Source organism: Ruegeria sp. E5 (genome assembly GCF_056534105.1).
Genome location: NZ_JBQFPA010000001.1, coordinates 897,896 through 1,353,593, shown reverse-complemented (window position 1 = coordinate 1,353,593; position 455,698 = coordinate 897,896). Strand labels below are relative to the sequence as shown.

The following is a 455,698-nucleotide window of genomic DNA, read 5'->3' as shown; positions in this document are numbered from 1 at the left end:
ACAGGCCTGTCTCAATCCGGCGCAGGATACGAGCTGGGCGCGTCTTTCCGCTCGCTCGAAGGTGTGGGCGTTGGCACGGATGTACGCCTTGCCGGGGTCAAGATTGGGACGGTGACCGGCGTTACGCTAAACTCTGATACGTACCGCGCGGACACCCGATTTTCCGTGGCAGATGGTATTCTTATTCCAGACGATAGCGCCGCTGTGATTTCTTCCGAAGGCTTGCTGGGTGGCAACTTTGTTGAGGTTATGCCGGGCGGTTCCCCGTTCTATTTTGAGGCGGGTGATGAGATTACCGATACGCAAGGCGCGGTCAGCCTGATCTCGTTGCTGGTCAAATTCGTGGCCGGGGACGGAAGCGAATGATCCGCGCTGCACTGGTGGCTCTGATGGTCACCGCAACCGGAGCTGCTGCGCAGCAAAAGGTCGAATCCGGCCCCGGCGCAATGTTGCGCGGGTTGGACAAGGTCAGCGGGCAGACGGTGGACATCGAAATGCAGAACGGCGAGACCACGTCGGTCTTTGGTCTGGATGTCGCGCTGGGTGATTGTCGCTATCCAGCCGAAAACCCGACAGGTGACGCCTTTGCCTATCTGACCATCTGGGAACAGGGTAAGGCGCAGCAGCTGTTTGATGGCTGGATGATTGCGACCTCACCCGCGCTGAACGCGTTGGATCACGCCCGCTACGATGTCTGGGTGATACGTTGTATCACACCCTGAGGGGTCTGCTGCAGATCAGCGGTGAAATCTGCTTTCAGGTCAAGCGCTTGTTTCAATTCGCTATGATAAACCGCACGCGGGATCTCGATCGCGCCTAACGAGGCCAGATGCGCCGTCAGAAACTGCGTATCGAACAGTGTGAACCCGGTTTGGCGCAGTCGATCCACCAGATAGGCAAGTGCAATCTTCGATGCGTCCGTGCGACGCGAGAACATGCTTTCGCCAAAAAAGGCCGCGCCGAGGACTACGCCGTAAACGCCGCCAATCAGTGAAGCGCCGTCCCAGACTTCGAGGGAATGCGCGCGGCCGGTCCGGTGTAGTTCCTGATACAGACGGCGCAGTTCGGGATTGATCCAGGTATCCGATCGGTCGGCGCAGCCATCCACGACGCCCGCAAAATCGCGATTGATGCTTACCGAAAACCCACAGGTCCGGATACGCCGCGCTAGGCTGCGGGAGATGTGGAACCCATCCAGGGGGAACACGCCGCGAAACTTCGGGTCGACCCAGAACAACTCGGGGTCGTCGCGATGCTCGGCCATCGGAAAAATGCCGATGGAATAGCCATGGAGCAGAAGTTCAGGGGAAAGGCTCATGCCGGGTGCCTCGGGGCCGAAGGGGGGTTATCCTTCGGCCCTTTGGTCAGATTAGGCCATGTTCTCCGCAAGCCAGTGCTCCAGCCAGTGGATGTTGTACTCGCCGCTGTGCAGGTCAGGTTCCTGCAGCAGGGCGTGGAACAGCGGCACGGTGGTGTCGATACCGTCGACGATCAACTCGCCCAAAGCACGTTCCAGACGGGCCAAAGCTTCAGCCCGGTCACGGCCCTGAACAATCAGTTTGGCGATCAACGAGTCGTAATACGGCGGGATCGAATAGCCGTCATAGAGCGCGGAATCCATCCGCACGCCCAGACCACCTGGCGCGTGATAGGCCGTAATCTTGCCCGGGCAGGGCGAGAAGTTCGGCAGTTTTTCCGCGTTGATGCGAACCTCGATGGCGTGGCCATTGATCTCAAGATCGTCCTGACCGAACGACATGTCCTCACCAGCGGCGACGCGGATTTGTTCGCGCACCAGATCGACGCCGAAGATGCCTTCGGTCACGGGGTGTTCCACCTGTAGACGCGTGTTCATCTCGATGAAGTAGAACTCGCCGTTTTCATAGAGGAACTCGATGGTGCCTGCGCCGATATAGTTGATCTTGGCGACCGCATCGGCACAGATCTTACCGATCTTGGCGCGTTCTTCCGGCGTGATACTGGGGCCGGGGGCTTCTTCGAACACCTTCTGGTGGCGGCGCTGCAGCGAACAGTCGCGTTCGCCCAAATGCACTGCCTTTCCCTTGCCATCGCCGAAGACCTGAATCTCGATATGGCGCGGGGTGGTCAGATATTTCTCGATATAGACCTCGTCATTGCCAAAGGCGGCCTTGCCCTCGGCGCGTGCGGTCATGAAGGCGCTTTCCATTTCATCGGCGTTTTGTGCCACCTTCATGCCGCGACCGCCGCCGCCGGCGGTGGCCTTGATGATCACGGGATAGCCGAATTCCTCGCCGATGCGCTTGGCGTCGGCCAGCGTTGGCACACCGCCGTCCGAACCGGGAACGCAAGGTACACCCAGTTCCTTCATCGTGTCCTTGGCGGTGATCTTGTCACCCATGACACGAATATGTTCGGCGGTGGGTCCGATGAAGGTAATGCCGTGATCTTCGACGATCTGCACGAACTCGGCATTCTCGGACAGGAAGCCATAGCCGGGATGGATCGCCTGCGCGCCGGTGATTTCACAGGCCGAGATGATCGCGGGCACGGACAGATAGCTTTGCGGGCTGGGCGGGGGGCCGATGCAGACCGATTCGTCCGCCATGCGCACATGCATCGCATCGCTGTCGGCGGTGGAGTGCACGGCAACCGTCTTGATCCCCATCTCGCGCGCAGCACGGATCACACGCAGGGCGATCTCGCCTCGGTTGGCAATCAGGATTTTGTCGAACATGGGCCCGCCTTACTCAACGATGACCAGAGGCGTGCCGAATTCCACAGCATCACCATCGCCGACCAGAATGCGTTTGATGGTGCCCGACTTGGGTGCGTGGATGTGGTTCATTGTCTTCATGGCTTCGACAATCAATAGCGTGTCACCTTCCGAGACCGATGCACCGACCGAGATAAACGCAGGCGCGCCCGGTTCCGGTTGCATGTAAACCGTGCCTACCATGGGCGAGGTCACAGCGCCTGGATCGCTGGCGGGATCATCCACGGCAGCGGGCGCTTCGGCAGCGGCCGGCGCGGCAGCAGGTGCGGCAACCGGTGCAGCCGCAGGAACCGCAACCTGAACCGGAGCGGCCACGGTCTGCGACATGCGGCTGACACGGACATTCAGGCTGTCTTCCTCGCCATATTCGCGCTTGACTTGCAATTCGGTCAGGTCATTCTCGCGCAGCAGTTCGGCCAGTGCCTTGATAAACGCGACATCCGCTTCGTGTTTGGTATCTGTCATGAGTGTCCTCGAAGGTTCCCCTATGCCCGTCTGTTTGCTGCGGGCTTGGTTTGATTACGCAGGGTTATAAGCCATGCAGACGGCCATGAAAAGCGCCGTCTAAGCCTGCCAAATGGGGGTTTTTGCGCGAATTACGAGGGCTGTCGCGATTACAGCGGCGTTCCAGACAATTTTGCGACCAGTTCTGGTAGCTTGCGGGCTCCGTATTTTTCCAAAAGGCGGGCGCGATAGGCCTCGATCGTGCGGTAACTTAGCCCAAGTTCAACGCCAATTTCCTTCGCGGACAAACCCCGGCATGACAGGATGGCCACTTCGCGTTCGCGGGTTGTTAATTGCACCAAGGGGCGCTCTTCCGAGATGTCCGAAAAGCTCCATATCCCGTGCCGGAACGGATCGTCTGGCGTCAGCGAACGCCCCCGCGCGCGGCACCAGAACAGGTCACCGTCGCGTCGCCGCATCACCCGTTCGTCTGTGTAATAGCCTGTATCGCGCATCACCTGCAGACTACGCGCGCCGATCCGTTCCCAATCGGCGACCGAAGGATAAAGATGCAGCAGGGGCATGTTGCGATAGTCAACCTCATCCCCGCCAAAGGTCCGCGCAAATTGCAGATTGCACCGTCGGATGATCCGGTTTTCAAGCTCAACAAGGCCGATGGGGGCGTATTCAAAGGCGGGATCGCTCATGTTCTTATGGTGACGGGTATTGCGTCGAAAGAGAAGGGTGGGCGGCAGGAAAGGGCGGGTTTCTTTCTGTTGCTGTTGTCAAAGTTGTAAATCTTCTTTGAAAATTAGTCAGCAACAGATAATAAATACTTAGTTAATCTGCAAATCCAGCCGCAGTAGCCAAGGACATAAACGCCATGCGCGACACGCTGACCGGCAGCCGGATACGCGAAAGACGGCAAATCTCTGGGCTGCGACAGGCGGAACTGGCGCGGCAGGTGGGGATTTCGGCATCGTATCTGAACCTGATCGAACACAACCGCCGCCGCATTGGGGGCAAACTGCTCGTCGATATCGCGGCGGCTTTGTCCGTCGAGCCGTCGCTGCTGACAAAAGGGATCGAAGAGACGCTCATCGCCGCTCTGCGCGAGGCCGCGGCGGATGCAGTCGGTCAAAAGGCCGAGGTGGACGGGCTGGAAGAATTCGCCGGCCGCTTTCCTGGTTGGTCGGGTGTTCTGGCGCAGATGCATCGCCGCGTAGTGTCGCTGGAGCGCACTGTCGAAGTTCTTTCCGACCGACTGACCCATGACCCGCATCTGGCGGCCTCAATGCACGAGGTGCTGTCGACCGCCGCCGCTATCCGCTCAACAGCTGCAATCTTGGCTGAACCGGGAGAGATCGAACCGGAATGGCGCGACCGGTTCCATCGCAACTTGCATCAGGATGCCGAACGACTGGCCGAAAGCTCCAAAGCGCTGGTGACCTATCTGGATGACAGTGACGGGCAGCGCGATCTGCGCGGTATCCCACTGGACGCGGTCGAGGCGTTTTTTGCCGAGCAAGGATATCATTTCCCGGAACTCGAAGACGGTGGGCAATTGACCGAAGTGCCGCTGGATGGGCTCGATTCCGCTGCGGCCAACACTGTGGCCTCGGGGTTGCTGGACCTTTATACCGCCGACGCGCGCGCTATGCCGCTGGATCAGGTGTGTGCGGCGCTGGATGCAGCAAACCCCGATCCTCTGGCGTTGGCGACGGTGTTTTCAGTGGACCTTGCTACGGTGCTGCGACGGTTGGCCTTTCTGCCTGAAGGCACGCTGACGCGTCCGGCTGGCTTGGTGATTTGCGACGCCTCCGGCAGCGTTCTGTTTTTTAAACCCGCGCCGGGGTTTGCTCTGCCGCGCCATGGCGAGGCCTGTCCGCTCTGGCCCTTGTTCACCGCCTTGAATCGGCCCTTGGTCCCGATCCGGAAACGGGTCGTTCAGCTTGGTCGAACCGCTGCTGAGTTTGAGTGTTTTGCAATCGCAACCCCTCAGCCAGCTAAGGAATTCGGGGCTGAGCCGGTCTATCGTTCGGTCATGCTGGTGCTGCCGGTCGAAGACACGGTGCAGCCTGCGGAAAACGCGGCGCAAGCCGGAGCCAGTTGTCGGATATGCCCGAAACGCGAATGCAGCGCGCGGCGCGAGCCATCGATCCTGAGCGAAGGGTTTTGACAGTTTCGTGACACAGCGCTTAATCTGGGCTGGACGGGTGGCCGGACGTGCAATCCGTCATGGGGAGGATATGCAAATATGAGCCGCAAGGTTCTGTTGATCGAGGATGAGCCCAACATCACCGAGGCGATCCGGTTTCTGCTGACACGCGAGGGGTGGCAGGTTGAAACCCATGCCGAGGGAACGGATGCGGTGCAGGTGATTCTGTCCGCGCGGCCCAATCTAGTGATTCTGGATGTGATGTTGCCGGGAAAAAGCGGGATGGATGTGCTGCGTGATCTGCGCGAACATGATGATATGAAGGCGTTGCCGGTTTTGATGCTGACCGCGCGCGGGCAATCCCGCGATCGTGAAATGGCCGAGCAGGCAGGGGTCAGCCGATTCATGACCAAGCCGTTTTCGAACACCGAAGTCCTGACAGCGGTGCGCGACCTGCATGCGCAGGCGTCTCAGTTATGAGCTCCGCGGGCGACGGCAAAGATCGGCCCTCGCCAGTTCGTCCGTCCCTGTTTCTGGAACGGCAAAGCTATCGTCGGCGCAGGCTGGCGGATGCAGCGCGGCTGCTGCCTTTTCTGGGTGCCGCAATGCTCGCGCTGCCGCTTCTATGGCCGGATGACAGCGCAGGCGCCGAGGCTCTGTCGCTGTCGACGGCCATGTTCTACATCTTTGCGTGCTGGGGTGTTCTGATCCTGATCAGCGTGATCTTCGGCTTCGTCGCCAAACGCATGACCGCGCGCGAGACTGCCGAGCCCGAGGCCGAGACATGGCAACCCTGAATGTCCTGATTCTGGTCTGTCTGGGCTATGTGGTTCTTCTGTTCGGTGTCGCCTTCGCAGCGGACCGGCTGGCTGCGCGTGGCGGCGGGAAATGGTTGCGTTCCCCGCTGATCTACACCCTGTCACTGTCGATCTACTGCACTGCATGGACGTTTTATGGCGCGGTTGGCAACGCCGCGCGTTCTGGGCTTGAATTCGTAACCATCTATCTGGGTCCTACACTGGTGATGATCAGCTGGTGGTGGGGCCTGCGCAAACTCGTGCGCATCGGACGCAGCCAGCGCGTGACGTCGATCGCTGACCTGATCTCGTCACGATACGGCAAGTCCAACACACTGGCGGTGTGCGTGACCATTCTAGCCGTTCTGGGCGGCACACCTTATATCGCGCTGCAATTGCAGTCGATCACGCTGTCCTTTTCGATCTTTGCCGAGGCCGATCCCTCAGGTCTCTATCGCGAAGGCTCCAGTGTGTTCTGGGTCGCGGCGGGCTTGGCCGTCTTTGCGATCCTCTTCGGGACGCGCAATCTGGATGCCAATGAGCGCCACCACGGCGTTGTTACCGCTATTGCGTTGGAATCTGTGGTGAAACTCTTCGCCCTTCTGGCCGTTGGCATCTTTGTTGTCTGGGGCGTCGCTGGCGGCTTGGGGCCGATGATGGATCAGATCGATGCCTCGGAAATTGGCCAATGGCATGTGGATGCCGGGCGCTGGACCACTTTCATTTTCCTTTCGGCGGCGGCCTTTGTCTGCTTGCCGCGGATGTTTCAGGTCATGGTGGTCGAGAATGACGATGAGAGCCACCTGCGCACCGCCGCCTGGGCCTTTCCGCTCTACCTGCTGCTGATGAGCTTGTTTGTCGTGCCCATCGCCGTCGTTGGGTTGGACCTGATGCCCGAAGGCTCGAACCCCGACCTGTTTGTGCTGACCGTGCCGCTGTCGCAGGGCAATGACTGGTTGGCGATGCTGTCGTTCATCGGCGGGTTTTCCTCGGCCACATCAATGGTGATCGTTACCGCGATGGCGCTGTCAACCATGGTCTCGAACCATGTGGTCATGCCGATCTGGCTGAATACGCAGGAAGGCACCGCGTCGGTCTCTGGTGATGTGCGAACAGTCGTGCTGATGGCGCGGCGCGTCTCGATCGCGGCGATCATGGCGTTGGGCTATTTCTACTTCCAGCTTTCGGGGGGCGGGGCTGCCCTGACCTCGATCGGACTGGTGGCCTTTGCCGGGATTTCCCAGATTCTGCCCGCACTGGTGGGCGGCCTGTTCTGGCGCGGAGCGACCCGAACTGGCGCGTTGGTCGGGCTCAGCGTCGGGTTCTTTCTCTGGATTTACACCCTGCTGCTGCCTGGCATGGGTGGCGGCATTGTCCCGGCATCGGTGATTGAAAACGGACCCTTCGGCTGGGGCTGGCTGCGCCCGCAGGCGTTGTTCGGGATCGAAGGGATCGACCCGATGGTGCATACGGTCATGTGGTCGCTGTCGCTGAATACAATCGCCTTCTGTGTCGCCTCGATGCTCAGCTTCCCCAGCCCGCTGGAACGCCTTCAGGGTGCGCAATTCGTAAATGTATTTGACCATTCAGTTTCAGCCCGTGGCTGGACCGGTTCGGTTGCGCAAAGCGAAGACCTGATGATCATGACCCAGCGGATTCTGGGCACTATTCCCGCGCAAGAGTTCTTTCAAGCCGAAGCCGAGCGCCAGAATGGTCGCCCCGGACGACTGCCCGAGCCCACGCCGCAGTTTCTGGAACGGCTGGAACGTGAACTCAGCGGCTCGGTCGGGGCCGCAACCGCCCATGCCATGATCGGTCAGATCGTTGGCGGGGCGTCTGTGTCTGTCGAAGACCTGTTGGCCGTTGCCGACGAGTCCGCGCAGATGTTGGAATATTCCAGCCAGCTTGAGGCGAAATCGACTGAGCTCAGCCGTACAGCGCGTCAATTGCGCGAGGCGAATGCCAAGCTTACGCAAGTCTCGAAACAGAAAGACGCGTTTCTTAGCCAGGTCAGCCACGAATTGCGCACGCCCATGACCTCGATTCGGGCGTTTTCCGAAATTATGCGCGACACCGATGGCCTCAGCGCCGAGGAACAAATCCGCTATGCTGCGATCATACATGATGAATCGCTGCGTCTGACCCGGCTACTGGATGATCTGCTCGACCTTAGCGTGCTGGAAAGCGGCCAGGTTAGCCTGAACATGGGCGAAGCCACCCTAAGCGAAGTTCTGGACCGCGCCGTTTCAAGCGCGCTGGCGGGCAGTGATCGTAAGATTGGCGTACGGCGGGTGCGCGCAAGTGAACGTATCCCGCTGCACACGGATCTCGACCGGCTGGGGCAGGTGTTCATCAACCTGATTTCCAACGCCCAGAAATATTGCGACGCCATTGAACCGGTGCTGACCATCTCGGCCCATGATGTCGGCGGGCAAGTGGTAATCGATTTCATCGACAACGGTGGTGGTATCCCGGCCGAGGCGCAATCGATGGTATTCGAGAAATTTGCCCGCGTCGGCTCGGACAAGGCAGGCGGGGCAGGGTTGGGGCTGGCGATCTGCCGAGAGATTATGCAGCGCCTAGGCGGCGAAGTTGCCTATCTGCCGGGGCAGGGAGGGGCGGCCTTCCGCGTCAGCCTTCCGCTGGCTTTTCGTCAGGCCGCGCAATGAGGGCGTCATAAAGACATTCGTAACCTCCGCCGGGTTAGACAAATTGTCATCGCATCGACAAACGGCGGAACGGGGCCATGACCACATCAGCACTGGCACGAAAGCTTTCAGCGGGGCAATGCGGTGCCGACACGCCCCGCTCGGTCCTGCGCGCCTTGCGGCTGGGGTTGGCACGCGCCTCCGGCGAAAGCATGGGGCTGGCGCTGTCGGTCATCGGGGCAAAGCAGGCCGTACGTGCGCAGGAAGATATAGCCGACCGGCTGAATGAGGGGTGGTTGATGCTGCTGTTTACCTCGGATCAGGGCGGCCTGGCTGCGGCCTGTCTGGACCCGGGTTGCGTCTCTGCCATCGTCCAGCAGCAAACGATTGCCATGGTCACCTCTGACCCACCACCCGAGCGTGCGTTTACCGACACCGACGCTGCCATGGTCGCCCCTCTGATCGAGGATATGCTGAGCCGGGCTCTGAAACTGGTTGAGTCCCCGGCAGACATGGCCAGCCTGTCCGGGTATGAGTTCACCTCACGCGCCGAAGGTCGGCGCGCACTGAACCTGGCGCTGGTGGATGAGGTCTATCGCATGTTTGATCTGACGGTCGAACTTGCCGGTGGTCCGCGCCAGGGCGCCGTCTGTATCCTGCTGCCCGAGCGCCCGCTCTCGGATCAGGAACAGGTTGCGGATATCACCCAATCGGGGGTGAATCTGGATCAGGCATCCGGGGTAATTCGGGCTGAGCTGAACACCGTGATCTGCCGCCTGTCTTTGCCGCTGACAGCGCTTTCGGAATTGTCCGTCGGGGATGTCCTGCCGCTGCAGGGCGCGCGGGTGGATCGGGTTGAAGTTCTGTCAATCGATCGTGCCCGAACCGCCATCGGACGTCTGGGTCAGTGCGGCGGAATGCGTGCGGTACGGATCAACGAACAAGGCCCTCCTACTGCGTTGCCCGCCAAGGACTGCGCCGGATTTCTGGCCAGCAAATCAAGCTTGACGCCCTCGGCCCCGGATGACGAGATGTCGTCCCCGCTTGATGACGATATTGTAGCGCATGATCTGACGACCGAGGATTCCCTCCTGGAACCCGACGACTTGTTGCCTGCCAGTTCCGAACAGCGTGTCACGGAAATCTCGCACCTCGCCGGTCTGCCAGCGCCCGAAGGCAATGGCCGCGACTAGGAGGCTTATCCGCGCCCTCGCAGCTGTTCCAATGCCGGGCGCAACCCGTCGAGCGCATAGCCTGCTTTTCCGGTCGCATCGAGGATTTCATCCGTGCTTAGCCGATCGCACTGTCCCAGCGCCCAGACCACCGAACATCGTGTGCCAGAGGCGCAATAGGCCAGAACCGGCCCGCTGCAGCTTTCGGCCAGATCGCGTTGCAGCGCCACGTTTTCCGGTGTCATCGTCTGGTGTGTCAACTCCAGAACCTCATATTCCATCCCGGCCTCGCGAACGGCTTGACCGATGGCGTCTGACTGCTGATCCGGCGGAACTTCGGTATTGGGACGGTTGCAGATCACCTTGACGAAACCGGCCTCGGCAATGGCTGGCACGTCCTCCACCGTGATCTGAGGTGAGACGGCGTAGCGGGGGGTTATCGGTCGAATCTCCATGGCAATTGCTTAGGCTGCGTCGGCGATCCTGTCCAGTTGCGCACCCAGCTTTGGTGCCGCAAACATGCCCGCGATCATCGCAATCAGGAACACAATCCCGCCAACGCCTCCATATCCAAGCGAGGCCATCGCCGGGCCTGGGCACAAACCCGCCAATCCCCAACCGACGCCGAACAGGACCGACCCGACGATCAGACGGCGATCCAGTTCAACACGGGGCGGGGCGGGGAACTGTCCGCCCACTACAGGGATCCTGTTCCGTGTCAATCGCCACGCCACCAGCATCGGCAGGATCGCCCCGCCCATGACAAAGGCGAGCGTCGGGTCCCAATTGCCGAACACATCCAGCCACCCCTGCACCTTGGTGGTGTCGGTCATGCCTGAGATCAAAAGCCCGATGCCGAACAGCGATCCGGCGAGAAAAGCAAACACTGAGCGCATTAGATCACCCCCAAAGCATGGCGAAACAGCGCAACCGTCAGACCACCTGCAAGAATGTAGAACACCGTTGCGACGATCCCGCGCAACGAGAAGCGAGAAATCCCACAAACGCCGTGACCCGACGTGCAGCCATTGGCGATCCGTGTTCCAGCCCCCACCAGCAGCCCAGCAAGGATCACGATCGCCAGATCCGGGGTCAAATGGGTCTCTGCCTGCGGCGCAATCAATGGGCGCAGCAATAAGGGCATCCCGACCAAGCCAGCGACGAAAGCCAGGCGTTCCGTTAATACGCTCCGGTCGCTGCGTTCCAGCAGTCCGCCCAATATGCCGCTCGCCCCCATGATCCGCCCATTACACAGCAGATAAACGCTGGCACCCAGCCCGATCAGCAGACCACCAGCCAGACCCGAAATCCATTCGATATTCATTGTCTCGTCTGCCCTCGTATCAAAGCTTATTGACTGGGATTTTCATGAAAACGTCGCCCTGCTCATCCGCTGGTGGCATCTGACCGGCCCGCATATTGACCTGCAGCGAGGGCAAAATAAGGCGCGGCATCGCCAGGGTCGCATCCCGCGCATCGCGCATCTCGACAAATTCTTCGACGCTGCGGCCCTGACCGATATGAACGTTCAGCGCCTTCTGTTCGCCAACCGTGGTCTCCCACGCGTATTCATCGCGACCAGGCGCTTTGTAATCATGGCCTACAAAAATCCGCGTCTCGTCAGGCAGAGACAGGATTTTCTGGATCGAGGCATACAGGTCCGCCGATGACCCGCCGGGAAAATCGCATCGGGCAGTTCCGAAATCTGGCATGAACAGCGTATCGCCCACAAAGGCCGCATCGCCGATCACATAGGTCATGCAGGCTGGCGTATGGCCTGGCGTGTGCAAAACGTCCCCGCGCATCTGGCCGATGTGAAAGCTGGACCCTTCGGCAAACAGTGCATCGAACTGGCTGCCATCACGCTGAAACTCGGTGCCTTCGTTGAAGACCTTGCCGAACGTGTCCTGAACGACCACGATATTCTCGCCAATCCCGATCTGACCACCCAGCTTTTCCTGTAGGTAAGGGGCTGCTGACAGGTGGTCGGCATGGACATGGCTTTCCAGAATCCATTCCACCTTCAGTCCCTGTGCCGTCACATAGTCGACAATCTGGTCGGCCGAGCTGGTGTCGGTCCGCCCCGAGGCGTGATCGAAATCCAGTACACTGTCGATGATGGCGCAGGCCTGCCCCTGAGGTTCCTGCACAACGTATGAGACGGTGAAGGTCTGCGGGTCGAAAAAAGCTTTCACACTGGGCGTCATGGGTTCCTCCGTTCAGCTTGCATACATATAACAATAGTGGAATATGTTTAAAGCCCCTAATCACGAGTTGATGTCTGTCAAAGCAATCTCCGCAATTTGAGCGTATGCTTTAGGCGACCACGGACATATTGACGGTTTTTTGCCTGAATAGGCAAGAATTCGCGATGTTTTGTTCCGGTCTCGTGCTCGTCTTAAACTCGTTACCTATATCAGGCACATTGGCACCATATGGGAGGAAGGAAATGACTGCTCAGGATCTTTTTACCGAAGCGGAACGGCTTGAACAAAAGCTGAATGGTGCGTGTCTTGAGACCCGGCTAGAGCTTCAGCCACATGTCAGCATGGTTCTGGATAAAATGCGCGCGCAGGGGGTTCATATCCCATCGCGCTTGCGTCGGCTGGATGCTGCGCTATGCGAAGACGTGCTTGAGGCGCGGTTCGACAATATGCCGATCTGATCGATCTGGTTATCCCAGCGAAATGCCCAGGATAACCATCATCAGCCCAAGTACCGACAGGAAAAGCGACGCCAGATTCCAAGGCAGAACACCCTGAACTGCAGCGCGCAACTCGTCATCCGTCAGGTTGGCTTTGCGCGCTTTCATCACTTGCAGGATGCACCAGACCAGACCGACCAGCCCAGCCACAGACAGGGCGGCCCCGCCCCAGACGATAATGTCGAACATGGTTGTTTACGCTCACCCTTTGAATCCGTGACCGCGCTTATCGGATCGGCGCAGGTCAGACAAGCCCGCCGTGCAGAATGCACGCTTGCGGTCGGGTCGGTGCCGATGTATCCGGCACCTTATTTTCAGCCCTTGGGAGAGACGCAGATGGAAGACATCACCGAAGATCAGGCCGCAGCCAACTACCGAGTGACCGCAGGCGAGCTGCGCCAGTTCGTCGAACGGTTCGAGCGTCTTGAGGCCGAAAAGAAAGATATCGCCGACCAGCAGAAAGAGGTCATGGCCGAGGCCAAGGCCCGCGGCTACGACACCAAGGTCATGCGCAAGGTCGTCGCCCTGCGCAAGCGCGACAAGGACGACATCGCCGAGGAAGAGGCGGTGCTGGAAATGTACAAGGAAGCGCTGGGCATGTAGCGCCAGCCGGTTACGGGTTCAGAAAACGTATATCTGGCATGGTCTGCAGCCGTGCCAGATCCTGCTCATAAAGCTCGGTAAAGGCGGTAACGATATCTTCGTTCCAGCCAGGCAGCTCCACCTCTTCTTCGATTTCATCCGTCAGCGCATGCTGCTGAAACACCTGCGCCAGCCTGCCCCTGAGCACGGGATCATTGGGGGCCGCTTGATGCTCTAACAAGCTCTGAATCTCCTGTTTGCCCATGTCTGAGACAAGTGAGGACAGCAGAGCGTATTCCTGTTCCAGCGGCGTGTCCTCGGGTAGCCCCACTAGCGCGCGCGCGATGTCGCCGCAGATCAGCGGCGAATCCTCGTTGCTCCACAAGGTGATTTTGACATCTGGCGCTAGGTCGCGAATGTCTTCGATCATGGCGAGCCAACTCAGGCAACTCAGATCGGTGGTGGCAATGATATGCTCGCGCTCAGGCGCCGACAGCAGCATCAGCACCTTGGGAATAAAGCTGCCGGGATTACGTAGCCCCACGAATAGCTCAACCGTCGAATCGCTGAACAGATTATCCAGATAGGCCAACCTTTGACCGGCATTCGCGTAAAATTGCCCATCCATGATGATGGAAGGCCGTTCCCCCAGGTAAAGCGCGCTCGACAAGATCGCCCGGTCAACCTGCTGCCCGTTGGGGAACAGTTTATGAAATCGCGCCAGTGTATCCTGATGTGATGGCCGGTCGGCAGAGGGTTTCAGCGCAGGTCGAAAGATCTTTCTGAACGGACGAAGCCCCCAGAAGGCAGTATGATTTCCCGCAACCAGATCCGCATTCGCCTGCAGTAGATTGAGCAGGTGATCATGGTCGGTAAAGTGCGCTCCGGCTTGGATGACCATCTGCATATCGGAATTGTCCTCACCTCGGTCGGGATCGCCGCTTGGGTTACAACCTGTCCCCGGTGCAGTCAAATTCGGATGAGGCCTGATATTACTGTTATCCTAAGGCAAACCAGCACAAAGTTAAGATGACCCGAAATTTCGGGCTTGCAGTCCCTGTTCCGAGATATTAATCGACACCCAGTGCCCCTATAGCTCAGCTGGTAGAGCAACTGATTTGTAATCAGTAGGTCCGCGGTTCGAGTCCGTGTGGGGGCACCATCTCTTCAGATATCTATGTATATTTGCTCGATCTGGCTCGCGACCTATGTGGTTTTGGGGGAATAAAGGGGAACAGAAGATTCAGTAGTCGCGCTTTATTGTGCGTCAAATCTTACTGTGATGCTCCGCGCTCATCGCCCGCTTTCTACAACTAAAACACGGCCGTCCAATGTCGGGGTTTACCAGGAACCCGGCACCCGCAACGATCGGAAACCAGCAAATATCGCATAAAGAACTCGACCCTTAGACTTCTTTATTAAGTTTTGATTAATCTCGAATCAAACAGACGCTGATATCTTGTACGCTAGACGCGCCAGAGCCACTTACTCAGATAACTATTTGGTATTTGAGAGGCAATCGAGATGAACAAAGCACTGTTAACCTGTGCGCTTGCGACCTCACTGCTCTTGGCTGCTTGCGGGGCTCCGACGACGCCAACTCAGGCGCAGGTACAGCAAGACGCTCGCTGCGCTGCGGGAATCCTTGGTGGCGCTGCCCTTGGGGGAGTGGTTGGAAATCGGTTCGGTGGCGGTACAGGCAAGACACTCGCGACTGCAGCAGGTGCAGGCGCTGGGATGTATGCAGGGCAATCAGCTTGCAATTGACAACCTTGCAATAAACCCTCTTAGCCCACGCTCGTTTTTGGCTCCGCAAATATTGGTTTCGCAGGTCATGCAGTTGCCCTGTCTGGTGGTTGCGCGCCTAGCTTCCTGGATGTGCCAAATTCAAGGTCAGCTGGCTCAGCAGCAATCCCCTTACCGCGTCGTTTCTCGCCGTTGGAGTTCGCGGGTTGGAACTGAGAAAGCAAAACCGTTATGGGGCAGGGTATAAGGGCCTTGCCCCTTCAAGCGGTATCCTTCGATTGATTGTTATCCAATCACGACTCGGCTGGGCGTGCTTGCTCGGGGCGCACTTCATCATCCGCCACTTCGTCCGAAGGTTTCAAAGACAAGGGCGGGTCTTCGGGCTCTTCCGAGATTGGGGCAGGGGCGGCAGGAGTTTTGGCCAAAACCTCTTCGGGTCCCGGGACTGCGCGCGCGGTTGGGGCGGTGTCCTCTTCGACGAGTTCGGGCTGTTCAGGTTTTTCCAACGCCAGAGCCCGGCGGAAAACCAACACGTTGCGCCAGTTGGTGGTTGACCCGGTCAGCCCCGAACGTTCTTCGCTGGGCAGCAATTCGGCGCGCTGATACTCCCAGCCATCCTGTCCCATCTGGTTCAGCAGTTGCTCGATCGAGGTGGCAAACCGGCCCTCGGGCGTTTTCACGCCCTTCGCCTTGGTGCCCTTTTGCGGAGCGGGGACAACTTTGTATTCGTAGCGCTGCATCAACTGGTCCTGATTGCCGTGTCGGGGCAAATTAACATTTTGACGGGCGGGCGAAAGCCAAGATCGCGCATTGGCGAATTTCGGCCCGCACTGTGGCCTTAGCTCCGCGCTGCTTTGCCTACGAGTGACAAGCAGGTTTCTGTCGCGACCGCCATGTCCTGCACCGAAATCCACTCTAGCGGTCCGTGAATACACTGCATGCCTGTGAAGATATTAGGTGTCGGTGTGCCAAATTCGGTCAGGCGCGAGCCGTCGGTGCCACCCCGGATCGGCACCGAGACCGGCTCGATCCCTTGTTCACGGCAGGCCTCGCGGGCCAGATCAACCGGCGTCATGTCATTTTCCAGCCAATAGCGCATGTTGCGATACTGATGGGAGATGTCGCAGGTGATGGTCGCACGCGGCTCGGTGGCCTGTACGGCGGCGCAGACTTGCCGGACGATCTCGCGCTGGGCTTCCAGCGCATCCATCTCGAAATCGCGCAGGATCAGTTTTATCTCCATCTCGGACGAGCCGCCGTTCATATCGGTGACATGGATGAACCCCTGGCGCCCATCCGTCACCTCGGGCGTCATCGTTGCCTGAGGTAGGGTCTGCACGATCTTTGCAGCCAGATGCGCCGCGTTTACCATTTTGTCTTTGGCCAGTCCCGGGTGGATCGACACGCCGGTGATCTTAATCACCGCTCGGTCGGCCGAGAAGCTTTCGTATTCGATCTCACCCAGTTCCTGCCCGTCCAGCGTATAGGCGAAATCCGCGCCCAGATCTTTGGGCAGCTGTTCGGTAACACCGCGCCCGATCTCTTCATCCGGGGTAAAAGCGATGCGAATCGGACCGTGGTGCACGTCCTTGTTCTCAAGCAGGTGTCGCGCCATCGTCATCAGGATCGAAACGCCCGCCTTGTCATCAGCCCCCAGTAGCGTGGTGCCTGAGGCGGTGATCAGGTCATGCCCGATCTTCTCGGCCAGATAGGGGTGTTCTTCGGGCGAAAGCACCAGATCGGGATCATCGGGGAATGTAATCTCGCCGCCATTATACCCCTTGATCACCCGCGGCTTGACCCCGGTTGCGTTGAACTGAGGCGCGGTGTCTACATGCGCCAGAAACCCGATGGTCGGTCCTTCGGCCGTACCGGGGATGGTTGCCACCACGACGCTGTCACCAGTCATCTCAACATCCTGCGCACCGATTTCGGTAAGCTCTTGCTTCAGCAGGTTCAGCATGTCGAACTGGATTTCGGTGCTGGGGGTCGATGGCGAGGTCTCATCGCTCTGGCTGTCGATGGCGGCATAGCGCACCAGCCGGGTTTCCAGTTCCTGATCGAAACGATTTTTCATTGATGCTCACCTCTCTGACCTGGCGAGATGAGAATGCGCATTCGGGCAGGGAGTCAAGCCGATGGCTTGCCCGATTTAAGCGCTCTGAAATTAAGTTTTCGTTATGTACAAGTCGAACAAACCCCTGTCCGGGGTTTGTACAACTCGGAAGATTTACGAACCCAGCTTTTTGCTGACCAGTTCGTTAACGGCCTTCGGGTTGGCCTTGCCGCCGGTGGCCTTCATCACCTGTCCGACGAACCATCCGGCCAGTTTTGGGTTCACCTTGGCCTTCTCAACCTGTGCCGGATTGGCCGAGATGATCTCGTCCAAAGCGGCCTCGATCGCGCCGGTATCTGTCACCTGTTTCATGCCGCGGTCTTCAACGATCTGCGCCGGGTCACCGCCTTCGGTATAGACGATTTCAAACAGATCCTTGGCGATCTTGCCCGAGATGGCATCCGACGAAATCAGATCAATGATACCCGCCAACTGAGCCGGAGACACCGGAGACTCGGTGATGTCGTGGTCTTCTTTTTTCAGGCGACCAAACAGTTCGTTGATGACCCAGTTCGCGGCCAGCTTGCCGCTGCGCCCCTTGGCGACCTCTTCGAAATAAGCAGCCGATTCCACCTCGGCGGTCAGCACCGATGCGTCATAGTCGGTCAGGCCGAACGCACTGATAAAACGAGCTTTTTTATCGTCTGGCAGCTCGGGCAGATTGGCGGCGATGTCATCCACCCATGCCTGTTCGATCTCCAGCGGCAGCAGGTCAGGGTCGGGGAAGTAGCGATAATCATGCGCCTCTTCCTTGGACCGCATCGAGCGTGTCTCGCCCTTGTCCGGGTCGTACAGACGGGTTTCCTGATCAACCGTGCCGCCGCCTTCAACGATGGCAATCTGACGGCGGGCTTCGACCTCGATCGCTTGCTGGATAAAGCGCATTGAGTTCATGTTCTTGATCTCGCAGCGCGTGCCCAGATGCGAAAAGTCCTGTGTTTCCTGATACTTCTCGTAAGCACCCGGCAAACAGATCGAAACGTTTACGTCCGCCCGCAGGTTGCCGTTCTGCATGTTGCCGTCGCAGGTGCCTAAGTAACGCATGATCTGACGCAGCTTGGCGATATATGCCGCGGCCTCTTCCGGCCCGCGAATATCGGGGCGCGAAACGATCTCCATCAGGCAGACGCCGGTCCGGTTCAGGTCGACAAAGGACATATGCGGATCCATGTCGTGGATCGATTTGCCCGCGTCTTGCTCCATGTGGATGCGTTCGATGCGGACCATGCGCGCGGTGCCGTCACCCATCTCGACCAGAACTTCTCCTTCACCTACAATAGGCTGATAAAGCTGGGAAATCTGGTAGCCCTGCGGCAGGTCGGGATAGAAATAGTTCTTGCGGTCAAAGGCCGATTTCAGGTTGATATCCGCTTTCAGACCCAGCCCGGTGCGCACGGCCTGTTCAACGCAATACTCGTTGATCACCGGCAGCATCCCCGGCATTGCGGCGTCCACGAAGGCCACGTTCGAATTCGGCTCGGCCCCGAATTGGGTTGATGCACCCGAGAACAGCTTGGCATTGGATGAGACCTGAGCGTGCACCTCCATCCCGATCACCAGTTCCCAATCGTGCTTGGCCCCGGCAATGGTTTTGGGTTTGGGCATTTCGTATGTCAGGTCGAGCATGGCGCGCCTCATTTCCGCAGAAGTCTAAGCCTGCGTATTAGGCCCGGCGCGCCAAAGGGGCAAGGGGCAATGGCGCTTTAGTTCCCCGAGAACTGCAGCCCCGACGGTGTAAAGGTCACACTCTGCCCACTGCGCAACTCATCCCGCAACAGATTGGCGATTGCCTTCAGCGCATCGCGGCGGCCACGGGCGGCAAAACGCTCGGCCGAGTTGACGCGAAGGCTGTTGTTGAACCCGTTTGCCGCGTGGGCCCAGATCAGCGGATGCAGTTCGGTCATGTGATCGCGGATCAGCCAGTTTGCGGCCTCGCAAATCTGTTTGCGGGCGATATCGGCGCGCGGGTTCTGACCCATTCTGTTCTGCAATGTGACCGAGCAATAGGCCGCCAGCAGGTTGATTGTCTGCTGATCCGGACGACGTGCAACGATATCGCGCAAACCTTCAAGGAAGTATTCGACATCTACCCGCGCGCAGGCCTCGTCATCCAGCGCGATGGCGTCGAATTGCACCCAGGTATACCCACCCGCACCCCAGTTTTTATGGGTCCGTGCGGCGTTTCGCAAGGCTTGCACCTCAAGCTGTTCATAGCTGCCGAACCAGCGTGGCAGCAGGTGGCTGCCCATCGCACGCATGTGGCGATGGTTCTGGGGATCCAGCGTGATCAGGGCCTCGTATTTATCAGCAACGCGGGTGCGCGGATCAATGTGTCCTGCCAGCAAGGCGCAATCCGCTGCAGCAATCGCCGGACTGTCGGGCAGCGCAGCGCGGCATTTCGGAAGCAGCGCAGCAGCCCGGTCGAAATGCGCGGCACAACGGGATTGGTGCAGCGCCGGCAGCGTGTCCGGGTGCGCCGTCCCGCGCCAGGCCCACGCCAAATCGATATGGGCCAAGGCAACCACAAGCGTGATCATCGGATCATCGGGATGGTTCTGAATCTCGCCTTCCAATTCCGAGATTCCGCCCAGCAGATCATAGTCTGACAGTGCTTTGCCGTCCGACAGCGCGTGCTCGGCCGCCAAAACCACATCGGACCGGGCCCCAAAGGCCAACAGCTCGGAGATCGGCTGCCCGCAAGGGGTAGCCTTGCGCCCCTCATCTGCAGCGCGCATCTCCAGCGACAGTTCTGCCCACATATCCTGCCGCGCCAGATGGCGGCCACGTTCGATCACCTGATGCCCGATCGCATCATTTTCATCTGATTCTGCGATTGGGATGTTCAACTGCCCCGAGGCGACAAGCCATGCAGTAGCATCGGCGACGGACGCAGGCAGAGGTGTAGGGGTGGGATCAGAAGAACCGACAATACGGGCGGCAAAAGCCTTCAAAGACCAAAACATGGCAAAACTCGAACTGGAACAAACTTATAACCCGTCCAGTTTGCCAAAAAATCTGCTCAAATCAAGACTACGTCGCGGAGAACCCGCGATTCAGGTGCCAATGTGGCCCAGACTCCATGAATCGTTTCAGAAAACTCTAAAATGATGTCGTTCGACCGCGAATCCCGCCTGATTCAGGACCATTTCGAATTGCTTGTGTGGTGGCAGTGATTCATCGGGTAAACGCACGCGTTTGTCGGATTTCAGAACCGCTGAGACGCGCACCGAGAAATCCCACCGCGTGTCAAACCGGAATCGATCCACCTCGGACAGCTTGAGTTGTCCCTGACGTTGGCCGGTGTGCCAACGCAGGGTTTCATCGGTCAGTTCCATGCCTGCGCTGGTGTCCTTGATAACATCCCACAGCGCGGGCAGGGTAGTCAGGGCCAGAAGCGCCATCAGCCACCAGACCGCGTTCAGCAGGATCATCAAAGCGATCAACATCGCGTAAATGCCGATCAGGATCAGAACCGTTCGCTGATTTCGGTTCTGTCGAGTGAACGTAAACGCGGTCATGCGCCCAAGATGCGCGTGACCATTTCGGTCGTGTCCCGGGACAGGTTCGGCGTGTCGGCAATGCGATTCAGTTGTGCAAGTATTAAGGCCTGACGGTCGGCGTCATAGCGTTTCCAAGTTTGGAACACGCTGCACATCCTGGCGGTGGTCTGCGGGTTTACGGGATCAAGTCGGATCAACCAGCCTGCCAGCAGCGCGTAACCTGCTCCGTTCGCTTGGTGGAAGCCTGCGTGGTTGCCTGCCAGGGATCCCATTAAGGCGCGGAAACGATTTGGGTTCTTCCAATTAAAATCAGCATGCTCGGTCAACCTGCGCGCGGTCTCAACCGATTTTTCCGGTCCGGTCATCAAGACCTGCATGGCGAACCACTTGTCCATGACCAGCCGGTCATGCTGCCATTGATCATAGAAGGCGGCCAGCTCACGTTCGCCTTTGCCCGCGCGTAGCAGACAAGACAACGCGGCCAACTGCAGGGTCATGTTGTCAGCACGTGCATATTGCTCTGCGGCCTTGGCACCTCCATCCAGTCTCGAGGTCAGCGCAAGCGCCGCGCTGCCCAAGGCGCGTTTGCCTGATTGTTCAGCGTCCGGCTGATAAGGCGCGTCCACCAGCGTTTCACTGTTCAGACGGGGGAGCAGGTCTTGAACGTGTTGCGCCGTGGCTTGACGCAAAGTCTCAACCGCTCGCCAGATCGCCATCGGGTCGGGGGTGATGCCCTTGTCAAATAGTGTTGCGGCCAGTTCCGCTTGCGTCGGCAGACCCAGCATCAGTGCCCGGTAGGCCGGGTCCAGCGCCTCATTCCGTAGCACTGCCAGCAAGCCGTCAAGGTAGTCGGTATCAGGCGTTGCCTCATCGGTGATCATGCGCAGCAGGGTGTCCTCGGCTAGCGACCGCCCTGCCTGCCAGCGGTTGAACGGGTCGGTGTCATGAGCCAGAAGGAAGGCGCGTTCGGCATTGCTGATCTCATGTTCAAGGATCACAGGGGCCGAGAAATCACGCAGGATCGAGGGCACAGGTTTGGCCGCGAGACCGGTAAAGGTAAAACTCTGCTCGGCTTCGGTCAGTTCCAGCACTTCGGTCGCAAGTATCTCGTCCCCGTTCGGGCCAAGCAGGCCCAAAGCGATAGGGATGACCTGAGGTTGCTTGTCTTCTTGGCCCGGCGTCGGCTCGGTCCGTTGGCGCAGCGTCAGGGTATAGGTGCCATCGGTCCAATCTTCGGCAACTGAGACACGGGGGGTACCGGATTGGCTGTACCAACGTTTGAACTGGGTCAGGTCGCGGCCCGTAGTGTCTTCGAATACTTTCAGCCAATCTTCGATCGTGCAGGCCTGCCCGTCGTGGCGATCGAAGTACAGGTCCAGTGCTTTGCTGTAGGCCTCATCCCCGACCAGCCGTTTCAGCATCCCGATCACCTCGGCGCCTTTTTCATAGACGGTTGAGGTGTAGAAGTTGTTGATTTCCTGAAAGCTTTCGGGGCGGACCGGGTGCGAGAGTGGCCCGTTATCTTCAGGGAATTGCCGCGCGCGCAGGTTGATGGCATCGTGGATACGTTTTACAGGGGCCGAGCGCATATCCGAAGTGAACTGCGCGTCGCGGAACACAGTCAGCCCCTCTTTCAGGCACAGCTGGAACCAGTCACGGCAAGTGATGCGGTTGCCGGTCCAGTTGTGGAAGTACTCATGTGCGATGATCGCCTCGATCCGTTCGAAATTCATGTCGGTCGAGGTTTCAGGGCTGGCCAGAACGGCGGAGGAGTTGAAGATGTTCAGCCCCTTGTTCTCCATCGCTCCCATGTTGAAATCGTCCACGGCCACGATGTTGAACACGTCCAGATCGTATTCGCGGCCATAGACGTCCTCATCCCATTTCATTGACTTTTTAAGGGCTTCCATGCCAAAGGCGCATTTGCCTTCATCACCAGGGCGGACCCAGAGGTTCAATTCGACGTCGCGACCGGATTTGGTGGTGAAGTTGTCTGACGTGGCCACCAGATTTCCAGCAACGAGTGCAAAGAGATAGGCTGGTTTTGGCCAAGGATCGTGCCATTCCGCGCTGTTCCAATCAGAAATGACCGGGTTGCCATTGGACAGCATAACCGCCGGTGTGTCGGATACAATGCGTACGGTGAATACACTCATCACATCGGGGCGGTCGGGGTAATAAGTGATCTTGCGAAACCCTTCGGCCTCGCATTGGGTGCAATACATGCCGTTCGACATATACAGCCCCTCAAGCGCGGTGTTGTTGCCGGGATCAATCTCGACCACGGCCTCCCACACGAAAGGCGCGTCTGGAACCGGTGCGGTGAGGCCTTCGGCGGTCACTTCAGGCGTAATCAATTCACCATCAATTGCGGCACGGATCAGCTTTAGCTCTTCGCCATGCAGAAAAAACGTGCGGTCGGTCGCTTCGGGGTTCGGGCGGAAGGCGATGCGGGAAGTGACGCGAGTGGCGTGTGCGGCCAGATCGAAGGTCAGATGCACACTGTCCACTAGAAACCCGAACGGAGTGTAGTCTTTCAGATAAATCGTTGTGGGGGCGGCGTCGCGCATCGGTGGCCTCATCGACTGGGAATCTGGCGCGACGTTATGGGCTTCGCGCGGACGCTGCAACCGATGTGCCATTGCCGCTGTTCATTTGAGACGGTTCGCGCTGGGTCAAATGCCCCTCATGTCGGGACAGAAGTTGCCTATCGGAAACGAACGCCCTAATTGAGGAGCGCATACAATGGCACACAATCGTAGGGGATTCGGAATATGAGCAGCAGAGAGACCCGCAACGGGCTGCAGATTGACCCGGTTCTGGTGGATTTCATCGAACAGAAGGCGCTGCCGGGCACGGAAGTTTCGGCAATTGATTTCTGGGCGGGTCTGTCGCGCTTGGCCAATGAGCTTGGACCGAAAAACCGGGCGCTGCTGGACAAGCGGGCTGACATTCAGGGCCGGATCGATGGCTGGCACGCGGCGCGGCGGGGGTTGCCCATTGACGCGGCTGAGTATCAGTCTTTTCTGCGTGAGATTGGGTACCTGGTAGAGGAAGGCGACGATTTCGAGATCGAGACAGCCAATGTCGACCCTGAAATCGCGCTAATCCCCGGACCGCAATTGGTAGTGCCGATCACCAACGCGCGCTTTGCGTTGAATGCCGCAAATGCGCGCTGGGGCAGTTTATATGATGCGCTTTATGGAACAGATGCGTTAGGCGATCTGCCGACAGGCAAGGCTTATGACGCCGGGCGCGGTGCGCGGGTCATCGCCTGGGCCAAGGCGTTCCTGGATGAGGCTGTGCCGCTATCCGAAGGGTCTTGGGCGGAGGTCTCCGGGTTAAGCGTTAGGGACGGTGCGCTGATACCGAAGCTCGCCGACCCGTCTCAGTTCGCAGGCTACGCTGGCGCAGCTGAAGCACCGGAGTTTGTACTGCTGCGCAACAACGGGTTGCACATTCAAGTCAGGATTGATGCGCATAGCACAATTGGCGCCACCGATCCTGCAGGTATTTCTGATGTCCGTTTGGAATCCGCGCTTTCGACCATCATGGATTGCGAGGATTCTGTTGCTTGTGTCGACGCGACCGACAAGGTGTTGGCCTATGGAAACTGGCTTGGCTTGATGGCCGGCAACCTGACCGAAGAGGTTACGAAAGGCGGCACAACCTTCACGCGCAAGCTTGCTGGGGATTTGGCCTACATGGCTCCGAATGGCACGCCAGCCACTCTGAAAGGTCGGTCGCTGATGCTGGTGCGAAATGTGGGCCATCTAATGACGAACCCCGCAGTGCTGGATGCCGAAGGGCGCGAGATTGGTGAAGGTTTGATGGACGCGCTCTGCACAACGCTGATCGCCATGCATGACATGAAGCGCGAGGGCGGGAACTCGGTCAAGGGGTCGGCCTATGTGGTCAAACCCAAGATGCACGGGCCCGAGGAGGTGGCGTTTTCGGTCGAGATTTTCGACATGGTCGAGGATATCCTGGGCCTGCCGCGCAATACGGTGAAGCTGGGCATTATGGATGAAGAGCGGCGCACGTCGGCCAACCTCAAGGAATGCATCCGGGCCGCAAAATCGCGCGTGGCCTTTATCAATACCGGATTCCTGGATCGGACGGGGGATGAGATTCATACTTCTATGGAAGCAGGCCCGATGCTGCCGAAGGGCGATATCAAGGATACGCCATGGATTGCGTCTTACGAGGATCGCAATGTGGATATCGGACTGGTCTGCGGCCTGAAAGGCAGAGCGCAAATTGGCAAGGGTATGTGGGCCATGCCCGATCGGATGGCGGACATGCTGGCGACCAAGATCGGCCACCCGCAATCCGGTGCAACCTGCGCCTGGGTGCCGTCACCTACTGCGGCAACGCTTCATGCAACCCACTATCACAAGATCGATGTGTTGGCGCGCCAGGATGAATTGGCCGCTGGCGGGGCTCGGGGTACGTTGAATGATCTGCTGACCATACCTCTGCTGGGCGGTCGTAATCTCAGCGCTGGTGAGATCACCCGTGAGATCGAAAACAACGCACAAGGAGTCTTGGGTTATGTTGTGCGCTGGATTGATCAGGGTGTTGGCTGCTCGAAAGTTCCGGATATCAACGACATAGGACTGATGGAGGACCGCGCAACCTGTCGGATTTCTTCGCAGGCGCTGGCCAACTGGTTGCATCACGATGTGGTCAGTCAGGAACAGGTGATGGCGGCGATGCAGAAAATGGCCGCGGTAGTGGACCGTCAGAACGAAGGAGACCCGGTCTACAGGCCCATGGCACCGGGTTTTGACGGGGTGGCGTTTCAGGCGGCTTGTGATCTGGTGTTCCGGGGGCGGGTGCAGCCCTCGGGTTATACCGAGCCTGTGCTGCACGCCCGTCGCCTGGAACTGAAGGCAAGTTTGAGCTAGGGGCAAGGGCAGGAACGAGGGGGCTGTCTGCCCCCTCGTGCTCCCCCGAAGGTATTTTTGGCCAGATGAAAAGGATCGGGCATGAACATTTCATTGCGCAAAGCGCGGACCATCATTCGGAAAGCTCTGGAAAAAGGGCGCGAGATGGAGCTGAAACCGCTCTCGGTTGTTGTCCTGGACGCCGGAGGCCACGTGATCGCGTTCGAACGCGAAGACGGTGCTGCGCCGGGGCGTTTTGCAATCGCACATGGTAAGGCCTACGGATCGGTAATGCTAGGTATGGCGGGGACCGCGCAGATGCAGCGGGCCGAAGGGCAGGCCTATTTCATGGCGGCCGTGAACGGGGTTTATGGCGGTCAGGTTGTTCCGGTTCCTGGCGGTGTGCTGCTGCGTGACCGCAAGGGCGCGCTGATCGGTGCCGTGGGTGTAACCGGCGACACTTCGGATAATGACGCAGCGGCCGCGTTGGCAGGTATCGAAGCCGCTGGGTTGACGGGCGAGATCTGATCCCTATGCCGAACTTCATCGGGGATGTGCGTCGCTGAACACGCGCTTGCGCTACCATGCAGGGTCTGTGCCGTTGCGCGCGGCCAAACCTGCCGATAGGTTTTGCAGGAAATGAGCGATACAAGGGACTTGGAATGGCGCGCCCCGTCGTTGGAATAATCGGCAACTCTTATCTGATGAATGATCAGTATCCGACCCATGCGGGCGGAACGATGAATTCCGAGGCGGTCTCGAACGTGTCTGACTGTCTGCCGCTACTGATCCCCGCCGACCCGCGTTATGTTGCGGTTGATGAGTTGCTCGAGGTTTGCGACGGCTTCCTGTTGACCGGCGGCCGTCCGAACGTTCACCCCGAAGAATATGGCGAGCCCGCGACCGAGGCGCATGGTGAGTTTGACCGCGCGCGGGATGCAATCACGCTGCCTTTAATCCGGGCTTGTGCTGAGCGGGGCCAGCCGTTCTTTGGGATTTGTCGCGGGTTTCAAGAAGTAAACGTCGCCTTGGGTGGTACGCTCTACCCTGAGATTCGTGACCTTCCAGGGCGTCAGAACCACCGGATGCCACCAGACGGCACTTTGGAGGAGAAGTTTGCTCTGCGCCATATCGTGTCGCTAACCGAAGGTGGTGTGTTCCACCGCCTGCTGGGCGCGGCCGAAGTGATGACCAATACGTTACACGGACAAGGGATCAAGACGCTGGGCGAGAATGTGGTGATCGATGGCCACGCGCCTGATGGCACGCCCGAGGCGATCTATGTCGAGGATGCCCCCGGCTTTACCCTTTCAGTCCAATGGCACCCTGAATGGGACGCGGCGAATGACCCGGTCTCGCGGCCATTGTTCAAGGAATTTGGTCGCGCCGTATACGATTGGAAAAACGCGAAAACGGTCGGGGCGATCCGGCAGTCTGCTTAGTCACGCTAATCTGTCGATGGATCGTTCTAAGGTTTGCCGGCAACATTCGAATAAAAAGATAATTGGATATCTTCCCTGAACCGCGAATTTGCGCCGAGATACCTTTGGCAATATTCAAATCTGACTGGGTTCGGAGCAGTTCATGCACAGCTTTTCAGGAAAGTACCCTCACGGTTTAAGAGAATTCGTTCCTGCGGCACTTTTTTTTGGCGGTCCTGGGAACTGCTGGGCATGCGCAACAATGCAGCTCGGCCGGAGACTTGCTTTACATCGGGCGAACACCTGACTCTTCATCCTCATTGTGGTTATCGCAGACGGAAAGCGGTGCTTTTCGTCTGGAAGCTGCACAGGGCAACACGACCGTTGATACCTGGAGCCGATCTCGGCCTGGAGTTCATCTAAGCTTGTCTCCCTTCGTATCTAATGGATCAGGGGGCGTTCATCGTCTGTTCAAACGCGGAGGGGCACCAAATGGGCGCGACTGTCTGATCGATACGCAAAACCAAAAAAGAGATTGGACGCTGCCGGGTTGGGGTGGTGGCAATGGTGGCGGCGGGGGAGGAAACGGAGGCGGCTCGGGTGGATCCGGCGGCGGTTCCGGGGGTGGCTTCGGCGGTGGCGGCGGCTCGGGTGGATCAGGTGGCGGATTCGGAGGCGGGGGCGGCTTTGGAGGCGGCGGTTCCGGGGGTGGCTTCGGCGGTGGCGGCGGCTCGGGCGGATCCGGTGGTGGCTCTGGTGGCGGATCCGGTGGTGGCTCTGGTGGCGGTTCCGGAGGGTCGGGCGGTGGAATTGGCAACATAGGCGAGACAGGTCGACCCGTTAATCCGCTCTACGTAAGTGGGCGACCTTCGGGCGATGACCAAGCCTGCGTGGCGGATGCGACGGGTAAGCTTGACCCTGCCTTGTGCGATCCGGTTGTCGGCCCTCCGCTGACGGAGGGGCGCGAGTTTGGGCCAGGATCTGTTTGGAATGTATGGACCAATTTCACCTACACAGACATTGAAGACACCCGTGGAAACAGCGAACTGGATGTGAACGACAGCTTTTTCGAAATTGGGATCGACCGTCTTGTCCAAGAAAACCTCGTGCTTGGTTTGCAGCTTGAATACGAAAACACTCAGCTGGACGGCTTTCAGGGGCAGTTTTCTCAGGATACTTCGGGATTCGCGATCGGACCCTATTTCGCCTGGCGGATGTCTGAGAGGTGGGTTCTAAACGGTCTCGCCACGATCGGTCGCTTCTCCACGGATGTGGATGTGCTGGAGCTGAGCGGTGATTTTGATCGCACCCGTTGGCGCGCGAATCTCGAGGCAATCGGACAATATGAGGCTGGAGCTTACTTAATTCGTCCGTCGATCTCGTTTGATTACTATCATTACAGTGCCGAGGACTACGATCTCACCGGGACGTATATGGGAAATCCAGCCGAGTTTATTGGTGAAATCCAAGAAGCAAAATACAGTGCCCTAACGCCGGAGGTCGAAGTAAGTCGTCCGTTCTTCAATGGCAGCTCTGTCATTTCACCTTATGCATCGCTCAGCGCGACCTATTGGTTTGAACGCGAGAACTTAGGGGGTGGAACAGTTGCAAACACTGACAATGATGTTGTTTGGTCAACCCGTTTGGGTGTGAGAGGACGCACAAGCAAGACGGTGTTTCTGGAGGCTTCAATCGGATATCTCGACATGTTCGAAAGTGATTTTGAAGCGACGGAAGCTGCAATCTTTCTTTCTGTCAACTTCTAAGGCCATCAGAAAGAGCGAGCGCCGACCCATAGCCGGGTCGGCGCAAATTGATCATACGAGCAAGTCGAACTGCTTGTTCAGCGGCAAGCTGCGCGCGCGTTGGCCGGTCAGGTCGAACAGCGCGTTGCCCAAAGCGGGCATCGACGGCGGTGTCCCCGGTTCACCGACACCGCCCAGATGTTTGTTGGTCTCGAGTATCCGGACTTCCGTGATCGGTGTGCTTTGCATCCTTAACGCATCATAATCCGGGAAATTATACTGTTCGACCTCACCATCGGCAAAGGTGATCTCTTCTTGAACGGCGGCAGACAATCCGTAGATCATGCCGCCGATCATCTGCGCCTCGACCGTCGCCGGATCCAAAGCCAAGCCGACATCGCAGGCGATCCAGGCCTTGTTGATGCGGATGGTGCCGTCTTCGTCCACCACTTCGATGACCTGTGCGACAGGGGTGCCAAAGCTGTAGGCCATTGCCACGCCACGTCCGACACCATCGGGGGTTTTGCCGGTCCAGCCTGACATCTCTTTCACGGCCTCCAGGCACCCCGCAGCCGGGGCGAACTCGGACCTTGCCAACTCCAGCCGGAACTCCAGCGGGTCGCGCCCGGCGGCATGGGCCATTTCATCCAGGAAGGTCTCGTGGAAGAAGGCATTGTGGCTGTTGCCGACCGAGCGCCAGAAACCAACCGGTACAGCCAAATCGGCAACGTGACCACTCATTCTGTAGTTCGGCACCGCGTAGGGCTGGTTGAAAAAGCCTTCGACCAGAACCTTGTCGGGGCCGCCGCCAGAGAAACCCGTCACACGTTCGACCGCTTGGTGGGTCGGGGATTGCGAAGCAACCTTACCGTCGATCAGAACGGCCTTGCCATCCTTCACTGCCCCCCGCATGCGCGCCATCGCGCCGGGGCGGTAGAAATCGTGACGCATATCCTCTTCGCGGCTCCACGTCGTTTGCACAGGGGTGCCTGGAATGGCCATGGCGACCTTTGTGGCGATCTCGCCGAAATCCAACTCGCCCCGGCGGCCGAAACCGCCGCCCAGATAGGTGGTGTGAATCTCAACCGCTTCGGTATCTAGACCGGCGGTGTTGGCTGCGCGGATCTGGATCAGGGTCGGGGCCTGATTGCCGCACCACAGGTCCAGCTTGTTACTGGTATAGAGCGCCGTGGCGTTCATCGGTTCCATTGTGGCGTGGGCCAGATAGGGCACGGTATATTCTGCCGTAATCTCGGTGGCACCTTCAGGAAGCGTTTCGACATCGCCTTCATCGCGCATGGTCGAGTTCGGGGCGTCATCAAACGCCTTGGCAATTTGCGCGAATACCGCATCAGTATCGGGCGGATAGGGGGCATCGCCCCAATCCACGTCAATCGCCTCGACCGCCTGCATGGCAAGCCAAGTGTTGTTGGCAATCACCGCGACGCCCGTGCCCAGATCGACGATCTTTTCAACGCCGGGCATGGCTTCTGCAGCACTGGCGTCAAAGCCGTTCATTGCCCCGCCCAGCTTGGGGTTCATGCGGACCGAGGCGAATTTCAGGCCCTCTGGCCTTACATCGATGCCAAAGGTGGCGGTGCCGGTGGATTTGCCCGGAATGTCGACGCGGGGCAGGGATTTGCCGATCAAACGCCATTCGGACGGATCACGCAGGGAAACCTCGGGCGGTTCGATCTGGCCTGCGGCCTTGGCCAGTTCGCTATAGGGAATGCGCGTGCCATCCGGGGCAACCACAGCACCATTTTCGGTCATGAGTTGATCGCGATCGACCCCCAGTTGGTCCGCGGCAGCCTGCTTCAAGGTTTCTCGCGCAGTAGCGCCAGCCATCCGCATCCGTTCGAACCCGTCTTTCATCGAGGTTGAGCCGCCGGTAACCTGCAGGCTTAACGTTTTGCCCAGAACACCCAGTGCCTCACCCAGATTGTGCTGGAAATCCGAGATGTCATAGCCCTTGCCTGGCAGGCTTTCCCCCATAAGAGCATGGTTGTAATAGGCGGCAGCAGCAGGTCCGTGCAGCACACGGATTTCGTCCAGCTCAACATCCAGCTCCTCGGCGATCAGTGCTGCCCAGGTGGTCATAACGCCCTGACCCATTTCAGCGCGGGGGGCGAACAGGGTCACGCCCTGCTGGTCGATCAGAACAAAGGGGCTAAGCGCGGTTTCCCCGTCACGCGGTTTCAGCGGGTTCGCAGCTGGACGCGTGACGTAGTAGGCACCGAAGGCCACTCCACCTACGATGGCGGCAGATCCGATCAGGAATGTGCGGCGAACGATTTTACCGATACGTCCCATGGATCAAGCCTCCTTCAACTTGGCAGCGGCATCGTGGATGGCCGCGCGGATGCGAGGATAGGTGCCACAGCGGCAAAGGTTGCCTTGCATCGCATCGTCGATGTCTTCGTCCGTTGGGGCCGGGTTTTCAGCCAGTAGCGATGCGGCCTGCATGATCTGGCCCGACTGGCAGTAACCACATTGCGCCACTTGGTGGTCAACCCAGGCCTTCTGGATCGTTGCCATGGCGTCAGGCGTGCCAATCCCCTCGATCGTGGTGACATCACCCCAAACATCCGAGAGCGCTACCTGGCAGGACCGCACGGCCTCACCATCAATATGAACGGTGCAGGCACCGCAGGCAGCCACACCACAGCCGAACTTGGTACCGGTTAGTCCAACCTCATCACGCAGAACCCATAACAAGGGCACATCATCAGGCAGATCAACCTGATGGGTCTTTCCGTTGATCTTAAGGGCCGTCGCCATGGCGCACCTCTCTTAGCTTTGGCTAGTTTCTGACATATTTAATGAAAAGTGTCAGCTTGTCAATTGACAAAATGAACAAGAAGTGTCAGAGGTTCTCGCATGACGAGTGTAAGTGAAGATTCCAAGACAGCGGCCATTCTGAAATCGGCATTTCAGGCCTTTGCGACCTATGGGTTTAAGAAAACTTCGATGGATGACATTGCCAAAGGGGCAGGGATGTCCCGGCCTGCGGTTTATCTGCATTTCAAGAATAAAGAGGCCATCGTTCGCGAACTGACGCAGTTTTATTATGGCGAGAAAGTTACCCTAGTCGCTGAAGCCTTGGCCAGCGAAGGTCCTTTGCCTCAGATCCTCGCTCAGGCGATCGAGGCGCAATCAAACGGGATGGCTGAAATTTTGGCCTCACCTCATGGGCTTGAAATGCTGGACGCGACCAAATCCATGTCGACGGATATCGTTCAGGAGGGCGAGGCCAAATTGACGCGACTTTACGCCGAATGGTTACGGCGCGAGGATGCGGCAGGTCGCGCGCATTTGCCTGTCGGCCCGGATGAGGCCGCAAAGACAATCACCACATCGCTGAAGGGCGTCAAGATGACAGCCTCCAGCGCTGAAGAGTTTGAGCAGGGTATCTCGCAATTGGCCACGCTTTTGGGCGCGGCGCTTGAGGTCAGGTGACGCGCTGACGGATTTTGTATTCCGGTTTGTCCCACAGCTTGTTGGTTATGATATCGGCCAGAATTTGGGCGGCCTGTTCTACATCCCCTTCATCGACATATAGCGGTGTGAAGCCAAACCGCATGATATCGGGCGCTCGGAAATCGCCGATCACGCCACGCGCGATCAAAGCCTGCATGGCAGCGTATCCTTCATCAAAATGAAACGAGATTTGACTTCCGCGCTGGGCTGGATCGCGGGGGCTTGCGAGTGTCAATCCCGGGCAGGTAGCCTCAACCCGGGTAATGAACAATTCGGTCAATTCGATTGACTTGGCGCGCACATCGGCCATTTCAGCCATGTCCCAGATATCCATCGCTGCCGACAGCGCTGCCATCTGAATGACCGGAGGGGTTCCGACCCGCATCCTCTCGATTCCCGCGCCGGGGCGATAGTCGAGGTCGAAAGCAAAGGGGGCTTCATGCCCCAACCAGCCCGAAAGCGCCGGGCGCACGCGATCCGACAGACGCGGAGCGACATAGACGAACGCTGGCGCACCGGGACCGCCATTGAGGTACTTATACGTGCAGCCAACAGCGAAATCCGCGTTGCAACCGGACAGATCGACCGGGATTGCCCCCGCAGAATGGGCAAGGTCCCAGACGGTCACGACACCGTTCGCGTGGGCCAGTTCGGTCAAAGCCTTCATGTCATGCATACGGCCGGAGCGATAATCGACCTCGGTCAGCATCAGAACAGCGACCTCTTCGGTGATTTGTGCGGCGACGTTTTCGGGATCGACCACGCGCAGTTCATAATCCGTCCCCAGTGATCGCAATAGCCCATCTGCCATGTAAAGATCCGACGGGAAATTGCCGTTGTCCGACAGGACGACCTTGCGGGTCGGGTTCAGCTCCAGCGCTGAGGCGACCGCCTGATAAACCTTGATCGACAGAGTATCGCCCACCACGACGCTGCCGGGCTCTGCCCCGATCAGCCGTCCGATCCGATCCCCCAGGCCGGTCGGCATACCCATCCACCCGGCTTTGTTCCAGCCGGTGATCAGCAACTGACCCCATTCGTCCTTCATCATGCTTCCGACACGGTCACCGGCTGATTTCGGCAACGGGCCCAGAGAGTTACCGTCGAGATAAAGAACGCCCTCGGGCAGGTGAAACATGGATTTGGTTTTGGCGAAATCGGTCATGGCGAGGCTTTGTCTTTCTGAAACAGTCAGGTTGTAACTGGCTATCTGATCCCGTTGTGTCTGTCTATTGGTGCGGGTTGTCCAGCGCCCTGGGTCGATGCGACACCCTGCGCTTTTGCCAATGCGGTCAGAAAACGATAGGAGAGCGATCAGAAGCGACATTTGCCACCATGTGTCGCCGCGTGAAGGGACAGCCATGCGCCTGATCGACATACCACCTGTTTGGCTTGTGGGCTTTGCCTTGCTCGCCTGGGTCCAGGCCCGCGTGTTGCCGCTGGGGTTGTCTCTGGATGGGGCGGTGACAGATCTGCTCAGCGGCATACTGATCGGTGGCGGTATCATTCTGGCCGTGATGGCGGTAATCGAGTTCCGCCGGCACAAAACCACGGTCTTTCCGCACGAAACACCCTCGACCATGGTGCAGACCGGGATTTATAAGCGCAGCCGCAATCCTATCTATGTGGGCGATGTGCTGATCCTGACCGGGCTGATCCTGCGTTTTGACGCGGTGTTGTCGCTGGTGCTGATCCCGGTTTTTGTCTGGGTGCTGGAACGCCGCTTTATCATACCCGAGGAAGACCGTCTGCGCCGCACATTCCGCGCCGATTTCGCCCGGTATGAACGCAAGACCAGACGATGGATATAAGGGTGTGGTCATCATGACACAGCGTCATAATTGCTGCGCTTGCGAAATAATCTTGCGCAGGATACATGTCTGCTTGTCATTCTATGCTGAACACCCACCTGGCCTGAATCAAAAATTAGGGGGAACCGACTGGTGAAAATTGGGACGCCAAAGGAAACGTACAAGGGCGAGAACCGGGTCGCGATGACTCCGGACTCGGCTGTGCAGTTGCAGAAACTGGGCTATGAGTGCCTGATCGAAAAGGGCGCAGGCGCTGCTGCGGGGTTTTCGGACGCCGCTTATGAAGCCGCAGGCGTTGAGGTCATGAAGACCGCTGCCTCGCTTTGGAAGGCTGCGGATATCATTGCCAAGGTGCGTCAGCCCGATGCCACCGAGCTGAAGCGTCTGACCAAGAACAAGACCCTGATTTCATTCTTTAATCCGGCTGGTAATGAAGACGGGATGGAGGCCGCCAAATCCAAGGGCGCGACCGTGATCGCGATGGAGATGGTCCCGCGTATCTCGCGCGCGCAGAAGATGGACGCGCTGTCTTCGATGGCCAATATCGCCGGGTACCGTGCTGTGATCGAGGCAGGCAACAACTTTGGCCGTTTCTTCACAGGTCAGGTGACGGCGGCTGGTAAGGTGCCACCTGCCAAGGTGCTGATCGTCGGTGCCGGTGTGGCCGGACTGGCCGCGATTGGGACCTCGACCTCGCTGGGTGCGATCACCTATGCGTTCGACGTGCGCCCCGAAGTGGCCGAGCAGGTCGAATCCATGGGGGCTGAGTTCGTCTATCTGGATTTTGAGGAAGAACAGCAGGACGGTGCATCGACTGGTGGCTACGCATCGGTCCAGTCGGAAGAATTCCGCAACGCCCAGCTTGCCAAGTTCCGGGAACTGGCACCCGAGATGGACATCGTCATCACCACGGCGCTGATCCCCAACCGTGAGGCACCTGAGCTTTGGACCAAAGATATGGTCGAAAGCATGAAGCCGGGTTCGGTCATCGTTGACCTTGCAGCGGAAAAGGGCGGTAACTGTAAACTGACGGTGCCGGATGAGAAGATCGTGACCGACAATGGCGTGACCATTATCGGCTATACCGACTTCCCCAGCCGGATGGCGGCGCAGTCATCGTCTCTGTACGCGACCAATATCCGTCACATGATGGCTGACCTGACACCCGAGAAGGACGGCAAGGTCAATCACGACATGGAAGATGACGTGATCCGTGGCGCGACCGTGACCCATGAGGGCGAGATCACCTTCCCGCCACCTCCGCCCAAGGTGCAGGCGATTGCGGCACAGCCTAAGGCCGAGGTCAAGGAACTGACACCGGAAGAGAAAAGGGCGCAGGAAATCGCGGCCTTCAAAGCGCAGACCAAGCAACAGTTCACGTTGCTGGGCGTCGGCGGTGCGTTGATGTTGCTGGTGGGGTTGATCGCTCCGGCCAGCTTCATGCAGCATTTCATCGTCTTTGTGCTGGCGATCTTTGTGGGCTTCCAGGTGATCTGGAATGTCAGCCATAGCTTGCACACACCACTGATGGCGATCACCAACGCGATCTCTTCGATCATTATCGTTGGAGCCTTGATGCAGATCGGATCGGGGTCGTTCCTGGTCATTCTGCTGGCGGCGCTGTCAGTCTTCATGGCCGGAATCAACATCTTCGGCGGCTTCCTCGTAACCCGGCGCATGCTCGCCATGTTCCAGAAATCTTAAGGAGGCCGGGCACATGGAATTTGGCTTCACTACTGCCGCCTATGTCGTTGCGGCTGTCCTTTTCATCCTGTCTCTGGGTGGATTGTCGAACCAGGAAAGCGCCAAGAGGGCGGTCTGGTATGGCATTGTTGGTATGGCGCTCGCGGTTTTTGCGACGCTGGTTGGTCCGGGTTCAGGCCTGTGGCTGCTGTCGTTGCTGCTGATCGCGGGCGGTGGTCTGATCGGTCAGAACGTGGCACAGCGCGTCCAGATGACCGAGATGCCGCAGCTTGTGGCCGCGATGCATTCGCTGGTGGGTCTGGCGGCTGTGTTCGTGGGATTCAATGCCCATTTCGAGATCGGCAATGTGGCGCAAGTCATGGCGATTGCCGACAGTGCGTCTCAGGCGGACCTGTCCGATCTGGGGGCGTTCGCCAAGCTGATCGCCAAGAAGACCGCGGCCGAACTGGCGATCCTGCATGTTGAGCTGTTCCTCGGTATCTTCATCGGTGCGATCACCTTTACTGGATCGGTCGTGGCTTATGGCAAGTTGGCGGGCAAGGTGACCTCGGCGGCGACCAAGCTTCCGGGCGGTCATGCTCTGAACGCGGGTGCGGCTGCTTTGTCGTTCATCTGCCTGATCTGGTACACCAATTCGGGCGGTTTCTTCCCGCTGTTCCTGATGACGCTGGCAGCGCTGTTCATCGGCTATCACCTGATCATGGGCATCGGCGGGGCCGACATGCCGGTGGTTGTGTCGATGCTGAACAGCTATTCGGGTTGGGCGGCTGCGGCCATCGGCTTCTCGCTAGGCAACGACCTGCTGATCGTGGTTGGTGCATTGGTGGGCTCGTCTGGTGCGATCCTGTCCTACATCATGTGTAAGGCGATGAACCGTCACTTTGTCAGCGTGATCTTAGGTGGCTTTGGTGGCCCGCAAGGCGAGCAGATGGCTGTTGAGGGCGAGCAGATTGCCATTGAGGCAGATGGCGTAGCTGCAGCGCTGAATGACGCCGACAGCATTGTCATCATTCCGGGGTACGGCATGGCGGTGGCGCAGGCGCAGCAATCGGTGTCCGAGCTGGTTCGCAAGCTGCGCGCCAAGGGCAAGAACGTGCGCTTTGCGATCCACCCCGTTGCCGGTCGTCTGCCGGGCCACATGAACGTGCTGCTGGCCGAGGCGAAGGTACCGTATGACATTGTTCTGGAGATGGACGAGATCAACGACGACTTCCCGGATACGGATGTGGCCATCGTTATCGGTTCGAACGATATCGTGAACCCAGCGGCGCAGGAAGACCCGAACAGCCCGATCGCCGGGATGCCGGTGTTGGAATGCTGGAAAGCCAAGCAGGTGTTTGTGTCCAAGCGTGGTCAGGGCACCGGCTATTCGGGCATCGAGAACCCGCTGTTCTTCAAGGAGAACACCCGCATGTTCTATGGCGACGCCAAGGCTTCGCTCGACAAGCTGTTGCCCATGATCGATTGATCAGAAGGGACAATCTGATTGCAAAGGGCGCCTGAGGGCGCCCTTTTCTTTTGTGATGAGATGGGGGCTTGCCTCCAACCCCCTCAAGGTTTTTTAGCCATATGAAGCAAGCGGGCTGTGTTAAACTTGGCGAGTGTTCGGGATAGTCGGAGGCAGACCATGCAGAAGGTAAATGGAATTGGCGGGATATTCTTTCGGGCCCGTGATCCGCAGGCGTTGAGTGCTTGGTATGAGAAGCATTTGGGCGTCAATCACTACGATCCTGTGCCCTGGAAGCAGCGGGAAGGATTTACGGTGTTCGCACCCTTTGCGCAGGACACCGAGTATTTTGGCCGCTCCGAGCAGCAATGGATGATCAATTTTCGTGTCGATGACCTGAGCGCGTTGATCGACCAATTAAAGATCGCCGGAATCACCGTCGAGACGAACCCGGAGTGGGACAGCGAGGTCGGGAAATTCGCCCGCATCCACGATCCTGAAGGCAATCCCATCGAGCTATGGGAGCCGAATCAATAAGATAGCGGGATTGTATACCGTTGTATCCTTGTAAGTAATTGAAATAAATAAACAATTGATGTTGTGTCGGTCTGCCTTATAGTGCCGGTGATACACCGGAGCCTTACATGACGCCCATAGACAATCATCCGCTTCGCTATACGCTGGCCAATGAACTGCATGCACGCCCATTTCCGGTTGCACCCTTACCCAGCACGGTTGTGTTTCTGGCGATCAAGAAGCCCAAAGAAGCGGTTACGCGCGATCGTGGCGAGGATATGGCCCACCTGATCAATCTGCTGGATCGCCACGGCGCGCAGCACCCTCAGCCAGAAGCCACTCACTACGCGGGTCAGATCGGGCGTCATTGGCTGAAATGGGAACAACATACCGAGTTTGTGACCTATACCGCGATCACTCCGAACGTCAGTGAACGTGCATTCAATCCGGCAGACTTTGAGGTGTTTCCTCCAGACTGGTTGATGGCGAGCCCGGGGCAGCGGGTGACATCGGCCTTAATTCGCGTCGTCGAATACGAGGGAGATGAGGCGGCAAAGGCTTCGCTGGCTCAGTGGTTCGAGCCGGAAAGCCTAGCAGTGGCGCGGGTGCTGGATGATGCTGCGATCTGCGCTTGTGATTTCCGAATTGATCCGGCGGGGCATATGCGGCTTGCGATGTTTGTCAAGAAAGGCACCGGGCGGCGGCGGACCGGGCGGATCGTTCAGCGGCTGTGCGAGATTGAGACCTACAAGGCAATGTCGATGCTGGGATTTGCACGGGTCAAGCAACTGATGCCGCGCATCGGCGAACTGGATGGTCAATTGACCCGCCTGATGGGGCAGATGTCCGATGAAACAGCGCACCCAGACGAATTGTTGCCGGATCTTCTGTCTACCTCGATCGAGCTTGAGACACTTTCGGCACGGTGTTCTTTTCGGTTCGGCGCCACGGGTGCCTATGAGGCGATTGTTAATCAGCGCATCGAAGTGTTGCGTGAACAAAGATTCAATGGACGTCAGAGTTTTGCCGATTTCATGATGCGTCGTTATGACCCCGCGATGCGGACGGTTAAATCAACCGAGCGACGTTTGCAGGCCTTGTCCGACAGGGCTATTCGCGCCGGCGACCTGTTGCGTACCCGTGTCGATGTCGAACGCAGCGCTCAAAATCAGGCTCTGCTGGAAAGCATGGACCGGCGTGCTGATCTGGCCCTTAGATTGCAGCACACAGTCGAGGGATTATCTGTGGTGGCGATCAGCTACTATGCGGTGTCTCTGGTCAGCTACTTGCTCTACCCACTGACGCAGGCCGGGATTAGCAAAGGGATGCTGACGGCAATTGTGACCGTGCCTGTCATCCTTGCCGTTTGGTTCGGGGTGCGCCAGATCCGGAAGCGAATTGAATAAGCGGTCTATGCCGGGCGACGAATGATCTGTAGAACGGGTGGCGTTTGGCAGATTTTATGAGGATTCCCTGTGATCGGTATTGTTGCGGCGTGGCGGGCTGTGGCCGCCATGTTTATCCTGAACGGTGCGCTGTTCGGCATCTGGGCATCGCGCATACCTGCGGTTCGGGACAGGCTGGATCTGACGCACGAGGCGCTAGGGCTTGGTTTGCTGTTCATGGCAGCAGGGGCCGTTTGTTCGTTTCCGATCACGGGCCGTTTGACGGACAAGTTTGGGGCGGTGGCGATCACGCGGGTGATCGCGGTTCTCTACACCTTTTCCCTGATCCTTTTGGCTCTCGCCGGCGGGTTCTGGTCGCTTGCGACGTTTCTGTTTGTATTCGGAGCCTTCCATGGCTCGATGGATGTTGCGATGAACGCCTGGGCGGCAGAGGTCGAACAGGCCTATGACAAGCCGGTCATGTCGTCCTTTCACGCGATGTGGAGCCTTGGAGCCGGACTGGGAGCGCTCAGCGGATACGGTGCCGTACAGATGGGGCTGTCGGTGTTGCAACATTTTCTGCTAGCGGGTGGCGTTGTCGTCGCGCTTGCGCTTGTTTTGTCTTGGGTACGCTGGACTTCGAAACGATCGGCTTCAAAACCTGGATCGGTGTTCGCTTTGCCGTCGGGTGCCCTAATCCTTGTGGGTTTCACAGCGCTGTGCGGCGCTTTGGGCGAGGGGGCTGTTGCGGATTGGAGCGCGATTTTCCTGCGTGACGTTACCGGTGCGGCTGAGAGTATCGCGGCGTTAGGCTATGCGGTCTTCTCGGTCACGATGGTTGCGTTCCGGCTTGCGGGCGGGGTGGTGATCGCGCGTTTCGGGCCTGTTGCAACAGCACGATTTGGCGGCGTTTGCGCCGCGCTGGGCGTGTTTGGCGTAGTATCGGCGGGAGGGGCAGGATTGGCTTTGGCAGGTTTTGCTCTGATGGGAGTGGGCTATGCGGTAATCATGCCTCTGGCCTTTAGCCGTGCGGCCAACGACCCGCATGTCCCGCCCGGACAGGCGATCGCAAGCGTCGCGACATTGGGATACGGAGGGTTGTTGATCGGGCCGCCTCTGATCGGATTTCTGGCCGAGTTGATGACGCTGAGATTTGCCTTTGCAGTTCTTTTACCGCTGGCCGTTCTTATCATCGTATTGGCCGGCGCGCTGAAGCGCGCCGACTAAGTTCGCTTATCGTCCGCGAATACGTGGATCCAGCGCATCGCGCAGGCCGTCACCCAGATAATTTACACTGAGGACGGTTAGTGAGATCGCCAGTCCGGGCCAGAACACGCGCTCGGGGTATTGCTGAAGATAGTCGACGCCATCGAAGAGCAGCCGACCCCATGTCGGGAAGTCCGGCGGAAATCCGAGGCCGAGGAAGGAAAGCGCGCTTTCGGTGATGATCGCAGTTGCAATCCCCAGCGTGGCCGACACCATGATCGGAGACAGAACATTCGGCAGGATGTGCCGGGTGATGATCTGGCCATTGCTGGTGCCGATGGACCGGGCGGCCAGAACGAACTCACGCTCTTTGATCGCCAGCACATCGCCGCGCACGATCCGCGCTGTGGGCATCCATGAGGTGATGCCGATGGCGCAGACGATCAGGATGAAGATTCCACGCTCTAACCCGAAGGCAGCAGATAGCGGCTCGCGGAAGAGCAGCATCATGACCAGCAGCAGCGGTAGCAACGGCAAGGCCAAGAACAGATCCGTCAGGCGCATCAGTGGGCCATCCAGCCGTTTGAAAAACCCGGCCAGAACACCGATGAACGAGCCCAGAAACAGCGCCAACAGCATCGCGGTGATGCCGACTGACACCGATGTCTGACCGCCTGACATCATGCGAGCTAGGATATCGCGGCCCAACTGGTCGGTGCCAAAGGGATGCGCCCAACTGGGGCCCTGATTGCGCGAACGGATGTCGATCTGAGTGGGGTCGATGCTCCATAAGTATGGGCCCAGATAGACGCCTGCGACGATGAAGATGAACAGAATCGCTCCGATCATCGCGCCTTTGTGGGTCTTGAACTGATCCCAGACATCGCGCCATTGGCTCCGTGGTGGGGTGGCCAGTTCTTCCATCACATCGGTGGTTGGCAGCGCTGTCGAGGCGGGCGCAAGCCCTTCGTCCGGGACCAGTGTATCGGTACGATCATGATCAGTCATAACGAATCCTCGGGTCCAGAATGCCATAGAGAACGTCGGCGATCAGATTGAACAGGACGATCAGCACGGCAAATATGAAGGTCAGGGTTTGGACCATCGGCAAGTCATTGGCCTGAATAGCCCCGATCAGCAACTGGCCGATGCCGTTCACTTTGAACACCTGCTCGGTAATGATCGCTCCGCCGAAGATGGCTGGAATACCCAGCGCGATAACGGTGACCACAGGGATCATCGAGTTGCGCAGGACGTGGACCATGACGACCGTATATTCGCTGAGGCCCTTGGCGCGGGCGGTGCGGACATAATCCTGATTAAGGTTGTCCAGCATCGAGGCGCGCATGAATCGGCTGAGCTGCGCGGTGATCTGCAGCGCCAGAACCATGACCGGCATGATCATCTGTTTGAGCTGTACAACAAAGCTGTCCCAGCTATTGACCACATGGGTAGTGTCATAGATCGACGGGAACCACCCAAGCTGGACTGAGAAGATCACGATCACCAATACGCCCGAGAAGAACGGCGGTACCGAGAAGCCGACCATCGACACGAATGTGCCCATTTGGTCGAACCAGGAATACTGCCGGTAAGCCGAATAGATACCGATGGGCAGGGCGATCAGGATGGCGACCACATAAGCGGTGCCAACAACCCACAGGGTCTGCGGGATGCGCTGAACGACGATGTCCATGACGGGTGAGCGGGTCTGCCACGAAATCACGCGCAGGTCACCTTCGGAGAAGGTTGTACCAAAGATCGAGTCGACCAGAACCTGCGGTTCGATCCAGAAGAACTGCACGATCCATTTCCAGAACCGGATATGCATCGGCTGACCGAGGCCCAGTGCCTCGCGCATCTTCTCTTTGACTTCGGGGGGGACGGTAAGTGGAACCTGCGCCATCGGATCGCCGGGTGCGAGTTCGAGGAGCAGGAAGATGACGAGGCTGATGAACAGTAGCGTGGGAACGGCCAGCACCAGTCGTCTGATGGTAAAGTTGAGCATTAAGAGGCGCCTTTATATGCGTCTTCTTGTTGGAGTGGTCTGCAAATGACCGCGCCCCGATATGGGTCGGGGCGCGGTTTTGCAAGATTAACGCTTAGGAACCGGTCTTGCGGTACCAGTCCGCAATGTTCCACAGCTCGCTGTCCCAAACGTTCAGGACAACGCCACCCAGCGTATTGGCGTGTGCCGACAGACGACCACGGTGCACCAGCGGGATCATTCCGCCATTTTCAACCATGATGTCGTTCAGCTGACGCGCGATCTGCGCGCGCTCATCCGCACCTGCGGTTTCGGCCAGCTTGCCATGCAGCTTGTCGAACTCTTCGTTGCAGAAACGGCTGATGTTCTCGCCCTGCCACTGGCTTTCAGGCTTGGGTGCCTTGTCGCACAGGCCGTTGCCCAGATAGGACTGCGGGTCAGTGCCGTTGAAGGTGTTGGCATACATTTCAACGTCGGCATAGAACTTCTGGAAGGTGTCAGGCGAACCCGGATCACCACCAAAGAAGACCGAAGCATTGATGTTGCGCAGCTCAGTTTCGATACCGATTTGGCTCCACCATTCTTTGATCAGCGCCTGGAAGTCCTGGCGAACTGCGTTGGTAGAAGTCTGGTAGACAATCTTCAGCGGTACACCGTCTTTTTCACGGATGCCATCGCCATCGGAATCAACGATACCCGCGTCATCCAGAAGCTTCTTGGCACCTTCGATATCTTGAGTATCGCAGCTGAATGTGTCGGAATTCACCGCGGCAGGCGCAGGTACCCAGTTGCAGGTAACCTTACCGGCCTGACCGTAGCCGATTTCAACCAGCAGCGGCCGGTCGATGGCCAGCGACATGGCCTTGTAAACAGCAGGGTCCTGCAGGAACGGGTGCGGATGCGTTGCAGTCGAACGCTCGCCCTCCGGCAGATCTGGCGACGGGTTGGTCTGGTTCAGCATGATGCGTTCCACCAGCGGGCCGAAGCCTGCGACCGGAGTACCTTTGCCGCCTTCCTGCATCTGCGCGATCACTTCAGGCGCAAGCTGCAAGTTCCAGGCATAGTCAAATTCGCCGGTTTCCATGACCGCACGACCAGCAGCAGTTGCATCGCCACCGCCTTTGAATGTCACCGTTGCGAACGCAGGCTTTGCCGGGTCACGGTAGTTATCATTGGCCTTGAAAGTGATCACGTCATTTGGCTTGAACTCGGTGACAACAAACGGGCCTGTGCCGATCGGGTTAAAGTTCTGCTCGGTGCATTCGGGCGCTTTGGCTCCCATGCAATCCGCGAACTGTGCCGCCTGGATGATCGGGCTCTCACCACCCACGAACGGGCCGTAAGGGAACGGGGTCGGCGCATCGAATGTGACTTTGACGGTCAGATCATCGACAGCTTCGACATTGGTGACACCTTCAAATTTGGTCACCTGCGCACAACCGCCTTCTGGGTCCATGCAATAGTTTGCAGTGAACACTACATCAGCGGAGGTGAAAGGTGTGCCGTCTGACCAGGTGATTCCCGGCGCGATTTTCCAAGTGATCGAGGTCAGGTCTTCGCTGACGCCACCATTTGCAACTGTCGGAATTTCGGATGCCAGGAACGGAACCATTTCGCCATCTTGATTGTACCGGGCGAGCGGCTCAATCACTAGCGACGCGGATTCCACATCCTTGGTGCCACCCGAAAGGAACGGGTTCAGGATCGATGGGGCTTGCCAGTAAATGATGCTGACATTGCCGTCCGATCCACGCTCGGCCATGGCCATCGGGGCCATTGCCGTGCTTGCAATCGCACCAAGCAAAAGGGTTTTGATTTTCATCATACACTCCATGTTGGACACATACGTGTCTCGATTATCTCCGCGATGCCCGCGGGTTAGGCGTGGCCGTCAAAAGGGATAAGGATTTGGAATCAAACGGAAACGATTGTATCGCCTTCGTGTATTCAGACCTCTCCCCAGAACGGTTACGCGGCGTATCGAAACAGAGTTTTGGAAAATTGCAAGCCTTGCCTTGCGAAATTTGACCTATCGGTTTGACTTTTTACATCTGCCCGCCTTAGCGTTTGGCACCCAATCCGAAAAGCCGCCAAGGGGAGAGCGCGCGTGCTGGATCAGCCAATTGCCCAGATCAAAAAACTGCGGGTCGAATTTCAAACTAAAGATGGCCCAGTGGTGGGCGTCGAGGACGTCTCGTTCGAGGTCAACCCAGGCGAAACCGTCTGTATCGTGGGCGAATCGGGGTCGGGCAAATCAGTCTCATCTCTATCGCTGATGCGCTTGGTCGAGTTCGGCGGCGGTGAAATTGCTGGCGGGCAACTGCTTTTCGATCGCCGCGGCGGCGAGGAAATGGATCTGTCCCACGCCGATCAAGATCTGATGAAGCAGATTCGCGGAAATGAGATCGGAATGATCTTTCAGGAGCCGATGACGGCCTTGAACCCGGTTTTCACAGTCGGACGGCAGCTCACCGAAGGATTGCGAATCCACAAGGACATGAACAAAGCGCAGGCCGAAGAGCGCGCGCTGGAATTATTGCGTCAGGTGCGCATCCCCGAGCCCGAGCGACGTTTGAAGCAATATCCGCATGAACTGTCCGGTGGCATGCGCCAGCGTGTGGTGATCGCCATGGCCATGGCGTGTGAGCCTCGCCTGCTGATTGCGGATGAACCCACTACTGCATTGGATGTGACCATCCAGGCCGAGATTCTGGCGCTGATGGACCGCCTCAAACGCGAGACCGGAACGGCGGTGATGTTTATCACCCATGACATGGCTGTGGTCGCGCAGATGGCGGACCGCGTGGTGGTTATGTTCCGCGGCAACAAGGTCGAGGAAGGCACCGTCAAAGAAATCTTCGAAAACCCGCAGCACGATTACACCAAGGCGTTGCTGGCGGCGGTTCCGAAATTGGGCGAGATGCAGGGTAAAGCCGCGCCCGAGCCAATGAAACTGCTGGGTGAGGAAGGCCAGAAGATCGCTCCGATCCCGGGTACGAACGAAGTGTTGCTGACGGTCAAGAACCTGACCACGCGATTTGCGGTGAAAGGCGGATTGCTGCGCCGGACCATCTCGAACGTGCATGCAGTCGAAGATGTCTCGTTCACGCTGAACCGGGGGCAAACACTCAGCCTCGTTGGCGAATCTGGGTGTGGCAAGTCGTCGGCAGGGCGCTCGATCCTGCGGTTGGTGGAGCCGATGGCGGGTGAGGTCGATCTGGACGGTGTCGACATCATGAAGCTGGACCAGGCCGGCCTGCGCAAAGCGCGGCTGGACATGCAGATGATCTTTCAGGATCCGTTCGCCTCGCTGAACCCGCAGATGCAATTGGTTGATCAGGTCGCCGAACCGATGCGGAACTATGGGGTTGCGTCGGGGTCAGAACTGCAGGACCGCGTGGCGCAACTGTTCGACAAAGTGCAACTGCCGCGCAGCTTCATGCGCCGCTTCCCGCATGAGATGTCGGGTGGTCAGCGGCAACGGATTGCGATTGCGCGAGCACTGGCGCTGAATCCCAAGCTAATCATCGCGGATGAGGCCGTTTCGGCGCTGGACGTCTCGGTTCAGGCGCAGGTGCTGAATCTGATGATGGAGCTGCAGTCCGAGCTTGGCCTCAGCTATCTGTTCATCAGCCATGACATGGCGGTGGTCGAGAGGGTTAGTCACCATGTCGGTGTGATGTATCTGGGCCGCATTGTCGAACTGGGCCCGCGTGCTCGGGTGTTTGAGAACCCACAGCACCCTTATACGCAGGCACTGATGAAGGCGGTACCAATTGCCGACCCGAACAAGCGCAAGTCGGAAAAAGACTTGAACTTCAAACCGATCCCGTCGCCAATTCATCCGATTGGATACGCGCCCGAACCCTCGCAATACAACGAGGTTGAACCGGGCCATTTTGTTTTGACCACTGACAGCGGATATTGACCCTCATGGCTGAGCGCCTGTCTCCGCTAGAGATCATGACTAAGCTGATCTCATTCCCGACTGTCAGTCGCGATACGAATTTACCGCTGGTGGATTGGGTCGAGGCGTATCTGCAAAGCCACGGGATCGAACCGCATCGTTGGCCTGATCCGGATCAGCCGCATAAGGCGGCTCTGTTCGCGCATGTCGGCCCGTGGGAAGAGGGCGCGATTGTCCTATCAGGTCACACTGATGTTGTTCCCATCGATGGCCAGCCTTGGGACACCGATCCATTTGTCGTGACCGAGAAAGATGGCAAGTATTTCGGGCGTGGCACCTGCGACATGAAGGGCTTTGACGCGCTGGCGATCTGGGCCTTGGTCGAGGCGCATCACGCTGACACCAAACGCCCCCTGCAACTGGCGTTGAGCTTTGATGAAGAGGTTGGCTGCACCGGCGCGCCGCCGATGATCGCCCACATGCAGGAGGTTCTGCCCAAAGGATCAGCCGTGATTGTGGGCGAGCCGTCGATGATGCAGGCCGTCACCGGCCATAAGGGCGGGTTTGGCTTTGACACGCATGTGGTGGGGTTCGAAGTTCACAGCTCAATCATGCACACAGGCGTCAATGCGATCATGGAGGCCGCGCCGCTGATCAATTGGGCCAATGATCGGAACGCCGAGAATATGGCGGCGCAACCTTCAGACATTGCGTCAGTGTTCGATCCGCCTTGGACTACCTGCCATGTTGGTATGATCGAAGGCGGAACCGCGCATAATATCACTGCCAAAGACTGTCGCTTCATGATGGATTTCCGCACCGTTCCGGACGATGAAAAATCGGTCTGGCAGAAGGCCTATTTCGATAAGGTTCGTGAAGTCGAGGCGCGGATGCAAGCGGTTCATCCCGACGCCCGGATCGAGCTGTCCGAGCATTTTTCGATCCCAGGTCTTGTGCCTGAAGAAGATGGCGAGGCTGAGACGCTGGTGCGCGCGCTCACCGGTGACAATGCGACACATGTGGTAAGCTATGGCACCGAGGCGGGGCAGTTTCAGGAAGCTGGTTATTCCGCTGTTATCTGCGGCCCAGGTGATATCGCGCAGGCCCATCAGCCGAATGAGTTCATTACGATTTCTCAATTCAACGCAGGTCAAAAATTTATGGAGCGTCTGGTAAAGAGGCTCTGCGAATAACATCTCAAAGGAGAGGTTAAAGATGCCCGTCAAGAACCGGCTCGCCGAAATGCATGGCGAGATCACCAAATGGCGCCGTCACCTGCATATGCATCCCGAGCTGATGTATGATGTGGAAGAAACGGCAGGGTTTGTGGTCGACCGACTGAAGGAGTTCGGTGTGGATGAGATCACGCCCGGCATCGGCAAGACTGGCGTGGTTGCCGTGATCAAGGGACGTCAGGATACGCTAGGCCGTGTTATCGGGTTGCGTGCCGACATGGATGCGCTGCCCATAGAAGAGGCGACGGGGCTGGACTATGCTTCGACGGTTTCTGGTAAGATGCATGCCTGTGGTCATGACGGTCATACCTCGATGCTGTTGGGCGCGGCGCAGTATCTGGCCGAGACGAGGAATTTTGACGGTACCGTTGTGTTGATTTTCCAGCCTGCCGAAGAAGGCGGGGCGGGTGGTCTGGCCATGTGTCAGGACGGGCTGATGGAGCGCTGGGGTATTCAGGAAGTCTATGGCATGCACAACATGCCGGGAATGCCGGTTGGTGAGTTTGCCATTCGACCAGGCGCATTGCTGGCTTCTTCGGATGAATTCGAAATTGTTGTAACGGGTAAAGGCGGTCATGCTGCCGCCCCGCATGAGGCGGTAGATACAACGCTGATTGCGTCGCACATTGTTGTAGCTTTGCAATCAGTGGTGTCGCGTACCGTGGACCCTATCAAAAGGGTGGTGCTGACCGTCGGGACTTTTGAAACCGATAGTGTGGCTTCGAATGTGATTGCCCATACGGTGCGGTTGCGGGGAACTGTTCGTACACTTGACCCAGAATATCGAAAGGTCGCTGAAGAACGCGTGCGCCGGATCGCCGAAGACACTGCCTCGGCCTTTGGAGCTTCGGCTAAGATGACGTGGACACCGGGCTATCCGGTGACGGTGAATTCGGACGATGAAACCATCTATGCTGCTGAGGCCGCGCAGGCCGTGGCAGGCAAGGTCAATGACAGCACCGATCCAATCATGCCGTCAGAAGATTTTGCTTACATGCTTGAAGAACGGCCCGGAGCCTACATCTTTATCGGAAACGGGGACACGGCCATGTGCCATCACCCGGAATACAACTTCGACGACGACGCCATTCCCGCCGGTTGCAGCTGGTTTGCCGAGCTGGTGGAACGACGATTACCCGTCGCCTGATTTGGGAGGATCAGATGCCAATCAAGAACCGACTTGCCGAAATGCACGAAGAAATCACCGGTTGGCGGCGGGATATTCATCAACACCCTGAGATCCTCTATGACACCCACCGCACCAGCGCCTTGGTGGCTGAAAAGCTGAAAGAGTTCGGTTGCGATGAGGTTGTGACGGGCATTGGCCGCACCGGTGTCGTTGGCGTCATCAAGGGCAAGACCGACACGCAGGGTCGTGTGATCGGCCTGCGTGCCGATATGGACGCGCTGCCGATGCAGGAGCAGACGGGCCTTGATTATGCCTCGAAAACCGATGGCGCCATGCATGCCTGTGGCCATGATGGCCATACGGCGATGGTGTTGGGCGCGGCGAAATACTTGTCTGAGACGCGGAACTTCGACGGCACGGCCATTGTGATTTTCCAACCAGCGGAAGAAGGTGGCAATGGGGCCGAGGCGATGTGCAAAGACGGTCTGATGGATCGGTTCGGCATTCAGGAAGTCTATGCCATGCACAATGTGCCAGGTGTGCCGACAGGGCAGTTCGCGATCCGGTCTGGCCCGCTGCTGGCGGCTGCGGATGAGTTCGACATTCATCTGGAAGGTCGAGGCGGCCACGCGGCGAAACCGCATGAAACAATTGATACTACAGTGATGTTGTCGCAACTGATCGTGGCCTTGCAGACCATCGTGTCGCGTAACGCGGACCCGATTTTGCAGGCGGTTTTGTCGGTGACTTCGGTCGAGACCTCATCCAAGGCGTTCAACGTGATCCCTCAATCGGCGCAGCTGCGCGGTACAGTGCGGACGCATTCGAACGAAATGCGCGACCTGATCGAGACGCGGCTGACCGAGGTGGCTGAGGGTATTGCTGAAACCTTCGGCGGCACTGTCAAAGTCTCTTACACGCGTGGAGTTCCGGTGACGATCAACGCCGAAGAACAGACGGAATTTGCCGCTGAGGCCGCCATTTCCGTAGGTGGCAGCTGTGATGAGGCGCCGATGGTGATGGGGGGCGAGGATTTCTCGTTCATGCTGGAAGAACGCCCCGGGGCCTTCATCGTGCTGGGCAATGGCGGCAGCGCCGGGCTGCACCACCCTGAATACAATTTTAACGATGAGATCATCCCGATGGGATGCTCATGGTTTGCCGAAATGGTCGAGCGCCGGATGCCGGCGGCTTGAATTAGGAGAGAGAAGACATGCCAGTTAAGAACCGCTTTGCCGAATTGCAGGCCGAAATTACCGAATGGCGACGGGATATTCATGAAAACCCCGAGATTCTGTTTGAAACCCACCGTACCAGTGCTTTGGTCGCGGACAAACTGAAAGAGTTCGGCTGCGACGAGGTCGTTACCGGGATCGGTCGCACCGGGGTTGTCGGTGTGATCAAGGGCAAATCAGACTCGAGTGGCAAAGTCATCGGTCTGCGTGCTGATATGGATGCGCTGCCGATTCACGAGGCGACGGGGTTGGATTACGCCTCGAAAACCGATGGGGCGATGCATGCTTGTGGCCATGATGGACATACGGCGATGCTGCTCGGGGCGGCGAAATACCTTTCGGAAACGCGTAATTTTGACGGTACTGTAGTGGTGATCTTCCAGCCCGCTGAAGAAGGTGGCGGCGGTGGTCGCGAAATGTGCGAAGACGGCATGATGGCGCGCTGGAACATTCAGGAAGTCTACGGCATGCACAACTGGCCGGGCCGTCCGGTCGGCAGCTTCTCGATCCGTCCGGGTTCGTTCTTTGCCGCGACCGATCAGTTCGACATCACCTTTGAAGGTCGCGGTGGCCACGCCGCGAAACCGCAGGAGACCGTGGATACGACCGTGATGACCGCGCAGGCCGTGTTGGCGTTGCAGACGATTGCCTCGCGCAATGCCGACCCGATCGATCAGGTCGTGGTGTCTGTGACATCGTTCGAGACTTCCTCGAAGGCGTTCAATGTCATTCCTCAAACAGTGCAGATCAAAGGCACCGTACGCACCATGAGCAAAGAGATGCGCGATCTTGCCGAGAAACGGATCAACGAGATTTGCGCAGGAGTTGCAGCGACCTTTGGTGGCACGGCGGATGTGACCTATATTCGTGGCTATCCGGTGATGGTGAACAGTGACGAGCAGACCGATTTCGCGGCCGAGGTGGCGAAATCGGTCTCGGGCAGCTGTGACGAGGCGCCCCTTGTCATGGGGGGTGAGGATTTTGCCTTTATGCTCGAAGAGCGTCCGGGGGCTTATATTCTGGTGGGCAATGGAGATACGGCCATGGTTCATCATCCCGAGTATAATTTCAACGACGAGGCCATTCCTGCCGGGTGTAGTTGGTGGGCCGAGATTGTTGAGCAGCGGATGCCTGCTGCTTGATGGAAAGGGTGGGGGCTCTGCCCCACCCCCCCCGAGGTATTTTTAGCCTGATGAAGAGGGATCGGTGTGTTTTGTCAGCCGAGAGACAGGCGGGAGCAGAGCGCTTCGATCACCGCATCCAACGCCGAACTCTGTGTTTTCACGCAGGCATCGGCCGCCATTCGAGCGGTGTGCAGTTCGGCTTTGTCCGACAGCCAGAGGGTGACAGCATCTGACAATGCGTTGGCCGAGTTGATCCGGACGGCGCCGCCCGTTTTGATGAGCGGCTCAAATGTCTCGGCAAAATTGAAATAACCAGGGCCGGTGATCACCGCAGCCCCCGCCTGAACCGGTTCGAACGGGTTATGGCCGCCGATCTCTTTCAGCGATCCCCCTAGGAAAACGATGGGGCAGAGGGCGTACCAGGTTCCGGTTTCACCCAATGTATCCGCGACATAGACCTGTAGGTCTGATGTTATCTGTTGGTCAGCGCTGCGTCGTGCATGCGAAAGACCAGCATCACTCACCAATTTAGCAACGTCGTCTCCACGCTCCGGATGGCGAGGGATCAGCAGCAGTAACAAGTCGGGCCAGCTCTGCAGCAACGTTTTGTGGGCTGCCAGAACCGTTTCTTCTTCCCCTGCATGGGTCGAACTGGCAATCCACAGAGGGCGATCATTTATCTGAACCTGTATATTGGTCAGGAGCTTCTGATCCACAGGCAGCGGGTCAGACATGGCCTTGAGGTTGGTGCCGGGTTGGACGCGCTCAGCATCAGCGCCCATGGTGATCAGGTTATCGGCTGTTTTGGAGTTTTGCGTTAGGAATACCTTGAAATGATCCAGAATGAAGCGCGCAGTGTTCGGGCGCTTGTTCCAACTGTCCACTGATTTGTCAGATAGCCGGGCATTCAAGAGCGCCAGTGACGTGCCGTGATTGGCGGCCTCTACGATCAGGCGGGGCCAGATTTCACTTTCTACAAAGATGCCTGCATCGGGATTCCAGTGGTCCAGAAACTCGCGCACCGGAGCGGCGCTGTCCAATGGCGGATACTGGTGGCGCGTCCGCGCAGGTAAGCGCTTGGCAATCAGCGCTGCTGAAGTTGGGGTGCCTGAGGTGATGAGAAACTCAGCATTCGGCAGGCGCTGCCCCAGACGGTTGATCAGGCTTAGAACCGATAGGCTTTCACCCACACTGGCCGCGTGAAACCAGATCAGCTGCCCATCTGGGCGCGGCAAACTGGCATGGCCAAGCCGTTCTTGCTGGCGGCTTTCGGGAACGCCCGCAGCGTGCAGTTTGCTGCGGACTTTTCGCCAAATCAGGGGTTCGGCCATTGAAATGAGGCCGCAGTACAGTTTGTACAGCAGCGTTGGCTGCGCGGGTGTGCCGGGCATCTCAGCCGCCCGTATGACTCATGTAGCGGCTCATCTGACCGTCGACGGCTTGCCGGGAATAGTCGAAATCATGGCCCTTGGGCTTGAGGTTGATGGCTGCGCGGATCGCGTCTTCCAACGGTTTCTCGGTATCGGGATGATCGCGCAGGGGTGCGCGCAGATCAGCCATATCTTCCTGGCCAAGGCACATGTAGATCTCACCAGTGCAGGTCAGGCGCACGCGGTTGCAGCTTTCGCAGAAGTTATGGCTGAGTGGCGTTATGAAACCGATCTTTTGACCGGTCTCCTCAAGCCGGACATACCGCGCCGGACCACCTGTCCGTTCGGCCAGATCAGTGACCGTATAGTGGTTCTGGTATTCCTTGCGGACGTCCTTGAGCGACCAATACTGATCCAGCCGGTCTTCGTTGCCTATGTCGCCCATGGGCATCACCTCGATCCAGGTCAGATCCATATCACGTTCGGCACACCATTCGGTGATCTTGGGTAGCTCGGGCTCGTTGAACCCTTTCAGAGCGACAGCGTTGATCTTGATCCGCAGGCCAGCCTTCTGCGCTGCGTCAATGCCGTTCAGCACCTGTTTCAGGCGGCCCCATCGGGTGACCTTGGCAAATTTGTCTTCATCCAGCGTATCGAGCGATACATTCACGCGCCGCACGCCCGCTGCGTAAAGATCATCCGCAAATCGGTGCAATTGTGATCCGTTGGTTGTCAGCGTCAGCTCCTTCAGGGCGCCGCTGTCCAGGTGTCGGGTCATGCTGTTGAAGAATGACATGATGTTTCGCCTAACCAGTGGTTCGCCCCCGGTGATGCGCAATTTCTCGACGCCCAAATTGACGAAAGTCGTGCACATACGATCCAACTCTTCCAGAGTCAGAAGGTCTTTCTTGGGAAGAAACTTCATATCTTCGGACATGCAGTAGACGCAGCGGAAATCGCAGCGATCCGTAACGGAGACGCGAAGATAGGTGATGGCGCGGGCAAACGGGTCTATAAGCGGAGCTGTCATGGCTCATAGGTAAAGCGGAGGCATGTTCGCGGCAAGTGCCATCTGCGTTTTGGACTGGTACAGTTAGGCGCAGCGCTCTAGGTTTTGTGTTATGAAATATGCTTTGGTTTTAGCTTTTAGCCTCGTTGCCGGTTGCGATGCCGTTCGGTCCACGACGGATCGGGTGTTCGGAAGTTCATCCAACGAGACGGCGGCTGAACCCGTTACAGCAGAGGCGACGGAGGTAACTCCTGAACCTGTGGCTGCCGCAGGGTGGTCTGGCGCCAAAACGACGGTTGCCGGGCTGGGCGATCCCAACACATCGGGGCGCTGGTTGCAGACGCCTCTGGTACAAACTGAAATCAACGGCCGCGTGGTTGTGCCGCGCACGGGTGCGCAGGCCTATGTCACGCTTGTTCCCGCACCAGGCCCCGAAGGCGGTGGCGGACGGCTGTCGCTTGAAGCCATGCGCGCGTTGTTGGTGCCATATGACGAGTTGGTGGAACTGGAAGTCTATTCCGACTGAGCGCGCAGGTATTTCCCAGCCTCTTTGCGGGCAAAGGGTTTCATGTTTGCGCCGTGCGTTTCCAGAAACGCGACTACGCGCCCTGGATCATGCTTTGACAATTCGCGCAGCCACCATGCGATGGCCTTCTGGATGAACCATTCCCGATCGGAGACATACGTGGCAGCCCAGCCGAGTATACGGTCGCGGCATGCCAGGTCTTTCGGTTTGGGATGGTTCTGTTTGGTCCAGGGCAAGGTGGCGACCAGCGCGGCGCGTTTGGTCCACATGTGGCCCGACGTGGTCCAACGTTCGACCTGATCCAGCCGGGTTGGATCAGCCGAAAGACGCTTTTGCATCGCCATACAGGCATGATCGGCCACGGCCCAGGCGTCAAAATCCGGTTGCCAGCTTTGCAGCAGGTCCCACACCGCGTCATCCGGTCGGATACGGGCTTGGGTCAGCAGCTTTGCTGCCGCGACCCGCGCTTCATGAATGTTGGTCTGCCATAAGCCATCGGCGACAGCGATGCGGTCGATGACTTCAAGTTCGCGCCGCCAAGCCTTGGTCAGATCGTTCAGAACCGGGTTCGGAACACCCAGATAGGGGCGGTCTACCTTGTGATAGGCCGCCACCTGTTCTGCGCGTTCAGGATCGGCATGGGCTTTGATCTGATCCAGATAGGCCTGCATCTGCCGTCACTCGACCGTGACGGATTTTGCCAGATTGCGGGGCTGATCCACATCTGTGCCTTTGGCCACCGCCGTGTGGTAGGCCAGCAATTGCGCGGGCACCGAATAGAGAATCGGGGCAAGGCTGGCGTGCACATGTGGCATACGGATCGTACTCCAAACTCCATCTTCTGCCTCAGCGATACCGTCATCATCCGAGACAAGGATAACCTTGCCTTTGCGCGCCATCACCTCCTGCATGTTCGAAACTGTCTTGTCGAAAACTGCGTCGCGTGGTGCCATGACGACAACCGGCATATGCTTGTCGATCAGGGCGATGGGGCCGTGCTTCAACTCACCCGAGGCATAGCCTTCGGCGTGGATATAGCTGATTTCCTTGAGTTTCAGCGCGCCTTCCATCGCCAGCGGGTACATGAGGCCACGGCCCAGGAACAGCACGTCGCGCGCTTCGGACAGGCGTTGGGCGGATTGGCGAATAGCGTCGTTCTGATCCAGCGCAGCATTCAGAACAGTCGGCAAACCGCGAAGGGCGGCCGCGTGATCGGCGATCTCTTCATCGCTAAGCGTGCCTCGATCTGCAGCGGCCTTGAGGGCAAGCATCAGCAACACGCTAAGCTGACAGGTGAACGCCTTGGTCGAGGCAACACCGATCTCGACGCCCGCATGGATCGGCAACGCCACATCGCTTTCGCGCGCAATCGAGCTTTCCGCGACATTCACGACCGAGACAATCTTGTCCGCCTTGCCTTCGCAATAGCGCAAGGCAGCAAGCGTGTCGGCGGTTTCGCCCGACTGGCTTACAAACAGCGCCAACGTCCGGTCCGAGATTGGAGGCTCACGATAGCGGAACTCGCTGGCGATATCGACTTCAACCGGCATCTTGGCCAACTGCTCGAACCAATATTTTGCCGTCAGGCAGGCATAGAATGCGGTGCCGCAAGCCACCATGGTCAGACGGTCCAGTTTGGTGAAATCCAGATCGTCACCGGGCAACACCACCTGATCGCCTCCGGTCGGAAGATACGAGCGGATCGCCTCGGCCACCACGACAGGCTGCTCGGCAATTTCCTTGGCCATATAGTGCTTGTGGCCACCTTTGTCGGCACGGGTTTGATCGATTTGAATTCGCCGGACTTCGCGGTTGGCCAGCTCACCCGTTTCGGTTCGAATCTCAAGCGAAGTGCGGGTCAGAACCGCCCGATCGCCTTCCTCAAGATAGGTGATGCGATCCGTCAGGGGGGCCAGCGCGATCGCATCAGACCCAACAAACATCTCACCATCGCCGTGACCAATTGCAAGGGGCGAGCCCTTGCGCGCCGCAACAATCAGGTCTTCTTGACCGTCGAACAGAAAGGCGAGCGCAAAGGCGCCCTTAAGCCGATCAATGGTTTTAAACGCGGCGTCGACCGGAGAGAGACCTTCGGACATGTACCTTTCCGTCATCAGGGCAACGGTTTCAGTGTCGGTATCCGTCACGAAACCGACCCCATTATCGGCCAGTTCAGCCCGCAATTCACGATAGTTTTCAACGATGCCGTTGTGCACTACGGCGACAGGCCCGGCCTTGTGCGGATGTGCATTGTTAACCGATGGGGCACCATGGGTGGCCCAGCGGGTATGACCGATACCGGATTTACCCGGAAGGGGATTGTGAACCAGAAGGTCGCTTAGGTTCACCAACTTGCCGACGGCCCGTCGGCGGCCCAAAGCGCCATCGTTCACGGTCGCAATACCGGCGCTGTCATAACCGCGATATTCAAGCCGCTTCAGTGCTTCGACCAGGATAGGGGCAGCTTCGTGACTGCCCAGGACACCAACAATTCCACACATAACTCAGGCTCCTTTGTCGCGGCGAGCCTTCTTCGCCTTCAACATTTCAAACAATTTACGCGCATAGCCGGGTTTGTTTTCCTGCTTGGAACGCGCTACGGCCAATGCGTCTGGCTCAATATCCTTGGTCACTACGGTCCCCGTGGCGGTCATTGCGCCATCACCCAGAGTGACCGGAGCCACCAGCATCGTGTTCGATCCGATGAACACGTTTTCCCCGATGGTCGTTTTATGCTTCATCACGCCGTCATAGTTGCAGGTGATGGTTCCCGCACCAATATTTGTCGCCGCCCCGACTGAGGCATCTCCGATATAGCTGAGGTGATTCACCTTAGCGCCTTCGGCGATTTCGGCGTTCTTGATCTCGACAAAGTTGCCAATTTTGGCGTTTTCAGCCAGCTCTGTACCCGGACGCAGCCGGGCATAGGGTCCGACCACCGAACCTCGGCTGACATGGCAGCCTTCGAGATGTGAGAACGCCCGGATCATTGCGCCGCTTTCCACGGTCACTCCGGGGCCGAAAACCACATTGGGTTCAATGACAGTGTCGCGGCCAATGACGGTATCTGCGGCCAGATAAACCGTTTCAGGGGCCATCAGAGTGACCCCCAGATCCAGCAATGCAGCCCGTGCTTGCACCTGAAACACCGCATCCGCCGCCGCCAGATCAGCGCGCGAATTAATGCCCAGCGTCTGAGCTTCGTCGCAGGCAACTGCAGTTACGGTCAGCCCTTGGCTGCGGGCGATCTCGACTACGTCAGTCAGATAGTATTCACCCGAGGCGTTGTCATTGCCAACGGCATCGATCAGCGAGAACAAGGTTTCGGAATCGCATGCCAAAAGTCCTGAGTTACAGAAGGTTATAGTGCGTTCTTCATCTGTGGCATCCTTGAATTCGACGATCCGCTCCAAGGCGTCCCCGTTCATCACAAGGCGGCCATAACGGGCGGGGTCTGCAGCTTCGAATCCAAGAATGACCAGATCGTTTTTTGCGCGCGCTTCGATCATCCGCTGCAGGGTGTCGGGCTGTAGAAACGGGGTGTCACCATAGAGGACGACCACATCCCCCTGAAAGCCCTCCAGCGCTGCACGCGCCTGCGCAACCGCGTGGGCGGTGCCAAGTTGTTCTTCCTGCACCGCAATGCTGGCGTTTTCATCTTCGGCTTCAGCCACACGCGCGACTGCTTCCGCACCGTGGCCGGTAACAATCACCGTGCGCTCGGGCGACAGGACAGCACCGGCGCGCATGGCGTGAACCAGCATTGGGGCCTGAGCGATCGGATGCAGGACTTTGGGAATATCAGAGTTCATCCTTGTGCCTTTTCCGGCGGCAAGAATGACAAGGGCAGTGCTCATGAAATCGTTTTCTCTTTTGTTTTGTCGCAGCCCGTTTTATCCGCTGTGGGCAAAGGCGCAAGCGGTTCAGCCATCAAAGAAGATTGCCGTTTGCAACACGACATGGCGGAATCCCGCCGGTTCAGGAGGTGAGCATGCGAACGGTAATCTTTGATCTGGATGGAACTTTGGCGGATACATCTGGTGATTTGCTGGCCGCTGCAAACCATTGTTTTCGCGAGATGGGTCATGGGGATGTTCTGTCGCCCGAGCTTGATGCGGCGGTATCGGTACGCGGTGCACGCTTGATGTTGTCCCATGGATTGAAGCGGGTCGGCGCCTATGATGCGGATGTTGTCGAAGCCTATTATCCGGTCTTTTTGGACGTCTATGGGCAGGCGATCGATACGCATACCTATTTCTATCCCGGTGCGCTTGAAGCCGTCGAAACACTGAAAGATGCAGGTTATGGCGTGGGGATTTGCACCAACAAGCCCGAAGGCCTGGCTGATTTGCTGCTGACCCGGATGGGTGTCCGTGATCACTTTGCTTCACTGATCGGTGCAGACACATTACCGGTGCGGAAACCCGACCCTGAACCGTTACGCGAAGCAGCGCGTCGCGCGGGAGGGCACCCTGACCACTGTGTATTGGTCGGCGACTCAGATACCGACCGAAATACGGCGCGGGCTGCAGGAGTGCCGTCGGTACTGGTGACATTCGGCCCGTCGGGCGATGAGATGGCTGCGCTGGAGCCCGAGGCGTTGTTGCATCATTTTGATGATTTACCGAAACTGGTCTCCGATTTGATCGGAGCGGCAGCCTGATCCCTTGACCCGCTTAACACTCAGCATAAAAACGGATTCATGACTGAGACATTCACAGGTAATTTCACCCAGCAAGAACCCATTCCCGAAGAGGCGATCAAGGCCGCCTTGGCCGTTTTGCGCCATGGTCGTTTGCACCGCTACAATGTTGCCCCTGGCGAATTGAGCGAGACGGCTTTGTTGGAGCAGGAATTCGCCGCCCAAATGGGTGCGAATTACTGTCTGGCAGTCTCGTCGGGTGGCTACGCTCTGGCCACTGCGTTGCGTGCGGTGGGGGTCAAGCCGGGCGATCCGGTTCTGACCAACGCGTTCACTCTGGCGCCGGTGCCGGGGGCGATTGCGTCGGTAAGCGCAAAGCCGGTCTTCGTTGGTGTGACCGAAGCCCTGACCATCGATCTGGATGATCTTGAGGCCAAGCTGGATCAGGCGAAGGTGTTGATGCTGAGCCACATGCGAGGGCATCTATGCGATATGGATCGCCTGATGCAGACGTGTGATGCGGCGGGTGTGATCGTGATCGAAGATTGCGCCCATACCATGGGTGCCGCCTGGCGCGGGCAGTTGTCTGGGCGGCAGGGGGCCATCGGATGTTACTCGTGCCAGACCTATAAACATGTCAATTCGGGCGAGGGCGGGTTGCTGATCACGGATGATCCGAAGCTGGCGGCCAAGGCAACGATGCTCTCTGGCTCATATATGCTGTATGAACGCCATCTGGCCGCGCCTGGGCCGGAGGTGTTCGAGCAGATCAAGTACACAACCCCCAATGTCTCGGGTCGGATGGATAATTTGCGTGCAGCGATCTTACGTCCGCAGTTGCATGATCTTGATCGGCAGGTGCAGCGTTGGAATGAACGTTATGTTGAGATTGAGCATGGCCTGCGTGAAACGCCGGGTTTGACGATGGTGGAGCGGCCTGATGCTGAGACCTATGTCGGTTCATCGATACAATTCCTGTTGCTGGACTGGACGCCCGCGCGCATTGCCGAGGTAATCCAGCGTTGCGCCGCGCGCGGGGTCGAACTGAAGTGGTTCGGGGGGGCTGAACCGTCGGGCTTTACCTCACGCTATGACAGTTGGCGTTATGCCGACAGCGCCCCGATGCCGGTCAGTGATCGGATATTGGCAGGGATCATGGATATGCGCGTTCCACTGACCTTTTCGCTGGAAGATTGTGCCCAAATTGCGCGCATTATCCGGGCTGAAGTCAGCGCTGTCTATCAGTTATAGTCCAGCGGAGTGCGCTTTCAGCGCACGCTCGATTTATCTGAAAACGCCGCCCCTTGCCGGGCGGCGTTTTGCGTTGGCCTGCGTGTCGTCATTGACCCGAGGAGGAAACGCTGCTATCTGATTATTGAACGCTTGTTCATTAATGCAATCGGAGGAGCCCTGCATGTTTATGGCCACAATGCAATTCGATCTGGGCGAGGACGTGAACGCCCTGCGTGAGATGGTGCACCGCTGGGCTCAGGAACGGGTCAAGCCGATGGCGGCCGAGATCGACGCGTCCAATGCCTTTCCGAATGAGCTGTGGAAAGAGATGGGTGAGCTTGGTTTGTTGGGCGTTACAGTCCCTGAAGAATATGGCGGGGCCGGTATGTCCTATCTGGCGCATACGGTGGCAGTTGAGGAAGTGGCGCGCGCCTCGGCCTCGGTATCTTTGTCCTACGGGGCGCATTCGAACTTGTGCGTGAACCAGATCAAGTTGAACGGAACAGAAGAGCAGAAGAAAAAATATCTGCCCGGTCTGATTTCGGGTGAACACGTCGGGGCGTTGGCTATGTCCGAGCCCTCGGCTGGGTCGGATGTGGTTTCCATGAAGCTACGTGCAGAAAAGCGAAACGATCACTATCGGCTGAATGGCAACAAATATTGGATCACCAACGGGCCGGATGCAGACACTCTGGTCGTCTATGCCAAGACCGATCCGGACGCCGGGTCAAAGGGGATCACGGCTTTTCTGATCGAGAAAGAGATGACCGGGTTTTCGACTTCGCCTCATTTCGACAAGCTTGGCATGCGCGGCTCGAACACCGCTGAGTTGATCTTTGAAGATGTTGAAGTGCCGTTCGAGAATGTTCTGGGCGAAGAAGGGCGGGGTGTAGCCGTTCTGATGTCCGGTCTGGACTATGAGCGTGTGGTTCTTGCGGGTATTGGAACCGGGATCATGGCCGCCTGCTTGGATGAAGTGATGCCCTATCTGGCCGAGCGTAAGCAGTTCGGAAAACCGATCGGTAGCTTCCAGCTCATGCAAGGCAAGATCGCGGATATGTACACAGCCATGAATTCGGCGCGGGCCTATGTCTACGAAGTTGCCAAGGCATGCGACCGCGGGGATGTAACCCGTCAGGATGCTGCAGCGTGCTGCCTGTATGCCTCGGAACAGGCGATGGTGCAGGCGCATCAAGCCGTTCAGGCGTTGGGTGGTGCCGGATTCCTGTCGGATTCGCCGGTCAGCCGGATTTTCCGAGATGCAAAGCTGATGGAGATCGGCGCGGGCACCAGCGAAATCCGCCGCATGCTGATTGGGCGCGAAATGATGAACGAGATGTTGTGACGGAAAACCCCGCAGTTCATTGAACCACGGGGCTTTTTGCGATTGGATCAGAAACGATGAACGTAGGACAGGCCAATCAGGAACGGGTCGATTTCGGCAGTGCCGATGTTGTTGCCGTCAAGTTTGACGTCCGAGTCGATGTCGAACCAGCGCACGTTCAGACGCACCGCGCCTTTTTCCGTGACCATGTAATCCAGACCGGCCTGCAGAGAAACGCCGAAGGAGTTGTCCAGATCGAGATCGCCCAAAGGCGAGTCTTCCTCGAAGAAGATGGTGTAGTTCAGACCAGCGCCGACATAGGGCTTCCACGCGCTATTGGTCGGGAAGTGATAGTTCAGCGACAGAGTAGGCGGAAGATGCTTGACGCTGCCCGCGTCAACGCTGCCACCGAGAGTGACGTCATGCTTGTAGGGGGTCGAGGCCAAGAGCTCGATCCCGAGATTGTCCTGAACGAAGTATTCGACGGTGAAAATCGGACGGGTGTCCGAGTCGATTTCGGCGTCGAACCCGGCCAGAGTCCCATTGTCGGATTTGGGGTCCAGATAGCCGACACCAACACCGACTGTCCAATCGCCTTGGGATTGGGCGAAGGCTGGGGCAGCCAGAGCGACAAGTGCGGTAGAAAGGGTCAAAGCGGCGAGTTTCTTTGTCATATTCGTGCCTTTGCTTGCGTTGATGCCGATGTTTTGGATGCCGCGGCGCAGAAATGCTCTGATCTGCATCAAACTCCGGAAATTGCTGAAGCGGGGAGGCTAGCTGCAACCGCTAATGAAATAAGGGAAAATCAGCATGCATCCCGCTGAGCGCATACCGGGTTTGCGCGGCGACCAAAGCTGGGCGATGCCTGATCGGCTGAACATGGCGCAGCAATGCCTGTCGCAACAATCCGATCGGGTTGCTTTGCTGGATCTGACCCGGGGCGATCCGAGCGTGGTAACATTTGGCGAACTGGAGCTTATGGTTGATGGCATCGCTCGCGCGTTGATAGCTCGGGTCCAGCCAGGAGACCGGGTTGGCGTCTTGCTCAGCCAGTCGCCGTGGTGTGCCGCCGCGCATCTGGCGATCTGGAAGATCGGTGCGATTTCGGTGCCGTTGTTCAAGCTGTTCAAACACGATGCGCTGGCATCGCGCGTCAGAGATTCAGGCGCCCTGATTGTTTTGACCGATGCGGAAGGGTCTGCGTTACTGGGTGAATTGGCCCAACCGCTTTTGGTTGATGAGATTAGGCAGGAAGGGCAACCGGTGCCCTTTGCTGATACCGGCCCCGAGGATCCGGCAGTCCTAATCTACACGTCCGGCACTACTGGCAGCCCCAAGGGTGCGCTGCACGGTCATCGCGTGCTGACGGGCCACCTGCCGGGCGTCTCGATCAGCCACAATCACTTGCGTGAAGGGGATTGCCTGTGGACGCCAGCAGACTGGGCGTGGATCGGCGGCTTGTTCGACGTTCTGATGCCCGGGCTTGCGCTGGGCGTTCCGGTGGTCGCCACGCGGTTGGACAAATTCACCCCACAGGCCTGCGCCGATGTGATCGCGCGGGCAGGGGTGCGGAACGTCTTCTTTCCGCCGACGGCTTTACGGATGCTCAAAGCTGCGGATCAGTCGATACCGGGATTGCGGTCGGTGGCGTCTGGGGGCGAGCCTTTGGGCGCTGAGATGTTGGCTTGGGGCCAGCAGGCCTTTGGTCTGACGATCAACGAGTTTTATGGTCAGACGGAATGCAACATGGTTGTTTCGTCTTGTGCCCACGACTTTCCCGTGCAACCCGGCTGTATCGGTAAACCGGTGCCTGGTCATGAGGTGGCGGTAATTGACGATCACGGCCTACCGACGACGGAGGAAGGCGATTTTGCCATCCGGCGCGGTTCGGCCTCAATGCTGCTGGAATACTGGAATAATCCGCAAGCAACGGCTGAGAAATTCCGAGGTGATTGGCTGATCACCGGTGACCGTGGCGTGTGGGAGGGCGATTATCTGCGCTTTGTCGGTCGGGATGATGACGTGATTACCTCGGCAGGTTACCGGATTGGCCCGGCTGAGATCGAGGATTGCCTGCTGACCCACCCGGCAGTGGCAACGGTGGGCGTGGTCGGCAAGCCCGATGAGCTGCGGACCGAGATCGTGAAGGCCTATGTGGTGTTGAAGCCGGGGGCTGAGGCGTCGGGCGCTGAGTTGCAGGACTGGGTTAAGGACCGTTTGGCGCAGTATTCCTATCCGCGTGAGGTGTCGTTTCTGGAAGAGTTGCCGATGACGGTGACAGGAAAGGTGATCCGGAAGGAATTGAAGGCGCGGGCTGCAGGGGAGGCAATTACATGATGCGAATTGCACTTGCTGCGATGCTAGCACCATCGCTTGTTTCCGCTCAGGGCGCTTGGGTAGACCAGTCGTATATTCAACAGTGTTTTTCTCAGACGCAGCAGGGTGATAGCATGTCATCATGTCTCGGCGCAGCTGCCAATGCCTGCCAAACGATACCGGGAAATGAAACAACCCTTGGCATCACCGAGTGTATTCAAGCCGAAACCCAAATTTGGGATTCATTTCTAAACGAACAGTATAAACTGCGTCGAGCAGAACTGGCTGAACAAAGTCCCGAACTTTCGGACCAGTTGCGAGATGCTCAACGCGCATGGATCGGGTTTCGGGATGCTGAATGTGCTCTGGCCTACGGCATATGGTCTGATGGAACGATACGCTCGATTGTTGCCGCAAATTGCCTGCTGACCGAAACCGCTGAACGCGCTGTGGAATTGCGCGACTTGGGGAAGATGGAATGAAAATAAAATCCAAAGCCATACCAACCTCTGAGGGGTTTAAGGCGAACCGAGCCGCACATCTGGATGCGCTGGCACATATTACGGATGCCGCCGAAGCGGCCCGCATGGGTGGCGGTGAAAAATCGCGGGCGCGGCATGAATCGCGGGGCAAGATGCTGCCGCGTCGTCGGGTGGCGAACCTGCTCGATCCGGGTTCTCCGTTCTTGGAAATCGGCGCGACGGCGGCACATGGGATGTATGGAGATGCCGCGCCCTGTGCCGGGGTGATCGCGGGGATTGGCCGAGTGCAGGGGCGCGAGGTCATGGTGGTGTGCAACGATGCCACTGTGAAAGGCGGCACATACTATCCGATGACCGTCAAGAAACACCTCCGCGCGCAGGAGATTGCCGAGGAAAACCATCTGCCCTGCATCTATTTGGTCGATAGCGGCGGCGCGAACCTGCCCAATCAGGATGAGGTGTTTCCCGATCGCGATCACTTTGGCCGCATCTTCTACAATCAGGCGCGGATGAGCGCGAAGGGGATCGCTCAGATAGCCGTCGTGATGGGCTCGTGTACGGCGGGCGGGGCCTATGTGCCTGCGATGTCCGATGTCACGATCATCGTAAAAGAACAGGGCACGATCTTTCTGGCCGGACCACCTCTGGTCAAGGCCGCGACTGGGGAGGTTGTGACAGCCGAAGATCTGGGTGGTGGCGATGTGCATACGCGTCTGTCCGGCGTGGCGGATTATCTGGCCGAGGACGATGCGCATGCGTTGGCCTTGGCTCGGCGGGCCGTCGGGTCGTTGGGGGGTGCCGGGCTGAAGCCTAGCCTACAGTTCGAAACACCGGAAGAGCCTGCCTATGATCCCGAGGAAATTTTGGGCGTAGTTCCGGCCGATCTGCGCACGCCCTATGACATCCGCGAGGTGATTGCGCGGCTGGTCGATGGCTCTCGGTTCGACGAGTTCAAACCGCGATTTGGTGAGACGCTGGTGACCGGTTTTGCCCATGTCAAAGGCTGCCCGGTCGGGATCATTGCCAACAACGGTGTGTTGTTTTCTGAGGCCGCGCAGAAGGGTGCGCATTTTGTCGAACTGTGCTCGCAGCGCAAAACCCCGCTGGTCTTCCTGCAGAACATCACCGGCTTCATGGTCGGCCGCAAATACGAAAACGAAGGCATCGCGCGGCACGGGGCCAAGATGGTGACGGCGGTGGCGACGACGAGCGTTCCAAAGATCACAATGCTTGTCGGAGGGTCCTTCGGAGCTGGAAACTACGGCATGGCAGGACGCGCCTATCAGCCTCGGTTCCTGTGGACTTGGCCGAATTCGCGTATCTCAGTGATGGGGGGCGAGCAAGCTGCAGGTGTCCTAGCGACTGTCAAACGCGACGGGATTGAACGGCAGGGCGGTACGTGGTCCGCCGATGAAGAGGCTGAATTCAAACGCCCGACGCTGGACATGTTCGAGGAACAATCTCACCCGCTTTATGCCTCGGCCCGGCTCTGGGATGACGGCATCATCGACCCGCGCAAAAGCCGCGACGTGCTGGCCTTGTCGCTGAGCGCCGCACTTAACGCCCCGATCGAGGAGACACGTTTCGGCGTGTTCAGGATGTAAGATGAGCGTTTCATTGAATGAAGTAATGGCCCGCTACCCGGGCGCGCAGACCTTCAAGTTTGGAGACAGCGCATCGCTAAGCGCCGAGCTGCTGGCGTTGGTAAGATTAGGCCGAAAAACGGCGACATGTGGTGCTTTGCGAGACTACCCAGAAGGCAGTGCTGATACCCCGGTCGTTGGGCGTCAGGATATTGCGCTGGAATGGGATGATCGCCCGGCTTTGGTGATCGAAACGGTCGAGGTCTCGACCTGCCGATATTGCGATGTGACCGAAGACTTTGCGTTGGCCGAGGGTGAGAATGAAACGCTTGAGGGATGGCGCGAGGATCATCGCCGGTATTTCGAACGCAATGGCGGGTTCGATCCCGAGATGGAATTGCTGTGCGAACGCTTCCGCCTTGTCGAAGATCTGGCGGTTAAGGGGTAAGCTATGTTTAACAAAATCCTGATTGCCAACCGCGGCGAGATCGCCTGCCGGGTCATGGAAACTGCTCAGAAGATGGGCGTATCTTGTGTGGCTGTGTATTCGGATGCTGATGCATCGGCCAAGCATGCGCAAATGGCGGATGAAGCGGTGCATATTGGTGGCGCGGCCCCAGCCGAAAGCTATCTGAAGGGTGATGTGATCATTCAGGCGGCGCTGGATACAGGAGCGCAGGCGATCCATCCTGGTTATGGGTTCTTGTCCGAAAACCCGGATTTTGTGGATACAGTCGAGGCTGCAGGTCTGACCTTCATCGGGCCATCGGCGGACGCGATCCGCAAGATGGGCCTTAAGGATGCAGCCAAGGTATTGATGGAGGACGCAGGAGTTCCCGTCGTCCCCGGCTATCATGGCGACAATCAGGACCCTGAACATCTGGCTGGCGCGGCAGATACCATCGGGTATCCCGTTTTGATCAAGGCCGTTGCAGGTGGTGGTGGCAAGGGGATGCGGCTGGTCGAGGCGCCCGAGGAGTTCTCGGCTGCATTGGACAGCGCGCGCGGTGAGGCAAAGACGGCGTTCGGTAACGATGCTGTACTTGTCGAGAAATTCGTCGCCAAGCCCCGCCATATCGAGGTGCAGGTGTTCGGCGATGGCACCCATGCGGTGCATCTGTTTGAACGCGACTGCTCGTTGCAGCGGCGACATCAGAAAGTGATCGAAGAAGCCCCAGCCCCTGGAATGACTGCCGAGATGCGCGAGGCGATGGGGCAGGCGGGCGTGCGTGCGGCTGAGGCGATTGGATACAAGGGCGCAGGGACGGTTGAGTTCATCGTCGATGCCTCGGACGGGCTACGCCCGGATCGGTTCTGGTTTATGGAGATGAACACGCGCCTGCAAGTCGAGCACCCGGTGACCGAGGCCATTACCGGCGTCGATCTGGTCGAATGGCAGTTGCGCGTAGCAGCGGGTGAAAGCCTGCCGAAGCGGCAGGGCGATTTGTCGATCCGCGGGCATTCCTTTGAGGCGAGGCTTTATGCCGAAGATGTGCCCAAAGGCTTTCTGCCTGCGACGGGTACGCTGACTCATCTACAGTTCCCGAAAGGCTGCCGTGCCGACAGTGGCGTGCGCGCCGGGGATACGATCAGCCCATGGTACGACCCTATGATCGCCAAGGTCGTGGTGCATGGCCCGACACGCGCGGTCGCTTTGGAAAATCTCCACCGGACCTTGCGCCAGACCGAGGTCGCCGGGACTGTCACAAATCTCGCCTTCCTTGGTGCTCTGACGCGGCACAGCGGGTTTGCGTCGGGCGACGTGGATACCGGGCTGATCGGGCGGGATCTTGATGATCTGGTGCAGGAAGCTGGCGTAAGCAACGCTTCGGCAGTGGCTGCGGCGATGACGGCGTTGGGTCTGGCCGAGACGGTCTCTGAAACGGGCTTTATGCTATGGGCACCGTTACATCGCGCTGTGCAGTTACTGCGGGACGGAGAGGTTGTTGATCTGGATGTCCAGGTCGAAGGCCCGGATCGGCAGATTTGGGAGATCGAAGGTGCGCAGCTTGTTGCGCGGCGGCGTGGCGCTGGCTGGACCATCGATGGGACACCCATACCCAATGTTGTCATGGCCGGGTCACAGGTCACTGTATTCGACGACTATGGGCAGGTATTTGAGGTCATTGACCCTCTGGACCGCGATGCCAGTGCTGCAGGTGACACCAACGTGATCGAGGCGCCGATGCCCGGGCTGGTCAAGGCCGTCTTCGCCTCGGCGGGGCAGGAGGTGAAAGAGGGCGACCGGCTGGCCATTCTGGAAGCCATGAAGATGGAGCATTCTCTATTAGCCGCCCGCGATGGCGTGGTTGCAGAAGTGCTGGCCGAAGCGGGGGCACAGGTCGAGGCAGGTGCGGCGTTGGTTCGGTTGGCCGAGGATTGATCTGTTCGGCCCGTGGATTGCGTGGCAAAGTCGGGCCATCCGCAATTGAAACGATAAGAAACCGGGAAGGGATGCGCTGATGAAAGAACGGGTCGAAATATTCGAGGTCGGGCCACGCGACGGCCTGCAGAACGAACAGCGCGAGATCCCGGTGGCCGAGAAGGTCGCCTTGGTCGATTGCCTCAGCCGGGCCGGTTTCAACCGGATCGAAGTTGCCAGTTTTGTCTCACCGAAATGGGTCCCGCAAATGGCGGGCAGCGGTGAAGTTATGGCTGGAATCACACGGACCGAAGGCGTGCGGTACGCTGCGCTGACGCCGAATATGCGCGGGTATGAGGACGCGTTGGCAGCCAAGGCAGATGAGATCGCGGTGTTTGCTTCGGCGTCCGAGGGATTCTCGAAAGCGAACATAAACGCGACGATTGCCGAATCCATCGAACGGTTTGTGCCCATTCTTGAAGCGGCACGACATATTGATCTGCCCGTCCGGGGCTATGTCTCGTGCGTGACCGACTGTCCCTATGACGGCCCGACCCCACCCGAGAAGGTGGCCGAGGTGGCGGACGCGCTGTTTGCCCATGGCTGCTATGAGATTTCGCTGGGGGACACAATTGGGCAGGGAACGCCGGACAAGATTGCTCATATGCTGCTGGCCGTGCGCGAACGAGTGCCGGTTACCCGGCTTGCAGGACATTTTCATGATACCAACGGGCGGGCAATCGACAACATAGACGCTTCGCTTGCCTTGGGTGTGCGGGTATTTGATACCGCCGTGGGCGGGCTGGGTGGTTGCCCTTATGCGCCGGGTGCGGCCGGTAATGTCGCAACCGAAGCCGTGACCGCACATCTGGAACGGTTGGGATATGAGACCGGTCTGGATGTGCCGGTTCTGGAACAGGCGGCGCGCATGGCGCGGGCAATGCGGGCGGAATAAGATATGTTCGAGACCATTACGCTGAACACAGACGCGCGTGGCGTGGCTACTCTGACGCTGGATCGACCCGAGAAGCACAACGCACTGTCGGCGCAGATGATTGCAGAGCTAACCCAGGCCGCTGGGCAATTGGCAAATGATGATGCGGTGCGGGTGGTGGTTCTGGCCGCCGCGGGCAAGAGCTTTTGCGCCGGGGGAGATCTGGGTTGGATGCAGGCGCAGATGGCTGCAGATCCCGAGACGCGTTTTGCCGAAGCGCGCAAGCTGGCTGAGATGCTGAATGCCTTAAATACGCTGCCCAAACCCTTGATCGGCGCGTTGCAGGGAAACGCGTTTGGTGGAGGTGTCGGGATGGCCTCGGTCTGCGATGTGGCGATCGGTGTGGAAAGCCTGAAGATGGGTCTGACCGAGACGCGGCTTGGCCTGATCCCGGCGACGATTGGACCCTATGTCATTGCCCGAATGGGCGAAGCACGGTCGCGGCGCGTCTTTATGTCTGCCCGCCTGTTCGAAGCGGCGGAAGCGGTCGAACTGGGCCTGCTGGCCCGCGCAGTGCCCGCTGAAACGTTGGCCGAGGCGGTTGAAGCCGAGGTGCTTCCCTATCTGTCCTGTGCACCCGGTGCAGTGTCTTCGGCCAAGCAGCTGATCCAGTCACTTGGGCCGCGAATTGATGACGCGGTGATTGACCACACCATTCGACAGCTTGTCGCGCGTTGGGAAACTGATGAGGCGCAAGAGGGAATCGGCGCCTTTTTCGACAAACGAAAACCTGCATGGATTAGTTAGGTTTAGCCGATCACTTTGTTCCAGAAGTGTTCTCCGCAATCGCCCGCTGGATGATTGTAACAATGCCGACCTGCGCGTTTCTGTTCGGTTGACCCTCTGACCCCACAGGGATAGAGAATGTCCAGTCAAATCGCCAATTGACGGCGCACCCTTTCGGGACTTGCGCAGGAAAGGAGCTATAAGTGGAAGACCTGCTGCGGGAGTACCTCCCGATTCTGGTGTTTCTGGCCGTTGCCGTAGGCCTTGGAATCGTACTGATTCTGGCTGCTGTGGTCCTGGCTGTCCGCAATCCCGACCCCGAAAAGGTCAGCGCCTATGAATGTGGTTTCAACGCCTTCGACGATGCGCGAATGAAGTTTGATGTCCGATTCTATCTGGTCGCGATTCTCTTCATCATCTTTGATCTGGAAATCGCCTTCCTGTTCCCCTGGGCCGTTGGCTTCAAAGACATCAGCGATGTTGGGTTCTGGTCGATGATGGTGTTTCTGGCGGTGCTGACCATCGGCTTTGCCTATGAATGGAAGAAAGGGGCCCTGGAATGGGAGTGATGACGGGGGCAAACACCGCCGGCGTCGACAAGGAAGTCGCCACCCAGGCCCTGAACGCGGAACTGCAGGACAAGGGGTTTCTGCTGACCTCGACCGAGGACATCATCAACTGGGCGCGGACCGGATCCTTGCACTGGATGACCTTTGGTCTGGCCTGCTGCGCGGTAGAGATGATGCACACGTCGATGCCACGGTATGACGCGGAACGGTTCGGCATCGCGCCTCGTGCGTCTCCGCGCCAGTCTGATGTGATGATCGTCGCTGGAACGCTGACCAACAAGATGGCCCCGGCGCTGCGCAAGGTTTATGACCAGATGCCCGAGCCGCGCTATGTGATCTCGATGGGGTCCTGCGCGAATGGCGGTGGGTATTACCACTATTCCTATTCCGTTGTGCGTGGCTGTGACCGGGTTGTTCCGGTGGACATCTACGTGCCCGGCTGCCCTCCAACCGCTGAGGCGTTGTTGTATGGACTGATGCAGCTGCAACGCAAAATCCGCCGAACCGGCACCATCGTACGCTGAGGGAGAGGTAGATGAGCGAAGCACTCAAAGAACTCGGCACTCAGTTGGAGCTGAAACGTGCAGATTGCGTTCTGGCCTGGGATGTGACCCATGGCGAGCTGAACGTCGATGTGGCTCCTTCGAATCTGGTGGAATTCATTGAGTTTCTCAAAAGTGAGCGGACCTGCCAGTTCTCGACCCTGGTTGACATCACCGGCGTCGACTACCCCGAACGGGCCAAGCGGTTCGATGTGGTCTACCACTTCCTGTCAATGTATCAGAACCAGCGCATTCGCTTGCGAGTCTCGATCCGAGAAGATGACATGGTGCCTTCAATCGTGGACGTGCACCCCTCTGCCAATTGGTTCGAGCGCGAGGTGTTCGACATGTTCGGCATCCTGTTCTCGGGTCATCCAGACTTGCGACGCATCCTTACGGATTATGGTTTCCGCGGCTATCCGCTGCGCAAGGATTTCCCGACCACTGGCTATACTGAAGTCCGCTATGACGAAGCGCAAAAGCGCGTGGTCTACGAACCGGTCTCATTGGTTCAGGAATACCGTCAATTTGATTTCATGTCCCCGTGGGAAGGTGCGAACTACATTCTTCCGGGGGATGAAAAACAGGAGTCGTAAGTCATGGAGTTCCTGATCTGGATTGCCGTCACGGTTGCCACGATTATCCCGATGCTGAAGCTGCTACCGCATTTCGGGATCGAGAAATACTGGGTCGTAGCCTGCGTCATCCCGATTGGAACGCTGATCCTGATTTGGATCATGGCCATGAAACTGCAAGAGATGGAGCGCCGTTGATGGGTCTGGGGGAACTGATTGCGTTGGGGGCGCTTGGGGTTCTGTTGGCTGGGGCCGCTGCCAAGGCAGCTGAGGCGGAAAAGGTCCGGGTACGGGCCGAAGCGAAGAAGAAACGAGGGCGTTGATGGACGGCTCAAGATACGATGACGGCAGCACGGACGCGCTGAGCGGAGAACAGAAGATCCGCAACTTCAACATTAACTTCGGCCCGCAACACCCTGCGGCGCACGGAGTTCTGCGACTTGTGCTTGAGCTGGACGGCGAGATCGTCGAACGTTGCGACCCGCATATCGGCCTATTGCACCGTGGTACCGAAAAGCTGATGGAAAGCCGGACGTATCTGCAGAATCTGCCGTATTTCGACCGTCTTGATTACGTGGCACCGATGAACCAGGAACATGCCTGGTGTCTGGCCATCGAAAAACTGACCGGTGTTGAAGTGCCGCGTCGCGGCTCGCTAATCCGCGTTTTGTATTCCGAGATCGGTCGTATTCTTAACCACCTGCTGAACGTGACTACTCAGGCCATGGACGTTGGCGCGCTGACCCCGCCTCTGTGGGGTTTTGAAGAGCGTGAAAAGCTGATGGTGTTCTACGAGCGTGCCTGTGGTGCCCGCCTGCACGCTGCCTATTTCCGCCCCGGTGGCGTCCATCAGGACCTGCCGCCGGAATTGCTGGATGATATCGAGGCGTGGAGCCACGAGTTTCCCGCCGTTCTGGACGACATCGACGGTCTGCTGACCGAAAACCGCATCTTCAAACAGCGCAACGCCGATATTGGTGTCGTGACCGAGGATGACATTCAGAAATACGGCTTCTCGGGCGTAATGGTGCGCGGATCGGGGCTGGCATGGGACCTGCGCCGCGCACAGCCTTATGAATGCTATGACGAGTTCGAGTTCCAGATTCCCGTCGGAAAGAACGGCGATTGCTATGACCGCTATCTGGTGCGCATGGAAGAGATGCGCCAGTCGCTGCTGATCATCCGTCAGGCCATCGCCAAAATCCGCGACTGTCCCGGAGACGTTCTGGCGCGCGGAAAGATCACCCCGCCGAAACGGTCGGACATGAAGACCTCGATGGAGAGCCTGATCCATCACTTCAAGCTTTATACCGAAGGCTTCCACGTCCCCGCGGGCGAAGTCTACGCCGCCGTCGAAGCTCCCAAGGGCGAGTTTGGCGTTTATCTAGTCGCCGACGGCACTAACAAACCCTACCGCGCCAAACTCCGCGCGCCGGGGTTCCTGCACTTGCAAGCCATGGACCACGTCGCCGGAGGCCACCAACTGGCCGACGTCGCCGCGATTATCGGCACCATGGACGTCGTATTTGGAGAGATTGACCGCTAATGCTCCGCCGTCTTCACGCCGAACAACCCGAAAGCTTCGCCTTCACCGCTGCTAACCAGAAATGGGCCGAAGCGCAAATAACCAAATATCCCGAGGGGCGTCAGGCCAGTGCGGTCATCCCGCTGCTGTGGCGCGCGCAGGAGCAGGAGGGATGGCTGAGCCGTCCGGCGATCGAATCCGTCGCCGACATGCTTGGTATGGCCTATATCCGCGTTCTTGAGGTTGCCTCGTTCTACTTCATGTTCCAACTGCAGCCGGTTGGTTCGGTTGCGCATATTCAGGTCTGTGGCACTACGTCCTGCATGATTTGCGGGGCCGAGGACCTGATTGCGGTTTGCAAGGAAAAGATCGCTGCAAAGCCGCATGAACTGTCTGCTGATGGCAAGCTGAGCTGGGAAGAGGTGGAATGCCTCGGATCTTGCACCAACGCCCCGATGGCGCAGATCGGTAAGGATTACTACGAAGATCTGACGTCCGAGAGCTTTGGCAAGATTCTCGATGATCTGGTGGCGGGCAAAGTGCCGACTCCGGGTCCTCAGAACGGGCGCTATGCGGCGGAACCTCTGAAGGGGCTGACCAGCCTGACGGAGTATGACAGCGGCAGAACGCAGTATAACGCAAGTGTTCAGCTTGCGAGCGATCTGGGCGATACGGTCAAGCGCATCGACGGAACCGAAGTTCCGATCCTGACGCCGTGGCTGGGCAAGGATGGCAAGGCTGCTGCTACAAATGCCGCGCCGAAGCCGCCCAAAGCGCCGGCTTCGGCGAAGCCAGCGGTGAAACAAGCCGCTGAGGCGAAAGCAGCGAAAGAGGATCAGCCGGAAACGCTGAGCAGTGCGCGCGATGGCAAGCCCGATGATCTGAAGATGCTGAAGGGCGTAGGTCCGAAGCTGGAAGAGACTCTGAACGAGTTGGGCTTTTACCACTATAACCAGATCGCTGCCTGGACACCCGAGCAAGTGGCCTGGGTGGATGCACGGCTGAAATTCAAAGGCCGGATCGAGCGGGACGGGTGGATCGAACAAGCCGCGAAATTGGCTTCAGGTGAAAAGACCGAGTTCGCCAAACGTGCCAAGGAAGACGGCACTTACGAGGACTAGATGGGTGCCCGTTCGGGGCATCAGGACGATATGGATAAAGACAAGGAACTGGCCATAGCCCGCAAGGGCCGACATATCGGCATCGTCATCGCCGTGACGATGGTGATTTGGCTGGCCATGAATTTGTTCATCGGCCCGGCGCTGGGCTTGACCGCGCGCTATGCGCTGCTGTTTGATTTTGCCGCTCTGGCAGGTTTCATCTATGCGGGCGTCAACATTTTTCAACTCTGGCGCATGCGTCAGGACAGCCAAAGGTAACTGAGCGATGCTGAAGGATCAGGACAGGATCTTTACCAACATCTACGGGATGCACGAGCGCACTTTGAAAGGCGCGCAGACCCGGGGGCATTGGGACGGCACCGCTGGCCTGATTGAAAAGGGCCGTGACTGGATCATCCAGACGATGAAGGATTCAGGTCTGCGCGGCCGTGGTGGTGCGGGTTTCCCGACCGGTCTGAAATGGTCTTTCATGCCCAAGGAAAGCGATGGTCGCCCGGCTTATCTGGTGGTGAACGCGGATGAATCCGAACCCGGGACGTGCAAAGACCGCGAGATTATGCGTCATGATCCGCACACGCTGATCGAGGGGTGCCTGATCGCGTCTTTCGCAATGAACGCGAATACTTGCTACATCTACCTGCGCGGCGAATACATCCGCGAGCGTGAGGCTCTGCAGGCGGCGATTGACGAAGCCTATGACGCGGGTCTGCTCGGGAAGAATGCTGCTGGTTCCGGCTGGGATTTCGACCTGTTCCTGCATCACGGCGCTGGGGCTTATATCTGCGGCGAGGAAACTGCTCTGATCGAAAGCCTTGAGGGCAAGAAGGGTATGCCTCGCATGAAGCCTCCGTTTCCGGCGGGTGCGGGTCTTTATGGCTGCCCGACCACGGTGAACAATGTGGAATCGATTGCCGTTGTGCCCACGATTCTGCGGCGTGGTGCCGACTGGTTCGCAGGCTTTGGCCGTCAGAACAACGCGGGCACCAAGCTGTTTGCGATCTCGGGCCATGTGAACAACCCCTGTGTCGTCGAAGAGGCGATGTCGATTTCCTTCGAAGAGCTGATTGAAACCCATTGCGGCGGCATTCGTGGCGGCTGGGACAATCTGCTGGCGGTAATACCCGGCGGGTCTTCGGTGCCATGCGTGCGCGGTGAGAACATGCGCGACGCGATCATGGATTTTGACTATCTGCGCGGAGAACTGGGTTCGGGTCTGGGCACGGCAGCGGTCATCGTGATGGACAGGTCCACCGACATCATCAAGGCAATCTGGCGGTTGTCGAAGTTCTACAAGCACGAAAGTTGCGGCCAGTGTACGCCATGTCGTGAAGGCACTGGTTGGATGATGCGCGTGATGGATCGTCTTGTACGCGGTGAAGCCGAACTGGAAGAGATCGACATGCTGTTTGACGTCACCAAACAGGTTGAAGGCCACACGATCTGCGCTCTTGGCGATGCGGCGGCCTGGCCGATCCAAGGTCTGATCCGCAATTTCCGAGAAGAAATAGAGGACCGCATCAAGGCCCAGAAATCGGGCCGCATGGGTGCGATGGCAGCGGAGTAAAATCGATGGAAGTCTATGCCGAATATTCCCACGCGATCGCCGCTTTGGTGATCTTTACCCTGATCGTTCTGTTCATGTCGCCGTTCTCGGCGCTTGCAAAAGTGGGCAAGGGGCTGGCACCGGGGGCCACTCCGGATCAGGATTATTCGGACAGGGCCTATCGTTTGAACCGCGCTTATCTGAACGGCACTGAAACTCTGCCTGCCTTTTTGACTGTTACAGTCGCGGCGATCCTGTTGGGGGCCAGCCCGTTCTGGGTGAACCTGCTGGCCTCAGTAGCGCTGCTGGCGCGGGTTGTTATGTTGGTGATTCACCTGCGCGGGATCGGCAAGCCGCATAGCGGGGTCCGGTCTGTTGCTTATGTGGTTGGATGGGCCTGCATGTTCATTCTTGGCCTTATTGCTTTGGTGGCCGCGTTTTGATCCAGCCCGAAGGATATCATCTGGCCGAGTTGAATGTCGGCCGTTTGTTGGCGCCAACAGACGATCCGCGCGTGGCTGAATTCATGGCCAACCTGGATCGCGTCAACGGGCTTGGCAAGCGGATGTCCGGCTTTGTCTGGATGATGGAAGGGTCCGGAGAACCGGGAACAGGCAACACCGAAAACAGCATCGGGGATGATCCGCAATTCGTCGCGAACCTGACGGTTTGGGAAGACGTCGCCAGCCTTGAGAAATTTGTTTGGGGGACTATCCACAAACAGTTCTACGAGCGTCGGCAAGAGTGGTTCGAAATCCTTGGCGAACAACATTTTGTCATGTGGTGGGTGCGGGAAGGGCATTGCCCCAATTTGGCCGAAGCGCTGGATCGTCTGGAAAAGCTGCGCTCGGAAGGACCCAGCGAGCATGCCTTTGGGTGGGCAGAATTGAAACAGGCCAGCAAGTGGCGCGACAATCGTTGCGTTCAGGTCGCGGCGGAGTGAGCGGGATGTTGTTTCATACGCTTTCTCCTGCGCATCAGCGGATGCCACAAGCGCCAGCCACGAAACAGGAGTGGTCATGATGGCGAAACGCGTATTCGTAATGACAATGGTATTGGTGGGAAGCTTACTTGTATCTGCCTGCGGTACAGCGAAATCGAGGGCGACCCGCGTGGCGTTTGATGGCATTTTCTTCAACGCCAACGCTAAACACGTGGATAAGAAGACGACACCTACCGATTTCACTGTGACTGTGAATGGCGTTTCGCAGTCATTGGAAGGCGCACGCGAAGCGGGCCGCTATGAGGCGACAAAATTCTGCATTCAGAATTTTGGATCGTCCAGAATTGTATGGAAGGTTGGGCCGGAGACCGAGCCGCAAAATCTACGGATCGAAAACGATAAGCTGACGTATGCCGGAAGCTGTCAGCGACCATGAGCCACCGTATCGCATATCACGGCAAAACCCATGGGCTGTTATTGCATAGCAGCCCGGCTGACCGCCGTCTTGGGAATCCCAAGACGAAAGGAAATGTCATGACTGTTGTACGACTTCTGGCCGCGATTTGCGCGATTTCGATGCCTGTAATGGCCGAAGCCAAACCACCCTTGAGGGATGTCAAAGAGATCGACAACGAACTCTACTACATCGCGATCGCAAATGAGATTTCGGAGTACTGTCCGTCGATCAGCGGGCGTCGACTTAAGGCGATTGGGGTGATGTGGGATCTGCGGTCCAAGGCGAACAAACTGGGATATTCGGACAAGGAAATCCGCGCCTATGTGGACTCGGATGCCGAGAAAGACAGGATGCGTGCCAAGGGTGAGGCGTATCTGATCCAAAACGGCGTGTCTTATGAAAATCCCAATTCTTTCTGCACGTTAGGGCGGAAAGAGATTGAAAGAAACAGCGCCATAGGCGTGTATTTGAGGGCGAACTAGCGATGTCTGACCTCCGCAAAGTCAATATCGACGGGCAGGAAATCGAAGTCGATGGCGCGATGACACTGATCCAGGCCTGCGAGCAGGCCGGGGTCGAGGTGCCGCGCTTTTGCTATCACGAGCGTCTGTCGATTGCCGGGAACTGCCGGATGTGTCTGGTCGAAGTCGTGGGCGGCCCGCCGAAACCGGCGGCCTCCTGCGCGATGCAGGTGCGCGATCTGCGTCCGGGTCCGGAAGGGCAGGCACCGGTGGTCAAGACGAACTCGCCCATGGTCAAGAAGGCCCGCGAAGGGGTGATGGAGTTTCTGCTGATCAACCACCCGCTGGATTGCCCGATCTGCGATCAGGGCGGTGAGTGTGACCTGCAGGATCAGGCCATGGCCTATGGTCTGTCAGGGACGCGCTTCAAAGAAGCCAAGCGTGCCGTGGATGATCTGGACCTTGGTCCGCTGGTTGGCACCGCGATGACTCGCTGCATCAGTTGTACTCGTTGCGTGCGCTTCACCACAGAGGTCGCCGGGATCACCCAGATGGGTCAGACCGGACGCGGCGAAGATGCCGAGATCACCTCGTACCTGAACCAGACGCTGGATTCGAACCTGCAGGGCAACATCATCGATCTGTGCCCGGTAGGGGCGTTGACCTCGAAGCCATATGCATTCACCGCTCGCCCTTGGGAACTGACCAAAACCGAGAGTATCGACGTGATGGACGCTTTGGGCTCAAGCATCCGTGTAGATACCAAAGGGCGTGAAGTGATGCGCTTTCTGCCGCGCAACCATGACGGTGTGAACGAGGAATGGATCAGCGACAAGACCCGCTTTGTCTGGGACGGCTTACGGCGTCAGCGACTGGACAGGCCTTATGTGCGCGAAAACGGCAAGCTGCGTCCTGCCACATGGCCAGAAGCACTGAACAAAGCTGCTGAGGTTCTTAAGGGGGCCGAGAAACCGGCTGGGATCGTAGGTGATCTGGCTTCGGTTGAGGCCATCTATGCGCTGAAACAGATGATCGAAGGGCAAGGCGGTATCGTTGAGTGCCGCACCGACGGCGCCAAACTGCCTGCGGGTAACCGAGCAGCCTATGCCGGGACCGCGGCAATCGAAGATATTGATGCAGCTGAACGTATCCTGTTGATCGGGACCAACCCGCGTGACGAGGCTCCGGTTTTGAATGCTCGTATCCGCAAGGCCTGGGCACACGGCGCCGAGGTGGCCTTGGTCGGGCCTGCCGTCGATCTGACCTATGAGTATCACCATGTAGGCAGCGACCGTGCCGCGCTGCAGACCATCGTTGATATGGGTGGTGATGATGAGATCAAGAGCAAGCGCTCTCTTGTCATCGTCGGGCAGGGCGCGCTACAGGAGGCCGATGGCTCTGCCGTTCTGGCCGCCGCGCAAGCCATTGCAAGCAATACCGAAAGTGGGCTGATCGTTCTGCACACCGCGGCATCGCGCGTAGGTGCGATGGATGTGGATGCGACCAACGAAAGTGGCATGGAGGCGGTCAACGCGGCCGATGTGATCTATAACCTCGGTGCTGACGAAGTCGAGATCGGCGAGGGTGCTTTTGTGGTCTATCAGGGCAGTCACGGCGATCGTGGCGCGCACCGCGCAGATGTGATCCTGCCGGGGGCGGCTTACACAGAAGAAAACGGTCTGTTCGTGAACACCGAAGGGCGTCCTCAACTCGCCGTGCGCGCAGGCTTTGCACCGGGAGAGGCCAAGGAAAACTGGGCAATCCTAAGGGCGTTGTCTGCCGAGCTGGGGGCTACTCTGCCCTACGATACATTGGCTCAGTTGCGCACCTCCTTGCTCGAATCTGTTCCGCATCTGGCGCGCATTGATGAGGTGATTGAGAATGAAGCAGCGGCGCTACAAGCCGGAAAATTGGGAGAAGCCAGCTTCCGCAATGCAATCAAGGATTTCTACCTGACCAACCCGATTGCCCGCGCCTCGCAATTGATGGCCGAACTATCGGCACAGGCGCAGACCCGCAAGACTGAGAAGATTGCGGCTGAATGAACCAGAAACGTTTCATATCGCAGACGTACGCGGTGCCCGGGTGGCAGATAGCCGCGCCGGATTTGCGTGTGAAATTGAAGATTAAGGGTGGCGTACAGACGGCAGATGCTGTTTACACCAACGCGCCGACCCAGCCGCAGATTGCGCAGGCATCTGGCCTTTGCATCGCACGCGGAAACCAAAATACCCACGGTGTGAGGACCAATGGCTGACTTCTTTAACACCCCAGGCGGAATAGCCATCATCATTCTGGCGCAAGTGCTTGCTGTTGTTGCGTTCGTGATGATCTCGCTGTTGTTCCTCGTTTACGGCGACCGCAAGATCTGGGCCGCCGTCCAGATGCGTCGCGGCCCCAACGTTGTCGGCGTATACGGCCTGCTGCAATCGGTGGCGGACGCACTGAAATATGTGGTGAAAGAGGTCGTCATTCCCGCAGGTGCCGACCGTACGGTGTTTATCCTCGCACCATTGACCAGTTTTGTCCTCGCGATGATCGCCTGGGCGGTGATCCCGTTCAACGATGGCTGGGTCCTGTCGGACATCAACGTCGCCATCCTCTATGTCTTCGCAGTCTCATCGCTTGAGGTTTATGGCGTGATTATGGGTGGTTGGGCGTCGAATTCAAAGTATCCATTCCTTGGGTCGCTGCGCTCTGCCGCGCAGATGATATCATACGAGGTATCCATCGGTCTGATCATCATCGGCATCATCATCTCGACCGGTTCGATGAACTTTGGTGATATCGTCCGCGCACAGGATGGCTCGTTCGGGTTCTTCAGCTGGTACTGGCTGCCGCATTTCCCGATGGTGTTCCTGTTTTTCATCTCGGCATTGGCTGAAACCAACCGGCCACCCTTCGATCTGCCCGAGGCGGAATCGGAACTGGTTGCAGGCTATCAGGTCGAATACTCGGCCACGCCTTTCCTGCTTTTCATGGCCGGTGAATACATCGCCATCTTCCTGATGTGTGCTCTGACCACACTGCTGTTCTTTGGCGGTTGGCTGTCCCCGATCCCAGGCCTGCCTGACGGCGTATTGTGGATGGTTGCCAAGATGGCGTTCTTCTTCTTCATCTTCGCGATGGTCAAGGCGATCACACCCCGCTACCGCTATGATCAGTTGATGCGCCTGGGTTGGAAAGTGTTCTTGCCGTTCAGCCTCGTCTGGGTCGTCTTCGTGGCCTTCGCGGCGAAATTCGACTGGTTCTGGGGCGCGTTTGCCCGTTGGAGCGTAGGAGGCTGATATGACTCAAATCGACTACACCCGCGCCGCCAAGTATTTCCTGCTGCAGGACTTCTGGGTCGGAATGAAATTGGGCTTGAAATACTTCTTCGCCCCAAAAGCGACCGTGAACTACCCGCATGAAAAGGGGCCCTTGTCCCCGCGGTTCCGGGGTGAACATGCCCTGCGCCGTTATCCGAACGGTGAGGAACGCTGCATCGCCTGCAAACTGTGCGAAGCGATCTGTCCTGCACAAGCCATCACCATCGATGCCGAGCCGCGCGAAGACGGAAGCCGCCGCACCACGCGCTATGACATCGACATGACCAAATGCATCTATTGCGGTTTCTGCCAGGAGGCATGTCCGGTTGATGCCATCGTCGAGGGCCCGAATTTCGAATTCGCCACCGAAACCCGGGAAGAGTTGTTCTACGACAAGCAGAAACTGCTGGATAATGGCGAACGCTGGGAAGCCGAAATCGCTCGCAATCTGGAAATGGACGCGCCGTACAGATGAGTGACAGTCCGACAAATCCGTTCGAGCTGATGATGAAGCAAGCTCAGGACATGGCCAAGGCGATGAACCCGGCGATGGAAAATTTCTCGCCCAAAGGGTTCGAGGCGCTGTGGCCGACCATGCCGAAAGAGGTCATGGAGATGATGTTCGGCAATACCGTCAACAAGGACGGGCTGGACGCCAAAACGCGCCTTCTGCTGACGCTGGCCGGGCTGACCTGTCAGGGCGCTCAGGCGGACTCGGCGGTGCGTCAGACCGTGCGCCACGCGCTTGAGGCTGGCGCCAAAAAACAAGAGATCGTGGAAACGATCGGTCAGATGTCGGTCTTTGCCGGCATCCCGGCCATGACCCGTGCGCTCGATCTGGCGCAAGAGGTCATGGGTGATAACGAGGATGAGGATCAATGACCGTCTTTGCCTTCTATCTGTTTGCCATCAGCGCCATCACCGGCGGGCTGTTCACGGTGATCAGCCGCCAGCCGGTGCATTCGGTGCTGTGGCTGATCCTGTCCTTTCTGTCCTCGGCGGGCCTGTTCGTGCTGCTGGGGGCCGAGTTCGTGGCGATGCTGCTGATTATCGTTTACGTCGGCGCGGTCGCGGTTCTGTTCCTCTTCGTGGTGATGATGCTGGATGTGGACTTTGCCGAGCTGAAGGCCGAGATGGCGCGCTACATGCCGCTGGCGCTGTTGATCGGATTGGTGATCCTGATGCAGTTCGTCATGGCCATCGGAGCATGGGACAGCGCGCAGGGTGCCGCCGCCAATCTGGCGCAGCCGGTACCGAGCGACCGCCACAACACTGAGGCGCTCGGCGTCATTCTATACGATCAATACTTCCTTCTGTTCCAACTGGCGGGCCTGATCCTGCTGGTGGCCATGATCGGTGCCATTGTGCTGACACTGCGCCACCGTCAGGACATCAAGCGTCAGGACATCATCGGCCAGATGATGCGCGACCCGGCCAAAGCGATGGAGTTGAAGGACGTGAAACCGGGGCAGGGACTTTGAGACGATGATCGGACTTGAACACTATCTTACGGTCGCGGCGACGCTGTTCGTCATCGGCATTTTCGGTCTCTTCCTGAACCGCAAGAACGTCATCATCCTGCTGATGAGCATCGAGTTGATGCTGCTGGCGGTGAATATCAACCTCGTGGCGTTCTCTAGTTTCCTCGGCGATCTGGTCGGGCAGGTCTTTACGCTGTTCGTGTTGACAGTTGCGGCGGCTGAGGCGGCGATTGGTCTTGCCATTCTGGTCTGCTTCTTCCGCAACCGTGGCACCATCGCGGTTGAAGACGTCAATATGATGAAGGGGTAAGAGAATATGGAAACCACCATCCTCTTTGCCCCGCTCGTGGGTGCGTTGATCTGCGGTTTTGGCTGGCGCTTCATTGGTGAGAAAGCCGCCATGTGGACCGCAACGGGCCTGCTGTTTCTGGCCTGCCTGCTCAGCTGGATCGTCTTCCTCTCATTTGACGGCCACACCCAGCAGATCGAGATCATGCGCTGGATCGAAAGTGGTTCGCTGTCGACAAGCTGGGCCATTCGTCTGGACCGTCTGACGGCGATCATGCTGATCGTGGTGACGACCGTTTCGGCGCTGGTTCACTTGTATTCGTTCGGCTACATGGATCACGACCCGCAATGGCGTGAAGGCGAAAGCTATAAGCCGCGTTTCTTTGCCTATCTGTCGTTCTTCACCTTCGCGATGCTGATGCTGGTGACGGCGGACAATCTGGTTCAGATGTTCTTTGGCTGGGAAGGCGTGGGTGTTGCCTCGTATCTGCTGATCGGGTTCTATTATCGCAAGCCCAGCGCCAATGCAGCGGCGATGAAAGCGTTCATCGTGAACCGAGTGGGCGATTTCGGCTTTGCGCTGGGGATCTTCGCGCTGTTCTTCCTGACCGACAGCATCAATTTCTCAGACATATTCGCGTCGGCCCCGGCATTGGCGGAGGAAAAACTGAGCTTCCTCTGGGGTGAGTGGACTGCGATCGAGGTGATCTGTGTTCTGCTGTTCATCGGCGCGATGGGTAAATCGGCGCAGTTGATACTACACACCTGGCTGCCGGATGCGATGGAAGGTCCGACCCCTGTGTCCGCGCTGATCCACGCTGCGACCATGGTTACCGCAGGTGTGTTCCTGGTCTGCCGTATGTCGCCGCTGATGGAGTTCGCACCGGGGGCCACCGGGTTCATAGCCTTCCTTGGCGCTTCGACTGCGTTTTTCGCAGCAACCGTGGGCTTGGTGCAGACCGATATCAAGCGGGTCATTGCGTATTCGACCTGTTCGCAATTGGGTTACATGTTTGTCGCCGCCGGCGTTGGCATGTACTCAGCCGCGATGTTCCATCTGCTGACGCACGCGTTCTTCAAGGCGCTGCTGTTCCTTGGTGCTGGTTCAGTGATCCATGCGATGCATCATGAGCAAGAGATGACCGAGTACGGCGGTCTGCGGAAGAAAATCCCCTATACGTTCTGGGCGATGATGATCGGCACGCTGGCCATTACCGGTGTGGGCATCCCGCTGACCACGTTTGGCTTTGCCGGGTTCCTGTCGAAGGATGCCATCATCGAAAGCGCCTTTGTAGGTGGCACAGGTTATGCCTTCTGGATGTTGGTAATCGCAGCGGTGTTCACCTCATTCTACAGCTGGCGTTTGATATTCCTAACCTTCTATGGCGAGCCGCGTGGCGACAAGCATACGCATGAGCACGCGCATGAAAGTCCGATGGTCATGCTGGTCCCGCTGGGGGTACTGTCTCTGGGCGCGGTGTTCTCGGGGATGCTGTGGTACAACCAGTTCTTCGGCTACACCGATAAAGTGGCCAAGTTCTACGGTATTCCGCTGGCGGAAGAGACTGGCGGTCATGGCGAAGTTGCCGCAGACGCATCTCATGGTGAGGCCAAGGCAGATGACGACCAAGGCGACGCGAAGGCTGATAAAGGCGAGGGTGGCTACAAGGCGGACAAAAAGCATGCCAGCTTTGGCGGTGAGCCAGGCGAAGGCGCGCTGTATATGGCACCTGACAACAATGTCCTGAACGATGCGCATGAGGCTCCGAAATGGGTCAAAGTATCGCCTTTTGTTGCTATGCTGCTGGGTTTTGTCGTCGCCTATTGGTTCTACATCGTGAACACGTCGCTGCCCGCTCGTCTGGCGGCGAACCAGCGGCCGCTGTACCTGTTTCTCAAGAATAAGTGGTACTTTGACGAGATCTACGACGCGATCTTTGTCAAACCTACCATTGCGCTGGGTCGGTTCCTGTGGAAACGCGGTGACGGCAACACGATTGATGGCTTCCTGAACGGGGTTTCGATGGGCGTCGTGCCCTTCTTTACCCGCCTCGCAGGCAAAGCTCAGACGGGTTACATCTTTACTTACGCCTTCTGGATGGTTTTGGGCATCGCCGCTCTTGTCACCTGGATGTCGATCGGCGGAGGCGCAAACTAATGGACAATATCCTATCTATTGTCACCTTCATCCCCGCCATCGCAGCAGGCATTCTGGCCCTGTTTCTGCATGGCGAGGACGTAGCCGCGCAGCGCAACGCCAAATGGGTTGCGCTGGTTGCCACAACCGTGACCTTTCTGGTCTCAATCGGCATCTATACCGGCTTTGATCCGTCCAACACCGGCTTCCAGATGGTGGAAGAGGGCGAGTGGCTGCTGGGCCTGAAGTACAAGATGGGTGTCGATGGGATCAGCGTTCTTTTCGTGCTGCTGACCACCTTCATCATGCCGCTGACCATTCTGGCCAGCTGGCAGGTCACGGACCGGGTCAAGGAATACATGATCGCATTCCTGCTGCTGGAAACGCTGATGCTGGGCGTGTTCATGGCGCTGGATCTGGTGCTGTTCTACCTGTTCTTCGAGGCGGGCCTGATCCCGATGTTCCTGATCATCGGTATCTGGGGCGGCAAAGACCGCATTTATGCCAGCTTCAAGTTCTTCCTATACACCTTCCTCGGCTCGGTGCTGATGCTGGTGGCGATGGTTGCGATGTATGCGGATGCGGGCACCACGGATATCGAGGCGCTGATGAGCCATCAGTTCTCGTCCGAAGGGTTCAGCGTACTGGGCATCTATATCGTCGGCGGCATGCAGACGCTGATGTTCCTGGCCTTCTTCGCGTCGTTCGCGGTGAAGATGCCGATGTGGCCGGTGCATACCTGGCTGCCGGATGCGCACGTTCAGGCGCCGACGGCAGGGTCGGTCGTGCTGGCGGCGATCCTGTTGAAGATGGGCGGCTATGGCTTCCTGCGCTTCAGCCTGCCGATGTTCCCGGTGGGGTCTGCGGTGATGACCGATGTGGTGCTGTGGATGTCGGCGATTGCTGTTGTCTACACCTCTCTGGTCGCGCTGGTGCAGGAGGATATGAAGAAGCTGATCGCCTATTCCTCGGTCGCGCATATGGGCTTTGTGACCATGGGTATCTTTGCAGCGAACCAGCAGGGCATTGATGGCGCGATCTTCCAGATGCTCAGTCATGGGTTCATTTCCGCAGCGCTCTTCCTGTGTGTTGGCGTGATCTATGACCGGATGCACACCCGCGATATCGAGGCGTATGGCGGTTTGGTCATCCGGATGCCGGCTTACGCTCTGGTCTTCATGCTGTTCACCATGGCCAATGTCGGCTTGCCTGGTACATCGGGCTTCATCGGGGAATTCCTGACCCTGATGGGCGCATTCCAGGTCAACACCTGGGTGACGGCTGTGGCTGCAACCGGTGTGATCTTCTCGGCGGGCTATGCGCTATGGCTCTATCGCCGGGTAGTCTTTGGAGATCTGATCAAGGAAAGCCTCAAGGCCATCACAGACATGAGCTCGCGCGAGCGGCTGATCTTCGCGCCGCTGATCGTGATGACCATTCTGCTTGGGATTTATCCCTCGCTGGTGACCGATGTGATCGGGCAATCCACCGCAGCGCTAATCTCGAACTATGACACGGCTCTGGCCGCGGCTGAAGCCGCAACCCAGACAGCCGCTTCGCATTAAGGGGGCTTTGGAGACATGATCCAGGCTGATCTGACAATCATCCTGCCGGAAATTGTTCTGGCAATTTATGCGATGGCGGCGCTGATCGGGGCTGTCTACACCACCAAGGATGCTCTGGCTCCCATGCTGGTCTGGGCCACTTCAGGTCTGATGGCGGTGTTGGCAATCTGGATTGCGATGAATGGCGAAGGTACCAACGTGGCCTTCAACGGCATGTTTGTGGATGACGGCTTTGCTCGATTTGCAAAGGTTGCGATTCTGCTGTCCGCCGCTGCGGTATTGCTGATGAGCCAGGAATATATGGCGCGCCGCGATCTGCTGCGCTTTGAATATCCTCTGCTGGTCGCACTTGCGGCTGTAGGCATGATGATGATGGTTAGCGCAGGCGATCTGATGTCGCTTTATATGGGGCTTGAGCTGCAGTCGCTGTCGCTTTACGTCGTGGCCGCCTTGCGGCGCGACAGTGCCAAATCCACCGAAGCCGGTCTGAAATACTTCGTGCTGGGCGCGTTAAGTTCTGGTTTGCTGCTCTATGGTGCGTCGCTGGTTTACGGCTTCACCGGCACCACGCTGTTCTCGGGCATCATCCAAACGGTGCATCATGGAGATGTCTCGATTGGCCTCCTGTTTGGCCTGGTGTTCATGATCTCGGGTCTGGCCTTCAAGGTCTCGGCCGTGCCGTTCCACATGTGGACGCCGGATGTGTATGAAGGGTCTCCGACCCCGATTACCGCGTTCTTCGCCACCGCTCCGAAAGTGGCTGCGATGGCCTTGTTCGCGCGCCTGATGCATGACGCATTCGGAGGCGTGATCAAGGATTGGCAGCAAGTGGTCGTGCTGCTTTCGGTCCTGTCGATGCTGCTGGGCGCGGTTGCGGCTATCGGGCAGCGGGACATCAAGCGGCTGATGGCGTTTTCGTCGATTGCCCATATGGGATATGCTCTGATCGGACTGGCCGCTGGGACCGAGATGGGCATCAAGGCAATGCTGATGTATCTGGCCATCTATGTGACGATGAATATCGGAACCTTCGCATTCATCCTGATGATGGAGCGTGATGGCAAACCTGTCACCGATATCGATGCGTTGCGTCAGTTCTCGAAGCGCGATCCGGGCAAAGCTCTGGCAGTCCTGATCCTGATGTTCAGTCTGGCGGGCGTGCCACCGATGCTGGGCTTCTTCGCCAAGTTCGGCGTCTGGCAAGCGGGTATCGATGCCGACCTGTTCGGGCTGGTGATCGTCTCGGCCATCGCCTCGGTCATCGGTGCGTTCTACTATCTGCGGATCGTGTTCTACATGTATTTCGGGGCGGAGAATGAAGACCCGATCGAGATCCGCTCGACCCCGGTTTTGTGGGCAGCGCTGATGGGCTCTGCGGCTCTGATGTTGATTGGCGTATTTTATCAGTTCGGTGTGGAAGGGGCAGCTGCAGCTGCTGCGGCGACGCTTGTCAACTGATACTGCCGCGTTTCGAACAACCGAGGCTCGGTCTCGCGCGACCGGGCCTTTTTGACATGAGCGAATGGCCGCAGGGATATGGCCTGCATATACTGAAAGAAGTCGACAGTACTCTGAATGAGGCGGTGCGGCTTGCGCCAACAGCGACCGGTCCGGTCTGGATCATGGCACATCATCAGACCGCCGCGCGTGGTCGGCGCGGGCGAGCCTGGGCCAACCCCAAAGGTAATCTGGCAGCGACTTTGCTGATGCGCCCGCCGGGTGATCCGGAACAGGCGGCCCTTCGAAGTTTTGTCGCAGCGCTCGCCCTGTATGATGCCTGTGTGGCGGTAACAGGGCGCGCAGTAGGTTTGGCACTGAAATGGCCCAATGACGTGCTGCTCAACGGCGGAAAACTAGCGGGTATCCTGCTAGAAAGCACGGGGCAGGGCCGGGGGGTGTCACATCTGGCGATAGGGGTTGGGGTGAACCTGTCCGAGGCACCGGGCACTGATCGCGTCGAAGCCGGAGCGGTGCGACCTGTTTCTCTGCTCTCGGAAACCGGCGCGCTCACCACCCCCGAGGATTTTCTGACCGAACTGGCGGTAGCTTATGCGCATTATGAGACCCAGTTCATGACCTACGGGTTCGAACCGATCCGCACCGCCTGGCTATCCCGAGCAGCGCGGTTGGGCGAAGTCATAACCGCTCGTACAGCCACGTCCGAAACGGTTGGAACCTTCGAAACGGTAGACGTGGGTGGCAGCCTTGTCCTAAACACCGCCAAGGGCCGGGTCAGCATTCCGGCTGCGGATGTGTACTTCTGAAAGGGGCGCGGGATGCTTCTGGCGATTGATTGCGGCAATACCAACACCGTTTTCTCGATCTGGGATGGCGAAAAGTTTCTGTGCACCCTGCGCACCTCAACTCATCATGCCCGCACAGCGGATGCCTATTTCACCTGGTATTCAACCTTGGTGAAACACTACGGTATCGAAGCTGATATCTCGGATGTGATCATCGCCTCAACCGTGCCACGCGTGGTGTTCAACCTGCGGGTCTTTGCTGATCGCTTTTTTGGATGCCGGCCGATTGTTGTTGGCAAGCCAGATTGCCTGCTGCCGGTCAATCCGCGCGTGGACGAAGGCACCGTGCCCGGTCCGGACCGGTTGGCCAACGCGGCGGCGGCGTTCGACCGCCATGGCGGCAATGTGGTTGTGGTTGACTTTGGGACGGCCACGAATTTCGACGTGGTCGCAGCCGACGGCGCCTACGTCGGTGGTATCATCGCCCCTGGCGTGAACCTGAGCCTTGAGGCACTGCATCAGGGTGCCGCGGCGTTGCCGCATATCGACATCACGAGGCCCGAAAAAGTGATTGGAACAAACACGGTTGGCTGTATCCAGTCCGGCGTGTATTGGGGATATTCCGGCCTGATCGAAGGGCTGATCTCGCGCGTGAAAGCTGAATACGGAATGGCGATGAAAGTCGTCGGTACCGGGGGCCTGGCGCCTCTTTTTGATCAGGCCGACGTGGGTTTCGACGCTATCGAGGATGATCTGACGATGCACGGGTTGACCGTGATTCATCGCTATAACAAGGAAAATGGCTCAACATGAGCAGTGAACGACTGATCTATCTGCCGCTGGGCGGTGCAGGCGAAATCGGCATGAATGCCTATGTCTATGGTTACGGTAAGCCGGGGCAAGAGCGGTTGATCCTTGTGGATCTTGGCGTTGCCTTCCCGGACATGGACACCTCGCCCGGCGTGGATCTGATCTTTGCAGACATCACCTGGCTGAAAGAGCGTGCCGACCAGCTGGAAGCAGTTTTTGTCACCCACGCGCACGAAGATCATGTCGGGGCGGTGGCCCACTGTTATGAGGCTTTGGGCGCGCCGGTCTACGCGCGCGCTTTTACCGCCAATATCGCGCGTCGCAAGATGGAAGAACGCGGCCACCCGACCGAGGCGGTGCAAACTGCGTCTCCATGGCCCGAACAGATCAAGGCTGGCCCGTTTACCGTTGGTTTCCTGCCGGTTTCGCATTCCATCCCTGAAAGTGCAGGGCTCGTTATCGACTCGCCTGCCGGACGCGTGGTGCATACGGGGGATTTCAAGCTCGATTCCAACCCGGTCGTGGGCGAACCATTCGATCCCGATCTGTGGGCCGAGGCGGCAAAGCCCGGCGTCAAAGCGTTGGTCTGTGACAGTACCAATGTGTTCTCAAGCCATCCCGGGCGCTCGGAATCCGAAGTCGGCCCCGAGATCACCCGTCTGGTTCAAGAGGCCAGCGGCATGGTCATCGCAACCACGTTTGCCTCGAACGTGGCACGCGTGAAAACGCTGGCAGAGGCGGGACAGAAAGCCGGCCGTTCGGTCGTTCTGCTGGGTCGTGCGATGCGACGTATGATCGAGGCGGCGACCGAGACCGGCATCCTGACCGATTTTCCAAAAGTTATCAGCGCCGAAGAGGCCGTCGACGTGCCGCGCGCGAACCTGATGTTGATTGTGACTGGCAGCCAAGGCGAACGCCGCGCGGCCAGCGCTCAACTGGCGCGTGGTAAATATCGCGGGCTAGAAGCGAAAGAGGGCGATCTGTTTCTGTTCTCGTCCAAGACAATTCCCGGCAATGAGCGTGGCGTAATCCGCATCATGAACCAGCTCAGTGAGAAGGGCGTGGATGTGGTCGATGACAGCTCTGGTCTGTATCACGTCTCGGGTCACGCCAACCGGCCTGATCTTGAGAAGGTTCACGCTCTGATCGATCCGCAGATGGTCATCCCGATGCATGGCGAACACCGCCACTTGCGTGAGCATGCCAAACTGGCCGAAACGGGTGGTCGCACTGGGATTCTCGCTGTTAACGGCACTATGCTGGATCTGACTGGGAATGCGCCCAAAGTGGCGGATTATATCGAGACTGGCCGGACCTATCTGGATGGTACAGTCAAAATCGGCGCCTTGGACGGCGTGGTGCGCGACCGGATTCGGATGGCGCTGAACGGCCATATCATCATCACCGTGATATTGGACGAAGAAGACGAACCGCTGGGTGAGCCGTGGTGCGATACGATGGGCCTGCCCGAAACGGGATCATCCCGCGCGGGGCTGATTGAGGTGCTGGAAGAGGACCTGAACCAGTTCCTGATGCGTGCGGGCGCAAAGACGCTGCGTGATGACGACAAACTGGAAGAAGGGTTGCGCCGGATCGCACGTCAGACCGCGCAGGCCGAGATCGGCAAGAAACCCGAGGTAACAGTGGTTGTTAGCCGAATGCGTTAATCTGCATAGGGCATCGGATAGCCCCGAAGCTGCAGGAAAAGGCTGGCCTCTTCGTTGTTGAGAAAGAAGGGAACGGTTTCAGGCGGGTTCGGGTCCTCTGCACGGGCAGCGACTTCGGCCAGAACAACTTCGGTGATGAAGGGCAGGTCGAACTCTCGCGCTTGGCTGATCTTGACCCATTGCAAATGCGATAGCTCGTCCGAGGCATGGGTGAAGTCGTCAAGATCCCCCTGAATCGCGTTCGCATCGACCAGAAAGAACCTGGCGTCGAACCGGCGGGGTCGCCCCGGTGGTGTGACTGCGCGAAAGACAAATTGCAGTGCTTCTGCAGACGGCAGGTAGCCCATCGCCGCAAAGCTTTGCCAATCGGCTGGGATCGCGCCTTGCCAATCCCCTTGTTGCCCCAGAACAAGTCCGGTTTCTTCCCACAACTCTCGGATCGCCGCGACAGCTAGAGAGGTCTGCAAGTTTGGCGCTGATTGTTGTGACAGGCGATCGGTGCATAGATCGGGCAATGGCGCGCTAAGTGGGATGCCCGCATCGGAAGCATCAACCGCGCCGCCCGGGAACACGAATTTGTTCGGCATGAACGCAGCCTTGGCACCGCGTTGGCCCATCAGGATCGACGGGTCTGTGAACCGATCACGCAATACGATTACGGTAGCAGCATCCCGGATTGCGGTTTTATCCGCCGTCATCCGGCCTTGCCAAACCCGTGCATCCGCCGCGCCCATTGATAGGCGACCACGGCCCCTTTGAGACGGGGCAGAAGGAACAAGGACAGCGCGACGCAGCCGATCGAGAATGCAATCGCCATGGTCCATGGATCGGGACGCCACTGCACGTAAGAGACATGAAGGGCGGGTGCCAGAAGGTGCCCCACCAGCAGGATCGTCAGGTAGGCCGGGCCGTCATCAGCGCGATGATGGAACAATTCCTGCCCGCATTCCGAACAGGTGTCATTCACCTTGAGATAGCTGTGCAACAGCGCACCCTCACCGCAATTCGGGCATTTGCAACGGAACCCTCGGATCAATGCGGGTTTTGTTGGGCGGTCTTCTTCGAGCGAACTGTCAATAGTTTGGTCAATCATATGTATCTCGCGCATCTTTCCTGAAGGCATATAGGCAGGATCAGACCCAACGGAAAAGGGGGGTGCGTCGCTTTGTGGCGCTGCTGCTTAGCGTATCATTTTCTATTGGCGTTTCAAATAAAGCAAAAAAAGTTGTGCCGGAAGCGACGGAAACCCGCCCAAGCCGCGTTTGAATAGGTATCAACAGCGGCAAATGGCCGCCAAATTCAGGGAACTATGTAATGAAAACCAAAAGCTTCATTTCGGCAATCGTCGTAGCTGCAGTTACTGTGACCGGCACTTCCGCTTTGGCCAAGGGCCCGCGTGCGACATTTCAGGAACTGGATGCCGACGGGGACGGGCAGGTGACACAGGCCGAGATTGAGACACATCGCAACCAGAAATTCACCGCTGCCGATACGGATGGCGACGGCCAACTGAGCGTCGAAGAAATGCAGGCTGCGGCGCAGACCAAGGCCAACGAGCGTGTCACCAAGATGTTCGAAAAGCACGACGCAAATGCGGATGGTTTCCTTAGCGAAGATGAATTGCCGAAACCGCGCCGCGCCTCCAAGATGTTCGAGCGCATCGATGCCGACGGCAACGGTTCGATCTCAGAACAGGAATACGCGGATGCAAAAGACAAAATGGGCCGGAAACACAAGCGGCATCAGAAGTCGGACACCGACAACAACTGATGCGGGATGGAGGATCTGACCTCTTATCCCGACATCGAGCATGGCGGAACACCTGCCATGCCCGAGCCCAGCGACGAAGAGTTGCTGGGCCGGTTTTCTGATGGCGATGCTACGGCGGCCCGCCTGCTGACCGGGCGGTTGGGGCCGCGAAGTTATTCCGTGGCTTTGCGAATGCTGGGAAACCCAGCAGAAGCAGAGGACGTGACGCAAGAAGCGATGATGCGCCTTTGGAAGATGGCACCTGACTGGGTGCCGGGGCAGGCGCAGTTATCGACCTGGCTCTATCGCGTAACACTGAATCTATGTGTGGACTTGCGCCGGAAAAAGCGGCCTCAAGCGTTGGACAATGTGGCCGAACCCGAAGATGAGACTGCCAGTGTGGTCGACCAGATGCAGGAGAGTGCCCGCAAGGACGCGTTGCAGGCTGCATTGGAGCATTTGCCGGACCGGCAGCGGCAGGCTGTGGTTCTGCGGCACATCGAAGAATTGTCCAATCCCGAAATCGCGGGGATCATGGATATTTCGGTCGAGGCGGTTGAAAGCCTGACCGCGCGTGGCAAACGATCTCTTACCGCGATACTGGCGGGGCGTCGGGATGAACTGGGGTACGAACATGGCTGATCAAGATAACGAACTCGACCATCTGTTTGCACAGGCGCGTGCGGCGCGGGATGTGCTTCCCGACGATCTGGCTGTTCGCATCGAAACGGATGCCGAAGCCATACGTCTGGCCCGAACCGCACGACCGCAGCGGCGGACATGGCGGCAAAAGATAGGCGTTATCGGGGGGTGGCAAGGGTTGAGCGGTCTTGTGGCCGCAAGCGCAGCTGGCGTCTGGATCGGGTTCTCCGCTCCGGCCTTCTTGCCGGACCCTGTTGATTATTTCATCTCACAAGAGACGACCTATCTGATGGCCGATCTGAATTTAGACGAAAACTATCTGGAGGACACAGAATGAGCGATCATCCCGCACCCAAACGCAAATGGATGCCGATATTGCTGGTTGTCTCTCTTGCTTTGAATCTGCTGATTGTCGGAGTCATTTTGGGTGCGGCATTGCGCTTTAAAGGAAGCGCTCATGTCGATGCGCCTCCGGGATTTGGCCCGGCGCTGTATTATGCGCTGCCAAAGTCGGATCGAAAGGCTCTGAGGGGTGAGTTGTCGGACCTGCGCGGAAAAGGATCACATCGGCGCAAGCAGGATTTTACTGCTCTCAGTCAAGTGCTTAGGGCCGTGCCTTTCGATCCCGCAGCGGTTGCGAGTCTTTTGGCACAGCAGTCGAAGGCAACTGCTGATCTGCAGACTGCGCTTCATCAGCAATGGCTGGCCCAGATCTCGGCCATGAATGATGACCAACGTGCCGCTTACGCGGACCGGCTGGAGGACGTGGTTAAACGCGGCCCGCGCAAACACAAAAAACGGGACTGACTAGTCACGCTGCGCTTTGCCGAATCTGTACCTGGTTGCGGCCCGCTTTTTTGGCGGCATAAAGTGCTTTGTCCGCCGAGCTGATCAATCGACCAACCGGGTCTGTTTCGCCTGGATGAGAGAGTTCGGGCGAGGTACATAATTTCACCCCCACGCTGATCGTTACGGGTACTGGGGCCGGACGATCCGGCAGCTGAAAGGGTCTTTCGCAAATTGTTTCACAAATCTGTTTCGCTTGCTTCAGCGCTTGGTCGGTTGAGGTATTCGGTAGCCCGATCATGAACTCTTCGCCGCCGATACGCGCGACAAAACCGGTTTTTCCTATCACGACTCGCAGCCTTTTCGCGGTTTCGGTCAGAACCAAATCCCCCGCGGCGTGACCGTAACGGTCATTGATTGCCTTGAAGTGGTCCAGATCGGCCAGCATCACAGCGAATCCGTGTTCCGTTTCTGGGGCCTGAAGCGCGATCTGGTCCAGCGCGCGCATCGCATAGCGGCGATTGAACAGTCCGGTCAGCGGATCGATCAGGGATTCGGCCAAATCCCTGCGCAATGTCGCTCGCAATCTGTCGTCTCGGGTCTTGCGGGCGATCAGAGTTTCAAGCCGCAAGCATATCTCATCTGTCTGAAACCCGCCCATGCAGACCGCATCAGCGCCTCGGTCCAGCGCCTCGGCCGCAAGTGCGGGATTATCATCCGGCAACACACCGATCAGTACCGTATTTCGTGTCGCACCGCGCGACCGAAGATCTGCCAGAAGGTTCCGCCCCGAGCTATTCGGTGCAAGCTCAACAACAATTGCGTCCGGGATCGTTCCGGACAGGATGCCTTTGAGATCAGGCAGAGTATAGCCGGTCACACGATGCCGGGTTTGATGGGTCAGAGCATTACTCCACAACGCGCTGGTTCGAACTGTTTGCGTCAGGATCGCGATCTCTGACGTCGATGGCGGGGCGATCAACACCTGTGGCGCCTCGCCAAAGCCAATGGTTTGGGCCGAACCTTCAATGTTTAATTCCTGCCGTTCGGCGCGCGTACGTAACAAGCTGCGTACGCGGGCCAATAGAAGTGTATCCTTGAACGGATAGCCAAGCACATCATCCAGCCCGTCCGACAGTGCCTTCAAACGCGCTGATTTGTCGTTTTGCGGTGCAATCGCAACAATCGGCACATCGATCAGAGCAGGATCTGCCGCCATCACTTTCTTAACATCCGCAGCGCTTCCGTCGGGCAGAGTTTGCGCTGTAAGAACCAGATCAGGCCGTGTCCGCCGCAGCAATGCACCAAGCCCGGCCAGTTTCTCACCCTGCACGACATGGTACCAGGCGGCCGTCAACTGAACCTTGAGCATTATACGATTGGTCGAAACACCGTCGAGGACGAGTATGGTGCCTTGTACAGACATAGCCATTCACCGTTTGATTGCATGCGTTGCTAAAGTGTTTATGAGTCTGGTTAACAAACCCTTTCCAACACAGTGTCCGAGGCCAGTTTATGCCGATCTCCGCCAATTCCGCTGAAACTCTGGCCCTGAATGTGCTGGGCTGGCTGGTGGGAAATGATGAGTTGCTGCCCGTTTTCCTGGGGGCGACAGGTGCCTTGGAACAAGATTTGCGCGACCGTGCGGGTGAGGCTGAATTTCTTGGGTCTGTGTTGGACTTTCTGCTGCTTGACGATTCATGGGTGATCGCTTTTTGTGACGCCAATTCCGTGCCCTACGAAGAGCCGGGTCAAGCCCGTGCCGCGTTGTCCGGAATTTCGGATATGCACTGGACCTAACCCAAAGGAAATTTGTTTCATGGCAATCGACGCCCTCGTGTTCGACAAGGACGGTACTCTTTTTGATTTTGCAGCCACTTGGGGTGCGTTCGGGCGTATCGCGATGCTGCAGCTCTCTGATGGAGATGTGCAGCGCGCGACCGAGTTGGGGAAGGCCATCGGATTTGATTTTGAACAAGAGAGCTACGACCCGAATAGCGTAGTCATCGCCGGAACGGTCGATGAAGTTGCTGCAGCCCTTACACCGCATTTGCCTGAGGTATCTCTGGGGCACCTGATCGAAACACTCAACCGGGCGTCAGCGAACGCAGAGCAGATCCAAGCCGTTCCCTTGGCACCATTCCTTGCCGAGCTGCGTCGCGCCGGGCTGAAACTGGGCGTTGCGACGAACGATGCTGAAATGCCGGCCCTGCAGCACCTGCAGTCCGTTGGTGTGCGAGACCATTTTGATTTTGTAGCCGGATATGACAGCGGACATGGTTACAAGCCAGGTCCGGGGCAGCTATTGGCCTTTGCTCAGCATGTCGAGGTCGCGCCATCTCGTGTTGCGATGGTTGGTGACAGTCTTCACGATCTAGAGGCGGGACGCGCCGCAGGGATGGTCACCATCGGGGTTCTGACCGGCATGGCGACGGCCAAAACACTCGAACCGCTGGCGGATGTCGTCTTGCCCAACATCGGGCACATTCCCGGCTGGTTGTCGAAAACCGAATAACCTCGGTTCCAAATCGCCGGGTTGGATAATAAAACCGACAACTCTTGTCGCAGACAGAACGGCGATGCTGAGTCTTCGGGGCTTTCATGGGAGTGAAAGCGCGGAGGATGGTGATGGCTGAGAGCAAGACACGCAAACGTCGCGGTGGTGGACGCGCGGGCGCAGCCGCGAGGCGCGGCGCGGCGGTGATCGAGCAGATGCCCTGGAACCCGCCCACAAACATCGACAAGCCAATCGAGCCGTTGGGACCCGAGGGAATCGAAGCGGTTCACGAAGGTGCCATGCGGATTCTCGAAGAGATCGGCATCGAGTTCTACAATCAAGAAGCCATCGGGATCCTGCGCAAGGCGGGCTGTACAATTTCCGGCGACAACGTCCGTATGGACCGGGATTTCGTGATGGAAATGGTGAGCAAGGCGCCCAACAAATTTACCATCACGCCGCGCAACCCGGAGCATCAGATCGAGATTGGTGGCAAGACCATTCTGTTCGGCAATGTTTCATCCCCACCAAATTATTGGGACATGGAAATCGGAAAAAAAGTGCCCGGCACCCGGCGGATGTGTCAGGACCTGCTGAAGCTGACGCAATACTTCAACTGTATCCACTTTGCAGGTGGATATCCGGTTGAGCCGGTCGATATCCACGCCAGCATACGGCACCTTGATGTGCTTTATGACAAGCTGACCCTGACTGATAAGGCAATGCATGCCTATTCGCTGGGGAAAGAGCGCGTCGAAGACGTGATGGAGATGGTGCGTATCGCGGGTGGCCTGAGCCACGAGGAATTCGAGGCCATGCCCCGGATGTACACTAACATCAACTCGACCTCACCGTTGAAACACGACCATCCAATGATCGATGGCTGCCTGCGGCTTGCGCGGCGTGGGCAGGCAATTGTCGTGACGCCTTTCACTCTGGCCGGGGCGATGGCCCCCGTGACGATGGCTGGCGCAGTGGCACAATCGCTTGCCGAAGCGCTGTGCGCGATTGCGTTGTTTCAGTACGTTCGCCCGGGTATTCCATGCGTGATCGGGACCTTTACTTCGAATGTCGATATGAAATCCGGTGCGCCTGCATTCGGGACACCGGAATACATGCGCTCGACCCAGATGACTGGGCAGATGGCACGGTATTATGGCTTGCCTATGCGGTCCTCGGGCGTTTGCGCGGCAAATGTGCCTGATGGGCAGTCGGTTTGGGAAACCTCGAATTCCCTTTGGGCGGCGGTACAGTCAGGCACCAACATGGTATATCATGCGGCAGGCTGGCTGGAAGGAGGCCTTATCGCAAGCCCCGAGAAATTTATCATGGATTGCGAAATCCTTCAGCAGATTCAGAGGTATATGCAACCGGAACTGACAGCGACGGGCCCGGATGACATCGCCCTTGAAGCGATCCGGTCTGTTGGAAACGACGGGCATTTCTTTGGCATCCAACATACGCAAGATCGCTATACCACCGCATTTTATCAGCCGTTCCTGAGTGACTGGAAAAACTTCGAAGCCTGGGAAGCAGCTGGTGGTATCTGGACTGCGGAACGTGCCCATCGGATGTTCAAGGAGATCGTGAACAATTTCGAAGCCCCGAAGATGGATGAGGCGATCCGCGAGGAGCTGGCCGAGTTTGTTGAGCGCCGCAAGGCCGAAGGCGGTGCGCCGACCGATTTCTGATCGCTGCCCAATCCGCCCTTCAGTTTGGGATTAGATCGGATTCTCATAATCCCGTATCGGATTTTGGGTGTTTGTTAAGCTTTCTGCGATCACTTGAGAGTGTCTTTCAATCTGAGGCGACACATGCACGGGCTGATCAACAGGGCGATCCAATCCTTTGTCTGCGCCACCTACGGGCGTCAATGCTGGTTGCGCGCGACTCATACGGCCGGGCTGGGATTTGACGAGTTCGAGGCGATGTTGATCTATGACACGGAGATATCGACCCGAGTGCTCGACGCTTTGTGCGCTGACTTGAACCGCCCAAAATCCGAATTTCTTGAGGATTTGGGCACTTATCTGGTCTCACACTCGAACATGGAAGATCTACGCAGGTTATTGCGTTTTGGCGGGGTAACCTATTTGGAATTTTTGCATTCGCTTGATGACCTGTCGGATCGTGTCCGCCTTGCCGTGTCGGATCTGAGGTTGCCTGATTTGGAATTGCAGGAACATTCACCCGGAGAATATCACTTGCACTGCTCTGCTGATTTGCCGGGATATTCCAGCGTCATGACCGGTGTGCTGCGCGCCATGGCGGATGACTACGGCGCGCTGGTGATCCTATCCAATGAAGGTCACCAAAGCGGGGCCGAGGTGATTTCGATCACATTGATCGAAAGCGCGTTTGCCGAAGGGCGTCACTTTGATCTCGGGGCACGTAAATCATGATCAAGACCGCGGAGCTTGGACAGTTGCTGGACACCTTGTGCCCGATGTTCGTTCTTGTTGATGGCAAGGGTCGGGTCGAGCAGGTTGGACCAACCCTGCAGAAACTGCGCCCGGATCAACCGATGGCGGGCCAAAATTTTCTGGATATCTTTGAACTGGTGCGCCCCCGATCCATCAAGACAATTGCTGCGCTAATGACGGTGTCGGACCGAAAATTGCATCTCAGGTTTCAAGACCAGCCGCAGACGGCGTTCAAAGGTCTGATCGCGCCGTTTCCTGGCGGAAGCGGGGCGGTCATCAACCTGTCGTTTGGAATTTCGATACTGGATGCGGTACGCGACTATTCTCTGACCAGCACCGATTTCCCGGGCACTGATCTGGCCATAGAATTGTTGTATCTGGTCGAGGCAAATTCTGCCGCGATGGAAGCGTCACGCTCGCTGAACTTGCGTCTGCAAGGTGCGATGCTGGCGGCAGAAGAACAAGCCTACACGGATACGTTGACCGGGCTGAAAAATCGACGTGCGATGGATCATATTCTAGGGCATTTGATTTCGGCGAAATCGAGTTTTGCAATGATGCATCTGGATCTGGATTTCTTCAAATCAGTCAATGATCGATTGGGGCATGCTGCAGGGGACTATGTTCTGCAGCAAGCTGCAAAGATCATGCTGGACGTCACACGCAGCGACGACACAGTTGCCCGAGTCGGGGGTGATGAGTTTGTCTTGATTTTTAAGGGCATGAACGATCGTACAAAGCTTGATGGTATTGCAGGGCGCCTGATTTCACGCCTGTGCAAGCCGATGCAGTTCGATGGGGCAACCTGCCGAATATCGGCAAGTATTGGTACAGCACTCTCGACACAATTCGAAGTGCCCAAGGCCGAAGATATTCTTCATGCCGCCGATCTGGCTTTATACGCAGCGAAACGAAGCGGGCGATCCTGCCACCGTTTCTATTGCGAGCTATCGGATGCGCAGCATTCCGGTTGACGCAGGTGGCCCCCCTTTGCTTCGCTACAGTGTATCCAACATCGCCGCGATGTGTCGCTTGACCTGAGGAAGCTCTGAAATCACGGGCATTACGTGTCCGTGAAAGCTGGCGCGGGCAAGTTCCTCGGGTACATCTTCCAAAACATGGCCTCCGGTGCAGGCAAAAAACGGCAGGCACAGCGCCTTGCCACCGCACCCGGTGGCGGCGTCCGCAATTGATGGGGTTTGCTCAACGAACCCGGTGCGAATGCTATTGAACGCGGTAAGCCGACCCAGATTCTCGGCGAAACCCTTTGCGACAATGGCCGGATTGGCGCTGCGGCCCGAGCCATGTGCAGCGATCACAAGATCTGTGTCCGCCGCGCTCCAAACCCTGTTCGTCAGTTCCTGATGTATGGCCGCTGTAATCAGGGCAGGCAGTTCGGGATCGATACCCATGGGGTCCAGAATCGTGACAGAACGCTGGCCAATCCGCTTTGGCAGAGCGCTGGTGACAAACCAGCCGCGCGCCATGAATAAGGGGTAGATAACCGTGTCGCTGGTCAATCCATCAAGGCAATTTTCCAACGCCTGCGGGGCTGCCAATGTGGCCGACGATACCGAAACCCGTTGACATAACTCATCTACCTCTCGCGCAAAGGCTGCTAGCGCAGCTTCTGCAGGTGCAGGGTCCGAGGGTTGGCCATGGGCGACGATAACGGCGTGTGTCATGCAGGACTCCGGATAGGTTCTGCGATAGATGTATTGCTGGTGGGCAGAGTCAATGCGGTGTTGGCAATTTCGTCATCCCAGTAGAGTCAGCCACAACCAGACCGTCAATATTGACGCGGTCGTTCCGATCAGAACCGACGACGCGGCCACACGTTTGGCATGTCCGTACATGTTTGCGAAGATGTAGCTATTGATCCCCGGCGCCATCGCTGCGGTAAGAACGCCCGAGCGGAACAGGTCTTGCGGCAACGCCAGAGATGACCCGAAGAACCAAACCAGGCTCGGGTGCAGCATCAATGAGATACAGCAGACGAAAATAATGGTACGCAGATCGCCCTCGGGTCGGTACTTAACCAGCACACCCCCCAGCGCGAACAGGGCACCGGGCAAGGCCGCGCGGGTGATCAGGTTCAAGGCTTCGTCCACAACTCCGGGTATGGCCAGTCCAGTGAGGTTTACGACAAACCCCAACGAGATCCCAAGAATGAGTGCATTCTTGAACATGGCCGACAGCACGGATTTCAACATCAGCACTCCGCCGTTGCCGCGGTTTCGAAGCACCTCCATCACCGTGATGCCGAGGCAATAGCAAAAGGGTGAGTGGAACGCGATGATTGTGAAGTTGCCTACTAAATTTTCGACCCCATAGGCGCGCTCGGTAATAGGCAACCCCAAGAGGACCGAGTTTGAAAACAGACAGCAAAATCCAATAGCAACCGAATCCTCCCACGCTCGTCCGAAGATCAGGCGCGCACCGATCATACCAGCGACAAAACACAGACCAGCTGCTGAATAGAAACTGACCAAAAGCCGAGGATCGAAGCTGGTGCCGAGATCGAGATTGGCAATGGCGAGAAACAGTAGGCAGGGAATGGCAAAGTTCTGCGTGAAACTCATTAACCCATCGATATGGGTTTCGCGAAAATAGCCGAACCTCGTCGCCGTGTATCCGGCACCGATGACCAGAAACACCGGCAGGATGACATCAATCAGGCTTTGTAACATGGCGGCGCCATACGGGGTATCGTAAGCGCGTGCAGCAGCATGCCTTACAGGGCGTGCCGGATCACCATGCCATCATAGGCAGGCGTGATATGATCCGGTGTTTCCGCATCGACCGTCGCATAATCCAGATCGATATGCATGTTGGTCAAAACGGCGCGTTTTGGTTTCAATTGGTCGATCCACTCCAGCGTCTTTTCCAGATGGGCATGGGTTGGATGCGGGGAACGACGCAGAGCGTCAATAATCAGGCAGTCCAGATTCGCCAGTTCAGTCATGCTCTCATCATAAAGCTCTGCTACATCAGGCAGATAGACGATGTTTCCCATTCTGAAGCCAAGCGCATCAATCGATCCGTGGTTCACGCGAAATGGCCGAAGTGGGATCGTGCCACCAGGGCCGGAAATTTCGAACGGCCCATTGATTGTTTTGAGGTCGAGTATGGGCGGATAGGGCGATCCCTCGGGCTGAACGAAGGCATAGCCAAACCGGCTGAGCAGATCGTTCTGCGTGTCACCATCGGCCCAGACGGGGACGCGGGTTTTCATATTGAAAACGATCATCCGCAGATCGTCGATCCCATTCATGTGGTCCGCGTGGGAATGCGTGTAGACGACACCGTCCAATCGCCCAGTCCCGGTGTCCAGCAATTGGCTACGCATATCAGGTGAGGTGTCGATCAGAACTGAAGTAGTCCCGTCCGGCCCGTCCCGTTCGACCAGTAACGAGCATCGCCGACGCTGGTTTTTCGGGTTTTCCGGATCACAATCGCCCCAATGTCCCCCGAGACGGGGGACGCCACCGGATGACCCGCAGCCCAGAATTGTCAGGCGCAGCTCGCTCATGCAGCCGCCTTGTATGTGGCGGCTTTAGTGAAGAGCCGATCAAAATTGGCCTGCGTTTTTGCGGCGAAATCTGCGTAATCCAATCCGAAGACCTCAGCCCCTTTACGGGCGGTGTGTGCCGTATAGGCGGGCTCATTCCGTTTACCGCGATATGGTGGGGGGGCAAGATAGGGCGCATCGGTTTCGACCAGAATTCGGTCAACAGGTGCCGAAGCGAAGATATCGCGCAGTTCCTGGCTTCTTGGGAAGGCCGCGATGCCGGACATGGACAGGTAAAAGCCCAGATCAAGCGCGGCCCGGGCCAGTTCTGCCGACGAAGAAAAGCAATGCATGACACAGGAATAGGGCGTATTACGATGCTCTTCGGTCAGAATGCGGGCCATGTCGTCATCAGCAGCGCGCGCGTGGATGATCAATGGCAGGCCAGTGCGCTGGGCGGCCTCGATATGGATGCGCAGCGATTGTTTCTGAACATCTGCCGACTCGGCCGTGTAGTGATAATCAAGCCCGCTTTCCCCAATGCCCACGAACTTGGGATGCTTAGCCAATGCGACCAGCTCATCGACCGTGGCCATCGGCTCATCAGCGGCGCTCATCGGGTGGGTGCCTGCAGCGTAGAAGACTGGGGCGTGAGCCTCGGCGATGGCGCGCACAGCGGGTTCGTTGCGCAGCCGGGTGCAGATGGTCACCATGCGGGTCACGCCAGCCTCGGCAGCGCGGGCGACGATATCATCCAACTGACCGTCGAAATCAGGGAAATCCAGATGGCAGTGGCTGTCGGTAATTTCGGGGGTGAGGCTCATCAGCTGTGACCGGCGGTTTCCTGTATCTTGAACACCGTATCTAGGACAAGCGAGGCAGGGTCAAGGTTCACCGCCTGCCCATGCCGCGCGCGCGTCGTGATGAGCGCGGCGACCTCCGCCCATTCGCGGGCCTTGTGCTGCGAGTTAGAGAGGCGCGACAGAGTTTCAGCCTCATTCGGGGCGGCCTCGGGTATGGGGGCGGCACCTTTTGCACCTGTCAGCGCCAAACGCGAGAGCGCAACGTCGATCAGCGAAAGCAGCAGATCAAACCGTTCCGCAGCACCTCGCTGAGCAGCCGCTTCTGCCAGTTTTAGGGTGCGCTGGCGGTCGAGCCGGGGAAGGGAGCCCAGAATTGCAATCAGCTCGGCATAAAGCTCTAGCCCGCCGAGATTGATCAAGCGGACGGCATCACCCACTGACCCGGCGGCGAGGGCTGCCAAATGTTCAGCCCGACTAGGGATTTCTGTGCCGGTCTGCACTAGCGCGGCCTTCATGTCATCTGCGCCAAGGGGTGAAAGCCGCAGCGTGCGGCAACGCGAACGGATGGTCGGCAGCAGGCGCGAAGGTTGGTGTGAAATCAGCAGCAGCGTTGTGCGCGCTGGCGGCTCTTCGAGCATCTTCAGCAGCGCATTGGCAGCACTGACATTCATTTCATCCGCTGAATCGACGATAACAACCCGGCGACCACCATCGGCAGAGGACAGGCCGAAGAACTTGCCCAATTTGCGGATGTCATCGACAACGATTTCGTTGCGCAGCCGTCCCTGATCGTTAACTGACCGGGTGATTGCGGCAAGGCCGGGCTCGGCCCCCGCCTGGATTCGGTGAGCGACGGGGTGGTCCGGGTCGATGTCCAACGTCTCAGGCGCAGGAGGGGCGCCAAACAACCCGCCTTCATCTGCCGGAGGTGTGGCCAACAAAAACTGTGCAATGCGCCAGGCAAGGGTAGCCTTGCCCACACCCCGCGGCCCCGTCAGCAACCAGCCGTGGTGCAGCCGGCCCGAGTTATACGCGGTTAAAAACGCCTCTTGGGCCGCATCCTGTCCGAACAGCTTGAGAGTTTCGCGCGGATGCGGGGCACCAGGGGCCTGATCCGGTGTTTGGATATCGTCGCTCATGTCAGCTCAATTGCAGGGACGTCATGACAATATCTGTCACATCCCGCGCAACGCTGTCCATGTCCCGATTGCCGTCGACCACGTGGAAACGGTCAGAGAATTCATGGGCCAGACCCAGAAAACCTGCCCGCATCTGTTGTTGAAGCTCCAAACCGAAATCTTCGAACCGTTCTTCGGTGCCCTGTCGACCTTTGGCGCGCAACAGGCCGGTTTCCGGGTCCATATCGATCAGCAAGGTCATATCTGGCTCTCGCCGGATCATCAAGCTGTGCAACTGATCCACCAAACCCCGCAGATCGCCGCGCGACAGACCTTGATACATCCGGGTACTGTCGGCAAAGCGATCGCAGATCACAACCTTGCCCTCTGCCAACGCGGGTTCAATCGTGCGCTCAAGATGATCGCGCCGGGCAGCGGTGAACAGCAGGATCTCGGTCTCGGCCGACCAGCGGTCCGGATCACCCTGCAGCACAAGGCTGCGAATTTCTTCTGCCCCGTCCGATCCGCCGGGCTCGCGCGTCAGAACGACGTCGCGGCCTTGATGCCGCAAGTGCTCGGCCAGCAGGCGCGCCTGCGTGGACTTGCCTGATCCGTCAATGCCTTCGAAGGTCAGAAACGTTCCGCGCGCTGTCACATTTGCTCCAGCGGAGTGTTGATCACTTCTTTCAGAACGATGCCACCCACGGTCAACATACGCACGACAAACCCGCCCAAGGGAACATCCTTTTCCGCAACCAGCGGGCGGCGGATTTCGGGCAATCCCTCGGGTTGGATCACAAGCTCGGCCAATTGCTGGCCTTTGCTGACGGGTGCGTTGATAGGGCCGTCATAGACAACCTCGGCCTTGATGTCCTTGTCGCCCAAAACGGGGAACAGCAGGGTCAGATCACCCTCGGGCACCAATCCCACAGTCTTTTCCGCCCCCATCCAAAGCTTGGCCTGGGCTACCGGTTCTTCTGATTTGGCAACTGTCCTCTCGACAAAATTTCGAAACGACCAGTTAACCACGGCCTCAGCCTCCTCTGCGCGCTTGGCAGTGCTGTCGAGCCCTGAAAGTACAAAGACAACCCGTCGGTCGCCTTGTTTGGCAGAACCGACCAAACCATATCCTGCCTCTTGGGTATGGCCAGTCTTGAGGCCATCGGCCCCGATATCAAGCTTCAGCAGCGGATTGCGGTTTCGCGCGTTCGAGGGCGCTCGGCCATCGAATTCGAACTCTTCTTCGGCAAACAGCGGATAGTACTCGGGGAAATCGGTGATCAGCCGGTCGGCCAGAACTGCCAGATCGTGCACTGACATCATGTGCCCAGCAGCAGGCCAGCCGTTGGAATTGGCAAAGTTCGAGTTGTTCATGCCCATCTGCTGCGCCCGCTGAGTCATGAAACGGGCGAATCCGGCTTCGCTTCCGTCGGGGCTGAGCGCTTCGGCGATCACGACACAGGCGTCATTGCCCGAAAGCACGATGATCCCGCGCAAAAGATCCTCGACCCGGACACGATCCTGCGTGTTCAGGAACATGGTCGAGCCGCCATAGCTCATTGCATGTTCCGAGACGGGCAAAGTTTCGTCCAGCGTCAAACGGCCATCGCGCAAGGCTTCAAACGCCACATAAAGCGTCATGAGCTTCGACATGGACGCTGGAGGCAGAGGCTGATCGGCGTCTTTAGACAACAGCACAGTACCGGTTTTCTGGTCCATCACATAAGCCGCACGCGCGGTGGTGTCGAAGGCATGGGCAGGCAGTGTCAACAGCGCCAACCCGAGGGCCAGTGTGGTGGATCGCAAAGCGGAAAGCATCATGGGCCTCCTGTTTGATCAGTTCTTTGCCGTGAAAGCATCGGTAAACCCAAGGTCTTTCACATCGTTCAACATCGCCCGACGTTCCGCGCGGGTTGCAACGGGTCCAACCAAAACGCGCCAGACCGACTTGTCCTCGCTTTTCAGTTCCATGACTTCGGCGGCCATGCCATTGCGCCGGATCTTGTCCACCGCGCTCTTGGCGTTGGATTCTACGCTGAAGGTGCCCGCCTGAACAAAAGGTTTTGCCAACCCACTTGTCGTCGCAGCACTCGCCGTCGCTGGTGCCGCCGCCGTTGGTTCAGAGGCCTCGATGGCCGCTGCCGCTCCGGCAATCGGGTCCAGAGGCGTTTCGGTGATTGCGTTAGGGTCTTTCTTTTGCCACCACTTGCGCTTGGCCGGTTTTTCAGCCGGTGCCGTCAGTTCGGGATCCGACAATGCTGCCGTCTGTGTTTCTGACGAAGGGGATTCGGTCTCGGCAGCCGCTGCGGTTGCTGCGCCAGCTGCAGCGACTGCAGTCTCGTCGCTTGGCTTTTTCTGCCACCATTTGCGTTTGGCCGGTTTCTCTGGGGCTGGGGCCTCATTCGCGGCCAATTCACTGGTCGGTGCTTCTGCATTGGTCGGGGCTTCTGCACTGGGCGCATCTTCATCCGACGATGCAACAACGGCAGCCCCGGCAACGACCGCAGCTCCGGTCGCTGCTTCGGTGCTTGGCTTTTTCTGCCACCATTTCCGCTTTTGAGGCTTTTCAGCAGCGCCCGTTTCTGACGCTTCTGCGGTGTCGGTTGTTTCCGAACTCTCTGCACTATCTGTCTCTTCGGCAGGTTCCGCGGCGACAGGTGCAGGGGGTTCTTCAATAGCCTCACGTCGCAACGCGACAACCTGCACCCTGGTTGGAGCACCAGCCAGCATTCCCAATTGCTCGGCAGCGGATGACGAGACCTGCAGCGCGGGTCCCGGCAAATTCCGCTCACGGCGGAACAGTGCACCCGTTACCGATTTGTTGTTGGCTGTATTCTTAATCAGCACCCGTTCGGGTTGAGTCACATTGGGATGCGCCACCCAGATACCACCCAGCGATGGCCGCCCGTCCCACAACCCTGCTTCGGTGACCTGAAAAACCTCGGGGGCTTCAACATCGCGCTGATTGGTCGCGGCAGCCTCGGGGAACAGTTCGAACCGGTTTGTGTTGTCCGCATCTTCGGCGGCCGTATCCTCAGGCGGGTCCTCTGTAGTAAGTAGCCCTTCTTCGCATCCAGCCAATGCTGCCATGGTCACGACCAAAATTGCCAGCCGTTGTGGCCCAAAGCGTGTGCCCGTAGCTCGCTCCATTTTCTCAATCCCTTGCCTGACAAGGCCATTCCGGCCGCGCCCCACCGCGTCATTGCTGGTTCTTGTTGCCAGTCTTGTGCGGTCTTTCCCGCAGATCATAGCGCGGGCATCGGGCCATGGAAAGACTGCTACATTCGCTTCGGCAAGATTTCCCGCTTTATGGCTTGCCTCCGCGCTCAACTCGTCATAGACCCAGCCTCACGCGGGGAGGTGGCAGAGTGGTCGAATGCGGCGGTCTTGAAAACCGTTGAACGTGAGAGCGTTCCCAGGGTTCGAATCCCTGTCTCCCCGCCACTCATACCTGTCTCACTTCAATTTTACTTTCTGACCCGGAATTGTGCCGCAATTCCCGCGCGTTGGCGCGTGCGCTTTCAATCAGAGACGAAGCAAACCGTACACTCGGAGCACAATTCAAGGCCCAAATCTCAGTGACGCATTTTGGCGGGGTCGCTTTGGACCGGGTTTCCCTGATAAGCGGCAATTTACAGGGAATTTTCGTGAAACAGGGACTGATTTCCGTCATTTCTCATGTCAGAACTGGATGTTTTTCAGAGGTTTATGCTGCAAATTCCCTAAAAAGTGGAACAGGGAATTTTCTCGCGGGTACAGGGAATTGTGCCGACGGATCAGGGAGGGCGAACCCTGTATCAGGGAAGCAGGACTGGAGTTATCAAAAACCGAACAGGTTTTCCTGTTCGGCCCAATCAAGTGGGTGGATCACGCTGACCAGACGCTTGAGTGTAAGTTCAGGCGGCTGGGTGCCGTCGAGAATCGCGGCCTGAATCTTCGGTGAGAGAAACGCGAGCTGAGCACGGGTACGGATGAAGGCGCCGGGGAGGTTTTCGCGGCGGGCAATTTCCATCAGTTGAACGCCGGCTTTTAGATCACGCGCCCAGCCATGAGCGCGGATCAGCATGGACCGGAGGTGGGGATCGGGTTGGGGTGCCATGTCTCCAGCGATGACCTTGGCCTCGACGCCGCGTCGTCGCAGATCGAAGGATGAGGTGATGTGTGTGAGATCCGGGTTCAGATGATCGGCCGCGATGCCAAGTGCGCTTGCCAGAGTTTTAGGGTTCAATTCGAGGTCGATCTGTCCGCGTGCAATTCTGCCGTTGGCCAGAATATCAGCACCGACCTGAGCGCCTTGGCCTCGAAGCCGAGTTACTAAATCCGCAGCTGAAGTCTGAACTGCCTCCGTTGACCCGGCCTCCGGCTGCGCCAGTACCTGATGCGCGACGGCGGCGTCTTGCAGACGTCTGACGATGACATCAATGACCGCGTTTTCCAGCGCCGGTCCGGGCAGTCGCCAGCCGGAAGTATCCTTGCCGCCCGAGATCAATCTATTGGAGATGTAGTAGCGCAACCGTCTGCCTTTGCGCGTGGTGTGGGTTGGCGTCAACCGATCACCTGTCTTATCCCTCAGACGACCCGTAAGCCAGGCGCCGGGGTCATTGGTACGTTGGCGCTCATTGGGTGTAGGGTCTGCACGGGATCGCCGCGACGCTTGGCGCATTTTCTCCTGCACCCGGTCCCAGATGTCCTGGTCGATGATCGCCGGATGTTGTCCGTTCCAGATCTTATCCTTGTGGCGGATTTTACCGAGATAGACCGGGTTGCGCAGCAGATAGTAGATCTGGCCGCGTGACAGCGGACAATCTCCCTTCACGCTTCCATCTTCCCGAACTACCCGTTTAGACCGCAACCGTTCTGCTGTTGCCCGTTCTTCTACTTTGCGCAGGCACCCCAGTTCCCCATAAAGACCAAAGAGAAGCCGGACGGTTCCGGCCTCCTTCTCATTCACCACCAGCGTTCTTACCTTCGGATCGGGGTGGCGGTCATAACCAAGGGGCAGGTTACCACCCATCCAGAGCCCTTTTTTCTTGGAGGCGGCAATCTTGTCACGAATACGTTCCGCAGTGACTTCCCGTTCGAACTGGGCAAAGGACAACAGCACATTGAGGGTCAGCCGGCCCATGGACGATGAGGTGTTGAAGGCCTGTGTAACCGAGACAAAAGAACAGTTCGCCTTTTCCAACCGTTCGACCAGCTTGGAGAAATCGGCGAGCGATCGGGTCAGCCGGTCGATCTTGTAAACCACAACCATGTCGATACGCCCGGCATCGATCTCTTCAAGAAGACGCTGAAGGGCAGGGCGCTCTAGGGTGCCGCCCGACAGGCCACCGTCATCGTAGCGGACTGGCAATAAGGTCCAGCCTTCATGTCGCTGGCTGGCGACATAGGCCGCGCAGGCCTCATATTGCGCGTCCAGGGAATTGAAGTCCTGATCCAGCCCCTCGTCAGATGACTTGCGCGTGTAGATCGTGCACCGGATTCTGCGTCGCGGGCTCATTTTGCCACCTTTACGTTGAGTCCGAAGAAGCGCGGTCCCGACCAATGCGCGCCGGTAATCTCCCGAGCGATGGCTGAGAGCGAACGGTAAGATCGTCCCTTCCACACAAATCCGTCCCCTGTCACATCGACCACATGGGTTACGCCATTCCACTCGCGTAGCAGGCGCCCGCCGGGTTTTAGCGCAGGGCATGTAGGCCGGGGTTTCTTCTCAGAGCCCTTTCCCAGCGCGGCTTTCACCTGCCGCGACAGCCCGCCACGATTGCGGGACTGCATCTCAAAGGCGATAAAACGGCGCAGGAAGGGTTGGCTGAGCATGGCGGGGGCGGGTTGATCAAACAGTTGTTGCCAAATCGTGACCAGATCCGATCGACCCATGGCGGCCAGATCGGCGACATCGCTCGTCTTGGTCACGACTCTTCTCCTGTTCCCACCGTCAGGTGATATGTGGAAGAACCATGTGGTTTGTCGGATGTCCGTCGTTCAATTGTGACGCCTTTCTTCCGCAGACCGCTTAGAGCCGCTCGGACCGAATGAGGCTGCCACCCCGTTGCTTTGCAGAGCGCTTCCAGGCTGGCGCCACTCGGGCGACGCACCAAAGCTTGCACCTTGTCAATTTTGGTTTGTTTGGATTTGGACATGTATTGTCTCCTCTGATCTGGGGCTGGCGGAATGCCTAACCCCGGTACCGAGGAGCGCCCGAATGGCTCGGGCGTAGAGCCAGTGATGCGTGGTTCGCAACAACAGTCCAGTTATTTCTGGGGCAATCCCAAGAGGGGTGCGTTTTGTAGGGCGCTGCTGCCGTACCACCGATTATTCATCAACAATCTTAATTGGTTACTTTTGGATTTAGGAGTTGCAATTACAAAAGCCCGTGCATAAATTCTAGCCAGCCCTGCAAGGGACAAGGTCCCACGGGGAGGTGAATACATCTCCCAGGCAGCATTCGGCGCCGCATTTTTGAAGCGGATAAGACCGAGAGCATTCGAAGGGGCAACGAACCGGATCGATTGGTCCGGAGAGTTGCTAGTCGTGCTCTCTCCGAATTCCCAACACGATCCTTTCTTGTCGACGCTAACGAGCGTCAAACGAAAGGAGGCGGCTATGTCTGCCAAAAAAACACACAGCGACGCCAAGGCGTCCAACACGCCGATCTGGATGGCGGACAAAGTCGTCCAATCTCAGATCAGCCAGATCAAGCCCTACGCCAACAACAACCGCGTGCACGCGGCCAAGAATATCGACAGGCTCAAAGCGTCGGTGGCCAAATTTGGCTTTGTCACCCCGATCCTGTTGGATGGTTCGGGCACAATCATCGCGGGCCATGGCCGTTATGAGGCCGCCAAGGCCCTGGGGTTGATGTCCGTTCCGACTGTTGTCGCGGGTCACCTGTCAGATGCAGAAGTCCGTGCTCTGCGCATTGCGGATAACAAGCTGGCGGAATTGTCGGACTGGAACGAAGCGGCCCTCCAGATTGAGTTTGCCGAATTGATGGATCTCAGCCTTGATGGCGAGTTGGACTACGATCTCGAAATCACCGGGTTCGAAACGCCGGAGATTGACATCATCATCGATGGCGCGGACGTGGCCGCAAAGACTGAAGCGGAATCTGTTGAGACGCCGAACCCTGCAGTACCGGCAATTACGCAGCCGGGCGACCTCTGGATTCTTGGAGATCACCGCATCTTCTGTGGGGATTCCTTGCAAGCCCAGAGCTATGACACCTTGCTGGATGGCGAGAGCCCGCAGATGGTGTTCACCGATCCTCCTTATAACGTATCTGTCAATGGGCATGTCCGTTGCGGCACCGGCGGCGATCATCGCGAATTTGCCATGGCGTCGGGAGAAATGTCGGACAGCGAGTTCCGTGGCTTTCTCTCGGACGTGAACAACGGCTGTTTGACTGCTTGCCGGGCGGGGGCATCGCGATGATCTGCATGGACTGGCGTCACGTTGAAGAGCTGATCGCCACAGGAAAGGCGGGCGGTTTCGATCTCATCAATTTGTGTGTCTGGAATAAATCCAACGGAGGCATGGGCAGCCTATATCGGTCCAAGCACGAGCTGGTTTGCATCTTTAAGAAGCCCGGTGCGCCGCATATCAACAATGTCGAACTGGGTAAACACGGGCGCAACCGAACGAATGTTTGGGATTATGCTGGTGTAAACAGCTTTGGGGCAGGGCGTGAGGCGGATCTCGCTGATCATCCCACGGTGAAGCCTACAGCCCTGGTTGCAGATGCCATCATGGATGTGAGCCACCGCGGCGATGTTGTTTTGGACGCCTTTGGAGGGTCCGGTGCAACCTTGCTGGCAGCAGAGAAAACAGGACGCCGGGCGCGGCTTATTGAGCTCGACCCGGCCTATGTCGATGTCGCCATCCGCCGTTGGCAGAAGATGACCGGTGAGAGCGCAGTGCATTCGGTCACAGGCCAGACGTTCGATGCGCGTTCCGCGGCCAACGATACCACTTCAGAACAGGAGGTGGGCCATGTCTGACGATACGAAAGACTACGAGGTTGGTTACGGCAAACCGCCCAAAGCGACCCAATTCAAGAAAGGCCGATCTGGCAATCCGAAAGGGCGGCCGAAAGGTGCCAAAGGCGTGAATGCCAGCTTGAAACGCGAATTGGAAACCAAGATTACGGTTCGCGAAGGCAGCCACGAAATCCGGATTTCCAAGGCGGAGGCAATTGCCAAGCGGCTCACGGCTGGCGCGTTGAAGGGCGACACGAAATTGTTGATGGCGCTGCTGAAGCTGGACACAGATCTGTTCAACACAAGCGACATGGACGCGCAAGAAAGCGTCCCTGCGGTTGAGCCGGACGCTGTCGACTACGACATCCTCCGGGATTTCTTTTCCAGTCACCCGGATGGTGACGGCGGTCCTGAAGATGGGGAGGTGGATGATGTCAGCTCCTGATCCCAAAATGGTCCGGCAGGTCGCTCGCGAGGTTTGCCGGGATAATTTCTTTCCCTTCGTGTGGCGTGTGTTTGGCACGCTGCACCAGGGGACTGACCGCGGCTTTGATCCGGCCTGGCATGTGCGTGCTATGTGCCATGAGTTGGACAACGTACGCATCGGCGAGAACAAGCGATTGATCATCAACATTCCGCCGCGGTGCCTGAAATCGGTCACCGTTGCCGTTGCATATGTCGCTTATCTTCTTGGGCACTCACCGAGCGCCAAAATCATTGTTGCCAGCTACGGGCTGGATCTGGCGCGTAAACATTCCGAGGATTGTCGTCGGATCATGTCTGCGCGCTGGTACCGGGAAATGTTCCCTGAAACGGTCTTGGCTAAAAAGGGCAACACCTCAGAAGAAATCCGCACCACAAAGGGAGGCAGCCGTAAGGCTGTCTCCATCGGAAGTTCTGTCACCGGTCATGGCGCTGATTACATCATCATCGATGACCTGCTGAAAGCTGGAGATGCGGGCTCCGAGGCCGAGCTGGTCAAGGCACAGGAGTTCATTGAGGGGACCTTGCTGTCGCGCTTCGACAACCCGGCCGAAGGGCGCGTGGTCATGGTTGCACAACGGCTGCACGAGATGGATCCGCCGGGTTATCTGCTTGAACGTGGGACCTATCGGCACCTGAATCTGCCTGCCATCGCCGAAGAACATGAGAAGGTGCCTCTCGGGCGTGGAAGGGTCATGTGCCGCAAACCGGGTGATCTCCTGTGCCCGTCCCGTTTGGATCAGAACACGCTGGATACAAAACGTCGTGAAATGGGCGCAGCTGTGTTCAATTGCCAGTATCAGCAGAACCCGATTGCGCCAGATGGCTCGCCGCTGCGCTGGGAGTGGTTCGGCACCTATGAGACCGTCGAAGATCGTCGCTGGTTCCAACTGGTTGTTCAAAGCTGGGATACGGGCATGTCTGCGGATCCGCGATCCGACTTCTCGGCCTGTACGACCTGGGGGTTCCGAGAAAACGCGTGGTACCTTCTCGACGTCTGGCGTGGGCAGGTGGACTACCCAGACCTGAAAGCCAAGGCACTGCAGCTTGTCGGTCGTTGGGATCCGGATCGAGTTCTGATCGAAGATGCGGCCTCCGGCAAACCGCTTCTGGACGAATTGTTTCGTGATGACCGTCGGCGCTATGAACGCATTAGACCTGACAAGGACAAGGAAACCCGGTTCCAGTCCGCGTGCGGTCCTGTCGAAGAGGGCAAGGTGTACCTGCCTGCGGACGCGCTCTGGCTGGCGACGTTCAAACGCGAATTGCAGTCCTTTCCACGCGGTCGCAATGACGATCAGGTCGACAGCTTTGCCCACTTTTTGAACTGGTCCAAGGGAGTGGGGTTCTATCGGGCGCTGGGCCATGATCATCAGATAAACATCGAACGTCGCGAGCGCCGTCGCGAGCGGATCAGACGGCGGTAGAACAGGAATCAAAGTTCGAGGCTGGTAGTCGGCCTTGAACCGTCCTACGAAACCTCAGTCATTGGGCCCGAAGGGCGGGAAGCCGACCTTCGCTGCAAATGCGAAGGCACGATCCCATTCTCAATAAAGCAGACCTTCAAAAAGTCTGATGGTCATTCGCGTTGTCGTTTTTGATCCAGTTTAAGGGCTATGCAGAAAGCAGATTCAACAAAATCAAGCTAGCGATCCATTCCATACAATTGCCATAACGTCAAAATGCTGCGTTCGCAGCCCTCTCCGCTGCCATTCGCTGCACCTGCTCCATTTCGTCGATGGCAAATATCGGGGCGTTAGAGAAATCGGAGATTTGGTGGGCCGGGCCAATTGTTAAATGTACAGATTGGAAAAACACGAGCGGCAACCAATTACAGGTGGTCGCCGCTTTAGTGTCTCTTTGTCAGTTGTTCGCTGTGAGCGGATCAATTATTTGGGCAACTTCGGTTATCTTTCCGACTGGAATCCCAGACAATTCAGAATGTTTCTGAATCTCGGCCTCACTTTCGGCTAGGTAGATGCAAAAAGTCTTGTCGCCGGCGACATAGGAATGTTGCCATTGAATTGCGGGACCCACGTCGGCGAGGGCTTTATTTGAGGCGCGCGAAGCCGCACAAAGCTCGGTCAAAGAAAACTCCCCGATGCCAGGAATGTCCCGTTCGATTACAAATCTCTTTAGCATAGCTGATCCTCTGTTTTGTCGGGTACAGAGATTGTGGCACTCAGACTTCGAATATCCGAACTAAATTTTCTTTGCCGTACTAAAGAAAATCTGCCTCCATAGTGCGGAATATTGCGTGATCGAAAGAAAATCTTTACCAAAATCACATGGCTACGCATCTAAAGTCTCTTCAAGCCATCGAGGTCGCCCTTCGTGCCGGTTCGCTGAAAGCAGCCGCAAGCGATCTGGGTATCACACCAGCTGCAGTCGGTCAGAGGATTCGTGCCTTGGAAGACTACCTCGGGACGGACCTCTTGGTTCGTGGAAGGTCCGGTTTGCATCCCACCCCCGAATTGGCGGAAGCACTGACAGATCTCCGAACTGCTTTTTCAGCCCTAGATCGCGTATCTGCCACGCTTGATTTTCAGCGAGTCAGCGAGATTCACATCGTCGCCGACCCGGATTGGTCAGAGTTATGGCTGGTGCCTCGGTTGCCAGATTTTCGAAGGAGTTATCCTAATATTCTCTTTTGCATCAATGGCGCGGGCGATGTTCCGATGCGGCTTGGTGCGCCAGACATTCGGGTTGAGTATGGTGGGAAGGAAAAAGGTGAGCTCCTTTTCTCAGATTACCTAGTCCCAATTTGCAGCCCAGACAACTTACGCAGAATTGCCGACTACGACACCGAACACGAAATGGAGGGGATGCCACTTCTTCACTTGGAAGAACACAGAAGTAAAGAAGATAGACCAGGATTTCGTGATTGGTTCCAGGCTTTCGGAATGCGCCGTACTGGTGCCGACCGTGGGCCATATTTCAAGCGAGCTGAGATGGCCCTCCAAGCGGTGAGAGAAGACGTGGGGTTTCTGCTATGTGGCGTTTCTTTGATCGAGAGCGATCTAGAGAAAGGCTCCTTGGTGCTTCCGTACCCGGCCGAAAAAGGGCTTTCGGCGCCGAACCCATTTCGAATGCGTCTACGAGAGCAGACCTCACAGCGCCCCCAAATGCGACGCTTTGTAGATTGGATAACGGGCGAGGCAACAAAAACCCAAGAATGGATTGATATCTACAGGAATAGTGGGGAAGTTTCGTAGCTCGGCTCACTGACACCCGCGGATCCTGCTGATTTGATTTCCTTGGTTGGGCTCAATGCCGTTATCAGAACCAAAGCTGCATTTGATCTAGGTTCGGCTGGTTTGGATGGGCAGCGCTAGATGGTCATTGGCGATCAGCGTCCAACTTTTGCACCATGAACACAGCGACACAGCGACAGAAGTATGGAAAGTTTGACAGGCGCGGCGAGGATGCGGACTCAGGCCAATTGCAAGGAGTAGCTTTTGGGTAATCGGCGACTGGGCATTGGCTTGATCCTATTGGGTGCTTTGATAATCTCCCCGACAGGTGCTTTAGTTGCTGGACTGGGACACATCAGTTCTCTGGAAATCGTCATTATCCGCTGTTTTGGCATCGCAGCCTTCTTTTTCTTGATTGTGGTTGCAACGTCTGGATTTGGCGGTATCGCTCGATTCCGAAAGTCAGGTTTGCCAGGCCTCGTAGCATCTTTCGTGATGGGCACGATTATGGTGTTGTCTATTTATGCTTTTCACAACGCTCCGGTGGCACGGGTACTCTTACTGTTTTCGACCGCGCCTTTACAGGCGGCTTTGATTGCTCGTTTTGTGTTGAGTGAACGCTTGGCCAATACGATAGTAAGATCAGGACCGTTCTTAGCAGAAAGCGATCAACTTGGCTCGGCTCAAACTCGAACATCTACAAACATTTCTTTCTGTTGTGCGCTTCGGCAGTGTCAGCAAGGCAGCCGAAGTACTTAACCTGACGCAGCCTGCCGTGACTACTCGCATCAAGTCCTTGGAAGATGGTTTGGGAACGTCGTTGTTCAAACGTGAAAGCGCTGGCATGCGCCTCACCAAGCGTGGCGATATGCTTGTCCACTATGCCGAGCAATTTCAGCACCTTTCAGATCTGGTCGAAGAGCACGTTGTGGATACGAGCGCCGTTGACAGGTTGATCCGCCTGGGCGTGTCCGAGACTATCGCTCAAAGTTGGCTGCCCGAATTTGTCGGCGCATTGCGAGCAAAGTACCCGTCTCTCAAGATCGAGATCAGCGTCGACATTTCATTGAACCTCCGGGATCAGTTGCTGGGGCGTGAAATCGATCTGGGTATTCTGCTTGGGCCGGTCTCAGATTACACGGTCGACAACGTGGTGCTTCCGGATGTACCACTGGCCTGGTTTCAGGCAGCAGGCGGAACTCTAGGGCAAAACGTCGATCTGGCTGGCATCCCAATCGCGACCTACGCCAAGAACACCCGGCCGTACCGGGAACTGAGGGCCGCACTTTTCGAACGATTCGGTTCCGAAATCTCCCTGTTCCCGTCCTCTTCTTTGTCTTCTTGTTTTCGGATGGTCGAGGCCGGGCTATGTGTTGGCGCGCTGCCGATCTCGCTAGCGAAGAAGCTGGTGCAAGAGGGAAAGCTGGTCGAATTCGACCCGGGCTGGGTTCCCGAACCTCTTCAATTTTCTGCCTCTTACCTGGGTGATCCGCGCAATCATCTGCTTGAGGCCGCAGCGGTCATCGCCCGAGATGTAGCGCTTCAACAGGTATAAAAATATATTATGTAGAAGACAAAAATAATACAATTTGATTTTATGCCCTAGTCGCACGAACGTATTCCAAACTAGGGAGGGTCGTAATGAGCGATCTGTTTGAGCCGTTGAAATCTGCGACAACAGCGTCTGTGCGCGCGCAGATCAGGTCACGGGCCTATCGCGGTCACACAGCCGGATTGGGCGGGAATACCCTGCAGGCCAATCTGGCGATTTTGCCCGAACATTACGCGTTGGATTTCATGCGCTACTGCCAGCGAAATCCAAAACCCTGCCCGATTGTCGGCGTTTCCGATACGGGCAATCCAAACATGGACACCTTGGGAGTTGATATTGATATCCGCACCGATACTCCGGCTTACTACGTATATCGCGACGGCATCCACGTCGACACGGTTCATGATCTCAAGCAACTGTGGCGCGATGATTTTGTGGCGTTCGCTTTGGGGTGCTCATTCACTTTCGAACATGCATTGCAACAGGCCGGCGTACCGCTCTGGCACATCGAAAACGACCGCACAGTGCCGATGTTCGTGACCAATATCCAAACGATCAAATCTGGTCCTTTCGAGGGGCCAATGGTTGTCAGTATGCGGGCGATCCCTGATGCCAGGGTAGACGAAGTTGTCTATATCTCACGCAAATTTCCTCTGGCGCACGGAGCGCCGGTGCATTGGGGCGAGCCAGAGAAAATTGGTATCGCCGAAATAAATAGCCCGGACTGGGGCGATCCGGCTCCGGTCTCAGACGGCACCACGCCAATGTTCTGGGCTTGTGGCGTCACACCACAGGCTGCGATCAAGAATGCCAAACCTTCAATCGCGATCACGCACAAGCCGGGGCACATGCTGATCACCGACATCGCGGATGACGCTGAAACACCCATCTATCAATCAAAATAATACAACAGGAGAGAAACCAGATGAAGAAACTCGCAACAACTCTCGGCGCGCTCGCTGTCTCAACAACCGCAGCGTTTGCCGACAATCCCGTGGTTTTGAACGCAGTAGGAACGTGGTCCAGCCTGACCAACTACCAAAAACACGAAGAGCCATTCTTTAACCAACGGCTCAACGAGGCATCGGGCGGCGAAATAGTCGGAAAAATCCAGTCGCAATCCGGTTTGGGGCTAAAGGGCTTCGAGATCATGCGCATGGTCAAGAACGGTGTCTTCGACTTTGCCTTTGGCTTGCCCGGCTACGTCGCCGCCGAAAATGCGATTTTCGAAGGCGCTGATCTGTCCACTTTGACACAGGACATCGACACGCAGCGTAAGGTGGCCGACGCCTATTTCGACACGTTGTCCTCGGCGTTCGAAGAGATCTACAACGCCAAGCTGCTTATGCTGTACCCGTTCCCAAGCCAAACCCTTTGGTGCAACGCTGAAGTGAACGGAATTTCCGATCTGGAAGGCAAAAAGATCCGCGTCTACTCGACGACTTTGGGTGATTTTGTAGAAGGTGTCGGGGGCACATCCGTAACTGTCGCCTTCTCCGAGGTTATTCCGGCGCTGGAAAAAGGTGTCGTAGACTGCGCGATCACCGGCACCATGTCAGCCTATACGGCCAAGTGGAACCAGGTGGCCACTCATGCCTATACCTTGCGTGTTGGCTGGGGTCTGGCATTCGGAGCCATGAACCTGGACAAATGGAACAGCCTGACGCCAGAACAACAGGCACTCTTGGAAACCGAACTCGCGGTTCTGACGGACTCCATGTGGGCAGAGACGGCAACCGAAGATGATATTGCGATTTCCTGCATCACCGGCGGCACATGTGAAATCGGTGAAGCCGGATCCATGACGCTCGTCGAACCCACGGCAGACGATTTGACCGCACGGGACAAGATCGCGACCGATGTCGTGCTGGCCCGTTGGGCGGAACGCTGCGGCGCCGATTGTGCTGCAAACTGGAATGAAACCGTTGGCCCGATCCTTGGCCTGAAAGCCGAAGCCAAGTAATCCGGCCGATTCAGTGGGGCGGTCAAACTCCCGCCGCCCCACCACAAAACATCAGGTAATCAAAATGTTAGACAAGCTCTTAGGCGGCGCGCGAAGGCTGAGCCTTTGGATGACGTGGCTGGGTGGTACACTGATCGTGTTTTCGGCCTTCCTCATCACTCTCGAAGTCTTTCTACGCAAAGTTTTCAACATCTCGCTGGGCGGGGCGGACGAAATCTCGGGCTATGCCTTCGGTGTGGCAACCGCGTTGGCGATGTCTTTTGCGCTGTTTGAACGCGCGCATATCCGGGTTGACGCCCTGCTCGGAGCAATTCCCAAGGTGCTGCACCCAATTATCAACCTGTTTGGCCTCGTGCTTTTGACAGGATTTGCCTTGGTCATCGTTGTGATGGTGTGGGGTATGGTGGCCGACACGCTGGCTAACGGTTCCCGGTCGATTACTCCGATGCGCGTACCGTTGGCCATTCCCCAGATACCGTGGCTCTTGGGTTGGATGTTCTTTGTAGGCTCGGGCGTTCTGATCGCTCTGGCCGCGATCAGACAATACTTACGAGGCGATCTGGCCGGAGTGCAGGACCTGATCGGCGTGAAATCCCTGGACGAACAAATAGAAGACGAGACGGTATAGACCGATGCTGATCAAGACACTCCTGATCCTACTTGCCCTCATCGGTTTGGCCGTTCCTATTGCCGCCTCGTTGGGTTGGCTGGGCCTGATCCTGCAATGGACCGACAGCCCGATGCCGTTGCACCGCGCAATATCGGATATGGCATGGCAGACCAGCACGGACTTTCTGCTGGTGGCAATCCCGATGTTCGTAATGATGGGAGAGATCCTTTTGCGTGCTGGCATCACCGAACGGATGTACGACGGTATTGTCAAATGGCTTGGATGGTTGCCGGGTGGGTTGATGCATTCCAATATCGGATCCTCGGCCCTGTTCGCGGCCACGTCTGGGTCATCCGTAGCCACAGCCGCAACCATCGGAACGGTGGCTGTGCCGCAGATCAAAAAACGGGGTTACAACGAGCGGCTGTTTCTCGGCACTGTGGCTGCCGGAGGAACGCTCGGCATTCTCATCCCGCCTTCGATCAACCTGATCCTATATGGTTTGTTGACCAATACTTCGGTGCCGGAACTGTATCTGGCGGGCTTTCTGCCTGGATTTCTGCTGGCACTGTTGTTCATGGCAACCGTCGTTGTGGCATGCATGATCAGGCCGGAATGGGGCGGGGACCAATTACGCCACAGCTGGGCAGAGCGGCTTGCTGCGCTTCCTGCACTGATCCCCCCTCTTGGCATCTTCATGGTGGTCGTCGGCTCGATTTACGCAGGTCTGGCTACGCCTACCGAAGCCGCAGCATTGGGCGTTGTTGCCTCGATGGCGCTTGCGGCGTTCAACGGCAAGATGTCGATGGAAACCATGCGTCACGCAATCGAAGGCACAATGCGCACGACCGCCATGATCATGCTGATCATTATAGCTGCGGTGTTCCTGAACTTTGTCCTTTCAATAATCGGCCTGACCCAGGCTTTGACCGATTTTGTCACAGGGCTGGGCTGGAGCCCAATGCAAACCATGTTGATGATCGTCGCGGTGCTGATCCTGATCGGCTGCTTCATGGAGACGTTGTCCATGCTGTTGACCATGGCGCCGCTGGTTACCCCGATCGTTGTGGCGCTGGGTTTTGATCCGGTGTGGTTTGGCATCTTGTTGATGGTACTTCTGGAAACCGCTCTGATCACACCGCCGATAGGGATCAACCTTTATGTGGTGCAAGGGATCAGGAAAGCAGGACCGATGATGGATGTGATCCGCGGCGCATTGCCATTTGTTGTTACCATGTTCGTCATGCTCGGGCTTCTTTTGGTTTTTCCGAAGCTCGCAACCTGGTTGCCTTCCTTGGTGTACTAAACCGCCGAGGCTTCCTTCCCCCTTCATGAAATTCAATGCCGGTTTGGCCGGCAAGCAGAGGAGTTATGTCCATGTGGCAGTTTTGGGTAGATCGGGGTGGCACGTTCACCGACATCGTTGCACGCAAGCCGGATGGAAGTTTGCAGACACATAAGTTGCTGTCCGAGAATCCTGAACGCTATGCCGACGCCGCTGTACAAGGTGTTCGTGAATTGCTGGGTCTGGAAAGCGATCAGGACATCCCAAAAGGGTCAATTCGTGCGGTAAAGATGGGAACCACAGTCGCGACCAACGCGCTGCTGGAACGGAAAGGCGAACGAACCATTCTGTTCATAACGAAGGGGCTGCGCGATCTTTTGCGGATCGGGTATCAGAACCGTCCGCGCCTGTTCGACCTGAACATCCAGCTGCCCGAGCTTCTGTACGAAGACGTAGTCGAAGTCGAGGAACGTGTCGCGGCAGATGGCGAGGTCGTGACACAGCTGGATATCGACAAAACGAAAACCGCGTTGGAAAAGGCCTATTCGGAAGGATATCGTTCCGTCGCTGTCGCGCTTATGCACAGCTTTCAGCATCCCAGTCATGAAAAACTGATTGGTGAGCTGGCGCGTGCCGTTGGGTTTCCACAAATCTCGCTTAGCCACGAGGTGAGCCCGCTGATCAAACTGGTGGGCCGCGGAGACACCGCAGTGGTTGATGCCTATTTGTCACCCATTCTTCGTCGATACGTAGAGCAGGTAGCGACAGCTCTGGGCGCCGATGAAGGCGGGTGTGATCAATTGATGTTCATGCAGTCTAACGGCGGCTTGACCGACGCGGATCTCTTCCAGGGTCGTGATGCCATTTTGTCCGGACCAGCGGGCGGAGTCGTCGGGATGGTACGCACCGCTGCCGATCATGGCTTTGACAAACTGATTGGTTTCGACATGGGCGGCACGTCTACGGACGTGTGTCACTATGCCGGTGAATATGAACGATCCTTTGAAACCGAGGTTGCCGGCGTCCGGATGCGTGCGCCGATGATGTCAATCCATACGGTCGCTGCAGGTGGCGGTTCCATCCTGTCCTTTCGCGATGGCAGGATGCAGGTCGGGCCGGAAAGTGCCGGTGCCAACCCCGGACCTGCTGCCTATAGACGCGGTGGCCCGCTGACCGTCACCGACTGCAATGTTTTGCTTGGTAAACTGCAGCCCGAGCATTTTCCTTCGGTTTTCGGCCATGAAGGCAACGAACCGTTGGATAAGGAAATTGTGCGCAGAAAATTTGAAGCTCTGGCGGCCGAAATGGGCACGGATAAATCAGTTGAGGAACTTGCCCAGGGCTTCTTGCGGATCGCTGTCGAGAACATGGCGAACGCGATCAAGAAAATCAGTGTGCAACGCGGTTACGACGTTACCAAATACACCATGAACTGCTTTGGCGGTGCCGGGGGACAGCACGCCTGTCTGGTCGCCGACGCGTTGGGGATGGAACGGATTTTCATTCACCCTTATGCAGGCGTTTTGTCAGCTTTTGGTATGGGTTTGGCGGACATCACAGCGATCCGGGAACACCAGTTCCAGTCCTCTGTTCTGGATCCAGAGGCACAGAATATCTGCGATGCTCTGGCGAAGTCCGCCAGGGCTGAGGTTGCGGCTCAGGGCGTGGCAGAGGTAGATATCTCGATCTCAGCAACTGCCCATATCCGCCCCGCGGATGCGCAGCAAAGTCTGTCCGTGCCATTTTCGGACCCGGTTTCGATGCGCGACGCATTTGTCGTTGCGCACAAGCAGCGCTTTGGATTCGCGCCAGATACCAGCGATCTGATCATCGAGATGCTGGTGACAGAGGCAATCGGAAAGACGGGTGAGCAGGTCACCTTGCCCGACAACATCGCGGCCGGGGCCACTCAGACCCCGGTGAAACTTTATAGCAGTGGGCAACACCAACAGATTCTCCTTGTCGATCGGACGCAGCTGGGCATTGGTCAATCGATAAAAGGCCCGGCGATCTTGACCGAACCCACCGGAACAAATGTCGTCGAAGACGGGTGGACCGCGACTTGCCTGAGCGGCGGCAATCTGGTTCTGACGCGTGAAACACCGCTGCAGCGGGTTGAAGCAGTCGGCACAAGTGTCGATCCGGTTATGCTGGAAGTGTTCAACAACCTTTTTATGTCTATCGCCGAACAGATGGGGGCAACGCTTGCGAATACGGCGTATTCAGTGAATATCAAAGAACGGTACGACTTTTCCTGCGCGATATTTGACCAAAACGGTGATCTGGTTGCCAACGCGCCGCATGTGCCCGTGCACTTGGGCTCGATGTCGGAAAGTGTTCGTACGATCCTGCGCCAAAACAAGGGCAAAATCCGTCCAGGCGACGTGTTCATGATGAACAACCCCTATAATGGCGGCACCCACCTTCCCGACGTTACCGTCATAACCCCGGTTTTTGACGAAGCAGGTGGTAAAATTGTGTTCACCGTCGCCTCGCGCGGCCATCACGCTGATGTCGGAGGTAAAACTCCTGGGTCGGCTCCACCCGATAGTCGCCACATAGAAGAAGAAGGCGTGTTGATCGACAATTTCTTGCTGGTCGATCAGGGTGAGTTGCAAGACGATGCGGCGCGCGACCTGTTGGGTTCAGGGCGTTACCCGTGTCGCAATGTCGATCAGAACATGGCGGATCTTGCGGCACAGATTGCAGCGAACGAGACCGGCGCAGCCGAACTGCGCAAAATATCGGCGCAGTTTGGTTTGCCAACAGTCCACGCCTATATGGGGCACGTTCAGCACAACGCTGAGGAAAGCGTGCGACAGGTTCTCGACGTCCTGCGAGATTGCAGTTTTTCCTACCCATTGGACGGAGGGGCAAAAATCGAAGTGGCAATTTCGGTAGACAGGGAATCCCGAACCGCCACTATCGATTTTTCGGGCACATCCGATCAATCGCCCCTCAACTACAATGCACCGCTGGCAATTTGCCGTGCCGTTGTCTTGTACGTGTTCCGAACGTTGGTCGGCAGCGACATTCCGATGAACGAAGGCTGTATGAAACCTTTGAAACTGATTGTTCCGGCTGGCACGATGATCAATCCCAACGCACCCGCGGCAGTCATTTCCGGCAATACAGAAGTCTCGCAAGCCATTGCGGACACCCTTTATGGCGCGCTTGGGGTTATTGCCGGCAGCCAGGGCACGATGAACAACTTTGTCTACGGTAATGCCTCCTATCAAAACTACGAAACCATCTGCGGCGGGACCGGAGCCGGCAAGGGCTTTAACGGTACGAGCGCGGTACACAGCCATATGACAAACACCCGCATGACGGACCCGGAGGTTCTGGAAAGCCGGTTCCCGGTACGGTTGGAGGAGTTTTCGATCCGCTCTGGTTCAGGCGGGAACGGTGAGTTTCAAGGTGGCGACGGTATCCGCAGGCGGTTGCGGTTCTTAGAAGAAACAACCGTGACCATCCTTTCGTCCCACCGGGATACCCATCCACACGGTGCTTCAGGCGGCGCCCCCGGCGCGACGGGACAGAACGCAATTGTCCGTAGCGACGGAGCCGTACAAAAGCTCTGTGGCAACGACCAGTCAGTTCTTCATTCGGGAGACGAGTTTGTAATGGAAACACCCGGCGGCGGTGGGTTCGGTCAACCAAACAAATCGGTTTAAGTTGGGGATATACGACGAAAGAAGGGTTTTCGTAATACAAAGGTGCCTTTGACTTGCTCAGGATATTGTGAAAACGCTTTCTTTTGCTACGGAAAAAACAGCTGAGGCCAGCTTCGCTCTGCGGTGTTGGCCTACTGTTGATCAGCTATCTCTTGTGTCGTGAACGGTCGCATTGGGATCTGTTTAGCAACATCGAACTGGTGGATGGAATGCAGCTGTGGGCCACCCGTCGTAGTGCAACTCGATTAGTTCCAGCTGATGCAGCGCTGCATCCGAGGACTGAAAGGAGTCTGAAGGAGAAGAACTAAGTTTGTGCTACGGGCGTACGAAGAAACTACCTTGCTGATCTTGCACCCTTCTAAGCGCTGCGCGGCAGCGTGAAAACCGGCCATTCGTTCAGGACACAACGAGATTAGAGCGGGCAACTTACGGGTCGCGGACGAAACTGTCCTATCTTGGAGCAACGGTTACTCACTGATTATTTCAGAAGACGGACCATCCGGTTTCTTGAGTCAAATAGGCGGCTGCCCGTGTACCAGCATTTGAATTGCCGTAGAAATTCAATCCCGGTGACCAAATGCCGATGGAAGCAACGTTGGGTGCAATAATGAGAATTCCGCCACCTACGCCACTTTTCCCTGGCAATCCAACGCGAAATGCAAAGTCGCCGGAACCATCGTAGTGACCGCAGGTCATCATCAACGCGTTGACACGTCGCGCGTGATTTAGGGACATCACTCTTGGCGATCCCTTCAAACCGGCAAGAACGCGACCGGCTCGTGCAAGTTGGATGGTTGTCATTTCAATTGCGCATTGATGGAAGTACGTTCCAAGGACCAAATCGGGCGGGTTAAAAAGGTTCTCATAAGACGCCAGATAATGAGCGAGTGCCTTGTTTCTGGCCCCAGTCTCTTGCTCGGATCTGGCCACGGCGCCGTTGATATGAATGTCATCATCCTCGGCCATTGCGCGCACGAGATTCAAGACTTCGGCCAAAGCCAGTTTGGGCTCACGGCCAGACAGGAGGGCGTCTGTGGTAACAATAGCGCCTGCATTCACAAACGGGTTTCTGGGGTGGCCTTTGTCGCTCTCCAAAAGAACGATCGAGTCGAAAGCAGTACCTGAGGGTTCGCGATCGACCCGTGCCCACAATTGGTCGCCGATCCTTCCCAAGGTTGCAATAAGTGCAAAGACTTTAGAGATGCTTTGTATCGTGAACCGTTGATTGGCCAGCCCCGCAGAATACGTCGCCCCGTCTGCCAAGCAGACACTGATAGCAAATTGGGCGGGTTCAATTTCAGCAAGATCCGGAATGTACTGCGCAGGCTGTCCCCAATCCGCTTCGTGATAGATTCGATCTGATATGCTTGTCAGCAGCGCCTGTAAGTCGAGCATCAGCCAATCCTAATTTTAGCAGTGACGTTGTTGTTCAGCACACCGGGGCCGGCCTAGCTTACAGCTTCTCTGCACCTCCTACAAAGATCGGCAGATCGTGACGGGCCGCAAATTCAGATGTGGCATTGCGAAATGCTCGTTTGAGGACGACATACATAGACACATTTGTGTTTTCCATTGGCATCACAAATTCCATCTCAATGGTAACCCGCGGTTCGAACCTGCGTGCAACAACGCCATGCGGTGCAAATAGCGGCAGTGAAAATGGTTCCGCAATGTTGACGTTTCGTTTGTTGGCCAACAGCGCGTACCGCATTACGGATGATTGGCACCAGATTCGCTTGGATATGCTGCCAGACGCTTCGCCAATCAACCGGGTTTCGTCATCATTGGGTAAGAACATCGTTTCGCTTTCAAACCCCACATGACTATGCCCGCTGAGATCTGTATTTTTGATCACCTTCAGATTGGCTAGCTCATGGTCCTGATGCACAGCGAACACATAATCGGCCGTTGCAAAGGCTTCGGTATGGATCCCTTCAAGATGACCAACTTTGTGCGTTACGGCAAAGTCGAGCTTTTTGTCGTAGAAAGCTTCCACAGTTTCTTTGGCATCCTGATCATAAATGTCGACGAAGGCATTTGGGTAGTTCTGATGAAATGACTCTAGAACCGAGGGCAATACCGCGGCGCCGATAGTCGGTAGGCAGGCTAGGCGAACCCGATCTTCGATCCCTGCACGGATTTCAGCAGCAGCGCGTTGTAGCGATTCGGCGCTATCGTAGACACCCTCAGCGATCCTAAAAAAGGCCATACCCTGAACTGTTGGTGTTACGCCCCGGCCCACGCGAGTAAAAAGTTCGAACCCTACATTTCGCGAAAGTTCGGTGACAAGTCGACTTACACCCGATTGTGTTAACCCCATATGTTCAGCGGCGGCCGCCAATGTCCCAGTTCGCACCACGAGCAGAAACGCCTGAAGCTGCCTAAATGTCATCGTCCAACCCTCTTCGAGGAATGATCCAATATAGTGTGGCCAACAGTTCGTTGAGGATCCTTCAGGTAAAAAAACGCGATTCCCGACCAATACCGGCGAAGTTCCGATAGGCGTCAGATTACGGTGCACGCCATCGCTTCGCAAGTTGGAGGCGCTCAAATAAGCGGTGGTCGCAAAGAAACCGCTCGGCGCTCGCCGCCATTTAACATCTTAGGATAAATGCGAAAAATTTGTATTGCTGACGTAAGGTCAAGTACCTTGATGATTCAGCAGGATTCCGAAGGGAAAATGTTTGCTACCACTCCGACCACGATGAACCACAAGGCACAGCAAGGCACAAGATAAGGCCTGGCAAACTAGCGACCAAGTGAAGTCCTGCGCATTCTTTTTGCTGATGCCACTGTACATACTCGGAGCAAACATGATCTCGAACCGCGCACTTGCATTGTCCTCCGTAATCAGCATGGCGCTGCTTGCATCGCCCTCAATCGCGGATGTCCATCCTGTCACCAATGAAGAACTAGCCGACGAGCAGGTGTTTACATACCGCGTCGGTGATGAATTTGCCTCGATTGATCCGCAACTGGCGGAAGATGTCCAAGGCGGTGAATTCATTCGGGACCTTTTCGAAGGGCTGATGAACCAGGACGCAGATGGCAATCTGGTGCCTGGTGTCGCCACACATTTTGAAGCGAACGCTGACAACACCGTCTACACATTTCAATTGCGTGACAACGCCAAATGGTCGGATGGCAAACCTGTGACCGCCCATGATTTTGAGTATTCGTGGAAGCGACTTGCCGATCCGAACACGGCCTCTCCTTATTCCTGGTTCGCTAAAGAAATGGGGCTGAAGAATGTCAAAGCTGTTATGGCCGGAGATATGGATCCGTCCGAGCTTGGTGTGAAAGCCTTGGATGACCACACACTGGAAGTTCAGCTGGAAAACAGCATGGGGCACTTTCCGCTGATGACGACGAGCGAACCGACATTTCCGTCGCCAAAATGGGCGATCGATGCGCATGGGTCCGACTGGACCAAGCCCGGGAACATCGTATCAAACGGTGCTTATGTTCTGACCGAACATGTCCCCCAAGAAAAATCCGTGCGCGAACGCAATCCGCTTTACTGGAACGACCAGAACACGATTTTGGAAAGGGTCGAGGCTCTTGTCATCAGTGACGACAACGGTGCCCTGACGCGCTATCTCGCCGGTGAGTTGGATCGCACAGAGGTGCCTACCGGGCAATACAATGCCCTAAGCAAAAAACACCCAGACGACGCAGTTAGTTTTCCGCGTCTCTGTGCCTACTATTACTTCATCAACATGACGGAAAACACGCATCCCGCACTGCTGGACCCGCGTGTTCGCGAGGCGCTTTACCTGGCCATTGACCGAGAGGTGATCACCAATGCGATCCTGCAGGGTGGCGAATTTCCGGCCTACACCTTCACGCCCGAGGCGACAGCTAACTTCGTCAGCCCAGACAGCTCGGCACGTGGAATGACGCAAGCCGAAAGAGACGCGCGCGCTTCGGCTTTGCTGGCCGAGGCTGGCTACTCTGGCGAAGAGATTGAGCTGGATCTTCTTTACAATACCAGCGAGGCGCACAAGAAGATTGCGATCATTGCGTCCCAGATGTGGAAACAGAAGCTGGGTGTCGATACCGTCCTACAAAACATGGAATGGAAAACCTTCCTCGAAGCGCGTTCGAACCAGCAGTTCGACATAGGCCGCGCCGGATGGTGCGGGCCATATAACCTGGCATCGTCCTTCCTGGACCTGATGAGCAGCACACACGCATATAACGATGCGGGCTATGCCAATGCCGAGGTTGACGCACTGCTGGAAAAAGCCAAGACCAGCCCCGATCCGTCTGCAAGTTTTACGCGTATCGAGGAAATCCTGGCCACCGACTTCCCGATCATTCCGATCTATCACTACGCAGGCGTTTACATGATGAACGACGATCTTAGGAACTGGCCCGTTGGGAATGTCGAGCAGAAATGGTACTCGCGCGAGCTCTATTTCGCGGCTGACTGACTGGGCAGCGCCGGACCGCACACCACGTCTCTGGTCCGGCACCTCATCCCGAATTCGCCCCAAACATTCCCTTTCCGCGGGAGGTCCCAATGACCGAATTCATATTCAGACGTCTGCTATCCGCGATTCCTACGCTACTTGTTCTGATCATCTTCTCCTTTCTGCTGATGCATTCCGCACCCGGCGGCCCGTTTTCTTCTGACCGACCCCTGCCGCCCGAAGTGCTGGCCAACATCGAGGCCAAGTACCATCTCGACGATCCTCTTCCGCTCCAGATCTGGAACTACGTTGTGGGTGTCGTCACCCAGTTCGATTTCGGTCCGTCCTTTCAATATAAGGATAGGACGGTAAACGAGATCATCGCTCAGGGTTTTCCGGTGACGTTGACTTATGGGTCGATCGCATTTGTGGTTGCCGTTGTGTTTGGGTGCGCCTTGGGCATCACGGCAGCGCTGAACCAGAACTCGTGGCTGGACTATTTTGCCGTGGGTGTTTCTATCGGCGCTCAGGTGCTGCCGAACTTTGTCATGGCGCCGATCCTCGTGCTGATCTTTACGCTATGGCTCGGATGGCTGCCCGGCGGTGGGTGGAACGGTGGGCAATGGCCCTACCTGGTCATGCCGGTGATCGCATTGTCGACCAGCTTCATGGCGTCGATTGCCCGGATCATGCGGTCGTCGCTGTTGGAAGTGATGCACAGCAACTTTATACGAACCGCGCGCGCCAAAGGCCTGTCGGCGCGTGCTATCCTTTTCCGGCACGCCTTGAAGCCGGCGATGCTGCCGGTGATTTCCTACCTCGGGCCGACCTTCGTGATCATGATCACCGGATCTGTTGTGATCGACCTCTATTTCACCACCGGCGGTATCGGGCAGGCCTTTGTAAACTCGGCGCTGAACCGGGACTATTCGGTGATGATGGGGATCACGATCCTGATCGGCTGCCTAACCATCCTTTTTAATCTGGTCGTGGACATCCTCTACGCCTGGATTGACCCCAAGATCAAACTATGAGGAGGCCGCACCATGTCTGACACCGCCATTGCAGCTCCTGACGGCCACGTGGAAACACCGACAAAAGGGCGATCCCTCTGGCAGGACGCGCGCCGCCGGTTCTTGCAAAACCGGGCCGCTGTGATCAGCCTATTCGTGCTGAGTTTTATATGCCTTGTTGCCGTTCTTGGCCCGTTTTTTACCGCATGGAACAACGAAGAGGTGGACTGGAGCGTCTTGGGCGACATTGCTACGTTGGGCGCGCCGTCGCTAGGAAACGGCCACTATTTCGGCGTCGATGAACTTGGCCGAGACCTCTTTGCGCGTGTCGTTCAAGGTACGCAGGTTTCACTCATGGTCGGGATCGTCGGTTCGTTGATCGCCGTCACCTTCGGGACCCTCTATGGCGCGACAGCTGGATATGTAGGCGGGCGCACCGACAACATCATGATGCGGCTAGTCGATATCCTGATGTCGATCCCTTACATGTTCGTGCTTATCCTGCTGCTGGTCGTCTTTGGCCGCTCGATGTGGCTGCTGTTCGTGGGTGTCGGATTGATTTCCTGGTTGGAAATGTCACGGATCGTACGCGGCCAGACATTGACCCTGAAATCCAAAGAATATGTCGAGGCGGCACTGGCTATCGGGGTCAAGCACCATGTGATTGTCATCCGGCATATCATCCCGAACTTGCTGGGTGTGATCGTGATCTACGCCACCCTGCTGGTGCCTCAGATGATCCTGACCGAGAGCTTTATCTCGTTCCTTGGCCTCGGAGTTCAGGAGCCCAACACAAGCTGGGGAGCGTTGATCTCGGAAGGTGCCTCGACCCTGCAATACGGCACCTACTGGCAGCTCTTCTTCCCGCTCGCTTTCTTTATTGTGACGCTCTTTTGCTTCTTCTTCATCGGTGACGGCCTGCGCGACGCGCTGGACCCCAAAGACAGGTAGGGACCATTCATGAGCTTGCTAGAAGTCAAAAACCTCTCTGTAGAATTCGACACGCCCGACGGGCCGGTACGTGCCGTGCAGGACGTCAGCTTTTCGCTCGGAGAGCAGAAGACTCTGGCCATCGTCGGAGAAAGCGGATCAGGGAAGAGCCAGACGGCGTTTTCAATCATGGGGCTGCTCGCCGGCAACGGGCGGGTGACCGGATCGGTCAAATTCGACGGAACCGAGATTCTTAATGCGTCGGAAAAAGTGATGAATACCTACCGCGCTGCGCAGATTGCGATGATCTTTCAAGATCCGATGACATCTTTGAACCCTTTCGTCCGAGTGTCAAAGCAGATGGCTGAGGTGCTGATGCTTCACAAAGGGTTAAGTAAAACGGACGCCATCAAGGATAGCACCAAGATGCTGGACGCCGTTAAAATCCCCGACCCGGCACGACGTGTTCACATGTACCCGCACGAGTTTTCCGGTGGCATGCGACAGAGGGTGATGATTGCGATGTCCTTGCTATGCCACCCCAGGTTGGTCATCGCCGACGAGCCGACAACTGCGCTGGACGTAACTGTGCAAGCGCAAATTATGGATTTGTTAAGTGACCTGCAAAGCGATTTTGGTATGAGCATCGTGTTGATTACCCACGACCTTGGAGTCGTAAAGGGATCGTGCGAGAACACGCTGGTGCTCTATGGCGGGCGTGTAATGGAAAGCGGCCCGACGGATCAGCTCTTTGAGGCGCCCACCCATCCCTATACCCGTGGATTGTTGCATGCGGTGCCAAGGTTGGAGTCAAATGACGCCAAGCTGGCTACCATCCCCGGGAATCCGCCCAACATGCAGCAACCACCTAAGGGCTGCGCATTTTCTCCGCGCTGCGGGTATGCCAACGACCGCTGCATCGCCGAGAAGCCCAAGCTGGAACAATTCAGAGCGGGTCGCAGCCGCACTTGTCATCTGTCCTTGGAGGAGCTCGTATGACCAGTACCGAAACATTACTCAAGGTCGATGGCGTCAAGGTCTATTTCAAGTACGGCGGAACCGGCCTCGCGAAGAGAACGGAACAAAAGTACATCAAGGCTGTTGACGGGATCAGCTTCGACATTAGACGCGGCGAAACGCTGGGGATCGTCGGCGAAAGCGGTTGCGGTAAATCCACGCTGGCTCGCGCTGTCATACGGATGGTTCCTGCGCATTCCGGGCGTGTGTTGTGGATGGGTCAAGACCTGCTTGAATTGGATGGAAACGCCATGCGCGACCAGCGCAAGGACCTTCAAATGATCTTTCAGGATCCGCTAGCCTCGCTGAATCCGCGCATGACTTTGGGGCAGATCATCGCGGAACCGTTGAAAACACATTTCCCCAAGATGCCCCGATCCGAGATCCGCTCGAAGGTGGCTGCCATGATGGCGCGAGTTGGCCTGTTGACCAGCATGGTCAACCGCTATCCGCACGAGTTTTCCGGTGGCCAGTGTCAGCGGATCGGGATTGCGAGAGCACTGATACTAGAACCCAAGCTGATCATTTGTGACGAGCCGGTTTCTGCGCTGGACGTGTCGATCCAGGCGCAGGTAATAAATCTGCTGATGGACCTACAGAAAGAGATGAACCTCTCCCTGATGTTCATCGCCCATGACCTGAGCGTTGTAAAACACATCTCCACACGCGTGATGGTTCTGTATTTGGGTAATGTGGTGGAATTGGCCGAAAGCGAAGCCATATATCGGAACCCGTCACACCCATATACCCGCGCTTTGATTGCAGCCGTGCCGGATCTGGACAAGCCCGCCCCGGCAGACCGGGCGTCATTGATGGTCGACGGAGAGTTGCCCTCTCCGCTGGCGCCTCCGTCCGGGTGCCCATTTCGTACGAGATGTCCCATGGCCCAGGATATTTGCAGTACTGACAAGCCGAAACTAAAAACATCGTTCGACGGCCACAGTGTTGCGTGTCATTTTCATCGGGTTGACCAACACGACAACTGAAATTTGCTGTTGCGTAAACAGCGACGGACATTCCACTTACAGCGCTTGCGCCGGGAGGGTTATTGCGAGTTGAACCAGATTGACGGCTCCGATCACCGAAGGCTCGAGGATCGAAGCGACACCTGCACGCTGCTCGTATTCATTTACGATGCGACCAACTTTCCAATTCTGAACTTCATCACCTCAGCCAACAACAAATTTGCCAACGATGTATAGGTTCAACCTTAGCTCGATTTTGCGCTCGCAGCGAACGGCCGGTTTGACGAGCCGCACCGCAGCGACCGAGACGTTGGGTGAACGGCTGCTGTGGGCCGTTAGTGATGGCGTATTGGTGGAATTGCGAGTGGATGTTGCATTGCTTTCCACGTCTGTTGTTGGTCCAACTCAGCCAAAGCAGCCCTTGTCAGTTCACGATGAGGTGGAAGTTTACGCCGCCGCTCGCGCCAAAGCTGACAATTCGTCATCCAAAGCGTATTTTTGCTGGCTGACCGCGTCCCATGAAGCAACGACGGAATCGACCTTCTTTTTCTGTCGTTCCATCCGTTTCTTGAGATCGATCAGCGATTGGCGGGGTTTTGAATAGATGTATTTGTTATACATGTCCTCTTGGTTGGCGAGGATCTCCTGATGAGTCCAAACTGCTTTGAATTTCTTGTCCAGCAACGATTCAATCTGCAAGTAGCGCCGACGGATTGCCTCGAACTCAGGCCTGCGATAGGTGTTGCAGACTTTCATTTTCTGCAGAACGCTGTCTTGCTGGTCCTTTCGCCATTTCTTCATGTCACGTAGCAAACTGCGGGCGGTCAACAGAATTGGTGTGTAAAGCACTTCGTCTTGCGCGATTTGCTCCATATCGCCCATGATGCGTTCCACTTCGTCCATCGCTTTGTTGTAGGACTTCAAAGCCCTCAGCGCCCTAGCCAGGTTGGCTTTGCCATCTTTGAGAAGTTTGGATTTCGTCCGAGGGTCTTGACCATCTGCGGAAATGAAGACGCCTTCGGCAAAGACCAATGCAATTGTTGGCGTTTCGACCTCACGCCATCGCGCTTCTGCCGTTTTCCAGACTTTGGGCATGAGTTTTTGCCTGTATGACATTTTGGGAACCTTGCTTTTGGCGGCAAGGCGCATGACCTTTTGCATTCGTGCACGGCCTTCGTTTCGGCGTTTCTTGGCATCAATGACTATCGAGTCTGGGGCCACAAAAGGATATTCTTGTCTTGATCGCCGCGATGTGCTGCCACCAAGACCAAGCGAGGCAAGTGTTGTTTTATCCACAACTCCAGTCACTTTCAGACGACTGTGTTTTTGCCATTTTCGAACCGCGTCTTCCGTTTTGGCGCCGAACTTTCCGTCGACCTTTAAGCGCGCCTTAATTTTTGAAGTGTTCAAGGCTTTCTGAAGGGATTTGACGTCAGAGCCTTTTGATCCATTCTGTAATTTCTTCATCGTAAATTCCTTTTTCAAAGTCAGCTTCGGTTTTCCCGCTGGACACTCGAGGTTGCGGGATGAGGTGTATGGATTGAGAGAGAGAACACTCTGCGTTTGAATGGCATTACGCAGAGTGCATTGAAGGAGTGACTCACCAGAGGATCAAAGTCCGTGCCGCTTTGGTAACGGAACATAGAGTTGGACGTGTGTTTTGGTCGAAAATTCACCTGTGTCCGGTCCCCAGGTCTGCCCATCACTGTGCCAGGCAATGGCAAGTTCTGAAATTAGCTGTTCACCGGTAAGCTGAAGGCAAGGCGTTATCGTGCGTTGGAAATGTGCGAACCCGTCAGCATCGGCCCTGAACGCGTTTTCCGAACCATCGCGGGCGCCAAAAGGCAGGTCATAAAACCCTTTGAACGGATCGGTTGGCGGCCAGACGGCAAAGTCGTGCCACATCGTGTAAAGACCGTTTGGCACGAGATTCTCAAATCGCAAATCCACCTCACCTGTGCCGTCCTCGCACCGGTACGTACCCTCACCTTTGGCGGCGAACCATTCACCAAGCGTGATACCAAGCGGCTTGCCTTTCGGCCACGGTCCAGTGTTTTCCGTTTGTAGCGGTGTGTGTGGCACTGGATTCGCTGGAGCAAAGAGCGGCGCATTCATATCGCGTGTTGCGGCCGTCGGGCGGAACACCTCGCCTGAGCCAGGGACTTTTTCGAAGAAAACATCCTGCTCGGTCAGCCCTTCGTCTATGTGGAACATGAAGCTGAGCGACATTGTCCGCTTTGCTTCATAGGCGGCCATCATGATGTTGACCTCGGGCGCGTGTTCAATCGGCCCAACGGCACCTCCCGAGTCGTATTCTGTGTGGCTGAAATCATCTGCCGCAGCGATGCCCGTAAGGGTCATCGAAAACAGAACAGTTGTGGTTTTCAAAATGCGAAGCATGGGAATCTCCTTTTCAATTTTCGCAGATGAACTTCTCAAAATGCGCCTAGGGAGCGCGGGCTGAGTAGTTTTCTATGCGCGTTGTGGGGCAGGCCCGCGTCACGCATCAGAAAGCCGGATAGATGGTCGCAATACTTGCACCGCGTCACATTCACACGACGAACGGAAGCTAAGCGGCACGGATTGCTTTCGGATTTGACCAACCAGAAAAAGTAGGGTTTTGCGCAATGTGTCATCGGAAACTTGCTATTGGTTCAACGCTTTGGTTGTGGTGGAAGCCCCGACGGCACGCTGTCAGGAACCAGCGCGGACAAGTCAGTCATCGTTGGGTCGGTCAAGGCGTTGAGAAATGCGACAATGTCGGCGATCTCTTTGTCCGTCATTGGTTTGGGCATAAGATCGTTGGCTTCGGCGATGCGACCTCGCAATCGTTCTGAGCCTTGAACAAACCCGTCCCGCGCATCGAACGCGTGCCGCCGCGCAGGATTCAGCGGTTGAAAGATCAGAACTGAGCCTCTTCCAGTCTGCTCGATTACGTCGTTGATCCGCTGCAAAGGCGGCGCGTCATAGGATTCAAGGCTTTCCAAAGGATTAGTGTGATGCCGAACCACATCTTCAAGCGTGTCATATGCTCCACTGTGTCCCCATGGCCCTGTCAAAGCGACGTTGACCAGTGACGGCGTGCGAAACCGAAAAAGATCCTCAACCTCGTAGGTTACGCGATAGCGCCCCTCATCCTCGAGCCGGTCCATAAAACCAGAGGCCCGCCAGTAGCCTGTATCCTTTCCGTGACCTTTGCCCGGGCCGATCTGCGGCATCGCAATTGCGTGAAACTCATGATCCGTAAGAAGCGGCCCTTCATGGCATTCCGCACATCCTGCAGAGCCATAAAACAGATCCATCCCCCTTTGAGAGCTGTCCGATAGACTTGAAGAATCAGAGGATGCCAAAGCCCAATGAAAGGGGCTGTCCACTGACCGGAACACCACGCTTTGAAACGCCGCCAGGGCTTCGGCAGCCTGACTGAAAGTTATCTGACCCGGTCCGAAAGCCTCCTCAAAAAGGTGCTGATATCCGGGAATACCGCCCAGTCGCTCAGCGATCAGGTCCCAAGCATCAGTTACCCGATCTTCGGCTACTGCGGTCGCGATCGGGTTTTCACCCTTTTGGCCTGCCATTTCGATGGGCGACAGAACAGGGAACATTGCCTGCGCGGTCAGCGCGTTGGGCAGTCCGGCGGGCAAGTGTTCGCGCGCGGGGCTCCAGAAACCGCTTGGGAAGGTCTTTTGATCATCGGGCTCCAGCCTGCCATCGTGGAACATACGCGTGTAACTTTTCGCGCCAATATTGTAGAGCGGCTGGGCATTGCGTGGTACGCGTCCGATAACGCCGTCCTTCGTCTCGCGCTTCTGACCAGCGCCTTGGCCGCCCTCGCCAATACCCAGTGCCAATCCGTCCCCAGTACCTAGCGACGGGTCGTGACAAGTTCCGCAGGAAATGTTGCGATTGCCCGAAAGAATGGGGTCAAAGAAGAGATTTTGTCCAAGAGTGACGAGCGCCTGGTCAGGATTTCCATCCCACAGAAAATCTGTATCCATCAGAGGCGGGGGCAGGTGTTGAACGTCAGCCCGCGCAGCCCTGCAGGCTATCACCATTGTCAGGCATACTATCGAGATGATCAGCTTCGCCGAGCGCTTGGCGCAATATTTGAGAGTCATGTCTTTTCCCTTCGCAAGCTGACGCCTCTCGCCACGTTCGATTGAAACGCAGCAGCTTTGGGTTCGCTGGTTAATTGGAATGGTTTGCCTGGTGGCCGACACGCAAATCAGTCGCCGCATGATGATCCGACAATCGGCCCATCATCACCGCATCGACAAAGCCGCCCGGACGACGGGCGTATTTGCGAATGACGCCTTCCCGCTCAAATCCAAATGCTTCGTAAAGCTCGATGGCGTGAGTGTTGTCCGACCACACCAAGAGGCCGGTTCGTTCCAGCTGCAACCAGTTATCACAGAGATCCAGCATCGCGCCCAACAACGCTTTGGCTATTCCCTTGCCCTGAAAGTCGCTGCGGACCGCGACCAGATCAATTTCGCCTGCGTGATTGTGGCGTGGCACGTCCGGCGTCGACGACATAAAGCAGATGCCAACGACACTACCGTCTACTTCAGCCACCAGTTTGTAGTCGCCCGGTCCCGTGTTGATACGCGCTTCGACATTGGCGTTTGCAACATGTGGCAGGCGCATTGTGCCCAACATCACGGAATCATCAGTTAATATGCGTTTGATGTCCGATACGTCCTGTGCTTCGACATGGCGGATTTCAATTCTCATATTTTGTCCTCTCAATCAGGTCATCTGGCGCGCGCGAATATTTGCCCGCGCCAGATTCTTTGCGACGTCGGCTTCTAGGCCACGATCATGGAACCTTGGGGCTGCGCATTCGCACGACCCAAAAAGCGTTTGTTGATGGGGCTGTGTGGTTTGACAGCAATCCGCTCGTTTGCCAGCGCTTCTGCCGCATTTCGATTACCAGAACGCAGCGCAGCTTCGGTCAACGTCCAATCGATGATGTCGCGTTGCGCGTGACTGCCGCCAAACGAGTTCGCGATAAACCGCGCACCATGAAGCGCTTCGGTCGCATCTTCGTAGCGGCCCTGCCAAAATGCCCGGAACCCTTCGATCAAGGGCAGCCCTGTTGCCGCGGCCCACAGCGATGTCTCGCCGCCACCGGCGGGTGCATTGCGATATTGATCAACGATACGATCGACCTCTTCATCGCGACCGGATCCCAGATAGGCCATGGCTGCGTGCCAATCATTGAACGGGTACAGCTTGCCATCGGCGTGGTTGTCCCAGCACGCTGCAACATCGGCCCAGCGGTCGGAAATGTCGTGATCTTCCAGATGCAAGCGCCACAGCAAGGCCGAGGCATCGACCAAATCCAGTGCCACGTCGCTTTTTCCTTCGCGGATCCGCGCATCGTACAGCTTGATCGCCTCATTGGCCTGACCAAGGTCGAGGTGATAAAGCGCCTTGTGCCACCAGTTGTGGACTTTAAAGAAGTTGTCATCACCCGACCAATTCAGTTCGCGCGACGCCATCCATTCGATGCCGTCCTCAGCACGCCCCTGCATTTCCAGCACATGCGCGACAGCGTGCTGCGCCCAGCAGTCTAAGGGATCGCGTTCAATCGCTTCCCGACCGACGGCTTCAGCACGGCCATAATCACCAGTCTCTTCCAGCCCAAAGGAGTACATGCCCAGGAGGATGGAATAGCCCGGCTGGTCTTCCGACCACTTCGGTAGGACCCGTGCAATTCGGTCCCGCATGTCGCGAGCATTGGCGCGGTAAAAGTCCATCAGGTGACCAGCTTGCAAGCCCAGAATGTCGTGTGGAAACGACATGTTGTGACGATCCAGCTTGACGGCAGCTTCTGTCCAATTGTTGGCAAGAAGCGCATTCAGGGCATCGACATGCGATTGTTCCAGGTCGGATTTGGCAAGTGGGCGGACTGCCGCCAAAATGTTCCGTGCCTCGACCGCGGCATCAGGCTCGGTTGCCAATCCGAACAGATAGGCTTTCAGAATATACGGCATCGCATAGTCCGGAGCGGCCTCAATCGCCTGGTCGACGAGCGCCACGGGATCGCCCCTGTAGATGTTGAACGCGCGCATGGCGGCGTTGAAATAGTCTGCGGCGACTTCTTTTGAGCCCGCAGCAGGCCAGTTTCCGGACAATCTCGTTTCTTGATGGGACATGTCATTCTCCAAACTCTTTATTGACTGGGCGGATTGCCCGAATGCGATGGCTCTACCGCGCCGCCGCCTGCTCTGCTTGAAGCCAACTGGGAGATTTTTGGGAGATCATTGGAAATCTGTATTTGAGACTTCACTTGGGATAAAATGGCAAGACCGAGGGAGCAGTACGAGAATGCGATACGAGTTTGATGCCTTTACGTTAGACACTGACACCCGCGAGCTTCGCCATGGTGCGACCGCTGTCGCGCTTGAGCCGCAAGTCTTTGATCTGTTAGTTCTTTTGCTTGAAAATCGCCATCGGGTGGTTTCCAAGGATGAGATTGTCCAACGCGTATGGTTTGGACGCGTGGTTTCGGACTGGACCATCCTCGGCCGCGTAAAATCGCTACGTCAGGCATTGGGCGATGATGGGAGCGCTCAGAAATACGTTCGTACGTTGCGCGGGCAAGGGTTTCGCTTTGTGGCACCCGCCAAATTGGTATCGGTAGAAAGTGCCACGGCACTGGAAGCGTCTGAAACAGCCGAGCAGAAAACAGTCGGGGCGCCACCATGTATCGCGGTATTGCCGTTTTCGGCGATCGGCGACCTGGAGATCGGAAGATCACTGGCGGATGCAGTCCCGCGCGAATTGATCAGATCGCTTTCCAGTGTGCGTTGGTTGCGTGTCATTGCACACGGATCGTCATTCAGGTTCCGAGGACAGACGATTGAGTTTGAAGACGTAAAGTCCCTACTGGGTGCACAGTACTGCATCTCGGGAATGGTGGAGGCGTTGGCTGGCCGTCTCTATGTGGAAGTAGAAATGGCCGATACCCGTACCAGTGAGGTCGTCTGGGCAATTCGAAAAGAAGCCCCGATTGACGAGGTGCAACGATTGCGAACCGAAATAGCCGGGGCCGTGCTCAATATCTCTGAATTTGAGCTTCCCGAACACGAGGCGCGACTTCTGGAAGTGGATGATGCGGAAAACCTGGATGCATGGTCATCTTTGCATCTGGGAATTCGTCATATGTATCGGTTCAACAAGTCAGATACAGAAATAGCCCGAAAGATGTTCGAACGTGCTGTAACACTGGAACCAACATTGGCACGCGCGCATGCTGGAATTTCGTTCACCACTTTTCAACGCGTGTTTCTGGGGTATTCGTCCGACCTCGCCGCGGACCGACTGGCTGCCAGGCGCAGCGCCGAGGAAAGTGTTCTACTTCAACCGCGTGACCCGTTTTCGAATGTTGTGATGGGCAGAAGCCTATGGCTGACAGGAGATACAGAAGCGAGTAAACCTTGGTTTGATCGGGCAGTCCTTGAAAGTCCGAATTACGCATTTGGCCGTTACGCTTCCAGTTGGGCAAAGGTCTTCACATCGGACTACGAAGGTGGAAACGAAATGACTGACCTCGCAATTGCTCTTAGCCCGCTTGACCCGCTTCGAGGCGGCATGCTCTGCAACAAGATGTGGATCGCGCTTGCCGCGAAGGACTATGATGCTGCCGTTCAGTGGGCACAGCAAACCGCGCTGACGCCTGGTGCGCATGCGGGCCACGCGATGTTTGCGGCGATGACAAACCGATTGATTGGCAATGATGACGGTGTGTCGCGGTGGTTAAAAGAAACGAAACGCCGTAACCCGGGGTTCAGCAAAGCAAAAGCAAAGGCTCTGGTTCCGAATAGTCACACCGAATTTCGCGCCTTAACTGAAGAGGCTGCGATCGCGCTTGGTCTTCCCGACTAGTGGTCGCGACGCAAAATTGGAATTGGCGCGAGCTGCAAAGTGCATCTTCGGCATTTGTTGCATGAGCAGACGTCGGTCTGGTCTTATGATCGAGATTCGTAGAACCTAGTTGCGAAAGTCTGGATTGGGGTGCCCTCCGACGCTCAAACAAAACAATGGCCCAAATCTGATGGGGCGCTCTAGAGGTCCGCTTTAGGGAAGCTGCAACGCAGCAATGCTGAGCGGGATGGATGTCGCCTTTGGGCCGTCTCCTAACAAGTTGTGGAAAAAATCACGGTATCACCTTAAATATCAGTGCTATCGCTCAGATTGTACCAAGTTGGCTACGCCAATTCGCTGACAATCGACTTCAGATGGCGCATGTCGGTACCGCAGCATCCTCCAAATACTTGGATCGACGGATTCTGCCTCGCAATCGCGGCAATCTGCTTACCAAGTTCAATTGGATCGCCTTCGTCCAGCTCATCTGCTTCGTCAAGTTCCGCATGCGAGCAACTCGAAGCGTTCGCCACCATGCCTCTCAGCCGGGGGTGGTTGCCAAGCGCTCCGGCGAAATGGGTCGGATGAGCGCAGTTGACCATAAAAAACAGCGCCGCCGAGTCGGTTGCCTCGTCGATCTGATCAATTCCGTCCACAAGTTTGGTCCCGTCCGCCAGACACCCGTCCGTTTCGACAACCAGAGACATGATGATCGGCAGATCTGCGTCTCCGGCGGCGAGGATGCATCCCGCAGCCTCACTTGAACGGTTGAACGTATAAGCGGTGACCAGGTCGACGCTTGTGTCTTTCAGGCTGTGCATTTGTGCGGCGTGGTATTGGCGTGCATCTTCGACCGTCACCGGAGGGATGTCGGCGTAAGGATCATAGCGCGGGCCGATACAGGCCGACACCAGTATATCATTGCGAGCGGAAGCTTGGCGCACGTCTTCCATTAGACTGACCGCGTCTTTGTTCACCTCAACGAGCCGTTCTGCATCGTACCCCAAAGGCGCTGCCCGGTCGGCGTTCGCCATCCATGTGGGCGCATCAAGGATGCATCCGACACTCATTTCACCGGCGAGATCGACAAGTGCCTGCATTTGACCAGCCAGTATTGCCCTGGTGTCAGGTTCTTCCAGCAATGGAAACGACGCGAAACCGGGTAGCTCGACTCCATGATTGAATATCAGGTCTGTGCCAGTGCCGGCATAAACCAGAAAGGTCTTGTCACCTTCGAGTGGGAACTGTCGCGCCATTCTGATCCACGCCTATTGCTGTCAAATCTTCATAGAAATCTACATTGTCTCGGATCTCCTGTGAACCTTAGGGCGGCGACAGAGTGTCTTCCGCGAGCATGACCTCATCTTCCCGGGCAACTCGCTACTGCAGCGAGTGTCCCCTTCGGCGGACTGCACCGCAGCGTCATCAAGCCCTTGCCGATGCCCGATCTGGGCCGCCATCAATTGGCTGGAACCGCGTAACCCCGTACACCATTAGTGGTGGGTCCGCAGAGTTATTGCTGATTGTAAATGCTTTGAAGGCCCTTAAGATGAGTGGCAATCTTTGGAGGACCAGATGAGAGTCCTACGGATTAGCCTGCTTTTGGCGACACTCGGTGTTCCCGCCAGTGCTGACGAGCAACGCATCGAAATCAACAATGTCTACCCTCTAAATCAAGAGAACTTTGACCTTGGGGATCACATTTTTCACCTAACAGACAATCGGGGTGGTTTCGAAGTAATTGAGGGTCCAATGGATGATGGGCCTGCCAGATGTTTGGGTTCTGGATTTGGATTTGAAGACGGCACCAACTCAATCAATGGAATATGCGTTTTCGGTGAAGGTGATGACACTTTTATCATGCGATGGAAGGCCGGGGAAAAAGGCGAGGCAAACACTTGGGAAATCGTCACCGGGACGGGGCGCTACGAAGGAATGACTGGCAGCGGCATAGCGACAACAGATATCGCCTCAGCATACCAAGCGCTGCCCCTGAGGCGAACTCATATTGTCGGAACCGTGGAAATCCCGGACTAGGACGGCAGCGGATCTAGTATCTGTCCAGTTTCGATTGGTCTCGAACTAATTCGGTCTTAAGTGGCTTTTGCGGCTTGGCCTCAATCCTTCCGGGATAACTTGCATTAGTGCGGCGTACGTCCGCTTAGTCCCACGAAATGTGAGTTCGTGTATCGTCCGCCAGCACCTCAAACCATCATACCCATGGAGCAAAAGCCGCTGATGCACTAACGATCATTTTGGATCAGTCAGGTGAGGCTGCTCAGCAAAGTGGAATTCTGCACCACCGCCGTCTCAAAAAAGCCCTTTCCGTAATATGGTACGGTCAGACATCGGGAGGGATCCAGATATGCTCGAAAAGGTAACAATCGCATTGTCCATGTTTCTGATTTCGGGGCAGGCCTTTGCGCTTGATTGTGGAGATGTATCCAATCCCTGCAAAATAGACACCGGTGAATACCACATCGCCCTGCCAGATGAATGGCGGGGCGGGCCGGTCGTGATGCACTTGCATGGTTATGGCGGGTCCGGAGCAAAGGTACTTAAAAACAAGCAGTTCGTCGAAACATTCACTGCGCGGGGTTATGCGTTTGTGGCACCGACCGCATTGCCATGGCTGGAAGGAAAACCTGCTGACTGGTCGGTTAGGGATGGGTGGATTACCTATCCCCGCTCTGATGTCAGGTTTCTCCGTGACGTGCTGGCGGATCTCGTGATCCGTGCAGACGTAAACCCGGACCAGGTGCTGCTGACAGGGTTCTCACGAGGTGGTTCCATGGTGTGGGAAGTTGCGTGCCTCGCGCCTGACCTGGCGCGTGGCTATGCCCCTGCGTCCGGTGGCTTCTGGCTTCCCATGACTGAGGAGTGTTTTGGCCCGGTACATATGCTTCATACGCACGGTTTCACTGACAAGGTTGTGCCGCTTGAGGGCAGATCAATACACAATGAAGAGTTCGATATCAACATTACCCAGGCCGATGTCTGGGAGGGTCTTGCGTTATGGCGGCGAAGAAACGAATGCCAACACAACGCGACAGAAAACGAAGTAACGGCCAATCTTTGGCGCAAACGGTGGGAATGCGAACACGGTAGTCTTGAACTCTTTTTGCACGACGGTGGGCACGGCTATCCAAAAGAATGGGGAACGATGGCGCTCGACTGGTTCGAAAGCCTGGAAAACTGACGAACCACGAAATCACAGCGGTCGGGTGATCGCTCAGCCAAAACTAGCCCATTTGCTCCGAGGCACACCGTGTCGGGTGAACTTCACTTACCCTTAAAGGAAATTGCCCAGATAGCAGCAATGATGACACCGGCGCAGGCGGCGGACACCAATGCGATAGCGCTGAAGAACAAACGCGGCTGGCTGGAGCGGCGGATAATCGAAAAATGAATTCTTATCTGGCCTCTGAGTAAACCACCCGCTGCCATGGATATTGCAAAAAGGCCAAGTGACAGCGCACTGGAACCGCCCCATAGCCGTTGCCATTGCTCATTCTCAGTCACTGACAGCAGTAAACCGGTTAGGACAAAAAAGCGCTGCGAAGAGCCACATCAGATAGGTAGAAATAATCAACCCGGTGACCGCACGCCTTGGTCAATCCAGTAGTTGACCAATGCAGTTTCCGCTAACTCACCGAGATCAGGATGGTCGCTAAAATAGTACAGAAACCTCAACACGGCCTCGTTCTGTGCAGGCGTCAATTGGTTGAACTTGGACTTCCTGAACTCATGCAGCAGTTCTTTCGACGTGCCGGGGTCGAGTGCAAGTAGGATGCTTTCACTGGCATATTCCGGACTGTCTGAATTTCGCAGAGCCCATAGCAGATACGCGGGCAAATAATACTGAAATGCCTTGGCGCTGAAGGCAGTGGGGGCAGCGTAACCGTAAACGATCATTTGATCGGTCATCTCATGCCATTTGACCCCGCCATAGAATTCAAGAATATCCACGTCATCCATACATTCGGGGTGAAGAAGTTCATAATCAGTAGGTGGATCTAGGCCGTCAAATGCAGCAATGATTTGGGTTGCAAGAGCTTCCGTTGTTGTCGTTATCTTTGGCATGGTCACATATTAAACTGGCTGAAACCTCGAAATCGAGCGTATCAGCAACAATTCGGATTCGAGTGATTGCGATGGATAACGGACAGAGGCTCTTTCAGGATATCGTTCGAAGTTCAGCTTCGTAGATGAAGAAGCCGCTTTGGGGCAGCACAATAGGGTTGTATGTGTAGAAATGTATTGAGGAAGCCGGGCGTCCCTAGTGTATTGCAAAGAGCGCCCCTGATCGATCTGGGAAAAAGATGATGGGCGGCGATTCTGAAACCTACCGAGGAATCTGTTATTGCGGCGCATGTAGTGTTTCTACTGCCGGTGAGCCGATGGTCATGGCTTATTGTCATTGCCACTCTTGCAGAAAATGGCATTCGGCGCCGGTCAATGCCTGGTGCCTCTGGTCGGCAGACAATGTCTCGTTGTCAGGACCGACGGTTCACTCGGACAAGAATGATGAAAGCCATCGTGTTTCCTGCGGCAAATGCGGGGGTGCATTGGTGAATATCAAACCCGGAAAGGACATTGTAGCGGTCTACGCAATGTCGCTGGCCGAATCCGGTTTGAGCTTCGAGCCGGCCTTTCACATCTTCTACGGCGAGCGTGTTTTCGACATGGCTGATGGCCTGCCGAAGTGGAAGACGGTTCCGACATCGTTTGGAGGGGTTGGTGCCGCTGTGACCGAACCGGACAAAACCGGTTGGATTTCCTTGAACACGCGAGCCGAAGGTTGAAACGCAAACTCACTTCGATCTTGGCGGCTGACATTGTCGGCTTCTCGCGGCTTGTGGAAACCGCCGAGGAAGCCACGCTGGCCCGTCAGAAAGAACTGCGCGTGTCCGTGTTTGATCCCGGTGTTGCGCAGGCTGGGGGTAAGATCATCAAGTCAACAGGCGACGGATTTCTGGCCGAGTTTTCAAGCGTTGTGGAAGCGGTGCGGTTCGCGATAGCGGCGCAAGAAGCGGTTCGCGCAGACGAAGAATCCGTGCCTCAAGATCGGCAGATCAGTTACCGCATGGGACTTCACATAGGCGATGTGGTTGTTGATGACGGCGATATCTATGGTGACGGTGTGAATCTCGCAGTTCGCTTAGAGGGCGCAGCCCCGACGGGCGGGATTTGCATCTCCGCTGCCGTTCGTGACCAGATCGTTGGCGTAATGGACGAGCTATTTGCGGATGTTGGTGAATTGACATTAAAAAACATCTCGCGCCCGATCCGCGCCTTTGTTTGGCCCCCGGACCAAGATGGTGCGCAGGACAGTGTCAGCACACCACCCATCGGTGGTACATCCAGGAAACCGACCATAGCCCTCGCGGCATTCGAAGCCCTTGGCAGCAATGATGATGCCAAGATGCTGGCAGAAGCCTGCAATCACACCGTGGAGGCGGCGCTGGCCAATCTGACGGGTTTGGATCTGATCGCCCCCGACGCGGACCCGGATCATATCGCCACGGCGGTGTTTCAGGCGTCCGGCAACCAGGTCCGTACCACCCTAAAGCTACGCGAGACGAGCACGTCAGCAACCTATCTGACCCAGCGGATGAACGGTGATCTTTCCGACCCTTTCGTGGCAGAAGATCTGTTGTCAGGGGAAATCGCGACAACGATCCGATACGGAATTCTGCAACGAATTGCTGAGCACGCGGCCGAGACTGAGACAAGCGACCCCGAGGTAATGCTGAATCTTGCGGGGCATTACATGATGGGATCGCAGCCCGAAGAATGGGAGGCGGCGGGTCGTCTGTTGGACAGGATCCTGACGGTCCAGCCACGCAATTTCATGGCCGTTGGGATGAAGGCGAACACGTTGATCGGCGAATTGGTATGGGGTTACCGTCCGATAAGCCCGGAGGATATTGAAGCCGCCGACGCCGGGCTGAGCAAGGCGGTGTCGTTGAATGATCAAAGCGACTACGTGCACCTGATCCGGGGGATTTTTCACTACGGCATTACCGGCGATTTGGATGCGGCGGTGCGGTGTGTTGAACGTGGGTTCGAAATCAGTCCGCAGTTTGCCCAGGGACATATGGTACTGGGCTGGATTCAGAACCTGATGGGCCAACCAGAGTTAGCGCTGAACTCCATCAAAAAGGGCTCATTTTCTCTGGCCAAGAACCGGATATATCACCGTGTCCCACAAGCGTTGGCCCAGACATATCTGGTTATGGGCGACTTCGAGAATGCCATCGCCAATGCCAACCGGGCTCTACAAAACTCGCCGGGGCTGCCGGTCGCGCAATTGTATCTTGCCAGCGCAGCGGGTCAGGCCGGTCTAAATGCTCAGGGAGAAAGGGCGCGGGAGGCCCTTTTGGCATCAGATCCGCACTTCCGGATCAGCGGTGTGCGCCGGTTCCATTTTAAGGATCCGGCACGTTGGGACGCAATTCTAGATGGGCTTCGCGCAGTGAGGCTGCCCGAATAGAAGTTCGTCCGAGATAGTGCCACATGCGTTTTAAACTGGATGCGATGGTCGTCTTCCAACTCCACGAGATACGCGAATGATCGTAAACCTAGTTTTGGATTAGCGGGCAGCGAAAGCGCTCAATTCGCAATGCGGACGTCGATGACGATTTGTTCAGCGAAAATTTCTTAACCCTGGAAAGTGGCAATTTTTACTGATGCTAACTTTCGCAGTCACAGCGAATGCCGCGAGCGTGGGCTGCAATAGCAGCATTCGGAGGCGATGTTCAATGTCCAGTTCGGGCTGTCCTCGACAGAGCGAGACAGTGCCAGGTTTAAGATACTGCCATTACACTGATGGCAGCAATTATCCCGGTGCGGGCCTTTAGCATGTCAGGCCAAATAAGATTCAAAACGCACGGCGTTACTCCAGGAATTGCACCTCGAGTTTTCCGGACAATTGAACGCTAATTATTTCGGTCGGACCTGACCCCGCCGTCAGGACTTTGTGTGCGGTGCCGGCCGGGATTATCAGAATATCACCAACGGTCACTTCCGTTGTGTCGTCTCCAACAATTACATGTGCCTGGCCTTGCCTGACGATATAGACTTCATCGTATGGATGCTTGTGAAGTGGGGGACCTTTGCCTGCATCGCTGACTTCATTGAAAAGAAATGACACGCCCACGCCGGCATCCGCCCCTTCGAACTTTCCGTTCCAACCGTCGCTAGAAGCCCAGTCAGCTTTTCGGAGAAGTCGCCAAGACATGGAAAGTCCCTCTCTTTGAGACGGGCAGTATAACAACGGCGCAACCATATGCCAGCTTCGTCCCAAATTCAGACATTGAGACCGTTGGCTCGGCCAAAATCGGTGTAGAAGGAATCGCTAGTTAGTTTTGTGCGCGTTTGCTCATCGAGTGCTCCGGAGTCGTGCACAATTTTGCTGATACCAGAGCCTTCAATGATACGGTTCACCAAATTGAACACGCCGCAAACCTGAATAGCATCGAACAATGCTTCTTCTGACCATCCAGCATCGTAGACCGCCTGTGAGTCCTCTTCTGTCATACGGGCAGGTGAGAGTGTGAGTTTTGCGACGTAGGCGAGAATGGGCCGGATCCGAGTATCCACCGAGGCAGAGTTTGGATCCTCCATCAGTGCCTCAATCACCTTTGGATCAATGCCATAAGCACGGGCAAAGACTGTATGGGCGTCGTAGCAATATGAGCATGCATTCAAACCAGAAACATAGGCGGCAATAAGCTCCCGCTCAGAAGCAGAAAGTTCGCTCTCTCCCCGCATTACTAGGCTTTCATACTCACACCATGGAGCCAACTTTTTTGGAAACATCTGAAATACGTCGCCGAGCGTAGCGCCGTCGGAAAGTGACGGGAAAAGCCTTTTCATTTGGTGTCCTCCACGACAAGAAATCTTGACAGAAATATGTGCTGCCCAAAACGCCTCATTGGCATCAGACTAACATCTCGCTCGGTCTTCACAAATGTCAGCTTGGTCCGCTAGGCCGTGAGTTCGACTACCGACGGACATCGCTCCCGAAGCGAAAGTCCGGTTCGGTGAAGCTGCATTGCAGCGTGAGCTTACACGATGAATGGCTGGAATGGGCCGTTCTACGCGATCAACTGACTGCGGGGCAGGGGACTTGCTGCACCTGCTTCGAGGTCCGGAATGAGCCCAAGGTACCTAATGCTGTTTTGTGCCCCGACAGCTGCTAAACCGAGCATACCTGCCGTTCCAAGCGACATGTGAGTTTGTCCTGTGAAGGATGGCGGCGATCCAGGCTGAAATTGGTCTCTAACGCCCCGCGCCACCTGTCGGAACATGAGCAAACTGCGTTTTCGTCCACAGAGCCAATAAATTTGCTTGCTGAAGCGAGTTGGACGGGCGGATATGGTCGGATCATTCAGTCAAGTCGAAAAAGGAAGTCACTTTGTCTTTAAGCGCAACACGCACGGGCGGTTCGCCAACGGGATCCTGTCGGGCGGATGCGGTCGCTTCAGCGTTTGACAGTTTTTATTCCGACTACCAATACATTTTTGTCGAGTTTTTGATCGCTCATTTGGTTGACGCGGCGGGTGCTTTCGACGGGGATTATCAGGAGATGCTGGTGTTGGCGGTTATTGGGCAAGCCCGGCTGGGCGCCGTGCGTACTGCTTCCAGCCCGGGCTCGACTCTGCCGGACATCGAGGCTGCCAAAGAAAGCACCAACGCGTCCAGGATCGCAGACATCACCAATATCCCGCGCCAAACAGTCCGACGCAAGCTGGCGTCACTCGAGGCGCGCGGCTGGATCGAGCGGGATGACGCCGGGGCGTATCGGCTGGTGTCCAATGGGGGCCAATCCACTGCCCGCCGCGATCTTGCAGAGACGGATCGCCGGGCAATCGATCGCGTTGCACGGCTGGTCGCCGATCTCGAGACCATCGTCGAAAAGCATCAGCACCTGATCGCCAAGAGCAGATAGCAGTAGGTCGCACTATGGTGCTCAAAATGAGCACCCCTTCTATTGTCAACCATTCCCGCACGCCTAGTTCGCATTCCAAAGGTGAAACGGAGACATGCATGTTCGATCCAAAGGCATTTCAATTGGAAAATCAGGTGGCCCTCGTCACCGGCGCGGGCGCTGGTATCGGCAGGGGCATTGCAGAGATGTTCGCCGGCGCGGGAGCGGCGGTCGTCGTGAGCGACCTCAAGCAGGAGACGGCTGACGACGTGGCCAAGGGCATTGTGGAAGCTGGTGGCAAGGCCGTGGGCATTGCGTGCAACGTGACCAAGGAAAGCGACCTTGAGACCGCAGTTCAGACGGCAATCGATAATTTCGGCAAGCTGACTATCCTTGTGAACAACGCTGGTGGCGGTGGGCCAAAGCCCTTTGACATGCCGATGGATGACTTCCGCTGGGCGTATGAAATCAACGTCTTTTCTGCCTTCCGCCTAACGCAACTTGCAGCGCCGCACATCGAAGCCGCCGGCGGGGGATCGGTGCTTAACATCTCTTCCATGTCAGCCGAGAACAAGAACGTGCGCATGGCGTCTTACGGCTCTTCCAAGGCCGCGATCAGCCATTTGACCCGCAACATCGCCCATGACCTTGGATCCCGGAAGATCCGGGTGAACGGGATCGCGCCCGGCGCGATCCGGACGGCAGCGCTGGCCACGGTTCTCACGCCAGAGGTTGAGCAGGCCATGCTCAAGCATACGCCAATCAAGCGTCTTGGTGAGCCATCAGATATCGCGGGTGCCGCGCTATATCTCAGCTCGCCTGCGGCGGCTTGGGTCAGCGGTCAGATCCTTACTGTGTCAGGCGGCGGTGTGCAGGAACTGGACTGACACCCGAAACGCATTCAGGCCGACCGCGCATTGTGTTGCCTACCACATATGAAATTACGGAGATAACCATGAGCTTTGATGCTTTTGCAGAATTTCGGCTAGACGGCCACAATGTGATAATCACAGGCGGTGCGCAGAACATTGGTGCCGGTATCGCAAAGACGCTTTCGGGCGCCGGCGCAAAGGTGATGATCGGCGATCTGAACGGTGATATGGCTGCCGAGACAGCCGCCGAGATCGCCAAGGAGACCGGCAATGATTGCCGGGGTATGGCGTGCAACGTAACCTCGCAGGATGACATAAACGGTTTGGTGCAGGCCACGGTCGATGCGTTTGGCGGCATCTCCACGCTCGTCAACAATGTTGGCTGGGGCGGGCGCCAGCCAGACACGACCGCAATTCCGGACGAGGAATTCATCAACTCCTACAAGCTGAATACGATCAGCGCATACCGGATGAGCATGGCCTGTCTTCCCTATCTTGAGAAGGCCGAGAACGCTTCGATTACCAACTCGGGTTCGTTCTCTTCAGCGGTGCCAGCCTATGACATTCTGCCCTACGGCACGGCGAAAGCCGCGCTGAACCAGATGATGGTGTCCATGGCACACATGTTGAACAAACGGGTTCGAGTGAACTCCATCCTGATCGGCACTGTGATGACGGCGGGATACGGCGATGCCGGCATCTCGCCCGAGATGCAGGAGAAACTGGCACATCCCGATAACCTGACCGGCCGCCCGGGCCGGCCCCAGGACATTGCCAATGCGATGCTGTTTCTTTGCTCGCCTGCCGCGGGCTGGGTCAGCGGTCAGACGATCAACGTGCACGGCGGCGGTGCTGTTGTGCGCCTCTTTGGCAGCTGATGAAGGGGCCGGCGATGCGCATATCTGCCCGCCTGCACGGTATTGTGCTTTCGCTGGCCCTCGTCGCTCTTGGCGGTGCGGGAGCCAGCGCAGAAGACTCCGGCGTTATACCGACAACAGGCCCCGCCACCATGGATCAGGTCATGCTGTTGATGTTTGCCGATCAAGGGCGAACCGTTGGCTATCAAAGCATGTTGTCCGGCATTCATCTGGAGACCATCAAGGCGCAGCTTGACCGAGACGCTGCCATCCTGGAACGCAACCGCGCCCTTTATGAGCGCAACGCCGTTTCCCTTTTAGAGCTGGAGGTTTCGCAACTCAAGGACGCGTGGAACAGGCTGCAACTGCAAGTCGCGGAAAGGAACCTGGCTGCCGTCGCGGCGCAGGTGACGGCGATCAGCATGCTGAACGAGCATTTCGCGGGGACTCCCGTCGATTTGGGCGAGCTTTACGCCATCTACCTGCGCGGTTGGGAAGCGGGCTGCGACAAGGGCCCCATTGAGGCGCGCGCCAACGAAGCGTGGATGGCCTATGCCGAAAAGTCGCTGGAACGCTCCCGGCAGTTGCAGGCACGTGGCAGCCTGTCCGAGGAAACCGTGCTTGCCCGCGAAGCCGACCTCCGCATCGCCACCGTAAATTTCGAACGCCGGTTCGAACGGCTTGATCGGTGTCGTGAGGTGTTCTTTCCCAGTTTTGACGACGTCGCTACGGCAGGCCGGTGACAGGAGCAAACCATGACCACCACAAATTCATTGCCGGCTACGGGCCTAACCTTGACGAAGCACCAAATCCTTCAGGGCGCAGTGATCTCCGGCGTGATCAATGCCGTGATCAACGGGGCAATCCAGTACTTCCTGCTACGAAATTCCATGCCGATGCCCCTCACCGTGGATTCGATCGGAACTGAGGCACATACGGTCCTCGGGTCATCTGTGCCGTTGGCTGTTTCATTGGCGATGATTTTGACGGCAGTGGCGCATTTCACAGTGAAAGGTACAAAAAAGCCATTCGTGCCCACGACCCTGTGGCTCGTCATCAAGCACGGTCTGTTCGCATTTGGTGCCGTGGTTGCGCTGGCTGTTGTCTGGCAACGCGCCATGGGCTCGGTAGAGGTGGGTCTCGGAGCCGCAGTTGTGCTTCTTGCTCTCGTCGCAGGTCTGGTCGCTGCCATAGTGAATTACATGACGATCACCGCTGTTGTCGAGGAACAGGCATGAGCTCCGACACACTCGCGCAGGTCCCTTGGGGACAGCTGTTTGGGCTGCTGTTCATGACGATGGGACCAATTCGTGCCATCGCAGTGTTCTCGCGCGTCGGATCGGATGATGCAGATCCATCAGTCAATGCAATCGCCTGGCGCGCCAGTGCATTGGTTGCGGGCGCATTCGTCGTCGCGGTCGTGATTGGTTTCGGGGCGCTAGGAGCCTGGGGCGTAAGCTTCCCGATCTTGATTGGCGCAGGCGGAGTGGCGTTGTTTGCCCTGTCGCTGCGGGACCTTTTGAGCCAGCCCGCCCCGGCGCGTCAAATTGATCCGTCTCAGGTCGACGCATCGGCTATCGCTTTTCCTGGGATCTTTCCGCCCATTGCTGTCGTCGTGCCGCTCATCTTTGCGACAGCTTTTCCAGGGATTGAGAACAAGCTTGGCATCTTCGCCATGGGGCTCGGTATGATTGCGCTAAACTACATGCTGATGTTGCGGTCCAAAGCAATTTTGCGTGCAATAGGACCTGTGCCTCTGCAACTCTTTGGTGCCGTCTTCGGTGTGTTGCAACTCGCCTTGTCACTGCAGTTCATATACGATGCGGTGATGATGCTAGCGTGATCAGGCAAAATCGGTGCTGCGCGCTGTTCTTCATTTTCGGTTGCGAACAATTACCGCTGATAGCTTTCAGCGTTCCAAAGGAAGATGACTTTAAGTTCGGCGCAAAATTGACCAAAACACTTGAATTCAAACAACGCACTGATGGAAAAGCTTCGACGTCGATTCAGTCCCCTGAAAGGCTTTCCAACTCTGAAAATCCTTCGTCAGGAGCTTGGAGGATGTGGGTGACATGCGCGCCTTGATAGGGATAAAGCAATATAGATATACACGGCCTGTGAGATTAGCCTTGAATGCCCGCATAGCGTCGCAGTACTGACCTTTGTGGTTTTCAAACGATATGCGGCTTTGTCCGCTCACCAACGATCCCGCGTCGGACTGTGAACGACCGTTTTGGGGCTGAGAGCAGTCATTTCCGTCCGTGGGTTGAACTTCGGCTTCGTCCGCAAACTGTGAGCTCGGCCTTGTCAAAACGCTGCTCTTGCAGCGAATGACCGCAAAGCGGGCTGCGACCGCAGAAATTCGATGTGGTGTTCAAAGTTGGCTCTGGGCCGTCTGCTGGCCCTGTCGCTGATACTGTGATGCACCCTAGGTCAACTGTGAGCCTAGCCTGTGAATTCGATTTTCTCGCTTGGTGCAGCCGCAGTACCAGAAGTGTTGCAAACGTTAAGTATGGTCACTGCTGCTCGTGTAGAGGGAACGTCTATCAAGCCGGAGTTGAGCCGGACAAATGGGGTTGTCATCTATAACTTGACGATCCGTTCTCGCGATCCAAACATTTTCCGTGGAAGCTGTGGCGGCTTCACAATTGCGCATGATAAACTGCTTGCAACGCATAAGATCAGAGATGAACCATGCGGTTACCGGATGAAAGCGATACGGAATATGGAGCGGGCAATGTCCGGGCATTTCTGGAAAGCTTGACCGGTCCGTCTCGCGGAACCGTAACCTGGCTTGTCGGCACCGCTTTGTCCGCTTCACTAGGTCAAGACCGTATCCTGAAGATAAGGCGGAAAGAGGATGTACCCCCACATGACGAAGATGTGGCGACCTTTCAATGGTCGCAAGGCGGTTACACGCTAAACGCGCTGCCCGGCCGGGAAATCTGGGTCAATGGTCAAAAGACTGCTTCGGCAGTTCTTAGGCATGGCGACATGATCGAGTTTGGTGAAAAGGGTCCCATGTCGCGCTACAGGATGTGTGACCACTCATTCCCTGCACATCACACGGTCGAAGACATAATAGGTGACGCTTATGTGTATGCGCGCTCCAGCCGACGACCCTTCGCCAGCAAAATGTCCAGTGCGCTGCGCGAAGGCGGACGTCGACTGACATCACAAACCACGGTTTTGTTCCGGTTTACCGTTATCGGTCTACTTCTACTGATTACAGCCTTTGGCTATTTGCTTTTTCAGAACGATCGGAAGCTGGCGGATAGCCTGAAACAGGAATCTCTCAAGATCGAGGCGGTTGCTGTCATGCTTACGCAGACGCGAGAAGATGCATTGACGGCGGATGATCTGGTCGCGCTCAGAGAAGCGTTTGACAATCAGGTGCTTTCCACCGAACAGCGCCTTGGGACATTGGAAGAGCGTGCTGGTGCATCCAGGCGGGTAATAACGGGCTCGACGCGATCCATTGCCTTTATCCAAGGGGCCTACGGATTGCGTCAAACCGAAAGCGGCAAATTACTGCGGCATGTGCTTGGCCCAGACGGGGAGAAACTAAAAACTCCATTCGGGAAACCGTGGATTGAGCCAGATGCGGCAGGCGCGCCGGCAGAGTTTCAGTTCACCGGGACCGGGTTTCTTTTGCAGGACACCTCTCTGTTGGTGACCAACCGTCATGTCGCCTTGCCCTGGACGACCGGGGATCGGGCACAGGCCCTGAAGGCAGCAGGGCTTGAAGCCGAGATACTTAGTCTGCTGGCTTATCTGCCAGAACAATCCGAGCCAATGGAAGCGGTATTGCTTAGGGCAAGCAAAACGGCCGATCTGGCGCTTCTGTCCGTTGATGCGAACCGTGTTCAAGGGCTTGGGCTTACACTGGCACCTGACCCGCCGCGTGCAGGTGAAGAAGTTTTCCTGCTTGGATTTCCAACTGGCCTAAAGGCCTTGATTGTGCAGGCCGGGCCGGATTTTCTGAAAACGCTGGAGAGCGATGGCGCCGTCGACTTCTGGACGATTGCAAAAAATCTTTCAGAGCAGAACAAGATCAGGCCTCTGGCCAGCCGGGGAATCGTCGCCCAGACCAGTCCCGGTGCAGTCGTTTATGATGCTGAAACCACAACCGGCGGAAGCGGCGGACCTGCCCTGAACCGAAATGGCGAGGTGGTGGCTATCAATGCCGCGATCTTACCTGAATTTGGCGGCTCCAACATCGGTGTTCCTGTATCGCACCTCAAAGTGCTTCTGGAGGAAATCCGGTAGCAGCCACTGGGGCGAAACTCCCGCTGACTGTTACCGTCAACAGAGATAGCTCAGAATTGTATCAGTTCTGCGCTTAGCTAGGGTCTAAACATTGTATTCCTTGTTATGGATCGGGAACGCAGGCCAACGCGTACCCGATCAGCTGAGGCAGGTCGTGTAGCATGAAAGATGCTTCGCGCTGCCGGGAGCCGTTCTTCGACACTCACTTCGAGATGGGGGACTCTGAGACCCTGGGGTCGCAACCGAACAGCGGCAGCAGTTTCATGCTACGAGCCAAATCTGCCACATACTGTTTTAGTTGAATAGCGAAATTGCTTCATGCATTATATTTGAAAATCGAATAGATACCCCATGGATATTGAACTCGCGCGAACATTTCTGGCGATTGTCGAAACGGGCAGTTTTCTGGAGGCTGCCAACAAGGTTTACGTCACGCAATCAACAGTGAGCATGCGTATTCGGTCACTCGAACAACAGCTTGGACGACCAGTGTTCGAGCGCGGAAAATCGGGTGCTACACTTACTCCGGCCGGGCACCGCTTTCATAAACACGCGCAGGCACTTGTCAGGTGCTGGACACAGGCCCGGATCGACGCCTCCCTGCCTGATGCGGTGGAAGCTGCTCTGGAAATCGGTGCTGTGCCCAGTTTGTGGGACGGGTTCCTGATCGACGCGATGCCAGAGTTTATGCAAGCGTTTCCGAATGTGGCGGTTCACGGGTCTACGGTTTCAACTGAAACACTGCTAAGCCAAACGACTGCGGGCGCGCTGGATTTGGCTGTGATGTATGATCCGCGAAACACTGTCGGGCTGACCGCAATGCAGTTGTTCGAAGATGATTTCGTACTCGTAAGCAGCGATTTTGATACCTCGCGAAGCCCATTTGAAGAAAACTATGTTCTAATCGACTGGGGGCCGGAGTTCCGTGCCGATCACCTGCTGAACTTTCCGGAAATTCCGACGCCAATGTTGCAGCTTGGAATTGGCACTCTTGGCCTGAACTACTTGAAAGCCCAGCCGGGAGCCGGATTTTTCCCCTGGCGGGTAGTAGCGCAGGAAGTCGAAACCGGTTGGTTGAAGGTGATTGAGGATGCTCCTCGGTTTGCTTATGCCGCCTATGCTGTTTTTGCAGACGATGATCCTGAAAGCCTCCCCTGCAAGGCCGCCCAGCTATTGAGTGCCTTTGCAAAAGAACAGTTTCCCGTCACGGCCTGAGATGGCGGACTACTCACGGCTTACCATGTAGAAGGCGAATGGTCAGTTTTCGGAAGCCTCCAGGGCTTCGGTTGCTGCGGGTTGCATTTTGCCAGACTCGAACATTAGACCTGCAGTAATCCCGACCATCAAAACGCCGCCCATGATGGCCCAGTACCTCCAACCAAAAGACCTGTGCAAACGCATTTTTCTCTCCACGGTCGTCCATCGAGACCAGAACAGTATAAGGAGGGATAGAAATCTGCCAAATCGTGGGGACTGACCCTCAAAGAGGCAATATACTGAAAACAAACATCTATTCAGATCATCGATAGCACAGTTGAGAAAAAATCATAAGGTTTGGCACTCCGAAAACGAAGATTGATCCCCTAAAATATCGAAGCAGAGGGAAAGGAGGTTTCGATGGATAGGCGTTGGATTAATCGCGTTACCGAACACATAAGGCGTTTCATTGCGTCACAACGGTTCGGGATCGTGAAGCATTCGGCAGCAAAACAGCAGGATTTGCAAAGCCCACAAGATTGGGACGATGCCGCCGAGATATGGGACCCGTCCGAATTCGACCCGGAAAAAGAAAACCGGGAACGACGTTTGCGCCCGAGCGATTACGAATGGGACACAACCGGCGAACTTCCTTGGCGCGGGCACAATCACCGATTCAAAGGAGGCTGAGGGGAACCCAAGGCCTGAATATTGGATATTTCAGTCACAGGTGACGCAATACTCGCGTCCCCTGATCCCGCATCGCATACCGTTTGGGATCCGAGCGCCCCGAAGAGGAAATCCCGCTCCGGATAGCGTGACCGAAAACATTTGAGATTATGGAAAAAAATTACGTCGCTTTCGGCCTCTTAGGTCGAAAACAGCGCAGCGCCTTCTGTGTGTTTTGGCAAATTCCAGTACCAATCAAAAACGGTGTACAGAATGCTGGAAGTTCATTCGATTCCCGGTGCATTTACCGCGCGGGAATGTGAGCAGATTGTTGCTGCATCACAAAAAGCCCCGGCGAACGAGGCTCTGCTTGTCGGGCAAAACAAGGATTATAATCTGCGCAGAGCGGATGTGACCTGGCTGGACGACGGCGAAGGCTCTGATTGGGTGATGTCACGCCTGATCGATGTGGTCCGTCGCTCCAACACCGACAAGTTTGGCTTCGATCTGAGCGAGTTCGCCGAAAGTCCGCAGATTGCCTGCTATAAAGCATCAGATGGTGGTCATTTTGCGTGGCATTCCGATATCGGCGACGGGCCAGTCGCCCAAAAAAGAAAGCTGTCGCTGGTCGTTCAACTCAGCAAACCCGGAATGTACGACGGCGGAGACTTGGAGATAATGCCGGGGGCTTATGCTGTAACGGCGAGTCGGCATCAGGGCAGCGCGACCATCTTTCCCAGCTTCTTGTTGCATCAGGTGACACCGGTCGAGAATGGTGATCGGTATTCGTTGACGGTCTGGGCGCATGGCCCGGCGTTTCGGTGATGATTTCCGTACTCGATTGATTAAGAGTCCGAGACTACAAGGCTAACGATTCCTTTCGTGTAGGAAACAGAGTCGAAAGAGTTAGGCTTGCCTTTCACATATGCGCTGAAATGGCATTTCTTGTAGTCCAACGTCTCTGCTAAATTCTGGAATCCGCACGGGACTGACGCCTGAGTTGCTTTGGTCACTCAATGGCTGGCCTCTATTATGTATCCGTCGGCAAGCGACTGGTGACTGATTTTTCATGGATTAAGTTTGGCAGGCTCACCATATCAGAAGCAACTTTGCCAGCTGCCTTTGAAGTACTTTCGACAGATATGCGTGTCTGACCCAACCGGGGGTGCAGCTTACGAGCCAGAATCCACGTCCAAAGCAAACCTGCGCCACCCGCGGCGAACACGCCAGAGAGCGGTGCTACGAGAAGAACCAGCCAGGCGGCACCAGGTGTAATAATACCCGAAACATCGCGAAAGCTCGCGTAAATTGCTGACATCTCAGTTCGTTCGGAAGGTTTGACCGCGAGAAGGAACGGCAAACCTGCGGAAACATCGAGCAAGATCAGGAAAATCGAGCCCATCATTAAGAACGCGATTGTGACTTCAGGGATTCCGAATGGAACTCCAGCAAAAAGAAATAGCAGCCCGGACATGAGGAATCCGGTTCTGACTGCTGCGCGCACCGAACTGCGCTGCATAAACCTAAGCATCAGCGGGGTGCAAAACAGGGCGGCATTGGAAATCGATAAAGAAATCCCTCCAAGCTGGCTGCCTAGCCCGTTCTGAACCGCATAGATGGGCAGATATACGACATAAATCCACCACCCGCAGGAACGAACGACTGCGAATACCCATCCGGCAACCAATCGCGGTTGCGCAAAAAACCTCCCGAAATAGGCGAACGGATTTGCGGGAGCGCATTGGCTTCTGGTGATGAGCCTGCCGTTTCCGAGGCGCATAACAAGAAAGATGAGAAGCATGACAATCGCTGCACCGGCTGCAATCAGGAACGGTGCAGGTTGCCACCACTCGTACAATATCGCGCCAAGTGCAGGGCCAGCCGTCCAACCCAGCGCACTGTAGAAAAGCCGAGATGTCTCAAAACGTCCCAGTTCAATCCTGGCAACATGGTCGAGCACATAGGCGTTGAAGCACACAAATGTCGTCACAACGGCGAAAGTCGTGAGTGCAAGCCCCGCAATAACGGTAGCAGGGGTCGCAACGGTCGTCACAACCGCACCCGCGACGTACGAAAGAGTGCCGAATACATAGACCCATCTCCTTGGGACAAACCGGATCAGGTAGGGAACCAGAAGACCGATCAAGAGTGATACCGCGCCAATGGCGAAATAAATTTCGGATACAAATCGCGCATCCTTCAGCGCGTTGTACATCGCTACCGGAAAGACAGAGATCAAAATACCCCTGGCAATCGCCTCCGTTCCCGCCAGAACGGCGAATCCCCGCACGCTGGGTGCTGGCGCATGGCGAAGCCATTCTGGTATTCGACGTTGGTGCATGAGAAGTGCTCAATGGACTGGGAACTAGTCAAACCCGTTTCCTCATTTTATCTTTCCTGCCAGCGACCCGATGTCGTTTTTGCTAATCGTGCAAGTTACAAAAATTCAAAAACGGAATTTCGTTTTCTCTTTTTGGGAGCCCGCTTCGCTGGCGTTCAATTCTCAACGCTGACTACACCGAAAGCATAGCTTGAACTCGGGCTGGATTCGCCCAGTAGAATGGCCGCAAACGGGAAATCACTGCACGACCGAAAAATCTACCGCTGCGGATGCGAGCACTTTCAGCATGAGCAAAAGTCGTGGCTGCAAAAGTCGGTTTTTTCCGCGATCTGTGAATTCAGGCTCGCCCAGATTTTGCTGCCGCAGCGAATGTCGGCAAAGCGGGCTGCTGCTGCAACACCTGATGGCCTCGCTCAAAGTCGGCAATGGGCCGTTGAAAATGTCTCGAAAAACAGGGCAGGGGCTTATGCTGCGTCAGCTCCGAGTTTCGCAAATCCGGGATGAAATCACCATGGCGATGACGGACCTCGGCGGGGAAGTTGTCATCGAAATCGAGGACCGACCTCCTGGTAAGCGAGAGGGCCGCGTCCGCGATCCTTTCGGAAATGTTTGGATACTGAGCAAGACAATTGAAACTCTGACAAACGAGCAAATTCAAAACCGCTTGGTCGGACAGCTTGGTCTGATCGACATCACGGTGCTCACCTCTTGCAGGGAAACTGACCAAAGGTATGCTTTGTCCATGAACATCCACGGCTTCGATCACATCGTTCTCTGCGTTCATAATGTCGACGTAACGCTTGAGTTCTATCAACAAGTGTTAGGCATGACCCCGCGAGAGGAACGCCCCGGCAAATGGTCCCTACACTTCGGTTCAAACAAAATCAGTCTTCAAGGTGTGGGCACAGCACCGGATCTGGCGAATAAAACCGTTCCGGGAAGCGGTAATTTCTGCCTACTGACCGACACACCAATTGAGGAAATCACCGCGACGCTTCGCGCGCATGACGTCACTATCGTGGAAGGTCCTTCTGAGAAACTGGGCGCCGTCGGCAGGCTTATGTCCGTGTACTTCCGCGATCCAGATGACAATTTGGTCGAGGTAAGCAACAGGCTGGCGTAATAAACGGAGTGCAACACGATGTCAGCCACGCAACCAGGGTCGGGAACGAGCACAAGCTTTTCGAATTTTGCATCGTAGAGAGTAATCATTGTAGCCTCGATGTCGAAACCAAGAGCACAAATCAGCTGGCTGATCACAGCTAAGGTAGGGGCCATGAGGCTCTAAGAACTGGAGAGCAGTCATGCCCAGAACGGGATTCATAGATCATATCGGCATCGCGGTGCCGGATCTTGCGGCGGCGAAGGCCTACTATGATGAGCTAATGCCGATCCTTGGCCTCAAGGAGTGGTTCAAAACCGAACCGGCATTCAACTACGGACCGGATGGGAAACTCGGGACGCAGCTGTTCTTCTACCAGGCGAGGGACGATGGGCACTATTTGCGCCACGCTACCGGGCTACAGCACTTGGCATTCTCGGTGGAAAAGCGTGAGATCGTGCATGAGGCGTACAATTGGGCACTCTCGCGGAAGTCACATATTCTGGACGAACCCCAGGAGTTTCCTCAATACGGGATCCACTATGCGGCCTATTGGCTCGACCCACACGGCATTAAGCTCGAGGTTGTCTGCCACAAAGATGGTGAAAGCAGTTGAGACATCAAACTATCACCAGTGCTCCAAATGCGGAGCTTTGACAAACTGTCGAAAAGCGCTGCGCTACGTCCTCCCAAACGTCTGGCGGTGTAGGTCCGGCGAGAGCCCAATGCGGGCTTTGCCAACCTTTCAAATCACCATCATCCCCGACCTTTTCAGTTCGAGTTTCAATCCCTAGCGGGCAAGGCAACCTCGCCTTCCCAGTCAGAAATACGGTGCGGTAGCGCCAGGAATTTTGACGCCACACGTGTTTTGGTCGTTCCACTTCCAGTCATCCCCGAGTATTTGCCGGTCGAGGAAACGATCCGCCAGTTGTTGACGCCGAAGGCAACAACCTCCCATCTCATGGTGAACGTGTCTTCTTCTTCACCATAAACGCAGACGCCACCGCCACTGACACCGCTGGGTCCGCCGAAACCCGAGCCAACGCACCGGACAAACCCAGGATCGATTGGTCCCTCGTCAACGGTATAAGTCCCATAGTTGTCCTCTTTCCAGAACACGTCCTCGCCCGCGGAAATTTGCTCTTGGTTGACGACATAGAAGTTCGTTACCGACACTTTCTCTGCAGCAGTCAGACAATGAGGTGCAATAAGAACTGCGGGGATTAGCATTGAACGCAACATGTTGTTTCCTTCGACAGTGGGGCAAAGCCAGCATGATAGAGCCTACGGAATTTATTGCTAGGAAGTGAACTCGTAGCCAGACCTGCAGAGTCAGCTTTGTCCGCAACGCAGACGTTGGCTCCTTATTGTGAACTTCGAATGTCTGCTCCGAACCCAGAACGTTCGATGCTGCACTCTGTACGAGTGTTAGCTTTGGGTCGGGTTCTGATCTTGTCGCGTTGAGGCTTCTTCGAGACGTGTTTTGAGACGGTCAACAACATTTTGCGCTGTCGCAATATCATCTGGCGACAGGCCTTCCGAGAGTTCATTCACCCATGGGATTTGCCTCGCAATTGCGGCTTCGTACAACACCTGCCCCTTTTGGGTCAGTACAACTAGGTGTGCCCGCTTGTGGTGTGGGTTCGGCTGAAACTCCACTATGCCTTCTTTGCTCATTTCATTGATGATCCGTTGAACGCCCTGCCGGTGAACGCCCATCGTCCGTGCATGCCAGGCAACGGATTCCGGTCGATCAGAATAGGCGATGGCGCCAAGGATCTGCCATCGGGCACTTGTCAGACCAAGTTCTGATACGAGGCGATCACCGGCAAGCTGCAATCGACCGTTCAGCCGAAACACATCCAGTATCAGCGTTGTCACGGCTTCTCCTGCTTCGGTCCTTTGCTCGTTAGGCATATCGGCTCCTCATTTTATTTGACAACGTGTTGTCATTGTGTTTGATGCATCCTAAATATGACAACATGACACCAAAATGAAGCTACTTTCAAGGAGCAGCGAAATGGTCAGTTTCAAACCCCTCGACCCCGAGTTTCCAATTGAACGGCAATTGGGTATCGACGCTGGACCCGTCGTTCTCGTCAATCTCTTCACAGTCGATCCCGTTGACCAAGTCGCCTTAGTCGAAGCCTGGAAGAGCGATGCCGAATGGATGAAAAAGCAGCCTGGTTACATCAGCACTCAGCTGCATAAGGCAATTGGTGACGGCAGCATGTATCTGAACTACGCGGTCTGGGTGTCTGTTTCGGACTTCCGCGCTGCGTTTTCAAACCCCGAGTTTCAGCAGCAGCTCAGCCACTATCCCTCAAGCGCTGTGACCGCCCCCCATCTGTTCGAGAAGGTTGCCGTGCCGAATTGCTGCACGGCCTGACGAAATCCTTTCCAAAAGCCAATTTGAGTGAACCGCTATGAAAACAAAGATTCACGCCATCGCGGGCGGCATCGGCTTTGTGATGATCCTCCTCTTCTGGACATCAACAGCCACCAGCGAGCTCTTTGCGAGCCATGAAACAGTCGCGACCGTCAAGGCATTGATCCTGAAAGGCATGTTCATCCTCATCCCGGCAATGGCCATCGCTGGCGGATCGGGCATGGCAATGGGCAGGAAACGCAAAGATGCGCTTACGAAAGCCAAGAAAACCCGAATGCCTATCATTGCGTTGAATGGTTTGCTGATCCTCGTACCAGCCGCCTGGTTTCTGGCCGGCAAGGCTGCCGCTGGCGAATTCGACAGCACATTTTACACGGTACAGGTGATCGAATTGATCGCTGGGGCAACCAATCTCACGATGATGGGACTGAACATTCGTGATGGCTTGCGAATGACCGGCAAAATTCGAAGGTCTCGCTGAAAGCTCGATGCTAGTCCAACCACTGGCGAAATTGCCGAGATTCGAGCAAATGCAGCGAACTAATGCTATGTCCGCTTGTCGGGATTTGCAAAGTTCAGTTTGGAATGTCCGATTAGGGCTGCTCCAGTCACTAGAGCGAACAGTGGTGAACGCGGCTTCGAGCCTAGCGCCGTTAATTCGCTGGAGCGATAAACCCTCCATTCCGAAGTTTTATTGGGCCGCAGCCAGCGGTGATGCCGCCACGGCCCGCGTGGTAAAACGTCAATTCGTTGGGGTCACATCGACTAACGTTGGTTCGCGATCACCGCTGGTTTCAAAGACGATCATCTCGTCTCCCATAGCTCCGAAGTCAATCTGCTTCATATCGACCATGTGCACCGTTCTGTCGTACATCGTGTGATAGTAGTAGACGAGGTTGAGGGAGTCCGCAGCGGTCGTGATCTGAGTTGCGCTGTAAAGCAGGTCGTCCGACTGCACATCGTCTTGAGCGCCCTCCGCTGCATCGGCCGGAATGTTGAAATTATCCAGAATGCGAAACGCCTCGCGCACGGTGTCATAGCCACCTTGCGTCTCCCGCGCCGTCTGGGAAAAGGCGACTGCGCGGACAAACCGGGATGGGGGTGTGAAGTCGCCTGGCAGCCCTATCATTCCACTCCCAGCGCCAAGGGGCGCGAAAGTAACGCCACTTGCCTCAACTTCCGGAAGCCCAAGGGCCGACAGGTTTACGTAGTTGTTTAGGTTCGTCATGTGCCAATCGTAGTTTGGCGAATTGGTGATCACGCCAAGCGGAGCATCGAAAATCGTCAGTTCACCGTCAATGTACTCGACAACGATCCTGCCGCCGAACCGGTCAGCAACCAACATATGAAATGGGAAGGGAAATCCGAGAGTCTCATCTACGACCCCGACAACACGGACATTCGCCAACCCGGTGGCAGCCTCTTCAACTGTCTCAAATTGGGAAAGAACATAGCTGGCTAGCAAATCGCCGGGAATCGTGTTGTCGGAAAGGTCAGGGTCGTACTCCTGATACTCAGTAAATCCGGGCAGATAAAACAGCCCGGCGGTCAACCCAGCTTCGTTGATGCCATCTGCGGGAGCCCCATGATCCAACATGCTGATACCGACCATTCCAAATCGGCCGGTCCAGTTTGCTCCGTCTTGCCCATCTGGCATTTCGCCTGCGGTATACGTGAAACCTCGCGGAATAATGTTGATCTTTGTCTCAAGATCGAACGGCCCCCATTCGGCGGTCCTTGCGCGAACGATGCTTCCATCCTGCCCTGTCAACATGATGCCAGTGCATCCCCAGGCCATCGATACTGAAGCCACAAAGGCTATGGTCGCCTTTGGTAATATCCGAAATAATTCGATATGACGCATGGTCGTTCTCCAATTGGAATGATCTGATCTCATGAACTCACTCGACCAAGCTACCACACCGGTTCTCAAGTTGAATGAAGTTTGCATGATCTTCAAATAGGCAAGAAAGTCCGCCTATTCCGTCCCTCGGACTTTGCAAAGTCTAGTTGTGAATGACCGGTTTGGGCTGCCACCTGTCATTAATGTGAAAAGTAACGAAAGGCGACAACGAGCTCATTTTGACCGATGCTGCGTGATGTCCCAATGACTACAATGCGCAGAAAGCAGACTTTGCAAAGTCCGGTTGACCACATTGTCCACCAAAGGCGACAGTTCTGCTTCGCGACTGGGCTATACATAGCCCTCAAAGCGTATTGTTTGCGGGACTTCAGTTGCACCGTTTTCCTGAGCGAGTAGGGCGCGTGCTGACGAAAAGGTAGCAAGCGCAAAAAGAACAAGAAGGGCCTTTATCATCGTAGCGCCTCGGATCCGGGTTTTGAACTTGGGCCGGGGTTCACAAATGATCGCCCCGGCCAGCGTCAGGGCAAACGAGGTAGTTCTTGCCCTGAAACATCGTACTTTCGCCTAATTTAGAAGATCACCGACGATGCCGACGGCATCGACCACGGTAGACAGGTCATTCGTAACTTCGAGGACTTCGTCATCGACCAGAATGTAGCGGTTTCCTTTGCCCGGCTCCCCAAGCTTCCATTTGGAAAGGTCCCCAATATCCTCGAACTCCAGGTCAGATGGGAGCTTGGCACCGCGCGTGTAGCGCTTGATCTGTCCAGGTGGTACAGCTTTTGGGCCTATGCCGGGTTTGTCTTCTATCTGAATGCTGACATCACCGTTCTTGCCCCCCTTGTTCGGCTTTTTACCCTTGTTGTCTTTGGCATGGGCATCGCTGCCTCCAAGGATGAAAAACACAACTGCTAAGGCTGCAAGAATTCCGTATGCAATCTTCATAGATTGTTCCTTTGCTTCCCAACTTCATTCGACCGGCGTTGAAAATTCCGGCACGCGCTTGATCTCTCTTAGTTGCCCTTTGGCACACCCCTTAGTGACTGCCTTCACCCCGCATTAGAAAACGATCCGGGTTCTTAGACCGAACAGGGTAATCCGGTCCTGATCGGGATTTAGAAGCGGGTCGGAAATGAATTGTACCGATGGCGTGATCTGCAGTCCGGGTGAGATTGAAAAGCGGTAGAAAGCTTCAAGCGTGAACTGATCGCCATCTATGCCTCTTGCTTCGGCCCAGTTTAGGCCCAGACCGGCCAAATCGGTGTTGCGACCATAGTAACCGAGACCGGCAGAAATCGACCGTTCATAAAGCGCTGCGGTTCCCTTCGAGGCCCCTGCACGGAAGAACGGCATCCATTTATTGTCAACAAACCATGCGGCGGAAAACGCTGCGCCGTAATCTTCTGCTCGACTGCCATCGTCAGCCGCATCCGCATGCCAGAGGGTCAGATGGATATTGTCGAAGTAGATGCGATCAAAGCCGGACGTGTACCCAAGTTCGAGCGACTTGAAGAGATTGCCATCGCTAAACACATCAAAGTTTGGATCGGACGGGTCGGCGTTTGCGTCTGATACGCTGGCAACGGCGTAGAGGTTCTCGCTCAGCTTTACCCCACCGGCAATACCAAGGCCTTGGTTGGGCGTGTTGATTGTCGGGTTGGTATTGAAAGACAGGTTTTGAAAACCACTGTAGGGGCTTACCAACCCGTAGATATCCACAAAGTCCGTTACATCAATCTGGCCGACTTGCAGCGCCCACGACCCATTCTCAGCCCTTTGGGTCCAGAACAAATTGGTCAGAAGCAAACCGTTGTCATTGAAGGCTGTTCCCGTGATTGAAAGGGCTCCGCCATCCAGCCCGAGAAATTGCGGAGCAACGTCAGTATAACTTTGCCTGTCTTCGATCTTGAATGTCAGAGACCCCCGTTCAGTTGCCTGCCAACTGCCGTAGAACCGCGCAATTCCGCTGGCTGCTTCGCCGGTTCCCAGATCAGCATCCGTGGTTTGGCCCAATGCCAGGTAGTCAATGTTGAACCGAAAACCACCCTCAGCCAGTCGGTCTTTCCACTGAAACCAACCCGGTGCGATGTTGCGTGGAAAATCGGAACGATATTGCGGATCGGTGAGCCCGTCTCCGGGCGCAAGATCGGCTTCGACTGAAGATGGCCCGGATAGTCCCTGAGCCGACGCTGCGCCAGCAAATGCAAGGCTCAATGCGGCAACCAGAAGTCTTATCATTTTGACGCCTGTGCCCCACCGGTCTTGCGATTTCCTGCCGCGCGGATGCGATCAGCAGCACGCTGCTTCCATTCCAACCTGTCTGCCTCGGTTTCCAGAGTTTCGACACGTTCCGCCTCTAGCTGGAAAGTCGCATTCATAGGCATGAGGCCATCCACAACCATCATATTATGAACGGAAGGATCGATAGTCAGCGTGCCTGTCAGCCGAACGGGTTCGTGGAAATAGCTAGGCGCCCAGTCCCCGTTCAACCGCACACGGATCATCTGGTTAGGCGGAGGTGGAGGCATGTGGCTGCACATCCCTCTTTCTGGCACCAAATACGCCACAGGCCGGCCGTCCGGATCGCTTGGAGCAGGAATGGCAAAGCCCGCGAGTGTGATTGTTCTGCCGTCGAATTGCGGGTTTCCGCTCGTTCCAGCCTTTCTTCGACGTTCAGTCACAACCTCGCGCTGATCGAGTAACCAGTCGACGTCAATTCCGTCTGACACCAAGGCGTCTTCGGTCTCTGCTAAAAGCAATTGCCATTTCTGCCGTTCTTCGGCGCTGCCAACCTCCTGCTGCAACCTGCCGCGTATACGCACAACGAAAAGAACATCGTCGAACTGTTCGGGGCTGAGTTCACGATAGGGGTCATCAAAGACCTGCGCAGACGGATCTGGCAGATCTGCCCAGTCCAACGCGGTTCCAGGCGTCGCCGCAGCATTATAACCGCACAAAACCAACCCTGCGAATACTGCGGAGCAAAACCAATTTCGCATGAATGCTCTCCGGCTGCTTTATCTGGTCAATCCAGTGTGTTTTTGTAGATCACACCGTCCTTCATGATCAGGCGGATTGTTTCCGGGCTGTCCGGCCTCGGGTCCGCACCGAACCACTGATCGCCTGTTCCAACGACAGAGAAGTCTTCGAGGGGGTTGCCGTCTATCAGCAGGATGTCGGCATAGGCGCCTTCTTCGATCACACCCAGTTTGCCTTCCGGATAGGGGTTCATGAAATCACCGCTAAGTGCCGCGATCTCGCCACCTACCGAAGTTAGGGTTACCATCGACGCATAGGGGCCGAAGAAATGGTTATTCAGATGTTTCTCGTAGGCGATCTGGATGTTGCACGCTTCGACCGAGCCGACGCAATCGGTTTGGAAACCGCGCGGCGCCGGGCATTCCTTCATACTTGGAATGTAGGCTTCGAAGGTCGCCGAGGCCGATTTGGCCTTCCTCAAACTGTTGGGGTTGTTTTTCACGGAAGGAACATCAAGTAGGCCTGGATCAAATGCTGTGATGTTCGTCGTGATGTACGCTCCTTTTTCTTTCATCAAAGCAGAAATCTCGCAGTCAAAGTGAAATCCGTGTTCAATGGTTCTGACCCCTGCATTCAGGGCATTGATGATCGCTTCTTTGCGGTAGGAATGTGCCATGACATAGGTGCCGTACTCGTTGGCAACCTGAACAGCGGCCTCGATCTCTTCTTTCGAACCGGCGAGCAACTGCCATGGATCGAATGCCGAAATCACCCCACCTGATTGCATGAACTTCAATTGCGTGGCACCCATGCGCAGGTTGTTGCGGCCATACATGTAAATTTCGTCAACACCGTTGACCTGTTGGGCCATATTCAGAGTCCCAAAGTTGGTCACCCCACCCGGCGGAGATGTGAAGGATGCGAAATCGGCGTGACCACCACGTGTTCCGAGAAATGCCCCGGAAGGATAAAAGCGGGGGCCGACGATCTGGCCGGCGTCAATTGCGCGCCGCAGCCCGCCGCCAGCGCCCCCGGCATCGCGAACGGTCGTGAAGCCCTGCATCAGGTACATTTCGGCCATCCGGGTCCCGTGGATGGCGAAATCCTCCCAGGTCGAGTTGGTTTCCATCTCGGCAATCGATGGCCCCATGAGCATCAGGTGCGCGTGATTCTCTATAAAGCCCGGTGTCAGAGTGCGCCCACCGCCGTCGATAACCGTCGCGCTCGGCGCATCAATGGCATCGGTTGAGACGGACTTGATCAGATTGCCCTCGACCAGAACACTGGCATTTTCAATGCGTTGCTCATTCACACCGTCGAAGACATGCACGTTGGTAAACAGCGTTTGGGGTTCTTCTTGATCCTGAGCCTGCGCGGTCGCCGAAAAAGAAAGAACTGCCGCGACAATTGCCGTCGAGCAAAGAGACATTCGTAAGCCGGACATAAGTACTCCCTTCATATTCATGTTTTGCCAACTATAGTCTGGAATTCATTGGCTCGGTTGCCCCTTTTGAATTAGGATGTACGAATGTGACTGCAAAAATGGCCACTTCTTAAAGCTAATCCAACAAGGGTTATGAGCTTGCCTTTCAACTCCACCTCCCGAGAGCATAGCGAGGGCTTTGTTCGCCTCTCTTTAGCCGCTCCCTTTCTGCAATATCTCACCGAACGTAAGATCAATCCGCAACCAGCATTGGATCAGGTCGGCTTGAAAGCTGAACTGATGACTAACCCATCCGTGTTCGTTCACTCCGAGTTGGTTTACGGCTTGGTAAATGCTTTCTCAGAAGTATCAGGGGATCGATACCTAGGACTGAATGTAGGGGAAGCGTTTGACCTACAAGGATGGCCGCCCTTCGCTCAAGCCTTGCAATCTACAAAAACGCTGTTCGAGTTTTTTACCCGCTTTGTTGAGCTCGTGCCGCAGGAGTCCAATTCTGTGCGGCACAGCCTTGTCATTGAAGCAGACAAAGCGACTTATCGTATCGAGAGGCAACAGGAACCAACCGTCCCACCCATTCAGGTGACCGGTTTTGGTGCCGCAATCTATGTACGCCTATTGCAGACCGTCGTCGGAGAGTCCTGGGACTCTTCCCGTGTGCGATGGGAAAGCAGATACATCAATGGGCTGCCTATCGACTACAAAGGGATCGAGGTTGGCCTTGGGACTGATCCCGGAATGCAAATTAGTTTTCCTGTGGAATGGTTGTTTTTGCACCACGTCTCTGAGGGTTCTGCCAAGCCCATAGCATCACTTCGACAAGATGAAGAAGTAACCGTGGTGGCAGCTTTGCGATCTGTCTTACGCGACAAACTGGATGAAACCGATTTGGGACCAGAGGTGGTGGCTGGATTGTTGGGAATACAACCGGAACGGTTTCTGAAAGCGCTTCAAAAACAAGGCACAACGCTACCGCGCGAAATCAAACGGCTGCGTATCGATGTCGCCAAGGAGCACCTCAAACAAAACCAGATGACAATTGCAGAGATCGGACTGATGCTCGGCTATTCTGACAAGTCCCATTTCACTCGCTTTTTCCGAGGTCAGACCGGAATGACACCGACCAAGTTCCGAAGCAAGTAAATGTGGTCGAGCCAAATGAACGCTTCGAAGATTAGGTCCTCGTGGGATCAGTTCGGAGAAGTTGTAGTGCGACGTTGAACAGGTTAGTCGACGACATGAATGGTTGGTTGCCACCGCCGATACAACCTCTGCAACTGGCCGTTTCGTTGTGTATTTCGGAGTTAGCAAAGCTTGGTTGCGAAGGTCCGCTTCGGGCTGCGAGCGGTCCCCAACCAACATTGAACCAACGACCAATTTGTCCCGCAGAACGGTCATTCGTCGCAACTCTGTTCAATGTCTGCTTTGCGGAACGAAGCGGCCAATCGTATTGGATGCGGTAAAGGGTCTTGTCAGAAGAACTTGGGTTGAGCGGGGCAGGGGTGTTGCGTAACTTTTGTCCATGACCAGACCTGCCTCTTTCAAGTACTTCAAAACCAGTCCCGAGGTTATCCGCTTGGCGGTAATGCTGTACATCCGATTTCCGCTCTCGCTTCGGAATGTCGAAGATCTGCTGCATGAGAGAGGCATCGACGTGAGCCATGAAACCGTCCGCTACTGGTGGAACAGATTTGGCCCGATGTTTGCCGCTGAGATCAGGCGGAAGCGGGTGCAGCAACTTCGTTCATACTCGAAATGGAAGTGGCATGTGGACGAAGTATTCGTGAAAGTGAATGGCAAACGGCATTATCTGTGGCGGGCTGTTGATCACGAAGGCGAGGTGCTGGAAGCGGTTGTCACGAAACGCCGAAACAAAGCTGCGGCACTGAAATTCCTCACGAAATTGATGAAGCGACACGGTTGCGCCGAAGAGATCGTCACAGATCGCTTCGCTTCCTACAAGGCTGCGCTCAGAGAAATGGGCGCGCTTAAAAAACAAAGGACGGGCAGATGGCTCAACAACCGCGTCGAGAATTCGCACCTCCCATTTCGACGACGCGAACGCGCGATGCAACGCTTCAAACGCATGCGAAGTTTACAGAAATTCGCTGCCGTCCATTCCTCCGTCTACAACCACTTCAACCAGGAAAGATCGCTAGCCAGTCGAGACACCTTCAAGCTGACCCGCGCCGCCGCTCTTAGCGAGTGGCGTCAACTTTGTTCCGGATAGGTTCGCGGTTTCCGCCGTAAACTGAGACTGGTTCGAATTCGTCTGACAGCACCCTACGAACGCATTAAACCCGACAAAGACAAGGAAACCCGGTTCCAGTCCGCTTGCGGTCCTGTCGAAGAGGGCAAGGTGTATCTGCCTGCAGACGCACCCTGGCTGCCGGTATTCAAACGAGAGCTTCAGTCCTTTCCACGCGGGCGCAACGACGATCAGGTCGACAGCTTTGCCCATTTTCTGAACTGGTCCAAGGGACCGGGCTTCTACCGGGCATTGGGCCGGGACCACCGGATCAACATCGAACGTCGGGAGCGCAATCGAGAGAGGGTCAGACGGCGGTAGGACCTCAGCGTCAAGCTTGAAAACTCGTTGAATATTGCTGGGAGGGCCGATGTCGGACCAATCCTGAGAGCGGCCCCAATGACCGCTCGCAACCACAAACCAGTCTCATCGCTAATGCCGTCGGATGACTGCTTCGAGACATGGGTTTTTCGCTTGCCGATGCAAAAGTGCTTCTCAACCTATCCGAAGGTGATAGCGAGGATTGCCAATCCGTTAAGGAACTGGCCGAGCTTCATATCTCCAATGTGCGTATGAAGATAATCGAACTTAAGCGATTGGAGGCCGCCCTGAATGAACTTACGGCCAACTGTAACATCGGGAACGTTTCTTGCCCGATGCTTGCGCAGATACGGACCTACTAATGGCACTTTGAGGCTCGCAGTCGCCCTATGCCAACGCAGCATGACCCAAGATTCGGGCCGCGCAGAATCTACCGTTCGTTAGAGAGGTCAACTCGTTGATTTAGCAATGTTTCAATCACTCAATGAACATTTGTGCCTTGCCGCGGTGTTCTTGAAGCACGCGGCGATTTCGGACAGTGAGCCCTACCTGCCGTGCCTGAGCAATCAATTTGCTGCATACGCATTCGGCAGGTTTTATCGGAAGCCGACCTCTGATTTCCGAACCACAGAGCAATGGTTCTGCTTATCTTTGTCCCAAATTGGGCTGGGCAGACTTAGATCTTCTGTTGCTTTCCGTTGTATCAAGGCTTGTATCGTGTGTACTCGAAGTCCATATACACAGGGCTTACGTTTTTCTTTTTCGACCTGCTGTCTCCCAAACTCGGCGTTCAGTCTTTCGATTCAGACCGACCACGCCGAGTCGCCGCAATGATGCGGGCGGCAAGTATTAGGAGGCCTCCACAATGGCAAATGGCACAGTAAAATGGTTCAACTCGACCAAGGGTTTTGGCTTTATCGAGCCTGAAGACGGCAAGCGCGATGTGTTCGTACATATCTCAGCAGTCGAACGTTCCGGCCTTAGCGAATTGAAAGACGGTCAGAAGGTTACATTTGACGTCGAAGCTGGCCGTGACGGACGCGACAGCGCCGCCAATCTGGCACTCGCCTGACCTCTTATTGGGCACCCTTGTTGGGTGCCCATTTGCACACTGGGCTACTATAAGCCGTTGGAGAACAAGTACGTTGCAACCAAAAGACTGGACGCGGGCGCTCGCGCAATACCGCGTGCCCGATGCGAAGCGCAGTATTTATGAAATTGCGATCACCGTTGTCCCCTTATTCGCGCTATGGGCTCTAGCGTGGATGGCTTTATCTTTTAGTGTCTGGATCGCAATATTTCTGGCCGTCCTGAATGCCGCATTTCTGGTCCGTATATTCATCATAATGCATGATTGTGGTCATGGATCCTTTTTTAGAAACCGCACCGTATGCAATTGGACTGGCCGGGTTCTAGGTGTTCTTGCCCTGACACCCTATGACGTTTGGCGGCAAAGCCATGCGATTCACCACGCCTCAACCGGTAACCTTGATCGGCGTGGCATGGGTGATATCCCTACATTGACCACTGAAGAATACCTGAAGCGGAAGTGGTTCGGGCGTGCCGCTTATCGTCTAACCCGGAATCCCATCTTCCTGTTCGGTGTTGCGCCGATCTATACGTTCTTTCTTCAAAACCGTTTACCTTTTGGTTTCATGCGGTCGGGCTGGCTGTACTGGGCAAGTGCGATGGGAACAAACGTCGCGATTGCAGGGTTATTTGCTCTGGTTTTATGGGTCGGAGGCTTTGAAGTGTTGGCGTATGTTTTCCTGCCGACCATGATTGTCGCATCATCGATTGGTATTTGGCTTTTCTATATTCAACACCAGTTTGAACACACGACCTGGGAACGGGAAGAAGGGTGGAACCTTCAGAACGCCGCATTCTATGGAAGTTCTCATTATGCCCTACCAGGCATCCTGCGTTGGTTCTCTGCCAATATCGGCGTTCACCATGTTCACCACCTTGCCAGCCGCATACCGTTTTACCGGCTAAACGAAGTTTTGCGTGACCATTCTGCGTTAGAAAATTGCCAGCGTATTACTCTATATGAGAGCTTTCATTGTGCACGATTGCATCTTTGGGATGAAAGAAGTCAACGTCTGCTGACATTTTCCGAGGCTTTGTCGAACGCCAATTCCAATAGGCATTTAGTGTAGTCTGGCGCGTACCAGATAGGCTTCGACCGTATCACCGCCCAGGGCGCGAATGGCCTCTAGTCGGTGAAGGCCTTCAATCAGCACGAACCTCTTGTTGTCCGAGCGTATCTGTATCGGGGTCTTCTGGCCGTTCTTCAGGATATCTTCGGCCAACGTCAGAACTTTTTGTTGATCAAGCGTTTTCGCCCGTTTCACAGGTACATAGATCAGGTCGAGCGGATATGGTCTTTTCTCCAACATAAGCTACGTGAGCAACCTTTCGTACATTTGTTCCGGTTCGAAGTTCGCTACAAGAGCTGGGGCTGGAACGTACGTCATAGAACCGAACGAACAGCGTCGCGCAGTTCCTGATGCATAATCCAGGTTGCTGGCTCGTCGTCACTTTCGATGTGAGAAAATGCCAGGACCTGAGCGGCACCATCATTCTGTACCGATCCGCCTTCGGGAAGTTCGAGCTCTAGATACTCCGCAATCAATAGACCGATTTTCTTAAAGACCTTGATGGAGGCCTCGCGCGATTTGTAACCGGCCGCCTGAGACAAGTGACCAATGGTCAGACCGTCCTTGCCTGCGATTGTAAGTGCTTTGAGCAATGTGACCTGCGCGGGGGTGAGCCTGATCTGGCGCAATGCTTCGGTATATTCTCTTTCACTGGGAACGAGCGTGCCGGAGTTTCCCTCCAAACGGCGTTGACCGCTACGTTTCCTGTCTCGTTCTCCGAGAATTTCTTTTAAGGCTTCAATGGCCAATGCTGGTGTTTCGCCAACTGCATCGGCAATCATTGCCTGCGTTTTAGCCGGCGGCTTGGGGAATGCGCGTGCAACGCTGTTACCACTCAGAATGCCAGCCTTAATCAGGTACTTTCCAAATACTTCCTCAATCACACCAGATACGTCAGCGTTCCGCGCCTTGCGAACACTGCGGTCCTGAAATGCTCTTTGTTCCAGACCACGTGCTGACATCTTGGAGGCCGGGAGGGTTACTTGAGGGGCATTTTTACGCATCAGAGAAACACCACTACAACTATCGCCGCAACAAACACCGCTATCGCGATAATCATCTTTATATTGTATGACCAGCGATGAGCCCTTTCGGCTTTGAGCATTTTGCCTAGGTTTTCGTCAATCGAATTATGGTTCACGGCTTGCTCCTTCCGGCTATGTCAGGCGGTTTTGATTTCCACCAACCTATTGTCGCGGCACATTTTCGGTGCACTTATCGTTCTGTCGTGTGAACGGCCTATTACATTCCCATCCATCACCTCTTCGATTCAAATGCGCGTTTGAAGGGACAATGATCGCAACGCACCTGTCGCGGTTTGCGCGAAAGCCACGCTCGCATCGCCATCCGGAATAAGTTTCAGGTGCAAGGTATGCATGCTGTGGAACCGCCACAGGCTCACAGTCGTTTTCGGCTGCCCTGTAACCTCTGAGACATACCCATCCATCCGAGCTTCGTTTGTCGCTCAGCCGACCGTTTTTTGGGACTTCTATTGCAACACAATCCTGGTTCTCCCTACGAAATCCCCAGTTGCAGTGTATTTCCTGCACGCCAAACCGAGTTTCGACGTACCCATTTTGAGGCGAAATCACTTCTTCACATTCTTCTCCGACACGCTGGAACAGCCGATTGCACGCCCACTGATCTCCGGTTGATGCAAGATAGGCATTTTCAGGAACTGCTATTTCCTCACAAAGATCTCCAACACGCTGGAATCCATGGTTGCATTCCCAAACTGGACCATAGGAACTGCCGGTCAAATGCGCATTTTGAGGTGCGTTTGCTCTTTGACACGATCCGTTCTTGTTTTCGAAACCTTCGTCACAAACCGATCCGTCGGCATTGCCTGCGACTTGGGCAGGAAGCTGCGTTCCTGAGAGCAACACCAAGAGTGTCGGGATCAGGCAAAGAACGCGGCGCAAAAACACGATGAATGACTGAATGAAGCGGAGCCTGAGACCTGATCTATCGGGCATCAAGCACGCAATTTATGAGCCATGTGCTGTTCATACGGCGCCTTCTTTAATTGGTCACCCGATGACTGGGGCTTGTCAGGTGACAGTTGCGAATGCTTGCGAGGAACGAGCTCATAGCGAAGACCCCAGCGAAACCCGTTCCTATGCTGGGGCACATGCTACAGTTATTCTGAAGGCCATTGGATCATCGAAGCCGGCAGCATCGCGGCGACGAATAACTTTCACCAATGCACTTTTGTGGTCCTTAGCCAGAATAGAGTCAAGGAAGTTTCCCTTGTCGCAATGCAAGTACCGCCAGGGCAGGTAGTTTTTGAAACTGCCGGTGACCAAGATCCTTGGTGAACTACCGAAAGAAATTGTCTGGCCTGAGTGCGGCGAAAGAGGAGTATGTGATCAAGGCTTCCCCGTGACTATGAATGACTGGCCTGATAACATTGGCTGCAACGCAGCGATTTTCGCGCCGCTTCTGCACAAGTACTCGCGGCGTGATCAAATGGCCGCTCGGTCCCGCACCCTGTAAATTGCGCCTGAGCCGAGAAAACTGTGCTGCGAGCGTACGCAACAAGATTTTGACACTTCCGCTCAGGGCACGCTACGTCCCACTCCTGCGTAAAAGAACTAGAACCACTATGGATTGGCGACCGACAGCGCCGCTCGCCAAACTGTCTCAGATGTCTATGCGCTCTGCAATGCTTAGCGCGTCTTCCAATTCAACGCCCAGGTATCGCACGGTGCTATCGACCTTTGTGTGCCCAAGCAGAAGTTGGACCGCGCGGAGATTTCCTGTCTTGCGGTAGATCTCAGCTACTTTGGTTCGGCGAAGCGAATGCGTGCCATATCCGCTCGGTTCCAATCCGATTGCGGTCACCCAGTCTCGAACCAGCCTGCCATACTGGCGCGTCGAGATGTGTGGTCGATCATGGAATCGGCTTGGAAACATGAACCGGCTAGCAAACATTTCCGGTGATTTTACCCATACCAATACAGTTTCTCGCGTGTTTTCCGTCAGTTCGAATTGAACAGATCGCTTGGTTTTGCTCTGGATCACCGAAACACGCTCACGGACGCGATCGTCTTTGACAAGATCGGTCACAGCGAGTTTGACCAGATCGCAGCCGCGTAGCTTGCTATCAATCGCGACGTTGAACATTGTGAGATCACGCAGATTTCCAGAAAGTTCGAGCCGGGCACGGATCGCCCAGACCTGTTTTGGGAGTAGCGGTCGTTTCTGACCGATGATCCGCCCCTTGTTCCAAGCTCTGGGTTTTGGGGTGACTGCAGGTAGTTGGACTCTTGGCATATTTTGCACTCCGATCCACCCTCCGCACCCAAGCAACAGCACCGCGCTGACCACCGAATAGTACAAGCGGCGTGAATGCCTGCTGTCCGATTATGAATACTGGCATGGTTTAAGTGTGTGCATTAGGCGGCTTGAGCCCATATCACTACGCATAAGAACGGTTCGAGTCCAAACCGCGCGTACGCTTCGTCTTCAGCACCGATTACCGATCGGGTTCCACGATAAAAGGCCCGGGTCAGCACCAATAAGATAAAATGAGATATGATCAGAAAAGCTGGTAAGACCGGCGTCAGGTTATCAGCGACGCCGAGCTAACCCAGGGCTTACTGATACGCCATTTCGCCACGCGCTCAACCCCTTGCAGCGTCGACAAATCCGCTCTCCGAACCCTTCGCTCCAGAATGGCGTTCTGCAACGCAGACACGGGCGTTCTTGCGGCACGTCATTGTGGGCGCGAGCCATGATCGTATCTGCTTCGTTGTCAGAGTCTTCCATCAGTTCTTAGCCTCGATTTCTGTTTTGGTTTATACAGCGACTGGAAAAGAAAGTTCCGAGCCCTAAGCCTTGAGATTGAAGGAGCTGCCTGGTTCAGACTGTCCGATGGGACGGCCTGTAATCCGAGGGGTTTTAATAGGACGAACTGGCATTCCTTCGTTCTCAGCAGCTTGGACAGCGAAAGCATACCGAGAACCGCTTGCGCATCCTCGTGGTATGGCTCGTTGATCTGATGATCCGTCGTCTGCCTCAGAAATGAGCGACTCCGAGTAGAGGTGCCGAAGTTGAGTCTCAGACACACCATCCGCTTCCATGATCAGTTGCACCATCGGATCGGCCAAAAGTTGGTCGAGCAAGAATTGTGACAACTCTTTCGCAGACAATTTATCTATTGCGCGTGCTCTGTCCAAATCAGCAAGAGAAACGGTCAAGGTTCGCGCCAGACCGGGGTGAGATTTCCGTGGATGCAGAGAGATTAGCACTGATGCTTTCCAGGCTTCTGGATCCAAATAATCTGGTGGTGCGGAAAGCTCAGTTTCTATGTCGTATTCGCCCGCCGGGAGTAATTCGTCAAAGCCAGGGAAAGTAAACGGCCTGGAAAAGACTGCGATTGTCTTGCTGGTTATCTGGTTCATTTGGGTAGTTCTCCTTTGCTGATAGCGCTCGGAGATGCAGACAAAAACAAGCCACCCTCTCCCGGCAGGGTATTATGAACTTTGAGGTTTCGGCTTTGGTTTTTCGGGGACGGTGTCAGGCGCTTCAGACGTAACTTCTTTTTTCGGCGCGTCCGCATCGTTTTCCTTCAGTGCGGCAGCCGCTCTGGTCGTCAAGTCCTTGAAAGACATCATTTTGATCCTTTGATTGTCCGCACCACCCACGAGCCCAGATGGGGTGTGAAAAGTGAATGCGGATACCACCAATATAGGTATTGGTGGCCCAATTTACTACGTAAAGCCGTAGAATAAGACGGGTGGCTGAAGCAGAACCGAGGCGGCGGCAACCCTGGCGCGCTACTTTCGCTTCGAATATGGGCGATCAGTGTTCGCTGCGGTGCAGTCAACCAATGCGCCATCACCATGGAAGACTTTTGCTACATCGGGTGCAGCCATGCCGCGCGAGAGCGCGCTATAGTTCAATTTCAGCTTCACCTCGCCACCAGGGCGAAGCAGACAACTGGTGTTTTCAACAACGATATGATCACTGGTGGCTCCGACGAACGTGACGCCAGCAGGGAATATTAGACCCGCCGCATCGGTGTCCTGGAGTCCAATCGCAAGGATCGACCGAGTATTCGAAGGACTGTCTAAAGTCACACACTGCATTGAAGGTATAGGATAATTCATTTGCAAGGGATTTGGATTTGATTTGGCTTTCGTTTCGATCACTTCCGCCCAAAGCGTAAAAGCATCTGTGTAAAGCCCGCCGATCGCGTGCCCCGATACGGGATCGGTACCCAACAGGATAGCCTCACCCAGACGCAGGTTGTTGATCTTTCCGGTCGCACCCTTGCCAAGCGCCCATGGCAAACTGGCGGAGCCGCCGCCTGACACTGTTTCAAGAGCGGGTCCAAACGCGCGCTCGGTGTCGATGGCAAGCGACGAAAGCAATGCCATTGCTTCTGCAGAGGGTGCCACATGACCCAGACAGGCAAAATTTGCGCCAATCCCCTTCAGAGAAATACCTTCCATTCTAAGAATTTGAAACACAGTGCTTTCAAGGTGTTCAGGCGGGATTCCTTCCCGCATATCCCCCATTTCCACCATCAGGATAATGTTGTGAGTAATGTTCTTTCCCATCGCACTCATGGCCAGGCTTGCGATAATGTCCATCTCTGTGTTGAAGCTTACATCGCAGTAATCAACAACTTGCGCGACCTGGCTCAGCATGGGTGTTCGGATCAAGGATATGGAGCACGAGATTCCAGCATCGCGCATACGCATGATATTGCTGATCCGCGCGTCCGCCAGCCCTGTCGCGCCGCCTTCAAGCATAGCATTCGCAATCTCAGGGTGACCGCACACGGCTTTTGTCACGCCTGTAACCGTAATTCCACGGGGTCTAAGGCGATCGACAAGGAACCGTGTGTTGTAAAGAATTTTGCTCAGATCAATGTCGATACGCAGCTTGCTCATTCAATCGTCGTTACAGGTACGTGCTGCAAACGCGGAAAGGCAGAAAGAACCATGTTCACCAAGTTTGATGAAGGACGGTTCAGAGCGTCAGTGACCGGGAGGTACAATTTGCAGTTATAATCTGTGATGGCCTTTGAAATCTCAACATCATTCATTCCTTCATGGTTGATCGTCATGCCAATTACCTCTGTGTTCGCAAAAGCCTCGATCAGGGTGATTTCATCGCAAGGGTCGGGCATAGTCATGTTGGGGAAATCACATCGACGTTTTCGTTTAGGCGCGTGTTGAAGAATAACTGCATGTGGCTGACTGCCTCGCAGAATGAATGCTGATGTGCAAAAGGCCGGATGGCTTAGCGCGCCCTGGCCCTCGATCACTATGACATCCGGGTGTTCATCTTCAGATGCTGCAACAACAGCGCGCTCAAGCTCGCCACAGCAAAATTGCGGCGGCACCGAATCCATCGCGACACCATACTTGGCGCCCTGCATCAATCCTGTCTGGCCGGTACCGACCAAAACTGTTTTGATCCCATGCGCGTTAAGGGCACATGTCAGGATTGTCGCGGTTGTACGCTTTCCAATTGCACAATCGGTGCCGAACACCGCGATGCGGATCGCCTGGACGTCTCCAATACTGCCATCTAACAGGCGCAGGTCGGGATTGGGCCGCGGCTTGCGAATGTCGCGTATCGTGACATCGTGAATTTTGGCAAATCCGGCGAGCTCTTTATCATCACTAAGAAATTCATGCAGTCCACTCACGATGTTCATTCCGAGCGTTATCGCATCCACAACAACTTCGCGATCCTCAAGGGACATTCTGCCGCTGGCCGGCGCCATTCCGTAAATAAAAGTGTCGGGGATCGTAGCTTCATTAGCGACGGCGGCATCAAGATCATCGAAGATGGGAACCTGATTTGCGAAATTATCAAGCACTTTGCCACTGTCACAACCGCCATACGTGCTGTCGATCACCGAAAGAACGCGATAGGCCTGTGAATGTCGAACCAGACCATTAGCCGTCTTGCCATCGATCTTTGCGAAGTTTCCTTCGCAATACACAATTGCAGTCGGTGTATCTGTCACGAGTGTCTTGCGGTGAAGCTCTGGAAAAACTGCTTGTTCAGGCGCCAGCTTTTGCGCATCGCTGGCAATGAACTGCTTGGCATCCGACGCAATGGGTACGGGTTTCATATTTGTTCCTTTTTAGAGTGTGAAACGCGCGTCCTTGGTAAGAACGGGCACAAATTGTGAAGTTTGGAAAAATGGGCTCTCTGCCTAAAACCTCAATTGTTCAGAACACACTGACCTTCTGACTGATGATAATTTCTGTGGCATTCCCACCTATTACCGGATCGGTCGATATGGGCATTTTCTGGTAACTCGATTGCATTGCAGCGATCACCGGACGCCTCGTAACCACGTTCGCATTTCCATCCAACTCCATGGATCGCGTCATCGTAGAAAGCATTTTCAGGCACAAACACGGCATCGCACTGTCCGTCGCGCTCAAAATACCCACGCTCGCACGTCCAGGGACGCCCGCTGGTTGATGCGTTCAGAAAAGCGTTTTCCGGCACCGCTACTGCCACGCATGCTTCTCCGTCTTTTTCGTAGCCACGGTTGCAACGCCATGCAGATCCATAAGTGCTATTCGTTAGGTAAGCATTATCCGGCACCACGATTTTCTGGCAGCTATCGTCTACTCTTGTGTATCCACGCAGGCACCGCCACCTCTCACCTGATGGATCGAGATATCCACCCTCAGGCACAATCACTTCAGTGCATGAGGTGCCGCCAACTTCAACAAAGCCATGCATACATGCCCACCCTGAGCCATAGGTTCTGTTTGTGGGGTAGGCATTTCCCGGCACGACAATGGCCACGCATTCTTCGCCTTTCAACCGATAGGACAAATCGCATTCCCAACCGTCGCCATACTTTTTGGGATGCGCGTTATCCGGGATCGAATTTGTTTCGGCCGATGCGGGACTTGATGAGATAAAGGAGCCCGCCAAACTGCTGAAGACGACAACAAACAACGCAGCCATTAAGTGAGCGCAAAACCGGTACTGATTTTTTCGATTTGCCCTGATGCAAACGGCGTTGTCCGAATGTTGAGTGATTGAGTTACGATCCATCCAGGTTCAGCCCCTCGATACAGGCCTGCGCCAGGTCTTTGTTAGGAGTTTGGGATCCCGGCACCGTTGCCCAGCCAGCCGCCATGACGGCATCCTTCTGCTTGAAAGAAGAAGCCTCTTTGATCGTCGTTATTTTTTCGGCGCGTTGGGCGTCAGTTCTCGCCATGTCGACGCAGACCGGAACCAACGCAGCGATTACATTATCGCGGGACATGGCGTTGGCCATCTTGTCCGCGCTACCGCCGGTCATCCATCCACCCCATGAAAATCCAACGACGCCTACGAAAACCCCGCCGATCAGAGCACCGTAGATTCCGGGTTTAAGCCATTCGGGCGTGTTCATAATCTATTCCTCCTGCGGGGAAAGCGCCGCATCGCTGTCATTGTTAGATGTGGCCAAGGTCTGGTCGTGCTTGAGCGCCAGTTCAAAATCTTCTGGGTCAATTGGGCGCATTTCCGTGCGGCCTGGCTTGCTGCCTTTGCCCCGAACTGTCAGGTAGGTTCCGGTTCTGCGATATGCTTCGAAACTCAGGCCCTGCAGTAGCTCTTCTTCGACAACTACTTCATACTCGCCTGCAGGAAGTACATCCGGGTAGCCGGACAAAGAGAACGGATTTGAAAACGTCACCAAAGAACTGGACGATCTTGTGCTCACCTTTGTCCTCCATTTAGTTTGTTGGATCTTCCCCGCGCAGTCTGCCGCGGTACACGCTCGTAAGCGCCGCGGTAGTACTGGCGTTGTAATTTAGAATAATGTGCAAATGGCAGGCGCGCGCTGATCGATGTTAGTCGGCGGCCAATGACCTGAGATTTTATTGGAATCTTAAATGCATTTGGTGTCCGAGGATCAGGTGACGCCGAAAACGAACTAACCTGCGTCAGTGCAACGATGTTTGGATTCCGGCAACGTGATGTGTGTTGGCGGGATATTTGCTAGCGTGTTCTTAACGAGTATTTAAGAAGCGCAGGAAATCCAGTACCGCAATCGGACTGTATTTATCTTGCGCTTCTTTTTCAGTGAAATCCCAAATCTGCCGAAGCGAATTCCGTCTCTAACAGGCAACGATCATCAAAATCCCGGCATCGCTGTAGGGGTGAACTTATTGCTTCAACAGTGGCCCGGCCTGATCCAGATAAGTGGGGTCAAAACCGGCCAACGTCACCAGTCCTTCATAATCATCAAATACCACTTGCCCGGATTGAAAAGTAACCAACCCCTTCTCCCGCAGTTGCCGTAGGACACGATTAACATGCACGGCACTCAGTCCCAGCGCATCGGCAAGGTGGTATTGTGTCAGGGGGCAAGTGTATCCCGTCTTGTTTGCCATCCCGACCTGAGTCAGCCTCACACCAAGTTCCAAAAGAAAATGCGCCATGCGCTCACCCGCATCGCGCCGTCCTATGTTGACCAGGTGCTCAACCACCATCGCTTCATCTCGGGAGACTGCCCAAAGAATTGCTGTCGCCAGCCGGGGCGTCTGCGCAAATGCTTCCAGGAGATCATCCACTACTACTTCAATGGCTTGGATTTCCATGATTGGTTCTATGCTGTGATCCGAGGTGTGCAGCAGAACGCTTCGCAAGCCCAGAAAGTCACCCGGTATTTGGAAATCGACGATCTGACGCGACCCGTCAGTCTGGGTTTTGTAGGAACAAACCCAGCCCGAGGCCAGAATGTAGGCAGCCTGCTCTGATTGCCCTTGATGCACAAGGTCACGTCCGGCTTCAAAGGTTCTGCGACGCTTGTGCAGGCGTGCCAATGCCGCAAGTTCAACCTCAGTCAGAGCGACGAAGTTTGAAAGCTTTCGGGTGAGTGGACTGTTTTTGATAGTGCGCAAGTGTTCTTCCTTCATCGATGAGCAGCCCGCGAAACTATCCGACGCCAAGACTGCTTTCGATCAGTTAAGTATACAGCAATCTATGCCAGTATGATGCAATTCATTGTGGCGCTTCCTTGCTTGGACGCCTGTTAAAAAAGGACGTCTACCATGGCTGACCGGCAAGACCACTCAGGAATGGCCGCACTCTCAATTTGTGAAGCGCTTTTGCTTGCAATTAAAGATCGTGAGCTTCTGCCCGAACATGAAATTGTGGGAGTTCTGCATGACGCAGCTGCTGTCCACGAAACAGCGGTCGGCAATAACGATGAAAAGGACATGCACCAGGCCGCCGCTGTTCTGATAAACAAGATCATTGCTTCCGGCTATCGCGTTCGGCAGTAACGTTAATTTCCTGTCAGAAAAACAAGAATACGCTCGTCAAAAAAGCATAACAACAAATAGAAGCACTATTGGTGCTTCGTTCCCGATCAATTCAAACACGAAGCAAGAACCAAAGATCCAATCTCTGCAATATCTCAACTTAATGAAAAATTCCACGACCGCGAATTACTCCCTCTTCCCCGCCACCTGCATGAGCCACAACGAGAATTTTCTTACTGGCTGAAGGCCCGCATGGCCTGTCCTGCTGCACTGCCTGCGACAACGCAAACGTTGGCTTTGTTCGGCGTCTAAGTTGCTGATCCTATGTGCCTCGAAACTACAGTTTGATAGTATCGCATCATCATAGCTTTGAATGACCGGTCTGGCGACAACAGCTGCAACGCAGCGATGAATGTGCTGCGACAGCAAATCAATGCCGCGTCAGCAATTGCCGCAATCGCACAAGTCCGGTTTGTCCGCACAGCAGACACTGATCGCCTCACCCCGAATGACCGCTCTGCGGACTAAGCTGCCGTTGACTTTTGGCGGTCAAATGTCCGCTTTCTCGGTGGTTTAGTGGTCTCGGTCGCACAAGTCATGGTCGGCCAACGATGCTAATACGTAGCAGTCTTCGGAAACGCCTTCACCATTGCAGCCCTTTGATATCCGGCTGAGTTCCTTTTCAAGTGTTCGGAGGCGTTTGATCTTGGCGCGGACCTCTTCAAGTTGAGATGTTGCGATATCCGTCGCAGCCTCGCACGACCGGTCGGGGTGCTCTTGCAATTCGATCAGCGAAGAAATTGCTTCAATTGAAAACCCAAGATCACGCGCGTGGCGAATGAAGCTCAGCCGCTCTAACCCAGCTTGATCGTATCGTCTTTGGTTGCCTGACGTGCGCTCTGCCTCGGGTAGTAGTCCCATTTCCTCGTAGTACCGGATGGTCGGAACTTTGACCTTTGTGCGCTTAGAAAGCTCGCCAATGGAAAACATGAAGAAACCTCTTGAACCTCTAGTTGCTAGAGACATTACAGTATGAACAACTAAAGATGAAAGAGGATTCCCATGGCTGGTTGCTGCGGACATGACGCCAAGTTTGACGGTGTTTCAGATGACTACAAAAGACGACTCTGGATCGTGATCGCGCTCAACGCGACGATGTTCTTCGTCGAGATGACAGCGGGTCATTTGGCCAAATCCCAAGCGCTGCAGGCAGACGCACTCGACTTCGCAGGCGATGCGCTCACCTACGGAATTTCGCTTGCTGTTATCGGGGCCTCTCTCCGCGCAAGAACGAATGCAGCGCTGTTCAAAGGCATCAGCCTTCTGATGATGGGCCTTTGGGTGTTCGGATCGACTGTCTATCGCGTCTTCTATGTTGGCGTTCCAACTGCAGAGATCATGGGGGGCGTTGGCTTTCTTGCGTTGCTTACCAATCTAGCAAGCGTCTTGCTTTTGGTCCGCTACAAAGATGGTGATGCCAATGTTCGGTCAGTTTGGCTGTGTTCGCGCAATGACGCGATTGGGAACGTGGCTGTGATGTTTGCAGCACTTGGCGTCTGGGGCACGGCAACAGGTTGGCCTGATCTTGTCGTGGCAACCGTCATGGCCGGGCTTTTTCTGTCGTCTGCCTTCCAAATTGTGCGCCAAGCCTTGGCTGAGCGTCGGGAAATGACCGACCATAAGCACGCGGAAGCATAATGAAGCCGACCAAGCGCAAAAGCAGACCTTCGCCATAGTGCGGCATCTTGGGCGGTATGGGCTCAATCCCGCCGTTTTCCGCATTCTGCCCGAACGGCGGGTGTAGAGTCTTCGAATGCCCGCTTTGGATGAAAGTCACGGCAACTCTGCGGGCCGAATGGGCAGAAGACTTGTGGGGTGGTTCGCGACAAGCGGTGATGGGTGGTGCGCTCAACCAGAAGGCGGTTCACATAACACCCCCACTGCGATGTTCGTACTGTGTTATCGTGGCGCAGAACATCCGGTGGTCGCAAAGCATGCCATTTGACAGTCCGTCCACTATTGTCGCAATGCGCAATAGAGTGTGATCTCGTGGCACTGCGCCCAATGACGGATTTCAGAAACCAGATCTAAACCCGGCGCAATTCTGAGACGACTCGGGTTTCTTGGAGCGAGAGCATCAATCGGGATGCGGCGTCGAACGTAGATTTTTGACGTTTTTGCACTTTTGATTTCGCCGGCCCGAAATGTGTTGCCGGTGATACGACTATTACTTTGGAGATATACGAATTTGCAAAGACACCGCAGGCACTGGCGACATTCAACATTGTCTTGAACGCTCAATGACACCCTACTTTCGGTTGCAATAGGATCTGTTTCCATATGGCTGTTTCGTCGTAAAGGGTCCACTCACGACGAAGCTTTGGTTTTCCTGTAACCAATTCACCGTATTCGGCGTGGGTTGCTCCCAGGACGAAAACCTCGGCACCTGTCGGCTCACCAAATGCGCCATATCCTTCGTGTATTCCGTGAAGCGTCCAGCGAACGGCGGCACGAGGTGGCATCGCGGGATCATCACGACCAATTATATGGTGTATCTTGAATTCAGCCGTTGGGAAGCTGGCCCGCAATCCCATCCAAAATTGATCTGCACCGTCAAAGCTAACAGCTGCTGCCCCACCTGGATACTCCAACTGCGCGGCACGTTCATATTCTTCGGGGATTGCTTCGAATTCGGCGTGCATCAAACGTTCAAGCAAGTTCGCCAATCGCGTGCCCCAGATATTGCTATTGCCTGTCCCGGAATACGGACCACTGATATCATTCGCTGGAGAGTAGGGCTGGACGCATTTGCTCGGTCCGCCTTCTCGTTCAATCAAACCGCGTGCGTATTCTTTCGGGTTCAGACCCAATTGTCGCACAATTGCGCCTTGATCGCGAATAAGCCATTCGTCGTTGATCTGGTTGTTGATGACGTGGCAATCGGCGATGATCCTGTATTGAAGTTGTTTGTCCGTGGGTGCGCCGTAAACGCCGGGATGCGTATGCGTCGCCGTCGACAAAAGCCTGTGAGATGACAGCATTCCGTCTTCTGGCGTACCACACCAAATCACATCTTCGCCCAGCAACTTGCGGTCTGGAAACTCTGAAAGCGTCGCCATAGTCGCTGCGATCACGTCCTTGTTGCCTACAACAACCGACGCGGGCGAGCGAACGACAATATCTGGGGCGTAATAGTCGTGCAGTTTGGCGATGCGGCGGTCTTCCCACAGTTCTTTCGTGATGCTGATGATATAGTCGGGCAAATCGACAAACTTTGGGTCAAAACCGTTCATGTCTAATGTCCTTGGTATGACGGCATCAAGCGTCTCCAATCGGGAAGGATAGTCGACCCGGAACGCGCACCTTGTTGAATTCACGCAATCGCGCAAAAACGTCCACGCCGAGTTGTTGATAGGCATCCAGAAGGTCAACCATGACCCAGTTTTCCCGAATCTTATTGTGTTCCAGGCGCCAGAAATCCAATGATTTCATGGTGATGCGTTTACCCGTGGGTGCAATACCCATCCACCCATCGTTGGTCACGGTTTGGATCATATTCGGCCACCCGGTCACGGCTGCATAGTTGCCGTCACCGAAGAAGTGATAGGTTATTTCATCTACGTATCGGCCGCGATCCGGCATCCCATTCAGAAATGGGATCTGATGCCAATTGCGGAAACCAGCGATGCCTCGGCCTGTGCCAATTCCGGCCGGGCCGTACCAGTTGACGCGTTCGCTCCAGAAACGCGGCATTTCCATCTTTTCGGGGCCGCCCTGACTCGGGTGTTTTTTCATATGCTTCAGCATTGTAACGATGTGGTCGCAGGATGCGTTCGCCTTCACTTCGTCCCACGGTCCGGGTATGATGCCGTCGTTTGTGGCGGGGCCCGGTATGCAAAACTCTAGCCCCAATGACGGTGCCATCGGCCAAGCCTGGGCTTGCATCATCACTTCCGGAATGTCCCAAAGGGTTTGAATTTCGACAACTTTGTCGTTCACAATCCGATAGAACTCGTGAAAACGCATATGTGTCAGGTGCCCGGTTGGCGGAATGTCCAACCACGGCCCTACAAAGGTGCCAACGTAGTGGCCGCCGCATCCGACCCAATCATCCCCCCGCTCGGTCCGGCCTGCCATTACAATCCAATCTCGACGCTCAAGGTCGGGCATTGCTTCGAAAAGTGGCACATAGCAGGCGTCGAAAAAGTCCGTCGGGCCGCAAAAATCACCAAACGGGTGCGGCATGTGTATGACCGCATCTGCCGTAAAGATATCGGCAATGGCCGAGCGAACGTTACTTAGTTCAAAATTGACCATCGCATTTCGAAGAGGCTCCAAGATCGCCTTGTTTCGCGTGTGTATGTCTGAGACGGGACTAGCGTCGTTCATAGTATTAGCCTTTGACTGCTCCAGCGGTCAGACCGCTTACGATTTGGCGCTGGAAGAATAGGATCAGGACAAACAGCGGTGCTGTTGCGGATACCACGGCGGCAACCGCATACATTACCTTGCCTTCGACTTGAGTGGTCCCCATGAAGCTGTTGATTGCGGGGATTATTGTCTCGTTCTCTTCGCTGAGAAGCATCACGGCGACGGTGAAATCATTATACGCCAGCAGAAAGCTGAACAAACCGGTGGTGATTACACCAGGCCACATTACGGGAACAATCACGTGTCTGAAGGCCTGAAAACGTGTACAACCGTCGACCATGGCACTCTCGTCCATGTCTTTAGGGATGTTCTTGAAAAACGAATGCAACATCCAAAGGGTAAAGGGTTGATTTATTGCCACCAACACTATGATTGTAGTCGGTAATATGCCCCAGACATTCCATTCGAAGAACCACAACAGATAACCCGAAACCAATGTTATATGTGGCATGGCACGAAACACGAGTGCGGCCATGAGAATCCAAAATGCATACCGAAAACCCGAGCGCGCCAGGGCATAGCCTCCAAGCGTGCCGAACGTCAGGGAAATGACGACTGTAAAGAACACGACAATGCTGGTGTTCTTAAAGTTGAACCAAAAATCTTCCGTCACCCACGCGCCGTAATAGCCTTGTCCAGTGAATGTGCTGCCGGTTTGTTCGAGTGTGTTGGTCCCTCGCACGGCGTTCATCCAATCCGCTTTGGACAGGAAATCGGCTTGCACCTTGAAACTTCCCCAGAAGGTCCAAAGGAAGGGGAACGCTGCGATAAGCAGCCATAACCCTACCATCGTGAAGGAGAACAGTTTCAGTGGGGTCATGCGTGTTTCTGCTTTTCTCGCCATGATCTTGTCCTCAGTGAGATTTGCGTGTGAAATCGCGCCAAGTGCGAACGAGTACCGGCATCATCAGGATGACAACCAAGAAGATTGTGATCAAAGACGTTGCCCCGGCTGAACCGTAGAGTGGGTTGCCGCTTTCGCGCAGGTCGTTAAAGATAATCCAGCTCAGTGACCGGGCGTGGGCCTCGGCAGAGAAACTCACGATCGGTTCAAACACCCGCAAATTGTCCATGATCAGCATCAGTGTCACGAAGGTCACGAGTGGCATCAGATGTGGCACCACGACGTAGACCAAGCGTTGCCACTTCGAGGCTCCGTCGATCTGCGCGGCCTCCATTGTGTCCGCGGGAACCGTTTGTAACCCGGCATAAAATGTGATGAAACTGAAAGGCAAAGTGTGCCAGACACCATATACCATAAGCATGAACCACATGAGACCGGTGGAAGCTTTCAAGCTGAGGTTCGGGTCATTGAAGATGTTTTGAATGGTTGCGCCGATGACACCGTCGCCATCCACCATCCAGAACAGGATCAGCGAGCCGACCAGCGGTGTGACAAGGAAGGGCAAGAGTGAGACAAAGATCGCTGCGCCCTTGAGCTTGCGCGGCAGGGTGTTCACACCCACCGCTACGGCCATACCGAGGATCAGGACCATCGGCGTTACTATGAACGTGTAAGCTAGGGTAAAGGTGAGAGCATTATAAAATGGCAGGTCACCCAGCTCTCGCCAGAACTCGCCCATTGTCTCGGTGTTTGCCCAAGCCTCGCCAATTTCGGCAAAGGCCAAGTGCGAGCGGTTTGTATAGGTACCCAATCCATTGAACTTGCCTAAAGGTGCTTCATCACGAAGTTTCTGTGTCGCCTCAAGATCGACCGAGGTGGACTCCTTGCATCCAAAAGGTCCACAACTTTCCGAAACAACCAGAACCTGTTCGTGTTGAACGAAAAGCGATTGGATAAAGACAGAAACAATTGGCAGAGCGATGAACAAAATCATTGCTGAAAGAGTTGGCAGGATGAACCAGAAGAATGTGCGATGCTTCATGTCAAATGTCCCCGTCGGTGGGTGTTAGGTTGAGGGGGGCTTACAAGTACCCCCCTCGCGCGCTCGATCAGGGGAGTTACTGAAGGAAGCCCGCTTCTTTCGCCGCTGTCCTGTATGCAGCCTCAACATCGGCAAGCGCCTTCTCGGCGCTTTCGTCACCTTTTAGGAAGTCCGACAGCTCGGAACCCAATGCAGCGTGCAGCAATCCGATCTGAGGAAGCATCGGGTACGGTTGCGCCCCGCCTTGAACAGTTGCCGCAACACCAGCTGCCGCTGGGCCAGGCGTAAATCCTTCGAGCAACCAAACAGCGTCGTCGTTGTTGGCCGCGACCATTTCCGGCGTCAACGCGCTTGCCAGTGCAGCGAATGTCGCTTCTGCTTCAGCGTCAGATACATTCGTGGAGATTGTGAAGCCATCCCACCATAGTGTTGCTCCGGGGATGCCACCCGGTTCAACTGAGGGTGCAGCGGATAGAACTGTATTCGGTCTTGTCAGAAGAACTTTGGTTGAGCGAGTTAGGGTTGTTGCGTAGCTTTTGCCCATGACCAATCTGGCCTCTTTCAAGGGTCTTGTCAGATTAACATTGCTTGAGCGGGGCAGGGCGGTTGCGTAGCTTTTGTCCATGACCAAGCCTGCCTCTTTCAAGTACTTTAAAACCAGCCCAGAGATCATCCGCCTTGCGGTGATGCTGTACGTCCGTTTCCCGCTCTCGCTTCGGAATGTCGAAGATCTGTTGCACGAGCGAGGCATCGACGTGAGCCACGAAACTGTCCGATATTGGTGGAACAGGTTCGGGCCGATGTTTGCTGCTGAGATCAGACGGAAGCGTGTTCAGCAACTGCGCGCGTTCTCCAAATGGAAGTGGCACGTGGACGAAGTTTTCGTGAATGTAAATGGCAAGCGGCATTGTCTTTGGCGGGCTGTTGATCACGAAGGCGAGGTGCTGGAAGCCGTTGTCACCAAACGCCGAAACAAAGCTGCAGCACTGAAATTCCTCAAGAAGTTAATGAAGCGACACGGCAAAGCGGAAACCGTCGTCACGGATCGCTTTGCCTCATACAGAGCCGCGCTCAGAGAACTGGGTGCGCTCGAAAAACAAAGGACGGGCAGGTGGCTCAACAACCGCGTCGAGAACTCGCACCTGCCTTTCCGACGACGCGAACGCGCGATGCAACGTTTCAGGCGCATGCGAAGTTTACAGAAATTCGCCTCCGTTCATTCCTCCGTCTACAATCACTTCAATCAGGAACGATCGCTCACCAGCCGAGACACCTTCAAGTTGACACGCAGCGCCGCTCTTGCCGAGTGGCGTCAACTTTGTTCCGGATAGGTTCACGGTTCCCGCGGCAAACTGAGACTGGTTCGAATTCGTCTGACAGCACCGTTGGGGGGGCTTTCAAAAAGAAGGTGCCGAGTGGGATTTTGGGTTGGTTTTGCGGCCCGACGCCTTTGGACTTGGGAAACGGATTTCCAAAATGGCAATCGACATTGCGATCGCTGACAAACGTATCCCCTTTGTCACGTTTCTGCTGCCACCAAGTAGAAAAAACCTGGGTGCACTCCGGAAACTCGGTGCCAAACACATCGGCGAGATCGAATACGAAGATGCTCAGTTTCTCAAGTTTCGTCTGGATACGGAGTGAACTCTGTTCTTCCTGATTTTTCCCGGTGGTGCGCCAAATACCCGTTTGAAGGCTTTGTTGAACGCAGGCTCTGACAAGTATCCGATGTCAGAAGCAATCTGCGAGATAGGTTGATGGGTGGACACCAACCTTTCACTGGCCAGGTGCATACGCCACGTTGCAAGATACTGGATTGCTGGAACGCCTACCAACTCAGTGAACCGTGCCGCGAAAGCGGATCTGGACATACCAGCAACCTCCGCGAGAGACTCGACTGTCCAAGCCGCAGCAGGCGTACGGTGAATTGCGACTATCGTGCGCCCGATCTGCGGGTCTCGCGCAGCTTTTAACCAGCCTCGATCTGCATCGGGTGCGCTGTTCAGCCAACGACGAATGGCCTCAATGACAACCACATCGGCCAGTCGCGTGATCACGGTTTCGCCGCCCGGTCTCAATTCCCGCGCCTCTTTTGCGATGAATTGCAAAGTTGCCTGTAACCAGCTTCCGGCGTCCTCCTCCCAAGGGTCGATTTTGAGTACATCCGGAAGCAAGCACATCAACATATCACTGGCGGCGTGATCTATTCGGACCAAGCCGTACATGATGCCCGTCTCCGCGCCGCCGCCGCCGTTTTCCAGTGTTTCATAAAGCTCGGTTACCTTGCGAATGGGCAATTCCTCCAGCGACAAAAGCGGCGTGTCTTCTGAGCTAAAGAAACCGACCGGTGCTCCGTTGGTCATCAAGACCAGATCGCCTTTTTCGACCTCGAACGGGTCATCGTCACCGACCTTCATCAAGCACCGCCCGTGTGTGATGACCGCAAAGCTCAGTACGCCGGGAAATCCCGGTATCGATACTCCCCACGGTGCAGTCAAGCGAGACTGGCAATAGAATGTACCTGTCAATTTAAGTAAATGAAGGATTTCCCCCAGCGGATCGCCGATCGGCTGTGCCAGTGCATCTGGGTCAGGGACATGCGGTTCAACCTTGTTCATGTGGGAACCTTGGCTGAAATTTAGCTCTTCGTCTATTTACTTTGGACGATCGAATAAGAATTCCGGATTCTGAAGAATAGAACATCTCTATTTATTGCCTAATTTCGGGCCATCAAGTGAACTCATGGAGATGACCAATGATACAGCAGCCCATTCTTGTACTTGGCGCAACAGGCAAAACCGGATCGCGGATCGCGACACGTCTGGAAAAAAAAGGGCAGGCAGTCCGGCGCGCATCGCGGAACAGTGAAACGCCATTTGACTGGGACCAACCGCAGAGCTGGCCCGCAATCCTGGAAGGCGTCTCGTCTGCTTATATTTCTTACTTTCCTGACATCGCTTTTCCAGGCGCGGTTGAGCAAGTCGAAGCGTTCACAGCATTGGCTCGTGAAAAGGGACTACGGCGTCTTGTGCTGCTAACCGGGCGTGGCGAGTTGCATGCGGAACGAGCGGAAGCCGTCGTACGCAATTCCGGAGTTCCGTTCACTATCGTTCGTGCTGCATGGTTTGCGCAAAACTTCTCTGAAGGGGCATTGCTTGGTCCGGTCATGGCAGGTGTCTTGCCGATGCCCGCCGGCGATGTACGCGAACCAATCATCGACGTGGACGACATCGCCGATGTTGCCGTAGCTGCTTTGACAGAAGAAGGACACGATGGCGAACTGTACGAGGTCACGGGACCACGTCTCATGACGTTTGCCGACATGGCCGCAGAGATTTCGCGCGCCATGGGCAGGACTGTGCAATACCTGCCAATTTCATTCGAAGACTTCCACGCGGAAATCGCGCATGCGAATGGCGAGATGATGGCTGATGTGATTACGGACATCGCGCGTGAAACGCTGGACGGGCGCAATGCGAACCTCGCGGACGGGGTCCAGCGTGCGCTTGGACGCGCGCCACGCGACTTCGCCGACTTCGCAAACAAAGCTGAAATGTCTGGCGCGTGGACCAAAGCCGCATAAGCCAGGCCAAGGGACATTGGAGACAAACATGAAACTTGAAATTAGAGGCAGACTTATCTTGGGCATGTCCGGATTAACTGCATTCGCCGTAGGTCTGGCCATCACTCTGGACCCACAGTCTTTCTACGCCAACTACGGCATCGTACTCTCGCCGCAGCCAAACCTGATGAGTGAGTTGCGTGCACCTGCTGCCAACCTCTCGGTACTTGGCCTGATCATTTTAGGCGGAGCATTTTACCAAAAGTTGGTCCAGGCCTCAGCCTTGCTTGGGGCTACGGTTTTCTCAGCTTTCGCCGTGGGCAGAACAATCAGTTTCGTCCTCGATGGTTGGCCATCCGATAACATTCTTGCCGCATTTGCGATAGAGGTTTTGCTTGCGGTGTTGTGTTTGTGGGTTGTCGGTGGAAATGCGAAATCTGCAGCGCCGGCCTAAGACGGCTTTGTCCGCAAAGCAGACATTGAGTGAAACTCACTGAAAGTCAACATCGAGCCCACAGCAGAAAGGCTTGAAGGGTAGCGCGCCAACGGTCTGCTTTGCAGTTTACTTGCAAATCGGCAATTCCAGTGGTGGCTGTTTAGGCAAGGATGCTCTCCAACTATTTATGATAGGTTGGAGGCTACTTTTGGGCCAAAACTTTGGTGCGCCAATCGCTTTTAGGCAAGCTGCGTTCCAATAAACTCCAGCTCGAGAAAGTGATTTTCCCTTTTTTAACGCTTTGGTGACAGCGTTTATGTCTTTGGATTCTGGGTAGATGTAGAGGGTCGTCGGGTTCCCTTCTACAAGCGCCAAAATCTCTTTTGAGGCGGATTGTGACCAGGTTGTGCAACCATTGCTACGACCACCAGTGTAGTTCACAAGTTTTCCGTATGGGACATAACCGTCGTTGTCTGCATGAGTGCTTCTAGGTTTTTTGAACCTACACTGCCACTTCAGGAAGACAGCCGGATGGCCTCCGATGGCGCGCTCGCGAGCATTGCTCGTTTCTCCTTCACCATCAAACAAAAGAAACGTGCGGTAGAAAGGCTGCGTTTTGCCGGAATGACTGTGATAACCTTTGAAGGACGTGCGGGTTTCAGCCGTCACATAGGCACCTCCGGCGGTTAGTTTAGAGCCCTCTGCATTGCTGAAGTTCTTCGCACATTGTCGGCCATTCGAAAAATTGGCGCGCAGGAGTTTTCTGCCATTGCCATAGCCGGACGAAACCGCTCGGAAGGACTTTTGTGACTCGCAGATGACAAAAAAACGCTTGCCCGGATTGCCGTTACTTGCAGTGCTGGGGCGGGTCGCATCCTTGGCAAGGTAGCAAGGGTTCCTGACTTCGCCTCGGCGTAGTTTCTTGATGTAAAGCGCTCGTGCCCTTTCCAAAACGATTGGCGCGATTTGCCCCTCACCTGTACCGACGTGCTTTTGTAGCCACGCTGGAACATCTTGCGTTATCGCATTGGCGCGGTCCGGTAGGGTACCCACCGACATGGCGATTGTTATGACCGAGAGTGCGAGACGGAGTGAATTCGTTAGCAACGGGAGATCTCCTGCTAGAATGTCCTCGGGGTCAGTCTAACACAATTCGTAAACGCAAGGATGCTGGTCAATTGTACGAACGAAGCCTCCCGTTGCCTCAAATCCCACTTTTCGTTGTGGAAGCTTTCTTACATCTTGGACAATAAATCTTGGGATGTTGCGTAGGTGTCTGGACATTCCGAGATTTGCTTCCAAATGAAGGCCATGATCACACGTCGAAAGCTCCTGTTGGTTACCGCAACCGCAATTTGTGCTCCGTATATTGCGCGGGGACGAACGGTGGCGCTGAATGATGCAATCAGCGGTCTTCCGCAGTTGCATTCACTTCAAATTCAACGCGGCGACGATGTCATTTTCGCGCAGGCCCATCAGGGTGCAGGCCTGGATAGGCCGGCCAATATTAAGTCTTGTTCGAAAAGCATCGTGGCTTTGTTGCTGGGGACAGCGATTAACCGGCAGGAAATTCCATCTGTAGAATCCACCTTGCAGGAGGTCGCTCCACGGCTTTTGCCCGCTAATACGACAGCCGGTTCCGAAAGCATTACGATGGAGGATCTGGTGACGCTGCGCGCAGGGCTCGAAAGAACTTCGGGCAGCAACTACGGAGAATGGATCAACTCTCCCAACTGGATCGCAGACGCGTTGACACGACCGATGGTTGCTGAGCCCGGACAGCAGATGCTCTATTCTACCGGATCGACCCATGTGCTTGGTGCAGCATTGACCGTTGCAACCGGACAAAGCCTATTGAGACTGACGCGTGAAAGGCTGGGTGCACCGCTTGGTATCGAGATACCTGCTTGGACGAGGGATCCACAGGGCTACTACTTGGGTGGAAATGAGATGGCGATTACGCCAAGATCGATGTTGAAAATCGCGGTCCTGCTTCGGGACCGCGGGGCTTTTGCCAATAGGCAAATCATTCCTGAGCGTTGGGTCTTGGAATCGACCAAGCCACACGGCCGTTCGCCTTTCTCCGGTTTGGATTACGGCTATGGCTGGTTTCTGTCCCCTTCAGGCTATGAGTTGGCACGTGGATATGGGGGCCAAATCATAGCGGCCCATCCTGATCGAAACCTTGCTGTCGCAATTACATCTGATCCTACGCGTCCGGCGCGTTCTGGAGGCTATTTTGGAGAATTGGTCAGATTGTTAGATGGTCCGATTTTGAATGCTACCTAGACGTTTCATAAACACTGCTTAGAGTTGGTCACGCTTGGCCTGGACGGCGCTGAACTATCAAACAGCCTTCGTCTTCCGTGGGCGGTGGAGCAATAGGAGCGCCGATTAAATTGCTATTTTGAAAGGTGAAAGAGGCGGTGGCCAACTTTACTATGTTTCCAAAATCTCGCTTTGCCGGTCCAGTCATGTCGGTCAAAGATCCCGTTCAGATTTGGCTTGCTTGAGTGGCGCGATCCGTGCGCGGCATTGAGGACACTCCCAATTGGCGCAACTAAGACCGCTTCGAATTTGTCTTAGAGCAACACTCATTTGTTTCAAACGAGTTTGTAGACAGCCTAGTTTGGCGGCATAATCGCTCAACTCAGAGCTCACGAAGCTTGGTATTTAAGGTGTGTCTCGAATCGCGACCTGCCACCGGCACGAGTTGCCTAAAACAACGACGTTGAGCCCACAGACGCTTGATGAATACTGCTTTGTTTTCCTGTATTGTTCGGTTGCCAAACTTGGCCAAACGCCTCTTGGTTTTCTCGATCAGTTTTGAAAATGAAGCGAAGAAATACCTCAAGAGTTCGGCTTAGCTAATTGATTAAATAAGGATACAGGCCCGTGACCAGTCTGAAAGCAATCCACCATGCTGCAGTCATTTGTTCGGACTATGAACGGTCCAAGGCGTTTTATTCAGAGACGCTTGGTCTGAGGATTGTTGCTGAGAATTTCAGGGCTGAGCGGCAATCTTGGAAGCTGGATTTGGCGTTGCCGGACGGTTCTCAGATTGAACTGTTTTCCTTTCCCAACCCGCCCAAACGCACGTCTCGCCCCGAAGCGCGAGGTCTGCGGCATCTTGCGTTTGTTGTGGATGATATCGAGGCGCTGAAAGACAGTCTGGAACAGAAAGGTGTCCTCGTCGAAGACATCCGTGTCGATGAATATACCGGCCATCGGTTCACTTTCTTCAGCGATCCGGACGATCTTCCATTGGAGTTGTATGAAGCCAAGCCGATTGCATTGAAGTGATATGTCTCGTCTTCTAGGCTGAGCGAAGCAGGGAGGAGGGCGCATGGAAGTAAAACCTCTCACGGGTGGATTGGGTGCGGAAATCGTCGGGGCGGACATCCGGTGTGAAGATCAATTCGACGCAATTAAGTCAGCCTTCGCAGAGTATTCCGTTATCGCACTGAGGGGCCAAAGCGTTAGTCCGCAAGAGCATCTGACCTTTGCGAGAAGGTTCGGCCCAATCAACGTGAACCGATTTTTCAAACCGGTTGTCGGCCACCCAGAGATTGCCATGGTGTTGAAAGAGAAGGATCAGAAAGAAGCTGTGGGAGAGGGGTGGCATACTGACCACTCTTATGATCAGGAGCCTGCTATGGGCTCGATCCTGCACGCCCTAGAGGTTCCGCCCCAGGGTGGCGACACGCTGTTTGTGTCGATGGCTGCTGCCTACGAAGCTTTGTCGCCCACGATGCGTGGTTTCTTAGATGGTTTGTGGGCGGTGCATTCCTCTCGCCATGTCTTTGGCGCCAGCATCATGGACACAGAAGCCGCAAAAAGCGGCCGTTTGGGTAACGCCGAAGCTGCCACGCAAGACGCTTTGCACCCCGTGGTCATCACGCACCCTCTCAGCGGTAGGCGAGGGTTGTTCGTCAATCCCGTGTTCACGACCGAAATCAGAGGCTTGAGCGCGGATGAGTCTGCCGCGGTGCTGGGTATGATTTACGATCACTGCAAGCAGCCTGAATTCCAATGTCGTCTGCGTTGGCAGGAAGGGGATATCGCCATTTGGGATAACAGAGCGACGTGGCACAAGGCGATCAACGACTACCATGGGTTTCGACGTCTTATGCACAGGGTGACCGTGGAAGGGGTCGCTCTGACGCATTGATGCAAGTGGCGCTCGGCGAATTGCTGCGACTCAGTCAGAGTGTCGGCACGCCGTGAATCTCTTCGGTTCCCTATGATCGTTTTGGATGAGGCATCTAACGTCGCGTTTTTAGACATGTTTTCTGAACTTTAAGGCGCGCATAGAGTTTTTTCTTGCCAAATTTGGAACGTTCCACTAATTTTTTTGGAACGTTCCAATTTTTTGGGGAGGTCAGATGAATTGGGTATTTGTCGGAGCGAGCACTATAGCTTCGCAATATATGTTGGACGCGGTGCGTCAGCAGGCAAGCAACGACGTGACCTGGGTCGTCAGCAATTCCCCTGACCGGGTGCAAACATGGGCTAAGGAGCACGGAATTCCCAATGCAACCACAGACCTGAACGCGGCGCTGTCTGACGACGGCGTGAAAGCCGTCTACATTTCCTCCACAAATGAGAAGCACCATGGTCAGGCGATGGCTGCCATCGCGGCTGGTAAGCATGTTCTATGTGAAAAGCCGCTCGGGATGACGCAAGCGGAAGCTGTCGAAATGGTGCGCGCAGCCGAAGCGGCTGGCGTGACTTTTGGTACAAATCACCACCTGCGATGCTCTGGCAGCCATCGTGCTATTCGTGATCTCATTGCAGACGGTCGCGTCGGCGACGTTCTTTCGCTGCGTATACATCACGCGGTACATTTGCCCGGGAACCTACAGGGGTGGCGCATTAACTCAGCAGGTGCCGGCGGCGGCGTGATCCCCGACATCGTCGTTCATGATGCGGATGTCACGCGGTTCCTGCTCAATGAGGACCCGATTTCCGTCGTCGCGCAAATGGCCAGCTCTGGGATGGGGCAGGGGGTCGAAGACTCGTGCATGTCCGTGTGGACGATGCCATCGGGGGCGATGGTCACGACGCACGAAAGCTTTACGCACCCCTTTGCCGGATCGGGCCTGCAAGTGCACGGGACCAAGGGCTCGATTTTTGCGGATGGCGTCATGACGCAGCGCCCTGTTGGGGCAATAAAACTGGTGACTGAAGCCGGAAGCGAAGAGATTCCGTTTTCGGACCACTCTCTCTATGTTCAAGGCGTTTCGGAATTTGTCTCCGCAGCGGCGGGACAAGGCCGTCCTGCTGCCGACGGACCTGACGGAGTGAAATCGCTGTCAATCGCGTTGAGCGTTCGTGAGACCGCAGCGTCGGGTGAACGTATCAACATAGATTATGGCGGTTTCTGATGACCAAGCTTGTTTCCGTTTCCGAGGCCGTTTCTCGTATCCCAGACAATGCGGTTGTCACCGTGTCGTCGTCCTCTGCGCTCGGGTGCCCTGACCTCGTGCTGAAGGCACTTGGAGAACGGTTTCGCTCTGAAGGGCATCCGCGCAACATTACAACGCTGCACCCTATAGCCGCCGGTGATATGTATGGCGTGAAGGGCATGGATTATCTGGCGCAGGATGGATTGCTAAGCCGCGTTCTTGCCGGATCGTACCCGTCGGGCCCTTCCAGCCTTGAGATGCCGGAAATCTGGAAAATGATCGTCGAGGATCGGGTCGCCGCATATAACGTGCCGTCGGGAATTCTGTTCGACATGCATCGCGAGGCCGCAGCGCATCGGCCTGGTGTTCTGACGCAAGTCGGGCTTGAAACCTTCGTGGACCCTGTCCGCGAAGGGTGCGCGATGAATGCGCGTGGCGCGGCAACGCCCATCGTGAACCGGAGAGAGTTCGACGGTCAGACCTGGCTGCACTTCCCAAACATCAACCCGAACGTTTGCGTTTTGCGCGCAACCACGGCGGATGAGTTTGGCAACCTGACCTATGAGCATGAAGGCGCTTATTTGGGCGGGCTAGAGCAAGCGATCTGCGTCCGCAACCACGGTGGGATCGTGATCGCACAGGTTCAACGTGTGACTGCCGCCGGAAGCCTGCGCCCCCATGAAGTGCGCGTGCCGGGGCATCTGGTCGACCTGATCGTTGAAGACCCGGAGCAGATGCAAACGACTGAAACGTCCTATGATCCTGCGATTTCTGGCCAGATCATGCGCCCTTGGGACAGCTTTTCACTGGCTGAGCATGGCGTCGAAAAGGTCATCGCGCGTCGCGCCGCCCAAGAACTCCGCAGCGGCATGAGCGCCAACTTGGGCTTTGGAATCAGCGCTATGGTCCCGCGTGTTTTGTTGGAAGAGGGGCATCCTCAGGCTGTGACATGGGCGATTGAGCAAGGGGCCGTTGGAGGCGTCCCATTGACCGGATTTGCCTTTGGCTGCGCGTCCAACGCACATGCTTTCGTGCCGTCCCCACAGCAGTTCATTTATTTCCAGGGCGGCGGCTTCGATATGTCGTTCCTCTCGTTCCTCGAGGTTGATGTCGAAGGCAATGTGAACGTCTCCAAACTGGGTAAGAAGCCCTATTTGACAGCAGGGTGCGGCGGTTTTGTCGATATCACCGCGCGGGCCAAAAAGATCGTGTTCTCGGGCTGGTTCGAAGCTGGCGCCAAGATTGATCTGGCGGATGATGGTATCCGTGTGAATGCCCCCGGAAAATTCACCAAGATGGTGGATCAGGTCGAACATGTCACATTCTCGGGCCGCCGTGCCCGGGAAACCGGTCAGGATGTGCTCTATGTAACCGAGCGTTGCGTTATTCGCCTGACGGATCAGGGGCTGGTCGCGACGGAAATCATGCCCGGCATTGAGGTGCAGCGCGATATTGTCGAAGCTTCAGGCGGTCGCGTCAAAGTCGCGGAAAACGCGGTTCAGATGCCCAAGTCGCTATTCGCAGTTGGCTCGATGGGGATGACACTTTGAACAAACTGCGCATTCATATCGAGGGTGCAACCGCCGTCCTGACTTTGGACAACGAGGCCAAGCTCAATGCGCTAACTGTAGATATACTGCACGCGCTGGAAGCTGGCCTGACAGAGGTCGAGCGTGACGTGTCTATTCGTGCGCTTGTTCTGACGGGCGCGGGTGAAAAAGCGTTCTGTTGTGGGGCCGATATTGGCGCTTGGGGTGGTCTGAGCCCCGCTGAATTCGCGCGCCATTGGGTCCGTGATGGACATCGCATCTTTGACCGCCTGGCGCGGATCGGCAAGCCAACAATTGCTGCGATCAACGGTCATGCGTTCGGCGGTGGGCTAGAGCTGGCCAGTTGCTGCGATCTGCGCCTGATGACCCCGCGGTCCACGCTGGCTTTGCCTGAAGCTCGGGTTGGGATTGTACCCGGCTGGTCCGGGACACAGCGGTTGACCCGGCTGATCCCCGAAGCTGCGGTGAAAGAGATGGCACTCTTTGGGCGCCGTATTGGTGCTGACCGCGCCGTGGCCTTGGGCTATGCGACCGAGGTGACTGACGACGTTCTGGCGCGCGCGCTTGAGATCACCGCCGAACTTAGCGACCTCTCGCCTCGCGCCACCGAAATCTCAAAAAACATGATCCATGCAGCGGTCGGTGAAGACACTCATGCCGTGGTCGAAACCCTTGGTAGCGCAGCGATTGCCGCCTCAGCGGACCGCGAAGAAGGCGTTGCCGCATTCATGGAAAAACGTAACCCCACATTTTCTGGCCTTTGACAATATGAAAGATATCACCATCAACCCTGCCATCCCGTTCGAGTTGCCGCCGTTGTTCGAAGGTCGGCATCTCATCGATGGCAGGTGGCAGAATAGCGCGTCGGGTGAGACGTTCGAACGGCGCTCGCCCTCGCACGGGCACATCGTCAGCCGTTCGGCCTTGGGTGGCGAGGCTGAAGCCGAGGCCGCGATCCAGGCGGCGCGCAAGGTGTTCGACAGCGGTGATTGGAGCCGGGCATCAGGCAAAGAACGGGCCACCGTTTTGCTGAAGGTTGCCGACCTGATTGAGCAGAATGTCAACCGGATCGCGCTGATCGAAACGCTGGAAAGCGGTAAGCCGATCAGCCAATCCAAGGGCGAGGTCGGCGGTGCAGCAGACCTTTGGCGCTATGCGGCCTCATTGGCACGCAGCACACACGGCGACAGCCACAACACTCTTGGCGCAGACATGATGGGTGTCGTGCTGAAGGAACCCATCGGTGTCGTGTCCATCATTACGCCGTGGAACTTCCCCTTCTGGATTCTCAGTCAGAAGCTGCCCTTCGCGTTGGCGGCTGGTTGCACCGTTGTTGTGAAGCCGTCTGAGATGACACCGTCGACAACCTTGATGCTGGGCGAGTTGCTGGTCGAAGCTGGATTGCCCGCCGGTGTATGCAATATCGTTCTGGGCTACGGAGTTCCCGTTGGCAGTGTGATGTCGAGCCATGACAGCGTGGACATGATCAGCTTTACGGGCTCAACGGCTGTGGGCAAGACGATCAGCGCAGTAGCATCGGATACACTCAAGAAAGTCGCGCTTGAGCTTGGGGGCAAGAACCCACAGGTCATCTTTCCCGACGCCGATCTAAATGCAGCCGCTGATGCGGTTGTGTTCGGTGTTTATTTCAATGTGGGCCAGTGCTGCAATTCAAGCAGTCGCATCATCGTGCATGAGGACATTGCCGATGAATTCCGCGAACGTGTCATCGCCCTTTCGCGCAAAGTCAAATTCGGCGATCCTCTGGACCCGACGACGCAGGTTGGGGCTATCGTAACGTCCGCGCACAACTCAAAAATCGACGCGTATGTTAAACAGGCGCAAGCTTCCGGTGCGACTATTGATCTGGGTGGTGAGCCGCTGGAAGTTGAAGGCCTCGGCGCTCAGTTCTATCAGCCGACGGTGATTTCCGACGTCTCGCCCGACATGCCCATTGCCCGCGATGAAATATTCGGGCCTGTTCTGTCTGTTTTGACTTTCAAAACACTAGACGAAGCCATCGCGCTCACCAATGATAGCGCTTACGGTCTGTCGGCAGGGGTCTGGAGCGAAAACGTTCACACCTGCCTAGAGTTTGCCCGCCGAGCAGAAGCGGGAACGGTCTGGACCAATACCTGGATGGACGGGTTCCCCGAGGTCGCTTTCGGTGGGGTCAAACAATCCGGGCAGGGGCGGGAAATCGGACGATATGGGTTCGAGGAATTCTTCGAAGTGAAATCAGTGGTCATGCGCGTCGGCAACAGCCGGGCGCCATGGGTTCCGCACGACTAAGACCGGGCACCAGATTGGTCCCGAGTGAGAATAACGCATTAAGGGAGGAAACAAGAATGCGTAAATTTTTGAAGACAAAATCGCTGTTTGTGGCAGGTCTACTGTGCACGACCAGCCTTGCGCACGCTGAAGACGTGGAAGTTCTGCACTGGTGGACTTCTGGCGGTGAGGCTGCAGCATTGAACGTTCTCAAGGACGACCTGTCCGGACAGGGCATCGGCTGGACCGACATGCCTGTTGCAGGTGGCGGTGGTGAGCAGGCGATGACCGTTCTGCGCGCACGCGTCACCGCAGGCAACGCTCCAACAGCCGTTCAGGCTCTGGGCTTTGACATTCTGGACTGGGCCGATCAGGGCGCGCTGGCCGATCTGAACGAAGTGGCAGCCCAGGAAGGTTGGGATGACGTCGTCCCAGATGCGCTGAAAGCCTTCGCCAAGCATGACGGCAAATGGGTCTCGGCCCCTGTGAACGTGCATTCGACCAACTGGGTCTGGGCTAACAAGGCGGTGCTGGACGCCAACGGCATTGAGCAGCCCACCAACTGGGACGAATTCGTCGCCGCAGTTGAGGCGTTGAAAGCTGCTGGTGTCACTCCGATCGCGCATGGTGGTCAGGCATGGCAGGACGCGACCGTGTTCGATGCTATCGCGATGTCGACGCTGGGGCCTGACGGCTACAAAGCGGCCTTCATCGACTTGGACGAGGAAACGCTGGGTGGCGACGCGATGAAAGAAGCGTTCGACCGTATGGCCTTTATCCGCGACAACGTGGATGAGAACTTCTCGGGTCGTGACTGGAACCTGGCGACGGCGATGGTCATCAACGGCGAAGCCGGCTTCCAGATGATGGGTGATTGGGCCAAAGGCGAATTCCTGAACGCGGGCAAAGTGCCGGGTGAAGACTTTTTGTGCTTCCGTTTCCCGGGTACTCAGGATCAGGTCACCTTCAACGCTGATCAGTTCATGATGTTTGATCAGGGCGGTACGGTATCGGCCGAGCAAGCCGCGCTGGCCAGCGCGATCCTTTCGCCATCCTTCCAGATTGCCTTTAACAAGGTGAAGGGCTCTGTCCCGGCTCGTACTGACGTGGATGGCAGCGATCTGGATGCGTGTGGTCAGCAGGGCATGAAAGATTTGGCCGCCGCGGCTTCGTCAGGCAACCTGTTCGGCTCGATGGCACACGGACATGCCGCGCCCGCGTCAGTCAAGAACGCCGTCTATGACGTGGTGACCGCCCACTTTAACGGCGAGTACGGCAGCGAAGATGCCGTGACCGAACTGGTTGACGCCGTTTCGATCGCCAAGTGATCCACAAGTGATCCTCCCGATGGGGCGGCGGTCTGGCCGCCCTGTCACCAAACGGGCGCAAAAGCTCCGATCTAACACGACTCGAACGAGGAGGGCGCGCCATGGCTGCTTCAGCCGACGCGGATTTTAAGACACGCCTTCAGAACTGGATACCCAAGCTGGTCCTGTCACCGTCACTGGCGATGATGCTGGTCTTTGTCTACGGGTTCATTCTGTTTTCGGTCTACCTGTCATTCACCGACAGTCGCATCCTGCCGTCCTTTGGATGGGTCGGATGGGAAAACTACGACAAACTGTGGCGGCTGAGCCATTGGGAAACCTCGTTGATCAATATGGGGATTTTCGCGAGCCTATACATCGTGATCTGCACCTGTATCGGCCTGGGTCTAGCGATCTTCCTTGATCAGAAAATCCGGGGGGAAGGGCTGCTGCGTCCCATCTACCTCTATCCGATGGCTCTGAGCTTCATCGTCACCGGTACAGCCTGGAAGTGGTTCCTTGACCCTGGCATCGGGTTGGAAAACGTGATGCACACATGGGGCTGGACCAGCTTCGAGTTCGACTGGATAAAAAACCGTGATTACGCCATCTACACAGTTGTTCTAGCAGCCGTCTGGCAGACGAGCGGCTTCGTGATGGCAATGTTTCTGGCTGGCCTGCGTGGGATCGACAATGAAATTCTGCGGGCTGCGCAGATGGACGGCGCGTCGAACTGGAACCTCTATCGCCGGATCATTATCCCGCAACTACGACCAGCCTTCTTGTCGGCCTTCGTGATCCTCAGCCACCTGGCGATCAAGACCTTTGACCTTGTCATCGCCCTGACCGGGGGTGGGCCCGGTCGTGCTACCGAACTGCCCGCAACCTTCATGTATTCCTATACGTTTACACGGAACCAGATGGGCATCGGTGCGGCCTCGGCCACGATCATGCTGATGACCATTGCCGCGATCATGATCCCGTATCTTTACGCCGAATTGCGGGAGAAACGCTGATGTCTCAAGCTACACAGGATACCGCAATCCGAACAGGCCGCGTTACGCGCACGTTGATCTATCTGGTGCTGCTTCTGTTCGGTCTGTTCTACCTGCTGCCGCTTTATGTCATGCTGGTGAACTCGGTGAAGCCATTGGAAGAGATCACCGGCGGCGGCATGATGAACCTGCCGCAGGTGTTCACGATTGAGCCGTGGCTCAAGGCGTGGTCTTCGGCGCAGATCGGCGTCGATCCGACAGGGTTGAAACCCTACTTCTGGAACTCGATCAAGATGGTGGTTCCGGCGGTGATCGTCTCGACCATCCTCGGCGCGTTGAACGGCTATGTGCTGACCAAATGGCGCTTCAAGTACGACACCATCTTATTCGGTCTGATGCTGTTCGCCTGTTTCATCCCTTTCCAGATCGTGCTGATCCCGATGGCGCGGATGCTGGGTATCATCGGGCTGGCAGGTACCACGTGGGGTCTTGCGCTGGTACACGTGGTCTATGGGATCGGCTTCACTACGCTGTACTTTCGCAACTACTATGCCGTGTTCCCGACCGAGCTGATCCGTGCGGCGCAGATTGATGGCGCCGGGTTCTTCCAGATTTTCTGGCGCATTCTTCTGCCCAGTTCCGGGCCGATCGCCGTGGTTTCGATCATCTGGCAGTTCACCAACATCTGGAATGACTTTCTGTTCGGCGCGTCCTTTGCCGATGCCAACAGCCAACCGATGACGGTGGCACTGAACAATCTGGTGCAGTCATCAACCGGTGTGAAGGAATACAACGTTCATTTTGCAGGCGCCATTCTGGCGGCCATGCCAACTCTGCTCGTCTACATCGTGGCCGGTCGATACTTCGTCCGCGGCCTGATGGCGGGTTCGGTGAAAGGATAAGACCTCATGGGTTTTCTAGACATAGACAACGCGACCAAATCCTACGGGGCGGTCGAGGTTCTGCACAAAGTCGACATCTCGGTGCAGGAAGGAGAGTTCCTGGTTCTGGTCGGCCCCTCGGGCTGTGGCAAATCCACTCTGCTGAACATGATCGCGGGGCTGGAAGAGATCACCAGCGGCGAAATCCGCATCAAGGATCAGGTGATGAACGGGGTGCACCCGTCCAACCGCAACATTGCCATGGTTTTCCAAAGCTATGCTTTGTATCCTAATATGACGGTCGGGCAGAACATCACTTTCGGTCTTGAGATGCATGGTGTGCCCAAGCCTGAACGCGACAAAGCGATGCAAGAAGTTGCCAAGCTCTTACAGATCGAGCAGTTGCTGGATCGTAAGCCCGGTCAGTTGTCGGGCGGTCAGCGCCAGCGGGTTGCAATGGGTCGCGCGTTAGTACGGAACCCTGATGTCTTTCTGTTCGATGAACCGCTCTCGAACCTCGATGCCAAGCTTCGCGTCGACATGCGAACCGAGATCAAGAAGCTGCATCAAAATCTCGGGACCACCATCGTCTATGTGACGCATGACCAGATCGAGGCGATGACGCTTTCAAGCCGGATCGCCGTGATGAACGGCGGTTATGTCCAACAGCTGGGTACGCCGCAGGAAATCTATGACACGCCTGCGAATATCTTCGTTGCAACATTCATGGGTTCGCCTGCGATGAACGTGGTACCGGCCAAGGTTACGGTTTTGAATGGCCACCCTCATGCAGAGGTCGCCGTTCACGACGGATCTATGGCGCAACTTCCGTTCAGCCAGGACAACTTGGCCGCATGGGATGGGCGCGAGATCTTGTTGGGAATCCGCCCAGAGACTATCACCGATATGGATGGCGCGGATCGAAAGTCGTCGAACATCGCGCAGATGGCCAACCGTATCGTGGTGACGGAGCCAGCTGGATCGGACACCTTCGTCTCGATGCAATTGGGTGGACGAGATGTGATCGCGCGTATGCGTTCGGATGCCGAAGTGGCACCGGGTCAGGATTTCAACTTTGCAGTGAACATGGAAAAGGCCGTGGCTTTTGATCCCGAAAGCGAGATGCGGATTCTTCCATGAATCGAGCTGACGTCATAATCATTGGGACGGGTATCGGGGGGGCAACGCTGGCTGCGGCGTTGGCTCCGTCCGGTCGTCGCATTCTGATCCTTGAACGAGGAAAGCGGTTGCAGCCCTCACCGCAGGATCGAGACCCAAAAGCGATCTTTGCCAATGGGCACTTTCGCCCCGATGAAACATGGCTAGATGGAGCAGGCAAACCTTTTAACCCCGGAAACTACTACTGCGTTGGTGGAAATTCTAAGTTCTACGGCGCAGCTTTGATACGCTATCGGAAAGAGGATTTTGAGCCGCGTCAGCATATGGGTGGTTACTCGCGCGGCTGGCCCATGCCCTATGAAGAGCTTGAGGCGGATTACACCACCGCGGAACAGCTTTACGACGCACGTGGGACCACCAAAGAGGACCCCACCGAACCGCCGCACAGTAGGGGTTACCCGCACCCACCTGTGCCGGATGAGGTTGATATTGCAAACCTGAGGAACCGGCTAAGCCACGCAGGCCTGACGCCATCCTCAGTGCCGTTGGGCGTGGATATTGAAACCTGGTTGCGGGCTGGGCAAACAACTTGGGATGCGTTTCCCAATACATGCGGCGGCAAAATGGACGCCGAAACCTGTGCCCTCGCCGAGGCATTGAAGCATAGGAATGTCGAGCTTTTAACTGACGCGCGTGTCCGAAAATTGAAGGCTGATGCCGTTGGTCGTGTCACAAGTGTCGAAGTTGATGGTCACGGTACCCTGCATGCGCAGGTCATCGTGCTTGCAGCAGGTGCGGTACAGTCCTCGGCACTGTTGCTGCAGTCCGCGAACGACAATTGTCCAACCGGTCTTGCCAATCGGTCCGATCAGGTCGGACGGAACTTTATGAACCACAATTGTTCGGCGGTGCTGGCCCTTCATCCGCTGCGTCGAAATAGGGCGGTCTATCAGAAAACGTTGATGTTTAACGACTATTACAACAGCGGCGGGCAGGGTGGTTTGCCATTGGGCAATATTCAGATGCTGGGAAAGATCACCGGGCCGATCCTTTCGTCGCAAACCAGCCTGCCGAGGCCAATTGCAGCGCTAATCGCCAATCGCAGCTTTGATTTCTATGCCATGTCCGAAGACCTGCCGAACCCAGACAGCCGGGTGACGGTCGAAGGAGACCAAATCACGCTGGACTGGAAACGCTCGAATTGGGCGGCGCACGAGGCCTTGGTTGCGCGGCTAAAGGCGCATCTGAAGCAGGCGGGGTTTCCTGTGGTACTGTCGCGACCATTTGATCGGCGCACTCCGTCGCATCAATGCGGCACAGCGCGGATGGGTAATGACCCGGCAAGCAGTGTCGTCGACACGTTCTGCCGCAGCCACGACCACAAGAACCTGTTCATCGCCGACGCGTCAGTTCTTCCGACATCTGCGGCAGTGAATCCGGCTCTTACTATAGCCGCACTCGCACTCCGGGCAGGTCGTCACATTATTGAAACGGAGTTTGCCGCATGACCGGAACAGCATTGGTGACCGGAGGACAACAGGGCATTGGACTCGGGGTGGCGCGCGCCTTGATCGCCGCAGGGTACAAGGTCGCAATAGCCTCTCGCTCGGCGGCCTACAAACCGGTCGTTGAGGCGACTTTGGCAGAGCTTGGCCCAAGCGCAATTTATGTGCAGCACGACGTGTCCGACATTGATCACGTTCCGGCGCTACTGGATCAGATCGAAGCCGATTTGGGCCCGATCACCGCGTTTATCAACAATGCAGGCGTAGGGGCGCCAGTGCGCGGTGACATGCTGGACCTGAAGCCCGAGAATTGGGATTTCGTGCAGAACATCAACCTGCGTGGCGCGTTTTTTCTGGCGCAAGAGGTGGCCCGGCGCATGTTGGAGCAGACGCAAGATACCTATCGTTCGATCACCTTTGTCACCTCTGTCAGCGCGACAATGGTATCGATCGAACGCGCCGATTACTGCGTGTCCAAGGCGGCCGCAGCGATGATGGCTCAGTTGTTCGCAGTACGCTTGGCCCCCGAAGGCATCGGTGTCTTTGAGCTACGACCGGGAATCATCGCGACCGAGATGACGGCGGGCGTGCGCGACAAGTATACCGACCGTATCGAGGGCGGTCTTGTTCCCGCGGCACGCTGGGGTGAGCCCGAGGATATTGGGTCAGTTGTCGTCCCACTGGTTCAAGGGCACATGCACTTTGCGAACGGTGCCGCCATCCCGGTGGATGGCGGCTTGTCGATTTCACGTCTGTAAGTCAGGGCACACAAGAATGTCTGAAGGATATGATTTCATTGTCATTGGTGGCGGCTCGGCAGGCTCGGTGATCGCTGCGCGTCTTTCGGAAGAACCATCGACGCGTGTGTTGTTGCTAGAGGCTGGCTCCACCGACCGTCACCCGTTCTTTCACCTGCCAGCCGGGTTCGCGAAGATGACCAAGGGTATCGGCAGCTGGGGCTGGTCCACGGTTCCGCAAAAGCACATGCAGAACAAGGTCTTCAACTACACCCAGGCCAAGGTGATCGGCGGAGGCTCTGCAATTAACGCGCAAATCTACACGCGGGGTGCAGCTCAGGACTACGATGACTGGAGACAGATGGGGTGCGAGGGGTGGAGTTATGCCGACGTGCTGCCCTATTTCAAAAAGTCCGAAGACAACGACACCTACGACGACGAATTTCACGGCAAGGGCGGACCGCTGGGCGTGTCCATGCCCGCAGCCCCTTTGCCAATCTGCGATGCCTACATCAAGGCCGCTGGGGAAGTGGGGATACCTGAAACACGCGATGTGAATGGGGCCAAACAAGATGGAGCGGGGTACTATCAGCTGACCCAGCGCAATGCGCGACGATCCTCTGCTGCGATGGCGTTTATCGCGCCGAACCGCAGCCGCCCGAACCTGACAGTGCGCACTGGCGCACAGGCCCGCCGCATTATGGTGGACAAGGGCAGGGCGACTGGTGTCGAGATGATGAACGGGGACAAGATCTCCGCCGCGAAAGAGGTCATTCTGTCCTCAGGTGCCATCGGTTCGCCGCGCTTGTTGCAACTGTCGGGAATTGGACCGGCGGATCATTTGGACAGCCTTGGCATCGACGCAGTTTTTCATCAGCCGCAGGTGGGCGCGAATTTGCAGGACCATCTGGATTTGTATTCCATCTGCGAAGTGACCGGCCCGCACACCTACGACCGTTTTGCTAAGCTGCACCTTTCAGCTTTTGCAGGCCTGCAATACCTTTTCACCCGCAAGGGACCGGTCGCGTCCAGCCTGTTCGAAACGGGTGGGTTCTGGTACGCAGACCCGGATGCGCGTTCGCCGGACCTTCAGATGCATCTAGGGCTTGGTACCGGCATTGAGGCAGGGGTCGAGGCGATGCCCAACGGTGGGGTTACACTGAACGCCTGTTTTCTGCGACCCCGGTCACGCGGATCCGTCCGATTGCAAAGCTCGGACCCTGCGATGATGCCGCTGATAGATCCCAACTATCTGGCGGATCCCTACGATCGCGAGATGTCCATTCGGGGCCTGAAGCTGGTGCAGAACATCCTCGCTCAGGATGCGTTGAAGCCGTACATCTTGGCAGAACGTTTGCCGGGCCCGGACGTGCGGACCGAGCAGGAGTATTTCGATTATATCTGTGTACACTCCAAAACATCGCACCACTGCGCTGGTACCTGTCGTATGGGCAGCGATGCCGAAGCCGTTCTGGACCCGCGCCTGCGGTTCAATGGGATCGAAGGGCTTCGCGTCGCGGATGCGTCGATTATGCCGACAGTGAATTCATCGAACACCAATGCACCTACAATCATGATCGGGGAAAAAGCTTCCGACATGATCAAACAAGATCAGGGTTTCTAAAAATGATCCGCCATATCGTACTGACCAAATTCCGCGCCGACGTGACCGAGGAGACAATCGGAGCCATCTACAAAGGTCTCGAGGACGTGTCCAAGGCCCTTCCCGGGGCCAGCGGGTTTACCGGGGGCCGCAGTGAGAGCCCCGAGCAGATCGAACGCGGATACATGCATGGGTTTGTGATCGACTTCAACGATTGGGGCGTGCTGGAGGCCTATCAGAACAACGAAACGCACAAAGCGCTGGGCGCGCAACTGGTTGAGAACGCCGTGGGTGGCATCGACGGCATTCTGGTTCTGGATTTGGAGGTTTGAGACAGTGAAATTGATTTTGCCAAATCCTGAGGGGCAGCTGGAACCCTATGCGCTGACCGGAAAGCCGTTAGTACCGCGCAAGCCGCAGGTGCCTCTGACGCGCACGGCCTTTGCGGCGGCTCATGTGGTTTCAGACCCGCTGGCGGAACGTAATCCCTGGGATGGGCGTCCCGCAGTTGATTGGGAAGCGACCCTGCGATTTCGTCAGGGACTCTGGGATCAGGGGCTGGGTCTGGCCGAAGCCATGGATACCGCACAACGGGGTATGGGCGTCGATTGGGAGACCGCGCTGGAGCTGATCCAGCGCACAATGAAGGCTGCGCAGGCGCATACGTTGTCGCCTCGGGTGGCTTGTGGGGCAGGGACTGATCACCTGCCTCTAAGCGCGTTGAACACAGCAGGTGAAATCCTGTCAGCCTACGAGCATCAGGCCGAGGCGATCGAAGCCGCCGGAGGGCAATTGATCCTCATGGCGTCACGCGCCTTCCCATCGATCAAGGCAGGTCCGGACACCTACCATGATGTATACCGCGCGCTGATCGATGGGGCTGCGGAGCCTGTAATCCTGCACTGGCTGGGCGATATGTTCGATCCTGCATTGACAGGCTATTGGGGTAGCACGGATATCGACGCGGCCAGCGACTTTGTACTGTCCCTGATCAACGAAAATCCCGCCAAGGTTGATGGGATAAAAATATCCTTGTTGGATCAGGCACATGAAGAATACTTTCGCGCACGTTTGCCGGACGGCGTGCGCCTCTACACTGGTGACGATTTCAACTACGCCGAGCTTATTACTGGGGATGGAGCGCATTTTTCCCACGCTCTGCTCGGCATTTTCGCTGCTATCGCCCCCGCCGCCAGCCAGGCGCTTGAGGCGTTGGCAATGGGCGACATGGATCGCTACAACGCGCTGTTCGCACCGACTATTCCCCTCAGTCGAGAGATTTTTAAGGCTCCGACGCGGTTCTACAAAGCCGGGATTGCCTATCTGGCATGGCTGAACGGAGCCCAGTCCCATTTCATCATGCCGGGTGGGTTCCAATCCAGCCGTGACATCTGCCACTACGCGCAAGTGTTCAGATTGGCGGATCAGGCCGGTTTACTCTCAGACCCTGAACTGGCTAAAGCACGGATGGCCACGCTTCTCAGCTTGCATGGAGTTGAACAATAATCTGAATGCGAAGACCCACGATCATAGATGTCGCCAACTCGGCGGGCGTTTCCAAGTCGACGGTAAGCCTTGTGTTGCAGGGCAGTCCGCAGGTGAAGCCGGAGACACGCAAGCTCGTCCATACCGCGATGAAAGAGACCGGGTATGTCTATAACCGATCGGCGGCAAATCTGCGATCCACAGGAGCGGCGCTAATAGGTTTGGTGATAAACGACCTGACCAACCCGTTTTTCACCGAGTTTGCGACTTCGTTGCAGATGGCGCTGGCGTCCCGAGGCTATGCGGTCGTATTGGCGAACACAAACGAAGACCCCGAACTTCAGGATCAGGTGGTGGGAGCGATGCTTGAGCACGGTGTTTCTGCTTTGATCCTATCGCCTGCTTATGGCGATGTCACAAACACCCTCTCCGCGGTAGAGCGAGCTGGCATTCCGTTGATGCAAGTCTTGCGACAGGTTGAAAGCGAAACAGGCAGATTTCCCTTTATCGCCCCTGATTACGCAGAGGGTGGACGCGCGGCAACGCAGTATCTGATCGAAACGGGCGCGCGGAACATCGCCTTTGTCGGTGGTCTGGATGGTGCCGAAGTCACTCAGGAAAGACTGTCCGGCTATATCAGTGCGATGAAAGACAACCACTTGCAGCCTATTGTAAAAACAGGGGAATCCAGCCGATCATTTGGACATGAAGCAACGGTCAACCTCTTCAAAGAGCATCCTGCGTGCGATGCCGCAGTCTGTTTCAATGATCTTGTTGCTTTTGGGATGATTAATGCCTGCCATGAAACTCAAGTAAAGATTGGCACGGAGTTTCAGATTGTCGGTTTCGACGACATCAAGGAAGCATCAGAATGCTGGCCAGCTTTGTCTACCGTACACTGCGGCGTCTCTGAGTTTGGAAAACAAGTTGCGGACACTGTTTTGCTGTGGTTGCAGGATGGTGCCACGCCAGCACAACACACGCGGACTTCAACGCGCTTGGTATTGAGGCAAACTACGAAAGACACGGTGTAGCAAAAGACTATACCAGCCTTTGTCGAGAGGTCTTGTAAGAAGAGCTTTGGTTGAGCGGGACATAGCGGTCGCGTGCTTTTGCCATGACTAGACCTGCCTCTATCAAATTCTTTGAAATTAGTCCCGAGATCATCCGCATTGCAGTGACGCTGTACTTCCGTTTGCCGCTCTCGTTTCGGAATGTCGAAGACTTGCTGCACGAGCGAGGCATCGACGTGAGCAACGAAACTGTCCGATACTGGTGGAACAGTTTCGGCCCGATGTTTGCATCAGAGATCCGAAGGGTCTTGTCAGAAGAACTTTGCTTGAGCGGGGCAGGGTGGTTGCATAGCATTTAGGAATGACCAAACCTGCCTCCTTCAAATACTTCAAAACCAGCCTCGAAATCATCCGCCTGGCGGTGATGCTGTACATCCGATTTCCACTCTCGCTTCGGAATGTCGAAGATCTCCTGCATGAACGTGGGATCGATGTAAGCCATGAGACAGTCCGCTATTGGTGGAATAGGTTCGGCCCGATGTTCGCCGCTGAGATCAGACGGAAGCGTTAGCAGCAACTCCGAACCTTTTCAAAATGGAAGTGGCACGTGGACGAGGTCTTTGTGAAAGTGAATGGCAAACGGCATTATCTTTGGCGCGCTGTGGATGACGAAGGCGAGGTGCTGGAAGCAGTTGTAACGAAGCGCCGTAACAAAGCTGCAGCACTGAAATTTCTCAAGAAATTGATGAAGCGGCACGTCTGCGCCGAAGAGATCGTCACAGATCGCTTCGCTTCCTACAAGGCTGCCCTTAGAGATTTGGGTGCTCTCGAAAAACAACAGACGGGCAGGTGACTAAACAACCGCGTCGAGAATTCGCACCTGCCGTTTCGACGACGCGAACGCGCGATGCAGCGTTTCAAGCGCATGCGAAGTCTACAGAAATTCGCCTCCGTCCATTCCTCCGTGTACAACCACTTCAACCAGGAAAGATCGCTAGCCAGCCGAGACTCCTTCAAGCAGACACGCACCGCCGCTCTTAGCGAGTGGCGTCAACTTTGTTCCGGATAGGTTCGCGGTTTTCGCGGCAAACTGAGACTGGTTCGAATTCGTCTGACAGCACCGCCACTCATACCTGTCTCACTTCAGTTGTGTTTTTTGACCCGGAATTGTTCCGCAATTCCCGCGAGTTGACGCATGCGCTTTCAATCAGAGACGGAGCAGATCGCACACTCAGAGCGCAATTCCGGCCCCAGTCTCAGTGTCGCAATTTAGCGGGGTCGCTTTGGGCCAGATTTCCCTGATACCGGGCAATTTACAGGGAATTTTCGCAAACCGGGACTGATTTCCGCTATTTCTCCTATCAGAACTGTATGTTTTACAGAGGTTTATGCTACAAATTCCCTAGAAGGTGGAACAGGGAATTCTCTCGTGTGAACAGGGAATTGTTCCGCCGGATCAGGGAGGGCGAACCCTGCATCAGGGAAGCATGACTGAAGCTATCAAAAGCCGAACTGGCGTTCCTGTTCGGACCAATCAAGAGGGTGGGTCACGCTGACCAGTCGCTTGAGTGTGAATTCGGGCGGCTGGGTCCCTTTGAGAATCGCGGCCTGAATCTTCGGTGAGAGAAAGGCGAGCTGGGCGCGGGTGCGGATGAAGGCGCCAGGGACGCTTTCGCGGCGTGCGATTTCCATCAGTTGAACTCCGGCTTTCAGATCACGGGCCCAGCCATGGGCGCGGATCAGCATAGACCGGAGGTGGGGATCGGGTTGGGGTCTTGTCAGAAGAACTTGTCTTGAGCGGGGCAGGGGTGTTGCATAGCTTTTGCCCATGACCAGACCTGCCTCTTTCAAATACTTCAAAACCAGTCCCGATATCATCCGTCTTGCGGTAGCGCTGTACATCCGCTTCCCGCTCTCGCTTCGGAATGTCGAAGACTTGTTGCACGAGCGAGGCATCGACGTGAGCCACGAAACCGACTGCTACTGTTGGAACAGGTTCGGTCCGATGTTTGCCTCTGAGATCCGAAGAAAGCGTGTTCAGCAATTGAGAGCATACTCCAAATGGAAGTGGCACGCGGACGAGGTTTTCGTGAAGGTGTATGGTAAGCGGCATTATCTTTGGCGGGCTGTTGATCACGAAGGCGAGGTGCTGGAAGCCGTTGTCACGAAGCGTCGAAATAAAGCCGCAGCACTGAAATTCCTCAGGAAATTGATGAGGTGGCACGGTTGCGCCGATGAGATCGTCACAGATCGCTTCGCTTCCTACAAGGCTGCGCTCAGAGAAATAGGCGCGCTTGAAAAACAACAGACGGGCAGGTGGCTCAACAACCGTATCGAGAATTCGCACCTGCCGTTTCGACGACGCGAACGCGCGATGCAGCGTTTCAGGCGCATGCGAAGTCTACAGAAATTCGCCTCCGTCCATTCCTCTGTCTACAACCACTTCAACCAGGAAAGATCGCTAGCCAGTCGAGACACCTTCAAGCTGACCCGCGCGGCCGCTCTTAGCGAGTGGCGTCAACTTTGTTCCGGGTAGTTTCGCGGTTTCCGCCGCAAACTGAGACTGGTTCGAATTCGTTTGACAGCACCCTCTAAGATGTCCGCTCTTTTCCCACAGCCAGACTTTACTCTAACTTGACCCAAGCTGCATTCCTTGAAGAGCTTTGCACGCATGCGGCTACAAACTTTACACCATTGAGTCCATCATGGACCGTTGGATAGACAACCGAAGTATCAGGTGAAATCCCGCCTCGGAAAGCTTGGATTGCCTCAGCAGCCTCTCCATAGATATTGGCGAAACCTTCAAGATATCCCTCGGGATGGCCCGGAGGGACTCTACTCAACCGATTGGCAGCGTCACCTGCTCCAGCTCCATTTCGGGTGATCAGACGCTTGGGTTTGTTGTATGGCGTGAACCAAAGGTAATTGGGATCTTCCTGAGACCACTCCAACCCACCTTTTTCGCCATAGACCCGCAAGCGCAATGCGTTTTCGTTACCGGGCGCCACCTGAGACGACCACAGCATACCACGCGCGCCGCCTTCAAAGCGAAGCAAAACGTGGGCGTTATCATCGACCTTGCGCCCCGGCACAAAGGCCTGCAAATCCGCCGCCAGGCTTTCCGCTGTCAGCCCGGTTACAAAGCAAGCGAGGTTGTAGGCATGGGTTCCGATGTCACCGGTTGATCCACCCGCGCCCGAGCGTTCGGGATCGGTTCGCCACTCAGCCTGTTTGAAATCCTGCTGCTCGGTCAGCCAGTCCTGCGGGTACTCAACTTGAACCACACGAATCTTGCCAATTTCGCCGTTGGCAACCATTTCACGCGCCTGCCGAACCATCGGATAGCCCGTGTAATTGTGGGTCAAAATGAACAGTGCCTTCGCGCTTTCGGCCGCCTTCACCAGTCTTTTTGCATCCGCAAGGGTCGAGGTGAGTGGCTTGTCACAAATGACGTGAATACCGCGTTTCAGGAATTCACGCGCGGCTGCATAGTGAACGTGATTTGGCGTGACAATTGAGACTGCCTCGATCCCAGATTTCAATCGGGCTTCCCGGATCGCCATTTTCTTGAAGTCTTCATAAACCCGTTCGAGCCCCAATGCCTGCCCACTTTCCATGGATTTCTCTGGCGTCGAAGACAAAGCACCGGCGACCAGCTCGAACTTGTCGTCCAGTCGTGCAGCTATGCGATGAACACCCCCTATGAAGGCGTCGTTTCCGCCGCCAACCATGCCAAGCCGAATGCGTCCTGATGTTTCTTCACCGCGTCCTGTGACCATCACTCAATCCCCAGCATTTTCCGATTGGCGGCTTCGTCGGCGCCACTATCAGCGAAATCATCAAAGGCTTTCTCGGTCACACGGATGATGTGATCTGACACAAACTGAGCGCCTTCACGCGCGCCATCCTCGGGGTGTTTGAGACAGCATTCCCATTCGACCACAGCCCAACCATCAAAGTCATTCGCCGCCATTTTTGAGAAGACCGCACCGAAATCCACTTGGCCATCACCAAGCGACCGGAACCGCCCAGCCCGATCAACCCAGCTTTGATACCCGGAATAAACACCTTGCCGCCCGGTTGGGTTGAACTCGGCATCTTTGACATGGAACATCCGGATCCGATCTTTATAGATGTCGATATTGTCCAGATAGTCGAGGCATTGCAGCACGTAGTGCGACGGGTCGTATAGCATGCAGGCCCGTGGGTGATTTCCCGTCCGTTCCAGAAACATCTCGTACGTCACACCATCGTGGAGGTCCTCTCCGGGGTGGATTTCGTAGCATACATCAACGCCGCAGTCTTCGGCGTGATCAAGGATTGGCACCCAACGACGCGCAAGCTCATCAAACGCCGTTTCAATCAAGCCGGCGGGGCGCTGCGGCCAAGGATAGACATAAGGCCATGCCAACGCGCCCGAGAATGTCGCATGAGCCGAAATACCCAAGTTTTTTGAAGCTGATAGCGCTTTCTTGACCTGGTCTACTGCCCATTCTTGCCGGGCTCTCGGGTTTCCTCTGACACTTTCAGCTGCAAAACCGTCAAATGCACTGTCATAGGCCGGGTGAACGGCCACAAGCTGGCCCTGAAGGTGCGTTGAAAGTTCAGTAACTTCGACACCATTGTCCCTGGCTTTTCCTTTGAAGTCATCGCAGTAACCGGTGCTGGACGCGGCCTGTTCCAGGTCGAACAGCCGGCCGTCCCAACTGGGCACCTGAACGCCTTTGTATCCACAGTCAGCTGCCCATTTTGTGATCGCGTCCCACGAATTGAACGGCGCTTCGTCCCCCGCAAATTGCGCAAGAAACAAAGCTGGACCTTTGATCGTCTTCATAAAATCTCCTCCCCAAAACCTGAGCCTCTATGGTGGTAAATTTTCCTTCAGATAGATGTCGATGCGGATACGTTCCTGCGCTTTGTTGAACGGAACCTTATCCGAAGTCGCGCGCAGCAGGCGGACGGCTGAACGTACAATGTGCCCAGTGTCTTGCGAGATCAGAGCGTCAAATGTACCGAGCGTGAGCGCCTCACGACTGAGCGGTGTAAGCTCATGAGCTATGATCACCAGATCTTCGCTGAGCTTGTTTTCTGAAAGGAATTGAATCAGGCCTGCGTTACCCGCTGCTGACGAGTATATTCCGACCAGATCTGGATAGGTTTCAAATATTTCGGGCATCATCCTGTAAATCAGATCCGGGTCATCTCGGCCCTCGACTGATGCTACGACTTCGAGGTGCGGAAATTCCTCAGCCACAACAAGGTCAAAGCCTTGACGTCGTTCGAGGTGGTCACGTGCCAAACGGGATCCTGTAAGTACCAAGACCTTGCCGTCACGATGCACAAATCGCCCCATTAGCTGAGCGGCGGTTCGTCCTGCCGAAACGTTATCGATTCCCACAAAGTGGTCTCGCTCAGAACTCGGCAAGTCAGACACCAACGCAACCACCGGAACGCCTTTGTCCCTGAGCCTTTTAACAGCATCCCGGACAGAAGGCGTTTCGGGCCCGAAAACGGCGACTCCGTCTACATCCAAACTGTCTACAGCATCCAGAATGTTGACGATATCTTGGGGCTCAAACGGAGCAACCTTCTTTATTGCAATGCGAGTCCGCTCGATAAATTGGTCGCGTGATTGTTCTGCGATCTGACTGCTGATTGCCTCCACAAACTCGTTGTCCGTGTCCGGCAGAACAAAGAGGAAGTTGTAAACTCGGTTACGCGCAAGGTTGGCCGCGGCCGTGTCGCGTACATACCCCAGCTCATCAATCGCCTTTTGTACTTTCTGTACGGTCACCGCCCGCACGCCGGGGCGTCTGTTCAAGACCCGGTCAACAGTCGCTAGGCTGACACCCGCAACGCGCGCGATGTCATTAACGGTTGGCTTTTTCACCAATTCTAATCTTTGTTTTTGGTCTTCCACGTGTTCTTCAGCCCTCAATCTCCCGCGCTAAGCCTTCAAACAACAAAGCAACAGCCTCAGCGCCGGGATCGTTATGTCCAACAAGGTTTTCTTCGGGAACATAGGCTGCGCGGCCTGCCTTAGCACGTCGAATATTTGCGGTGTTGTTCGCGCCTTTGCGGGCAGCCTCGGCCGCATGCGTCAGACCAGATGGTAGTGCGACAAGTGCCGGTGCCAGGGCGTCAATCATTGTCCTGTCACCGACCTTGGCACCCCCAACCTGGCTGACGCGATTCAGTCCTTCGACGAGAGATTTCGGTACCGATGCTCCGCTCGCACAGGCATCTCCAGCTGCGTTGAAGAAGATTGCGAGTATCACGCCGGAAGAACCACCCATTGTCTGACTTAACTCATTGCCCAACGCCGGAAACAGTTGTGTCAGATCAGCAAGCGGCATGCGGTCAAGGCTACCTTGCAATGCTCTTGCGGCAGTCGCCAATGTGCTTCCTGTATCGCCATCTCCAGATTTCGCGTCCAGTTCGTTGAGGTTCTTCTCTGCGTTGATGAGCAGTTCAGACAACCGGGTGATCGTTTCCCTTGTGGTGGGATTGTTAGAAGGAATTGGATCGATAGGGGTCAGGCCATCAGGCAATGGTGCCACTTTGATCGGGCCGATGGAATCGACCCCGGGCCATGCGGCCAGATCAACTGGTGTTTCAAGGGCTGACAAATCGTCCTGATCCACAGGCAGAATGGAAACCGAAAACCCGTGCATATCCAGCGACGTCATCATGGGTGCCGGGCCAATGATATGGTGGGCAAAACCAGTTTCGGACAACGCATGCGTAAGGACAGCCATTTCTAGCGGAGTTGTAGAACCCAGGTTGTTGACCAACGCCACGCAATCCCCGGACCCCACCCTTTGCTTCAGCTTCTCCACCACTGTGGACATAGCCGATACAGCATTTGAGAACTCGACTTGCTGTACACCGGGTTCGCCATGAATACCCAAGCCAAGCTCTGCTTTCCCGGGGGCGATCCGGTCTTCTTTTGGAGATCCCGGAACGGTACAGGTGTCCAAGCTCATACCGATGCTGACAACCTTCGCAATGGTACTTCTTGCAGCATTTGTAACGGTGTCTAGGTCAGCACCGTCTTCAGCAAGCGCTCCGGCGATTTTGTGTACGAACAACGTACCCGCCACGCCACGTGGTTGCGGAAGGTCGGGCAGGGCGATGTCATCGTCGACAACGACCATCTCTACCTTGCGGCCCAATGCACGGGCGCGTTCAGCTGCCAGTCCAAAGTTCAACCGATCACCGGTGTAATTTTTGACGATAAGCAGGCACCCAGCCTCACCCGTGACCGCAAGAATGCCCGCCAAAACCGCCTCGACTGACGGGGATGCAAACACTTCCCCGCACACCGCGGCTGTCAGCATACCGGCGCCAACAAAACCTGCATGGGCGGGTTCGTGACCAGACCCCCCGCCAGAAACCAGGGCGACCTTCGACTTGTCCCAATCCGACCTGTAAACAACCTTGATGTGCGGGTAACCGTCCAACCGGGTCAGTTGCCCTCCGGAAGACGCCAGAAGACCGTCTATGGCCTCTGTAACCAAAGTTTCTTTTGTGTTGAGGAACTGGGCCATGCTTTTGCTCCTTAATTCACGCGCGCGCCGGACGCGTCAAAATACAACGGGTTGTGTGGGCGGATTTTTATAAGTTTTCCAGATGGATAATCCTGATGTACATCAATCAAGGTCACAACCGGGTGACCGTTCAGGTCCAGGTGTAGCCGCGTTTGATCCCCCAGATGCTCTGCGCGTATTACCCGCGCTTCGCTGCCTTCTCCTTCGATGATGTTTTCCGGGCGAAGACCTATTTGCGGACCTTTGTGATTGCCTCCGAACAGCTCGGAAGGCAGAATGTTGATCCGCGGCAGTCCCAACCGGCTGGCGACATAAACGCTACCGGGGTTTTCATAGATGTCCCGGGGTGTTCCGTACTGAACCAGCCTGCCGTTTTCCAAAACGCCGATATGCGTCGCCATTGTCATGGCTTCGACTTGATCATGGGTCACGTATAGCAAGGTCGATCCCAGATCCGCCTGAATCCTTTTTAATTCGACCCGCAAATCCGCCCGAAGCTTGGCGTCCAAAGAGCTGAGGGGTTCATCCATCAAAAATATCTGGGGGTCTCGCACCAGCGCTCGTCCAATTGAAACGCGCTGCATTTCACCGCCAGACAGTTCAGTCGCTTTGTTGTTCAACTTGTGCGGAATCTGGAGGATGTCCGCAACTTCGTTAACCTTCTTCTTGATCTCATCTTCTGGCGTCTTCAGGATCGGCGACCTCAGAGGAAAAGACAGGTTCTCCCGCACTGTCATATGCGGGTACAGTGAGTATTGCTGGAAAACCATAGCCACATCGCGCTGGGCTGGCGTTTCTATTCCAACATCCCGTCCAGCAATGCGAACGGTTCCAGAATCCAGTTTCTCAAGTCCGGATATCAATCTCAGCGTCGTTGTCTTTCCCGCGCCCGTTGGACCCAATAGCACCACAAAGGCGCCGTTGGGGATCGTCATTGAGATATCATCCACCGCCTTTAGATTGCCGAATGACTTCGAGATATTCTCTAAAACGACTTCAGCCATTACTTAGTACCTCGTCGTTCAGAGCGGACCTCAACGCGCGTCCGGTGGCCTTTTCAAACAGTGTTACTGCGGGTGAGCGGAACTCTAACCCCACCGTCTCGCCGGGATTTACGACTTCGCGCGCATCAATCCGGGCTTTCAGCTCTCCGTTCGGGCTTTGCAGCGTCACGATCTGGGTGGTTCCCAAATATTCTGTCGCCAGAACCTTGGCTCTGTAGGCGCTCGCATCCGATAGAAAAACATGCTCAGGGCGAACCCCAAAAACTAAGTCACCTTCCGCCCCCTCCATCAGTTTGGGCACGGCTTCGTCATGGCCATTTAGTCGAACCATTTCCGAGTCAGGCGCGACCTTTCCTTGAAACGGCAGGAAGTTCATGGAAGGGGACCCGATAAAATCTGCAACGAACATTGTGGCTGGTTTGTCGTAGATTTCCTGAGGTGTGCCGAATTGCTCAATCACAGCGTTGTTCATCACTACGATCTTGTCGCCCATTTGCATGGCTTCCAACTGGTCGTGTGTCACGTAAACAGTGGTTGCGCCCATACGGTCATGAAGCGCGCGTAACTCTTCGGCCATGTGTTCTCGAAACTCGGCATCTAAGGCACCCAACGGTTCGTCCATCATGAATGCCTTGGGTTCGCGAACGATCGCGCGGCCCAGCGCCACGCGCTGCCGGTCGCCACCTGACAGTCCACCTACCGGGCTATCGAGGATGTCGTTGATCCCCAGAATTCCCGCGACTTCTTCTACTTTGGCTTTTACAGCAGCACGCGGCATGCCCTGCGATATCAGGGGGTAGCTGATATTTTTGCGCACGTTCATGTGGGGATACAGCGCAAACATCTGGAACACGAATGCAATGTCTCGCTCTGATGGGGGTCGCTGGCTGATTTCTTCGCCGTCGAGATAGATCTCACCCGATGTTGGAAGCTCCAAGCCTGCGATCATCCTCAGCGTCGTTGTTTTGCCGCAGCCCGATGGACCAAGCAGCATGAAGAATTCACCATCTTCAATCGTGAACGAGCTTTCCCGCACAGCGGTGAAATCGCCGAACATCTTCTTTACGTTTTTGACAACGATCTGGGCCATTTCTACTCCGGAAAATGGCTGACGATGATGAACATGACAGTTCCGATCAGCGTAACGATGAAGGAATAAGTGAACGCCCAAAGGACGAACGGTTGCATCAGCATAAATACGCCGACCGCGATGAGGATGGTCGCGACCATCTCCCATGGGCCTCGGCGAAAACGCATTAATCCTGATAGAAACTCGCTCATTTGCGCACCGCTCCGAATGTGATCCCGCGCAGCAGGTGTTTGCGCATCAGGATGGTGAAAATCATGACCGGAATCAGGAAGATCGTGGCACCAGCCGCAACTGCAGGCCAATCCAGCCCACCGATCCCGATGATGGTGGGAATAAAGGGCGGCGCGGTCTGCGCATTCGCGGATGTCAGCAACACGGCAAACGCATACTCGTTCCATGCAAAGATAAGGCAGAAGATCGCTGTCGAAGCGATACCCGTCGCAGCCTGCGGCAGTACAACTTTGTAAAACGCCTGAAACCGGGTGTAGCCGTCTATTAGTGCCGCTTCCTCGTACTCTCGCGGGATTTCGTCGATGAACCCTTTCAGCAGCCAAACAGCCAACGAGATGTTCACACCCGTATAGAGAAGGATCATCCCCAAATGCGTGTCGCTTAGACCGAGGTTTCTGAACATCAGGAAGATTGGGATCGCAACGGCAACCGGGGGCATCATTCTCGTACTGAGGATGAAGAATAGAAGGTCATCCTTGAGCGGCACCTTGAAACGGCTGAATGCATAAGCAGCCAAGGTGCCAAGGAAGATGCTTAGGAACGTCGATCCAAACCCGATGATCACCGAATTCATAAAACGCTCGCCAAACTTGGATGGCCCGACAATAACCATGTCATATTGCCGGACGATCTCATCGGCCCAGTTCTGTGGCGGGTTTGCTTCCAGGAACTCCTGCGTCTGCCGTGTGCGAGTGGTGAAGAGATTGACATAGCCTTCAAGCGTTGGGTCAAAGACAACCTTGGGCGGATAGCTGATCGCGTCGGCTGGAGACTTGAAGCCAGTTAGCAAAATCCAAACCAGCGGGATCATCGTGATCAGCGCATAGGTGATAACCAGAAACCCGGCGATCCACTTTGAACGGTTCGAAGGTTCGGTGACGGAAAAACTGCTCATCTCTGTTTCACCTTGTTCAGGGCTTTGACGTAGATCGACGCAAGGCCGAACACGGTGACGAAAAGGATGATCGCATAGGCCGAGGCATAACCCGTGCGCCATTTCTCAAAGGCTTCGCGCTTCAAATTGATGGAGGTCAGCTCCGTAACAGACCCTGGCCCGCCGCCCGTCAGTTGCACCACCAGATCGAACATCTTGAAGTTCTCGATCCCTCTAAACAGCACCGCCAACATGAGGAATGGCAGGACCATCGGGATGGTAATCGTAAAGAACTGGCGCAGCTTGCTGGCCCTGTCGATCTCAGCTGCCTCGTAGATGTAATCGGGAATACTGCGCAGCCCGGCCAGACAGATGAGCATCACGAAGGGGGTCCACATCCAGGTGTCGACAATCACGATGGACCAGGGCGCCAGCGTTACGGACCCGAGCATCTCAAAGCTCGACGGGTCTTTGCCGGTAAACCACGATACGATGTAGTTAAACAGACCGATCTGGGGCTGATAGAGAAACTTCCAGAAGTTCCCGACGACGGCAGGCGACAACATCATCGGCAGCACGATGATCGTGGTCCAAAGATCATTGCCCTTGAATTTCTTGTTGATCAACCACGCCAGAGTAAATCCGATCAGGACTTGAAAAAAAATCGTCCAGAACAGGAAATGCGCCGTCGCCTGCATGTTCAGCCATGTGTCCGAGTCTGTCAGGATGCGCTCGTAATTCCTGAACCCGACATCTTTGACCTCGCGCCCGATCCGGTTGGCCTTGTAGTTGGTAAAGCTCAGTTGGATGGTCCAGATCAAAGGGAAGATATTGATCGCCAGCAGTAGAAATATCGTTGGGGAGATGAATATCCAGGCGATCGCGCGGTCGGATAACCCCCGAATTTTTCGCGCAACTCGCTCGGGCGTTGCCTGCGCAACGCGATCTACGGTCCTGTCAGACATCTCTTTGCCAGTTCTTGTTGGTTTAGGACTCACGGGTGAAGGTAGAGCGGGTTTGCACCCGCTCCTGCCTGTGTCCGGACTAAAGCTTGCCTTCGTCTTCGAAGACTTCCGTCCAATCTTCGATCAGAAGATCAAGCGCTTCTTGAGCTGTGCCTTGGTCGGCAACCACGTAGTCGTGGATGCGCTTCTGCATTGCCAGCAGCAGTTCCGCGTAGGCAGGCTCTTGCCAGAAATCCTGCACCCCGGCCATTGCTTCCAGGAAGTCACCGGCGAACGGTTGGCTGTCTACGAAACCAGGATCTTCCAGCACCGAATTATGTGCCGAGTAGCCGCCTAGTTCCCACCATTTGGCCTGAACTTCTGGCTGCGCGAACCACTTAATGTACTCAAGCGCGGCGTCCTGTTTGTCAGAGTAGCTGACAACAGAGATACCTTGTCCGCCCAGTGTCGAGCCTGCCTGATTTTGTGGTGGGTTGACGAAGAAGTCGATCTTGTCACCACCGGTATTGGGATCGGCATAGAGACCCGGGAAGAACGCAAACCAGTTCATAGCCATGGCGACCTGACCGGACTTAAAGGCGTCCAAGCTCTCGCCCATGTAGGAGTTTGTGTATCCTGGGGGTGTCGCTGTTTTGTAGAATTCTTTGTAAAACTCTAGCGCTTCGACTGCTTCGGGCGAATTTACGGCACCCTCCATATCGTAGGATCCTGGTGTGTTTTCATATTTGAAGCCCCACGGATAGAGCGCTCCGGTCACACCCATGGTGATCCCTTCGGAACCACGCTCAGTAAAGATCGCCGCACCGTAGACCGTCTTTCCATCGATCTCACGGCCCTGGAAAAACTGCGCGATTTGCAGCAATTCTTTCTGAGACTGAGGTTCACGCAATTCTTGCCCTGTTGCTTCCTTGTACGCAGCTTGGATGTCCGGATTCTCGAACCAGTCCTTGCGATAGAACCAGCCGTTTGCATCCCCCATTGCGGGCAATGCGTAGTAGTTCGGAGTACCTTTAGGCCATGTCGAATAGGCGTAAACCGTTGCCGGCGCGAAATCGTCCATGCTGATGCTCTCGGCATCGAAGAAATCATTCAGTTTTACATAATGACCGTTTTCAGCGCCCCCGCCGATCCACTGACTATCTCCGATCAACAGGTCGCAGAGCTTACCCCCAGAGTTCAGCTCGTTCAGCATCCGGTCGGCAAAGTTTGGCCAGGGAACAAATTCGAAGTTCATCGTGTGGCCGGATTCTGCTTCGAATTCTTTTGATAGCTCAACAAGCGCGTTGGCCGGGTCCCATGCAGCCCAACAGAGCGTCAGGTCTTCAGCATTTGCCTTGGTAGAAAGAGTAGTAGCGGCAAGGACTATTGCGCTGGCCGAAGCCAGTTTTGTGTAAGTCATCCATTCCTCCCTTTTTTGCGCCGTCATTCGAGGATGTGCGAATCGCGGCGTGTCTATAAGGCTATTTGAGGTACGCACCTCAAGTCCAGAAATATTTGAGGTTCGTACCTCAAAATGGCGGAGAGGAACGTTCAATTTGCTTCTTAGTCGTTGATTATATGAGAATTTGTTTATTCGCCTTGATACGCATCTATTCTCGTCAGCGAGGTATTAAATGGCTCTATCGACTAAAATTGGCACAGCCTACAATCGCGGCCATCATGCGGCCAACGCGTTTAGCGAACCCTCTGCTGAAGCACTCACAGATTATTTGGTCGATACCTTAGAGAATTGGAGGTAGCGTCGAATAGCGCGGACCACTCGGGAACGTGTATAACTCGTTTGGTCAGGTGCAGACGTATGAACACACTCTCTATCGTCAGATTGAACCGCTATCCAATTAAAGGATTGAGTGCCGAGCCTATGCAAACCGTGACGCTGCGAGCAGGGGAGGGGATTCCAGGTGATCGCCTTTTCGGGTTCGCGCGCTACAACTCCGGATTTAACGCACAGAACCCTCAGCCTCTGCCGAAAGATCGCTTTGTTGTTCTATTAAATGAGGCTGCTCTGGCAGGTGTTAAGACGAATTTTGATATTGAGACCCAAGATCTTGTGATCAAAGCGAGCGGCAAAACACACAGCTTTAGCATGCAAGCTGCAGAAGATCGGAAAAATGCGTCAAATTTCCTTTCTTCAGAGATCGGCTTAAAAGATCCCGAACCGCCAATATTCGTTTCGTCGGCTCCTCATCGGTTTACAGATGTGTCTGTCGTATCACCCAAAATGATGAACGCGATATCCGTTTTAAATTTGGCGTCTGTGGAAAAGTTGGGTGAAAAACTGAACGCAGAAATCCACCCAGCGCGCTTCCGGGCGAATATCGAGATGGACGGTTTACCTCCGTTTTCTGAGTTGGATGAAACTGGATCAGTTTTCAGATTTGGCGATGTTGAGTTAAAGATACTTTCACGTACGAAAAGGTGTGCAGCCACTGAAGTGAACCCGGAAACGGCCGAGCGGGACATGAAGATACCCTATCAAATTCGGGTGTTGATGGGTCATACGGACATGGGTGTCTATGTTGAGGTTGCTAAAGGCGGAACGTTGAGAGTCGGCCAAACTGGGGAAATCTTAAATTGAATGTTACTCACACCGCCAAAGTAGCAACCCCGTGCGGTTTGTCCCGCGTTCTCTCAAATGATTTGTGTCTACTCTCAGCAAAGCGGCGATTTCTGCCATTTGAGGCGTTACATCATTTCGCTTCGCAATGAGAAATTCTGCTACGACTTTTTGAACTTAGGAGGGCCTGTCTTGTACCGCGCTGAGTAGGACCTCCTCTGTCCCAAAACTGCATTGTAAAAAATCCGGCGTTCACCGGGCTGCAATCTTTGCACACTATATTGATATTGGGCTGCGACCTCGGGTCCTGCTTCCTTCAGAACGTAACCTATGGCAGCTTCCACGTTGAAAGCATGAAGATCGGGATTGCTGACGTCCATGGGAGAACATGGGTTCCGGTGTTGAAGTCGTTGAACAACCTCAATCTACCGATCAGTCCCGCGGCGCCTCTTTGTCCACCCGGCGTTGCGCTTCGGAATGTCGAAGATTTGTTGCACGCGCGAGGCATCGACGTGAGCCACGAAACTGTCCGGTATTGGTGGAACAGGTTTGGCCCAATGTTTGCTGCTGAGATCCGAAGAAAGCGTGTTCAGCTATTCAGAGCATACTCCAAATGGAAGGGCACGTGGACGAGGTTTTCGTGAAGGCGAATGGCAAGAGACACTACCTCTAGCGGGCCGTCGATCATGAGGGCGAAGTGCTCGAAGCAATCGTTACCAAACGTCGAAACAAAGCAGCAGCACTGAAATTCCCCAAGAAATTGATGTAGCGATACGGTAAAGCGGAAACCGTCGTCACGGATCGCTTCGCATCGTACCGGGCCGCTCTTAGAAAGCTTGGCGCTACCGAAAAACAACAGACGGGCAGGTGGCTTAACAACCGAGTCGAGAATTCACACCTTCCTTTCCGACGGCGTGAACGCGCCATGCAACGTTTCGGGCGCATGCGAAGTCTGCAGAAATTCGCCGCCGTCCATTCCTCCGTATACAACCACTTCAACCAGGAAAGATCGCTAACCAGCCGAGACACCGTCAAGCTGACCCGCGCCGCTGCTCTTAGCGAGTGGCGTCAACTTTGTTCCGGGTAGGTTCGCGGTTTCCGTGGCAAACTGAGACTGGTTCGAATTCGTCTGACAGCACTTCGGTCCCGAAGGGCGGGAGGCTGACATTCTCTGCGGTTGCAAACCTATCCGGTAGCGGAGGCGAAATCCGACCTTCGCGGTCGACGCCTACGGCTAGAATCGAAGATACAAAAAAGCCCCCTTGATTTCGTAGGCGTAGATAGCTTGGACGTGCGTTACGAAACTAAACAGACGCTCCCATGTTAAGGCAGTCAGTTTGAAGAGGCTGTTAAGAAACAACATTTTACCTAACAATACGGCCATTCGTTGGTTTAGAACCTTATGGAAGCCGTGAGTTCTCCGACAACACTGGATCCACCACCAAAAGTTGATTGAAACTCGCCGCTGAAGCCTATCGATCGGTTTCCATCTGCAGAGGTATGTTCAAGCGTAATTCCAAGAAACCCTGCAGCTGCATCTTCTGTTGAAGCTACGAAAGAAAAGGGTGTCGCTGCTACGATTGCGTCCACATCGTCGGATCCTGCATCAAAAGTTGCATCTACTCCAACGGCCCAGTTCAGGTAGGTACTCGATCCATTTGCGGCCTCGTAGAGGCGGGGCAAGTTCAATTGAGCCCGCGTGTTGAACAGCGAAACGTTCCGATCTTCGACAGTCAGCGGATACGCGGTTCCTGTTTCGGTATATTCATCAAGTTTCAGAAAGACATAGCTTGCGCGTGCACTGAAGAAGGCAGGAATTGGCAAGGCGTTGATGGGTGCCGAGATCGAGAGCGATGGCGAAACGAACGTGCCGTCAAAATCGCCTTTCGCTTCGCCGCCATCAACGTTTCGGGTCGCTTCATTGTCGGTTACGCCAGCAAGAAGCGCTGCGTTGAGGCTGTATCGTCCGTAGTCCCTTTCGAGGTAGACGCCCCCAAAATATGACGTGATATCGGTATCTCCTGCGTCTTGATCCAGCGAGACATGGCTGTCGTCATATCCGACAAGAACACCAAAATCGCTGTTATCGATAAATTCATTCGTCTCGGCACCAACTACGAAACCGTACATACGATGGCTGAATCCAAGATTTGAACCGTCTTCTTCAACATCGCGATCTCCTCCGAAGGCTGAACCCCAGACATATGGGCCGTTATCCTGTTCAACATACCCGAAAGGACCCAGGTTTCTGCTAACCTGGCCACCGGACGAGCCGGACGCATAGGGGCTGGCGGTGTCAATCGTATTGAACACCGCGTCGGTGAGATCGCTGATAAAGGTACCTTGGGCCGCGAATCCCGTCGTATCCACCGAACCGCAGTGAGGCCATTGTTGGCCACAACGCCGGCCCCTTCAAAATTGACGACTTCGGGGGCGGATGCGAGGTCATTATCGTCACCCGATGCATCAGCAAAATTTACAACCGAATTCATCCCGCGCGCAAAGTTCAACGTGTCAATGTCATTCGGGTTCGTGCCCCCCATGCCATCGTTGCCATTGCCGAAATCGACCGATCCGTTCAGAATCGAGCCGGGCTCGAGATTCAACGTGTCGTTCCCATCGCCGCCATATACGATGGAAAAGCCTTCTCGACCGGTGATGCGGGCGGAGTTTGTGATTATTGCAGCGGCGTTGTTGTCGCGATCTTCGATCTCGATACCGTATTCGAACGCATCAATATTTCCAGTGTTCACAATGGTGATTGAACCGGCTCCGTCCACGTCCACTTCGATCCCGTTATTGTCCAGCGAACGCAACGCCCCGCTGTTGGTCACACGGGCATCGCCGTCACCGTTTAGTTCGATATCGATCGCGTCGGAATCGGCGGTGAGCTGGGCAGAGTTCACAATGCTGACATCGCCGCTTCCCTCGATATCCACTTCGATCGCATCGTCTTCGCGAGAGGTTATCCGCCCCGAGTTTCTAATGAAGACATCGCCATCTCCGAAGATTTCGGCGTCAATTCCCTCGTCGTTTCTGGCGGTTATGGATGCAGCGTTTGTAATGCTTATGTTGCCGTTCTCGGTCACATGGGCGAAGATTCCGTCAACTTCGGCATCGATGGTACCGGATGCCGAAATAGTAACATCGCCGTTTCCGTCTATTTCAGCGTTAATGCCATCAATATTTTCCGCCGCAATTTCACCCGACGCTTCAACCGAGATGTTTCCGTCGCCAGCAACAAAGCTGCGGATCCCGTGTTCGCTTGCTTCGATATCACCGTTCATCGTGATCGAGATGTCGCCGTCACCATCAACTTCGGCTTCGATGCCGTCATCCGAACCGGCGCGGATATCACCTGTGACCTGAATGTTGATATCACCGGAGTCCTCGGCATCAGCGTCAATGCCGATCGCATCGCCAGTGATATTGCCCACCACAGTGACGTCAATCACACCTCCGGGGCTGCCGGTTTCCACATCAATTGCATCGCTATCGAGGGATTGGACGTCGCCCGTCACATTGACGGTCACATTCCCGTCCTCCGCGTCAGCAAAGATCGCATGTTCTTCTTCAGCAGAAATGTTGCCGTTAGAATTGACCGTTACGTTGCCTGTTCCATTTGCTACGCCGTAAATCCCGTATTCTCTGCCAGTAATATCCCCGATGCTGTCGACGACGACATCACCAGCGCCATTCACCGTGGCGTTGATACCGTCGCCCGCTGCTGCGCCGCTGACATCGCCCCGGTTCGAAATTGTAATGTCGCCATCATTGGTCAGAAGCGCGCGGATGCCGTCCCTTGCGGACGAAATATTGCCCGACGAAGTGACGCTGATATCTCCGTTTCCGCCCCGTTGGCGGACAAAGATACCATCGGCGTTGTTTCCTTCTGTCGTGATATTTCCGGTCGAGCGGATCGTGATGTTGCCATCACCGTCGTCTTGCCGTGCAAAGATCCCGCGGGCGTTATTTCCAGAAGTCGAGAGGTTGCCCTCGGATTCAACTGTGATATCCCCATCGCCGCCATTTTGACGCGCCAAGACGGCGTTCGCGTTGTTTCCTTCTGTTGTGATGTTTCCGGTTGATTGGATCGCGACATCGCCATCGTCATCGCTTTGCTGTCCAAGTATACCGCCAGAGTTGTTTCCAGCCGTCGAGATATTGCCATTCGACACCACCGAGACATCCCCTTCGCCGCCACTCTGAAGAGCGGTGATGCCTGTTGATCGATTTCGAATTGTGCTGATATCGCCCGCTGAGTTGACCGATACCGTGCCGTCTCCACCGTCCTGATTGGCGTAGATTCCGTCTGAACGGCTGCCCGATGTGCTTATACGACCCGCTGAAACCACTGACACATCGCCATCACCACCTTGTTGCGTAGCGCCGATACCGGCGCTTCTGCTGCGTCCAGATGTCGTGATATTGCCCGTCGAGTTAACCGAGATGGCACCGTCACCCTCTAGATCGGACCGAATGCCAAAGGACCGACGTCCGTCGGTTGCAATGTCGCCGGTCGAAGTGATCGAAACATCCCCGTCGCCGTCCGCATCCACAACAATCCCATCCGCGCCATTCCCCGTCGTGACAATGCCGTCGGTTCCATTCGTCTGGATGTTAAGGGTTACGTTACCTGTTGGTGTGCTGAAAGCCACTCCGTCTGTTCCACCGCCTGGTGCAATTCCCGGAGCTGTCACGTTGTTGATATTGAGCGTTTCGAGTGCTGGCCCGGCTGCCTGCACACCTGTTGAAACATCTCCCGAACAGGTGGCGAGGTCACCCGCAACAATGCACGGACCGTTTGACGGAGGAACAACCGTTGCGCGATCGAAGGAGTTGCCACTCCAATCGATGCACCAAAACCTATCGCACCGGCAGCAACTGGAGCAGCGAAAGCGCGATATGCAGCAGATTTTCCTTGATGGTATTTGTTCGTCTGTGCTTTGGAAAGCGCCGCCGCACGACGGCGCGCTTTGCGGTTCAAACCGCTTACTCGTAACATCTTGTTCACCCCTTAAGAGTGGTCTGGAAACCACCGCAACTTCTTTGCGCGAAAACCTCCGCGTATTTGTTAGCAGCAAAAAAAGATGGCTTTTTGATGTTCCGATTAACGATATATTAACGAACTTCTGAGCGGCCTATTGAATGATGCAAATTGATCACATGCATGCTCTGAAAAAACCGGCCAGCGGCAGCTCCCTACTTGGATCCGGTGGAATGATAGAATTATTCAAATAACCTCCATCTGTCTGCATGAATGCCAAACGGGTTTAGAACTCGTGCCCACTCGAATTTCTGCTGAGCGCTCTTAGCGCAGAACTTCGGATACACGTCGAATGTCTGCAACGGGCCGTCAGCGCTTTCCATCAGGACATAAAGTCGTGTCGCCTGCTAGGTGGTCCAGAAGCGCGCGCACCCGAGTTGTAATGCGCCTGTTCTGTGGAAACAATGCAGCGACGACATATGGCGACACCCGGTTCTCGGGAAACAGCTCGACCAGATCGCCGGACCGTAAGGCATCTGCGACTGTATATGCCGGGCACCGTGCGATGGCGGCGCCTTGTTCGGCAAGGCGAGCTGACGCAGCGGGAGCATTCATTCGGAAGCGTCCGGTCACTTGGACAGCCTCTTCGTGGCCGCCGAAGTCGAACCTCCACACTGTAGGCTCTGTCATATTGCCATCGAGGATGCACTCATGTTTGGCCAGTGCCCGAGGATGGTCCGGGCGCCCTGCGCGTTCCAAATAGGTGGGTGAGGCACAGACAACCAAGGGCATGCGGCCCAATTGCCGAACCTTGAGCGAGCTGTCCCGCATTGGGCCAATCCTTACAGCAAGGTCGAGGCCTTCTTCAACAATCGACGCTCTGCGATCAGAAAACTTCAGATCGAGCTCTACATGGGGGTGTTTCTCAGCGAATTTTGCGAGCGAAGGTACCAACCGCAATGCGCCAAACCCCGTTGGCGCCGAGATATGGATCACACCGCGAAGGGACGCCTGCTCATTTCTGACCCTGTCTTCGAGTTCGTCGAATCCGTCGAGAAGCGGCTCGCACAACATCAGGTATGTTGCACCCGCATCTGTCAACGACACGCTGCGGGTCGTGCGATTGAGCAGCTGTACACCAAGCGCGTTTTCCAGATCAGCTACGTACTTACTGACCAAACGCGCAGACCGCCCCATGCGCTGCGCAGCGACGGTGAACGACGTGTTCTTTGCAACCAGCGCAAAGGCCCGCATGCGGTCTATCTTGTCCATCCCATTGCGCCTTCTGAGGGCTTAAAGTTCGTCAAATATAGGAGATTATCATCAAGAAGCGCAATGTGTATTGCTTGTTCAACACCTGCAACCAACCGGAGAAACCCATGTCCAACGCTGTTCGTATTCACCATTTCGCCAAATCTGGCCATGCACACCGAGCTTTGGTCTTTGCGAAACTTGCCGGGATTGCACATGAGGTTGTTCCCGTCGATCTGGCAGCTGGCGCGCATAAGTCGCCTGAATTTCTTGCCATGAACCCAAATGGGCAAGTGCCCGTCCTTGAGGATGGCGAGGTTGTTGTGTCCGACTCGAACGCGATTCTTGTCTATCTTGCGCGGACATATGCGCCTGATTGGATACCGAGTGATGCGGTCGGAGAAGCAAATGTGCAGCGTTGGCTCACTTTAGCGGCTGGAGAGATTGCGTTTGGTTCTTGCGCTGCGCGGTTGATCACCGTCTTTGGCGCGCCGCTGGACCCGAACTTTGCAGCCGCGACTGCCGAAAAAGCGATGCAGAAACTGGAGCATGGACTCACGGGCCGCGACTGGCTCGTCGGCGAGCAACCCACGATCGCTGATGTGGCTAACTACTCCTATACGGCACACGCGCCGGAGGGGAATGTCTCTCTCGAGCCATACCCGAATGTCCGCGCCTGGCTCGCTCGGTTTGAGACCTTGCCCGGTTTTGAAGCGATGCCGGCGACGGCTGTTGGTCTTGTTGCAGAGTGAAAGGGCAAACCCATGACGACCGAAGCCCAACGGCATCCTTTGCCACCGTTCTCAAAAGAAACTGCCATTCAAAAGGTGCGCCTGGCTGAGGACGGCTGGAACGGCCGGGATCCGGCCAAGGTCGCGCTGGCCTACACGCCGGACAGCAAGTGGCGCAACCGGATCGAGTTTCCCCAAGGGCGCGATCAGATTGAGGAGTTCTTGACCCGGAAATGGGCCAAGGAACTGGACTACCGTCTGATCAAAGAGCTTTGGGCACATGACGGCAATCGCATCGCGGTCCGCTACGCCTATGAGTACCACGATGACGGCGGAAACTGGTTCCGGGCCTATGGCAATGAAAATTGGGAGTTCGACAAGGATGGCTACATGGAACGCCGGTTTGCCAGCATCAATGAACACCCCATCCAAGAGGCGGACAGAAAGTTCCGCTGGCCGCCGGGGCGCCGTCCGGATGACCACCCCGGTCTGAGCGATCTCGGGCTCTAGCGTGGCTCAGGTGAAAGGATCAAGCGATGGCACAGATACATAAATCGCACAGAGGTGAGTTGATGCTGCAAGAGCGGCGTCACACTCCCAAAGAGGTGAGCGATGCGATTCCGCACTACATCGAAAGCGACATGCCGAAACAGCATGCGGATTTCTTTGCGGGTCTGTCCTATTTGCCGCTCGCAACGCTTGATCGTAATGGGCGTCCGTGGGTCAGCCTTCTGGTTACACAATCAGACAGCGACCCTTCTGTTGGCATTCAGGTTGCGGGCCAGAACACCACGCATGTGGTCGCGGAAACCAATCCGCATGATCCCTTTGTGCGTGCTGTGAGCCAGGATCCCGCATCGGGCCTTGAAGCGCGGCTCTTTGCCGGGGTTGGGATCGATTTCGGTAACCGCCGACGAAACAAAATTGCGGGCTCCATACGTACCGCAGATGTCGAGGGCGAGGAGAAGATCAGGTTACAACTGTTGTCCGATCAGCACTTGGGGAACTGTCCAAAGTACATTACAGTCCGTTCCTTAGGGCACACGCGACGCAACCCTGAAATTATCCATGACAGCTTCGATATGCACTCATCTGTGCTGTCGAATGAGGCCAAATCCGTCGTGGCGCGCGCCAGCACCTTGTTCTTGGCGACAAAACATACAAGCGATGCCACCACTGCAGGCGCTCAGACCGATATGGGCGTCAATCATCGCGGCGGCGCGCCCGGCTTTACCCGGCTCTACGAGGAGAACGACGGGGCGCGGGTTACGACCTATTTGGTTCTGCCCGATCATTCTGGCAATCGCTTCTACCAGTCGCTGGGCAATATCGAAACGGACCCGAAGGTTGGGCTGGTCTTTCCAGACTTTGAAACCGGTGAGATCCTCTACATTACGGGGGATGCTGAAAATCTGCTTGGGGATGACGCAGATGCGCTGATGCCGCGCGTGAGCCTGCTGACACGTATCAAGGTAACGGGCGCGGTTTTTGTGCGTGGAGGCCTAAACCTCAAGCAGGCATCAAAAGAGCAACTCTCCCCCTACAATCCGCCGGTCAAATATTTGCGCGCAGAGTTGGAGAAGATGGGGCATGCAATAAAGGCGCACGACGCCGCTATCCCGTTGACCGCCAAGCTTATCGCTACAAAACCCCTGTCCAGCACAATCAGTACCTTCGAATTCGAGTTGTCTGAGGCAATCAATGCCCCATTGCCCGGTGGCTTTGGCGTCTTTGACTTCTCCGACCTGGTGGACGCCGGATACAGCCACATGAACGAGACAAACCCTCAGCTTGTGAACGAGGACTACGTCCGCACATGGACGCTTTCCGGAGCGCCAAAGTTTGACGAAGAGAACAACGCGTTTCGCACGACCAATCGGATCAGTGTTACGGTCAAACGCAAACCAGGCGGTCTGATGTCCAACCTCTTGCACAACAACGCGGAGAAGCTGATCACGTACAATCTTCCAGTTAAATTCAAAGGCACCGGAGCGGGCTTTTCCTGTTTTTCCGAAGTGGCTGAGGGCAGCCCCCCAAAGTTCCCAGCAAAGATGCTTTGGATCGCGGGTGGCGTTGGCATCACCCCGTTCATGGTGATGTGGGACGGAGTCAAACAAGTGGTAGAGACTTACCCGCAGGACCAGCCCATCGATATCGTGTTTCTGTTTTCCGGTCGGGACGATGACATTGCAGTTCTGCAGCACTTTGCGAAAAAAAACAGCTCTGTTTCGGACCAGGTGACACTACGTATTGTCGCGTTTCAAAGCGCAGGCGAAAACGCATTGGCTGCGAAATCCGCACGCGATGATCTGAACGCGACTTTCACCGACCAGCTGCTGAAGATTGAGGAGCGACGCATGCAAAGCGAAGACGTTCAATCGGTCGCGCATCTCGGAATGCGAGATGTGTACATGTGCGGTCCTGAAGCTATGATGACCAGTACGGAGGCGGCGCTCAACGGGCTGGGCGTTGAGGAAGCAAGACGCCACCGCGAGACATTTGTGTTTTGATAGGGAGACAAAAAGCCTGCCCATGACGTCTCCGGGCAGCATAATCAACTCTATGATTGGGTGTTGGAAAGGTTTTCACCAAGTCGAAACGATACCGGTTTCCTCAGTGCTATCCCGGATCGATGACCGCTATGTGGGCTGCACTCGCGGAAACTGATCGCTCCGCGCAAGGCCCGGTTTAGGCCGTTGGATGTATCGTGGAGAACGGGGAAGGCGCTTGCGCTGCGTCTGCACCGAAGTCTGCAACGAGCCTGAAGCCGACCTGTTTAGACTCAAAGCAGATACGCTTTTCGCAAGACGTGTCTATTTTCGACTAAACAGCGCCTTGTGACTGATGTTGCAGCTTGCGGACTTTCCCTGGAGGCATGTTAAAAACCCGTTTGAATGCTTTGTTAAAAGAAGGTTCAGATAGGTACCCGATCTCAGCCACGATTTGCGAGATTGGTTGATCGGTAGCAATTAATCGTTCCCGCGCCAGATGCATTCGCCAAGTTGCGAGGTATTGTATTGCCGGCACGCCGACGAGTTCGGTAAACCGTGCGGAAAATGCCGATCTGGACATACCTGCAACCTGTGCAAGAGACTCGACTGTCCAGTTTGCTGCAGGTGCGCGATGAATGGAAACAATGGTGCGGCCAATCTGTTGGTCTCTGGCGGCTTTCAGCCAACCTCGATTGGCGTCGGGCGCACTGTTCAACCATCGGCGAATAGCCTCGATGACAACCACATCGGCCAAGCGTGTAATCACTGTTTCACCGCCCGGTCGTAATTCACGCGCCTCTCTTGCAATGAATTGCAAAGTTGCTTGTAGCCAGCTCCCTGCATCCTCTTCCCACGGATCGATTTTGAGCACGTCGGGAAGCAAGGCCATCAACATGCCGCTGGCCGCGTGATCTATCCTGACGAGCCCGTACATGATTCCGGTCTCGGCTCCACCGCCGCCGTGCTCTAGCGTTTCGTAGAGCTCGGTCACCTTGCGTATGGGCAGTTCTTCCAGTTTCAAAAGTGGGGTGTCTTTTGAGCTGGAGAACCCAACTGGCGCGCCATTTGTCATCAGAACCAAGTCGCCTTTCTCGACTTCAAACGGCACATCTTCTCCGACCCTCATAAAGCAACGCCCGTGCGTAATGACCGCAAAGCTCAGTATTTCGGGGAAACCCGGTATAGAAACGCCCCAAGGCGCAGACATGCGCGACTGGCAATAGAATGTACCCGTCAGTTTCAGAAGATGAAGAATTTCCCCGAGCGGATCACCGATTGGCTGCGCCATTGCATGGGGGTCGGGAATATGGGGGTTGATCTGGCTCACTGCACCAGACTGTTCGATATCTCCCCAATTGTCCACAATATTTGGATGAATGGATAAAAAGTCAGGACAATGCAGACTTCTTCGTCCTTCGTGCTTACCTATTTTGGGGTCATTGACTGATTTTACGGAGATGACCGATGACACAGCAAACCATTCTCGTACTTGGCGCAACAGGTAAAACCGGATAACGTATCGTGACGCGCCTTGAAGACAGGGGCCATGCAGTTCGGCGTGGATCGCGGAATAGCAAAACCCCATTTGATTGGGAAAAACCGCAGACATGGCCTGCAATCCTGGACGGTGTTTCTGCCGCCTATATTTCCTATTTTCCTGACATCGCCTTTCCGGGCGCGGTCGAGCAAGTTGCGGCCTTTTCGGCATTGGCTCGAGAAAAAGGACTGCAGCGACTTGTGCTGTTAACAGGTCGCGGAGAATTTCATGCCGAACGTGCCGAAGGGGTTGTTCGGAACTCCGGTGTGCCCTTTACGATCGTCCGTGCGGCGTGGTTTGCGCAAAACTACTCTGAAGGTGCATTGCTGGAGCCGGTAATGGCCGGTGTGTTGCCCATGCCCGCAGGTGACGTGCGTGAACCGATTATCGACGTGGACGACATTGCCGACGTTGCCGTCGCCGCCTTGACCGAGGAAGGACACACTGGCGAGCTTTATGAAGTTACAGGGCCGCGTCTCATGACATTTGCCGAAATGGCTGCCGAGCTTTCGCGCGCAATGGGTAGAACCGTGCAATATGTGCCGATTTCGTTTGAAGACTTCCATGCGGAAATCATCAACGCGAGCGGAGAGATGATTGCTGACGTGATTGCTGACATAGCGAGGGAAACGCTTGATGGTCGCAATGCGAACACTGCGGACGGTGTTCAACGTGCCTTGGGGAGAGCTCCGCGCGATTTCTCTGATTTTGCTGATGAAGCCGCAAAGTCTGGTGCTTGGACACAAGCTGCATGAGTCGGTCTGACTACAAAGGAACACAATCATGACGTTTGACGTAAAACGCAGGCTTGTCCTGGGGTTGGCGGGTCTTGTTGCAGCCACCCTGGGGCTGATCATCACGCTGGCCCCACTGGCCTTTTACTCCAGCTACGGCATTGATATTTCGCCGCAGCCGAACTTGATGAGCGAATTGCGCGCACCTGCTGCCAATCTGGCTGCACTTGGCCTGATCATTCTGTCGGGAGCGCTATACCAAAAGATGGCCCAGACATCAGCTTGGCTTGGAGTCACTGTGTTCTTCGCCTTTGCCGCGGGGCGCGTGGTCAGCATTATGCTTGATGGACGACCATCGGAAAGCATCCTTTCTGCTCTTGGGATAGAGATGGTACTTGGACTGATGTGTTTGTGGGCCGCAAGCAAAGGGCGGCTAACGAAAGCTGGCATGCACCTCATGTCGTCGCGTAAACTTCGGATTTGAGACACAGTGAAAGCTGCCTGAGAGCATTTGGCCATTCACCGATACAGAGTGGGTGGCCAAAATATCTGAGTGACTCCGCGAAATACTGAATGGCTGGCGCTACCGATTGTGAGTTATGACGTTAAAACCTTCTTCGGGTGATGGTGCCTCGAAATACCTCGCCAAACGCCAATATTGATCTTCCGTTGCTGCAAAGGCATGCGCACCTTCACTGTTGCGCTTGTGCAGCCGGCGCAGACAAACCTCATCCGGCAAGTCCAAAAAGTGAAGCTGGTGCGTCGCAGCAGTTTCTTCCAGCAGCTTGCGCATCCAGGCTCTGTTTTCAATTGTGTTCGCCGGAAAGTCGAGAATGACAGAAACCCCGGCCTTCAGCAACGATGCGATGTGCCGCCCCATGACCGGCCGCAATTTCAAGGCGCAATTTACATAATCCTGCAGGGAGTTCATCTGGTCGCCGAATAGGACGCTAAGCCATTCATCTTCTGAAATGAGCACCGCCTTGCCGCTATTCGCAAGTTTCGCCGCTAGACTTGATTTTCCTGAGGCGACTTTACCACAAAGCAAGTGAAGCGTTGGTTGGACCTGTGACATAGGGTGAACTCCCGGACTACCTAATGGCCCCTGTGCTCAGTTGATCTGCAAGTTGATCAAACACCAACCTGATCCTTCGCGCAGTATGTAATTCCGAGTGCGTCGCCAGCCAAATCGGGAACTTAAACGGCTCTCGGTCGGGTAGCACGCGCTCCACACCTGGTGTCAAGGCAGCCACGTCATCCGACATTACACTGATGCCAAACCCTTGGCGCACCAGCTCCCAGGATACAATTCCGCTTTGCGAGCCAATCCGGAAACTCTTTCGAGTGACCTTAACGCCCGCCGGATCGAGAAAACCGATCATCGTGTCAATGTCGCCAAACCCCACGAAATCCAACTTCGCGAGCTCGTTTTCATTTTTCGGCCTTCCCAACTGATCAAGGTACGCAGGTGCTGCGTAAAAATGTGCCGTCGCCTCGGCAACAAGCTTTGCGGTCAGATCTGGTTGCGTCGGGCGTACATGTCGGATGGCGATATCAGCCTCACGTCTCTGTATGTCTCGTAAGTCATTGGCAGCAACGACGTCGATCTCAAGACGCGGTGCTGCAAGTCGGATCTTTTTCAGTATAGGCGGCAGCTGATAGGCAGACATCACATCTGACGCGGTGATCCTGACTTGCCCTTCGACAGTTTGCGACTGGCTTGTAGCAGTAAGGGAGATCCTGTGCGCGACATCCGCCATTTCTCTGACATGCAACAAAAGCTCGGCGCCAGCGGTCGTTAGACTAAGCGATTTACCAACTCTTTCAAACAGGGTGATCCCAAGCGCCAATTCCAGCGCCGCAACCTGACGACCGACAGTAGGTTGAGTTTGCTCGAGAACGCGCGCCGCTGCGGAAAACGAGCCTTCTTCAGCCGTCGCAAGAAAGGTCCGTACCTGATTCCAGTCGAAATTGATGGCATTCCAGTTCATGCATTTATGCATAACACTTCTGCGAATTATGGCAATTTAGTAAATGTGTGTATGGATGTATGGGGTGCGACAACAAACTTGAAAGAGAGTAATAAAATGGCTGCTTTGTCCAAAGATGCCGCGTTCTGGAGCAGAATCTCGCGAAAGTATGCGGCGGACCCAATCCGGAACATGGAAGGGTATCTGAACACACTCGAACGTACGAAGTCGCACCTAAAAGCAGAAGACAGTGTACTGGAAATCGGTTGTGGGACGGGTTCAACCGCGCTGTTGCTTGCACCGCATGTCAACCATATCACCGCCTCGGATCTCGCTCCGGGCATGATCGAGATTGCCAACGAGAAGCGTGCTAAAGAAGGACTGGAGAATGTCACTTTCAAGGTGGCCGAAGTTCTCGAGCACGATCCTGTTGAAGGTGGTTACGATGCGGTTTTGGCGCATAACCTGCTTCATCTCCTGCCTGATTTGGATCAAGCGCTAGAGCATATTGCCAAATTGACAAAATCCGGTGGGGTTTTCATATCCAAAACGGTGTGTGCGCCTGAGAATGGTGGGTTCAAGTATGCGATGATCAGTCGTGTCGCGATCCCTATCATGCAGTTTTTTGGGAAAGCCCCGTTTGTGAATTTCGTGTCTATGTCGATGCTTGATAGGAAAATTGAGCGTGCAGGCTTTGAAATCCTGTATACTTCCGATCAAGCCTCGATGCTCCAGAGTCGTTATGTTGTTGCGCAAAAACCTTGAAGCTCTAGTTCATTCAGCTTTGCAAGTGGAAACGCTATCTGTGTCACATCACCAGTAACAGTAAATTCCTGAATGAATGGACTGCATTCAGGTTTGTTTCCACCTTTAGAAAGCTATTGCGATTGGCGGCGTTGCCCGAAAACCATGAGTTAATAAGAACCAGATGTTGCGGCCGCGGCGAAAGTAAGGTCTGTCGGGCCGCAATTCAGCGTTGAGAACTGTTTGCCAATAGAAGGTCAGAGCCGTCCACACGAACGGCCCAAGTGTTTAGATTTCGATAGCTTCTGCAATGGCAAATCACTTAGTGATGGTCCAAAGCACCATTTGATCGGTTTTTCCGCGGGCATTGTAGGCGGGAAGTTGGGATAGCATTTTGTTAACTTCATCGGACAGTTGTTCCCTGACAGCATCCGAGATCACCACTTCTACTCCGAAGTCTCTGGCAGCACTTTCTATCCGGGCGACGGTGTTCATTGTGTCGCCCAGCAAGGCTACCTCCTTTTTCCATGTCCCGATCTCACCTGCCGCAACCGGCCCACAATGTAGAGCCACCCTGATCTTTGCCTCTTGCCCAAATCTGACGACGTATTCTTCGGTCTTACTCTCTAACGTGCGGGGCATTTCCTTCGCGCACGCAAAACTCCGTTCGTAACTCTTCGGGCTCGCTGTCGGCCATGTCACGATGACTGCGTCTCCCACGTATCGATGCACTTCGCCCCCACTGCTCTCTATGGGCTGGGACAGATCGTAGGACACGTCAGAAAGGAACTCGTGGAATCTCAAATCGCCAATCCGCTCCGCGAGCGAGGTCGACCCTACCAGGTCGGCAAAAAGAACAATTCGGTTTTCTAGCCGGGGGCGTCGATATTGTCCGGTGAAGATTGCCAAAGTTGCCTCCCGGCCTAACAGTCTTAGCAGTTCAACTGACGTGGAAATGACAGAAGCGATCGCAGCGGATAGAGCAAAGTTGAATGCAAACTCAGGTTCCTGCCAGAGTTTCTGATCAAGCAGTACGCGCGCGGGAAGTATGATCCCGATAACGATAATCAGACTATAAGTGACGGCCCTAAATCCGATAATGACGATAAGCGGGGTTTGCCGCAGCCATCGGATCGATTGATTAGAGAGAAAGGTGAGCTCAACCGTTAGGCATCCTGCACCAATGATTAACCCGGTCAAACTGCCGACAATTGCATCCACTGGTTTCTCGTATCCGTCTAGGAATATGAGAGGCGTGAGCGCGCCAATGCACATAGAAACTGCAATGACCTTCAAAGCAAAAATCGCTGTTAGTCTGTCGATCAACGCTGCCCCCGGAACGAGAATTCTCTGTTTTGCTATCAGAATCGTTGGGTGGCGGGAACGTGAACTTCAAGGGGCGGCGCATTCAATTTGTCACGCGGAGAATTCATAGGCAAATGCAGCGAATTGGCGCTTTGACCCGCAAAACGTACGAAGTCTGCCATCCCGCCTTGCGATTGCGCCGATAGTCCGGTCTGACGGGCCGCGCCGCAGCGCCCTCAAGGTCGGTCAAAGGCCTAGTATGGGCCGTTGAATGCAATCCAGTTGGCTCGCGCTTCCGATTGTCGAACGTGCTTTAGTGCGTCTACCCACGTTCATGAGTGCCGCGAGTGCCAGATAAACGAGTGAGTGCTTTTTCATGATTCTGTGCGAAATTGTTGGGTTCGACGGTGAGTCTGTCGGGCGACCGGATTGAAGGCCCTGCGTTGGATCAAGCAAAGCTCCCACCGCGGGGTGTTATCATTGGATTGTCGGACGCCGCGATTGCCTGCAGGCACCTTTTCTCTAAGCGGTCAGGCTAATACCCCAGACCAATTCGAGAAACGGCGACATTTGGATGATGCTGAATGGTCTATCACCGAGTGAAATGACGTGACGCGCGCAATGGTTTTCATGGCGCTGGTCGCGAAATGCTTTACGACATTGCCGACAGAAACCGATCCGAAAAGGATCAGGGATTGTACGCATGATCGACGCGTGCTGGTGTTCCTCGACATCGCAAAAAGCGGACGTCGCCGATGGTGCAGCATGGAAACCTGTGGCAATTGCAGCAAGGCTGCTGCATTCAGAGCAGACTTACACCAGTAAGGTTTTAGCTTAGGAACTGCTCAATCACGGCTGCTTGTTGCTTTTTTCCATCCGGGTCTGCTTCGGTTTTCAGGCGAGTAAACGCCTCACCCCAGTTTGAAGTGCGAACGCGGATCGGCGGGTCAGAGGCTTCAATCACGCCCAAGACAACTGATGCCACTTGTTCCGAAGTTTGATAGATATCGCTGCCATCCATTCGCGCCTGAGCGCCGCCAATATACTTCTGGAGAATAGGTAGATACTCATCCTCAAGCATCCCGCCCGTGGCCTCGACATGTTTCAGCACATTGGTCGCAAACTCGGATTGAATACCGCCCGGTTCAACTGTCGAGAAATGGATACCGAAATTGGGCGTGACGTAGCTGGCCAAAGCCTCAGTGTACCCCTCAACCGCGAACTTTGCGGCGCAGTAGATCTCGTTGAACGGCTGACCCACTAGGCCGCCTACGGATGAGATTGTGATGACGTGGCCCGAGCGTGCTGCGCGCATGTGTGGCATCACCGCTTTTGTGCAGCGCACGACACCCATGAAATTCACATCCATGACCCAGGCGACCTCTTCTTCGCTGGCTTGTTCGGTTGTACGAACAAATCCGGCACCCGCATTGTTGATCAGCTTATCGATCCGCCCCTCGTTCGCGATGATCTGATCGACTGCGGCGTTTACGCTGGCGCTGTTCTGCACGTCCAGCTCAAGCACGTTGAAATTGACGCCAGCGTCAGAGGCGGCCGCATCCAAGATGCCGCGCTTGGCGAGGTTTCGCATAGTCGCGTAGACAGTATGGCCCGCTTGGGCCGCTTGTATGGCGATTTGAACACCAAGGCCGGTTGACGTGCCGGTGATCAGAATGACTTTGGGCATAATGGAAGCTCCGAATATCAAATGAATTGCTTGCGGCAACGATCCGATGTGTCGGGGCGAAGGTCAACAGCGGGACTTTAAAACGCCCAAAGCCTCATCGAAGGTATTCACATTCTCTTCTGCGCGCGCGGTCAGATGCGCGCCTTCTAAAAGGGCCAGTACCGCGCTGGACTCCGAGGTAGGATCGGTGATGCCGGTGATTGATTTGTCCTCTTGGCCAAGCTTCAGGATCTCTTCGATTTGGGTAACCATCATGGCGCGGAATTTTCTGATCTTTTGGATCACGTCATCCGAAAGGCTTTCACGGCTGCTGATAAGCGACACGCAGAGGCACAAGGTTTTCCCGTCATTGAGTGCATCCCGGTAGAGGTCGATCAGGGCCAGCAATTGCTCGGCCCCGGTTTTGTGTTCTACCCGGATGCGGTTGCACTTTGCCTGCAGGGTCTCATGATAGCGACCCATGAGTGCCGCCGACAGCGCCGCTTTGGTCGGGAAATGATAGTGGATTGACGCCTTGCGAATACCCACCGCCTCTGCCAGATCGGCATAGCTGAACCCGTCAAACCCCCTCGCACGCGCAGCGTGTTCGGCAACATCCAGAAGGGCCGTCTTGGTATCACTCGTCATACGTGCTCAAACCTTTTCCGTCATGATCAGGGCCAGCGCGTTTTCCGCAGACTCCAGGGCGCCTTCGATATAGCCCCCGAACTGTGGTGCAACTTCGGTCCCGCCAAAGATTAGTCGGCCATCCCACAGACGGGTCATCGCATGGGGCAGCCCGTATTGCGGATGAGCGTATAACGGCTGTTGATCCGCTTCGATAGAGGTGAACGGGTCAAAGGCCCAATCTTTGACAAAGAGTGTCTTTGGCTCCGCAGCTTCGGCGCCGAACAGCCGGGACAGTTGCTCTTTGAGCAACTGCCTCAGCCGTTCTTCGTTGCTGCGGGTGCGCGGGGGTAAGCCGATAAAGCCGAACAACGCGTAAGGTCCGCCCTCGGCAGGGGAGGCGTCGTGTATTTCCACCATCGGCCCCCTGCGGCTCATCGCGTCACCGGACAGCCCGGCCGTGCGCCAGAACGGGGTATCATAGACAGCGATGACTTTGGCCTGTCCGGCCATCCAAGTCGCGATCCCGGTCATTGCCGCTAAAGCTTCATCTGGTAAAGCAGGTGAGAACGCGATCTTGCTCGCCACGCGAGGAGGGAGGGCCAGTACGACTTCCTGAGCATGGATGACTTGCCCAGTTTGAGCGTTCGTGGTGATCCCAGACGCAGACTTCTCTAACCCGACGATTGGCGCGGATAAGATGAGCCGCTTCGACGGTATCTCAGCGGCAAGCGCATCAGTGAGGGCGCCCAGACCACCTTTCAAGCGATAAGATCCTTGCATCGAGGCAAACCCGCGATCGCGCTCGACCTGGCCGATCTCGTTTTCAAAGCTGAGAGCGCCTGTTGAATATTGCTCGAACCACTCCAGTCCGAGCCGCTTTATTAACGCTGCAATACGCGGCTGCCCGGGCCAGAACCAGGCGGGACCCATGTCGAAGTACCCACCCTCCAGCCTTTCCGTCAAGATACGTCCGCCCGGACGACCCCGCGCTTCGACCAGCAGGTAGTCATGGTTTCGTGCCTGTAGCTGTCGCGCAAGGCAGAGGCCAGAAAGGCCTGCGCCAATGATCAGAGTTTGCGTCTGCATCGCTCAGAACCCCTCAGATGCCGGGCGCAGGTCCAGCTCATGGGTCCAGGTGGATTGCGGTTGATGGGCTAACTGCCAGTAGGCCTCGGCAATCTCGTCCGGTTTCATCATCTTCGACGGATCCAGCGAGTGCAAATCCCGCGAGCGGGGTGTATCGATGATCCCGTCCAAAACGACGTGCGAGATATGTACGCCAGCCGGTTGATATTCACGTGCCAGCGATTGTGTCAGCCCGCGCAGGGCGAACTTAGCCGACGCAAAAGCGGAAAACCGTGGGCCGCCGCGCAGCGACGCTGTGGCCCCCGAAACGATCAGCGCGCCACCACCGCCGCGCACCATCGGTTGCAGAACACATTGCCCCAGCAGGACCAAAGATTGCACCATTGATGTCCACGTTCTCTGATAGTCTTCCAATGCGGTTTCGGGGAATGGCGCGATCACCAGCTCAGCCGTATTGTGTACCACGAACTTCGGCGGGCCATGCGTAGCGATCAATTCAGAAATCACTGGCGCAACCGCACTCGGATCGGACAGATCGACCTGATGAAACGGCGCGATCGTTTCCTGCGGCTGCGTCCGTCCAAGACCAATGGCCGTCATGCCACCTGCCTGAAACCGCGCGAGAAGGGACTGGCCAAGGCCAGTCCCCGCACCGGCGACAATCGCCAGAGGTTTCTTGCTACTCATGAATTAAACCACCGGTGGCTGTGCAAAGGGCAGGTGGCCAGTCTTCATCCAGACCTTCGCCCCGTCTGGGCCAGCCATAGCCGACAGCGCTTCACCCTCAGGCAGGCGTAGCCAGTCGTTCTTTTTCAGCACGTCACCGCCTGAGGTCAGCGATCCGCCAATCATTAACAGCTCGATACCACCCGGCGCATTCGAAGTAATCTCGGTGCCTGCATCAACATGGCTGTAAGTGACAACCTCGCGGTCATCCTTGTGCAGCGTCGCAGTGGCGACCCCGTTCACGGGTGCGGCCAGTTCGTCGGCCATGGTTTTGCGGAACTGATTGCGATCATCCATGTCGAATTGCCAGAGTTTGACGAAGATCGTGCAGCCGGGTTCTGAGCCGGGCGTGTGCTCGGTCGTTGGGGGATTGCGCACATAGGTGCCTTCCGGGAAATCGCCATGCTCATCCTGAAAGACGCCGTCCAGAACGATGAACTCTTCACCGCCTGTATGGGTGTGGGCCGAAAACTTGCTGCCTGGTGCATAGCGCACAATGGTGGTGGCGCGGGCGACTTCGCCACCAATTCGGTCCAGCATGCGCCGGTCCACACCCTTCATGGGCGAGGCCTGCCACTCAAGCTGATCAGAGTGAACAACGACACGCGAAGAGAAGTCCGAGTTGAGTTCCATGGGAGGGGTCCTTTCAACTTAAATGGCAGTTCTCGCTTAGCCGGCGATAGATGGACGGGCCGCCATCTTAGCACGCCAAGCTTGCAGGTTGGTCAGGGTTTCAGGAATTTCAACTTTGGCAAAATCGGCGAACGCCAATCCTGCAAAGGCGGTGATATCAGCCACCGAGAATGTGTCCCCGGCCAAGTATTCGTTTTCGGCCAATACCGCATCCAGATAGGCCATGGTGTTTCCGGCAACCTCTTTCTGTTTGTTGCCCCATTCGGCGCATTGATAGGTTTCCAGGTCCGGGCCGAGGCCAGGTGTGGCATGGTGGAAGTAGGTGCCGACCGCATTCAACAGACCGTTTTCCGCGCGCAGGTTCATCATCGAGATTCGGGCGCGCTCTTGCGCAGTCACGCCGGTCAATGATGGGCCATCGAAGGTTGCGTCGATATATTCAGTGATCGCGTTGCATTGAGCGATGTGCGATCCATCTTCCAGTTCCAAACAAGGCACCGCGGCATCGGGGTTTTTGGCTTTGAACTCAGGCGTACGATGTTCGCCGCCCATCACATCCACAGGGATGAATTCAACTTTGTCTGACGCGCCTTTCTCAGCCAGCGCAATACGAACACGGGCAGGGTTCGGGAACCCTTCGACATCATAAATCTTCATCTGAGTACCTCCGTCGGGGTTTGTGCTTCATCCAATCTACCTATCAATAGGTAGATAGTATTGCAAGCCTTTTTTACGTCTTGTCAGATTGAATTGCTCTGATGGTCTTTTAAGAAGAACTTTGCTTGAGCGGGGTGGGGGTGTTGCGTAGCTTTTGCGCATGACCAGACCTGCCTCTTTCAAATACTTTAAAACCAGTCCAGAGATCATCTGCCTTTCGGTCATGCTGTACAACCGTTTCTCGCTCTCGCTTCGGAATGTCGAAGATCTGCTGCACGAGCGAGGTATCGATGTCAGCCACGAAACTGTCCGATATTGGTGGAACAGGTTTGGCCCGATGTTTGTTGCTGAGATAAGGCAGAAGCGTGTTCAGCAACTCCGAGCCTTTTCAAAATGGAAGTGGCACGTTGACGAGATTTTCGTGAATGTGAATGGCAAGCGGCATTACCTCTGGCGGGCCGTAGATCATGAGGGCGAAGTACTGGAGGCCGTTGTCACCAAACGCCGAAACAAAGCTGCGGCGCTGAAATTCCTCAAGACATTGATGGAGCGACACGGTAAAGCGGAAAACGTTGTCACAGATCGCTTCGCCTCATACAGAACCGCTTTCAGAGAGCTTGGTGCTGACAAAAAACAGAAAACGGGCAGGTGGCTCAACAACTGCGTCGAGAATTCGCACCTGCCTTTCCGACGACGCGAACGCGCCATGCAACGTTTCAGGCGGATGCGAAGTTTGCAGAAGCTCGCCGCCGTCAACTCCTCTGTCCACAACCACTTCAACGAGAAAGAGCGCTTGCCAGCCGAGGCACCTTCAAGCTGATACTCACCGCCGCTCTCGCCGAGTGGCGGGGTCTTTGTGACGAATGAAGGACAGCTATACTGGCCTAGCTGAGACTGGTTCGAATTCGCCTGACTGCACCGTTGCAGTTAAAAAACTGTTCCCCGGGTCGGTCGGTTGTTTTCGATATTGAACTTCATTCCGTCTAGCAATTCTTCAAGATCCGGGCGCGCAGCAGGGCCATTCGAAATGTCGACCAACATCAAACTGCCATCTGGTCGAATTCCGAATGCGCCGGGCTCTGCAAACAATGTGGTTGTCTCAGCCTCCGAAAGAGGGTCCGACACGTAGAGTCCAAGTGATCGCATCTGCGTTTCGGTCAATCCAAAGCCCAAGTTAAATGTCCAACCGAACTCTTCCTTGTCGGCCAAAGCCTTTTCTTTAGAGTCAGCAGAAACGACCACTACATCCATGACGCTGCTCCAATCAGCCAGCATGGCGTTCAATTTGTTGAGAAATCGCTTGCATCTGGGACAGTGACGCCCGCGATAGACGAAAAGCATCGTCCATCGATCTTTGGGCCGACCAATCTCTATTTCGCCACCGCAGACATCAAAAACACTGATGTGCTCGACGGGAGCATTCACTTTGGGTTTTTGCGACATGTCAGTTTCCTTTTTTCATTAAGAGAGAAACTCGAACGCAAGCTTAGCTTCAAGTGTCTGCCTTTAAACTTGAATTTACTTTATTCACCCAACCAAGCTTGGTAGTGTTAGTGAAATCGCGGGTACAAAAGTGATAAGCATTAATGCGAAGAGAATTGCCAAGTAGAAGGGCCATATTGTTCGTACGGCTTTCTCCATTGGCAATTTACCCACGGCGCAACCGACAAACAGGCACGATCCGACCGGTGGTGTGCACAATCCTAATCCCAAATTCACGAGCAAGATCATCCCGAATTGCAGCGGATCAATCCCAAGGCTGTTGGCAACGGGTAGAAAAATGGGTGTGCAGATCAGAATAAGCGCTGCCATATCCATAATCATTCCAAGCAACAACAAAACCGCATTTACCATCAACAAGATGAGTATAGGATTTTCTGTCAACCCAGTAAGCAGATCTACGGTTCTGCCCGGAACTCTGTAAAAGGTCAGCATGTAGGCAAACGCACCAGCGCATGCGATTAATATCATTACCATCGCCGTCGTGCGCACAGCAGAAGCGACAGCAATACAAAAGTTTTCCCACGTTATGCTTCTGTAGACGATCAGTGTGACCACGAATGCATATATGGCCCCAAACGCTCCGGACTCCGTAACGGTGAAAATACCCGACAACACACCGCCGACGATAATCACAGCCGTCAAAAGCCCTGGAATAGCACTGAAGAAGCTCACCACGAGCGCTTGCCAACCCGGGAAGGTTTCAGCTTGATAACCTCTGCGCACCGCTACAAGGTACGCCGCCACAGCAAGGCAAAGGCACATCAAAACTCCTGGAATAACGCCTGCAAGAAATAGCTTCGAGATCGATATTCCACCCCCGGCTGCGATCGCGAATATGATCATATTGTGACTGGGTGGAATAATTATTCCGGCAATCGAGGACGTGACGGTCACGTTTACGGCGTAATCTGCATCGTAACCTTTCTCTTTCATCACAGGAACCAAGATAGACCCTAGTGCGGAAATGTCTGCGATGGCCGATCCTGAAATCCCCCCAAAAAGCATCGAAGAAAACACGTTCACAATTCCCAAGCCGCCGCGCACGGCCCCGACAGCGGCCGAAGCAAACCTGACGAGACGCATGGCTATCCCGCCGTGGAACATCAGTTCACCCGCAAAAATGAAGAACGGGATCGCCATCAACGAGAATACATTGATCCCGGAGACGATCCGCTGAAATCCGATCATCAAGGGTAAGCCTTCGAACCAAAATGCCGAAATGGCCGCTATTCCAAGCGCGAATGCTACAGGCGTTCCGATCAGAACGCAGAGGGCGAACACGCCAAGCAACAGAAGTATTCCCATCATTCGCCTCTATTCTATGCTGTCATTGCGCTCGTCAAAACCGACATAGAGGCGGATTAGATGACCAACGGAAAAGAGTAATATGAGTCCTCCGCCAATTGTGAGAGGCAATGAACGCAAGCCTTCGGGGACTTGAATCAATGGGATTAGCGATCCCCACTTAAAGATCGTAAGTCGAGCTCCGAACCACAGCATCAAGGCGCCGAACCCAGCCATAAGCACGTCTGTGCAGATAACCAAAATGGTCCTCACACGTGGAGGAACCGCAGAACGCACGAGAGACACGGACAAGTGCGTGTTATCGTGTACACCTACTGCCGCACCGAGAAACGCAATTGTCATGACGAGAAGCAAGGCGACTTGTTCGACCCAGGTCGGCGTCGCATTCAGAACATAGCGACCAAATACTAGCCATCCGAATATGACCGTGATGACAACCAGTGCGACACCGGTCAAAACCCGGCACACGTCGGCGATCCAATCCAGGATCTGGATCATCTTGCGCACAGATGTCGGGGGCAGGGAAGTATAACTCATTGGCTCACAACTCTTGATCAGGCGTCCGGACCCGCATGTGCGGGACCGGACAATATCAGACCCAATGTAGCTAAATCAGTCCGTCGCCTGGATAGTCTCGACAAGCGGGCGTAAATCGGGGTTCGTAGCAAAGTAGGCTTCGTAAACCGGGCCCATAGCCGCTTGGAACGGGGCTTTGTCTGCCACTTCATTCACGACCACACCAGCTTCTTCGACGGCTGTACGGCTGGCTGCTTCGCGCTCGGCCCACAATTGCCGCTGAAGTTTTGCAGATTCCTGAGCTGCCTCTCGAACCGCGGCCTGCATCTCAGGTGACAGTGCGTTGAACGTGTCGGTATTAATGCAGATACATTCGGGTATTATCAGGTGCTGAGACAGCGAATAGAAACCTGCAACTTCGAAGTGGCCAGTTGACTCGTATGATGGCCAGTTGTTTTCGGCACCATCGACGACACCGGTTTTCAGCGCCTGATAAACTTCGGCAAACGCCATTGGCGATGGGTTGCCACCAAGCTCAGAAATCATGCCTGTAAAGAGGTCATTATTCATGACCCGAACTTTCATTCCCTCAACATCGGCAGGTGCGTTGATTGCCTTTGTTCCGTTGTAGAAGGAGCGAGCGCCAGCGTCATACCACGCAAGAGGTGTCAAGCCTTTGGCTGCCATACCTGCCGCAATTGCCTCGCCACCATCACTGTCCAAGACGCGGAACATGTGCGGGACGTCTTTGAATATAAAGGGCAACGATACAACATTGGCCTCGGCGACAATCGGGCCAATTGGGCCCAGGTTAAAGTTGCCGACTTCCAATGCGCCTGCGCGGACCTGTTCAACCGCGTCGGGCTGACTGCCCAGCGTGCCCCCATGGAACATTTGAAGGCTGATTTCACCGCCAGTTTTTTCCGTAATGAGTTCTGCGAATTTGTCCATCGCGATGGTGTTTGGGTAACCATCCACGTGGATATTCCACCCGCGCCAATCCTCTGCGAAGGATGCGCTCCCGGTAATTGCGACCACGGTCGCGGCGCTCATCAGCGTTTTAGTCAGTTTGATATTCATATTTTCCTCCCTAGAAAACAGACAGTTGACTCGATGCCCGGCGAAGGCCGGTTATGAAAAGAGCAGGCCTCCGTTGATGTCGATGTTCGCGCCCGTAATGAAAGCAGCGGCGTCTGAGGCCAGATAGGCGACCAGATTGGCGACATCCTCAGATGTGCCTTCGCGTTTAAGCGGCGTGGCGCCGGCCACGTTGGTCCGCACTTCGCTTTTTGTGAAGACATTGTGAAAATCGGTGTCGATCATGCCCGGGCAAACCGAATTTACCCGGATGTCCGGCCCCAGTTCTTTGGCCAATCCACGCGTCATCGTCATGACCGCACCCTTCGAGGCCGCATAGGCGACCGCGCCTGGGCCACCCCCGTCACGCCCCGCCTGACTCGCAAACCCGACGATCGCGCCGCCTTTTTTCATATGCGGCAACACGGCCTGAACAGCGCGGGCAAAAGAAGTGGTGTTCAGGTCCATGACATGGCACCAATGCTCCATATCCATCTCAGACAGGGTCTTCCGGGCCAGCAATCCGCCGGTCACGTGGGCAAGAATGTCGATCCGAGGTCCGAATGTCGCAATAGTCTCCGAGATCAGCCTTTCCACATCCGCACCGGAGGTCATGTCGCCCTGTATGGCAATCGCCTTACCTCCGGCAGCCGTTATTTCCTGAACCGCCGATTCCGCACCCGAAGATGAGCTGTGATAGTTGATCGCGATCGACGCTCCAGCCTTGGCCAGTTTCATGACGCAGGCACGGCCAATGTCCCGTCCGCCGCCGGTTACGACCGCAACCTTCCCTGCCAGTTCCAAGTTCGGGCCAATCTGTTCAGCGTTCAATTCGGTCATTTTCTTGTCCCCTTGGGTCCCCGGTCATCCAGTCAGTGCGCCCGTTTTGGTCTTTGTGCCTTAACGAGCATTCAGCAGTGTTGCCCATTGTAGTCGACTAGGATACTAGTATTGTCAACAAATTTGTTTGGGAGCCACAAAAGGCTTCGCACGGCCCGTGCTAAATGGATTGGCTGGAGATACATTGAGGAGTATCGGAGGGAGAGGCCTATTGGCCCAGAATGCCGCCGGTGTTGGTCACGCGCAGAAAAAGGCAGGAAATGCAAAGTATTACGGATAAAATCGAGCGGCGCACAACCACTGACATCGTATATGAGAGTTTGTACGAGGCGATCGTTTCACTGGAAATTCTGCCGGGAACAAAACTGTCCGAAGCAGATATTGCAAAAAAGTTCGAAGTGTCGAGGCAGCCGGTCCGCGATGCTTTCAACAGGCTTGAGGCGCAGGATTTGCTGCTGATCCGACCACAGAAAGCCACGCGGGTACGTAGTTTTTCCATGGAACGGATCGGTCATGCGCGCTTTGTTCGCCTCTCGGTCGAGTTGGAAGTGGTGCGCGCTGCATGTCGGAACTGGAAGCCCGAATATTCGAAGCTGCTGGAGGACAATCTCAAGCAGCAGAAAGACGTCGTTTCAAGGAACGAAGCCGAGAAGTTCCATCAGCTCGACTATGACTTTCACCGGCTGATTTGTGAGTTGAGCGGCAACCCGCTGGCCTTCAACACGATTCAGGAATGCAAAAGAAAGATCGACCGCCTTTGCGTTCTAAGCCTTGGGCGCGAAAGCGAGGCCGACATTCTGGTTCGGGATCATGTTGAGCTGGCAAAAGCGCTGGCAGACCGCGACGAGGCGACTGCGACCGAGATGATACGCCGCCATCTGGGCCGCATCGACAAGACCATCGAGGAGGTTCACTCGAAACATGCCGAGTATTTCGAATAAATTGAACGCCGCCAACTGACTAAGGACCTCGCATTATGACCAAGAGCTATCCGATTGTATCACCTGCCTCAGGTGTCACGCGCCAGGTTTTGGCGGATAATGAAGACCTCATGATGGTTTCATTCCGGTTTGAAGAAGGTGCCGAAGGCGTGTTGCACGACCATCCGCATGTGCAGTCGACATTTGTGCGGTCCGGGCGGTTCAACTTTGTCATCGGAGATCAGGAGCGAGCGTTGGAACCCGGTGCAGCCTGATTATTCCGTCCGGTGTAAGCCATGGTTGTGTTTGCCTGGCTGCCGGAGAGTTGATCGACTGCTTCACGCCCAGGCGGGACGATTTTCTGTAAGGCGTTTTCCGTCCGCGCCATGACCTTTGGCCACGTTCTGCGCATTTAGGCAGGGTAGTCTATTTTCGGTGGGTCGGACAGGGCGACGCCATATTCTGCGTTAGAAGTCGGATCAATGACGGGCGACGCCGCAGCTCAGGTTAGGAATTGCGTATCTCGCGGGCTGATCCGATGCCGAGGATCAGGTCGGCGCATCGTTCGCCCAGCATCATGGCAGGTGCGTTTGTGTTGCCGGCGTTGATGTCGGGCACGGCTGACATGTCGCACACCCGCAAGCTCTCAATTCCGCGCACGCGCATCCTGGCGTCCAGCACGGCCATTCCGTCGCCGTCCCGGCCCATTTTGGCAGTGCCCGCCGGGTGATAGTTGGTTTTTACGAATCGCTTGCAATGTGCTCGTAGCGTCTGGTCGTCGTCCGCTGTGGGAATGACGATTTCGCGAACCCTTTGAGCAAGCGGGCCCGAAGTGAATGCCCGGCGAAAGAACCGCTGCCCCCGGATCATCTCCTGCATGTCGTCTTCATGCTTCAGAAGGTTGGGCGAGACCACTGGCATGGTGTGAGGATCGGCCGAGCGAAGCCGGACCTCTCCGCGTGATTTCGGTTTGACCACGACGGTCGTAACGGTCAGGCCAAAGTCATCCTGCACCTCGTCCAGAGCGTCGCGATCCAGATAAACAATTGGCACGCAAAAAGCTTGAATGGTTGGTTCTCCATCAGGAATCGACGGATTGACAAACGCGCCGGCTTCGACTCCGGCGGAAGTCACCGGTCCGCTGCCGAACAGTTTGAACTGGATGCCGTTGCGAAGCATCCGCCAGCCCTCACCTTGTTTGAAGTATCCGTAGGGACCGTTGGCAAAGGCGGTAATTGGAACTTCGGGGTGGTCGATCAGGTTCTGGCCAACCCCAGGCAATGGGCAGATCACGGGAATACCGTGATCGGCAAGATGTGCATCGGGTCCGATGCCTGATAGCATTAGGATTTTTGGCGTCACCAGAGCGCCCGCCGCAACGACAACTTCACCATCGCACCGGACCGTGTGGGCTCCGCGTTTGTCTCGGTACTGCACGCCGACGGCCTTATCGTTTTCGATGATGACTTTGCTGACCGTTGCGCCAAGCTGGATGGTCAAGTTCGGGTTCGTCTCGAGAGGGGCGAGAAACGCATAGGCAGACGAACTGCGCTTACCGGCGCGATTGGTGAACTGATAGAACCCGACACCGCGCTGCGTTGCGCCGTTAAAGTCCGTGTTGAATGGTTCGCCAAGGGCCTGCACCGACTGAACAAACCAACGTGACATGTCGTCGATATGCCCCGGATCCGAGACCTGCACCGGACCGTTGCTGCCATGCAGGTCATTGTGAAGCCTGTTATTGTCTTCCATTCTACGGAAGTAGGGCAGCACATCATCCCATCCCCAGCCGACCCCGTCGTTGGTCTGTCGTAGCAGGTCGTCCCACGCGTCATAATCAGAAGGGCGGCCGCGCATATAGACCTGGGCATTCACAGACGACCCGCCACCCAGCACGTTGGCCTGCGGAATGTCATGCACGCGACCGTCCAGGTGGTCCTGCGGTTCGGTCTGGTGGTAGGTCATGAACTTGGACCCGTTGATCATCTTGAAGATACCCGGCGGCATGTCCAGCAACGGATGGCGGTGCGAATGCCCGGCCTCCAGCACCAGAACCCTGCACTTGCCCTGGTTGACCAGTCGCGCTGCAGCGGCTGCGCCGGCAGAGCCGCCGCCGATGACGATATGATCGAAGGTTTCCGTCATGAGTTCGCCTTCAGGCCCGGCGTTTGGGTTCGCTGATCGAGTCGCGCTCCACCAGTTCGCATTCAAGCTTCACGAGAGGGTGTCGCTGACCATCCGTCGGACCGTGGAACAACTGTTCGATGACCCAGCGTCCCATCGCCCTAGTTGGAAGGATCATCGAGGTCAGGGGGGGCGACAGGTGTCGCGCGGTTTCGTCATCGTCAAATCCGATGACCGAGATGTCTTCGGGGATGGATAGGCCAAGTTCCTTGAGCGCCTCATAGCAGCCGATCGCCATTCGGTCATTCTGACAGAAAATGGCGGTTGGCGGAGAGGGCAGGTCCATCAATTCGCGCGTGGCAGCATAGCCTGCGCTGGGCAGCCAGTTGCCCTCGATGACCAAATCCTCGTCAAATGGGATGTCGGCGGAAGCAAGGGCGTTTCTGTACCCGGTCGTTCGCCCTGCGGCGCATTCCATGAACGGCTCACCGGTGATGGTGGCGATTCGTTTGTGCCCCGCCTTGATCAGGGCGTTGGTCGCCGTATGTCCAGCAGCGACTTCGCCGGGGATCACCGCAGGAAAAGAGAGGTCGTCGCAAAAGCAGTTCAGCAGCAGAACCGGGGTTGCGGTCTGCCTGAGTATTTCCGGAACGACCACCCGCCGGGTGAAAACGGTTGCGTAAATGATGCCCGCAACCTGTTGGTCGAGGAAATACCTAAGCGTTCTGGGTTCGACCTCGGGGTCGTTTTGGGTTTCTGCCAGCAATACAAGATTTCCCGTGTCCCGAACGGCCTGTTTCACGCCATTAAACGCGTTTACCATTTCGGGGCTCGACGCCAGATCGTCCACGACAAAAGCGATGGTGCCGTCTAACGCCGAGGGTCGAGGCGCGCTGTCCTGGGGTTTCCTGAGTTGAGAGGGCATGGCGTATCCAAGCGTGTTGGCGGCATCCAGGACTCTTTGCTTTGTGTCCTCGGAGATTTTGACGGAATCGTTCTTGTTTAGAACCAGCGATACTGTCGTCTGTGAGCACCCGGCGACGCGTGCAATATCATGCATCGTTATGCGCTGCCGGCCCGCGACTCGTCCCACGCCCCTGTGCTGCCCGGTCTTGTTCGCTTGATCGTTCATCGCTCAACCTTTTTGTTCGCTTCCTTTTTATCGACTATGCGGAGGACACGCAACTAATATTAGTGAATAGTAATTAATATTAGTGTTGACGAAATAATATTATTAGTGTTTTGATCGGCAGTGCGGTCGCCAATGTGGTCTGACCGAGCAAACGCGGGAGGCGAAATTGCGGTCTGTGGTGGGGGAGTTGGGTCAGGTGGTTCGGCATTCGATGTTCATCGATGGCCGCTTTACCGACTCTGACGCGGACACGGTTGGTGTCGAGAACCCTGCAAATGAAGAGATCGTTGCGCAAGTTCCAGATGGCGGTGCCGCTCATGCGGATGCGGCCGTCGAGGCGGCCCATCGTGCTTTTAGCTCGTGGTCCTCGCGTCCGGCGATCGAGCGGGCGCGACTGGTTCAGCGGTTGGCCGAAGCCATCCGGATTGACGCCGGGCGTCTGGCAGCCTTGATCACGGTCGAGCAGGGCAAGCCGATCACGCAGGCCCGAAGTGAAGTTGATGCCGCTGTTACCTTTCTTTGCCATGCGGCTGAAGAGGCCCGGAGGATTTCGGGTGACATAGTGGCATCGGACAACAAGTCCGAGGAAATCCAGATCCGGCGTCATCCTTATGGCGTTGTTGTTGCGTTGACGGCCTGGAACTATCCGTTGGCATTGGCCGCCAGGAAAGTCGGGCCTGCGCTGGTCGCGGGCAACACTGTTGTTCTGTTGGGGCACGAAATCACGCCGCTGTCCGGTCTCGCGATCGCCGAGCTTGCCGAAAAGGTCGGGTTTCCGCCCGGTGTTCTGAATGTTCTGACAGGCAAGGGGCCGGTGGTAGGGCAGCGGTTGGTCGAACACCCCGATACCTCACTGATCACAATGACCGGCAGCACACGAGCCGGTAAAGAGATTTTTCGCGCCGCGGCCGACCGGATCAAGGTTGTCCGGCTCGAGCTTGGCGGTAAGGCTCCGTTCATCGTGATGGAGGATGCGGATATTGACGCTGCTGTTTCGGCCGCCATTGCCGCCCGGTTTGCCAATTGCGGCCAGATTTGCACCTGCAACGAGCGTATGTATCTGCATCGCGGTATTGCGGATCAGTTCTTGGAAAAATTCGTGACAGCAGCCCGCGCATTGTCGATCGGAGATCCGATGGAGGACTGCGACCTGGGGCCCAAAGTCAGCAAGGTCGAAGTGACCAAGGTCGCCGAAATCATCAAGCGCAGCATCACGGAAGGTGCCACGGTCCATTTGGAAGGCGGGCCCCTTTTGGACAGCGCGCACCGCAAAGGACACTGGATGTCCCCGACGGTTCTTGAGGTCTCAGACAACGGCAATGCCGCGATGCAGGAGGAGGTCTTTGGCCCTGTGGCGACAGCCATGCGAGTCGAGGATTTTGATCAGGCGATAGAATTTGCGAATGACACATCATTCGGGCTGTCTGCCTATCTCTTTACGGGATCGCACCGGCGATTGATGGAGGCCCCGAGCCGTTTGAAGTTCGGCGAATTGTACCTGAACCGCTCCAATGGTGAGGCCGTACAGGGATTTCACACCGGTTGGGGTTTGTCCGGGGTTGGGGGCGAAGACGGCGCGTATGGCTTCGATGGCTATCTGAGGAAACAGACGACTTACATGAATTGGGCATGACCTAAAACTCGCGGTCAAAACGGAGGCGACCGCACCAATGGAGGAGGAATAACCATGAAACGCAGAACTCTTTTGATCTCGACGGTTGTCGCAGGTGCGCTGTTGGGCACCACGGTGATCGCGCAGGATCTGCCACCGCTTGAGCAGAAGGATCGATACAAGGTCGGCTTTGCGCAGATGGAATCGAACAACCCGTGGCGCATTGCCGAGACAAAATCGTTCCATGATACGGCCGAGGCCTGTGGCTGGGATCTGATCGCGACGGATGCGGCCGGATCTGCGGCCAAGCAGGTTGCGGATGTGGACAGCATGATCGCCCAAGGCATCGACGTTCTGTTTCTGCCCCCGCGGGAAGAAAAGCCGTTGATCCCAGCCGTTATGAAAGCACGCGCCGCCGGCATTCCCACTTTTCTCGTGGACCGCTCGGTTGATCCGGCCGTCGCCAAGCCAGGCGAGCATTTCGTAGCATTCCTGGGATCGGACTTCATTGATCAGGGCAACCGGGCCGCACAGTGGCTGATGGAGAATTTCGACGGCGACAATGGCGTCATCGTCCAGTTGGAAGGCACGACTGGCTCTTCACCTGCAAATGACCGCAAAAAAGGTTTCGACGACGCGATTGCAGCGGATGACCGCTTTGAGATCGTGGCTTCTCAGACCGGTGACTTTGCGCGCGACCTGGGTCGTCAGGTGATGGAAACCCTGCTGCAGGCGCACCCCGATGTGAACGTGGTCTACGCCCACAATGACGAGATGGCAATCGGTGCGATCCAGGCTCTGGAACTGGCCGGCCGCAAGCCTGGCGAGGACGTGACCATCGTTTCGATCGACGGGACACGCGATGCACTTCAGGCTATTATAGATGGCAAGATGGGGGTGACGGTGGAAAGCTCACCCTTCTTCGGCCCTCTGGCTTGTGAAGTCATGAAAAAATACGCAGCTGGCGAGGCGATCCCGGAATGGGTGAAAGTCGAAGATCGCATCTTTACCAAGGACAATGCGGCCGATCACATCGACGAAGCCTATTGATTCTCCCTGGTGGGTGGTGCTGGCCTGTGGTCGGCGCCGCCTGCAAGCAATCGGAGGAAGACATCTCATGAATGCGCTCGTCTCGATGTCGGGAATTGAAAAGTCCTTTGCCGGCGTGCCGGCACTTAGCCAGGCCAACCTGGAAATCGCGCCCGGCGAGGTTCATGCGCTGATCGGCCAGAACGGTGCGGGCAAATCGACGATGATCAAGGTTCTGACCGGAGTTTACGATCGGGATGCCGGCGACGTTCATCTGGCGGGTGTGCCAAGCCGCATTTCCACTCCGCGCGAAGCGCAGGAATCCGGAATTGCTACCATCTATCAAGAGCTCAACCTGGTACCGCTGCGGTCAGTGACCGAGAACATCATCATGGGTTACGAGCCCAAACGTCTCGGCTTTCTGGTCGACTGGCGCGAGGGCAACAGGCGCGCACGCGAGGTGCTTACGCGCTTTGGCATAGATATCGACGTGACCGAGCCGTTAGGAAATTTCTCGACAGCGATCCAGCAGTTGGTTGCAATTGCGCGGGCTGTATCGCTGGATGCGAAACTTGTCATCATGGATGAACCTACGTCGTCGCTGGATGCCAGCGAAGTCGAGGTGCTGTTCGGTGTTGTGCGCGAGTTGAAGAAACAGGGCGTGTCTGTTCTTTATGTTTCGCATTTCCTCGATGAGCTGTTCCAAATATGCGATCGAGTCACAACGATGCGAGATGGGCGCACTGTCAGCACGCGTAACGTCCAGGACACGACCAAACTGGAAATGATCGCGGACATGCTGGGCCGCAACAAGGATGAGATCGCGGCAGACGGTTTGACGGACTTCGCAGGTGCCAAGGCCAAGAAAGGCGATATCGTTTTGCGGGCGGACTCTGTTTCAACAGGCCCGCGGCTGACGCATTTCGACCTCACGCTCCACCGCGGGGAAATCGTCGGGTTGGGCGGATTGCTGGGCTCTGGCCGAACCGAGGCGGCGCGCGCTTTGTTCGGAGTGGACGGGAAACGCAGCGGCGCAATCGAGTTGCATGGCGCGGTCGGTCAACCGTCCGGACCGGGTGACGCGATCGCAAACGGCGTCGGCTTTCTGACCGAAGATCGCAAGGCCGAAGGGATCATTCCAGACATGTCCGTGCGCGAGAACATGACGCTGGCCCTGCTGCCGAAACTGGCCAGTCGTGGTCAAATCGACTTTGCCCGCGAGCGCGAGATTGTTCAGGCGTTCATCGACGATCTGGGCATCAAGGCAGCGCATATGGACCAGCCCATTCGCGAATTGTCCGGCGGCAACCAGCAAAAGGTGTTGCTTGCCCGTTGGCTGGCGACGCAGCCCGACATCCTGATACTCGACGAGCCGACCCGAGGCGTGGATGTTGGCGCCAAGCGAGAGATCCAATCGTTCATTCGGTCTTATGTCGAGAAGGGGTTTGGTGTCGTCCTCATTAGTTCGGAATTCGAAGAACTGGTGGAAGGCGCTGACCGCATCGTTGTCATGCACGAGGGACGCTCGGTCAAGGAACTGACCAACCCCGGGGTCACCGAGAACATACTGGTGCGCGCGCTTGCGCATCATGAAGAAGGAACTGGTTCATGGACCGCGCAATGAAGTTGCCGCAACGGGTCGCATCAATGCCCTTCCGCTTTCACGGCGGCATCGCCGCGTTGGTCGCCCTATTGGTATTCAACGCGTTTTTCACACCTAATTTCCTGCAACTGCAAACCCTGTTCGTAAATATCAGCCAGGTCGCTACGATCGCCATCGTGGCCATGGGGATGACGCTGGTAATCGCCACGGGTGGGATCGATCTGTCGGTTGGGGCGGTCATGGCGCTGGCGGGGGCGCTTGCTCCGCTGATCTTTCTGTCGGATCTGGGTGCTGCCAATCCGATGCTAGGCGTCACTTTGGCCATTGTCCTGCCGCTGTTCATTGCGGGGCTATGCGGGGTATTCAACGGCGTGATGGTTGCCGTGTTGAACGTGCAGCCCATCGTTGCAACGCTCATTCTCTTCATCTCTGGTCGCGGTATTGCCCAAGTCTTGACGAACGGGAACCTGCAGACGTTTTCAAACCCTTCATTCAGTTATCTTGGAACTGGTAAAGTGCTTGGTTTGCCGTTCCAGGGCTGGCTGGCGCTGGCCATTGCCTGTGTGCTGTTTTGGGTGATCACCAGAACCACATGGGGCCGTTACTTGCTGGCCATAGGGGGCAATGAACGCGCGGCCTATCTGTCGGGTGGTCCCGTTCGACGGGTCAAGATCGGGGCCTATGTCATCTGCGCGGTGCTTGCGGGCCTAGCCGGTTTGATCGTGGTTGCAATCAACTCGGCCTCGGACGCCGCGCGCAACGGCAATCTGATGGAGCTTGATGCCATTGCGGCCGCGGTTGTTGGCGGGGCTCTTTTGCAAGGCGGGCGAGCGCCGATCTTTGGTGCCATACTGGGTGCCGTCATCATCCAGTTGGTCAAATATACATTGTTGGCCAACGGGGTAGAGGACGAAGTTGCACTGATCGCCAAGGCCGTCATCATTATCCTGGCCGTTTGGGTCCAGCAGTTTCGGAGGGCTTAAACGATGTTGGATGAAACGGCTTTTGACCTGCGAAAATACCTTCGACGTAATTCGGCCTCGGTGACGGTGTGGATCGCACTGCTGGCTTTGATTCTGTTCGGGCTGATGCGCTATGACAACTTTGGCAGCGCCTACAATTTCTCGTCTTTCCTGAATTACAACGCGATGTTCATCGCGATTGCGCTGGGCATGTGTTTTGTGATCATGACCGGTGGGATTGATCTGTCGGTCGGGTCCGTGGCGGCCTTTACCTCGGTTGTTGCGGCCTATCTCAGCCCGTATGGGATTCAGGTTGCGTTGCCTGGGGCCGTTCTTGCCGGGGTTGGTTTCGGGGCGATCAACGCCTTTTGCATAATCATCCTTCGGATCCCGCCCTTCATCGCCACGCTGGCCACCATGCTGGCTGCAAAAGGCGGCGCGTTGGTGATTTCGGGCGCCCAGACAATTTCGGTCGATTGGGGGTCGAACTTCACCAAGCTTGGCATGGGGCAGGCGTTTGGCCTGTTCCCATGGGCGATCGTCATCGTGGCCGGACTGACTCTGGCACTTTGGCTGGTGCTGGAAAGAACAACCATCGGGCGGACCGTCTTGGCGATCGGTGGCAGCGAGGATGCCTCGAACCTCATGGGTCTGAAGGTCAATCGCGCCAAGGCTTTTGTCTACCTGCTGTCGGGTGGCTGTGCGGGGCTGGCCGGAGTCTTTCTTGCCTCGGGTTTTGGAGCTGGGCAACCCCTTGAAGGCATCGGATGGGAATTGTCAGCCATCGCTTCTGTGGTTGTAGGCGGCACTTTGTTGACGGGTGGGATGGGATCGATCCCTGCGACCGTCGCCGGCGCGCTGTTGCTGGGGCTGGTCTTCAACGTTCTAAACTTTGAAAACGGTCAGGGCACCATCAGTTTCAGTGCCTATTGGCAAATGGTCATACGTGGAGGCTTTCTATTTGCGGTCATCCTTTTACAGTCTCGGGTTATTGCCAGGCAGCAGAAGGTCTTAGGTTAATGAATCGCATAGAAAGTGTATCAGCGCGGCTGTTCAACGTTCCGCTCGCCGAAGTCCTAGTCGATGCCAAACATGGGGATCACACGTTTTTTCAATTGATCACGGTCACCATTCAAACCTCGGATGGGGTCGAGGGGGTCGGGTATACCTATACCGGGGGAAAGGGTGGTCACGCCATTCTGGCGATGATCAAGCATGACCTGGCACCGTTCCTTGTTGGACAAGACGCCGAACAGATCGAAAGCCTGTACGATGCCATGCAGTGGCACGTGCACTACGTGGCACGGGGCGGGATCGCCTCGTTTGCCATCTCGGCCGTGGATATTGCACTGTGGGATATTCGCGGCAGAACGCAGAATGCGCCATTGTGGCAGATGGCCGGTGGAGCGTCGAAAAGGTGCAAGGCCTATGCCGGCGGGATCGACCTGAATTTCTCGTTGGAGAAACTGCTGCGTCAGACCGAAGGGTACCTTGCGCGTGGGTTCAACGCAGTCAAGATCAAGGTCGGTCAACCAGACCTGGCCGACGATCTTGCACGTGCCCGGGCGGTGCGCGAGATGCTGGGGCCGGACCGGTTCTTCATGGTCGATGCGAATTACTCTATGAGTGTCGAACAGGCCATCGTCGCTGCCAGAGGGTTCGCCGACTGCGATATCCTGTGGTTCGAGGAACCGACTATTCCAGACGATTACAAAGGTTATGGTCGGATTGTCGAAGCGACGGGCGTTCCCCTTGCCATGGGTGAAAACCTGCACACCATACACGAATTTGAATACGCCTTTGATGACGCGAAACTGAGTTTTGTCCAGCCCGATGCCTCAAACTGCGGTGGAATCACCGGCTGGCTGCGCGTGGCCGCGCTAAGCGCACAGCACGGCATTCCGGTTTGCAGTCATGGGATGCAGGAGCTGCACGTCAGCCTTGTTTCTGCGCAACCCAACGCAGGCTGGCTAGAAGTACACTCATTCCCGATAGACCAGTACACGACCCGTCCACTAGTTGTCGAAGACTGTCTGGCCGTGGCCCCGGATACCCCGGGAACCGGAGTGGAATTCGACTGGGACAAATTGAATGCGGAACACAAGGAGATGCATAGATGACGACCCAGACGATCACTGCCGCATACTACAGGGGTAAAAAGAGCTTTGCAGTAGAGCAAGCCCAAGCGACAGATCCGGGTCCCGGCGAGGCTGCCATTCGTGTTGCCTATTGTGGGATTTGCGGGACGGATATGCACGTCTACCACGGCAACATGGATGCCCGCGTCGGCCTGAACCGGGTGATTGGGCATGAGATGTCAGGTGTGGTCGAAGCGGTGGGCGAGGGCGTCGATACGGTCAAACCCGGCCAGAAGGTCGTTGTCCGACCGCTTGATCACTGCGGAGAATGCCCAGCTTGCAAGCGGGGGCATCAGCATATCTGTCAGAATCTCAAGTTTCTCGGCCTCGACACCGATGGCGCTATGCAAGAGATCTGGACTGTTCCGGCCCACACGTTGCACGTTCTGCCGGATGACTTGCGCATGGATCATGCGGCGCTGATCGAGCCGGTTGCCGTTGCCTGCCACGATGTGCGGCTGTCTGACCTGCAACCTGGAGAGGACGTTGTCGTTATCGGCGGCGGCCCGATTGGCATCCTGGTTGCCATGGTTGCGCGGGACGCGGGTGGAAATGTCGTAATTTCCGAAGTGAATCCGAACCGTCTTGCGATAGCTGAAAAACTTGGCTTTGACACGATCAACCCAATCGAAACCGATCTGGTGTCCACAATCAACGCGCGCACGGGCGACAAAGGGGCAGATGTAGTTTTCGAAGTGTCGGGAACGCAGCCCGGTGTTGATGCGATGACCGCTGTTGCAGCGACTCGGGCCCGGATCGTAATGGTCGCGATCCATGCTCAAAAGCCCCAGATCGACCTGTTCCAGTTCTTCTGGCGAGAGCTGCAACTGATCGGTGCTCGGGTCTATGAGCCAGAGGATTACGAGAAAGCCATTGCAGTTGTCGCCTCGGGCGGAGTGGACGCGGATGTTGTGATCACGGACGTCAGCCCTCTGGCAGACATCCAGGCCGCGTTCGAAGCACTGGATCGCAGCCCAACCGCAATGAAAAGCCTGATCGAAGTAGGACCGCGTTCATGAGTGTTTTGCAAAGTTTCGACCTGACGGGAAAGACGGCCCTTGTGACCGGGTGCAAACGCGGTATCGGGCGCGGTATGGCCGAAGCATTGGCATCGGCCGGAGCCAATATCATCGGAGTGTCCGCCTCGCTCGAGCTGTCTGGCTCGGATGTCGAAAAAGCCGTGACGGCGATGGAACGCAATTTCCGGGCCTACCAATGCGACTTCTCGGATCGCACCGCGCTGCATGGGTTCATTGATCAGTTGAGGGCCGACGGACAAACCCCTGATATACTTGTCAACAATGCCGGCACGATCAAACGCAAACCCGCCGCCGAACACCCGGACGACTGGTGGGACGAAGTGATGGAGGTGAACCTGTCCTCGCAGTTCGTTCTGTCACGCGAGATCGGCAAGGACATGCTGGCGCGCGGCTCGGGGAAGATCATCTTCACTGCATCGCTGCTTACTTTTCAGGGCGGCATCACCGTTCCGGGCTATGCGGCCTCGAAAGGCGGGATTGGACAGCTGACCAAAGCCTTGGCCAACGAATGGGCCGGGCAGGGCGTAAACGTGAATGCGATCGCGCCTGGCTACATCGCGACCGACAACACCCAAGCCCTGCGGGATGATCCGGTCCGGTCGAAGTCGATCCTGGAACGAACACCCCAAGGCCGTTGGGGTACGCCTGTTGATTTTGCCGGACCGGTGGTCTTTCTGGCCTCTGCTGCGTCGGACTTCGTCAACGGTGAAATCCTTGTAGTCGACGGGGGCTGGATGGGGCGTTAGCACTGCCAACGCTCCATGTGATCCAAGGCATCACGTCCCGATGTAGTGCACCTTCAATCGGCGTGCCTTGGGTGCTTCCCGATGTTCGAACAGGTACAGGCTTTGTACGCGACCCAGCGGAAGCTGCCCCTGTTCGACCGGGATCGATACCTGAGTTTGCGTCAACAGCGCCCGCAGATGCGATGGAGCGTTGTCGTCCTCGGTCGGGCGGTGGTGATACTTGCCTGGTGACTTGGGCACGAGTTTCTCGAAGAACGTCTCGATATCCTTGAGCACTTCGGGATCGGCATTGGCCTGCACCAACAGCGCGGCACCGGTGTGGACGCACCAAAGGGTCAGCAGGCCCGAGACAAATTCGTGTTCGGACACTGCACGCTGAACGATCCCGCTGATGTCGATGAGGGATTTGCCCGGCGTTTCAATGGACAGGTCAAAAAACTCTTGCTTCATCCAGCAGGCCCTTTCCTTGATTTCACGCGATCGCGACCAGTCTCGTATACCCCATTCGGCATTCAGCTGCGGGGCTCAAATATCTGATTTATAGGGTATATTGACTGTAAGTTCATGCAAACAGGCTTTTGAACCTGTCCACACACAGACGAAAACCATCTTCGAAATTCCCGTTGCCGGGGTGATAAACACTCTCGAAGGAAATGACGCCATCATAGGCGTCGGTTCTGAGCGCGTCCGCGATGGGTTGGAACAAAGGCGCAAGCTGACCTTCCCCCATGCGGCGCACTTCCAGCGTTGCCCGTGGCGTGTCGACCTTCACGTCCTTGATGTGAATGTGACCCAGATAGCCGCCGCGCAGTTCTTCATAACCGTCCGGATATGCCAGTTCATGGCACCAGCAGTTGTTTCCGGGGTCCCACAGCACTTTCAAAGAGTCTTTCGCGTCCAACTCGTCAATCAGCTTGCGGGCTGTATAGTTGGAATTGACCAGCGTGCCGTTTCCGGTTTCCACGACAAGCGTCACGCCCTCAGCTCTTGCCAGTTCAACCGCCGGCGCGATCAGCGGCGGCATCGAGTCCCATACCCCATGCGCTACGTTCCACTTCTCGGCGCCGTTTTTTCCCCACAGTATCTGCTCTTTTCGTTGCGTCATGATCCGAACCAGCGGAGACCCAACAACATGCGCCATGTCGATTACGCGTTTCAAGGCGTCCATATGCCGAGTGTGGAGGTCGTCGCCGGGCCTATTGGCAGCTGTCATCCCCGCAAAGATATGGCGCGACAGACATGACACAGGCTTGCCCCGGTCGCGCAAAAGCGCGTCGATCTCGGCAATTTGCTGCGGGGAATGATCCCCGACCTCCGCATCGCCAACAAATTGAAGCTCTGCATAGTCCAGGCTGAACTCGTCCATCACGTCCACGGCATGCCGCAGATCGCGGGAAATGCCGTCGCAAATTACACCCAATTTCATGTCCGGTCCCCTCAGCGATGCAATTCTGCGCCAACGATCTCTTCGATGACGCGAGTACACACCCAGTTGTCGCCATTCGGGTATTTAGTTTTTCCTGCGTGAAAGATCTGCATTGCGGATGACGCTGTGTGCATGGGAACGCCCAATGCACCGGCGAGTGCCAGCGAGATCGTCAGGTCCTTATGCATGGTTGCGATATGGCTGCCGGTGGCCTCGAACTTGCGATCAATGATGTTTTCAAGGGCGGAATTCACGACGCCGCACCCCGCGCTGGATGAGGAGAACACATCAAGCAATGCCTGACCGCTGACACCGGCTTTGGCCGCCAGGGCCGCAGCCTCGAATGTGGCGGAAAAGATCGATCCGATCAGGGATTGCAGGCAGGCTTTCACGGTTTGCCCGTCGCCAGCGTTTTCTCCGACTCGATGAATTGTTGCAGACACTGCCTGCATGACTTCGGCGTTTCGGTCCAGCACATCCGCAGCACCGGCAGCCATCATCGTCAATGTGCCGTTCTGCGCGCCGGGAAACCCACCTGAGACCGGCGTGTCGATCAGATGTATGCCTGAGCCTTCCATACCCTGCCCGATGGCGCGGGCTTCGGCCGGGGTAATGGTCGCCGACAGGATGACCGTTCCGCCTTTGGCCATGTTCGCAACCAGCCCGTTTTCACCCAGAATGACATCGCGGGCCTGATCTCCGTTCATTACCATGACAAACACACTGGCGGCGTGTCTACCGACCTGTCCCACGCTGTCCTTGGGTCGGCCGCCCATGTCAGCAAATGCCGTCATGCGCGTCTCGCTCAGGTCGAAACCTGATGTTTCGAAGCCATTCTTGATCAGGTTCTTGGCAAGGCCGCTGCCCATGTCGCCAAGACCTATTACGCCTGCAGTATTCATTTGGGCTCCTCCCGATATTTCGCCGTTGCCGTATGGCAGGCGTTTCGAAAAATGATGCCTAATCGCATCGGTTTTCGCGGGAGTTTCACGCGTCTTGAACAGACGTCGGGCGAGTCCGGAAGACACCCGCTGCCCGTTTACGTACCGTAATTAAACGAAGAATGCGGCGCTCAGGCAAGCATAGAAGTGTTGCGGGCGAAAAGAAACCGCCTGATCCGACGCATTACGAGAACGCCGCCATGATGCCGCGCAGTTCCGCAAGCCCGCGCATACGCCCGATCAACGGATAGCCGGGAGTACTGTGTCCACCCAGATCGCTCAGCAGTTCTTGTCCGTGGTCGGGCCGCATCGGAATTTGCCAGTCGCGACGCCCTTGGGATTTGCGGCGGCGCTGTTCGTTCATCAGTTCGCGAATTGTGCCGACCATGTCGGTGTCGCCCTCCAGATGCGAGGCCTCAAAGAAGTCCGGCTTCTGGCTGTCTGACCCGGCGATGCGTTGGGTATTCCGCAGATGGACAAAGTGAATTCGGTCGCCATGCCTGCGCACGAAGTCCGGCCCATCAAATTCGGGAGACACTCCCAGCGATCCGGTACACAACGTTGCGCCGTTCGCCAACAAATCAACCGCATCCAGAACGGCGCCGTAGTTATCGGTACTGGACATGATCCGCGGCAGACCAAGCAACGAGAACGGCGGATCATCTGGATGACAGCACAAGCGTAGTTCCAGTTCTTGGGCGACTGGGGCGACTTCTGACAGGAAGTCGATCAGGTTTGCGCGAAGCCGGTCACGGTCGATATGTGCATAGGTCTGCAACAAAGCGCGCACGTCCTGCACGCTCCACTGATCGTTGGCGCCGGGCAACCCCGCTGTGACATTATGCTGCAACTGGGCCTTGGATTTATCCGACATGCGCAAGAAGCGATCCTTGGCCGTTTGCTGGACGTCGCTGGAATAGTCTTCGGACGCGCCCGGACGTTCAAGAATATGTATGTCGAAAACAGCAAAATCGGTCAGGTCGAACAGCATGGCCGTTCCGCCGTGCGGCTGCGGTGCGCGAAGGGCGGTGCGCGTCCAATCCAGGATTGGCATGAAGTTGTAGCAAACGACTTTGATGCCACGGGCGGACAGGGACCTGAGGCTGGACTTATACGCCTGCAGATGTTCAGCCATGTCTGCGGACTGTGTTTTGATCGCCTCGGAGACGGGCAGGCTTTCGACAACGTCCCAACTGTACCCGGCAGTAGCCAGAACTGCTTGCCGATCGGCGATGCTTGGTTCATCCCAGGGCTGTCCCGGCGGGATGTGATGCAGCGCGGTGACGATGCCCTGAACCCCGACTTGATGGAGAGCGGCAAGGGCGATCGGATCATCGGGTCCGAACCAACGCCAGCATTGTTTCATGGCAGCCATCCTTCATACAGCGGGTGATCGGACCCGATGGGAAGAGCAACGCGCTGCCCGGTGCGCGCCGCGTGATAAATCGCTGTCACAAGGCCGATGGATGCAGCGCCATCCTTCAGCGTAACGGCCGAATTTGCCTCGGACCGCAGCGCCCTGCCGACTTCGGTAAAGAACCCTTCGAAACCTGTTGGCTCGTCAGTGGCGGCTGCAAGGGCCTCGTCGATAGCGGCTTGATTCACAGGGTCTCGCGCGACGAATGTCCAGGGCGTTTGACCCGGGGCATAGGGTTCGGTGCCAGAGGTGGCGGTCACCTTTTCAAAGACGAACCGCAGGCGGGTTTCGTCCGTGGCGGCGCCCAAGGTGATATTGCTTGTGCACAAAGCACCGGAAGTCATGCCAAAACAGATCGCGGCGCAGTCTTCGGTCTCGATCGGGTTGACCCGCGTTGTCGCCATTGCAGACACCCAGGCGATATCACCCGCAATATGAGTCAGCAGATCATGGTTGTGGATGGCATGGCCCAGCACTGCGCCGCCGCGTTCACCGGCCCATGTTCCTCGCCACGGCACTGCGTAATAGTCAGCCCCTCGGGACCAATGAGTTTCAAGCGCGGCAGTTTGGACCGCTCCGGTCAGGCCTGCGCGTTGCAAGTGGCGCAATTGGGCAAGTGACGGGCCCCACCGGTATTGAAACACCGGAAACACCTGCTTGCCCGCGTTGCGTGTGGCTGCCGTGATCCGATCCACATCTTGCATCGAGGTCGCAAGAGGCTTTTCGCAGACAACGTGTTTTCCTGCGGCCAGTGCCGCAAGCGTGGTTGGTACATGCAGATGCGGCGGCAGGCAGATGTCGATGACATCAATCGCCGGATCATCCAGAGCGTCCTGAATGTTGGTTAGTGCTCGAAAATCCGAGTTCTGCCGTATCTGTTCGATCCGGTCCGTATTCTGGTCGACCACGGCGGCTACGCGGAAGGTGCGGTCAAGCCGTTCCAGAGCGTCCAGATGTTGCGCACCGATACCTGCGCCAAGGATCGCAACGTTGATCATCTGCGTTCCGCCATTTCCTGCGCGTGCAGTGCCAGTTCCATGACCGTAAAGCAGTGGGTCTGTGTCATCGCGGTTTCGGTCCGGTTGCGGATGTCATCGGCCAGGCGCGCGAAGTAGGGAAGGCCGGCGTCGGCTGCGTCGATCTTTTGGCAGGTTTCACCATTGACGAGGATCAGATGGTCTGTCCCTGAGGCCCCACCCACATCGACGTATTTCCGCAACTCGATATATCCTTCGGTTCCGAGGATCGTCAGACGACCATCCCCCCAGTTTGGCAAGGCATCCGGCGTGAACCAGTCAACCCGGATGTACCCGGTGCCATTCTCGCTTCTTAGATTGAGTTCTCCGAAATCCTGCAATCCGGGATCTTTGGGGTTTGCGTAGTTCGCCACATAAGCGTTCGTGATTTCTGCGGTTTTCGAACCTGTGTAATGCAAGAACTGATCGATTTGATGCGAGGCGATGTCGGTCAGAATGCCGCCATAGTGGTCACGCTGAAAAAACCAATCCGGCCGGGTTGCCCGGTTCAATCGGTGCGGGCCAAGCCCAACCGTCTGGATCACGCGCCCGATGGCACCGGACTCGACCAACTCGGTCGCCCGGGTGCTGACGGGCGTTTCAAATCGTTCGGAAAAATTCACCGACCAGATTCGACCGGTGTCGGCGACAGCTCGCTTGATCTGGTCGAGTTGCTCGAACGTCGTGCAGCCCGGCTTGTCGCTCATGACATCCATGCCGTTTTGCATGGCGCGGATCGTCAACGCGACCCTATCTGCCGGTATTGCCGAAATCAGCGCCAGATCCGCCCCACAGGTTAGGGCGTCTTCCAGTCGGGCCAGCCGCGGAATATCGGGAAACCTTTTGACGTAGCCCGGTAGCGTTTCCGGATCGCCTTGTGTCCAGTAGCCAACGCAGTCCACGCCGATTTTACGCATGTTTTCCGTCATGCCATAGATATGGCGGTGGTCCAGGCCAAGGGCGACGCAGGTCAGGCTCATGAGATGACTCGTGTTTTCTGGCCGGTTCGATTGGCGATCTGCATCGCGTCTATGACGGCGTGGGTCAAAAGGGCACTGCGTCCGGTGGCCATGGGCAGCGTGCCATCGGCAACAGCCTTGGCAAAATCCTCGATGACCGCCTGATGCCAAGCATGGGTGAACGCCATGGGATCGGCCCCTCCGCCTGTGGCGGACGTTTCGCCAACCGTGGATTTATGACCATCGAAAGTCGTTAAGGTCAGGACACCTGACTCCAGATGCGCTTTGGCGCGTGTGCCTTGGATGGTAATGGACTCAGCGGCCCCGGGATATTCGGCAGTAGTCGCCATCATAGTGCCCACGGCGCCTCTATCCGTTTCAAAGACTGCACCTGCCCAATCCTCAGCTTCGAGATCGTGTAACGGAGTTTTTCTCATCATGGCTTGAATGTCCGAGATCGGCCCCAGCAGCCACATCGCAAGATCAAGCGTGTGGATTGCCTGCGAGATCATGACACCGCCTCCGTCGCGCGCATAAGTGCCGCGACCCGGCTCGTCATAGTAGCTCTGATCGCGCCACCAGGGGACACGGATCTCCACCGTGGCGATCGCGCCCAGCTCACCCTGTTCAATGGCTGATTTCAGCGCCTGCGAGGCGGCGCGGGCGCGGTGCTGAAAGGTTATGCCCAGCGGCACACCGGATACCTCGCACTGCTCGACGATGGCTGTCGCGGCGCCCAGCGTTCTCTCGATGGGCTTTTCCATCAGGATCGGTTTCGAAGCGCTCGAAAGAACCCGAACCAACTCTGAGCGCTGATCGGGCGGTGTTGCGATGATCGCAAAGTCGACGTTTGGGTCGTCTGCGATTTCCTCGATCGAGCCGAATGCGCGGGTGCCGTTTCGCCGCGCGAACTCAGCTGCTTTTTCAGAGTTGCGCCCGAGGACGCCGGCAAGACTGAGGCCTTGATCCGATGCTTGAATGGCAGCGACATGCGTGCCCGAAACCATCCCCAAACCAATCAGCGCAATATTCATTCATTCCCCCGGATCACTCGGTCAGTCTGCGGGTTCGAACGGGAAAGATGCAACCATTAAAAACTGTGTTAACAATTGCGGGCAGCAGTATCGGAGGCAGAATTGACTGGCAATTTGAATGGCATGGCAGAAAACCTGTACTTGGGCATCAAGGACCTGCCAATCGTGTCTCCGCATGGTCACTGCGATCCGGGGTGGTTTGCAACCGATGAGCCGTTTCCCAACCCGGCAGAGCTGCTTGTGGTTCCCGACCATTACGTGTTCCGTATGCTCTATTCGCAGGGCGTTCCTTTGTCCGAACTTGGCGTTGGGGAAGAGGGGCGAAAGAAGGATCCCCGCGCCGTTTTTCGCACCTTTGCCGAACACTGGCATCTGTTTCTGGGAACGCCATCCCGGATCTGGATGAGCTACGTGCTGCACGAAACGCTGGGCGTGTCTGAGGCGTTGTCTTCTCGCACGGCTGACCTGATTTATGATGAGATCTCAGAAAAGCTGACGCGACCCGAATTTCGTCCGAGGGCTTTGTTCGACAGGTTTGGGATCGAGGTTCTGGCGACCACGGATTCCGCTCTTGACGCACTCGTGGAGCATCGGGAGATCCGTACAAGCGGTTGGGGCGGGCGGGTTGTTCCGACGTTCCGCCCAGACGGGGTTTTGGATGGGGCGGACCCGGAGTTCGTACAGAACCTGAACAAGTTGGCCGAGCTGACAGGCTGCGATCTGGACAGCTATGATGGCTACCTCAACGCGCTGCGAATGCGGCGGGCTTATTTCATCCAGCTGGGATGTACTGCCACCGACCACGGTATCGAACGCGTAAAGACCGAGTGGCTGGACGACCCGGAAGCGCTGTACCAGCGGCTGAGACGGCGGGAAGGTACCGAACAGGATGCTCGCCGGTTCTATGGGCATATGCTGATCGAAATGGCGCAGATGTCTGTCGATGATGGCCTGACAATGCAGATACATGCTGGCAGCAAGCGCAACACGAACCACGCGGTACTGCGGGACTTCGGACGGGACAAGGGGGCCGACATTCCAATCGCGATGGATTGGGCCACGGGCCTTGAGGCGCTATTGAACCGGGTCGGTAACTCGGCAGAACTGCGCATCATACTTTTCACATTGGACGAAAGCACCTATGCCCGTGAATTGGCCCCGATGGCGGGACATTGGCCGTGCCTTAGGATCGGGCCGCCTTGGTGGTTCCACGACAGCCCAGCCGGGATTGCGCGGTATTTCGATCAGGTCGTTGAAACGGCCGGATATTACAATCTGGCCGGATTCAATGACGACACGCGGGCTTTTCTGTCCATTCCTGCACGTCACGACCTGTGGCGACGGGGTGTGGCGTTTCATCTGGCGGAGCAGGTTGCGCGCGGCTATTTCGGTCGGGACAGTGCCGAGCATCTGGCGAGATTGCTGGCGGTCGATCTGGCGAAACAGGTTTACGGGTTGCAAAGCTAGATGGGTACAATTCTTCACTTCGGTCTTGGAAACTTCGCCCGGGCGCATTTGCTGGACTACACCGATCAAGCGGGCGGATGGGACGTTGTCGGCGTCAGCCTGCGTTCATCCTCGGTTCGGGATGGATTGGCCCGACAGGGTTTCGAGTACGATTTGTGCGTACAGGGGCAGGGAGTCCGGCGCATCAAAGCTCTGCGTGACGTTCTGGTCGCGCCCAAGGATCGCGCAGAGATATTCGATGTGATGGCGGATGCCGAGATCATTTCGGCAACCGTTACCGAAAAAGGTTATCACTTGGACGCCGCGGGCAAGCTGAACCTTCAGGACCCGGCGATTGCCGCCGATCTGGCAGGGCAAGGGCCTGCGACGCTGATCGGGTTTTTAGCTTATGGCCTTGCTGAACGGCGCAGGCCAGTAACGGTACTAAGTTGTGACAATCGCATGGAAAACGGCAAGACGCTCGAAACGGCAGTTGCCGATTTTGCGGAAGCAGCCGGTCTGGACGTGAATTGGGACTCTGTTCGCTTTCCCAACGCGATGGTCGACCGGATCACCCCGGCTACCACGGACGCCGTTCGCGCAATCAGCGGCGATCCTATGGCTGTTCCGACCGAGGCGTTCTCGGAGTGGGTGATCGAAGACAGCTTCTCCGGTCCGCACCCGGATTGGCCGGGAGTGCAACTGGTCGATGACGTAGCCCCGCACGAGATGCGAAAGCTGCGCATGTTGAACGGTGCCCATTCCCTGTTGGCTTATGCCGGGTTGGAGCGGGGCATGATCTACGTCCACGAAGCGGTTCGAGACCCGGTTTTGCGCCCGCTGGTTTCTGAGTTGATGAAGGATGCGGGCGCAACGCTGCCCGCTGCACTGCAAGCACAGGTTCCGGATTATGCCGAGGCTTTGTTGCGCCGCTTTGAAAACCCCGAGCTGGCGCATCGTCTGGACCAAATCGCGATGGATGGCAGCCAGAAGCTGCCGTATCGGTTTGTTCCCACACTCCGTGAGACCGGCTCTCAGGCGGTGATTGCAGGGATGCGGGCCTGGATCTCTTTTTGCATGTCCGAGATCGCAAAGGGCAGGGCGCTGAACGATCCTTGCGCGTCGGAAATTGCCAAGGCCGTCAAGCAGCCGGACCCGGTAGCGCTGCTTTTGGGTCTCGTTGGCGCTGAGGATCTCGCGCCACTTATCCGGGAATGATCGCGCCGCGGAACTGAACAACGGTGGAAGCCAAATTGTGTCCAGCCATCAGGGCGTCGGCCTGTGATTTCCCCATCAGCAAGGCCGCGAGGTACCCACCGTTGAAACTGTCGCCCGCCGCTGTCGTATCCAGCACGTTTTTGGCAGGTTCATAGGTTTGGTCAGTGTTCTGACCGATGGACAAAGGGCCATTCTCTCCGCGTTTCAACGCACCGACACCGTGATGATCGGCAAAGCGTGCAGCCACCTGGTCCGCGCTTTCCCCGAACAATGCCATCTCGTCGTCAATGGACGGCAGGGCAATGTCTGCACGTTGCCAAAGCCGTTGGTTAATCTGCCGAGCGTGTTGGACGCTGTCCCAAAGACGCGGACGAAAGTTGCTGTCATATACCAACCGAACGGAAGAGCCTTCGAGCCAGTCCAGAAGCGCAAGCCTGACTGCATGCGGAAGAATGGCCACGGAAATCCCTGACAAGTACAGCACGTCGTAACCGTTCAGCGGGCTGAAGTCGTGATCGGCAAAAAGCTGGCGGGCGGCCGCCTCGCTGCGCCAATAGGTAAAGCTGCGTTCACCGTCCGCAGATGTCGTGATCGCGTATAGTCCCGGAGAGGCGTTCGGAATGATGCGGATGCCGGATGTTCCGATGTCATGACTGGCGATGAAGTCCACGATACGCCTTGAGAACGGGTCGTCGCCTAGACATGTCACATACTCCACCTGCAGGTCAGGCGCGGCACGGTGCATGTAGATGGCCGTGTTCAGCGTATCCCCCGCGACGCCCACCTTTGCGCCGGTTTCCAGCATGGACAATTCGATCATTGCTTCGCCGATGCAGGCAATTCGCGTCATTTCTTTTCTCTTTTCCAGATGATGAGACCGGCAGCCATGATCAGCGCAGCCCCCGCCAACGTGAATGCGTCCGGTACCGTGTCAAAGAACAGATAACCCCAGATTGCCACGTAGATTAGGAACGAATAGGTGAATGGCATCAACTGGTTCGCCGTTCCAAACCGATGCGCGTTCGTCAGCAGCTGATGCCCGCACCAACCAAACACACCAAGGCCGATCAGTACAATCAGGCTCCACGTGTTTTCTGGCTGGACCCAAAACCAGATGGCGAACGGCAACAGGACCACCGTACCGGTAAGCCCGAGGTAGAATTGCATAGTGTCCACGGCAACAACCCCGGACAGCCTGCGCGTCATAATCGAGTACAAAGCCAAAGCGGTGGCATTATATACGATCAGCAGCATGGTCGGATGAAAGGCCGAACCAAACGGCCGTACGACAACCAACACCCCCAGAAAGCCCAGGATGATAGCCGCCCAACGCCATGGGCCCACGCTTTCTTTCAATACAAAGACGGACAGAAAGCACACGATGACCGGGCTTGAGAACATGATTGCCGACACAACGGTCAGTGGCAAAAACCGTAGGGCATAAAAATTGAAAACGGTCGCCGAGATCAGCAGCAAGGCCCGGCTTATCACCTGCCATGGATGGTCAGTCTTGAACCGACCGGCCTCTATCCCGCCCTTGGCGATCACGCCCACTGAGATCACGAAGTGCCCCGCATAGCGCATGAACGCCAACTGAAATGCCGGCACGCCGGCCAACGCCAACCACTTGGCCCCAAGATCCACCAGCGAAAAGAATAGCCACGCCGTCAGCATCAGCACGATGCCAAGGCGCGGCAGGTCCGCAGTGGGGTTGGCGGAGACGGCCATCGATCAGGTGTTGAAACGCTTGACGTAGTAGTCAACCATCTGGCTGACCATGTCGTCCGCTTGACCGTGGTCGCGCGCGTCATTCAGCGCCGAAAGTGCGCCCTGCGACATCAAGCTGATAACGCCTGCCTCGCGTGCCATACGGTCATAATACCCAAGGTCTTTTGCTGCGTTCTTGATCGCAAAGGCCAGCTGGTTTGGGTCGTTCTCGACGCCGTAGGCTTTGACAAAATCCATCATTCCGGAATGCAACGGCCCTGCGGCCATAACGTCATACACTTGCTTGCGGTCAACACCGGTGATGTCAGCCATGGCAAAGGCTTCGGCCATCGCGTTCGCAACGGTCATTCCGAAGAAGTTGTTGATCAGCTTGATCGTGTGCCCGGACCCAACGGGGCCAAGGTAAAAAACGTTTTCGCCCAAATCTTTCAGTGTCGGCTCGGCCTTGTCAAAGGCAGCCTTGTCTCCAGACGTCATAATGTTGAGCTTGCCTTCTAGCGCGTGTGAAGGTGTCCGGCCAAGCGGTGCATCAAGATAGCTTCCGTCGGCTGCGGCAACCTCCTCGGCCAAGGCGCGTGTGCTGCCAGGAAGCGAGGTGCCAAAGTCGATGACAATCGCGCCGGACTTCAATCCCGCAATCACTCCATCTGCACCGTGCATTCGGCTCTCGACCTGTTCGGAGGTGCCCATGCACAGCATCACGATGTCGCTGGCCTGAGCCAGTTCTTGGGCGTTTCGCATCTCGCGGGCGCCTCGGTCAATCGCGGCGTCTAGGTACGTGCGGTCGCGGTTTCCCAATACAGCGACCGAATATCCTTGGTCCAACAGTCGGCTAACCATGGCTCCGCCCATTAGTCCCAAGCCGATAAACCCGATTGATGGTTTGCTCATTGGTTTCCCTTTCCGTGAATGTGTCTGGTTTTTATTCTTGTGTTTGTTGCGGGCGGCTTTGCTTTTTTAATGCTCATATTGCCCGGTGGATAATCATTGGTTTTTGGGTGGTCCGGCATTTGGCCGGGCCGCATGTCCATCAGGCCGGCGCCCGCGCTCGGGTCGTTCGCGCCTTTAGCCCCTGTTCAATCCGTGATGTGACCTCGAGCGTTCGGGCTGCATCCTCGACGTCAATCAGTGGAGGAGCGCCATCGATCACGTCAAGGAAGTGATCCAGCTGCACCTCTAGCGGTGCGCGTTGTTGTTCCGGTCGTGTAAGTTGGTCTTTTTGGGCCGCAGTGCCCCAATCCTGTCCGCGCCACAGGGTCATGGAGGGAAAACTCACAGCGCCACTGGTTCCCGTGATCCAGATCATGTCCTGATGGGTCGTGCCGATGTTCGGGTTCTCGCCGGTTCCGGCCTCAAACCCCCAGGGGCTGGGTGCGGTATCGGCAAAGCTGATAGTGCCCGTCGCGCCGTTTTCGAATGCGATCGCGACAGCCCCGCTTTCTATCCTATCCGATCCGCGGATGGGCGCTCCGGGCAGGGCGACGACATCCGAGATTTCTCCGATCACAAAGCGCAGGACATCGATATCATGCACCAGATTGATCATGACTGGGCTGCCATCGGAAGTCCGCCAGTTCTGTTCAAAATAGCTGTCGGGTTTGCGCATGGCCCACAGCAACGAGACATTGATGACTTGTCCGATCGTACCTTGCGCGATCACCTCCTTCAGGTGTTGCAAGATTGTATGATACCGCCGATGGTGGCCTACAAGACTGCGGACATTGGCCTGGCGAACGGCCGTCTTCAGGCGCAGGGCATCATCGACCGATGCTGCAACCGGCTTTTCGATCAGCATGTGCCAACCGCGGGATGCGGCCAGAATGCCATGTTCGGCATGCAGTCGGGTTGGCGTCGCGATAATGACGCCATCTATCGGGTCCTGCACCTCGTCCATACTAGCAAAACGCGGCGCGTCGATCTGGATCGAGCCATCTGGATCGGCCAACCCGACCAACATGCAGCCGGGATGCTCAATCACGGCGCGGACGTGGCGGATACCGATTAATCCGCCGCCGGCTACAAGGATCCGTTTCACATCACCGCTCCGATTTGCCAGGGAACAAATTCGTAGTCACCCAAGCCCTGCGCCTCGGACTTGGTCCGCGCGCCAGAGGCGACTTGGAGCAGCCGCCGGTATATTTCCTGTCCTTTTTCTTCGACGCTGGCGCCTTTGGTCAGAATGTCGCCCGCATCCACGTCCATGTCTTCGGGCATGCGTGCTGCCAATACAGAGTTGGTAGCGATTTTCAGCGTGGGTGCCGGCTTGGACCCAAATGCAGAGCCGCGTCCCGTGGTGAAGCACACAAGGTTGCACCCAGCCGCGATCTGCCCGGTCACCGAGGCCGGGTCATATCCGGGGCTGTCCATGAAGGTGAAGCCTTTGGCGGTGATGGGTTCGGCGTATTTGAATACACCGGTCAAAGGGGTGGTGCCGCCCTTCGCCGCTGCCCCCAGCGACTTCTCTAGGATGGTCGTCAGACCCCCTTGCTTGTTGCCGGGGCTTGGGTTGTTGTCCATCGAACCGTGATTGCGAGCGGTATAGTCCTGCCACCAATCGATCAGTCCGATCAGTTTTTCCCCAGTTGTGCGACTAAGGGCGCGGCGGGTCAAAAGGTGTTCGGCTCCGTAAATTTCGGGTGTTTCCGCAAGGACACCTGTGCCGCCTTGCGCAACCAACAAGTCGCAGGCATGTCCGAGCGCCGGGTTCGCGGTCACGCCGGACCAAGCGTCCGAGCCACCGCATTGCAGCGCAACCATCAGTTCGGACGCCGGGGCTTCGCTGCGCCTCGCCTCATTGGCAATGGGAAGCATCTTTTTGATCTTGTTGATGCCCATTTCCACGGTCCGACGCAATCCGGCGACGTTCTGGATGTTCATCGTCTGGAAGGTGGGACTTTGCTTCAGCCCATACGCGTCCAGCAGCCAGTCGATCTGGTTCATCTCGCAGCCTAGACCGACCATCAGAACGGCAGCGTGGTTGGGGTGTTTTGCAAACCCCCACATGACCCGTTGAAGGGCTTCAAAACCGTCGCCGGAATCGGCCATTCCGCAGCCCGTTCCGTGTACAAAGGCCACCACGCCGTCGACGTTCGGAAACTCGGCCAGCTTGTCCGGCGTGAAGTGATTGGCGATCATGCGGGCCGCAGTTGCCGAACAGTTCACGGTGGTCAGAACCGCGATGTAGTTGCGCGTACCGACCCGACCGCTATCCCGGTGGTAGCCCATAAACGTATCGACCGAGTTGGCGGGTTTCGTGGGTCTGTGATCCGTCGCAAACTCGTAGTTCACGCTTGTGTTGCGGAACTCGACATTGTGGGTGTGCACATGGTCGCCGGGTTCGATCGGTTGGGTGGCGTAGCCGATGATCTGGGCGTACTTTCTGACCGGATCGCCGAGTGTAAGATTCCGCGTGGCGACCTTGTGCCCCGAAAGGATGCGCGCATTGGTCGTGACATCCTCGACCATACTGCCGGCCTCCAGGTGCCGAGTTGCAACCACTACGCTATCCGTTCGATCTAAACGTACAAAAGTCATAATCAGCTTTCCTGGCGGCAGCAGCTAGGCGCAGAACGGTGAGTCCGATGTCCACCGGTGAATATCTATATGCGGCTTGCCGGACAGTCTTGCTCGCGCCGCCTCCCAATTGGACTTGCAGACGCGCCAATCTCGCAGCTCGGTTTCGGGGCGCGATCTGGACCTCGCGATGAAGCTGGGGAAATGATCTCGACCGGTCGGCTGGCCTGCCGCGCTAAAGCGGATGTCGAACGACCAGCGGAACCGGTCCGTTTTATTGATCAGCGAAGCGTGTGGCGTCAAAGGGTGAAACAGGATGATCCCGCCGGCCTTGACAGGAAGGGGCACGGCGCGGCCTTCATCAATGAACCCGTCGGCAATGCCTGTCTGCGTCCGGGCACAATGTGGCAGGATAGATTGGTCTTGTGCCATTGGCAGCACTTGCAGGCAGCCGTTTTCGACGGTTGCATCGTTGACGGCAATCCACACCGTGACCATGTCGGTCTGATCAGCATCCTCCAGCGCAACCGCTCGGTCCTGATGCCAGTCCGTTGCGGTGATGTGCGCGCGCACCTCGTCCTTGGACAGCTTCAGGGCAGGGGGCTTCAGCCGAACGTGCTGGATTGGATTGCTCACCAACTCTGGCCCGATCAGCTGCTCGACGATGTCAAGCATGGGACGGGCCGTCAGCAAGTCGAACACCGCGGGCCCAATATGGAACGGTGTGTCCGCCATGATCCGATCGCCGGGCAGCGAGATGTCCAGCGGCTGGAAATAGTCGCATCCGGCCTGATAGGCGGACAGAAGTTTGTCCCAGAAGGTCATTCCGGACGGCTCGTCCTTGACCAGTCCTTTTTTGTACCAACAGTCATAGAGCCGGTTCAGGACATCTGAGTATTCCGCTTGCACCCGACCCAGGACATCGCGGGGAATTACATCCTCAACCACGAGGTATCCATCGGTCTGGAACTTGCCAATCGCATCTTGTGTCAGCATGGGTGCAACCTCACAACAGCAGCGCGATGATACCCGGCCAGATCAGAAGAACGGAAAGCGCCAGCAACTGGATCCCGATGAATGGCAGGAAGCCGCGGAAGATATCCGTCAGGCTGATATGCGGCGGAGCCACTGACTTCAGGTAGAACGCGGCCGGGCCGAAAGGGGGCGAGAGGAAGCTGACCTGCATGTTCATACAGAACACGACGCCGAACCAGATGGCGACATGACTCGGCTCCAACTGGCCAAAGACTCCGATTTCCTCGATAGGAAGGCGCAGGACGATCGGCAGAAAGACCGGAATGATCAACAGTACGATGCCGACCCAATCCATGAATGCGCCCATGAACAGCAAGATCAGCATCATTACCAGAATGACCAACATGGTCGGCAGCTCCTGGCCGACGATCAGGTCGGCCACGTATTGGGGCCCTCCAGCAATGGTATAGGCACCCGCCAGCGCGGCGGCCCCGATCGTAACCCAGATGATGGTGCCTGTGGATTTTAGTGTCCGCATCAAGCTGTCCCAAACCAGCTCGAACGATCCTTCGCCCCTTAGGATGGCGATGATCAGGACTGCGAAGGCGCCCATGCCTGCAGCCTCAGTGATACCTGTGATCCCGCCATAGATCGAGCCGAGCACGACGCCGATTACAACCAGCGGCGCGACGAGACCCTTGCCCATTTCCCAACCGATTTTTGAGCGTTGTCTGCCAAAGACGAAGAAAATCAGCAGAAGGGCGACGATCGTGATGCCGGCAAACCAGGGCAGGTAGTCAGCTGTCCCCAATCGCGCTGGTTCGCCCTGGCTGGCAGCGTTGGAGCCTGACAGCTCGAAAAACGCGGCTCGGATAAACAGAACGGTGGAAAATCCGGCGACGACGATGCTCATGAAGGCACCAAACAGTTTGCGTTTCTCGGCTGGTTCGGGGTCGTTCGGGTCCGGTTCCGGCAGCGGAGCGTGATGAGGATTCAACCGCGTGCGGATGATGATGTACAGGATGATCATCGAGGCCAGCATGAAGCCGGGAATGAAAGACGCGGTGAACAGTGACTTGATCGAGGTTTCGGTGATCAGCCCGTAGATGATCAGAACGATCGAAGGAGGGATCATGGTTCCCAGCGACCCAGAGGCGCAGATGACGCCGATCGCGAGATTCTGATCGTAGCCCAGGCGCAGCATTTGGGGCAGGGCGATAAGGCCCAGCAGGACAACCTCACCGCCGATGATGCCGGACATGGCCGCCATGATCACCGCCATGATCGAGGTCACGATCGCGATGCCGCCGCGTGTTCTGGACAGCCAGACATTCAGCGACGAATACATGTCGCGCGCGATCCCGGACCGCTCAAGCAGCGACGCCATGAAGATAAACAATGGCACGGATATGAGCACGTAGTCCGTTAAGAGCCCGTATATCTTCTGCGCCAGGATATAGAGCGGCCCAGTCCCAGGCCGACCTGTGAGAATCCCGTCGCCGAATGAAAACGGGTTTAAAAGCAGTGTCGGTTCGAACTTGAGCACAAGAACCAGAACCGCAAGCGAAGCCGAGGCCAGACCCAAGGGCATCCCGATCGCCAGAAGCACAATCAGGGCGACCATCAGGATGAGTGAGATTGTTCCAATGTCCATCAGTCTTGTCCCACCGCCCGTTTGATCATTTCAATTTCGTCTTCGTCCGGTTCATCTGTGTGGATTTCCGGTTCTTTGTTCCAATCCGCGACCAGGTTCAAAATTGCTTGCATTGCGACGAGCGTAATCACGATCAGCACCATCGGCTGCAACGTCGCCGGGATCGGCGGATTGAAGGCAGAGCCATAAAGCTCCCATTTGTAGAGCTTGTTGACGAACACCTGTTTGTAGCTGCCGTAGACAAGAAAGAAGGCAAATAGCACGATCAGTATAGTCGAAACCGTATCAAAAACGCGCTGAAGCCAACGTGGAACTGCGTCGTACAGCAGGAATATTCGAATGTGACTGCGTTGCTGCATGGCGTAGTAGCCAGACATCAAAAACACAAAGCTGGCGAACCAGAGTGTCATTTCGTTCGCCCACTCGGTCGGCTTCTCCAGGATATAACGCATGAAGACTTCGTAGAGCATCACGACAGTCATGATTGCGATCATCATCATCGTCACTCGACCTATGAACAGGGCGAAACGGTCCATAACCGTCGAGCCTTCGAACTCCATCGTCGCCGGGCGCACGGTCTTGGTACCAATCACTGCAAGAAACGGTAGAAGGACGAGCGCGGCCATGTCGATGATGTCGACATACCCCCCGAATACGCCAGACAATTCGGGCGTAACGTCGCTGCGCAGATATATTTCAGTTACCTGACTTTTGAGGGACTCAGAGGTGTAAGGCAGCCAGTCCAATAGGAATGCGGGAAGATGCCAAACAAGCCAGCTGGCTGTTGCGACGAAGGCCAACGGTATGAGCCATTCAATTAGTCCGCCTGAGTTCTTGTGCATCGCGTAACCCTCGTCCCTATCCTTCGATCCTGTAGTGATCGATAAAGTCTCGGTCCGGCTCGACACCCAATCCGGGGCCAGTCGGGATCGTGACACGGCCGTTGTTGGCCTTGACTTGATTTTGAATTTCCAGCGGTTCGGTCAGCAGATCGTCCCGAAACTTGTTGTCCGTTGTGTCGAACTCCAGCATCGGCTCCCATGGATGCAAGCCGCCTGGAATTGCGGGCATGGCCGCTAGTAAATGCAGATTAGTTGCGACGGCGATGGCGCTACCCCAGACGTGATTTACGACCGGAGTGAAATGTGCGTGGCATAGAGACAGTACCCTGAGATACTCTGAAACACCGCCCAAAGCACAAACCTCTGGCTGCGCGATATCGATGCCACGGTTTTCAAGAAGATTGCGCCATGCCCAGCGATTGAATACCGCCTCTCCGCCTGAGATGTTTACTTTAAGCGAAGTGCGCAGTTCGCGGTATCCGTCAATGTCTTCTGGCGCGACCGGTTCTTCGAACCAATATGCGTCCAGTTCTTCCAGCGCCCGACCGACAAAGAACGCGTCTGAAGTCGTATAGGCATGGTTTGCATCGACCATAAAAGGAAAGTCGTCACCAACTCCGCGTCTAACTGCTTCGCACAGTTTCACATCAGGCTTCGGGCCAAAGCCCGTTTTCATTTTGGTGGCGGTAAATCCCATTGACTTGATCTTAGCGGCTTCATCCTCAAAACGGCTTGCAAGACTAGAAATCGGTTCATCCCGGAGCATCATGCCGTAGCCGTAGCAAGGAACGCTTGCGCGATGAGCCCCGCCGACAAGCTTATGGAGGGGGAGGCCAGAGATTTTGCCGGAGATGTCCCAAAGTGCGATGTCCACCCCGGACAAAGCCTGTATTGGCATTCCGCTTTGGCCATGGTCTCGCAAAAGATTGTACACCTTGTGCCAGATCACGTCTTTGTCCAAAGGGTCCATGCCAAGGACCATTGGTTGGATTACCTTTTCCACGATGGATTTGTTCGCAATGGCTACGTTTCCGGGACCAAAGCACTCCCCCCAACCGGTTACCCCTTCATCTGTCTGAATCTCGACCAGATGGGTTGTACGCTTGTCATAATACTGTTGCGAGTAGCCCAGAACTTCCGGCATGTCGTACTGCAGTACATGACTTATTATTCTGGTGATTTTCATGAAGTTCTGGATCCCGGCGCCGATCCGGAGAGGCCGCAAGCGCGGCCTTTCCGTGTGTCGTAGTTCGATCGAAGCCTGATTATTGCATTGCGCCCAGGTCACGCAGGAAGTTGATGTGGCTTTCCAAAAGCGCCTGTGCTTCAGGTGTCGTTGCGAACTCCGTCCAACCGACCTGAACGGCCGCGCGATACGCTGCCAGGTCTTCAGGCGACCATTCGTACAACTGCACGCCTTTTGCCTTCAAGTCTTTTGCAGTCTGAGCGTTCTGCACCTCATTGATTGTGGCATTGTGCAATGCCAGGCTATCCATTGCGACTTCCATGATCTTCTTGTGATGCGCGGGCATCGCTTCCCAGACGTCTTTGCGACAAGCTAGGTGATCTGCAGGCATCGAGTGGAAACCGGGATAGTTTGTGTGGCCTGCGATCTCGTACAGACCGAGGCCTACATTGTTCGTCAGGTTCGCAGCATCCGCACCATCAATGATACCGGTTTCCAAAGCCGTGAAGATTTCGTTGAAGTCCATCACGATCGGAGAAGCACCAAGTTCCGCGAACACCTTGGTAGCAAGGCCTGGAGGCGAGCGGAACTTCCAATCTTTGAAGTCTTCCACTTTTGCAATCGGCTTGGTCGAAGACAACGACTCTGGCCCGGGAATCCACCATCCGATGAATTCCATGTCGTAGCCGTTGTATAGATCATTTACAGCTTCTCTTCCGCCGCCATGAAGAAGCCAAGCCATTTGCTGATATGGGTTCTGATATCCGCCGAGCAGGTCGCCCGCAAACTGGAAGGCCGGGTTTTTACCGGTCTGATAGCCGCCGCCCGTCATGTCGCAATCCAGAATTCCTGTAGCTGCGGCATCGAAGGTTTCAACTGATTTGACCACCGAAGAGGAATAGAACATTTCAACTTCGATTTCGCCGTTCGACATTTCCTGAATGTCTTCAACGAATTTTGCAGCCATCTGGCCTGACAGAGTTTCGGGCGAAAAATGGGTTTGAATTCTAAGCTTCGTTGTTTCAGCCATCGCGAAACCGGCTGCCATTGTCGTGGCTACGGCCGCCAGGGCCGCTGTCTTGACTATTTTCATATTGTCCTCCCAGACGTTGAGCGTGCGCGGTGTGGAAGATCTTGCCGCCTCCTTTGCTGTCGCGCAGGTAAACGTTAAGCCGACGAATCGAATGCAACAAGAAAAAATTGAAATTTCTAAAAATTTCGAGATTCTTGCGATAATTCGAAAATAAGGTTAGGACGCTACTTGGACAAAACTTGAAGGTGCATACTGGAATGAACGACGAAATAGATATTTATCAAGATCTTAAGATGCGCCTGATCTCTAATGGATTCGAGCATGGAGCGAAGGTGCGGGCTGAAGAACTTCGTAAAGTGTATGGCTGTTCTGCGAGCGCCGTTCGTGAAGTCCTTTTTCGTTTGGCCGCTGTTGGTTTGGTGGACTTTCAGGAACAAAAAGGTTTCCGCGTGCCAATGCGTTCGCCGCAGAAGCTTATCGAATTGACGCACGTCCGTGTTCTGTTGGAGGCCGAAGGCACCGCAATGTCGATCCGTAATGGCGGGGTGGATTGGGAAGCAAGATTGACGGCCGCACATCACAAACTCAGCCATATCGAAAAACGCATTCACGCCACAGACGACCCGAGCGGCCTTATCGAGATATGGTTTGCCTCGGAAAAGGAATTTCACCAAACACTTATTTCTGCCTGTGGCTCGGAAACTTTAAAACAAATGCATAGCCGAGTTTATGCGCAATTCAGACAGCAGTTGATGGTGGCAGACCGGAACTTTGAATTCATTTCTCAGAACATAAGACACCATGCCGATATACTTGAAGCAGCATTGTCAGGGGATGAGCAGTTAACACGAGAGAAAATTCACGACCATCTGGAACGCCATCTAACTGGAAAGACGATGGGCGACTAAAGCCGAAAATCGTCTTCCAAATACACGCGAATGATTTCGTCGAAGCTTGATTCCGCCTCGAACCCCAACTCCAGAGCGCGATCTGTTTGAAAGTCTCGCGGCCAATTCTTGACTATTCGTTCGATTGTCTCGTCGGGTTCTTGCCTGATTAGGCCAACCGCTTCTTGGCCGGCCACTTTGCGCAGAGCTTCGATTTGTTCGGCGACGGTGCAACTTACGCCAGGCATGTTCAATGCGCGTCTGTCATTCAAAAGCTGAGTGTCCATTGTTGCTGCGTGGGTCAAAAAAGTCGCAGCGGCGCGGGGGCTGGCGTGCCAGTGGCGAACGGTTTCGGCAACTGGCAAGACAGCCTCATCCCCATTCAATGGCTCTCGGATTATACCCGAAAAGAAGGACGAAGCGGCAGCGTTGGCTTTGCCCGGGCGCACACACAAAGTGGGCAAGCGCAAGGAGATACCGTCGATGTATCCTTTCCTGCTGAAATCCGTGATCATCAATTCAGCCGCCGCTTTCTGCGCTCCGTAACTTGTCAAAGGTGCCGAGAGGAACTCATCGCTTATCTTTTCGGGGAATGGTGACCCGAAAACTGCTATGGACGAGGCAAAAACCAGACGAGGTGTGTACTCGTTTCCTGATGCCTCGTGTTCATCCTTAAGTGCGTTCAGCAGTGCCCACGTTGCCACAAGGTTTACATCCCAGCCCAACGCAAAGTCTGTCTCAGCTTGGCCTGAAACGATAGCTGCAAGATGAAAAATGACGTCTGGCCGCTGCGTAGCAAAAGACTTAGCTATGCCTGACGCAGTCAAGTTCCCCACAATTTGATTACCTGCCGCACTGTCGGGCGGGAACGAGAGATCGAACAGTGAGACTTGGGCATCGGCTCCAAAGGTTTCTTGGGTCGACACGCGATGGGCCAGTTTCTGGCCCAGCATTCCTCCGCCGCCTATAATCAGGATCCGCGTCACAGCATTCCGTTCCGTTTTTTGAGCTCTAGATACAAAGCTGAATGATCCAGTTCGGCCCCATCCATTTCGTCTATCAGATATTCGAAACGGTCGCGCACAGATCGGGTGCTAGGTAGCTCAACGCCAAGGCTTCGTGCTTCCTCCAGCGTGTTGTCCAAATCCTTTAGTTGAAACTTAGACAAACCCCCGGGTGTAAAATTTCCATCAGACATGCGTTCGCCATGTTGTTGCAAGATAATACTATCCGCAAAGCCCCCCTTTAGTGCGGCCCTTAACGCGGTGGGGTCCGCACCGCCTTGCTGAGCCAGTAGAGTCGCCTCGGCGACTGCCGATATTGTTACAGCGACAATTGTTTGATTGGCCAATTTGCACAATTGACCAGAACCACTTGGGCCAACATGCACAGGCCGGCCCATTGCTGTCAGAACTGGTCGCACGCGCTCCATAACGTCCTGATCGCCACCGACCATGATCGCAAGGGTGCCAGCTTCGGCACCTTTGGTGCCACCGGAAACCGGGGCGTCCAGATGCAGCACCCCCATCGAGGAAAGCTGCGCGGATTGCTCTCTTGCGTGTTCGGGTTTGGCGCTCGACATATCAATCCAGATCATCCCCGGTTTGAGTTGCTCGCGGAAAGCCTCGTCAGCAAGTAGCGCGCCGGCCGCGTATCCATCCGAGAGCATGGTTATTATTACGTCTGCACCCGAAACCGCCAGCGGGGCAGTTTCCACCAATGTCGCGCCTTCTGCTGTCAACGGTTTTGCCTTTTTCAAGCTGCGGTTCCATACAGTGAGCGGAAACTCGGCGCGCAATATATTCCGCGCCATAGGAGCTCCCATCAGGCCGGTTCCCAACAGAGCCACTTTGAACTGCTTGCTCATCATCTACTGTCCTTCCGAAGGTGCGCCACGCATGGTTATGGCCAAACCAAAATCTCTGTCATACGCTAACGGCTCTGTGCCCACATGCCAGAAGTCGTTGCAAATCCGCCAAGGTTTCTTTGCTTCTCGGTTGATCTGTGGGACGAAGTAACACTTGTCCAGTCGCCACTTTTGAGGTCGGAATATTTATATGTCAGAAAGACTTAAGGGAAAAAGCGTCTTGGTCACAGCCGCCGCACAGGGGATCGGACTTGCAAGCGCAATTGCAATGGCAAGAGAGGGTGCAAAAGTCTATGCGACGGATATTAACCCTGAAAAACTAAATTTGATTCGCGGTCGGAATCTCGAAAATCTCGAAATTTTCGAGATGGATGTGACGAATAATGACAGCATTCATCATGGGGTCGCGCGAGCGAAGCCGGACGTTTTGTTCAACTGCGCAGGGTTCGTGCATCACGGAACTATTCTGGATGCAACCGATGAAGAGTGGGATTTCGCAATGGACCTTAATGTGCGCTCAATGGTGCGCACGACAAAGGCTGTATTGCCGGGAATGCTAGAGCGCGGAGGAGGCTCGATAATCAATATGTCTTCCGCGCTGGGTTCCATAATCGGTGCGCCAAATCGTTTTGTATATGGAACGACAAAAGCCGCTGTTGTCGGGCTGACGAAATCGGTAGCCGTGGACTTCATAACAAAAGGAATCCGGTGCAATTGCATTTGTCCGGGAACAGTCGATAGTCCCAGTTGGCGTGACCGCGTAGATGCGTTGGGCGAGCAACTGGGCAGCAGAGAAGAGGCCCTTGCACAATTTGTGGCGCGTCAGCCTATGGGGCGTGTAGCGAAAGCAGAAGAGATTGCTGCATTGGTCGTCTATCTGGCGAGCGATGAAAGTGCATTCACCACAGGACACACGCACATAATTGACGGGGGTTGGTCAGGCCAATGACAAAAGTATCAAAAAACGATTTGCGATCTCGCAAGTGGTTCATGAATTCTGAGAACCTTGAGATGACTGCATTGTATCTGGAAAGATACCTGAATTACGGATTGACCCGTGAGGAACTGCAATCAGGCAAACCGATCATTGGCATTGCTCAGACCGGCAGTGATTTGAGCCCCTGTAATCGGCATCATATCGAATTGTCCAAACGTGTTCGCGATGGAATCATCGCCGCCGGGGGAACGTGCATCGAAATACCGGTCCACCCGATACAAGAGACAGGTAAACGGCCAACGGCGTCACTCGACCGCAACCTGGCTTATCTGTCCTTGGTTGAGAGTCTATTCGGGTATCCGATTGACGGCGTTGTTCTGAACATTGGTTGCGACAAGACCACGCCCGCGCTTCTTATGGCCGCTGCGACCGTCAACATCCCAGCGATCGCCCTGTCGGTCGGTCCCATGCTCAACGGCTGGTGGAAAGGTGAGCGCGCCGGATCGGGAACGGTTATTTGGAAAGCGCGCGAAGACCTTGCGGCTGACGAAATCGACACCGATGAGTTCATGGAAATCGCAGCCGCCGCAGCACCTTCGGTGGGTTATTGCAATACGATGGGAACAGCAACGACCATGAATTCGCTTGCTGAGGCCTTGGGTATGCAATTGCCCGGATCAGCAGCCATTCCAGCCCCGTATAGAGAGCGCGGTCAAATCAGTTATGAAACGGGTAAACGCATTGTGGACATGGTCTGGGAGGATCTACGCCCCAGCGATGTGATGACACGTCAGGCTTTTGAGAATGCGATTGTTATCAACTCTGCGATTGGTGGATCGACGAATGCGCCGATCCACCTGAATGCAATCGCTCGGCATCTTGGTGTTCCGTTGACCAACGATGACTGGCAGAAACTTGGCCACGACGTTCCACTGTTGGTTAACATGCAGCCTGCGGGTGAGTATCTGGGCGAAGATTACCAACAGGCCGGAGGTGTACCCGCCGTTGTCGGAGAGCTTCTTCATGCTGGATTGCTGCCGCATCCCAATGCGATAACGGTGAACGGCAAGACAATGGGCGACAATTGCTCGGCACGCCGGTCTCAGAATAGCGACGTAATCAAGCCCGTCAGTAACCCGGTTAAGCAACAGGCGGGGTTCATCAATCTCTCAGGCAACCTGTTCGAGAGTGCGATTATGAAAACATCTGTGATCTCACAGGCATTTCGAGAGACCTACCTGTCGAACCCGGATGATCCGGATGCATTTGAGGGCAGGGCGGTTGTGTTTGATGGGCCTGAGGACTTTCACCATCGGATTGATGATCCTGCAGAAAACATCGACGCAAACTGTATTCTGATTATGCGCGGAGCGGGACCAAAAGGATACCCTGGTGCTGCAGAGGTCGTGAACATGCGGCCGCCCTCATATTTGTTGAAACAGGGCATCGAAGCCCTTCCTTGCATCGGTGATGGACGGCAATCCGGTACATCAGGAAGTCCGTCTATCCTGAATGCCTCACCCGAAGCTGCAGAGGGTGGTGGATTGGCTTTGGTGCGAAATGGTGACCGACTGCGCATCGATCTTGGCAAAGGCACAGCAGATATGCTGGTTTCGCTCGAAGAACTGCATCAACGCGCCCGCGATCTGGAGGCAAAGGGTGGTTATTCAACCCCGCCCAACCAATCCCCGTGGCAGGAATTATTCCGCGAAAAAGTAGATCGGTTGGATCGCGGTATGACGCTCAAGGGTGCAGAAAACTACCGCGATATCGCGCGAGGCTTCATGCCACGCGATAACCACTAAAAGGAACAGAAATGAAACTTGTTCGTTACGGAGCCAAGGGCTCGGAAAAGCCAGCCCTGGTCGACTCTGAGGGTCAATTGCGGGATCTGTCCGCTCATATCAATGATATCACGGGGGATATGTTGGATGACGGAACGCTTGATAACCTGCGGTCATTGGATCCGAACAACCTGCCAATTGTAAAGGGTGACCCTCGTATCGCTCCGTGTGTCGGTGACATCGGCAAATTTCTTTGCATCGGTTTGAACTACTCGGACCATGCTGCAGAAACCGGCGCAGATATTCCCGAGCATCCGATACTTTTTTTCAAGGCGAACTCGGCTGTCATTGGTGCTTATGACGATGTTGTTATGCCGCGGGGGTCTACACATACCGACTGGGAATGCGAACTGGGGGTCGTCATTGGTAAGACAGCCAAATATGTTTCCAAGGCCGACGCACTCGAATATGTTGCGGGCTATTGCATTGTAAACGACGTGTCGGAAAGGCATTTTCAAACGCAACTGACAGGTCAATGGACCAAAGGAAAATCCTGCGACACTTTTGGCCCTACCGGCCCGTGGCTAGTGACCCGGGATGAGGTGCCGGATCCTCAGTGTCTTGGTATGTCTCTGGATGTAAACGGTCAGCGCATGCAAACCGGGAATACCGCCACGATGATCTTTTCCGTTGCCGAGATCATTGAGCATCTAAGCCAACTTTTTACACTGCACCCCGGTGACGTCATTTCAACTGGAACACCGCCTGGTGTTGGAATGGGAATCAAACCGGAACCAGTTTATCTGAAAAATGGCGACGTCATGGAGCTTCGTATCGATGGGCTTGGTGTTCAGCGGCAAAAGGTCGGCCAAGATGACTGACTTGTTGCAAATCGGAGGGATCACTGAACGGATGCGAGGACGCCTGTCTTCAGTGTTCAATATTCATCAATTGGACGATTTCAACGCGGAAAGTATTACGCATATCGTAACGAACGGGCATGATGGCGTTCCGCATGACCTAATGATTTCACTCAGTAATCTGAAGATGATCAGCGTCTATGGAGTCGGCTACGACGCCGTCGACGCTAATGCTGCGGCTGAGCGTGGGATTGTTGTGACGCACACGCCCAATGTGTTGAACAAAGAAGTCGCAACCACCGCCGTTCTGCTGTTGCTGTCATGTTATCGAGAGCTCATACGTGACGATGATTACGTCCGGTCCGGGCGATGGGAAGTTGAAGGTAATGCCCATTTGACGCGATCAGCGGACAATCAAAAAATAGGCATTCTTGGTCTTGGTCGCATTGGTCAGGCGATTGTTGATAAGTTGGAGCCGTGGGCACCCGAAATCTCATATCACACCCGCAATCAAAAGGATGTCCCGTACCGATATTTCGACAATTTGGTTGAAATGGCAGAGCATGTGAACGTTCTCATATGCATCACGCCTGGCGGCCCGTCGACCAATAGGCTGGTCAACGCTGAGGTGTTGCGCGCGTTGGGGGCAGGCGGCACTCTGATAAACGTTAGTCGAGGTTCGGTTGTCGACGAAACTGCCTTAATTACTGCATTGCAAAATGGTGAGCTCGGGTGGGCAGGACTTGATGTCTTCGAGGACGAACCGCGCGTTCCAAAAGCATTGCGCGAGTTGTCCAATGTCGTTCTGCTCCCTCACGCTGGTAGCGCGACTTTTGAGACGCGTGCAGCAATGGGTGACCTGACTGTCGACAATCTGCTGCAACACCATAAGGACGGATCGGTGATCACAGCTGTGCCGGAATGCAGAGATCTGTAATAGGCCAATCTGAAAAGTGTTTGAGTTTGCTGTCGCGGTTTTCTTTCTGCTGATTACGCCGGGCCCGGGTGTTCTAACAACTGCGGGTATCGGATCAGCATTTGGTTTTCGAGCTGGACTCGCCTTTGTGGCTGGTCTGATGCTGGGCGGGTTCATCAACATGATGTTAGTTGTCTCTGGAGTCGCTGCGGTTGCTTTGGCTGTACCGGTGCTTAGAACTTTGTTGCTATTCGCCTCTGTCGGGTATCTGGTATTTCTCGCCTGGCGTATTGCCAGCGCCGGCTCAAAGGTCGGATTTTCCCCTGCGGTTTCGCCGCTTGGTTTTGCGAACGGTCTGACACTTCAGTTCATCAATCCCAAGGCTTACGTGGTCGGCACAGCATTGTTTTCAGGGTTTGCCTTTTTGCCCGATGCGCCCGTTTGGGAGGTCGTCATAAAAATCGTAGTATTCAATATGATTTGGGTTCCAGTGCACATGATCTGGCTGGGTGCTGGCGCAAAGCTGGGTAGCCTTGATTTAAGCGAGAGATCGCATCAAAGGATCAATATTGCGATGGCCGCTTCATTAATGGTGGTTGTGGTGATTGCCTTGGGGTCGGCGCTATGAACGATATCTAAGTCGGTCTTACTTAGCAGGCGATTGGAAGCTGCAGATCAAAGTGACGCCGTTATTCCACCATCGACATAGAGAGTATGACCATTGACGAAACTGGATGCAGGGGAAGCAAGGAAAATGGCGGCGCCGACAAGTTCTTCTACATTGCCCCAGCGACCGGCCGGGGTACGTTTCTCAAGCCATGAGCTAAACTCTGGGTCGGCAACCAAGGCGGCGTTCAAAGGTGTATCGAAATATCCAGGCGCAATGGCATTGCAGTTTAGACCATACTTAGCCCAATCAGTTGCCATTCCTTTTGTAAGATTGGTCACGGCGCCTTTTGTCGCCGTGTAAGGCGCAATACCCGGTCTTGCTAATGCGGATTGAACCGACGCAATGTTAATGATCTTACCAGACTTTCTTTCAATCATGTGCCGTGCCACAGCCTGACCGACGTGAAAGACGGACGCTACATTTGTCTGTAGCAGGCGCTCGAAGGCATCAGCGGGGAAATCCTGTAACTCCGTCCTATGTTGCATTCCGGCGTTGTTTATCAGGATGTCTATTGGGCCGACTTTTTCTTCAAAGTCGTCCACAGCAGATCGGACACCTTCATGATCGGTTGCATCGAACGAAAGTTCGCGTACCGAGGCACCTGTTTCGCTCAGCTCGGATGCTGCTGACGCTAGTTTAGTGGCATCGCGCCCGTTCAAAACGACCTGCGCACCGGCGGCAGCCAAACCACGAGCCAACGCAAATCCGATGCCTTGGCTAGAGCCTGTTACGAGCGCGCGTGTTCCCTCTAGGCTAAACATTTCAAGCGTCATGCAAAAATCCCTTGGTTGTCAGCACCGACTATCCGTATCTTTTTGCAATCTGTATAGGGAGTCCGTGCAATGTCTTCGGCCAGTGTTGCTGTTGTTATCCATGCCGCAAAAGATCTGAGGTTGGAAAACCGGGATGTGCACGACGTGGGGCCAGACGAAGTCTTGATTGCCATGCGCGCGGGAGGGATTTGCGGCTCTGACCTGCATTATTATAACCACGGTGGTTTTGGCGCGATCAAGTTGCGTCAACCGATGGTGCTTGGACACGAAATCGCCGGGGAAATAGTGAGAGTTGGGTCAAGTGTGCAGGGGTTGTATTTAGGTCAACTGGTTGCAGTTTCTCCATCCCGACCTTGCCAAGCCTGCATTTATTGTCTGAACGGGCAGCAAAACCACTGTCTTGATATGAAGTTCTATGGCAGCGCGATGCCGTTCCCGCATATCCAAGGCGCTTTTCAAAGCAAACTCGTAGCGAAAGCCAGTCAATGCGTTCCGGCAGATGGGTTAAGTCCTGCGCAGGCCGCTATGGCCGAACCTTTGGCGGTCTGTTTGCACGCGATTAAACAAGCCGGGAGCCTCTTAGGTAAAACGGTTCTTATCACGGGATGCGGTCCAATCGGCTGCCTAACGATCTTGGCGGCGCGTCGTTCTGGGGCTGCCAGAATATTGGCGACGGATATCTCGGACCAGCCCCTCGCTCTGGCGCGTGAATGCGGGGCAGACGATGTCATCAACACCTACGCCGATCCGCAAAAACTGGAGCAGTTTGAAAACGGCAAGGGCCAGGTTGATGTACAACTGGAGTGTTCCGGGGCTCAATCGGCTCTGGCTTCTGGCGTCGCATGCTTGCGCCCGGGTGGAACATTGGTTCAGCTTGGTCTAGGCGGAGACATGACAGTGCCGATGCAGGCGTTGACTGCAAAAGAGATATTGCTTCGCGGGTCTTTCCGTTTCCATTCCGAGTTCTCAGTCGCGGTCGAGATGATGCGAAGCGGACTAATTAACGTCGACCAGTTGGTAACGCATTCCTTCGAAGTTGGCGAGGCTGTCACTGCCTTTGAGGTCGCGTCTGATCGAACCCAATCAATGAAGGTGCAGTTAACTTTTCCGGATAATGACAATGGATAAACGAACGCGTGATATTGCAAAGACTTATGAAAGAGATGGTTTCGTAGCTCCGCTGGATATCCTGACAGCTTCTGAGGTCCAAACGCTGCGCGATGATTTTGAGAAAGCTGAGCGCATTCTCAGAGACGACCCAGATAAACTCAAGCTTCTATATTCTTATCCGGACAGGCTGATACCATCATTCGATGCACTACTTCGCCATCCGAAGCTGATTGAGGCTGCTTCAACGGTGTTAGGGCCGGACCTCATGGTTTGGAGCGGTGCACTTTTCGTAAAAGAAGCGCGATCATCGAAGATAGTCTCGTGGCACCAAGACTTGACCTATTGGGGATTGGATGATGCTGAAGAGGTTACCTGTTGGGTTGCGATTTCAGAAGCGTCTGAGCAAAGCGGGTGTATGAAGTTTGTTCCTGGCAGCCACAAAAGCCGTATCGTGCCTCACGTGGACACCTTCAGCGAAAACAATCTTTTGTCACGCGGGCAGGAAATCGCAGTCGATGTGAACGAAAAAGATGCAGTTGCTGCCGAATTGCGTGCGGGGCAGGCATCCATGCATCACGGGCATCTCTTTCACGCATCCGGGCCCAATAACACAGACGATAGACGCATTGGTGCGGCGTTGCGTTTCATAAAGCCTTCAATGAAACAGCAGAATGGCGTGAAAACTTTGGTTGCGCTAGTCGCAGGGCGAGATGATTTTGGGCATTTCTTACTTGCGTCCTCCCCTCAGGGCCTTTTGCATGAGAACGATTTCGTTTTGTGTCAAAGGGATGCAGACCGCAAGAAACAAATACTCTTCGCCGGAGTGAAGTGACGCCCTTGGCATGCCAAGAACCATTGCTACATCGACCCGGAAGCAGACCTGAATCGCGAAAACTGGTGGACTTACAAGGGTTACCATCGTCGCTCAGCTTTTCTTCCATCGGGCAAAAAGCTGAGGAGGTAGTCTACGGCAAGCTCGAAATTAGACTATTCATCGCTAGCTCATAAGGCATTCTGTTTGGTCTTGTCAGAAGAAGTTTGATTAAGCGGGGTAGGGGTGTTGCGTAGCTTTTGCGCATGACCAGACCTGCCTCTTCAAGTACTTCAAAACCAGCCCAGAGATCATCCGCCTTGCGGTGATGCTATACATCCGTTTCCCGTTCTCGCTTCGGAATGTCGAAGATCTGCTGCACGAGCGAGGCATCGACGTGAGCCACGAAACTGTCCGATATGGGTGGAACAGGTTCGGTCCGATCTTCGCCTCTGAGATCAGACAAAAGCGGGTGCAACAACTGCGTGAATTCTCGAATTGGAGGTGGCAGGTGGACGAGGTTTTCGTGAAGGTGATTGGCAAGAAACATTACCTCTGGCGGGCCGTAGATCATGAGGGCGAAGTGCTGGAAGCCGTTGTCACCAAACGTCGAAACAAAGCTGCAGCATTGAAATTTCTAAAGAAATTGATGAATCGACACGGCCAAGCGGGAGCCGTCGTCACGGATCGCTTCGCCGGATACAGAGTCGCGGTCAGAGAGCTGGGCACGCTCGAAAAACAACCGACGGGTAGATGGCTCAACAACCGGGTCGAGAACTCGCACCTGCCGTATCAACAACGCGAGCGCGCGATGCAGGGTTTAAGGCGCATTCGAAGTTTACAGAATTTCGCTTCCGACCATTCCTCCGTATACAACCACTTTAACCAGGAAAGATCCCTCACCAGCCGAGACTCCTTCAAGCTGACGCGAACCGCCGCTCTTGACGAGTGGCGTCAACTTTGTTCCGGATAGGTTCACGATTTTGAGTCAAATTGAGACTGGTTCGAATTTGTCTGACAGCACCAATGGAGTTTGAAGCCTAGGACCCACCCAGTGTTTCGTTGTAAGATGATACTCGGATATTCGCGCTATTATTTGTCGTGCGGTTATCCACGCTTGGATTGCCAGAATCCACTCATCTGACGAATGACGGGCTTCATGATCCGCGCCGCCAGTTGTGGAAATGGGGCAACTCTCTGAGATTGGTTGTTCAATACAAGCCAGAATTGGACGCGCAAAAGCGGATGAACCTAACTATACCACGCAGTTAACTGCGAGGTGTTTGGCGAAGTAATTTGGGAACCACTTCCTCAACGAACAGGGCGACGATTGGCTTCATGTTTGCGATGCGCAGGAACAAGACGGCTGCGCTTGTTGTGATGTGCGCTACTGATCAGAGATACGGATTTCGCCGTTTGGTCGATAAATCTGCAGTGGTGCGGGGTTATCTCACTGAGAAGCCAACTTGCCTGAAACTTTTGTTGACAATATCTATCCGGCTATTAATTTTAGCAACTAAAATAAAGGTAGGTGAGTTCAAAGATGTATCTTGGATTGGACTTGGGAACATCCGGTCTCAGAGGGATTCTTGTCGACGACGCAGGTTCCGTCGCAGGTAGCGCTGAGTCCATTATCCTTACGTCTTCCTCAAAACCCGGATGGTCCGAACAGTCCCCTTTGGATTGGGTGGAAGCTTGCAAAGAAGTCGTCAGTCAGCTTCGGGCTGCACACGGAAACGCGTTTTCTGCGCTGCGCGGCATTGGTTTGAGCGGGCACATGCACGGTGCGACCCTTTTGGATGCCAATGGTAACGTGTTGCGACCGTGCATTCTGTGGAACGACACGCGGGCATCTAAAGAGGCAGAAATTCTTGATCAACTGCCGGGTATGCGTTCGAGTTCAGGCAATATCGTTTTTCCGGGGTTCACGGCCCCCAAGTTGGAATGGGTCCGCGCAAATGAGCCTGACCTGTTTGCTAAAACTGCCAAGGTCCTACTACCGAAAGACTACCTGCGGCTCTGGCTGACCGGAGACTACGTCAGCGATATGTCTGACAGTGCCGGAACTTCATGGCTGGACGTTGGTGCGCGGCGATGGTCGGAAACCGCACTGGAACAGAGTCACATGAACATCGAACAAATGCCTCGACTGGTCGAAGGCAGTGATCCGGGCGGGGAGTTGCGGTCCGAGTTGGAGCAAGAGTGGGGAGTGTCTGGACCGGTCGTGATTGCAGGGGGAGCAGGGGACAATGCCGCTGCCGCCTGTGGGATAGGCAGTACAAGCGATGGAACTGGCTTCTTGTCCCTCGGAACCTCAGGTGTGTTGCTGGTGTCCAGAGACATCTATGCTCCAGCGCCAGAAACGGCGATACATTCTTTTTGTCATTCTGTCCCTGACAGGTGGATTCAGATGGGTGTTATCCTTTCTGCGACAAACAGTTTGAACTGGCTTTCCCGCAATCTGGGCCAGTCCGTTGGGGACATGATCGCCTCGCTGCCTGCCGATCTGGATGGCCCATCAGAGATCACGTTTCTGCCTTATCTTTCAGGTGAGCGGACGCCTCACAATGACAGTGCAATCCGTGGTGCGTTCCTGGGTGTGGATATTTCCTCGGAGACCACTGATTTGACGCGGGCTGTCATGGAAGGCGTCGCCTTTGCAATGCGGGACTGTTTGGAGGCCCTCAAGAGTACCGGAACAAAGCCAACCAGCCTTTTGGCCGTTGGCGGCGGTGCGCGATCTCGGTATTGGTTGAAAAACCTGGCCACCGTGCTCAATACGCCCCTTGCCTTGCCCCGGGGCAGTGAATTTGGTGCCGCCATCGGCGCCGCCCGCCTGGCAATGTGCGCCGTCAATGGCGCAAACCCGGACTCTGTGATGATGTCGCCCAAAATCGACACGGTGATCGAGCCTCGTGGGGATCTGATCGATGCATTCGAAAATGAATACCAACGTTACCGGCAATATTATTCGGCCTTAGCACCTTTTGCGAAACGATGAACAAAAGGCGGGACATACCTCCTCAAATCGAACGAGCCGTCCTGAATGATGGCGACATGCGCGTGTCGCTACTCAGCTACGGGGCGACAACTCAAGGTTGGTGGTACAAGGGGATGCCAATGATCCTTGGATACGAGAACCCGCGGGACTACGCCACCGATAATAATTATCTGGGCGCAATCGTTGGGCGTGTCGCCAACCGGATTGGAGCAGCGCGTTTTGACATGGAAAATGTTCGGTATGAACTGGACGCAAACGAGGGTCGAAATTCCTTGCACGGTGGGCGGGCAGGCCTATCGCATCAGAATTGGGCTCTTGAGCAGATGACAGCAAACGAGGCCGTATTGCGCCTCACTTCCCCGGAGGGTGCCAGCGGTTATCCGGGAACCGTCAGATTTGAAGTGCGAGTAAGGCTGGACTATCCGCGTCTGGTTTATTCGATTTCAGCACAGCCGGATCGGCCGACACCCGTAAGTATAGCGCAACATAATTACTATAGCCTGGGTTGCGTAACGGGCATTTCAGAACATTGTCTGCGGCTGACTTCAAACCGTTATCTTGAAGTTGACAATCAGGGTATTCCCTCGGGCAAGATTGTGGACGCAAGAGATAGTGGTATGGATTTTTCCGCGCCGAAAGCGATCAGTGCCGTTTTGACGGATTTGGACAACTACTTCGTTTTCAACAGCGCACGAGAGAAGGGGCTTCCGGTCGCCGACCTTACTACACCCACGGGTTTGAAGCTATCTGTATGGTCAGACCAGGCAGGGGTGCAAATTTACTCCGGGGCTCACCTCACGGAACCCTTTTACAAGAGCGCTGGCGTGTGCATCGAGCCATCGGGTTATCCCAACGCGCCCAACATCCCCGAGTTCCCGTCGATCATATGCGCTCCTGAAGCCCCTTACGAGCAGACATTGATTCTGCAGATTTCAGAGGGTGTGACATGAAGCTTGTTACACCGATTGTTGCTTTTAGCGTGGTAATTGCGTCCATTACGGTGGCAGCGGCTCAGAACCTTGGGCCAATCCCAGAATTTGTTGAACCTGGCGTGAAAGAGGTCCAACTTGGGCGACTGCTTTTCTACGACCCGATCTTGTCCGGGAACAGGAATATCAGCTGTGCGACTTGTCATCACCCCAAACTCGGCACGTCCGATGGGCTCTCGCTTGGGATCGGTGAAGGTGGTGCGGGTCTGGGGGCAAAGCGGAAATTCGATGCGAAAAACCCGCCGGAGCAACGAATCCCGCGCAATTCGCCGGGTCTTTGGAATCTTGGCGCAACCGAGTTCACAGTCTTCTTTCATGATGGGCGCCTTGAAACTGATCCGACACGCGCGAACGGTATCAGGACGCCGCTGGGCACTCATATGAGGTCAGGTTTCAAATCTGCTCTGGCAGCTCAGGCAATGTTTCCGGTGCTGTCTCCTGATGAGATGGCAGGCCACTATTCCGAGAATGACGTCAGCCAGGCTGTACGCCTCGGGTTGCTTACTCAGGAAGGCGGGGCGTGGGATTTGATAGCGGCTCGCGTCGCGGCCATCCCGGAATACGAACAGCGTTTTTCTCAGGTTGCACCGGGGGATACGATCACCTTTTCCGCTATTGCGAATGTAATAGCTGATTTCATTGCCTTCGAATGGCGCGCTGTCAATAGCCCGTTTGACCTTGCGATGCGGGGGGAATCTGAGTTGCCGGAAGATGCACAGCGCGGCATGCAGTTGTTCTACGGGAAGGCAGGGTGCAGCATCTGTCATTCGGGCTGGTTCCAAACAGACCACAAATTTCACTCCATAGCGATGCCGCAGATAGGACCCGGAAAAGCGGCGCGGTTCGAAAGCCATGTCCGGGATGATGGGCGCCTAAGCGTGACTGGTGACGCAGAGGATGCGTTTGCGTTTCGCACGCCCTCGTTGCGTAATGTAACGCTGACGGCCCCGTACGGGCATAACGGTGCCTATGCGCAGCTTGAAGATATCGTGCGCCATCATCTCGACCCAGAGGATTCCCTGCGTTCGTACTCCTTGGAAATGGCTGTGCTTCCTGACTTTCCGGGTGCAAAGGATCAGCTGCCATTGTCGAACCCGGAGAATTTGGATGCGATTGCCAGAAGCAGCGACCTGTCGAGGATAAGTCTGACGGATCAGGAGATCAGCGCGCTACTGAGCTTTCTGGCCAGTCTGGAAGATCCCGCGGAACGTCTTGGTGTTCCAGAACAGGTTCCAAGTGGACTGCCGGTTGACCAATGATCATCGCTCAATTTGAATGATCTGATTTGATTGGATTTCCTGCCATCCTCCTTCTTCGCCATCAGGCCAAATAACCCGAACTTCGATTGCCTTCGCATCCCCCAGTCCAAAATGATGAAGCCCTGCGATACCGCTGATGTGCCCTCCACCGATTGTGATTTCCCGGGTTACCACACCTGACTCGGTCCTGGCCTCGATAAAGCCGCCGACCGCGAAGCGGTTTGGTTTATCTTGGGAAATGTCCAGCATCACCCAATTCCCGGTGTGGGGCTGGTTTTGATAGACCTCAAGTTCCGAGCCCCGGTTAATCACCACCAGATCAAGCCAGCCGTCATTGTTGAAGTCAGCCAAAGCGGCGCCGCGCGACTTGGCCATAGAGGCAACGCCAGCCTCGACTGAAGCTTCTTGAAATTGACCATTCTCCAGTTGTAACAGTAGGTTGTTGGGGTCATTCAATGCTGCATCTGGCATCTGCTCGACATTTCCCTTGGCGACAAAGATATCGTCTAGACCGTCGTTGTTGACGTCGCCAAATTGCGCATGCCATCCAGTTGATGGGCGACCGTCGTCTCCAATATGTGGCCTGTGAGCGGTTGTGCCTTTGCTGTAAGTGGCGTCTCGCCAGGTTGGGCCGCCAGCTTCGGGGTCAAAAACTTGAAATTTTTGGTCACCCATAGAAGTCAGGTAAACTTCGGGGAAGCCATCGCCTGTTAGATCTCGTGAAGCGATGCCCATGCCCCAGAGCGAATATGCCAACCATCCGTCTTCTTTCGAATAGGGGCGTGGAGTTTTTTCCATTGCCCACAATTGCTCGTGGCCGCCACGTACATAGTAATGGCGATCGTTACTGACCCGCAGATCCGCTTGCCCGGTGCGGGACCAGTCAGAAAAGAGAATGGACAGCGCGCAATAGCCTGGTTCGAGATGTTCCGGTGGCTGGTAACTGCCGCCACTGGGCCGGTATAGGACCGTGGGTCCGCAAGTCTCAAACGGGCCGTCGGGATTGTGACGATCAACATAAGTTCCGTAGGCCAATGTTGGCAAAGTCTGATTAGCTTCCCAGGTGGCAGAGAACCCGGTTGTCCAATGATCCTCTGATCTGAAGCCAAGGGAGCTGAAAGGGCGGAACTTGCAATCAGGCTCACCTTTTATAAGCAGATCGGGGCCGACGCGCAAAACAGCCAGATCCATAACGCCATCACTGTCGACATCCAGCGGGTAAGCCCCAGTTACGTCGACCATGGAAAGCAGCTCGGGGGTATCAGCACGAAATGAAACGCTTTCGTGCGATGTGTTTCTAAACAGTTTGGATGTGTTGGTGCCACCCGCTGCAAAGAGTTCGGGCAACCCATCACCGTCACAATCGAAAACGGCGACTCCGCCGCCAACAAAGTGCTCCCAGCCGCCGTCATAAATATGAGCGCCGATGTCAATCTTTTGGAATTGCGGAGCTTGAGATTCTGCGCTGGCCGCAGATGCAAAAGCGAATAGGATACAAAGCTCAGGGCGCATTTGTCGACAGCTCCTTTACCTTGAGGATCGAGACCTGCTCAATCCCGTACGCCGCAGCTCCCTTAGCCCACATAAGGTCGCCCCAATGATGGGCTGTGATTTCCGGCAAGGGGGTATCGACATTCACGACGCCACTGCGAATTCGGGTCATCACCTCGTCCGAATTCAGGTGTTCTAAGTCCATCTGAGCTCCGGACAAAATAATGCGTTCGGGATCAAACAGATTGATCAGATTGGATATTCCCAGACCAAACATCTGGCCCGCGCGGGCCAGAACGGATTTCGCCCTTTCGTCTCCGGATCGAGCATTTTCGTGGATCTCTTTAATAGTTTCCGTTCCAATGCGTTGATCGGCGACGGTTGCTTCCCGGATCAGTGCATAGTCCCCGACATAGGCCTCAAGGCAACCCCGCTGGCCGCACTGGCAAAGCGCGCCGTCCAGTTGGACTTTTGTGTGGCCAAATTCCGCTCCGCAGCCTCTTTCCCCGCGATATAGCTTACCGTCCAGGACAATTCCAAGCCCAACGCCGTGTTCGATCGTGACGACAAGAAAGTTCTTAAAACCCTTGCCTAACCCAAAGAGTTGTTCCGCCTTTGCTACCAGGTTGGCGTCGTTTTCTATAAAGGCGGGGCAGGGCAGCTCTGTTTCCAGAAATTGGCTAAAATCGACGTTTCTATCGGTAAGGGAAGAGGACCAGTGTACGAAGTTCCTTTCTGCGTCCACGAGACCGGCAACCCCAATTGACACTCCGGATAAGGTGTCGAGGGTCTCGTTGATCTGAGCGCAGGCCTCATCCAAGGCCTTGCGAATGGTTGCCACTAATGCGCCTGGCGTCATCCGGACGTCGTCCAACGGATGTTTGTATGACGTGACCTCGTTGCCTTTGAAATCTACAAGGATGACCGAGATCATGTGGCGCGCCACTTTGAGGCCCGCAACAAGGTAAGAGCGGCCATCCAGCTGAAGTAAAACTCTGGGCCGACCCCTTTTGGCGGATTTGGATTGCGGTTCGGATTCGATCTCTTTGATCAGCCCCGCAGATATGAGGTCGGCTGTGGCTGCAGTAACCGTCGCAGGGCTGGTCTGCAAAGCGCTGGCGATATCTATCCTAGAGATCGAGCCTCTTGTCCGAATATGTTCCAACACCCGCAGGCGCGTAATGTTCCGCTGGTCCGCGGCATTTTGAGAAGCTTTGCTTTTCAGCATCTTGGCCTCACGAATCTGGTTCTTACCTCAATCTATTTGGATTTCGCCTGTCCTAACAGACTAAATATTTTACCGGCTGAAATAAATATGGTATTCAAGTTTGTGAGAGCCGCGAATCGAAATGCGATGGCTCAGCAAATGGGAGGAAATCATGAAGAGAATTCTCAGCTTTTCGGCTGTGGCCACTTTGTTGGCTTCGACCGCATTCGCAGAGCCAGTGGTCGGTGTAAGCTGGTCAAACTTTCAGGAGGAGCGTTGGAAAACAGACGAAGCGGCCATCAAGTCGGCACTTGAAGCAGGCGGTGCCGAGTACATTTCGGCAGACGCGCAATCGTCCTCCGCAAAGCAGCTATCGGACATCGAAAGCCTGATCGCCCAGGGTGTGGACGCGCTTATCATCCTAGCGCAGGACGCGCAGGCCATTGGTCCCGCGGTTCAGGCCGCGGCGGACGAAGGTATTCCTGTGATAGCCTATGACCGTCTGATCGAGGACGACCGAGCATTTTATCTGACCTTCGACAACGTGGAAGTCGGCAGAATGCAGGCTCGGGCTGTCTTTGAGGCCATGCCCAAAGGCAACTACGTGATGATCAAAGGCTCTCCTACTGATCCGAACGCAGATTTCCTGCGCGGGGGTCAGCAAGAGATCATCGGAGCAGCCGTCGACAGCGGTGACATCGTGATCGTTGGTGAAGCCTACACAGATGGTTGGTTGCCCGCGAACGCGCAGCGGAACATGGAACAAATCCTGACCGCGAACGAGAACAACGTGGATGCAGTCGTTGCGTCGAATGACGGTACTGCAGGCGGTGTTGTTGCGGCCCTAACAGCACAGGGTATGGAAGGCATTCCGGTGTCAGGTCAGGATGGCGACCACGCAGCGTTGAACCGCGTTGCGCTGGGCACTCAAACCGTTTCGGTATGGAAGGACGCTCGTGAACTCGGAAAGGCCGCTGGCGAAATCGCAGTCGCACTGAGCGGAGGGACAAGCCCTGCTGATGTCGAAGGTGCAATTAGTTGGACATCACCGGGTGGCACCGAGATGAACTCGGTCTTCCTCGCACCCGTTCCGATCACCAAGGACAACCTATCCGTTGTTGTGGACGCTGGATGGATCCCATTGGAAGATCTGTGTCAGGGCGTTGAAAACGGACCTGCTCCCTGCAACTAAACTTCAAAGTCCCTGGCCCCGTCTGGGCCGGGGACTATTGCTGAATATGAAAGATCGGAAATGACCGAAACTTCGTCTCAGCCGGTACCTGAAAAAGCGAAACCCAGCCTGTTCCAGCAACTGGAACTGGATATGCGGCTTTTGGGAATGATCGGCGCGTTTGTCATCCTGTGCATCGGGTTCAACATCTTCACAGATGGAAGGTTCCTGACGCCGCGCAATCTATTCAACCTGTCCATCCAGACAGTTTCGGTCGCCATTATGGCATGTGGGATGGTGTTCATTATCGTCACGCGACACATCGACTTGTCGGTAGGAGCGCTGCTGGCAACTACCTCGGCTGTGATGGCAATGACGCAAACTGAGCTTTTGCCGCAAGTACTTGGTATGGGTTTGAACAATCCAGCAACCTGGGCGATCACCATTGTCGTCGGGCTGTTTGTCGGCACGCTGATTGGTGCGTTTCATGGCTGGATGGTCGGATACCTGACGATACCAGCCTTCATCGTCACGCTTGGTGGATTTCTGGTTTGGAGAAACGTGGCGTGGTATTTGACCAGCGGTCAGACGATTGGTCCTCTGGATAGTACATTCCTGATGTTTGGCGGGACCAACGGGACATTGGGAACGACGACAAGCTGGCTGTTCGGCTTGTTTGCTACCGCAATCGCGATCTGGGCTTTGTGGAGCAGTCGTCGCGCAAAGGCGGCACATGGATTCCCCGTCAAACCTGTCTGGGCCGAAGCCACTTTGGCCGGGATAATCGCAATCGCCATCCTTGGGTACGTTTACATCGTAAACAGCTACGCCATACCGACGCGCCGACTGCAACGTATGTTCGAAGCACGCGGAGAGACAATGCCAGAGGGGCTAGTTGTAGGATACGGCATACCGATTTCTGTACTCATCCTAATCATCGTGGCTGTCACGCTGACAATTGTGGCGCGAAAAACCCGGTTTGGTCGGTACATCTTTGCCACTGGCGGCAACCCGGATGCGGCAGAGCTTTCGGGTATCAACACTCGGCTGCTGACCGTGAAAATCTTTGCTTTGATAGGTTTCTTGTGCGCGGTGTCCGCGGTGGTCGCCTCGGCTCGCTTGGCGAACCATTCGAACGACATTGGTACGCTCGACGAACTTCGGGTCATAGCAGCTGCAGTGATCGGAGGAACCGCATTGTCGGGCGGCATCGGCACCATCTATGGCGCGATCCTGGGTGCATTGATCATGCAGGCGCTGCAATCGGGCATGGCAATGGTTGGCGTTGACGCGCCGTTTCAGAACATCGTCGTCGGCAGCGTCCTCGTGTTGGCCGTCTATATCGACATCGTTTACCGCAAGCGACTGGGGGCAAAGTGATGCAAGCTCAGGATACGCAGAAAAAACCTTCTGGCACTGGGCGCGGTTCAGGCGCGCCGCCATTGGTCGAGATGCGCGACATCTCGATTTCCTTCGGTGGGATCAAGGCCGTCGACCATGTGTCGGTCGATCTCTATCCGGGTGAAGTCGTTGGCCTGCTTGGCCACAACGGGGCCGGAAAGTCCACGTTGATCAAGGTATTGTCCGGCGCCTATCAGATGGACCACGGCGAGATTCTGATCGATGGCAAGCCGGTCGAGATTGGCAATCCCCGTGACGCCCGGGCGAACAATATCGAAACGATATATCAGACGCTCGCCTTGGCCGACAATCTGGACGCGACATCAAACCTGTTCCTGGGGCGCGAGATGACGACGCCTTTTGGCTTGGTCAACGACGCAGCCATGGAGGCCGAGTGCCGAAAGATCATGGCGCAGCTCAATCCGAACTTTCAAAAGTTCAATGATCCCGTTTCCGCATTATCCGGCGGTCAAAGGCAATCGGTGGCCATCGCTCGCGCGGTCTATTTCAACGCCCGTATCCTGATCATGGATGAACCCACAGCAGCGCTTGGGCCACATGAAACTCAGATGGTGGCGGATCTGATCCACCAGCTAAAGGCGCAAGGCATCGGGATATTTCTGATCGATCACGACGTGCATGCCGTCATGGAACTGTGCGACCGCGCATCGGTCATGAAGAACGGAAAACTGGTTGGGACGGTCGATATCGCAGATGTAACTGATGACGATCTATTGTCGATGATCATTCTCGGCAAGCAGCCAGCACAAAAAGCAGAGTAGGGGGCAGAAATGCCAAGTGGATTTTTTGAAGGGATCGAGAAGGTCCAGTTTGAAGGCGTGGATAGCAAGAACTCGTTGGCCTTTCGTCACTACGACCCGAATGAAATCATCATGGGCAAGCGTATGGAGGACCATCTGCGGTTTGCTGTGGCCTGGTGGCATTCATTCGCATGGGAGGGCGGAGACCCCTTTGGTGGACCTACGTTCGAACGCCCATGGTATCCTCAGGACGATATGGGCCGGGCCCGTCAGAAGGCAGATATTGCATTCGAATTGTTTGAGCTTTTGGGGCAGCCATTCTTTTGCTGGCACGACGCTGACATCCGGCCCGAACAGGGAAATTTTGCCGATAACCTGCGCACATTAGAAGATATCACCGATTATATCGGTGAAAAGATGCAGGTGTCTGGCACCAAGCTGCTTTGGGGCACGGCCAATATGTTCAGCCATCGTCGCTGGATGTCTGGTGCCAGTACCAATCCTGATCCCGACGTTTTTGCGTTTGCAGCTGCGACAGTGAAATCCTGCATGGATGCGACCCACAAGCTCGGCGGAGAAAACTACGTTCTATGGGGTGGCCGAGAAGGCTATGAAACCCTGTTGAACACGGATTTGAAAACCGAGTTGGACCACATGGGCCGTTTCTTGAACATGGTCGTTGAATACAAACACAAGATTGGGTTCAAAGGAACTATTCTCGTTGAGCCCAAGCCTCAGGAGCCGTCCAAACACCAATACGACTACGACGCCGCGACTTGTATTGGATTTCTCAGGAAGTACGGGTTGGAGGACGAGGTCAAGTTGAACCTCGAGCAGGGGCATGCGATCCTGGCCGGACACAGTTTCGAGCATGAAATTGCGGTCGCCGCTGCCGAAGGGATGCTTGGCTCGATCGACATGAACCGAAACGATTACCAATCCGGATGGGATACGGACCAGTTCCCGAATAACACGCCAGAGGTTGCTTTGGCATATTACCACATCCTGAAAGCTGGTGGCTTTACAACTGGGGGCACAAATTTTGACGCCAAAATACGTCGGCAATCGCTTGATGCAAAAGATCTTGTTGCAGCCCATGTCGGTGGAATGGACATTTGTGCACGGGGCTTGAAAGCTGCGGCTGCTATGATTGAAGACGGTGGCTTGGAGGACGCGCTGACGGAACGGTATTCCGGTTGGAACACGCCGGAAGCAGTGTCTATGTTGGGTAGCAGTCTGGAAGAGATTTCTGCCCGGGTTCTGCAGGAAAATACCAACCCGAAACCACAATCTGGGCGTCAGGAGATTCTGGAGAATTATGTGAACAGGTTTGTGTGACCAAGGAAAACTGCAATCGGGGAACTGTCAAAAGAGTCTTGTCAGAAGAGCTTTGCTTGGGCGGGGTAGGGGTGTTGCGTAGCTTTTGCCCATGACCAGACCTGCATCTTTCAAATACTATAATAACCAGTTCTGAGATCATCCGCTTGACCGTGATGCTGTACATTCGATTCCCGCTCTCGCTTCGGAATGCCGTAGATCTGTTGCACGAGCGAGGCATCGACCTGAGTCACGAAACCGACTGCTACTGTTGGAACCGGTTCGGTCCAGTGTTTGCCTCTGAGATCCGAAGATAGCGGATGCAACAACTGCGCGCACTCTCGATATGGAAGTGGCACGCCGACGAGATTTTGTGAAGGTGAATGGTAAGAGACATTGCCTCTGGCGGGTTGTTGATCACGAAGGCGAGGTGCTGGAAACCGTTGTCACCAAACGCCGAAACGAGTAGCCGCTTATTTCGGGATCAAGATCAGTGGTTTTGGGACTGGGTAAACAGCCTACTGTAGTCACTGCAGTGATCAGTCACCATTTAGTGCGAACAAAGGATTACAGCGGGCATTGACGCTTAGCTATCGTCGGACAAGCGCCAGATGTCTTGCTCTCCAAACCCACGGATTGTTCGCGCACCGACATTCTCAAGGTCAAACTGATCTTTGAGGACCTGCGCGACTTCGTCCTGGACTGAAATCTGCATCGGGTCAGAGAATTCCTGAAGTCTGGAGGCCAGATTCACAGCCGGACCAAAGATATCGTACACATACTTCTGGATGCCAACGACCGACCCGACTACCGATCCCGTGGCCAGTCCAATTCTGCACCGCCACTGATGCGGATGGCTCAGGTTTCGGCGGGTCAAATAGCGTACGAAACGAATGGCTGTGTTTGCGATTGCCTTGGCGTGATCCGGAGTCGGATCGGGCAGACCAGCGACGGTGATATATGCGTCTCCGATTGTCTTGATCCGTTCGCAACCGAATTGCTCACCTATGCGATCAAACGCGCTGTAAATATCGTTCAGCTCAGTGACGGTGACGCTTGGGTCCTGCGAGGCGACCATATCCGTGAACCCCACGAAATCGAGCATCAGGACGGAGACGGGATCATAGAGTTGTGGCGTGACCACGCCGAAAGTCTTGTACTCTTCGTAGACCGACCGGGGCATCAGATTTAGCAGCAGTTTTTCAACCTGCTCCTTTTCCCGCTTCAACTCGCGGGTGTTCCGTTCGACCATCATCGAATAGGAGTCGATCATGGACTCCAGCTCTTTGATACGGGTGATGTTCTGACATACCAGAACCAGCACATCGTCGTGCGCGACCGTGAAATCGAGTGCGATCACCAGTGTGCGGCGTTTCTTTTTGAACGTGATTTCTGATGTATGCCGCCCGGTGCCGGACAGGCTTGTTTGCACTGTGTCGATATCCAGATCAGGAAAGAGCTGCTGCAATTGGTCTGAAGGGCCATCGGCACTGAACCACTCGTCAAACGTATCATTGCGGAACCCAAACTTCAGCGATTGACGGTCCAGTAGGGCAACGCCCACACCAATCGCGCGAAGGAGCTGTTCATTGATGGCTTCGATGGTCATGATTTATCCAACAATCAAGGGGCGACGTTTACTGAATTCCGCGACAACGATATCGATATCCTCGGCATCAACGCCGTGTCTTTGCAAAGCATCACGGAGCACGACCTCCAACTCGTCGAAATGGTCATCCGTAATTGCGAGATGAGAGTGTAACTGGCGCAGTTGATTGTCGGTGTAGGAGGCCGGACCACCAAGGAGCGATGCTATGAACTTGGTCTGATGGTCGACCATGCGGCTCATATCCACGTTGTCGAAGAAGGGTCCAACCTCGTCGTTGTCCAGCAGGATGTCATAGAACGAGAACACGATCTTGCTGATCTGTGAAAACCCACCGTATTTTTCATAAAGTGTGCGCTCGGCCATAACAAAATCCCCCTTAAACAAACTAATACCAAGAAAATGGTGGATCGACTACACCGGGTGATCTTCATCGTTCTTTGACGGTTGGGTCAAAGAACGATGAGCCAGTGATTCACGATCTCAGCCGCGCTGCATGACAATTTCAGCGTACTCGGATGAGATGCAAAGTGTGTCATTGCCTGAGATATCGAACTTCTCGATCAGGGCCATGATATCGCGCTGCAGCGCCTCTTGTCCCGATGCGTCCAGTGCATCGAAGGCCTTTTGCATCGGGCCATAGAAAGTCCGAAAATACTCTAGGAAGTGTTCGGCTGAACGGTAGCGGAACATGAAGTTCTTGCGTCGGAACGAAACGATGGTGCTGCGCGATCCGAAGGCTTCTTCAATCCAGTCCCGGCTGCCCCACAAAGCCGGAGAGCTTACGCCAGCAGGTGGAGGCACATGTTTACCGATCGTTTTGAACAGAAGGCCGATGAAGCTGTCCGGCGTCCAGTTGGCCAGACCAATCTTGCCGCCGCGTTTGACGACCCGTTGCAGCTCTGCTGCTGATTGTTGTTGGTTCGGTGTGAACATCACGCCGAACGTCGAAACCACCGCGTCGCAGGATTGATCATCGAAAGGCAGGTTTTCGGCGTCGGCAACCTTGTAGGTCACGAACAGACCTTCCGCTTTGGCGCGCTGGCTGCTGGCGTCCAGTAGGGCTTCTACATAGTCGGTCGATGTAACATCACAAAAGCGCCGGGCGAAGGCCAGGGTGGCATTACCATTCCCGGCGGCGACATCCAGTACCTTGGAACCAGGCATCAGATCCATGCTTTCAGCCAGTTCCTCGCCCGTGATTTGCAGCGTGACACCCACTTTGCTGTAGTCGCCGGAGCCCCAGGCGACGTTTTGCTTTGCTTTGATTGCCGCAAAGTCTGTGGTGGCGTTGATCGATGTTTGAATACCCATGATATTGCTCCTTTTGATGTAGCAGTGGTTTGATGAAGGCCGCATTGCTAAATGCGGCCCCGGTCAGGCAGCTTGACGTTCTGGCCAGCTGACAGTTTCAACGGGCCGCTCCACATTGGCCACGTGTTCGAAAATCCTTGAGTTGATCCATTCGGGCTGGAAGACCGGCGCCATATGACCCAGCTCGGGCAGCAACGCGATCCGCGCATTGGGCAAAGCCTTCGCGATCTCGACCGAGACGTGCTGCGCAATCTCAGGTGACTCCAAACCAGTCATTACCAACGTCGGTATTTCAAGCTTTGACAGGTCCTTCAGTTGCCAGGTTTCAGCAAAACCTTTTGCAAAATCAGACATGACTGATGGGATCATCCCAATGAACCGGTCCCGGGCCTGCGCGGGCAGCGAGTTCCAAAACCCCTTCTCGTTCCAGAAATCCAAAAAGTGATGCATACCAGCAGCGGCATCGCCATCCGCTGCTGCGGCGCTCACCACACCCGCGAGAAGCTGGATTTGCCCGAACAGTTTCTTGCTGACCTCATTGCCAGCCTGCAGAAAATGAAAGGCTGCAGGCTCATATACCGTCAGGCTTTTGACAAGATCAGGACGCATCAACGCGATCTTGATGGCAATACCTCCGCCGTTGGAATGCCCAACAAGATGAACGGGGCGTCCCAGCGCTTCGATTTCCCGGATGATCGGAATGGCAGAAAACGCCGCGCCGTTTCGAGAGTTATCTCCAGTCAACGGGCTACGACCGTAACCAGGAAGATCAACGGCGTGAACACTAAAGCGACCTTCCAGATCCGCCGCCAGTTGGTTCCATTGCCCACTATTGGACGCCGAAGAATGCAACGCAAAAATAGGTGCGTTAATCATTTCAGTAGCTCTAAAAGAAATAGTCATCGTTCTTACCCAATCGCACTTAAGATGGGCAATAACTGACCTTTCTATGTTTCATTGTGATGTCTGGAAGCGGTGCCAAGTGTTTCAGTTGTTGCTCTGTGAAGCAGGTCACACAACTTGCTATCTGGCTCAAAAACAAACAGGTTTATCGGCCTGTACTTGGCTGAGTTGGCACCTATTGAAACAATTGAAACACGCGATGCTGATTTTGAAATGGCATTGAAACAATGGTATCCTAAAAATTCAGGATGACGATGGGCATGGCGAACGAATTTGAAGAAATCGAGAAGGCGAGGGACCTTCTTCGTGATGCGATCGAATCTCTCAAAGAAGGGTTCGCCCTCTATGATGATGATCGCCGCCTTGTCTTGTTCAATCAACGATATGCCGAGATGAACAAGGGGGTTGCCGACCTGCTGCAACCCGGACTGGACTGGGAAATCCTGATGCGTGAGACGGCGCGCCGGGGAATTTACGCTGATGCGATTGGCAATGAACAGCAGTGGGTTTCGGACCGTTTGGCTAATGGGGTCGAGTTCATCCAAGACTTTGAGCTGACGGAAACGGATGGGCGTACCTATCTGGTTTCTGTTCATCCTACCAAGTTCGGCGGATTTGTCGTAACGCGTGAGGATATCACCGAACGCAAACAAGCCGAGGTCGAAGAGCGCGACGGCGATCTATTGATCCGAAAGGTGCTGGATGCCAGTTCGGCAATCGTAACTATGGCGCGGATTGGTGATGGTCAGATACTGTATCGCACGCCTGCTGCGCTGCAGATGTTTGGACCTTCCAAATCTGCAAAACAGCATTATCAAAAGCCGGAAGAGCGCGCGGATTTTGTAACCCAGCTTTTGGCCGATGGTCGTGTCGATGACTACAAGCTCGACTTGATTAATGCGGTTGGCAAAACCTTCCCTGCGTCGATTTCGTCTCAATTGATCGATTACAAAGGCGAAGAAGTCATCGTGACCAGCGTGATCGATCTAACCGTCCAGAAAGAGGCTGATGCCCTGATCCGTCAGGTCATGGAGGCGTATCCAGCAGCCATCAACATGACGCATGCCGACACCGGCGAGGTGCTGTTTGCTACGCCCGAGATAAAGGCGCTGTTTGGTGAAGCAGAAAGTTCGAAATCCTACTATGCGGACCCGAATGAGCGCGAACGGTACCTGAAAGACCTCCGGCAAGCGGGGGCGCTTAAGGATCGGCGTATGGAGTTCGTCGATGCAAGCGGGCGAAAGTTCTGGGGGGCGGATTCTTCACGGCTGATCGAGTTCAATGGTGAAGAAGTAATCGTTTCCAATACCCGCGATCTGACCGATGAATTGGCCATTGAGGCCGAGCTTGAAAAGCAACGAGAGCTGCTGTTCCAGAACGAAAAGATGTCTGCGCTAGGCGAACTACTCGCCGGTGTGGCGCATGAGCTTAACAATCCATTGTCGGTTGTTGTGGGTCATTCGTTGATGTTGAAGGAAGAAATTTCTGACCCCGATCTCGGTGTCAGGATTGAAAAAATCGGCAATGCCGCAGAACGCTGCGCGAAGATTGTTAAGACCTTTCTGGCGATGGCGCGTCAGCAGCCCAGCAAGATCGAGCAGGTTGATGTTCCCAGCATGATCGAAACAGCTGCGGATGTCGCCGGGTACGGTAGCTCATCAGGCGAAATTCGCATTGAGCAAAGTGTGCCAGAAGACCTGCCCGCAGTTGCCGGGGATGCGGACCAGCTTACGCAAGTCGTCTTGAATCTTATCATCAATGCCGAGCAGGCCATGACCGCATCCGGCATCGGCGACCAGATCATGCTGTCTGCCGAGGTCAAGCCTGACACCGGAATGGTTGAGATCACGGTTCAGGACAATGGCCCCGGTATCCCCAAAGCCATACGCGCACGTATCTTCGAGCCGTTCTTTACCACAAAGGAGGTGGGTGACGGCACCGGGATTGGGCTTGCTTTCTGTCACCGGATCATTCTGTCCCATGGCGGTCAGATCAGGCTTGATCAGGCCGCTATCTCCGGCACCTGCTTCCGGATAACTCTGCCCGTCGCAAAGATGCAAAATGATGTGGCTGAAGAAAAACCCGAACCCGCCGCGAATTTTGCCAAGCACCGTGCATTGGTCGTGGATGATGAGGTCGAAGTGGGTGAGATCAATGCCGAGATACTGCGGAAGGATGGCTTTCACGTTGATTTCGTTACCTCAGGGGAAGAGGCGCTCAGGCAACTGCAGTCCACCAGCTACGATGTATTCCTAAGTGATATGAACATGCCCGGTGTTGACGGACGCAAGATTTATGAGGCGCTGGTGGCGCGTTTTCCGAAAATGCTGACCCGGACAGCATACATCACCGGGGACACCATGGGTGAAAGCTCATTGGGACTGCTGAAGGAATCCGGTCTGCCCTATCTGGAAAAACCCGTCTCGCCTTCGGAACTGAGAATACTTGTCGGAAAGCTGCTCGCCGATCAGAAGGATCAAACGGATGAATGACCAGAAAACCCATATCCTGGTTTGCGATGACGAGATCGACGTGCGCGAGATGCTTCAGGAATATCTGAGCAAACGCGGGTACGAGGTTTCTGCAGCCGCTGGCGGAGAAGAGCTCCGGTCTGTCATCTCCTCTCGTGCTGTTGATGTCATGATCATGGATATCAATATGCCAAAGGAAGACGGTCTTTCGATCCTCAGATCGCTTCGTCCTGAAAACACGACGCCCGTGATCATGTTGACTGCAGCAGGCGATGTAGTGGACCGGATCATCGGGCTTGAGATGGGGGCAGATGACTATCTTGGAAAGCCGGTTGATCTTCGGGAACTGGAAGCGCGGATCAAGGCCCTATTGCGCCGAGGGGCCATCAACGAAAGTCTGCCCGCAGATGCCTCCGAAGGCAATTTGGCCCTTTTTGGCGACTACACGCTGGATAAAGAGGCAGCCAAACTTCTTGCGCCGGATGGATCCGAGGTCCCGCTAACGGCGATGGAGTATAGTCTGCTCAAGGTGTTTGCTGAAAACAAAGGGCGTGTTTTGAACCGTGATCAGTTGCTAGAACAAGCGCATGACCGGTCCTGGGACCCGTTCGATCGCAGCATTGATATCAGAATATCCAGACTGCGCCGGAAGCTTGAAACCAACCCGGAAAAGCCGGAAATCATCAGAACCGTGCGGGGTATAGGTTATGTTTATGATCCCAAATAGGGTTTGCCGTTCCGGACAAGCAAATTGCGAGTAGCACCGTGGAAACCAAGCTCGTCACGACCATAATTGCTGACATTTCTGACAGCACTCCGTTCTACGAAGAAATGGGGGACGATCAGGCGCAGCAGTTGATTCAGTTTGAAATCGATCGATTGCGCGAGGTTCTACTTGGGTTTGGCGGAGTTCCTGTGGGGCAAAAAGGCGATGATGTCTTGTCCTATTTCAAGGAACCCGAGGCCGCCGTAAACGCGGTTGTAGAGATGATTCAGAAACCGCCCGGAACATTACTGTCGGTCCACGCGGGTGTTCATCAAGGTCCCGTTGTTATTGGCGATAATGGGATATTTGGCGAAACAGTAAATCTGACCGCACGTTTGGCGGCCGCGGCCAATCCGGGTGAAGCTTGTGTCAGCGAAAGCGTCGCCAAGGATCTAAGCCCCGAAAGTCTCCAGATGCTCACCCCAATCGGATTGCTTCGCCTGAAAGGTGTGAGTGACCCGGTCAAAGCCTATTCAATCGTGGCCTCAACGGACGGGTTAAGCACCGTGATGCATCTGCCGACGCAGACGGCCAGCGGATCTGAGGGCATGCAGCAGAATGAAAGCTTTGCGCTCATTCTTTATCACGACGATCATACCTGGCGGTGTCGGGAAGGCGGGGAGCTAACGATCGGCAGATCCAGTCAATGCGATGTCATCCTGCCTGAGCCGTGGGTTTCGCGACTGCATGCGGTACTCAGCATGAAAGGCGGGAAGCTGATGCTGGCGGATCGCAGTTCGTCGGGAACTTACGTACAATTCGAGAATGCGCGTGAAATCCAGCTTAAGCGCGAGAACATAATGCTGGCCGATAGCGGGCTGATATCGCCTGCACTATCAATTTTGCACTCTGATGCGCGCCCATTAGAGTTTGAGGTCGTCCGCCGATAAACGACGTGGCACGCCTGAATTCTGGCTTCTGTGGTGAAAGTCTCAGAAAGAAACTCGCGATTGTGCTAGAATCGGCACCAATTGCGTATTTCAACCAAGATTGGGAGGGAATGATGTCATTGAATACTTCAGGAAACCAGCTTCGTCAGGGCGCTCTGATCCTGGGTGCAGCTACACTCTTGTTCGGTGCTGATGCAACTGCCCAGTCAGCGATGCCCAATGCCTGCCCTGTGGATGGGTGTGAGGTGCAGATTGTATCGGTCGCCAAAGAGGGTGACGAACTGCTTGTAAACTACGATGCGAATTTCACTCCGGACGTATCGAAGAACCATTTCCATACATGGTGGGGCGAAAGCTATTCCGTTGAGCAAGTCGGCAGAAATGCCCAAAGCGAATTCAATGCCGTTCAAGGCAGGTGGCATCGGCACGATGATTACCCAAGCTATGTGACGAAGGAGGCGGCCTCGACATCGGCGCGCGAGGGAGGGACGACACTGTGCGTTACTGCTGCCGATAGGGACCACAACATATTGGATGCGACCAAGTATCATTGCGTGGATGTGCAAGAGCACCTCTGAAGCGCCAAGAATATCATGACTTTTCCCGCGTTCATCGGCCGTTACGCTGTTGACCGTGAAATCGCGAGCGGTGGGTTCGCGGCGGTTGTCCTTGCGCGGGATGACGAGTTGGAGGTTCCGGTAACCCTCAAGATTCTGCACGCCAACCTTGCGACCAATGACAAAGTCATCACCCATTTTCTCGAAGAAGCCCGTCTGTTGCGGCGCATTCGATCTCCGCGCGTTGTCTCCGTGCATGACGTGGGGCGTTTGGAGGACGGGCGGCCCTATTTTGTCATGGACTACGCGGATCGCGGCACATTGGCCGACCGACTAAAGCGTCTAAGCCCCGCTGCTTTGGCCAAACGCGAAGGTGTGGAAATACTGATTGATGCAATGGCAGATGGCTTGTCTGCGGTTCACGACGCGAATGTCGTGCATCGGGACGTCAAACCCGCAAATGTCCTTCTGCAACGAGTGAAGCGGTCCAAAGACGATAACAGCACGACGGTTTCTGATGCTTTGGTCGGCCTAGACGAGAGGGTTTTTCTGGCGGATCTCGGTATTGCAAAGGATTTAGCGATCGGTGTGACCGGCGCGACCATGATGGCTGGGACACCGCTCTACCAAGCGCCAGAACAAGCTGAGCACGGGCAACCCGTGACGCCGATGACCGACATTTATTCGGCCAGCGCGCTGATGTGGCATGTCCTGACGGGAAAGGCGCCGCCGCCATTCCATCGCGTTACCGAGTATCTTTCCAGCCTGCCAGAAATGTGGCGTGATTGCATTGAGCACGGGATGGCAATGGACCCGCAGGCGCGTTTTCTGGATATGGTGTCCTGGCGCAGTGCAATGAATGATGCGTTGGATCGTGACCGGCGAGAGGCCGCATCCGAAGCTGTGACGCAGATATCGGAAAGTAGGGTGGAATGCCCCTACAAAGGGCTCGCCGCGTTCCAGCCAGAGGATTCCGACTATTTCTTTGGACGCGAGGATCTTGTTGAGGAACTTGTGACCCGGCTTCAACAGAGCCGGATATTGGTTCTGGGTGGCTCATCCGGCAGTGGTAAATCATCCGTTCTGCGAGCAGGGCTGCTGCCAGCGATCGCTGCCAACGCGATATCCGGTAGCGAAAACTGGCGCGTTTGTGTTTTTACTCCCGGGCGCGATCCAATGACCGATTTGTACTTTCAACTCATCGGCGACAATTCTCACCTTACGGCTCAGGTCTCGCTCAACGACTTCATCGCCTATCCGAGTGCGGCGCGCCGATTGGCCACCGCGAATGAAGGAGAGTTGTTGATCTGCATTGATCAGTTCGAAGAATTGTTCACGCTGGTCAAACATGAACGCAGAAGCAAGTTCATCGAAGCTTTGTCAGCCATGACGGACCCTGCAGATAGCCGCGTTCGTATCGTGCTGACAATCCGTGCGGACTTTTATGCATCGTGTGCAGAGATACCGTGGCTTGCGGATCGAATCTCGGAAAACCAGTTTTTGGTCGGGCCGATGACACGGCCCGAGCTGCGCCGCGCAATCAGCGAACCGGCACATGCAGCTGGTTTGCACATGGACAGGTCCCTTATTGATGCGATCGTTGATGAGGCCGGGCGCGAAGCGGGTTCGCTCCCGCTGGTGGCGCATTCTCTGTATGAAACATGGAGCCGACGTAAAGGTGCGGTCATGTCTCTGGACGGCTACCGTCAGTCCGGTGGTGTCACAGGGGCAATCAGCCAGACAGCAGAGACACTTTTTACAGACGTTTTTGACAAAGTTCAGCAAGAAGCAACCCGGCGGCTATTCTTGCGTCTGGTTACGCCCGGCGAGGGGACACCGGACACACGGCGGTTGTTGCCGATCGATGAGATCGAGCGCGACTCGGACCCGGACACAACGCGGCGGGTCGTTGAAGCTTTGACAGATGCGCGGTTGCTGACGCTGGATGACAAAAATGTTCAGATTGCGCATGAGGCGCTGCTGCGTACATGGCCGCGACTTAATTCATGGATCGAAGAAAGCCGCGATGATCTGCGCATGCGTCAGCGTATTCAGCATGACGCTGCAGAGTGGGATGTTGAAAATCGCGAGCCCGATTTACTTTATCGCGGCACAAGGTTGTTGTCGGCTGAAGAATGGTCGGTGAAGAACCAGAATATCCTCGGTGCGTTAGAGCGGGAATTTCTGGGCGCTGCACGAGATGCGCGTGACCAAGCGCAGGCTGCATCCAAAATGCGCCGGCGTCGGCGTCGACGTATCAATCAAGTTGCCGTTGCTGCCCTTGCCTTGCTGGCCATTGGCGCAACGGTTTCGTCTTTCTTGGCTATCCGCGCGTCCAACCTTGCCGAAAGCAACAGACAGATGGCCGTTGCCGCAACAGCTGAAGCCAATGAAAGGTTCGCAAGGGCGCTAGGCGCTGCGGCGAACGGGTTATCGGATACAGATCCCTTGCTAGCCCTGTCACTCAGCGCCGAAGCGATTGTCCGAGCCGAAACTGCTGGTTCGACATCAGAAGCGAGGGCGGCGATGCTGATGGCTCGGCAAAATCTGGGTGAGGGTGGGCTTGTCCCACTGGGCAGCCCGTTTACGGTTGGTGACGCGCAGACGATGGCTATTGATGCATCCGGTACGCGTGTTGCGGTTGGATTGCGTGATGGGCGCATCGTGGTTCATAGGGCTGAATCCGGCGGAGCGGTTATTGCTGAACTGGTGGGGCATTCCGGCGGGATAAGGGATGTTGCATTCTCTCCCGATGGAGAGTTGCTGGTTTCAGCGGCAACGGATGGGGATGTTCGCCTTTGGAATGTTGGTTCGGCCAGATACGGCCCGATCACGACACTGTTCTCTGGCAATGACGTCGCATTTGGCGTGGCCTTTGATTCCACCGGCAAGCGTATCGCGTCGGCGACCGGTGACGGGACCGTTCGCCTCTGGAACGTTTCCAATGGAATGCAAATTGGGGAGCCATTGGCGAAAATGCCGCTGGGCTTCAAAAAGGTCGCGTTTTCGCCCGTTTCAGAAGGACTTGTAGCCGGAAATGTCGATGGTGGCATATTCGGCTGGGTCGACGCAAAGGCTACGCCTGCATTTCCGCCGATACCGGGCGGTCCGCTGGGGCCTGACCCCGATCACCTGTCCTTCAGCCGCGACGGGAGAACATTCGCGGTATCCCATACGAACGGGAAGGTCACGACGATTGGTTTTCCGGATGGTTCTCCAATTGTTGATCGTTTTTCAGATAGTACCGATATCGTAGCAGCAGCATTTACCGCGCCGGACAATCTGCTGGTAGGGGCAGGGGCAGACGGAACGCTGCGATTGGAAAATTCAAACATGGAAAGTGTTGGCGACGTGGTGCAAGCGCACAGTCAGAGGGTTGTGGACCTTGAAGTCGCCCAAAATGCCCCGTTGCTGGCGACTTTGGGCCGGGATCAGCAGGTACGTCTCTGGCGGATTGGGATCGACCCCGGCGGCAAAGACACGCTTGTTTTGCAGAACGGGGCAAAGGCGCTGGGCATCGCTTATACGCCGGATGCAAAGTCTATAGCCATCGGTGACAGTGAGGGGAATATCTGGGTCTGGAAGATGGGGGCTTCCATGAAACCCATGCAGCTGAAGGGGCATGAAAGCCAGGTGTGGGCGATCTCTTTCTCGCTGGATGGCAAAACCATGGTGACTGGTGATCGCGAAGGCGGCTTGAAAATCTGGGACATGGCTGCCATCCGGCTGAAAAATCAACTCGATCTGGGGCAGGCTCCCGTCTGGTCGATCATGCCGGGGTCAGGTCTAGAGGTCTTTGTGGCGACAGGAGATGGAGTGCTGCAAATCGATATCTCAGAGGCTGATTTGGTCAAGAGCTTTGCGCCAGCTGACATTCAGGCAAATCGTGTCGCCGTCTCTGAAGATGGCGGCATGCTGGCAGCGGCCTCGGTGGATGGTAAGGTCTATATTTGGTCGATTGGCGACGGTCAGTTGATCAGAGTGATTGAAGCTGATGACAACACGCTTTGGAGTGTTGCTTTCAGTCGTGATGGCACACAGGCTGCAACTGCTTCCAGCGATGAGGTGGTCAAGGTGTGGGATGTTGAAACCGGCGAAGAGCTTGCCGCTTATGGTGGCCATAAGGGTGGGGCGACAGATGTTGCCTTTTTGGCGGATGAGGCAACCTTGGTGGCAATCGACCGATCTGGGGAACTGCATTGGTGGGATACCGCGACGCACCGTCGGCTCATGCCTGTCGAAAAGATTCATGCAGGCCCGACCTGGCGTATCGCGCTTGCACCTGACGGACATTCTTTTGCGACAACCAGCGAAGCCGGTGATGTTCGGGTTTGGGACAGGTTGAGCTTAGAGATCGCATGTGCGTTGGGCAGTCCAACCTTTGATGAAGGGCGCAGGGTTCAGTATTTGGGAAGCGATGAGCCAACAACGACCTGTGATGCCTTCGCGGATTGATCACATGGCGAGTATTGAAAAGCACTGACGGACGCTTGGATTTGAAGCGGAACTAAGCAGGCGTGATCAGATTATGGTCGGTTCACAACGAAATCCGGCATGATTTGCGCCTGTGTGATTGCGTCATCGACGTCATGCCCTGCGAAAAAACCGTACCCCGAAATCAGGGCCGAGGCGATTCCGGCAGCATGGGCCCCCAATATGTCGGTATGCAAGCTGTCACCAACCATAAGCACGCGAGTTTTATCGACCCGGCCAAGTCGCTTAAAAGCCAAGTCAAAAATATTCTCAAATGGTTTGCCGAAGAATTCGGGTACAACGCCGGTTCGATCGGCAAGACGATGCGCGAACAGACCGGGTTCGTCTGAAAACCCGTGCTCGCGTGGTGCGACTATGTCCGGATTTCCAACCAATACCGGACGCGGGCGTTTTAGCAGGGCTGCTTCCAAATGAGCCTGACGTGCCTCGGACCAGACGGCTGAGCCGATCATCAGAAACCCCTCAACCGAGTCATAGGGCTCGGGATCGTCATCGAGATAAGTCAGGTTCAAATCTTCCAGATCGCGAAGGCCGGTGCTGGGTGTTGCCATCAAACCCCAATGCAGCGCGCGTTGACCGCCCAGCTCTGCCAGCAGTGTTGCGCGGCTTGTGATGATATCCTCTGACGCAAAATCATATCCCAGCCGGGCGTATTTCTCGACGAGCGCCGCATGAGGGTGACCAGCTGCATTCGAGACGACCAGAACGCGTTTACCCATGGCTCTAAGCTGATCAATCCGCGCGGCTGTACCGGGAATTGCAGTCTCGCCGATATTGAGGACACCGAACGCATCCAGAAGGAATACATCGAAGCCTTCAGCAATATCCATCAAAGTGTTCGCATGCTGATAGGATTGAACAGCCGGTTCAGCAGCCGGAAGCCGATGCCGAACGGCCTCGTAGGCGTCGAAAGCCTCTTGGGTCGTGAAGCGGCTCAAATAATTGCCCCTCGTACTTTGGCAGACACCCATTCGCTGATCATGACGGCAATCAGAATGACGATCAGGATAAGGCTGACCTGCGGCCATGCCAGAACGTTCAGCGACGCCGACAATTGCAGCCCGATGCCGCCTGCGCCCACAAGGCCAAGAACCGTAGACTCGCGAATATTGATGTCCCAGCGGAATACGGCGATCCCGGCAAAGGCGGGCAATATTTGCGGGACGATTCCATATGCCATGACCTGCCAGCGGGATGCGCCGGTGGCGGTGATGGCTTCGACTTGGGTGTGATCAATTTCCTCGATGGCTTCATAGAGAAGCTTGGCGCAGAAGCCGATCGAACGAATGGCTATGGCGATAACACCTGCGAACACTCCGGGACCAATGATTGCGATTAACAAAAGCGCCCAGATCAACGAGTTGATCGAGCGGGTTGAGACGATGATCAGTAACGCGATGGGGCGGATGAACACGGCCGACGGCGTGGTGTTGCGGGCGGCCAGAAAGGCGACCGGTACGGCAAGGAACAGCGCAATGATCGTACCAAGTGTGGCGATGTTCAGCGTGTCCCAGATCGGGCGGCCTAACTGCGTGATGTAATCCCACTTTGGTGGTGTCGCGCGGGTCCAGATATCGTTCGCGATCCGGGGTGCGTCCCACACAAAGAACCATGTCGTCGAGGCCGAGATGATCTGCCAGCAGTAGACAAAGACCGCCACACCCAACAGCCAGCAAAACCAACGCACAAGGCTTTGACCGGTCGTGCGTCTGCGCCAGATTTGCGTACCTTCATGTTCAAGCACTGGCATTACTGGACCCTCGCGCGGATGATACCCGAGAGGTATTCGAGCGCCATGACGATCCCGATGATCAGGATCAGAATGGCTGCCGCAGTGTCATACTCATAACGGTCAAACGCCGTATTCAGCGTGGCCCCAATGCCGCCGGCCCCCACAAGCCCAAGAATTGCACTTTCGCGAAAGTTGATATCGATCCTGTACATCGACAGCCCGACCAGTCGCGGCATGACCTGTGGCTGCACGCCGTAGTTGATCCATTGCATCCATCGCGCGCCCGAGGCTTTGATCGCCTCGGCCTGCACTTTGTCCATGGCCTCGATGTCTTCGGCCAAGAGCTTGGACAGGAAACCGATAGTGGCGAAGGACAGTGTCAGGAAGCCGGCCAAAGGTCCGAACCCAAAGATGGCAACCAGAAGAATGGCGACGATGATCTCTTGCAGGGCGCGGCTGATCGCAACAATGCCCCGGCAGATCACATAGACCGGGAGAGGCGAAATATTGCGTGCAGCGCCCAGTCCGATCGGGATCGATATCAGGATGCCCACCACCGACGCTGCAACCGTCATCACGATGCTCTCAAGAAGACCGCTCCAGATATCGCTCCAGCGCGATATGAAATCCGGGCTTGTGAAAGCAAGGACAAAAGCCCAACCGCGATCCAAGCCTTCATAAACCCGGCCCCAATCCACCTCGATGGTCATAAATGCCGCAATCAGATAGGCGACGAATCCAACGATCAAGGTCCAGCGCAGTAAGGCGTTTTTGACGAAGGCCGGTTTCCGCCAGCCTTTGCCCAGCAGGTCATCAAGTTCGGGATGGCTCATTCCGCGGCCTCGATCTCTTCGTCGTCTTCAACTTTCTCTATGGTCGCTTCCCAGTCTTCTTCGCCATAGATTTCGGTCAACTTGTCAGGCGTAAGCCCAGAGGGGAGGCCGTCAAATACGATTTCACCAAAGCGTAGGCCAACGACGCGCGGTACGAACATTTGCGCAAGGGCCACGTCATGAATGTTGATTATCGCGGCTAATCCGCGTTCCTGACACAGCTCGGTAATCAAGCGCATGATCTGACGGCTGGTTTTTGGGTCCAGTGAGGCGGTCGGTTCATCGACCAGCAGAAGCTTGGGATTTTGGATTAGCGCCCGGCATATTCCAACCCGCTGACGCTGACCACCTGACAGTTCGTCCGCGCGTTTGTCGGCCATATGCAACAGACCCACGCGATCCAGCAGGCGGAATGCATCATCCACGTCAGACTGGGGGTAACGTCGCAGGAAGCTCCGCCAAAACCCAACATATCCCAGCCGTCCCGACAGTACATTTTCCATGACAGTCAGGCGTTCAACCAGTGCGTATTCCTGAAAGATCATCCCCATTTCACGACGTGCTTTCCGCAGCGCGCCCGAGCCGAGTTTGACCAGGTCCACGTCGTCCAGCAGAACCTCGCCACTTGTGGGTTCAACCAAACGGTTAATGCAGCGGATCATGGTGGATTTTCCAGCACCAGAAGGCCCGATCAGCGCCAGAACCTGGCCCTTTGGCACATCTAGATCGATCGCCTTCAGGGCCTGATCGCCGGTTTTATAAGTTTTTGTAAGCTTTTGAAGCCGCAGCATTTATGCCCCCGGTTCGGGTGGTAACGGGCCCCGCAGGGCCCGTTGGATGTAGTATCGATTACTGGCAGGCGTAGGAAACGCCGTTAGCCGCGTCGATCTTGCGGATGACGTCCCAGAACTCCTGATAGGTCATCTCAAGGAACTGACCTTCATTCGATTTCGAGAACTCAGCCTCAAGCGTCGTTCCCTCCCAGTCGAAGCTGAAGAAGGCATTGCGGATTTTCTCCTGTAGCTCCGGCGTCAGGTTGTACACGGTTCCAAAGCCTGTCGTCGGGAAGGTCTGCGACTTGTAGATCGTGATGACGTCGTCTTCGTTGATCACATCGCGCGAGATCATCCGCGATTTGACCGAATTAGCGATCGAGGCAGCCAAATAGTCCTTGTTTGCGACACCCAGGATCGAGTTGTCGTGTTTGCCCGAATAAACCGGCTCAAAATCGCGTTCGGGAAGCAGATCAAAATCGCTTTTCAGGATCGCCGAGGGCGCTTTGAAGCCCGAGTTCGAAGTAGGAGAAGTAAAGGCCAATTGCTTGCCCTTGATATCCTCAACCTTTTCGATGCCTGAACCGGGATAGGTGATGATCTCCATCTCGTATCCGAAGTTTCCGTCTTTCGACGCCATGATCGTGAAGGGCCTGAATCCGGCGCAGTTCACGGCCAACGGGTTTGAACCGGTATTGAAGCCCGCGATATGCAGACGCCCCGAACGCATGGCCTCAATCTGGGCCGCGTTGTTCTGAACTGGAAAGAAAACAATGTCTTTGCCAGTTTCCGCTTTCAGATGATCAAGAAAGTCTGACCAAGCAGTTTTGTATACGGCAGGGTCTTCAACCGGGGTGTAGGCAAAGATCAGGGTATCAGGATCAATCTGATCGGCAGGATCAGCGGGGATATCCGCGATCAGATCGCCATCGGCATCGCAGAACCGCGCATCCAGATCACCGCGCGGGCAGTCTTGCGCCGAAGCCGTGCCCGACAGAGACAAGAGCGCGATTGCGGAAGCTCCGATCAGTAGTTTGATATCAAATTTCATTTCTTCCTCCCAGTCATGCGTGGCTTTTCTGTCCACGGTTTGTCGTTCTTTGTAAGGACTGCTCAGCGACAAGAATCTTCACCCCGGCGTCGTTGATCGCGCCAAGCAAATCCCCTGTTGGTTTGGTATCAGTTACGATTGAATTCAGCCCGTCAAGGTCGCCCACACGGGTCAAACCTTTGCGGTCGAATTTCTCGGACCCGATCAGAAGATGTCGCGTCGCGGCGCGTGCCAGCATCATCCGTTTGACGGTTGCGAAACCGCGCACGGTCTCTGACGGCCCTTCTTCTGACAGGCCGGACGCGCCAATCATGCAGCGATCGACGTTGAAACGAGACAGGAAATCCAGTGTATCTGTCCCGATCGTGGCGGACTCGGCGGTCAGATATTCGCCTGGGCATAGAATGACTTCAACGGGTGCGTGACCAAGGGTCATGGCCACCGGTATCGAATTCGTAATTGCCGTGCAGTGAATGCCCCGATACGCCAACATACGGGCCATCTCGATCGTGGTTGAGCCGGAATCGATCATCACCGTCTCGCCTTCCTGAATCAGGTCAGCTGCGCATTTGCCGATCTTTTCACGCTCATCAAGGCGGGCGTGGGTGCGCTCATCCAGACTTGGATAACGTCCTTGTATCGGGGCAGAGGCACCGCCATGCGCCCGCGAGATCAGCCCATCATCAGCTAGGGCATCAAAATCCCTGCGCACCGTTTCCGCCGAAACATTGAAACGCTGCGCCAATTCGCTGATCCGGACGTGCGGGCGAAGCTTCAATTCCAACAATATCTCACGGCGGCGGTCGGATTTCTTGAACCGACTCTGGCCCTTGTTGGTTTTCTTATCGCGCGTTTCCGCTTTGGGCATCTGGCAATCCGACTCGGTTTCAATCTCACTTTTGTGGCGTTTCAGTCGTTTTGCAACAATTTCTGTTGCAAAGCCCACGATTCATTGTGAGACTTCAAAGAACTGTTTCTATTTCGAGGCGTAGCAATCGAAGTGCACCGGCGTTCTGGATGTAGCCACCTTGTTCAACAGCACGTATGTGTTGCCATTGCCCTTTGCGTAGTGCCAGAGCCAAGAGCGCGCGCATGAGCAAGACCGAATTCACAGATCAGATCGGTGCGCTTCCAGTGCGATGGGACAAGTCCGACAAGCTGCGGGTTCTCATGGTCACTTCGCGTGACCGGGGGCGGTGGGTCATCCCCAAAGGTTGGATGATGGATGGTAAGAAGCCTTGGCATGCCGCTGAAATCGAAGCTTTGGAAGAGGCCGGAGCGGTTGGCTTTATCTCCAAGAAATCGATCGGGTGCTTTCACTATGACAAGCGATACGAGGGTAAAAGCAGCGTGCCTTGCCGCGTAACGCTTTATCCGTTGATTGTGGAACGGCTCAAACGCCGTTGGAAGGAACGCGACGAACGCAAGCGCCACTGGTTCTCACCTGCCAAGGCCGCAAAGCTTGTCGAAGAGAAAGAACTGGCGCGTTTGTTAAAGAGCCTGTCAGATAATCAAGAGACGTTGGCTGTTATCGAAAAATTGCGAAAGGCCGCATGAGGAAGGGCATATAAGAGCCGGGGAATCCGGACGCAGTGAACTTAAAGGGAGAGAAATCAATGAAGAAATTTACATCCACAACGTTGGGATCGCTTATTGCCCTTGCCGCATCGATGTCAGCGGCACAGGCTGACAAGTTGACACTTTATTGTTCTGCGCAAGAGGATTGGTGCCAGCTTATGGCGCGCAGTTTTGAGGACGCGACCGGCATCGACGTTAATATGACCCGTAAATCCTCGGGTGAGACATTTGCTCAGATCCGTGCAGAAAGCTCCAACCCAAAGGGTGACGTTTGGTGGGGCGGAACGGGGGATCCGCATCTGCAGGCCGCAGAAGAGGGCCTGACGATGGAATACATGTCGCCGATGCGTGACCAGCTTCATGATTGGGCGATTTCTCAGGCGGAAAGCGCGGGTAACAAGACCATCGGCATCTATTCAGGTGCGCTTGGTTACGGCTACAATGCCGATCTTGTCGCCGCGAACAACCTTCCCGAACCTGCTTGCTGGAAGGACCTTCTGAAGCCCGAGTACAAGGGGCACGTTCAGATGGCGAACCCGAACTCATCAGGTACGGCCTACACGACCCTGGCCTCGATGGTGCAAATCTTCGGCGAGGACGAAGGATTTGAGTTCATGAAGGGGCTGCATTCGAACATCAACCAATACACCAAGTCGGGCTCGGCACCGATCAAGGCTGCTGGTCGAGGCGAGAATACAATTGGTATCGTTTTCATGCATGACGCAGTAAAGCAGGCGGTATCGGGTTTCCCGATCAAAGTCGTCGCGCCATGTGAAGGTACTGGTTACGAGATCGGTTCGATGTCGATCATCGAAGGCGCGCGCAACGAAGATGAGGCCAAAAAGTTCTATGACTGGGCATTGTCGCCCGAGGCGCAGAACCTCGCCCTTCAGGTAAATGCCTTCCAAGTCCCGTCAAACAAAGGTGCTGAAACTTCGGAAAGCGCGCCTGACATGAGCCAGATCAAGCTGATCGACTATGACTTCAAGAAATACGGCTCGTCGGATGAGCGCAAGCGCTTGCTGCAGAAATGGGACGAAGAGGTTTCGGTACTGCCGCAGTAAATGACTGACGACACGACAAAAACGACCCATCCGGTTCTGATCTTCTGGGTCATCGCCGGGTGGGTCGGATTCTGCCTGCTGCCGTGGTACATGGTTGACGGTGGCCTGTGGTCGTTCGAGTGGCTGCTGGACGGCTACCCTTTCGACGAAGATTATGCGCCTGCTGCCTTTCTAATTGGGCAGGGTGAAAAGCTGTGGCTTGCGCCGCTTCTTATCGCTCTTCTGCTGCCGTTTTTGGTATTGAGGCGAGCCAAATCAGATCCGCTTTATGCGCGCATTCTGATCCTGTCGGGGGCGCTTGGGTTCGGCTGGCTGATCGCACAAGGGTTCAGCATCGGAATCCGAGGCTACAATTTCGATTGGCTGGAAGCCTTGTTCGGAGAGCTCGGTGATCGGCAGTTCGGCATGGGCTATGGCGCGATGATCTGCGCGTCGAGTTTTCTGTTCCTTCTGACCCAGGGTGTCGCCGCACGTGGGGCGATTAACGGAGACGTCTTCGTGGTCAGCGCCATCGGTGGTGTGATCACCATCGTCACCGCGTTTGTATTCTTTCCTATCGCCAAGATGCTGTTTGCTGCCTTTGTGACGGAAGAGGGCGCGTACTCCATCGCAGTGTTCTTCTCGAAATTCTTTGACGACCGGCTTTGGGGGCTGGGATGTTTCTGGGGCGCACGATGCGGGGCGGCATGGAACTCACTGTTTCTGGCCATCCTCGTCGGCTTCATCACCACTGCGCTCGGCTTGTGCTTTGCGCTTGTCGTGACCCGCTCGGGCTTTCGGTACAAGCGCGCGTTGCGCGCACTGACGGTTCTGCCGATTATCACGCCACCGTTCGTGATCGGCCTAGCGCTGATCCTGCTGTTTGGATTGTCGGGTTCAGTAACGCAGTTCTTTGCCGAATTGTTCGGCACCCAACCCACTCGCTGGCTGTATGGCATGCCGGGTGTTCTGATTGCGCAGACGTTGGCATTTACACCCATCGCCTTCCTTGTGCTGATTGGCGTCGTTGAAGGGGTGTCTCCCTCGATGGAAGAAGCGGCCCAGACATTGCGCGCGAATAGATGGCAGACGTTCAAAACCGTGTCCCTACCGTTAATGCGCCCTGGCCTTGCCAATGCTTTCCTTCTGGGCTTCATCGAAAGCATGGCCGATTTCGGCAACCCACTTGTGCTAGGTGGCAATTTCGATGTGCTGTCGACCGAGATTTTCTTTGCAATTGTTGGTGCGCAATATGATCAAGGCCGCGCTGCGGTTCTGGCCATGGTGCTTCTGTTCTTCACGCTTTCAGCCTTCTACGCGCAGCGAGCCTGGCTGGGTAAGAAAAGCTACACCACAGTCACGGGCAAAGGTGACGCTGGCGTACATCCATTGATGCCAACCGGCCTTTCCATCCCGGTGCTAACCGTCGCCCTTGGCTGGGCGGTGTTTACCATCGTCGTCTACGCCATGATCGTCTACGGCAGCGTGGTTGAACTGTGGGGAGTCAATAATTCCCTGACGTTCAAGCACTACGTCACTGCCTTCTCGGTTCGGTTTGAAGCAGAGGGTATTCGCTGGACAGGAGCCGCATGGGACAGTTTCTGGACGACTATCACCATCGCCGCAATTGCTGCTCCACTGACGGCTGCCGTGGGGCTCGTGACGGCCTACCTTCTGACCCGACAGAGTTTCGCGGGTAAAGATGCCTTTGAGTTCGGCACCATGCTGTCCTTTGCCATCCCTGGCACGGTGATCGGTGTCAGCTACATTCTCGCCTTCAACGTGCCACCGATCGAGATTACGGGCACGGGTGTCATCCTTGTTGTCAGCTTCATCTTCCGCAATATGCCGGTCGGTGTCCGAGCCGGCATCGCCAGCATGTCGCAACTGGATCGCAGTCTTGACGAGTCATCTCTGACCCTCGGGGCAAATTCCTGGCAGACTTTCCGCCGGATCATCCTGCCTCTGCTACGCCCGGCAATTCTTGCCGCCCTTGTCTACAGTTTCGTGCGGGCCATGACGGCGATTTCGGCCGTGATCTTTCTGGTCAGCGCGGAATATGACATGGCGACCAGCTATATCATCGGGCGGGTCGAGAATAACGACTATGGTCTCGCCATCGCCTATTCCACCACTCTGATCTTTGTGATGCTGTCAGTGGTTGCCCTTATGCAGTTGATCGTGGGCCGGACCAAGATCGGGCGACGAATGACGCAGTCGCGGACCAATGTTTAGGAGAGTTTGACATGAGCCTGCAGTCCAAAGCCGCGCCGGTTCGGTTCGAGTCCGTCACAAAGATGTTTGGCAAGGATGTCGTTGCTGTCGACAATATTGACCTGAATGTCGATGCAGGAAAACTGGTCACGCTGTTGGGCCCGTCAGGCTGCGGCAAGACGACGACGCTGAGGATGATCGCAGGGCTCGAAATGGCCACCTCAGGAAAGATCACCATCGGGGATCGCGATGTGACCAAACTGCCCGCGACGGATCGCGACGTATCTATGGTGTTCCAGTCCTATGCGCTGTTTCCTCATATGAGCGTGCTTGAGAACGTGATGTATGGCCTCACGTTCTCGGGCTTTGCTAAAGACGAGGCCCGCCGCCGCGCGCTGGACGGTTTGGAGCTGGTTGGCCTGAAAGGTTTTGACGGCCGTCTCCCGTCAGAACTGTCTGGTGGCCAACAGCAGCGCGTCGCTGTAGCGCGGGCTTTAGTGTTGGAACCACAGGTGCTGTTGTTTGATGAACCGCTTTCGAACCTCGACGCGAAATTACGCCGCCAGGTGCGCGAGGACATCCGGGCCATTCAGCAAGACCTTGGCCTGACCGTCGTCTACGTGACACACGATCAGGAAGAGGCTCTGGCGGTGTCCGACGAAATCGTCGTGATGCGGAATGCCGCGATTGCCCAGATTGGCACGCCTCGCCAGCTTTATGACGCCCCAAATGATCGCTTCGTTGCGGATTTTATTGGTGAGGCCAATCTGCTTGCCTGCCAGATCATCTCGGTCAACGGCGACATGGCCACCATCGAGATCGAAGGCTACCGCCATACCTTGGCATCCCGTGGCTTGACCGAAGGGCCTGCGACCGTCGCCATCCGGCCTTCTCGACTTGTGATCGGAGCCGCGCAAGGGGTTGCAGCGACCGTCTCCAAAGCCACCTATGTGGGTGTCCGAATGGAGTACACTCTGACCGGTGCGTTCGGACAGGTCTTTGCAGTCCATGACGATGTCGATGCGCCGCTAGAGCCGGGTACAGAAGTACAGATGGCCTTCGCCGAGAAAGGTCCGGTGCTTTTGCCCGAATAGATGCCCTGTCTTCTAATCATCACGCACCCCGAGGTCATCATTGACCCGAACATCCCCATTCAGGACTGGGGGCTTAGCGCGGAAGGCCGCCGCCGCGCTGCGGCCTTCGCAACCAGCGGAATTTTTGCAGAAGTTACCCACCTATGGGCCAGCACCGAGCAAAAGGCCCGCGAGACGGCCGACATCCTGGCCGCGCCCCGAAGCCTGCGGATAAAACAAGATGCCGCACTTGGCGAGAATGATCGAAGCGCCACCGGTTTTCTGCCGCGTGACCGGTTCGAAGCTGCCGCTGACGCATTCTTTGCCGACCCCAACACCAGTTTTCGCGGCTGGGAAACTGCCGTTGCCGCCCAGCGGCGTATAAACCAAGCAGTAACTTCAATTATCGAAACGCATGATGGCAGTGACCTCGCCATCGTTACCCATGGGGCCGTCGGGACCCTTCTGTGGTGCTCCTTGTCGGGCCGCCCCATTGATCGGAGGTATGATCAGCCCGGGCAAGGCCATTATTGGCAAGCCGATCTAACGGACCTTAAACCGCTGAGCGGATGGCGCTCAATCGACTAGATTGTCAGGCCTGCCACGCGTTCTCCGAGATTTCACACAAAGTATCAAACACATCCGGAGTACCAGCGATCACCCGACCGCCGTTGCGGATCATTACACCTGCGTCCTGATCTTCGACCACGCCGCCTGCTTCCGCGATCATCAATTGACCAGCCAGACAATCCCAGGCGTTCATATGTTCTTCGACATAGCCAAGCAGCCGGCCCGCTGCGACATAGGCCAATGACAGCGCGCCACTGGCGTTTCTGTGAAACATGGCCCCACGCTCGATCAGGTTCGCGACGATTGGAACAATGTTACGGTTATCCACCCGGTTTGAATAACCGACTGCCACCGTTCCTTGATGCAGCGCGACACCCGAAGCGACCCGCATTGGCGCATTATTCAGTGTTGCCCCGCCTCCGCGCGAGGCTACGAAGGTCTCATTGATATTTGGGTCATGGATTACACCGATCTCGGTATTTTCCTCAGCGACGCCCGCCAGAACGATGGTCCAGGCCGGAATGCCATTGACGAAATTCGTGGTGCCATCGATTGGATCGATCACCCAGTCAAATCCGCTTGAACCTTGTGTTTCACCATGCTCTTCGCCAAATATGCCATCGTTGGGCCAAGCCTCGGCGATCCTCTGGCGGATGAAGGTTTCGACATTCCGGTCTGCCTCGCTGACCCAATCCTGTGCGCCTTTTTGATCGACGATCAAACCGCCCCGGTCGGAGAAATATCTGAAGGCGATTGTGCCAGCTTCCTTGCAGATCGCGATCGCGAAGTCTTTGCGTTCTTTGAGGTAATCCATTGGGAATCCAAATCATATCTGTTGTTGGCCAAAACTGTGCAGGCTTGGTGATGGAATGGCAAATACCAAATGCTGGTGAACTCGGTCCGGGGCAGCCATTGACAGGCGTGCCTTCAACCGCATTTCGCGTCTTCAAAACGGGGCGCGCAGGTTTCGTGCTAAACACGATGCTGTAAGAATACGTCGCCGGGAACGATTTTGGCATTGAAGAAAATGGTAGCCCGTAGGGGAATCGAACCCCTCTTTCCAGGTTGAAAACCTGGCGTCCTAACCGATAGACGAACGGGCCATTTAGACCAGACAAGCACAAGTGGTAGCCCGTAGGGGAATCGAACCCCTCTTTCCAGGTTGAAAACCTGGCGTCCTAACCGATAGACGAACGGGCCACGCTGGCTTGTGGAGGGCCTTTTACGGTTTACCTTCCCCCCCCGCAAGACGAAAAACGCAAGGCTGTGAAACTTTTTTGGCCGTTCCTGAGCGGCGTTGAAACGGTAGTCAGACAGCTTCTGCCGCGTCTTCCAGCCGCAGCTGCACGCTCTGTCGTCCGCCCCAGGTATTCACCTCAAGCCGACCCGCGAAATGGAACCGCGCGCCGCCGTGATTAGACAGGCGATCCCCCAACGGGCCGTCGAACGCGCCAAAGGCGATGGCATCCAGTCCGCCAGACATTCCATCCGAAAGTGACAGCTTCAAATGTGTTTCGCCCACGCGTTTAGCAAAGCGCACTTGCAGATCAGGCAGCGCATAGCGCGGGGCAGGGGCACCGGCCCCGAAAGGACCCGCTTTCTCTACCTGTTCGATCAGATCGACTGTCGCGGCCCCGGGCATCAGCGCCCCGTCCAGTTTCAAGTCGGCGGGACCGCCTTGGCCTGCACCCTGCTTGGCCAGAAGCTCGGACAGGCGCGACATTGCAGGCTCCAACTGATCACGCATCACCGTGAGACCGGCCGCCATCTTGTGGCCACCACCCTTGACCAGCAGCCCTTCGGCAGCCAGTCGCTGGATCGACGCGCCCAGATCAACGCCCGAGATCGATCTGCCTGAACCTTTGCCCTCATCCCCGTCGAACCCGATCACGATAGCGGGCCGGTTTGCCGACTCTTTCAGCCGCGAAGCAACGATACCTACCACCCCGGGATGCCAACCGTCGCCTGCGGCCCAGACCAGCGGCGCATCCAACCCACGGTCCTCGGCTTGCGCCAAAGCCGCCGCGCGGACCGCGTTTTCGATCTCGCGCCGTTCCGAATTCAGGGCATCCAGCCGCTCGGATAAGGCTTCGGCCTCAGTGATCGAGTCCGTGCTCAGCAGCCGCGCGCCAAGATCAGCCTGACCAATGCGACCGCCAGCATTGACGCGCGGCCCCAGCAGAAACCCCAGATGATAGCTGTTGGGCGCGGTATCCATGCGCGCCACGTCTGACAACGCGACCAAGCCGGGCCTTTGCCTTTGGGTCATCACTTTCAGGCCCTGTCGAACCAGCGCCCGGTTGGCGTCGATCAACGGCGCAACGTCCGCCACCGTGGCCAGCGCCACCAGATCGAGCATTGCCATCAGATCCGGCCCCTTGGCCCCGGCCTCACGCAACTGACGACCCGCCTCGACCAGCATCAGGAACACCACCGCAGCAGCGCAGAGATAGCCCAGATCGCCGCTTTCGTCCTGTCGGTTCGGGTTCACCACGGCGACGCAATCCGGCAGGGTTTCTGCACCCAAATGGTGATCCAAAACGATCACATCCGCACCCTTCGCCGCCGCGATAGGTTCGTGGCTCAGCGTTCCGCAATCCACGCAGATGATCAGGTCATGGCTAGCCGCAAGTTCCTGCATTGCAGGCACATTTGGCCCATAGCCTTCATCAATCCGGTCGGGCACATAAAGCGTCGCGTCAAGCCCCATCTGGCGCAGCCACACCAACAACAACGCAGCCGAACTGCCCCCGTCCACATCATAGTCAGCAAACACTGCGATCTTTTGGCGCTTGCGCACAGCCTGTAGAAACCGGGCCGCAGCGACGTCCATATCTTTCATCGATCGCGGGTCGGGCAGCAGTTCCTTCAACTTGGGTTCCAGGAAACCGGCGGCCTCCATCACCGGTACACCGCGCCGTGCCAAAACCTGACAGACGGCGCGAGGCAGATCTGTCTGCTGCGCCATCATTTCTGCTGACCGCTCGACCTCAATCCCCGGTCCGATCCAGCGTCGCCCCGTCAGAGATTGCTCTACGCCCAGAAATGCCACATCTCACCTCATGCACTAAGGCCGGACCCCTGGGGATCCGGCCTCTTGGTCTTTTATGAATACTCTTGCTGAAGGCGCTGGCGCAAGCCGCTATGCTTCGTTGTGTGGCCACATCGGCGTGCGGTAGGACATCCGCCGCACCGAGCCCGTTTTTGATCGCATGAGCAGCGTCGTTGTTTCAACCCAACCCGGTTCCCGCTTGATGCGCGGCAGCAGTGAACCTCCGGTGACCCCAGTAGCAGCAAAGATTACATCCGCCGTTACCATCTCGTCGCGCGCATAAACACGGTCCAGATCTGTGATGCCCGCCTTGGCCGCCCGGCCACGTTCGTCGTCATTACGGAACAACAGGCGGCCAAAGATCTGACCGCCCATGCATTTCAGCGCGGCTGCGGCAAGCACACCCTCGGGCGCGCCACCTTGACCCATATACATGTCGATGCCGGTCACTTCGCTTTCGGCGCAATGCATCACACCTGCGACGTCGCCATCTGTGATCAGGCGGATCGACGCACCGGTATCGCGGACTTCAGCAATCATCGCTTCGTGGCGAGGACGCTCCAATATGCATACGGTAATATCCGCAGGCTCGCAGCCTTTGGCCTTGGCCAGCGCTTCAACTCGCTCGCGCGGGCTCATGTCCAAGCTTACGACACCTTCGGGAAAGCCCGGACCAATGGCCAGTTTGTCCATGTATACGTCCGGAGCGTGTAGCATTGAGCCGCGCGGGCCCATGGCAATGACGGTCAGCGCGTTGGGCATGTCCTTGGCGGTCAGGGTTGTGCCTTCAAGCGGGTCCAGCGCAATGTCTACGCCCGGGCCGTTACCAGTGCCAACCTCTTCGCCGATATAGAGCATTGGCGCTTCATCACGCTCGCCCTCACCAATGACAACGACACCCTCAATGTCCAGAAGGTTCAGTTGTTCACGCATAGCGTTGACGGCAGCCTGATCGGCAGCTTTCTCATCACCCCGGCCAACCAGAGAGGCGGACGCCAGCGCGGCCTGTTCTGCCACCCGTGCAAGGCCCAGAGACAGCAGGCGGTCGTTGAAATCGATCTTGGCAGCGTTCATCTTCGCATATCCTTTGGTCAGCTAAGGCGTTTTATCCGGCATAGCCTGCGCGCAGCATAGGCCGCAAGGGGTCAGACTTGTTCGATACGCAGGGCGACGGGTTCTCCGGCCACCACATCGGTGGCGCGCAGGCCATCCAGTGCATGGTCCAGCGTCGCCCGCGTGGTTTTGTGGGTCACGATCAGCACAGGCGCTGTGCTTTCTGTGTGCCCATACTGCCGCATCCGGTCGATCGAGACGCCAGCATCGCCCAGAATCGCCGCGACCTTTGCCAGCGCGCCGGGCTTGTCCAGAAGGCCGAGCCGCAGATAGTAGGGTGCAGGTAGGCCAGTAACGGCGGAGGCTGCGTCTTGCAGGGTCGTCGCGGGGCGGCCAAATGTCGGTATATGCAGGCCTCGCGCCAGATCGCAGACGTCGCCCATCACTGCGCTGGCGGTGGGGCCTTCGCCAGCACCGGGGCCACGCAGAACGATTTGTTCAACTGCGTCCCCATCCAGCACAACCATGTTTGTTCCGCCTTCCAACTGACCTAGCGGAGAATTGCTTGGCACTAGACAGGGTTGCATCCGCTGTTCCAGTCCGCGCGCCGTTCGCTGTGCCACACCCAACAGCTTGATGCGATACCCCATGTCGTGGGCCTGATGGATGTCATCGAGGCTAATATGCTGAATGCCCTCGATCTCGATCCCGTCGAAATTCGGCTTGGTGCCAAAGGCAATCGAAGACAGCAGCGCCAGTTTGTGCGCCGCGTCGATGCCGCCAACATCCAGATTAGGATCAGCTTCAAGATAGCCAAGCTGCGCGCATTCCTCGAACAGGGCGTTATAGCCCAACTCCTGCGATTGCATCCGGGTCAGAATATAGTTGCAGGTACCGTTCATGACGCCCATGACACGCGTGATCTCGTTACCCGCCAGTCCTTCGGTCAGAGATTTGATTACCGGGATACCACCCGCGACAGCCGCTTCGAAGCGAATGACACGACCTGCGGCTTCGGCCAATTCCGCCAGTTCCTGCCCATGAATCGCCAGCAGTGCCTTGTTTGCGGTGACGACATCCTTGCCACTGTTCAGCGCCGCCTCGACCGAAGCTTTCGCGGGGCCGTTCTCGCCGCCCATCAGTTCGACAAAAACATCGATGTCTTCGCGTTTGGCCAATGCAACGGGATCGGTTTCCCATGCATAATCCGAGAGGTTTACGCCACGGTCCTTGCTGGCATCACGGGCCGAAACTGCGGTGATCTCGATGCGACGCCCGGTGCGGGCGTGCAACAAATCGGCATGACGACGCACAATTTTGACCACACCCACGCCAACGGTTCCCAATCCGGCAATTCCAAGCCTCAGCGCCTGTGTCATTCCCTTGGGTCCTTTCTGCTCGCTATACCGCCCGCGATGGCGAAGTGTCCTTTGCGGGCTGCCTTAGCGGGTTCGAGGCAGGGGTGCAATCCGTCTAATCTTTTGGAGCTAGTGACGTGACCGAAATCCTAGTTAATCTCGGCATTCTGCAGCGCTTCGGCCTTTTCCGCCAACGCTTCGCTGCGTGCTGTTAGGTCTTCTTCTACCTCTTCCGCTTCGCTGATTGGATCGGTCGGAGGGCCGAGGGCGGGATCTAAAGCAATAAGCTTGGGGTAGGGTGCCTTGCGCAATGCGGCGGTTTCGCTGCCTTCCAACTCAGGGATATTTGCGCAGCCGGCGGTGGCCAGCACAAAGAGAATGGGCAGCAAAAGCTTCATCGCAGTCCTTCGGGTCGCAGCGTGTATCCCGTGATGCACGTTTTGTCGGAATGGTTCAAGCGGGGTTCTATCTGAACGTCTGTTCAGATACGATCGAAGCATGGCGCGTACACAAGGTTCTCATTCCGATATAACCGGCCCCCGCATTCGTGAGGCCGCACTGGGGCTGTTTGCCCGTCATGGCTATGCTGCGGTTTCAATGCGGCAGATCGCAGGCGAGGTGGGGGTGCAGGCTGGGGCACTCTATAATTACACGCCCGACAAGCAGAGCCTGCTGTTTCGGCTGATGCGCGATCACATGCAGGATCTGATGGCCGCCTATGACGATCTCGACCGGTTTGATGATCCACAAGATGCGTTGCGTCAGTTTGTCGGGTTCCACATCCGTTTTCACCTGCAGCGTCCCGACGAGGTGTTCATCGCTTATATGGAGCTGCGCAATCTGAACCCCGAAAATTTTGCCGAAATCGAGGCTTTGCGCCGCCGTTACGAGGACTCGTTAGAGCATATTCTGCGTAACGGGCAGCAATCGGGTCAATTTTCGGTCTCCGATACCAAGATCGCTACCTTGGCGGTGATCGCCATGCTGAATGGTGTGATCACTTGGTATCGCAGCGGCGGCCGCCTGTCGCTGGATGAGGTCGAGCAGGTGTATTGGGACATGGTCCGCAAAGCGGTTACCGCCTGACCAGCCCTTAGTGGGCCGGGCGGATGAACGTTCCGTTCCGCAACTCCCGAAACGCTTGCTGTAATTCTGCCTGCGTATTCATCACGATCGGGCCATGCCACGCCACGGGTTCATCGATCGGAGCGCCCGAGATCAAAAGAAACCGTACACCCTCGGGCCCGGCCTGAACCGTGATTTCGTCTCCGGTCCCGAACCGAACCAACGTCCTGTCTCCTGACATGTCGCGGATGTTGACCTCTTGCCCGGCGATCTCTTTCTCTAGAAGAATTCCAGTTGGCTGAGACGCATCCGCAAAGGCAGCGCTGCCTTCAAAGATATAGGCGAAGGCCCGGCGGTATGTGTCGATCGGAATGGTTTTTTTCACCCCTGCCGGTATGCTGATATCCAGGTATTGCGGATCGGCAGCGATACCGTCCACTGGGCCCGTACGTCCCCAGAATGTACCGACAATCACACGGACCTTTGTCCCATCATCATCGATGATTTCTGGAATATCAGTGCTTTGAACGTCCTGATAGCGCGGGGTGGCCATTTTCTGATCTGATGGCAGATTGCCCCACAGCTGGAACCCATGCATCTGACCGCTGGCCGACCCCTTGGGCATTTCCTGATGCAGGATACCTGACCCGGCGGTCATCCACTGGACATCTCCGGCACCCAGCGTGCCGCTATTGCCCAGCGAGTCGCTGTGTTCGACTGTACCGGACAGGACATAAGTGATCGTTTCGATGCCCCGATGCGGATGCCACGGAAAACCGGCCATATAGTCCAATGGGTTGTCATTCCGGAAATCATCGAACAGCAGAAACGGGTCCAGTTCCGACGGGTCCTGAAACCCAAACGCCCGGTGCAATTTGACGCCCGCGCCTTCCATTGTCGGGACCGCCTTGCGGAATTCCAAAGTTGGTCTGAGTGACATAAACGCCTCCTGATCCTTTGACCGGAACTTATGCGTCGGCCTGAGGCAGTCAATTTGCGCAGGAACACTGAAGCTGTGCGAAGATGCTCAGACAGGTGACGCGGTGCTGTCCTTTGCGTATCAAAGCGGTTAAAGCGGGCGGACAATCAGGAGAACAATATGCAAGAAGAAGTGCTGGCTACAGTCGCGGCCTCGGCACCGCGGCGCTGGACTGGGGTAGGGATGCTGGTAACGGTCGGGGCGTTGGTCATTTACGTCGCGTTGGCATCGCCGCCTGAGTTTGGCTGGCAGGTCTTCTTACTGGTTTCCGGGGCAGCCGCGTTCTGGTTGGCCCGTCGCATGTGGTACGCGACCGAAGACAGGATCGAGCTGACCCAATCCCAATTGCGCACAGGCTCGGGGCAGGTGATCTGCAATATCGAGGATGTCGAAGGCGTAGACCGGGGCGTGTTCGCATTTAAGCCATCAAATGGCTTCTTGGTAATCACTCATGCACGAAGCTCAAACCAGTGGGCGCCCGGTCTTTGGTGGCGTGTCGGACGAAGGATTGGCATAGGCGGCATGACAGCCGCCGCCGAGACCAAATACATGTCGGAAATGCTGTCGGCGATGCTTGCTGAAAAGAGTTAGACACCCAAGCAAGCAGGGTCGGTATTGACGATCTGGTCGAAAACACGCGGGTGTGTGAAGACCAGATTATCCATTTCAAAGTCAGCAAATTTGAATGCCATCTGGAATGGCGCTTTATATGTATTGTTGGTTTCGACCAGGATCATTGAGCCGTTATCAGGCATTACCGGAAGCCGTTGTTTGATTTTCACGATCTCTGCGTCGGTCCATTTCTGATATCCGGTGCCCCGCACGCAGGACCATAGAACATCGTGGAGATCGTTATCACCATCATAGGTCAGATAGGTCACACGCATCGAGACCGGTGCTCTGGTATCAACCATGTTTTCCAGAAGGTCGTACATGGTGTTGATATACGCGGCGTTAACATCTTCAGCTTCGCGTGAGAGCACATCCGCAACTGCGTAGGCTCCTTTGATGTTGATCGCGCTTTGGCGATAGCTGTCATAATAGGTGTAAGACGCAAACATTGACCAGAACAGCAGCGGCAATATCAGCATTGCCTCGACCGATAAGGCGCCGTCTTCTCGTTTGAGAAAGCGGTTCAGCAGTGCCTTGGGAAGGTTGCGATTCTCTTTGTTAATTCGAGGCATCGGCCACATCCACTGTTGTGTCAGATGAATCGTCAGGATCAGCTGATGAACCACCAAATGGTTCATGAACAAATACGGTCGTCGCCTGCAGTTCCCATTGGCCGTCGTTGTCCTGCTTCGCAATGCCGCTCAGCATCGAAAGCCCAAAAACAGGTGAAACCTCAAGACAGGCGCGGATAATCATAAGCTCATTTGAAGTCCCTTGTTCAAAAACAACTTCGTCCGGCTTACGAATTGTCTCCGGAGTGTCGACGCAATAGGGGGTTGGATCCAACTGATTGCCGACACGCGGATCAATGGACTTCATCTCGAGCGCAAGGTTTTCCGAGCAATTGGTTATCAGCGCTTCGTCACAGATCATTTTCTTCAGCAGCGCGTGATCCCATTCATCTTCCCCTTCAGGAAGGCGATTAAGCCGAACCTCCCGAATTGTCATATCCAGAGATCGTTCAAGATCGGCATGGTGGAAGGATTGCAATCCCAGATCCATGCCTGAATAAGCGACATACAGGAAGAATGGAAACCAGAAGATAAACTCGATAGACGAGTTTCCATCCTCATTCTTTCGAAATCTCCGAAGCCGATTCCGCAGTGTCTTTGTCATTGGGTCAGCCTCAGGTTTTGAATGGAGGTGCTGATTGAATCGAAGACGCGTTCAATCTGATTGCCGGTCGCTTCATAGTAACGGGCAGGTTTGATCGCGCAGTCTTTCAGCATCTGCTTAACACCGTAGGGTGCCTCAAAAGCGATCGAGAAGATGATGACATTATCTTCTTCAGCTTCTTCGCAGAGATCTACAACATTTGGATTTTTGGTCGAAGGACCAATTTCGGTCGTGGAGTCAGCTGCAAATTCTTCGCCGCGATCCCAGCCATAAGCGTGACGCAACATATTCCGAATTGCGTATTTTTCAGTATGCGCCCAGACATCAGGCCATTCCAGTTCTACCGGATCGGAATCTGTTGAAAGCCCTTCGGAGTCTTCGCGTGTTTGCGATCGATCCATCGAATAGCAGGTGCCGTTGTAGTAATCCGTACAGCGGTAGCGCATATAAGTCCCATTGCCATGGGCATGATCTTGGTATTTGTCGCGGGTCCAGCGCCTGTACGAACTGTCCCGCACAGTTGTGGCGACATTAGGCCAAGCCCAGCGGTCATACTCTTCATCGTAGATAGAATACGTTTCGGCATCTTCATTCCAATAGATGTCCGAGGGGCCGTCATTATAAGGCGGATTCACTTTGTGCTGATAAGTGTTTTCGCCATCCGTCATCAGCACCAGAACCTTGAGGGTGTCCGTGGTCTTGTTAGGGGCTGGCCGAATTGCGAACGAGTCCGGAATTTCTGAACTGTCTGCAATCTGAGCGATCAGCGGTTGGATACTATCGTCAAGCAAAGTTAGACCCCACTTGAGGCCCACATCGATCGAAGTCCAGCCGCTTGCCACAAGATTCTGGATCTGACCTTTCAGAATGTCAGGATCATTCTGGATTACCGTCATCTCTCGCCGATCTGTGGTGGTTTCAAGACGGCACGTATTGCTGGTTACCAACGTGTCGCTGAACCTTTTGTCGCTGGAGCCATTATCCTTGAAATGAAGAGTTTGCGGGACATAATCCCCTTTTGTGATGATGTTTCCTTCGTCGTCCACGATGTCGTAATAGTTGAAATCGGTCGTTGTGTAGTCCGAAGCCTGGAAATCGATGCAATTGGCCCTTTCGTTAGCCCCGATCGTGTTCAAAGCATTCATAAGGTAGTCAGGCACCGACACCTGTTCCGAGTAGGGCACGATTGAGATCGACAATCTACCATCTTCAGATTTCAGGATCATCTCATCGATAAAGTCCTCAGCGGCACTTTTGAGGTTGGTCAGCTTTGTCCCGCGCATCGAACCCGAGACGTCCAGAACCAATGAAATTTCGACGTTACCAATCGATTCTTCGGCGATGCTGGTGGCGGTTGTATCAATGTAATCGACGCCACTCCATTTCATGAAGTGTGTCTCAATGCTCATGTCGGCGCTGGCTTCGACTTTCCGCTTTCCTTCAAGTTCTGCAACCTGAGTCACGGTTCCGTCGTCGTTTGTCGTGCATGTCTCGGGCTCGACCTTGATATTTTTGATGATATTCGTATCGAAACCTTCTTTGCGAATGTAATCATTCACCACGACCCGTGGGCAAAGCTCTTGGTCCAGGTCAGCTGCGGCAAGGACCGCGCGGTCCAGTGCGTATTGTAGCCTTACCCTTTCGCGATCATACCGCATGACGTCGACCGCGAACCCGGCCACGGTGAAGACTATCACGATCAGGAAAAGGGCAAGGATCGTCATCGTGCCTTCTGTCGAAGAAACAAAGTGCCGCAAGTGCCGCGAACAACTGTTTTCGCGGCAGAGACGGTTGAATTGGGCCTTCAAATCAAACTTGCGCATAATTGGTTCCTCGGTCGATCAGACACACTGATGCCAGCACTTCGCAACTTTAATAATTTACCCACGGATCGTGGCGAGATTTGGGCGCAGTGGACACTATGCTGCTCGTTTTTAACGAGATTCAGCTTTATTCCCGGTGTTATTGGTGGTTTTGTTTCGCGCCTTTGGACAATCGCGCGGCTTTCGTTAACGCCCGACTCACCAATGGAGCTGAAAAGTAAAGTTCACAAACTGATGAAAATACGTGCAGTTACTGATTGCGGTATTTGGCAAGCAGTGCGACAAAAAGTCATGACGTATCTCGTCTACCGGCACGGAGGATTTTATGACCGGCATTAAAGAACCCAGCTTTCGTGAGAGTGTTGATTTGATGTTCAACAGAGCGGCGTCTCTGATGGATTTGCCGCCCGGGCTAGAAGAGAAGATACGGGTTTGTAATGCCACCTACACCGTTCGGTTCGGGGTGCGTCTGCGGGGGCAGATCCACACCTTTACCGGATATCGTTCGGTTCATTCGGAACATATGGAGCCGGTAAAGGGTGGCATTCGCTATGCCTTGGCGGTGAACCAGGATGAGGTCGAAGCGCTCGCTGCGCTCATGACTTACAAGTGTGCACTGGTCGAAGCGCCCTTTGGAGGCTCGAAAGGGGGCCTTTGCATTGATCCTCGCCAGTATGAAGAACATGAGATGGAACAGATCACGCGTCGTTTTGCCTATGAGCTGGCAAAGCGCGATCTGATCAACCCCTCACAGAACGTGCCTGCGCCCGATATGGGAACAGGCGAGCGCGAAATGGCGTGGATGGCTGACCAATATGCGCGGATGAATACGACCGATATCAACGCGCGAGCCTGTGTGACAGGTAAACCGCTGAACGCGGGAGGCATCGCGGGCAGGGTCGAAGCAACCGGGCGCGGCATCCAATACGCGTTGCGCGAATTCTTCCGAAACCCGGAAGACGTCAAGAAGGCGAACTTGTCAGGCACGCTGGACGGAAAGCGCGTCGTCGTGCAGGGATTGGGTAACGTGGGCTATCACGCAGCCAAGTTCCTCAGCGAGGAAGACGGGTCGCGTGTGGTCGGCATCATCGAATGGGATGGCGCACTGTACAATCCCGATGGCATCGACGTAGAAGCCGTGCGGCAGTGGATCGTCAAGCATGGCGGCGTGAAGGACTATCCCGACGCCACGCATTCCGCCGAGGGCGGCGCGGTACTTGAAGCCGAGTGTGACATCCTGATTCCGGCGGCGCTGGAGGGGGTAATAAACCTATCCAACGCCGAACGTATTAAGGCACCACTGATCATCGAGGCCGCCAACGGGCCTGTCACGGCGGGTGCTGATGAGATCATGCGCAAGAAAGGCACGGTGATCATTCCTGACATGTATGCAAACGCCGGTGGTGTGACCGTGTCCTATTTTGAATGGGTCAAAAACCTCAGCCACATCCGTTTTGGCCGGATGCAGCGGCGTCAGGAAGAAGCTCGGCATGAGTTGATCGTCAGCGAACTGGAACGGTTGGATCGGTATCTGGGTGACGCTTGGTCGATGTCTCCGGATTTCAAGGCCAAGTACCTAAAGGGCGCTGGCGAGTTGGAGCTGGTGCGTTCTGGTCTCGATGACACGATGCGCATTGCCTATCAGTCGATGAGCGAAGTCTGGCATGATCGCGCAGATGTCGACGATCTGCGCACGGCGGCCTATATCGTTGCGATCGACCGCGTCTCAAAAAGCTATCGCGCCAAGGGCCTCTGAGCGCCCAGACAACAGAAGATTCTTGAGTGGCCAACCATCGGGTTGGCCATTTTTCATTTAGGTCGAAGTCGTCAGAGTGAATGGATTAGTCGCCCAGCGACAAGTTTTCGTCGAAAACAGGAGTGGAACCGGATTCCGGCGTTGTTACTGCTGGGTGAAGTTGGTTTGATGCCGACACACCTGTAGGGAGTTCTGAATGCGTTTCTCCGGCTTACGTGTCCTGAAAGAGGGCCTGACCGGCAACAAAGGCTGGACGCCGCACTGGCGCGAGCCTGAACCGAAATCCGAATATGACGTCGTCATTGTCGGCGGCGGAGGTCATGGGTTGAGCACGGCCTATTATCTGGCCAAGGAACATGGTCTGACCAATATCGCTGTTCTGGAAAAGGGCTATATCGGTGGGGGCAATATCGGGCGCAACACCACCATTGTGCGCGCGAACTATTTTTTGCAGGGCAATTCCGAGTTCTACTCGCACTCATTGAAGCTGTGGGAAGGTCTTGAGCAGGATCTGAACTACAATGTCATGCATTCGCAACGCGGGATCATCAACCTGTTCCATTCGGACGGGCAGCGTGATGCCGCTGCGCGCCGGGGCAACATGATGATCAGTCAGGGTGACGATGCTATCCTGCTCAATCGCGATGAATTGAGGCGGATGGTGCCCTATCTGAATTTCGATGACCTTAGGTTCCCTCTGTATGGCGGTCTCTACCACCCGCGCGGAGGTACAGCGCGACACGATGCCGTGGCCTGGGGCTATGCGCGCGGAGCGGACCAGCGCGGCGTGGATCTGATCCAGAACTGCGAAGTGACCGGTATTGATATCGAGAATGGCGTGGTTCGCGGTGTTCAGACCTCGCGCGGGCCGATCCGGGCCAAGAAGGTGGCGATGGTTGCTGCCGGGCGTTCAGGTCAGGTGGCGGCGATGGCTGGAATGAGGCTGCCGATTGAAAGCCATGTCTTGCAGGCCTTCGTGACCGAAGGTCTGAAGCCCTGCATCGATCATGTGGTGACGTTTGGCATGGGGCATTTCTATATCAGCCAGTCAGATAAGGGCGGGCTGGTTTTTGGCGGTGATCTGGATTTTTACGCCTCCTATGCGGCGCGAGGTAACTTGCCCACCGTCGAAAGCGTGATGGAGGCCGGGATGGCGCTGATGCCGATGATCGGCAAGGCGCGGGTGCTGCGATCCTGGGGCGGGATCATGGATATGTCGCCCGATGGCTCTCCGATCATAGACCGAACGGATATTGATGGGCTCTATCTCAATTGCGGCTGGAACTATGGTGGCTTCAAGGCGGTTCCGGGTTCGGGGAATGTGTTTGCGCATCTGATTGCGACGGATCGGTATCACGAGAATGCCACCGGCTTCCGACTGGATCGTTTCCGCACCGGGCGCGGGATTATCGATGAAGAGGGCAAGGGCTCTCAGCACAATCTGCATTGAGGGGCGCGATGTTGGATTTGGGTATTATTGAAAAGATCAAGAAGGGCGCGCGGCTATGAGGATCACCTGTCCATATTGCGGCGAGCGGGATCGGCGCGAATTCTACTATCGCGGGGCGGCAGTGGATCTGGACCGACCGGCCCCGGATGCCGGTGAGGCGGCTTGGGATGATTTTGTCTACCAACGGGAAAACCCGGCAGGGCCGACACGAGAGCTTTGGTATCACGAAGGCGGGTGCGGTACATGGATCGTGGTCACACGAAACACGGTCACGCATGAGATGATCGACGCGCAGCCGGCATCGGAGGAGCGGGCATGAGGATCGATGGAAAGGGTCTTATCGATCGTACGCAGTCGATTCCGTTTGTTTTCGATGGTGCCAGCTATAGCGGCTATGCGGGCGACACCCTGACCTCAGCGCTTTTGGCGAATGGCGTGCGACTGATGGGGCGTTCGTTCAAGTACCACCGGCCTAGGGGTGTGCTGAGCGCAGGCAGCGAAGAGCCGAATGCGCTGATGACCTTGGGGGCAGGCGCAGGTCAAGAACCAAATATTCGCGCCACGATGCAAGAGATCTATCCGGGACTTGAAGCGCGCAGCCAGAATCGCTGGCCCAGCCTGAGTGTCGATTTGATGGGGATCAACGATCTGGCTTCCCCGTTCTTGGGCGCGGGTTTTTACTACAAAACCTTCATGTGGCCGAAAAGCTTCTGGGAAAAGCTATACGAGCCGATCATTCGACGTGCCGCCGGATTGGGTGCACTGTCGGGCGAAGACAATGCCGACAAGTACGAAAGCGCTTATGCCTTTTGCGATCTGCTGATTATCGGGGCAGGGCCTGCGGGGCTGATGGCCGCACTGGTCGCTGGTCGTGCTGGCGCGGACGTCATTCTGGCCGACGAAAACAGTCGCGTGGGTGGGCGTCTGCTGGCCGAGACCTATGAGGTCGACGGAAAACCGGGTCCCGTTTGGGTTGACGAAGTGCTGGCCGAGTTAGCCGCGATGGACAATGTCCGCATCATGACCCGGACCACTATCGCAGGCGCCTATGACCAAGGTACCTTTGCGGCGTTGGAACGCGTTTTTCACCATACGGATCACCGCCCCAACGGGGCGCCGTTGGAAACCTATTGGCGGATCGTGGCCAAGCGGTCAGTTCTGGCGGCAGGCGCGCTGGAGCGCCCGGTCGCATTCCGCAACAATGATCGCCCGGGGATCATGACCGCTGGCGCGGTTCGGGCGTATCTAAACCGATGGGGTGTCAGCCCGGGCCGCAATGTGACGATCTTCGGAAATACTGACGATATCCATCGCACTGCGCGTGATTTGTTGGATGCTGGTGTCCATGTGGCGGCTGTGATCGATAGCCGCCATGACGCGCCCTTGTCTGACGACTACGAGGTTCTACGCGGGGCGCAAGTTTGTAACAGTTCGGGCCGTAAGGGGCTGGAGGCGATTACAGTGCGCCGCGCCAGTGGAGAAGAACGGATACACACGGATTGCCTTGCCATGACAGGGGGCTGGAATCCTTCGGTTCATCTAACGTGTCACATGAATAGCCGCCCGATCTGGAAGCGTGAGATCGAGGCCTTTGTGCCAACGCCGGGGGCCGTGCCGGGCATGGTGACAGCGGGTGCGTGCAACGGATCTTTCTCAATTACAGCCTGCCTTCGTGAAGGGATTGAGGCAGCCAAAGGCGTGCTCGGCGATCTTGGCTACAAGGCCTCGAAGACTGTGCCACCGCAGGCCGAGGATACGCCATACGAGATCACGCAGCTTTGGGCCGTTCCCGGCAAAGGGCGCGCGTGGCTGGATTTCCAGAACGATGTTACAGTGAAAGACGTCAAACAGGCCGCGACTGAGAACTTCCGGTCAGTCGAGCACATGAAGCGCTATACGACGCAAGGTATGGCGACGGATCAGGGCAAGAATTCGAACGTGGCGGCGTTGGCCATTCTAGCGGACGTCACCGGGCGCGCGATACCCGAAACCGGAACCACGACGTTCCGCCCTCCGTATTCTCCTATCGCCATTGCCGCGCTGGGCGCTGGGGCTGAAGGCAAGGGTTTCAAACCGCAACGCTTTATCACTTCGCACAAAGCGACCGTAGCGCGGAAAGCTCCGTTGGTTGAGGCCGGGCTGTGGTATCGCCCCAGCTATTTCCCAAAGGATGAAGAAACCACGTGGCGGCAATCCTGTGACCGTGAGGTCAATATGGTGCGTCAGGCCGTCGGGGTGTGCGATGTCTCGACGCTTGGCAAGATTGACATACAGGGGCCGGATGCGGGGGCGTTTCTGGACTTCGTTTATTCGAACATGTTCTCGACCCTCAAAGTTGGCCGAACGCGATATGGCCTGATGTTGCGTGAGGATGGATTCGTCATGGATGATGGCACCACCGCGCGGCTGGGAGAGACGCATTACCTGATGACCACCACCACAGCAGGTGCTGGCGATGTAATGAAGCATCTGGAGTTCGTTCATCAGGGACTGCGCCCTGATCTGGATGTCTCGTGCATCTCGGTCACTGAACAGTGGGCACAGTTTGCCGTGGCCGGACCAAAATCGCGTGAATTGTTGAACGATCTGCTGGACACACCTCTTGATGAAGAAAGCTGGCCCTTCATGGCTTGCGGATCGATCTCGGTGCTGGGTGTGCAGGGGCGTTTGTTCCGGATCTCGTTCTCGGGCGAGCATGCATATGAAATCGCTGTGCCTGCGCGCTATGGCGCGACCCTGTTCGATATTTTGACCGAGCGGGCTGAGACACTGGGCGGTGGTCTTTATGGGATGGAAGCGCTGAACGTTCTTCGCATCGAAAAGGGCTTTATTACGCATTCCGAGATCCACGGACGGACAACTGCCTATGATATCGGCATGGGTCGGATGGTGTCGCAGAAGAAGGATTGCATCGGCAAAACCATGTCGCAACGTCCAGGGCTTGAAGAGCCGGGGCGCGAGCGGTTGGTCGGGCTCAAACCCATTGGCGAAAGCAAGGAATTGCTGGCGGGTGCGCATCTTTACCGGGAAGAGGCCGAGCCGGTGCGCATCAATGATCAGGGCTATCTGACCTCCGTGTGTTATTCCCCGACGCTGGAAACGATGTTGGGCTTGGGCTTCCTGGCGGACGGGCCTGAGAGGTATGGAGAAATCGTGAAAATGGTCGATCATCTGCGCGGCGTGACAACCCTGTGTGAAGTGGTGAACCCGGTTTTCTTTGACCCCGAAGGAGGGCGCGTCCGTGGATAATCTGACCGCCAAAACACCCTGCGACGGGTTGCTGCCTTTGACCTTCGGCTCTGTAACGCTCAGCGAAGAGGATGCGGGCGCGATCCATTCGATCTCACCTTTCAAGGGTAAGCAAAAGGCGCTATCCGAAGCTTTGAAAGCAGCGCACGGGATGGCCTATCCATCGGCCAACCGCGCAACGGGTAAGGCTGGCGCGCGGGCGATCTGGTTCGGCCCGGCGCATGCGATGCTGATCGGGCCGTCTCCTGATGCGACCCTGACCGAGAATGCGGCCATTGTGGACCAATCAGATGCCTGGGCTGTGGTCCGGTTAGAGGGTGCTGATGTCGAAGACGTACTGGCGCGCGTAGTGCCTATTGATCTGCGTAAGGCGAACTTCAAGCGCGGCCACTCCGCCCGCACCCTGCTGTTCCACATGACCGCTTCGATCACGCGCGTTGGGGAGAACACGTTTCAGATCATGGTCTTCCGATCCATGGCTGAGACACTGGTTCACGATTTGAAAAGGGCGATGGAAGGCATCGCCGCGCGCGGGTAAGCTGCGCTGAAAGAAACGAATCTTCGGAGATCCCCATGTTGCGTATCGCCATCGTTGCGGCCGTGCTGGCCACGCCAGTGGTTGCACAGGAAACCAAGGAACAGAGCTGCAAGTATCAGGCCGACGTTGTTGCAGCGATACAGAAAGCACGACTTGACCGGGTCAAGGAACGCGATGTGGCGCAGGCGGTGGCCGACAGTGGTCCTACCTGGCCCGAGAACTACAATGCCGCTGTTCCGCTGATCACGCCTTGGGTATATGAGCAGAAGATGCGCGACGTGCGTAAGAAGGATCTCGGAGCTGCGTGGCTGGAGTTGTGTTTACAACAATAATCCACAGTCAGATCATTTCTCTGTGGACAACCGCGCGCCATCCCCTTGGCGCGCGTTTTCATTTCTGGCAGGTTTGACCCATGTCTTTGCCCCCCGGATTTCTGGATGAACTGCGCACGCGCCTCAGCCTGTCTCAGGTTGTTGGGCGTAAGGTCATGTGGGACCAGCGCAAATCCAATCAGGGCAAGGGGGATATGTGGGCGCCTTGCCCCTTTCATCACGAAAAGACCGCCTCGTTCCACGTCGATGACCAAAAGGGATTCTATTATTGCTTTGGCTGCCACGCCAAAGGGGACGCGATCAGTTTTGTGAAAGAGACCGAGAATGTCTCTTTCATAGAAGCCGTGGAAATTCTGGCGCGCGAGGCCGGGATGCCGATGCCCGCGCGTGATACCAAGGCGCAGGAAAAGCAGGACCGCCGTTCACAGCTGGCCGAGGTGATGGAACAGGCTGTGCAGTTCTTTCGTTTGCAACTCAAGACTGGGGCAGGGGCGGCGGCACGTGATTATTTGACACGTCGCGGTCTTGACGCGAAGGCGCTGGACCGTTGGGAAATCGGTTTCGCACCCGAGGGCTGGCAGGCTCTGTGGGATCATCTAACCGGTAAGAGTGTCTCCGAGGACCTGATCCTTGGGGCCGGGCTGGCCAAGCCGTCGAACAAAGGTAAGAAACCCTATGATACGTTCCGCAACCGCATCATGTACCCGATCCGCGACCCGCGCGGGCGGTGCATTGCGTTTGGTGGCCGGGCGATGGATCCCAATGACAACGCCAAATACCTGAACTCGCCCGAGACCGATCTGTTCGACAAAGGCCGCAGCCTCTACAACCATGGCCCCGCACGACAGGCGGCAGGCAAGGGGCAGACTTTGGTTGTGGCCGAGGGCTATATGGACGTGATCGCTTTGGCTGAGGCCGGGTTTGGCGCGTCGGTTGCGCCATTGGGGACTGCGATTACCGAGCATCAGTTGCAACTACTTTGGCGCATCTCTGACGAGCCGATCATCGCTTTGGATGGCGATACGGCAGGGCTGCGCGCGGCGATGCGAGCGGTCGATTTGGCACTGCCGTTGCTGGAAGCGGGCAAATCCTTGCGTTTTGCCTTGATGCCCGAAGGCAAGGATCCCGACGATTTGCTGCGCGCCGAAGGTTCGGGGGCGGTGCAGGGTGTGCTGGATGCTGCAATCCCGATGGTCAAACTGCTCTGGCAACGCGAGACGGAAGGCAAGGTCTTTGACAGCCCCGAACGCAAAGCGGCGCTGGATAAATCCCTGCGAGAGAAGATCAAGCTGATCCGCGACCCCTCGATCCGATCGCACTACGGGCAGGAAATTAAGGACCTGCGCTGGCAATTGTTTCGCCCACAGCGACAATCACAAAATCGCCCGTGGCAACCGCGCGGAAAATGGCAGCCGCAGGCACAGCCTGCCACGCCAGGCGCACGGGCGTCATTTCTGGCCTCGGCTGAGAATGCGGATATTCAACTGCGCGAAGCGGCAATTCTCGCGATTGCCATCCTGAATCCACAAGTTGTCGTGCAATTCGAAACTCAGCTGGAAGAAATGGATTGCCACGACCCTGATCATGCGGCCTTGCGGGGAGCAATCCTGCGCCATGCCATCGACGATCCGGACAATCTGCAGGATCACATCATGCAAACTTTGGGACCGGAACCCCTTGAAAACCTGCTGGCCCTTCGCCATGTCGCAGTGATCCCCTGTGTGTACAAACCGGGCGACGTTGAAAAGGCCGAGATGACGCTGGCCGAGGAACTCGCAAAGATCAAAGCGCTCCAGGGGTTGGATGCTGAGATTGCCGAAGCGGCAGAGGAATTGTCTGATCTGGCCGATGAGGCGCTGACATATCGGCTGGCGCAAGCCGCCGAAGAGCGCAACCGTACAAGCCGCAGCCAGAACGAAGACAGGGCCGTTTTCGACATCGCCGACAATGGTGCGCGAATCAACCGCGATGAGAAAGACGCGTTTGAGGCCATCACGTCTGGCATCAAATTCGAACGGAAACATCGATGAAGTGGTGTTTTCGTAAGGCACTGGAAAAGAAAAACGGGTAAACGGGTGGCCGAATCACTTCTACGCGCTAATGATTCGGTTCAAACGAATCACCCATCCCTGCAGGAGCATTGAATGGCCGCCAAGGATACGAACGAAGACCGCAAATCCGACGAGCAGGAACAGGAAATCTCGCTGGACATGAGCCAGGCCCAGGTCAAGAAGATGATCGCCGAGGCTCGCGAGAAAGGTTACATCACCTACGACCAGCTCAATCAGGTTCTGCCGCCTGATCAGGTCAGCTCGGAACAGATCGAAGATGTTATGTCGATGCTGTCCGAGATGGGCATCAACATCATCGAAGATGAAGAAGCCGAAGAAGAAGAAAACAAAGGCTCGACCGAACTGGTCACCACCGAAGGTCCGCGCGAGGTTGCGCTGGCTGGTGCTGCAACCGAAAAGCTGGATCGCACCGATGACCCCGTACGCATGTATCTGCGCGAGATGGGTTCAGTCGAACTGCTGAGCCGCGAGGGCGAGATTGCTATCGCCAAGCGGATCGAAGCCGGTCGGAACACCATGATCGCTGGTCTGTGCGAAAGCCCGCTGACCTTCCAAGCGATCACCATCTGGCATGACGAACTTTTGTCCGAAGACATTCTGCTGCGGGACGTCATCGATCTGGAAACCACTTTCGGCAACCAGATGGATGAAGACGGCGAGGTTGAAGAGCCGGTTGTCGATACCTCATCGGTGCAGGCGGCCAAGCCTGCCAAGGATGAGGGGCCGGAGCTTGACGCTGACGGCAACCCGATTGCCAATGATGATGACGATGATGACGACGATCAGGCCAACATGTCCCTGGCCGCGATGGAAGCAGCGCTGAAGGATCAGGTTCTTACCACGCTGGAACGCATCTCGACCGACTTCGCTATGCTGTCCGAAATGCAGGACAGCCGGATTTCTGCGACGCTGAATGAGGATGGCACTTTCAGCGCGAAGGACGAAGAAACCTATCAGAAGCTGCGCGCTGAGATTGTTGAACTGGTGAATGGTCTTCACCTGCACAACAACCGGATCGAAGCTCTGATCGACCAGCTTTATGGCATCAATCGCCGGATTATGTCACTGGACAGCTCGATGGTGAAGCTGGCTGACCAGGCTCGCATCAACCGTCGCGAGTTCATTGATGCTTATCGTGGGCGCGAGCTAGATCCGAACTGGTTGGCTGAAATGGCTGAAAAGCCGGGTCGGGGTTGGCAGATGTTCATCGAACGCTCGACCGAAAAGGTTGAGGAACTGCGCAACGACATGGCCCAAGTCGGCCAATATGTCGGTCTCGATATCCCTGAATTCCGCCGCATCGTGCAGCAGGTTCAGAAGGGTGAGAAAGAGGCGCGGCAAGCCAAGAAGGAAATGGTCGAGGCCAACCTGCGTCTGGTGATCTCGATTGCCAAAAAGTACACGAACCGCGGCCTGCAATTCCTTGATCTTATTCAGGAAGGTAACATCGGCCTGATGAAGGCGGTGGACAAGTTCGAATACCGCCGGGGCTATAAGTTCTCGACCTATGCAACCTGGTGGATCCGTCAGGCGATCACGCGTTCGATCGCGGATCAGGCGCGCACGATCCGTATCCCGGTGCATATGATCGAAACGATCAACAAGCTGGTCCGGACAGGTCGTCAGATGCTGCACGAAATCGGCCGCGAGCCAACGCCGGAAGAACTGGCCGAAAAGCTGCAAATGCCGCTTGAGAAGGTGCGCAAGGTGATGAAAATCGCCAAGGAGCCGATCAGCCTTGAGACACCAATCGGTGACGAGGAAGACAGCCAGCTGGGCGATTTCATCGAAGACAAGAATGCCGTGCTGCCGCTGGACAGCGCCATTCAGGAAAACCTCAAGGAAACCACCACACGGGTTCTGGCCTCTCTCACCCCGCGTGAAGAGCGGGTTCTGCGGATGCGCTTTGGCATCGGCATGAACACCGACCACACGCTGGAAGAGGTCGGTCAGCAGTTCAGCGTGACGCGCGAACGTATCCGCCAGATCGAGGCGAAGGCGCTGCGTAAGCTGAAACACCCGAGTAGGTCGCGTAAATTGCGGTCCTTCCTGGATCAGTAAATCGAAAGGCGCCTCATCCCGAGGCGCTTTTTTCTTTCGCCCGCTCACAATGACTGAACTTCAAATCAAATTGGCGGGAATTCGCAAGGAGTCCGGCGATGCCATCTTTATATCGCCGCTGTCCACTCATGGACAGGCCGGGGCGAGGTGATTGGGCTGATGACCCCCGGCCACGTTGTAGCTTCATGAAAGCGGATGAGAGACACGTTTGCGAAAAGCAGTCGGGGCCTGACCCGTCCAACGTTTGAAGGCGGTGGAAAACGCAGCCTGATCGGAATAACCGAGCGAATACGAGATCTCGGACAGATGCATACCGTTCTTGATAAAGGTCTGCGCCAGGTCACATCGTAAATCTTCAACAATCTCGCGATATGAAGTGCCTTCGTCAGCCAGGCGGCGAGCCAATGTTCGAGGGCTTAGGCCGAGCTGGGAGGCGGCGTCGTCCACCTGTACGATTCCCCCCGGCATCGCATCTGTGATCAACCCTTCGATCTGTGCTCGGGTTTTCTGTCTTGGCGACTGTCTTTCGGCCAGCAGGCGTTCGCCAAATTCAACCAAATGCGCGCGCAGGCTAGGGTCGTAAGTTGGGATCGGTGTTTCCAGCGAGGGCAGCGACAGGATGATTTCCAAGCGTTCGGCCCCGAAGGTAACTGGGAAACCTCCGATCTTCTGGTAGGTGGCTTGGTGTTGCCCAACTGTGTGCTGAAACCGTATCTCAATCGGATTCAGATTCAACTGAGTCAACGCCCGCATCCGGGCGATGGCGCCAAACAGCAGGAACTCGGTCCGCCGATGATAGCGGGAAAAGCTCGGGTCTTTCCAATCGGCCTCAAGCGAGGCAGCGTTACCTGAAAGGCGCAGATTGAAGGCCAGGGCCGGGTCGATAATGCCATGAAACCGCGCCGTATTCTCGATCACCTGCTTCAGATCACGAGAGTATTTGCTGATATAGGCCGTAATGCTGGAAGAAGAACTGAATTCCAGACCCGCCCGCGCGCCAAAGGTGATATCGCCAAGTGCATCGCAGGCGTGTCGGACAAACAGCGCTTCTTTGTGGGCGCTGTACCTTTTGGCAGGCGGTTCAATATCGCTGCGGGTCAATGCGCAGTCACTCAGGACCTGTTCCACCACGGTCGCGCTTGCGTGATCCTCAAGGGTCCGTGTCAGCAATTGAATGCGTGAAATGTCGACGTCCATCACCCAGCCCAAAAAACGCGTTACTGTAATACCGTTACCCTAGCGGCAAACCGTGGCAATGCGCCAGCCTCGGTGCTGATACCCAGGAATTGACCGCAACTCACAAAGATATGGCAGAAATGGCCATGTCCGTAGCCTTGGCCAATAGCTACATGACCGGTGTTGTCGGGTCAGCGCCTTTTGGGGAAAAGGTCAGAGCCTGAGCGAGCGGTCCACCAAGCCGTTTCAACGGGTTCCCCGGCACGCCCCTCTCATTCTTCTGGTCAGTCATGTCGCATTGCTGCGGCGCATTCGACGTGACAGCATCACGGGGAACCTTTTGTTATTTCTTGATCTCTCGTGGCTGATGATCTTTCCATCGATACAGATTTGATCGTCTTCGACGGTGAATGCGTGCTGTGTTCAGGGTTTTTTCACTTCATGTTGCGCCATGATCGAGATCAGAAATTTCTATTTGCAACTGCGCAGTCACCGCTTGGGCAGCAGCTTTATACTCTCCTGAACCTGCCGACAGACGAATTTGAAACCAATTTGGTGATCGTCAAAGGAAAGGTGCACCAAAATCTCGACGCATTTGCCGCTGCGATGCGTGCATTATATGTTCCGTGGCGGGTATTGTCCTTGTGTCGATACCTGCCGAGGTTTCTGAAGAACCCGCTGTACCGGATGATTGCCCGTAACAGATATGCGCTATTTTGGCGGCGGGATGAGTGCCTGGTTCCTGATCCTTCTCTCAGATCGCGGTTTGCCCAAGATGGATTCTGATCGTGATCCATTCCTGCAGGCGCTGGGTATAGATGAAGCTGTGCCTGGATTGGTCAGGGATTTGCACAGCGGGGAAGGTCGCTACTCTGGTCGATGCAGCATTCAGCGTGGCCGAGGCGTTTTGGTCGCTCTGGCACTTCGCATCGGACGATTTCCACCTGCGGGCGAAGATTTGCCGGTCACCCTTACGATTCGAAAGTCCGGCGCATATTGGCAATGGGAACGGGATTTCGCAGGCCACAAAACGCGTTCACGGATCACTTTTGATCCGCTGTGTGGCATGGTGCGGGAACAGATCGGCGGGCTGACAATATGGTTGCAGCCGGTGCGAACTGATAAGGGGCTGACCATTGAGATCCGCCGCCTCGCTTTATTTGGCATTCCGTGTCCGGGGTTTCTTTTGCCACCTTCCGGATCGACCGAGGCTGAGGACGCACAATTGAGGTTTCGCTTTGACATTTCGGCGACAGCACCGGGATTGGGGCGCTTGATCCGCTATGAGGGATGGTTAGAGCCTGTTCACGAACCACGTGGGTCAAGCTGACATGATCGTTAGTTCGCTGTGCTGACGATGGCGACGCACTAGTCTATATTTCACATGGAAACAGGAAGATGGTCACAATGAAACAGACAATACTTTGCGCATTTGCAGCACTGCTTATGACCAGCTCTGCGGGCGTTGTCGATGCAGCGCCGAACGGTTATCGAACAGAACCGATGAGCGGCACAGACTTCGAGGTCATTCCAAGGACACGTCAGGATACTGATGGATATTGGTGCGCCGCTGCTGATTTTGCCCGCCGGAAATTGGGTGCTGGGTGGCAGCAACAAATCTACGTTCTGCGCGGCTACGGCCCCAGCGTGACAACGGGACGCCGGACGGCGGTACAGTTCACACTGAAACAACCCGCCAATGTCCCGCAGAAAGGCAGCTTTTCGGTCACAGCCGGGTTCCAGCCGGGTGACAGCATGTCGGTACAGGGCGCAAATGCGCGGTGCGGCGTCCGTCCGTTTATCAATTGACCTGCGATGCAGACAGAATTCTCGATCCAGACACAGGGCGTGGGGCTCTATGAGATTACCGCCCCTGTGCGCAGTTGGCTGAGGCCGGTTTCGGACGGTTTGCTGACGCTCTTTGTACGCCACACTTCTTGTTCGCTGCTTATTCAGGAAAACGCCGACCCCGAGGTGCAGACTGACCTGCGCGCATTCTTTGATCGGTTGGTGCCGCAATCGGATCATCCGTCGATGGCTTATCTGCGCCACACCTATGAGGGGCCGGACGACATGCCAGCCCATATCAAGGCCGCGATGATGCCTGTATCGCTGTCGATACCGGTGTCAGATGGGGTACCTGCGCTGGGCACATGGCAGGGGATATATCTGTTTGAACACCGCAACGCGCCGCATGAAAGAAAGGTCGCTGCGCATTTTGGGTGACGCTTTATATTGGGGTGGAAAATTCCGACTACCCAAACTCTAGAGGCTGTCCTATAGTTGTGGATAAGTAAGCCGCAGCGCTTACAAAAAGTGGCCAGCTAGGGACGAGGAGACGGCGGATGCGCTGCCCGTTTTGCGGAAATATCGATACTCAGGTCAAAGATTCACGCCCGGCAGAGGATCACGTCGCGATCCGCAGACGGCGGTTCTGCCCGGCCTGCGGCGGACGGTTCACCACCTATGAACGCGTGCAACTGCGTGATCTGGTCGTCATCAAAACCAACGGTAAGCGCGAAGACTTCGACCGCGACAAGCTGGAACGCTCGATCCGTATTTCGATGCAGAAGCGGCCCATTGATCCCGATCGGATTGATCAGATGATCTCCGGTATCGTGCGCCGTCTTGAAAGCATGGGGGAAACCGATATCCCTTCGAATAAAATCGGTGAAATTGTAATGGAAGCGCTGGCCCGGATTGATACGGTCGCATATGTTCGCTTTGCGAGTGTGTACAAGAATTTCCAGGCGGCCGATGATTTCGAGGAGTTTGTCCACGAGTTGCGCCCGCCGCAACCTTCGACGGATGAGTGAGCGATACAGATAAGCGATATATGGCGCTGGCCCTATCATTGGGGCGGCGCGGCCAAGGCACCTGCTGGCCGAATCCGTCCGTCGGGTGTGTCGTCGTGCGCGATGAACGCATCGTTGGTCGCGGCTGGACGCAGCCCGGGGGTCGTCCGCATGCAGAACCTATGGCTCTGACGCAGGCGGGTAAGGCCGCGCGAGGTGCCACCGCCTATGTCTCGCTTGAACCCTGTTCACACTACGGAAAGACGCCGCCCTGTGCCGAAGCGCTGATTGCGGCCGGTGTTACCCGTGTGGTCTCGGCGATCGAAGACAGCGATCCTCGGGTCGCAGGGCAAGGGTTTGCCATGTTGCGCGAGGCCGGGATTGAGGTCACCACCGGTGTTCTGGCGGAACAGGCAGCACGCGACCACGCAGGGTTTTTCCTGAAAACCGAGCAGGGCCGCCCGTTTGTGACTTTGAAACTGGCCAGCAGCTTTGATGGACGGATTGCTACGGAAACCGGGCACAGTCAGTGGATCACAGGTCCAAATGCTCGCCGCGCGGTGCATGCGATGCGTGCGCGCCACGATGCGGTGATGGTTGGGGCAGGGACAGCGCGCGCCGATGACCCGTCGCTGACGGTTCGTGATCTGGGCGTGCAGCATCAGCCGGTGCGCGTGGTGGTCTCGCGTCATCTGGATTTGCCCTTGATGGGGCAACTTGCGCGAACCGCGTCCGATATCCCTGTCTGGCTCTGTCACGGCCCCCATCCAGACCCCGAGCGTGCGCGTGCGTGGGAGGGGTTGGGTGCCCGTCTGATCCCTTGTGCGCTGGATGGTCATCACGTGGATGCGGCTGATCTGTTGCAGCAGCTTGGGCAGGCCGGATTGACGCGTGTCTTTTGCGAAGGCGGATCAGCATTGGCTGCATCTTTGCTAAAGGGCGATCTGGTCGATGAGTTGGTCGGTTTTACAGCGGGGCTGACCATCGGGGCCGAAGGTCTGTCCGCGATCGGGGCACTGAGGCTTGATACTCTGGATACTGCCCCCCGATTTGATCTGATCGAAACACAGGTCGTTGGCGGCGATATCCTACATCGCTGGGCGCGCGTGACGCACTAGCCTTCAGCGCCACCAATGCGCATGCGTCGCCAGTGCGCCCTGAAATTTGGCCAAGATGCGATTTACGGGTCCGGTAGGGGATGGCGTACCCTGCGCAAGCCGTTCGACCGCGATTTCGACGGGGCAGGTCTGTCCCGTCACCGGATCGAGATAGCGGGGGTAGTCAATCAGCGTTGCGTGCACCAATCCCATCAACGAAGGCCGCGCGCCACGTCGCGCAGGCACCGCCCCCAGATCACTCGTCAGCCCCCAACCGGCATAGAACGGCGCACCGAGAGTGGTGACCCGGACGCCACGCAGCAAAGCCTCGAACCCCAGCAGAGAGGTCATAGTCCAGACCTCATCCACCTGTCCAAGCAGGGTGGAAGGATCGGTGCCTTCTACATTGACATCGGCCAGATCAGTTTCGATCTTGCCGTCGCGCAGACCAGCTTCGACATCCGGGTGCGGTTTATAGATCAACACAGCGTCGGGATTGGCCTCGCGCGCCGCTCGCAGCAGATCGAGATTGGTGCGGATATTGCTTGTTCCCATTCGGATCGAGGCGTCATCTTCAACCTGACCTGGCACTAGAACGCGACGCCCCTCCGGTAGGTCCGGGGCGGGGTGGCCGATGTTGTACTTGCTTAGGCCCTCGGTCAGCAGCTGGGCTGTCAGCCGCTCGGCGCGGAGCCTCTGATCAGGGCGCAAGGTTTCGCGCGTGGTGATCCATTCTTCCAGGCGGCTGGGATGCGTTGGATCGTAGTAGATGCCGATATCATCGGTCACCAGCGACAGCGGTGGAACCAGCTCCGCGCCCAACCCGCGGGATCGTAAAAAGCCATCCTCAATCCGGGTTGCATTCAGCGTCTCACCGGCTCGGCTGGCCCAGACCATATGGGGTTGTTTGGTGTTCTCTGGCTGCTCGGCCACGAAACGCACCTTATGGTGCTGGCCGAAAATGCGTTGCAGGTGGCGGCGTTTCCATACCCGCATCCCGGAGGCGGTCCAGCCTTTGTGGTCCTGCCGCCAGGCCCGGGTTTGCGCCTCAAGCGTATCGAGCACGCATTCCAATTCGCACAGGCGATCATGGTAGGGATCGTACCAACGCGGATACAAGATCATCGCAGCTGCAAAAAGCTGCGCCCGCGTAAGATTCCGTTGGCGACGGAGCAGGGGTGCATCATCTTGCGTCAGCCCCCACCCAGCGTAGAATGGTTGCCCGAACACGCGAGGTTTGTGCCCGGCCAATATCGCCTCAAATCCCATCTGCGAGGACAGCGTGTAAACCCCGATGGCCCCTTCAAGCAGCGACCATGGGCTGATGGGGCTGTCCAGGATCGACACCCTGTCACTCAGGTCTTGATCGGAAAAATAGCCTTTGCGGTGGCCTGCCGTGGTTTCAGGATGGCTTTTGATGAGGATGCGCGCACCGGGGTTTTCCTCTTGCGCGATGACCAGCATCTCGCGGAACCGTGCATAGTCGCCGTTGCTTGCGGTGACGGCAGCATCTCCCTGCGTCTGGTCGATCACTAGAACGTAGCCAGGATCGGGAGGCGTCAGATCAAGGTCAAAGGCCGAGTATTTGCTCAGATGCAGCTCTCGGATGCGCGCGATTGCGCCTCGCGCGCGATCCAGCAGGGCGGTGTCATCCAGCGGATGCGTGGCTAACAGAGTTTCCAGATCCGAAGGCACACTCGGATCAAAATGCAGACCCGATCGATCCAACAACAGACCCATGGGTGCCTCACCGCTTCGTCCAGGGTGCAGAGACCGCAGGAACGCGTCTTCGACCCTCAGGACGGGCACATCGCGTTTCTGCGCGATACCCATTCCCCGATGGGCTGTCGGGCTGTTGCCCCAGACCCCGACCAGATCGTCTGGCTGTGGCAGACCAAGCCGGATGTCATACCCGGCCAGAGACAATATACGACGCAGCCGCGACTGTGTCAGGAACCCACCGTTGTAAACAAAAAGCCGGGAGCGTTCGCCCCCGGCCGTGTTCTCCGATTCAGAGAGCATTCATCAGTTACCCGTAAGCGTCGCCACATTCGCAAATGGCGTCAGACCTCCAGCAATCAGCGAGACAGATTTGCTCCACTGTGCATATGGGGCCTCGGTGACGTATATCGTGTCATCGTCTCGGATCACGAAATCGCGGGCGATGAACAGGCCATTGGGCGCGGTCAGGTTCAGCAAATAGATCATGCGCTGATCACCCTGTAGCTCGGGACGTCCCATGACATTGCGCGCCACATCCTGCCGTTCCTCACGCAGAACAAAAATACCGGTCGGGTCTGAGGATAGCGGCTGTAGGCCTCCGACCTGTGCCAGCGCCTCAAGGGCGGATAGGTCCTGACTTTCAAAGGCCACGCGGGATTGCCCGCCGGTCGAACCCAGCGCGATGTATGAGCGGCTGTCCTGTTCGACCAGAATGCGATCGCCGCCGCGCAGGGCGATATCGGTTTCCGGGTTGCGGAACAGATCGTCGTACCAGATGGTTCCTCTTTGCTTGCCCCTGATCACAGTGACCAATGCGATATCGGATGCAACTGCCACCCCGCCAGCTTGCGCGAGCATGGTCGACAACGAGCCAGTTGGTCGCTCAATCGGATAGATTCCCGGCGCGCCGATAGTTCCGGTCAGAGAAACGGTCGACCCATCGCCCGGAGTGCGCGACACTTGGACCTGCGGATCCGGAGTCTGTTCCTCCAGCTTCGAGGAAATTAACGTGCGGAGCTGTTCGGGCGTATTGCCCGCTGCACGCAGCCGCCCTGCATAAGGAACAAATATGTAACCTTCGCTGTCGACCTGCACCTGATCCAGAACGGTTGCGCCACCGGCTGCGGAACTTAGCAACCCATCCTCGACATTTTCCCAGATGCTGAGACTCAGAATATCGCCGGGGCGTACGGTATCGGATGCGACGCTTTGCGCGCTGCGGAAGGATTTCGAAAACCCGTATTGCGGAATCACCGATGTGGCCCGCGCAACACGGTCGTCGACCTCAACCACAAAGGCGTTACCCCCGTTTTCGACCGACCCGGCTAGAATTTCGTTTTTGTTCGGCCCGGATTTGGGAAGCTGGCATGCTGCCAGCAGGCCAAGGGTCGCCACAAGGGAAACCCCCCGGATCCATCGGGTAGGAAAGCGCTGCACTGCCGATTTACCTCAATCGTCTTTGTTTTGTGAAGGTTACCCGCATCGCTTCGAAACATCCAGCAGCAGGTTGCCCGCGATCATTCAACAACGCGCAACTGTGGCGTTGTGGCCTCTTTATCGGAGAGCAACCCTTGATAGGGGTCCTGAGCCGATAGCATCATGTCAGCCGCCCGCCGCAGCAATTGACGACGCCCTTGGCGAGAATAGAACCCCCCGGGGACTTGGCAGGTTTCCAGAAGAAATTGGCGATAGGCCCGATAGGCCTTGCCGCCCGGGGCATCTGGCTGGGCAAAGAATGCCTCAATCGATTGCCGAGATACGAATTCGGGCTTGTCATAAACCGACTGCCCAAAAATTCGCAAAGGTATGCCACGCCATAGAACCTGCTGGCCTGCCGTGGAATTCACCGTCACGGCGGATTTTGCATCGTCTAGCAACCTGGCCAGCTTACCACCGGGCACATAGTGAATTCGGTTTGTGATGCCGTGCTGTGCTGCAAGCTGGCGCGCCCGCAGCCGCAGCGGTTCACGGTGGTTCTCAAGCGGGTGTTCCTTGATGACAAGGTGGTGATGCGCAGGGGCGCCTTTGGCGAATCCGGCGATCACTTGTTCGAGAAAATCGGACATACCGGAAAAATCCGAGTGATATTGGACCGAGCTGTCATGCCCCAATTGCAACAGCACAAGGTGATAGGGAAAACCGCTCCACCTGACCTGAGCTGTGGCCCAGCCCCGCTGTAGCCTGTGAATGGGCATCAGTGTCAGGCGTTTGAAGTATAGACGAAACTCTTTCGAGACCGGCAGCTCTCGATGGGGTCGGAATTTCTGATATCTGCGGTTCAGAAACAGCACAAACCAGTGATAGAGGGCACCGTAAAAGATGTGCTGGCGCATATCGCCCCAATGGGAAGGCGGTGGGGGTGCGTGCCCTTCGGACTGTTCCAGCGCCGTCCGCATCTGCGCCACATCCAGTTCCATCAGGCGTGAGTTTCCGTTCGACCCGTTTCGTTCATACGTCACCCACCATGGGCGCAGGTAGCCTTCTTCAAACACATGAACCGTGATCCCGTGTGCTTTGGCAATCTCAACTGCTCGTGCATGCACGGGCCGGGTGTCGCCATAGAGCACGATATCGGTCACATCATAGTGGGTGAGCAATTCGCTTAAGGTCTCCGGCCAATCATCTGGCGCGCCGCGATATGGAATGTAACTGGATTTGTCGCCCCAGAAAGCCTGATCGCCCGCGTTGAAGCCGACCCGCCAGACCTGAGCACCCGCAGCCCGCAGCATCCGACCAAGCGCGTTAAAGAACGGACCATGCGGTCCCTGTAGAAACAGGAACACACGCTGGTCGGGGCAAGCGGTCAAGGGTGCCATGCAATCTGCTCGTCTAGTGGCCTTGTGGTGCGTTTGTATAAAATTATGCCTCTTTGTCGTTTTCACGGCAAGGCAGGGCTTGCCGGTAGAGCTGCGTGCCTTTACCTCGGCTATTGAAGCTAGGTTCAGAGGGTTAATGATATGTTCACAGGGATCGTCACCGATATTGGCACCGTTACCGAACTGGACCAGCAGGGCGACCTGCGGGCACGGATCAAGACAAGCTATGAAACGGCGGGCATTGATATTGGCGCTTCAATCGCAAGTGATGGCGTCTGCCTAACCGTCATCGCGTTGGGCGATGATTGGTATGATGTGCAGATCAGCGCTGAGACGGTTTCGAAAACCAATCTGGACAGTTGGCAGGTGGGCAAGCGCGTCAATCTGGAACGTGCCTTGAAAGTCGGGGATGAATTGGGAGGGCACATCGTCTCGGGCCACGTGGATGGCGTGGCAGAGGTGGTCTCTGTGATAGACGAGGGTGACAGCACGCGGGTGACATTGCGGGCGCCGGCCAATCTGGCCCGGTTTATCGCTCCGAAAGGGTCCGTCGCGCTGAACGGCACATCGCTGACGGTTAATGATGTGGACGGGTGTGACTTTGGTATCAACTTCATTCCCCACACCAAAGAGGTCACCACATGGGGTGACGTCTCGGTTGGTGATCGCGTGAACCTTGAGATCGATACTCTGGCCCGATACGTCGCGCGACTGGCCGAGATGTCCTGACCTTCAGGTGGAAGGTCCAAATTTGGCCGTCAGCCTCTTGGACAGCCACCAGAAGCATGAAGCCAGCAGGATTGAGACATACCCGTCGATGGCGTAGTGCCAGGCGAGGTGAACCGAGCCTAATAAGATGATGAAGGCAAACACCGACAGCGCCCAGCCGAGCCAACGCGAATAGGTGAAGCCGTAGAACGCCAGCAGCACAGTAGAGGCAACATGCATGCTGGGCATCGCCGAGATTCCGCCTGCTAGCCCATTATTCCGATAACCATCCAACAGCATTTCATGCACATTCAGCGCCCAGACCGGGCTGATTTCGTGTGATTTGCGTAACAACTCCATCTGCGGAACGAAGTCAGAGCCAAGATTGAAGGGTTCGTAGTAAACGGGACCAACCGAGGCAAAGATGGTTGCAATCACATTGCCGCCTACAAACCAGCACAGAGCAAACGCTACCAGAAAAACGGTGCTGCGGTTCGGGTCACTGCGGTCCAGACAGGCGACGCAAACCGCGATGTAAATCATGGGAAACCAGATGTGATAGGCGCCATTTATCGCAGTGGTTACGATCGGGGATCCCAAAATGGGCCATAGCAAGGTCCACGGATCGACGCCGCCGTGCAGAAACCGGTCCCATTGTACAAATTGCTCATCCCAGAGTGTCGGATTCACAGCATGTATTTCGTTCTTCAGGAAGGTATAGGTCAGGATAAGAGCGACGATGCTGAGAAAGCAGATAACCGCATCGGTCGCTTTTTCAACATCTGCCACTTTGGATCGCAGATCTTGCAACATCCATTGAATTGGCTTTTTGGGTCGCACGACGAACATGGCAACGCCAAGTCGCCAAAGTACGAAATTTGCGAACATGAAACCAAGCAGACGAACTGAGATGACAATCAGGGAAGAGGTCGAAAAATCCCAATATGACCGTCCTACATAGATGCTAACGGCAATGGCATTGACCATCTGCAGTGCAATGAGTGATAGCAGCAGCCTGTTTCGCCGAAGGGCGCTTACACGCACGAAATTTGCAGCGGGCAGATCAGCGGTCTTAGACACTGGGCTCAAATTCTCGTCTAGCTAGGACATTATACAATGACTGGTGCCCAGGATATCAGGCGATCCAAGGGCCCAATTGGGGCAATTTGTGGACAAAGTTCACGCAACCGGCCTAAAGGTTCAGCTATTGGCAACAATGCTCAGAAAAGGCCTAAGTCAAAACTGGCGCATAGGATTGGTAAACTGAGTTGGCACCAGATTTCATCGCTGGCCCTATAGCGCTGGGCATATCAATCTATCTCACAGTGCTTACAGGCTGGTCTTTGCGTCCACTCTGGTCTATCCCGCCATTCAAACCCGTTGTGCGAAAGGCTGCCCTATGAGTTTTGAAACCCCCGGACCGGTAGAGGCCCAATTGCGCGAGGCGATCAGTCCGATCGAGGAAATCATAGACGAGGCCCGAAAGGGCCGGATGTACATTCTTGTGGATCATGAGGACCGCGAGAATGAGGGTGATCTGGTGATCGCGGCCGAGTTCGCTGACGCGGAGGCGATCAATTTCATGGCGACCCATGGGCGCGGGTTGATCTGCCTGCCGATGACGGCGGAACGGATCGACAGTCTGGGCCTGCCGATGATGGCGGTGAACAACTCGTCGCGTCATGAGACAGCCTTCACCGTGTCGATAGAAGCCCGCGAGGGAGTTTCGACGGGAATATCGGCCGCTGATCGCGCACTAACGGTGGCGACCGCGATCAACGAGCAAAACACTATGGCTCACATAGCGACCCCAGGCCATGTCTTCCCCTTGCGCGCCAAAAGGGGCGGGGTATTGGTGCGGGCGGGGCATACCGAGGCCGCCGTTGATATCTCGCGTCTTGCCGGGCTGAACCCCTCGGGCGTGATCTGCGAGATCATGAAGCCCGATGGCACAATGGCGCGCCTGCCTGATCTGGTCGCCTTCGCCAAAGAGCATGACATGAAGATCGGCACGATCAGTGATCTGATCGCCTATCGCTCACGCAACGACAATCTGGTTGTGGAAACTTCGCGCGAGATGGTGACATCAGAATATGGTGGCGCGTGGGAGATGCGGATTTTCACCGACCAGACCCACGGTATCGAACACGTTGTCATGATCAAGGGCGACATCACAACGCCCGAGCCGGTCCTGACCCGGACCCACGCCCTGCATGAAGCGCCCGATATTCTGGGTCTTGGCCCGAAATCTTCACGAGAGCTGCCCCGCGCGATGGAAAAGATCGCCGAAGAGGGGCGCGGCGTCGTTTGCCTTTTCCGTCAGCCGCGAAATTCGCTGTATGCCGCAGACGACGAAGGCCCGCGCACGATCAAGCAAACCGGTCTGGGTGCGCAGATTCTGTCCAAGATGGGTATTCAGGAACTGGTGTTGCTGACAGACTCGCCTGAAACCGTGTATCTGGGGCTCGACGCGTTTGGACTGTCAATCGTCGGCACCCGCTCGATCCTCAAGGAAGACTGATAATGGCTGAAAAAGACAAACATGGCATTCTGCCGACTCCCAGCTTCGACAAGCCGGTGAAACTGCTGCTGGTGGTGGCTCCGTTCTACCGTGCCATCGCCGACAACATGGTCGCTGGTGCCAAGGCTGAGATCGAGGCCGCAGGCGGAACCTGCGACGTGGTCGAAGTGCCCGGTGCGCTGGAAATCCCGACCACAATCGCCATGGCCGACCGTCAGTGCAACTACGACGGCTATGTCGCGTTGGGCTGTGTCATTCGGGGCGAGACGACGCATTATGAAACCGTCTGCAACGACTCTAGCCGTGCAATCCAGTTGATGGGCCTGCAGGGCCTGCTGATCGGCAATGGCATCCTGACTGTCGAAAACGACGAACAGGCCGAGGTACGAGCAAACCCCGAAAAGATGAATAAAGGCGGTGGAGCGGCGGCTGCGGCCTTGCATCTGATCGCGCTCAGCCGTAAGTGGGGCTCTTCCAAAAAGGGCGTGGGCTTCAAGCCACCGTCCGAGTCCATCCTTGTGGCGGGCGACAGCAACGGACCCACGACAGCATGACCCAGACAGACGCGCCGAAACCGGCCAACCAGAAACGCCTTATGAAATCCGCCGCCCGGCTTTATGCCGTGCAGGCACTGTTCCAGATGGAGCAGTCGGGCCAGACGACTGAACAGGTTGTGAATGAGTTTCTGGATCATCGGTTTGGCGCGGTCTACGAGGGGGATGAGATGCTGGATGGCGATATCAGTGTCTTCCGTAAGTTGGTGGATGACGCCGTGAACTATCAGGCCACCATCGACCAGATGACCGATCGTGCATTGGTCGCCAAATGGCCCATTGCGCGCATCGATCCGACCCTGCGCGCTGTGTTTCGCGCGGCCGGGGCTGAGTTGACCCAGAGCGACACGCCGCCAAAGGTCGTGATCACCGAATTCGTCGATGTCGCACGTGCGTTCTTCCCGGAAGGCAAAGAGCCCAAATTCGTGAACGCTGTGTTGGATCACATGGCGCGCGAAGCCCAGCCCGAGGCGTTCTGACGCCTTTACCGCGACCCTGCATGCGCTAGACTCACCATCACAGCGCAAGGAGGTTCGCCATGCCCAAACTGGTCCGTCTCTACATTACGCAAGTCATCTGGGGCTTTGTGATCTCGGCCGTCTTTGTCGGGGTGCTGCTGGCGCTCAACGTGGCCAATCTACGGCATCTGATCACCAGTTCGGAAATTGGTCTGATCGCGTTGGCCATGATCTGGTTCATGAACGGGATCGTCTTTGCGGGTGTGCAGTTCGCCTATGCGATCATGTGCATGGCTGAGAAGCCGAACAAACCACGTGGTGGAACACCGATTGCTCATGGTTTGAGGCCTGCGCCGATCAAACAGGAAGTGCGCGCAGGGCGCTGATTTATTAGGTAAATATGTGGCGGGACCACCAGTCAACCGTGCGGTTTGATTCCCGAGGACCTGTATGTACAGGTGGGCGCCAGGTAATCAGGCCAGGACCTGAACAGAGCCAGCCCCCTCGGAATTGCTTAAGGCCACCAGAATGCTACCTGTCACAAGAAGGGCAGAACCCGCCACGGGCCTAAGTAGGGCCTGAAGCAGGTTCGCACAAGGGGTTAAGCATCAACAGTTTCGTGCAATGCGGTGCGCATCTTGCCGAAATGTTCATCCCATCCGTCATCCAGCGAAAGGATCAGGCCAAAGGCGTCAGCCCCTTGAGGTAAGCCCTCGTGCAGCAGTCCAAGGCGTGTACCGCCGGCGACGGGTTCCAGCGTCCACTTGACCACACTTTCGGCGCCGCCCATCGGTTTTATGGTGAATGTATATTCAAGATACTCTGGACGTCTCGCTTCACGCACTTCACCCCAAATCAGAAGGTCGCCACTGGTCGTCCCGAACATCTCAAGCTTTTGTCCAGCAGCAAGGGGACGTTCGGGTTTGTGAAACCACTCGGCCAACCGGTCGGGATCAGTCAAATAGTCCCAAACGACTTCCGGTGTGGCGCGGAGAAAGATTGTTTTCTGCAAAACTGCGTCTGTCATTTCTTATTCCCTTCGATAGCTTTTTTCAGATTTGCGAGGCGATCATCCCAGAACCGGTCGAAGTAGCTGAGCCAGTCCAGAACCGGAGCCATTCCTTTGGGTTCAAGGCGATTGATGCGTTCGCGTCCACGAGCTTCGACGGTGATCAATCCTCCGTCGGACAAAACGGTCAGATGCTTTTTGACGGCCGCGCGGGTCATGTCGAAACGTTCGGTTAGTTGAGCGATCGTCATATCCTGCGCTGCTAGCATCTGAACGATGTCGCGGCGGGTCGGGTCCGCCAGGGCGCGAAATGCGTTTTGGGTCTGTGTATTCATCGGGCACCTCTTATTAGATACCATTTGGTTTCATATTATTGCGATACCAAATGGTACTATGTCAAGCTGCTTGATTTTTGTTCATGAATTGTTCACATTCTCGGAATGACACTAATTATGCAGCCTGGACAGAAGCTGGCCCGTGGTGTTTCGCGTCACTTGTTGACCCACGGCTATGTTTCGATTGAAGAATTTGTCCCTACCCGAGGGCTGCGGGTCGATGTGATGGGGTTGGGCCCAAAGGGTGAGATTTGGGTGGTCGAGTGTAAATCCAGCCGCGCCGATTATCAGTCGGATTCCAAATGGCAGGGCTATCTTGACTGGTGTGACCGATTCTTTTGGGCGGTTGATACGGATTTCCCGACCGAGCTTCTGCCTGCGGAAACAGGCTTGATCATCGCCGATGCCTATGATGCCGAAATCATCCGTATGGGGCCAGAAAGCAAGCTGGCCCCGGCGCGGCGCAAAAAGATGGTTCAGAAATTCGCGATGGATTCTGCACGTCGGTTGCAGGCCTTGCGCGACCCCAGGGTTTAGCTTTTGATGGCGCGCGCGGCTTGGGCTGCGGCGCGGATTTCCTCGGCGATTTCTTCGGCCTCTTCGGGGTCGAAATCCATTGGAATCTCAATACCGGCACCTTCAATGAACAGCCGCACCATACCATGATCGGTGGGGCCGATCTGCAGGTTCGCTTCGATATCGCGTTCGGTATTGATGCTCATGTTCGCCTCCGGGAAATGCGCTTTGGTGCTAACGCGCGATGGGTTGAGAATCAAGCCGACTATGAGTTCAGATAGGGCATGGAGACGGCAACGCTCAGACCTTTCCGCGCCGAGGATGCGCCGTGGCTGGTTGAACAGCATGGAGTGCTTTATTCCCGCGACGAAGGGTTTGATGACAGTTTCGGCCCGCTGGTTGCCCGCATTCTGACGGAATTCATCGCGGATCATGATCCAACTTGCGAACAAGGCTGGATCGCCGAGTGCGACGGGGATCGTTTGGGTAGTATTTTCTGTGTCAGGCTGGATGATCAAACCGCCAAGCTGCGGTTGTTTCTGCTGCTGCCCGAGGCTCGTGGACAGGGGCTGGGCAAGCGGCTACTGACTGCCTGCATGGGTTTCGCCCGCGACGCAGGATATCGCCAGATGGTGCTGTGGACCCATGAGAGTCACGCCGCCGCTTGCGGGCTGTATCGTACGTTTGGGTGGGAGCTTGTCGACAGCAAGCCGGTGCATTCCTTCGGTGTCGATCTGGTCGAACAAAGCTGGCGAATTCAGCTTTAATCCCCTTGCAATCCCCGTACGCCTTCGCTAAATCGCCCCTCACAAGTGCCGCCTTAGCTCAGTTGGTTAGAGCGCTGGATTGTGGATCCAGAGGTCCCCTGTTCAAGCCAGGGAGGCGGTACCATCTCCCAAAACCCAAGAACGGTTTGCCGGTTGCAGGTCTTTCTGTATACCCGGTACTTGGCGAAAGCTGCGTTCCGATGACATGAGCAAGATATGCCGGATAAGAAACCTGTAGACATCCGTAGAAGTGCGAGACTTTCTGTCGCGCCGATGATGGATTGGACCGACAAGAATTGCCGGTTTCTGCATCGTTTGCTGAGTTCTGAGACCTTGCTTTATACTGAAATGGTCACAGCGCCTGCTTTGGTGCGCGGCGGCGCGCTGCATCTGCTGGACTTTAATCCTCAGGAGCACCCGGTTGCGTTGCAGCTAGGGGGTTCTGACCCGCAGGAATTGGCGCAGGCGGCCATGCTGGGCGCTGAAGCCGGATATGACGAGATCAACTTGAACTGTGGGTGTCCGTCTGACCGGGTGCAATCAGGGACATTTGGTGCGATATTGATGCGCGCACCCGAAAAGGTCGCGGAATGCGTTGCGGCGATGCGCGAGGCAGTGAAGGTCGAAGTCACGGTGAAATGCCGTATCGGTGTTGACGAACAGGAACCTTCAGAAGTGCTACCTGCATTCCTCGATCAAATTCGCAAGGCCGGATGCCAACGTGTCACGATCCATGCGCGCAAAGCTTGGTTGCAGGGGTTAAGTCCCAAGGAAAACAGAGATATCCCGCCACTGGATTATGATCTGGTGCATCGGATGAAGGCTGATTTTTCGGACATGCACATCTCGATCAATGGTGGCATTACGTCGCTTACTCAGGCGCAACAGCATCTGGAGGCTGGGCTTGATGGTGTCATGATCGGTCGTGCCGCCTATCACCAACCGACAGATATTCTGGCGGCTGCGGACCCGTTGATCTTTGGAACGGGCAGCGTCGCGGATCCCATTGAAGTGGTGCAAAATATGCTGCCCTATGTCGAGGCGCATCTTGTCGACGGTGGTCGATTGCACCAGATCACGCGGCACATGCTGGGCCTGTTCGCGGGGCGTCCCGGTGCGCGGGGATGGCGGCGGATGCTCTCCGAAGGTGCTGTGCGCGAGAATGCCGGCACAGAAGTGATCCTGCAGGCTCTGGACTCTGTCGCTGCGCTATCGCAGGTGGAACAGGTAGGCTAAGACGGCTTCGAGCCGCTATGGGGGAATGATGCCCGAGACGATGTTGCTGGCCCAGATGCTGGGCCTTTTGCTTGTGATCGGCGCTTTGGCCGGGGTATTGGCTGGACTTTTGGGCGTTGGCGGTGGAATCGTTCTGGTGCCCGCGTTTTTCTATGCGTTTCAGACACTTGGATATGGCGGGCCTCAGCTGATGCAGCTATGCCTCGCAACTTCGCTGGCGACGATCATTGTAACGTCGATCCGATCGGTTCTTAGCCATAACAAGAAAGGCGCGGTGGATTGGGGCATCCTGCGCGGCTGGGGGCCAGGCATAGCGGTGGGTGCGGTGATCGGTGTTCTGGTGGCTTCAGCTCTGAGGACAGAGTTTTTGCAGGCGCTGTTCGGCATGCTTGGCATGGTCATCGGCGTCTATCTTGGTTTGGGAAAATCCGAGTGGAGGTTGGGGGATGCAATGCCCAAGGGATTGCGCCGCGCTGTGCTTTCGCCTTCGGTCGGGTTTCTGTCGGTACTGATGGGAATTGGCGGGGGCAGTTTCGGCGTTCCATTGATGAGCCTTTATAACACTCCGATCCACCGGGCGGTTGCGACCGCAGCGGGCTTTGGCGTGATCATCGCTGTACCGTCGGTGCTTGGTTTTTTGTTTCTCAACATCGCTCCGGAGCATCGCCCGCCGCTGACCATTGGCGCGGTCAATCTGGTGGCTTTCGGTATCGTCGTTGCGATGACTATGATCACCGCCCCGTGGGGCGTTAAGCTGGCGCATGCGATGGATCCGAAGCCGCTCAGGCGGGTCTTCGCGGTATTCCTTACCCTGGTTGCTCTGAATATGCTGAGAAAGGCGTTGGGGTGGTAGCGTCGTTTTACGAGCTAGGTTGGGTAAAGTTTCCTTATGATGGAGCGTTGGCGGATTGGGTGGCGCACGCTCTTCCCACTGCGCGTGCGTCCGTCAGCGATCCGGCTCATGCAGCTTGGCACGATTGCGATGGCACGTGGTTCATTGGCGTTGATGCACTGGACAATGATGCGCAGGGCAGGGTCGCGGGTTCGCCTGCACTGGCGGGCGCGGCCATCGAACTGGCACACCAGCAGTTTGGATCGATTGATCTGCACAAAGGGCAGGTGTCGGTAATATATCCGGGCTACCCTCAACCCCGGTGTGGCGAAAGCGAGGCTGCGGCGCGGTATCGTGCGCGGCGAGATGCGGCGCATGTGGACGGGCTCAAGCCAGCTGGCCCTGATCGACGACGGCGGGTGGATGAACCTCATGCCTGGATATTGGGTATCCCACTTACCGAGGCCAGTGTGGACGCAGCACCAATGGTGCTGTGGGAGGGAAGCCACAAAACCCTCGGCGATGCTTTTCGGTCCGCGATGAAGAAGGTGCCGCGGCATGAATTGGGCGAGGCCGATATCACAGATGTCTATCAGGCTGCGCGCCGCGAAGTATTCGAGACCTGTCCGCGCCTCGAACTACCAGCACGCCCAGGCGAAGCCTATCTGTTGCACCGCCACTGTCTGCATGGTGTTGCACCATGGGGTCCGAATGCCAGCGCTGGACCGGATGGACGGATGATCGCCTATTTCCGCCCTCAGTTGCCTGGTGGTGTAGCGCAATGGCTCGAATCCCCGTAACCTCCTGCCATTGTTTGGCTTTGGAGAGTTGGTTCGATGATTACGGTTCACACGAATGCAGATGGTGCCCTTATTGAGGTCGAGCTTTCGGGCGAGGTCACTAGCGCAGATTACGCGAGCACGCTTGTTCCCGCTATTGAGGCCGCATTGGAAGAGCACGACGCAATACGACTGCTGGCGATCGTTGGGTCCGAGTTCAAGGGATATGATCTGGGTGCCGCATGGTCTGATACCAAGTTGGGGCTCAGCCATTGGCGCGGATTCGACCGGATTGGCGTTGTGGCGGACCAGGGATGGGTGCAAACAAGCGTCCGCCTGGCTGCCCCGATCCTGCCTTGCCCGGTGCACGTTTTTGGAATGGATGAGGTGGAGGAAGCGCGTCGCTGGATGCGCGAATCTCTCGGGGCGATCCACGTGACGGATCTGGGCGGACCTTGCGTGCAGATCAGCCTGATGGGCAAACTGGATTCGCAGGAATACGGTCAGGCTCAAACCGATCTTGATGCGCTGTTGCGCGAACGTGACGGGTTTCGCTTGTTGATCGATCTGCGCGAGTTCGATGGTTGGCAGGGTCTGACTGCAATGGCAGCCCATTTCAGACTGGCGGCTGGTCATATTGGGATGCTGGATCGTGCAGCGATTGTCGGTGACAAGACATGGCAAAAAATGGCGCAACGCATGGCCAGCCATGTTCTGGGAACGCGGACCCAGTATTTCCCGGCTGAGGAATACGAGAATGCAAAAACCTGGCTTGCGACTGGCTAAATGCTCTAAAAATGGTTCAGAAACAATGCCTTGTAATCATAGGCATTGTTCTTTTTTGCGTTGACGTTACGGAATGCAACTTTAAGTTAGCGCTATTATTGACTGGTCGGTCAAATAACTTAAAAAGTCCTTACCTGTCCCGGATTTAGAGGGAGAGGCAACAAGCTGTTTCGCGTCGCTGTGGGCCACCACTCACTCAAACACAGCTTCCGGACTCTTCCCCCTCGGTGTTCGGAACGGTCCCGCAGTGGCGCGTCGTTTATTACATATTGGAAGAGCAATGATTTTTCGCTCAGTACTAAAGCGCATTCTTTCGAAGGACACTCCCGAACAGGCTGAAAGCCATGAGTTGGAAGCTGAGTTGCGCCCGCGACCTGCCAAGACGACAACCCAGAACGAGCTGGTTAAACTGTTCGGTTCTGAATTGAGGGATCACGAATCTCTGAGTGATCTTAAGCCTACGCGGAGACCAAAATACTAGGCTTGCGGATCAGGACCCATGCAGCCGGGCGGCACGGCCACCACGGCGCTTTGCCAGACGGGGTTTGCGTTCCGGCAGATCCTGCATGATTTCGGCCCGTTCGGTGCTGTCCATCTTTGACCAGCGCGTGATCTCGTCAATGGTGCGGTAGCAGCCGGTGCAGATACGTTCGGTCGGATGAACGACGCAGATTTGGATGCAAGGGCTTTCGACCTCGTCCCGTTTCCAAACCATATTCGTCATGGGCGTTTTCCGATCCGTCAAAGAAAGCGCAGTCTGTCCAGCGCGCCTTGCAGAATATAACCTGCCGCTACGTGATCAATAACCTGTCCGCGACGTTTTCGTGTCGTATCCGCCTCAAGCAGTGCTTTTTCTGCCGCAACGGTGCTTAGTCGTTCGTCCCAGAAACCGATGGGCAGATCGGTCAAGCGGGTCATGTTTCGTGCGAAGGCGCGGGTTGACTGGCAGCGCGGCCCTTCGCTGCCATCCATGTTGCGCGGCAGTCCGAGGATAATGCCGCCGATCTCACGCTCGGTCACAATCTCGATCAAACGCGCGGAATCCAGTGTGAATTTCTTGCGTCGTACCGTCTCAAGCGGGGTGGCCACGCCGCGCATCCGGTCCGAGACGGAAACGCCGATGGTCTTTTCTCCCAGATCCAGCCCCATCAGGGCTGACATTGGGGGCAGGGATGCTGCGAAGTCTTCGAACGCGTCGTGGATCATTGAGCGATTCCGGCCTGCAGCGCGGCAGCGTCGATCATCTCCAACGCTTCAGCGTTACCCGCAAATACTTCCTTGGCTTCGTTCCTGATTTTGATGGCGCGTTGGCCTTCGCCCAGCACGCCCAGGGCGGCAATCAGGCGTGCCCACTCCTCGGGTGTCCCGCCCTCGGTCGCAAGGCGGTCCGAAAGGCCATCGACCATGCCGCGGATCATTTCTTGTCGTTCTTCTGGCGACATCTCGGCAGCGGCATTTACATCGTCCTGGCTAGGGCCGGATGCAGCAGAAAAGTCGGGTGTGTTAAACACGCCTGCGCGGAATGCCAATTCATCGATCTGTGACCGGATGGCATTCGCCCATGGGGCGCCAGCCGGGGCGTCGTTAAGGGTTTCGACCCAAACGCGATAGGCCATATCAGGCCGCCCGGTCTGTGCCAGCATCTGCCCCCAATAATACCGGGCAGGACCCAAGCGCTGATTGCGCTCAAGCGCCTGTCGCAAGGCGGCTTCCGCTTCCGGTGAGACGTAGCCGCCAGCGGCCAAAATCATCATCTCTGCCTGATCCGAATAGGCCTGAGCCGACGCGTTGTCACCCGACAGTTCGATCACACGGGTTTGTGCCTCATACCCTGCTTTGAAGTTCCCCGCGTTGGTTTCATGCTGTGCCAGCAGGGTATGGCCTTGCAGATCATCGGGGCGTTCGGCCACTGTTTCGCGCAGCCGGTTCAGCAAAGTTGCATAGCTTTCGTCCAGCGGAGGCGTCTGGACCGGTGTGGCAATGCCCTCGGCCTCAGCCTGGCTGGGTCGATTTTCGCGCAGGTCTTCTGCCATTTCCAGACGAATTGAAAGGGGCATGTCAGGGAAACCGGCAGCACCCAACTGGCGATACATCGCCAACCCGCCACCAACCAGAACGGCGGCCATGGCGAGGAACGCAATTATGGTAACCAAGCGTGATGGCCCGGTGCCTTTGTCTTCATTGCGCATCTGCGCGTCTGCGGCCAGGATACGGCGCGAGATTTCCGTGCGTACACGCTCGGCATCAGCTTTCGCGATCACGCCGCGCGCCAAGTCTTTGTCAACGCCTGCTAGCTGTTCACGATAGACCCGCAGATCATAAGCAGCTGTCGGGCCGGTGCCGCGACGACCGCGCAGCATCGTGTAACCCAGGAAAATCGCGATCAGCAGCGCGATCAAGAAGATGAGAACCCAGAACGGCATGGTCCCTCCAAAATGGTTGCCCTGACTTAGACCTGTCGGCGCATGGAAAAAAGGGACAAATAGCCGCGAAGGGCGCTCATGTCGCAATAGTGCATTATTGCGGCGTTGCGCGGCAGGGTTAAAATGTACGGGCACGGCATACCTGCGCCCAATCATCGAAGACCGGACGGATTCGCACATGAAACACTACTCAGCCTTTGCTGTAGCGCGCGAAGCGCTGCGCTATCACACCGGATGGGAGCGCGCATGGCGTTCGCCGGAGCCTAAGAAGCGCTATGACGTCATTATCGTCGGGGCCGGCGGTCACGGCCTGGCAACAGCTTACTATCTTGGCAAGAACTACGGCATCCAGAACGTTGCCGTAATAGAAAAAGGCTGGTTGGGCGGTGGCAACACCGGTCGGAACACGACCATCATCCGATCGAACTATCTGCAGGATCCGTCAGCGGCGATTTACGAAAAGGCGCGCGGTCTCTACGAAGATCTGAGCCAGGAGCTGAACTATAACATCATGTTCAGCCCGCGTGGCGTAATCATGCTGGCGCAGACCCAGCACGAGATTCGCGGCTATCAGCGTACTGCGCATGCGAATGCGCTGCAGGGTGTTCAGACCGAATGGATTGGGCCCGAGCGTGTGAAAGAACTGGTGCCGATCATTAATCTGGAAGGTCCGCGCTATCCGGTTCTGGGCGGGCTTTGGCAGGAACGTGGTGGGACCGCGCGCCATGATGCGGTGGCATGGGGCTATGCCCGCGCATGTTCGGCCATGGGTATGGACATCATCCAGAAATGCGAAGTCACCGGCGTCCGGTCCGAAAACGGTCGTGTTGTCGGGGTCGATACCACAAAAGGTGCCATCGATTGTGACAAGCTGGGCATCGTGGTTGCGGGGCATTCTGGCCAGTTGGCTGAGATGGCGGGCTTCCGTCTGCCACTGGAAGCCGTTGCACTGCAAGCGTTGGTGTCCGAGCCGATCAAACCCTGTATGGATGTCGTTGTGATGGCGAACACCGTACACGGCTACATGTCTCAGTCCGACAAGGGCGAGATGGTGATTGGTGGTGGCACAGACGGGTTCAACAACTATACCCAGCGCGGCAGCTTCCACCATATCGAGGAAACGGTACGCGCATTGGTCGAAACTTTCCCGATGATCTCGCGCCTGAAAATGCTGCGCCAGTGGGGCGGTATTGTGGATATGACCGGCGACCGTTCACCCATCCTGTCGAAAACACCGCTTAATGGCTGCTTTATCAACGCAGGCTGGGGCACCGGCGGCTTCAAGGCCATTCCGGGATCAGGCTGGGGCATGGCACAGCTGATGGCCACGGGGCATTCACCACTGACCGAAGCCTTCTCGCTGGATCGTTTCAAAGAAGGCCGCTTCATCGACGAAAGCGTCGCGGCCGGGGTGGCGCACTGATGAAGATTTTTCGTCGAAAAATCTCGCACGCCCGTCACGCAGAATCTGCAGGCAGATACGTCTCGCCTGCTGCCAAGAGGATGATCACATGCTGATCTTGAAATGCCCCTATTGCGGCGTCGAAGCCGAAGAAACTGAACTGGCTGCAGGTGGCGAGGCGCATTTGAAGCGTTATGGCCCGGGCTCGTCAGATGATGAGTTCCACGACTACCTGTTCATGCGCGAAAACCCCAAGGGCGTTCATTTCGAACGCTGGCGCCATGCCAATGGGTGCGGCAAGTGGTTCCACGCCGCGCGCTGTACGAACACGCTTGAGGTCTTCGGCACCTATCCGGCGCAGACAACCGAGCCGCCGCAAGAGATCAAGGATGCCATCAACGCCAAGCGTCCCGGCTGGACGTGGAGAGAGTACAAATGATCCGTACAGCCATCCAAAATACCGCCTGCGAAAGGTCCGCATCATGAGCACCCGTCTCGCAAAACATGGCCGTTTGATTGATCGGTCGAAAAAGGTCAACTTCACCTTCAACGGCACCTCGATGCAGGGCTACGAGGGCGATACGCTCGCGTCTGCCTTGCTGGCAAATGATCAGATGATGATGGGCCGGTCGTTCAAGTATCACCGCCCGCGCGGCGTGGTCGCCAGTGGCGCGGAAGAGCCAAACGCCCTGGTCGGTCTGGGTGAGGGCAACCGGTTTGAGCCGAACCAGCGCGCCACCACGACAGAGCTGTTCAATGGTCTGACATCCGCGTCACAGAACCACTGGCCGAACCTCGAGTTCGACATCGGCGCGATCAATACGCATCTGTCGCGGTTTCTGCCAGCCGGATTCTATTACAAGATGTTCATCCATCCGAAACCGTTCTGGAAACATGTTTACGAGCCGTTTATTCGCCAGTCGGCGGGTTTGGGCAAAGCGCCCGACAAGGACAACCGTGACGCGGACACATACGAGCATTTTTACGCCTTCACTGATGTCTTGGTGATTGGTGGTGGTATCGCGGGTTTGCAGGCCGCCAAGGTGGCAGCCCAAACCGGTGCCAAGGTGATGCTGATCGAGCAGACTGCGCACTGGGGTGGTCGTGCTCCGGTTGATGGCGGAACCATCAATGGTGAGCCTGTGGATAAGTTCGTGGAACAATTGGTTTCCGAAATCGAAACAATGGACAACGTCACCATGCGCAATCGCTGCATGGGTGCGGGGGTCTATGACCATGGTTATGTACTGGGTTATGAGCGTCTGACAGACCACAAACCGGGTGTTCAGGGGCCGCGTCACCGCCTGTGGCGCATTCGTGCGAAGCAGGTCGTGACCGCGACCGGTGCCATCGAGCGTCCGCTGTCATTCGCAGGCAATGATGTGCCTGGCGTTATGCTGGCCTCTGCCATGCGCGACTATGTGGTCAACTGGGGCGTGACGCCGGGCGAGCGTGTGATTGTCGCCACCAACAATGATGACGCCTACCGGACTGCAATTACCTTGAAACAGGCCGGTGTCGATGTCCTGCGCGTGGTTGATGCGCGCGACACCGCCGGACCTCTGGCCGAAGAGGCGCGTCAGCTGGGTATCCGCGTCGATCCGGGCAAGGCGATCGCAAAGGTCAAAGGCGGCAAGCGGGTCAAGAAAGTTGCGATCTGCAATCAAGAGGGGATCGGAGGCGCCCGGGAAGAGGTCGAATGCGATGCGATTGCCATGTCAGGTGGCTGGTCTCCGGTCGTGCATATGTGGTCGCATTGCGGCGGTAAGCTGATCTGGGACGAGGCGAACGCGCATTTCCGCCCCGATCCTTCACGTCCTCCGCTGGGGGCAGACGGTGAAGGTTTTGTTCTGGCGGCAGGGGCTTCGAACGGCCCGCTGGCCCTGGGGGATGTCCTGAAGGATGCAGATACTGCCGGCAAAGCGTCAGCGAAGGCGGCCGGGTTCTCCGCGAAGCGCACCAAAGCGCCAGTTGGTGAGACTACGGCCGAGGCCCCAATGGCCGCTGTCTGGCTCATGCCTTCTAATGCCGAGATTGATCTGCGCATGAAATCGTGGCTGGACTTCCAGAACGACGTCAAGGTCTCGGACGTGCAACTGGCTGCGCGCGAGGGCTATGAAAGTGTCGAGCACACCAAGCGTTACACCACGCTGGGCATGGCAACGGATCAGGGTAAGTTGAGTAATATCAACGGTCTGGCAATCCTTGCTGATGCGCTGGATTCGGAGATCCCGAAGGTCGGTACCACCACCTTCCGCCCGCCATATACTCCAATCTCGATGGCTTCGATTGGTGGTGAAGCGCGTGGTGAGGTGTTCCAGCCGATCCGTCAAACGCCGATGCATAACTGGCACGATAAGAACGGGGCCGATTGGGAGCCGGTCGGCCATTGGCGTCGAACCTATGCCTATGTGCGACCCGGAGAATCCGTGCATGATGCGGTGAATCGCGAGGTTAAAAACACCCGCGAAAACCTCGGGCTGTTGGACGCTTCGACCCTCGGCAAGCTGATCGTCAAAGGCCCCGACGCAGGCAAGTTCCTGGACATGATGTACACCAACATGATGTCCACGCTGAAGGTCGGCAAATGCCGCTATGGCCTGATGTGTTCCGAGAATGGCTTCCTGATCGACGACGGCGTTGTTGCCCGCATCGATGAGGACACGTGGCTGTGCCACACCACCACCGGCGGGGCCGAGCGTATCCATGGCCACATGGAAGAATGGCTGCAGACCGAGTGGTGGGACTGGAAAGTCTACGTCGCGAACGTCACCGAGCAATATGCGCAGGTCGCCGTGGTAGGTCCGAACGCCCGCAAGGTACTTGAGAAGCTGGGCGGCATGGATCTGTCGAAAGAGGCGCTGCCCTTCATGGAATGGCGCGATGGCAAGATCGGCGCATTCGACGCGCGGGCCTACCGTATCTCGTTCTCGGGTGAGCTGTCCTATGAGATCGCGGTCCCTGCAAGCCAAGGTCAGGCGTTCTGGGACGCTCTGATCGAGGCAGGGCAGGAGTTCGGAGTGATGCCATACGGCACCGAATGTCTGCATATTCTGCGTGCCGAGAAAGGCTTTATCATGATCGGCGATGAGACCGACGGCACCGTGATCCCGCAGGATCTGGGGCTGCACTGGGCGCTGTCCAAAAAGAAAGAGGATTACCTCGGAAAACGCGCCCATTCGCGGACCCATATGGCCGATCCTGAGCGCTGGAAACTGGTTGGTCTTGAGACTGTGGATGGATCGGTTCTGCCGGACGGTGCCTATGCGGTGGGCGAGGGCGTGAATGCGAACGGTCAGCGCAACATGATCGGTCGCGTAACTTCGACCTACTACTCGGCCAATCTGGGCAAAGGCATCGCCATGGGCCTGATCAAACACGGCCCCGACCGGATGGGCGAAGTGGTCGAGTTCCCGGGCACTGACGGCAAAACCTACAAGGCCAAGATCGTGGACCCGATCTTCTATGACAAGGACGGGGAGAAGCAGAATGTCTGAACCCATCAGCGCACTGAACCACGCCTCATATGATGGCATCGCCAAGATCGAGGAATGCGGCCTACAGGGCATGATCACACTGCGCGGTGATCTGTCGGATAAGGTACTGGCTAAGGTTGTCAAAGACGCCACCGGGCAGAAAGTGCCCGGTCAGCGTGAAGCGTTTGTGAATGGCGACACCGGTGTTTGCTGGATGTCCACCGACGAATTGCTGGTGCTTGTGCCTTATGCCGAGGTCGAGGCCAAACTCGCCGCGATGACCAACGCGCTAAGTGGTACGCACGCACTGGCGGTCAACGTCTCCGACGCGCGGGCCGTATTCCGCGTTTCGGGCGCGAACACGCGCGAGGTATTGGGCAAGCTGGCTCCGGTTGAGCTGTCGGCCGAGGCATTCCAACCCGGCCAGATCCGCCGTTCGCGTTTGGCGCAGGTGGCAGGTGCCTTCTGGATGGACGACGCTGAGACTTTCCGCATCGTCTGCTTCCGCTCTGCGGCGGACTATGCGTTCAAATTGCTGAAGGTTGCGGCGCAGCCCGGCAGCGAGGTCGGGGTTTATTAAGCCCTGATCGCCTGATGATATGTGGGTGAGGGGGCTTTGCCCCCTCGGCCTGCGGCCTCACTCCCAGGATATTTCTGTTTAGATGAAGGTCGGATCTCTGGTTCGGGTCTCAGGGGGTCGTGCTGAACAGGAATGTCGGGAACTGAGTGAGTGCACGCTGGCCCGTGAGGGCGGACTCACCGGTTTCGCGTGTGTGTGGGTCGTGGCATTGGCGATAGAAAGCCAGGTCTTCTGATAGTTTTTTCATGGCCGCGCTGCGGTTGTCTACGCTCAGATAAGGTGCGTGCGTTGAGAGAAACAGCGCAGGGTTATCTTTTTCTAACCAAGACAGCATAGAAGGCAGGACCGAAAATTCAGCGCCTTCGATATCCATTTTGACCAAAGAGACATCAGTCAGGTCGACGGATTCAGAAAATTGATCCCAACCGATGGTAAGTGCGTCGGTGCCATGGCTTCCTTCGTGGAGCAATGATGACGTTGAATCGCCTGCCTCTCCGTGCGCTGAAGCCATTCGTGTCACTCCAAACCCATCTGACAAGGCGATGCTGAAGGCTGATACGTTTCGGATGTCGTTCAGCTCTAGGTTCCAGACCAAATGGCGGTAAGCCACTGGGTCAGGCTCAAAACACCACACATGGCGAGCGCGGCGCGCGGCATAGAGGACCGTGGGGCCGATCCATGCACCGATATCAAGATAGTCCTTTTCGGGCGACAGATAGTGGTCCAGCACCGAAAATGTCTCAGGTTCCCACTCCCCGGCTGATACCTTGCGCCAGAATTTCGAGTGATAGGGGTCCAGGCGAAAGGGTTCACCGTTCAAGTTGCCCGCATAGTATCCGCGGGCGCGATAGAACATTTTGCGCGCCTGTGTCAGCATCGCGGACCTCCGGGTTTTTGTGTTGCGGCCCTTGACCTGCGGCGGCTGTCAAAGCATTTAACCTTTGGAACCGCAACATTCATTTTCAACAGGGGGCCGAGATGGCTTTTGAACTTCCTGATCTTCCTTATGCACATGACGCGCTGGCAGCCAAGGGTATGTCCGCGGAAACGCTGGAATATCACCATGACCTGCACCACAAGGCCTATGTCGACAACGGCAACAAGCTGATCGCCGGCACCGAGTGGGACGGCAAGTCACTGGAAGAGATCATCGTTGGCACATACGACGCAAATGCCGTCGCGCAGAACGGTATCTTCAACAACATCAGCCAGCTGTGGAACCACAACCAGTTCTGGGAGATGATGGGCCCCGGTGGCAACGCGATGCCCGGTGAGCTGGAGAAGGCTCTGACCGAAAGCTTCGGTTCGGTTGACGAATTCAAGTCGCAGTTCAGCGCTGCCGGTGCCGGTCAGTTCGGTTCCGGCTGGGCGTGGCTGGTCAAGAATGCCGACGGTTCGTTGGCAGTGACGAAAACTGAAAACGGCGTGAACCCGCTGTGCTTCGGTCAAACCGCACTGCTTGGCTGTGATGTGTGGGAGCACTCGTATTACATCGATTTCCGCAACAAGCGTCCGGCGTATCTGTCGAACTTCCTCGACAATCTTGTAAATTGGGAAAACGTCGCCTCGCGGATGTGATTTCCACTTGGTAGAACTTAATGAATGGCCCGCTGGCAGTGATGCTGGCGGGCTTTTTGTTATGAATTGATGGGTGGCCGGTAAAAACCTGCCGGTACGTCAACTTTCATTATTCCACCTATTGTGCACGGCCTTTCAGCACCTACGTAAAGTAGGCGGAGGGAGAGTACCGCCAATCAACCAAAAACCTATCAAAATGCGAGCGAAACACCAACGCCGCATCGTTAAACAGGTGTGTCTAAGGGACAGGCGAAGGCCAACCTAAGCGATACAGGAGATCACGAATGGCTGCACTTGAACAGGGAACATGGGTTATCATCGCCGATGGGGAAAAAGCGCTGGTGATGGAGAATATCACGGACGCACAGGACCCCAACTTGGTCGTCGTGTCGGTCGAAGAACAGGACGCAGCACCGACCAAGCCAAGTGACAGGGCAGGGCGGCGACCCGATACGGGACCGAACCAGAAATCTGCAGTTGAAGAGGAGACATGGAAGTCCCACGCAAAATCTCTGTTCGTTCAGGATGTGGCGAACCTTCTGAATCGCAAGGGGCTGAAAGGGGCCTATAAACGATTGGTGTTGGTTGCCAGTCCGCATGTTCTGGGCCTGTTGCGCCGTCGGCTGCACAGTGAAGTGCTGGCAAAGGTTGTGGCCGAAGTCGACAAAACACTCACAAACCACCCGTTGCACAAGGTCGAACGGATACTGAAGACTCGGTTGGCGAAACCTGCCTAAACGAATACTGAGACTCGGGCGGTTTGCGCCGCCCGATTGCCAGTTTTTCTTAGTTCAGTAATTTGCGAAGCGCGGACATGGTCGCATCCGGTGTGTCGACCCAGGTGATGAATTCTGCCAGAGAACCATCTGCAAACCCCTGACCGATCAGTTGATTCAGCAGCGTGTGCAGCGTGTCCCAGTACCCGTCAACATTCATCACCAGAATGGGTTTGTCATGAAGCCCCAGTTGCCGCCATGTCAGTGCTTCGAAAAGTTCGTCCAATGATCCGGGGCCGCCGGGCAGGACAACTACGGCATCCGCGTTCATGATCATCACTTTTTTACGCTCGTGCATCGTCTCGGTCACGATGAACCGGGTAAGGTCGGTCTTGCCGACCTCGCGCTGAAGCAAGTGCACCGGGATCACCCCAAATGTATCGCCGCCGGACGATTGTGCCGCCCGCGCGACCTCGCCCATAAGACCCACATCTCCGGCCCCGTAGACCAGCCGCCAGCCTTCGTTGGCCAACAAGGTTCCAAAGCTGTGGGCAGCGGCGGAGTAGGCAGGATTCACACCATTGCGTGACCCGCAATACACACAGACGGATTTCTGGGACATAGGTAGGGCTCTCTGCTCTTGTGTTAGGGGTTTTGACCCCTGATAGCGGGATTGATAGGTTGGCTCAACCGCTCCATGAAATGCGCGCCAAACTGGGCATTTCCCGGGCGGAGTGAAAGGAAAAGAATGAACGCCAAATCGGGAAGCGGAGGTTCTGGTACCTTCATATGGGGGCTGGTTGCCGGGATCGTTGTGGTGCTCGTTGCGGGCGGGTTGTACCTGTCCGGTCTGTTCGGCGAGCCGGAACAGCAGGCTGAGCAGGAAGCAACCGAAACATCTGAGCCGATTGCGGAGGTCGCCGAGCCGGAAACCCAGCCAGCGGAGGCGCAGCCCGAACGCCAGGCGGCGGAAGCCGGCGAATCTGTTGCTGAAGACACACCGCCCGAGATTTCCGATCAAACTCCGGATAGCGAAGATGCGGATGTTCCGGTTGTGGCCGCGCCGGTTCTGGATCAGATATTCGTTGAGTCCGATGGAAATGCGGTACTATCCGGCAATGCCGAACCGGGGTCCGAGGTCAGTGTTCTGCTGGACGGTGAGACTGTTCACAGCTTCACCGTCGATGACAGCGGCCAGTTCGCCGAGTTTGTATCGATCCCGTTTGCAGACGACGCTCGCGGGCTTGTTCTTGAGACCCGGAAAGGCGAAGACACCAGCCGTTCAGATGATTATCTGATCGCGGCGCTGCCCGAACCGGCCCCACCGGCCGTGTCGGAGCCCGCTGCCGATGAGCCGGTCGAAGAGTTTGCCGAGGCACAGACGACGGATACGGAAACAACCGATCAGCAAGCAGCCAACCAAGTTGAAACCGAAGAGAATGAACCAGAAGTTGCAGGTGCCGCAACGCCACCTGTGAATGAGACCGCGCCCGCGACTGAAACTCAGCCGGAATCAGGCGACGCGCCTGACCAGCAAGTTGCGATCCTGCGCTCGGGCGAAGAAGGGGTTGAACTTTTGCAAGCACCCACTGTTCAGGATACGCCGCCAGAGCAGATTGCCCTGGACACGATTGGCTATTCGGACGCGGGTGATGTGGAATTGACCGGGCGGGCACAGGATGGATCGGCCGTACGCTTGTATCTGGACAACCAGCTTGTGGCCGACATTGCACCAGCGACTGACGGGCAATGGCGCGGCGAGGTCGAGGGCATTGACCCCGGAGTTTACACTCTGAGAGTGGATGAGGTTGCCCCTGATGGCACTGTGGTCAGCAGGCTTGAGACGCCGTTCAAACGCGAACCCGTCGAGGTCCTGCGCGCGACCGAAACCACCAATCCGGGTGAGGCCTCAACCGACGCTCCGGCGATCCGCTCGGTCACGGTTCAAAAGGGTGATACGCTTTGGGCGATCTCGCGCGACCGGTTTGGTGACGGTGTGCTGTATGTCAAACTTTTCGAGGCTAACAAAGATTCGATCCGTGATCCTGACCTGATCTATCCAGGGCAGATTTTCACCATTCCTGAATAAACATGACCACTGGCCCAACCCGGGCCAGGGCTTTTCTCTGACCGCAGTTAAGGTACGTGATGAGACAACCATCCGCGATCAAAACCGACACGGACGAGCATCGTTCGGGCTGGCGAACCATCCGCAAGGTTTCGCCCTATCTTTGGCCCGAGGACGAGCCATGGGTGAAACGGCGTGTCATTTTGGCGATGGCGATGCTGGTGCTGGCCAAGCTGATCGCTGTGTATACTCCCATCCTGTACAAAGGTGCCGTGGATGGTTTGGCGGGCGAAGGTGTACCGCCGCTTGCGTTGGGTGCGATTGGATTGACCGTTGCCTATGGTGTGGCCCGCATGATGACTGTTGGCTTCCAGCAATTGCGGGATGCGTTCTTTGCACCGGTTGGGCAACGCGCGCTGCGAGCGCTGGCGCTTGAGACGTTCCAGCACATTCACCAGCTCTCGATGCGCTATCACGTGACCCGGCGCACGGGTGGTCTCAGCCGGATAATCGAGCGGGGCGTGAAAGGCGTAGAGTTTCTGTTGCGGTTTCTGCTGTTTTCAATCGGGCCGCTGATTCTGGAATTGCTTCTGGTGTCGATCATCCTGCTATGGTTATTCGACGTCTGGTATCTGGTCGTCGTTGCGGTGACGATTGCGCTTTACATATGGTTCACCTTTGCGGTGACCGAGTGGCGCGTGAAGCTGCGGCGCGAGATGAACGATCAGGATACCGAGGCCAACCAGCGCGCCATCGACAGCCTGCTGAACTTCGAAACAGTCAAGTATTTCAATGCCGAAACCCGCGAAGCCGAACGGTATGATGTTTCGATGAAAGGTTACGCGAAGGCCGCGCTGAAGACGGCCTATTCGCTGGCATTCCTGAATTTTGGTCAGTCGTTCCTGATCACATGTGGCCTGATTGGCGTGATGGTTCTGGCTGCAATGGGCGTGCAGAAGGGGGCGCTGACCGTCGGCGATTTCGTGATGGTTAATGCTTACATGATCCAGATAACCGTACCGCTGAATTTTCTTGGCACGGTGTACCGCGAAATTCGTCAATCACTGGTGGATATGGGGCAGATGTTTGATCTGTTGGAACAGCCAGCAGAAGTGATGGACAAACCCTGCGCCCCGAACCTGAAGGTAAATGGTGGGGAGGTCACGCTTGAAGATGTCCGCTTTGGATACGAGCCTGATCGCGAAATCCTCAAGGGCGTTTCCTTGGCCGTACCAGCCGGTCAGACCGTTGCGATTGTCGGCGCCACCGGGTCTGGGAAATCCACAATCGGGCGGCTGCTGTTTCGGTTCTACGATGTCACCGGCGGGTCGCTGAAAATCGACGGGCAGGATGTGCGCGATGTTAGCCAGTCAAGCCTGCATGCCTCAATCGGCGTCGTTCCGCAGGATACGGTCCTGTTCAATGACACGATCCGATACAATATCGCTTATGGGCGAGAAGGTGCGACCCAGCAGGATGTAGAGACCGCCGCCAAATCCGCGCAGATTCATGATTTCATCGTCAGCCTTCCAGAAGGGTACGATACCAAGGTCGGCGAACGCGGCCTGAAACTATCAGGCGGTGAAAAGCAACGCGTCGGCATCGCCCGAACCTTGCTAAAAAACCCGCCGATCCTGTTGTTGGACGAAGCGACGTCAGCCTTGGATACGGATACCGAGCAGGACATCAAAGATGCTTTGGCCCGAGCGGGTGAGGGGCGGACGGTGATCACCATCGCACACCGCCTTAGCACCATTGCCGAGGCCGATCGGATCGTCGTTCTGGAACGTGGTGAGATCATCGAGCAGGGAACGCATGATGAGCTGCTCAGCCGCGAAGGGCGATATGCCCAGCTATGGAACCGTCAACAGGCCGACAGCGAAGCGGCCTAGGCCCGACAGCCTTGACTTCCAATGATTGTGCGGATCGGTTCGAAAAGAAAATCGGCTGCTGTGGTACGGTTTCCGTTTGACGCGGACCCGCCGCCGCGACACTTTGCAGACCGAAACACAGACAAGGAAAAACTTCATGAAAATGCGAGCAGCAGCAGCGTTGACTGCAACACTGTTGATGGCCACTTCGGCGGCAGCCGAGGATCTGGAATTCTTGATTATCAACGAAACCAGCTATGACCTGGTTGAGTTCAACGTGTCTCCGGCCTCGTCCGGCAGCTGGGAAGGCAACCTGCTTGAGGGTGGTTATCTGGGCGCGGATTACGAAGTAGACGTCCTTATTGCGGACGGGCTGACCACCTGTGTCTATGACATCCGTGGTATTTTCAGCGACGGGGAATCAATTGAAGACTATGGTCTGAACCTGTGTGATCTGGGCGAATACGCGTTCGTCGAGTAACGCTTCTGCCAGAATTGAAAAGGCGAGCCCGAAGGTTCGCCTTTTTTTATTCCGCCGCTTTCAACGGTGTTGTTGGAGGATGATCGGGGCGATCGTCCTGAGCGCTCTGATCAAGGGCAGCTTTATCCTGTTCATCGGTCCAGATCATTTCGGCTGCTTGCACATCTCGCGCGCTTTGGCCGATCGCCATGTCCTGCGCGATTTGGCTGGATCGACCCGCCGTGGCGCGAGCCAGCGCCTTACCCAGCCATACCGCGTAGGTTGTGACCCACACTCGCAGCGCCAGGAATGACGGCGTCACGATCAGTGTCAACACCGTGGCCGTACCCAAGCCAAAGACCACCGCCGTGGCCAGCTGTTTCCACCACAATGCCGTGGGGCTGTCGATCGAATACCCTCCGCCGATGAAATCCAGCGACAGGCCGAACATCATCGGGGTCAGACCCGCCATTGTTGTCAGCGTAGTCAGCAGAACCGGACGGATGCGCGCCTCAGCCGTGCGGACAATTGCATCAATGCGAGACATGTAGCCGCTATATTCCTGGTAGGTGTCGATCAGAACAATGTTGTTGTTCACCACGATACCGGCCAACGCCACGATCCCGGTCCCGGTCATGATGATCGAGAACGGTTGTTGCATTACCATCATGCCCAGCAACACGCCGGTCGTAGACAGAACCACGGCCAGCAGCACCAGCACCGAGTTGTAGAACGAGTTGAACTGCGCCAGCAGGATCACGAACATTAGACCCAGTGCTGCCAGGAATGCGCTGGACAGGAACGCCTGGCTTTCAGCCTGATCCTCCTGATCGCCGGTCCATTCCCAAGTGATGGTGCGACCAAAAGGGTCGGTTTCCAGCCACTCGGTCAGCACGGCAATCCGTTCGTTCGGATTGATCAGGGCAAACCGAGCGTCACCGCTTTCGATGGCGGACCGCACTTCACCCACGTTCTCGGCACCCGTTAGTTGAACGAGTTCGAACTCTGCTCCGTCCGCGCTGGTAATCGTGGTGCCAGTTGGTGTGGCACCTTCGCCAATCGCGCGCACGGTTGCCAAACGCAGCTCTGCACCGTCAGGACCGGTGGTCACGATCTTGCTCAGCCCAGGCTCGACATCCGCTTTAACGTCATAGTAGCGCTGTTGATCCGCGCGATTGATCTCGGCGAGCTTAGCCACGGGTTTGCGGGTGACGAAGTTCGACAGGGGGACCAACCCGTCCGGTGTGCGAACTTTCAGCGTATCCAGCGTCGACAGGACGCGATCCTGATCAGGTAGGCGGACGCGGATTTCTACCTCTTCATCGGTTGAATCCGGTCGCATTTCACCCAGCAAGATGCCACGCGTCACAAGCTGTACCATCGCGCCAACGGTTGCGACGTCCGCGCCGAATCGACCCGCCTTGGCCACGTCCACGTCGATCTGCCAGTCGATGCCGGGCAGGGGCAGGGTGTCCTCGATCTTGATCAAGCCGGGTGTGGTGTCAAAGGCTTCTCGTGCTGTGACGGTCGCGGCCGTCAGATCCTCCCAGCTATCGCCTTTGATGCGCAGATGAACGGGCTTGGCGGAAGCAGGACCTTGTTCCAGCGCCTGAAGATCAACGATAAAGCCAGGAAGGGTTGCCAGCTCTGCGGTCAGTTCGTCCAGAACAAAATTGCCGTCATATTCCGCCGCGACCTCTTCCTTTGCAAAGCCAAGTAGGCCTGCAATCGGTCCCCAGAACCAACCGGTAATCTGTTCAGAGCTGATTGGGCGATCTTCCCAAGGAATGAGCTCGAACTGGACGCGACCAATTGTGTCGGCGGGGGCTTCTGCACCGCCATTGTTCTGATTGAGCCCGCCTTCGCCCGCAAAGGCAAATACGTTGATCACCGCCGGGTGTTCGCTGATTACGCGCTCGGCCTCAAGAACCATTTCGTCCTTTTCAGCCAGAGACAGGTTGCCGCGCGCCCGGACATAGGCCGTGGCCTGTTCCGGTTCGCTTTCCACGAAGAATTCAACGCCGCGAGAGTTTTGCGGGAATATGATGAATGCGACCCAGAACACCGCCGCAAAGACGACTGCGATGGACACCACCGGCATGACCGGATTGCCGACTAGGAACTTGATCACATAACCGAAGGGCGTGTGCTCTTTAGCGGTATGAACATGTTCATCCGGGGCGCGTTCGATCTTGGCAGCACTCAGCGTGACCGACCCAGCAAAGGCGCCGAACAGAAACAGTAGCACGCCAGAAAGTGAACCGCCGGGCAGCAGATAGTTGGGGTTCAAGACCTGCATTGCGCCGAGGAAGATCATATATAGTGAAGGCGGCACCAGAAGCACTCGCAGCCACCAAGGCGTGCGGGCTCGCAGCCAGTTCGAGCTGCGCTCGAAACTGCGGCTCATACGGCCCGAGACACCGCCCACGACCGGCAGGTAGATCAGTGCCACGATCAGCGAGGCCGACAGAACGAAGATCAGCGTGATGGGCAGCATCTTCATGAACTCGCCGGGAATACCGGGCCAGAACAACATCGGAAGAAATGCACACAGGGTCGTGGCCGTCGACGAAACAATCGGCCAGAACATCCGTTGCGCCGCCTCGACATAGGCGTGCATCGGACCAACGCCTTCTTTAATGCGCTTGTCGGCATATTCCACAACAACGATGGCGCCATCGACCAGCATGCCCACGGCAAGGATCAGGCCAAACATCACCATATTCGAGATGGTGACCCCGATCATCGCGAGGAAGGCGAAGCACAACAGAAACGAGGTTGGAATGGCAAAACCCACCAACAACGCGGCGCGTGTTCCCAACGAAGCCAGCACCACGATCATAACCAGCGCGACAGCGGTCAGAACCGATCCTTCAAGCTGGCGCACCATTGAATCGACGATGCGGCTTTGGTCGTTTGAGGTGCCCACATCAACAGCGGCCTGCAGTTCGGCTGGCCACTTGATTTGTTCTTCGGCGACAGTGGCTTTGATCAGCGCAACGGTGTCGATCAAATTGAAGCCCTTGCGCTTGACGACCTGCAGCGCGACGGTGGGTTCGCCGTTGAACCGGGCCGTGCCCGCGCGGTCTTCAAACGTATAGTTGATTTCGGCCAGTTCGCCTAAGGTGACCACGCGGTCTCCGTTGACCTTGACAGGCAGGCCATAGACGTCCTGAGCAGTCTTAAATGACGACGGAATCTTGACCGAGAACGTGCCCTGTTCGGTCTCGACCTCACCTGCCGCGATCAGTTGGTTGTTGTTCTGCACAACGTTGATCAGTTCGGCGGCCGTGACGTTGTAGGCCTCAAGCCGCAGCGGGTCGATCACGACCTCAAGCATTTCATCGCGGTTTCCGGCAATGCCAGCTTCCAGCACTGCGTCCAACGCCTCAAGTTCGTCCTGCAGATCTTTGGCAACGCGCGCCATTGTACGCTCAGGTACCGGGCCGGTCAGGTTAACAATGACGATGGGAAACTCGGAGAAGTTGACCTCGGTAATCGTGTATTGCTCAGCCCCATCAGGGAAATCAGCTTGCGCGGTGTTCATGGCATCGCGAACATCCGCGATTGTGGCGGATTTGTCCCAACCGAACTCGAACTCCAGCAGAATGCCTGCGTAGCCCTCGGCGGCGGTGGCGGTCATTGTGTCCAACCCGTCGAGATCGGCCATCTCGGTTTCCATCGGCCTGATCAGCAGGCTTTCGCTGTCCTCGGCTGAAATCCCTGGAAACTGCACCGACACAAAGAGCATCGGGATATCGATGTCGGGTTCACCCTCTTTTGGGAGCCCGACATAAGCATACCCACCGATAACCAGCGAAATCGCGATGAAAGCCAGCACCATTCTGGCACGGCTTGCGGCCCAACTGACGATACCCGTCATTGCGATGCTTCCCTGTATGTCGGCGCGACCGTCACACCACGTGTGACGAATTCCTGCCCGATCACGATGATATCAGCAGTTTCCGGCAGGCCACCAACCCATACACCATCAGCGGTGTCACGCAGAAGGCGGATCGGAACAAAATCAACGACATTGTCGGCTACCACGGTGCGAACACCAAGCTCACCTTCATTGTTCAAGGTCAGTGCGGATTGGGGCAGCAGATGTGCCTTGACCCCTTCGGCCGCGATCTGAATGTTGGCGGTTTGGCCGTCACGGATCAGCAGTTCCGGGTTTGGCACTGTGATCTCGACCTCGAATGTCCGCGTGGTCTCATCAGCCGAACGGCTGAGGAAGGTCACGCGCCCCTCGACCTGCAGCCCCGTAACCAACTGCGCAGTTGCCATCGATCCGACAATGATCCGATTCACTTCTGATTCAGGCACAAAACCCACCAGCTTGATCGGATCGAGCTGGATGACGGTTGCGCAGAGCGAGCCGGGCTGCATCAGGCTGCCCAATTCCGCAGTATCACTTTCAAGCAGACCCTTGAACGGTGCGCTGATGGTCAGGCGATCAATCTCGCGCTGGGCGGCTGCTACTGCTGCGGTGGCGGCTTCAATCCCGGCTTGCGTAGCTTCCAGACCGGCCTCGGCGGATTTGATTCCGGCCTCGGCAGTGCTCATTTCGGCTTCGCTTGAGATACGGCGCGTTTCTGATCCAAACCCGGTTTCCGACAGCTTGCGGGCTGCTTTCAGATTGATTTCGGCTTCAGCCAAACGGGCGTGAGCTTCTTCCAGGCGCGCTTCGGCCTCGGGAACGCGGCTTTCGGCCTCAAGCTTGGCTGCCATGGCTTCGGCCAGGCTCGCGGGCCGGGTTCCGGGGTCAAGCTCGCACAGCAGATCTCCTGCTTCGACAAAAGCTCCTTTGCGCTTGGGCTCGGACAGGACTGTCGAAATGGTTTCGGCAAGGACCTCGACCTGGCGGTTTGCCTTGGTCTGACCCCGTAATTGAACGGCGCTGCCGATCTCGCGCGCAGTCGAGCGCAGCACGACAACGCCGATCGAGTCCGGTGATTGCACCGATTCCGAGGCCTCGGTCGCGGTCTCGGATGGCTCGTCTCCGCGACCTGCAAACGCAAACAGCGCGTCGCGCTCGAAAACAAGAAAATACAACGCAACAATAACCAAAATGGCGTTAACGAATGAAATCAATCGCATGCGGTAGAATCTCCAGATCTGTTCGCGCGGTCGGCTTTAGCCGCTATCCCTTAAAATGGGGCTGTGGCCATGTCTTTTCCATACTGAACTGAATAGTTCGGTTTAGTTTTTTACGCAAGGGTCACCCACATGGTGGCAAATGTATGAATTCGGGCACTTGGCTTGGCCTGATCGCCGGGGTATGACATGGCGCTAGAAAACCGGACACTTAAGCCTGGGGGCAGGGATGAGCGACGCCGACAGTTTTATTGAAGAGGTCACCGAAGAGGTGCGCCGCGATCGCATGTACCTTCTTTTGCGCCGTTGGGGCTGGGTCGGTGTGCTGGCTGTCGTGGCCATTGTCGGGGGCGCTGCGTTCAACGAATACCGAAAAGCACGTGATACCAACCAGGCCGAGGCTCTGGGTGATGCGATTCTGTCGGCGCTGGCTGAAAACGGATCGGCCGAACGGGCACAAAGCCTGCAGGCGATCGATGCTGCGTCTGTCGGCGGTGACGCGGTTTTGAACATGTTGCTGTCCGCCTCTCAGGCCGAGGCCGGATCGGCGCAAGATGCGGTGAACAGTCTGAACGCGATCGCCACGCAGGGGGATTTGCCTGAAATCTATCGCGCGATTGCAAGTTTCAAGGCATTGCTACTGCAAACTGACACGATGCCAGTGGCGGATCGTCGTCAACAGTTCGAAGCGCTGGCCATACCTGGTGCTCCTTTGCGTCTGCTCGCCGAAGAACAATTGGCCCTGATCGATGTGGCCGAGGGCAATACGCAAGCCGCTTTGGACCGTTTGCAGGCGTTGCGCCAGGACGCCGAGGCCAGCGTCGATCTGCAACAGCGCGCGGCTCAACTGATCGTCGCGCTTGGGGGCGAACCCGAGCCCGTGGCGAACCAGCAGGGTTAACCGGCAGCGAAACGGAACATCACAGGCGAGTTTGTAGATTATGCTATCACGTTATTTCTCAGGCTTCGGATTGCCGGTTGCGGCAGCCGCGCTCACCGTTCTCAGCGCCTGTCAGGAACCCGAAGTCATTCTGCCGGGTGAGCGTGAGGATATTCGTGCCTCCATCGACAACGAAACCGTTGAAACCCGTGGCGCCAAACCGATCAGTATTCCGGCTCAAAGCCGCAACGCCAACTGGTCGCAAAGCGCGGGAACACCCGCCTTCCGCACTACAAACGCAGCGCTGAGTGCCACACCGCAGCGTATTTGGTCTGCTAACATTGGGTCCGGCGATAGCCGAAAACAGCGGATCACCGCAGACCCTGTTGTTGCTGGTGGCCTGATATATACGCTCGATTCCGGGGCAATTGTCTCGGCTGTTACGCCCCAAGGGCAGGTCGCCTGGAGCACAAACCTGATCCCGCCGAATGAAAAGGACGGGGATGCCACAGGCGGAGGGCTCGCCTATGCCGACGGTGTGCTTTATGTCTCGTCGGGTTTCGGTAGGTTGACCGCGCTCGATGCGAAATCCGGGGCGCAAAGGTGGCAGAAACGTCTGAATGCAACTGGCAGCGGTGCTCCTTTGGTTAGCGGCGGCATACTCTATCTGGTGGCCGGGGACGAAACCGGTTGGGCGGTGAATACCAAGGATGGGCGGATCATCTGGCAAATCGAAGGCACGCCGAGCGTCGGCAACGTTCTGGGTGCACCTGCTCCCGTGATTGCCTCGGACCTGTCAGTCTTTGCCTTTGGATCGGGTGATGTCGCGGCAACATTCCGCCGGGGCGGTATTTTACGCTGGAACGCGTCCGTTGCAGGCGGGCGTCGGGGCCGAGCGGCAGCTCAGATCGTGGATGTGACCGCCGGGCCCATGGTGTCGGGTAGTTCGGTCATAATCGGCAACCATTCGGGGCGCACGGTCTCGTTCGACGGGAATTCGGGTGAGCGGAACTGGACAGCACCGGAGGGGGCCGTTGACACAGTCTGGCCGGCGGGGAACAGTGTTTTCCTGATCAGTGATCGCAGCCAGTTGGTACGGTTGGATGCAGCCGATGGCTCGACTGTCTGGGCCATCGATCTGCCGGGCTTTGTCAAGAACAAGCCGGGCCGCCGGGGTCCGATCTTTGCCCATTACGGCCCGATCATGGCCGGTGGACGCCTTGTCGTGGCTTCGAACGACGGCTATCTGCGCTTCTTCAATCCCGTCGACGGAGCGCTGGTGCATCAGGTCGAAGTGCCGGGTGGCGCGACCACGGCACCGGTTGTGGCGGGTCAGACGCTGTATGTTGTGTCGACCAAGGGCGAACTGCACGCTTTCCGTTGACGACAAGATGCGTTAAAGGGCGCATCTTGAGTCTTGAAAGTTGAATATCATGTCGCTGACCCTCGCCATCGTGGGGCGCCCGAATGTGGGCAAATCCACTCTGTTCAATCGCCTTGTGGGCAAACGCCTGGCTTTGGTCGACGACCAGCCCGGCGTGACGCGTGACCTGCGCGAAGGTGAAGGGCGGCTGGGCGATCTGCGTTTTACCGTGATCGACACGGCGGGTCTTGAGGACGCAACCGATGACAGCTTGCAAGGTCGGATGCGCCGCCTTACCGAGCGTGCAGTGGACATGGCCGATGTCTGCCTGTTCATGATTGACGCGCGGGTGGGCTTGACGCCCACGGACGAAATGTTCGCCGAGATTCTGCGTAAGCGCTCCAAACACGTGATCCTGGCAGCGAACAAGGCCGAAGGGAACGCGGCTGATGCGGGCGTGCTTGAAGCATACAACCTAGGCCTTGGCGAGCCGGTGCGTCTGTCGGGCGAACATGGCGAGGGGATGACGGACCTCTATGCGCAATTGATGCCACTGGCTGACGCGGCTGAAGAGGCGCGCATAGAAGAGACGCCGCAAACCGATATCGAGCTGGACGAAGACGGGGAAGGCGAAGCCCCGCTGATCACCGCTGACAAACCCCTGCAAGTCGCTGTAGTTGGTCGTCCGAATGCCGGTAAATCCACCCTGATCAACAAGATCATCGGCGAGGATCGACTGCTGACCGGCCCCGAGGCCGGGATCACGCGCGACGCGATCAGCTTGCGGATCGACTGGGCCGACCCTGATGGGGACAGCACCCCGATGCGGATTTTTGATACCGCCGGGATGCGGAAGAAGGCCAAGGTGCAGGAGAAGCTTGAGAAACTCTCGGTTTCCGACGGGCTGCGCGCAGTCAAGTTTGCCGAGGTCGTCGTCGTGTTGCTGGATGCGGCTATCCCATTCGAGCAACAGGACCTGCGCATTGCCGATCTGGCCGAACGTGAGGGTCGTGCTGTGGTCGTCGCCGTCAACAAATGGGACATCGAAGAAGACAAACAGGAAAAGCTGCGCGATCTGAAAGAATCCTTCGAACGTCTGCTGCCGCAGTTGCGTGGAGCGCCGCTGATCACAGTCTCCGCTAAAACAGGCCGCGGTTTGGAACGTTTGCGCGCCGCGATATTGCGTGCCCATGACGTGTGGAACCGCCGCGTGCCGACCGCTGCGCTGAACCGTTGGCTGACCGCCATGCTGGAACAGCACCCGCCGCCAGCCCCGCAGGGGCGCCGGATCAAGCTGCGGTATATGACGCAGGCCAAGACCCGTCCGCCGGGGTTTGTGGTCATGTGCTCGCACCCTGACAAGATGCCTGACAGCTATTCGCGTTATCTGGTCAATGGCCTGCGCGAGGATTTTGATATGCCGGGCACTCCGATCCGCCTGACTTTGCGCGGGCAAGGGGACAAGAACCCCTACAAAGGGCGGCGCAAGAAAAACGCAGGCGCACTGGCCAAGCATCTCAAGGGACGGGCGTAACTGCGCTAATTTCAAGCATTTTCAGAGAGGGGGCGTGACAGCCCCGTTTCTGCGCGTTAGCATTCAAGCACGTGCATTTGTTTTGCACGTGCTGCTTGTTTGCGGGATCTCCGCACTTAATTTTGAATTTGTGATTGGTCGGACCTCCGTGGGGAGCGGGCGTGATGGATCTGAGAGAATATACAAGACAATACGCGGTACAGGACAACAAGCTTGCCGCGCTAAGTTATTTCGGAACATTCGCGGTGTATTTCGCATCGCTTACATTGGCGATCACCTATGTCGACCGCTGGTACATCATGATCCCGGCCGGGATCGTTTTTGCCTTCTCTGCCGTGCGTCTCTATGTCCTGCAGCATGATTGCGGGCACCATTCGTTGTTTGAAACGCGCGAGCAGAACGAATGGGCTGGCCATGGGTTATCGCCCTTCACATTTGCCCCGTTCGAGGTGATGAAGCAGAACCACAATCTGCATCACGCCGGAATCGGCAACCTCGAGCATCGCGAGACCGGTGAAATCCACACCATGACGCTGCGCGAATGGAACGAGGCGGATTGGAAAAAGCGTTTGTTTTACCGACTGTATCGGAATCCCTTCATTCTGGTGCCGGTTGGCGCGCTATTCACATACTTCATCCGCTATCGCTGGCCCAAGAACACCGTGCGGTTCGGCGTGATGGGCGTGGTGCTGCACAACCTCTCGATTGTTGTGTTTTTGGGGCTGCTGTATTTGATCGCCGGTGCCACCGGCATTCTGGTCTGGCTGGTGTTTTCGCTGCTGGGCGGGATGCTTGGGGTGTTCCTGGTGTATTTGCAGCACAATTTCGAAGACACCTACTGGGATCGCCGCCCCGAACTGGATCCGAAGCTGGCTGCGTTGGAGGGGTCCTCGGCGCTGGATTTCGGCTGGTGGTTCGATAATGCGGTGGCCTGCATCACATTGCATGACATCCACCATTTCAATGCCCGCATCCCATCTTACCGGCTGCGCGCGTGCCACTATAACCTGCCGCCAGAATACACACCGCGACGGATTAAGTTTCCCGAGGCAGTGGCGGCGCTGAATCTGAAACTATGGGATGAAGATGCCAAAAGACTTGTCCCATTTCCCAGCCGGACTGCAGGCCATCGCCTGGCCGAAAGCGGGTAACCTCCTATCTAATTCTTGAATTGGCGCTCTCGCAGGAACGTATGTGCTGTGCGTTTACAATCTGGGGGAGTTAACGAAAGGAAACGAAATGACCGCAGTTACTGAGGTGCGTGGCGTAGGGCCAGCGCTGGCAAAGGCCTTTAATGCAAAGGGCTACAAAACAGCAGAAGCCATTGCCAAGGCCAAACCGGAAGATCTGTCCGGCACCCCGCGGGTCGGTTCCACTCGCGCGGCTAAGCTGATCGCGGCTGCGAAAGAAGTCGTTGGTGCCAAGCCCAAGCCCGCGCCCCGCGCTGCTACCCGCAAGCCTGCAGAGCGGAAATCGGCTGTGCAGCGCGCGACAGCCAAAAGCAATGCGGCTGCGAACAAGGCCGAGGCCGAGCGTAAGGCGGCAAAGGAGCGCGCGGCGGCAGAACAGGCCGCTGCCGAGGCCAAAGCAAAGAAAAAGGCGAAAGCCAAGGCCAAGGCTGAAAAGGCGGCCAAGAAGAAGTCTGAAATGGAGGCGGTGTTTTCCAAAGCTAAGGAAAAGGTCAAAGAAAAGTCCAAGAAGGGTAAGAAAAACAAGAAGCCCAAAAAAGACGTTAAGAAAAAGGACGCCAAAAAGAAGGACGATAAGAAGTCTGATAAGAAGAAGTCCGACAAGAAGCCCGGAAAGAAGAAAGATAAGAAAAAGGCGAAGAAGTGATACTTCTCCGCCTTGTCTGATCGGAAACCGGCGCCTAAATGCGCCGGTTTTTTTATGTCAGCGTGCCGTTGGTCTGAAGGGTTAGCTTGCCGCCCAGATAGGGTGCCAGAACCTCGGGCAGGGTGACCGTCCCATCCGCATTCTGACCATTTTCCAACACAGCTATCAGGCAGCGCCCCACGGCCAGGCCCGAACCATTCAGGGTATGGACATATTCTGGCTTGCCCCCGGCCTCTGGCCGGAAGCGCGCATTCATGCGGCGCGCCTGAAAATCCCCGCATGTCGAGACCGAGCTGATCTCGCGATAGGTATTTTGGCCCGGCAGCCACGCCTCGATGTCGTAAGTGCGTCGTGCACCAAAGCCCATGTCGCCGGTGCACAAGATCACGGTGCGATAGGGGATGCCCAGCTTTTCGAGAATGCCTTCGGCGCAGCGCAGCATACGCTTCTGTTCATCATCCGACTTGTCCGGATGGGTGACCGAGACCATCTCGACCTTTTCGAACTGGTGCTGCCGCAGCATCCCGCGTGTGTCCTTGCCCGCACTACCAGCCTCGGACCGGAAGCACAGCGAATGCGCGGTATAGCGGCGAGGCAGGTAACTCTCCTCGATCATCGTGTCGTTGACGATGTTGGTCAGCGACACTTCGGAGGTTGGAATCAACCACCAGCCTTCGCGGGTCTGATAGCTGTCTTCTCCAAACTTCGGCAACTGGCCGGTGCCCTGCATCATTTCCGAGAGAACCAGAACCGGGCCGTTGACCTCGGTCAGATCATTCTCGTTGATATGGGTGTCCAGCATGAACTGCGCCAAAGCTCGATGGATGCGAGCGACGCCGCCCGACAGCAGCACAAAGCGCGAGCCGGAGAGTTTGGCAGCCGTCTCAAAATCCATGCCATTCTGAACGGCATCGATTTCAAAATGCTCTTTCGTCTCGAAATCCAATTCGCGTGGTGTGCCCCAGCGGTTGATTTCGACATTGTCGTTCTCATCCGCGCCTTCGGGCACATCCTCGGCGGGCAGGTTCGCGATGCGGATCAGCTGGTCGGCCAGCAGAGCGTCCAGATCCTTGGCTTCGGTCTGCATCCGGGCCACTTCGGCCTTTTTCTCGGCGACCAGAGCGCGCAGGCGTTCGAATTCAGCTTCATCCCCGCGCCCTTTGGCAGCGCCAACCTCCTTGGAGGCCTTGTTCTGCTCGGCCTGAGCTGTCTCAGCAGCCAGAATCTTGGCGCGGCGGCTTTCGTCCAGCCTCAGCAGGTCTGACGACACCGGCGCGTCCCCGCGGCGCGCAAGGGCGGCGTCGAAGGCGGCTGGGTTTTCGCGTATGGCGCGGATGTCGTGCATGGTTCAGATCCTTAACTGCGTGAATCACTGAATCCGCTTATGCACCATCTGAATGGCAGGGTGTAGCACCGGTTACGACTTATCCGATTCCTCGTGGGATTCATGCGCCAGATGGCCATCCCACTCTTCGGTTGGGATTTTCGGCTCGGGCGGGTCGGCCATGTACGAAGGTGTCATGATCTGCACGTTATTCTCATTGAACACGGCCACGATGTTGCGATGCAGGTCCGAGCGGATTTTCGGGATGATACTGCCCCGCGTGGTATAACCGTTGATCTGATAGTTTATCGCGTAATCGGCCAATGCGGTCCATAAAACAAAGGGTTCGGGCTTTGCCTTGATCCCCTTGGTGCGATGGGCGGCTTCTATCAGCATTGCCTCAACTTTCTCGGGTGGCTCTTCGTACCCGATGCCTACGGTCGTGTGCAGCAGCAACCCGCTACCGTCGGTTCTCTTCGAGAAATTCACCACGTCCGAATTCATCAACTGGGCGTTCGGGATCGAGATCAGTTCGTTCTTGATGGACTTAAGGTGCGTCTCCATCAGCTTGATCTGCACCACATCGCCAATATGTTCCCCGATCTGGATCCGATCCCCGATCGAAGTTGAGCGGCGATAGATCACGAAGAGCCCCGCCAGCATGTTCGACACGACCGAGTTTGCGCCCAGCGACAGCATGGCACCAACCAGAATCGTCAGCCCCTGAAACGCCGCCGAGTCTGACCCGGGGATGTAAGGGACAGCAAAGACCAGAGCGATCAGGATAACGACGACGCGGGCGATGTTGAAGGTCGGGTTCACCCAGTGGCTTTCAAAATCGCCCATGTCAAAGGTTCCCGCCTCGACGGCGTCAAAGAACACACGCATGCCCCGGATAATATACAGCGTTATCCATGCGATCAGTATCAACATGATCAGGTTTGGGATGTAGCTGAGGATGCCTTTGAAGATTAGCAGGACCGGTTCGGTCAAGTAGGTCAGCAGGAGTTGCGCGAAATAGCGCGTCTCGGCAAAGGCAAGCAGAACGAAGGAAAGGTAGTAGTAGAAGCCGAGGAAAAAGATCACCAGCAGGACAAAATTCAGAGCATACCGGATCAACGCGGCGATGGCCTCGGCCTGAACGCTTTTTGCGGTCGCGGTTTCGACATCCTTGAGGTAACGCTTGACCAGTTTCAGCGTACGGCGGCGAATGCGCCGGTGCAGCCACAGGATAACGACGACAAAAAGCGCGAATCCAGCTGTCCATGCTAAGGCTTCGATGGCACCCGAAACACGCGCCTGTTCGGTGCGGTTTGCGCGATAGCTTTCAATGGATTGTTTAATAGCGTCGCCGTGCAACAAACTGAGAACGTTCAAGTCCATCTGCTCAAGCTCGGAATCGGCATCGGTCACGATCGAAACTTGAACACCATCGGCAAAGATTCGAATGCCGAACTCTGAGTCCTCGAAGGTTATAGAGACCTGCTCGGCGTCTGAGGCCTCGGCGATTTCGATGATCTTGTTCTGTACACTCGCGGCCCGTTCCGGAGCGGGCAGCGCGCTGGAGCCGCGCAGGTGAAACAAGGTGTCGCCGTCAACGATAACCGGAGCCTGAAAAATCTCTGATTCAGTGTCTTCTATAGCAGGCTCTTCGCTAGTGGCGTTCTGTGCCCATACGGGCGACGCCAAAAGACCTATACAGGTTGTCACGAGCATCAGGCGAACAAATGCGCCAAGGGTCTGGATTGATTGAATCATTAGGCCTCCTGCCACAGGACTATATCTGACTGGAAGGGTCTGCCTAGAACATATCTGCAACGTCCGGCAGCAAACCTTTGAACCCGATGGTCGAAATGGGGCCAGGTTTGCTTGCAAACCCATGTTTCAAAGCATAGGTTCCCGCAAACTTTGCAGAGAGCTCTCTGCATCATCAGAACAAAGGAATATCCCATGGAAGGTGGCGCAATCGCCCAGTTTCTCCCGCTGATCCTGATCTTCGCGATTATGTATTTTCTGCTGATCCGTCCGCAGCAGAAAAAGATGAAGGAACATCAGGCCATGGTCGAAGCCGTGCGCCGGGGCGATCAGGTTGTCACCCAAGGCGGGCTGATCGGCAAGGTGTCGAAGGTCAAGGAAGGCGACAACGAGATCGAAGTCGAGATCGCCGAGGGCGTTAAGGTTCGCGTGGTCAAATCGACCATCGCTCAGGTTCTGAACAAGACCGAACCTGCGAAGTAACTTCGCGCGACAATTCCTTGAAAAGGCAGGGTAATGCTGCAAATTGATTCCTGGAAGCGGGTTCTGATCTGGTCGGTCTGTGTGATCGGTCTGTTCCTTGCCCTGCCGAATGCGTTTTATACGCGCGTAGAACAATCTAACGATGCCAAGGCTGCGATTGAGCTGGGCATTGATACACCTGAAATGCAGGCCGAGGCCGCGCAATGGCCGAACTGGCTGCCGTCGTCTCTGGTCAATCTCGGGCTCGACTTGCGCGGCGGCGCGCATTTGCTTGCCGAGGTCAAGGTTGATGATGTCTACGAATCCCGGATGGAGGCGATGTGGCCCGAAATCCGCGACGCGCTGCGTGATGAACGCGCGACGGTCGGCACGATCCGTCGTCAGGATTCGGCGCCTGACGAGATTCGCGTGCGCATCAGCCAACCCGAGGGCATGTCCCGCGCATTAGAGGTTGTGCGCGGTCTGGCCCGACAGGTGCAGACGCTGACCGGGGCAGGGGCAACAGATATAGAGGCCCGCGCTGAGGGGGACACTATCGTTGTCCAACTGTCCGAGGCCGAAAAGCTTGCTTCGGATGATCGTACTGTGCGCCAGTCCCTTGAGATCATCCGCCGTCGGATCGACGAGGTTGGCACACGCGAACCAACTATCCAGCGCCAGGGCGCTGATCGTATCCTTATTCAGGTGCCCGGTATCGGCAGCGCCGGGGAGCTCAAAGAGATTATCGGCACGACGGCACAGTTGACATTCAATCCTGTCGTTGGACGCGGGACTGACCCGGATGCAATTCCGGGCGTTGGTGAGAAGCTTGTGCCTTCGATCGATGAAGATGGTGTGTATTACACTCTGGATGCCGCACCCGTCGTGACCGGTGAAGAATTGGTCGACGCGCAGCCATCCTTCGACCAGAACGGCCGCCCTGCGGTCAGCTTTCGGTTCAACACCTCTGGAGCGCGCAAATTCGGCGATTACACGCTGGAAAACATTGGCGCACCCTTTGCTATCGTCCTGGATGACGAGGTGATCTCGGCCCCTGTAATCCAAAGCCATATCCCAGGTGGTTCGGGCATCATCACTGGCAATTTCACGGTTGAGGAAAGCACCAATTTGGCCGTCCTTCTTCGCGCAGGTGCCTTGCCTGCAGGTCTGGATTTCCTGGAAGAGCGCACCATCGGCCCTGAGCTGGGTCAGGACAGTATCGACGCAGGTAAGGTCGCGACAATCGTGGCTTTTGTCGCCGTGTTGGTATTTATGGCTCTCAGCTACGGCCTGTTCGGCATCTTCGCCAATGTTGCGCTGATCCTGAACGTGGGGCTTTTGTTTGGCCTGCTCTCACTGATCGGCGCCACGCTGACCTTGCCCGGGATCGCGGGTATCGTGCTGACCGTCGGCATGGCAGTTGACGCCAACGTGCTGATCTTCGAGCGTATCCGCGAAGAGCTGAAATCTGCCAAAGGTCCGGCGCGTGCCATCGAGCTGGGATACGAAAAAGCGCTTTCGGCCATTCTGGACGCAAACGTGACCACATTCATTACCGCAACCATCTTGTTTGCCATGGGCAGTGGTCCCGTGCGCGGCTTCTCCATTACGCTTGGTCTGGGTATTCTGACCTCGGTCTTCACCGCGATCTTTGTGACGCGTCTGATGATCGTGATGTGGTTCGAACGCCGCCGTCCGAAAACGATCGAGGTTTGACATGAGACTAAAACTCGTACCCCAAAACACCTCGTTCGATTTCTTTAGCCGTTGGAAGGTCTGGCTGGGCATCTCGGGTTTGATGATGGTGATCGCATTCACGTCATTCCTGCTGCAAGGGCTGAACTTCGGCATCGACTTTCGCGGCGGCACCACGATCCGGACCCAAAGCGCGCAAGAGATCGACGTCGGCGCCTATCGCGACGCCATCGCGCCGCTTGAGCTTGGCGATGTGACTATCACCGAGATTTTTGATCCCACCTTTGGTGAGGATGAAAACGTCGCGATGATCCGCATTCAGGCACAGGACGGGGCCGAAGCTGTGGCGGCCGCAACCGTCACAGCCGTCGAAGAAGCGCTGACCGTCGCCGCGCCGGATATCCAGTTCGTCTCGGTAGAATCGGTTGGCCCCAAGGTTTCGGGTGAGTTGATCCAGACCGCGGTCATTGCGGTCGCCTTGGCGATTGGCGCAGTGCTTGTCTATATCTGGCTTAGGTTCGAATGGCAGTTCGCACTCGGGGCGGTCGCCGCGTTGGTGCATGACGTGATCCTGACCATCGGCATCTTCTCGGAACTACAAATCCGTTTTGACCTGGCGATCATCGCCGCTCTACTGACTATCGTCGGCTATTCGCTGAACGACACCGTGGTCGTCTTCGACCGGGTTCGCGAAAACCTGCGGAAGTACAAGAAGAAAGACCTCAAAGAGGTGCTGAACATCTCGATCAACGAAACGCTCAGCCGGACGGTGATGACCTCTGTGACCACGCTGCTGGCGCTGATCTCGCTCTATGTACTGGGCGGAGACGTGATCCGAGGCTTTGTCTTCGCGATGATCTGGGGCGTGATCGTCGGGACCTATTCGTCGGTCTTCGTGGCCTCGACCATCCTGCTGTGGCTGGGGGTCAAGCGCGACTGGTCGAAGCCGTCGAATACGGCGGGCAACCAGTTTGCCAACATTGATGCCTGAGTATTTCGGCCAGACCCCAACCGGTCTGGCCGTTATTATTTTCGCCGCCTTTGTTGGGGGCATCGTGCGTGGGTTCTCCGGCTTTGGGACGGCCCTGATCTTCCTGCCCATCGCCAGCCCGTATCTTGGCCCCTTCGGTGCCATCATCGCGCTGACGGTCATGGACATATTTGGCCCGATCCCGAACCTGCGCCGCGCATGGACGGTTGTTGACAAGGCAGATCTGATGCGCCTTCTGGTCGGGTGCGCGCTACTTCTACCGGTTGGCTTATGGCTGCTAACCCGGACCGATCCCGAAGTGTTTCGCTATATCGTCAGCCTGATTTCATTGTCGATGCTGGCCGTTCTGGTTTTTGGTCTGCGCTACCGGGGAGCGGTATCGCGTGGCATGGTTGCTGCGATCGGCGGGGCTGCAGGGCTACTGGGCGGGGTAGCCGGGATACCTGGGCCTGCTGTCATCCTGTTTTATATGTCACGGCCCTTACCGGTTGAGATCATCCGCGCGACGATCCTACTGTTCCTGTTTGCTTTCGATTTGCTGATCCTTGGATATCTTGGCGGGATGGGGCGTCTTTCGATCGCGAGCATCGGATTGGGCCTTGCGCTTGCGGTTCCCAACATCACGGGCAACTGGCTGGGGGGCTGGATGTTCCGACCCGAGTACGAGAACCTCTACCGCGCCGCAGCCTATCTGGTGATTGCAACAGCGGCCTTGTCCGGCCTGCCGCTTTGGGGCTAGAACCCTGCACATGCGCCTGAACGAGATCACATATACAAACGCTCAGCCGGTTGATGGCTATGGCCCCGGGTTCTTTCGGATAGGCGGGGAAGTTCATGATGGGGCAGTCCTGACCGGCCCCACTGGTACATCGGCTTGGGCGGGTTACTCCGACGCCCAGACCCTGCTGGCCTTGTCCGAACATGTCGATGTTCTGTTCATCGGTACGGGCAAAGAACTGACCCACATCCCAGCCGACTTGCGCACCACATTGGAAGAGGCAGGTATGGGTGTCGAAATCATGAACTCTCCGGCGGCCTGCCGCACCTACAACGTGCTGCTTTCCGAAGGCCGCCGCGTTGCGCTTGCGCTGATCCCGGTCTGAGGATCTGTTCTTCCACTGGCTAAAAATATCCTGGGGAGTGTGAGGGGCTGGCCCCTCACTGCGACCCAACCGGCCGCTCTGCGGCAATTCCGACCTTTTGCCCACACGCACAATCCGCTAAGCGGGCTTCATGACTTTAAAGGTAACCGATCTGGCCATCGCACGCGGCGGAGTTCCCGTGCTCGAAGGGCTGAGCTTCTCGCTCGAGGCAGGAAGGGCGCTGATCCTGCGGGGACCGAATGGGATCGGAAAGACAACATTACTGCGTACGCTTGCGGGCCTGCAACCGCCGCTGGCAGGGCAAATCGTCGGGGCAGAAGACCAGATCGCATACGCGTCTCATTCCGACGGGTTAAAACCGACCCTGACCGTTGTCGAAAACCTCAACTTCTGGGCGTCGGTCTTTGGCACCCGTGATATCCAGCACGCCCTTGATGCGTTTGAGCTGAACGAGTTGGCTGACCGCCATGCGGGCAACCTTTCGGCGGGGCAGAAACGGCGTCTGGGATTGGCGCGCATGTTGGTTACTGGCCGCCCGATCTGGATGCTGGACGAGCCGACGGTCTCGCTGGATCGTCACGCCGTGCAGATGTTTGCGGATGCGGTGCGCGCGCATCTGGGGCAGGGTGGTTCGGCCCTGATTGCGACCCATATTGATCTTGGACTGGACGGAGAGGTTCTGGACGTTGGCCCCAACAAGGCCAAGCCCAAACCTATCGACGATTTCGACGGAGGTTTCTTGTGATCGCCTTATTGCTGCGTGATCTGAAATTGGCCTTCCGTGCGGGGGGTGGCTTTGGCCTCGGTCTTGCTTTCTTCCTGATCGTCACCGTTTTGGTGCCATTCTCGGTTGGCCCGCAATCTTCGCTGCTTTCGACCATCGCACCGGGCGTTCTTTGGCTGGGCGCGCTTTTGGCGTGTCTGCTGTCACTTGATCGCCTTCTGGCGCTGGATTGGGAAGACGGCTCGCTTGATCTGCTCGCGACCGCGCCGCTTCCGTTGGAATCGGTTGTTACCGTCAAAGCGCTAGCCCATTGGCTAACCACCGGATTGCCGCTGGTTCTGGCCGCGCCGTTCCTAGGCGTGTTGCTAAACCTGCCTGTACCCGGGTTTTCGTGGCTAGTGATCTCACTGCTCCTCGGTACTCCGGCGATGAGCGTTATCGGCACCTTTGGCGCGGCCCTTACTGTTGGTCTAAAACGGGGCGGTCTGCTACTGTCGCTTCTGGTTTTGCCGCTCTACGTGCCGACTTTGATTTTCGGAGCCGAGGTCGCCCGACGCGGTGCGACAGGCATGGAGACGCAAACGCCCCTGCTAATGCTGGCAGGGATTACCGCCGCAACGGTCGCACTTTTACCCTTTGCCAGCGCAGCGGTACTGCGCATCAATCTTAGGTGATGGCCACAAAGCTTGACTGAGGTCAATTGAGAACCACGCCGACTCGGACTAGATAGAGCCCATGACAATCGCAGCCAAAGCCAATGCCCTTTGGGAATACGCCAACCCGCGTAAGTTCCTCGCGACCAGCGAACGGGTCCTTCCGTTCTTCTGGATCAGCTCAGGTCTGTGTCTGGTCGTCGGATTGATCTGGGGCTTTTTCTTCACCCCGGATGACTACAAGCAAGGCTCGACCGTAAAGATCATCTATTTGCATGTGCCCGCCGCGTTGATGGCGATCAATTGCTGGCTGATGATGCTGGCAACTTCGCTGGTCTGGCTGGTGCGTCGCCACCATGTCAGTGCGCTGGCTGCCCGCGCCGCTGCGCCCATCGGCATCGTGATGACACTGATCGCATTGGCCACCGGAGCGATCTGGGGGCAGCCTATGTGGGGGACATGGTGGGCCTGGGACCCGCGCCTGACATCGTTCCTGATCCTGTTCCTGTTCTATCTAGGTTATGTCGCGCTTTGGGAAGCGATCGAAGATCCGGATACAGCGGCGGACCTGACCTCGGTCCTTTGCCTCGTGGGTTCTGTCTTTGCGTTCCTCAGCCGGTATGCGGTGAACTTCTGGAATCAGGGGCTGCATCAGGGGGCTTCGGTGATGCGCGCCGGGGCGATCACAGGCACGGATACTGAAGAGAAGGTAAGCAATATCTACTTCTATCCACTGCTGCTTTGCATCATCGGCTTTGTACTGCTGTTCATTGCGCTGGTCTTCTATCGTACGGGCACAGAAATTCGCGCCCGCCGGACCAAGGCGCTTATGGCGCGTGAAAGGGTGAGCGGATGATGCCTGATCTTGGAAAATATGCCGATACCGTCTTGTGGTCCTATGTCGTGTCAATCGGACTTCTGATCGCATTGGTGGGTTTCAGCGTGATCCGGGGCCGTAAAGTACGGGCCGAGATGGAGAAGGTTGAACAAAGGATGTCACGCAATGGCTAAGATTTCGCCCCTGATGATCGCGCCTCCGCTGATTTTCGGCGCCTTCGCTGTGCTCGCGGGCATCGGCATGTTCCGTGACGATCCCAACGCCTTGCCCTCGGCGCGCGAGGGTCAGCCAGCGCCGCCGGTTGTACTGACCGAGTTCGCGGGCAAACCGGGCTTCGATGATGCCACATTGCGTGATGGCGAGGTCAAGCTGGTCAACTACTGGGCCAGTTGGTGTGCACCATGCCGCGTCGAACACCCCAATCTGCAGGCTCTGTCTGACGAGAGTATCCCCGTCTATGGTATCAACTACAAAGATCAACTGGACAACGCCGAAGGATTTCTTGCTGAACTGGGCGATCCCTATGCCGGTATCGGTCGGGATGAACAGGGCCGAATGGGGCTGGACTGGGGCGTCTACGGTGTGCCCGAAACCTATGTGATCGACGGTGAGGGCACGATCATCCTGCGCTGGGCTGGTCCGGTCACTCAGCGGGTGATCGAAAGCACGATCCGCCCAGCGCTTGAGAAAGCCGCAGGTGGCTCATAAGCGATAGCCACCGGTGACGCCCAGAACCTCACCAGTGATGAAGGATGCGGCATCGGACGCCAGAAACCTGACGACTTTGGCGATATCCTCGGGCTTTCCCGCGCGACCTAAAGCGGTTTCTTTGACAAACAGCGCGGTCAACTCCTCGGACCGGGGCGCTTCGGGGATGTTGATCGCACCCGGCGCGACTGCATTAACGCGTATCCCCTTTGGCCCAAGCTCCTTAGCCATGGCGTGGGTCCATAGATTCAGGGCGGCCTTGCTTGCCCCATAGGTCACCGCATCCCGAGGCGGCAAGACCGCGTTCATGGATGAGATACTGACGATTGAGGCGTCGCGTTTCAGATGTGGTAGCGCAGCAGCCAACAATGCGGCGGGGGCCAGCAGGTTCAAATCCAGAATGGCGCGGTGGTCCTCGGCTCGAAATTCCTCTTTGGGGGTAGATTTCACAAGGCCGGCATTGTTGACGATCACATCCAGCCGTCCAAACCTCTCGATCACCTGCGAAATCACGCTAGCCGGCTGGTCGGGCGCAGATAGATCAGAGCGTATGGCCAGAACATCCCCACCCAGTAGCTCGGGCGTGGGTTTACTCGACAACCAAGTAAACGCGACGCGGTGATCACGGCTGAGGTCTTCGACGATTGCACGCCCAATTCCGCGTGCACCGCCGGTTATCAATGCGACTTTGTCCATAATCGTAGGAAATCGGTAAAATGGCCGGGATTCAAGCCGTTACTTACGGACCAAAATCCAGATCATCGCGCCGATGAATGCAAAGGTGGTCAGATTCATAAGCGTATCCGTCAGATCACCGATCAGCATGGCTCAGCCCCTCTTCTCGTAGCCCTCGGAACAGGCAGACCATCAGCAGAACCGAGATGAACACAAAGGGCAGCGCCCCGAGTGAGATCAGGACTTTGACCGATTCCACCGAGCCCGACAGGATCATCGCGACACTCAACAAGCCCAGCAATGCACCCCAGATCAGCCGCACGCGCGGGGGCGGGTTTTCATCCCCCTGGGATGAGAATGTACCCAGCACAAAGGCCGCGCTTACAACGCTGGTTACGATGAACAGAAACGCCGCTGCTACGGTTGCAAGTATTGTGATCTGCGATAAGGGCAAACGGTCGAGCAGGGCGAAGGTCACACGCTCGATGTTTGTTTGCGTATAGGCCAGCAGTTCACCGGCACCGTTGAGCGCCTCGAACAGACCGATGCCGCCAAAGGCACCGAACCAAAGGATCGAGAACAGCGTGGGCGCAAAGAGTACTCCGATCACGAATTCCCGGATCGTGCGACCGCGAGAGATACGCGCGACAAACACACCAACAAAAGGTCCCCAGGCGATCCACCAGACCATATAGGTGAGGGTCCAGTCGCTGAACCATCTGGTGACGTCATCGCCGAAGAAGGTGAAGGTCTGAAAGCCCCGAGGGATGACATTGGTGACGTAATCGCCGAACCCTTGAACCACGGTATTCAATAGATACTCGGTGGGGCCGAGGACCACTGTATAGGCCACAAGGCAGATCGCGATCAGCATTGCCGCATTCGACAAGCGCGCCATGCCTTGGCCAAGGTCGATTAACAGAGCAGGGATGTAGGCTGCGACCATCGCCAGGAAAACAACGCCGATCAGAAGGGCACCAACCGTTTCCCGGCCACCCAGAACCGCAATCCCGTCCGCAACCTGGAACACGCCCATCGCCATTGAACCGCCAACACCGATAGAGATTGCAACAATGGCCATGAAATCCGACAGCCACCCGACCCGCTCGGCCCAGCGTTCGCCGGGAAACAGGCTTTTGATCGGGGCGCTGACCATCATGCCTGTCCCGCGCCGAAAGCTGAAATAAGCGATGGTCAGCGCGGTCGAACCGTAAATCGCCCAGGCGTGCAGGCCCCAATGGAAGTTTGTTGCCAGCATGGCCTGCTGCGCGGCGACATAGTCGGGTGCCATGCCCGAGATGAAGTTGAAATGGGTCAGGGGCTCGGCGACCGCCCAGAACAGCAGTCCAACGCCCATTCCTGCGGAGAACAGCATTGAGATCCAGGTGGCGGTCGAGAACTCGGGCTCTTCATCATCCCGGCCCAGACGGATTTTGCCATAGGGTGAAAAGGCCAGAACCAAACACCCGATCAACATGCCTGAGGCCGCGAGCATCACGAACCAACCGCGACTGTGGAAGGTTTGTTGCACGATGCTGTTGGCCCAAGTCACCAAGCTTTCGATATCGACGACGCCCCAGATCCCGATCACGGCGATGACGCTAAGCGAGCAAACCAGTAGGGCGTTGGGCTTTTTCATGGTGATGGAATTCCGAAGACTGTCTTGCCCAACAGTTTCAGATTTTTGAATAAATGGCCAGAAAACAAAACCCCCGGCGCAGGGCCGGGGGCTGAGGTTGGATATCAACCTGCTGATTTATGACGCTTTTGCGAGATTGCGCAGCACGTATTGCAGCACACCGCCGTTTTCGATGTATTCGATCTCGGGCGCGGTATCGATGCGGCACTTCAGGGTGATCGTCTTTTCGGTACCATCTCCGTAAATGATGGTGCAGGGCACTTCCTGCAGGGGCTCAACCGAATCCAACCCGTGGATCGAAACGGTCTCATCACCCTTCAGACCCAGTGTCTTGCGGGTATCACCATCGGTGAATTCGAATGGTATGACGCCCATGCCTACCAGGTTTGAACGGTGGATACGCTCAAAGCTTTCGGCGATCACTGCCTTGACGCCAAGCAGAGCTGTGCCCTTGGCCGCCCAGTCGCGTGACGAACCTGCACCGTACTGTTCGCCGCCAAAGACGACCAGCGGGGTGCCTTGCTCCTGATAGGCCATCGATGCATCGTAGACCGAGGTTTGTTCACCATCCGGGCCTTTTGTATAACCGCCTTCGACGCCATCCAGCATCTCGTTCTTGACGCGGATATTGGCGAAGGTGCCGCGCATCATGATCTCGTGGTTGCCACGGCGTGAGCCATACGAGTTGAATTCGCGCGGCTGAACCTGACGATCGGTCAGATACTTCCCTGCAGGTGTCGTTGTCGCAAACGAACCGGCGGGCGAGATATGGTCGGTGGTGATCATGTCGCCCAGGATCAGCAGAACCTTTGCACCATCGATATTCGAGATTGTGCCCGGCTCAGGCCCCATGCCTTGGAAATAGGGAGGGTTTTGAATGTAGGTTGACGTCGGTGGCCAATCATAGGTTTCCTGTTGTGGAACCTCGACCTCCTGCCATTTCTCGTCGCCTTTGAAGACATCGGCATATTTCGACTGGAACGCCTCGCGGGTCACGGTTGCCTCAACCAATTCGGCGATTTCGCTTTGGGTCGGCCAGATGTCTTTCATGTAGACATCGTTGCCGGCCTGATCCTGTCCAATCGGTTCCGAGGTCAGGTCGATGTCCAACGTACCAGCCAAAGCATAAACCACCACCAGCGGCGGTGAAGCCAGATAGTTGGCGCGCACGTCGGGCGAGATGCGGCCTTCAAAGTTGCGGTTGCCTGACAGCACCGAAGTGGCAACAAGATCGCCTTCGGCAATCGCTTCGCTGATTTCCCTTTGGATCGGACCCGAGTTGCCAATACAGGTGGTGCAGCCATAGCCAACTAGGTTGAAGCCGATCTTGTCCAGATCTTCCTGCAGACCCGCAGCCTCCAAGTAGGCGGACACAACCTGCGAGCCGGGCGCCAATGAGGTCTTTACCCACGGTTTGCGATCCAATCCCAGCGCGGCGGCTTTACGTGCAACGAGGCCCGCGCCGATCATCACATACGGGTTCGACGTGTTGGTGCAGGAGGTGATCGAAGCGATCACGACTTTGCCCGATTCCATGCCGTAGTTTTCGCCTTTGACCTCTATTTGTTTGCCCATCGGGCGTTTGAAGGTCTCGGCCATTTCCTTGGTGAATGCGGCCTTGGCGTCGGTTAGTGCGACATAATCCTGCGGCCGTTTCGGGCCCGAGATCGCAGGAACAATTGTGCCCATATCCAGCGACAGAGTGTCGGTGTAGATCGGCGCGTAATCGGCATCGCGCCAGAAGCCGTTTTCCTTGGCGTAGGCCTCGACCAATGCGATGCGGTCTTCGTCGCGTCCAGTATTGCGCATATAGCGCAAGGTCTCGCCGTCAATCGGGAAGAAACCACAGGTCGCGCCGTATTCGGGGGCCATGTTGGCAATGGTTGCGCGATCGGCCAAGGGTAAGCGGTCCAGACCTTCGCCGTAGAATTCAACGAATTTACCAACCACGCCTTTCTCGCGTAGCATCTCGACGACTTTCAGGACAAGGTCAGTTCCCGTTGTGCCTTCGACCATCGAACCGGTCAGTTCAAAACCCACAACCTCGGGGATCAGCATCGAGATCGGTTGACCCAGCATCGCTGCCTCGGCCTCGATCCCGCCAACGCCCCAACCCAGAACGGCCATGCCGTTGACCATGGTGGTGTGGCTATCAGTACCAACAAGTGTATCGGGATAAGCGACTTCGGTGCCGCTCTGATCGGTGTCTGTCCAGACGGTCTGCGCCAGGTATTCCAGGTTTACTTGGTGGCAGATTCCGGTGCCGGGAGGCACGACGCGGAAATTGTTGAACGCGTTCTGACCCCATTTCAGGAACTGATAGCGTTCCATGTTGCGCTCATATTCGCGGTCCACGTTCATCTGAAACGCGCGTGGGTTGCCGAACTCATCAATCATGACCGAGTGGTCGATGACCAGATCGACCGGGTTCAGCGGGTTAATCTTTTGCGCGTCCCCACCAAGGCCCTTGATGCCGTCGCGCATCGCTGCCAGATCCACCACGGCCGGAACTCCGGTAAAGTCTTGCATCAGTACCCGGGCAGGGCGATAGGCAATCTCACGTGGGTTCTTGCCACCGTTGGCACCCCATTCGGCAAAGGCTTTGATGTCATCGACGGAAACCGAGAACCCGTCATCTTCGAACCGCAGCATGTTTTCCAGAACCACTTTCAGCGCGGCAGGCAGATTCGAAAAATCGCCTAAGCCTGCTTCTTGCGCGGCTGGAATCGAATAATAGGAAATGGATTTGCCATTCACGTTCAGGCTGCGGCGTGTCTTGGCGGTGTCCTGTCCGACCTTGATGGGCATCTGTGGCCTCCCTCTCAAATGACTTGGAATACGGGCTTCGCTAAGGGTTATCTGCATTACCACACCAGTTGTTTCAAGGTGCAACGGGCAGTTTGGGTGGTTTTTTGTATACCATTGCACACATTTTGTCGAAAGCTTGTGTCTGAGGTCTCAAGAAACCTTGATTGGCAGTTTATTCGGTTCCGACTTAAACCTTTCAGGCAATCATCCTCTATCGAGAGAAAACATGCTCAGATCAGTCGCTGCGACCGCGTTTGTTTCACTCTTTCTTGCTGCCCCGGCTCAGGCGCAGGATGATCCGGTGGTGGTCGAACTGTTCACCTCGCAGGGGTGCTCGTCCTGCCCGCCAGCGGACCGGATCATGCATGAATTGGCCAAGCGGGATGATGTAATCGGTCTGGCGTTGCATGTGGATTACTGGGACTACATTGGCTGGAAAGATGAATACGCCAATCCCGACCACACCGATCGTCAGCGCGCCTATGCACGTGAAGGCGGGCGGACGATGATCTACACGCCGCAGATGGTTGTGAATGGGCAGCAGGATGTGGTTGGGGCCAAGTCAATTGAACTGAACCGGCTAATCGATGCACACCTGACTGCGCCGCCGGAGGCCGAGGTCAGTGCCACGCGTACCGCGAACGAAGTATCCATGAATGTCGTTCCGATCGAGTTACCAGACGACGAAACCTACGATGTTCGGATTGTGCAGTATTCGCCGATGCGTCGCACCTCGATCCGGCGTGGCGAATTGGCCGGACATGATCTGGATTATGCAAATGTGGTCGAGAATTGGCAGATTGCCGGTCGCTGGGATGGCCAAACACCGCAGAGTTTCACCGCAACATTGTCATCGGAATTGCCTGCCGTTGTTCTGATCCAGCGCAGTGGCCATGGTCCGATCGTGGCCGCAGCGCGGGTTAAGTGATCAGGGCATATCCTTTGGCTGGACCCCCAGTCCCCTCCAGGACTTCCAGCGCCGATGAATCCAGAACCATTGTCCCATGTGCTGACGCACCATCGCTTCCAGGTCGTCATTGGTGAACTGGGTCATGGTTTTGGCATCAGTATGCGGGACCGGGTCGTGTAGGACGATCTCAAAATCGATCCCGTTGGGTTGGCGCACTGCATAGCAGGGGATCAGCACAGCCTTGTATTTGATCGCAAGTTCCGCGTTCAGCACCGAGGTGACGGCGGGTTTGCCGAAAAAGGTCAGCTCCTCACCACCATGCGCATGCAGGTCGGATACAATGGCAATGATGCCTCCGCTTTTCAGTGAACGGACCATTTCGACCATACCTCGGCGGCCCTGTTCGAACATGGGCGACCCGGTCTGATAGAATGCCTCGACATACATGTCGTTGAAATATGGATTTGCCATGCGGCGATAGAGGCTGCCGATGGGTTTACCGCTACGCGCCTGCAGCGCGACCCGCGCGGCCAGATAGTGCCCGAAATGCGCAGTGATCATCATCACTGGACGCCCTTCCGCCACGGCGGCATCAAATGCTTCGACACCCGAGCCCGATACTTTGGCCTTGCTTTGTCGCTCGATGAAACCGTCGGCTGAAAAATGCTCCATGATCGCGCGCCCGGCATTGTCAGGCACGGCGCGGCAGATGCGTTTGACCTCGGCCTCGGGCAGGTCTGGGCAGGTGAGTTTCAGGTTGCGGCGCACGCGGGTTCGAAAGCCGACAATGGGGGCAAGCCAGCGCACAATCGCGCCCATCGCTCCGATGCGGCGCTCATATGGCAGCAGGCGCATGCCGCGGATTACGCCGGTCAGAAACAGGTTGGCGACGTAGTATTTTCCAAGCTCAAATCGGCTTAGTTCCGACTTTTCGACGGGCATGGGGAGAGACACCTGAGCGTTGTGAACTGCGCGACGAGACATACAGGCCCCATCGTGCGATCACAAGTGGTCGCGCCTTGCCGGACTATTCTGCATTCTCCTCCGCCTCGACCAGTGCGATCGCGCCCTCGTCCAAAAGCGCGCGGATGGCTGCAACGATCTGCGACATCGCTTCTTCACTGTCGGATTGTTTGACCTTGCCACGTTCGGCCATTTCTTCCCGTAAGTTGTCCGCCATGCGAGAGGACATGTTGGCTAGGAAGAACTCGACCGTGGCAAGGTCTTCGTCGCTATTGGCTCCGGCCAACGCCGTGATGAGAACGGGTTGATCCACACCGCGCAGAATCGCTGGAACATCGCGCGGTTGGATGCGCGAGGGTACATGCGAAAAGATGAAGATCGATTGCCGGACGGTATCCGCAAAATCGGCGTCTTCTTCGTCCAGCGCGGTCAGCAAACCATCACGCGTTGCCGCGGCCGACTGGTTGAGGATCGCGCCCACACGCTCACCCGGCCCATCCCGAAAGGCGGGCTCGGGGCGTTGATCCAGCTGAGCGGCCAAGGACCATCCGATCCGCTCAACCGCCTCGGGCGTCACGTTGGCGGTTTTCGATACAGCATAGGTTATCCGTCGCGCTGTGGGGCCAGGCAGGTGGCCCAACAACTGGGCGGCCTTTGCGGTTTCGAGTTTCGACAGCATGACGGCGGCGACTTCGGTGCTTTCAGCTTTGGCCATTTCGGCCAGATCTTCTGAGGGTACTTCGCGCAAACGCTGCCATGGGTCACCGATCTGCCTCACGCCAGCTACCTTGCGCAGCCGGGCGGCGGTGGCGGGGGCGATCTTGCCGTTCACCGCGTCCAAAGCACCGGCAAGCCCATGGGGAAATGCAAGCCCTACGCCATCCAGCGCATCGGCAAATTCCTGCGCGACGGCGGCCAGCGTTACCCGGTCAACCAACCCCATCTGTCCAAGTTGGTGGGTAAGTTGTTCCTGCAGTGAATCAGGAAGCTCTTCCAGCGGGATATCCGCCCCCTCGTTCAGCAGCAGCCGAACCACAACTGCGGCTTTCTCTCGGTTGCTGAGGGCGCGCGGCACAACACGTGGCGCATCATCGTCTTGTTCAACGACCGGGGGTTGCGCGCCCGGCGTCATCTGCACCATTAGGTTCGTGTCCTGCATCTGCCTGCAATGCCTCATTCGCGTTGCAGGCAGAATATAGAGAGTCGGGTAAAGAAACCCTGAAACTCAGTAGCTATATGTCAGCCCTGTTCTGATCGCTTCGCGCAGCGATGTCTCAGCCCATGTGCCTTCGCCACCACGCGCCTTGATCTCGCGCCATTGTGCGATGGCCAACTCGGTCTTGCCCTGGGTAACAAATCCCTGACCCATGTAGCTGCGGGCGAGGATGTTGTCGGGGTTGGATTCAATTGCTTTCTGGTAAAACGCGTCAGCCAGTTTCAGCTCACCCATCTTGCGATAGGTGAACCCCCAATAGGTCTGCACCCGATCATCATCTTGATCCATGATACGCAGAATGCCCTGAGCATTTTCGTACTGCCCGTCGTAAGCCAACTCGCGCAAGGCATCATACAGTTGGTCTTCGGTGAAATTTGTCTTGTTGGGTTTGACGCAGCGCCCGGCTGCCTCGTCATAGACGCGGCCAAACAGGCATTTCTTTGTGGTGTTGGTGGGCTTGGGCGGGCTGCTGTCCCCACCACCCGCAGCAATGGCCATGGGCGCGAAGGTAAAGGCCTGAAGAGCGATGGCCGAGGCTAGTACAAGACGCATTTTCCTACTCCGTTGTCAAAGAGACTTGTTACAATCATAGCTTGATCTTCAAAAAAGCTAACGATTGACTGATCGCTTTTATTCACAAGCAGGAAATAAAAATGTCAGCTATTGACGATTTTCATGCAGCTTTGGCTTTCGCTGTCCCAAATTGTGCCTTCAGCACAGGACTGGGTTTGCTTGGTGTAACCGTTACAGGCAAATCCGGCGGTGCCCGCACAGATAAGAGCAATTGCGCATAGAGCAGTTCGTAGCATCGAGTTTTCCTTTCGCGGAAACTGTGCCAACAGATTAACCGATTTTTGCCAATCTGGCAAAGACACAAGGCCCGGCTGCATTGAGCAAGCCGGGCCAAGTTTTTAGCACTGTTTGAGTTTGAATTATTCGCCGAATACGCGGGCGAAAATCGTATCTACATGTTTGGTATGGTAGCCGAGATCGAATTTCTCTTCGATTTCTTTCGGGCTCAGCGCGGCGGTGACATCGGCGTCGGCCAACAGTTCCTCTTTGAAGTCGGTGCGATGCTCCCAGACTTTCAGCGCGTTGCGCTGAACCATGGCATAGGCATCCTCGCGGCTTACACCGGCTTGGGTCAACGCCAACAGCACTCGTTGGCTCATGACAAGACCGGGGAACTTGTTCATGTTCTCGATCATGTTCTCGGGGAAGATCAGCATCTTGTCGATTACACCGGTCAATCGCGCGAGTGCAAAGTCCAGCGTGATAGTGGCATCCGGCCCGATCATGCGTTCGACCGAGGAATGCGAGATATCGCGCTCGTGCCACAGCGCCACGTTCTCCATCGCCGGGATCACGGCCGCACGCACCATGCGCGCAAGACCGGTCAGGTTCTCGGTCAGCACCGGGTTCTTCTTGTGCGGCATCGCCGAGGAACCTTTCTGTCCCATCGAGAAGAACTCGGCACCTTCCAACACCTCTGTCCGCTGCATATGGCGGATTTCGATAGCGATGTTTTCGATGCTGCTGGCGATAACACCCAGTGTGGCGAAGAATGCGGCGTGACGGTCGCGGGGAATGACCTGCGTGCTGATCGGTTCAGGCACCAGACCCAGCTTGTCGCAGACATGCTCTTCAACCTGCGGGTCGATATTCGCAAACGTCCCGACCGCGCCGCTGATCGCTCCGGTGGCGATTTCCGCGCGGGCATCGCGCATCCGGGACAAGTTGCGGTCCATCTCGGCATAGAAGCGGGCAAAGGTCAGGCCCATCGTGGTGGGTTCGGCATGGATACCGTGGCTGCGACCGATGCGAACGGTGTCTTTATGCTCGATCGCGCGGCGTTTCAGGGCAGCCAACAGACCTTCGAGGTCTGCAATCAGCAGGTCGGCGGCGCGGGTCAGTTGCACATTGAAGCAAGTGTCCAGCACGTCCGAGGAGGTCATGCCCTGATGCACGAAACGAGCTTCCTCGCTACCCACATGTTCGGCCAGATGGGTCAGGAAGGCGATGACGTCGTGTTTGGTGACGGCTTCGATCTCGTCGATACGGGCGACATCAAACTCCACATCCTTGGCTTTCCACACGGCCTCGGCGTTTTCACGCGGGATCACGCCTAGATCGGCCATGGCGTCGCAGGCGTGCGCCTCGATCTCGTACCAAATGCGGAACTTGCTCTCGGGTGACCAGATGGCGACCATGTCGGGGCGTGAATAGCGGGGAATCATTGGCGGCAGCACCTTTTTATGATTGGGATGAGGCGTTGGCGCGGGGTTTAGCCGCGCATTGACCAAGGAACAAGGCGCGAGTGCTGGGATGAGACGGTTTGCCCTGATTTTATTGCTTTGGCCCGGATTTGTGGCCGCCGACGAGTTTCAGCAACTGACGGGTGATGAGATTCTGATGGCGCTTGCTGGCAAAAAGCTCGACTATGGCGAGGGGATCACCCAGACCTTCGATAGCAATATGCAAACGCAGTACTTTTCAGGCCGCCCAAGTTCGGAACGATGGGCCGTTCGTGATGATCGCTATTGCTCGGTCTGGCCGCCTTCGGATTTCTGGGCTTGTTATGATGTTGAGCAAAGCGGTGAAACCATCCGGTTTGTGGATGATTCAGGCAATACAACTGACGGAATCTATTTGAAGTGAGCCTGCCCAGAAATATTTATGATTTCCAGGGGGTTTGGGACCTGAGCCGCCTCATCCGGGACGAGCGTGCAGGCCAGATCATTCAGGCCGAGGGTAAGGCAGAGCTACGGCAAGATACCCAAGGGTTGGTCTATGATGAGACGGTCACGCTGCGTGTTCCGGGGCAGCCTGCAATGACGGGAACGCGTCGATACCTTTGGCGCGACGCCGGTGATCGGATCGCTATCCATTTTGATGATGATCGGTTTTTTCACGCACTCAAACTTGGCCAAACCCGCGTCAAGGATCATCACGATTGCCCGCCGGACAGCTATGATGCAGACTATGATTTCTCAGGATGGCCGCGCTGGACAGTCCGCTGGAATGTATCAGGACCGCGAAAATCCTATGAAATGGAGACCAAATACGCGCTGCGATAGCGTAATCATCTTGCAGCAACGGCCCGGAACGGGCATTGCTGCATGTGCAAATAAGTCCGAATGTGGAGAAATGAGATGAACGCAAACGTACTGGCCAATGCTTTTGGCCCGCGTGAGGGGACGGCGCTGCGCGTCAAGCAGGTGGCTCTGGTTGCCCTGGGTATCGTTGCTCTGGCTGTTGCAGCCAAAATCAAAGTGCCGATGTGGCCGGTTCCGATCACCATGGGCACATTCGCCGTTCTGACCATCGGCACCGCTTATGGCGCGCGCCTTGGCCTGATCACGATGCTGGGTTACCTGCTGGTTGGTGCTCTGGGCTTTGACGTGTTTGCAGGTTCCTCGGCCGAAAAATACGGCCTGACCTACATGATGGGTGGCACCGGCGGCTATCTGGTCGGTTACCTGATGGCGACCATTCTGCTGGGCGCACTGGCCGCGCGCGGCTGGGACCGTTCGGTCGGCAAGCTGGCGCTGGCGCTGGTACTGGCCAACGTGCTGATCTACGTGCCGGGACTGCTGTGGTTGGGTCAGCTGTATGGCTGGGACAAGCCGATCCTGGAATGGGGTCTGACACCGTTCCTGCTGGGTGACGCGATCAAGCTGGCGCTGGCCGCTCTGCTGATCCCTGGCCTGTGGAAGCTGCTGGGCGACGCACGCACCTGATAGCGCGCTCTTGCGCAAGACACACCCGCGTTCGGAGCTTTCCGGACGCGGGTTTTTTATTGCCTGCAGAACAGGATACTGGACAAAGTCAAACTGCATGGGCAACCTGACATCAGAAAACTGATCAGGTTATTGAGATATGCGTATTTTGTTAAGCTTGGTGCTTGCCGCAAGTGCCGTGACTTGGTTGGCTGTAACGCCTGTGCAATCCGACACGCCGGTGACTTACACCGATGAAGGACGCGCCCTGTTCCGCTTTGAGGTTCCCGACTTTTGGGCATTGCGTACCGGTGGCCCGCGTGAAATCGAGGATACCAATCTGGGCGATGCCCGTGCGGTTTCGCGCGTCATGGGGATCAGACCGGTGACCGACGATAATGTCTGGATGGGCTTCGTCTCACCATCACGGGTTTCCAGCATTCAGGGCGGGCTGAGCTATCTTGAGGATATCGACAAATTCCTCGTCAAAGACCCGACCGTGACCAGCACCAGCAATACAAGGATTGGTGGGCGGCCAGCCCACGTTATTCGAGGCACCGGCAATCGGGATGGGCGAGGCGTAAACTTTACCGCCACCGTGATTGACCTGCCGCGTGACCGTATTGCGATAGGGGTTGCGATCCTGCGTGACGGGGCCGACCCGTCTTATGTTGATGCCTTGAACGCCGTTTTCGCGTCGTTCCGGTCTTTGCAGTAAGGAGGCTCGGATGACTCGCAAACTGTTAAAACGGTCTGTTCTGGCGCTGGGGTTGGGTACTGCAACGTTTACATTGTCCGCCTGCGATGGCGTGTCCGTCGGGGTAGGGTATGGCGTTGGGTATGACCCGTTCTACGACGCGATGCTGTGGAATGATTACTACCACGACCGTAACGTGAATGTAGATGTTGACATAAACCGCCCAGACCGGCCCGACCGCCCCGATCGACCGGTTCGTCCGAACCCTCCACCGCGGCCAAAGCCACCGATCGCCAAACCGCCGTCGCGTCCGCATCCCCCGGTGGCGCGTCCTCCGACGGCACGGCCACCAATTCACCGACCCTCACCGAGGCGCCGTTAGAAAAAGGGGGCAAAAGCCCCCTTCAATCATTATCATAAGCTGACAAAGGTGGTTTTCAGTCCAGCAGCTCAGTCGTGATATGGGCCGAGCCTTCAAGGGTTCGGTGCACGGGACATTTATCTGCGATCTCTAATAGCTTAGCACGTTGCGCGGCATCCAGCGGCCCTTGTAGCCGTATCTTGCGGCGGAACTGATCGACCTTGCCATCGCTGGCCAGTCCGGCGTCCTGCGCGTGTACCTTGTCGTGGCAGACATCGACGGTGATACCCGTCAGCGGCCATTTCTTGCGCCGCGCATACATGCGAATGGTCATCGAGGTACAGGCGCCCAATCCCGAGGACACAAATCCATAAGGGGACATGCCTCGGTCCGTTCCTCCGTACGAGGCGGGCTCGTCAGCGACCGCATGGTGTCGCGGGCCGGACTGGATGTCTTGCAGGAACCCTGCCGGGTCTGCCTCGGTCACGCGAACAACACCTTCCGGGGCGCCGGGTGGTGGGGCGGGCGGGCACAGTTTGACGTATCTCGACACCCAAGCCGCAATGACATCCGCCGCGTAATCCGCATCAGCGGCGCGCGTGATCAGATGGTCGGCATCGTCCAGCGTGACAAAACTTTTTGGATGCTTCGCAGCCAGAAAGATGGTGCTGGCGTTGTCAATGCTGACCGTGTCATCGCGCGGTGCGTGCAGGATCAGAAGCGCTGCTTTCAAATCTGAAACGGCAGGGCTAAGCGCGGCCTCTGAAATGTCATCGACAAAAGCTTTGCCAATGCGGAACGGGCGACCGCCAAGCGAAACCTCTGCGCTGCCTTGCGCCTGAATCTCGGGCAGGGCGGCCTCGAAATGGTGTGATACGTGGCCCGGGTCAGCAGGCGCACCCAATGTGACGACCGCCTTGATCGACGGTATGCCAGCGCGTGCGCGCAGTACCGCAGCGCCGCCAAGTGAATGGCCAATCAGCAGGGCGGGGGCCATGTTGCGGCCGGACAGGTAGTGCGCTGCAGCGATCAGATCTTCGACATTTGAGGTGAATGTCGTATTCGCAAACTCTCCATCCGAGTGGCCAAGGCCTGTAAAATCAAACCTGAGCACGGCGATGCCCATCGCCGCCAAACGCGCCGAAATGCGCCGTGCGGCAGGTATGTCCTTAGAGCAGGTAAAGCAATGCGCAAACAAAGCCGTTGCCAGTACCGGCCCGTCCGGCAGATCAAGGCGCGCGGCCAATTGGCTGCCGTCGTGACCGGCGAAAGTAATGCGTTCGGTGGGCATGATGAATCCTTGGTGGTCCAGGTTTCGACAATACTGTGTGCTGTGTGCGGTTCTCTCAACCCCTGTGTCAGTGGCGTAACAGGAAGGTGAGGGGGTGGGACCACGTAGCCCTTGGCGCGTCGCATCAATGCATTGTTGGGGTTGGTATTTGAACAATCAAAAAATGTGATGATAATTCGGATAAACATTCATTTTACTTATTTATACTTGGACCCCAACTTGCAATCATCCTTCTTATCCAAAGCAGAGGTCAAAATGGCACATACAACATCTGCACCGCTAAGCCCGACACTCCACGCCGGAGTTCTGTTGGCAATTCTCGTGACTGGCGCAATTGGTTTTGCACTGGGACAAAGCTGGCCGCTGACCAATACGTCTGAGGACACGCCAACTCTCACCGCGCCTGAAGATTGGCACGGTAATGTCAGACGGTCCCACTGGTCGAACTAGGCCATAGCGCTTAGCCAGACCCCATCAACTGTGCGTCGAACGGATACTTCGTTAGGTTTTCATAGCCGTCTTCAGTGATCAGAACCTGATCTTCCAGCTTGATCGAGAAATCGCCGCCAACCTCGCCAACTGCCGCTTCGACGCACAACACCATTCCGGGTTCAAGTGGATAATCATAGGATCCCTCGACCGCCTTGTCGGGATAGGCTACCAAGGGCCATTCATCGCACAATCCAACTCCATGCATCAGGCAGCCGTATTTCTGTGCCTGAAACTTGTCATCCAGCCGATGGGCATTCGCAGTTAGTTCCGGGATCATGACGCCGGGCTTCAGCATTTCCATATTGGTCATGATATGTTCATGCGCGTGCTGCATGGCATAGATCATGTCGGGGCGCGGTTTTTGATCGCCGATCCACCAGGTTCGTGAGATGTCGACGCAAATGCCGTAAGACCCGATCAGGTCGGTATCGAACGCGATGATTTCATTTTGCCGCGTGATGCGCGGGCCGCATTCCTGAAACCAGGGATTGGTGCGCTGGCCCGAGGCAAGCAAGCGGGTCTCGATCCATTCACCACCGCGCCGGATGTTTTCAGCATGTAGCACTGCCCAAATGTCATCCTCGGATGTCTTCCCGTCTCCGACATTGACACGTGCGAAGCGCTCCATTTCGGCCACAGCGGTCTCGCAGGCGTGGCTGGCGCAGCGCATGGCGAGGATTTCGTCTGGGCCTTTGATGGCACGGGTTTTCTCGGTAAGCTCTTCGCCCTCCATCACCTCGAACCCCTGCGCCTCAAGCGCGCGCAGGCCGTGCAGCATGATCTTGTCGACACCCAGCCGCATGTTGCCGCCGCCGTGTTCTTCGATCAGGGCGCGCACCTCGTTTGAAAACACATCTGCGGCAACGTCAATCTTGTCGCCCCGGTCGAAATAGAACAGATCGGCGCCCGAGCGCTGCTCGCGCACCAGCGGGTTGAATTTCGACAAGAACGGAGAGTTCTTGTAGTCCCAGATCACCATATACCCGTCAGCGCAAACCAAAACGGCCCGGAACGGGTTATGGGTATTCCAGAGCTGCATGTTGGTGCTGTCAGTCGCGTAGCGGATATTCAGGGGGTCAAACAGCAGGATCCCGCCCCAATCGCGTTGCACGATGGCTTGAGTGAGGCGTTTCCAGCGGTATTTACGCATCTGTTCTAGTTTGGGCAGGCTAAGCCCGGCAGCGGCCCATTCGTCGAAGGCAAGCTGTGTCGGTCCGATCTCGATCCTGTCATTGTCGTTCGGTGTCCCGTCCCCGAGGGTGGCGCCCCGGGTCGGGTCAATCTTACGGGTGTCACGATATGGTGTGTTCACGGTTGGACCTTTCTGCTTGCCTGCCCAACCTGCAAATCCAGATGCGCTGCGTCTTCTAGGTTTGCGACCGTCTTCTGGTCGCTTTTTGACCGACAGCGTCAGAGCAGGGTGCTATGCCTCGACTATGACCGTGATATTACAGCAAGCCATTCCCTATGATCCACTCGCCCAAAACCCGCTGCCTGGCATTAAGCCTGCGGACCCCAGGGCCTGGTTGCATCGCGACGATGCGTTTTCTGCCCAGATGCAACGACGCGCCGCGCTGTTGGCGCAGCAAAAACTGGACGTCTTGGCGCAAAGCCCCGAGGCGTTGGCACCCGCGCAGGAGTTGCTGGAACTGGTCATTCAGCAAGTTTATCCGAATGTCTCCGATCACGTTGTGCGGCCCGACGGTGTGCGGGTTGAGGTTGACCGGGAACGCCCGTTGGAAACGCTATGCCATTTGGTGCAAGAGGATTTCTGCATTCTGCAGAAACACGATGACGAGCATGTTTTGACTGGCGCGATCCTGTGCTTTCCCGCAAGCTGGATGCTGTCGGAAAAGTTCATGCGCCCGTTGATTGGGATCCATGAGCCGGTTGACGCCTACGACGCCAATATTGCCCGCAGAGTTCAACGTTTGTTTGACGGCATTCAACCCAACCGGCCACTCTGGCGGTTCAATGCGCTTTGGTACAATGACGCCGAATTGTTCCAACCGCGCAGTCTCATGCAGCGACGCACACCGCGGGATGAAAATTCGGCCCGATATCTGCGTAGTGAACGTCAGACTCTCTTGCGTTTACCTGAGACAAACGCAGTGGTGTTCGCGATCCACACTTATGTAATGGCCGCTGATCAGGTCCTTAAAATGGAAAACCCCGCCTGACGGCGGGGCCTCCAAGGAGGGTCTTGGGTAATTTGATTACATGCCAATCGCGCTGGCGACCTCGGCAAAAGCATTCGTAGCGTTCAGGCCAAAAATCGCTGTGGTAAAAGCCAGAACCTGAGTGTTGAGGCGGAAATCCTCACCCCGGATCAGATTGACTGCTGCCAGGGATATGGCAATCGGTGTCGATATGCTTGCCACAGCACCAGTCATGCCCCAGCTGGTCAGTCGCAGAATATCGCTTGGGCGTTCCGTTTCGTCCTCGGACTGGTGAATGTTGCCGGCGGGCAGGGGAGCATCAGCCTCGGTCCGGAAGGCGATACTGAGCAGTTGGTCGTCACTTAGCTTGATCGGACGCGGCTTGGCGTGTTTGGTCTGTGTATCTTCCGCATCAGGATCGGGCAGATCAAGCCCCGCAAATGGGCCGCTGACTGCTTCGAATATCTGCTTTCGGTTCCGGGCGTTGCGCGGCGCAATTGAATCAAAGGCACTCATGAATTGTTCGATGGTCAGAACCGTTTTGGGCGACAACCATTCGACACGACGGGTCGTGCAGATGTCGACCATTCGGTACAGGATCACCACAAGCATCAACTCGGATATTTCACTGTCATCGAGCAGTTTTGACACCGGACAAATCGAGATCGTCAGCCGGTTTCCCGGCAGCGTAACCGCAGCACGCGGCATAGTTTTGAGACCAGCGGTTCGATCCATCCGCTCATGGTGATTGTGATCTACTTGGGTTGGTTCCGAGTCCAATGTCAGACGCACGAGATATTGGCTGCTGACGATACTGGCCTCCGATGCGCTAAGAAGCGTCTTGCGCTCGACCAGATGGCCATAGTCACCCAGCGTCGTTGAGACGACCTCGCACAGACGCTCAAGCGCGCCATCTGCCGACCCGTCAAACTGGAGGCCACCGTGGTAACTATGCTTTGCAGTCACAGCATGTTCCTTTGCTGTCATAATCTTCACAACAAATTAACAGGCGAAATGGCGCAAATTTTGACCAAAATGGAAAAAAGTCGAAATATTCCAAGATTGATTACGCTTTGGAAACCAAGAAAATCGGGGTTTCCTTAAATCTATGTGGCAACAATGTGGCCGAATTCAGGTGTTCTGACGTCAAGCCTATGACTGCCCTAGTTGTCGATTCGCGCCGCCATGATTGCAATGGATTGCTGGTAGACCGAGGCCGCATTCCATTGCTGTATGACCGCAAAATTCGGCTCTCCGGGTTGATAGCCGCGACCGGGCTTCCACCCTTTCTTACGTAGAAAATTCGCGGTCGAGGCGAGCGCGTCGGTCATGTTATAAAAATCGACCCGACCATCGCCCGTGGCGTCCACACCATAGGTCAGGGCATTGCCGGGCAGAAACTGCGTATGCCCCAGCTCGCCATGTTTTGCCCCTTTTGTCGCCATCGTAAGGGTTCCTTGGTCAACCAGTTTTAAGGCGCCGATAGCGTGCGGGATGAAGAATTCGGACCGGCGACAATCATAGGCTAATGTCGTGATTGCGGAAACAACCTGACTATCGCCCATGAAACCTCCAAAGCCGGTTTCCATGCCGTGAATGGCAATTAGCACACCCGCCGGTACGCCATATTGACGCTCGAGCGCGGCGTAAAACTGCGGATTGCGAGCTTTGCGCTTACGCCCTTGCGCAACGATGGTGTTTGCCCCGCGCACCTGCATGAATTTGTCTAATGAGTATTTAAAGCTCTTCTGATTGCGATCCGCGGCAATCGTACGTGTTGCATATTGCGTCTGCGCGAGCGCTTGCAGACCCTTCTTTTTCACACCCGCTCGTTTGGCGGTTTTGGCAAAGTCGGCTTTCCAGGCCTCGAACCCGCTGCTGGTATTCCCACAAGGGGCGGACAGTGCCACCGAGGGCAGAAGGAACGCGAGTGCAGCGTAAAGGCGAAGACGAGGCATAGAGGAAATCCGAGTGCTGAAAAAACTACGCTCAGCCTAAGCCGAGTTCGACCTACCGCAAAGTGCTTTAATAGAGATCAAGCTCGTCTGTGCCTTTCAGGGATTCGAACCATTCATCCGGGGTTTTGTCGATCTTGGCATGTTTGACCATCATCGCGTTCATATTTGGCAGACTGGATGAGTCCGGCCATTCATCGGGTTGCCACAGGTTTGATCGAATGATGCATTTGGGACAGTGCGCAAAGACGGTTTCGACATGGATCAACAGGGCCAGCTTGGGCACGCGTCCACCAACGGCCATGTTTGAAAGAAGTTCGGGATCTGCGCTAATTCTCGCGGATCCCCGCAGGCGCAGAGTTTCCAATTTTCCGGGGACAAAGAATATCACGCTGACGCGCTGATCTTTCAGCACATTATGAAACGTATCCACGCGCTTGTTCCCAGGCCGGTCCGGGATCGCAATCATCGAGTTCGAGAGCACCTGCACAAACCCCGCAGGATCGCCACGAGGCGAAATATCGAGATACCCATCGGGATTGGCCGAAGCGATCAGGCAGAACGAGGACATGCCGATGAAGTCTCGACACATCTCATCAAGTGCAGGCAATTCCTTTGCAATGATCTGCGGCAAGGGTTGCCCGCAAATGCGTTCCAGATCTTTTTCCGAGGTTACAAGTCCTGAATACTCAGAAAAGGGATTGTCGCTTGCGGGCATGTGCTCTCTCCGCCTGATGTTGAGCTCAAATTTTGAAAGATCATCATCGATCCGTCAAATCTCGTGGAGATACAGAAAAAGGGGCGCCCGATGGGCGCCCCCTGAGAATTTTCGTCGAAAATTCTTAATCAGCAGCTGTAGTACATGCCGTACTCAACCGGGTGAGGTGTGTGCTCGTAGGTTTCTACCTCTTCCATCTTCAGCGCGATGTAGCCGTCGATCTGGTCTTTGGTGAACACGTCGCCTTGCAGCAGGAAGTCGTGATCAGATGCCAGCGCTTCCAGAGCTTCGCGCAGCGAGCCGCATACGGTCGGGATGTCGGCCAGTTCTTCGGCAGGAAGATCGTACAGGTTCTTGTCCATGGCTTCGCCCGGATCGATCTTGTTCTTGATGCCGTCCAGACCGGCCATCAGAAGCGCGGCGAACGCCAGATAGGGGTTTGCGGCCGGATCGGGGAAGCGGGCCTCGACGCGCTTGGCTTTCGGGCTTTCGGTCCACGGAATACGCACGCAGCCTGAACGGTTGCGGGCCGAATAGGCGCGCAAGACGGGGGCTTCAAACCCTGGGATCAGACGCTTGTAGCTGTTGGTTGCCGGGTTGGTGAAGGCGTTCAGCGTTTTGGCGTGTTTCAGGATGCCGCCGATGAAGTACAGCGCCTCATCAGACAGGTCGGCGTATTTGTCGCCCGCGAACAGCGGCTTGCCGTCTTTCCAGATCGACATGTTCACGTGCATGCCGGTGCCGTTGTCACCTGCGATTGGCTTCGGCATGAAGGTCGCCGATTTGCCATAGGCATGTGCAACGTTGTGGATCACGTACTTGTATTTCTGCAGCTCATCGGCCTGCTTGGTCAGGCTGTCGAAGATCAGGCCCAGTTCGTGCTGACACGATGCAACCTCGTGGTGGTGCTTGTCGACCTTCATGCCCAGACGCTTCATTGTCGACAGCATTTCCGAGCGCAGGTCCTGCGCTTCGTCAACGGGGTTTACGGGGAAGTAACCACCTTTGACGCCCGGACGATGGCCCATGTTGCCCATCTCGTATTCGGTGTCGGTGTTCCACGATGCATCAGTCGCATCAACTTCGTAGGATACCTTGTTGATACTGTTCGAGAAACGAACATCATCAAAGAGGAAAAATTCGGCCTCAGGACCCATATAGGCCACATCACCAATACCGGAAGCCTTCAGGTACGCTTCGGCTTTCTGAGCGGTGCCTCGCGGGTCACGTTCATAAGCTTCACCAGTGTCAGGCTCCACAACCGAGCAGTGCAGGCAGATGGTCTTTTCCGCATAGAAAGGATCGACATAGGCGCTGTCGGTGTCGGGCATCAGTTTCATGTCGGAAGCTTCAATCGACTTCCAGCCCGCGATGGACGAACCGTCGAACATAAAGCCCTCTTCCAGGAAGTCCTCATCGACCTGGTCGGACATGATGGTGACGTGCTGAAGTTTGCCGCGCGGGTCGGTAAAGCGGATGTCGACGTATTCGGCGTCTTCATCACGGATCAGCTGAAGAACTGCGTCCTTGCTCATACTATTTGTTCCTCTGATTTGAAGATTGCTGTGTTACAGGGCTTCCGAACCGGTTTCGCCGGTGCGGATACGAATGGCTTGTTCGATAGGTGAGACAAAGATTTTTCCGTCCCCGATCTTGTCGGTCTTTGCGGCGCCAACGATGGCTTCGATCGCTGCGTCAACCTGATCATCATCCAGGACGACCTCGACCTTTACCTTGGGTAGAAAGTCGACAACATATTCTGCGCCGCGATAAAGTTCGGTGTGACCTTTCTGGCGACCAAAGCCTTTCACCTCGACCACGCTGAGGCCCTGGACTCCCACGTCTTGCAGCGCCTCTTTCACTTCGTCCAGTTTGAACGGCTTGATGATCGCTTCGATCTTTTTCATTCTGGCTCACCTTGTATGGTTGTCTCGATGGCAATGATCACGTCTAAGATCGGGCGGCAATGGAACTGCGAATTTGGTCGCCTTGTGGTGCTGCAAAATCGTGCAACGGGTTAAATTTTGATCGATATGCACAAAATATAATCGGAATTGAATCGCGTGAGGGCGCAATATGGCAGAGTTGCTGACAGCGGCACAGATGCGGACGATCGAAAAGTCCGCGATTGAGTCCGGTGACGTGAGCGGGCCGGAGCTGATGGAGCGGGCGGGGCGCGGTGTTCTTCAAGCCGTATTTGAAGAATGGCCAGAGCTGCAGCGGGGGCCAGCCCCCGCACCCCCGAGGTATTTGGGGCCAGATGAAGAGGATCCGCTGCGTGCGGTAGTTCTTTGCGGGCCAGGAAATAACGGGGGGGATGGATTTGTTGTTGCACGCTTGCTGCGGGAGCGCGGCTGGGAGGTGGCGGCATTTCTTCTTGGTGATCCGGCGAAGCTGCCACCAGATGCGCGTGTGAATCATGACAGGTGGGGCGAATTGGGGGAGGTTCACCCATTTTCCGAAGTGTTTGCCGCGCATCAAGGGGCTGACCTTTATGTCGATGCGTTATTCGGGACGGGCTTACAACGACCGCTTGAGGGTGATGTTCTAAAATGGGCAGAAATGACTGCCTCGGATCCAGCCATCGCCGAAAAGACAGTATCCGTTGATATGCCGTCTGGCCTGTGTTCCGATAGTGGGCGTGAGCTGGCCCCGGGGACCGCGACGGTTCAGGCCAGGCTCACGGTATCGTTTCATACTGCAAAGCTGGGGCATTATCTGGGGCTGGGGCCGGTCAGAAGTGGCCGATTGGTCGTCAAGGACATTGGTTTGGAGGAGGGAGTTCAGGGTGCGGTCAAACTGGTGACCGCCCCGGATGCTGATTTTTCGAAGGCAACTGCCTTACACAAATATGCGTATGGGCATGCCTTGATTATTAGCGGAGGTGCGGGGGGAACTGGCGCAGCAAGGCTGGCGGCACGTGGTGCATTACGCATCGGGGCCGGATTGGTGACGCTGGGTGTTCCACCCTCGGCTCAGATGGAGGTTGCCAGTCACATCACTGCGCTGATGCTGCAGCGGGTCCAGAGCGGCGATGATCTATTGGAAGTCCTGATGGATGCGCGGTTGAATGCACTATGCCTCGGTCCTGGTTTGGGGCTGGCGCGTGCGCAGGAGCTGGTTCCTGTGGCGCTGGCCTCGGGGCGTCCCGCGTTGCTGGACGCGGATGCTTTGACGGCTTTTGCTGATGCGCCAGAGGTGCTGTTGGACATGCTCCATGACAGATGTGTTCTGACACCGCACGGGGGCGAGTTTGCGCGATTGTTCCCGGAGATCTCCGAAAAGCTCTCGATCAAGCCGGGCAGAGGGCCGGCTTATTCCAAAGTGGATGCCGTGCGTGAGGCGGCCAAGCAGGCTGGCTGTGTGGTACTATACAAGGGCCCTGACACGGTGATTGCTGCACCGGATGGGCAATGTGCGATCAATGCGGCGCTGTTTGACCGGGCGGCGCCCTGGCTGGCGACAGCAGGGTCGGGCGATGTGCTTGCCGGGTTCATAACGGGACTACTGGCACGGAGCTTCAACCCGATGGCTGCAGCCAAGGCCGCAGCTTGGTTACATGTGGAATGCGCCAGGCAATTTGGGCCGGGGTTGATTGCTGAAGATCTGCCGGAACAAGTGCCAGCGGTATTCGCACGGCTTGAAATCAATGGGTCATAGGCAAATATTGGCCGATCGCGGGTCAAAGCGGCAATGTTTCGCCTTATGATTTACCTGTGCGCATATCGGGTGTTTGCAAGCTGCAACACGCAGCGCAAGAATTGTCTTGCAGGTTAGCTGGGTGCTGCTTTCGAACTAGGTCAAAATATTGATTATAAAACGCTTTCCCTGAAGGTCCCCGCCTCCGCCTGTGGCAGAAATGCAATGCCGGGCTAATAAGCTTTAGCAATCATTGGAACCGTTAATCCAGGTGCGCATATCGGCAATATCAAAAAAACTGACCCATCTATGGTGAATGACATGACAGTGAATTTTAAGCTGACTTCGATAGCAGCGGCGCTTGTCGCAACAACGGCAATCCCCGCCGCCGCCGAACTGAAATACGAAAACAACACGGGCGGTTATGTCCTGCTTTATGGTCAGTTGCACCCGGCCTTAATCTCGGTTGACGACGGTGAAGAGACCGAAACGCGCGTTCTGGACAATGACCTGTCAAACAGCCGCGTCGGTTTGGAACTGTTGCAGCCATTCGGCAACAACGATTTCACCTTCCGTTTTGAAACCGGGCTTGGTCTGCCGAGCTCGAGCGAGTGGAACCAGCTGGGCACAGATTTCAGCGGCTGGACGCGTGAAGATATCCGTCACGCGGATTTCGCACTTGCCGGTGACTGGGGTAGATTCTCGGCCGGTCAGGGCAGCATGGTGGCCGATGGCGCTGCCGAAGTGGATCTGTCTTACGTCGGAACCGCGCTGTATTCCTTTACCAACGATGAAAATGGCGGGTTCTTCTATCGCGGTACTGACGGTTTTCTGAGCGACATCACCGTTGGCGATTCCAGCAGCAACTTTGACGGTGCGCGCCGTGGCCGCGTTCGGTATGACACGCCGGAGTTCAGCGGTTTTAAGGCCGGCATCGCCTATGGTCAGAACATTCTGTCCAGCAGCGATGACGATGACTATTACGATATCGGCCTTCGCTATAACAACACCTTCGGCGGCGGGGTTGAATTTGCAGCGGCGGTTGCATACTCGGTGCGCTCGGCTGACGATGGATCGGGGGACCGCAAGGATACGATCGGGTCGGCCTCGGTTATGCTGCAAAACGGCCTGAGCTTCACCGTAGCCGCCGGTACGCGGGACAATGACGCGGATGGTGCGTCTGACCCGAACTACTTCTACGGCAAGATTGCCTATGAGGATCAGTGGGTATCCTGGGGTAAAACCGGTATCGGGATCGACTATTACTCGGGCTCGGACTTCGTAAATGACGGCTCCAGCACCGATGCTTGGGGCATCGCTGTTGTTCAGCGTATCGACAGCATCAATACAGATGCATATCTGAAATACCGCAATCACGATTTCGAAGATGGCGCTTCGTTCGACAACAACGAGGCGTGGGTGCTGGGGGCCCGCTGGAGGTTCTGATTTCTCAGCTTTCGATGATCGAACGCTCCGGCCTGTGCCGGGGCGTTTTTTCGTCTGTAATAGGGGTAAAACCAGCCTGAAAGGGCCTTTGCCTCTTGCACGCAGGCGGCTGTGCAAATAGAAGGCGTCAAATTTGCCCGGCGCGCCCGTTTTGCGCGCCCCGAATCCTATGGGGACTACCAAAATGCAGGTTACCGAGACGCTGAACGAAGGTCTGAAGCGCGGCTACAACATCGTTGTGACCGCAGCCGAGCTGGACGACAAGGTCAACGAGAAACTGACCGAAGCGCAGCCCGAGGTTGAAATGAAGGGTTTCCGCAAAGGCAAGGTGCCGATGGCTCTGCTGAAAAAGCAGTTCGGCCAGCGCCTGCTTGGCGAAGCGATGCAAGAAACCATCGACGGTGTGATGAACAAGCACTTTGAGGACAGCGGCGAACGTCCTGCTTTGCAGCCCGAGGTCAAGATGACCAACGAGGACTGGAAAGAAGGCGACGACGTAGAAGTTGCGATGTCCTACGAAGCGCTGCCCGAGATTCCGGAAGTTGACCTGAAATCGGTCGAACTGGAGAAGCTGGTTGTCAAAGCGGACGACGCAGCCGTGGAAGAAGCGCTGAACAACCTGGCTGAGACCGCGCAGAACTTCAAAGCGCGTCGCAAAGGTTCGAAAGCCAAAGACGGTGACCAGATCGTGTTCGACTTTGTTGGTAAGGTTGACGGCGAAGAGTTCGAAGGCGGTTCGGCTGAAGATTACCCGCTGGTTCTGGGCTCGAACAGCTTCATCCCCGGCTTTGAAGAGCAGTTGGTTGGTGTGAAGGCCGAGGAAGAAAAAGACGTCAACGTCACCTTCCCCGAAGAATACGGTGCTGAGCATCTGGCCGGCAAAGACGCCGTTTTCACCTGCACCATCAAAGAGGTGAAAGAGCCGGTCGCGGCTGAGGTCGACGACGAGTTGGCCAAGAAATTTGGTGCCGAAGATCTGGCTGGGTTGAAGGCACAGATCGCCGAGCGTCTGGAAGCCGAATATGCTGGTGCGTCCCGTGCAGTTATGAAGCGCGCTTTGTTGGACGTGCTGGACGAGAAAGTCTCGTTCGACCTGCCGCCGTCACTGGTAGAAGCCGAAGCCAAGCAGATCGCACACCAGCTGTGGCACGAGGAAAACCCTGACGTTGAAGGTCACGATCACGATCCGATCGAACCAACCGACGAGCATAACAAGCTTGCCGAACGCCGCGTGCGTCTGGGCCTGCTGCTTGCCGAACTGGGCCAGAAGGCCGAGGTTGAAGTGACCGACTCGGAAATGACACAGGCGATCATGAACCAGGCGCGTCAGTACCCGGGCCAGGAGCGCCAGTTCTTTGAATTTGTGCAGCAGAACGCCCAAATGCAGCAGCAGCTGCGTGCGCCTATCTTTGAAGACAAGGTTGTCGACTACGTCTTCGAACTGGCTCAGGTTGCGGACAAAGAAGTCAGCAAGGACGATCTGCAAAAAGCCGTTGAGGCACTGGAAGAGGAATAATCCTCTTCCTTCCCCCTTTAGGGGTCAAAAAAAAGCGGAGCCGTCTCGAATTAGACGGCTCCGCATGGGTGGCTTTGTACTATGAGGTGAGGGGGTCAGGCCTCATGAGCAAAAGCACGGGGGGTCTGTAACAGAGCGGTCTTCTGCTCTGGAGTGAATGTGTCGGACAGCGCTTCGATCAGTTTCAGCACTGCCTGCCTTTCTTCTTCCGTCTTGGCCGCACTCATCTGTTCGACAAAGTACTTCTCAAGATCGGTGAGCGGCTTGTGGTCACGATTTGCCGGGCTGAGTTTGGAGGCCTTTTGGGCCTCGAAGAACTCCAACGCCTTTTCTTCTTCGATAAAGACATCGTGGTGAATGTCTGCGAATTCGCGAAGACCCGAAATCCTCTCTTCTGTGCAATCCAGCAACGCCGCCATGGCCGGTACCTTGCCCATCGGAACGGTTTCGCCCACATAGTCGTAAGGCGCACAGTTCGAGCGTTTGAGAACGCGGTTCATAACCGGGTCAATCACGGTGATGATGTCCTGGATACCCGCGCTGCGGCAGTATTCCAGAGATCCGATCATCAGCTCACAGGTCGCGTAAGAAACCGAGTTCTTCTCTTTCCCTCGGGTCAGTCGCTGCGTGTCGACGCAGAAGCGGGTGGATTCCCACATGGTCGCGCTGCGCATTGGCGCTTCGCCGCATAAGATATCCGAGAACACATCTGAAAGCATGTGCGGGCCGGTTGTCTGGAGTGCACGTACTGCGGCTACGACGTTCCCCTCATCGTCGAGACCAATTACGTATGCAGGATCCAGATGATCGAACTGATCGATTTCTTTGCCGTCTTCGATGTGGACGTCCCATCCAAGTCGCCCGCCAAAAACCCGAGCGCGCAGTTCGAACATATCGTCAAGAACTTCGGTGAACAGATGTCTGTTCAGCCCATCAACTACCAAAATCATGTTAACCCCCTTCGAGTGATCTGTCTGTGGATAAGACGTTACCCGGTTTCCACAGCGAATCTATTGGGGGTTTCCCGTAATATTGGCTTTTTTTAGCCCAATTTCGGCAAAATTTGGCTTTATCCTGGGTAGATTAAGCCGATTCCGATGGCCCGACCGACAGCCTGCGGAGTCGTCAGTGCATTAAGCTTTTCGCGAGAAGAGCGCAAGTGCACCTCAACCGTGCGGTGCGAAATCGACAGTATATCGCCGATATCTTGTTGCGATTTACCCGCTGCGGCCCATTGCAAAATCTCCAATTCTCGGCTGGAGAGGGTCGGGTGGTACAGCATCCGGCTGATCGTATCCGATGTCATGACATTGTCATGGATGTGTACGGCCAATGATTGCAGGTCACTTATCACGTTGGGCACCAGTTTCTTCCACTCATCCCGGCTGCACTCGCGCACTGCGCTAAGCAAGCCGATATCTCCGTACGGCCCGCGAACCGGAATCGTAATGCCTTGATCTGGAATGCCAAAATCATGTGCATCGCGAAAAACGCGCTGGAAATCTTTACCGCGTTCCAGACGGCTCCAGTCGACCGGAGCGATACTGCGCTGGCTCATGTGCAGCGTCGGATCGATCAGGTGCAGGCCTTGCTCTTGATAGTGGGTTTTCCAGTCGTCCCCATAAGTCACATGGCCGTGAATCGTACCTGCAGCAGGATTCATACCCGCATAGGCTGCGTGGTCCATTTCATATTTGTCACAGACCTGACGCAGGAACTCGTCATACCGAGTATCCTGTTCGGGAAGAGTGCTGAGATCAACAATATCCATACGGTAACGACCAGTTAGACCCGAGTGAGCGGGCGGATCCCCTTGGCCAGGAAAATGATACTGTCTTCCCTGACGTCAAGCAGGACACCACATTTCGCTTGTCAAGACAAGAAGATGTGGGAAATGTCTGCCTTTTATAGGTAAATGTGCCTTTCGGGCACACAATTACGCACCTTTAAAAGATTTAACGTCAGAGTTGTGCAGTAGGTCATGGGATTCGCCGTGGCATTTCGAAGGTTATGTATGTGCATTACAATCGAAATGCGAATTAAACATGCCTATTCTGTGGCAGAAACCAGACCCGTCTCGACGAGCATGCCCCTGGCCTTTGCTTCGGGCCAATATCCTTTGGCATAAAGAAAGATGGCACGCTGCTGATCTCCATCAGACAAAAGCCAGGCGCCTCGCAGGTATTTTCCGGCAAACTCCAGATTGGTATCGGCGTCCAGCAGGCCTTTGGCATTTCCAGTATAACCCATTGATCGCGCAGTGGCCGGGAGGATTTGCAGAAGCCCATAATAGGGGCGGTTCACCGCCCACGGCCGATGTGTGCTTTCACGGATCGCCAGCTTGTGCACCAACTCCCGCGGGAGCTCGTAGTGGTCAGCCCATTTATTGATCGAAACGCGAAGCTCGGGTGTTTCATTGGGGTAGAGGGGGGGATCGAACGTATCGCCGGAACCCGAGCTGCCAGGACTGCCACAAGCTGCAAGCGGTGCCATAAGCAACAAGGTTAAGACGCGGCGACGAAGGAGGGGGGTCATCAAAATACTCCTGATTGCGAATGGCGATGATATGAAACCCTCGCCGGTCTGCAAGGCCAGGCGAACAATCGGGCCGAATTTTGCTTGCGATGTAACAAAAAGAAAAAGGGCCGCGTAAAAGCGCGGCCCTTTGATATTGGATATGCAGCCAGATCAGGCTTTTGCTTCGTCTTCTTCGACCGGAGCTTCTTCGGCAACCAGATCTTCGTCTTCCGAAGCGGCAGAGCCTATGTCGTCGAACAGCTCGGCGATCTCGAATTCGGCGGCGGCTTCTTCTTCAGCAGCCAGTTCCTGGATCGATTTGCCCGATGCCTGCAGTTCGGCTTCTTCTTCCGAACGTGCGACGTTCATCTTGATCTCGACTTCTACCTCGGGGTGCAGGTTGACTGCGACCGAGTGCAGACCCAGTTCCTTAATCGGAGCGATCAGGGCAATCTGTTTCTTGTCGACGGTGAAGCCAGCTTCGGTTGCGGCGTCTGCGGCATCACGCGGGGTGACCGAACCGTACAGAGCGCCGGCATCCGATGCCGAACGAATCACGATGAACTGCTGACCGTCCAGCTTTTCAGCCAGCGCTTCAGCTTCTTTCTTGGTTTCCAGGTTGCGTGCCTCAAGCTGGGCTTTCTGGGCTTCGAACGACGCGATGTTGGCGTTCGATGCGCTCAGCGCTTTGCCTTGGGGCAGCAGGAAGTTGCGGGCGTAGCCGGGCTTGACGTCAACGACGTCGCCCATCTGACCCAGTTTCGCAACGCGTTCCAGAAGGATAACTTGCATGTCAGTCTCTCCTTACTTCACGGCGTAGGGCAGCAGGGCGAGGAAGCGGGCGCGCTTGATAGCACGGGCCAGTTCACGCTGCTTTTTCGCCGAAACGGCGGTGATGCGCGAAGGTACGATCTTGCCACGCTCAGAGATGTAGCGCTGCAGCAGACGAGTGTCTTTGTAGTCGATTTTCGGCGCGTTCTCACCCGAGAACGGGCAGACCTTGCGGCGGCGGAAAAATGGTTTTGCGGCCATGGTTTATGTCCTTTCTTCAGGCGTTGATCAGCGGCGCTCGCGGCGGCCTTCGCGCTCATCGCGCTTCTGCATCTGAACCGAGGGGCCCTCGGCATGCTCGTCGACCTTGATGGTCAGAACGCGCATCACGTCATCATGCAGGCGCATCAGGCGTTCCATTTCCTGAACCGCACCCGAAGGGGCATCGGTTTTCAGGAAGGCATAGTGGCCTTTGCGGTTCTTGTTGATCTTGTAAGCCATCGTCTTGACGCCCCAGTACTCGCTTTCGACGACGTTGCCGCCGTTGTCAGCCAGAACGGTGCCGAAATGTTCGACAAGGCTTTCTGCCTGCGCGTTGGACAAATCCTGACGCGCGATCATTACATGCTCATACAGTGGCATGTGCACTCCTGTTTATATCAAGGCGCATTTCAAAGGCGGGGCTATATGGTCCTTCGCGACCCTGCCACGAGAGGCTGCGCGATTCATAACTCCTGCGAAGGATGGCCCCGTATACACGTTTGAGCGGGCTGGGCAAGCCCTGCCACATATGCCTTTGTGAAGTCGCCCTATTTCCACTGGTGCGCCCAATTCCTGACGCTTTTCGCCCCGAGGTTGTTCATGAAGCCGGGAGAACCCGGTAGATTGGAAAACATAGACAGGGCAAGACAATGGCCGTCATGAACACAAACACTTTTGAACAATCGGCACCTGCCGCGGTATTTGATAAATCCGTCCCCGTTCTGATTACGTTTGCACCGAATTGGCGGGCTCGGATGTTTCTTCTGCGTGCCGTTGGTGTCTTTCTGATCGTGTCGGCCTTTTCGATGTGGTTGATGCCGGGTTCGGTTATGGGAGCCGAGGTTTGGCCTATCAAGTTGGTCGCTTCGCTGATGTTCCTGATTGTTGGCGTCAGCCTGCTGACCATCGAGGTGATGGATGCGCGCCCAGACGCCTATTTTGACCCAATCCGCCGTGAGGTTCGCATTCTTCAGAAAAACGAAAACGGTCGGCCGCAAACGGTATTGCGCCGCAGCTACGACTCGCTGGGCGGCGCGCGTTTCGCTGACGACCAGGTCGAACTGTACGATGTAGACGGAAGCCTGCTGATGAAGCTGCCACTGGAATCGGCAGATGTTGGCTCAGCGCTCAAAGGTCAACTCAGCCAAAACGTAACAATTTTCGCCTGATTTTTATTCTGTTCAAAAAGGAACAGAAGTTGTGAATCAAAAAAACTTGTGTGCTGCCCTTGGGCAGCACATTTTTGTTATCGAGCAACCCATTCGGTTTGCATTCACAAATTTGCGGAGATTGTCATGAAATCCACCCTTCTTGCTGCTGCTTTGGCCGTATCAGCGACCTCGGCGTTTGCCAGCGCCGAGAAATACGTTCTGGACCCCAGCCACAGCCAGGTCATCTTCAGCTATAACCACCTTGGCTTTTCGACCACCACAGGCATGTTTTCGGGCTTTGAGGGCGAAATCATGTTTGATCAGGAAGACCCGGCAGCATCGAGCGTGACTGTTTCGATGCCGGTCGTTGAGATGATCACCGGTTGGAAGCCGCGCGAAGATCACTTCATGACCGAAGATTTCTTTGGCGCAGCCGAAGGTGATCTGGTGACCTTCACTTCAACTGGTATCGAGGTCACTGGCGAGAACACAGCCAACATCACCGGTGATCTGACCATGAATGGTGTCACCAAATCCGTGGTTCTGGATGCCAAGCTGAACCAAGTGGGTGAACACCCGATGGCGGGCAAGCCATGGGCCGGATTTGACGCCACCACAACGCTGGTGCGCAGCGATTTTGATTTGGGCCAATTCGCTCCATTCGTGGGTGACGAGGTCGAGGTCAAGATTTCGATCGAGGCACAGAAGGCCGACTAATCCCTTCATGATCCCAAAAAGAAACCGTCGGGGTTATGCGCCCCGGCGGTTTTTTATTTGTTGTCGCGTTCTGCCGTCAATTCGACTGCCACGATAACCGTGAACCCCAACGAATCTTCGGTGGGTTGCGATGTTCCAACGTCGAAATCTATTCGGTTGAGTTCCAGATTCCCCGACATCGTCGCTGCATCGTCGGCCAGTTCCAGCGTAAATGGCAGGACGACATCGATAGATTTGTCCCGGATTGTCAGAGGTCCTCGCGCCTCATAACCCGCATCCGTTTTGAACAGGTCGGCCTTAAATTGAGCCGTAGGAAACTGCGCACTGTCAAAGAAATCCGCACCCATCGCTTGGTCGGTGACTGTGCCGAGGCTGAGTGAACCAATGGCAATCGTTACATAGACGGAACCGGCCAATCCCGGCTCGGCGGGATCCTCAAACGCTATCGCTGCAGTCCAGTCAGCAAACTCGCCGCTTACGGGACTGCCCAATTGCGAGATAGTAATCGACAGGGATCCGTCTTCGACCTCCCATTCCGATTGAACTTGCGCAAGTTCGGCCGTGTCTTCGGTTGCTTTGGACTGGTCGTCAAAGACACCGGTGGACCAACCTCCGACCAGCACCGCGCCCCAGATTGCCAAGGCGGCGAAGGCGGGAACAATGGAATGGTGCTGCGCCGGGGGTTCCGGCGCGTCCCATTGGCCGGGCAGCATACGGCGCAGGGTGCTGTCTTTGTCCACGACATGGTGTTTCAGCGCGCCCGCTATGTGCAGCACGAGTGCCACACCCAGGGCCCAGACGAAAAGCCAATGCAGGCTGGCGCTGATGTCGGCAAGGAAAGCTGACTTCGGAATAAGCGGCAGGTTCTGACCAAGGGGCCATAGGATCGGCGCGAAGCCGTCGGTGGCGGCGTGGTGGATCCAGCCGCTGAGCGGAGCCATTACAAGCGAGCCGTACAGCAGCCAGTGCACAGTTTCGGCGGCGAAGGCCTCGGGTTTGTTTTCAGCGTTCAGCAAGCCCGGCTTCGTCTGGGTAACAGCCCAAAGGATTCGGGCCAGTGCGACGAAGAACACGGTAACACCAATGGTTTTGTGCAGTGAAAACAGCTGGGCGGCGCGGGCGATGTCATCCTCGGTCGTGGGAATGCTCGGATCGTAAATCGCATGGGCCAATTGGTTCGCGAACCAGCCCAGCGGCAGAGCCGTCAGGATCAGTAGCGCGGTCAGCCAGTGAAATGCTTTGGTTACACCACCATAGCTGGACCGGGTGTTGGTAAGGGGCATCGATTGGCTCTCCGAGTTTCTGAATTGAGGGTAAGTTAAATGGATGCCGTGTGGACACAAGACAGAGAAATGCACAGTAAAGGTGTCCTGATGCAGAACGCAGGCAATGCTTGTGCCGCGCCGATTGTCAGTTTAAACCCCGCCGAAATCTGACGTCACGCAAGAGGCACCAATGACACGCGCGTTTGTTTTCCCCGGGCAGGGCGCCCAGACCATCGGAATGGGCAAGGCCTTGGCTGAGGCATATCCAGCCGCCCGCGCCGTTTTCGATGAGGTCGATGAGGCCTTGGGCGAAAAACTGAGCGATCTGATCTGGGACGGCGATATCGCAGAGCTGACCCTGACTCAGAATGCACAGCCCGCGCTGATGGCAACCTCGATGGCCGCAATACGCGCACTTGAGGCCGAAGGCGTTTCGATTTCAATGGCATCTTATGTGGCGGGTCACTCGCTGGGTGAATACTCGGCGCTGGCTGCGGCCGGAGCCTTGACGGTTGCTGATACTGCCCGCCTGCTGCGGACGCGCGGGCAGGCGATGCAAAGTGCAGTGCCGGTGGGCGAGGGCGCAATGGCCGCCATTCTGGGGCTCGATCTTGAAGCGGTGCGCGCCGTTGCGGAAGAGGCCGCGCAAGATGAGGTCTGTCAGGCTGCCAATGACAATGACCCAACCCAGGTAGTCGTTTCTGGTTCAAAAGCCGCTGTTGAGCGCGCAGCCGAGATCGCCAAGGAAAAAGGTGCCAAGCGTGCAATTATGTTGCCGGTAAGTGCTCCATTTCACTGTGCGCTGATGCAGCCTGCGGCAGATGTAATGGCAGAGGCATTGGCCTCGGTTGAAATCAAAGCGCCTGCCGTGCCTTTGGTTGCGAATGTTCGCGCCGAAGCTGTGGCTGACCCAGATATGATCCGTCAGTTGCTGGTGGAACAGGTCACCGGCTCGGTTCGGTGGCGTGAGAGCGTACAGTACATGGTCGCGCAGGGTGTGACCGAAGCGTGGGAGATCGGCGCGGGCAAAGCTCTGTCGGGCATGATCCGCAAGATCGATCGAGCATTGGCGTGCACAGCGGTCGGGACGCCTGAAGATGTACAAAAAGCCGTTAACCCCGGCGCATGAACAAGGGACAGCCGCCGGATTCGGCGGCCAGAGAGGAAACATAGATGTTTGATTTGACAGGTAAGAATGCGCTAATCACCGGTGCTTCGGGTGGTATTGGCGGCGATATCGCCCGCGCTCTTTACGACGCTGGTGCAACTGTTGGCCTTTCCGGTACGCGCGTGGAGCCTCTGCAAGCTCTGGCCGACAGCCTTGGCGATCGTGCGCATGTCTTGCCGTGTAACCTGAGCGATCCCGAAGCCGTCGAGGCCCTGCCGAAACAAGCGGCTGAGGCGATGGGCTCGGTTGATATTCTGGTGAACAACGCAGGCATCACACGCGACAACTTGTTCATGCGCATGTCGGATGAAGAATGGCAGAGCGTGATCGACGTGAACATGACCGCAACGATGAAGCTGTGCAAAGGCGTGATCAGGGGCATGATGAAGGCGCGCTGGGGGCGGATCGTAAATGTCTCGTCCGTTGTGGCTGCGATCGGAAACCCAGGGCAGGCGAACTATGCTGCCTCCAAGGCCGGCATGATAGGCTTTTCCAAGGCGCTGGCGCATGAGGTTGCGACCCGTGGCATTACCGTTAATGCGGTTGCGCCGGGCTTTATCACCACCGCGATGACCGAGAAGCTGACGGATGAGCAAAAGAAGGGTCTGCTGCTAAAGGTTCCGGCCGGTCGTATGGGTGATCCGCAGGAAATCGCAGCCGCTGTGCTGTATCTGGCAAGCCCTGAAGCAGGTTATGTTACCGGAAGCACCTTGCATGTGAATGGCGGTATGGCCATGTTGTAATCGCAATTCAGGGTGGGCGCGAAAGCGTTTGCCTTGTGCGTTGTCTGTGCTATAGGCGGCGCATATGCGCAGGAACCGGTCCAAGGGCCGGTTCTCTGATTTCCCGGGGACCCGGGACCCAAACCGCCCGGAAAGGGCAAAACAAGTCCACCCCGAACGGGCAAGGGCAGAACCGGGCGGACAGCCCTGAAATTGAAATGAGGAATAGACATGAGCGACGTCGCAGATCGCGTAAAGAAGATCGTTGTTGAGCACCTGGGTGTTGAAGAGGACAAGGTTTCCGAAAACGCCTCGTTCATCGACGATCTGGGCGCAGACAGCCTGGACACCGTTGAGCTGGTAATGGCGTTCGAAGAAGAGTTCGGCATCGAGATTCCGGACGACGCAGCCGAGACCATCCAGACCTTTGGCGACGCGGTCAAATTCATCAGCGAAGCTTCCTAAGCTGACCTGACTGAGACAAAAACGGCGCTTCCGGGCAACGGAAGCTCCGTTTTTAATGCTCTGCCACATTTCGCGCTTGCTTTGAGGCGTTGAGGATCCGCACTCTGACACCTGAGGCAAGTTTCTGAGCGGGCAAGGGCATGATAAGATCCACCCCGATGATCAATACGGCGCGTCTGACCTTGTGTGCAATGCGCCCCGAGGATTTCAACCGGTTCGCCGAAATCTGGCGCGACCCCGAAGTTGTACGCCATATCGGAGGCACCCCGAAAACGCGCGGCGAGGCGTGGGATTCTTTCCTGCGCAACGCTGGACATTGGCAGATGACCGGGTTCGGTCAATGGGGTGTGATGCTGCAGTCGAATCGTACTCTGATCGGGCAAGCCGGGTTCTTCTATGGCAACCGGTCTCTGGGCGATGATTTCGATGGTTTTCCCGAAGCCGGCTGGGTTCTGGCCCCTGACATGCAGGGGCAAGGATACGGGTGTGAGGCCGCGCAGGCGGCGCACGACTGGTTCGACCGGATCATTCCGGGCCCGTTGGTTGCGCTGATCGACGCGGACCATGCAGCCTCACAGCGATTGGCTGAAAAGCTGGGCTACAAGCTGTTGCGCGAAGCTGAATACCGCGGCACCCCCGTTCATCTGTTTCGCCGTGACGGACCTCCTACACGGGTGTGAAACGCATTAGGCAGTGCGATGCCGCAAAATGGACGAGCTTTGCCGATCTTGTGAAACAAAGCGGCAAACTGAGACTCTATGCTATCGTGGAATTACGGAATGATTCAGCGGAGGATATGAATCATGATGATTTACCCCACGATGGAGTTGCAGAACGGTCGGTGCGTTACGCTGGACAAGGGGCGTCTGGATGAAGCGATGATCTGGCATGTAGATCCAGTCGAGACCGCGCGCGGCTGGTCTGCGGCTGGAGCGGAATGGATGCAGCTTACGGATTTTGACGCGATCGAAGGTCGGGATACCAATTCCGAGCTGATCGAAGAAATCATTCGCTCCTCTGAAATGTCAGTACAGTTGGCAGGGGGGATGCGGACCCGCGAGCATGTTGAACATTGGATCAACAAAGGGGCTGGCCGAATCGTGATTGGCACACTTGCGGCTTGGGACCCACAGTTGGTTAAGGAATTGGCTAAGCTTTATCCCGATCAGATCGTGTTGGCGGTCGATGTTTGGCAAGGCCAAGTGATGACCGAAGGTTGGCGTAGCCAAAGTGCGTTTACCCCGGAAGCCTTCATCGAAGCTTTCGCGGATACGCCTCTTGCAGCAATTTTGGTGACCGATATCGATAGTGATATGGAAGATGTCGAGGCGCAGCTGGGTCTGATTTCAGGACTGGCCGAAAAATCGCGTACACCGATCATAGCCAGCGGTGTCGTGCGTACCAGCGACGATATCTCTCGTCTCGCCTATATCTCGAATATTTCGGGTGCGATCGTTGGCCGGGCACTGTTCCGCAAGTCCGTCGATCTGTCCGAAGCATTGGAGGTCGCCCAATCGGCACACGAGCCAGTCGCCGAGTTCCAGTAAACTTCAGTACCAGACGACCCGCCTTTCCCGTTGAAGGAAGGGCGGGTTTTTGCTTTTCAGGCATCGTTCAACTCAATTGACAGAGGATTTGAACAGGTTACGGCACAAGGATGCCGGTTCAGAATATGCCGTTGCTCTTGCCCCCGCACCCCGGGCCGGGGTATGAGCGGTTCTCATAACAGGAAGCAGGCAAGAGGCACTTCATGCGCAGAGTCGTTGTAACCGGTCTTGGATTGGTCACTCCTTTGGCCAGTGGGGTTGAGGAAACATGGTCACGGCTGCTGGATGGAGAATCCGGCGCAGGACCAATCACGCAGTTTGATGCCGAGGCAAGCGGGGTCACCACGACCTATGCCTGCGAAGTGCCGCGCGGAGATGGCACCAATGGGACATTCAACCCCGACGACTGGATGCCGCCGAAAGAACAGCGCAAGATCGAGGATTTCATCCTATATTCCATCGCTGCAGCCGAGATGGCTTGCAAGGATGCCAATTGGCTGCCCGAAGACGAAGAAGACCGCCTGCGCACTGGCGTTCTGATTGGGTCCGGTATCGGTGGGCTGGGATCAATTGCCAACACGGCCAACCTGATCCGCGACAAAGGTCCGCGCAGGGTTTCTCCGTTCTTTATCCCGGGCGCGCTAATCAATCTGGCCTCGGGGCAGGTTTCGATCCGTCATGGGTTCAAGGGGCCGAACCACTCGGTCGTGACTGCTTGCTCGACCGGTGCCCATGCGATCGGTGATGCCAGCCGCATCATCCGCGCCGGGGATGCAGACGTGATGATCGCAGGTGGCGGCGAGGGCTGTATTTGCGAAATCGGTATCGCCGGCTTCAACGCCTGCAAGGCGCTGTCGACCAAATACGCCGATGATCCAAAGAAAGCGAGCCGCCCCTATGACATCGACCGCGACGGTTTCGTCATGGGCGAAGGTGCAGGCATTGTAGTTCTTGAGGATTACGAACACGCCAAAGCGCGCGGTGCCAAGATTTATGCCGAGGTTCTGGGCTATGGGATGTCGGGTGACGCTTATCACATAACCGCGCCGTCCGAGGATGGCGACGGGGCCGAACGCTCGATGAAAGCAGCGCTGCGTAGTGCGGGGCTTGAGCCGAAGGATCTGGATTATATTAACGCGCATGGGACCTCGACCATGGCGGATACGATTGAGCTGGGCGCGGTAGAACGCCTGCTGGGGGATCACGCCAGCAACGCGACGATGACTTCGACCAAATCAGCCACTGGTCACCTGCTGGGCGCCGCTGGCGCGATTGAGGCGATCTTTTCGATCCTTGCGATCCGCGATCAGGTTGCACCGCCGACCATCAACCTGGACAACCCTGCGGTGGAGACTCCGATCGACTTGGCACCGAATGCAAAACGAGAGCGTGAGATCAACGTGGCTTTGTCGAACTCGTTCGGGTTTGGCGGCACCAATGCAAGTGTGATCTTCGGAAAGGTCAGCTAAATGTGGCGAGCGCTCGCTTCGAATGCGTTGACAATACTGATCGTTGGGCTGTTCCTGATGGGCGGTGTTGTCCTGTGGGGGCAGTCGCAATACAAGTCCGAAGGACCGCTGGAAACCGCGATCTGCCTGCAGGTAAAGCCAGGCTCCAACATGACACGGGTCAGCCGTGACCTCGAGGATCAAGGTGCGATCAGCAGCGGGTTGATTTTCCGCTTAGCTGCTGATTACACAGACAAATCTCAGCAGCTGAAAGCGGGTAGCTTTCTGGTTCGCGAAGGCGCGTCGATGGAGCAAATCGTCGACGACATAACTCATAGCGGTGCCAGCACTTGCGGGACCGAGATCGAATACCGCATTGGCGTGACCCGTATGCAGACCCGCGTGCGGGAACTGAACCCGGCGACTCTGGATTTTGATGAGGTGGCTTCCTTTGTGATCGGCGAAGAGGACGCCCCGGAAGTTTATGCAGAAAAACGCGGTGAGGCGGATACGCGTTATCGCATCTCGTTAGCTGAAGGCGTCACCAGTTGGCAGATTGTCGAGTCGCTAAAGGCGATGGATTTGCTAACCGGCGAAGTAGCAGAATTGCCCGCTGAAGGGATGTTGGCCCCTGACAGTTATGAGGTCAGACCCGGTGAAGATCGGAATGCAATTCTTGCTGAAATGCAGGAAAAACAACAGCTTAGAATCAACGCAGCGTGGGAGGGGCGTCAGGATGGTTTACCTCTGAACAGCCCCGAAGAGATGCTGATTTTGGCTTCGATCATCGAAAAAGAAACAGGTCAGCCGGAAGAGCGTGGCCAGGTAGCCAGCGTTTTCGTTAACCGTCTGAACCAAGGTATGAGGCTGCAGACAGACCCGACGGTGATCTATGGTGTAACCAAAGGGCAGGGTACTTTGGGTCGCGGTTTGCGGCAAAGCGAACTGCGCCGTGCGACGCCTTGGAACACCTATGTCATCGAAGGGCTGCCACCCACCCCGATTGCCAATCCGGGTCTTGCGAGCCTTGAGGCTGCGGTGGCACCTGACAACACGGATTTCATCTTCTTTGTTGCGGACGGAACCGGTGGTCATGCCTTTGCCGAGACCCTGCAAGAGCACAATCGCAACGTCGCAAAGTGGCGTGAGATCGAGGCTGAGCGGAATTCCGGGAACTGATTCAATCGTCCGTGTTGTGCAGGTTTGAAGCGGCACTTTGTCCGACTTGTACAACACGAATCTCTGACCCCGATAAAGCAACGGCCCGGTCAATCGACCGGGCCGTTTCTTATTCAGGCCGCTTTCGCGCGACGCGGTCGGCGGCGTCTCTGACCGCCCGGTTTGGGCGCACCAGAGTGCTGAGGTTTCGGGCCGCGACGGCGGTTGCTTGGACGGCGCGGGGTTTTCTTTGGTGAGATTGCTTCAGGCATCTCACCGCTGGCGACCGGGATTTCGATCTTCATCAGCTTCTGAATCTGACGCAGCAGGTCGACCTCTTCCGCCGAGCAGAAGGCAATGGCCTCGCCCTCGCGGCCTGCACGAGCGGTGCGGCCGATGCGGTGGACATAGTTGTCCGGTACCTCGGGCAGGTCGTAGTTGATCACATAGGCCACGCCCGGAATATCGATGCCGCGCGCGGCGACGTCGGTAGCGACCAGAACATTGACCTCACCGGCGCGGAACGCCTTGATTGCGCGGTCGCGCTGGCCCTGACTTTTGTTGCCGTGGATCGAGGCTGCATTGTAGCCATCGGCGACAAGCCCCTTCATCAGCTTTTCCGCTCCGTGTTTGGTACGAGAAAAGACCAGCGTCAGCGCGTCCATGTCAGCCGAGAGGATCTCGCGCAGTTTGGCGGGTTTTGCAGGCTTTTCAACAAAGTGGATCGACTGCGTGATCTTGTCGGCTGCTTTGCCGGGGGGCGAGACCTGCACCCGTTGCGGGTTGGTCAGGTAAGCGCGGCTGAGCTCTTCCATTTGCTTCGGCATGGTGGCTGAGAACAGCATGGTTTGGCGCGGCGTGCCCAGTTCCGGCGCGATCCGACGCAGGGCATGGATGAAGCCCATATCGAGCATCTGGTCAGCCTCGTCCAGTACGAGGTGCTTGACTGAACCCAGATTAACCGCACCGCGATCCATCAGGTCGATCAGGCGACCGGGGGTGGCGACAAGAATGTCGGTGCCGCGCGCCAGAAACATGATCTGCTTGTTGATCGACTGACCGCCAACCACGGTCGCGACGCGGATCTTGGTTTTCTTGGTCAAGTTGCGAAGGCTGTCGGCGATCTGGTTGACCAACTCGCGGGTGGGCGCAAGGATCAGCGCCTTGGCGGTTTTGGGATCGGGCTTGCCGGGCTGGGCCAGCAGATGGTCGATCAGCGGCAGGCCAAAGGCCAATGTCTTACCTGTACCGGTCTGGGCGAGGCCAAGGATATCGTGACCATTCAGGGCCAGCGGGATCGCCTGGTTCTGGATCGGGGTCGGTTGAGTGAAGTTGGCGCGTTTGAGCGCATCATTTAGAGCGGGCGCAAGGCCCAGCATATCGAAGTCGAACAAATAACTATCCTTTACAGCCCGAGGCAAAGGTCCACGGGCAAGTCGTG

Annotated in this window: 445 protein-coding genes, 5 tRNA genes and 10 pseudogenes (1 of these 460 only partly in view); 264 read left to right on the top strand and 196 right to left on the bottom strand. The window is 56.2% G+C overall.

The genetic code is table 11. From position 1 onward, the window contains the following. Both mlaD and ACR0BI_RS06840 read left to right on the top strand, forming a co-directional pair. Positions 1-366: the 3' portion of an outer membrane lipid asymmetry maintenance protein MlaD gene (gene mlaD / locus ACR0BI_RS06845; protein ID WP_170466091.1), read on the top strand. The gene continues 87 nt to the left of window position 1, outside the view; 366 of the gene's 453 nt are visible here — the last part of the coding sequence; its start codon lies beyond the left edge, outside the window; the stop codon is at positions 364-366. Further along, complete coding sequence (locus ACR0BI_RS06840) at positions 363-722, top strand: DUF2155 domain-containing protein (protein WP_170466088.1); 360 nt, start codon at positions 363-365, stop codon at positions 720-722. Before mlaD ends, ACR0BI_RS06840 begins: the two co-directional genes overlap by 4 nt. Here ACR0BI_RS06840 and aat read toward each other — a convergent pair. From aat to ACR0BI_RS06820, 4 genes are all read right to left on the bottom strand, one after another. Further along, positions 686-1,318: a leucyl/phenylalanyl-tRNA--protein transferase gene (aat, locus tag ACR0BI_RS06835; RefSeq protein ID WP_170663837.1), complete on the bottom strand. Its 633-nt coding sequence runs from the start codon at positions 1,316-1,318 to the stop codon at positions 686-688. The two genes, ACR0BI_RS06840 and aat, sit on opposite strands and share 37 nt — an antisense overlap. 51 nt (positions 1,319-1,369) lie before the next feature. After that, on the bottom strand, positions 1,370-2,716 hold the full coding sequence (accC, locus tag ACR0BI_RS06830; protein WP_170397180.1) for an acetyl-CoA carboxylase biotin carboxylase subunit: 1,347 nt from the start codon (positions 2,714-2,716) through the stop codon (positions 1,370-1,372). A 9-nt stretch (positions 2,717-2,725) separates the two neighbouring features. Then, positions 2,726-3,220: an acetyl-CoA carboxylase biotin carboxyl carrier protein gene (gene accB / locus ACR0BI_RS06825; RefSeq protein WP_480561191.1), complete on the bottom strand. Its 495-nt coding sequence runs from the start codon at positions 3,218-3,220 to the stop codon at positions 2,726-2,728. 149 nt (positions 3,221-3,369) lie between these two features. Next, positions 3,370-3,906, bottom strand: coding sequence for a helix-turn-helix domain-containing protein (locus tag ACR0BI_RS06820; RefSeq protein WP_170397176.1), 537 nt, complete (start codon positions 3,904-3,906; stop codon positions 3,370-3,372). Between the two features lie 176 nt (positions 3,907-4,082). Between ACR0BI_RS06820 and ACR0BI_RS06815 the strand changes: the two genes are divergently transcribed. The 5 genes from ACR0BI_RS06815 to ACR0BI_RS06795 all read left to right on the top strand — a co-directional run bounded on the left by ACR0BI_RS06815 (position 4,083) and on the right by ACR0BI_RS06795 (position 9,995). Then, positions 4,083-5,378 carry a short-chain fatty acyl-CoA regulator family protein gene (locus ACR0BI_RS06815; protein ID WP_480561192.1) on the top strand — a complete coding sequence of 432 codons (1,296 nt, stop codon included), beginning with the start codon at positions 4,083-4,085 and terminating at the stop codon, positions 5,376-5,378. Positions 5,379-5,456: 78 nt separating this feature from the next. Then, complete coding sequence (locus ACR0BI_RS06810; RefSeq protein ID WP_170397172.1) at positions 5,457-5,837, top strand: response regulator transcription factor; 381 nt, start codon at positions 5,457-5,459, stop codon at positions 5,835-5,837. Beyond that, a complete protein-coding gene (locus ACR0BI_RS06805; RefSeq protein ID WP_170397170.1) occupies positions 5,834-6,154 on the top strand; it encodes a hypothetical protein in 321 nt (106 codons plus the stop codon). The genes ACR0BI_RS06810 and ACR0BI_RS06805 overlap by 4 nt, the downstream gene beginning before the upstream one ends. Next, the gene (locus ACR0BI_RS06800; RefSeq protein ID WP_170397168.1) at positions 6,142-8,823 is read left to right on the top strand and encodes an ATP-binding protein; all 2,682 of its coding nucleotides are present in this window, start codon (positions 6,142-6,144) and stop codon (positions 8,821-8,823) included. The genes ACR0BI_RS06805 and ACR0BI_RS06800 overlap by 13 nt, the downstream gene beginning before the upstream one ends. 77 nt (positions 8,824-8,900) lie before the next feature. Further along, the gene (locus ACR0BI_RS06795; RefSeq protein WP_480561193.1) at positions 8,901-9,995 is read left to right on the top strand and encodes a FliM/FliN family flagellar motor C-terminal domain-containing protein; all 1,095 of its coding nucleotides are present in this window, start codon (positions 8,901-8,903) and stop codon (positions 9,993-9,995) included. A 5-nt stretch (positions 9,996-10,000) separates the two neighbouring features. On the opposite strand, the gene ACR0BI_RS06790 is transcribed toward ACR0BI_RS06795, so the two are convergent. Genes ACR0BI_RS06790 through ACR0BI_RS06775 form a run of 4 tightly spaced genes read right to left on the bottom strand, consistent with a single transcriptional unit; the run spans position 10,001 to position 12,181 of the window. After that, positions 10,001-10,429, bottom strand: coding sequence for a protein tyrosine phosphatase family protein (locus ACR0BI_RS06790; RefSeq protein WP_480561194.1), 429 nt, complete (start codon positions 10,427-10,429; stop codon positions 10,001-10,003). A gap of 9 nt (positions 10,430-10,438) precedes the next feature. After that, positions 10,439-10,870: a DUF6691 family protein gene (locus tag ACR0BI_RS06785; protein ID WP_480437537.1), complete on the bottom strand. Its 432-nt coding sequence runs from the start codon at positions 10,868-10,870 to the stop codon at positions 10,439-10,441. After that, positions 10,870-11,298 (bottom strand): YeeE/YedE family protein, encoded by a 429-nt coding sequence (locus ACR0BI_RS06780; RefSeq protein WP_223117717.1) that lies wholly within the window; start codon positions 11,296-11,298, stop codon positions 10,870-10,872. Before ACR0BI_RS06780 ends, ACR0BI_RS06785 begins: the two co-directional genes overlap by 1 nt. 19 nt (positions 11,299-11,317) lie before the next feature. Continuing rightward, positions 11,318-12,181, bottom strand: a complete 864-nt coding sequence (locus ACR0BI_RS06775) for an MBL fold metallo-hydrolase (protein WP_170397158.1) — start codon at positions 12,179-12,181, stop codon at positions 11,318-11,320. Between the two features lie 242 nt (positions 12,182-12,423). On the opposite strand from ACR0BI_RS06775, the gene ACR0BI_RS06770 reads away from it, so the two are divergent. Continuing rightward, on the top strand, positions 12,424-12,639 hold the full coding sequence (locus ACR0BI_RS06770; protein ID WP_170397156.1) for a hypothetical protein: 216 nt from the start codon (positions 12,424-12,426) through the stop codon (positions 12,637-12,639). Between the two features lie 9 nt (positions 12,640-12,648). Here the strand turns inward: ACR0BI_RS06770 and ACR0BI_RS06765 are convergent, their stop codons facing one another. Beyond that, a complete protein-coding gene (locus ACR0BI_RS06765) occupies positions 12,649-12,867 on the bottom strand; it encodes a hypothetical protein (protein WP_170397154.1) in 219 nt (72 codons plus the stop codon). 147 nt (positions 12,868-13,014) lie between these two features. On the opposite strand from ACR0BI_RS06765, the gene ACR0BI_RS06760 reads away from it, so the two are divergent. After that, positions 13,015-13,281 (top strand): DUF2312 domain-containing protein, encoded by a 267-nt coding sequence (locus tag ACR0BI_RS06760; protein ID WP_170397751.1) that lies wholly within the window; start codon positions 13,015-13,017, stop codon positions 13,279-13,281. Positions 13,282-13,291: 10 nt separating this feature from the next. Here the strand turns inward: ACR0BI_RS06760 and ACR0BI_RS06755 are convergent, their stop codons facing one another. Further along, positions 13,292-14,167: a hypothetical protein gene (locus ACR0BI_RS06755; protein WP_170424180.1), complete on the bottom strand. Its 876-nt coding sequence runs from the start codon at positions 14,165-14,167 to the stop codon at positions 13,292-13,294. A gap of 179 nt (positions 14,168-14,346) precedes the next feature. On the opposite strand from ACR0BI_RS06755, the gene ACR0BI_RS06750 reads away from it, so the two are divergent. Together ACR0BI_RS06750 and ACR0BI_RS06745 are read left to right on the top strand one after the other, a co-directional pair. Next, positions 14,347-14,422 (top strand) — tRNA-Thr (locus ACR0BI_RS06750). Positions 14,423-14,784: 362 nt separating this feature from the next. Then, positions 14,785-15,027, top strand: a complete 243-nt coding sequence (locus ACR0BI_RS06745; protein ID WP_170404143.1) for a glycine zipper 2TM domain-containing protein — start codon at positions 14,785-14,787, stop codon at positions 15,025-15,027. 272 nt (positions 15,028-15,299) lie between these two features. On the opposite strand, the gene ACR0BI_RS06740 is transcribed toward ACR0BI_RS06745, so the two are convergent. The 6 genes from ACR0BI_RS06740 to pepN form a co-directional block, all read right to left on the bottom strand. Continuing rightward, positions 15,300-15,746, bottom strand: a complete 447-nt coding sequence (locus tag ACR0BI_RS06740) for a DUF4177 domain-containing protein (protein ID WP_480561195.1) — start codon at positions 15,744-15,746, stop codon at positions 15,300-15,302. A gap of 98 nt (positions 15,747-15,844) precedes the next feature. After that, positions 15,845-17,083 carry a peptidase T gene (pepT, locus tag ACR0BI_RS06735; protein ID WP_170511263.1) on the bottom strand — a complete coding sequence of 413 codons (1,239 nt, stop codon included), beginning with the start codon at positions 17,081-17,083 and terminating at the stop codon, positions 15,845-15,847. Positions 17,084-17,236: 153 nt separating this feature from the next. Then, positions 17,237-18,748: an Asp-tRNA(Asn)/Glu-tRNA(Gln) amidotransferase subunit GatB gene (gene gatB, locus ACR0BI_RS06730; protein WP_170511261.1), complete on the bottom strand. Its 1,512-nt coding sequence runs from the start codon at positions 18,746-18,748 to the stop codon at positions 17,237-17,239. Positions 18,749-18,825: 77 nt separating this feature from the next. Further along, positions 18,826-20,085 (bottom strand): hypothetical protein, encoded by a 1,260-nt coding sequence (locus tag ACR0BI_RS06725; RefSeq protein WP_480561196.1) that lies wholly within the window; start codon positions 20,083-20,085, stop codon positions 18,826-18,828. Positions 20,086-20,211: 126 nt separating this feature from the next. Further along, positions 20,212-20,640: a hypothetical protein gene (locus tag ACR0BI_RS06720; RefSeq protein WP_480561197.1), complete on the bottom strand. Its 429-nt coding sequence runs from the start codon at positions 20,638-20,640 to the stop codon at positions 20,212-20,214. Further along, on the bottom strand, positions 20,637-23,192 hold the full coding sequence (gene pepN / locus ACR0BI_RS06715; protein ID WP_480561198.1) for an aminopeptidase N: 2,556 nt from the start codon (positions 23,190-23,192) through the stop codon (positions 20,637-20,639). Before pepN ends, ACR0BI_RS06720 begins: the two co-directional genes overlap by 4 nt. Positions 23,193-23,396: 204 nt before the next feature. Here pepN and ACR0BI_RS06710 point away from each other — a divergent pair, with 204 nt between their 5' ends. The 4 genes from ACR0BI_RS06710 to ACR0BI_RS06695 all read left to right on the top strand — a co-directional run bounded on the left by ACR0BI_RS06710 (position 23,397) and on the right by ACR0BI_RS06695 (position 28,698). Next, positions 23,397-25,532 carry a malate synthase G gene (locus ACR0BI_RS06710; RefSeq protein WP_480561199.1) on the top strand — a complete coding sequence of 712 codons (2,136 nt, stop codon included), beginning with the start codon at positions 23,397-23,399 and terminating at the stop codon, positions 25,530-25,532. A gap of 81 nt (positions 25,533-25,613) precedes the next feature. After that, entirely contained in the window at positions 25,614-26,039 is a 426-nt protein-coding gene (locus tag ACR0BI_RS06705) for a GlcG/HbpS family heme-binding protein (RefSeq protein WP_480561200.1), read from the top strand. A gap of 134 nt (positions 26,040-26,173) precedes the next feature. Then, complete coding sequence (locus ACR0BI_RS06700; protein ID WP_480561201.1) at positions 26,174-26,953, top strand: gamma-glutamyl-gamma-aminobutyrate hydrolase family protein; 780 nt, start codon at positions 26,174-26,176, stop codon at positions 26,951-26,953. 404 nt (positions 26,954-27,357) lie between these two features. Continuing rightward, entirely contained in the window at positions 27,358-28,698 is a 1,341-nt protein-coding gene (locus tag ACR0BI_RS06695) for an autotransporter outer membrane beta-barrel domain-containing protein (RefSeq protein WP_480561202.1), read from the top strand. 51 nt (positions 28,699-28,749) lie between these two features. Here ACR0BI_RS06695 and ACR0BI_RS06690 read toward each other — a convergent pair whose 3' ends face one another. Further along, complete coding sequence (locus tag ACR0BI_RS06690) at positions 28,750-30,990, bottom strand: xanthine dehydrogenase family protein molybdopterin-binding subunit (protein ID WP_480561203.1); 2,241 nt, start codon at positions 30,988-30,990, stop codon at positions 28,750-28,752. 3 nt (positions 30,991-30,993) lie between these two features. Further along, positions 30,994-31,458 carry a (2Fe-2S)-binding protein gene (locus ACR0BI_RS06685; protein ID WP_480561204.1) on the bottom strand — a complete coding sequence of 155 codons (465 nt, stop codon included), beginning with the start codon at positions 31,456-31,458 and terminating at the stop codon, positions 30,994-30,996. Positions 31,459-31,557: 99 nt separating this feature from the next. Between ACR0BI_RS06685 and ACR0BI_RS06680 the strand changes: the two genes are divergently transcribed. Further along, the gene (locus tag ACR0BI_RS06680; protein WP_170397125.1) at positions 31,558-32,136 is read left to right on the top strand and encodes a TetR/AcrR family transcriptional regulator; all 579 of its coding nucleotides are present in this window, start codon (positions 31,558-31,560) and stop codon (positions 32,134-32,136) included. Here ACR0BI_RS06680 and kynU read toward each other — a convergent pair. After that, positions 32,129-33,322 carry a kynureninase gene (kynU, locus tag ACR0BI_RS06675; RefSeq protein WP_480561205.1) on the bottom strand — a complete coding sequence of 398 codons (1,194 nt, stop codon included), beginning with the start codon at positions 33,320-33,322 and terminating at the stop codon, positions 32,129-32,131. The genes ACR0BI_RS06680 and kynU overlap by 8 nt on opposite strands. Positions 33,323-33,518: 196 nt before the next feature. Here kynU and ACR0BI_RS06670 point away from each other — a divergent pair, with 196 nt between their 5' ends. The 6 genes from ACR0BI_RS06670 to ACR0BI_RS06645 all read left to right on the top strand — a co-directional run bounded on the left by ACR0BI_RS06670 (position 33,519) and on the right by ACR0BI_RS06645 (position 40,247). After that, the gene (locus ACR0BI_RS06670) at positions 33,519-33,968 is read left to right on the top strand and encodes a methyltransferase family protein (protein ID WP_170397122.1); all 450 of its coding nucleotides are present in this window, start codon (positions 33,519-33,521) and stop codon (positions 33,966-33,968) included. Between the two features lie 132 nt (positions 33,969-34,100). Beyond that, positions 34,101-35,672, top strand: a complete 1,572-nt coding sequence (locus ACR0BI_RS06665) for a Re/Si-specific NAD(P)(+) transhydrogenase subunit alpha (RefSeq protein ID WP_170424155.1) — start codon at positions 34,101-34,103, stop codon at positions 35,670-35,672. Positions 35,673-35,685: 13 nt separating this feature from the next. Next, a complete protein-coding gene (locus ACR0BI_RS06660; protein WP_480561206.1) occupies positions 35,686-37,140 on the top strand; it encodes an NAD(P)(+) transhydrogenase (Re/Si-specific) subunit beta in 1,455 nt (484 codons plus the stop codon). Positions 37,141-37,299: 159 nt separating this feature from the next. After that, positions 37,300-37,656: a VOC family protein gene (locus ACR0BI_RS06655; protein ID WP_480561207.1), complete on the top strand. Its 357-nt coding sequence runs from the start codon at positions 37,300-37,302 to the stop codon at positions 37,654-37,656. Between the two features lie 107 nt (positions 37,657-37,763). Beyond that, positions 37,764-39,041, top strand: coding sequence for a DUF3422 family protein (locus ACR0BI_RS06650; RefSeq protein WP_170404096.1), 1,278 nt, complete (start codon positions 37,764-37,766; stop codon positions 39,039-39,041). A gap of 69 nt (positions 39,042-39,110) precedes the next feature. Beyond that, positions 39,111-40,247 (top strand): MFS transporter, encoded by a 1,137-nt coding sequence (locus ACR0BI_RS06645; RefSeq protein WP_480561208.1) that lies wholly within the window; start codon positions 39,111-39,113, stop codon positions 40,245-40,247. A 6-nt stretch (positions 40,248-40,253) separates the two neighbouring features. On the opposite strand, the gene ACR0BI_RS06640 is transcribed toward ACR0BI_RS06645, so the two are convergent. The 3 genes from ACR0BI_RS06640 to ACR0BI_RS06630 form a co-directional block, all read right to left on the bottom strand. Continuing rightward, on the bottom strand, positions 40,254-41,234 hold the full coding sequence (locus ACR0BI_RS06640; RefSeq protein WP_170397109.1) for an ABC transporter permease: 981 nt from the start codon (positions 41,232-41,234) through the stop codon (positions 40,254-40,256). Further along, positions 41,227-42,234: an ABC transporter permease gene (locus ACR0BI_RS06635; protein WP_170397107.1), complete on the bottom strand. Its 1,008-nt coding sequence runs from the start codon at positions 42,232-42,234 to the stop codon at positions 41,227-41,229. Before ACR0BI_RS06635 ends, ACR0BI_RS06640 begins: the two co-directional genes overlap by 8 nt. 94 nt (positions 42,235-42,328) lie before the next feature. Beyond that, complete coding sequence (locus tag ACR0BI_RS06630; RefSeq protein ID WP_170397105.1) at positions 42,329-44,035, bottom strand: peptide ABC transporter substrate-binding protein; 1,707 nt, start codon at positions 44,033-44,035, stop codon at positions 42,329-42,331. 285 nt (positions 44,036-44,320) lie between these two features. Here ACR0BI_RS06630 and ACR0BI_RS06625 point away from each other — a divergent pair, with 285 nt between their 5' ends. From ACR0BI_RS06625 to ACR0BI_RS06605, 5 genes are read left to right on the top strand one after another with little or no spacing between them, the layout of a single operon-like run. Next, positions 44,321-46,141, top strand: coding sequence for an ABC transporter ATP-binding protein (locus ACR0BI_RS06625; RefSeq protein WP_170397103.1), 1,821 nt, complete (start codon positions 44,321-44,323; stop codon positions 46,139-46,141). Between the two features lie 5 nt (positions 46,142-46,146). Continuing rightward, complete coding sequence (gene argE / locus ACR0BI_RS06620) at positions 46,147-47,313, top strand: acetylornithine deacetylase (RefSeq protein WP_170397101.1); 1,167 nt, start codon at positions 46,147-46,149, stop codon at positions 47,311-47,313. Between the two features lie 22 nt (positions 47,314-47,335). Then, a complete protein-coding gene (locus tag ACR0BI_RS06615; RefSeq protein WP_170424149.1) occupies positions 47,336-48,502 on the top strand; it encodes a M20 aminoacylase family protein in 1,167 nt (388 codons plus the stop codon). A 14-nt stretch (positions 48,503-48,516) separates the two neighbouring features. Next, on the top strand, positions 48,517-49,680 hold the full coding sequence (locus ACR0BI_RS06610) for a M20 aminoacylase family protein (protein WP_170626423.1): 1,164 nt from the start codon (positions 48,517-48,519) through the stop codon (positions 49,678-49,680). A 17-nt stretch (positions 49,681-49,697) separates the two neighbouring features. Then, positions 49,698-50,861, top strand: a complete 1,164-nt coding sequence (locus ACR0BI_RS06605) for a M20 aminoacylase family protein (RefSeq protein WP_170511235.1) — start codon at positions 49,698-49,700, stop codon at positions 50,859-50,861. Between the two features lie 74 nt (positions 50,862-50,935). On the opposite strand, the gene ACR0BI_RS06600 is transcribed toward ACR0BI_RS06605, so the two are convergent. Beyond that, positions 50,936-52,234 carry a 3-deoxy-D-manno-octulosonic acid transferase gene (locus ACR0BI_RS06600; RefSeq protein ID WP_480561209.1) on the bottom strand — a complete coding sequence of 433 codons (1,299 nt, stop codon included), beginning with the start codon at positions 52,232-52,234 and terminating at the stop codon, positions 50,936-50,938. Position 52,235: 1 nt separating this feature from the next. Continuing rightward, positions 52,236-53,243 (bottom strand): GTP 3',8-cyclase MoaA, encoded by a 1,008-nt coding sequence (gene moaA / locus ACR0BI_RS06595; RefSeq protein WP_480561210.1) that lies wholly within the window; start codon positions 53,241-53,243, stop codon positions 52,236-52,238. 91 nt (positions 53,244-53,334) lie between these two features. Here moaA and ACR0BI_RS06590 point away from each other — a divergent pair, with 91 nt between their 5' ends. After that, the gene (locus ACR0BI_RS06590) at positions 53,335-53,748 is read left to right on the top strand and encodes a hypothetical protein (RefSeq protein ID WP_170397089.1); all 414 of its coding nucleotides are present in this window, start codon (positions 53,335-53,337) and stop codon (positions 53,746-53,748) included. On the opposite strand, the gene ACR0BI_RS06585 is transcribed toward ACR0BI_RS06590, so the two are convergent. Genes ACR0BI_RS06585 through glmU form a run of 3 tightly spaced genes read right to left on the bottom strand, consistent with a single transcriptional unit; the run spans position 53,736 to position 57,605 of the window. Beyond that, entirely contained in the window at positions 53,736-54,419 is a 684-nt protein-coding gene (locus tag ACR0BI_RS06585) for a DNA alkylation repair protein (RefSeq protein ID WP_480561211.1), read from the bottom strand. The two genes, ACR0BI_RS06590 and ACR0BI_RS06585, sit on opposite strands and share 13 nt — an antisense overlap. Before the next feature lie 6 nt (positions 54,420-54,425). Further along, positions 54,426-56,249: a glutamine--fructose-6-phosphate transaminase (isomerizing) gene (glmS, locus tag ACR0BI_RS06580; protein ID WP_480561212.1), complete on the bottom strand. Its 1,824-nt coding sequence runs from the start codon at positions 56,247-56,249 to the stop codon at positions 54,426-54,428. 3 nt (positions 56,250-56,252) lie between these two features. Next, positions 56,253-57,605 carry a bifunctional UDP-N-acetylglucosamine diphosphorylase/glucosamine-1-phosphate N-acetyltransferase GlmU gene (glmU, locus tag ACR0BI_RS06575; protein ID WP_480561213.1) on the bottom strand — a complete coding sequence of 451 codons (1,353 nt, stop codon included), beginning with the start codon at positions 57,603-57,605 and terminating at the stop codon, positions 56,253-56,255. A 134-nt stretch (positions 57,606-57,739) separates the two neighbouring features. Between glmU and ACR0BI_RS06570 the strand changes: the two genes are divergently transcribed. From ACR0BI_RS06570 to ACR0BI_RS06560, 3 genes are all read left to right on the top strand, one after another. Next, positions 57,740-58,411 carry an HAD-IA family hydrolase gene (locus tag ACR0BI_RS06570; protein ID WP_170733164.1) on the top strand — a complete coding sequence of 224 codons (672 nt, stop codon included), beginning with the start codon at positions 57,740-57,742 and terminating at the stop codon, positions 58,409-58,411. A gap of 39 nt (positions 58,412-58,450) precedes the next feature. Further along, complete coding sequence (locus tag ACR0BI_RS06565; RefSeq protein ID WP_480561214.1) at positions 58,451-59,641, top strand: DegT/DnrJ/EryC1/StrS family aminotransferase; 1,191 nt, start codon at positions 58,451-58,453, stop codon at positions 59,639-59,641. Positions 59,642-59,804: 163 nt separating this feature from the next. Further along, positions 59,805-60,968: an isovaleryl-CoA dehydrogenase gene (locus ACR0BI_RS06560; RefSeq protein WP_170404042.1), complete on the top strand. Its 1,164-nt coding sequence runs from the start codon at positions 59,805-59,807 to the stop codon at positions 60,966-60,968. Positions 60,969-61,015: 47 nt separating this feature from the next. Here the strand turns inward: ACR0BI_RS06560 and ACR0BI_RS06555 are convergent, their stop codons facing one another. After that, positions 61,016-61,621, bottom strand: a complete 606-nt coding sequence (locus tag ACR0BI_RS06555) for an OmpW family outer membrane protein (RefSeq protein ID WP_170597050.1) — start codon at positions 61,619-61,621, stop codon at positions 61,016-61,018. Between the two features lie 136 nt (positions 61,622-61,757). Between ACR0BI_RS06555 and ACR0BI_RS06550 the strand changes: the two genes are divergently transcribed. The 32 genes from ACR0BI_RS06550 (at position 61,758) to ACR0BI_RS06395 (ending at position 90,645) form a co-directional block, all read left to right on the top strand. After that, entirely contained in the window at positions 61,758-63,284 is a 1,527-nt protein-coding gene (locus ACR0BI_RS06550) for an AMP-binding protein (RefSeq protein WP_480561215.1), read from the top strand. Further along, positions 63,281-63,745 (top strand): lysozyme inhibitor LprI family protein, encoded by a 465-nt coding sequence (locus ACR0BI_RS06545; RefSeq protein ID WP_170466002.1) that lies wholly within the window; start codon positions 63,281-63,283, stop codon positions 63,743-63,745. Before ACR0BI_RS06550 ends, ACR0BI_RS06545 begins: the two co-directional genes overlap by 4 nt. Then, entirely contained in the window at positions 63,742-65,349 is a 1,608-nt protein-coding gene (locus tag ACR0BI_RS06540) for a carboxyl transferase domain-containing protein (RefSeq protein WP_170397069.1), read from the top strand. Before ACR0BI_RS06545 ends, ACR0BI_RS06540 begins: the two co-directional genes overlap by 4 nt. A 1-nt stretch (position 65,350) precedes the next feature. Continuing rightward, the gene (locus ACR0BI_RS06535; protein WP_170465996.1) at positions 65,351-65,776 is read left to right on the top strand and encodes an ASCH domain-containing protein; all 426 of its coding nucleotides are present in this window, start codon (positions 65,351-65,353) and stop codon (positions 65,774-65,776) included. A 3-nt stretch (positions 65,777-65,779) separates the two neighbouring features. Continuing rightward, positions 65,780-67,711 (top strand): acetyl/propionyl/methylcrotonyl-CoA carboxylase subunit alpha, encoded by a 1,932-nt coding sequence (locus tag ACR0BI_RS06530; RefSeq protein WP_480561216.1) that lies wholly within the window; start codon positions 65,780-65,782, stop codon positions 67,709-67,711. 79 nt (positions 67,712-67,790) lie between these two features. Further along, complete coding sequence (locus ACR0BI_RS06525) at positions 67,791-68,645, top strand: hydroxymethylglutaryl-CoA lyase (RefSeq protein WP_170397063.1); 855 nt, start codon at positions 67,791-67,793, stop codon at positions 68,643-68,645. 3 nt (positions 68,646-68,648) lie between these two features. Further along, positions 68,649-69,431: a crotonase/enoyl-CoA hydratase family protein gene (locus ACR0BI_RS06520; protein ID WP_480561217.1), complete on the top strand. Its 783-nt coding sequence runs from the start codon at positions 68,649-68,651 to the stop codon at positions 69,429-69,431. 182 nt (positions 69,432-69,613) lie between these two features. Next, positions 69,614-69,979, top strand: coding sequence for an NADH-quinone oxidoreductase subunit A (locus ACR0BI_RS06515; protein WP_010442778.1), 366 nt, complete (start codon positions 69,614-69,616; stop codon positions 69,977-69,979). Next, entirely contained in the window at positions 69,970-70,503 is a 534-nt protein-coding gene (locus ACR0BI_RS06510; RefSeq protein WP_010442777.1) for a NuoB/complex I 20 kDa subunit family protein, read from the top strand. Before ACR0BI_RS06515 ends, ACR0BI_RS06510 begins: the two co-directional genes overlap by 10 nt. A gap of 11 nt (positions 70,504-70,514) precedes the next feature. Then, on the top strand, positions 70,515-71,117 hold the full coding sequence (locus ACR0BI_RS06505; protein WP_170424113.1) for an NADH-quinone oxidoreductase subunit C: 603 nt from the start codon (positions 70,515-70,517) through the stop codon (positions 71,115-71,117). A 3-nt stretch (positions 71,118-71,120) separates the two neighbouring features. Further along, positions 71,121-71,294 (top strand): hypothetical protein, encoded by a 174-nt coding sequence (locus ACR0BI_RS06500; protein WP_170397057.1) that lies wholly within the window; start codon positions 71,121-71,123, stop codon positions 71,292-71,294. Beyond that, positions 71,294-71,419: a hypothetical protein gene (locus ACR0BI_RS06495; protein WP_010442774.1), complete on the top strand. Its 126-nt coding sequence runs from the start codon at positions 71,294-71,296 to the stop codon at positions 71,417-71,419. The genes ACR0BI_RS06500 and ACR0BI_RS06495 overlap by 1 nt, the downstream gene beginning before the upstream one ends. Beyond that, the gene (locus tag ACR0BI_RS06490) at positions 71,419-72,642 is read left to right on the top strand and encodes an NADH-quinone oxidoreductase subunit D (protein WP_010442773.1); all 1,224 of its coding nucleotides are present in this window, start codon (positions 71,419-71,421) and stop codon (positions 72,640-72,642) included. The genes ACR0BI_RS06495 and ACR0BI_RS06490 overlap by 1 nt, the downstream gene beginning before the upstream one ends. Then, positions 72,642-73,742, top strand: coding sequence for an NADH-quinone oxidoreductase subunit NuoE (gene nuoE / locus ACR0BI_RS06485; protein ID WP_480561218.1), 1,101 nt, complete (start codon positions 72,642-72,644; stop codon positions 73,740-73,742). Before ACR0BI_RS06490 ends, nuoE begins: the two co-directional genes overlap by 1 nt. Before the next feature lie 30 nt (positions 73,743-73,772). Next, positions 73,773-74,000, top strand: a complete 228-nt coding sequence (locus tag ACR0BI_RS06480; protein WP_170397749.1) for a DUF5337 domain-containing protein — start codon at positions 73,773-73,775, stop codon at positions 73,998-74,000. A 7-nt stretch (positions 74,001-74,007) separates the two neighbouring features. Beyond that, positions 74,008-75,306: an NADH-quinone oxidoreductase subunit NuoF gene (gene nuoF, locus ACR0BI_RS06475; RefSeq protein ID WP_480561219.1), complete on the top strand. Its 1,299-nt coding sequence runs from the start codon at positions 74,008-74,010 to the stop codon at positions 75,304-75,306. A gap of 5 nt (positions 75,307-75,311) precedes the next feature. Then, positions 75,312-75,728, top strand: a complete 417-nt coding sequence (locus ACR0BI_RS06470) for an MAPEG family protein (protein ID WP_480561220.1) — start codon at positions 75,312-75,314, stop codon at positions 75,726-75,728. Beyond that, positions 75,725-76,228, top strand: coding sequence for a DUF3291 domain-containing protein (locus tag ACR0BI_RS06465; protein WP_480878299.1), 504 nt, complete (start codon positions 75,725-75,727; stop codon positions 76,226-76,228). Before ACR0BI_RS06470 ends, ACR0BI_RS06465 begins: the two co-directional genes overlap by 4 nt. A 79-nt stretch (positions 76,229-76,307) precedes the next feature. Further along, positions 76,308-76,664 carry a hypothetical protein gene (locus ACR0BI_RS06460; RefSeq protein ID WP_480438780.1) on the top strand — a complete coding sequence of 119 codons (357 nt, stop codon included), beginning with the start codon at positions 76,308-76,310 and terminating at the stop codon, positions 76,662-76,664. A gap of 98 nt (positions 76,665-76,762) precedes the next feature. Beyond that, positions 76,763-77,167, top strand: a complete 405-nt coding sequence (locus ACR0BI_RS06455; RefSeq protein WP_255612031.1) for a DUF5333 domain-containing protein — start codon at positions 76,763-76,765, stop codon at positions 77,165-77,167. Positions 77,168-77,169: 2 nt separating this feature from the next. Then, complete coding sequence (gene nuoG, locus ACR0BI_RS06450; RefSeq protein ID WP_480561222.1) at positions 77,170-79,191, top strand: NADH-quinone oxidoreductase subunit NuoG; 2,022 nt, start codon at positions 77,170-77,172, stop codon at positions 79,189-79,191. 204 nt (positions 79,192-79,395) lie between these two features. Continuing rightward, complete coding sequence (nuoH, locus tag ACR0BI_RS06445) at positions 79,396-80,433, top strand: NADH-quinone oxidoreductase subunit NuoH (protein WP_039534288.1); 1,038 nt, start codon at positions 79,396-79,398, stop codon at positions 80,431-80,433. Position 80,434: 1 nt separating this feature from the next. Continuing rightward, entirely contained in the window at positions 80,435-80,929 is a 495-nt protein-coding gene (gene nuoI, locus ACR0BI_RS06440) for an NADH-quinone oxidoreductase subunit NuoI (protein WP_170397042.1), read from the top strand. Continuing rightward, positions 80,926-81,336 carry a carboxymuconolactone decarboxylase family protein gene (locus tag ACR0BI_RS06435; protein WP_010442761.1) on the top strand — a complete coding sequence of 137 codons (411 nt, stop codon included), beginning with the start codon at positions 80,926-80,928 and terminating at the stop codon, positions 81,334-81,336. The genes nuoI and ACR0BI_RS06435 overlap by 4 nt, the downstream gene beginning before the upstream one ends. After that, positions 81,333-81,935: an NADH-quinone oxidoreductase subunit J gene (locus tag ACR0BI_RS06430; protein ID WP_170397038.1), complete on the top strand. Its 603-nt coding sequence runs from the start codon at positions 81,333-81,335 to the stop codon at positions 81,933-81,935. The genes ACR0BI_RS06435 and ACR0BI_RS06430 overlap by 4 nt, the downstream gene beginning before the upstream one ends. Before the next feature lie 4 nt (positions 81,936-81,939). After that, positions 81,940-82,245: an NADH-quinone oxidoreductase subunit NuoK gene (gene nuoK / locus ACR0BI_RS06425; RefSeq protein ID WP_005984024.1), complete on the top strand. Its 306-nt coding sequence runs from the start codon at positions 81,940-81,942 to the stop codon at positions 82,243-82,245. A gap of 6 nt (positions 82,246-82,251) precedes the next feature. After that, positions 82,252-84,381, top strand: coding sequence for an NADH-quinone oxidoreductase subunit L (nuoL, locus tag ACR0BI_RS06420; RefSeq protein ID WP_170597064.1), 2,130 nt, complete (start codon positions 82,252-82,254; stop codon positions 84,379-84,381). Further along, entirely contained in the window at positions 84,381-85,925 is a 1,545-nt protein-coding gene (locus ACR0BI_RS06415) for an NADH-quinone oxidoreductase subunit M (protein WP_170424095.1), read from the top strand. The genes nuoL and ACR0BI_RS06415 overlap by 1 nt, the downstream gene beginning before the upstream one ends. Positions 85,926-85,940: 15 nt before the next feature. Further along, on the top strand, positions 85,941-87,383 hold the full coding sequence (gene nuoN / locus ACR0BI_RS06410) for an NADH-quinone oxidoreductase subunit NuoN (RefSeq protein WP_170424093.1): 1,443 nt from the start codon (positions 85,941-85,943) through the stop codon (positions 87,381-87,383). A 56-nt stretch (positions 87,384-87,439) separates the two neighbouring features. Then, entirely contained in the window at positions 87,440-88,189 is a 750-nt protein-coding gene (locus tag ACR0BI_RS06405) for a biotin--[acetyl-CoA-carboxylase] ligase (protein WP_170403973.1), read from the top strand. A gap of 12 nt (positions 88,190-88,201) precedes the next feature. Next, complete coding sequence (locus tag ACR0BI_RS06400; RefSeq protein WP_170397028.1) at positions 88,202-88,981, top strand: type III pantothenate kinase; 780 nt, start codon at positions 88,202-88,204, stop codon at positions 88,979-88,981. Then, positions 88,978-90,645 carry a ribonuclease J gene (locus ACR0BI_RS06395; protein WP_480561223.1) on the top strand — a complete coding sequence of 556 codons (1,668 nt, stop codon included), beginning with the start codon at positions 88,978-88,980 and terminating at the stop codon, positions 90,643-90,645. Before ACR0BI_RS06400 ends, ACR0BI_RS06395 begins: the two co-directional genes overlap by 4 nt. Here ACR0BI_RS06395 and ACR0BI_RS06390 read toward each other — a convergent pair. Both ACR0BI_RS06390 and ACR0BI_RS06385 read right to left on the bottom strand, forming a co-directional pair. Continuing rightward, on the bottom strand, positions 90,642-91,343 hold the full coding sequence (locus tag ACR0BI_RS06390; RefSeq protein WP_170663801.1) for an NUDIX hydrolase: 702 nt from the start codon (positions 91,341-91,343) through the stop codon (positions 90,642-90,644). The genes ACR0BI_RS06395 and ACR0BI_RS06390 overlap by 4 nt on opposite strands. Further along, complete coding sequence (locus ACR0BI_RS06385; protein WP_170397024.1) at positions 91,340-91,738, bottom strand: DUF983 domain-containing protein; 399 nt, start codon at positions 91,736-91,738, stop codon at positions 91,340-91,342. The genes ACR0BI_RS06390 and ACR0BI_RS06385 overlap by 4 nt, the downstream gene beginning before the upstream one ends. A 221-nt stretch (positions 91,739-91,959) precedes the next feature. On the opposite strand from ACR0BI_RS06385, the gene ACR0BI_RS06380 reads away from it, so the two are divergent. From ACR0BI_RS06380 to ACR0BI_RS06365, 4 genes are read left to right on the top strand one after another with little or no spacing between them, the layout of a single operon-like run. Then, positions 91,960-92,415 carry an EF-hand domain-containing protein gene (locus ACR0BI_RS06380; RefSeq protein ID WP_170403961.1) on the top strand — a complete coding sequence of 152 codons (456 nt, stop codon included), beginning with the start codon at positions 91,960-91,962 and terminating at the stop codon, positions 92,413-92,415. A 6-nt stretch (positions 92,416-92,421) separates the two neighbouring features. After that, positions 92,422-93,036: an RNA polymerase sigma factor gene (locus ACR0BI_RS06375; protein WP_170403958.1), complete on the top strand. Its 615-nt coding sequence runs from the start codon at positions 92,422-92,424 to the stop codon at positions 93,034-93,036. Beyond that, positions 93,029-93,373 carry a hypothetical protein gene (locus ACR0BI_RS06370; RefSeq protein WP_170612247.1) on the top strand — a complete coding sequence of 115 codons (345 nt, stop codon included), beginning with the start codon at positions 93,029-93,031 and terminating at the stop codon, positions 93,371-93,373. The genes ACR0BI_RS06375 and ACR0BI_RS06370 overlap by 8 nt, the downstream gene beginning before the upstream one ends. Continuing rightward, the gene (locus ACR0BI_RS06365; RefSeq protein ID WP_170612249.1) at positions 93,370-93,843 is read left to right on the top strand and encodes a periplasmic heavy metal sensor; all 474 of its coding nucleotides are present in this window, start codon (positions 93,370-93,372) and stop codon (positions 93,841-93,843) included. Before ACR0BI_RS06370 ends, ACR0BI_RS06365 begins: the two co-directional genes overlap by 4 nt. Before the next feature lie 4 nt (positions 93,844-93,847). Here ACR0BI_RS06365 and ACR0BI_RS06360 read toward each other — a convergent pair whose 3' ends face one another. Beyond that, a complete protein-coding gene (locus ACR0BI_RS06360; protein WP_480878292.1) occupies positions 93,848-95,254 on the bottom strand; it encodes a diguanylate cyclase in 1,407 nt (468 codons plus the stop codon). A gap of 83 nt (positions 95,255-95,337) precedes the next feature. Here ACR0BI_RS06360 and ACR0BI_RS06355 point away from each other — a divergent pair, with 83 nt between their 5' ends. The 5 genes from ACR0BI_RS06355 (at position 95,338) to ACR0BI_RS06335 (ending at position 99,716) form a co-directional block, all read left to right on the top strand. Beyond that, complete coding sequence (locus tag ACR0BI_RS06355; RefSeq protein WP_480561225.1) at positions 95,338-95,622, top strand: DUF3572 domain-containing protein; 285 nt, start codon at positions 95,338-95,340, stop codon at positions 95,620-95,622. Positions 95,623-95,641: 19 nt separating this feature from the next. Continuing rightward, positions 95,642-96,337 carry an HAD family hydrolase gene (locus tag ACR0BI_RS06350; RefSeq protein ID WP_170424087.1) on the top strand — a complete coding sequence of 232 codons (696 nt, stop codon included), beginning with the start codon at positions 95,642-95,644 and terminating at the stop codon, positions 96,335-96,337. A 113-nt stretch (positions 96,338-96,450) separates the two neighbouring features. After that, positions 96,451-98,010 (top strand): trimethylamine methyltransferase family protein, encoded by a 1,560-nt coding sequence (locus tag ACR0BI_RS06345; protein ID WP_480561226.1) that lies wholly within the window; start codon positions 96,451-96,453, stop codon positions 98,008-98,010. 123 nt (positions 98,011-98,133) lie between these two features. Beyond that, positions 98,134-98,721: a heme NO-binding domain-containing protein gene (locus ACR0BI_RS06340; RefSeq protein WP_170397007.1), complete on the top strand. Its 588-nt coding sequence runs from the start codon at positions 98,134-98,136 to the stop codon at positions 98,719-98,721. After that, entirely contained in the window at positions 98,718-99,716 is a 999-nt protein-coding gene (locus ACR0BI_RS06335) for a diguanylate cyclase domain-containing protein (RefSeq protein WP_480561227.1), read from the top strand. The genes ACR0BI_RS06340 and ACR0BI_RS06335 overlap by 4 nt, the downstream gene beginning before the upstream one ends. A 24-nt stretch (positions 99,717-99,740) precedes the next feature. Here ACR0BI_RS06335 and ACR0BI_RS06330 read toward each other — a convergent pair whose 3' ends face one another. The 8 genes from ACR0BI_RS06330 to ACR0BI_RS06295 form a co-directional block, all read right to left on the bottom strand. Further along, positions 99,741-100,427 (bottom strand): CbiX/SirB N-terminal domain-containing protein, encoded by a 687-nt coding sequence (locus tag ACR0BI_RS06330; RefSeq protein ID WP_170397003.1) that lies wholly within the window; start codon positions 100,425-100,427, stop codon positions 99,741-99,743. 72 nt (positions 100,428-100,499) lie between these two features. After that, complete coding sequence (locus tag ACR0BI_RS06325) at positions 100,500-101,432, bottom strand: AEC family transporter (RefSeq protein ID WP_170424079.1); 933 nt, start codon at positions 101,430-101,432, stop codon at positions 100,500-100,502. 44 nt (positions 101,433-101,476) lie between these two features. Further along, the gene (locus tag ACR0BI_RS06320; RefSeq protein ID WP_170511617.1) at positions 101,477-102,274 is read right to left on the bottom strand and encodes an MBL fold metallo-hydrolase; all 798 of its coding nucleotides are present in this window, start codon (positions 102,272-102,274) and stop codon (positions 101,477-101,479) included. After that, complete coding sequence (locus ACR0BI_RS06315) at positions 102,271-103,077, bottom strand: TatD family hydrolase (RefSeq protein WP_170424075.1); 807 nt, start codon at positions 103,075-103,077, stop codon at positions 102,271-102,273. Before ACR0BI_RS06315 ends, ACR0BI_RS06320 begins: the two co-directional genes overlap by 4 nt. Beyond that, entirely contained in the window at positions 103,077-104,195 is a 1,119-nt protein-coding gene (locus ACR0BI_RS06310; RefSeq protein WP_480561228.1) for a DNA polymerase III subunit delta', read from the bottom strand. The genes ACR0BI_RS06315 and ACR0BI_RS06310 overlap by 1 nt, the downstream gene beginning before the upstream one ends. Position 104,196: 1 nt before the next feature. Further along, positions 104,197-104,829 (bottom strand): dTMP kinase, encoded by a 633-nt coding sequence (gene tmk, locus ACR0BI_RS06305; protein WP_170663793.1) that lies wholly within the window; start codon positions 104,827-104,829, stop codon positions 104,197-104,199. Then, positions 104,826-105,992 carry a D-alanyl-D-alanine carboxypeptidase family protein gene (locus ACR0BI_RS06300; protein WP_170424071.1) on the bottom strand — a complete coding sequence of 389 codons (1,167 nt, stop codon included), beginning with the start codon at positions 105,990-105,992 and terminating at the stop codon, positions 104,826-104,828. Before ACR0BI_RS06300 ends, tmk begins: the two co-directional genes overlap by 4 nt. 18 nt (positions 105,993-106,010) lie before the next feature. Then, positions 106,011-107,324: an SPOR domain-containing protein gene (locus ACR0BI_RS06295; RefSeq protein ID WP_480561229.1), complete on the bottom strand. Its 1,314-nt coding sequence runs from the start codon at positions 107,322-107,324 to the stop codon at positions 106,011-106,013. Between the two features lie 204 nt (positions 107,325-107,528). On the opposite strand from ACR0BI_RS06295, the gene ACR0BI_RS06290 reads away from it, so the two are divergent. Continuing rightward, positions 107,529-107,618: transfer RNA gene (locus tag ACR0BI_RS06290), tRNA-Ser, on the top strand. Positions 107,619-107,994: 376 nt separating this feature from the next. Here ACR0BI_RS06290 and ACR0BI_RS06285 read toward each other — a convergent pair. From ACR0BI_RS06285 to ACR0BI_RS06275, 3 genes are read right to left on the bottom strand one after another with little or no spacing between them, the layout of a single operon-like run. Continuing rightward, positions 107,995-109,674, bottom strand: coding sequence for a recombinase family protein (locus ACR0BI_RS06285; RefSeq protein ID WP_480561230.1), 1,680 nt, complete (start codon positions 109,672-109,674; stop codon positions 107,995-107,997). Further along, complete coding sequence (locus ACR0BI_RS06280; protein WP_480561231.1) at positions 109,671-110,087, bottom strand: DUF2924 domain-containing protein; 417 nt, start codon at positions 110,085-110,087, stop codon at positions 109,671-109,673. The genes ACR0BI_RS06285 and ACR0BI_RS06280 overlap by 4 nt, the downstream gene beginning before the upstream one ends. Then, entirely contained in the window at positions 110,084-110,314 is a 231-nt protein-coding gene (locus ACR0BI_RS06275; protein WP_480561232.1) for a DUF3489 domain-containing protein, read from the bottom strand. Before ACR0BI_RS06275 ends, ACR0BI_RS06280 begins: the two co-directional genes overlap by 4 nt. A gap of 463 nt (positions 110,315-110,777) precedes the next feature. Here ACR0BI_RS06275 and ACR0BI_RS06270 point away from each other — a divergent pair, with 463 nt between their 5' ends. From ACR0BI_RS06270 to terL (ACR0BI_RS06255), 4 genes are read left to right on the top strand one after another with little or no spacing between them, the layout of a single operon-like run. Continuing rightward, positions 110,778-111,605: a ParB/Srx family N-terminal domain-containing protein gene (locus ACR0BI_RS06270; protein WP_480561233.1), complete on the top strand. Its 828-nt coding sequence runs from the start codon at positions 110,778-110,780 to the stop codon at positions 111,603-111,605. A gap of 5 nt (positions 111,606-111,610) precedes the next feature. Beyond that, positions 111,611-112,171, top strand: a complete 561-nt coding sequence (locus ACR0BI_RS06265) for a DNA-methyltransferase (RefSeq protein ID WP_480561234.1) — start codon at positions 111,611-111,613, stop codon at positions 112,169-112,171. Further along, positions 112,164-112,595 (top strand): DUF5681 domain-containing protein, encoded by a 432-nt coding sequence (locus tag ACR0BI_RS06260; RefSeq protein WP_480561235.1) that lies wholly within the window; start codon positions 112,164-112,166, stop codon positions 112,593-112,595. The genes ACR0BI_RS06265 and ACR0BI_RS06260 overlap by 8 nt, the downstream gene beginning before the upstream one ends. Beyond that, positions 112,582-114,060, top strand: a complete 1,479-nt coding sequence (gene terL, locus ACR0BI_RS06255; protein ID WP_480561236.1) for a phage terminase large subunit — start codon at positions 112,582-112,584, stop codon at positions 114,058-114,060. Before ACR0BI_RS06260 ends, terL (ACR0BI_RS06255) begins: the two co-directional genes overlap by 14 nt. Positions 114,061-114,496: 436 nt before the next feature. Here terL (ACR0BI_RS06255) and ACR0BI_RS06250 read toward each other — a convergent pair whose 3' ends face one another. After that, the gene (locus tag ACR0BI_RS06250; protein ID WP_480561237.1) at positions 114,497-114,775 is read right to left on the bottom strand and encodes a DUF4242 domain-containing protein; all 279 of its coding nucleotides are present in this window, start codon (positions 114,773-114,775) and stop codon (positions 114,497-114,499) included. 146 nt (positions 114,776-114,921) lie between these two features. Here ACR0BI_RS06250 and ACR0BI_RS06245 point away from each other — a divergent pair, with 146 nt between their 5' ends. The 8 genes from ACR0BI_RS06245 (at position 114,922) to ACR0BI_RS06210 (ending at position 124,914) form a co-directional block, all read left to right on the top strand. Then, positions 114,922-115,848 (top strand): LysR substrate-binding domain-containing protein, encoded by a 927-nt coding sequence (locus ACR0BI_RS06245; protein WP_480561238.1) that lies wholly within the window; start codon positions 114,922-114,924, stop codon positions 115,846-115,848. Positions 115,849-116,091: 243 nt separating this feature from the next. Continuing rightward, positions 116,092-116,586 carry an EamA family transporter gene (locus ACR0BI_RS06240; RefSeq protein WP_480561239.1) on the top strand — a complete coding sequence of 165 codons (495 nt, stop codon included), beginning with the start codon at positions 116,092-116,094 and terminating at the stop codon, positions 116,584-116,586. Next, on the top strand, positions 116,546-117,382 hold the full coding sequence (locus ACR0BI_RS06235; RefSeq protein WP_480561240.1) for a LysR family transcriptional regulator: 837 nt from the start codon (positions 116,546-116,548) through the stop codon (positions 117,380-117,382). Before ACR0BI_RS06240 ends, ACR0BI_RS06235 begins: the two co-directional genes overlap by 41 nt. A gap of 86 nt (positions 117,383-117,468) precedes the next feature. Next, positions 117,469-118,284 (top strand): putative hydro-lyase, encoded by an 816-nt coding sequence (locus tag ACR0BI_RS06230; protein WP_480561241.1) that lies wholly within the window; start codon positions 117,469-117,471, stop codon positions 118,282-118,284. 20 nt (positions 118,285-118,304) lie between these two features. Beyond that, positions 118,305-119,342, top strand: coding sequence for a TRAP transporter substrate-binding protein (locus ACR0BI_RS06225; RefSeq protein ID WP_170511034.1), 1,038 nt, complete (start codon positions 118,305-118,307; stop codon positions 119,340-119,342). Positions 119,343-119,406: 64 nt separating this feature from the next. Continuing rightward, on the top strand, positions 119,407-119,970 hold the full coding sequence (locus tag ACR0BI_RS06220) for a TRAP transporter small permease subunit (RefSeq protein ID WP_480439428.1): 564 nt from the start codon (positions 119,407-119,409) through the stop codon (positions 119,968-119,970). Positions 119,971-119,974: 4 nt separating this feature from the next. After that, positions 119,975-121,258, top strand: a complete 1,284-nt coding sequence (locus ACR0BI_RS06215) for a TRAP transporter large permease (protein WP_010441863.1) — start codon at positions 119,975-119,977, stop codon at positions 121,256-121,258. Between the two features lie 71 nt (positions 121,259-121,329). Continuing rightward, the gene (locus tag ACR0BI_RS06210; RefSeq protein WP_480561242.1) at positions 121,330-124,914 is read left to right on the top strand and encodes a hydantoinase B/oxoprolinase family protein; all 3,585 of its coding nucleotides are present in this window, start codon (positions 121,330-121,332) and stop codon (positions 124,912-124,914) included. A gap of 483 nt (positions 124,915-125,397) precedes the next feature. Here the strand turns inward: ACR0BI_RS06210 and ACR0BI_RS06205 are convergent, their stop codons facing one another. Then, positions 125,398-126,309, bottom strand: coding sequence for a glutaminase (locus tag ACR0BI_RS06205; protein WP_170511028.1), 912 nt, complete (start codon positions 126,307-126,309; stop codon positions 125,398-125,400). 58 nt (positions 126,310-126,367) lie between these two features. Then, positions 126,368-127,396, bottom strand: coding sequence for a LysR family transcriptional regulator (locus ACR0BI_RS06200; protein WP_170734000.1), 1,029 nt, complete (start codon positions 127,394-127,396; stop codon positions 126,368-126,370). A 331-nt stretch (positions 127,397-127,727) separates the two neighbouring features. Here ACR0BI_RS06200 and ACR0BI_RS06195 point away from each other — a divergent pair, with 331 nt between their 5' ends. The 6 genes and pseudogenes from ACR0BI_RS06195 to ACR0BI_RS06170 form a co-directional block, all read left to right on the top strand. Then, on the top strand, positions 127,728-129,350 hold the full coding sequence (locus tag ACR0BI_RS06195) for a peptide ABC transporter substrate-binding protein (RefSeq protein ID WP_170511022.1): 1,623 nt from the start codon (positions 127,728-127,730) through the stop codon (positions 129,348-129,350). A gap of 89 nt (positions 129,351-129,439) precedes the next feature. Continuing rightward, positions 129,440-130,363: an oligopeptide ABC transporter permease OppB gene (gene oppB / locus ACR0BI_RS06190; RefSeq protein ID WP_170511019.1), complete on the top strand. Its 924-nt coding sequence runs from the start codon at positions 129,440-129,442 to the stop codon at positions 130,361-130,363. 12 nt (positions 130,364-130,375) lie between these two features. Next, complete coding sequence (locus tag ACR0BI_RS06185) at positions 130,376-131,293, top strand: ABC transporter permease subunit (protein ID WP_170403821.1); 918 nt, start codon at positions 130,376-130,378, stop codon at positions 131,291-131,293. A 9-nt stretch (positions 131,294-131,302) separates the two neighbouring features. Continuing rightward, positions 131,303-132,271 (top strand): oligopeptide/dipeptide ABC transporter ATP-binding protein, encoded by a 969-nt coding sequence (locus ACR0BI_RS06180; protein WP_170511016.1) that lies wholly within the window; start codon positions 131,303-131,305, stop codon positions 132,269-132,271. Continuing rightward, the gene (locus ACR0BI_RS06175) at positions 132,268-133,275 is read left to right on the top strand and encodes an oligopeptide/dipeptide ABC transporter ATP-binding protein (RefSeq protein WP_170403814.1); all 1,008 of its coding nucleotides are present in this window, start codon (positions 132,268-132,270) and stop codon (positions 133,273-133,275) included. Before ACR0BI_RS06180 ends, ACR0BI_RS06175 begins: the two co-directional genes overlap by 4 nt. Before the next feature lie 6 nt (positions 133,276-133,281). Then, positions 133,282-133,431: pseudogene (locus ACR0BI_RS06170) on the top strand (ISNCY family transposase); the annotation flags it as partial. A 270-nt stretch (positions 133,432-133,701) separates the two neighbouring features. Here the strand turns inward: ACR0BI_RS06170 and ACR0BI_RS06165 are convergent. The 6 genes and pseudogenes from ACR0BI_RS06165 to ACR0BI_RS06140 all read right to left on the bottom strand — a co-directional run bounded on the left by ACR0BI_RS06165 (position 133,702) and on the right by ACR0BI_RS06140 (position 139,415). Continuing rightward, positions 133,702-134,370 carry a hypothetical protein gene (locus ACR0BI_RS06165; RefSeq protein ID WP_480878427.1) on the bottom strand — a complete coding sequence of 223 codons (669 nt, stop codon included), beginning with the start codon at positions 134,368-134,370 and terminating at the stop codon, positions 133,702-133,704. 165 nt (positions 134,371-134,535) lie between these two features. Next, positions 134,536-134,721, bottom strand: a pseudogene (locus ACR0BI_RS06160) (peptidoglycan-binding domain-containing protein); the annotation flags it as partial. Between the two features lie 144 nt (positions 134,722-134,865). After that, positions 134,866-135,654 carry a hypothetical protein gene (locus tag ACR0BI_RS06155; RefSeq protein WP_170403807.1) on the bottom strand — a complete coding sequence of 263 codons (789 nt, stop codon included), beginning with the start codon at positions 135,652-135,654 and terminating at the stop codon, positions 134,866-134,868. 254 nt (positions 135,655-135,908) lie between these two features. Then, positions 135,909-137,372, bottom strand: coding sequence for a cytochrome c peroxidase (locus ACR0BI_RS06150; RefSeq protein WP_170403804.1), 1,464 nt, complete (start codon positions 137,370-137,372; stop codon positions 135,909-135,911). A gap of 70 nt (positions 137,373-137,442) precedes the next feature. Next, entirely contained in the window at positions 137,443-137,988 is a 546-nt protein-coding gene (locus ACR0BI_RS06145; RefSeq protein WP_170403801.1) for a GNAT family N-acetyltransferase, read from the bottom strand. A 74-nt stretch (positions 137,989-138,062) separates the two neighbouring features. Beyond that, positions 138,063-139,415 (bottom strand): tetratricopeptide repeat protein, encoded by a 1,353-nt coding sequence (locus ACR0BI_RS06140; protein ID WP_480561244.1) that lies wholly within the window; start codon positions 139,413-139,415, stop codon positions 138,063-138,065. Between the two features lie 172 nt (positions 139,416-139,587). Here ACR0BI_RS06140 and ACR0BI_RS06135 point away from each other — a divergent pair, with 172 nt between their 5' ends. Continuing rightward, complete coding sequence (locus ACR0BI_RS06135) at positions 139,588-141,147, top strand: winged helix-turn-helix domain-containing protein (protein ID WP_170403795.1); 1,560 nt, start codon at positions 139,588-139,590, stop codon at positions 141,145-141,147. Between the two features lie 323 nt (positions 141,148-141,470). Here the strand turns inward: ACR0BI_RS06135 and ACR0BI_RS06130 are convergent, their stop codons facing one another. After that, entirely contained in the window at positions 141,471-142,382 is a 912-nt protein-coding gene (locus tag ACR0BI_RS06130; RefSeq protein ID WP_480561245.1) for a homocysteine S-methyltransferase family protein, read from the bottom strand. A 346-nt stretch (positions 142,383-142,728) separates the two neighbouring features. On the opposite strand from ACR0BI_RS06130, the gene ACR0BI_RS06125 reads away from it, so the two are divergent. Together ACR0BI_RS06125 and ACR0BI_RS06120 are read left to right on the top strand one after the other, a co-directional pair. Continuing rightward, positions 142,729-143,163, top strand: coding sequence for a hypothetical protein (locus tag ACR0BI_RS06125; protein ID WP_282154233.1), 435 nt, complete (start codon positions 142,729-142,731; stop codon positions 143,161-143,163). A gap of 328 nt (positions 143,164-143,491) precedes the next feature. After that, positions 143,492-144,325, top strand: a complete 834-nt coding sequence (locus ACR0BI_RS06120) for an alpha/beta hydrolase family protein (protein WP_170403787.1) — start codon at positions 143,492-143,494, stop codon at positions 144,323-144,325. 83 nt (positions 144,326-144,408) lie between these two features. Here the strand turns inward: ACR0BI_RS06120 and ACR0BI_RS06115 are convergent, their stop codons facing one another. Beyond that, a complete protein-coding gene (locus tag ACR0BI_RS06115) occupies positions 144,409-144,648 on the bottom strand; it encodes a hypothetical protein (protein WP_170736348.1) in 240 nt (79 codons plus the stop codon). Positions 144,649-144,714: 66 nt separating this feature from the next. Next, entirely contained in the window at positions 144,715-145,209 is a 495-nt protein-coding gene (locus tag ACR0BI_RS06110) for a DUF6714 family protein (RefSeq protein WP_170403783.1), read from the bottom strand. Between the two features lie 239 nt (positions 145,210-145,448). Between ACR0BI_RS06110 and ACR0BI_RS06105 the strand changes: the two genes are divergently transcribed. Next, entirely contained in the window at positions 145,449-145,931 is a 483-nt protein-coding gene (locus tag ACR0BI_RS06105) for a GFA family protein (RefSeq protein WP_480878270.1), read from the top strand. Beyond that, the gene (locus tag ACR0BI_RS06100) at positions 145,928-147,622 is read left to right on the top strand and encodes an adenylate/guanylate cyclase domain-containing protein (protein ID WP_480561247.1); all 1,695 of its coding nucleotides are present in this window, start codon (positions 145,928-145,930) and stop codon (positions 147,620-147,622) included. Before ACR0BI_RS06105 ends, ACR0BI_RS06100 begins: the two co-directional genes overlap by 4 nt. 402 nt (positions 147,623-148,024) lie before the next feature. Here the strand turns inward: ACR0BI_RS06100 and ACR0BI_RS06095 are convergent, their stop codons facing one another. Continuing rightward, positions 148,025-148,369: a cupin domain-containing protein gene (locus ACR0BI_RS06095; RefSeq protein ID WP_170403774.1), complete on the bottom strand. Its 345-nt coding sequence runs from the start codon at positions 148,367-148,369 to the stop codon at positions 148,025-148,027. 68 nt (positions 148,370-148,437) lie between these two features. Beyond that, on the bottom strand, positions 148,438-149,007 hold the full coding sequence (locus ACR0BI_RS06090) for a peroxidase-related enzyme (RefSeq protein ID WP_170403770.1): 570 nt from the start codon (positions 149,005-149,007) through the stop codon (positions 148,438-148,440). Positions 149,008-149,548: 541 nt separating this feature from the next. Here ACR0BI_RS06090 and ACR0BI_RS06085 point away from each other — a divergent pair. The 10 genes from ACR0BI_RS06085 (at position 149,549) to ACR0BI_RS06040 (ending at position 158,750) form a co-directional block, all read left to right on the top strand. Next, a complete protein-coding gene (locus ACR0BI_RS06085; protein WP_480561248.1) occupies positions 149,549-150,082 on the top strand; it encodes a helix-turn-helix domain-containing protein in 534 nt (177 codons plus the stop codon). A gap of 98 nt (positions 150,083-150,180) precedes the next feature. Continuing rightward, positions 150,181-150,948, top strand: coding sequence for a 7-alpha-hydroxysteroid dehydrogenase (gene hdhA, locus ACR0BI_RS06080; protein ID WP_170402016.1), 768 nt, complete (start codon positions 150,181-150,183; stop codon positions 150,946-150,948). 68 nt (positions 150,949-151,016) lie between these two features. Beyond that, entirely contained in the window at positions 151,017-151,811 is a 795-nt protein-coding gene (locus ACR0BI_RS06075) for an SDR family oxidoreductase (RefSeq protein WP_170736344.1), read from the top strand. Between the two features lie 14 nt (positions 151,812-151,825). Beyond that, positions 151,826-152,533 (top strand): hypothetical protein, encoded by a 708-nt coding sequence (locus tag ACR0BI_RS06070; RefSeq protein WP_170402024.1) that lies wholly within the window; start codon positions 151,826-151,828, stop codon positions 152,531-152,533. Between the two features lie 12 nt (positions 152,534-152,545). Next, positions 152,546-153,028 carry a hypothetical protein gene (locus ACR0BI_RS06065; RefSeq protein ID WP_170402027.1) on the top strand — a complete coding sequence of 161 codons (483 nt, stop codon included), beginning with the start codon at positions 152,546-152,548 and terminating at the stop codon, positions 153,026-153,028. Continuing rightward, positions 153,025-153,633: a MarC family protein gene (locus tag ACR0BI_RS06060; protein WP_480561249.1), complete on the top strand. Its 609-nt coding sequence runs from the start codon at positions 153,025-153,027 to the stop codon at positions 153,631-153,633. The genes ACR0BI_RS06065 and ACR0BI_RS06060 overlap by 4 nt, the downstream gene beginning before the upstream one ends. An 851-nt stretch (positions 153,634-154,484) precedes the next feature. After that, positions 154,485-156,059, top strand: a complete 1,575-nt coding sequence (locus ACR0BI_RS06055; protein ID WP_170403765.1) for a trypsin-like peptidase domain-containing protein — start codon at positions 154,485-154,487, stop codon at positions 156,057-156,059. 351 nt (positions 156,060-156,410) lie between these two features. Further along, entirely contained in the window at positions 156,411-157,274 is an 864-nt protein-coding gene (locus ACR0BI_RS06050) for a LysR family transcriptional regulator (protein WP_170403762.1), read from the top strand. Between the two features lie 402 nt (positions 157,275-157,676). Continuing rightward, positions 157,677-157,946 (top strand): hypothetical protein, encoded by a 270-nt coding sequence (locus tag ACR0BI_RS06045; RefSeq protein WP_170403758.1) that lies wholly within the window; start codon positions 157,677-157,679, stop codon positions 157,944-157,946. A gap of 252 nt (positions 157,947-158,198) precedes the next feature. Continuing rightward, complete coding sequence (locus ACR0BI_RS06040) at positions 158,199-158,750, top strand: 2OG-Fe(II) oxygenase (RefSeq protein WP_170403755.1); 552 nt, start codon at positions 158,199-158,201, stop codon at positions 158,748-158,750. A gap of 205 nt (positions 158,751-158,955) precedes the next feature. Here ACR0BI_RS06040 and ACR0BI_RS06035 read toward each other — a convergent pair whose 3' ends face one another. Then, on the bottom strand, positions 158,956-160,266 hold the full coding sequence (locus tag ACR0BI_RS06035) for an MFS transporter (protein WP_170403751.1): 1,311 nt from the start codon (positions 160,264-160,266) through the stop codon (positions 158,956-158,958). Positions 160,267-160,456: 190 nt separating this feature from the next. On the opposite strand from ACR0BI_RS06035, the gene ACR0BI_RS06030 reads away from it, so the two are divergent. Both ACR0BI_RS06030 and ACR0BI_RS06025 read left to right on the top strand, forming a co-directional pair. Continuing rightward, positions 160,457-161,389 carry a VOC family protein gene (locus ACR0BI_RS06030; protein WP_480878263.1) on the top strand — a complete coding sequence of 311 codons (933 nt, stop codon included), beginning with the start codon at positions 160,457-160,459 and terminating at the stop codon, positions 161,387-161,389. Between the two features lie 181 nt (positions 161,390-161,570). After that, positions 161,571-161,984 carry a VOC family protein gene (locus ACR0BI_RS06025; protein WP_170403748.1) on the top strand — a complete coding sequence of 138 codons (414 nt, stop codon included), beginning with the start codon at positions 161,571-161,573 and terminating at the stop codon, positions 161,982-161,984. A 167-nt stretch (positions 161,985-162,151) separates the two neighbouring features. Here ACR0BI_RS06025 and ACR0BI_RS06020 read toward each other — a convergent pair whose 3' ends face one another. Both ACR0BI_RS06020 and ACR0BI_RS06015 read right to left on the bottom strand, forming a co-directional pair. Beyond that, positions 162,152-162,598 carry a hypothetical protein gene (locus tag ACR0BI_RS06020; protein ID WP_480668035.1) on the bottom strand — a complete coding sequence of 149 codons (447 nt, stop codon included), beginning with the start codon at positions 162,596-162,598 and terminating at the stop codon, positions 162,152-162,154. 198 nt (positions 162,599-162,796) lie between these two features. Further along, a complete protein-coding gene (locus ACR0BI_RS06015) occupies positions 162,797-163,285 on the bottom strand; it encodes a MarR family transcriptional regulator (protein WP_170403742.1) in 489 nt (162 codons plus the stop codon). Between the two features lie 103 nt (positions 163,286-163,388). On the opposite strand from ACR0BI_RS06015, the gene ACR0BI_RS06010 reads away from it, so the two are divergent. Next, the gene (locus ACR0BI_RS06010) at positions 163,389-163,757 is read left to right on the top strand and encodes an antibiotic biosynthesis monooxygenase family protein (protein ID WP_170403739.1); all 369 of its coding nucleotides are present in this window, start codon (positions 163,389-163,391) and stop codon (positions 163,755-163,757) included. Between the two features lie 37 nt (positions 163,758-163,794). Further along, positions 163,795-164,238 carry a hypothetical protein gene (locus ACR0BI_RS06005; RefSeq protein ID WP_170403736.1) on the top strand — a complete coding sequence of 148 codons (444 nt, stop codon included), beginning with the start codon at positions 163,795-163,797 and terminating at the stop codon, positions 164,236-164,238. Positions 164,239-164,499: 261 nt separating this feature from the next. Here the strand turns inward: ACR0BI_RS06005 and ACR0BI_RS06000 are convergent, their stop codons facing one another. From ACR0BI_RS06000 to ACR0BI_RS05980, 5 genes are all read right to left on the bottom strand, one after another. Then, the gene (locus ACR0BI_RS06000) at positions 164,500-165,621 is read right to left on the bottom strand and encodes a linear amide C-N hydrolase (protein WP_170403733.1); all 1,122 of its coding nucleotides are present in this window, start codon (positions 165,619-165,621) and stop codon (positions 164,500-164,502) included. A 564-nt stretch (positions 165,622-166,185) separates the two neighbouring features. After that, positions 166,186-166,566 (bottom strand): hypothetical protein, encoded by a 381-nt coding sequence (locus tag ACR0BI_RS05995; protein ID WP_170568694.1) that lies wholly within the window; start codon positions 166,564-166,566, stop codon positions 166,186-166,188. Between the two features lie 114 nt (positions 166,567-166,680). After that, positions 166,681-167,859 carry a carbohydrate porin gene (locus ACR0BI_RS05990; protein WP_170685416.1) on the bottom strand — a complete coding sequence of 393 codons (1,179 nt, stop codon included), beginning with the start codon at positions 167,857-167,859 and terminating at the stop codon, positions 166,681-166,683. Further along, complete coding sequence (locus ACR0BI_RS05985) at positions 167,856-168,620, bottom strand: DUF3299 domain-containing protein (protein ID WP_170442179.1); 765 nt, start codon at positions 168,618-168,620, stop codon at positions 167,856-167,858. The genes ACR0BI_RS05990 and ACR0BI_RS05985 overlap by 4 nt, the downstream gene beginning before the upstream one ends. Before the next feature lie 26 nt (positions 168,621-168,646). Beyond that, on the bottom strand, positions 168,647-170,044 hold the full coding sequence (locus ACR0BI_RS05980) for an amidohydrolase family protein (RefSeq protein ID WP_170337131.1): 1,398 nt from the start codon (positions 170,042-170,044) through the stop codon (positions 168,647-168,649). Between the two features lie 132 nt (positions 170,045-170,176). On the opposite strand from ACR0BI_RS05980, the gene ACR0BI_RS05975 reads away from it, so the two are divergent. The 6 genes from ACR0BI_RS05975 to ACR0BI_RS05950 all read left to right on the top strand — a co-directional run bounded on the left by ACR0BI_RS05975 (position 170,177) and on the right by ACR0BI_RS05950 (position 174,769). Next, complete coding sequence (locus ACR0BI_RS05975) at positions 170,177-171,184, top strand: helix-turn-helix domain-containing protein (protein WP_480561251.1); 1,008 nt, start codon at positions 170,177-170,179, stop codon at positions 171,182-171,184. A gap of 379 nt (positions 171,185-171,563) precedes the next feature. Then, a complete protein-coding gene (locus ACR0BI_RS05970) occupies positions 171,564-172,271 on the top strand; it encodes an IS6 family transposase (RefSeq protein WP_170565541.1) in 708 nt (235 codons plus the stop codon). Positions 172,272-172,292: 21 nt separating this feature from the next. Further along, positions 172,293-172,610, top strand: coding sequence for a phage terminase large subunit (gene terL / locus ACR0BI_RS05965; RefSeq protein ID WP_480878419.1), 318 nt, complete (start codon positions 172,293-172,295; stop codon positions 172,608-172,610). A 140-nt stretch (positions 172,611-172,750) separates the two neighbouring features. Further along, the gene (locus ACR0BI_RS05960) at positions 172,751-172,972 is read left to right on the top strand and encodes a MerR family DNA-binding protein (protein WP_254445547.1); all 222 of its coding nucleotides are present in this window, start codon (positions 172,751-172,753) and stop codon (positions 172,970-172,972) included. A 503-nt stretch (positions 172,973-173,475) separates the two neighbouring features. Beyond that, complete coding sequence (locus tag ACR0BI_RS05955; protein WP_480561252.1) at positions 173,476-173,682, top strand: cold-shock protein; 207 nt, start codon at positions 173,476-173,478, stop codon at positions 173,680-173,682. A gap of 73 nt (positions 173,683-173,755) precedes the next feature. Then, positions 173,756-174,769 carry a fatty acid desaturase gene (locus tag ACR0BI_RS05950; protein ID WP_480561253.1) on the top strand — a complete coding sequence of 338 codons (1,014 nt, stop codon included), beginning with the start codon at positions 173,756-173,758 and terminating at the stop codon, positions 174,767-174,769. Here ACR0BI_RS05950 and ACR0BI_RS05945 read toward each other — a convergent pair. From ACR0BI_RS05945 to ACR0BI_RS05895, 11 genes are all read right to left on the bottom strand, one after another. Next, positions 174,761-175,009 (bottom strand): ParB N-terminal domain-containing protein, encoded by a 249-nt coding sequence (locus ACR0BI_RS05945; protein ID WP_039524390.1) that lies wholly within the window; start codon positions 175,007-175,009, stop codon positions 174,761-174,763. The two genes, ACR0BI_RS05950 and ACR0BI_RS05945, sit on opposite strands and share 9 nt — an antisense overlap. A gap of 74 nt (positions 175,010-175,083) precedes the next feature. Further along, on the bottom strand, positions 175,084-175,773 hold the full coding sequence (locus ACR0BI_RS05940) for a hypothetical protein (RefSeq protein WP_170648711.1): 690 nt from the start codon (positions 175,771-175,773) through the stop codon (positions 175,084-175,086). A 1,639-nt stretch (positions 175,774-177,412) separates the two neighbouring features. Then, complete coding sequence (locus ACR0BI_RS05935; protein WP_170403722.1) at positions 177,413-178,045, bottom strand: tyrosine-type recombinase/integrase; 633 nt, start codon at positions 178,043-178,045, stop codon at positions 177,413-177,415. A gap of 557 nt (positions 178,046-178,602) precedes the next feature. Continuing rightward, positions 178,603-179,175 carry a hypothetical protein gene (locus ACR0BI_RS05930; RefSeq protein WP_170720314.1) on the bottom strand — a complete coding sequence of 191 codons (573 nt, stop codon included), beginning with the start codon at positions 179,173-179,175 and terminating at the stop codon, positions 178,603-178,605. Between the two features lie 72 nt (positions 179,176-179,247). Continuing rightward, entirely contained in the window at positions 179,248-179,385 is a 138-nt protein-coding gene (locus ACR0BI_RS05925; protein WP_480878253.1) for a hypothetical protein, read from the bottom strand. Between the two features lie 165 nt (positions 179,386-179,550). Then, a complete protein-coding gene (locus ACR0BI_RS05920) occupies positions 179,551-180,672 on the bottom strand; it encodes an alanine/ornithine racemase family PLP-dependent enzyme (protein ID WP_480561254.1) in 1,122 nt (373 codons plus the stop codon). Next, positions 180,669-181,868 carry an N-acetyltransferase DgcN family protein gene (locus ACR0BI_RS05915; RefSeq protein WP_480468809.1) on the bottom strand — a complete coding sequence of 400 codons (1,200 nt, stop codon included), beginning with the start codon at positions 181,866-181,868 and terminating at the stop codon, positions 180,669-180,671. Before ACR0BI_RS05915 ends, ACR0BI_RS05920 begins: the two co-directional genes overlap by 4 nt. A 92-nt stretch (positions 181,869-181,960) precedes the next feature. After that, a complete protein-coding gene (locus tag ACR0BI_RS05910) occupies positions 181,961-182,815 on the bottom strand; it encodes a hypothetical protein (RefSeq protein ID WP_170759979.1) in 855 nt (284 codons plus the stop codon). Beyond that, positions 182,805-183,158, bottom strand: coding sequence for a hypothetical protein (locus tag ACR0BI_RS05905; protein WP_170329075.1), 354 nt, complete (start codon positions 183,156-183,158; stop codon positions 182,805-182,807). Before ACR0BI_RS05905 ends, ACR0BI_RS05910 begins: the two co-directional genes overlap by 11 nt. Before the next feature lie 3 nt (positions 183,159-183,161). Beyond that, the gene (locus ACR0BI_RS05900; RefSeq protein ID WP_170329073.1) at positions 183,162-183,470 is read right to left on the bottom strand and encodes a hypothetical protein; all 309 of its coding nucleotides are present in this window, start codon (positions 183,468-183,470) and stop codon (positions 183,162-183,164) included. A gap of 445 nt (positions 183,471-183,915) precedes the next feature. Continuing rightward, positions 183,916-184,668, bottom strand: a complete 753-nt coding sequence (locus ACR0BI_RS05895) for a Crp/Fnr family transcriptional regulator (RefSeq protein ID WP_170403708.1) — start codon at positions 184,666-184,668, stop codon at positions 183,916-183,918. Between the two features lie 135 nt (positions 184,669-184,803). On the opposite strand from ACR0BI_RS05895, the gene ACR0BI_RS05890 reads away from it, so the two are divergent. Continuing rightward, entirely contained in the window at positions 184,804-185,037 is a 234-nt protein-coding gene (locus ACR0BI_RS05890) for a hypothetical protein (protein ID WP_010442296.1), read from the top strand. Positions 185,038-185,589: 552 nt separating this feature from the next. Here the strand turns inward: ACR0BI_RS05890 and ACR0BI_RS05885 are convergent. Then, positions 185,590-186,006, bottom strand: coding sequence for a MerR family transcriptional regulator (locus ACR0BI_RS05885; protein ID WP_170528118.1), 417 nt, complete (start codon positions 186,004-186,006; stop codon positions 185,590-185,592). Positions 186,007-186,078: 72 nt separating this feature from the next. Between ACR0BI_RS05885 and ACR0BI_RS05880 the strand changes: the two genes are divergently transcribed. Then, entirely contained in the window at positions 186,079-186,714 is a 636-nt protein-coding gene (locus ACR0BI_RS05880; protein ID WP_170528116.1) for a cation efflux transmembrane domain-containing protein, read from the top strand. A gap of 599 nt (positions 186,715-187,313) precedes the next feature. Here ACR0BI_RS05880 and ACR0BI_RS05875 read toward each other — a convergent pair. The 5 genes from ACR0BI_RS05875 to ACR0BI_RS05855 all read right to left on the bottom strand — a co-directional run bounded on the left by ACR0BI_RS05875 (position 187,314) and on the right by ACR0BI_RS05855 (position 191,958). Next, positions 187,314-188,309, bottom strand: a complete 996-nt coding sequence (locus tag ACR0BI_RS05875) for a nuclear transport factor 2 family protein (RefSeq protein ID WP_170512638.1) — start codon at positions 188,307-188,309, stop codon at positions 187,314-187,316. 25 nt (positions 188,310-188,334) lie between these two features. After that, the gene (locus ACR0BI_RS05870) at positions 188,335-189,333 is read right to left on the bottom strand and encodes an ester cyclase (protein WP_480561823.1); all 999 of its coding nucleotides are present in this window, start codon (positions 189,331-189,333) and stop codon (positions 188,335-188,337) included. A gap of 76 nt (positions 189,334-189,409) precedes the next feature. Next, a complete protein-coding gene (locus tag ACR0BI_RS05865; RefSeq protein ID WP_010442720.1) occupies positions 189,410-190,291 on the bottom strand; it encodes a carbohydrate ABC transporter permease in 882 nt (293 codons plus the stop codon). 10 nt (positions 190,292-190,301) lie between these two features. Next, complete coding sequence (locus tag ACR0BI_RS05860) at positions 190,302-191,333, bottom strand: carbohydrate ABC transporter permease (protein WP_010442719.1); 1,032 nt, start codon at positions 191,331-191,333, stop codon at positions 190,302-190,304. A 76-nt stretch (positions 191,334-191,409) separates the two neighbouring features. Next, positions 191,410-191,958, bottom strand: coding sequence for a hypothetical protein (locus ACR0BI_RS05855; protein WP_480561255.1), 549 nt, complete (start codon positions 191,956-191,958; stop codon positions 191,410-191,412). Here ACR0BI_RS05855 and ACR0BI_RS05850 point away from each other — a divergent pair. Continuing rightward, complete coding sequence (locus ACR0BI_RS05850) at positions 191,957-192,664, top strand: IS6 family transposase (RefSeq protein ID WP_480561256.1); 708 nt, start codon at positions 191,957-191,959, stop codon at positions 192,662-192,664. The genes ACR0BI_RS05855 and ACR0BI_RS05850 overlap by 2 nt on opposite strands. Positions 192,665-192,719: 55 nt before the next feature. After that, positions 192,720-192,977, top strand: a pseudogene (locus tag ACR0BI_RS05845) (hypothetical protein); the annotation flags it as partial. Here ACR0BI_RS05845 and ACR0BI_RS05840 read toward each other — a convergent pair. Further along, positions 192,944-193,951: an AraC family transcriptional regulator gene (locus ACR0BI_RS05840; RefSeq protein ID WP_480561257.1), complete on the bottom strand. Its 1,008-nt coding sequence runs from the start codon at positions 193,949-193,951 to the stop codon at positions 192,944-192,946. The pseudogene ACR0BI_RS05845 and the gene ACR0BI_RS05840 sit on opposite strands and share 34 nt — an antisense overlap. 137 nt (positions 193,952-194,088) lie before the next feature. On the opposite strand from ACR0BI_RS05840, the gene ACR0BI_RS05835 reads away from it, so the two are divergent. Together ACR0BI_RS05835 and ACR0BI_RS05830 are read left to right on the top strand one after the other, a co-directional pair. Next, a complete protein-coding gene (locus ACR0BI_RS05835) occupies positions 194,089-194,916 on the top strand; it encodes an NmrA family NAD(P)-binding protein (RefSeq protein WP_170733494.1) in 828 nt (275 codons plus the stop codon). A 28-nt stretch (positions 194,917-194,944) separates the two neighbouring features. Next, complete coding sequence (locus ACR0BI_RS05830; protein WP_170733493.1) at positions 194,945-195,349, top strand: DUF4345 domain-containing protein; 405 nt, start codon at positions 194,945-194,947, stop codon at positions 195,347-195,349. A gap of 108 nt (positions 195,350-195,457) precedes the next feature. Here the strand turns inward: ACR0BI_RS05830 and ACR0BI_RS05825 are convergent, their stop codons facing one another. Next, positions 195,458-196,438 (bottom strand): hypothetical protein, encoded by a 981-nt coding sequence (locus tag ACR0BI_RS05825; RefSeq protein WP_480438740.1) that lies wholly within the window; start codon positions 196,436-196,438, stop codon positions 195,458-195,460. Positions 196,439-196,633: 195 nt separating this feature from the next. Here ACR0BI_RS05825 and ACR0BI_RS05820 point away from each other — a divergent pair, with 195 nt between their 5' ends. The 19 genes and pseudogenes from ACR0BI_RS05820 to ACR0BI_RS05730 all read left to right on the top strand — a co-directional run bounded on the left by ACR0BI_RS05820 (position 196,634) and on the right by ACR0BI_RS05730 (position 216,274). Next, positions 196,634-197,620: a serine hydrolase domain-containing protein gene (locus ACR0BI_RS05820; RefSeq protein WP_480438864.1), complete on the top strand. Its 987-nt coding sequence runs from the start codon at positions 196,634-196,636 to the stop codon at positions 197,618-197,620. 606 nt (positions 197,621-198,226) lie between these two features. Next, a complete protein-coding gene (gene gloA2 / locus ACR0BI_RS05815) occupies positions 198,227-198,634 on the top strand; it encodes an SMU1112c/YaeR family gloxylase I-like metalloprotein (RefSeq protein WP_480561258.1) in 408 nt (135 codons plus the stop codon). A gap of 43 nt (positions 198,635-198,677) precedes the next feature. Then, a complete protein-coding gene (locus ACR0BI_RS05810; protein WP_170612602.1) occupies positions 198,678-199,502 on the top strand; it encodes a TauD/TfdA family dioxygenase in 825 nt (274 codons plus the stop codon). A gap of 214 nt (positions 199,503-199,716) precedes the next feature. Beyond that, positions 199,717-200,718 carry a Gfo/Idh/MocA family protein gene (locus ACR0BI_RS05805; RefSeq protein WP_480561259.1) on the top strand — a complete coding sequence of 334 codons (1,002 nt, stop codon included), beginning with the start codon at positions 199,717-199,719 and terminating at the stop codon, positions 200,716-200,718. Further along, a complete protein-coding gene (locus ACR0BI_RS05800; RefSeq protein ID WP_170424036.1) occupies positions 200,718-202,289 on the top strand; it encodes a CoA-transferase in 1,572 nt (523 codons plus the stop codon). Before ACR0BI_RS05805 ends, ACR0BI_RS05800 begins: the two co-directional genes overlap by 1 nt. Beyond that, positions 202,286-203,053 (top strand): enoyl-CoA hydratase/isomerase family protein, encoded by a 768-nt coding sequence (locus tag ACR0BI_RS05795; RefSeq protein ID WP_480561260.1) that lies wholly within the window; start codon positions 202,286-202,288, stop codon positions 203,051-203,053. Before ACR0BI_RS05800 ends, ACR0BI_RS05795 begins: the two co-directional genes overlap by 4 nt. A gap of 4 nt (positions 203,054-203,057) precedes the next feature. Next, complete coding sequence (locus tag ACR0BI_RS05790) at positions 203,058-204,581, top strand: aldehyde dehydrogenase family protein (protein ID WP_170612597.1); 1,524 nt, start codon at positions 203,058-203,060, stop codon at positions 204,579-204,581. Positions 204,582-204,637: 56 nt separating this feature from the next. Continuing rightward, positions 204,638-205,888 (top strand): ABC transporter substrate-binding protein, encoded by a 1,251-nt coding sequence (locus tag ACR0BI_RS05785; RefSeq protein ID WP_480561261.1) that lies wholly within the window; start codon positions 204,638-204,640, stop codon positions 205,886-205,888. Between the two features lie 101 nt (positions 205,889-205,989). Continuing rightward, entirely contained in the window at positions 205,990-206,883 is an 894-nt protein-coding gene (locus ACR0BI_RS05780; protein ID WP_170376146.1) for a carbohydrate ABC transporter permease, read from the top strand. Then, positions 206,883-207,764, top strand: a complete 882-nt coding sequence (locus ACR0BI_RS05775; protein WP_068340098.1) for a carbohydrate ABC transporter permease — start codon at positions 206,883-206,885, stop codon at positions 207,762-207,764. Before ACR0BI_RS05780 ends, ACR0BI_RS05775 begins: the two co-directional genes overlap by 1 nt. Before the next feature lie 6 nt (positions 207,765-207,770). After that, positions 207,771-208,883, top strand: a complete 1,113-nt coding sequence (locus tag ACR0BI_RS05770) for a sn-glycerol-3-phosphate ABC transporter ATP-binding protein UgpC (RefSeq protein ID WP_170626379.1) — start codon at positions 207,771-207,773, stop codon at positions 208,881-208,883. Continuing rightward, the gene (locus tag ACR0BI_RS05765; RefSeq protein ID WP_170626378.1) at positions 208,880-210,370 is read left to right on the top strand and encodes a GMC family oxidoreductase; all 1,491 of its coding nucleotides are present in this window, start codon (positions 208,880-208,882) and stop codon (positions 210,368-210,370) included. Before ACR0BI_RS05770 ends, ACR0BI_RS05765 begins: the two co-directional genes overlap by 4 nt. Beyond that, on the top strand, positions 210,367-211,125 hold the full coding sequence (locus ACR0BI_RS05760; RefSeq protein WP_480561262.1) for a 3-ketoacyl-ACP reductase: 759 nt from the start codon (positions 210,367-210,369) through the stop codon (positions 211,123-211,125). Before ACR0BI_RS05765 ends, ACR0BI_RS05760 begins: the two co-directional genes overlap by 4 nt. A gap of 16 nt (positions 211,126-211,141) precedes the next feature. Beyond that, complete coding sequence (locus ACR0BI_RS05755; protein ID WP_170635339.1) at positions 211,142-212,728, top strand: GMC family oxidoreductase N-terminal domain-containing protein; 1,587 nt, start codon at positions 211,142-211,144, stop codon at positions 212,726-212,728. A 2-nt stretch (positions 212,729-212,730) separates the two neighbouring features. Next, positions 212,731-213,039, top strand: a complete 309-nt coding sequence (locus tag ACR0BI_RS05750) for a Dabb family protein (RefSeq protein ID WP_170424020.1) — start codon at positions 212,731-212,733, stop codon at positions 213,037-213,039. Between the two features lie 4 nt (positions 213,040-213,043). After that, positions 213,044-214,213 carry a dihydrodipicolinate synthase family protein gene (locus tag ACR0BI_RS05745; protein ID WP_170635338.1) on the top strand — a complete coding sequence of 390 codons (1,170 nt, stop codon included), beginning with the start codon at positions 213,044-213,046 and terminating at the stop codon, positions 214,211-214,213. 5 nt (positions 214,214-214,218) lie between these two features. After that, positions 214,219-215,226 (top strand): LacI family DNA-binding transcriptional regulator, encoded by a 1,008-nt coding sequence (locus ACR0BI_RS05740; RefSeq protein WP_170424015.1) that lies wholly within the window; start codon positions 214,219-214,221, stop codon positions 215,224-215,226. Positions 215,227-215,309: 83 nt separating this feature from the next. Continuing rightward, positions 215,310-215,510: pseudogene (locus ACR0BI_RS05735) on the top strand (IS6 family transposase); the annotation flags it as partial. A 56-nt stretch (positions 215,511-215,566) separates the two neighbouring features. After that, positions 215,567-216,274: pseudogene (locus ACR0BI_RS05730) on the top strand (IS6 family transposase). Between the two features lie 431 nt (positions 216,275-216,705). On the opposite strand, the gene ACR0BI_RS05725 reads toward ACR0BI_RS05730, so the two are convergent. Continuing rightward, positions 216,706-216,951 carry a hypothetical protein gene (locus tag ACR0BI_RS05725; protein ID WP_480878234.1) on the bottom strand — a complete coding sequence of 82 codons (246 nt, stop codon included), beginning with the start codon at positions 216,949-216,951 and terminating at the stop codon, positions 216,706-216,708. 82 nt (positions 216,952-217,033) lie between these two features. Between ACR0BI_RS05725 and ACR0BI_RS05720 the strand changes: the two genes are divergently transcribed. After that, positions 217,034-217,741: an IS6 family transposase gene (locus ACR0BI_RS05720; RefSeq protein ID WP_480561264.1), complete on the top strand. Its 708-nt coding sequence runs from the start codon at positions 217,034-217,036 to the stop codon at positions 217,739-217,741. Positions 217,742-217,829: 88 nt separating this feature from the next. Here the strand turns inward: ACR0BI_RS05720 and ACR0BI_RS05715 are convergent, their stop codons facing one another. The 10 genes from ACR0BI_RS05715 to ACR0BI_RS05670 all read right to left on the bottom strand — a co-directional run bounded on the left by ACR0BI_RS05715 (position 217,830) and on the right by ACR0BI_RS05670 (position 228,318). Then, positions 217,830-218,984 carry a Gfo/Idh/MocA family protein gene (locus ACR0BI_RS05715; RefSeq protein ID WP_480561265.1) on the bottom strand — a complete coding sequence of 385 codons (1,155 nt, stop codon included), beginning with the start codon at positions 218,982-218,984 and terminating at the stop codon, positions 217,830-217,832. After that, complete coding sequence (locus ACR0BI_RS05710; protein ID WP_480561266.1) at positions 218,984-220,039, bottom strand: sugar phosphate isomerase/epimerase family protein; 1,056 nt, start codon at positions 220,037-220,039, stop codon at positions 218,984-218,986. Before ACR0BI_RS05710 ends, ACR0BI_RS05715 begins: the two co-directional genes overlap by 1 nt. Before the next feature lie 27 nt (positions 220,040-220,066). Continuing rightward, entirely contained in the window at positions 220,067-221,095 is a 1,029-nt protein-coding gene (locus tag ACR0BI_RS05705) for a LacI family DNA-binding transcriptional regulator (RefSeq protein WP_480437991.1), read from the bottom strand. A 37-nt stretch (positions 221,096-221,132) separates the two neighbouring features. Continuing rightward, positions 221,133-222,755, bottom strand: coding sequence for a dihydroxyacetone kinase subunit DhaK (locus ACR0BI_RS05700; protein WP_170399666.1), 1,623 nt, complete (start codon positions 222,753-222,755; stop codon positions 221,133-221,135). An 11-nt stretch (positions 222,756-222,766) separates the two neighbouring features. Next, complete coding sequence (locus ACR0BI_RS05695) at positions 222,767-223,759, bottom strand: ABC transporter ATP-binding protein (RefSeq protein WP_170819497.1); 993 nt, start codon at positions 223,757-223,759, stop codon at positions 222,767-222,769. Beyond that, positions 223,752-224,849 (bottom strand): ABC transporter ATP-binding protein, encoded by a 1,098-nt coding sequence (locus ACR0BI_RS05690; RefSeq protein ID WP_170403464.1) that lies wholly within the window; start codon positions 224,847-224,849, stop codon positions 223,752-223,754. The genes ACR0BI_RS05695 and ACR0BI_RS05690 overlap by 8 nt, the downstream gene beginning before the upstream one ends. A gap of 2 nt (positions 224,850-224,851) precedes the next feature. Beyond that, on the bottom strand, positions 224,852-225,040 hold the full coding sequence (locus ACR0BI_RS05685; RefSeq protein WP_170399676.1) for a hypothetical protein: 189 nt from the start codon (positions 225,038-225,040) through the stop codon (positions 224,852-224,854). Beyond that, positions 225,037-225,975 (bottom strand): carbohydrate ABC transporter permease, encoded by a 939-nt coding sequence (locus ACR0BI_RS05680; RefSeq protein ID WP_010442361.1) that lies wholly within the window; start codon positions 225,973-225,975, stop codon positions 225,037-225,039. Before ACR0BI_RS05680 ends, ACR0BI_RS05685 begins: the two co-directional genes overlap by 4 nt. Next, positions 225,972-226,919: a carbohydrate ABC transporter permease gene (locus ACR0BI_RS05675; RefSeq protein ID WP_170403466.1), complete on the bottom strand. Its 948-nt coding sequence runs from the start codon at positions 226,917-226,919 to the stop codon at positions 225,972-225,974. Before ACR0BI_RS05675 ends, ACR0BI_RS05680 begins: the two co-directional genes overlap by 4 nt. A 79-nt stretch (positions 226,920-226,998) precedes the next feature. After that, positions 226,999-228,318 carry an extracellular solute-binding protein gene (locus ACR0BI_RS05670; RefSeq protein ID WP_170567723.1) on the bottom strand — a complete coding sequence of 440 codons (1,320 nt, stop codon included), beginning with the start codon at positions 228,316-228,318 and terminating at the stop codon, positions 226,999-227,001. 399 nt (positions 228,319-228,717) lie between these two features. Here ACR0BI_RS05670 and ACR0BI_RS05665 point away from each other — a divergent pair, with 399 nt between their 5' ends. Together ACR0BI_RS05665 and ACR0BI_RS05660 are read left to right on the top strand one after the other, a co-directional pair. Further along, on the top strand, positions 228,718-229,497 hold the full coding sequence (locus ACR0BI_RS05665) for an MOSC domain-containing protein (protein WP_170598767.1): 780 nt from the start codon (positions 228,718-228,720) through the stop codon (positions 229,495-229,497). Between the two features lie 443 nt (positions 229,498-229,940). Then, a pseudogene (locus ACR0BI_RS05660) lies at positions 229,941-230,563 on the top strand (IS6 family transposase); the annotation flags it as partial. A 305-nt stretch (positions 230,564-230,868) separates the two neighbouring features. Here the strand turns inward: ACR0BI_RS05660 and ACR0BI_RS05655 are convergent. Together ACR0BI_RS05655 and ACR0BI_RS05650 are read right to left on the bottom strand one after the other, a co-directional pair. Then, entirely contained in the window at positions 230,869-231,789 is a 921-nt protein-coding gene (locus ACR0BI_RS05655) for an autotransporter outer membrane beta-barrel domain-containing protein (RefSeq protein WP_480878226.1), read from the bottom strand. Positions 231,790-234,832: 3,043 nt separating this feature from the next. Further along, the gene (locus ACR0BI_RS05650; RefSeq protein WP_480561268.1) at positions 234,833-235,735 is read right to left on the bottom strand and encodes a LysR family transcriptional regulator; all 903 of its coding nucleotides are present in this window, start codon (positions 235,733-235,735) and stop codon (positions 234,833-234,835) included. A gap of 107 nt (positions 235,736-235,842) precedes the next feature. Here ACR0BI_RS05650 and ACR0BI_RS05645 point away from each other — a divergent pair, with 107 nt between their 5' ends. The 3 genes from ACR0BI_RS05645 to ACR0BI_RS05635 are packed head-to-tail and all read left to right on the top strand — an operon-like array spanning position 235,843 to position 238,955. Further along, the gene (locus tag ACR0BI_RS05645) at positions 235,843-236,466 is read left to right on the top strand and encodes a glutathione S-transferase family protein (RefSeq protein WP_480561269.1); all 624 of its coding nucleotides are present in this window, start codon (positions 235,843-235,845) and stop codon (positions 236,464-236,466) included. A gap of 12 nt (positions 236,467-236,478) precedes the next feature. After that, entirely contained in the window at positions 236,479-236,955 is a 477-nt protein-coding gene (locus ACR0BI_RS05640) for a nuclear transport factor 2 family protein (RefSeq protein WP_170567713.1), read from the top strand. Between the two features lie 26 nt (positions 236,956-236,981). After that, positions 236,982-238,955, top strand: a complete 1,974-nt coding sequence (locus ACR0BI_RS05635) for a pyridoxamine 5'-phosphate oxidase family protein (RefSeq protein WP_480561270.1) — start codon at positions 236,982-236,984, stop codon at positions 238,953-238,955. 313 nt (positions 238,956-239,268) lie between these two features. Here ACR0BI_RS05635 and ACR0BI_RS05630 read toward each other — a convergent pair whose 3' ends face one another. Next, positions 239,269-240,435 carry an AraC family transcriptional regulator gene (locus ACR0BI_RS05630; protein WP_480561271.1) on the bottom strand — a complete coding sequence of 389 codons (1,167 nt, stop codon included), beginning with the start codon at positions 240,433-240,435 and terminating at the stop codon, positions 239,269-239,271. 23 nt (positions 240,436-240,458) lie between these two features. Here ACR0BI_RS05630 and ACR0BI_RS05625 point away from each other — a divergent pair, with 23 nt between their 5' ends. After that, on the top strand, positions 240,459-241,229 hold the full coding sequence (locus ACR0BI_RS05625; RefSeq protein WP_480561272.1) for an NmrA family NAD(P)-binding protein: 771 nt from the start codon (positions 240,459-240,461) through the stop codon (positions 241,227-241,229). Between the two features lie 28 nt (positions 241,230-241,257). Then, a complete protein-coding gene (locus ACR0BI_RS05620; RefSeq protein WP_480561273.1) occupies positions 241,258-241,692 on the top strand; it encodes a DUF4345 domain-containing protein in 435 nt (144 codons plus the stop codon). A 99-nt stretch (positions 241,693-241,791) separates the two neighbouring features. Here the strand turns inward: ACR0BI_RS05620 and ACR0BI_RS05615 are convergent, their stop codons facing one another. Both ACR0BI_RS05615 and ACR0BI_RS05610 read right to left on the bottom strand, forming a co-directional pair. After that, entirely contained in the window at positions 241,792-242,283 is a 492-nt protein-coding gene (locus ACR0BI_RS05615; protein ID WP_480561274.1) for a P-loop nucleotide/nucleoside kinase family protein, read from the bottom strand. A 16-nt stretch (positions 242,284-242,299) separates the two neighbouring features. Beyond that, the gene (locus ACR0BI_RS05610) at positions 242,300-243,199 is read right to left on the bottom strand and encodes a LysR family transcriptional regulator (protein ID WP_170508695.1); all 900 of its coding nucleotides are present in this window, start codon (positions 243,197-243,199) and stop codon (positions 242,300-242,302) included. 51 nt (positions 243,200-243,250) lie between these two features. On the opposite strand from ACR0BI_RS05610, the gene ACR0BI_RS05605 reads away from it, so the two are divergent. Continuing rightward, positions 243,251-243,943 carry a class I SAM-dependent methyltransferase gene (locus ACR0BI_RS05605; protein ID WP_480878219.1) on the top strand — a complete coding sequence of 231 codons (693 nt, stop codon included), beginning with the start codon at positions 243,251-243,253 and terminating at the stop codon, positions 243,941-243,943. Between the two features lie 297 nt (positions 243,944-244,240). On the opposite strand, the gene ACR0BI_RS05600 is transcribed toward ACR0BI_RS05605, so the two are convergent. Continuing rightward, complete coding sequence (locus tag ACR0BI_RS05600; protein WP_170635334.1) at positions 244,241-245,248, bottom strand: adenylate/guanylate cyclase domain-containing protein; 1,008 nt, start codon at positions 245,246-245,248, stop codon at positions 244,241-244,243. A gap of 600 nt (positions 245,249-245,848) precedes the next feature. On the opposite strand from ACR0BI_RS05600, the gene ACR0BI_RS05595 reads away from it, so the two are divergent. After that, positions 245,849-246,052, top strand: coding sequence for a CGNR zinc finger domain-containing protein (locus ACR0BI_RS05595; protein WP_170567769.1), 204 nt, complete (start codon positions 245,849-245,851; stop codon positions 246,050-246,052). A 4-nt stretch (positions 246,053-246,056) separates the two neighbouring features. Here ACR0BI_RS05595 and ACR0BI_RS05590 read toward each other — a convergent pair whose 3' ends face one another. The 7 genes from ACR0BI_RS05590 to ACR0BI_RS05560 form a co-directional block, all read right to left on the bottom strand. Then, positions 246,057-246,914 carry an SDR family oxidoreductase gene (locus tag ACR0BI_RS05590; protein WP_480561277.1) on the bottom strand — a complete coding sequence of 286 codons (858 nt, stop codon included), beginning with the start codon at positions 246,912-246,914 and terminating at the stop codon, positions 246,057-246,059. A 63-nt stretch (positions 246,915-246,977) separates the two neighbouring features. Beyond that, positions 246,978-247,541 carry a TetR/AcrR family transcriptional regulator gene (locus ACR0BI_RS05585; protein WP_480561278.1) on the bottom strand — a complete coding sequence of 188 codons (564 nt, stop codon included), beginning with the start codon at positions 247,539-247,541 and terminating at the stop codon, positions 246,978-246,980. Between the two features lie 6 nt (positions 247,542-247,547). Then, on the bottom strand, positions 247,548-248,609 hold the full coding sequence (locus ACR0BI_RS05580) for an NAD(P)/FAD-dependent oxidoreductase (RefSeq protein WP_170512677.1): 1,062 nt from the start codon (positions 248,607-248,609) through the stop codon (positions 247,548-247,550). A 3-nt stretch (positions 248,610-248,612) separates the two neighbouring features. Then, the gene (locus tag ACR0BI_RS05575; protein ID WP_480561279.1) at positions 248,613-249,296 is read right to left on the bottom strand and encodes an SDR family NAD(P)-dependent oxidoreductase; all 684 of its coding nucleotides are present in this window, start codon (positions 249,294-249,296) and stop codon (positions 248,613-248,615) included. A gap of 3 nt (positions 249,297-249,299) precedes the next feature. After that, positions 249,300-249,968 (bottom strand): cupin domain-containing protein, encoded by a 669-nt coding sequence (locus ACR0BI_RS05570; RefSeq protein WP_170511673.1) that lies wholly within the window; start codon positions 249,966-249,968, stop codon positions 249,300-249,302. Between the two features lie 36 nt (positions 249,969-250,004). Next, complete coding sequence (locus ACR0BI_RS05565) at positions 250,005-250,625, bottom strand: glutathione S-transferase family protein (RefSeq protein ID WP_170399737.1); 621 nt, start codon at positions 250,623-250,625, stop codon at positions 250,005-250,007. 109 nt (positions 250,626-250,734) lie between these two features. Then, the gene (locus ACR0BI_RS05560; protein WP_480561856.1) at positions 250,735-250,926 is read right to left on the bottom strand and encodes a hypothetical protein; all 192 of its coding nucleotides are present in this window, start codon (positions 250,924-250,926) and stop codon (positions 250,735-250,737) included. Between ACR0BI_RS05560 and ACR0BI_RS05555 the strand changes: the two are divergent. Further along, positions 250,834-251,492, top strand: a pseudogene (locus ACR0BI_RS05555) (IS6 family transposase). The gene ACR0BI_RS05560 and the pseudogene ACR0BI_RS05555 sit on opposite strands and share 93 nt — an antisense overlap. 60 nt (positions 251,493-251,552) lie before the next feature. Here ACR0BI_RS05555 and ACR0BI_RS05550 read toward each other — a convergent pair. The 5 genes from ACR0BI_RS05550 to ACR0BI_RS05530 all read right to left on the bottom strand — a co-directional run bounded on the left by ACR0BI_RS05550 (position 251,553) and on the right by ACR0BI_RS05530 (position 255,866). Continuing rightward, positions 251,553-252,068, bottom strand: a complete 516-nt coding sequence (locus ACR0BI_RS05550) for a redoxin domain-containing protein (RefSeq protein ID WP_223117806.1) — start codon at positions 252,066-252,068, stop codon at positions 251,553-251,555. An 84-nt stretch (positions 252,069-252,152) separates the two neighbouring features. Then, positions 252,153-253,433: a TRAP transporter large permease gene (locus ACR0BI_RS05545; RefSeq protein WP_480561287.1), complete on the bottom strand. Its 1,281-nt coding sequence runs from the start codon at positions 253,431-253,433 to the stop codon at positions 252,153-252,155. A gap of 9 nt (positions 253,434-253,442) precedes the next feature. Next, positions 253,443-253,970 carry a TRAP transporter small permease gene (locus ACR0BI_RS05540; RefSeq protein ID WP_170511735.1) on the bottom strand — a complete coding sequence of 176 codons (528 nt, stop codon included), beginning with the start codon at positions 253,968-253,970 and terminating at the stop codon, positions 253,443-253,445. 75 nt (positions 253,971-254,045) lie between these two features. After that, entirely contained in the window at positions 254,046-255,029 is a 984-nt protein-coding gene (locus ACR0BI_RS05535; protein ID WP_170565640.1) for a TRAP transporter substrate-binding protein, read from the bottom strand. A gap of 51 nt (positions 255,030-255,080) precedes the next feature. Continuing rightward, positions 255,081-255,866: an SDR family NAD(P)-dependent oxidoreductase gene (locus ACR0BI_RS05530; RefSeq protein ID WP_480561288.1), complete on the bottom strand. Its 786-nt coding sequence runs from the start codon at positions 255,864-255,866 to the stop codon at positions 255,081-255,083. A gap of 260 nt (positions 255,867-256,126) precedes the next feature. Here ACR0BI_RS05530 and ACR0BI_RS05525 point away from each other — a divergent pair, with 260 nt between their 5' ends. Both ACR0BI_RS05525 and ACR0BI_RS05520 read left to right on the top strand, forming a co-directional pair. Beyond that, complete coding sequence (locus ACR0BI_RS05525) at positions 256,127-256,807, top strand: GntR family transcriptional regulator (RefSeq protein ID WP_170512688.1); 681 nt, start codon at positions 256,127-256,129, stop codon at positions 256,805-256,807. A 35-nt stretch (positions 256,808-256,842) separates the two neighbouring features. Next, positions 256,843-257,153, top strand: a pseudogene (locus ACR0BI_RS05520) (cupin domain-containing protein). Positions 257,154-257,293: 140 nt separating this feature from the next. Here ACR0BI_RS05520 and ACR0BI_RS05515 read toward each other — a convergent pair. Both ACR0BI_RS05515 and ACR0BI_RS05510 read right to left on the bottom strand, forming a co-directional pair. Then, a complete protein-coding gene (locus ACR0BI_RS05515; RefSeq protein ID WP_480561289.1) occupies positions 257,294-258,931 on the bottom strand; it encodes a GMC family oxidoreductase in 1,638 nt (545 codons plus the stop codon). A gap of 10 nt (positions 258,932-258,941) precedes the next feature. Beyond that, entirely contained in the window at positions 258,942-259,970 is a 1,029-nt protein-coding gene (locus ACR0BI_RS05510; RefSeq protein ID WP_170396944.1) for a LacI family DNA-binding transcriptional regulator, read from the bottom strand. A gap of 247 nt (positions 259,971-260,217) precedes the next feature. Between ACR0BI_RS05510 and ACR0BI_RS05505 the strand changes: the two genes are divergently transcribed. From ACR0BI_RS05505 to ACR0BI_RS05470, 8 genes are all read left to right on the top strand, one after another. Beyond that, positions 260,218-261,675 (top strand): aldehyde dehydrogenase family protein, encoded by a 1,458-nt coding sequence (locus ACR0BI_RS05505; protein ID WP_480561827.1) that lies wholly within the window; start codon positions 260,218-260,220, stop codon positions 261,673-261,675. A gap of 54 nt (positions 261,676-261,729) precedes the next feature. Next, entirely contained in the window at positions 261,730-262,704 is a 975-nt protein-coding gene (locus ACR0BI_RS05500; RefSeq protein ID WP_170396129.1) for an ABC transporter substrate-binding protein, read from the top strand. Between the two features lie 67 nt (positions 262,705-262,771). Then, positions 262,772-264,307: a sugar ABC transporter ATP-binding protein gene (locus ACR0BI_RS05495; protein ID WP_480561290.1), complete on the top strand. Its 1,536-nt coding sequence runs from the start codon at positions 262,772-262,774 to the stop codon at positions 264,305-264,307. After that, positions 264,292-265,269 (top strand): ABC transporter permease, encoded by a 978-nt coding sequence (locus ACR0BI_RS05490; protein WP_170512694.1) that lies wholly within the window; start codon positions 264,292-264,294, stop codon positions 265,267-265,269. The genes ACR0BI_RS05495 and ACR0BI_RS05490 overlap by 16 nt, the downstream gene beginning before the upstream one ends. A 3-nt stretch (positions 265,270-265,272) precedes the next feature. Then, a complete protein-coding gene (locus tag ACR0BI_RS05485; protein WP_170403549.1) occupies positions 265,273-266,268 on the top strand; it encodes an ABC transporter permease in 996 nt (331 codons plus the stop codon). Continuing rightward, positions 266,268-267,368, top strand: coding sequence for a mandelate racemase/muconate lactonizing enzyme family protein (locus ACR0BI_RS05480; protein WP_223117812.1), 1,101 nt, complete (start codon positions 266,268-266,270; stop codon positions 267,366-267,368). The genes ACR0BI_RS05485 and ACR0BI_RS05480 overlap by 1 nt, the downstream gene beginning before the upstream one ends. Then, positions 267,365-268,405 carry a zinc-dependent alcohol dehydrogenase gene (locus tag ACR0BI_RS05475; RefSeq protein WP_480561291.1) on the top strand — a complete coding sequence of 347 codons (1,041 nt, stop codon included), beginning with the start codon at positions 267,365-267,367 and terminating at the stop codon, positions 268,403-268,405. The genes ACR0BI_RS05480 and ACR0BI_RS05475 overlap by 4 nt, the downstream gene beginning before the upstream one ends. Next, positions 268,402-269,172: an SDR family oxidoreductase gene (locus ACR0BI_RS05470; RefSeq protein WP_480561292.1), complete on the top strand. Its 771-nt coding sequence runs from the start codon at positions 268,402-268,404 to the stop codon at positions 269,170-269,172. Before ACR0BI_RS05475 ends, ACR0BI_RS05470 begins: the two co-directional genes overlap by 4 nt. A 30-nt stretch (positions 269,173-269,202) precedes the next feature. Here the strand turns inward: ACR0BI_RS05470 and ACR0BI_RS05465 are convergent, their stop codons facing one another. From ACR0BI_RS05465 to ACR0BI_RS05435, 7 genes are all read right to left on the bottom strand, one after another. After that, positions 269,203-269,622 carry a secondary thiamine-phosphate synthase enzyme YjbQ gene (locus ACR0BI_RS05465; RefSeq protein WP_170466261.1) on the bottom strand — a complete coding sequence of 140 codons (420 nt, stop codon included), beginning with the start codon at positions 269,620-269,622 and terminating at the stop codon, positions 269,203-269,205. Positions 269,623-269,734: 112 nt separating this feature from the next. Next, positions 269,735-270,598, bottom strand: a complete 864-nt coding sequence (locus ACR0BI_RS05460; protein WP_480561293.1) for a sugar phosphate isomerase/epimerase family protein — start codon at positions 270,596-270,598, stop codon at positions 269,735-269,737. Positions 270,599-270,609: 11 nt separating this feature from the next. Next, complete coding sequence (locus ACR0BI_RS05455; protein WP_480561294.1) at positions 270,610-271,500, bottom strand: NAD(P)-dependent oxidoreductase; 891 nt, start codon at positions 271,498-271,500, stop codon at positions 270,610-270,612. Positions 271,501-271,723: 223 nt separating this feature from the next. Then, the gene (uxuA, locus tag ACR0BI_RS05450) at positions 271,724-272,905 is read right to left on the bottom strand and encodes a mannonate dehydratase (protein WP_170646483.1); all 1,182 of its coding nucleotides are present in this window, start codon (positions 272,903-272,905) and stop codon (positions 271,724-271,726) included. Next, positions 272,902-273,954 (bottom strand): Gfo/Idh/MocA family protein, encoded by a 1,053-nt coding sequence (locus tag ACR0BI_RS05445; protein WP_170396149.1) that lies wholly within the window; start codon positions 273,952-273,954, stop codon positions 272,902-272,904. The genes uxuA and ACR0BI_RS05445 overlap by 4 nt, the downstream gene beginning before the upstream one ends. Further along, positions 273,951-274,952 (bottom strand): Gfo/Idh/MocA family protein, encoded by a 1,002-nt coding sequence (locus ACR0BI_RS05440; protein ID WP_480561295.1) that lies wholly within the window; start codon positions 274,950-274,952, stop codon positions 273,951-273,953. Before ACR0BI_RS05440 ends, ACR0BI_RS05445 begins: the two co-directional genes overlap by 4 nt. Continuing rightward, entirely contained in the window at positions 274,949-275,965 is a 1,017-nt protein-coding gene (locus ACR0BI_RS05435; protein ID WP_170626575.1) for a Gfo/Idh/MocA family protein, read from the bottom strand. Before ACR0BI_RS05435 ends, ACR0BI_RS05440 begins: the two co-directional genes overlap by 4 nt. A gap of 123 nt (positions 275,966-276,088) precedes the next feature. Here ACR0BI_RS05435 and uxaC point away from each other — a divergent pair, with 123 nt between their 5' ends. Both uxaC and ACR0BI_RS05425 read left to right on the top strand, forming a co-directional pair. After that, entirely contained in the window at positions 276,089-277,432 is a 1,344-nt protein-coding gene (uxaC, locus tag ACR0BI_RS05430; RefSeq protein ID WP_170626701.1) for a glucuronate isomerase, read from the top strand. Beyond that, positions 277,433-278,629 carry a mannitol dehydrogenase family protein gene (locus tag ACR0BI_RS05425; protein ID WP_480561296.1) on the top strand — a complete coding sequence of 399 codons (1,197 nt, stop codon included), beginning with the start codon at positions 277,433-277,435 and terminating at the stop codon, positions 278,627-278,629. Here ACR0BI_RS05425 and ACR0BI_RS05420 read toward each other — a convergent pair. The 10 genes and pseudogenes from ACR0BI_RS05420 to ACR0BI_RS05375 all read right to left on the bottom strand — a co-directional run bounded on the left by ACR0BI_RS05420 (position 278,616) and on the right by ACR0BI_RS05375 (position 289,620). Continuing rightward, the gene (locus tag ACR0BI_RS05420; protein ID WP_170733460.1) at positions 278,616-279,479 is read right to left on the bottom strand and encodes a sugar kinase; all 864 of its coding nucleotides are present in this window, start codon (positions 279,477-279,479) and stop codon (positions 278,616-278,618) included. The two genes, ACR0BI_RS05425 and ACR0BI_RS05420, sit on opposite strands and share 14 nt — an antisense overlap. Continuing rightward, on the bottom strand, positions 279,476-280,357 hold the full coding sequence (locus tag ACR0BI_RS05415; RefSeq protein ID WP_170635315.1) for a DMT family transporter: 882 nt from the start codon (positions 280,355-280,357) through the stop codon (positions 279,476-279,478). The genes ACR0BI_RS05420 and ACR0BI_RS05415 overlap by 4 nt, the downstream gene beginning before the upstream one ends. 3 nt (positions 280,358-280,360) lie before the next feature. Further along, positions 280,361-281,281 (bottom strand): annotated as a pseudogene (locus tag ACR0BI_RS05410) (NAD(P)-dependent oxidoreductase); the annotation flags it as partial. Positions 281,282-281,387: 106 nt separating this feature from the next. Then, the gene (locus tag ACR0BI_RS05405; RefSeq protein WP_170635313.1) at positions 281,388-282,392 is read right to left on the bottom strand and encodes a Gfo/Idh/MocA family protein; all 1,005 of its coding nucleotides are present in this window, start codon (positions 282,390-282,392) and stop codon (positions 281,388-281,390) included. Then, a complete protein-coding gene (locus ACR0BI_RS05400; RefSeq protein WP_480561297.1) occupies positions 282,389-283,891 on the bottom strand; it encodes a UxaA family hydrolase in 1,503 nt (500 codons plus the stop codon). The genes ACR0BI_RS05405 and ACR0BI_RS05400 overlap by 4 nt, the downstream gene beginning before the upstream one ends. A 24-nt stretch (positions 283,892-283,915) precedes the next feature. Beyond that, on the bottom strand, positions 283,916-284,866 hold the full coding sequence (locus tag ACR0BI_RS05395; RefSeq protein WP_170512728.1) for a phytanoyl-CoA dioxygenase family protein: 951 nt from the start codon (positions 284,864-284,866) through the stop codon (positions 283,916-283,918). Positions 284,867-284,876: 10 nt separating this feature from the next. Further along, entirely contained in the window at positions 284,877-286,499 is a 1,623-nt protein-coding gene (locus ACR0BI_RS05390; RefSeq protein ID WP_170396171.1) for a TRAP transporter large permease subunit, read from the bottom strand. Continuing rightward, positions 286,499-287,341 (bottom strand): TRAP transporter small permease subunit, encoded by an 843-nt coding sequence (locus ACR0BI_RS05385; protein ID WP_480503398.1) that lies wholly within the window; start codon positions 287,339-287,341, stop codon positions 286,499-286,501. Before ACR0BI_RS05385 ends, ACR0BI_RS05390 begins: the two co-directional genes overlap by 1 nt. Positions 287,342-287,357: 16 nt before the next feature. Then, positions 287,358-288,527, bottom strand: coding sequence for a mandelate racemase/muconate lactonizing enzyme family protein (locus tag ACR0BI_RS05380; protein ID WP_480561298.1), 1,170 nt, complete (start codon positions 288,525-288,527; stop codon positions 287,358-287,360). Positions 288,528-288,606: 79 nt separating this feature from the next. Next, the gene (locus tag ACR0BI_RS05375; RefSeq protein ID WP_170396175.1) at positions 288,607-289,620 is read right to left on the bottom strand and encodes a TRAP transporter substrate-binding protein; all 1,014 of its coding nucleotides are present in this window, start codon (positions 289,618-289,620) and stop codon (positions 288,607-288,609) included. A 197-nt stretch (positions 289,621-289,817) separates the two neighbouring features. Between ACR0BI_RS05375 and ACR0BI_RS05370 the strand changes: the two genes are divergently transcribed. Continuing rightward, positions 289,818-290,468 (top strand): GntR family transcriptional regulator, encoded by a 651-nt coding sequence (locus ACR0BI_RS05370; RefSeq protein WP_170396177.1) that lies wholly within the window; start codon positions 289,818-289,820, stop codon positions 290,466-290,468. Here the strand turns inward: ACR0BI_RS05370 and denD are convergent. Beyond that, a complete protein-coding gene (gene denD, locus ACR0BI_RS05365) occupies positions 290,465-291,433 on the bottom strand; it encodes a D-erythronate dehydrogenase (RefSeq protein ID WP_480561299.1) in 969 nt (322 codons plus the stop codon). The genes ACR0BI_RS05370 and denD overlap by 4 nt on opposite strands. Continuing rightward, positions 291,430-292,314, bottom strand: a complete 885-nt coding sequence (locus tag ACR0BI_RS05360; RefSeq protein ID WP_480561300.1) for an NAD(P)-dependent oxidoreductase — start codon at positions 292,312-292,314, stop codon at positions 291,430-291,432. Before ACR0BI_RS05360 ends, denD begins: the two co-directional genes overlap by 4 nt. Before the next feature lie 190 nt (positions 292,315-292,504). Between ACR0BI_RS05360 and ACR0BI_RS05355 the strand changes: the two genes are divergently transcribed. The 5 genes from ACR0BI_RS05355 to ACR0BI_RS05335 are packed head-to-tail and all read left to right on the top strand — an operon-like array spanning position 292,505 to position 297,439. Continuing rightward, positions 292,505-293,263, top strand: a complete 759-nt coding sequence (locus ACR0BI_RS05355) for an SDR family oxidoreductase (protein ID WP_170609034.1) — start codon at positions 292,505-292,507, stop codon at positions 293,261-293,263. Then, positions 293,260-295,056 (top strand): IlvD/Edd family dehydratase, encoded by a 1,797-nt coding sequence (locus tag ACR0BI_RS05350; protein ID WP_480561301.1) that lies wholly within the window; start codon positions 293,260-293,262, stop codon positions 295,054-295,056. Before ACR0BI_RS05355 ends, ACR0BI_RS05350 begins: the two co-directional genes overlap by 4 nt. A gap of 11 nt (positions 295,057-295,067) precedes the next feature. After that, positions 295,068-295,916, top strand: a complete 849-nt coding sequence (locus ACR0BI_RS05345; RefSeq protein WP_170733451.1) for a fumarylacetoacetate hydrolase family protein — start codon at positions 295,068-295,070, stop codon at positions 295,914-295,916. Continuing rightward, a complete protein-coding gene (locus ACR0BI_RS05340; protein ID WP_480561302.1) occupies positions 295,909-296,832 on the top strand; it encodes a 2-hydroxyacid dehydrogenase in 924 nt (307 codons plus the stop codon). The genes ACR0BI_RS05345 and ACR0BI_RS05340 overlap by 8 nt, the downstream gene beginning before the upstream one ends. A gap of 16 nt (positions 296,833-296,848) precedes the next feature. After that, on the top strand, positions 296,849-297,439 hold the full coding sequence (locus tag ACR0BI_RS05335) for a LysE family transporter (RefSeq protein ID WP_170403474.1): 591 nt from the start codon (positions 296,849-296,851) through the stop codon (positions 297,437-297,439). A gap of 47 nt (positions 297,440-297,486) precedes the next feature. On the opposite strand, the gene ACR0BI_RS05330 is transcribed toward ACR0BI_RS05335, so the two are convergent. Continuing rightward, positions 297,487-298,254 carry an SDR family oxidoreductase gene (locus ACR0BI_RS05330; RefSeq protein WP_170565707.1) on the bottom strand — a complete coding sequence of 256 codons (768 nt, stop codon included), beginning with the start codon at positions 298,252-298,254 and terminating at the stop codon, positions 297,487-297,489. Between the two features lie 69 nt (positions 298,255-298,323). Here ACR0BI_RS05330 and ACR0BI_RS05325 point away from each other — a divergent pair, with 69 nt between their 5' ends. From ACR0BI_RS05325 to ACR0BI_RS05300, 6 genes are all read left to right on the top strand, one after another. Beyond that, positions 298,324-299,382: an L-idonate 5-dehydrogenase gene (locus tag ACR0BI_RS05325; RefSeq protein WP_170663768.1), complete on the top strand. Its 1,059-nt coding sequence runs from the start codon at positions 298,324-298,326 to the stop codon at positions 299,380-299,382. Then, positions 299,375-300,196, top strand: a complete 822-nt coding sequence (locus ACR0BI_RS05320) for a phytanoyl-CoA dioxygenase family protein (RefSeq protein WP_480561303.1) — start codon at positions 299,375-299,377, stop codon at positions 300,194-300,196. Before ACR0BI_RS05325 ends, ACR0BI_RS05320 begins: the two co-directional genes overlap by 8 nt. Before the next feature lie 307 nt (positions 300,197-300,503). Further along, positions 300,504-301,148, top strand: a complete 645-nt coding sequence (locus tag ACR0BI_RS05315) for an IS6 family transposase (RefSeq protein ID WP_480503436.1) — start codon at positions 300,504-300,506, stop codon at positions 301,146-301,148. Between the two features lie 570 nt (positions 301,149-301,718). Next, positions 301,719-303,176, top strand: coding sequence for a xylulokinase (gene xylB / locus ACR0BI_RS05310; RefSeq protein WP_170396198.1), 1,458 nt, complete (start codon positions 301,719-301,721; stop codon positions 303,174-303,176). Next, a complete protein-coding gene (locus ACR0BI_RS05305) occupies positions 303,173-304,126 on the top strand; it encodes an aldose epimerase family protein (RefSeq protein ID WP_223117833.1) in 954 nt (317 codons plus the stop codon). Before xylB ends, ACR0BI_RS05305 begins: the two co-directional genes overlap by 4 nt. Beyond that, positions 304,123-305,424, top strand: a complete 1,302-nt coding sequence (locus ACR0BI_RS05300; protein WP_480561304.1) for a cytochrome-c peroxidase — start codon at positions 304,123-304,125, stop codon at positions 305,422-305,424. The genes ACR0BI_RS05305 and ACR0BI_RS05300 overlap by 4 nt, the downstream gene beginning before the upstream one ends. Here the strand turns inward: ACR0BI_RS05300 and ACR0BI_RS05295 are convergent, their stop codons facing one another. Both ACR0BI_RS05295 and ACR0BI_RS05290 read right to left on the bottom strand, forming a co-directional pair. Continuing rightward, the gene (locus tag ACR0BI_RS05295) at positions 305,425-306,936 is read right to left on the bottom strand and encodes a CRTAC1 family protein (RefSeq protein ID WP_480561305.1); all 1,512 of its coding nucleotides are present in this window, start codon (positions 306,934-306,936) and stop codon (positions 305,425-305,427) included. Next, positions 306,926-308,143, bottom strand: coding sequence for an ROK family transcriptional regulator (locus tag ACR0BI_RS05290; RefSeq protein ID WP_170396206.1), 1,218 nt, complete (start codon positions 308,141-308,143; stop codon positions 306,926-306,928). Before ACR0BI_RS05290 ends, ACR0BI_RS05295 begins: the two co-directional genes overlap by 11 nt. 151 nt (positions 308,144-308,294) lie before the next feature. Here ACR0BI_RS05290 and xylF point away from each other — a divergent pair, with 151 nt between their 5' ends. The 5 genes and pseudogenes from xylF to ACR0BI_RS05265 form a co-directional block, all read left to right on the top strand. After that, entirely contained in the window at positions 308,295-309,314 is a 1,020-nt protein-coding gene (xylF, locus tag ACR0BI_RS05285; RefSeq protein WP_170626596.1) for a D-xylose ABC transporter substrate-binding protein, read from the top strand. 60 nt (positions 309,315-309,374) lie between these two features. Beyond that, complete coding sequence (locus ACR0BI_RS05280; protein WP_480561306.1) at positions 309,375-310,673, top strand: sugar ABC transporter permease; 1,299 nt, start codon at positions 309,375-309,377, stop codon at positions 310,671-310,673. Then, the gene (locus tag ACR0BI_RS05275; protein ID WP_170379765.1) at positions 310,673-311,476 is read left to right on the top strand and encodes an ATP-binding cassette domain-containing protein; all 804 of its coding nucleotides are present in this window, start codon (positions 310,673-310,675) and stop codon (positions 311,474-311,476) included. Before ACR0BI_RS05280 ends, ACR0BI_RS05275 begins: the two co-directional genes overlap by 1 nt. A gap of 9 nt (positions 311,477-311,485) precedes the next feature. Next, on the top strand, positions 311,486-312,793 hold the full coding sequence (xylA, locus tag ACR0BI_RS05270) for a xylose isomerase (protein WP_480561307.1): 1,308 nt from the start codon (positions 311,486-311,488) through the stop codon (positions 312,791-312,793). Positions 312,794-312,884: 91 nt separating this feature from the next. After that, positions 312,885-313,235 (top strand): annotated as a pseudogene (locus ACR0BI_RS05265) (DDE-type integrase/transposase/recombinase); the annotation flags it as partial. A 123-nt stretch (positions 313,236-313,358) separates the two neighbouring features. Here ACR0BI_RS05265 and ACR0BI_RS05260 read toward each other — a convergent pair. The 4 genes from ACR0BI_RS05260 to ACR0BI_RS05245 form a co-directional block, all read right to left on the bottom strand. Beyond that, positions 313,359-314,381, bottom strand: a complete 1,023-nt coding sequence (locus ACR0BI_RS05260; RefSeq protein ID WP_170396212.1) for an adenylate/guanylate cyclase domain-containing protein — start codon at positions 314,379-314,381, stop codon at positions 313,359-313,361. Between the two features lie 3 nt (positions 314,382-314,384). Beyond that, positions 314,385-314,744 (bottom strand): group I truncated hemoglobin, encoded by a 360-nt coding sequence (locus ACR0BI_RS05255; RefSeq protein ID WP_170403431.1) that lies wholly within the window; start codon positions 314,742-314,744, stop codon positions 314,385-314,387. 117 nt (positions 314,745-314,861) lie between these two features. After that, on the bottom strand, positions 314,862-315,692 hold the full coding sequence (locus ACR0BI_RS05250; RefSeq protein WP_480561308.1) for a class I SAM-dependent methyltransferase: 831 nt from the start codon (positions 315,690-315,692) through the stop codon (positions 314,862-314,864). Positions 315,693-315,755: 63 nt separating this feature from the next. Then, positions 315,756-316,595 carry an alpha/beta fold hydrolase gene (locus ACR0BI_RS05245; protein ID WP_480888626.1) on the bottom strand — a complete coding sequence of 280 codons (840 nt, stop codon included), beginning with the start codon at positions 316,593-316,595 and terminating at the stop codon, positions 315,756-315,758. Positions 316,596-316,855: 260 nt separating this feature from the next. On the opposite strand from ACR0BI_RS05245, the gene ACR0BI_RS05240 reads away from it, so the two are divergent. The 5 genes from ACR0BI_RS05240 (at position 316,856) to ACR0BI_RS05220 (ending at position 325,734) form a co-directional block, all read left to right on the top strand. Beyond that, entirely contained in the window at positions 316,856-319,087 is a 2,232-nt protein-coding gene (locus ACR0BI_RS05240; protein WP_480561310.1) for an ATP-binding protein, read from the top strand. After that, the gene (locus tag ACR0BI_RS05235) at positions 319,080-319,793 is read left to right on the top strand and encodes a response regulator (RefSeq protein WP_170396223.1); all 714 of its coding nucleotides are present in this window, start codon (positions 319,080-319,082) and stop codon (positions 319,791-319,793) included. The genes ACR0BI_RS05240 and ACR0BI_RS05235 overlap by 8 nt, the downstream gene beginning before the upstream one ends. A 38-nt stretch (positions 319,794-319,831) precedes the next feature. Beyond that, the gene (locus ACR0BI_RS05230) at positions 319,832-320,722 is read left to right on the top strand and encodes an adenylate/guanylate cyclase domain-containing protein (protein ID WP_480561311.1); all 891 of its coding nucleotides are present in this window, start codon (positions 319,832-319,834) and stop codon (positions 320,720-320,722) included. Positions 320,723-320,835: 113 nt separating this feature from the next. After that, the gene (locus tag ACR0BI_RS05225) at positions 320,836-321,300 is read left to right on the top strand and encodes a hypothetical protein (protein ID WP_170396227.1); all 465 of its coding nucleotides are present in this window, start codon (positions 320,836-320,838) and stop codon (positions 321,298-321,300) included. A 15-nt stretch (positions 321,301-321,315) separates the two neighbouring features. Beyond that, the gene (locus ACR0BI_RS05220) at positions 321,316-325,734 is read left to right on the top strand and encodes a WD40 repeat domain-containing serine/threonine protein kinase (protein WP_480561312.1); all 4,419 of its coding nucleotides are present in this window, start codon (positions 321,316-321,318) and stop codon (positions 325,732-325,734) included. A gap of 71 nt (positions 325,735-325,805) precedes the next feature. Here the strand turns inward: ACR0BI_RS05220 and ACR0BI_RS05215 are convergent, their stop codons facing one another. From ACR0BI_RS05215 to ACR0BI_RS05190, 6 genes are read right to left on the bottom strand one after another with little or no spacing between them, the layout of a single operon-like run. Next, positions 325,806-326,744: an HAD family hydrolase gene (locus ACR0BI_RS05215; protein ID WP_170663748.1), complete on the bottom strand. Its 939-nt coding sequence runs from the start codon at positions 326,742-326,744 to the stop codon at positions 325,806-325,808. Beyond that, the gene (gene phnE, locus ACR0BI_RS05210) at positions 326,708-327,523 is read right to left on the bottom strand and encodes a phosphonate ABC transporter, permease protein PhnE (protein WP_170396234.1); all 816 of its coding nucleotides are present in this window, start codon (positions 327,521-327,523) and stop codon (positions 326,708-326,710) included. Before phnE (ACR0BI_RS05210) ends, ACR0BI_RS05215 begins: the two co-directional genes overlap by 37 nt. Next, positions 327,523-328,338 carry a phosphonate ABC transporter, permease protein PhnE gene (gene phnE / locus ACR0BI_RS05205; protein WP_170422367.1) on the bottom strand — a complete coding sequence of 272 codons (816 nt, stop codon included), beginning with the start codon at positions 328,336-328,338 and terminating at the stop codon, positions 327,523-327,525. The genes phnE (ACR0BI_RS05210) and phnE (ACR0BI_RS05205) overlap by 1 nt, the downstream gene beginning before the upstream one ends. Next, positions 328,335-329,129: a phosphonate ABC transporter ATP-binding protein gene (gene phnC / locus ACR0BI_RS05200; RefSeq protein ID WP_170396238.1), complete on the bottom strand. Its 795-nt coding sequence runs from the start codon at positions 329,127-329,129 to the stop codon at positions 328,335-328,337. The genes phnE (ACR0BI_RS05205) and phnC overlap by 4 nt, the downstream gene beginning before the upstream one ends. A 58-nt stretch (positions 329,130-329,187) precedes the next feature. Beyond that, a complete protein-coding gene (gene phnD, locus ACR0BI_RS05195) occupies positions 329,188-330,162 on the bottom strand; it encodes a phosphate/phosphite/phosphonate ABC transporter substrate-binding protein (RefSeq protein WP_480561313.1) in 975 nt (324 codons plus the stop codon). 13 nt (positions 330,163-330,175) lie between these two features. Continuing rightward, positions 330,176-331,030: a DeoR/GlpR family DNA-binding transcription regulator gene (locus tag ACR0BI_RS05190; RefSeq protein ID WP_170403399.1), complete on the bottom strand. Its 855-nt coding sequence runs from the start codon at positions 331,028-331,030 to the stop codon at positions 330,176-330,178. A 224-nt stretch (positions 331,031-331,254) separates the two neighbouring features. Between ACR0BI_RS05190 and ACR0BI_RS05185 the strand changes: the two genes are divergently transcribed. From ACR0BI_RS05185 to ACR0BI_RS05165, 5 genes are read left to right on the top strand one after another with little or no spacing between them, the layout of a single operon-like run. Further along, positions 331,255-331,719, top strand: a complete 465-nt coding sequence (locus ACR0BI_RS05185) for an NUDIX hydrolase (protein ID WP_170396245.1) — start codon at positions 331,255-331,257, stop codon at positions 331,717-331,719. 59 nt (positions 331,720-331,778) lie between these two features. Further along, on the top strand, positions 331,779-332,804 hold the full coding sequence (locus ACR0BI_RS05180; protein ID WP_170422361.1) for an ABC transporter substrate-binding protein: 1,026 nt from the start codon (positions 331,779-331,781) through the stop codon (positions 332,802-332,804). Continuing rightward, positions 332,805-335,018: an ABC transporter permease gene (locus ACR0BI_RS05175; RefSeq protein WP_480561314.1), complete on the top strand. Its 2,214-nt coding sequence runs from the start codon at positions 332,805-332,807 to the stop codon at positions 335,016-335,018. 11 nt (positions 335,019-335,029) lie between these two features. Further along, entirely contained in the window at positions 335,030-336,091 is a 1,062-nt protein-coding gene (locus ACR0BI_RS05170) for an ABC transporter ATP-binding protein (protein ID WP_480561315.1), read from the top strand. Beyond that, on the top strand, positions 336,092-336,658 hold the full coding sequence (locus ACR0BI_RS05165; protein WP_170663743.1) for a histidine phosphatase family protein: 567 nt from the start codon (positions 336,092-336,094) through the stop codon (positions 336,656-336,658). A gap of 4 nt (positions 336,659-336,662) precedes the next feature. Here the strand turns inward: ACR0BI_RS05165 and ACR0BI_RS05160 are convergent, their stop codons facing one another. The 7 genes from ACR0BI_RS05160 to ACR0BI_RS05130 form a co-directional block, all read right to left on the bottom strand. Then, positions 336,663-337,454 carry an inositol monophosphatase family protein gene (locus tag ACR0BI_RS05160; protein ID WP_480561316.1) on the bottom strand — a complete coding sequence of 264 codons (792 nt, stop codon included), beginning with the start codon at positions 337,452-337,454 and terminating at the stop codon, positions 336,663-336,665. 214 nt (positions 337,455-337,668) lie between these two features. Beyond that, positions 337,669-337,743 (bottom strand) — tRNA-Glu (locus tag ACR0BI_RS05155). Positions 337,744-337,765: 22 nt separating this feature from the next. Further along, positions 337,766-337,840: transfer RNA gene (locus tag ACR0BI_RS05150), tRNA-Glu, on the bottom strand. A gap of 109 nt (positions 337,841-337,949) precedes the next feature. Further along, the gene (recJ, locus tag ACR0BI_RS05145) at positions 337,950-339,692 is read right to left on the bottom strand and encodes a single-stranded-DNA-specific exonuclease RecJ (RefSeq protein WP_170817961.1); all 1,743 of its coding nucleotides are present in this window, start codon (positions 339,690-339,692) and stop codon (positions 337,950-337,952) included. A 90-nt stretch (positions 339,693-339,782) separates the two neighbouring features. Continuing rightward, entirely contained in the window at positions 339,783-340,766 is a 984-nt protein-coding gene (glpX, locus tag ACR0BI_RS05140) for a class II fructose-bisphosphatase (RefSeq protein ID WP_170422349.1), read from the bottom strand. Positions 340,767-340,837: 71 nt separating this feature from the next. Further along, positions 340,838-342,124, bottom strand: coding sequence for a homoserine dehydrogenase (locus tag ACR0BI_RS05135; RefSeq protein ID WP_170403375.1), 1,287 nt, complete (start codon positions 342,122-342,124; stop codon positions 340,838-340,840). A 128-nt stretch (positions 342,125-342,252) separates the two neighbouring features. Then, positions 342,253-342,501 (bottom strand): hypothetical protein, encoded by a 249-nt coding sequence (locus ACR0BI_RS05130; RefSeq protein ID WP_170396262.1) that lies wholly within the window; start codon positions 342,499-342,501, stop codon positions 342,253-342,255. A gap of 100 nt (positions 342,502-342,601) precedes the next feature. Here ACR0BI_RS05130 and ACR0BI_RS05125 point away from each other — a divergent pair, with 100 nt between their 5' ends. Continuing rightward, positions 342,602-343,189 carry a TetR/AcrR family transcriptional regulator gene (locus tag ACR0BI_RS05125; protein WP_170565777.1) on the top strand — a complete coding sequence of 196 codons (588 nt, stop codon included), beginning with the start codon at positions 342,602-342,604 and terminating at the stop codon, positions 343,187-343,189. Positions 343,190-343,196: 7 nt separating this feature from the next. Here the strand turns inward: ACR0BI_RS05125 and ACR0BI_RS05120 are convergent, their stop codons facing one another. Beyond that, positions 343,197-344,108 carry a pirin family protein gene (locus ACR0BI_RS05120; RefSeq protein WP_223117849.1) on the bottom strand — a complete coding sequence of 304 codons (912 nt, stop codon included), beginning with the start codon at positions 344,106-344,108 and terminating at the stop codon, positions 343,197-343,199. Positions 344,109-344,267: 159 nt separating this feature from the next. Here ACR0BI_RS05120 and ACR0BI_RS05115 point away from each other — a divergent pair, with 159 nt between their 5' ends. Beyond that, on the top strand, positions 344,268-344,738 hold the full coding sequence (locus ACR0BI_RS05115; RefSeq protein ID WP_170422341.1) for a hypothetical protein: 471 nt from the start codon (positions 344,268-344,270) through the stop codon (positions 344,736-344,738). On the opposite strand, the gene ACR0BI_RS05110 is transcribed toward ACR0BI_RS05115, so the two are convergent. Genes ACR0BI_RS05110 through ACR0BI_RS05100 form a run of 3 tightly spaced genes read right to left on the bottom strand, consistent with a single transcriptional unit; the run spans position 344,735 to position 347,659 of the window. Further along, positions 344,735-345,331: a hypothetical protein gene (locus tag ACR0BI_RS05110; RefSeq protein WP_170396270.1), complete on the bottom strand. Its 597-nt coding sequence runs from the start codon at positions 345,329-345,331 to the stop codon at positions 344,735-344,737. The two genes, ACR0BI_RS05115 and ACR0BI_RS05110, sit on opposite strands and share 4 nt — an antisense overlap. Next, positions 345,318-345,935 (bottom strand): TadE/TadG family type IV pilus assembly protein, encoded by a 618-nt coding sequence (locus tag ACR0BI_RS05105; protein ID WP_170396272.1) that lies wholly within the window; start codon positions 345,933-345,935, stop codon positions 345,318-345,320. The genes ACR0BI_RS05110 and ACR0BI_RS05105 overlap by 14 nt, the downstream gene beginning before the upstream one ends. Then, positions 345,932-347,659, bottom strand: coding sequence for a pilus assembly protein TadG-related protein (locus tag ACR0BI_RS05100; protein ID WP_255612046.1), 1,728 nt, complete (start codon positions 347,657-347,659; stop codon positions 345,932-345,934). The genes ACR0BI_RS05105 and ACR0BI_RS05100 overlap by 4 nt, the downstream gene beginning before the upstream one ends. Positions 347,660-347,788: 129 nt before the next feature. Between ACR0BI_RS05100 and ACR0BI_RS05095 the strand changes: the two genes are divergently transcribed. From ACR0BI_RS05095 to rpoD, 9 genes are all read left to right on the top strand, one after another. After that, a complete protein-coding gene (locus ACR0BI_RS05095) occupies positions 347,789-348,097 on the top strand; it encodes a hypothetical protein (protein WP_170396276.1) in 309 nt (102 codons plus the stop codon). Then, positions 348,084-349,514, top strand: coding sequence for a Glu/Leu/Phe/Val family dehydrogenase (locus tag ACR0BI_RS05090; protein ID WP_170396277.1), 1,431 nt, complete (start codon positions 348,084-348,086; stop codon positions 349,512-349,514). Before ACR0BI_RS05095 ends, ACR0BI_RS05090 begins: the two co-directional genes overlap by 14 nt. 196 nt (positions 349,515-349,710) lie before the next feature. Then, positions 349,711-350,964, top strand: a complete 1,254-nt coding sequence (locus ACR0BI_RS05085; protein ID WP_480561317.1) for a sarcosine oxidase subunit beta family protein — start codon at positions 349,711-349,713, stop codon at positions 350,962-350,964. Between the two features lie 55 nt (positions 350,965-351,019). Next, entirely contained in the window at positions 351,020-351,283 is a 264-nt protein-coding gene (locus ACR0BI_RS05080) for a sarcosine oxidase subunit delta (protein ID WP_170565781.1), read from the top strand. Further along, positions 351,280-354,213 carry a sarcosine oxidase subunit alpha family protein gene (locus ACR0BI_RS05075; RefSeq protein ID WP_480561318.1) on the top strand — a complete coding sequence of 978 codons (2,934 nt, stop codon included), beginning with the start codon at positions 351,280-351,282 and terminating at the stop codon, positions 354,211-354,213. The genes ACR0BI_RS05080 and ACR0BI_RS05075 overlap by 4 nt, the downstream gene beginning before the upstream one ends. Beyond that, positions 354,206-354,751, top strand: coding sequence for a sarcosine oxidase subunit gamma family protein (locus ACR0BI_RS05070; protein ID WP_170626616.1), 546 nt, complete (start codon positions 354,206-354,208; stop codon positions 354,749-354,751). Before ACR0BI_RS05075 ends, ACR0BI_RS05070 begins: the two co-directional genes overlap by 8 nt. 35 nt (positions 354,752-354,786) lie before the next feature. Next, positions 354,787-355,083, top strand: coding sequence for a hypothetical protein (locus tag ACR0BI_RS05065; protein ID WP_170396287.1), 297 nt, complete (start codon positions 354,787-354,789; stop codon positions 355,081-355,083). Positions 355,084-355,163: 80 nt separating this feature from the next. Further along, a complete protein-coding gene (gene dnaG / locus ACR0BI_RS05060; protein WP_480561319.1) occupies positions 355,164-357,113 on the top strand; it encodes a DNA primase in 1,950 nt (649 codons plus the stop codon). 114 nt (positions 357,114-357,227) lie between these two features. After that, positions 357,228-359,216 (top strand): RNA polymerase sigma factor RpoD, encoded by a 1,989-nt coding sequence (gene rpoD, locus ACR0BI_RS05055; RefSeq protein WP_170396291.1) that lies wholly within the window; start codon positions 357,228-357,230, stop codon positions 359,214-359,216. 183 nt (positions 359,217-359,399) lie between these two features. Here rpoD and ACR0BI_RS05050 read toward each other — a convergent pair whose 3' ends face one another. Beyond that, a complete protein-coding gene (locus ACR0BI_RS05050) occupies positions 359,400-360,413 on the bottom strand; it encodes a helix-turn-helix domain-containing protein (RefSeq protein WP_170396293.1) in 1,014 nt (337 codons plus the stop codon). Between the two features lie 339 nt (positions 360,414-360,752). Between ACR0BI_RS05050 and ACR0BI_RS05045 the strand changes: the two genes are divergently transcribed. The 6 genes from ACR0BI_RS05045 to ribD all read left to right on the top strand — a co-directional run bounded on the left by ACR0BI_RS05045 (position 360,753) and on the right by ribD (position 364,305). Further along, positions 360,753-361,178 (top strand): thiol-disulfide oxidoreductase DCC family protein, encoded by a 426-nt coding sequence (locus ACR0BI_RS05045; RefSeq protein ID WP_480561320.1) that lies wholly within the window; start codon positions 360,753-360,755, stop codon positions 361,176-361,178. Further along, the gene (locus ACR0BI_RS05040; protein ID WP_480561321.1) at positions 361,168-361,722 is read left to right on the top strand and encodes a DUF4166 domain-containing protein; all 555 of its coding nucleotides are present in this window, start codon (positions 361,168-361,170) and stop codon (positions 361,720-361,722) included. Before ACR0BI_RS05045 ends, ACR0BI_RS05040 begins: the two co-directional genes overlap by 11 nt. A 77-nt stretch (positions 361,723-361,799) precedes the next feature. Beyond that, positions 361,800-362,201, top strand: coding sequence for a hypothetical protein (locus ACR0BI_RS05035; protein ID WP_255612048.1), 402 nt, complete (start codon positions 361,800-361,802; stop codon positions 362,199-362,201). Positions 362,202-362,207: 6 nt separating this feature from the next. After that, positions 362,208-362,618 carry a secondary thiamine-phosphate synthase enzyme YjbQ gene (locus ACR0BI_RS05030; RefSeq protein ID WP_170403327.1) on the top strand — a complete coding sequence of 137 codons (411 nt, stop codon included), beginning with the start codon at positions 362,208-362,210 and terminating at the stop codon, positions 362,616-362,618. Between the two features lie 119 nt (positions 362,619-362,737). Further along, positions 362,738-363,208, top strand: coding sequence for a transcriptional regulator NrdR (nrdR, locus tag ACR0BI_RS05025; protein WP_039534475.1), 471 nt, complete (start codon positions 362,738-362,740; stop codon positions 363,206-363,208). Next, complete coding sequence (ribD, locus tag ACR0BI_RS05020) at positions 363,205-364,305, top strand: bifunctional diaminohydroxyphosphoribosylaminopyrimidine deaminase/5-amino-6-(5-phosphoribosylamino)uracil reductase RibD (protein ID WP_255612049.1); 1,101 nt, start codon at positions 363,205-363,207, stop codon at positions 364,303-364,305. The genes nrdR and ribD overlap by 4 nt, the downstream gene beginning before the upstream one ends. A gap of 3 nt (positions 364,306-364,308) precedes the next feature. Here ribD and ACR0BI_RS05015 read toward each other — a convergent pair whose 3' ends face one another. From ACR0BI_RS05015 to ACR0BI_RS05005, 3 genes are all read right to left on the bottom strand, one after another. Continuing rightward, entirely contained in the window at positions 364,309-366,306 is a 1,998-nt protein-coding gene (locus ACR0BI_RS05015; RefSeq protein ID WP_480561322.1) for a capsular polysaccharide biosynthesis protein, read from the bottom strand. Between the two features lie 3 nt (positions 366,307-366,309). Then, on the bottom strand, positions 366,310-367,443 hold the full coding sequence (locus tag ACR0BI_RS05010; RefSeq protein WP_170396306.1) for a polysaccharide biosynthesis/export family protein: 1,134 nt from the start codon (positions 367,441-367,443) through the stop codon (positions 366,310-366,312). An 80-nt stretch (positions 367,444-367,523) separates the two neighbouring features. Next, positions 367,524-368,822, bottom strand: coding sequence for a capsular biosynthesis protein (locus tag ACR0BI_RS05005; protein WP_170608903.1), 1,299 nt, complete (start codon positions 368,820-368,822; stop codon positions 367,524-367,526). 141 nt (positions 368,823-368,963) lie between these two features. Here ACR0BI_RS05005 and ACR0BI_RS05000 point away from each other — a divergent pair, with 141 nt between their 5' ends. Further along, positions 368,964-369,551 carry a riboflavin synthase gene (locus ACR0BI_RS05000; RefSeq protein ID WP_170396310.1) on the top strand — a complete coding sequence of 196 codons (588 nt, stop codon included), beginning with the start codon at positions 368,964-368,966 and terminating at the stop codon, positions 369,549-369,551. A gap of 3 nt (positions 369,552-369,554) precedes the next feature. Here ACR0BI_RS05000 and ACR0BI_RS04995 read toward each other — a convergent pair whose 3' ends face one another. Further along, entirely contained in the window at positions 369,555-370,610 is a 1,056-nt protein-coding gene (locus ACR0BI_RS04995) for a phosphatase PAP2 family protein (protein ID WP_480561323.1), read from the bottom strand. Positions 370,611-370,929: 319 nt separating this feature from the next. Between ACR0BI_RS04995 and ribB the strand changes: the two genes are divergently transcribed. From ribB to ACR0BI_RS04975, 4 genes are read left to right on the top strand one after another with little or no spacing between them, the layout of a single operon-like run. Further along, entirely contained in the window at positions 370,930-372,051 is a 1,122-nt protein-coding gene (gene ribB / locus ACR0BI_RS04990; RefSeq protein ID WP_170626626.1) for a 3,4-dihydroxy-2-butanone-4-phosphate synthase, read from the top strand. Positions 372,052-372,053: 2 nt separating this feature from the next. Then, on the top strand, positions 372,054-372,605 hold the full coding sequence (locus tag ACR0BI_RS04985; RefSeq protein ID WP_170396313.1) for a 6,7-dimethyl-8-ribityllumazine synthase: 552 nt from the start codon (positions 372,054-372,056) through the stop codon (positions 372,603-372,605). After that, positions 372,602-373,084: a transcription antitermination factor NusB gene (nusB, locus tag ACR0BI_RS04980; protein WP_170396315.1), complete on the top strand. Its 483-nt coding sequence runs from the start codon at positions 372,602-372,604 to the stop codon at positions 373,082-373,084. Before ACR0BI_RS04985 ends, nusB begins: the two co-directional genes overlap by 4 nt. A 59-nt stretch (positions 373,085-373,143) precedes the next feature. After that, positions 373,144-373,449: a hypothetical protein gene (locus ACR0BI_RS04975; RefSeq protein ID WP_480561324.1), complete on the top strand. Its 306-nt coding sequence runs from the start codon at positions 373,144-373,146 to the stop codon at positions 373,447-373,449. A 215-nt stretch (positions 373,450-373,664) separates the two neighbouring features. Here the strand turns inward: ACR0BI_RS04975 and ACR0BI_RS04970 are convergent, their stop codons facing one another. Both ACR0BI_RS04970 and ACR0BI_RS04965 read right to left on the bottom strand, forming a co-directional pair. Beyond that, a complete protein-coding gene (locus ACR0BI_RS04970) occupies positions 373,665-374,090 on the bottom strand; it encodes an SRPBCC family protein (protein ID WP_170626627.1) in 426 nt (141 codons plus the stop codon). Continuing rightward, a complete protein-coding gene (locus tag ACR0BI_RS04965) occupies positions 374,087-374,407 on the bottom strand; it encodes a metalloregulator ArsR/SmtB family transcription factor (RefSeq protein WP_170396321.1) in 321 nt (106 codons plus the stop codon). The genes ACR0BI_RS04970 and ACR0BI_RS04965 overlap by 4 nt, the downstream gene beginning before the upstream one ends. A 117-nt stretch (positions 374,408-374,524) precedes the next feature. On the opposite strand from ACR0BI_RS04965, the gene ACR0BI_RS04960 reads away from it, so the two are divergent. Next, positions 374,525-374,944: an MmcB family DNA repair protein gene (locus ACR0BI_RS04960; RefSeq protein WP_480436653.1), complete on the top strand. Its 420-nt coding sequence runs from the start codon at positions 374,525-374,527 to the stop codon at positions 374,942-374,944. Here the strand turns inward: ACR0BI_RS04960 and ACR0BI_RS04955 are convergent. Next, positions 374,941-375,129: a DUF6324 family protein gene (locus tag ACR0BI_RS04955; protein WP_170396325.1), complete on the bottom strand. Its 189-nt coding sequence runs from the start codon at positions 375,127-375,129 to the stop codon at positions 374,941-374,943. The genes ACR0BI_RS04960 and ACR0BI_RS04955 overlap by 4 nt on opposite strands. A 78-nt stretch (positions 375,130-375,207) precedes the next feature. On the opposite strand from ACR0BI_RS04955, the gene ACR0BI_RS04950 reads away from it, so the two are divergent. The 6 genes from ACR0BI_RS04950 to ACR0BI_RS04925 all read left to right on the top strand — a co-directional run bounded on the left by ACR0BI_RS04950 (position 375,208) and on the right by ACR0BI_RS04925 (position 379,323). Further along, positions 375,208-375,690: an N-acetyltransferase family protein gene (locus ACR0BI_RS04950; RefSeq protein ID WP_480561325.1), complete on the top strand. Its 483-nt coding sequence runs from the start codon at positions 375,208-375,210 to the stop codon at positions 375,688-375,690. 47 nt (positions 375,691-375,737) lie between these two features. Next, positions 375,738-375,814: transfer RNA gene (locus ACR0BI_RS04945), tRNA-His, on the top strand. Between the two features lie 92 nt (positions 375,815-375,906). Beyond that, positions 375,907-376,926, top strand: a complete 1,020-nt coding sequence (gene dusA / locus ACR0BI_RS04940) for a tRNA dihydrouridine(20/20a) synthase DusA (RefSeq protein ID WP_480561326.1) — start codon at positions 375,907-375,909, stop codon at positions 376,924-376,926. Positions 376,927-376,954: 28 nt separating this feature from the next. Continuing rightward, positions 376,955-377,779 carry a sulfite exporter TauE/SafE family protein gene (locus tag ACR0BI_RS04935; protein ID WP_170396331.1) on the top strand — a complete coding sequence of 275 codons (825 nt, stop codon included), beginning with the start codon at positions 376,955-376,957 and terminating at the stop codon, positions 377,777-377,779. After that, entirely contained in the window at positions 377,773-378,558 is a 786-nt protein-coding gene (locus ACR0BI_RS04930) for a hypothetical protein (RefSeq protein ID WP_480561327.1), read from the top strand. Before ACR0BI_RS04935 ends, ACR0BI_RS04930 begins: the two co-directional genes overlap by 7 nt. Positions 378,559-378,594: 36 nt before the next feature. Continuing rightward, entirely contained in the window at positions 378,595-379,323 is a 729-nt protein-coding gene (locus tag ACR0BI_RS04925) for a SpoIIAA family protein (RefSeq protein ID WP_170396335.1), read from the top strand. Positions 379,324-379,813: 490 nt separating this feature from the next. Here the strand turns inward: ACR0BI_RS04925 and ACR0BI_RS04920 are convergent, their stop codons facing one another. Genes ACR0BI_RS04920 through ccmI form a run of 3 tightly spaced genes read right to left on the bottom strand, consistent with a single transcriptional unit; the run spans position 379,814 to position 381,746 of the window. After that, a complete protein-coding gene (locus ACR0BI_RS04920) occupies positions 379,814-380,047 on the bottom strand; it encodes a DUF1289 domain-containing protein (protein ID WP_170663723.1) in 234 nt (77 codons plus the stop codon). Positions 380,048-380,064: 17 nt separating this feature from the next. Next, complete coding sequence (ruvX, locus tag ACR0BI_RS04915) at positions 380,065-380,529, bottom strand: Holliday junction resolvase RuvX (RefSeq protein WP_170403288.1); 465 nt, start codon at positions 380,527-380,529, stop codon at positions 380,065-380,067. Continuing rightward, positions 380,526-381,746 carry a c-type cytochrome biogenesis protein CcmI gene (gene ccmI / locus ACR0BI_RS04910; protein WP_480561328.1) on the bottom strand — a complete coding sequence of 407 codons (1,221 nt, stop codon included), beginning with the start codon at positions 381,744-381,746 and terminating at the stop codon, positions 380,526-380,528. Before ccmI ends, ruvX begins: the two co-directional genes overlap by 4 nt. A gap of 178 nt (positions 381,747-381,924) precedes the next feature. On the opposite strand from ccmI, the gene ACR0BI_RS04905 reads away from it, so the two are divergent. The 4 genes from ACR0BI_RS04905 to ACR0BI_RS04890 all read left to right on the top strand — a co-directional run bounded on the left by ACR0BI_RS04905 (position 381,925) and on the right by ACR0BI_RS04890 (position 387,204). Further along, the gene (locus ACR0BI_RS04905) at positions 381,925-383,169 is read left to right on the top strand and encodes a sarcosine oxidase subunit beta family protein (protein ID WP_170422297.1); all 1,245 of its coding nucleotides are present in this window, start codon (positions 381,925-381,927) and stop codon (positions 383,167-383,169) included. 88 nt (positions 383,170-383,257) lie between these two features. Then, positions 383,258-383,587: a sarcosine oxidase subunit delta gene (locus tag ACR0BI_RS04900; RefSeq protein ID WP_480561329.1), complete on the top strand. Its 330-nt coding sequence runs from the start codon at positions 383,258-383,260 to the stop codon at positions 383,585-383,587. A gap of 43 nt (positions 383,588-383,630) precedes the next feature. Then, positions 383,631-386,645, top strand: coding sequence for a sarcosine oxidase subunit alpha family protein (locus ACR0BI_RS04895; RefSeq protein WP_480561330.1), 3,015 nt, complete (start codon positions 383,631-383,633; stop codon positions 386,643-386,645). Then, complete coding sequence (locus ACR0BI_RS04890) at positions 386,638-387,204, top strand: sarcosine oxidase subunit gamma (RefSeq protein ID WP_480561331.1); 567 nt, start codon at positions 386,638-386,640, stop codon at positions 387,202-387,204. Before ACR0BI_RS04895 ends, ACR0BI_RS04890 begins: the two co-directional genes overlap by 8 nt. A 109-nt stretch (positions 387,205-387,313) precedes the next feature. Here the strand turns inward: ACR0BI_RS04890 and ACR0BI_RS04885 are convergent, their stop codons facing one another. Next, positions 387,314-388,081 (bottom strand): FkbM family methyltransferase, encoded by a 768-nt coding sequence (locus tag ACR0BI_RS04885; protein WP_170663719.1) that lies wholly within the window; start codon positions 388,079-388,081, stop codon positions 387,314-387,316. Between the two features lie 101 nt (positions 388,082-388,182). Between ACR0BI_RS04885 and ACR0BI_RS04880 the strand changes: the two genes are divergently transcribed. Both ACR0BI_RS04880 and ACR0BI_RS04875 read left to right on the top strand, forming a co-directional pair. Continuing rightward, on the top strand, positions 388,183-388,782 hold the full coding sequence (locus tag ACR0BI_RS04880) for a superoxide dismutase (protein ID WP_113789565.1): 600 nt from the start codon (positions 388,183-388,185) through the stop codon (positions 388,780-388,782). Between the two features lie 284 nt (positions 388,783-389,066). Beyond that, complete coding sequence (locus tag ACR0BI_RS04875; protein WP_170396355.1) at positions 389,067-389,519, top strand: baeRF12 domain-containing protein; 453 nt, start codon at positions 389,067-389,069, stop codon at positions 389,517-389,519. A gap of 49 nt (positions 389,520-389,568) precedes the next feature. On the opposite strand, the gene ACR0BI_RS04870 is transcribed toward ACR0BI_RS04875, so the two are convergent. After that, the gene (locus ACR0BI_RS04870) at positions 389,569-390,120 is read right to left on the bottom strand and encodes a TIGR00730 family Rossman fold protein (RefSeq protein WP_170396357.1); all 552 of its coding nucleotides are present in this window, start codon (positions 390,118-390,120) and stop codon (positions 389,569-389,571) included. A 126-nt stretch (positions 390,121-390,246) separates the two neighbouring features. Between ACR0BI_RS04870 and ACR0BI_RS04865 the strand changes: the two genes are divergently transcribed. The 3 genes from ACR0BI_RS04865 (at position 390,247) to ACR0BI_RS04855 (ending at position 393,918) form a co-directional block, all read left to right on the top strand. Next, positions 390,247-391,587: a LysM peptidoglycan-binding domain-containing protein gene (locus tag ACR0BI_RS04865; protein ID WP_480561332.1), complete on the top strand. Its 1,341-nt coding sequence runs from the start codon at positions 390,247-390,249 to the stop codon at positions 391,585-391,587. 59 nt (positions 391,588-391,646) lie between these two features. Further along, the gene (locus ACR0BI_RS04860) at positions 391,647-393,458 is read left to right on the top strand and encodes an ABCB family ABC transporter ATP-binding protein/permease (RefSeq protein ID WP_170565844.1); all 1,812 of its coding nucleotides are present in this window, start codon (positions 391,647-391,649) and stop codon (positions 393,456-393,458) included. A gap of 136 nt (positions 393,459-393,594) precedes the next feature. Beyond that, on the top strand, positions 393,595-393,918 hold the full coding sequence (locus ACR0BI_RS04855) for a hypothetical protein (RefSeq protein WP_170663717.1): 324 nt from the start codon (positions 393,595-393,597) through the stop codon (positions 393,916-393,918). A gap of 46 nt (positions 393,919-393,964) precedes the next feature. Here ACR0BI_RS04855 and ACR0BI_RS04850 read toward each other — a convergent pair whose 3' ends face one another. Both ACR0BI_RS04850 and ACR0BI_RS04845 read right to left on the bottom strand, forming a co-directional pair. Further along, complete coding sequence (locus ACR0BI_RS04850; protein ID WP_480561333.1) at positions 393,965-397,780, bottom strand: efflux RND transporter permease subunit; 3,816 nt, start codon at positions 397,778-397,780, stop codon at positions 393,965-393,967. Then, positions 397,777-399,000, bottom strand: a complete 1,224-nt coding sequence (locus ACR0BI_RS04845) for an efflux RND transporter periplasmic adaptor subunit (protein WP_170612415.1) — start codon at positions 398,998-399,000, stop codon at positions 397,777-397,779. The genes ACR0BI_RS04850 and ACR0BI_RS04845 overlap by 4 nt, the downstream gene beginning before the upstream one ends. A 226-nt stretch (positions 399,001-399,226) precedes the next feature. Here ACR0BI_RS04845 and ACR0BI_RS04840 point away from each other — a divergent pair, with 226 nt between their 5' ends. The 5 genes from ACR0BI_RS04840 to ACR0BI_RS04820 all read left to right on the top strand — a co-directional run bounded on the left by ACR0BI_RS04840 (position 399,227) and on the right by ACR0BI_RS04820 (position 404,610). After that, positions 399,227-399,898 carry a hypothetical protein gene (locus tag ACR0BI_RS04840; RefSeq protein ID WP_170396370.1) on the top strand — a complete coding sequence of 224 codons (672 nt, stop codon included), beginning with the start codon at positions 399,227-399,229 and terminating at the stop codon, positions 399,896-399,898. Between the two features lie 40 nt (positions 399,899-399,938). Further along, the gene (locus ACR0BI_RS04835; protein ID WP_480561334.1) at positions 399,939-401,261 is read left to right on the top strand and encodes a PQQ-like beta-propeller repeat protein; all 1,323 of its coding nucleotides are present in this window, start codon (positions 399,939-399,941) and stop codon (positions 401,259-401,261) included. 49 nt (positions 401,262-401,310) lie between these two features. After that, positions 401,311-402,774, top strand: a complete 1,464-nt coding sequence (gene der, locus ACR0BI_RS04830) for a ribosome biogenesis GTPase Der (protein ID WP_480438684.1) — start codon at positions 401,311-401,313, stop codon at positions 402,772-402,774. A gap of 164 nt (positions 402,775-402,938) precedes the next feature. Continuing rightward, positions 402,939-403,925 (top strand): fatty acid desaturase, encoded by a 987-nt coding sequence (locus tag ACR0BI_RS04825; RefSeq protein ID WP_170396376.1) that lies wholly within the window; start codon positions 402,939-402,941, stop codon positions 403,923-403,925. A gap of 88 nt (positions 403,926-404,013) precedes the next feature. Next, complete coding sequence (locus ACR0BI_RS04820; protein ID WP_480438682.1) at positions 404,014-404,610, top strand: helix-hairpin-helix domain-containing protein; 597 nt, start codon at positions 404,014-404,016, stop codon at positions 404,608-404,610. A 52-nt stretch (positions 404,611-404,662) separates the two neighbouring features. On the opposite strand, the gene serS is transcribed toward ACR0BI_RS04820, so the two are convergent. Next, on the bottom strand, positions 404,663-405,955 hold the full coding sequence (gene serS, locus ACR0BI_RS04815; protein ID WP_480438680.1) for a serine--tRNA ligase: 1,293 nt from the start codon (positions 405,953-405,955) through the stop codon (positions 404,663-404,665). Between the two features lie 72 nt (positions 405,956-406,027). Next, a complete protein-coding gene (locus tag ACR0BI_RS04810; protein WP_480438678.1) occupies positions 406,028-407,692 on the bottom strand; it encodes a mechanosensitive ion channel family protein in 1,665 nt (554 codons plus the stop codon). 192 nt (positions 407,693-407,884) lie between these two features. On the opposite strand from ACR0BI_RS04810, the gene yajC reads away from it, so the two are divergent. The 10 genes from yajC (at position 407,885) to ACR0BI_RS04760 (ending at position 414,863) form a co-directional block, all read left to right on the top strand. Then, a complete protein-coding gene (gene yajC, locus ACR0BI_RS04805) occupies positions 407,885-408,172 on the top strand; it encodes a preprotein translocase subunit YajC (RefSeq protein WP_155151194.1) in 288 nt (95 codons plus the stop codon). A gap of 33 nt (positions 408,173-408,205) precedes the next feature. After that, positions 408,206-409,867 carry a protein translocase subunit SecD gene (gene secD, locus ACR0BI_RS04800; protein WP_170597971.1) on the top strand — a complete coding sequence of 554 codons (1,662 nt, stop codon included), beginning with the start codon at positions 408,206-408,208 and terminating at the stop codon, positions 409,865-409,867. Position 409,868: 1 nt separating this feature from the next. Continuing rightward, positions 409,869-410,837 carry a protein translocase subunit SecF gene (gene secF, locus ACR0BI_RS04795; protein ID WP_170396385.1) on the top strand — a complete coding sequence of 323 codons (969 nt, stop codon included), beginning with the start codon at positions 409,869-409,871 and terminating at the stop codon, positions 410,835-410,837. Then, the gene (locus ACR0BI_RS04790) at positions 410,830-411,576 is read left to right on the top strand and encodes a TSUP family transporter (RefSeq protein ID WP_170817936.1); all 747 of its coding nucleotides are present in this window, start codon (positions 410,830-410,832) and stop codon (positions 411,574-411,576) included. The genes secF and ACR0BI_RS04790 overlap by 8 nt, the downstream gene beginning before the upstream one ends. A 10-nt stretch (positions 411,577-411,586) precedes the next feature. Then, on the top strand, positions 411,587-411,940 hold the full coding sequence (locus ACR0BI_RS04785) for an Mth938-like domain-containing protein (protein ID WP_170565867.1): 354 nt from the start codon (positions 411,587-411,589) through the stop codon (positions 411,938-411,940). Between the two features lie 130 nt (positions 411,941-412,070). Continuing rightward, the gene (gene ccmA / locus ACR0BI_RS04780) at positions 412,071-412,685 is read left to right on the top strand and encodes a heme ABC exporter ATP-binding protein CcmA (RefSeq protein WP_170403218.1); all 615 of its coding nucleotides are present in this window, start codon (positions 412,071-412,073) and stop codon (positions 412,683-412,685) included. After that, positions 412,682-413,338: a heme exporter protein CcmB gene (ccmB, locus tag ACR0BI_RS04775; protein WP_170396393.1), complete on the top strand. Its 657-nt coding sequence runs from the start codon at positions 412,682-412,684 to the stop codon at positions 413,336-413,338. Before ccmA ends, ccmB begins: the two co-directional genes overlap by 4 nt. Before the next feature lie 61 nt (positions 413,339-413,399). Further along, positions 413,400-414,173 carry a heme ABC transporter permease gene (locus ACR0BI_RS04770; protein WP_170396395.1) on the top strand — a complete coding sequence of 258 codons (774 nt, stop codon included), beginning with the start codon at positions 413,400-413,402 and terminating at the stop codon, positions 414,171-414,173. Continuing rightward, a complete protein-coding gene (gene ccmD, locus ACR0BI_RS04765) occupies positions 414,170-414,328 on the top strand; it encodes a heme exporter protein CcmD (protein WP_170422269.1) in 159 nt (52 codons plus the stop codon). The genes ACR0BI_RS04770 and ccmD overlap by 4 nt, the downstream gene beginning before the upstream one ends. After that, positions 414,321-414,863: a DsbE family thiol:disulfide interchange protein gene (locus ACR0BI_RS04760; protein ID WP_480561336.1), complete on the top strand. Its 543-nt coding sequence runs from the start codon at positions 414,321-414,323 to the stop codon at positions 414,861-414,863. The genes ccmD and ACR0BI_RS04760 overlap by 8 nt, the downstream gene beginning before the upstream one ends. Here the strand turns inward: ACR0BI_RS04760 and ACR0BI_RS04755 are convergent. From ACR0BI_RS04755 to acnA, 3 genes are all read right to left on the bottom strand, one after another. Continuing rightward, positions 414,858-415,559: an SDR family NAD(P)-dependent oxidoreductase gene (locus ACR0BI_RS04755; RefSeq protein WP_170422266.1), complete on the bottom strand. Its 702-nt coding sequence runs from the start codon at positions 415,557-415,559 to the stop codon at positions 414,858-414,860. The genes ACR0BI_RS04760 and ACR0BI_RS04755 overlap by 6 nt on opposite strands. Before the next feature lie 115 nt (positions 415,560-415,674). Next, positions 415,675-417,177, bottom strand: a complete 1,503-nt coding sequence (locus tag ACR0BI_RS04750) for a BCCT family transporter (RefSeq protein WP_480561337.1) — start codon at positions 417,175-417,177, stop codon at positions 415,675-415,677. Between the two features lie 117 nt (positions 417,178-417,294). Continuing rightward, positions 417,295-419,985 (bottom strand): aconitate hydratase AcnA, encoded by a 2,691-nt coding sequence (gene acnA, locus ACR0BI_RS04745; protein ID WP_480561338.1) that lies wholly within the window; start codon positions 419,983-419,985, stop codon positions 417,295-417,297. A gap of 226 nt (positions 419,986-420,211) precedes the next feature. Here acnA and ACR0BI_RS04740 point away from each other — a divergent pair, with 226 nt between their 5' ends. Further along, complete coding sequence (locus tag ACR0BI_RS04740; RefSeq protein WP_170396404.1) at positions 420,212-420,913, top strand: DUF1223 domain-containing protein; 702 nt, start codon at positions 420,212-420,214, stop codon at positions 420,911-420,913. Here the strand turns inward: ACR0BI_RS04740 and ACR0BI_RS04735 are convergent, their stop codons facing one another. The 4 genes from ACR0BI_RS04735 to purB form a co-directional block, all read right to left on the bottom strand. Then, the gene (locus ACR0BI_RS04735; RefSeq protein ID WP_170396406.1) at positions 420,914-421,837 is read right to left on the bottom strand and encodes a lysophospholipid acyltransferase family protein; all 924 of its coding nucleotides are present in this window, start codon (positions 421,835-421,837) and stop codon (positions 420,914-420,916) included. Positions 421,838-421,922: 85 nt separating this feature from the next. After that, a complete protein-coding gene (locus tag ACR0BI_RS04730; protein WP_480561829.1) occupies positions 421,923-422,990 on the bottom strand; it encodes a flagellar motor switch protein FliG in 1,068 nt (355 codons plus the stop codon). A gap of 93 nt (positions 422,991-423,083) precedes the next feature. Beyond that, positions 423,084-423,626 (bottom strand): hypothetical protein, encoded by a 543-nt coding sequence (locus ACR0BI_RS04725; protein WP_480561339.1) that lies wholly within the window; start codon positions 423,624-423,626, stop codon positions 423,084-423,086. Between the two features lie 380 nt (positions 423,627-424,006). Beyond that, entirely contained in the window at positions 424,007-425,311 is a 1,305-nt protein-coding gene (gene purB / locus ACR0BI_RS04720; RefSeq protein WP_170396410.1) for an adenylosuccinate lyase, read from the bottom strand. A gap of 88 nt (positions 425,312-425,399) precedes the next feature. Here purB and ACR0BI_RS04715 point away from each other — a divergent pair, with 88 nt between their 5' ends. From ACR0BI_RS04715 to ACR0BI_RS04695, 5 genes are all read left to right on the top strand, one after another. Further along, positions 425,400-425,732: a hypothetical protein gene (locus ACR0BI_RS04715; protein WP_480561340.1), complete on the top strand. Its 333-nt coding sequence runs from the start codon at positions 425,400-425,402 to the stop codon at positions 425,730-425,732. Then, positions 425,729-426,151, top strand: coding sequence for a DUF6314 family protein (locus ACR0BI_RS04710; protein ID WP_170396414.1), 423 nt, complete (start codon positions 425,729-425,731; stop codon positions 426,149-426,151). The genes ACR0BI_RS04715 and ACR0BI_RS04710 overlap by 4 nt, the downstream gene beginning before the upstream one ends. A gap of 75 nt (positions 426,152-426,226) precedes the next feature. Continuing rightward, on the top strand, positions 426,227-426,814 hold the full coding sequence (locus ACR0BI_RS04705; protein ID WP_170396416.1) for a biotin transporter BioY: 588 nt from the start codon (positions 426,227-426,229) through the stop codon (positions 426,812-426,814). A 139-nt stretch (positions 426,815-426,953) separates the two neighbouring features. Beyond that, positions 426,954-427,511, top strand: a complete 558-nt coding sequence (locus ACR0BI_RS04700; protein ID WP_480561341.1) for a hypothetical protein — start codon at positions 426,954-426,956, stop codon at positions 427,509-427,511. A gap of 10 nt (positions 427,512-427,521) precedes the next feature. Further along, positions 427,522-427,872 (top strand): hypothetical protein, encoded by a 351-nt coding sequence (locus tag ACR0BI_RS04695; RefSeq protein WP_170396420.1) that lies wholly within the window; start codon positions 427,522-427,524, stop codon positions 427,870-427,872. A 55-nt stretch (positions 427,873-427,927) separates the two neighbouring features. Here ACR0BI_RS04695 and ACR0BI_RS04690 read toward each other — a convergent pair whose 3' ends face one another. Then, a complete protein-coding gene (locus tag ACR0BI_RS04690; protein WP_170403180.1) occupies positions 427,928-429,142 on the bottom strand; it encodes a bifunctional alpha/beta hydrolase/OsmC family protein in 1,215 nt (404 codons plus the stop codon). A 255-nt stretch (positions 429,143-429,397) separates the two neighbouring features. On the opposite strand from ACR0BI_RS04690, the gene ACR0BI_RS04685 reads away from it, so the two are divergent. Further along, complete coding sequence (locus ACR0BI_RS04685) at positions 429,398-429,592, top strand: hypothetical protein (RefSeq protein WP_170396424.1); 195 nt, start codon at positions 429,398-429,400, stop codon at positions 429,590-429,592. A gap of 10 nt (positions 429,593-429,602) precedes the next feature. Here ACR0BI_RS04685 and dddP read toward each other — a convergent pair whose 3' ends face one another. Next, on the bottom strand, positions 429,603-430,946 hold the full coding sequence (gene dddP, locus ACR0BI_RS04680) for a dimethylsulfonioproprionate lyase DddP (RefSeq protein WP_170626646.1): 1,344 nt from the start codon (positions 430,944-430,946) through the stop codon (positions 429,603-429,605). 124 nt (positions 430,947-431,070) lie between these two features. Between dddP and ACR0BI_RS04675 the strand changes: the two genes are divergently transcribed. Further along, positions 431,071-431,814 (top strand): heme-dependent oxidative N-demethylase family protein, encoded by a 744-nt coding sequence (locus tag ACR0BI_RS04675; RefSeq protein WP_170612390.1) that lies wholly within the window; start codon positions 431,071-431,073, stop codon positions 431,812-431,814. 36 nt (positions 431,815-431,850) lie between these two features. On the opposite strand, the gene ACR0BI_RS04670 is transcribed toward ACR0BI_RS04675, so the two are convergent. From ACR0BI_RS04670 to ACR0BI_RS04650, 5 genes are all read right to left on the bottom strand, one after another. Then, complete coding sequence (locus ACR0BI_RS04670) at positions 431,851-432,780, bottom strand: hypothetical protein (protein ID WP_255612055.1); 930 nt, start codon at positions 432,778-432,780, stop codon at positions 431,851-431,853. Between the two features lie 176 nt (positions 432,781-432,956). After that, a complete protein-coding gene (locus ACR0BI_RS04665; RefSeq protein WP_170396432.1) occupies positions 432,957-433,751 on the bottom strand; it encodes a lytic murein transglycosylase in 795 nt (264 codons plus the stop codon). Positions 433,752-433,818: 67 nt separating this feature from the next. Further along, a complete protein-coding gene (locus tag ACR0BI_RS04660; protein WP_480561342.1) occupies positions 433,819-434,466 on the bottom strand; it encodes an MSMEG_1061 family FMN-dependent PPOX-type flavoprotein in 648 nt (215 codons plus the stop codon). Positions 434,467-434,594: 128 nt separating this feature from the next. After that, positions 434,595-436,001: a type I glutamate--ammonia ligase gene (gene glnA / locus ACR0BI_RS04655; protein ID WP_170396436.1), complete on the bottom strand. Its 1,407-nt coding sequence runs from the start codon at positions 435,999-436,001 to the stop codon at positions 434,595-434,597. Between the two features lie 33 nt (positions 436,002-436,034). Then, positions 436,035-436,373, bottom strand: coding sequence for a P-II family nitrogen regulator (locus tag ACR0BI_RS04650; protein ID WP_170422248.1), 339 nt, complete (start codon positions 436,371-436,373; stop codon positions 436,035-436,037). A 169-nt stretch (positions 436,374-436,542) separates the two neighbouring features. On the opposite strand from ACR0BI_RS04650, the gene ACR0BI_RS04645 reads away from it, so the two are divergent. The 3 genes from ACR0BI_RS04645 (at position 436,543) to tig (ending at position 441,067) form a co-directional block, all read left to right on the top strand. Continuing rightward, entirely contained in the window at positions 436,543-438,126 is a 1,584-nt protein-coding gene (locus ACR0BI_RS04645; RefSeq protein WP_480561343.1) for an NAD(P)H-hydrate dehydratase, read from the top strand. Positions 438,127-438,426: 300 nt separating this feature from the next. Beyond that, positions 438,427-439,551, top strand: coding sequence for a porin (locus ACR0BI_RS04640; RefSeq protein ID WP_480561344.1), 1,125 nt, complete (start codon positions 438,427-438,429; stop codon positions 439,549-439,551). A 184-nt stretch (positions 439,552-439,735) separates the two neighbouring features. Beyond that, positions 439,736-441,067 carry a trigger factor gene (gene tig / locus ACR0BI_RS04635; protein ID WP_480561345.1) on the top strand — a complete coding sequence of 444 codons (1,332 nt, stop codon included), beginning with the start codon at positions 439,736-439,738 and terminating at the stop codon, positions 441,065-441,067. Between the two features lie 95 nt (positions 441,068-441,162). On the opposite strand, the gene ACR0BI_RS04630 is transcribed toward tig, so the two are convergent. The 6 genes from ACR0BI_RS04630 to rpsF all read right to left on the bottom strand — a co-directional run bounded on the left by ACR0BI_RS04630 (position 441,163) and on the right by rpsF (position 444,997). Continuing rightward, positions 441,163-442,017 carry an acyl-homoserine-lactone synthase gene (locus tag ACR0BI_RS04630; protein WP_223117885.1) on the bottom strand — a complete coding sequence of 285 codons (855 nt, stop codon included), beginning with the start codon at positions 442,015-442,017 and terminating at the stop codon, positions 441,163-441,165. A gap of 119 nt (positions 442,018-442,136) precedes the next feature. Then, a complete protein-coding gene (locus ACR0BI_RS04625; protein WP_170396446.1) occupies positions 442,137-442,838 on the bottom strand; it encodes an autoinducer binding domain-containing protein in 702 nt (233 codons plus the stop codon). Between the two features lie 278 nt (positions 442,839-443,116). After that, complete coding sequence (locus ACR0BI_RS04620) at positions 443,117-443,602, bottom strand: transglycosylase SLT domain-containing protein (RefSeq protein WP_480561346.1); 486 nt, start codon at positions 443,600-443,602, stop codon at positions 443,117-443,119. 153 nt (positions 443,603-443,755) lie between these two features. Then, entirely contained in the window at positions 443,756-444,376 is a 621-nt protein-coding gene (gene rplI, locus ACR0BI_RS04615) for a 50S ribosomal protein L9 (RefSeq protein ID WP_170396450.1), read from the bottom strand. A gap of 12 nt (positions 444,377-444,388) precedes the next feature. After that, on the bottom strand, positions 444,389-444,616 hold the full coding sequence (gene rpsR / locus ACR0BI_RS04610) for a 30S ribosomal protein S18 (RefSeq protein WP_005608650.1): 228 nt from the start codon (positions 444,614-444,616) through the stop codon (positions 444,389-444,391). 27 nt (positions 444,617-444,643) lie between these two features. Then, positions 444,644-444,997, bottom strand: coding sequence for a 30S ribosomal protein S6 (gene rpsF / locus ACR0BI_RS04605; protein WP_068332653.1), 354 nt, complete (start codon positions 444,995-444,997; stop codon positions 444,644-444,646). A 278-nt stretch (positions 444,998-445,275) separates the two neighbouring features. On the opposite strand from rpsF, the gene ACR0BI_RS04600 reads away from it, so the two are divergent. Continuing rightward, positions 445,276-445,785 carry a hypothetical protein gene (locus tag ACR0BI_RS04600; protein WP_255612061.1) on the top strand — a complete coding sequence of 170 codons (510 nt, stop codon included), beginning with the start codon at positions 445,276-445,278 and terminating at the stop codon, positions 445,783-445,785. Between the two features lie 126 nt (positions 445,786-445,911). Continuing rightward, the gene (locus tag ACR0BI_RS04595; protein WP_170396453.1) at positions 445,912-446,484 is read left to right on the top strand and encodes a YceI family protein; all 573 of its coding nucleotides are present in this window, start codon (positions 445,912-445,914) and stop codon (positions 446,482-446,484) included. A gap of 53 nt (positions 446,485-446,537) precedes the next feature. Here ACR0BI_RS04595 and ACR0BI_RS04590 read toward each other — a convergent pair whose 3' ends face one another. After that, positions 446,538-447,767 carry a cytochrome b/b6 domain-containing protein gene (locus tag ACR0BI_RS04590; RefSeq protein WP_480561347.1) on the bottom strand — a complete coding sequence of 410 codons (1,230 nt, stop codon included), beginning with the start codon at positions 447,765-447,767 and terminating at the stop codon, positions 446,538-446,540. A 172-nt stretch (positions 447,768-447,939) separates the two neighbouring features. Between ACR0BI_RS04590 and fabD the strand changes: the two genes are divergently transcribed. The 7 genes from fabD to mltG all read left to right on the top strand — a co-directional run bounded on the left by fabD (position 447,940) and on the right by mltG (position 454,278). Beyond that, positions 447,940-448,878, top strand: coding sequence for an ACP S-malonyltransferase (fabD, locus tag ACR0BI_RS04585; RefSeq protein WP_170635236.1), 939 nt, complete (start codon positions 447,940-447,942; stop codon positions 448,876-448,878). A 44-nt stretch (positions 448,879-448,922) separates the two neighbouring features. After that, on the top strand, positions 448,923-449,660 hold the full coding sequence (fabG, locus tag ACR0BI_RS04580; protein WP_170396459.1) for a 3-oxoacyl-[acyl-carrier-protein] reductase: 738 nt from the start codon (positions 448,923-448,925) through the stop codon (positions 449,658-449,660). Between the two features lie 210 nt (positions 449,661-449,870). Next, positions 449,871-450,104: an acyl carrier protein gene (locus ACR0BI_RS04575; RefSeq protein WP_293575261.1), complete on the top strand. Its 234-nt coding sequence runs from the start codon at positions 449,871-449,873 to the stop codon at positions 450,102-450,104. A gap of 140 nt (positions 450,105-450,244) precedes the next feature. Beyond that, positions 450,245-450,784, top strand: coding sequence for a GNAT family N-acetyltransferase (locus ACR0BI_RS04570; RefSeq protein ID WP_170396461.1), 540 nt, complete (start codon positions 450,245-450,247; stop codon positions 450,782-450,784). A 123-nt stretch (positions 450,785-450,907) separates the two neighbouring features. Beyond that, complete coding sequence (locus ACR0BI_RS04565; RefSeq protein ID WP_170396463.1) at positions 450,908-451,651, top strand: 1-(5-phosphoribosyl)-5-[(5-phosphoribosylamino)methylideneamino]imidazole-4-carboxamide isomerase; 744 nt, start codon at positions 450,908-450,910, stop codon at positions 451,649-451,651. A gap of 203 nt (positions 451,652-451,854) precedes the next feature. Further along, positions 451,855-453,120 (top strand): beta-ketoacyl-ACP synthase II, encoded by a 1,266-nt coding sequence (fabF, locus tag ACR0BI_RS04560; RefSeq protein WP_170396465.1) that lies wholly within the window; start codon positions 451,855-451,857, stop codon positions 453,118-453,120. After that, the gene (gene mltG, locus ACR0BI_RS04555) at positions 453,121-454,278 is read left to right on the top strand and encodes an endolytic transglycosylase MltG (protein ID WP_170512919.1); all 1,158 of its coding nucleotides are present in this window, start codon (positions 453,121-453,123) and stop codon (positions 454,276-454,278) included. A 113-nt stretch (positions 454,279-454,391) separates the two neighbouring features. Here mltG and ACR0BI_RS04550 read toward each other — a convergent pair whose 3' ends face one another. Continuing rightward, positions 454,392-455,651: a DEAD/DEAH box helicase gene (locus ACR0BI_RS04550; protein ID WP_170396469.1), complete on the bottom strand. Its 1,260-nt coding sequence runs from the start codon at positions 455,649-455,651 to the stop codon at positions 454,392-454,394. Between the last annotated feature and the right edge of the window lie 47 nt (positions 455,652-455,698).

Coding starts and splice junctions, on each gene's coding strand:
- ACR0BI_RS06070 (WP_170402024.1), top strand. CDS start 151,826: ATGCGCATATCTGCCCGCCTGCACGGTATTGTGCTTTCGCTGGCCCTC.
- ACR0BI_RS06265 (WP_480561234.1), top strand. CDS start 111,611: ATGGACTGGCGTCACGTTGAAGAGCTGATCGCCACAGGAAAGGCGGGC.
- ACR0BI_RS06135 (WP_170403795.1), top strand. CDS start 139,588: ATGCGATACGAGTTTGATGCCTTTACGTTAGACACTGACACCCGCGAG.
- nuoF (WP_480561219.1), top strand. CDS start 74,008: ATGCTGAAGGATCAGGACAGGATCTTTACCAACATCTACGGGATGCAC.
- ACR0BI_RS05475 (WP_480561291.1), top strand. CDS start 267,365: ATGACGACCCAGACGATCACTGCCGCATACTACAGGGGTAAAAAGAGC.
- dusA (WP_480561326.1), top strand. CDS start 375,907: ATGCCGGATAAGAAACCTGTAGACATCCGTAGAAGTGCGAGACTTTCT.
- ACR0BI_RS05385 (WP_480503398.1), bottom strand. CDS start 287,341: ATGCACAAGAACTCAGGCGGACTAATTGAATGGCTCATACCGTTGGCC.
- ACR0BI_RS06530 (WP_480561216.1), top strand. CDS start 65,780: ATGTTTAACAAAATCCTGATTGCCAACCGCGGCGAGATCGCCTGCCGG.
- ACR0BI_RS05740 (WP_170424015.1), top strand. CDS start 214,219: ATGCGAAGACCCACGATCATAGATGTCGCCAACTCGGCGGGCGTTTCC.
- ACR0BI_RS06230 (WP_480561241.1), top strand. CDS start 117,469: ATGAGCGATCTGTTTGAGCCGTTGAAATCTGCGACAACAGCGTCTGTG.
- ACR0BI_RS05425 (WP_480561296.1), top strand. CDS start 277,433: ATGGGTACAATTCTTCACTTCGGTCTTGGAAACTTCGCCCGGGCGCAT.
- ACR0BI_RS06195 (WP_170511022.1), top strand. CDS start 127,728: ATGATCTCGAACCGCGCACTTGCATTGTCCTCCGTAATCAGCATGGCG.
- ACR0BI_RS05445 (WP_170396149.1), bottom strand. CDS start 273,954: ATGATCAACGTTGCGATCCTTGGCGCAGGTATCGGTGCGCAACATCTG.
- ACR0BI_RS05275 (WP_170379765.1), top strand. CDS start 310,673: ATGCAAGCTCAGGATACGCAGAAAAAACCTTCTGGCACTGGGCGCGGT.
- ACR0BI_RS04705 (WP_170396416.1), top strand. CDS start 426,227: ATGAACGCAAACGTACTGGCCAATGCTTTTGGCCCGCGTGAGGGGACG.
- ACR0BI_RS06120 (WP_170403787.1), top strand. CDS start 143,492: ATGCTCGAAAAGGTAACAATCGCATTGTCCATGTTTCTGATTTCGGGG.
- ACR0BI_RS05975 (WP_480561251.1), top strand. CDS start 170,177: ATGAGCTTGCCTTTCAACTCCACCTCCCGAGAGCATAGCGAGGGCTTT.
- der (WP_480438684.1), top strand. CDS start 401,311: ATGTCGCTGACCCTCGCCATCGTGGGGCGCCCGAATGTGGGCAAATCC.
- ACR0BI_RS05175 (WP_480561314.1), top strand. CDS start 332,805: ATGACTGACGACACGACAAAAACGACCCATCCGGTTCTGATCTTCTGG.
- ACR0BI_RS06340 (WP_170397007.1), top strand. CDS start 98,134: ATGCACGGGCTGATCAACAGGGCGATCCAATCCTTTGTCTGCGCCACC.
- ACR0BI_RS06700 (WP_480561201.1), top strand. CDS start 26,174: ATGGCGCGCCCCGTCGTTGGAATAATCGGCAACTCTTATCTGATGAAT.
- ACR0BI_RS06770 (WP_170397156.1), top strand. CDS start 12,424: ATGACTGCTCAGGATCTTTTTACCGAAGCGGAACGGCTTGAACAAAAG.
- ACR0BI_RS06355 (WP_480561225.1), top strand. CDS start 95,338: ATGCCGATCTCCGCCAATTCCGCTGAAACTCTGGCCCTGAATGTGCTG.
- ACR0BI_RS05930 (WP_170720314.1), bottom strand. CDS start 179,175: ATGAACCAGATAACCAGCAAGACAATCGCAGTCTTTTCCAGGCCGTTT.
- ACR0BI_RS05565 (WP_170399737.1), bottom strand. CDS start 250,625: ATGAAGATTTATGATGTCGAAGGGTTCCCGAACCCTGCCCGTGTTCGT.
- ACR0BI_RS06275 (WP_480561232.1), bottom strand. CDS start 110,314: ATGTCCAAATCCAAACAAACCAAAATTGACAAGGTGCAAGCTTTGGTG.
- ACR0BI_RS05240 (WP_480561310.1), top strand. CDS start 316,856: ATGGCGAACGAATTTGAAGAAATCGAGAAGGCGAGGGACCTTCTTCGT.
- nuoN (WP_170424093.1), top strand. CDS start 85,941: ATGATCCAGGCTGATCTGACAATCATCCTGCCGGAAATTGTTCTGGCA.
- ACR0BI_RS05765 (WP_170626378.1), top strand. CDS start 208,880: ATGAATCGAGCTGACGTCATAATCATTGGGACGGGTATCGGGGGGGCA.
- ACR0BI_RS05040 (WP_480561321.1), top strand. CDS start 361,168: ATGGATTCTGATCGTGATCCATTCCTGCAGGCGCTGGGTATAGATGAA.
- ACR0BI_RS04785 (WP_170565867.1), top strand. CDS start 411,587: ATGCGCCTGAACGAGATCACATATACAAACGCTCAGCCGGTTGATGGC.
- ACR0BI_RS04935 (WP_170396331.1), top strand. CDS start 376,955: ATGCCCGAGACGATGTTGCTGGCCCAGATGCTGGGCCTTTTGCTTGTG.
- nuoG (WP_480561222.1), top strand. CDS start 77,170: ATGTCTGACCTCCGCAAAGTCAATATCGACGGGCAGGAAATCGAAGTC.
- ACR0BI_RS04965 (WP_170396321.1), bottom strand. CDS start 374,407: ATGAATACACAGACCCAAAACGCATTTCGCGCCCTGGCGGACCCGACC.
- ACR0BI_RS05650 (WP_480561268.1), bottom strand. CDS start 235,735: ATGGACAAGATAGACCGCATGCGGGCCTTTGCGCTGGTTGCAAAGAAC.
- ACR0BI_RS05440 (WP_480561295.1), bottom strand. CDS start 274,952: ATGAGCCTGACCTGCGTCGCCCTTGGCCTGGACCACCGCCATATCTAT.
- ACR0BI_RS05490 (WP_170512694.1), top strand. CDS start 264,292: ATGGACCGCGCAATGAAGTTGCCGCAACGGGTCGCATCAATGCCCTTC.
- ACR0BI_RS06165 (WP_480878427.1), bottom strand. CDS start 134,370: ATGTCATACAGGCAAAAACTCATGCCCAAAGTCTGGAAAACGGCAGAA.
- ACR0BI_RS05530 (WP_480561288.1), bottom strand. CDS start 255,866: ATGACCGAATTGAACGCTGAACAGATTGGCCCGAACTTGGAACTGGCA.
- ACR0BI_RS04960 (WP_480436653.1), top strand. CDS start 374,525: ATGCAGCCTGGACAGAAGCTGGCCCGTGGTGTTTCGCGTCACTTGTTG.
- ACR0BI_RS06050 (WP_170403762.1), top strand. CDS start 156,411: ATGGATATTGAACTCGCGCGAACATTTCTGGCGATTGTCGAAACGGGC.
- ACR0BI_RS05615 (WP_480561274.1), bottom strand. CDS start 242,283: ATGTCACAGGTCCAACCAACGCTTCACTTGCTTTGTGGTAAAGTCGCC.
- ACR0BI_RS06000 (WP_170403733.1), bottom strand. CDS start 165,621: ATGCGTCATATCGAATTATTTCGGATATTACCAAAGGCGACCATAGCC.
- acnA (WP_480561338.1), bottom strand. CDS start 419,985: ATGCCCATCAAGGTCGGACAGGACACCGCCAAGACACGCCGCAGCCTG.
- nuoI (WP_170397042.1), top strand. CDS start 80,435: ATGACTCAAATCGACTACACCCGCGCCGCCAAGTATTTCCTGCTGCAG.
- ACR0BI_RS05675 (WP_170403466.1), bottom strand. CDS start 226,919: ATGTCTGACAGGACCGTAGATCGCGTTGCGCAGGCAACGCCCGAGCGA.
- glmU (WP_480561213.1), bottom strand. CDS start 57,605: ATGAGCACTGCCCTTGTCATTCTTGCCGCCGGAAAAGGCACAAGGATG.
- ACR0BI_RS06365 (WP_170612249.1), top strand. CDS start 93,370: ATGAGCGATCATCCCGCACCCAAACGCAAATGGATGCCGATATTGCTG.
- pepT (WP_170511263.1), bottom strand. CDS start 17,083: ATGAAAAATCGTTTCGATCAGGAACTGGAAACCCGGCTGGTGCGCTAT.
- ACR0BI_RS05035 (WP_255612048.1), top strand. CDS start 361,800: ATGAAACAGACAATACTTTGCGCATTTGCAGCACTGCTTATGACCAGC.
- ACR0BI_RS06315 (WP_170424075.1), bottom strand. CDS start 103,077: ATGAGCCTCACCCCCGAAATTACCGACAGCCACTGCCATCTGGATTTC.
- ACR0BI_RS04730 (WP_480561829.1), bottom strand. CDS start 422,990: ATGACGCCGGGCGCGCAACCCCCGGTCGTTGAACAAGACGATGATGCG.
- ACR0BI_RS06250 (WP_480561237.1), bottom strand. CDS start 114,775: ATGCTAAAGAGATTTGTAATCGAACGGGACATTCCTGGCATCGGGGAG.
- ACR0BI_RS05125 (WP_170565777.1), top strand. CDS start 342,602: ATGGCGCGTACACAAGGTTCTCATTCCGATATAACCGGCCCCCGCATT.
- ACR0BI_RS05065 (WP_170396287.1), top strand. CDS start 354,787: ATGTTGCGTATCGCCATCGTTGCGGCCGTGCTGGCCACGCCAGTGGTT.
- ACR0BI_RS05960 (WP_254445547.1), top strand. CDS start 172,751: ATGGGTTTTTCGCTTGCCGATGCAAAAGTGCTTCTCAACCTATCCGAA.
- ACR0BI_RS05790 (WP_170612597.1), top strand. CDS start 203,058: ATGAAAGATATCACCATCAACCCTGCCATCCCGTTCGAGTTGCCGCCG.
- ACR0BI_RS05305 (WP_223117833.1), top strand. CDS start 303,173: ATGAACAAAAGGCGGGACATACCTCCTCAAATCGAACGAGCCGTCCTG.
- ACR0BI_RS05860 (WP_010442719.1), bottom strand. CDS start 191,333: ATGAAGCATCGCACATTCTTCTGGTTCATCCTGCCAACTCTTTCAGCA.
- ACR0BI_RS06630 (WP_170397105.1), bottom strand. CDS start 44,035: ATGAAAATCAAAACCCTTTTGCTTGGTGCGATTGCAAGCACGGCAATG.
- secF (WP_170396385.1), top strand. CDS start 409,869: ATGAGACTAAAACTCGTACCCCAAAACACCTCGTTCGATTTCTTTAGC.
- ACR0BI_RS06810 (WP_170397172.1), top strand. CDS start 5,457: ATGAGCCGCAAGGTTCTGTTGATCGAGGATGAGCCCAACATCACCGAG.
- ACR0BI_RS05755 (WP_170635339.1), top strand. CDS start 211,142: ATGTCTGAAGGATATGATTTCATTGTCATTGGTGGCGGCTCGGCAGGC.
- ACR0BI_RS04850 (WP_480561333.1), bottom strand. CDS start 397,780: ATGACGGGTATCGTCAGTTGGGCCGCAAGCCGTGCCAGAATGGTGCTG.
- ACR0BI_RS06685 (WP_480561204.1), bottom strand. CDS start 31,458: ATGGCGACGGCCCTTAAGATCAACGGAAAGACCCATCAGGTTGATCTG.
- ACR0BI_RS06790 (WP_480561194.1), bottom strand. CDS start 10,429: ATGGAGATTCGACCGATAACCCCCCGCTACGCCGTCTCACCTCAGATC.
- ACR0BI_RS04645 (WP_480561343.1), top strand. CDS start 436,543: ATGGCAGAGTTGCTGACAGCGGCACAGATGCGGACGATCGAAAAGTCC.
- ACR0BI_RS05220 (WP_480561312.1), top strand. CDS start 321,316: ATGACTTTTCCCGCGTTCATCGGCCGTTACGCTGTTGACCGTGAAATC.
- ACR0BI_RS05910 (WP_170759979.1), bottom strand. CDS start 182,815: ATGGATCGTAACTCAATCACTCAACATTCGGACAACGCCGTTTGCATC.
- ACR0BI_RS05935 (WP_170403722.1), bottom strand. CDS start 178,045: ATGCCAAGAGTCCAACTACCTGCAGTCACCCCAAAACCCAGAGCTTGG.
- ACR0BI_RS06520 (WP_480561217.1), top strand. CDS start 68,649: ATGTTCGAGACCATTACGCTGAACACAGACGCGCGTGGCGTGGCTACT.
- ACR0BI_RS05710 (WP_480561266.1), bottom strand. CDS start 220,039: ATGAAGACGATCAAAGGTCCAGCTTTGTTTCTTGCGCAATTTGCGGGG.
- nrdR (WP_039534475.1), top strand. CDS start 362,738: ATGCGCTGCCCGTTTTGCGGAAATATCGATACTCAGGTCAAAGATTCA.
- ACR0BI_RS05245 (WP_480888626.1), bottom strand. CDS start 316,595: ATGACTATTTCTTTTAGAGCTACTGAAATGATTAACGCACCTATTTTT.
- ACR0BI_RS05890 (WP_010442296.1), top strand. CDS start 184,804: ATGGCTGACCGGCAAGACCACTCAGGAATGGCCGCACTCTCAATTTGT.
- ACR0BI_RS06585 (WP_480561211.1), bottom strand. CDS start 54,419: ATGCAGGCCTATCTGGATCAGATCAAAGCCCATGCCGATCCTGAACGC.
- ACR0BI_RS05260 (WP_170396212.1), bottom strand. CDS start 314,381: ATGACCATCGAAGCCATCAATGAACAGCTCCTTCGCGCGATTGGTGTG.
- nusB (WP_170396315.1), top strand. CDS start 372,602: ATGACCCAGACAGACGCGCCGAAACCGGCCAACCAGAAACGCCTTATG.
- gatB (WP_170511261.1), bottom strand. CDS start 18,748: ATGCTCGACCTGACATACGAAATGCCCAAACCCAAAACCATTGCCGGG.
- ACR0BI_RS06545 (WP_170466002.1), top strand. CDS start 63,281: ATGATGCGAATTGCACTTGCTGCGATGCTAGCACCATCGCTTGTTTCC.
- ccmI (WP_480561328.1), bottom strand. CDS start 381,746: ATGCCGTTCTGGGTTCTCATCTTCTTGATCGCGCTGCTGATCGCGATT.
- ACR0BI_RS06405 (WP_170403973.1), top strand. CDS start 87,440: ATGAGCGAATGGCCGCAGGGATATGGCCTGCATATACTGAAAGAAGTC.
- ACR0BI_RS06215 (WP_010441863.1), top strand. CDS start 119,975: ATGCTGATCAAGACACTCCTGATCCTACTTGCCCTCATCGGTTTGGCC.
- ACR0BI_RS04755 (WP_170422266.1), bottom strand. CDS start 415,559: ATGGACAAAGTCGCATTGATAACCGGCGGTGCACGCGGAATTGGGCGT.
- ACR0BI_RS04975 (WP_480561324.1), top strand. CDS start 373,144: ATGCCCAAACTGGTCCGTCTCTACATTACGCAAGTCATCTGGGGCTTT.
- ACR0BI_RS04955 (WP_170396325.1), bottom strand. CDS start 375,129: ATGAGCATCAATACCGAACGCGATATCGAAGCGAACCTGCAGATCGGC.
- ruvX (WP_170403288.1), bottom strand. CDS start 380,529: ATGATCCACGACGCGTTCGAAGACTTCGCAGCATCCCTGCCCCCAATG.
- ACR0BI_RS05030 (WP_170403327.1), top strand. CDS start 362,208: ATGCAGACAGAATTCTCGATCCAGACACAGGGCGTGGGGCTCTATGAG.
- ACR0BI_RS05695 (WP_170819497.1), bottom strand. CDS start 223,759: ATGGCTGAAGTCGTTTTAGAGAATATCTCGAAGTCATTCGGCAATCTA.
- ACR0BI_RS05465 (WP_170466261.1), bottom strand. CDS start 269,622: ATGAAGCAAGAGTTTTTTGACCTGTCCATTGAAACGCCGGGCAAATCC.
- ACR0BI_RS06175 (WP_170403814.1), top strand. CDS start 132,268: ATGACCAGTACCGAAACATTACTCAAGGTCGATGGCGTCAAGGTCTAT.
- ACR0BI_RS05340 (WP_480561302.1), top strand. CDS start 295,909: ATGACTGACTTGTTGCAAATCGGAGGGATCACTGAACGGATGCGAGGA.
- ACR0BI_RS06220 (WP_480439428.1), top strand. CDS start 119,407: ATGTTAGACAAGCTCTTAGGCGGCGCGCGAAGGCTGAGCCTTTGGATG.
- ACR0BI_RS05100 (WP_255612046.1), bottom strand. CDS start 347,659: ATGACGATCCTTGCCCTTTTCCTGATCGTGATAGTCTTCACCGTGGCC.
- ACR0BI_RS06505 (WP_170424113.1), top strand. CDS start 70,515: ATGAGCGAAGCACTCAAAGAACTCGGCACTCAGTTGGAGCTGAAACGT.
- ACR0BI_RS05590 (WP_480561277.1), bottom strand. CDS start 246,914: ATGCCCAAAGTCATTCTGATCACCGGCACGTCAACCGGCCTTGGTGTT.
- ACR0BI_RS05515 (WP_480561289.1), bottom strand. CDS start 258,931: ATGACGGAAACCTTCGATCATATCGTCATCGGCGGCGGCTCTGCCGGC.
- ACR0BI_RS04660 (WP_480561342.1), bottom strand. CDS start 434,466: ATGCCCGCAAGCGACAATCCCTTTTCTGAGTATTCAGGACTTGTAACC.
- ACR0BI_RS05580 (WP_170512677.1), bottom strand. CDS start 248,609: ATGCAGACGCAAACTCTGATCATTGGCGCAGGCCTTTCTGGCCTCTGC.
- ACR0BI_RS06725 (WP_480561196.1), bottom strand. CDS start 20,085: ATGTTTTGGTCTTTGAAGGCTTTTGCCGCCCGTATTGTCGGTTCTTCT.
- ACR0BI_RS06670 (WP_170397122.1), top strand. CDS start 33,519: ATGCGCCTGATCGACATACCACCTGTTTGGCTTGTGGGCTTTGCCTTG.
- ACR0BI_RS06025 (WP_170403748.1), top strand. CDS start 161,571: ATGCCCAGAACGGGATTCATAGATCATATCGGCATCGCGGTGCCGGAT.
- rpsF (WP_068332653.1), bottom strand. CDS start 444,997: ATGCCACTGTATGAGCATGTAATGATCGCGCGTCAGGATTTGTCCAAC.
- ACR0BI_RS06400 (WP_170397028.1), top strand. CDS start 88,202: ATGCTTCTGGCGATTGATTGCGGCAATACCAACACCGTTTTCTCGATC.
- ACR0BI_RS05500 (WP_170396129.1), top strand. CDS start 261,730: ATGAAACGCAGAACTCTTTTGATCTCGACGGTTGTCGCAGGTGCGCTG.
- ACR0BI_RS05170 (WP_480561315.1), top strand. CDS start 335,030: ATGAGCCTGCAGTCCAAAGCCGCGCCGGTTCGGTTCGAGTCCGTCACA.
- aat (WP_170663837.1), bottom strand. CDS start 1,318: ATGAGCCTTTCCCCTGAACTTCTGCTCCATGGCTATTCCATCGGCATT.
- ACR0BI_RS05905 (WP_170329075.1), bottom strand. CDS start 183,158: ATGAACACGCCCGAATGGCTTAAACCCGGAATCTACGGTGCTCTGATC.
- mltG (WP_170512919.1), top strand. CDS start 453,121: ATGTGGCGAGCGCTCGCTTCGAATGCGTTGACAATACTGATCGTTGGG.
- ACR0BI_RS06600 (WP_480561209.1), bottom strand. CDS start 52,234: ATGCCCGGCACACCCGCGCAGCCAACGCTGCTGTACAAACTGTACTGC.
- ACR0BI_RS04810 (WP_480438678.1), bottom strand. CDS start 407,692: ATGATTCAATCAATCCAGACCCTTGGCGCATTTGTTCGCCTGATGCTC.
- ACR0BI_RS05585 (WP_480561278.1), bottom strand. CDS start 247,541: ATGACGAGTGATACCAAGACGGCCCTTCTGGATGTTGCCGAACACGCT.
- ACR0BI_RS04820 (WP_480438682.1), top strand. CDS start 404,014: ATGACCGCAGTTACTGAGGTGCGTGGCGTAGGGCCAGCGCTGGCAAAG.
- ACR0BI_RS06775 (WP_170397158.1), bottom strand. CDS start 12,181: ATGACGCCCAGTGTGAAAGCTTTTTTCGACCCGCAGACCTTCACCGTC.
- ACR0BI_RS05880 (WP_170528116.1), top strand. CDS start 186,079: ATGGCTGGTTGCTGCGGACATGACGCCAAGTTTGACGGTGTTTCAGAT.
- ACR0BI_RS05415 (WP_170635315.1), bottom strand. CDS start 280,357: ATGGCCGTCTCCGCCAACCCCACTGCGGACCTGCCGCGCCTTGGCATC.
- fabD (WP_170635236.1), top strand. CDS start 447,940: ATGACACGCGCGTTTGTTTTCCCCGGGCAGGGCGCCCAGACCATCGGA.
- ACR0BI_RS05990 (WP_170685416.1), bottom strand. CDS start 167,859: ATGATAAGACTTCTGGTTGCCGCATTGAGCCTTGCATTTGCTGGCGCA.
- ACR0BI_RS06525 (WP_170397063.1), top strand. CDS start 67,791: ATGAAAGAACGGGTCGAAATATTCGAGGTCGGGCCACGCGACGGCCTG.
- ACR0BI_RS04600 (WP_255612061.1), top strand. CDS start 445,276: ATGAACACAAACACTTTTGAACAATCGGCACCTGCCGCGGTATTTGAT.
- ACR0BI_RS04565 (WP_170396463.1), top strand. CDS start 450,908: ATGATGATTTACCCCACGATGGAGTTGCAGAACGGTCGGTGCGTTACG.
- ACR0BI_RS04865 (WP_480561332.1), top strand. CDS start 390,247: ATGAACGCCAAATCGGGAAGCGGAGGTTCTGGTACCTTCATATGGGGG.
- ACR0BI_RS06350 (WP_170424087.1), top strand. CDS start 95,642: ATGGCAATCGACGCCCTCGTGTTCGACAAGGACGGTACTCTTTTTGAT.
- ACR0BI_RS04870 (WP_170396357.1), bottom strand. CDS start 390,120: ATGTCCCAGAAATCCGTCTGTGTGTATTGCGGGTCACGCAATGGTGTG.
- ACR0BI_RS05480 (WP_223117812.1), top strand. CDS start 266,268: ATGAATCGCATAGAAAGTGTATCAGCGCGGCTGTTCAACGTTCCGCTC.
- ACR0BI_RS05350 (WP_480561301.1), top strand. CDS start 293,260: ATGACAAAAGTATCAAAAAACGATTTGCGATCTCGCAAGTGGTTCATG.
- ACR0BI_RS05575 (WP_480561279.1), bottom strand. CDS start 249,296: ATGAGTAGCAAGAAACCTCTGGCGATTGTCGCCGGTGCGGGGACTGGC.
- ACR0BI_RS05895 (WP_170403708.1), bottom strand. CDS start 184,668: ATGAAGGAAGAACACTTGCGCACTATCAAAAACAGTCCACTCACCCGA.
- fabF (WP_170396465.1), top strand. CDS start 451,855: ATGCGCAGAGTCGTTGTAACCGGTCTTGGATTGGTCACTCCTTTGGCC.
- ACR0BI_RS04880 (WP_113789565.1), top strand. CDS start 388,183: ATGGCTTTTGAACTTCCTGATCTTCCTTATGCACATGACGCGCTGGCA.
- ACR0BI_RS06690 (WP_480561203.1), bottom strand. CDS start 30,990: ATGGGACGTATCGGTAAAATCGTTCGCCGCACATTCCTGATCGGATCT.
- ACR0BI_RS05665 (WP_170598767.1), top strand. CDS start 228,718: ATGAACACACTCTCTATCGTCAGATTGAACCGCTATCCAATTAAAGGA.
- ACR0BI_RS05355 (WP_170609034.1), top strand. CDS start 292,505: ATGTCAGAAAGACTTAAGGGAAAAAGCGTCTTGGTCACAGCCGCCGCA.
- ACR0BI_RS06755 (WP_170424180.1), bottom strand. CDS start 14,167: ATGCAGATGGTCATCCAAGCCGGAGCGCACTTTACCGACCATGATCAC.
- ACR0BI_RS05395 (WP_170512728.1), bottom strand. CDS start 284,866: ATGCTGACACAAGATGCGATTGGCAAGTTCCAGACCGATGGATACCTC.
- ACR0BI_RS06820 (WP_170397176.1), bottom strand. CDS start 3,906: ATGAGCGATCCCGCCTTTGAATACGCCCCCATCGGCCTTGTTGAGCTT.
- ACR0BI_RS05280 (WP_480561306.1), top strand. CDS start 309,375: ATGACCGAAACTTCGTCTCAGCCGGTACCTGAAAAAGCGAAACCCAGC.
- ACR0BI_RS05235 (WP_170396223.1), top strand. CDS start 319,080: ATGAATGACCAGAAAACCCATATCCTGGTTTGCGATGACGAGATCGAC.
- ACR0BI_RS06225 (WP_170511034.1), top strand. CDS start 118,305: ATGAAGAAACTCGCAACAACTCTCGGCGCGCTCGCTGTCTCAACAACC.
- ACR0BI_RS04575 (WP_293575261.1), top strand. CDS start 449,871: ATGAGCGACGTCGCAGATCGCGTAAAGAAGATCGTTGTTGAGCACCTG.
- ACR0BI_RS06540 (WP_170397069.1), top strand. CDS start 63,742: ATGAAAATAAAATCCAAAGCCATACCAACCTCTGAGGGGTTTAAGGCG.
- ACR0BI_RS05810 (WP_170612602.1), top strand. CDS start 198,678: ATGGAAGTAAAACCTCTCACGGGTGGATTGGGTGCGGAAATCGTCGGG.
- ACR0BI_RS06510 (WP_010442777.1), top strand. CDS start 69,970: ATGGGAGTGATGACGGGGGCAAACACCGCCGGCGTCGACAAGGAAGTC.
- ACR0BI_RS06615 (WP_170424149.1), top strand. CDS start 47,336: ATGCCCGTCAAGAACCGGCTCGCCGAAATGCATGGCGAGATCACCAAA.
- ACR0BI_RS05290 (WP_170396206.1), bottom strand. CDS start 308,143: ATGCTGAAAAGCAAAGCTTCTCAAAATGCCGCGGACCAGCGGAACATT.
- ACR0BI_RS06590 (WP_170397089.1), top strand. CDS start 53,335: ATGAAATATGCTTTGGTTTTAGCTTTTAGCCTCGTTGCCGGTTGCGAT.
- rpsR (WP_005608650.1), bottom strand. CDS start 444,616: ATGGCCGCAAAACCATTTTTCCGCCGCCGCAAGGTCTGCCCGTTCTCG.
- ACR0BI_RS06155 (WP_170403807.1), bottom strand. CDS start 135,654: ATGCTTCGCATTTTGAAAACCACAACTGTTCTGTTTTCGATGACCCTT.
- ACR0BI_RS06335 (WP_480561227.1), top strand. CDS start 98,718: ATGATCAAGACCGCGGAGCTTGGACAGTTGCTGGACACCTTGTGCCCG.
- ACR0BI_RS04890 (WP_480561331.1), top strand. CDS start 386,638: ATGTCTGAACCCATCAGCGCACTGAACCACGCCTCATATGATGGCATC.
- ACR0BI_RS04690 (WP_170403180.1), bottom strand. CDS start 429,142: ATGCCCACCGAACGCATTACTTTCGCCGGTCACGACGGCAGCCAATTG.
- ACR0BI_RS06210 (WP_480561242.1), top strand. CDS start 121,330: ATGTGGCAGTTTTGGGTAGATCGGGGTGGCACGTTCACCGACATCGTT.
- ACR0BI_RS06495 (WP_010442774.1), top strand. CDS start 71,294: ATGGGTCTGGGGGAACTGATTGCGTTGGGGGCGCTTGGGGTTCTGTTG.
- ACR0BI_RS06760 (WP_170397751.1), top strand. CDS start 13,015: ATGGAAGACATCACCGAAGATCAGGCCGCAGCCAACTACCGAGTGACC.
- ACR0BI_RS05510 (WP_170396944.1), bottom strand. CDS start 259,970: ATGCATGATATTGCACGCGTCGCCGGGTGCTCACAGACGACAGTATCG.
- ccmD (WP_170422269.1), top strand. CDS start 414,170: ATGATGCCTGATCTTGGAAAATATGCCGATACCGTCTTGTGGTCCTAT.
- ACR0BI_RS06840 (WP_170466088.1), top strand. CDS start 363: ATGATCCGCGCTGCACTGGTGGCTCTGATGGTCACCGCAACCGGAGCT.
- accB (WP_480561191.1), bottom strand. CDS start 3,220: ATGACAGATACCAAACACGAAGCGGATGTCGCGTTTATCAAGGCACTG.
- ACR0BI_RS06205 (WP_170511028.1), bottom strand. CDS start 126,309: ATGCTCGACTTACAGGCGCTGCTGACAAGCATATCAGATCGAATCTAT.
- ACR0BI_RS06660 (WP_480561206.1), top strand. CDS start 35,686: ATGGAATTTGGCTTCACTACTGCCGCCTATGTCGTTGCGGCTGTCCTT.
- dnaG (WP_480561319.1), top strand. CDS start 355,164: ATGTCTTTGCCCCCCGGATTTCTGGATGAACTGCGCACGCGCCTCAGC.
- ACR0BI_RS04590 (WP_480561347.1), bottom strand. CDS start 447,767: ATGCCCCTTACCAACACCCGGTCCAGCTATGGTGGTGTAACCAAAGCA.
- ACR0BI_RS05645 (WP_480561269.1), top strand. CDS start 235,843: ATGTCCAACGCTGTTCGTATTCACCATTTCGCCAAATCTGGCCATGCA.
- fabG (WP_170396459.1), top strand. CDS start 448,923: ATGTTTGATTTGACAGGTAAGAATGCGCTAATCACCGGTGCTTCGGGT.
- ACR0BI_RS05550 (WP_223117806.1), bottom strand. CDS start 252,068: ATGTCGCAAAAACCCAAAGTGAATGCTCCCGTCGAGCACATCAGTGTT.
- terL (WP_480561236.1), top strand. CDS start 112,582: ATGTCAGCTCCTGATCCCAAAATGGTCCGGCAGGTCGCTCGCGAGGTT.
- phnC (WP_170396238.1), bottom strand. CDS start 329,129: ATGCTGCGGCTTCAAAAGCTTACAAAAACTTATAAAACCGGCGATCAG.
- ACR0BI_RS06455 (WP_255612031.1), top strand. CDS start 76,763: ATGACTGTTGTACGACTTCTGGCCGCGATTTGCGCGATTTCGATGCCT.
- ACR0BI_RS04845 (WP_170612415.1), bottom strand. CDS start 399,000: ATGCGATTGATTTCATTCGTTAACGCCATTTTGGTTATTGTTGCGTTG.
- ACR0BI_RS05005 (WP_170608903.1), bottom strand. CDS start 368,822: ATGGCACCCTTGACCGCTTGCCCCGACCAGCGTGTGTTCCTGTTTCTA.
- ACR0BI_RS06370 (WP_170612247.1), top strand. CDS start 93,029: ATGGCTGATCAAGATAACGAACTCGACCATCTGTTTGCACAGGCGCGT.
- ACR0BI_RS05090 (WP_170396277.1), top strand. CDS start 348,084: ATGACCGGCATTAAAGAACCCAGCTTTCGTGAGAGTGTTGATTTGATG.
- moaA (WP_480561210.1), bottom strand. CDS start 53,243: ATGACAGCTCCGCTTATAGACCCGTTTGCCCGCGCCATCACCTATCTT.
- ACR0BI_RS04650 (WP_170422248.1), bottom strand. CDS start 436,373: ATGAAAAAGATCGAAGCGATCATCAAGCCGTTCAAACTGGACGAAGTG.
- ACR0BI_RS06605 (WP_170511235.1), top strand. CDS start 49,698: ATGCCAGTTAAGAACCGCTTTGCCGAATTGCAGGCCGAAATTACCGAA.
- ACR0BI_RS06650 (WP_170404096.1), top strand. CDS start 37,764: ATGACGCCCATAGACAATCATCCGCTTCGCTATACGCTGGCCAATGAA.
- ACR0BI_RS06060 (WP_480561249.1), top strand. CDS start 153,025: ATGAGCTCCGACACACTCGCGCAGGTCCCTTGGGGACAGCTGTTTGGG.
- ACR0BI_RS05455 (WP_480561294.1), bottom strand. CDS start 271,500: ATGAATACTGCAGGCGTAATAGGTCTTGGCGACATGGGCAGCGGCCTT.
- xylB (WP_170396198.1), top strand. CDS start 301,719: ATGTATCTTGGATTGGACTTGGGAACATCCGGTCTCAGAGGGATTCTT.
- xylA (WP_480561307.1), top strand. CDS start 311,486: ATGCCAAGTGGATTTTTTGAAGGGATCGAGAAGGTCCAGTTTGAAGGC.
- ACR0BI_RS04895 (WP_480561330.1), top strand. CDS start 383,631: ATGAGCACCCGTCTCGCAAAACATGGCCGTTTGATTGATCGGTCGAAA.
- ACR0BI_RS06610 (WP_170626423.1), top strand. CDS start 48,517: ATGCCAATCAAGAACCGACTTGCCGAAATGCACGAAGAAATCACCGGT.
- ACR0BI_RS06015 (WP_170403742.1), bottom strand. CDS start 163,285: ATGCCTAACGAGCAAAGGACCGAAGCAGGAGAAGCCGTGACAACGCTG.
- ACR0BI_RS06655 (WP_480561207.1), top strand. CDS start 37,300: ATGCAGAAGGTAAATGGAATTGGCGGGATATTCTTTCGGGCCCGTGAT.
- ACR0BI_RS05255 (WP_170403431.1), bottom strand. CDS start 314,744: ATGGCCGAGCGCACACTTTATGAAAAATACGGTGGGTTTTCACAGATC.
- ACR0BI_RS05830 (WP_170733493.1), top strand. CDS start 194,945: ATGAAACTTGAAATTAGAGGCAGACTTATCTTGGGCATGTCCGGATTA.
- ACR0BI_RS04725 (WP_480561339.1), bottom strand. CDS start 423,626: ATGCGTCTTGTACTAGCCTCGGCCATCGCTCTTCAGGCCTTTACCTTC.
- ACR0BI_RS05000 (WP_170396310.1), top strand. CDS start 368,964: ATGTTCACAGGGATCGTCACCGATATTGGCACCGTTACCGAACTGGAC.
- ACR0BI_RS06345 (WP_480561226.1), top strand. CDS start 96,451: ATGGCTGAGAGCAAGACACGCAAACGTCGCGGTGGTGGACGCGCGGGC.
- ACR0BI_RS06045 (WP_170403758.1), top strand. CDS start 157,677: ATGGATAGGCGTTGGATTAATCGCGTTACCGAACACATAAGGCGTTTC.
- ACR0BI_RS04675 (WP_170612390.1), top strand. CDS start 431,071: ATGACCGTGATATTACAGCAAGCCATTCCCTATGATCCACTCGCCCAA.
- ACR0BI_RS05915 (WP_480468809.1), bottom strand. CDS start 181,868: ATGAAACCCGTACCCATTGCGTCGGATGCCAAGCAGTTCATTGCCAGC.
- ACR0BI_RS05130 (WP_170396262.1), bottom strand. CDS start 342,501: ATGAAGCTTTTGCTGCCCATTCTCTTTGTGCTGGCCACCGCCGGCTGC.
- ACR0BI_RS05185 (WP_170396245.1), top strand. CDS start 331,255: ATGAGCAAGACCGAATTCACAGATCAGATCGGTGCGCTTCCAGTGCGA.
- phnE (WP_170396234.1), bottom strand. CDS start 327,523: ATGCCAGTGCTTGAACATGAAGGTACGCAAATCTGGCGCAGACGCACG.
- ACR0BI_RS04670 (WP_255612055.1), bottom strand. CDS start 432,780: ATGACAGCAAAGGAACATGCTGTGACTGCAAAGCATAGTTACCACGGT.
- ACR0BI_RS05635 (WP_480561270.1), top strand. CDS start 236,982: ATGGCACAGATACATAAATCGCACAGAGGTGAGTTGATGCTGCAAGAG.
- ACR0BI_RS05700 (WP_170399666.1), bottom strand. CDS start 222,755: ATGGCCCAGTTCCTCAACACAAAAGAAACTTTGGTTACAGAGGCCATA.
- ACR0BI_RS05250 (WP_480561308.1), bottom strand. CDS start 315,692: ATGGGTATTCAAACATCGATCAACGCCACCACAGACTTTGCGGCAATC.
- ACR0BI_RS05850 (WP_480561256.1), top strand. CDS start 191,957: ATGACCAAGCCTGCCTCTTTCAAGTACTTTAAAACCAGCCCAGAGATC.
- glmS (WP_480561212.1), bottom strand. CDS start 56,249: ATGTGTGGAATTGTTGGTGTCCTGGGCAGTCACGAAGCTGCCCCTATC.
- ACR0BI_RS05225 (WP_170396227.1), top strand. CDS start 320,836: ATGTCATTGAATACTTCAGGAAACCAGCTTCGTCAGGGCGCTCTGATC.
- ACR0BI_RS05420 (WP_170733460.1), bottom strand. CDS start 279,479: ATGACGCGAATTGCCTGCATCGGCGAAGCAATGATCGAATTGTCCATG.
- ACR0BI_RS06710 (WP_480561199.1), top strand. CDS start 23,397: ATGAGCAGCAGAGAGACCCGCAACGGGCTGCAGATTGACCCGGTTCTG.
- ACR0BI_RS06745 (WP_170404143.1), top strand. CDS start 14,785: ATGAACAAAGCACTGTTAACCTGTGCGCTTGCGACCTCACTGCTCTTG.
- ACR0BI_RS04665 (WP_170396432.1), bottom strand. CDS start 433,751: ATGCCTCGTCTTCGCCTTTACGCTGCACTCGCGTTCCTTCTGCCCTCG.
- xylF (WP_170626596.1), top strand. CDS start 308,295: ATGAAGAGAATTCTCAGCTTTTCGGCTGTGGCCACTTTGTTGGCTTCG.
- ACR0BI_RS06570 (WP_170733164.1), top strand. CDS start 57,740: ATGCGAACGGTAATCTTTGATCTGGATGGAACTTTGGCGGATACATCT.
- accC (WP_170397180.1), bottom strand. CDS start 2,716: ATGTTCGACAAAATCCTGATTGCCAACCGAGGCGAGATCGCCCTGCGT.
- ACR0BI_RS04770 (WP_170396395.1), top strand. CDS start 413,400: ATGACAATCGCAGCCAAAGCCAATGCCCTTTGGGAATACGCCAACCCG.
- ACR0BI_RS05460 (WP_480561293.1), bottom strand. CDS start 270,598: ATGAAATTGGGTGTAATTTGCGACGGCATTTCCCGCGATCTGCGGCAT.
- ACR0BI_RS05770 (WP_170626379.1), top strand. CDS start 207,771: ATGGGTTTTCTAGACATAGACAACGCGACCAAATCCTACGGGGCGGTC.
- ACR0BI_RS04750 (WP_480561337.1), bottom strand. CDS start 417,177: ATGAAAAAGCCCAACGCCCTACTGGTTTGCTCGCTTAGCGTCATCGCC.
- ACR0BI_RS05595 (WP_170567769.1), top strand. CDS start 245,849: ATGGTTTTCATGGCGCTGGTCGCGAAATGCTTTACGACATTGCCGACA.
- ACR0BI_RS06385 (WP_170397024.1), bottom strand. CDS start 91,738: ATGATTGACCAAACTATTGACAGTTCGCTCGAAGAAGACCGCCCAACA.
- ACR0BI_RS06435 (WP_010442761.1), top strand. CDS start 80,926: ATGAGTGACAGTCCGACAAATCCGTTCGAGCTGATGATGAAGCAAGCT.
- ACR0BI_RS06360 (WP_480878292.1), bottom strand. CDS start 95,254: ATGGCTATGTCTGTACAAGGCACCATACTCGTCCTCGACGGTGTTTCG.
- ACR0BI_RS06550 (WP_480561215.1), top strand. CDS start 61,758: ATGCATCCCGCTGAGCGCATACCGGGTTTGCGCGGCGACCAAAGCTGG.
- ACR0BI_RS06430 (WP_170397038.1), top strand. CDS start 81,333: ATGACCGTCTTTGCCTTCTATCTGTTTGCCATCAGCGCCATCACCGGC.
- ACR0BI_RS05785 (WP_480561261.1), top strand. CDS start 204,638: ATGCGTAAATTTTTGAAGACAAAATCGCTGTTTGTGGCAGGTCTACTG.
- ACR0BI_RS06500 (WP_170397057.1), top strand. CDS start 71,121: ATGGAGTTCCTGATCTGGATTGCCGTCACGGTTGCCACGATTATCCCG.
- ACR0BI_RS05835 (WP_170733494.1), top strand. CDS start 194,089: ATGATACAGCAGCCCATTCTTGTACTTGGCGCAACAGGCAAAACCGGA.
- purB (WP_170396410.1), bottom strand. CDS start 425,311: ATGATTCCCCGCTATTCACGCCCCGACATGGTCGCCATCTGGTCACCC.
- ACR0BI_RS05875 (WP_170512638.1), bottom strand. CDS start 188,309: ATGAACGGTTTTGACCCAAAGTTTGTCGATTTGCCCGACTATATCATC.
- ACR0BI_RS06300 (WP_170424071.1), bottom strand. CDS start 105,992: ATGCTTTCCGCTTTGCGATCCACCACACTGGCCCTCGGGTTGGCGCTG.
- ACR0BI_RS06720 (WP_480561197.1), bottom strand. CDS start 20,640: ATGACCGCGTTTACGTTCACTCGACAGAACCGAAATCAGCGAACGGTT.
- ACR0BI_RS04625 (WP_170396446.1), bottom strand. CDS start 442,838: ATGGATATTGTTGATCTCAGCACTCTTCCCGAACAGGATACTCGGTAT.
- ACR0BI_RS04905 (WP_170422297.1), top strand. CDS start 381,925: ATGAAACACTACTCAGCCTTTGCTGTAGCGCGCGAAGCGCTGCGCTAT.
- yajC (WP_155151194.1), top strand. CDS start 407,885: ATGGAAGGTGGCGCAATCGCCCAGTTTCTCCCGCTGATCCTGATCTTC.
- ACR0BI_RS05715 (WP_480561265.1), bottom strand. CDS start 218,984: ATGGTCACAGGACGCGGTGAAGAAACATCAGGACGCATTCGGCTTGGC.
- ACR0BI_RS05750 (WP_170424020.1), top strand. CDS start 212,731: ATGATCCGCCATATCGTACTGACCAAATTCCGCGCCGACGTGACCGAG.
- ACR0BI_RS06635 (WP_170397107.1), bottom strand. CDS start 42,234: ATGCTCAACTTTACCATCAGACGACTGGTGCTGGCCGTTCCCACGCTA.
- rpoD (WP_170396291.1), top strand. CDS start 357,228: ATGGCCGCCAAGGATACGAACGAAGACCGCAAATCCGACGAGCAGGAA.
- ACR0BI_RS05805 (WP_480561259.1), top strand. CDS start 199,717: ATGAATTGGGTATTTGTCGGAGCGAGCACTATAGCTTCGCAATATATG.
- ACR0BI_RS05085 (WP_480561317.1), top strand. CDS start 349,711: ATGCGTTTCTCCGGCTTACGTGTCCTGAAAGAGGGCCTGACCGGCAAC.
- ACR0BI_RS06260 (WP_480561235.1), top strand. CDS start 112,164: ATGTCTGACGATACGAAAGACTACGAGGTTGGTTACGGCAAACCGCCC.
- ACR0BI_RS05050 (WP_170396293.1), bottom strand. CDS start 360,413: ATGGACGTCGACATTTCACGCATTCAATTGCTGACACGGACCCTTGAG.
- ACR0BI_RS06560 (WP_170404042.1), top strand. CDS start 59,805: ATGTTTATGGCCACAATGCAATTCGATCTGGGCGAGGACGTGAACGCC.
- ACR0BI_RS04860 (WP_170565844.1), top strand. CDS start 391,647: ATGAGACAACCATCCGCGATCAAAACCGACACGGACGAGCATCGTTCG.
- ACR0BI_RS04835 (WP_480561334.1), top strand. CDS start 399,939: ATGCTATCACGTTATTTCTCAGGCTTCGGATTGCCGGTTGCGGCAGCC.
- ACR0BI_RS06800 (WP_170397168.1), top strand. CDS start 6,142: ATGGCAACCCTGAATGTCCTGATTCTGGTCTGTCTGGGCTATGTGGTT.
- ACR0BI_RS05870 (WP_480561823.1), bottom strand. CDS start 189,333: ATGGTCAATTTTGAACTAAGTAACGTTCGCTCGGCCATTGCCGATATC.
- ACR0BI_RS05800 (WP_170424036.1), top strand. CDS start 200,718: ATGACCAAGCTTGTTTCCGTTTCCGAGGCCGTTTCTCGTATCCCAGAC.
- nuoH (WP_039534288.1), top strand. CDS start 79,396: ATGGCTGACTTCTTTAACACCCCAGGCGGAATAGCCATCATCATTCTG.
- ACR0BI_RS06415 (WP_170424095.1), top strand. CDS start 84,381: ATGGACAATATCCTATCTATTGTCACCTTCATCCCCGCCATCGCAGCA.
- ACR0BI_RS06470 (WP_480561220.1), top strand. CDS start 75,312: ATGGAAGTCTATGCCGAATATTCCCACGCGATCGCCGCTTTGGTGATC.
- pepN (WP_480561198.1), bottom strand. CDS start 23,192: ATGCGCGACGCCGCCCCCACAACGATTTATCTGAAAGACTACACTCCG.
- phnE (WP_170422367.1), bottom strand. CDS start 328,338: ATGAGCCATCCCGAACTTGATGACCTGCTGGGCAAAGGCTGGCGGAAA.
- ACR0BI_RS04920 (WP_170663723.1), bottom strand. CDS start 380,047: ATGACGAATATGGTTTGGAAACGGGACGAGGTCGAAAGCCCTTGCATC.
- ACR0BI_RS05215 (WP_170663748.1), bottom strand. CDS start 326,744: ATGGGTGTCTGCCAAAGTACGAGGGGCAATTATTTGAGCCGCTTCACG.
- glpX (WP_170422349.1), bottom strand. CDS start 340,766: ATGAACGCTGCCAAGATCGATTTCAACGACCGCCTGCTGTCTCTGGGC.
- ACR0BI_RS06535 (WP_170465996.1), top strand. CDS start 65,351: ATGAGCGTTTCATTGAATGAAGTAATGGCCCGCTACCCGGGCGCGCAG.
- ACR0BI_RS06380 (WP_170403961.1), top strand. CDS start 91,960: ATGAAAACCAAAAGCTTCATTTCGGCAATCGTCGTAGCTGCAGTTACT.
- ACR0BI_RS04715 (WP_480561340.1), top strand. CDS start 425,400: ATGAGACGGTTTGCCCTGATTTTATTGCTTTGGCCCGGATTTGTGGCC.
- ACR0BI_RS06390 (WP_170663801.1), bottom strand. CDS start 91,343: ATGACGGCGGATAAAACCGCAATCCGGGATGCTGCTACCGTAATCGTA.
- ACR0BI_RS05760 (WP_480561262.1), top strand. CDS start 210,367: ATGACCGGAACAGCATTGGTGACCGGAGGACAACAGGGCATTGGACTC.
- ACR0BI_RS04925 (WP_170396335.1), top strand. CDS start 378,595: ATGATTACGGTTCACACGAATGCAGATGGTGCCCTTATTGAGGTCGAG.
- ACR0BI_RS06705 (WP_480561200.1), top strand. CDS start 25,614: ATGAACATTTCATTGCGCAAAGCGCGGACCATCATTCGGAAAGCTCTG.
- ACR0BI_RS06005 (WP_170403736.1), top strand. CDS start 163,795: ATGAAAACAAAGATTCACGCCATCGCGGGCGGCATCGGCTTTGTGATG.
- ACR0BI_RS05080 (WP_170565781.1), top strand. CDS start 351,020: ATGAGGATCACCTGTCCATATTGCGGCGAGCGGGATCGGCGCGAATTC.
- ACR0BI_RS04700 (WP_480561341.1), top strand. CDS start 426,954: ATGCGTATTTTGTTAAGCTTGGTGCTTGCCGCAAGTGCCGTGACTTGG.
- ACR0BI_RS05685 (WP_170399676.1), bottom strand. CDS start 225,040: ATGAGCGAGTTTCTATCAGGATTAATGCGTTTTCGCCGAGGCCCATGG.
- ACR0BI_RS06055 (WP_170403765.1), top strand. CDS start 154,485: ATGCGGTTACCGGATGAAAGCGATACGGAATATGGAGCGGGCAATGTC.
- ACR0BI_RS04885 (WP_170663719.1), bottom strand. CDS start 388,081: ATGCTGACACAGGCGCGCAAAATGTTCTATCGCGCCCGCGGATACTAT.
- tig (WP_480561345.1), top strand. CDS start 439,736: ATGCAGGTTACCGAGACGCTGAACGAAGGTCTGAAGCGCGGCTACAAC.
- ACR0BI_RS05015 (WP_480561322.1), bottom strand. CDS start 366,306: ATGCTCTCTGAATCGGAGAACACGGCCGGGGGCGAACGCTCCCGGCTT.
- ACR0BI_RS05105 (WP_170396272.1), bottom strand. CDS start 345,935: ATGACAAAGACACTGCGGAATCGGCTTCGGAGATTTCGAAAGAATGAG.
- ACR0BI_RS05610 (WP_170508695.1), bottom strand. CDS start 243,199: ATGAACTGGAATGCCATCAATTTCGACTGGAATCAGGTACGGACCTTT.
- ACR0BI_RS05330 (WP_170565707.1), bottom strand. CDS start 298,254: ATGACGCTTGAAATGTTTAGCCTAGAGGGAACACGCGCGCTCGTAACA.
- uxuA (WP_170646483.1), bottom strand. CDS start 272,905: ATGAAACAATGCTGGCGTTGGTTCGGACCCGATGATCCGATCGCCCTT.
- serS (WP_480438680.1), bottom strand. CDS start 405,955: ATGCACGACATCCGCGCCATACGCGAAAACCCAGCCGCCTTCGACGCC.
- ACR0BI_RS04740 (WP_170396404.1), top strand. CDS start 420,212: ATGCTCAGATCAGTCGCTGCGACCGCGTTTGTTTCACTCTTTCTTGCT.
- ACR0BI_RS05160 (WP_480561316.1), bottom strand. CDS start 337,454: ATGGATTACCTCAAAGAACGCAAAGACTTCGCGATCGCGATCTGCAAG.
- ACR0BI_RS05315 (WP_480503436.1), top strand. CDS start 300,504: ATGCTATACATCCGTTTCCCGTTCTCGCTTCGGAATGTCGAAGATCTG.
- ACR0BI_RS06140 (WP_480561244.1), bottom strand. CDS start 139,415: ATGTCCCATCAAGAAACGAGATTGTCCGGAAACTGGCCTGCTGCGGGC.
- kynU (WP_480561205.1), bottom strand. CDS start 33,322: ATGACCGATTTCGCCAAAACCAAATCCATGTTTCACCTGCCCGAGGGC.
- ACR0BI_RS05190 (WP_170403399.1), bottom strand. CDS start 331,030: ATGCCCAAAGCGGAAACGCGCGATAAGAAAACCAACAAGGGCCAGAGT.
- ACR0BI_RS05320 (WP_480561303.1), top strand. CDS start 299,375: ATGGATAAACGAACGCGTGATATTGCAAAGACTTATGAAAGAGATGGT.
- ACR0BI_RS05690 (WP_170403464.1), bottom strand. CDS start 224,849: ATGGCCCAGATCGTTGTCAAAAACGTAAAGAAGATGTTCGGCGATTTC.
- ACR0BI_RS04825 (WP_170396376.1), top strand. CDS start 402,939: ATGGATCTGAGAGAATATACAAGACAATACGCGGTACAGGACAACAAG.
- ACR0BI_RS05865 (WP_010442720.1), bottom strand. CDS start 190,291: ATGGCGAGAAAAGCAGAAACACGCATGACCCCACTGAAACTGTTCTCC.
- ACR0BI_RS04840 (WP_170396370.1), top strand. CDS start 399,227: ATGAGCGACGCCGACAGTTTTATTGAAGAGGTCACCGAAGAGGTGCGC.
- ACR0BI_RS06795 (WP_480561193.1), top strand. CDS start 8,901: ATGACCACATCAGCACTGGCACGAAAGCTTTCAGCGGGGCAATGCGGT.
- ACR0BI_RS06785 (WP_480437537.1), bottom strand. CDS start 10,870: ATGCGCTCAGTGTTTGCTTTTCTCGCCGGATCGCTGTTCGGCATCGGG.
- ACR0BI_RS04735 (WP_170396406.1), bottom strand. CDS start 421,837: ATGCCCGTCGAAAAGTCGGAACTAAGCCGATTTGAGCTTGGAAAATAC.
- nuoK (WP_005984024.1), top strand. CDS start 81,940: ATGATCGGACTTGAACACTATCTTACGGTCGCGGCGACGCTGTTCGTC.
- ACR0BI_RS06245 (WP_480561238.1), top strand. CDS start 114,922: ATGGCTACGCATCTAAAGTCTCTTCAAGCCATCGAGGTCGCCCTTCGT.
- ACR0BI_RS05390 (WP_170396171.1), bottom strand. CDS start 286,499: ATGGACATTGGAACAATCTCACTCATCCTGATGGTCGCCCTGATTGTG.
- ACR0BI_RS06680 (WP_170397125.1), top strand. CDS start 31,558: ATGACGAGTGTAAGTGAAGATTCCAAGACAGCGGCCATTCTGAAATCG.
- ACR0BI_RS06095 (WP_170403774.1), bottom strand. CDS start 148,369: ATGTCTTGGCGACTTCTCCGAAAAGCTGACTGGGCTTCTAGCGACGGT.
- ACR0BI_RS04970 (WP_170626627.1), bottom strand. CDS start 374,090: ATGACAGACGCAGTTTTGCAGAAAACAATCTTTCTCCGCGCCACACCG.
- ACR0BI_RS05780 (WP_170376146.1), top strand. CDS start 205,990: ATGGCTGCTTCAGCCGACGCGGATTTTAAGACACGCCTTCAGAACTGG.
- ACR0BI_RS05360 (WP_480561300.1), bottom strand. CDS start 292,314: ATGAGCAAGCAGTTCAAAGTGGCTCTGTTGGGAACCGGCCTGATGGGA.
- ACR0BI_RS05380 (WP_480561298.1), bottom strand. CDS start 288,527: ATGAAAATCACCAGAATAATAAGTCATGTACTGCAGTACGACATGCCG.
- ACR0BI_RS05435 (WP_170626575.1), bottom strand. CDS start 275,965: ATGAATATTGCGCTGATTGGTTTGGGGATGGTTTCGGGCACGCATGTC.
- ACR0BI_RS04875 (WP_170396355.1), top strand. CDS start 389,067: ATGGCTGCACTTGAACAGGGAACATGGGTTATCATCGCCGATGGGGAA.
- ACR0BI_RS06640 (WP_170397109.1), bottom strand. CDS start 41,234: ATGACTGATCATGATCGTACCGATACACTGGTCCCGGACGAAGGGCTT.
- ACR0BI_RS06065 (WP_170402027.1), top strand. CDS start 152,546: ATGACCACCACAAATTCATTGCCGGCTACGGGCCTAACCTTGACGAAG.
- ACR0BI_RS05180 (WP_170422361.1), top strand. CDS start 331,779: ATGAAGAAATTTACATCCACAACGTTGGGATCGCTTATTGCCCTTGCC.
- ACR0BI_RS05295 (WP_480561305.1), bottom strand. CDS start 306,936: ATGCGCCCTGAGCTTTGTATCCTATTCGCTTTTGCATCTGCGGCCAGC.
- ACR0BI_RS05670 (WP_170567723.1), bottom strand. CDS start 228,318: ATGACTTACACAAAACTGGCTTCGGCCAGCGCAATAGTCCTTGCCGCT.
- ACR0BI_RS05115 (WP_170422341.1), top strand. CDS start 344,268: ATGCAAGAAGAAGTGCTGGCTACAGTCGCGGCCTCGGCACCGCGGCGC.
- secD (WP_170597971.1), top strand. CDS start 408,206: ATGCTGCAAATTGATTCCTGGAAGCGGGTTCTGATCTGGTCGGTCTGT.
- ACR0BI_RS04790 (WP_170817936.1), top strand. CDS start 410,830: ATGCCTGAGTATTTCGGCCAGACCCCAACCGGTCTGGCCGTTATTATT.
- ACR0BI_RS06480 (WP_170397749.1), top strand. CDS start 73,773: ATGGATAAAGACAAGGAACTGGCCATAGCCCGCAAGGGCCGACATATC.
- ACR0BI_RS06780 (WP_223117717.1), bottom strand. CDS start 11,298: ATGAATATCGAATGGATTTCGGGTCTGGCTGGTGGTCTGCTGATCGGG.
- ACR0BI_RS05300 (WP_480561304.1), top strand. CDS start 304,123: ATGAAGCTTGTTACACCGATTGTTGCTTTTAGCGTGGTAATTGCGTCC.
- ACR0BI_RS05995 (WP_170568694.1), bottom strand. CDS start 166,566: ATGAAGATTGCATACGGAATTCTTGCAGCCTTAGCAGTTGTGTTTTTC.
- ACR0BI_RS06330 (WP_170397003.1), bottom strand. CDS start 100,427: ATGACACACGCCGTTATCGTCGCCCATGGCCAACCCTCGGACCCTGCA.
- hdhA (WP_170402016.1), top strand. CDS start 150,181: ATGTTCGATCCAAAGGCATTTCAATTGGAAAATCAGGTGGCCCTCGTC.
- ACR0BI_RS05955 (WP_480561252.1), top strand. CDS start 173,476: ATGGCAAATGGCACAGTAAAATGGTTCAACTCGACCAAGGGTTTTGGC.
- ACR0BI_RS06040 (WP_170403755.1), top strand. CDS start 158,199: ATGCTGGAAGTTCATTCGATTCCCGGTGCATTTACCGCGCGGGAATGT.
- ACR0BI_RS05940 (WP_170648711.1), bottom strand. CDS start 175,773: ATGCGTAAAAATGCCCCTCAAGTAACCCTCCCGGCCTCCAAGATGTCA.
- oppB (WP_170511019.1), top strand. CDS start 129,440: ATGACCGAATTCATATTCAGACGTCTGCTATCCGCGATTCCTACGCTA.
- ACR0BI_RS04855 (WP_170663717.1), top strand. CDS start 393,595: ATGAAAATGCGAGCAGCAGCAGCGTTGACTGCAACACTGTTGATGGCC.
- ACR0BI_RS06815 (WP_480561192.1), top strand. CDS start 4,083: ATGCGCGACACGCTGACCGGCAGCCGGATACGCGAAAGACGGCAAATC.
- ACR0BI_RS05095 (WP_170396276.1), top strand. CDS start 347,789: ATGCCAGCACTTCGCAACTTTAATAATTTACCCACGGATCGTGGCGAG.
- ACR0BI_RS05720 (WP_480561264.1), top strand. CDS start 217,034: ATGACCAGACCTGCCTCTTTCAAATACTTCAAAACCAGTCCCGATATC.
- ACR0BI_RS05135 (WP_170403375.1), bottom strand. CDS start 342,124: ATGACACAGGCGCTGAGGCTTGGAATTGCCGGATTGGGAACCGTTGGC.
- ACR0BI_RS04570 (WP_170396461.1), top strand. CDS start 450,245: ATGATAAGATCCACCCCGATGATCAATACGGCGCGTCTGACCTTGTGT.
- ACR0BI_RS05985 (WP_170442179.1), bottom strand. CDS start 168,620: ATGCGAAATTGGTTTTGCTCCGCAGTATTCGCAGGGTTGGTTTTGTGC.
- ACR0BI_RS06285 (WP_480561230.1), bottom strand. CDS start 109,674: ATGAGCCCGCGACGCAGAATCCGGTGCACGATCTACACGCGCAAGTCA.
- ACR0BI_RS05165 (WP_170663743.1), top strand. CDS start 336,092: ATGCCCTGTCTTCTAATCATCACGCACCCCGAGGTCATCATTGACCCG.
- ACR0BI_RS06145 (WP_170403801.1), bottom strand. CDS start 137,988: ATGAGAATTGAAATCCGCCATGTCGAAGCACAGGACGTATCGGACATC.
- ACR0BI_RS05470 (WP_480561292.1), top strand. CDS start 268,402: ATGAGTGTTTTGCAAAGTTTCGACCTGACGGGAAAGACGGCCCTTGTG.
- ACR0BI_RS05525 (WP_170512688.1), top strand. CDS start 256,127: ATGCAAAGTATTACGGATAAAATCGAGCGGCGCACAACCACTGACATC.
- ACR0BI_RS06805 (WP_170397170.1), top strand. CDS start 5,834: ATGAGCTCCGCGGGCGACGGCAAAGATCGGCCCTCGCCAGTTCGTCCG.
- ACR0BI_RS05345 (WP_170733451.1), top strand. CDS start 295,068: ATGAAACTTGTTCGTTACGGAGCCAAGGGCTCGGAAAAGCCAGCCCTG.
- ACR0BI_RS06130 (WP_480561245.1), bottom strand. CDS start 142,382: ATGGCGCGACAGTTCCCACTCGAAGGTGACAAGACCTTTCTGGTTTAT.
- ACR0BI_RS05925 (WP_480878253.1), bottom strand. CDS start 179,385: ATGTCTTTCAAGGACTTGACGACCAGAGCGGCTGCCGCACTGAAGGAA.
- ccmA (WP_170403218.1), top strand. CDS start 412,071: ATGACTTTAAAGGTAACCGATCTGGCCATCGCACGCGGCGGAGTTCCC.
- ACR0BI_RS05775 (WP_068340098.1), top strand. CDS start 206,883: ATGTCTCAAGCTACACAGGATACCGCAATCCGAACAGGCCGCGTTACG.
- ACR0BI_RS06395 (WP_480561223.1), top strand. CDS start 88,978: ATGAGCAGTGAACGACTGATCTATCTGCCGCTGGGCGGTGCAGGCGAA.
- ACR0BI_RS05605 (WP_480878219.1), top strand. CDS start 243,251: ATGGATGTATGGGGTGCGACAACAAACTTGAAAGAGAGTAATAAAATG.
- ACR0BI_RS06110 (WP_170403783.1), bottom strand. CDS start 145,209: ATGCCAAAGATAACGACAACAACGGAAGCTCTTGCAACCCAAATCATT.
- ACR0BI_RS06555 (WP_170597050.1), bottom strand. CDS start 61,621: ATGACAAAGAAACTCGCCGCTTTGACCCTTTCTACCGCACTTGTCGCT.
- ACR0BI_RS06180 (WP_170511016.1), top strand. CDS start 131,303: ATGAGCTTGCTAGAAGTCAAAAACCTCTCTGTAGAATTCGACACGCCC.
- ACR0BI_RS04985 (WP_170396313.1), top strand. CDS start 372,054: ATGGCTGAAAAAGACAAACATGGCATTCTGCCGACTCCCAGCTTCGAC.
- ACR0BI_RS06740 (WP_480561195.1), bottom strand. CDS start 15,746: ATGCAGCGCTACGAATACAAAGTTGTCCCCGCTCCGCAAAAGGGCACC.
- ACR0BI_RS05375 (WP_170396175.1), bottom strand. CDS start 289,620: ATGAAAATAGTCAAGACAGCGGCCCTGGCGGCCGTAGCCACGACAATG.
- ACR0BI_RS05545 (WP_480561287.1), bottom strand. CDS start 253,433: ATGGGAATACTTCTGTTGCTTGGCGTGTTCGCCCTCTGCGTTCTGATC.
- ACR0BI_RS04760 (WP_480561336.1), top strand. CDS start 414,321: ATGGCTAAGATTTCGCCCCTGATGATCGCGCCTCCGCTGATTTTCGGC.
- rplI (WP_170396450.1), bottom strand. CDS start 444,376: ATGCAAGTTATCCTTCTGGAACGCGTTGCGAAACTGGGTCAGATGGGC.
- ACR0BI_RS05570 (WP_170511673.1), bottom strand. CDS start 249,968: ATGGAACTCAACTCGGACTTCTCTTCGCGTGTCGTTGTTCACTCTGAT.
- uxaC (WP_170626701.1), top strand. CDS start 276,089: ATGGCAGAAAACCTGTACTTGGGCATCAAGGACCTGCCAATCGTGTCT.
- ACR0BI_RS06565 (WP_480561214.1), top strand. CDS start 58,451: ATGACTGAGACATTCACAGGTAATTTCACCCAGCAAGAACCCATTCCC.
- ACR0BI_RS06460 (WP_480438780.1), top strand. CDS start 76,308: ATGGCGAAACGCGTATTCGTAATGACAATGGTATTGGTGGGAAGCTTA.
- ACR0BI_RS06320 (WP_170511617.1), bottom strand. CDS start 102,274: ATGAGCGAGCTGCGCCTGACAATTCTGGGCTGCGGGTCATCCGGTGGC.
- ACR0BI_RS06150 (WP_170403804.1), bottom strand. CDS start 137,372: ATGACTCTCAAATATTGCGCCAAGCGCTCGGCGAAGCTGATCATCTCG.
- nuoE (WP_480561218.1), top strand. CDS start 72,642: ATGCTCCGCCGTCTTCACGCCGAACAACCCGAAAGCTTCGCCTTCACC.
- ACR0BI_RS05495 (WP_480561290.1), top strand. CDS start 262,772: ATGAATGCGCTCGTCTCGATGTCGGGAATTGAAAAGTCCTTTGCCGGC.
- ACR0BI_RS05840 (WP_480561257.1), bottom strand. CDS start 193,951: ATGAACAAGGTTGAACCGCATGTCCCTGACCCAGATGCACTGGCACAG.
- ACR0BI_RS06035 (WP_170403751.1), bottom strand. CDS start 160,266: ATGCACCAACGTCGAATACCAGAATGGCTTCGCCATGCGCCAGCACCC.
- ACR0BI_RS04630 (WP_223117885.1), bottom strand. CDS start 442,017: ATGATTTTGGTAGTTGATGGGCTGAACAGACATCTGTTCACCGAAGTT.
- ACR0BI_RS06075 (WP_170736344.1), top strand. CDS start 151,017: ATGAGCTTTGATGCTTTTGCAGAATTTCGGCTAGACGGCCACAATGTG.
- ACR0BI_RS04595 (WP_170396453.1), top strand. CDS start 445,912: ATGAAATCCACCCTTCTTGCTGCTGCTTTGGCCGTATCAGCGACCTCG.
- ACR0BI_RS05535 (WP_170565640.1), bottom strand. CDS start 255,029: ATGAATATCAAACTGACTAAAACGCTGATGAGCGCCGCGACCGTGGTC.
- ACR0BI_RS06765 (WP_170397154.1), bottom strand. CDS start 12,867: ATGTTCGACATTATCGTCTGGGGCGGGGCCGCCCTGTCTGTGGCTGGG.
- ACR0BI_RS06310 (WP_480561228.1), bottom strand. CDS start 104,195: ATGAGCGACGATATCCAAACACCGGATCAGGCCCCTGGTGCCCCGCAT.
- ACR0BI_RS05485 (WP_170403549.1), top strand. CDS start 265,273: ATGTTGGATGAAACGGCTTTTGACCTGCGAAAATACCTTCGACGTAAT.
- ACR0BI_RS05540 (WP_170511735.1), bottom strand. CDS start 253,970: ATGAGTTATACTTCCCTGCCCCCGACATCTGTGCGCAAGATGATCCAG.
- ACR0BI_RS05855 (WP_480561255.1), bottom strand. CDS start 191,958: ATGGACAAAAGCTACGCAACCGCCCTGCCCCGCTCAAGCAATGTTAAT.
- ACR0BI_RS05680 (WP_010442361.1), bottom strand. CDS start 225,975: ATGAGCAGTTTTTCCGTCACCGAACCTTCGAACCGTTCAAAGTGGATC.
- ACR0BI_RS06375 (WP_170403958.1), top strand. CDS start 92,422: ATGGAGGATCTGACCTCTTATCCCGACATCGAGCATGGCGGAACACCT.
- ACR0BI_RS05980 (WP_170337131.1), bottom strand. CDS start 170,044: ATGTCCGGCTTACGAATGTCTCTTTGCTCGACGGCAATTGTCGCGGCA.
- ACR0BI_RS05120 (WP_223117849.1), bottom strand. CDS start 344,108: ATGTCACTCAGACCAACTTTGGAATTCCGCAAGGCGGTCCCGACAATG.
- ACR0BI_RS04900 (WP_480561329.1), top strand. CDS start 383,258: ATGCTGATCTTGAAATGCCCCTATTGCGGCGTCGAAGCCGAAGAAACT.
- ACR0BI_RS05640 (WP_170567713.1), top strand. CDS start 236,479: ATGACGACCGAAGCCCAACGGCATCCTTTGCCACCGTTCTCAAAAGAA.
- ACR0BI_RS04685 (WP_170396424.1), top strand. CDS start 429,398: ATGGCACATACAACATCTGCACCGCTAAGCCCGACACTCCACGCCGGA.
- ACR0BI_RS05970 (WP_170565541.1), top strand. CDS start 171,564: ATGACCAGACCTGCCTCTTTCAAGTACTTCAAAACCAGTCCCGAGGTT.
- ACR0BI_RS05370 (WP_170396177.1), top strand. CDS start 289,818: ATGAACGACGAAATAGATATTTATCAAGATCTTAAGATGCGCCTGATC.
- glnA (WP_170396436.1), bottom strand. CDS start 436,001: ATGAGCAAGGACGCAGTTCTTCAGCTGATCCGTGATGAAGACGCCGAA.
- argE (WP_170397101.1), top strand. CDS start 46,147: ATGGCTGAGCGCCTGTCTCCGCTAGAGATCATGACTAAGCTGATCTCA.
- ACR0BI_RS04950 (WP_480561325.1), top strand. CDS start 375,208: ATGGAGACGGCAACGCTCAGACCTTTCCGCGCCGAGGATGCGCCGTGG.
- ACR0BI_RS04695 (WP_170396420.1), top strand. CDS start 427,522: ATGACTCGCAAACTGTTAAAACGGTCTGTTCTGGCGCTGGGGTTGGGT.
- ACR0BI_RS05920 (WP_480561254.1), bottom strand. CDS start 180,672: ATGAGCAAGCTGCGTATCGACATTGATCTGAGCAAAATTCTTTACAAC.
- nuoL (WP_170597064.1), top strand. CDS start 82,252: ATGGAAACCACCATCCTCTTTGCCCCGCTCGTGGGTGCGTTGATCTGC.
- ribB (WP_170626626.1), top strand. CDS start 370,930: ATGAGTTTTGAAACCCCCGGACCGGTAGAGGCCCAATTGCGCGAGGCG.
- ACR0BI_RS05820 (WP_480438864.1), top strand. CDS start 196,634: ATGAAGGCCATGATCACACGTCGAAAGCTCCTGTTGGTTACCGCAACC.
- ACR0BI_RS05075 (WP_480561318.1), top strand. CDS start 351,280: ATGAGGATCGATGGAAAGGGTCTTATCGATCGTACGCAGTCGATTCCG.
- ACR0BI_RS06325 (WP_170424079.1), bottom strand. CDS start 101,432: ATGTTACAAAGCCTGATTGATGTCATCCTGCCGGTGTTTCTGGTCATC.
- ACR0BI_RS04620 (WP_480561346.1), bottom strand. CDS start 443,602: ATGACCCCCCTCCTTCGTCGCCGCGTCTTAACCTTGTTGCTTATGGCA.
- ACR0BI_RS06185 (WP_170403821.1), top strand. CDS start 130,376: ATGTCTGACACCGCCATTGCAGCTCCTGACGGCCACGTGGAAACACCG.
- ACR0BI_RS05945 (WP_039524390.1), bottom strand. CDS start 175,009: ATGTTGGAGAAAAGACCATATCCGCTCGACCTGATCTATGTACCTGTG.
- ACR0BI_RS05400 (WP_480561297.1), bottom strand. CDS start 283,891: ATGACTTTTGTACGTTTAGATCGAACGGATAGCGTAGTGGTTGCAACT.
- ACR0BI_RS06010 (WP_170403739.1), top strand. CDS start 163,389: ATGGTCAGTTTCAAACCCCTCGACCCCGAGTTTCCAATTGAACGGCAA.
- ACR0BI_RS06490 (WP_010442773.1), top strand. CDS start 71,419: ATGGACGGCTCAAGATACGATGACGGCAGCACGGACGCGCTGAGCGGA.
- phnD (WP_480561313.1), bottom strand. CDS start 330,162: ATGAAATTTGATATCAAACTACTGATCGGAGCTTCCGCAATCGCGCTC.
- ACR0BI_RS06020 (WP_480668035.1), bottom strand. CDS start 162,598: ATGCTAATCCCCGCAGTTCTTATTGCACCTCATTGTCTGACTGCTGCA.
- ACR0BI_RS04640 (WP_480561344.1), top strand. CDS start 438,427: ATGACAGTGAATTTTAAGCTGACTTCGATAGCAGCGGCGCTTGTCGCA.
- ACR0BI_RS05620 (WP_480561273.1), top strand. CDS start 241,258: ATGACGTTTGACGTAAAACGCAGGCTTGTCCTGGGGTTGGCGGGTCTT.
- ACR0BI_RS05725 (WP_480878234.1), bottom strand. CDS start 216,951: ATGCTGATCCGCGCCCATGGCTGGGCCCGTGATCTGAAAGCCGGAGTT.
- ACR0BI_RS06105 (WP_480878270.1), top strand. CDS start 145,449: ATGATGGGCGGCGATTCTGAAACCTACCGAGGAATCTGTTATTGCGGC.
- ACR0BI_RS05885 (WP_170528118.1), bottom strand. CDS start 186,006: ATGTTTTCCATTGGCGAGCTTTCTAAGCGCACAAAGGTCAAAGTTCCG.
- ACR0BI_RS05110 (WP_170396270.1), bottom strand. CDS start 345,331: ATGCCTCGAATTAACAAAGAGAATCGCAACCTTCCCAAGGCACTGCTG.
- ACR0BI_RS06295 (WP_480561229.1), bottom strand. CDS start 107,324: ATGGAGCGAGCTACGGGCACACGCTTTGGGCCACAACGGCTGGCAATT.
- ACR0BI_RS05325 (WP_170663768.1), top strand. CDS start 298,324: ATGTCTTCGGCCAGTGTTGCTGTTGTTATCCATGCCGCAAAAGATCTG.
- ACR0BI_RS06090 (WP_170403770.1), bottom strand. CDS start 149,007: ATGAAAAGGCTTTTCCCGTCACTTTCCGACGGCGCTACGCTCGGCGAC.
- ACR0BI_RS06270 (WP_480561233.1), top strand. CDS start 110,778: ATGTCTGCCAAAAAAACACACAGCGACGCCAAGGCGTCCAACACGCCG.